Source organism: Burkholderia sp. Z1 (assembly GCF_014893795.1).
GTDB lineage: Bacteria > Pseudomonadota > Gammaproteobacteria > Burkholderiales > Burkholderiaceae > Burkholderia > Burkholderia theae.
Genome location: NZ_JACFYL010000002.1, coordinates 2459369 through 2920741 on the forward strand (window position 1 = coordinate 2459369; position 461373 = coordinate 2920741).

The 461373-nt window shown below is 66.7% G+C and carries 407 protein-coding genes, 1 tRNA gene, 6 pseudogenes and 1 riboswitch (1 of these 415 running past the window's edge); of the genes and pseudogenes, 183 read left to right on the forward strand and 231 right to left on the reverse strand.

The genetic code is table 11. The features are described 5' to 3' along the window. Nucleotides 1-57: 57 nt before the first annotated feature. From H3H55_RS27960 to H3H55_RS28010, 11 genes are all read right to left on the reverse strand, one after another. A complete protein-coding gene (locus H3H55_RS27960; RefSeq protein ID WP_193101050.1) occupies nt 58-1299 on the reverse strand; it encodes a voltage-gated chloride channel family protein in 1242 nt (413 codons plus the stop codon). A 79-nt stretch (nt 1300-1378) separates the two neighbouring features. Then, nucleotides 1379-1482, reverse strand: a riboswitch (Fluoride riboswitch). Nucleotides 1483-1565: 83 nt separating this feature from the next. Then, on the reverse strand, nt 1566-2585 hold the full coding sequence (locus H3H55_RS27965; RefSeq protein ID WP_048250162.1) for a chemotaxis response regulator protein-glutamate methylesterase: 1020 nt from the start codon (nt 2583-2585) through the stop codon (nt 1566-1568). Continuing rightward, nucleotides 2582-4891, reverse strand: a complete 2310-nt coding sequence (locus H3H55_RS27970; RefSeq protein WP_129516805.1) for a hybrid sensor histidine kinase/response regulator — start codon at nt 4889-4891, stop codon at nt 2582-2584. The genes H3H55_RS27965 and H3H55_RS27970 overlap by 4 nt, the downstream gene beginning before the upstream one ends. Continuing rightward, complete coding sequence (locus tag H3H55_RS27975; RefSeq protein ID WP_048250160.1) at nt 4888-5592, reverse strand: chemotaxis protein CheW; 705 nt, start codon at nt 5590-5592, stop codon at nt 4888-4890. The genes H3H55_RS27970 and H3H55_RS27975 overlap by 4 nt, the downstream gene beginning before the upstream one ends. A gap of 46 nt (nt 5593-5638) precedes the next feature. Beyond that, nucleotides 5639-7039: a CheR family methyltransferase gene (locus tag H3H55_RS27980; protein ID WP_193101051.1), complete on the reverse strand. Its 1401-nt coding sequence runs from the start codon at nt 7037-7039 to the stop codon at nt 5639-5641. Beyond that, the gene (locus H3H55_RS27985) at nt 7036-7548 is read right to left on the reverse strand and encodes a chemotaxis protein CheW (RefSeq protein WP_193101052.1); all 513 of its coding nucleotides are present in this window, start codon (nt 7546-7548) and stop codon (nt 7036-7038) included. The genes H3H55_RS27980 and H3H55_RS27985 overlap by 4 nt, the downstream gene beginning before the upstream one ends. After that, nucleotides 7545-9221 carry a methyl-accepting chemotaxis protein gene (locus H3H55_RS27990; RefSeq protein WP_193101053.1) on the reverse strand — a complete coding sequence of 559 codons (1677 nt, stop codon included), beginning with the start codon at nt 9219-9221 and terminating at the stop codon, nt 7545-7547. Before H3H55_RS27990 ends, H3H55_RS27985 begins: the two co-directional genes overlap by 4 nt. 126 nt (nt 9222-9347) lie before the next feature. Beyond that, complete coding sequence (locus tag H3H55_RS27995; RefSeq protein ID WP_193101054.1) at nt 9348-10481, reverse strand: response regulator; 1134 nt, start codon at nt 10479-10481, stop codon at nt 9348-9350. 474 nt (nt 10482-10955) lie between these two features. Next, nucleotides 10956-12539, reverse strand: coding sequence for a Na+/H+ antiporter (locus H3H55_RS28000; protein WP_193101055.1), 1584 nt, complete (start codon nt 12537-12539; stop codon nt 10956-10958). A 239-nt stretch (nt 12540-12778) separates the two neighbouring features. Beyond that, entirely contained in the window at nt 12779-14212 is a 1434-nt protein-coding gene (locus tag H3H55_RS28005; RefSeq protein WP_193101056.1) for an aldehyde dehydrogenase family protein, read from the reverse strand. A gap of 29 nt (nt 14213-14241) precedes the next feature. Continuing rightward, nucleotides 14242-15882, reverse strand: coding sequence for an acetolactate synthase large subunit (locus H3H55_RS28010; RefSeq protein WP_129516798.1), 1641 nt, complete (start codon nt 15880-15882; stop codon nt 14242-14244). Nucleotides 15883-16234: 352 nt separating this feature from the next. Here H3H55_RS28010 and H3H55_RS28015 point away from each other — a divergent pair, with 352 nt between their 5' ends. Next, nucleotides 16235-16552: a type II toxin-antitoxin system RelE/ParE family toxin gene (locus tag H3H55_RS28015; RefSeq protein WP_346654751.1), complete on the forward strand. Its 318-nt coding sequence runs from the start codon at nt 16235-16237 to the stop codon at nt 16550-16552. Nucleotides 16553-16555: 3 nt separating this feature from the next. Next, on the forward strand, nt 16556-16855 hold the full coding sequence (locus H3H55_RS28020) for an addiction module antidote protein (RefSeq protein WP_193101058.1): 300 nt from the start codon (nt 16556-16558) through the stop codon (nt 16853-16855). 48 nt (nt 16856-16903) lie between these two features. Here H3H55_RS28020 and H3H55_RS37580 read toward each other — a convergent pair whose 3' ends face one another. Continuing rightward, nucleotides 16904-17035 carry a hypothetical protein gene (locus H3H55_RS37580; protein ID WP_264299679.1) on the reverse strand — a complete coding sequence of 44 codons (132 nt, stop codon included), beginning with the start codon at nt 17033-17035 and terminating at the stop codon, nt 16904-16906. Nucleotides 17036-17227: 192 nt separating this feature from the next. Here H3H55_RS37580 and H3H55_RS28025 point away from each other — a divergent pair, with 192 nt between their 5' ends. Beyond that, nucleotides 17228-17515, forward strand: a complete 288-nt coding sequence (locus H3H55_RS28025; RefSeq protein WP_319022345.1) for a type II toxin-antitoxin system RelE/ParE family toxin — start codon at nt 17228-17230, stop codon at nt 17513-17515. 12 nt (nt 17516-17527) lie between these two features. Further along, nucleotides 17528-17830 (forward strand): HigA family addiction module antitoxin, encoded by a 303-nt coding sequence (locus H3H55_RS28030; protein ID WP_193101060.1) that lies wholly within the window; start codon nt 17528-17530, stop codon nt 17828-17830. A gap of 33 nt (nt 17831-17863) precedes the next feature. On the opposite strand, the gene H3H55_RS28035 is transcribed toward H3H55_RS28030, so the two are convergent. The 5 genes from H3H55_RS28035 to andAc all read right to left on the reverse strand — a co-directional run bounded on the left by H3H55_RS28035 (nt 17864) and on the right by andAc (nt 22559). After that, nucleotides 17864-19150, reverse strand: a complete 1287-nt coding sequence (locus tag H3H55_RS28035) for a DUF445 domain-containing protein (protein ID WP_193101061.1) — start codon at nt 19148-19150, stop codon at nt 17864-17866. Nucleotides 19151-19242: 92 nt separating this feature from the next. After that, nucleotides 19243-20463 carry an anthranilate 1,2-dioxygenase system ferredoxin--NAD(+) reductase gene (gene andAa, locus H3H55_RS28040; RefSeq protein ID WP_193101062.1) on the reverse strand — a complete coding sequence of 407 codons (1221 nt, stop codon included), beginning with the start codon at nt 20461-20463 and terminating at the stop codon, nt 19243-19245. After that, entirely contained in the window at nt 20453-20779 is a 327-nt protein-coding gene (andAb, locus tag H3H55_RS28045; RefSeq protein WP_129516794.1) for an anthranilate 1,2-dioxygenase ferredoxin subunit AndAb, read from the reverse strand. Before andAb ends, andAa begins: the two co-directional genes overlap by 11 nt. A gap of 17 nt (nt 20780-20796) precedes the next feature. Continuing rightward, entirely contained in the window at nt 20797-21273 is a 477-nt protein-coding gene (gene andAd / locus H3H55_RS28050; RefSeq protein WP_048250146.1) for an anthranilate 1,2-dioxygenase small subunit AndAd, read from the reverse strand. A 14-nt stretch (nt 21274-21287) separates the two neighbouring features. Continuing rightward, complete coding sequence (andAc, locus tag H3H55_RS28055) at nt 21288-22559, reverse strand: anthranilate 1,2-dioxygenase large subunit AndAc (protein ID WP_193101063.1); 1272 nt, start codon at nt 22557-22559, stop codon at nt 21288-21290. A 211-nt stretch (nt 22560-22770) separates the two neighbouring features. Between andAc and andR the strand changes: the two genes are divergently transcribed. After that, the gene (gene andR, locus H3H55_RS28060; RefSeq protein WP_048250144.1) at nt 22771-23730 is read left to right on the forward strand and encodes an anthranilate 1,2-dioxygenase regulatory protein AndR; all 960 of its coding nucleotides are present in this window, start codon (nt 22771-22773) and stop codon (nt 23728-23730) included. A 144-nt stretch (nt 23731-23874) separates the two neighbouring features. Here andR and H3H55_RS28065 read toward each other — a convergent pair whose 3' ends face one another. Further along, on the reverse strand, nt 23875-24765 hold the full coding sequence (locus H3H55_RS28065; RefSeq protein WP_048250143.1) for a LysR family transcriptional regulator: 891 nt from the start codon (nt 24763-24765) through the stop codon (nt 23875-23877). A 91-nt stretch (nt 24766-24856) separates the two neighbouring features. Between H3H55_RS28065 and H3H55_RS28070 the strand changes: the two genes are divergently transcribed. Genes H3H55_RS28070 through catC form a run of 3 tightly spaced genes read left to right on the forward strand, consistent with a single transcriptional unit; the run spans nt 24857 to nt 27259 of the window. After that, the gene (locus H3H55_RS28070) at nt 24857-25990 is read left to right on the forward strand and encodes a muconate/chloromuconate family cycloisomerase (RefSeq protein ID WP_193101064.1); all 1134 of its coding nucleotides are present in this window, start codon (nt 24857-24859) and stop codon (nt 25988-25990) included. 32 nt (nt 25991-26022) lie between these two features. Then, nucleotides 26023-26925: a catechol 1,2-dioxygenase gene (gene catA / locus H3H55_RS28075; protein WP_193101065.1), complete on the forward strand. Its 903-nt coding sequence runs from the start codon at nt 26023-26025 to the stop codon at nt 26923-26925. A gap of 43 nt (nt 26926-26968) precedes the next feature. After that, nucleotides 26969-27259, forward strand: coding sequence for a muconolactone Delta-isomerase (gene catC / locus H3H55_RS28080; protein ID WP_011355923.1), 291 nt, complete (start codon nt 26969-26971; stop codon nt 27257-27259). Nucleotides 27260-27310: 51 nt separating this feature from the next. On the opposite strand, the gene H3H55_RS28085 is transcribed toward catC, so the two are convergent. From H3H55_RS28085 to tssB, 14 genes are all read right to left on the reverse strand, one after another. Continuing rightward, nucleotides 27311-28096 carry a hypothetical protein gene (locus H3H55_RS28085; protein ID WP_193101066.1) on the reverse strand — a complete coding sequence of 262 codons (786 nt, stop codon included), beginning with the start codon at nt 28094-28096 and terminating at the stop codon, nt 27311-27313. Between the two features lie 57 nt (nt 28097-28153). Beyond that, the gene (tssJ, locus tag H3H55_RS28090; protein WP_193101067.1) at nt 28154-28687 is read right to left on the reverse strand and encodes a type VI secretion system lipoprotein TssJ; all 534 of its coding nucleotides are present in this window, start codon (nt 28685-28687) and stop codon (nt 28154-28156) included. Nucleotides 28688-28700: 13 nt separating this feature from the next. Then, complete coding sequence (gene tssG, locus H3H55_RS28095; protein ID WP_193101068.1) at nt 28701-29825, reverse strand: type VI secretion system baseplate subunit TssG; 1125 nt, start codon at nt 29823-29825, stop codon at nt 28701-28703. Further along, nucleotides 29822-31636, reverse strand: a complete 1815-nt coding sequence (gene tssF / locus H3H55_RS28100; RefSeq protein ID WP_193101069.1) for a type VI secretion system baseplate subunit TssF — start codon at nt 31634-31636, stop codon at nt 29822-29824. Before tssF ends, tssG begins: the two co-directional genes overlap by 4 nt. Nucleotides 31637-31645: 9 nt before the next feature. Next, on the reverse strand, nt 31646-33229 hold the full coding sequence (tssA, locus tag H3H55_RS28105) for a type VI secretion system protein TssA (RefSeq protein ID WP_193101070.1): 1584 nt from the start codon (nt 33227-33229) through the stop codon (nt 31646-31648). A gap of 8 nt (nt 33230-33237) precedes the next feature. Beyond that, complete coding sequence (locus tag H3H55_RS28110) at nt 33238-37044, reverse strand: ImcF-related family protein (protein WP_193101071.1); 3807 nt, start codon at nt 37042-37044, stop codon at nt 33238-33240. Continuing rightward, a complete protein-coding gene (locus H3H55_RS28115) occupies nt 37041-38216 on the reverse strand; it encodes a hypothetical protein (protein ID WP_226800388.1) in 1176 nt (391 codons plus the stop codon). The genes H3H55_RS28110 and H3H55_RS28115 overlap by 4 nt, the downstream gene beginning before the upstream one ends. Nucleotides 38217-38282: 66 nt before the next feature. After that, entirely contained in the window at nt 38283-38540 is a 258-nt protein-coding gene (locus H3H55_RS28120; protein WP_193101073.1) for a PAAR domain-containing protein, read from the reverse strand. A gap of 21 nt (nt 38541-38561) precedes the next feature. After that, complete coding sequence (locus H3H55_RS28125) at nt 38562-39047, reverse strand: hypothetical protein (protein ID WP_193101074.1); 486 nt, start codon at nt 39045-39047, stop codon at nt 38562-38564. Nucleotides 39048-39163: 116 nt separating this feature from the next. Next, nucleotides 39164-39628, reverse strand: coding sequence for a hypothetical protein (locus H3H55_RS28130; RefSeq protein ID WP_193101075.1), 465 nt, complete (start codon nt 39626-39628; stop codon nt 39164-39166). Continuing rightward, on the reverse strand, nt 39610-42063 hold the full coding sequence (locus H3H55_RS28135; protein WP_193101076.1) for a glycosyl hydrolase 108 family protein: 2454 nt from the start codon (nt 42061-42063) through the stop codon (nt 39610-39612). Before H3H55_RS28135 ends, H3H55_RS28130 begins: the two co-directional genes overlap by 19 nt. Nucleotides 42064-42071: 8 nt before the next feature. Next, nucleotides 42072-44411 (reverse strand): type VI secretion system Vgr family protein, encoded by a 2340-nt coding sequence (locus H3H55_RS28140; RefSeq protein ID WP_193101077.1) that lies wholly within the window; start codon nt 44409-44411, stop codon nt 42072-42074. 81 nt (nt 44412-44492) lie between these two features. Then, nucleotides 44493-46043, reverse strand: a complete 1551-nt coding sequence (tssC, locus tag H3H55_RS28145) for a type VI secretion system contractile sheath large subunit (RefSeq protein ID WP_193101078.1) — start codon at nt 46041-46043, stop codon at nt 44493-44495. A gap of 73 nt (nt 46044-46116) precedes the next feature. Further along, nucleotides 46117-46629, reverse strand: a complete 513-nt coding sequence (gene tssB, locus H3H55_RS28150; RefSeq protein WP_047901495.1) for a type VI secretion system contractile sheath small subunit — start codon at nt 46627-46629, stop codon at nt 46117-46119. Nucleotides 46630-47204: 575 nt separating this feature from the next. Here tssB and tssK point away from each other — a divergent pair. The 6 genes from tssK to tssE all read left to right on the forward strand — a co-directional run bounded on the left by tssK (nt 47205) and on the right by tssE (nt 54922). Then, on the forward strand, nt 47205-48554 hold the full coding sequence (gene tssK, locus H3H55_RS28155) for a type VI secretion system baseplate subunit TssK (RefSeq protein ID WP_193101079.1): 1350 nt from the start codon (nt 47205-47207) through the stop codon (nt 48552-48554). A gap of 80 nt (nt 48555-48634) precedes the next feature. After that, on the forward strand, nt 48635-49309 hold the full coding sequence (locus H3H55_RS28160) for a DotU family type IV/VI secretion system protein (protein ID WP_226800389.1): 675 nt from the start codon (nt 48635-48637) through the stop codon (nt 49307-49309). Then, nucleotides 49306-51069 (forward strand): OmpA family protein, encoded by a 1764-nt coding sequence (locus tag H3H55_RS28165; protein WP_413463977.1) that lies wholly within the window; start codon nt 49306-49308, stop codon nt 51067-51069. Before H3H55_RS28160 ends, H3H55_RS28165 begins: the two co-directional genes overlap by 4 nt. A gap of 94 nt (nt 51070-51163) precedes the next feature. Beyond that, nucleotides 51164-51649, forward strand: coding sequence for an Hcp family type VI secretion system effector (locus H3H55_RS28170; protein ID WP_006479553.1), 486 nt, complete (start codon nt 51164-51166; stop codon nt 51647-51649). A gap of 139 nt (nt 51650-51788) precedes the next feature. Then, the gene (gene tssH / locus H3H55_RS28175; protein WP_193101080.1) at nt 51789-54503 is read left to right on the forward strand and encodes a type VI secretion system ATPase TssH; all 2715 of its coding nucleotides are present in this window, start codon (nt 51789-51791) and stop codon (nt 54501-54503) included. Beyond that, complete coding sequence (gene tssE / locus H3H55_RS28180; protein ID WP_193101081.1) at nt 54500-54922, forward strand: type VI secretion system baseplate subunit TssE; 423 nt, start codon at nt 54500-54502, stop codon at nt 54920-54922. The genes tssH and tssE overlap by 4 nt, the downstream gene beginning before the upstream one ends. Before the next feature lie 10 nt (nt 54923-54932). On the opposite strand, the gene H3H55_RS28185 is transcribed toward tssE, so the two are convergent. After that, the gene (locus H3H55_RS28185) at nt 54933-55718 is read right to left on the reverse strand and encodes an NAD(P)H-dependent oxidoreductase (protein WP_193101082.1); all 786 of its coding nucleotides are present in this window, start codon (nt 55716-55718) and stop codon (nt 54933-54935) included. Nucleotides 55719-55804: 86 nt separating this feature from the next. Between H3H55_RS28185 and H3H55_RS28190 the strand changes: the two genes are divergently transcribed. Together H3H55_RS28190 and H3H55_RS28195 are read left to right on the forward strand one after the other, a co-directional pair. Next, nucleotides 55805-56698, forward strand: coding sequence for a LysR family transcriptional regulator (locus tag H3H55_RS28190; RefSeq protein ID WP_193101083.1), 894 nt, complete (start codon nt 55805-55807; stop codon nt 56696-56698). Nucleotides 56699-56918: 220 nt separating this feature from the next. Continuing rightward, nucleotides 56919-57329, forward strand: coding sequence for a DUF2471 family protein (locus H3H55_RS28195; protein WP_129516786.1), 411 nt, complete (start codon nt 56919-56921; stop codon nt 57327-57329). Between the two features lie 97 nt (nt 57330-57426). Here the strand turns inward: H3H55_RS28195 and H3H55_RS28200 are convergent, their stop codons facing one another. Next, on the reverse strand, nt 57427-59460 hold the full coding sequence (locus H3H55_RS28200; RefSeq protein ID WP_193101084.1) for an NADPH-dependent 2,4-dienoyl-CoA reductase: 2034 nt from the start codon (nt 59458-59460) through the stop codon (nt 57427-57429). A gap of 76 nt (nt 59461-59536) precedes the next feature. Here H3H55_RS28200 and H3H55_RS28205 point away from each other — a divergent pair, with 76 nt between their 5' ends. The 3 genes from H3H55_RS28205 to H3H55_RS28215 all read left to right on the forward strand — a co-directional run bounded on the left by H3H55_RS28205 (nt 59537) and on the right by H3H55_RS28215 (nt 61951). Beyond that, complete coding sequence (locus H3H55_RS28205) at nt 59537-60646, forward strand: AraC family transcriptional regulator (protein ID WP_193101085.1); 1110 nt, start codon at nt 59537-59539, stop codon at nt 60644-60646. 160 nt (nt 60647-60806) lie between these two features. After that, nucleotides 60807-61352 carry a hypothetical protein gene (locus tag H3H55_RS28210; RefSeq protein ID WP_226800390.1) on the forward strand — a complete coding sequence of 182 codons (546 nt, stop codon included), beginning with the start codon at nt 60807-60809 and terminating at the stop codon, nt 61350-61352. Nucleotides 61353-61384: 32 nt separating this feature from the next. Next, nucleotides 61385-61951: a hypothetical protein gene (locus tag H3H55_RS28215; protein WP_319022333.1), complete on the forward strand. Its 567-nt coding sequence runs from the start codon at nt 61385-61387 to the stop codon at nt 61949-61951. A gap of 97 nt (nt 61952-62048) precedes the next feature. Here H3H55_RS28215 and H3H55_RS28220 read toward each other — a convergent pair whose 3' ends face one another. The 3 genes from H3H55_RS28220 to H3H55_RS28230 all read right to left on the reverse strand — a co-directional run bounded on the left by H3H55_RS28220 (nt 62049) and on the right by H3H55_RS28230 (nt 64428). Continuing rightward, nucleotides 62049-62528 (reverse strand): aconitase X swivel domain-containing protein, encoded by a 480-nt coding sequence (locus H3H55_RS28220; protein WP_193101088.1) that lies wholly within the window; start codon nt 62526-62528, stop codon nt 62049-62051. After that, entirely contained in the window at nt 62521-63768 is a 1248-nt protein-coding gene (locus H3H55_RS28225; protein WP_193101089.1) for an aconitase X, read from the reverse strand. Before H3H55_RS28225 ends, H3H55_RS28220 begins: the two co-directional genes overlap by 8 nt. A gap of 231 nt (nt 63769-63999) precedes the next feature. Continuing rightward, nucleotides 64000-64428, reverse strand: a complete 429-nt coding sequence (locus H3H55_RS28230; protein ID WP_129516779.1) for a MarR family winged helix-turn-helix transcriptional regulator — start codon at nt 64426-64428, stop codon at nt 64000-64002. A gap of 112 nt (nt 64429-64540) precedes the next feature. On the opposite strand from H3H55_RS28230, the gene H3H55_RS28235 reads away from it, so the two are divergent. The 6 genes and pseudogenes from H3H55_RS28235 to H3H55_RS28260 all read left to right on the forward strand — a co-directional run. Then, nucleotides 64541-65461, forward strand: coding sequence for a LysR family transcriptional regulator (locus H3H55_RS28235; RefSeq protein ID WP_193101090.1), 921 nt, complete (start codon nt 64541-64543; stop codon nt 65459-65461). A 107-nt stretch (nt 65462-65568) separates the two neighbouring features. After that, entirely contained in the window at nt 65569-66000 is a 432-nt protein-coding gene (locus H3H55_RS28240) for a MarR family winged helix-turn-helix transcriptional regulator (RefSeq protein WP_193101091.1), read from the forward strand. A gap of 64 nt (nt 66001-66064) precedes the next feature. Continuing rightward, a complete protein-coding gene (locus H3H55_RS28245) occupies nt 66065-67156 on the forward strand; it encodes an HlyD family secretion protein (protein WP_193101092.1) in 1092 nt (363 codons plus the stop codon). A 13-nt stretch (nt 67157-67169) separates the two neighbouring features. Beyond that, on the forward strand, nt 67170-68744 hold the full coding sequence (locus H3H55_RS28250; protein WP_193101093.1) for a DHA2 family efflux MFS transporter permease subunit: 1575 nt from the start codon (nt 67170-67172) through the stop codon (nt 68742-68744). A gap of 10 nt (nt 68745-68754) precedes the next feature. Next, on the forward strand, nt 68755-70191 hold the full coding sequence (locus H3H55_RS28255) for an efflux transporter outer membrane subunit (RefSeq protein WP_193101094.1): 1437 nt from the start codon (nt 68755-68757) through the stop codon (nt 70189-70191). A 165-nt stretch (nt 70192-70356) separates the two neighbouring features. Continuing rightward, nucleotides 70357-70633 (forward strand): annotated as a pseudogene (locus H3H55_RS28260) (transposase); the annotation flags it as partial. Nucleotides 70634-70687: 54 nt separating this feature from the next. On the opposite strand, the gene H3H55_RS28265 reads toward H3H55_RS28260, so the two are convergent. The 3 genes from H3H55_RS28265 to H3H55_RS28275 form a co-directional block, all read right to left on the reverse strand. Next, entirely contained in the window at nt 70688-71311 is a 624-nt protein-coding gene (locus H3H55_RS28265; RefSeq protein WP_193101095.1) for a DUF3304 domain-containing protein, read from the reverse strand. Between the two features lie 525 nt (nt 71312-71836). After that, the gene (yfcF, locus tag H3H55_RS28270) at nt 71837-72469 is read right to left on the reverse strand and encodes a glutathione transferase (RefSeq protein ID WP_193101096.1); all 633 of its coding nucleotides are present in this window, start codon (nt 72467-72469) and stop codon (nt 71837-71839) included. 142 nt (nt 72470-72611) lie between these two features. Next, a complete protein-coding gene (locus H3H55_RS28275) occupies nt 72612-73022 on the reverse strand; it encodes a TIGR02594 family protein (RefSeq protein WP_193102192.1) in 411 nt (136 codons plus the stop codon). A 272-nt stretch (nt 73023-73294) separates the two neighbouring features. Between H3H55_RS28275 and H3H55_RS28280 the strand changes: the two genes are divergently transcribed. Next, the gene (locus H3H55_RS28280; protein ID WP_193101097.1) at nt 73295-73750 is read left to right on the forward strand and encodes a carboxymuconolactone decarboxylase family protein; all 456 of its coding nucleotides are present in this window, start codon (nt 73295-73297) and stop codon (nt 73748-73750) included. On the opposite strand, the gene H3H55_RS28285 is transcribed toward H3H55_RS28280, so the two are convergent. From H3H55_RS28285 to H3H55_RS28340, 12 genes are all read right to left on the reverse strand, one after another. Continuing rightward, nucleotides 73701-74603: a LysR family transcriptional regulator gene (locus H3H55_RS28285; RefSeq protein ID WP_226800391.1), complete on the reverse strand. Its 903-nt coding sequence runs from the start codon at nt 74601-74603 to the stop codon at nt 73701-73703. The genes H3H55_RS28280 and H3H55_RS28285 overlap by 50 nt on opposite strands. A 335-nt stretch (nt 74604-74938) precedes the next feature. After that, a complete protein-coding gene (locus H3H55_RS37400) occupies nt 74939-75415 on the reverse strand; it encodes a hypothetical protein (RefSeq protein ID WP_226800392.1) in 477 nt (158 codons plus the stop codon). 424 nt (nt 75416-75839) lie between these two features. After that, nucleotides 75840-77636: a DUF6119 family protein gene (locus H3H55_RS28295; protein WP_193101098.1), complete on the reverse strand. Its 1797-nt coding sequence runs from the start codon at nt 77634-77636 to the stop codon at nt 75840-75842. Nucleotides 77637-77988: 352 nt separating this feature from the next. After that, on the reverse strand, nt 77989-78777 hold the full coding sequence (locus tag H3H55_RS28300; protein ID WP_193101099.1) for a hypothetical protein: 789 nt from the start codon (nt 78775-78777) through the stop codon (nt 77989-77991). A 103-nt stretch (nt 78778-78880) separates the two neighbouring features. Further along, nucleotides 78881-80743, reverse strand: a complete 1863-nt coding sequence (locus H3H55_RS28305; protein ID WP_193101100.1) for a methyl-accepting chemotaxis protein — start codon at nt 80741-80743, stop codon at nt 78881-78883. A 158-nt stretch (nt 80744-80901) separates the two neighbouring features. Further along, nucleotides 80902-81561, reverse strand: coding sequence for a flagellar motor protein MotB (locus tag H3H55_RS28310; RefSeq protein WP_193101101.1), 660 nt, complete (start codon nt 81559-81561; stop codon nt 80902-80904). 39 nt (nt 81562-81600) lie between these two features. Further along, complete coding sequence (locus H3H55_RS28315; protein WP_048250109.1) at nt 81601-82365, reverse strand: flagellar motor protein; 765 nt, start codon at nt 82363-82365, stop codon at nt 81601-81603. Between the two features lie 13 nt (nt 82366-82378). Continuing rightward, the gene (locus tag H3H55_RS28320) at nt 82379-83620 is read right to left on the reverse strand and encodes a Crp/Fnr family transcriptional regulator (protein ID WP_193101102.1); all 1242 of its coding nucleotides are present in this window, start codon (nt 83618-83620) and stop codon (nt 82379-82381) included. A gap of 274 nt (nt 83621-83894) precedes the next feature. Then, complete coding sequence (locus H3H55_RS28325; RefSeq protein WP_193102198.1) at nt 83895-84359, reverse strand: lytic transglycosylase domain-containing protein; 465 nt, start codon at nt 84357-84359, stop codon at nt 83895-83897. A 53-nt stretch (nt 84360-84412) separates the two neighbouring features. Further along, a complete protein-coding gene (locus H3H55_RS28330; protein WP_193101103.1) occupies nt 84413-84796 on the reverse strand; it encodes a hypothetical protein in 384 nt (127 codons plus the stop codon). Between the two features lie 14 nt (nt 84797-84810). Continuing rightward, entirely contained in the window at nt 84811-85188 is a 378-nt protein-coding gene (locus tag H3H55_RS28335; protein ID WP_193102200.1) for a hypothetical protein, read from the reverse strand. Between the two features lie 217 nt (nt 85189-85405). Next, on the reverse strand, nt 85406-86068 hold the full coding sequence (locus H3H55_RS28340) for a glutathione S-transferase family protein (RefSeq protein ID WP_048250105.1): 663 nt from the start codon (nt 86066-86068) through the stop codon (nt 85406-85408). A 289-nt stretch (nt 86069-86357) separates the two neighbouring features. On the opposite strand from H3H55_RS28340, the gene H3H55_RS28345 reads away from it, so the two are divergent. Further along, complete coding sequence (locus tag H3H55_RS28345; RefSeq protein ID WP_193101104.1) at nt 86358-87713, forward strand: polyhydroxyalkanoate depolymerase; 1356 nt, start codon at nt 86358-86360, stop codon at nt 87711-87713. A gap of 106 nt (nt 87714-87819) precedes the next feature. Here the strand turns inward: H3H55_RS28345 and H3H55_RS28350 are convergent, their stop codons facing one another. The 13 genes from H3H55_RS28350 to kdpF form a co-directional block, all read right to left on the reverse strand. Continuing rightward, nucleotides 87820-88290, reverse strand: a complete 471-nt coding sequence (locus H3H55_RS28350; RefSeq protein WP_193101105.1) for a hypothetical protein — start codon at nt 88288-88290, stop codon at nt 87820-87822. 62 nt (nt 88291-88352) lie between these two features. Then, complete coding sequence (locus H3H55_RS28355; protein WP_164992092.1) at nt 88353-88490, reverse strand: HHHH-motif protein; 138 nt, start codon at nt 88488-88490, stop codon at nt 88353-88355. Nucleotides 88491-88816: 326 nt separating this feature from the next. Continuing rightward, entirely contained in the window at nt 88817-89251 is a 435-nt protein-coding gene (locus H3H55_RS28360; RefSeq protein ID WP_129516758.1) for a cupin domain-containing protein, read from the reverse strand. An 86-nt stretch (nt 89252-89337) separates the two neighbouring features. Next, entirely contained in the window at nt 89338-90105 is a 768-nt protein-coding gene (locus H3H55_RS28365) for an ABC transporter ATP-binding protein (protein WP_042973307.1), read from the reverse strand. A 33-nt stretch (nt 90106-90138) separates the two neighbouring features. Beyond that, nucleotides 90139-90852 (reverse strand): ABC transporter permease, encoded by a 714-nt coding sequence (locus H3H55_RS28370; protein WP_048250101.1) that lies wholly within the window; start codon nt 90850-90852, stop codon nt 90139-90141. Beyond that, nucleotides 90849-91538 carry an ABC transporter permease gene (locus H3H55_RS28375; protein WP_048250100.1) on the reverse strand — a complete coding sequence of 230 codons (690 nt, stop codon included), beginning with the start codon at nt 91536-91538 and terminating at the stop codon, nt 90849-90851. The genes H3H55_RS28370 and H3H55_RS28375 overlap by 4 nt, the downstream gene beginning before the upstream one ends. A 175-nt stretch (nt 91539-91713) precedes the next feature. Then, complete coding sequence (locus H3H55_RS28380; RefSeq protein ID WP_048250099.1) at nt 91714-92487, reverse strand: ABC transporter substrate-binding protein; 774 nt, start codon at nt 92485-92487, stop codon at nt 91714-91716. A gap of 290 nt (nt 92488-92777) precedes the next feature. Continuing rightward, nucleotides 92778-93500 carry a response regulator gene (locus tag H3H55_RS28385; protein ID WP_193101106.1) on the reverse strand — a complete coding sequence of 241 codons (723 nt, stop codon included), beginning with the start codon at nt 93498-93500 and terminating at the stop codon, nt 92778-92780. After that, complete coding sequence (locus H3H55_RS28390) at nt 93497-95197, reverse strand: DUF4118 domain-containing protein (protein ID WP_193101107.1); 1701 nt, start codon at nt 95195-95197, stop codon at nt 93497-93499. The genes H3H55_RS28385 and H3H55_RS28390 overlap by 4 nt, the downstream gene beginning before the upstream one ends. An 80-nt stretch (nt 95198-95277) precedes the next feature. After that, on the reverse strand, nt 95278-97326 hold the full coding sequence (kdpB, locus tag H3H55_RS28395) for a potassium-transporting ATPase subunit KdpB (protein ID WP_226800612.1): 2049 nt from the start codon (nt 97324-97326) through the stop codon (nt 95278-95280). A 47-nt stretch (nt 97327-97373) separates the two neighbouring features. Beyond that, the gene (gene kdpC / locus H3H55_RS28400) at nt 97374-98084 is read right to left on the reverse strand and encodes a potassium-transporting ATPase subunit KdpC (RefSeq protein WP_193101108.1); all 711 of its coding nucleotides are present in this window, start codon (nt 98082-98084) and stop codon (nt 97374-97376) included. 10 nt (nt 98085-98094) lie between these two features. Then, nucleotides 98095-99798, reverse strand: a complete 1704-nt coding sequence (gene kdpA, locus H3H55_RS28405) for a potassium-transporting ATPase subunit KdpA (RefSeq protein WP_193101109.1) — start codon at nt 99796-99798, stop codon at nt 98095-98097. 138 nt (nt 99799-99936) lie between these two features. After that, a complete protein-coding gene (gene kdpF / locus H3H55_RS37770; protein WP_063778223.1) occupies nt 99937-100017 on the reverse strand; it encodes a K(+)-transporting ATPase subunit F in 81 nt (26 codons plus the stop codon). Between the two features lie 338 nt (nt 100018-100355). Between kdpF and H3H55_RS28415 the strand changes: the two genes are divergently transcribed. Together H3H55_RS28415 and H3H55_RS28420 are read left to right on the forward strand one after the other, a co-directional pair. Beyond that, entirely contained in the window at nt 100356-100670 is a 315-nt protein-coding gene (locus H3H55_RS28415; protein WP_226800393.1) for a hypothetical protein, read from the forward strand. A gap of 177 nt (nt 100671-100847) precedes the next feature. After that, nucleotides 100848-101975, forward strand: coding sequence for a porin (locus H3H55_RS28420; RefSeq protein WP_193101110.1), 1128 nt, complete (start codon nt 100848-100850; stop codon nt 101973-101975). 171 nt (nt 101976-102146) lie between these two features. On the opposite strand, the gene H3H55_RS37775 is transcribed toward H3H55_RS28420, so the two are convergent. The 4 genes and pseudogenes from H3H55_RS37775 to H3H55_RS37790 form a co-directional block, all read right to left on the reverse strand. Further along, complete coding sequence (locus H3H55_RS37775; RefSeq protein WP_413463994.1) at nt 102147-102839, reverse strand: YadA family autotransporter adhesin; 693 nt, start codon at nt 102837-102839, stop codon at nt 102147-102149. Beyond that, nucleotides 102837-102977: pseudogene (locus tag H3H55_RS37780) on the reverse strand (hypothetical protein); the annotation flags it as partial. The gene H3H55_RS37775 and the pseudogene H3H55_RS37780, both read right to left, overlap by 3 nt. Before the next feature lie 24 nt (nt 102978-103001). Further along, nucleotides 103002-105134: pseudogene (locus tag H3H55_RS37785) on the reverse strand (beta strand repeat-containing protein); the annotation flags it as partial. Nucleotides 105135-105497: 363 nt separating this feature from the next. Further along, a pseudogene (locus H3H55_RS37790) lies at nt 105498-105599 on the reverse strand (ESPR domain-containing protein); the annotation flags it as partial. A 756-nt stretch (nt 105600-106355) separates the two neighbouring features. On the opposite strand from H3H55_RS37790, the gene H3H55_RS28430 reads away from it, so the two are divergent. The 4 genes from H3H55_RS28430 (at nt 106356) to hutC (ending at nt 112095) form a co-directional block, all read left to right on the forward strand. After that, the gene (locus H3H55_RS28430) at nt 106356-106808 is read left to right on the forward strand and encodes a hypothetical protein (protein ID WP_193101112.1); all 453 of its coding nucleotides are present in this window, start codon (nt 106356-106358) and stop codon (nt 106806-106808) included. Nucleotides 106809-107185: 377 nt separating this feature from the next. Next, entirely contained in the window at nt 107186-107842 is a 657-nt protein-coding gene (locus H3H55_RS28435) for a response regulator transcription factor (protein ID WP_129516749.1), read from the forward strand. Then, nucleotides 107842-111183, forward strand: coding sequence for a hybrid sensor histidine kinase/response regulator (locus tag H3H55_RS28440; RefSeq protein WP_193101113.1), 3342 nt, complete (start codon nt 107842-107844; stop codon nt 111181-111183). Before H3H55_RS28435 ends, H3H55_RS28440 begins: the two co-directional genes overlap by 1 nt. A 216-nt stretch (nt 111184-111399) precedes the next feature. Further along, on the forward strand, nt 111400-112095 hold the full coding sequence (gene hutC, locus H3H55_RS28445) for a histidine utilization repressor (protein ID WP_193101114.1): 696 nt from the start codon (nt 111400-111402) through the stop codon (nt 112093-112095). A gap of 9 nt (nt 112096-112104) precedes the next feature. On the opposite strand, the gene H3H55_RS28450 is transcribed toward hutC, so the two are convergent. Then, a complete protein-coding gene (locus tag H3H55_RS28450) occupies nt 112105-113346 on the reverse strand; it encodes a glycosyltransferase (RefSeq protein ID WP_193101115.1) in 1242 nt (413 codons plus the stop codon). Between the two features lie 106 nt (nt 113347-113452). Here H3H55_RS28450 and H3H55_RS28455 point away from each other — a divergent pair, with 106 nt between their 5' ends. Next, nucleotides 113453-114073, forward strand: coding sequence for a TetR/AcrR family transcriptional regulator (locus H3H55_RS28455; protein WP_193101116.1), 621 nt, complete (start codon nt 113453-113455; stop codon nt 114071-114073). Between the two features lie 113 nt (nt 114074-114186). On the opposite strand, the gene H3H55_RS28460 is transcribed toward H3H55_RS28455, so the two are convergent. Beyond that, nucleotides 114187-114804, reverse strand: a complete 618-nt coding sequence (locus tag H3H55_RS28460) for a TetR family transcriptional regulator (protein ID WP_193101117.1) — start codon at nt 114802-114804, stop codon at nt 114187-114189. Nucleotides 114805-115193: 389 nt separating this feature from the next. Between H3H55_RS28460 and H3H55_RS28465 the strand changes: the two genes are divergently transcribed. From H3H55_RS28465 to H3H55_RS28475, 4 genes and pseudogenes are all read left to right on the forward strand, one after another. Further along, a complete protein-coding gene (locus H3H55_RS28465) occupies nt 115194-115856 on the forward strand; it encodes a DUF3313 domain-containing protein (protein ID WP_193101118.1) in 663 nt (220 codons plus the stop codon). Beyond that, nucleotides 115831-116118 (forward strand): annotated as a pseudogene (locus tag H3H55_RS37415) (MlaD family protein); the annotation flags it as partial. The gene H3H55_RS28465 and the pseudogene H3H55_RS37415, both read left to right, overlap by 26 nt. A gap of 88 nt (nt 116119-116206) precedes the next feature. Continuing rightward, complete coding sequence (locus H3H55_RS37700) at nt 116207-117379, forward strand: MlaD family protein (protein ID WP_319022335.1); 1173 nt, start codon at nt 116207-116209, stop codon at nt 117377-117379. A gap of 179 nt (nt 117380-117558) precedes the next feature. Beyond that, nucleotides 117559-117912 carry a hypothetical protein gene (locus tag H3H55_RS28475; RefSeq protein WP_048250085.1) on the forward strand — a complete coding sequence of 118 codons (354 nt, stop codon included), beginning with the start codon at nt 117559-117561 and terminating at the stop codon, nt 117910-117912. Between the two features lie 36 nt (nt 117913-117948). Here H3H55_RS28475 and H3H55_RS28480 read toward each other — a convergent pair whose 3' ends face one another. The 4 genes from H3H55_RS28480 to H3H55_RS28495 all read right to left on the reverse strand — a co-directional run bounded on the left by H3H55_RS28480 (nt 117949) and on the right by H3H55_RS28495 (nt 122012). Next, nucleotides 117949-118764: an alpha/beta fold hydrolase gene (locus H3H55_RS28480; RefSeq protein WP_193101119.1), complete on the reverse strand. Its 816-nt coding sequence runs from the start codon at nt 118762-118764 to the stop codon at nt 117949-117951. A 109-nt stretch (nt 118765-118873) separates the two neighbouring features. Further along, nucleotides 118874-119791 carry a LysR family transcriptional regulator gene (locus tag H3H55_RS28485; protein WP_193101120.1) on the reverse strand — a complete coding sequence of 306 codons (918 nt, stop codon included), beginning with the start codon at nt 119789-119791 and terminating at the stop codon, nt 118874-118876. A gap of 178 nt (nt 119792-119969) precedes the next feature. Then, complete coding sequence (locus H3H55_RS28490) at nt 119970-120215, reverse strand: DUF3717 domain-containing protein (protein ID WP_048250082.1); 246 nt, start codon at nt 120213-120215, stop codon at nt 119970-119972. A gap of 261 nt (nt 120216-120476) precedes the next feature. Then, nucleotides 120477-122012: an amino acid permease gene (locus tag H3H55_RS28495; RefSeq protein WP_048250081.1), complete on the reverse strand. Its 1536-nt coding sequence runs from the start codon at nt 122010-122012 to the stop codon at nt 120477-120479. 587 nt (nt 122013-122599) lie between these two features. On the opposite strand from H3H55_RS28495, the gene H3H55_RS28500 reads away from it, so the two are divergent. The 3 genes from H3H55_RS28500 to argG all read left to right on the forward strand — a co-directional run bounded on the left by H3H55_RS28500 (nt 122600) and on the right by argG (nt 127023). Next, a complete protein-coding gene (locus H3H55_RS28500; RefSeq protein WP_193101121.1) occupies nt 122600-124132 on the forward strand; it encodes a sensor domain-containing diguanylate cyclase in 1533 nt (510 codons plus the stop codon). A 156-nt stretch (nt 124133-124288) separates the two neighbouring features. Further along, entirely contained in the window at nt 124289-125359 is a 1071-nt protein-coding gene (locus tag H3H55_RS28505; RefSeq protein WP_193101122.1) for an FUSC family protein, read from the forward strand. Between the two features lie 329 nt (nt 125360-125688). Next, nucleotides 125689-127023: an argininosuccinate synthase gene (gene argG, locus H3H55_RS28510; RefSeq protein ID WP_193101123.1), complete on the forward strand. Its 1335-nt coding sequence runs from the start codon at nt 125689-125691 to the stop codon at nt 127021-127023. A 194-nt stretch (nt 127024-127217) separates the two neighbouring features. On the opposite strand, the gene H3H55_RS28515 is transcribed toward argG, so the two are convergent. The 7 genes from H3H55_RS28515 to H3H55_RS28545 all read right to left on the reverse strand — a co-directional run bounded on the left by H3H55_RS28515 (nt 127218) and on the right by H3H55_RS28545 (nt 149711). After that, nucleotides 127218-127682: a hypothetical protein gene (locus tag H3H55_RS28515; RefSeq protein WP_193101124.1), complete on the reverse strand. Its 465-nt coding sequence runs from the start codon at nt 127680-127682 to the stop codon at nt 127218-127220. A gap of 133 nt (nt 127683-127815) precedes the next feature. After that, the gene (locus H3H55_RS28520; protein ID WP_048250076.1) at nt 127816-128322 is read right to left on the reverse strand and encodes an endonuclease V; all 507 of its coding nucleotides are present in this window, start codon (nt 128320-128322) and stop codon (nt 127816-127818) included. Then, on the reverse strand, nt 128319-129197 hold the full coding sequence (locus tag H3H55_RS28525) for a hypothetical protein (protein ID WP_193101125.1): 879 nt from the start codon (nt 129195-129197) through the stop codon (nt 128319-128321). The genes H3H55_RS28520 and H3H55_RS28525 overlap by 4 nt, the downstream gene beginning before the upstream one ends. 2 nt (nt 129198-129199) lie before the next feature. Further along, nucleotides 129200-144646, reverse strand: a complete 15447-nt coding sequence (locus H3H55_RS28530) for a YwqJ-related putative deaminase (protein WP_193101126.1) — start codon at nt 144644-144646, stop codon at nt 129200-129202. Between the two features lie 146 nt (nt 144647-144792). Continuing rightward, a complete protein-coding gene (locus tag H3H55_RS28535; RefSeq protein WP_193101127.1) occupies nt 144793-145713 on the reverse strand; it encodes a peptidyl-prolyl cis-trans isomerase in 921 nt (306 codons plus the stop codon). 15 nt (nt 145714-145728) lie between these two features. Continuing rightward, nucleotides 145729-147546, reverse strand: coding sequence for a ShlB/FhaC/HecB family hemolysin secretion/activation protein (locus H3H55_RS28540; RefSeq protein ID WP_193101128.1), 1818 nt, complete (start codon nt 147544-147546; stop codon nt 145729-145731). Between the two features lie 8 nt (nt 147547-147554). Beyond that, complete coding sequence (locus tag H3H55_RS28545) at nt 147555-149711, reverse strand: filamentous hemagglutinin N-terminal domain-containing protein (protein ID WP_193102204.1); 2157 nt, start codon at nt 149709-149711, stop codon at nt 147555-147557. 280 nt (nt 149712-149991) lie between these two features. On the opposite strand from H3H55_RS28545, the gene H3H55_RS28550 reads away from it, so the two are divergent. Further along, complete coding sequence (locus tag H3H55_RS28550) at nt 149992-150489, forward strand: shikimate kinase (RefSeq protein ID WP_193102206.1); 498 nt, start codon at nt 149992-149994, stop codon at nt 150487-150489. Between the two features lie 351 nt (nt 150490-150840). Further along, nucleotides 150841-151635: a polysaccharide lyase family 7 protein gene (locus H3H55_RS28555; protein ID WP_193101129.1), complete on the forward strand. Its 795-nt coding sequence runs from the start codon at nt 150841-150843 to the stop codon at nt 151633-151635. Nucleotides 151636-151711: 76 nt separating this feature from the next. Here H3H55_RS28555 and H3H55_RS28560 read toward each other — a convergent pair whose 3' ends face one another. Continuing rightward, nucleotides 151712-153022 carry an MFS transporter gene (locus H3H55_RS28560; protein ID WP_193101130.1) on the reverse strand — a complete coding sequence of 437 codons (1311 nt, stop codon included), beginning with the start codon at nt 153020-153022 and terminating at the stop codon, nt 151712-151714. Between the two features lie 189 nt (nt 153023-153211). Beyond that, nucleotides 153212-154294 (reverse strand): tartrate dehydrogenase, encoded by a 1083-nt coding sequence (locus H3H55_RS28565; RefSeq protein WP_193101131.1) that lies wholly within the window; start codon nt 154292-154294, stop codon nt 153212-153214. Nucleotides 154295-154402: 108 nt separating this feature from the next. Here H3H55_RS28565 and H3H55_RS28570 point away from each other — a divergent pair, with 108 nt between their 5' ends. Next, nucleotides 154403-155323: a LysR substrate-binding domain-containing protein gene (locus H3H55_RS28570; protein ID WP_193101132.1), complete on the forward strand. Its 921-nt coding sequence runs from the start codon at nt 154403-154405 to the stop codon at nt 155321-155323. Between the two features lie 306 nt (nt 155324-155629). Here H3H55_RS28570 and H3H55_RS28575 read toward each other — a convergent pair whose 3' ends face one another. The 3 genes from H3H55_RS28575 to H3H55_RS28585 all read right to left on the reverse strand — a co-directional run bounded on the left by H3H55_RS28575 (nt 155630) and on the right by H3H55_RS28585 (nt 158071). Continuing rightward, on the reverse strand, nt 155630-156622 hold the full coding sequence (locus tag H3H55_RS28575; protein WP_193101133.1) for a LysR family transcriptional regulator: 993 nt from the start codon (nt 156620-156622) through the stop codon (nt 155630-155632). Between the two features lie 108 nt (nt 156623-156730). Beyond that, a complete protein-coding gene (locus tag H3H55_RS28580; RefSeq protein WP_193101134.1) occupies nt 156731-157150 on the reverse strand; it encodes an ATP--cob(I)alamin adenosyltransferase in 420 nt (139 codons plus the stop codon). A 120-nt stretch (nt 157151-157270) separates the two neighbouring features. Beyond that, the gene (locus H3H55_RS28585) at nt 157271-158071 is read right to left on the reverse strand and encodes an AraC family transcriptional regulator (RefSeq protein ID WP_048245324.1); all 801 of its coding nucleotides are present in this window, start codon (nt 158069-158071) and stop codon (nt 157271-157273) included. Between the two features lie 170 nt (nt 158072-158241). Here H3H55_RS28585 and H3H55_RS28590 point away from each other — a divergent pair, with 170 nt between their 5' ends. From H3H55_RS28590 to H3H55_RS28605, 4 genes are all read left to right on the forward strand, one after another. Then, nucleotides 158242-158868, forward strand: coding sequence for a LysE family translocator (locus H3H55_RS28590; RefSeq protein WP_193101135.1), 627 nt, complete (start codon nt 158242-158244; stop codon nt 158866-158868). 76 nt (nt 158869-158944) lie between these two features. Continuing rightward, entirely contained in the window at nt 158945-160360 is a 1416-nt protein-coding gene (locus H3H55_RS28595; protein ID WP_193101136.1) for a hypothetical protein, read from the forward strand. A gap of 14 nt (nt 160361-160374) precedes the next feature. After that, on the forward strand, nt 160375-161124 hold the full coding sequence (locus H3H55_RS28600; protein WP_193101137.1) for a class I SAM-dependent methyltransferase: 750 nt from the start codon (nt 160375-160377) through the stop codon (nt 161122-161124). 84 nt (nt 161125-161208) lie between these two features. Next, entirely contained in the window at nt 161209-161799 is a 591-nt protein-coding gene (locus H3H55_RS28605; protein WP_193101138.1) for a nuclear transport factor 2 family protein, read from the forward strand. Between the two features lie 69 nt (nt 161800-161868). Here the strand turns inward: H3H55_RS28605 and rtcR are convergent, their stop codons facing one another. Then, nucleotides 161869-163488 carry an RNA repair transcriptional activator RtcR gene (gene rtcR, locus H3H55_RS28610; RefSeq protein ID WP_193101139.1) on the reverse strand — a complete coding sequence of 540 codons (1620 nt, stop codon included), beginning with the start codon at nt 163486-163488 and terminating at the stop codon, nt 161869-161871. A gap of 337 nt (nt 163489-163825) precedes the next feature. Between rtcR and H3H55_RS28615 the strand changes: the two genes are divergently transcribed. The 5 genes from H3H55_RS28615 to H3H55_RS28635 all read left to right on the forward strand — a co-directional run bounded on the left by H3H55_RS28615 (nt 163826) and on the right by H3H55_RS28635 (nt 169368). Then, nucleotides 163826-163896, forward strand: a tRNA-Phe gene (locus H3H55_RS28615). Nucleotides 163897-164153: 257 nt separating this feature from the next. After that, entirely contained in the window at nt 164154-165293 is a 1140-nt protein-coding gene (locus H3H55_RS28620) for a slipin family protein (protein ID WP_193101140.1), read from the forward strand. 62 nt (nt 165294-165355) lie between these two features. Continuing rightward, nucleotides 165356-166579, forward strand: a complete 1224-nt coding sequence (locus H3H55_RS28625; protein ID WP_319022336.1) for an RtcB family protein — start codon at nt 165356-165358, stop codon at nt 166577-166579. A 284-nt stretch (nt 166580-166863) separates the two neighbouring features. Then, nucleotides 166864-168009: a DUF1176 domain-containing protein gene (locus tag H3H55_RS28630; protein ID WP_193101141.1), complete on the forward strand. Its 1146-nt coding sequence runs from the start codon at nt 166864-166866 to the stop codon at nt 168007-168009. A 57-nt stretch (nt 168010-168066) separates the two neighbouring features. After that, the gene (locus H3H55_RS28635) at nt 168067-169368 is read left to right on the forward strand and encodes an XAC2610-related protein (RefSeq protein ID WP_193101142.1); all 1302 of its coding nucleotides are present in this window, start codon (nt 168067-168069) and stop codon (nt 169366-169368) included. Nucleotides 169369-169404: 36 nt separating this feature from the next. On the opposite strand, the gene H3H55_RS28640 is transcribed toward H3H55_RS28635, so the two are convergent. Next, the gene (locus H3H55_RS28640; RefSeq protein WP_193101143.1) at nt 169405-170073 is read right to left on the reverse strand and encodes an O-methyltransferase; all 669 of its coding nucleotides are present in this window, start codon (nt 170071-170073) and stop codon (nt 169405-169407) included. A 148-nt stretch (nt 170074-170221) separates the two neighbouring features. Between H3H55_RS28640 and H3H55_RS28645 the strand changes: the two genes are divergently transcribed. Next, nucleotides 170222-171517, forward strand: coding sequence for an O-acetylhomoserine aminocarboxypropyltransferase/cysteine synthase family protein (locus H3H55_RS28645; RefSeq protein WP_193101144.1), 1296 nt, complete (start codon nt 170222-170224; stop codon nt 171515-171517). A gap of 182 nt (nt 171518-171699) precedes the next feature. Continuing rightward, a complete protein-coding gene (locus H3H55_RS28650) occupies nt 171700-172425 on the forward strand; it encodes a ZIP family metal transporter (protein WP_048245314.1) in 726 nt (241 codons plus the stop codon). 22 nt (nt 172426-172447) lie between these two features. Here H3H55_RS28650 and H3H55_RS28655 read toward each other — a convergent pair whose 3' ends face one another. Both H3H55_RS28655 and H3H55_RS28660 read right to left on the reverse strand, forming a co-directional pair. Then, on the reverse strand, nt 172448-172951 hold the full coding sequence (locus H3H55_RS28655; RefSeq protein ID WP_193101145.1) for a hypothetical protein: 504 nt from the start codon (nt 172949-172951) through the stop codon (nt 172448-172450). 66 nt (nt 172952-173017) lie between these two features. Continuing rightward, complete coding sequence (locus tag H3H55_RS28660) at nt 173018-173293, reverse strand: DUF4148 domain-containing protein (protein ID WP_193101146.1); 276 nt, start codon at nt 173291-173293, stop codon at nt 173018-173020. Between the two features lie 317 nt (nt 173294-173610). On the opposite strand from H3H55_RS28660, the gene H3H55_RS28665 reads away from it, so the two are divergent. Further along, the gene (locus tag H3H55_RS28665; protein WP_193101147.1) at nt 173611-174771 is read left to right on the forward strand and encodes a porin; all 1161 of its coding nucleotides are present in this window, start codon (nt 173611-173613) and stop codon (nt 174769-174771) included. A 217-nt stretch (nt 174772-174988) separates the two neighbouring features. Here H3H55_RS28665 and H3H55_RS28670 read toward each other — a convergent pair whose 3' ends face one another. Then, entirely contained in the window at nt 174989-175456 is a 468-nt protein-coding gene (locus H3H55_RS28670; protein WP_319022337.1) for a hypothetical protein, read from the reverse strand. 64 nt (nt 175457-175520) lie between these two features. Between H3H55_RS28670 and H3H55_RS28675 the strand changes: the two genes are divergently transcribed. Then, nucleotides 175521-175811, forward strand: coding sequence for a DUF4148 domain-containing protein (locus tag H3H55_RS28675; RefSeq protein WP_129516710.1), 291 nt, complete (start codon nt 175521-175523; stop codon nt 175809-175811). Between the two features lie 81 nt (nt 175812-175892). Here the strand turns inward: H3H55_RS28675 and H3H55_RS28680 are convergent, their stop codons facing one another. The 11 genes from H3H55_RS28680 to H3H55_RS28730 all read right to left on the reverse strand — a co-directional run bounded on the left by H3H55_RS28680 (nt 175893) and on the right by H3H55_RS28730 (nt 192250). Continuing rightward, on the reverse strand, nt 175893-177317 hold the full coding sequence (locus tag H3H55_RS28680) for a heavy metal sensor histidine kinase (protein ID WP_193101148.1): 1425 nt from the start codon (nt 177315-177317) through the stop codon (nt 175893-175895). Further along, entirely contained in the window at nt 177314-177997 is a 684-nt protein-coding gene (gene irlR, locus H3H55_RS28685; protein WP_193101149.1) for a heavy metal response regulator transcription factor IrlR, read from the reverse strand. Before irlR ends, H3H55_RS28680 begins: the two co-directional genes overlap by 4 nt. Continuing rightward, nucleotides 177997-181209 carry an efflux RND transporter permease subunit gene (locus H3H55_RS28690; RefSeq protein WP_193101150.1) on the reverse strand — a complete coding sequence of 1071 codons (3213 nt, stop codon included), beginning with the start codon at nt 181207-181209 and terminating at the stop codon, nt 177997-177999. Before H3H55_RS28690 ends, irlR begins: the two co-directional genes overlap by 1 nt. Nucleotides 181210-181346: 137 nt before the next feature. Further along, a complete protein-coding gene (locus tag H3H55_RS28695) occupies nt 181347-182816 on the reverse strand; it encodes an efflux RND transporter periplasmic adaptor subunit (protein WP_193101151.1) in 1470 nt (489 codons plus the stop codon). A 26-nt stretch (nt 182817-182842) separates the two neighbouring features. Further along, nucleotides 182843-184147 (reverse strand): TolC family protein, encoded by a 1305-nt coding sequence (locus tag H3H55_RS28700; protein WP_193101152.1) that lies wholly within the window; start codon nt 184145-184147, stop codon nt 182843-182845. Nucleotides 184148-184390: 243 nt separating this feature from the next. Beyond that, complete coding sequence (locus H3H55_RS28705; RefSeq protein WP_193101153.1) at nt 184391-185581, reverse strand: phosphotransferase enzyme family protein; 1191 nt, start codon at nt 185579-185581, stop codon at nt 184391-184393. A gap of 36 nt (nt 185582-185617) precedes the next feature. Next, nucleotides 185618-186250: a nicotinamide riboside transporter PnuC gene (pnuC, locus tag H3H55_RS28710; RefSeq protein ID WP_193101154.1), complete on the reverse strand. Its 633-nt coding sequence runs from the start codon at nt 186248-186250 to the stop codon at nt 185618-185620. 59 nt (nt 186251-186309) lie between these two features. Beyond that, nucleotides 186310-188541: a TonB-dependent siderophore receptor gene (locus tag H3H55_RS28715; RefSeq protein WP_193101155.1), complete on the reverse strand. Its 2232-nt coding sequence runs from the start codon at nt 188539-188541 to the stop codon at nt 186310-186312. Between the two features lie 601 nt (nt 188542-189142). Next, nucleotides 189143-189346, reverse strand: a complete 204-nt coding sequence (locus H3H55_RS28720; RefSeq protein WP_048245300.1) for a DUF2970 domain-containing protein — start codon at nt 189344-189346, stop codon at nt 189143-189145. Nucleotides 189347-189467: 121 nt separating this feature from the next. After that, the gene (locus H3H55_RS28725) at nt 189468-191561 is read right to left on the reverse strand and encodes a pyridoxamine 5'-phosphate oxidase family protein (RefSeq protein WP_193101156.1); all 2094 of its coding nucleotides are present in this window, start codon (nt 191559-191561) and stop codon (nt 189468-189470) included. A gap of 35 nt (nt 191562-191596) precedes the next feature. Further along, nucleotides 191597-192250 (reverse strand): glutathione S-transferase family protein, encoded by a 654-nt coding sequence (locus H3H55_RS28730; RefSeq protein WP_193101157.1) that lies wholly within the window; start codon nt 192248-192250, stop codon nt 191597-191599. A gap of 126 nt (nt 192251-192376) precedes the next feature. Here H3H55_RS28730 and H3H55_RS28735 point away from each other — a divergent pair, with 126 nt between their 5' ends. The 13 genes from H3H55_RS28735 (at nt 192377) to H3H55_RS28795 (ending at nt 205605) form a co-directional block, all read left to right on the forward strand. Next, on the forward strand, nt 192377-193312 hold the full coding sequence (locus tag H3H55_RS28735) for a LysR family transcriptional regulator (protein WP_193101158.1): 936 nt from the start codon (nt 192377-192379) through the stop codon (nt 193310-193312). Between the two features lie 230 nt (nt 193313-193542). Continuing rightward, nucleotides 193543-195237, forward strand: a complete 1695-nt coding sequence (locus H3H55_RS28740; protein WP_226800394.1) for a 5-guanidino-2-oxopentanoate decarboxylase — start codon at nt 193543-193545, stop codon at nt 195235-195237. Continuing rightward, the gene (locus H3H55_RS28745; protein ID WP_193101159.1) at nt 195234-196706 is read left to right on the forward strand and encodes an aldehyde dehydrogenase family protein; all 1473 of its coding nucleotides are present in this window, start codon (nt 195234-195236) and stop codon (nt 196704-196706) included. Before H3H55_RS28740 ends, H3H55_RS28745 begins: the two co-directional genes overlap by 4 nt. 150 nt (nt 196707-196856) lie before the next feature. Further along, on the forward strand, nt 196857-197954 hold the full coding sequence (locus H3H55_RS28750) for an ABC transporter substrate-binding protein (protein ID WP_048245295.1): 1098 nt from the start codon (nt 196857-196859) through the stop codon (nt 197952-197954). A 4-nt stretch (nt 197955-197958) separates the two neighbouring features. Further along, entirely contained in the window at nt 197959-198882 is a 924-nt protein-coding gene (locus tag H3H55_RS28755) for an ABC transporter permease (RefSeq protein ID WP_193101160.1), read from the forward strand. Beyond that, a complete protein-coding gene (locus tag H3H55_RS28760) occupies nt 198879-199721 on the forward strand; it encodes an ABC transporter permease (protein WP_021162908.1) in 843 nt (280 codons plus the stop codon). Before H3H55_RS28755 ends, H3H55_RS28760 begins: the two co-directional genes overlap by 4 nt. 40 nt (nt 199722-199761) lie before the next feature. After that, the gene (locus H3H55_RS28765; protein WP_193101161.1) at nt 199762-200835 is read left to right on the forward strand and encodes an ABC transporter ATP-binding protein; all 1074 of its coding nucleotides are present in this window, start codon (nt 199762-199764) and stop codon (nt 200833-200835) included. A 40-nt stretch (nt 200836-200875) separates the two neighbouring features. Then, the gene (locus H3H55_RS28770; RefSeq protein ID WP_193101162.1) at nt 200876-201694 is read left to right on the forward strand and encodes a transporter substrate-binding domain-containing protein; all 819 of its coding nucleotides are present in this window, start codon (nt 200876-200878) and stop codon (nt 201692-201694) included. Between the two features lie 43 nt (nt 201695-201737). Further along, nucleotides 201738-202502: an amino acid ABC transporter permease gene (locus tag H3H55_RS28775; RefSeq protein ID WP_193101163.1), complete on the forward strand. Its 765-nt coding sequence runs from the start codon at nt 201738-201740 to the stop codon at nt 202500-202502. Then, nucleotides 202499-203155, forward strand: coding sequence for an amino acid ABC transporter permease (locus tag H3H55_RS28780; RefSeq protein WP_193101164.1), 657 nt, complete (start codon nt 202499-202501; stop codon nt 203153-203155). Before H3H55_RS28775 ends, H3H55_RS28780 begins: the two co-directional genes overlap by 4 nt. A gap of 41 nt (nt 203156-203196) precedes the next feature. Beyond that, nucleotides 203197-203922 carry an amino acid ABC transporter ATP-binding protein gene (locus tag H3H55_RS28785; RefSeq protein ID WP_193101165.1) on the forward strand — a complete coding sequence of 242 codons (726 nt, stop codon included), beginning with the start codon at nt 203197-203199 and terminating at the stop codon, nt 203920-203922. Between the two features lie 78 nt (nt 203923-204000). Beyond that, entirely contained in the window at nt 204001-204903 is a 903-nt protein-coding gene (locus H3H55_RS28790; RefSeq protein WP_193101166.1) for a LysR substrate-binding domain-containing protein, read from the forward strand. 372 nt (nt 204904-205275) lie between these two features. Then, nucleotides 205276-205605 carry a hypothetical protein gene (locus H3H55_RS28795; RefSeq protein WP_193101167.1) on the forward strand — a complete coding sequence of 110 codons (330 nt, stop codon included), beginning with the start codon at nt 205276-205278 and terminating at the stop codon, nt 205603-205605. Nucleotides 205606-205629: 24 nt separating this feature from the next. Here H3H55_RS28795 and H3H55_RS28800 read toward each other — a convergent pair whose 3' ends face one another. Further along, entirely contained in the window at nt 205630-206286 is a 657-nt protein-coding gene (locus H3H55_RS28800) for a TetR/AcrR family transcriptional regulator (protein ID WP_193101168.1), read from the reverse strand. Nucleotides 206287-206374: 88 nt separating this feature from the next. On the opposite strand from H3H55_RS28800, the gene H3H55_RS28805 reads away from it, so the two are divergent. The 3 genes from H3H55_RS28805 to H3H55_RS28815 are packed head-to-tail and all read left to right on the forward strand — an operon-like array spanning nt 206375 to nt 209851. Next, on the forward strand, nt 206375-207277 hold the full coding sequence (locus H3H55_RS28805; protein ID WP_193101169.1) for an SDR family NAD(P)-dependent oxidoreductase: 903 nt from the start codon (nt 206375-206377) through the stop codon (nt 207275-207277). Beyond that, nucleotides 207274-208857 (forward strand): flavin-containing monooxygenase, encoded by a 1584-nt coding sequence (locus H3H55_RS28810; protein WP_193101170.1) that lies wholly within the window; start codon nt 207274-207276, stop codon nt 208855-208857. Before H3H55_RS28805 ends, H3H55_RS28810 begins: the two co-directional genes overlap by 4 nt. Nucleotides 208858-208864: 7 nt before the next feature. Then, nucleotides 208865-209851 carry an alpha/beta fold hydrolase gene (locus tag H3H55_RS28815; protein WP_193101171.1) on the forward strand — a complete coding sequence of 329 codons (987 nt, stop codon included), beginning with the start codon at nt 208865-208867 and terminating at the stop codon, nt 209849-209851. An 89-nt stretch (nt 209852-209940) separates the two neighbouring features. Here the strand turns inward: H3H55_RS28815 and H3H55_RS28820 are convergent, their stop codons facing one another. Beyond that, nucleotides 209941-210339, reverse strand: a complete 399-nt coding sequence (locus H3H55_RS28820) for a carboxymuconolactone decarboxylase family protein (RefSeq protein ID WP_059521626.1) — start codon at nt 210337-210339, stop codon at nt 209941-209943. A gap of 360 nt (nt 210340-210699) precedes the next feature. Between H3H55_RS28820 and H3H55_RS28825 the strand changes: the two genes are divergently transcribed. The 5 genes from H3H55_RS28825 to H3H55_RS28845 all read left to right on the forward strand — a co-directional run bounded on the left by H3H55_RS28825 (nt 210700) and on the right by H3H55_RS28845 (nt 216896). Beyond that, nucleotides 210700-213153, forward strand: a complete 2454-nt coding sequence (locus H3H55_RS28825) for a collagen-like triple helix repeat-containing protein (protein WP_193101172.1) — start codon at nt 210700-210702, stop codon at nt 213151-213153. Between the two features lie 120 nt (nt 213154-213273). Beyond that, on the forward strand, nt 213274-214557 hold the full coding sequence (locus H3H55_RS28830; RefSeq protein WP_193101173.1) for an isoprenylcysteine carboxylmethyltransferase family protein: 1284 nt from the start codon (nt 213274-213276) through the stop codon (nt 214555-214557). A 97-nt stretch (nt 214558-214654) separates the two neighbouring features. Continuing rightward, nucleotides 214655-215152 (forward strand): GNAT family N-acetyltransferase, encoded by a 498-nt coding sequence (locus H3H55_RS28835; RefSeq protein WP_193101174.1) that lies wholly within the window; start codon nt 214655-214657, stop codon nt 215150-215152. Between the two features lie 526 nt (nt 215153-215678). Then, nucleotides 215679-216269 (forward strand): histone acetyltransferase, encoded by a 591-nt coding sequence (locus tag H3H55_RS28840; protein WP_193101175.1) that lies wholly within the window; start codon nt 215679-215681, stop codon nt 216267-216269. Nucleotides 216270-216323: 54 nt separating this feature from the next. Then, on the forward strand, nt 216324-216896 hold the full coding sequence (locus H3H55_RS28845; RefSeq protein ID WP_193101176.1) for an NADPH-dependent FMN reductase: 573 nt from the start codon (nt 216324-216326) through the stop codon (nt 216894-216896). Between the two features lie 79 nt (nt 216897-216975). Here H3H55_RS28845 and H3H55_RS28850 read toward each other — a convergent pair whose 3' ends face one another. After that, the gene (locus H3H55_RS28850) at nt 216976-217281 is read right to left on the reverse strand and encodes a DUF4148 domain-containing protein (RefSeq protein ID WP_193101177.1); all 306 of its coding nucleotides are present in this window, start codon (nt 217279-217281) and stop codon (nt 216976-216978) included. A 214-nt stretch (nt 217282-217495) separates the two neighbouring features. On the opposite strand from H3H55_RS28850, the gene H3H55_RS28855 reads away from it, so the two are divergent. Further along, on the forward strand, nt 217496-217999 hold the full coding sequence (locus H3H55_RS28855; protein WP_193101178.1) for a DM13 domain-containing protein: 504 nt from the start codon (nt 217496-217498) through the stop codon (nt 217997-217999). A gap of 30 nt (nt 218000-218029) precedes the next feature. Here H3H55_RS28855 and H3H55_RS28860 read toward each other — a convergent pair whose 3' ends face one another. From H3H55_RS28860 to H3H55_RS28880, 5 genes are all read right to left on the reverse strand, one after another. Beyond that, a complete protein-coding gene (locus H3H55_RS28860; protein ID WP_193101179.1) occupies nt 218030-218647 on the reverse strand; it encodes a DUF2894 domain-containing protein in 618 nt (205 codons plus the stop codon). Then, the gene (locus H3H55_RS28865; RefSeq protein WP_129516685.1) at nt 218644-219288 is read right to left on the reverse strand and encodes an OmpA family protein; all 645 of its coding nucleotides are present in this window, start codon (nt 219286-219288) and stop codon (nt 218644-218646) included. Before H3H55_RS28865 ends, H3H55_RS28860 begins: the two co-directional genes overlap by 4 nt. A 3-nt stretch (nt 219289-219291) precedes the next feature. Continuing rightward, nucleotides 219292-222339, reverse strand: a complete 3048-nt coding sequence (locus H3H55_RS28870; protein ID WP_193101180.1) for a DUF802 domain-containing protein — start codon at nt 222337-222339, stop codon at nt 219292-219294. Nucleotides 222340-222349: 10 nt separating this feature from the next. Beyond that, a complete protein-coding gene (locus H3H55_RS28875) occupies nt 222350-223114 on the reverse strand; it encodes a DUF3348 domain-containing protein (protein ID WP_193101181.1) in 765 nt (254 codons plus the stop codon). A gap of 352 nt (nt 223115-223466) precedes the next feature. Next, nucleotides 223467-224105: a LysE family translocator gene (locus tag H3H55_RS28880; RefSeq protein ID WP_129516682.1), complete on the reverse strand. Its 639-nt coding sequence runs from the start codon at nt 224103-224105 to the stop codon at nt 223467-223469. Nucleotides 224106-224257: 152 nt separating this feature from the next. Here H3H55_RS28880 and H3H55_RS28885 point away from each other — a divergent pair, with 152 nt between their 5' ends. The 4 genes from H3H55_RS28885 to H3H55_RS28900 all read left to right on the forward strand — a co-directional run bounded on the left by H3H55_RS28885 (nt 224258) and on the right by H3H55_RS28900 (nt 227943). Continuing rightward, the gene (locus H3H55_RS28885; protein WP_193101182.1) at nt 224258-224722 is read left to right on the forward strand and encodes a GNAT family N-acetyltransferase; all 465 of its coding nucleotides are present in this window, start codon (nt 224258-224260) and stop codon (nt 224720-224722) included. 47 nt (nt 224723-224769) lie between these two features. After that, on the forward strand, nt 224770-225348 hold the full coding sequence (locus H3H55_RS28890; protein WP_193101183.1) for a hypothetical protein: 579 nt from the start codon (nt 224770-224772) through the stop codon (nt 225346-225348). Between the two features lie 226 nt (nt 225349-225574). Further along, complete coding sequence (locus H3H55_RS28895; protein WP_193101184.1) at nt 225575-226954, forward strand: FAD-containing oxidoreductase; 1380 nt, start codon at nt 225575-225577, stop codon at nt 226952-226954. Between the two features lie 86 nt (nt 226955-227040). After that, nucleotides 227041-227943 carry a LysR family transcriptional regulator gene (locus H3H55_RS28900; RefSeq protein WP_193101185.1) on the forward strand — a complete coding sequence of 301 codons (903 nt, stop codon included), beginning with the start codon at nt 227041-227043 and terminating at the stop codon, nt 227941-227943. Nucleotides 227944-228052: 109 nt separating this feature from the next. Here the strand turns inward: H3H55_RS28900 and H3H55_RS28905 are convergent, their stop codons facing one another. After that, a complete protein-coding gene (locus H3H55_RS28905) occupies nt 228053-231046 on the reverse strand; it encodes a non-ribosomal peptide synthetase (RefSeq protein ID WP_193101186.1) in 2994 nt (997 codons plus the stop codon). 270 nt (nt 231047-231316) lie between these two features. On the opposite strand from H3H55_RS28905, the gene H3H55_RS28910 reads away from it, so the two are divergent. Further along, a complete protein-coding gene (locus H3H55_RS28910; RefSeq protein WP_193101187.1) occupies nt 231317-232306 on the forward strand; it encodes a zinc-dependent alcohol dehydrogenase family protein in 990 nt (329 codons plus the stop codon). Nucleotides 232307-232353: 47 nt separating this feature from the next. Here H3H55_RS28910 and H3H55_RS28915 read toward each other — a convergent pair whose 3' ends face one another. Next, the gene (locus tag H3H55_RS28915; RefSeq protein WP_193101188.1) at nt 232354-233247 is read right to left on the reverse strand and encodes an SDR family oxidoreductase; all 894 of its coding nucleotides are present in this window, start codon (nt 233245-233247) and stop codon (nt 232354-232356) included. Nucleotides 233248-233342: 95 nt separating this feature from the next. On the opposite strand from H3H55_RS28915, the gene H3H55_RS28920 reads away from it, so the two are divergent. The 6 genes from H3H55_RS28920 to H3H55_RS28945 all read left to right on the forward strand — a co-directional run bounded on the left by H3H55_RS28920 (nt 233343) and on the right by H3H55_RS28945 (nt 239353). Continuing rightward, complete coding sequence (locus H3H55_RS28920; RefSeq protein ID WP_193101189.1) at nt 233343-234212, forward strand: helix-turn-helix transcriptional regulator; 870 nt, start codon at nt 233343-233345, stop codon at nt 234210-234212. A 218-nt stretch (nt 234213-234430) separates the two neighbouring features. Then, nucleotides 234431-235660 carry a cyanate transporter gene (locus tag H3H55_RS28925; RefSeq protein ID WP_193101190.1) on the forward strand — a complete coding sequence of 410 codons (1230 nt, stop codon included), beginning with the start codon at nt 234431-234433 and terminating at the stop codon, nt 235658-235660. A gap of 141 nt (nt 235661-235801) precedes the next feature. Next, nucleotides 235802-236572: an ABC transporter substrate-binding protein gene (locus H3H55_RS28930; protein ID WP_096475021.1), complete on the forward strand. Its 771-nt coding sequence runs from the start codon at nt 235802-235804 to the stop codon at nt 236570-236572. 428 nt (nt 236573-237000) lie between these two features. After that, nucleotides 237001-237747 (forward strand): SDR family oxidoreductase, encoded by a 747-nt coding sequence (locus H3H55_RS28935; RefSeq protein ID WP_129516673.1) that lies wholly within the window; start codon nt 237001-237003, stop codon nt 237745-237747. Nucleotides 237748-237900: 153 nt separating this feature from the next. Continuing rightward, nucleotides 237901-238755 carry a DJ-1/PfpI family protein gene (locus H3H55_RS28940; protein ID WP_193101191.1) on the forward strand — a complete coding sequence of 285 codons (855 nt, stop codon included), beginning with the start codon at nt 237901-237903 and terminating at the stop codon, nt 238753-238755. 133 nt (nt 238756-238888) lie between these two features. Continuing rightward, on the forward strand, nt 238889-239353 hold the full coding sequence (locus H3H55_RS28945) for a YybH family protein (protein ID WP_193102214.1): 465 nt from the start codon (nt 238889-238891) through the stop codon (nt 239351-239353). A 104-nt stretch (nt 239354-239457) separates the two neighbouring features. Here the strand turns inward: H3H55_RS28945 and H3H55_RS28950 are convergent, their stop codons facing one another. The 3 genes from H3H55_RS28950 to H3H55_RS28960 all read right to left on the reverse strand — a co-directional run bounded on the left by H3H55_RS28950 (nt 239458) and on the right by H3H55_RS28960 (nt 242489). After that, nucleotides 239458-240405 carry a GlxA family transcriptional regulator gene (locus tag H3H55_RS28950; RefSeq protein ID WP_193101192.1) on the reverse strand — a complete coding sequence of 316 codons (948 nt, stop codon included), beginning with the start codon at nt 240403-240405 and terminating at the stop codon, nt 239458-239460. 208 nt (nt 240406-240613) lie between these two features. Further along, nucleotides 240614-241333, reverse strand: coding sequence for a hypothetical protein (locus H3H55_RS28955; RefSeq protein WP_193101193.1), 720 nt, complete (start codon nt 241331-241333; stop codon nt 240614-240616). A 262-nt stretch (nt 241334-241595) separates the two neighbouring features. Then, nucleotides 241596-242489 (reverse strand): LysR substrate-binding domain-containing protein, encoded by an 894-nt coding sequence (locus H3H55_RS28960; protein ID WP_193101194.1) that lies wholly within the window; start codon nt 242487-242489, stop codon nt 241596-241598. Nucleotides 242490-242655: 166 nt separating this feature from the next. Between H3H55_RS28960 and H3H55_RS28965 the strand changes: the two genes are divergently transcribed. From H3H55_RS28965 to H3H55_RS28980, 4 genes are all read left to right on the forward strand, one after another. Beyond that, nucleotides 242656-243201: a sugar ABC transporter gene (locus H3H55_RS28965; protein WP_193101195.1), complete on the forward strand. Its 546-nt coding sequence runs from the start codon at nt 242656-242658 to the stop codon at nt 243199-243201. 7 nt (nt 243202-243208) lie between these two features. After that, entirely contained in the window at nt 243209-243535 is a 327-nt protein-coding gene (locus H3H55_RS28970) for a tautomerase family protein (protein WP_193101196.1), read from the forward strand. Between the two features lie 18 nt (nt 243536-243553). After that, nucleotides 243554-244399 carry an MBL fold metallo-hydrolase gene (locus H3H55_RS28975; RefSeq protein ID WP_193101197.1) on the forward strand — a complete coding sequence of 282 codons (846 nt, stop codon included), beginning with the start codon at nt 243554-243556 and terminating at the stop codon, nt 244397-244399. Between the two features lie 193 nt (nt 244400-244592). Next, nucleotides 244593-245051, forward strand: coding sequence for a hypothetical protein (locus H3H55_RS28980; RefSeq protein WP_193101198.1), 459 nt, complete (start codon nt 244593-244595; stop codon nt 245049-245051). 163 nt (nt 245052-245214) lie between these two features. Here the strand turns inward: H3H55_RS28980 and H3H55_RS28985 are convergent, their stop codons facing one another. After that, nucleotides 245215-245598 carry a hypothetical protein gene (locus H3H55_RS28985; RefSeq protein WP_129516664.1) on the reverse strand — a complete coding sequence of 128 codons (384 nt, stop codon included), beginning with the start codon at nt 245596-245598 and terminating at the stop codon, nt 245215-245217. A gap of 75 nt (nt 245599-245673) precedes the next feature. Then, the gene (locus tag H3H55_RS28990; protein WP_319022338.1) at nt 245674-246450 is read right to left on the reverse strand and encodes an AraC family transcriptional regulator; all 777 of its coding nucleotides are present in this window, start codon (nt 246448-246450) and stop codon (nt 245674-245676) included. On the opposite strand from H3H55_RS28990, the gene H3H55_RS28995 reads away from it, so the two are divergent. Then, complete coding sequence (locus H3H55_RS28995; RefSeq protein ID WP_413463978.1) at nt 246445-247458, forward strand: SDR family oxidoreductase; 1014 nt, start codon at nt 246445-246447, stop codon at nt 247456-247458. The two genes, H3H55_RS28990 and H3H55_RS28995, sit on opposite strands and share 6 nt — an antisense overlap. 91 nt (nt 247459-247549) lie before the next feature. Here H3H55_RS28995 and H3H55_RS29000 read toward each other — a convergent pair whose 3' ends face one another. The 5 genes from H3H55_RS29000 to H3H55_RS29020 all read right to left on the reverse strand — a co-directional run bounded on the left by H3H55_RS29000 (nt 247550) and on the right by H3H55_RS29020 (nt 253134). Then, nucleotides 247550-249034, reverse strand: a complete 1485-nt coding sequence (locus H3H55_RS29000) for an amidohydrolase family protein (RefSeq protein WP_193101201.1) — start codon at nt 249032-249034, stop codon at nt 247550-247552. A 47-nt stretch (nt 249035-249081) separates the two neighbouring features. Further along, nucleotides 249082-250560: a sodium:solute symporter family protein gene (locus H3H55_RS29005; protein ID WP_193101202.1), complete on the reverse strand. Its 1479-nt coding sequence runs from the start codon at nt 250558-250560 to the stop codon at nt 249082-249084. Further along, nucleotides 250557-250769, reverse strand: coding sequence for a DUF3311 domain-containing protein (locus H3H55_RS29010; RefSeq protein ID WP_193101203.1), 213 nt, complete (start codon nt 250767-250769; stop codon nt 250557-250559). The genes H3H55_RS29005 and H3H55_RS29010 overlap by 4 nt, the downstream gene beginning before the upstream one ends. A 39-nt stretch (nt 250770-250808) precedes the next feature. Further along, nucleotides 250809-251936 (reverse strand): porin, encoded by a 1128-nt coding sequence (locus tag H3H55_RS29015; protein WP_413463979.1) that lies wholly within the window; start codon nt 251934-251936, stop codon nt 250809-250811. A 307-nt stretch (nt 251937-252243) separates the two neighbouring features. Next, entirely contained in the window at nt 252244-253134 is an 891-nt protein-coding gene (locus tag H3H55_RS29020) for an IclR family transcriptional regulator (RefSeq protein ID WP_193101204.1), read from the reverse strand. 294 nt (nt 253135-253428) lie between these two features. On the opposite strand from H3H55_RS29020, the gene H3H55_RS29025 reads away from it, so the two are divergent. From H3H55_RS29025 to H3H55_RS29055, 7 genes are read left to right on the forward strand one after another with little or no spacing between them, the layout of a single operon-like run. Further along, a complete protein-coding gene (locus H3H55_RS29025; RefSeq protein WP_129516656.1) occupies nt 253429-254511 on the forward strand; it encodes an ABC transporter ATP-binding protein in 1083 nt (360 codons plus the stop codon). Beyond that, nucleotides 254512-255489 carry an ABC transporter permease gene (locus H3H55_RS29030; protein WP_193101205.1) on the forward strand — a complete coding sequence of 326 codons (978 nt, stop codon included), beginning with the start codon at nt 254512-254514 and terminating at the stop codon, nt 255487-255489. Continuing rightward, nucleotides 255486-256280: an ABC transporter permease gene (locus H3H55_RS29035; protein WP_048245245.1), complete on the forward strand. Its 795-nt coding sequence runs from the start codon at nt 255486-255488 to the stop codon at nt 256278-256280. Before H3H55_RS29030 ends, H3H55_RS29035 begins: the two co-directional genes overlap by 4 nt. Continuing rightward, nucleotides 256280-256627, forward strand: coding sequence for a (2Fe-2S)-binding protein (locus H3H55_RS29040; protein ID WP_193101206.1), 348 nt, complete (start codon nt 256280-256282; stop codon nt 256625-256627). The genes H3H55_RS29035 and H3H55_RS29040 overlap by 1 nt, the downstream gene beginning before the upstream one ends. Continuing rightward, entirely contained in the window at nt 256624-258057 is a 1434-nt protein-coding gene (locus H3H55_RS29045) for an NAD(P)/FAD-dependent oxidoreductase (RefSeq protein WP_193101207.1), read from the forward strand. The genes H3H55_RS29040 and H3H55_RS29045 overlap by 4 nt, the downstream gene beginning before the upstream one ends. After that, entirely contained in the window at nt 258050-259201 is a 1152-nt protein-coding gene (locus tag H3H55_RS29050) for an NAD(P)/FAD-dependent oxidoreductase (protein WP_193101208.1), read from the forward strand. Before H3H55_RS29045 ends, H3H55_RS29050 begins: the two co-directional genes overlap by 8 nt. Further along, nucleotides 259198-260244, forward strand: a complete 1047-nt coding sequence (locus H3H55_RS29055; protein WP_129516650.1) for an ABC transporter substrate-binding protein — start codon at nt 259198-259200, stop codon at nt 260242-260244. The genes H3H55_RS29050 and H3H55_RS29055 overlap by 4 nt, the downstream gene beginning before the upstream one ends. A 27-nt stretch (nt 260245-260271) precedes the next feature. Here the strand turns inward: H3H55_RS29055 and H3H55_RS29060 are convergent, their stop codons facing one another. The 7 genes from H3H55_RS29060 to H3H55_RS29090 all read right to left on the reverse strand — a co-directional run bounded on the left by H3H55_RS29060 (nt 260272) and on the right by H3H55_RS29090 (nt 268506). Further along, entirely contained in the window at nt 260272-261603 is a 1332-nt protein-coding gene (locus H3H55_RS29060; protein WP_129516649.1) for a serine hydrolase domain-containing protein, read from the reverse strand. 47 nt (nt 261604-261650) lie between these two features. Beyond that, nucleotides 261651-262040 carry a BON domain-containing protein gene (locus H3H55_RS29065; RefSeq protein WP_129516648.1) on the reverse strand — a complete coding sequence of 130 codons (390 nt, stop codon included), beginning with the start codon at nt 262038-262040 and terminating at the stop codon, nt 261651-261653. A gap of 38 nt (nt 262041-262078) precedes the next feature. Continuing rightward, nucleotides 262079-263137 (reverse strand): porin, encoded by a 1059-nt coding sequence (locus tag H3H55_RS29070; RefSeq protein ID WP_193101209.1) that lies wholly within the window; start codon nt 263135-263137, stop codon nt 262079-262081. Between the two features lie 118 nt (nt 263138-263255). Continuing rightward, on the reverse strand, nt 263256-264575 hold the full coding sequence (locus tag H3H55_RS29075) for an MFS transporter (protein ID WP_193101210.1): 1320 nt from the start codon (nt 264573-264575) through the stop codon (nt 263256-263258). A gap of 42 nt (nt 264576-264617) precedes the next feature. After that, nucleotides 264618-265754: a CaiB/BaiF CoA transferase family protein gene (locus tag H3H55_RS29080; protein ID WP_193101211.1), complete on the reverse strand. Its 1137-nt coding sequence runs from the start codon at nt 265752-265754 to the stop codon at nt 264618-264620. Nucleotides 265755-265757: 3 nt separating this feature from the next. After that, nucleotides 265758-266939, reverse strand: coding sequence for an acyl-CoA dehydrogenase family protein (locus tag H3H55_RS29085; protein WP_193101212.1), 1182 nt, complete (start codon nt 266937-266939; stop codon nt 265758-265760). A gap of 13 nt (nt 266940-266952) precedes the next feature. Next, entirely contained in the window at nt 266953-268506 is a 1554-nt protein-coding gene (locus H3H55_RS29090; RefSeq protein WP_129516643.1) for an AMP-binding protein, read from the reverse strand. A 101-nt stretch (nt 268507-268607) separates the two neighbouring features. Here H3H55_RS29090 and H3H55_RS29095 point away from each other — a divergent pair, with 101 nt between their 5' ends. Then, on the forward strand, nt 268608-269498 hold the full coding sequence (locus H3H55_RS29095; RefSeq protein WP_129516642.1) for a LysR family transcriptional regulator: 891 nt from the start codon (nt 268608-268610) through the stop codon (nt 269496-269498). Nucleotides 269499-269643: 145 nt separating this feature from the next. Beyond that, complete coding sequence (locus H3H55_RS29100) at nt 269644-270981, forward strand: MFS transporter (RefSeq protein WP_193101213.1); 1338 nt, start codon at nt 269644-269646, stop codon at nt 270979-270981. A gap of 11 nt (nt 270982-270992) precedes the next feature. On the opposite strand, the gene H3H55_RS29105 is transcribed toward H3H55_RS29100, so the two are convergent. Beyond that, nucleotides 270993-272003 carry a 3-hydroxybutyryl-CoA dehydrogenase gene (locus H3H55_RS29105; protein ID WP_193101214.1) on the reverse strand — a complete coding sequence of 337 codons (1011 nt, stop codon included), beginning with the start codon at nt 272001-272003 and terminating at the stop codon, nt 270993-270995. Continuing rightward, the gene (locus tag H3H55_RS29110; RefSeq protein WP_193101215.1) at nt 272000-273106 is read right to left on the reverse strand and encodes an NAD/NADP-dependent octopine/nopaline dehydrogenase family protein; all 1107 of its coding nucleotides are present in this window, start codon (nt 273104-273106) and stop codon (nt 272000-272002) included. The genes H3H55_RS29105 and H3H55_RS29110 overlap by 4 nt, the downstream gene beginning before the upstream one ends. A 164-nt stretch (nt 273107-273270) precedes the next feature. Here H3H55_RS29110 and H3H55_RS29115 point away from each other — a divergent pair, with 164 nt between their 5' ends. Both H3H55_RS29115 and H3H55_RS29120 read left to right on the forward strand, forming a co-directional pair. After that, on the forward strand, nt 273271-274245 hold the full coding sequence (locus H3H55_RS29115; RefSeq protein WP_193101216.1) for an AraC family transcriptional regulator: 975 nt from the start codon (nt 273271-273273) through the stop codon (nt 274243-274245). Next, nucleotides 274242-275279: a LysR family transcriptional regulator gene (locus H3H55_RS29120; protein WP_193101217.1), complete on the forward strand. Its 1038-nt coding sequence runs from the start codon at nt 274242-274244 to the stop codon at nt 275277-275279. The genes H3H55_RS29115 and H3H55_RS29120 overlap by 4 nt, the downstream gene beginning before the upstream one ends. A 41-nt stretch (nt 275280-275320) precedes the next feature. Here the strand turns inward: H3H55_RS29120 and H3H55_RS29125 are convergent, their stop codons facing one another. After that, nucleotides 275321-276439, reverse strand: a complete 1119-nt coding sequence (locus H3H55_RS29125; protein WP_193101218.1) for a porin — start codon at nt 276437-276439, stop codon at nt 275321-275323. Nucleotides 276440-276848: 409 nt separating this feature from the next. Between H3H55_RS29125 and H3H55_RS29130 the strand changes: the two genes are divergently transcribed. Then, entirely contained in the window at nt 276849-278246 is a 1398-nt protein-coding gene (locus tag H3H55_RS29130; protein ID WP_193101219.1) for a spinster family MFS transporter, read from the forward strand. Nucleotides 278247-278396: 150 nt separating this feature from the next. After that, complete coding sequence (locus H3H55_RS29135; protein WP_193101220.1) at nt 278397-279395, forward strand: PDR/VanB family oxidoreductase; 999 nt, start codon at nt 278397-278399, stop codon at nt 279393-279395. A 17-nt stretch (nt 279396-279412) separates the two neighbouring features. Here H3H55_RS29135 and H3H55_RS29140 read toward each other — a convergent pair whose 3' ends face one another. Further along, a complete protein-coding gene (locus H3H55_RS29140; protein ID WP_193101221.1) occupies nt 279413-280333 on the reverse strand; it encodes a LysR family transcriptional regulator in 921 nt (306 codons plus the stop codon). Between the two features lie 139 nt (nt 280334-280472). Between H3H55_RS29140 and H3H55_RS29145 the strand changes: the two genes are divergently transcribed. From H3H55_RS29145 to H3H55_RS29155, 3 genes are all read left to right on the forward strand, one after another. Beyond that, entirely contained in the window at nt 280473-281756 is a 1284-nt protein-coding gene (locus tag H3H55_RS29145) for an aromatic ring-hydroxylating oxygenase subunit alpha (protein WP_193101222.1), read from the forward strand. After that, nucleotides 281753-282256 carry an aromatic-ring-hydroxylating dioxygenase subunit beta gene (locus tag H3H55_RS29150; RefSeq protein ID WP_193101223.1) on the forward strand — a complete coding sequence of 168 codons (504 nt, stop codon included), beginning with the start codon at nt 281753-281755 and terminating at the stop codon, nt 282254-282256. The genes H3H55_RS29145 and H3H55_RS29150 overlap by 4 nt, the downstream gene beginning before the upstream one ends. A 65-nt stretch (nt 282257-282321) precedes the next feature. Further along, a complete protein-coding gene (locus H3H55_RS29155) occupies nt 282322-282708 on the forward strand; it encodes a tautomerase family protein (protein ID WP_175694450.1) in 387 nt (128 codons plus the stop codon). Nucleotides 282709-282740: 32 nt separating this feature from the next. Here the strand turns inward: H3H55_RS29155 and H3H55_RS29160 are convergent, their stop codons facing one another. Continuing rightward, on the reverse strand, nt 282741-284294 hold the full coding sequence (locus tag H3H55_RS29160; protein ID WP_193101224.1) for a sensor histidine kinase: 1554 nt from the start codon (nt 284292-284294) through the stop codon (nt 282741-282743). Nucleotides 284295-284466: 172 nt separating this feature from the next. Between H3H55_RS29160 and H3H55_RS29165 the strand changes: the two genes are divergently transcribed. The 5 genes from H3H55_RS29165 to H3H55_RS29185 all read left to right on the forward strand — a co-directional run bounded on the left by H3H55_RS29165 (nt 284467) and on the right by H3H55_RS29185 (nt 288604). After that, nucleotides 284467-285639 (forward strand): acyl-CoA dehydrogenase family protein, encoded by a 1173-nt coding sequence (locus H3H55_RS29165; protein ID WP_193101225.1) that lies wholly within the window; start codon nt 284467-284469, stop codon nt 285637-285639. Between the two features lie 98 nt (nt 285640-285737). Beyond that, nucleotides 285738-286115 (forward strand): hypothetical protein, encoded by a 378-nt coding sequence (locus H3H55_RS29170; RefSeq protein ID WP_193101226.1) that lies wholly within the window; start codon nt 285738-285740, stop codon nt 286113-286115. Between the two features lie 8 nt (nt 286116-286123). After that, entirely contained in the window at nt 286124-286645 is a 522-nt protein-coding gene (locus tag H3H55_RS29175) for a nuclear transport factor 2 family protein (RefSeq protein WP_193101227.1), read from the forward strand. Nucleotides 286646-286676: 31 nt separating this feature from the next. Then, nucleotides 286677-287801 (forward strand): amidase, encoded by a 1125-nt coding sequence (locus H3H55_RS29180; protein ID WP_193101228.1) that lies wholly within the window; start codon nt 286677-286679, stop codon nt 287799-287801. Nucleotides 287802-287860: 59 nt separating this feature from the next. Beyond that, complete coding sequence (locus H3H55_RS29185) at nt 287861-288604, forward strand: SDR family NAD(P)-dependent oxidoreductase (protein ID WP_193101229.1); 744 nt, start codon at nt 287861-287863, stop codon at nt 288602-288604. Nucleotides 288605-288625: 21 nt separating this feature from the next. On the opposite strand, the gene H3H55_RS29190 is transcribed toward H3H55_RS29185, so the two are convergent. After that, entirely contained in the window at nt 288626-289258 is a 633-nt protein-coding gene (locus tag H3H55_RS29190) for a response regulator transcription factor (RefSeq protein ID WP_193101230.1), read from the reverse strand. Between the two features lie 351 nt (nt 289259-289609). Between H3H55_RS29190 and hpaC the strand changes: the two genes are divergently transcribed. Continuing rightward, entirely contained in the window at nt 289610-290164 is a 555-nt protein-coding gene (gene hpaC, locus H3H55_RS29195) for a 4-hydroxyphenylacetate 3-monooxygenase, reductase component (RefSeq protein ID WP_129516624.1), read from the forward strand. A 12-nt stretch (nt 290165-290176) separates the two neighbouring features. Here hpaC and H3H55_RS29200 read toward each other — a convergent pair whose 3' ends face one another. Beyond that, on the reverse strand, nt 290177-291427 hold the full coding sequence (locus H3H55_RS29200) for a YbfB/YjiJ family MFS transporter (RefSeq protein WP_193101231.1): 1251 nt from the start codon (nt 291425-291427) through the stop codon (nt 290177-290179). Between the two features lie 159 nt (nt 291428-291586). Beyond that, nucleotides 291587-292132, reverse strand: a complete 546-nt coding sequence (locus tag H3H55_RS29205) for an RBBP9/YdeN family alpha/beta hydrolase (RefSeq protein WP_193101232.1) — start codon at nt 292130-292132, stop codon at nt 291587-291589. 123 nt (nt 292133-292255) lie between these two features. Between H3H55_RS29205 and H3H55_RS29210 the strand changes: the two genes are divergently transcribed. From H3H55_RS29210 to H3H55_RS29220, 4 genes are all read left to right on the forward strand, one after another. Next, entirely contained in the window at nt 292256-292711 is a 456-nt protein-coding gene (locus H3H55_RS29210; protein ID WP_011356102.1) for an Lrp/AsnC family transcriptional regulator, read from the forward strand. Nucleotides 292712-292751: 40 nt separating this feature from the next. Continuing rightward, nucleotides 292752-292994, forward strand: a complete 243-nt coding sequence (locus H3H55_RS29215) for a hypothetical protein (RefSeq protein ID WP_193101233.1) — start codon at nt 292752-292754, stop codon at nt 292992-292994. 106 nt (nt 292995-293100) lie between these two features. Then, complete coding sequence (locus tag H3H55_RS37600) at nt 293101-293223, forward strand: hypothetical protein (protein WP_006479692.1); 123 nt, start codon at nt 293101-293103, stop codon at nt 293221-293223. 58 nt (nt 293224-293281) lie between these two features. Continuing rightward, the gene (locus H3H55_RS29220) at nt 293282-294235 is read left to right on the forward strand and encodes a leucyl aminopeptidase (protein WP_193101234.1); all 954 of its coding nucleotides are present in this window, start codon (nt 293282-293284) and stop codon (nt 294233-294235) included. Between the two features lie 16 nt (nt 294236-294251). Here the strand turns inward: H3H55_RS29220 and H3H55_RS29225 are convergent, their stop codons facing one another. Beyond that, on the reverse strand, nt 294252-294761 hold the full coding sequence (locus H3H55_RS29225; protein WP_193101235.1) for a GNAT family N-acetyltransferase: 510 nt from the start codon (nt 294759-294761) through the stop codon (nt 294252-294254). Between the two features lie 55 nt (nt 294762-294816). Beyond that, nucleotides 294817-295848: an AraC family transcriptional regulator gene (locus H3H55_RS29230; protein WP_193101236.1), complete on the reverse strand. Its 1032-nt coding sequence runs from the start codon at nt 295846-295848 to the stop codon at nt 294817-294819. Nucleotides 295849-296110: 262 nt separating this feature from the next. Here H3H55_RS29230 and H3H55_RS29235 point away from each other — a divergent pair, with 262 nt between their 5' ends. The 5 genes from H3H55_RS29235 to H3H55_RS29255 all read left to right on the forward strand — a co-directional run bounded on the left by H3H55_RS29235 (nt 296111) and on the right by H3H55_RS29255 (nt 302043). Next, nucleotides 296111-297826: a GMC family oxidoreductase gene (locus tag H3H55_RS29235; RefSeq protein WP_193101237.1), complete on the forward strand. Its 1716-nt coding sequence runs from the start codon at nt 296111-296113 to the stop codon at nt 297824-297826. Further along, nucleotides 297813-300272, forward strand: a complete 2460-nt coding sequence (locus tag H3H55_RS29240) for a flavin-containing monooxygenase (RefSeq protein ID WP_193101238.1) — start codon at nt 297813-297815, stop codon at nt 300270-300272. The genes H3H55_RS29235 and H3H55_RS29240 overlap by 14 nt, the downstream gene beginning before the upstream one ends. Before the next feature lie 187 nt (nt 300273-300459). Further along, a complete protein-coding gene (locus H3H55_RS29245; RefSeq protein ID WP_193101239.1) occupies nt 300460-301014 on the forward strand; it encodes a protein tyrosine phosphatase in 555 nt (184 codons plus the stop codon). Between the two features lie 370 nt (nt 301015-301384). Next, nucleotides 301385-301717 carry a type II toxin-antitoxin system RelE/ParE family toxin gene (locus H3H55_RS29250; RefSeq protein WP_193102218.1) on the forward strand — a complete coding sequence of 111 codons (333 nt, stop codon included), beginning with the start codon at nt 301385-301387 and terminating at the stop codon, nt 301715-301717. Beyond that, complete coding sequence (locus H3H55_RS29255) at nt 301714-302043, forward strand: DNA-binding protein (protein WP_047901651.1); 330 nt, start codon at nt 301714-301716, stop codon at nt 302041-302043. The genes H3H55_RS29250 and H3H55_RS29255 overlap by 4 nt, the downstream gene beginning before the upstream one ends. 16 nt (nt 302044-302059) lie before the next feature. On the opposite strand, the gene H3H55_RS29260 is transcribed toward H3H55_RS29255, so the two are convergent. Next, nucleotides 302060-304078, reverse strand: a complete 2019-nt coding sequence (locus H3H55_RS29260; RefSeq protein ID WP_193101240.1) for an LssY C-terminal domain-containing protein — start codon at nt 304076-304078, stop codon at nt 302060-302062. A gap of 102 nt (nt 304079-304180) precedes the next feature. Further along, a complete protein-coding gene (locus H3H55_RS29265; protein WP_193101241.1) occupies nt 304181-304633 on the reverse strand; it encodes a hypothetical protein in 453 nt (150 codons plus the stop codon). 322 nt (nt 304634-304955) lie between these two features. Here H3H55_RS29265 and H3H55_RS29270 point away from each other — a divergent pair, with 322 nt between their 5' ends. Further along, nucleotides 304956-305603, forward strand: a complete 648-nt coding sequence (locus H3H55_RS29270) for a response regulator transcription factor (protein WP_193101242.1) — start codon at nt 304956-304958, stop codon at nt 305601-305603. Beyond that, the gene (locus H3H55_RS29275) at nt 305600-307399 is read left to right on the forward strand and encodes a sensor histidine kinase (protein ID WP_193101243.1); all 1800 of its coding nucleotides are present in this window, start codon (nt 305600-305602) and stop codon (nt 307397-307399) included. Before H3H55_RS29270 ends, H3H55_RS29275 begins: the two co-directional genes overlap by 4 nt. An 86-nt stretch (nt 307400-307485) precedes the next feature. On the opposite strand, the gene H3H55_RS29280 is transcribed toward H3H55_RS29275, so the two are convergent. Then, nucleotides 307486-307674: a hypothetical protein gene (locus H3H55_RS29280; protein WP_413463980.1), complete on the reverse strand. Its 189-nt coding sequence runs from the start codon at nt 307672-307674 to the stop codon at nt 307486-307488. 178 nt (nt 307675-307852) lie between these two features. On the opposite strand from H3H55_RS29280, the gene H3H55_RS29285 reads away from it, so the two are divergent. Continuing rightward, nucleotides 307853-308530 (forward strand): hypothetical protein, encoded by a 678-nt coding sequence (locus tag H3H55_RS29285; RefSeq protein ID WP_193101244.1) that lies wholly within the window; start codon nt 307853-307855, stop codon nt 308528-308530. Nucleotides 308531-308540: 10 nt separating this feature from the next. Here H3H55_RS29285 and H3H55_RS29290 read toward each other — a convergent pair whose 3' ends face one another. Together H3H55_RS29290 and H3H55_RS29295 are read right to left on the reverse strand one after the other, a co-directional pair. Continuing rightward, the gene (locus H3H55_RS29290) at nt 308541-309851 is read right to left on the reverse strand and encodes an MFS transporter (protein ID WP_193101245.1); all 1311 of its coding nucleotides are present in this window, start codon (nt 309849-309851) and stop codon (nt 308541-308543) included. A 112-nt stretch (nt 309852-309963) separates the two neighbouring features. Continuing rightward, nucleotides 309964-310980, reverse strand: a complete 1017-nt coding sequence (locus H3H55_RS29295; protein WP_193101246.1) for an ABC transporter substrate-binding protein — start codon at nt 310978-310980, stop codon at nt 309964-309966. Nucleotides 310981-311218: 238 nt separating this feature from the next. Here H3H55_RS29295 and H3H55_RS29300 point away from each other — a divergent pair, with 238 nt between their 5' ends. Together H3H55_RS29300 and H3H55_RS29305 are read left to right on the forward strand one after the other, a co-directional pair. Next, nucleotides 311219-311884, forward strand: a complete 666-nt coding sequence (locus tag H3H55_RS29300; RefSeq protein WP_193101247.1) for a response regulator transcription factor — start codon at nt 311219-311221, stop codon at nt 311882-311884. Next, on the forward strand, nt 311871-313316 hold the full coding sequence (locus H3H55_RS29305; RefSeq protein WP_193101248.1) for a sensor histidine kinase: 1446 nt from the start codon (nt 311871-311873) through the stop codon (nt 313314-313316). Before H3H55_RS29300 ends, H3H55_RS29305 begins: the two co-directional genes overlap by 14 nt. A gap of 135 nt (nt 313317-313451) precedes the next feature. Here the strand turns inward: H3H55_RS29305 and H3H55_RS29310 are convergent, their stop codons facing one another. The 7 genes from H3H55_RS29310 to H3H55_RS29340 all read right to left on the reverse strand — a co-directional run bounded on the left by H3H55_RS29310 (nt 313452) and on the right by H3H55_RS29340 (nt 322792). Next, the gene (locus H3H55_RS29310) at nt 313452-314423 is read right to left on the reverse strand and encodes a formylglycine-generating enzyme family protein (RefSeq protein ID WP_226800396.1); all 972 of its coding nucleotides are present in this window, start codon (nt 314421-314423) and stop codon (nt 313452-313454) included. Nucleotides 314424-314498: 75 nt separating this feature from the next. Continuing rightward, nucleotides 314499-316124, reverse strand: coding sequence for a sulfatase (locus tag H3H55_RS29315; protein ID WP_193101249.1), 1626 nt, complete (start codon nt 316122-316124; stop codon nt 314499-314501). Nucleotides 316125-316273: 149 nt separating this feature from the next. After that, nucleotides 316274-316648: a BON domain-containing protein gene (locus tag H3H55_RS29320; protein WP_193101250.1), complete on the reverse strand. Its 375-nt coding sequence runs from the start codon at nt 316646-316648 to the stop codon at nt 316274-316276. A gap of 67 nt (nt 316649-316715) precedes the next feature. Then, the gene (locus H3H55_RS29325; protein WP_193101251.1) at nt 316716-317774 is read right to left on the reverse strand and encodes a porin; all 1059 of its coding nucleotides are present in this window, start codon (nt 317772-317774) and stop codon (nt 316716-316718) included. Nucleotides 317775-317913: 139 nt separating this feature from the next. Continuing rightward, nucleotides 317914-319401, reverse strand: a complete 1488-nt coding sequence (locus tag H3H55_RS29330; protein WP_193101252.1) for a sulfatase-like hydrolase/transferase — start codon at nt 319399-319401, stop codon at nt 317914-317916. A 31-nt stretch (nt 319402-319432) separates the two neighbouring features. Continuing rightward, nucleotides 319433-320680: an MFS transporter gene (locus H3H55_RS29335; RefSeq protein WP_193101253.1), complete on the reverse strand. Its 1248-nt coding sequence runs from the start codon at nt 320678-320680 to the stop codon at nt 319433-319435. Nucleotides 320681-320734: 54 nt separating this feature from the next. Further along, a complete protein-coding gene (locus H3H55_RS29340; RefSeq protein WP_226800397.1) occupies nt 320735-322792 on the reverse strand; it encodes a beta-glucosidase family protein in 2058 nt (685 codons plus the stop codon). A gap of 401 nt (nt 322793-323193) precedes the next feature. Here H3H55_RS29340 and H3H55_RS29345 point away from each other — a divergent pair, with 401 nt between their 5' ends. Next, entirely contained in the window at nt 323194-323814 is a 621-nt protein-coding gene (locus H3H55_RS29345) for a TetR/AcrR family transcriptional regulator (RefSeq protein ID WP_193101255.1), read from the forward strand. 78 nt (nt 323815-323892) lie between these two features. Here the strand turns inward: H3H55_RS29345 and H3H55_RS29350 are convergent, their stop codons facing one another. The 5 genes from H3H55_RS29350 to H3H55_RS29370 are packed head-to-tail and all read right to left on the reverse strand — an operon-like array spanning nt 323893 to nt 328842. After that, complete coding sequence (locus tag H3H55_RS29350) at nt 323893-324654, reverse strand: ABC transporter ATP-binding protein (RefSeq protein ID WP_193101256.1); 762 nt, start codon at nt 324652-324654, stop codon at nt 323893-323895. Further along, nucleotides 324651-325508 (reverse strand): ABC transporter ATP-binding protein, encoded by an 858-nt coding sequence (locus H3H55_RS29355; protein WP_193101257.1) that lies wholly within the window; start codon nt 325506-325508, stop codon nt 324651-324653. Before H3H55_RS29355 ends, H3H55_RS29350 begins: the two co-directional genes overlap by 4 nt. 11 nt (nt 325509-325519) lie before the next feature. Next, nucleotides 325520-327331 carry an ABC transporter permease gene (locus H3H55_RS29360; RefSeq protein ID WP_193102224.1) on the reverse strand — a complete coding sequence of 604 codons (1812 nt, stop codon included), beginning with the start codon at nt 327329-327331 and terminating at the stop codon, nt 325520-325522. 22 nt (nt 327332-327353) lie between these two features. Continuing rightward, entirely contained in the window at nt 327354-328547 is a 1194-nt protein-coding gene (locus H3H55_RS29365; RefSeq protein WP_193101258.1) for an ABC transporter substrate-binding protein, read from the reverse strand. 13 nt (nt 328548-328560) lie between these two features. Next, the gene (locus H3H55_RS29370) at nt 328561-328842 is read right to left on the reverse strand and encodes a hypothetical protein (RefSeq protein ID WP_193101259.1); all 282 of its coding nucleotides are present in this window, start codon (nt 328840-328842) and stop codon (nt 328561-328563) included. Nucleotides 328843-328902: 60 nt separating this feature from the next. Between H3H55_RS29370 and H3H55_RS29375 the strand changes: the two genes are divergently transcribed. Genes H3H55_RS29375 through H3H55_RS29390 form a run of 4 tightly spaced genes read left to right on the forward strand, consistent with a single transcriptional unit; the run spans nt 328903 to nt 332512 of the window. Continuing rightward, entirely contained in the window at nt 328903-329907 is a 1005-nt protein-coding gene (locus H3H55_RS29375; RefSeq protein ID WP_193101260.1) for a LysR family transcriptional regulator, read from the forward strand. Beyond that, on the forward strand, nt 329904-331346 hold the full coding sequence (locus H3H55_RS29380; protein ID WP_193101261.1) for an NAD(P)-binding domain-containing protein: 1443 nt from the start codon (nt 329904-329906) through the stop codon (nt 331344-331346). The genes H3H55_RS29375 and H3H55_RS29380 overlap by 4 nt, the downstream gene beginning before the upstream one ends. A 45-nt stretch (nt 331347-331391) precedes the next feature. Then, nucleotides 331392-331922, forward strand: a complete 531-nt coding sequence (locus H3H55_RS29385; RefSeq protein WP_193101262.1) for a CMD domain-containing protein — start codon at nt 331392-331394, stop codon at nt 331920-331922. Next, on the forward strand, nt 331919-332512 hold the full coding sequence (locus H3H55_RS29390; RefSeq protein ID WP_193101263.1) for a peroxidase-related enzyme: 594 nt from the start codon (nt 331919-331921) through the stop codon (nt 332510-332512). Before H3H55_RS29385 ends, H3H55_RS29390 begins: the two co-directional genes overlap by 4 nt. A gap of 149 nt (nt 332513-332661) precedes the next feature. Here the strand turns inward: H3H55_RS29390 and H3H55_RS29395 are convergent, their stop codons facing one another. Further along, on the reverse strand, nt 332662-333513 hold the full coding sequence (locus tag H3H55_RS29395; protein WP_193101264.1) for an SDR family oxidoreductase: 852 nt from the start codon (nt 333511-333513) through the stop codon (nt 332662-332664). Between the two features lie 146 nt (nt 333514-333659). On the opposite strand from H3H55_RS29395, the gene H3H55_RS29400 reads away from it, so the two are divergent. After that, on the forward strand, nt 333660-334583 hold the full coding sequence (locus H3H55_RS29400) for a LysR family transcriptional regulator (RefSeq protein ID WP_193101265.1): 924 nt from the start codon (nt 333660-333662) through the stop codon (nt 334581-334583). A gap of 57 nt (nt 334584-334640) precedes the next feature. On the opposite strand, the gene H3H55_RS29405 is transcribed toward H3H55_RS29400, so the two are convergent. Further along, nucleotides 334641-335072, reverse strand: coding sequence for an Lrp/AsnC family transcriptional regulator (locus H3H55_RS29405; protein WP_048248212.1), 432 nt, complete (start codon nt 335070-335072; stop codon nt 334641-334643). 293 nt (nt 335073-335365) lie between these two features. Here H3H55_RS29405 and H3H55_RS29410 point away from each other — a divergent pair, with 293 nt between their 5' ends. Beyond that, the gene (locus tag H3H55_RS29410; RefSeq protein WP_193101266.1) at nt 335366-336445 is read left to right on the forward strand and encodes an ornithine cyclodeaminase; all 1080 of its coding nucleotides are present in this window, start codon (nt 335366-335368) and stop codon (nt 336443-336445) included. Nucleotides 336446-336504: 59 nt separating this feature from the next. Continuing rightward, nucleotides 336505-337506, forward strand: a complete 1002-nt coding sequence (gene ctlX, locus H3H55_RS29415; protein ID WP_193101267.1) for a citrulline utilization hydrolase CtlX — start codon at nt 336505-336507, stop codon at nt 337504-337506. Nucleotides 337507-337641: 135 nt separating this feature from the next. Here ctlX and H3H55_RS29420 read toward each other — a convergent pair whose 3' ends face one another. The 4 genes from H3H55_RS29420 to H3H55_RS29435 form a co-directional block, all read right to left on the reverse strand. Beyond that, the gene (locus H3H55_RS29420) at nt 337642-340398 is read right to left on the reverse strand and encodes an Hsp70 family protein (RefSeq protein WP_193101268.1); all 2757 of its coding nucleotides are present in this window, start codon (nt 340396-340398) and stop codon (nt 337642-337644) included. Nucleotides 340399-340403: 5 nt separating this feature from the next. Next, nucleotides 340404-342245: an Hsp70 family protein gene (locus tag H3H55_RS29425; RefSeq protein ID WP_193101269.1), complete on the reverse strand. Its 1842-nt coding sequence runs from the start codon at nt 342243-342245 to the stop codon at nt 340404-340406. Continuing rightward, the gene (locus tag H3H55_RS29430) at nt 342242-342820 is read right to left on the reverse strand and encodes a DUF2760 domain-containing protein (protein ID WP_048248217.1); all 579 of its coding nucleotides are present in this window, start codon (nt 342818-342820) and stop codon (nt 342242-342244) included. The genes H3H55_RS29425 and H3H55_RS29430 overlap by 4 nt, the downstream gene beginning before the upstream one ends. A gap of 260 nt (nt 342821-343080) precedes the next feature. After that, nucleotides 343081-343521, reverse strand: a complete 441-nt coding sequence (locus H3H55_RS29435; RefSeq protein WP_048248218.1) for an Rrf2 family transcriptional regulator — start codon at nt 343519-343521, stop codon at nt 343081-343083. A 140-nt stretch (nt 343522-343661) separates the two neighbouring features. Between H3H55_RS29435 and H3H55_RS29440 the strand changes: the two genes are divergently transcribed. From H3H55_RS29440 to H3H55_RS29460, 5 genes are all read left to right on the forward strand, one after another. Continuing rightward, on the forward strand, nt 343662-344576 hold the full coding sequence (locus tag H3H55_RS29440) for an NAD(P)/FAD-dependent oxidoreductase (RefSeq protein ID WP_193101270.1): 915 nt from the start codon (nt 343662-343664) through the stop codon (nt 344574-344576). An 87-nt stretch (nt 344577-344663) separates the two neighbouring features. Next, complete coding sequence (locus tag H3H55_RS29445) at nt 344664-345590, forward strand: LysR family transcriptional regulator (RefSeq protein ID WP_193102226.1); 927 nt, start codon at nt 344664-344666, stop codon at nt 345588-345590. Nucleotides 345591-345718: 128 nt separating this feature from the next. Continuing rightward, the gene (locus H3H55_RS29450; protein WP_193101271.1) at nt 345719-346849 is read left to right on the forward strand and encodes a DSD1 family PLP-dependent enzyme; all 1131 of its coding nucleotides are present in this window, start codon (nt 345719-345721) and stop codon (nt 346847-346849) included. Nucleotides 346850-346956: 107 nt separating this feature from the next. Further along, nucleotides 346957-347928, forward strand: a complete 972-nt coding sequence (locus H3H55_RS29455) for an ornithine cyclodeaminase family protein (RefSeq protein ID WP_193101272.1) — start codon at nt 346957-346959, stop codon at nt 347926-347928. A gap of 23 nt (nt 347929-347951) precedes the next feature. After that, nucleotides 347952-348674: an HAD family hydrolase gene (locus H3H55_RS29460; protein WP_193102228.1), complete on the forward strand. Its 723-nt coding sequence runs from the start codon at nt 347952-347954 to the stop codon at nt 348672-348674. Between the two features lie 60 nt (nt 348675-348734). Here H3H55_RS29460 and H3H55_RS29465 read toward each other — a convergent pair whose 3' ends face one another. Together H3H55_RS29465 and H3H55_RS29470 are read right to left on the reverse strand one after the other, a co-directional pair. Next, on the reverse strand, nt 348735-349352 hold the full coding sequence (locus H3H55_RS29465) for a glutathione S-transferase family protein (RefSeq protein WP_193101273.1): 618 nt from the start codon (nt 349350-349352) through the stop codon (nt 348735-348737). Between the two features lie 98 nt (nt 349353-349450). Next, nucleotides 349451-349819, reverse strand: a complete 369-nt coding sequence (locus H3H55_RS29470) for a YciI family protein (protein WP_193101274.1) — start codon at nt 349817-349819, stop codon at nt 349451-349453. An 81-nt stretch (nt 349820-349900) separates the two neighbouring features. Here H3H55_RS29470 and H3H55_RS29475 point away from each other — a divergent pair, with 81 nt between their 5' ends. Beyond that, nucleotides 349901-350368: a MarR family winged helix-turn-helix transcriptional regulator gene (locus H3H55_RS29475; RefSeq protein WP_193101275.1), complete on the forward strand. Its 468-nt coding sequence runs from the start codon at nt 349901-349903 to the stop codon at nt 350366-350368. Between the two features lie 31 nt (nt 350369-350399). Here the strand turns inward: H3H55_RS29475 and H3H55_RS29480 are convergent, their stop codons facing one another. Continuing rightward, on the reverse strand, nt 350400-350993 hold the full coding sequence (locus tag H3H55_RS29480; protein ID WP_193101276.1) for a TetR/AcrR family transcriptional regulator: 594 nt from the start codon (nt 350991-350993) through the stop codon (nt 350400-350402). Between the two features lie 119 nt (nt 350994-351112). Here H3H55_RS29480 and H3H55_RS29485 point away from each other — a divergent pair, with 119 nt between their 5' ends. The 4 genes from H3H55_RS29485 to H3H55_RS29500 all read left to right on the forward strand — a co-directional run bounded on the left by H3H55_RS29485 (nt 351113) and on the right by H3H55_RS29500 (nt 354506). After that, entirely contained in the window at nt 351113-352171 is a 1059-nt protein-coding gene (locus H3H55_RS29485; protein ID WP_193101277.1) for a saccharopine dehydrogenase family protein, read from the forward strand. Continuing rightward, complete coding sequence (locus H3H55_RS29490) at nt 352158-352919, forward strand: isocitrate lyase/PEP mutase family protein (RefSeq protein WP_193101278.1); 762 nt, start codon at nt 352158-352160, stop codon at nt 352917-352919. The genes H3H55_RS29485 and H3H55_RS29490 overlap by 14 nt, the downstream gene beginning before the upstream one ends. A 135-nt stretch (nt 352920-353054) precedes the next feature. After that, on the forward strand, nt 353055-353612 hold the full coding sequence (locus H3H55_RS29495) for a carboxymuconolactone decarboxylase family protein (protein WP_193101279.1): 558 nt from the start codon (nt 353055-353057) through the stop codon (nt 353610-353612). 48 nt (nt 353613-353660) lie between these two features. Further along, nucleotides 353661-354506, forward strand: coding sequence for a helix-turn-helix domain-containing protein (locus tag H3H55_RS29500; RefSeq protein ID WP_193101280.1), 846 nt, complete (start codon nt 353661-353663; stop codon nt 354504-354506). A gap of 45 nt (nt 354507-354551) precedes the next feature. On the opposite strand, the gene H3H55_RS29505 is transcribed toward H3H55_RS29500, so the two are convergent. Beyond that, nucleotides 354552-355451 carry a LysR family transcriptional regulator gene (locus H3H55_RS29505; RefSeq protein WP_193101281.1) on the reverse strand — a complete coding sequence of 300 codons (900 nt, stop codon included), beginning with the start codon at nt 355449-355451 and terminating at the stop codon, nt 354552-354554. Between the two features lie 96 nt (nt 355452-355547). Here H3H55_RS29505 and H3H55_RS29510 point away from each other — a divergent pair, with 96 nt between their 5' ends. Next, entirely contained in the window at nt 355548-356426 is an 879-nt protein-coding gene (locus H3H55_RS29510) for an aldo/keto reductase family oxidoreductase (protein ID WP_193101282.1), read from the forward strand. A gap of 50 nt (nt 356427-356476) precedes the next feature. Here H3H55_RS29510 and H3H55_RS29515 read toward each other — a convergent pair whose 3' ends face one another. Continuing rightward, nucleotides 356477-357679 (reverse strand): MFS transporter, encoded by a 1203-nt coding sequence (locus tag H3H55_RS29515; protein WP_193101283.1) that lies wholly within the window; start codon nt 357677-357679, stop codon nt 356477-356479. A gap of 72 nt (nt 357680-357751) precedes the next feature. On the opposite strand from H3H55_RS29515, the gene H3H55_RS29520 reads away from it, so the two are divergent. Beyond that, on the forward strand, nt 357752-358801 hold the full coding sequence (locus H3H55_RS29520; protein ID WP_193101284.1) for an AraC family transcriptional regulator: 1050 nt from the start codon (nt 357752-357754) through the stop codon (nt 358799-358801). Between the two features lie 209 nt (nt 358802-359010). Here the strand turns inward: H3H55_RS29520 and H3H55_RS29525 are convergent, their stop codons facing one another. Together H3H55_RS29525 and H3H55_RS29530 are read right to left on the reverse strand one after the other, a co-directional pair. Next, nucleotides 359011-359178 carry a hypothetical protein gene (locus H3H55_RS29525; RefSeq protein ID WP_164992085.1) on the reverse strand — a complete coding sequence of 56 codons (168 nt, stop codon included), beginning with the start codon at nt 359176-359178 and terminating at the stop codon, nt 359011-359013. A gap of 56 nt (nt 359179-359234) precedes the next feature. Next, entirely contained in the window at nt 359235-361145 is a 1911-nt protein-coding gene (locus H3H55_RS29530) for a DUF3857 domain-containing protein (protein ID WP_193101285.1), read from the reverse strand. A 364-nt stretch (nt 361146-361509) separates the two neighbouring features. On the opposite strand from H3H55_RS29530, the gene H3H55_RS29535 reads away from it, so the two are divergent. The 3 genes from H3H55_RS29535 to H3H55_RS29545 all read left to right on the forward strand — a co-directional run bounded on the left by H3H55_RS29535 (nt 361510) and on the right by H3H55_RS29545 (nt 362251). Beyond that, nucleotides 361510-361695, forward strand: a complete 186-nt coding sequence (locus H3H55_RS29535) for a hypothetical protein (protein ID WP_048248236.1) — start codon at nt 361510-361512, stop codon at nt 361693-361695. A gap of 76 nt (nt 361696-361771) precedes the next feature. Beyond that, a complete protein-coding gene (locus tag H3H55_RS29540; RefSeq protein ID WP_193101286.1) occupies nt 361772-362047 on the forward strand; it encodes a hypothetical protein in 276 nt (91 codons plus the stop codon). 45 nt (nt 362048-362092) lie between these two features. Continuing rightward, nucleotides 362093-362251 (forward strand): hypothetical protein, encoded by a 159-nt coding sequence (locus H3H55_RS29545; protein WP_193101287.1) that lies wholly within the window; start codon nt 362093-362095, stop codon nt 362249-362251. A gap of 120 nt (nt 362252-362371) precedes the next feature. On the opposite strand, the gene H3H55_RS29550 is transcribed toward H3H55_RS29545, so the two are convergent. The 14 genes and pseudogenes from H3H55_RS29550 to H3H55_RS29615 form a co-directional block, all read right to left on the reverse strand. Further along, entirely contained in the window at nt 362372-362692 is a 321-nt protein-coding gene (locus H3H55_RS29550) for a DUF1840 domain-containing protein (protein WP_048248286.1), read from the reverse strand. Nucleotides 362693-363003: 311 nt separating this feature from the next. After that, the gene (locus H3H55_RS29555; RefSeq protein WP_193101288.1) at nt 363004-363435 is read right to left on the reverse strand and encodes a DUF3617 domain-containing protein; all 432 of its coding nucleotides are present in this window, start codon (nt 363433-363435) and stop codon (nt 363004-363006) included. A 167-nt stretch (nt 363436-363602) separates the two neighbouring features. Beyond that, nucleotides 363603-365546 (reverse strand): APC family permease, encoded by a 1944-nt coding sequence (locus tag H3H55_RS29560; protein WP_226800626.1) that lies wholly within the window; start codon nt 365544-365546, stop codon nt 363603-363605. 211 nt (nt 365547-365757) lie between these two features. Beyond that, nucleotides 365758-366765: pseudogene (locus H3H55_RS29565) on the reverse strand (glucokinase); the annotation flags it as partial. Nucleotides 366766-366804: 39 nt separating this feature from the next. After that, entirely contained in the window at nt 366805-367728 is a 924-nt protein-coding gene (locus tag H3H55_RS29570; protein ID WP_226800399.1) for an aldo/keto reductase, read from the reverse strand. Between the two features lie 5 nt (nt 367729-367733). Next, complete coding sequence (locus tag H3H55_RS29575) at nt 367734-369149, reverse strand: maltoporin (protein WP_193101292.1); 1416 nt, start codon at nt 369147-369149, stop codon at nt 367734-367736. Nucleotides 369150-369297: 148 nt separating this feature from the next. After that, nucleotides 369298-370446, reverse strand: coding sequence for a Gfo/Idh/MocA family protein (locus H3H55_RS29580; RefSeq protein WP_129516563.1), 1149 nt, complete (start codon nt 370444-370446; stop codon nt 369298-369300). Continuing rightward, a complete protein-coding gene (locus H3H55_RS29585) occupies nt 370443-371252 on the reverse strand; it encodes a ThuA domain-containing protein (protein WP_048248242.1) in 810 nt (269 codons plus the stop codon). Before H3H55_RS29585 ends, H3H55_RS29580 begins: the two co-directional genes overlap by 4 nt. A gap of 98 nt (nt 371253-371350) precedes the next feature. Further along, nucleotides 371351-372487 (reverse strand): ABC transporter ATP-binding protein, encoded by a 1137-nt coding sequence (locus tag H3H55_RS29590; protein ID WP_193101293.1) that lies wholly within the window; start codon nt 372485-372487, stop codon nt 371351-371353. A 35-nt stretch (nt 372488-372522) separates the two neighbouring features. Next, a complete protein-coding gene (locus H3H55_RS29595) occupies nt 372523-373353 on the reverse strand; it encodes a carbohydrate ABC transporter permease (protein ID WP_048248244.1) in 831 nt (276 codons plus the stop codon). Between the two features lies 1 nt (nt 373354). After that, a complete protein-coding gene (locus H3H55_RS29600) occupies nt 373355-374311 on the reverse strand; it encodes a carbohydrate ABC transporter permease (protein WP_129516561.1) in 957 nt (318 codons plus the stop codon). A gap of 68 nt (nt 374312-374379) precedes the next feature. Then, nucleotides 374380-375657 (reverse strand): ABC transporter substrate-binding protein, encoded by a 1278-nt coding sequence (locus tag H3H55_RS29605; RefSeq protein ID WP_193101294.1) that lies wholly within the window; start codon nt 375655-375657, stop codon nt 374380-374382. Nucleotides 375658-375815: 158 nt separating this feature from the next. Then, nucleotides 375816-378407, reverse strand: a complete 2592-nt coding sequence (locus tag H3H55_RS29610; RefSeq protein WP_319022347.1) for an ATP-binding protein — start codon at nt 378405-378407, stop codon at nt 375816-375818. 16 nt (nt 378408-378423) lie between these two features. Next, nucleotides 378424-379146 carry a winged helix-turn-helix domain-containing protein gene (locus H3H55_RS29615; protein WP_166954770.1) on the reverse strand — a complete coding sequence of 241 codons (723 nt, stop codon included), beginning with the start codon at nt 379144-379146 and terminating at the stop codon, nt 378424-378426. Between the two features lie 890 nt (nt 379147-380036). On the opposite strand from H3H55_RS29615, the gene H3H55_RS29620 reads away from it, so the two are divergent. After that, nucleotides 380037-380900 carry a crotonase/enoyl-CoA hydratase family protein gene (locus tag H3H55_RS29620; RefSeq protein WP_193101296.1) on the forward strand — a complete coding sequence of 288 codons (864 nt, stop codon included), beginning with the start codon at nt 380037-380039 and terminating at the stop codon, nt 380898-380900. 49 nt (nt 380901-380949) lie between these two features. Here H3H55_RS29620 and pdeR read toward each other — a convergent pair whose 3' ends face one another. From pdeR to H3H55_RS29640, 4 genes are all read right to left on the reverse strand, one after another. Further along, nucleotides 380950-382953, reverse strand: a complete 2004-nt coding sequence (pdeR, locus tag H3H55_RS29625; protein ID WP_193101297.1) for a cyclic di-GMP phosphodiesterase — start codon at nt 382951-382953, stop codon at nt 380950-380952. Between the two features lie 524 nt (nt 382954-383477). Then, nucleotides 383478-387140 carry a hydantoinase B/oxoprolinase family protein gene (locus tag H3H55_RS29630; RefSeq protein WP_193101298.1) on the reverse strand — a complete coding sequence of 1221 codons (3663 nt, stop codon included), beginning with the start codon at nt 387138-387140 and terminating at the stop codon, nt 383478-383480. A gap of 133 nt (nt 387141-387273) precedes the next feature. Further along, on the reverse strand, nt 387274-388572 hold the full coding sequence (locus H3H55_RS29635; RefSeq protein WP_193101299.1) for an MFS transporter: 1299 nt from the start codon (nt 388570-388572) through the stop codon (nt 387274-387276). Between the two features lie 103 nt (nt 388573-388675). Next, the gene (locus tag H3H55_RS29640; protein WP_193101300.1) at nt 388676-389449 is read right to left on the reverse strand and encodes a putative hydro-lyase; all 774 of its coding nucleotides are present in this window, start codon (nt 389447-389449) and stop codon (nt 388676-388678) included. 205 nt (nt 389450-389654) lie between these two features. On the opposite strand from H3H55_RS29640, the gene H3H55_RS29645 reads away from it, so the two are divergent. Beyond that, on the forward strand, nt 389655-390587 hold the full coding sequence (locus H3H55_RS29645; RefSeq protein WP_048248252.1) for a LysR family transcriptional regulator: 933 nt from the start codon (nt 389655-389657) through the stop codon (nt 390585-390587). 146 nt (nt 390588-390733) lie between these two features. Here H3H55_RS29645 and H3H55_RS29650 read toward each other — a convergent pair whose 3' ends face one another. The 12 genes from H3H55_RS29650 to H3H55_RS29705 form a co-directional block, all read right to left on the reverse strand. Continuing rightward, entirely contained in the window at nt 390734-392434 is a 1701-nt protein-coding gene (locus H3H55_RS29650) for a hypothetical protein (protein ID WP_193101301.1), read from the reverse strand. A 197-nt stretch (nt 392435-392631) separates the two neighbouring features. Continuing rightward, entirely contained in the window at nt 392632-392958 is a 327-nt protein-coding gene (locus H3H55_RS29655; protein WP_193101302.1) for an antibiotic biosynthesis monooxygenase family protein, read from the reverse strand. A 65-nt stretch (nt 392959-393023) separates the two neighbouring features. Continuing rightward, a complete protein-coding gene (locus H3H55_RS29660; protein WP_193101303.1) occupies nt 393024-394010 on the reverse strand; it encodes a YkgJ family cysteine cluster protein in 987 nt (328 codons plus the stop codon). Then, complete coding sequence (locus tag H3H55_RS29665) at nt 394004-394813, reverse strand: MetQ/NlpA family lipoprotein (protein WP_193101304.1); 810 nt, start codon at nt 394811-394813, stop codon at nt 394004-394006. Before H3H55_RS29665 ends, H3H55_RS29660 begins: the two co-directional genes overlap by 7 nt. After that, complete coding sequence (locus H3H55_RS29670; protein ID WP_193101305.1) at nt 394810-395859, reverse strand: formylglycine-generating enzyme family protein; 1050 nt, start codon at nt 395857-395859, stop codon at nt 394810-394812. The genes H3H55_RS29665 and H3H55_RS29670 overlap by 4 nt, the downstream gene beginning before the upstream one ends. A gap of 16 nt (nt 395860-395875) precedes the next feature. Next, nucleotides 395876-397846 (reverse strand): arylsulfatase, encoded by a 1971-nt coding sequence (locus tag H3H55_RS29675; RefSeq protein WP_193101306.1) that lies wholly within the window; start codon nt 397844-397846, stop codon nt 395876-395878. 136 nt (nt 397847-397982) lie between these two features. After that, a complete protein-coding gene (locus H3H55_RS29680) occupies nt 397983-398702 on the reverse strand; it encodes an SDR family oxidoreductase (RefSeq protein ID WP_193101307.1) in 720 nt (239 codons plus the stop codon). A gap of 157 nt (nt 398703-398859) precedes the next feature. After that, nucleotides 398860-399753, reverse strand: a complete 894-nt coding sequence (locus tag H3H55_RS29685; RefSeq protein WP_193101308.1) for a DMT family transporter — start codon at nt 399751-399753, stop codon at nt 398860-398862. A 70-nt stretch (nt 399754-399823) separates the two neighbouring features. Continuing rightward, on the reverse strand, nt 399824-399982 hold the full coding sequence (locus H3H55_RS29690) for a hypothetical protein (protein ID WP_193101309.1): 159 nt from the start codon (nt 399980-399982) through the stop codon (nt 399824-399826). A gap of 18 nt (nt 399983-400000) precedes the next feature. Next, nucleotides 400001-401185, reverse strand: coding sequence for a porin (locus H3H55_RS29695; RefSeq protein ID WP_193101310.1), 1185 nt, complete (start codon nt 401183-401185; stop codon nt 400001-400003). A 52-nt stretch (nt 401186-401237) separates the two neighbouring features. Beyond that, nucleotides 401238-402020, reverse strand: a complete 783-nt coding sequence (locus H3H55_RS29700; RefSeq protein ID WP_129516541.1) for an ABC transporter substrate-binding protein — start codon at nt 402018-402020, stop codon at nt 401238-401240. A gap of 53 nt (nt 402021-402073) precedes the next feature. Continuing rightward, complete coding sequence (locus H3H55_RS29705) at nt 402074-403195, reverse strand: M20 aminoacylase family protein (RefSeq protein ID WP_413463995.1); 1122 nt, start codon at nt 403193-403195, stop codon at nt 402074-402076. A gap of 184 nt (nt 403196-403379) precedes the next feature. Between H3H55_RS29705 and H3H55_RS29710 the strand changes: the two genes are divergently transcribed. The 4 genes from H3H55_RS29710 to H3H55_RS29725 all read left to right on the forward strand — a co-directional run bounded on the left by H3H55_RS29710 (nt 403380) and on the right by H3H55_RS29725 (nt 407904). Next, nucleotides 403380-404339, forward strand: a complete 960-nt coding sequence (locus H3H55_RS29710) for a LysR substrate-binding domain-containing protein (protein WP_193101312.1) — start codon at nt 403380-403382, stop codon at nt 404337-404339. A 153-nt stretch (nt 404340-404492) separates the two neighbouring features. Continuing rightward, the gene (gene groES / locus H3H55_RS29715; protein ID WP_048248265.1) at nt 404493-404783 is read left to right on the forward strand and encodes a co-chaperone GroES; all 291 of its coding nucleotides are present in this window, start codon (nt 404493-404495) and stop codon (nt 404781-404783) included. 12 nt (nt 404784-404795) lie between these two features. Beyond that, entirely contained in the window at nt 404796-406436 is a 1641-nt protein-coding gene (gene groL / locus H3H55_RS29720) for a chaperonin GroEL (RefSeq protein WP_193101313.1), read from the forward strand. Nucleotides 406437-406611: 175 nt separating this feature from the next. Next, a complete protein-coding gene (locus H3H55_RS29725; protein ID WP_193101314.1) occupies nt 406612-407904 on the forward strand; it encodes a hypothetical protein in 1293 nt (430 codons plus the stop codon). Nucleotides 407905-407932: 28 nt separating this feature from the next. Here the strand turns inward: H3H55_RS29725 and H3H55_RS29730 are convergent, their stop codons facing one another. Next, complete coding sequence (locus H3H55_RS29730) at nt 407933-408268, reverse strand: hypothetical protein (RefSeq protein WP_193101315.1); 336 nt, start codon at nt 408266-408268, stop codon at nt 407933-407935. A 54-nt stretch (nt 408269-408322) separates the two neighbouring features. Here H3H55_RS29730 and H3H55_RS29735 point away from each other — a divergent pair, with 54 nt between their 5' ends. The 4 genes from H3H55_RS29735 to H3H55_RS29750 all read left to right on the forward strand — a co-directional run bounded on the left by H3H55_RS29735 (nt 408323) and on the right by H3H55_RS29750 (nt 410574). Next, nucleotides 408323-408694 (forward strand): DUF6697 family protein, encoded by a 372-nt coding sequence (locus H3H55_RS29735; RefSeq protein ID WP_193101316.1) that lies wholly within the window; start codon nt 408323-408325, stop codon nt 408692-408694. Between the two features lie 58 nt (nt 408695-408752). Continuing rightward, on the forward strand, nt 408753-408971 hold the full coding sequence (locus H3H55_RS29740) for a hypothetical protein (protein WP_226800401.1): 219 nt from the start codon (nt 408753-408755) through the stop codon (nt 408969-408971). Nucleotides 408972-409110: 139 nt separating this feature from the next. Beyond that, entirely contained in the window at nt 409111-409632 is a 522-nt protein-coding gene (locus tag H3H55_RS29745; protein WP_193101317.1) for a PTS sugar transporter subunit IIA, read from the forward strand. Nucleotides 409633-409680: 48 nt separating this feature from the next. Continuing rightward, nucleotides 409681-410574, forward strand: coding sequence for an acetylglutamate kinase (locus H3H55_RS29750; RefSeq protein WP_193101318.1), 894 nt, complete (start codon nt 409681-409683; stop codon nt 410572-410574). A gap of 57 nt (nt 410575-410631) precedes the next feature. Here the strand turns inward: H3H55_RS29750 and H3H55_RS29755 are convergent, their stop codons facing one another. The 5 genes from H3H55_RS29755 to H3H55_RS29775 all read right to left on the reverse strand — a co-directional run bounded on the left by H3H55_RS29755 (nt 410632) and on the right by H3H55_RS29775 (nt 415344). Beyond that, nucleotides 410632-412632: a family 2A encapsulin nanocompartment cargo protein cysteine desulfurase gene (locus H3H55_RS29755; protein ID WP_193101319.1), complete on the reverse strand. Its 2001-nt coding sequence runs from the start codon at nt 412630-412632 to the stop codon at nt 410632-410634. After that, complete coding sequence (locus H3H55_RS29760; protein ID WP_006479760.1) at nt 412607-413539, reverse strand: family 2A encapsulin nanocompartment shell protein; 933 nt, start codon at nt 413537-413539, stop codon at nt 412607-412609. The genes H3H55_RS29755 and H3H55_RS29760 overlap by 26 nt, the downstream gene beginning before the upstream one ends. 138 nt (nt 413540-413677) lie before the next feature. Next, nucleotides 413678-413899 (reverse strand): helix-turn-helix domain-containing protein, encoded by a 222-nt coding sequence (locus H3H55_RS29765; RefSeq protein WP_193101320.1) that lies wholly within the window; start codon nt 413897-413899, stop codon nt 413678-413680. An 8-nt stretch (nt 413900-413907) separates the two neighbouring features. Next, a complete protein-coding gene (epsC, locus tag H3H55_RS29770) occupies nt 413908-414846 on the reverse strand; it encodes a serine O-acetyltransferase EpsC (protein WP_193101321.1) in 939 nt (312 codons plus the stop codon). Between the two features lie 27 nt (nt 414847-414873). Then, nucleotides 414874-415344: a rhodanese-like domain-containing protein gene (locus H3H55_RS29775; protein WP_129516534.1), complete on the reverse strand. Its 471-nt coding sequence runs from the start codon at nt 415342-415344 to the stop codon at nt 414874-414876. A 459-nt stretch (nt 415345-415803) separates the two neighbouring features. On the opposite strand from H3H55_RS29775, the gene H3H55_RS37795 reads away from it, so the two are divergent. Then, the gene (locus tag H3H55_RS37795) at nt 415804-416163 is read left to right on the forward strand and encodes a DUF4148 domain-containing protein (RefSeq protein WP_413463981.1); all 360 of its coding nucleotides are present in this window, start codon (nt 415804-415806) and stop codon (nt 416161-416163) included. 85 nt (nt 416164-416248) lie between these two features. Here the strand turns inward: H3H55_RS37795 and H3H55_RS29785 are convergent, their stop codons facing one another. Beyond that, nucleotides 416249-417142: a LysR family transcriptional regulator gene (locus H3H55_RS29785; protein WP_129516533.1), complete on the reverse strand. Its 894-nt coding sequence runs from the start codon at nt 417140-417142 to the stop codon at nt 416249-416251. A gap of 105 nt (nt 417143-417247) precedes the next feature. Between H3H55_RS29785 and H3H55_RS29790 the strand changes: the two genes are divergently transcribed. The 3 genes from H3H55_RS29790 to H3H55_RS29800 are packed head-to-tail and all read left to right on the forward strand — an operon-like array spanning nt 417248 to nt 419182. Then, a complete protein-coding gene (locus tag H3H55_RS29790) occupies nt 417248-418372 on the forward strand; it encodes a TDT family transporter (RefSeq protein ID WP_193101322.1) in 1125 nt (374 codons plus the stop codon). A 12-nt stretch (nt 418373-418384) separates the two neighbouring features. Further along, nucleotides 418385-418561 (forward strand): DUF5993 family protein, encoded by a 177-nt coding sequence (locus H3H55_RS29795; RefSeq protein WP_164992083.1) that lies wholly within the window; start codon nt 418385-418387, stop codon nt 418559-418561. A gap of 12 nt (nt 418562-418573) precedes the next feature. Further along, a complete protein-coding gene (locus H3H55_RS29800; protein ID WP_129516531.1) occupies nt 418574-419182 on the forward strand; it encodes a disulfide bond formation protein B in 609 nt (202 codons plus the stop codon). 58 nt (nt 419183-419240) lie between these two features. Here H3H55_RS29800 and H3H55_RS29805 read toward each other — a convergent pair whose 3' ends face one another. From H3H55_RS29805 to H3H55_RS29820, 4 genes are all read right to left on the reverse strand, one after another. Then, nucleotides 419241-420032, reverse strand: a complete 792-nt coding sequence (locus H3H55_RS29805) for an alpha/beta fold hydrolase (RefSeq protein WP_129516530.1) — start codon at nt 420030-420032, stop codon at nt 419241-419243. Nucleotides 420033-420115: 83 nt separating this feature from the next. Continuing rightward, on the reverse strand, nt 420116-420442 hold the full coding sequence (locus tag H3H55_RS29810; protein ID WP_193101323.1) for a DUF4148 domain-containing protein: 327 nt from the start codon (nt 420440-420442) through the stop codon (nt 420116-420118). Between the two features lie 282 nt (nt 420443-420724). Further along, on the reverse strand, nt 420725-421261 hold the full coding sequence (locus H3H55_RS29815; RefSeq protein ID WP_048248280.1) for a cytochrome P460 family protein: 537 nt from the start codon (nt 421259-421261) through the stop codon (nt 420725-420727). Then, complete coding sequence (locus H3H55_RS29820) at nt 421261-422304, reverse strand: alpha/beta fold hydrolase (RefSeq protein ID WP_193101324.1); 1044 nt, start codon at nt 422302-422304, stop codon at nt 421261-421263. Before H3H55_RS29820 ends, H3H55_RS29815 begins: the two co-directional genes overlap by 1 nt. 494 nt (nt 422305-422798) lie before the next feature. Between H3H55_RS29820 and H3H55_RS29825 the strand changes: the two genes are divergently transcribed. After that, a complete protein-coding gene (locus H3H55_RS29825) occupies nt 422799-423773 on the forward strand; it encodes an alpha/beta fold hydrolase (RefSeq protein ID WP_193101325.1) in 975 nt (324 codons plus the stop codon). 384 nt (nt 423774-424157) lie between these two features. Here the strand turns inward: H3H55_RS29825 and H3H55_RS29830 are convergent, their stop codons facing one another. Beyond that, on the reverse strand, nt 424158-424760 hold the full coding sequence (locus tag H3H55_RS29830; protein ID WP_193101326.1) for a TetR/AcrR family transcriptional regulator: 603 nt from the start codon (nt 424758-424760) through the stop codon (nt 424158-424160). 473 nt (nt 424761-425233) lie between these two features. Here H3H55_RS29830 and H3H55_RS29835 point away from each other — a divergent pair, with 473 nt between their 5' ends. The 3 genes from H3H55_RS29835 to H3H55_RS29845 all read left to right on the forward strand — a co-directional run bounded on the left by H3H55_RS29835 (nt 425234) and on the right by H3H55_RS29845 (nt 427667). Beyond that, on the forward strand, nt 425234-425821 hold the full coding sequence (locus H3H55_RS29835; RefSeq protein ID WP_193101327.1) for a tetratricopeptide repeat protein: 588 nt from the start codon (nt 425234-425236) through the stop codon (nt 425819-425821). A 121-nt stretch (nt 425822-425942) separates the two neighbouring features. Next, nucleotides 425943-426770 carry a hypothetical protein gene (locus tag H3H55_RS29840; RefSeq protein WP_193101328.1) on the forward strand — a complete coding sequence of 276 codons (828 nt, stop codon included), beginning with the start codon at nt 425943-425945 and terminating at the stop codon, nt 426768-426770. Between the two features lie 114 nt (nt 426771-426884). Next, the gene (locus H3H55_RS29845; RefSeq protein WP_193101329.1) at nt 426885-427667 is read left to right on the forward strand and encodes a hypothetical protein; all 783 of its coding nucleotides are present in this window, start codon (nt 426885-426887) and stop codon (nt 427665-427667) included. Nucleotides 427668-427897: 230 nt separating this feature from the next. Here the strand turns inward: H3H55_RS29845 and H3H55_RS29850 are convergent, their stop codons facing one another. Both H3H55_RS29850 and H3H55_RS29855 read right to left on the reverse strand, forming a co-directional pair. After that, nucleotides 427898-429175, reverse strand: a complete 1278-nt coding sequence (locus H3H55_RS29850; RefSeq protein WP_193101330.1) for an epoxide hydrolase family protein — start codon at nt 429173-429175, stop codon at nt 427898-427900. 211 nt (nt 429176-429386) lie between these two features. After that, a complete protein-coding gene (locus H3H55_RS29855) occupies nt 429387-430091 on the reverse strand; it encodes an SDR family oxidoreductase (RefSeq protein ID WP_193101331.1) in 705 nt (234 codons plus the stop codon). Between the two features lie 134 nt (nt 430092-430225). Here H3H55_RS29855 and gcvA point away from each other — a divergent pair, with 134 nt between their 5' ends. Both gcvA and H3H55_RS29865 read left to right on the forward strand, forming a co-directional pair. Then, entirely contained in the window at nt 430226-431158 is a 933-nt protein-coding gene (gene gcvA / locus H3H55_RS29860) for a transcriptional regulator GcvA (RefSeq protein ID WP_193101332.1), read from the forward strand. Nucleotides 431159-431163: 5 nt separating this feature from the next. Then, nucleotides 431164-431484 (forward strand): hypothetical protein, encoded by a 321-nt coding sequence (locus tag H3H55_RS29865; RefSeq protein WP_193101333.1) that lies wholly within the window; start codon nt 431164-431166, stop codon nt 431482-431484. Nucleotides 431485-431526: 42 nt separating this feature from the next. On the opposite strand, the gene H3H55_RS29870 is transcribed toward H3H55_RS29865, so the two are convergent. From H3H55_RS29870 to H3H55_RS29895, 6 genes are all read right to left on the reverse strand, one after another. Then, nucleotides 431527-432123, reverse strand: a complete 597-nt coding sequence (locus tag H3H55_RS29870; protein WP_193101334.1) for a pyridoxamine 5'-phosphate oxidase family protein — start codon at nt 432121-432123, stop codon at nt 431527-431529. 98 nt (nt 432124-432221) lie between these two features. Beyond that, nucleotides 432222-432401, reverse strand: a complete 180-nt coding sequence (locus tag H3H55_RS29875) for a hypothetical protein (protein WP_193101335.1) — start codon at nt 432399-432401, stop codon at nt 432222-432224. A 12-nt stretch (nt 432402-432413) separates the two neighbouring features. After that, nucleotides 432414-433613, reverse strand: coding sequence for a PLP-dependent aminotransferase family protein (locus H3H55_RS29880; RefSeq protein ID WP_193101336.1), 1200 nt, complete (start codon nt 433611-433613; stop codon nt 432414-432416). Nucleotides 433614-433806: 193 nt separating this feature from the next. After that, entirely contained in the window at nt 433807-434775 is a 969-nt protein-coding gene (locus tag H3H55_RS29885; protein WP_129516513.1) for a hypothetical protein, read from the reverse strand. Between the two features lie 108 nt (nt 434776-434883). Then, nucleotides 434884-436527: a DUF2334 domain-containing protein gene (locus tag H3H55_RS29890; RefSeq protein ID WP_193101337.1), complete on the reverse strand. Its 1644-nt coding sequence runs from the start codon at nt 436525-436527 to the stop codon at nt 434884-434886. A 12-nt stretch (nt 436528-436539) separates the two neighbouring features. Beyond that, the gene (locus H3H55_RS29895; RefSeq protein WP_193101338.1) at nt 436540-436836 is read right to left on the reverse strand and encodes a hypothetical protein; all 297 of its coding nucleotides are present in this window, start codon (nt 436834-436836) and stop codon (nt 436540-436542) included. Between the two features lie 948 nt (nt 436837-437784). Here H3H55_RS29895 and H3H55_RS29900 point away from each other — a divergent pair. Then, nucleotides 437785-439743, forward strand: a complete 1959-nt coding sequence (locus tag H3H55_RS29900; protein ID WP_226800403.1) for a glycosyl transferase family protein — start codon at nt 437785-437787, stop codon at nt 439741-439743. Further along, on the forward strand, nt 439740-441434 hold the full coding sequence (locus H3H55_RS29905; protein WP_193101340.1) for a bacteriophage N4 adsorption protein A: 1695 nt from the start codon (nt 439740-439742) through the stop codon (nt 441432-441434). The genes H3H55_RS29900 and H3H55_RS29905 overlap by 4 nt, the downstream gene beginning before the upstream one ends. A gap of 35 nt (nt 441435-441469) precedes the next feature. On the opposite strand, the gene H3H55_RS29910 is transcribed toward H3H55_RS29905, so the two are convergent. Beyond that, entirely contained in the window at nt 441470-442417 is a 948-nt protein-coding gene (locus H3H55_RS29910) for a hypothetical protein (protein ID WP_413463996.1), read from the reverse strand. A gap of 607 nt (nt 442418-443024) precedes the next feature. On the opposite strand from H3H55_RS29910, the gene H3H55_RS29915 reads away from it, so the two are divergent. Next, the gene (locus H3H55_RS29915; protein ID WP_193101341.1) at nt 443025-443435 is read left to right on the forward strand and encodes a GNAT family N-acetyltransferase; all 411 of its coding nucleotides are present in this window, start codon (nt 443025-443027) and stop codon (nt 443433-443435) included. A 150-nt stretch (nt 443436-443585) separates the two neighbouring features. On the opposite strand, the gene H3H55_RS29920 is transcribed toward H3H55_RS29915, so the two are convergent. Together H3H55_RS29920 and H3H55_RS29925 are read right to left on the reverse strand one after the other, a co-directional pair. Next, nucleotides 443586-444254 carry an HAD family hydrolase gene (locus H3H55_RS29920; protein WP_193101342.1) on the reverse strand — a complete coding sequence of 223 codons (669 nt, stop codon included), beginning with the start codon at nt 444252-444254 and terminating at the stop codon, nt 443586-443588. Nucleotides 444255-444425: 171 nt separating this feature from the next. Beyond that, nucleotides 444426-446726: an NADP-dependent malic enzyme gene (locus tag H3H55_RS29925; protein ID WP_048251766.1), complete on the reverse strand. Its 2301-nt coding sequence runs from the start codon at nt 446724-446726 to the stop codon at nt 444426-444428. 135 nt (nt 446727-446861) lie between these two features. Here H3H55_RS29925 and H3H55_RS29930 point away from each other — a divergent pair, with 135 nt between their 5' ends. Continuing rightward, nucleotides 446862-447833, forward strand: a complete 972-nt coding sequence (locus H3H55_RS29930) for a LysR substrate-binding domain-containing protein (RefSeq protein ID WP_193101343.1) — start codon at nt 446862-446864, stop codon at nt 447831-447833. 88 nt (nt 447834-447921) lie between these two features. On the opposite strand, the gene H3H55_RS29935 is transcribed toward H3H55_RS29930, so the two are convergent. The 3 genes from H3H55_RS29935 to H3H55_RS29945 form a co-directional block, all read right to left on the reverse strand. Beyond that, nucleotides 447922-448686, reverse strand: coding sequence for a hypothetical protein (locus H3H55_RS29935; protein ID WP_226800405.1), 765 nt, complete (start codon nt 448684-448686; stop codon nt 447922-447924). Nucleotides 448687-448789: 103 nt separating this feature from the next. Then, nucleotides 448790-450370: an isocitrate lyase gene (locus H3H55_RS29940; protein ID WP_129516504.1), complete on the reverse strand. Its 1581-nt coding sequence runs from the start codon at nt 450368-450370 to the stop codon at nt 448790-448792. A 512-nt stretch (nt 450371-450882) separates the two neighbouring features. Further along, complete coding sequence (locus H3H55_RS29945; protein ID WP_193101344.1) at nt 450883-451272, reverse strand: hypothetical protein; 390 nt, start codon at nt 451270-451272, stop codon at nt 450883-450885. A gap of 343 nt (nt 451273-451615) precedes the next feature. Between H3H55_RS29945 and H3H55_RS29950 the strand changes: the two genes are divergently transcribed. Continuing rightward, nucleotides 451616-452797, forward strand: a complete 1182-nt coding sequence (locus H3H55_RS29950; RefSeq protein WP_193101345.1) for a serine hydrolase domain-containing protein — start codon at nt 451616-451618, stop codon at nt 452795-452797. 94 nt (nt 452798-452891) lie between these two features. Here the strand turns inward: H3H55_RS29950 and H3H55_RS29955 are convergent, their stop codons facing one another. The 4 genes from H3H55_RS29955 to H3H55_RS29970 form a co-directional block, all read right to left on the reverse strand. Continuing rightward, nucleotides 452892-454064 (reverse strand): NAD(P)/FAD-dependent oxidoreductase, encoded by a 1173-nt coding sequence (locus tag H3H55_RS29955; protein WP_193101346.1) that lies wholly within the window; start codon nt 454062-454064, stop codon nt 452892-452894. Between the two features lie 192 nt (nt 454065-454256). Beyond that, nucleotides 454257-455408 (reverse strand): branched-chain amino acid ABC transporter substrate-binding protein, encoded by a 1152-nt coding sequence (locus H3H55_RS29960; RefSeq protein WP_129516501.1) that lies wholly within the window; start codon nt 455406-455408, stop codon nt 454257-454259. A 368-nt stretch (nt 455409-455776) separates the two neighbouring features. Continuing rightward, the gene (locus H3H55_RS29965) at nt 455777-455968 is read right to left on the reverse strand and encodes a CsbD family protein (RefSeq protein WP_193101347.1); all 192 of its coding nucleotides are present in this window, start codon (nt 455966-455968) and stop codon (nt 455777-455779) included. A 140-nt stretch (nt 455969-456108) separates the two neighbouring features. Next, nucleotides 456109-457641 carry a helix-turn-helix transcriptional regulator gene (locus tag H3H55_RS29970; protein ID WP_193101348.1) on the reverse strand — a complete coding sequence of 511 codons (1533 nt, stop codon included), beginning with the start codon at nt 457639-457641 and terminating at the stop codon, nt 456109-456111. Between the two features lie 368 nt (nt 457642-458009). On the opposite strand from H3H55_RS29970, the gene H3H55_RS29975 reads away from it, so the two are divergent. Genes H3H55_RS29975 through H3H55_RS29985 form a run of 3 tightly spaced genes read left to right on the forward strand, consistent with a single transcriptional unit; the run spans nt 458010 to nt 458832 of the window. After that, a complete protein-coding gene (locus tag H3H55_RS29975; RefSeq protein WP_193101349.1) occupies nt 458010-458174 on the forward strand; it encodes a hypothetical protein in 165 nt (54 codons plus the stop codon). A gap of 57 nt (nt 458175-458231) precedes the next feature. After that, nucleotides 458232-458582 (forward strand): BON domain-containing protein, encoded by a 351-nt coding sequence (locus tag H3H55_RS29980; protein WP_129516498.1) that lies wholly within the window; start codon nt 458232-458234, stop codon nt 458580-458582. Between the two features lie 52 nt (nt 458583-458634). Further along, nucleotides 458635-458832 (forward strand): CsbD family protein, encoded by a 198-nt coding sequence (locus tag H3H55_RS29985; protein ID WP_048251752.1) that lies wholly within the window; start codon nt 458635-458637, stop codon nt 458830-458832. A 369-nt stretch (nt 458833-459201) separates the two neighbouring features. On the opposite strand, the gene H3H55_RS29990 is transcribed toward H3H55_RS29985, so the two are convergent. Beyond that, nucleotides 459202-460230, reverse strand: coding sequence for a DUF1338 domain-containing protein (locus tag H3H55_RS29990; RefSeq protein ID WP_193101350.1), 1029 nt, complete (start codon nt 460228-460230; stop codon nt 459202-459204). Nucleotides 460231-460455: 225 nt separating this feature from the next. Between H3H55_RS29990 and H3H55_RS29995 the strand changes: the two genes are divergently transcribed. Next, nucleotides 460456-461373 carry the 5' portion of a LysR family transcriptional regulator gene (locus tag H3H55_RS29995; RefSeq protein ID WP_129516496.1) on the forward strand. It continues 30 nt past the right edge of the window, so only the first 918 of its 948 coding nucleotides appear in the window; it begins with the start codon at nt 460456-460458; its stop codon lies off the right edge, out of view.

The following is a 461373-nucleotide window of genomic DNA, read 5'->3' on the forward strand; positions in this document are numbered from 1 at the left end:
TTTTACGGAGTCGCTTTCCGCCGCGCCATCCCCCGGCTCCAATGCGCGCGCCCCGCCTCACTCCGCCTCAGCCTGCGCCCCCTTCCCCACCGCCACGCGCTGCGCGCGATAAATCCCCGCGTGCCCCGAAAACAGATACGCGACGACACACGCAACGATCGCATACACGCCGATGTCCGCGCCGAACAGTTCGATCGCCATGATCGTCGACGCGATCGGCGTGTTGGCCGCGCCCGCGAACACCGCGACGAAGCCGAGCCCCGCGAGCACGGGCACCGGCAGCGCCAGCACCTGGCCGAGCGCGTTGCCGAGCGTCGCGCCGATGTAGAACAGCGGCGTCACTTCACCGCCCTTGAACCCCGACGCGAGCGTGACGACGGTGAACGCGAACTTGCCCGCGAAATCGTAGAGCGGCAGCGGGCCGTGAAACGCGGCCTCGATCGTCGGGATGCCAAGACCGAGATACTGCGGCACGTTCAGCACGGTGGCGGCCGCGGCGACCAGCAGGCCGCCGAGCACCGGCTGCAGCGGCGCATAGCGGATCACGCGGCGGAACCACGCGGTCAGCGCATGCGTCGCATACGCGAACAGCCGGCCGACGACGCCGAACGCGATGCCCGCTACCACCGTCACGGCCAGCCCCGTCGCCGACACGGCCGGCACGAACGGAATCGCATAGGCCGTGTGATGCACGCCCCACGCGCGGCACACGACGTCCGCGACGATCGCCGACGCGACGCAGGTCAGCAGCGCGTCGTACCGCACGCGCCCGATCGCGAGCACCTCGAGCCCGAACACGGCGCCCGCGAGCGGCGTGCCGAACACCGACGCGAAGCCGGCCGCGATGCCGCCCATCAGCAGCACGCGACGATGCTCGCGATCGAGGCGGAATACGTGCGTGACACGATCGGCGAGCGCGCCACCCATCTGCACGGCGGTGCCCTCGCGGCCGACCGAGCCGCCGAACAGGTGCGTGACGACGGTCGCGACGAGCACGAGCGGTGCCATCCGCTTCGGCACGAGCGCCTTCGGGTCGTGAATCTCGTCGATCAGCAGGTTGTTGCCGCGCGCGACCGACTGGCCGAAACGATGGTAGATCCATCCGGTCGCGAAACCGGCGGCCGGCAGCCCCCACAGCAGCCACGGATGCGCAACGCGCGTGCCGGTCGCCCAGTCGAGTGCAATCAGGAACAGCGCGGAAGCCGTGCCGGCCAGCGCGCCGAGCAGGGCCGAGAGCGCGAGCCAGCGGCACACGTAGCGCACGGTCGCGAGAAGATCGGCAGAAGTCGTGAAAAACATGATTTCCAGATTCGACAGAACATCAAAACCTGGGCGGCAGAATACCGCATGGACGGCCTGCGACCTCCTGACAACCCAGGAACACGCAGGCATCATCAGCCGGGCAAACCGGCGGTTGAGGGCCGCACCGCGCGCCACGCGCCGGAAACGACCGCACGGAGGCATGCCATCTCCGCAGGCGGCAATTGTACGTGACGCCACGCATCGCACGCAATGCGGCCGCCGGCATACCGGAACCGGACGGCACCGCGCCCCCCGGCGCGCCGTCAGTCGCGCAGCGGGCGCGTGATGCGCGAGATCAGTTGGGGCGCGATCCGATCGAGCGGCAGGATCGCCGACGCCGCGCCGATCGCCGCGGCCGCCTTCGGCATCCCGTAGACGGCGCTGGTCGCCTCGTCCTGCGCGATCGTGTAGCAACCCTTCGCGCGCATCGCCTTCAGGCCGAGCGCACCATCGCGCCCCATTCCCGTCAGCAGCACGCCGAACGCATCGCCCTGCCAGCCGTCGGCGACGCTGTTGAAGAACACGTCGATCGACGGCCGATACGGCGTCTCGACCGGATGCCGCGTATAGCCGAGCACGCCGCGCGGCGACAGGTACAGGTGATCGTTGGTCGCCGCGAGCAGGACCTCGCCGGCCTGCGGCACGCTGCCCTGCCGTGCGACGCGCACCGGCAGCCGCGTATAACCGTCGAGCCACTCGGCCATGCCGAGCGCGAACGCCTGGTCGACGTGCTGGACGATCACGATCGCGGCCGGGAAATCGGCCGGCAGCGCACGCAGCAACGCGGTGAGCGCGGTTGGCCCCCCCGCCGACGCGCCGATCGCGACGAGCGTCGGCTGGCCGCGCGCAGGCGTCGGCCCCGGTGGCACGAGCGCCGCGGTGCGGCTTTCGAGCAGCCGGCCGATCTGGTCGATCTTCGCGAGCAGCGCCTGCGGCGACGCGTCGGTCGACAGCCCGAGCGCGAGCGTCGGCGTGTCGACCGCGTCGAGCGCGCCGGCGCCCATCGCCTCGTAGACCGACGACGTGTTCGCGCTGACGCTCGCCGTCACGATCAGGATCGCGCACGGTGCGCGCTCCATGATCCGGCGCGTCGCTGCGACGCCGTCGACCTTCGGCATCACGAGATCCATCAGCACGACGTCGGGCGGATGCGCGACGCAGAAATCCACCGCCTCGTCGCCGTCGGTCGCGACCCACAGCACGCGGTGGTCCGCGCGCAGCGCGAGCACGCGGCGCAGCGCCTCCACGGCCAGCGGCAGGTCGTTGACGATACCGATGTTCATCCGCGCGCGCCCCCGATCAGGTCGTGCACGGCATCGAGCAGCGCCTCGTCGTGGAAGCTGCTCTTCGCGAGGTAGTAGTCGGCGCCGGCGTCGAGCCCGCGGCGGCGATCCTCGTCGCGATCCTTGTACGACACGATCATCACCGGCACGCGCTTGAGCATCGGATCGCTCTTGATCAGCGTGACGAGTTCGATGCCGTCCATGCGCGGCATGTCGACGTCGGTGACGACGAGGTCGAACGCATCGCTGCGCACCGCGTTCCAGCCGTCCATCCCGTCGACCGCGACCGTCACGTCGTAGCCGCGCTTCTCCAGCAGCTTGCGTTCGAGTTCACGCACCGTCAGCGAATCGTCGACGACGAGCACGCGGCGGCGCCGGTCGGCGAGCGCGAACTGCGGATCGCGCGTGACGCGCGCAAGCTGCCCGCCGCGCACGAGCTTGTCGACCGAGCGGATCAGATCCTCGACGTCGACGATCAGCACCGGGTCGCCGTTCTCGAGCAGCGCGCCGGCCGCGATGTTCTGGATCTTGTGCAGGCGGCTGTCGAGCGGCTGCACGACGAGCATCCGTTCGCCGAGGAAGCGGTCGACCGCGACGCCGTACAGCTCGGGCTCGCCGCCGACGACCACGACCGCCGTGCTCGTGCGCGCCGCGTCGGGCTCGCCCGCATCGAGCAACTGGTGCGCGGCAACGAGCCCTGCGCGCCGGCCGTCGAACGGAAAATGCGGCTGCCCTTCGAGCACGTCGATATCGTCGTGCGCGAGTTCGAGCGTGCGGCGCACATGCGCGAGCGGGAACGCATACGGTTCGCCGCCGACCTCGACGAGCAGGCTGCGGATCACCGACAGCGTGAGCGGCAGCTGCAGCACGAAGCGCATGCCCGCGCCCGGCTCGTTGAAGATCCGCACCGCGCCGCGCACACCGCGCACCATCTCCTGCACCGCGTCGAGGCCGACGCCGCGGCCCGACACGTCGGTCACCGCGTCGCGCATCGAGAAGCCCGGCAGCAGCAGGAATTCGAGCAGTTCGGGATCGGACAGCCGCGCGGCCGTCTCGTCGTCGGTCAGGCGCTGGCGCACGACCGCCGCGCGCAGCGCGTCCATGTCGACGCCCGGCCCGTCGTCGATCACGCTGACAAGCAGCGAGCCGGCGCTATGGCGCGCCTCCAGTGTCACGCTGGCCTCGGCCGGCTTGCCGCGCGCGCGCCGCGCGTCGGGCGAATCGACGCCGTGATCGATCGCGTTGCGCAGCAGATGGCCGAGCGGCGCGTCGAGCAGGTCGAGGATGTCGCGATCGACCTGCGTGCCTTCGCCGACGATCGAGAAGCGCACCTGCTTGCCGAGCGAACGCGCGAGATCGCGGACGATGCGTGGATACGCACGCGTCGCATCGCCGAACGGCCGCATCCGGCATTGCAGCGCCTCGTCGTACAGCTGCTCGGCGATATGCGTACTGCGCCGCTCGAAGCGGTCGAATTCGTCCATGCGCTCGGCGAGCGAACGCTGCAGGTCGTTGAGCATGTGCCGCACTTCGTTCATCGACGCGAGCATGCCGGAGTCGAGATCGTCGGCGAACTGTTCGACCATCAGATCGAGCGACCGGGCGGCGTCGCGCTGCGCGCGCTTCACGCGCAGCATCGATTCGGCGAACGGCTTGAGCCAGCGCGATTCGACCAGCGATTCGCCGGACAGGCTCAGCAGCCGGTTCAGCGTATCGGCACGCACGCGGCGCATCGCGCCGGCGCCGGCGATACGGCCGGCCTGGGCCGGATCGGGCACCGTGCCCGACACCGCGAGCGGCGGCACCGCGGCGCTTGCGCCAACGGGCTCGTTCGCGGCGCCGTCGTGGTCGCGGTACGGCACGACCGATGGCGGCACCGGCGGCGGGACGACAGCCGACGCGTGCATCGTCTGGGCGCCGTCGGCGCCCGTCAGCGCCGCCGCGAACACGTCGATCTCGGTCGACGTCACCGGCTGCCCCTGCGGATCGCCGACGCGCACCAGCAGGTCGACGCCGGCAAGCAGCACGTCGACGTGCGTGGCCGTCAGCGCGATCGTGCCGGCCTGCGCGGCGACGAAGCACTCTTCCATCCGCCCCGCGATGTCGACGCCGAGCGGCACGCCGACGATGCGCGCGGCGCCCTTCAGCGAATGCGCGGCGCGCATGCAGGCCTCGAGCGCGACGGAATCGGGCTCGCCCGATTCGAGCGCGAGCAGCCGCTCGGACAGCGCCTGGGTCTGCGTGCGCGTTTCCTCGCGATACAGCTCGAGCAGCGACAGGTGGCTCAGATCGTCATCGCCGCTCATCGCATGCTCCGTGTCACGGCGTCGAACAAACGGTCGTCGTCGAGCAGGCCCACCGACTTGCCGCGCCACGACAGCACGCCGCGCGACAGGCCGGCGCTCGCGCGCCCGACCGTCGCCGGCACGGGCACCCAGTCGGAGGCGCCGAAGCGCAACACGCCCTCGACTTCGTCGACCGGAAACACGACCGGCTCGCCCTGGTGCGCGGCGACCAGCAGCCGCGTGAACCGGCCGTCGCCGCCGCCGTTGCCGCCCTTGCCCGCTCCGAGGCCGAGCAGCGCGCCGATCGAGATCGCGATGCGCAGCGTGCCGCGGATGTTGACCACGCCGCGCACGGCCGAATTGCGGCGATGCGGCAGCGAATGAATCGGGCGTGTGCCGGCGATCTCGCGCAGCACGCCGATCGGCAGCGCGAGCCATTCGTCGGCCACGCGAAACGCCAGCGCCGCATGGTGCGTATCGTCGTCGGCGCGCACGCGGGTCGTGCCGTACGCGCTGATCCGGCGCGTGGCGTCGGCCATCTCGGCGTCGCCGAGCGGACGCTCGAGCAGCCGCGCCGCGTGATACGCGTAGACCGGGCAATTCAGGCAGCGCTGGCAGTCGTTCAGCCGCTCGCACGAGCGGTCGCCGCGCGTGCCGATCCGGTTCCAGCAATCGTCGACGTCGATCGTCGTGTCGTCAGTGGCAGCGGCGTCGCGGTTCATGGAGTCCTCTGGTCATCGCGGTGTCGGTCCCGATCCCGTATTCGTATCAGCCCGCCGAGCGCCGTGCGCGCTCGAGCAGCCATTGCGCGCCCGCGCGGTCGCCGCCGACGTCGAGCAGCGTCGCGAGATGGGTCAGCGCCTCGTGGTGCGTGGGCCGCAGGTACAGCGCCTTCCGGTAGAAGTCGCCGGCTTCCGCGGCGCGCCCGCGCGCATCCGCGATCAGCCCGTTCAGGTAGAACGCATCGGCATGCGGCCCGACGCGCGCCGAGAACTGCGCGAGCACGCGTTCGGCCTCGTCGAACGCGCCCGCATTCGCGAGCGCCTGCGCATCCTCGAGCGTCGGCGCGATGCCTTCGACGACGGGTGCGGCGGCTTCGGCCATCACCACCGATCGCCCGGCCCGCGCGTCGAACGCGGCCGTGTTCACGGCCGGCGGCGTCGCCGCGAACGGCTGCAGCCCGTCGCCGAGCCAGGCCGGCGGCGCGACCGCCACCACCGGTCGCGGCGCCGCGACCGGGGCAACCGTGAAGCGCTCCGCGCGCCGGTACGGCGCCGCCGTGTGCAGCGGCGCGGCCGGCCGGGCCGCGTACGCATCGGCCACCGCACCGGCCGGCTCGCGATGAAACGCGAATGCCAGCGGCACACGCGCCGAGCGCATCCCGTGCCGCATCGCGACGCCCGTTTCGGCCGGCCCGACGAACAGCATGCCGTCGTCGACGAGCAGCCCGTCGAGCGAGCGGATCACGCGATCCTGCGCATCGCGGTCGAAGTAGATCAGCACGTTGCGGCAGAACACGAAATCGTAGCGAATGCCCGTATCCGCGCCCGGATCGACGAGGTTCGCGTGACGGAACTGCACGCACGCGCGCACGCACTCGTCCAGCAGCCAGCCGTCGTTGGCCGGCGTGAAGTACCGCGCGCGAAACTCCGTCGCCGTCCCGCGGAACGCGTTGCGCCCGTAACAGCCGAGCCGCGCCTGCTCGATCGCGCGCGCGCTGAGGTCGATCGCGTCGATCGCGAAGCTGGCCGGGTCGAGCCCCGCATCGAGCAGCGCCATTGCCGCCGAATACGGCTCCTCGCCCGTCGAGCACGGCGCGCTCAGCACGCGAATCATGCGGCCGGGCATCGCGGCTTGCCGTTCCGCCGCAAGCCGCGCGAGCGTCGCGAATGCCTCGCGGTCGCGGAAGAACCACGTCTCGGGCACGACGAACAGCTCGATCAGCGCGCGCCGCTCGTCGGCCGACGCGTTGAGCTGCTGCCAGTACGCGTCGAGCGCTTCCTGCGTCACCGGCGGCCGCGCGGCCGACAGCAAGCGCTCGCCGTCCGCCTGCAGCGCATGCACGCGTTCCGTCAACGCACGCGTCAGGAATTCGTTGCCGAGCGAATCGGGGTCGATGCCGGTCTCGCGCAGCAGCCAGCCGCGAAATCGCGATTCGGACTCTTTCATGCGGACCCCCCCCCGTGGCCCGGCAGGCCGTCGAACAGATACAGGCGCGCGACGTCGTCGATCAGGTCGGTCACCGACACCTGCTGCACGACGCCGTCGGGCGTGTTCGCGACGAGCCCGAGCCAGCGTGTGCGCGCGGTCGAGATGCCGCTTGCGCGAAACGCCGCGCGGTCGATCCGCATCGTCTGCGTCGCGCGCTCGACGATCAGGCCGATCACCCGCTCGCCGTCGCCCTGGCCCGCGCCGTAGCGCACCATCACGAGCCGCGTCGAGCGCAGCGCTTGCGCACGCCGCCCGAGCGCCAGCATCGGCACGTCGATCACCGGCACCGGCTGGCCACCGCGCATCAGCAGCCCGGCGATCCATTCGGGTGCGCCGGGCACGGCCTTCGTCGTCGCGAGCGGCAGCACCTCCTCGATGCCGGCCGCGTCGAGCGCATAGCGCCCACCGTCGAGCTCGAACATCAGGAACAGCGCGTGTGCGCCGTTCTGCGGATCGGCGCGCGTCACGCGTCGACCTTGAAACGCGACACGCTGGTACGCAACTGGTTCGCGACCAGCGTCAGGTCGTCGATCGCCTGCGACGACTGGCGCAGCGACTCGGCCGTCTGCTGCGCGGCCTCCGACAGCTGCGACAACGCCTGCGTGATCTGCTCGGCGCCGTTCGCCTGCGTCTGCATCCCTTCGTTGACCATCTGGAAGCGCGGCGCGAGCGTCTGCACCTCGGCGATGATCTGCGACAGCTGCCCGCCGACCTGCTGCACGTCGAGCATCCCGCGGCGCACTTCCTCGGAGAACTTGTCCATCCCCATCACGCCCGCCGACACGGCCGACTGGATTTCCTTCACCGTCTGCTCGATGTCATAGGTCGCCACGGCCGTCTGGTCGGCGAGGCGGCGGATCTCGGTCGCGACGACCGCGAAACCGCGGCCGTACTCGCCGGCTTTCTCGGCCTCGATCGCCGCGTTCAGCGACAGCAGGTTGGTCTGGTCGGCCACCTTGGTGATCGTCGCGACCACCTGGTTGATGTTCAGCGCCTTCTCGTTGAGGATCGCGAGCTTCGCGTTCACCGAACCGGCCGCGTCCATCACGCTGCGCATCGTCTCGCCCATCCGCGTGAGCCCGCTCTGGCTCACGCCCGCGAGCGTCGCCGACTGTTCGGCCACGCCGGCCACCTCGTTCATGGTGCGCAGCAGGTCGCGCGACGTCGCGAAGATCTCGCGCGAGGTCGCACCGATCTCGGTCGTCGTTGCCGCGGTTTCGTTCGCGGTCGCCTGCTGTTCGCGCGACGTCGCCGCGATCTCGGCGACCGACGTCGTCACCTGCAGCGACGACTGCTGCGCACGCGAGACGAGTTCGGTCAGCTCGTCGGCCATCCGGTTGAAGCCCGTCTCGAGCGTGCCGAATTCGTCGCGGCGGCGCAGGTCGAGGCGGCGCGTCAGGTTGCCGGTGCGCATCACGTCATGCACCTCGACGAGCCGCGCCATCGGCACCGTGACCGAACGGAACAGCCCGTAGCCGAGCCCCAGCGCGGACAGCAGCATGATCGCCAGCGCCGTCGCGAGCACGACCTCGGTGTCCTGCACGGATTCGCGAATCAGCTTCGCCGACTGCTCGGCGAACTTGCGGTTTTCCTGTACCAGGATGTTCGCGTTGCGCACGACCTCGGTCCACGCCGGCAGCGCCTTCGCATAGGCGGCCACCGCGTCGCTGTGCGACGTGCGGCTCTGCTGCACCGCATCGTTCAAGAGCGGCAGGTAGCGGTCATACGCGCCACGGAAGGTCGCGAAGCGCTGCCGGTCGTCGTCGCGGAACGTCGTGGCCTGATAGTCGACCGACAGCGCGTCGATCTCCTTCACCGCATCGGCGATCTTCGCGAGATCGCGATGCACGTTGTCGGGGTCGGTTTCGACGAAGATCGACTGCTGCAGCAGCGTGAACGATTCGTTGACCGAACCGCGCAGCGACGACGCGAGGTACACGCCGGGCAACGAGTCGCGCTCGATGCTGACGGCTTCGCTGTTGATCGCGCGCAGTCGCTCGTACGACACGCCGGCTGTCACCAGCATCAGCACGAACAGCACGCCGAAGCTGAGCAGGATGCGATTGCCGAGCGTCAGCCGGGCAGCGCCGATCGTCGTATGCAGGCTTTCATTGGTCGCGCGGGGCGTCACGGTGGCCATGTTCGTTATGGGCTTTCTAAAATCAGCGTTGAAAAAATCCGCGCCCGCCTGCGCGCCGGACGGCGCGCCACGAGCGCATCGGGGTCGGATACGGAAGGCGCGGCGCCGGCAGGCCGCGCCGCGAAATCACCGCTCCGCTTGCACCGGCAGCCGAAGCGCGACCATGAAGCCGCGCGCCGTATTGCGCATCAGGATCTGGCCGCGATGCCGCGCCGCCGTCGCGCGGACGAACGCGAGCCCGAGGCCGAAGCCGCCGCGCGCCGCGCCATGCGCGGATTCGAGCTGCACGAACGACTCGGTCGCGGCCGTGCGCTGCTCCGGGGCGATGCCGGCGCCGGTATCCTCGACGCCGATCTGCCAGGCACCGTCCTCGCCGCTCAGCGTGCAGTGCACGTCCGTGCCGGCCGGGCCGTACTTCAGCCCGTTGTCGATCAGGTTCGCGACCGCGCGCGTGAGCATCATGCGATCGCCCATCGTCACGCACTCGGTGTCGGGCACGTGCGCGACGACCCGGCTGCCGAACCCGGCCGCTTTCTCCCAAAGCTGGTCGACGGCATCGACCACAATCTCGTTGAGGCTGACGACCTCGTGCGCGCGCCGCTCGGACTGCGCGCGGGTCAGGTGGATGAAGCCGTCGGCGAGCGCGAGCGCGCGCCGCGCATGGCCGGCGATGCGCTCCATGATCGCCGGCATGTCGCCGTGCTCGGTCCGGTAGACGTCGAGCAGCGCGAGGATCGACGTCTGCGGCGAACGCATGTCGTGCGACAGGAAATCGAGCGCCTCGTCGCGCTGCCGCGACATCAGGTACGAATTCGAGTGATAGCGGATCCGCGCGGTCAGCTCCATCGCATCGGGGAGCTTCACCAGATAGTCGTTCGCGCCGGCGATGAACGCCTCGCGCTTGACGATCGGCTCCTCCTTCGCGGACAGCACGATGATCGGCACGCGTGCGGTGCCGGCGTCCGCGCGCCATGCGCGGACGAGATCGAGGCCGTCGATCTCCGGCATCACGAGATCCTGCAGGATGACCGTCGGTTTCACGTCGCGCGCGACCGCCATCGCCCGGTGCGCGTCGGTGCACACGTGCAGATCGATGTCGTGTTCGCTGCGCAGCGCGCGACGGATCACCTCGCCGACGAACGGTTGATCGTCGACGAGAAGGACTGATAACCCCGATTCAAGACAATCCGAGGCATTATCACCGCTTGATTCTTTCATAAATACAGTTTCAAACGCCGAAACTCCAATCGATTCTTTCATAGGAGTTGTTTATCCGACTTGGACACTATCTCATTTTGGCGGCTGAAAACCCCACCTGATTTCGCCGATTTGGCCTGTCGGCACTGCCTTGCAGGGCTCCGGACGTCGTTTTTTCCCCGTCGACGGCCGCATTACCTCCGCATTCTTTCTCTCAATAAAGATAACCGGCTGATTCTAAATGAAAATAGAACACAGCATCTATCTCCTTCGGTTTAGATTTGCCAAATATTCAGAAAGAGCCGGAATCAGATAAATCGGATCATTTCCGGATTCGAAAGACGATAACGTTTGCGAGTTCGGCGCCATAAGGCTTGCATGCGCTGCAAGGCTGGCTGCCTGTCGCATTGGGGGCCGGATGAAAATGGGCCGGATCGGCGGGCGGGAGGAAGAAAAAAAAGCGCCGGGCGAGGATCGACCCGTGCGTACGGCGGGCCGGCAGGGAGCCGGCCCGTGCGATGGTGGCGGGGTGGCTGCTTACCCGCGCCCGTGCTGCGCGGACACTTCCTGCAGGTCGAGGTCGCGTTCGACCGTGTGCAGCATCTCGTCGTGGATATGGCCCGAACGATGCAGACGCAACAGCTCCGCGCGCCCGGCCTTGATCGCGGCCAGCACGACGTCGTAGTGCGCGGTGCGCACTTCCGGCGGGTACGTGGGCTCGTTCTTCGCCCGTTCGGTCAGTTCCGCGCGGTACGTGTATTGCTCGAGCAGGCGCGGATGGATCACGACCCCGTTCTCGTCGCGCACGAGCGGCTGGATCGCCGCAAGCTGCGCGGCCTCGACGTACGCCCACGTCTGCGGCTCGGTCAGGTGATGCGCGGCGCGCTCTTCGCGCTGCGGCAGGCGCAGCAGCCGGATCAGCGGCCCGATCGTCGTGCCCTGCAGCAGCACCGTGACGAGGATCACCGCGAACGACGCAACCAGGATCACGTCGCGGCCGGGCATCGCCTCGGGCAGCGACAGCGCGATCGCCAGCGTGACGACGCCGCGCATCCCGGCCCAGCTCATGATCGTCGCGGCCTTCCAGTCGGGCGCGTCGCCGCGCCGCGCGATCCCGCGCACCGGCCACTTCAGCGCCTCGACCGCGTAAATCCATACGAAGCGCGACACGATCACCGCCACCAGCACCGCGAGCACCGGCGGCACCATCGTGCCGAGCACCTGCTCGAAGCCGCCGAGCCGGTGCATCGCGCCCCGCAGCGACAACCCGATCAGCACGAACACCATCGCTTCGAGCAGGAACACGATGACCTGCCAGAACGCGGTGCCGCGCGTGCGCACGGCCGCCGAGAACACCTCGTGCTGATGCCAGCCGATGATCATGCCGGCCGTGACGGTCGCGATCACGCCCGACACCTCGACCATTTCGCCCGCGATGTACGCGATCCAGCCGGCGATCACCGCGACGGTGATCACGAGATAGTCGTCGTCGAGCAGCTTCAGGAACCACACGACGAGCTTGCCGACCAGGAAGCCGACCACCACGCCGCCGAGCCCGAGCTCCGCGAAGCGCACGACCGCATGCTCGAGGCTGAATGCGCCGGTCAGCGCGGCCGCGACGGCAAAGCGGAACAGCACGAGGCCGGCCGCGTCGTTCAGCAGGCTCTCTCCTTCGAGCAGCACCATCAGCCGGCGCGGCAGCGCGACGCGTTCGAGCACGGCCTTCGCGGCAACCGCGTCGGGCGGCGACACGATCGCGCCGAGCGCGAAGCACGCGGCCCACGGCAGCGCCGGCGCCACCCAGTGCACGGCGAAGCCCACTGCGAACGTCGTGAACACGACCGCACCGATCGCGAGCAGCAGGATGCCGCCGACGTTGCGCTTGAACTCCTCCCACACGGTGAAGTACGCGCCGTCCATCAGCAGCGGCGGCAGGAACACGAGCAGCACCAGTTCGGGATCGAGGTTGACCGGCGGCAGGCCGGGGACGAACGCGATGCCGATACCGCCGATCAGCAGCGCGGCCGCGGGCGGCAGCCGCAGCCGCTTGGCGAGGTATTCGAGCGCGACGATCGCCAGGAATGACAACAAAACCAGCTTGAATGCCGAGACGGGAGACATGAATCGACCTCGTGAAGAATGAATTCGCGCTTTCCGGTGTCGTACCCCGGTCGGCAGTTTGGCGCGATTACATCACGATGCCATGCCCGCAGTCGAGCGCGTTGGGCCCCGTCGCAAGGTGTGGGCGCGATGCCGGCCCGACGCCGGCCCGGTGCGCGCGCCGCCATGAAAAACGGCACGCGGGCCGGCACGATCGCCCGCCCGCGTGCCGTCGCGGCACCGCGCTGCCCGCCCGCGCGTCAGCGGCGCCGTATGACCATCAGCCGCAGCTCGGTCATGTCTTCGATTGCGTAACGGATCCCTTCGCGGCCGAGGCCCGAATCCTTCACGCCGCCGTACGGCATGTTGTCGACGCGGAACGACGGCACATCGTTGATCACGACGCCGCCGACTTCCAGCTCGTCCCACGCGCGCTGCGCGTGCGTGAGCGAATCGGTGAACACACCGGCCTGCAGCCCGAAGTCGCTGTCGTTCACGCGCGCGAGCGCGTCGTCGAACCGGTCGAATTTCTCGAGGATCGCGACGGGGCCGAATGCCTCCTTCCGGTACAGGTCCTGCTCATGCCCGACGTTTTCCAGCAGCGTCGCCTCGAACATCGCGCCGTCGACCTTGCCGCCCGCGACGATCTTCGCGCCCGCCGCGACGGCCGCATCCATCCAGCCCGATAGCCGGCGCGATTCGGATTCGGAGATCATCGGGCCGACGAACGTCGACGGATCCTTCGGATCGCCCATCTTCAGCGAACGCGTCTTCGCGATCAGCTTCTCGCGCAGCGCGTCGTACAGATCGGCATGCACGAGAATCCGCTGCACGCCGATGCAGCTCTGGCCCGACTGGTAGTACGCGCCGAACGCGAGACGCTCGACCACGTAGTCGAGCCGGTCGCGCTGGTCCGCATCGACGATCGCGGCCGCGTTGCCGCCGAGTTCCAGCACGACTTTCTTCTTGCCGGCCTTCTCCTTCAGCGCCCAGCCCACGGCCGGCGAGCCCGTGAACGACAGCAGCTTGAAACGCTCGTCGGTCGTGAACAGATCGGCGCCGTCGCGATGGGCGGGCAGCACCGAGAACGCGCCCTTCGGCAGGTCGGTTTCCGCGAGCACCTCGCCGATGATCAGCGCGCCGATCGGCGTGCGGCTCGCGGGCTTCAGCACGAACGGGCAGCCGGCCGCAAGCGCGGGCGCGACCTTGTGCGCGGCGAGGTTCAGCGGGAAGTTGAACGGCGAGATGAACGAACACGGGCCGATCGGCACACGCTTCGTGTAGCCCGAATAGCCCTGCGCGCGCGCGGAGATCTCGAGGTTGATGATCTCGCCATCGATGCGCACCGATTCCTCGGACGCGACGCGGAACGTGTCGATCAGCCGCGTCACCTCGCCCTTCGAATCGTTGATCGGCTTGCCGGCCTCGATGCACAGCGCCTCGGCCAGCTCGTCGAAGCGCTCGCGAAAACGCGCGACGCAATGGTCGAGCACGGCTTGCCGCTTGTAGGCCGGCAGCTCGCGCATCGGCTTCGCGGCGTCGACCGCCGCGCCGATTGCCGCGTCGATCGCTTTCGCGTCGGCCAGCGCGACGCGCGTCGCCACCTTGCCGCTGAACTTGTCCGTCACGTCCAGATCGGTGTTCGCGTAGACGGCTTCGTTGGCGAGGTAGTACGGATAGGTTTCCTTCAACATGGAACGACTCCTTCCTGTGGACGGGGAATTCAGAGTTGCGCCGACAGGCGCTTGATCTCGCGGTTCAGCACGCGCTCGTTGTCCGAATAATCGATCGGCACGTCGATCACGTGCACGCCCGGCGACGAGAAGCACTCGCGCAGCAGCGGCTCGAGATCGTCGGCCGATTCGACGCGATGCCCGTGCGCGCCGTAGCTTTGCGCATACGACACGAAATCGGGGTTCTGCAGCGTCATCGCGAAATCGGGGAAGTTCATGTTCTCCTGCTTCCAGCGGATCATCCCGAACGCGTCGTCGCGCAGGATCATCACGACGAGGTCGAGCTTCAGCCGCACCGCCGTTTCGAGCTCCTGCGAATTCATCATGAAGCCGCCGTCGCCGCATACGGCGATCACCTTGCGCTGCGGATGCACGATCTTCGTCGCGATCGCCGACGGCAGGCCCGCGCCCATCGACGCGAGCGCGTTGTCGAGCAGCAGCGAGTTCGGCTCGTGCGCGCGCCAGTAGCGTGCGAACCAGATCTTGTACATCCCGTTGTCGAGACAGACGATCCCGTCGACCGGCAGCGCGTTGTACAGGTCGTTCACGATCCGCACCGGGTACATCGGGAAGCGCGGATCGTGCTGGCCCTTCTCCAGATGCGCGTCGAAATGCTCCTTGATCATCGCGAAGCGCGCGAAATCCCAGTGCGGCTGCGGGACGATCGCCTCCGTCATCTGCCACACCGCATTCGCGATGTCGCCGACCACCTCGATCTGCGGGAAATAGACCGGATCGACCTGCGCGCCGAGGAAGTTCACGTGGATCACGGTTTTGTCGTCCGCGCGCATGAAGAACGGCGGTTTCTCGATCACGTCGTGGCCGACGTTGATGATGCAGTCCGCATGCTCGATCGCGCGGTGCACGAAATCGCCATCGGACAGCGTCGCGTTGCCGAGCCACAGCGGGTGCGACTCGTCGATCACGCCCTTGCCCATCTGCGTCGTGAAGAACGGGATGCCGGTCTTGTCGACGAATTCGACGAGGATCTTGCGGGTGGTCTTGCGGTTGCCGCCCGCGCCGATCATCAGCAGCGGATGGCGCGCGGCCTGGATCGCGTCGACCGCGTGTGCGATCGCCTTCTCCTCGGCTACCGGCCGCCGGCTGTAGCTGCGCGGGATCGGCTTGCCGTCGCCCTCCTCGTGCGCGATATCTTCCGGCAGTTCGAGGTGCGCGGCGCCCGGGCGCTCTTCCTCCGCGCGGCGGAACGCTTCGCGCACGGCCGACGGGATGTTGCCGATCGACACGATCTGCCGCGTGAATTTCGTGAGCGGCTGCATCATGTCGACCACGTCGACGATCTGGAAGTGGCCCTGCTTGCTGGACTTGATCGGCTTCTGTCCGGTGATCATCAGCATCGGCATCCCGCCGAGCTGCGCATACGCGGCGGCCGTCACGAAGTTCGTGGCGCCGGGCCCAAGCGTCGCGAGACACACGCCGGTGCGCCCCGTCAGGCGGCCGTAGGTGGCGGCCATGAACCCGGCCGCCTGCTCGTGCCGGGTCAGCACGAGCTTGATCTTCGATCGCCGCAGCGATTCGAGCAGATCGAGGTTTTCTTCGCCGGGAATGCCGAACACGTACTCGACGCCTTCGGCTTCCAGCGCCTTCACGAACAGATCCGATGCTTTCATGGGGGACTCTCGGTTGATGCCGCCTGCCCGGCATACGGACGCGCGGCGTACATGACGCGCGCCGGCCTACGGCACGCGGACGCTTTACCTACTGGACACAAACCACGGCACTGCCCGCCGCGCGACCTGCAACGCGCGGCGGTGCCTCCCGAGACAGGAGGACGAACGGACCCGCCCGCACGCGGCAAGCGCGCACGGGCAGCAAAGATGTTTTTGATTGTAGACGGATTCGGAAGATTTCGACTTCGGCCGAACGGCCATTCCGCACGCAAACGAAGCGGGCGGCCCTACTGTAGCGGCCATGGAATTCAACACGCCACATCTGTGAACCATGGTTGACGCATTGAAATTAATGCCCTACATTGCGCCTACGTACAGCATCCGGACCACCGACGTGTTCGACGCATGGTTCGCCGGCCTGCAGGATCGCGTCGCGAAGCGCCGCATCCAGGCACGCATCGACCGCCTGTCGATGGGCAATCCGGGCGACTGGAAATCGGCCGGCTCGCCTGTCGTCGAAATGCGTATCGACCATGGCCCCGGCTATCGCGTCTACTACGTCCGGCGCGGCACGATCTGGGTCATCCTGCTCTGCGGCGGCGATAAATCGACGCAACAGGCCGACATACGCGCCGCACACGCGATGCTGGCGCATCTCGACATGGAGTGATCGATGGACAAAATCAAGACCCGGCCGTGGGATTCGGCCGACCATCTGAAGACCGAAGACGACATGGCCGACTACTTCGAAGCGTGCCTGCAAGAGGCCGGCGACGATCCGGCCTTCATCGCGCACGCGCTCGGCGTGATCGCGCGCGCACGCGGCATGTCGCAGGTCGCGCGCGATGCGGGCCTGTCGCGCGAAGGGCTGTACAAGGCGCTGTCGCACGACGGCAACCCGAGCTTCGGCACGATCCTGAAGGTCATCAAGGCGCTCGGCCTGCAACTGCACGGCTCGAAAGCGCACGCGTGATGCGCGGGCGCGCGGCATCGCGCCGTCCACGCGCTGCCCGCGGCCGCATCAATGCAGCCAGCCGGCCGCCCAACGCGGCACCAGCGACACCAGATACAACCCGAGCCCGATCAACCCGCCGACCAGCGTGCCGTTGATGCAATAGATCGTCCGAATGGCATACCGGACCCGTAAAGGCAATGTGCGCCCCTATACTCGTCGGGATGACAGCAACCGGCCGGTATGCATTGGCGACATCTGTCATCACGCGATGATCTCACCGATTCCCTATCAGTCAGGATTCCTGTTGGTTATTTCACGCGGAGGCGCTTCGACGTACGCATCGTCGAAACCATTTCATCCTTATTGACGTATTACGTTAAACGTAATACCATGCCCGTAATGATCAGATCGTTCCGATGCAAAGATACCCGGTTGCTGTTTGCCGGAGAATTACCCAGGCGCTTCCGTACGATCGAAACCGTTGCTACCCGGAAACTGCAAATGGTCGCCGCCGCGAAAGAACTGCGTGACTTGCGGGCCCCGCCCGGCAACCGGCTCGAAGCGTTGCAAGGCGATCGGGAAGGTCAGCACAGCATTCGCATCAACGAACAATGGCGGATCTGTTTCGTATGGAGCGACGATGGTCCGACCCAGGTCGAGATCGTCGACTATCACTGACTGGAGCTTTGCATGCTCAAGAATGGAATGCGCCCGATTCATCCGGGCGAAGTCCTGCGGGAAGAATTCCTCGTTCCGCTGGAAATGAGCGTCAACGCACTGGCGCTCGCGTTGAACGTGCCGGCGACACGCTTGCACGAAATCGTCAAGGAACGGCGTGGAATCACGGCCGATACGGCTTACCGGCTCGCGCGCTACTTCGAGACGTCGCCGGAATTCTGGTTGAACCTGCAGACCGCTTACGATCTCAAGACACTGCCGACGCGCAGCGAAATAGATCGCAAGGTCGAACCGCGCGAGCGCTCGCACGCGTAGGCACCGCAGCCGCCGTTCGCCGGCGCGGCCGCATCAATGCAGCCAGCCGGCCGCCCAGCGCGGCACCAGCGACACCAGATACAACCCGAGCCCGATCAACCCGCCGACCAGCGTGCCGTTGATGCGGATGTACTGCAGATCCTTGCCGATGTTCAGCTCAATCTGCCGCGACATCTCGCGCGCATCCCAGTTGCGCACCGTGTCGCGGATGTGACGCATCAGGAAATCGGCGAAATCCGGCGCCATCTCGTGCACGGCCTTCTCGACATGCTCGTTCAGCGACGCGCGCAGCGCCGGGCTCTCCGCGAGCCGCGCGCCGAGCCAGCCGCCGAGCGTCGCGGCCTGGCGGTGCAACGCCGAATCGGGGCGTGCGAGATCGGCCTTCAGCCACGCGCGCAACTGGTCCCACAAGTCGCGCGCATACGTGTTGAACGCGTCGCCGTCGCGGATGTAGCGCTTGATCTCCTCGCCCTTTTCGATGAACGCGGGATCGTGCTTCAGCCGCTCGGTCAGTCGCACGACCGTCCGGTCGAAGCGCTGCCGCAGCTCGTGCTCGGGGTCGGCCGCCACGCCTTTCAGCACGCGGCTCACCGCGCTCGCGAGCATCCGCGCACCGTTCTCGCCGAACCACTGCGTCGGCATGATCTTCTCGACCTTCGGGTACTGCGTCTTCAGCCATTCGACGATGAAACCCGCGATCACCTCGCGGTTCTCCTCCTTGCCGAGCACGTCGACCACCTGTTCGATCGCGTCGTCGAGCAATTGCTGGTGGCGGCCGTCCTTCGTCAGCGTGTCGAGGATCGCGCCGGCCGATTGCGACAGGTCGACCCGGTCGATCACCGCGCGGAACGCGTCGTGGACGAACGACTGGATCCGCGCATCGTCGGTCATGTCGAGCGCGAAGCTCATCAGCTTCGTCACGTAGCCGCCGAGCGCGTCGGTGTTCGCCGGCTCGCCGAGCCACGCGCCAAGTTTCTGCGCGGGATCGTGCTGGCGGATCTGCGCGGCAAGCGCGTCGGGGCCGAGGAATTTCTCGCGCACGAACACCGCGAGGTTGTCGGCGATCTTGTCCTTGTTCTTCGGAATGATCTCGGTATGGCGCGACACGAACGGAATCGGCACGCGGCGGAACAGCGCGACGACCGCGAACCAGTCGGCAAGCGCACCGACCATCGCGGCCTCGGCCACGGCCTTGACGCCGTCGACCCACGGGCCGCGCGGCAGCAGGATCGTCGCGACGAACACCGCGACCGCGGCCAGCAGCAGCCACAGCGCGCGGCGCTTGCTTCGTTTCAGTTCGAGGGCTTTGTCTGGCGTCATGGAGGACCGGCGAATCGGCGATGCCGCTAATATCCCCGATTTCGCGTCAACCGACAAACGCGCGCGCCGCAGGTGCGCCGCTCGCCCCGCCGTTACATGAACGTCTTCAGGTTCACCGCCGGATCGGCAAGTTTCACGGGATCGGGCACCGCCCCCGCCGCGATCAGCCGGCGCGATGCGCCGATGTCACGGCCCAGGTTGGCTGCGGCCACCGCGACGATCCTGCCATCATCACCCAGCCCGAACACCGTGAACGGCCCGCTCGCCGGATCGCCGCGCACGACGATCGTGCGTTCGCTGCCGAACAGCCCGAGCATCTGCAGGTTGCAGTCGTACTGATCCGACCACAGCCACGGCAGCTCCGCATAGGTTTCGTCGGCGCCGAGCAGGTTCGCGGCCGCGACGGCCGGCTGGTTTTCGGCAACCTGCCACGATTCGATCCGCACGTGACGCCCGAGCAACGGATTGAAATGCATCGTCACCTCGCCCGTCGCGAAGATCGCGGAATCGGCCGTGCGGCAGCCGGCGTCGACACGGATCCCGTTGTCGACGTCGAGTCCGGCCGCCTGGGCGAGCTCGACATTCGGCACGACACCGATGCCGACCACGACGATATCGGCCGGCACGTCGCCGCGATCGGTCTCGACGATCGCGCCGCCGGACGGCGCGCGACGAATCGCGCGCGGCAGCGTCGCCATCTGGAAGATCACGCCGCGCGCGTCGTGCAATTGACGCGCATACGCACCGACGACTTCCGGCAACGCACGCTGCAGCAAGCGGGGCGCCGGGTCGATCACCGTCACGTCGCAACCGAGCTGGCGCGCCGCGGCCGCGACCTCGAGGCCGATGAAGCCGCCGCCGAGCACTGCGACGCGGCGGCCTGGAACAAGTTGCGCGCGCAACGCACGCGCATCGTCGACCGTGCGGACATAATGCGGCTCGACACCTTCGTCGATCGCACCGCCGAACGTGCGCACCCGCGAGCCCGTCGCGAGCACGAGCCGCGCGTACGGCAGCGTCGTGCCGTCGTCGAGCCGCACACGCTGCGCGGCGCGCTCGATCGCGTCGACCCGCGTGCCGAGCCGCAGCTCGATGCGCTGCGCGTCGTACCACGCCGCGTCGCGGATGAACGCGCGCTGCTCGCCGCCATCGGTCAGCAGCGCATCCTTTGACAGCGCGGGCCGGTCGTACGGCAGCTCGCGCTCCGCGCCGATCATCACGATGCGCGCCGCGGCATCACGTTCGCGCAGCGCTTCGGCCGTGCGCCGCGCCGCGTGGCCCGCGCCGACGATCACGAACGGGTCAGCCGACATTGACTTCCACCTGCCCGTCGACGATCCGGATCGGATAGGTCCGCACCGGCTCCGTGATCGGCGCGCATTTCGGCGCGCCGGTGCGGATGTCGATCAGCCCCTGGTGCAGCGGGCATTCGACGCAACCATCCTCCACATAACCTTCGGACAGCCGCGCATGGCCGTGCGTGCAGAGGTCGTGCATCGCGAACAGTTCGTCGCCGATCCGAAACACGGCGATCGGCTTCTGGCCGGCGACGCGCGCCGCCGGTTCGTCTTCGGAGAATTCGTCGAAAGTGCCGAGCGGATGCCACTCGGCCAGCGTTGCTTCGGTCATGTCGGTTCCTTGCTTCGTCAGATCGGGGTGGCGAGCAGCGTCTGCACGCGCGACGTGTCGTAGATCACCCGCTTGGTCTTGTAGCGCAGCCCGTCGGGCGTGCGCACGACCGTGTCGTAGTACTTGCCGGCCTGGTACACGTTCGATTCGCCGTTGCTGCGCGTCTGCACGACGACGTAGTTGCTCTCGGTGTCGATCTCGCCGTCGCGTTCGGCGACGATCGTCAGGCCCGACGTCATGTGCCGGTACGTGTGCTCTTCATAGATGTTCGCGTGCCGCAGCGACACCACGCGGTCGCGCAGCATCCGCTGGTTCGTACAGTGGACGATCCCGACCGGCAGCCCGAGATCGGCGTTTTCCTTCGGCACGATTTCGTACAGGCAGTCCTCGGTGAACATCTCCGGCCACTGCTCGATCCGGTCGTTGTCGAGATGGCTGATGTAGCGGTTCTGCAGCATGTAAATCTCGAACCACGTCTTCATGTCTTCCGTCATTTCGCGCTCCCGCTTCAATAGCCCATCAGCTTCTGGTAGCCGACCCAGAACTTGCGGATCAGGCTTTCGGTAATCACCGTGTCCTGCTGGTCCGGATTGCCGCGCGACATCTCGATCACCGACGTCGCGTCGCCGTCGCGCACCGTGCCGCGCTGCACGAGCTCGGTCGCCTCCGTGTCTTCCATCGAGATGTAGCCGGCCGGCCCGACGAGATTCGCCTGCTTGATGCGCAGCGCGCGCAGCTCGGGCGTGTCGTCCGCGTAGCCGAAGAAATGGAAGATCAGCTCGAAGTTGTCCGGGCCCTTCGGCAGGATCTGGCGCGCGACCAGCGTGTTGTGGATCTGCTGGATCACGAGCTGCGGGAAGATCGGCTGGATATGGTTCGTGCAGTCCTCGTCGTATTCCGACACGAGATCGAGGATCGATTCGTCCTCGAGGTGGAAGCCCTCGTCGAACGAGCGGATGTTCTGCTGCTTGTACGCGGCCGATGTGTCGTCGTTCGTCTTCGTCACCGTGATGATGCTGTGCAGCCCGTGGTTCGCGTCCGGAATCGAGCGCGCCTTCATCCCGACGCGGAAGATGTTGAAGGTCGTATGGAACAGGTGCAGCATGCTCGCGTGATACGGATCCTTCACGTTCTCCATGTACAGCTTCCAGTTCGACTTCGAATACTGGCGCGTGCAGCCGAGATACTCGATCGGCTTGTGGAAGATCCGGTCGATCCACGGGCGCATCTGCTCGCCGAGATAGTCGGGCAGCGGCATCACTTCATCGCTGAAGGTCGCGAACACCAGCCCGTGATAACTGTCGACGCGCAGCTTGCGCAGCCCGTGCTGCTTCGGATCGAAATCGGCAGGCATCCCCGACATGCCCTTCTGGCCGCGCCGGAACGGCACGCCGAGCAGGTTGCCCTGGTTGTCGAAGCTCCACTGGTGATAGACGCAGGTGTGCGAGCTCGCGTTGCCGCGCGACTTGCGGCACACCTGCGCGCCGCGGTGCGCGCAACGGTTCACCCACGCGGACAGCGTGCCGTCCTCGGTGCGCGTGACGACCACCGGCGTGTCGCCGACGAACGTGCTCTTGAAGTCGCCGGCGTTCGGGATTTCCGCCTCCAGCGCGACGAAGTTCCACGTCGGCCCGCGGAAGATGCGTTCCTGCTCGCGCTCGTAGACCGCTTGCGAGCTGAACACCTTGTATGGCACGCGCGAGCCGTCGTCGTGCGGAAAGGTCACGTCGGATGCATCGCCGCGGGCGGCGAATACGACGGGCGATTCTGTCTGCTCCATGTCGGACTCCTTGTCGATCTGTTTCGTTGAATGCATGGAGCCCATTTTTGAAAAGCTAATATTCGCCGTCTATCCGGAAAGTGCGATTGCGGCGGTGCAATATCCACTTTCGGCGGATTTCTGAGCTAGCATGGCGGCACACACGATGCCGCGTCCGGTCGCGACTCATTCGTCGGATCGAAACGCGGCGTCCCCAATTAGGCTGATGCCCATGTCCCCAACGTCGTTCGAGCCGCTCGCGCTGCGCGCGCACCGGCTGTTCGAATCCCGCGATCTCGACGAGACGCGCGAGCGGATCTCGCGCGTGATGCAGCCGCATGCGCTGCTGCCGAACGGGCGCGTGCACGGTGCGTCGCACATGGATTTCGTCAAGCTCGGCGGGCTCGGGATCGGCACGATCGCGTTCGGCGACGCGATGCGCGTGCAGGTCGACGCGGTCGACGGGTATTACCTGCTGATGTTCTGCCTGTCCGGCCAGGCCGAGGTGCGTGCGATGGGGCGGCAGCTCGGCGTCGATGGCCAGACCGGCGTGCTGTGTGCGCCCGGCGAGCGCTTCGACGCGGTACTGTCGGCCGATTGCGAGCAGTTCGTGCTGCGCATCGACGCGGCAACCGTCGGCTCGCTGACCGGCGACCCGCGCGCGACGCTCGACCCCGTGCTGCACATCAGCGACGCCGCGCTCTCCGCGTGGCGTCAGCAGCTGATGCTCGTCGCCCGCTCCCCCGAACTGCTCGAACGCGCGAACGCGAACCCGCGCGTTGCGTCGCAGCTCGAACATCTGCTGATCGACCTGCTGATCGAAGGCCATCCGCCGTCCGTGCTGCGCGCGTCGCACCGCGACCCGGCGCCGGGCTTCGTGCGGCGCGCGCAGGAGTTCGTGAACGCGCACTACGCGCAGCCGCTGCAGCTCGCCGATATCGTCCAGGCCGCCAACGTGCCCGAACGGACGCTGCGCGATGCGTTCCTGCAGTTCCGCGGGATGAGCCCGATGCAATACCTGCGCGCGACGCGGCTCGACCATGCGCGCGAGTTGCTGCGCGGCACCGCGTCCGACCGGCGGATCGCCGATGTCGCGCTCGATTGCGGGTTTACGCACCTCGGACGGTTCGCGATCGCTTACCGGGAAAAGTTTGGCGAATCGCCGTCGGAGACGCTCGACGGGAAGCGTTAACGTCGTCAGGCTGGCGCACCCGGAAGCCTGCCGGCTGGCCCTGAGATGGGAAGGAACGGCATCGGATCGCGCCGCCCTCTCCAAATTTGTCCGCGCACGCGGAAACAGACCGTTAGTTGCGATTCATAGCACCAACGACCGCCGTTACGCCCCCGGCACGATCATTTCCCGCGCAATCGCGCAGAACGCGGCCGTCGCCGCGCTTTCGCCGTGCAGCCGGCGGCTCATGATGATCGGCGACGTCGCAGCCGGTTCCGGCAAGCGCCGGTAGACGACCCCCTTCACACGCACACCCTCCACACTCTCCGGCACCAGCGACACGCCGACCTGCGCGGCCACGAGCCCGAGCGCCGTCTGCAATTCGCGCACCTCATGAACGGCGGCCGGCACCAGCGCGCCGTCGCGCAGCGCGGAGAGTTGCTGATCGGCGAAGCTCGGCCGCGGCGTGCTCGGATAGACGATCAGCGTCTCGTTCGCGATATCCGCGAGCGTCAGCGGCCGGGCCGGATCGGCGAGCGGATGCCCGACCGGCAGCGCCGCGATCAGCTTTTCCTCGATCAGCGCCTCGCGCACGACCTGATCGTCGTCGAAACGCAGGCGGCCGAACCCGACGTCGATCCGCCCGCCCTTCAGCGCGCCGAGCTGTTCGAGCGTGAACATTTCGATCAGCGACAGCTCGACGTCCGGCTGCGCCTCGCGAAACGCGCGGATCACGTCCGGCAGCGCGCCGTACAGCGTCGACGGCACAAAGCCGATCACGATCCGTTCCGACGACTGCGCGAGCCGCCGCGTCAGCGGGCCGAGCTCGTCGGCCTGGTCGACGAGGCGCTTCGCCTGCGCATAGAACACGCGCCCTGCGTCCGTCAGCTTCAGCGGCCGCGCGCCGCGCTCGAACAGCGGCAGCCCGATCTCGTCCTCGATCGCCTGGAGCTGCCGGCTCAGCGGCGGCTGCGTCATGTGCAGCCGCTCGGCCGCCCGCGTGATGTTCATTTCCTCGGCGACGGCGATGAAGTAGCGGAGCTGACGCAATTCCATTTCATGCCTCAAAGGTATGGAAGTAGTCGGAAAGAGTGTTGGACGACGCGGGGCGGGAATTCCTACCATGTGCACCAACAGGAGGAATCGCATGATAGCAACTGCCGCCACCATCGAACGCATCGAGACGTTGCTCGTCGACGTGCCGACGATCAGGCCCCACAAATTGTCGGTCGCCACGATGAATTGCCAGACGCTCGTACTGGTCCGAATTCGATGCACGGACGGTATCGAAGGCGTCGGCGAGGCGACGACCATCGGCGGTCTCGCGTACGGCGAGGAGAGCCCCGAGAGCATCAAGGTCAACATCGACACCTACTTCGCGCCGCTGCTGCAGGGCATGGACGCGACGCGCCCGGGCGCCGCGATGGCGCGTGCGCGCAAGCTGTTCCAGGGCAACCGCTTCGCGAAATGCGCGATCGAAACCGCGCTGTTCGACGCGCAGGCGCGTCGTCTCGGCGTGCCGCTGTCCGAACTGTTTGGCGGCCGCCGGACCGACGCGGTCGATGTTGCCTGGACGCTCGCGAGCGGCGACACGCAGCGCGACATCGCGGAAGCCGAAGCGATGCTCGACGCGCGCCGCCATCGCGCATTCAAGCTGAAGATCGGTTCGAACGCGGTTGCCGACGACGTCGCGCACGTGATCGCGATCAAGCGCGCGCTCGGCGAGCGCGGCGACGTGCGCGTCGACGTGAACCAGGCGTGGACAGAAACCGATGCGATCTGGGCCGGCGCGCGGTTCGCGGAAGCCGGCGTGAGCCTCATCGAGCAGCCGATCGCCGCGACCAACCGCGCGGGACTGAAACGTCTCACGCAGCTCGCGCAGGTGCCGATCATGGCCGACGAAACGCTGCATGGCCCGGTCGATGCGTTCGCGCTCGCGCAGGAACGCGCGGCCGACGTGTTCGCGGTGAAGATCGCGCAATCGGGCGGCCTGCAGGGCGCGGCGAGCGTCGCGTCGATCGCGTCGGCGGCCGGCATCGAACTGTACGGCGGCACGATGCTCGAAGGCGCGGCCGGCACGATGGCATCCGCGCAACTGTTCAGCACGTTCGACTCGCTGAAATGGGGCACCGAGCTGTTCGGTCCGCTGCTGCTCACCGAGGAAATCCTCGTCGAGCCGCTGCGTTACCAGGATTTCAAGCTGCACCTGCCGGCGACGCCCGGCCTCGGCATCACCTTCGACTGGGCCCGCATCGAACGGATGCGACGCGACGCCCGCTGATCCCCACACGACAACCGAAACCGGAGACACAGATGAACAAGCAAGCCATCGACGCACTGCTGAAAACCTTCGACGACGCCGCCGAGAAACCCGGCAACCCGCGCGTGCGCGCGATCGTCAACCGGATGGTGAAGGACATCTGCTACACGATCGAGGATTTCGACGTGCAGCCGAGCGAGTTCTGGACGGCGCTCAACTACCTGAACGAAGCCGGCCGCGAATTCGGGCTGATCGCCGCGGGCCTCGGCCTCGAGCGCTTCCTCGACGTGCGGATGGACGAGGCCGAGGAGAAGGCCGGCATCCAGGGCGGCACGCCGCGCACGATCGAAGGGCCGCTGTATGTCGCGGGTGCACCGGAGTCGGTCGGCCATGCGCGCCTCGACGACGGCAACGATCCGGGCCAGACGCTCATCATGCGCGGCCAGGTGCTCGGCAAGGACGGTGCGCCGATCGCGAACGCGCTCGTCGAGGTATGGCATGCGAACCATCTCGGCAACTACTCGTACTTCGATCAATCGCAGCCTGCGTTCAACCTGCGTCGCTCGATCCGCACCGATGCCGAAGGCCGCTACAGCTTCCGCAGCGTGCTGCCGGTCGGCTACAGCGTGCCGCCGGGCAGCAAGACCGAGCAGCTGCTCGACCAGCTCGGCCGCCACGGTCATCGTCCCGCGCACATTCACTTCTTCGTTTCGGCGGACGGTTATCGTAAGCTGACGACGCAGATCAACATCGAAGGCGATCCGCACATCTGGGACGACTTCGCATTCGCGACCCGCGAAGGGCTGATCCCGAAGATCAAGCAGGCCGAAGGCGCGGAAGGCAAGCCGTATGGTGTCGACGGACAGTTCGCGCTGATCGACTTCGATTTCTCGCTGCTCAAGGAAAAGCAGGACGTGCCGGCGAGCGAAGTCGAGCGGGCCCGCGCGCAGGCCTGAGCGGCCGCCCCGTTCGACGAATCGATAACGCAAGGAGTGCAGGATGCTGTTTCATGTGGAAATGACGGTCCGTCTGCCGACGGACATGGATCCGGTCAAGGCGGCCACGCTGAAGGCGGAAGAAAAAGCGATGTGCCAGCGGCTGATGAACGAAGGGACCTGGCGGCATCTGTGGCGGATCGCAGGGCAGTATGCGAACGTCAGCATTTTCGATGTCGAGAGCGTGCAGCAGTTGCATGATCTGCTGAGTCAGCTGCCGCTGTTTCCGTATATGGAGATGGAAGTGCGGGCGCTGTGCCGACATCCGTCGTCGGTTCGGGAAGACGATCGGTAATTCGCGTAGCGGCCCATGTGCCGGTTACCCGGCACGTGGGCCCGCGCGCGGCTATTCTACCGTGGGCAACGATGTGACGAATTCGGCTCGATCGCCAACCTGGTCCAGTGTCCAGCGCCGCTGAGTGCGCAGTTTGACCCATCGGGTGCGCTCGCCATCCTCGGACGTGTGTCCGATCGACACCTTGGCCTTGCCCGTTGAGTAGTTCACGCTGAGCGTGCGTATATCGCCCGTATTGCGCATTACCGAACTGTTGTCGTAACCGATTAACACGAATTTCCGGTCCTGCCATCGAAACGTATACGTGGTCGATCCCATTTCCCAGCTCCCCGCGCTGGAAAAACGACTCAACGTTACCCGCAACGTACCCCGGCTGATACCCACACCGCCCTCTTCCAGCGCATCCGAAAGGCACGGCGATTCCCGCGTCGGTATCAGCGTTTCGTTTCGCAGTGCGAGCGCGTACTGACCGTCTGGTCGAGCAAAGGCGACGACAAGGATACGAGGATTCGCGTCGAACGGGTTCTCGCACATGCCGTCATGCGCTATCACGTTCGCAGGATCCGTGTCACGCAGGACCAACACAAGATCGTCGCGGCCGTCGCCGTTCAAGTCGCCCTTATCCTGAAGTTCAAGCTTCCAGCCCTTGGGCACGAAGCCTTCAGGCTTTGCAGCCAACGTCGCGATGGACGGGGACGGTATGTCCCGCCTGTCCTGCGCAGCCACATGTGCTGATACGGCAACCCCAAGCCAGATCGCCAGCCTTGCCAGACTCGAGGACGTCGCGAGTTTGGTCACGCTCGGAATATTCTGCACGATTCTCATAGCTTTTTTCATGAATGAAACGCCCTGCGTTTGCACGCGATATCAGCTCTCTATTGCCGTCTCCGCCGTTCATCTAGAAGTCACTGACTTCGCGACTTCTCCTGCCACCTGTAGTCCGTTCAGCGACAGATCCATTCGAAGCGGCTTATCCGGATCGAGCTTCTTTTTCTCAATCACCCGCTTCCAGTCTCCTAGCGCTCCGGGGGCGCGGTACAACGCAACGATCGCAACGTACTTCGTCTCGCGTTGCATGGGCTGCGACAGACTCGACGACGCGCCAGGACTCACAACTGTCGACATATCTGCCTGCAGATCCTGTGCGAGAACGGTCCGATCGTTCTTCAACAGGTCCTCATATGTTGCTTCATCGAACATGTTGCGATCCTTCAACTGATATACGCGAACCGCTACCGACGTCGCTCGCCCCGCCTCGTCCGGATTCAGTGCAGCCCGTGCCGCGAGATCGACATTCAGCACCTTCACCTGCTTGAAAAACACGGCGCGATAGGCGTTCGACGACGCATCCGAGACGGACTGCCAGGCACCGCAGCCCGACAGAAGCAATGCTGCGGCAACGGTTGCCGCATTTATTCGATTGAACATGAAGGCTCCGGAATCAGATCGTGCGTGGCACGAAATGCGAGTTCGATTGAGGTGTCGGAAATGCCTCGTAGATACCGAGCGCGATATCGATCAGGCGCACGTCCTCGGAGGGCAACACCGTGGTCCAGCCGAGACGAGGCGCAGGATCTGCACGTCCTGCCCCGACAACCGGACTCGGAACGAAGCGGGACGACACTTTCATTCGCAAATGCACATCGGCTTTCACGCCGACATACAAGCGAATGAACGCCATCAACTCGCGATGCAACGACGCGCCCCGCAATAGTTCGTGTGCTTGCTGTGCATCGACGGGTTGCAGCGTCACACATACGGCACGGCTGCGATACGCGATGCGCCGGCCGAGCACGTAACCCCCGCCGAGCCCGACGCGCCGGTCGTCCCGTGAAGCTGCAATCGCCACGCGTGTCGACGTCAGCGGCCTCGGCTGGCCGGCGCTCGTCGTCACAGCCCAGAACTCGTCGACGCGAACGCCGACGCGCGGCGCGGCAAGCGCAATGACGCCGGCCAGCCCTTCGGATGTTCGCGTGCGCTGAATCAGGAGACCGAGCAGCGCCAGCATTCGCGACGCCGGCAAACCGGCACGCGCAGGCTTGTCGCCCCATCCGAATCCTGCCAGACACAACAGGCTCCGGGAATAATCGTCGACACCGCCGGCCCGAAAACGCTCAGGATAGCGGTATTTCTTCCATGTGCGGTACAGCAGCGTCGCGATGCGATGATTGAACGGGTCGAGAAACGCCTCGACCGCTTCATGTCCCTCTTCGCGCAGCGCGATCTCGTCGACCGTATGCGACGGCATCGCCGCATCGACCCCGTACAGCCCCATGAACGTTGTGCGGATGGTCGGCGGCGCATTGCCATCCTCGTCGTCGATCTCGACCACCGCCATCTCGCCGGCCGGAAAGCCCAAACGAGGACGCGGCTGGAATCGCACCGGCTCGTGTTCCGGCGTATCTCGCGTGCCGAATCCGGGCGTGTCGGGATCACCGGCTTCCAGCAGCCGACAGAACTGCATGAAGTTCATCTTCGGCGCACGCGCCAGCAGGCTCCCGACAATGACCGGAAGCGCTTGTGCATCGGTCGCTTCGATGCCAACCCGATTGAATGACCGCGTCATAGTGCCGCCCTCTGCACCTTGCCGCGCGGCCACTCCGTCCGAAGCTGGGACGGCAGGCTGACGATCGCCAGCTTAGTAAAAAGGTTGATCTCCGCGTATGCCTCGAAGAACCGATGCAGCAATTCCCCGAACAGCATCACGTCGCCTTCGCCGGAAAAAGCGTGCGAGTCGAGCGTGATCTCGATCAGCACGCCCCGCTCGACCGCACCGCCCGACACCTCTTCGATCAATTCCTGCGACACATGCAAAATTCCCGCGAGCCGTCGCCGGTTCAGCTCGTCGCTGGTCCAGTCGTAAAGCGCCAGGGCGCCGCGCAACACTTCCGCGTTCATCATCGACAGGAAGTTCGGCGCCAGATGCGACAGCACTCGCCACTGAAAACGATCCTCCGTCGGCGGGTACAGCGGCAACTTCGGCGACACGAGATTACGCACGCCGGCAACGCTTTGCGTACTGACCGCAATCTCGTTGAGACTTGCCTCGCGCAAACCCTTGCGCGGCAGCATCCCGTTCGTGCCGGTCACGCGCAAGGACAGGCTCTCCTCTGGAAGCGTGTCCATCGTTTCCCACGCATGACCGCCGAGAATCACCCAGGTTTCGTGCAGCCCCGACATGCCGGGACGCACGCGCGTATGGAAATAGCGCTCGGGGGCCTCGTGCCGCAGCATGCCGCCTCGATGACGGAACGTGGCGAACGGCACGTATTCGTATCGTTCGGCCGTATCGTGGTCGAATGTCGCGATCGCGTCGACCGAATACGTTTCGACATGCTCGCCCTGATGGCCGGCCGGCACGACGCGATATTCGGATTCGTGATGATCGATCTCGATCGGCTCGGCATCGAGTTCGAACAGGTTGATGACCGGCGTGCAGAACAGCCGCACGTTTTCTGCGCTGAAACGCTGGTCCGACGGATACGCGTGCTTCAGTACGATTTCGAGTTCGAAGCGGGTCGCACCTTCCGGAAGCTTCGCGACATCGAGTCCGCACAAGTCGACGAACAGAAACTTCTCGCGAAACGTGAAGTACTCGAGCAGAAGCTGATACCCGGAAAACGCGGCATCGGCCTTGGGCCACAGCCGCTCTTCCGTCGAGAATCCCGCGGGCTCGATCGTGACACCGGCGAGCGGCACCGGTTCGCCGTCGCGAATTTCCGGGATGCGCCAGCAGATCGCGTCGACCTGCCTTGTGAGCGCGAGATGCATCGCGAATGCGGTCGGAAGATCCGCGTTCAGATGCACACGCAGGCGCGACAGGTTCGTTTCGTTGCGCAGTGCGGATCCCTCCAATGCGAAGCCGATCCTGATCACCGACCGGCCGTCATGTCGCACGGCCGGACCGGCGTGGGTAATCGTAACCGGCTGAAGCGCGACGGGTTGTGTGGTCCGGTACAAGCACTGGATCGTTCGCGACGCCGAACCTTCGACACCGCCGGGCGACGGGACATTGATCGGTGCTGATCTGACGGATGCGCCGGCCGGCACCACTTCGGTCTTCTGCAGTTTCTCCGCGAACGGCATCAACTCCACGATCGACAGCGACGGAATCATCCGCAGATAGTGCGGCCACAACAGGCTGACGAGTCCTTCGGTCAGTTCTGGCAATTCGTCGTCGAGTTTTTGTCGGAGTCGGCCGGTCAAGAACGCGAAACCCTCGAAGAGCCGCTCAACGTAAGGGTCGCGATCACCTACGCGATCGAGATTGAGCAGACGCGCGCGATCGGGATGCGCCTTCGCAAACTCCTTGCCGGATTCGCGCAGATAGCGCATTTCCGCTTCGTAGTAGCGCAGGATGGAATCGTTGTTGTCCATGAGAATCCGTTACGAAAGGGTCAAGGCGCGAGCGGGATCGAGCACGGTGAGTTCGGCCTGCAGTTCGGCAACACGACGCATGAGCGCCGGTTTGTCGGCATCTTTGCGGCTGCTCATCGTTTTCAATGCCTTGACTAGTTGTTGCTTGACTTCGAACGTCAGCGCCGGCTCCCAGCGCATCAGCGACAGTGACCGCGACGACGCATCGAGCTCGGCAAGCAGCGCGAGCGCCGCATCGGGACGGCCGGCATGATCCGCCAGCCGGGCCATCACGAGCCGCTGCAGGTAGCGATGCCGATCGGTTTTCATGCCGGGCAGCGCTTCAAGCCAAGCGAAGGCCGTCTCGATGCCGTCGCGCGCTGCCAGTTCGCGTGCCTGGGTCTCGATTTCAGGCCAGTCGCCGGCGGCGTCGCCGTCGCTATCCGCGGAGACCGGCAGCGGCGCCACCGTCTCGCCCGCCTCCAGGTCGCGCACGACCGCGTGCCGGGCGATCCATTCGAGCGTCGTGTCGTCGGCGAACGGCGTGCCGTCGCTGAATGCCAGCCGTTCGATGCCCGGCAACCGTTCGAGAAACAGCGCAAAGTCGGCGCGCAGCAGTTCGCGCCACGCGCTGTACGGCGTACCGACGTGATCGAGCGCGACATGCTGGAAGTACTGCAGATCGAACCACAGGTGATTCACGCCTTCCATGAACGCGCCCTCGACACGCTCCAGCAACTCGTGCCAGTGCTTCTGCAGCACGAGACGCTTCATCTGCTGGCGCAACTCGGCGCGCGGCGGCGCCAGACGCGTATGCGATGCGGCATCCGCTGGCGGCACGTCATGCAAGGTGTCCCAGCGAACGCTGCGCACGAGGCGCACCGACGGCAAATAGCCGTTTTCCTGATCCCGCAGCCACACCGACATCGAACGTGCCTGATCGAGCAGGTCGCGCGCAGACGCGATCGCCCCGGTCGAAGCGGGAACCGAAGCGATCTTTTGCGACGAGACCACGCCAGGATTCGCACTGCGAGCTGGTTCCTCCCTGCGGTCGAAACGGGTAACCAGCGGCTGCAGATTCGGCCGCGCGGCCTCCGGCCAGTTTCCCGTTTGTTCGACGAGCACGTCGAGCGCAGCAAGCGCACGTTCGAGATCGGCCAGCGCAAAGTCGCCACGGCTGTCCAGCGTCTCGATCATGCGCGAAGTCGCCAGCATTTCCATCGCCGCCCGCTTCGCCTCGGCTCGCGCGGGCAGCGCGGCGTCGCCGAACCGGTCGACTAGCGAAGCAGCCAGTTCGAGTCCGTCGGCAAAGCCGGCCGGACCGTCCTGCCGCAACCTCGCAAACGTGTAGTAGCCGACCAGACGCAGATCCTTCCCGGTTTCCTTGAGCAATTGCTCGCAGGTGCGGACGATCAGGCCGTCGTCGATTCCCGACAGCTTGTTTGCCTCGTCCTTCAATTCGAAGAACGCATCCTCGTAGCCGGGATCGCGGCCGCACGCGTGTTCGCCCGGTATCGGGGCCAGCCATGCCGCCCAGGTGGTCTGTCGAGATTCCTGCAGCGAATCAACGCGAGGTCCGCCGACGAGTGTCTTTACGAAATTGGCAAGCGTCATGGCAGGTCTCAGAACGTAAATGCGTCGCCGAGCAAACGGAGGGCGTGTCCGAACGGTTTGGTGGAGGCATCGGAAGATGTGGAATTCGTCGCCAGCGAAGACACCGCCATTCGCGGATCGCCCTTTGGTGGTTTCTCGACGGGCGCGCTCGGACGCGCTTCCGCTATCGCGGTCGTCTCACGGGGCGCCTTCCTGGACTCCAGCGGCATCGCTTCAGCCGGCCATGTCATCGCACCCGGCAGCCCCGGTGGCAACGGAACGGCAGCGTGCCTGGCTCCGGCAATCGCGGCAGCCGGCAACGGCGGCGGACTGGCCATCGACACCTTCGGCCCGGCACTCGCCGCCCCGGTCATGAAAATCCGTGCAGGCAGCACGAAGTTGCGCAACTGGAGAACGTCGAGCGGGCCGGCGCCCGCCTCGCTGCGCAGTTGCACCTTCAGCGGGATGCCCTGGCTCGTATCCGGCGTCCAGGTCAGCAGGTAACGTGCGTTGTCCTGTTGCGTGACCTTCGCTCGCTCGAACAGGCGCACCAGTCCGAAGCGCCCCTGCGAATCGAGCGCCGTCCGCAAGCCACCCTGCTCCGTCTGCCATTCGATATGCGACAGGTTTTCGAGCGACTGGCCAGGCCATTCGAACGACGTCCATTCCTGCTTCTGGTTGAAATAGTGCAATTCGCGGCCGGACAACACGAATCGCATGTCGGTGACGCCCGGCGTCGGCACCGCCTGCAACTCGTAGCGCACGCGTGCATCGCCCGACGGGAACAGCACCGTCGAAATGCGCGTGAGTTTGTTCAACCCGCTCAGGAAGCCCGGATCGATCGTCAGCGCACCGGAATTGGTGCCCTGTGCGGGCATCCAGCGGTCGCCCTGCCGCTCGATGACGCCGGCGAGCTGCGTCGTTACGAATTGCGTGATCACGCCACCATCGGGCCGTATGAAGCGCGCCATTTCGGGCAGCGACGCGTCGTTGTCCGAGTCCGCGAACGGATAGCGGCCTCCGAACGACTTGTTCCAGTCGGCCACGATCGCCGCGCGCCAGATTTCGTTCAGGCTCGACGCGGCCGGCTGCACGATGACCTGCCATGCCTGATCGAACGGCTCCCGGAACAGTGCGCCGAAGCCGGACCATTGCTCGCCGAGGCTCGCTGCAACCCGACTCGCATAGTCGCGGCTGTCGGCAATGTCGGATGTTTTGCCCTGCAACACCGACTGGGCGGCCAGTCGCGCAACCGCATCTGGATCGGCGCTGGAGACGATTTGCGACGTCTTCAGGCGCATGGCCGTGATGCGCTCCAGATAGCGGGCGAGGCTCAGGTCACCGGTCGCGGCCATTTGCGCGGCGGCGGCTTTGCCGTTGGCCGGCACACCGGAGACGAGATCGCTGCCGGTCAGACGCAGGATCGGGCCGAACGCGGCCGCCAGTGGCGCAAGCTGCGGCTTAACCTGCTTCGACGGATCCTTTTCGTCGGCGCCGACGAGCTGCTGCGCCTTGCTGATCAGCGTGTCGGACAGCGACTGCGTGCTGGCACCTGTTCCCGCCTGATAGACGATCGCGTTCATCAGCGCGACGAGCGGCGAACGTTGCGGATCACCCAACAAGGTCAATTGATCGGCCGTGGCGGAAAGCGTCGGTGCCGGTTGCCAGCGCACGCCATTGAGGAACTGTGCCCAGGCGCGCGCATAGTCGTCGAAATAGCGTTGGCGCAACTCGTCCTTTAGCGTCGACGAGGACTGGCCGGCGGCCTTGGTGTCGGAAAGCACCCAGTCGCTTGCCACGTCGTGTTGCTCGCCGGCTTCGTCGATGGCCTTGGCGATCCGTTCGTCCCATGCTGCGCGCGTGAATACGCCCGGTATGGTCATGGTCGTGTTGAACAAACCAGGGCTTGTCGCGCCACCGGCACCGGCCTGGGATGCCGCGTCACCCAGCAGCGTGGAAAGCGACACCGGCGGGTACTTCGGCGTCGCTTCGTCGAGGATCTGCTGATAGACCGCGTCCCGTGAATTCTGAATGCCCCGAACACCGATCACCGTCTGGCGAGTCGCTGCGATCAAGGTACTGTCCGGAACGATTGCCAACGCAGCCGCGGTCGACTTCGCACCGGGTCCCAGATGGTTCGTGAAGAATGCAACGGCTTGCTGCCGCAAGTCCTCCCATCTGCCTGGCGACAACGACGAATTGACGGGGTGCGCCGGCATTGACGTCGCGACGAGCTGGGGTGTCAGGAACGCGGCCACCGCGCGCTCCGGCTTCGCGAGCATCAGATAGGTCTTGAGCGTGTCGTACGCGGCCTGTACTTGCGCATCGCCGCCGCTGGCGATTTCTGCGTCGGATAACGATGCCAGTTGATGCAGTCGCGCCTCGAGCTGCCGGCGAATCGGGCCGACGAGAATGCGGTTTGCCGCATCGGCGTAGTGCGGCCAGAGGGCATCGAGCAATGCGTGGTCGCGATTCAGGCCGAAGCGGGCACTCAGCTGTGCGCGGGAGCGCTGGTGAATTTCAAGCGTGTCGATCTGTCGGTCAAGATGGGTAAGCGTCTGCAGGGACTGTGTCGGATCCTTGGCTTCCTTGAGATTCACGACCGTGTCTGCCGCACTTCCGATCGTCGCGCGGTTGACGAATCCGGACAGCATCGTGCCGGCAATCCAGCAGCCGATCACGGCTGTCGCCATCCACGCTGCCGTGGACGACAGCGAAAAGCCGACTCGGCGACCATGAACCTTGCGGCAGTGATCGGCGACGGTTTGCCAGATCGTTCGATGTCGAGGACCGAGTGGCGAGTCGTCGTCGCTCGTATCGCTTGATAACGGCAGTTCGAGTTCGCGCTCCTTGAACAACGGGGCGAACAGCAGGCCGTGAACCCCATGTTTCCAGATACGGGATTGGTTAGCTTCCAGCACGAGACCCGTCAACGCAGAGCGCAGATTGCCAATATGCTGAGACAACTCGACGGGATAGCGATCGCGTGCGTCTTTGGTGAGGCGTACAACTCCCGTGCTCGCCAGATCGTAGGTGAGATCTTGCAGCGACGAATCGATACCGTCTGCATTCAGGCGCGCGTTCGACCAGGTAAAGCCGATTGCTTCATCCAGGCTCGACGTCATGCTGCCGAAATCGGTGGCGTCGAGCAGATATGCGGGCGCCGCCCAGCGCAGGGCACGCGCGTGACGCGCCAGTTGCCGGCTAACGCCATCGACGTCGAACGGCACATCGGCTGAACTGCGATTACGTGTCACCGCAACGATCGCATCAATCGGGCGGTACCGGCGCAGGCGGCGGATCTGATCGAGCCATTCCGTCTCGAGCGTGTCTCGGGTTTGCCTGGCGTACAGCAGGATCGTATCGCCGGTGATGACATACCCCGTGTCGGCAAGTCCTGGTGCCAAGCGCTTTACCAGCGGCAGGTCGCCGGCGACTAGCACCCATCGTTCGCGATAGCGCCAACGCCTGCCGTGACGGTCACGCAGGAAATTCCGCAGCGTCGTAGCTCTGTCGACTGATCCCGGTGGACCGCTCTGATCGTTGTGGTCGACGGACGCTGCGCGTTTGCCTGCGTCGTAACGAGCGAACCAACGGGATGCTCTCAGCGAGGCAATCGAAAGCAGCACAAACTCGAAGTACTTGATCGACAGGATCACTATCAGCAAACCCACCACCAGCAAAAGCTCGATGATGATCCGGGTATCGCGCGACCATCCGTGACGGGGCCCCTCAATCCATACCACGCTACTGAGCACCAGAAAGACGATCAGCGCCGCGATACCTATGAAGAGGCCTGCCGGCCGAGTCTTGTTGTCGTTCTTGTTATCGTTCATGTCTGCTTTCTGCACATGAGGGCGATCAGTTCTTCACCTTCGCCACACAGCACTAGTTGCGGGTCGCCCGTTGTCCAGGCACTTTCTGCAGCAAGGGCGGCAGCCAACCACGGCCCTGCGCCGGAACAGTCGCCCACCGACGTCTCGAGCGAGATCCATCGCGTTTCGTCGGGAAACGACGCGACTTGCCGAACTGCACTGACTCTTTCGCCGGTCAGGCCGTGCGTCCACGCCGTGCGCAGACGGTCGCGCGAAGTTTGTCCCCAGCGCACGGCAAGCTCAAGCGTTCGGGCGGCGGTATCGAGCGAGCCTCTGGCGGGGCGATGCAACCGCAACCCGACTGGCATGGTCGGTGACTCAAGGCGCGGGTGTCCGACGAGCAGCGCGACACCCGCCTCTGCAACGCCATCGGACAAGACAGAACTGATTGCATCGCGAAGCTCAACGGCGACCAGCAGGTGGACCGTATTCACAGCTCGGTTGTCCAGCCAAGCGTCCGTTCGGAAGAGCGAAATCGTGTGTTCACCCGGTGTGACGTCCACCTTCAACGCAGGCACTCGTTCAGTGAGCACTTCCCGTAGCCGGGTCTCGAAAACCTCGGATTTCAGCCTGGATCGATGATGAAGCTCGATCTGAAGCGTCGTTCTCGGTGGAAGCGTATTAAGCTGCGGCAGGAGACGGTCTATCAAGCGTTTGAGCAGCCACGTACACACGGCATGATGCCGAGCATGTTCAGTGAGTTCGTTACCCGGATGAAAATGCATCTCCGGAATGTCGAGCCAACGTGCATTGACTTCACTATCCGCGACTGCGCCGCTCGGCCGAAGCTTCGCCAATTCAGTTCCCGTCAGTATTCCTTCAAGCGAGTTTTCCGAATCGTTCGCGGCGAAGCACCATGCATGGCCCAGTATCGCAAGCGGTCTGCTCGACATCGCGTGACATGCCTGCTCGGCTTCATCACAAACGCGGTTGATCGCGATCGCCTGATTGCGACGGGTGTAGCCGTGCGCGAGCCACGCGAATAGCAGGAAAGCCCAGAATAGGAATGGATAACCAACGACACAGAGCCCGAACCACAGCGTATTCGTCGTGCGGTCCGTCGGCCAAAATGTGATCGTCAGTCCTGCCCCGGCCCCCATGACGAGCACCAGCAGGGGCGTCCAGACGATCATCGAGGCTCGGGGCGGAGGCGGCACATCCACACGCGGCGGTACGCGATTGAAATCGACGGGCATTGCTTACTTAACCTGAGCTCCGGTCGACGAGGCAATGAGGGCCGCCCCACACCGCGTGCGATCGCCATCGCGCGATAACGGCGTGGTGCAATCCTTCATACTGCCGCTGCCTTCGACGATTTCGTTGTCGCCGTGGATCGGGCACGAGACTTTGTCACCCACACGGGCGGCCCGGCGACCCTTTACCTTGATGCGATCCGAACCGGTCAGGATCTTGCCGCCGTGGCTCGTTGCGTCACCTTCGTATGCGAGATTTTTCACTACGAAATCCCCCCGATTTTATTACCGAGCGCCAATTGATCGGTACGTTTCCCTGGCAATTGATTGATATGCGATTGCACGTATTGACGCATCGTTACCACATGAACAATTAGAGATTTTTTCCTTCCTTTTATATATCGAAATCCCAGAAGAAAACATCGGACCACCATCGCCCTTAATGACCCTGTCGTACAAATAGTATGTGCGGCCAAGCCAATAAAATCGAATATGCGCTTCCCCACCCCCTGCATAAGGAGCATATGACAAGAAGAATAAATCTTTCGCATCTTGTTTGCTACCCGGAGTCTGAAAATTCACCTTTCCATCAACCCCATTTCGATAGATCAGGACTCCATTCTCTGTTGATTGACAAAGCGACGAAACAGATTTTTCAAGTTCGCAGTTGAAGATCGCCACCTCTTTTGTAGTGCACATTCCTTCGGCGCGCGCGACCACCACCGAAGCAATGCCAATGATTGAAGTAGAGACAAATTGATAAATTCTCATAAATTACTCTATCGAAAGACTCAAGAGATGTACCACCCTATTGCGGCGACAACGGCAATCATTATTTCCAATCCGCCAGTCATGACTCGTTGCACAGTCTTCGCATGAGACATTTTTCACTTCATTCTTTCCATCATTAATTGATGCGGCACTAAAATGGCATTTTTAGGAGCATAGAATTCCCCTTCAATGGGATTTCTGACAACATGCCAAATTAGACGCCCATTAACCATCCTCAGGAAAGCATTTCCGTTCTTTGCACCAAAAAATGAATAGAAATTGACGAAAGCCGATTTTCCATCACCACCAATAATCCCATCGATATTTTTATTTTCTTCATCATCGCAGTCTATTTTGTTTCCGTTTTGCGCGATCGCACAATATTGACCATAAAGTCTATCCCCCTGTTTTTTTAGGTCAATTGAGAACGTCATGGTGCCAGACGAATTACTCCAGCCCCACTCGCCGACAAAAGAATCCATGGGTGACGCGCACCCACTGGCCGAAACCACAACGAATACGCATCCTAAAATTAGACTCTTAACTCTATCTGCGACATTGATCATTTGTAGTCCAAGCATCTATCAACTCGTTTTGTCCATCCATCCAAAAATTTATAATTTTTATTCGGCTTCCCTTTTTTATCGTACGCAAGGTAGGTATAATATTGCTTCCGCACCACTCCAATTTTTTGCACGAGCTCATCCTGATTTTCAATGGAATTGATGCTGTCTATAAAAAATTTCGACATCACATTGTCGTGTGAAATTTCAATATAATAATCCGAAGTGAGCAGCTCCTGAATTTTTCTAATAGCCTGGCCAGATGTTATCGTCCAGTCGTATATATTCAGTGCAGTTTTTTCATTTAGTATCTTGCAAAAACCGCGAGGCTCCCAGTACCGCTTCAGATATATCACCTTAGCCTGATCATCGGTCAGTGCTTTCAGGTTTTCCAACGTCGGCTCCACGCCGACGTCATCTTGGGCGTATGCTTTCCAAGTAGCCCACGCGATACCTTTGTTAGTAGCCCCTCCAGAGTCATTTGGATCATTCACAAATCCACCCTCATTGAAAAGAACTATCTTTGATACTTTTTCAAAACGCACTTTACAGTCACATTCAAGCGCGAAGTTTGCTACGAGTCCAATTGCATTAATATGGCAAACATCCTGATCCGGAAAATCCGAAACACCAGCCATCACATCGGCCCACCACGCGAGCGCTTCGATCCGCTTCTGTTCTTCCTCATACTGGAGCTTCGGCCCCGTCTGCTTTTCCAACTCGGCGACCAACTGCTTCCATTTCGACGAATTCGCCCACTCACTTTCATGTTTCACGATCAACCGCGACGCCGCCTGCATCAACCACGGATATCCACCGCGCTCGGTCCGAGACAGTGCGCATAATTCATAAGCCGCTCGCTTGCCATCTCCTGCCGTAAACAACGCGTCATACACCTTAAGCATCAACGGACTGAGCTTCGAACGCGAAGCAAGGTCGTCAACATTGGCGCCTCTCGCATAATCAACCCACGCCTGCGTTGTCACAAAGATCGTATGCGCCGGATCATGGGTATCCGCCAGGCACTCGAAATCAATCCACTTCTGTGCGAATTCTCGGGTCACCTGGCCGCCCGCGTGGTTAAAGTCGCACACCCAGCCGTCAATCGGTTGACCGTGTGCATTCACCCCGTGAACATGCCACCAGTTCACCGGATAGCCCGGATCGGGATTCGGACGCGGCTCGGCAACTCGTCGATCCGGGTCACGCGCCAGTTCAGCAAGCGAATACACCTGAACGACGTCCGTCTTTCTCAACTGTGGGTCAACACCAGGGAAAAATTTCTTCTTGTCTTGAGTACGTTGATACAGCACCGTACCCGGCGCGATCCGCAGGATCGTCGGCTCGGATGGCAGGCCCAGTGCAGTCCAGTCCTCCTTGTTCGGACTGTGTTGATTGACCCATGCACGTCCTTGTTCGAGGAACGACTGGATGCTGTCATCGCAGAAGACTTCGATGTGTGCCATTCGGGTTCCCGAACTACACTGGTTCAGCGAGTCGTAGCGCCCCAAGTGCCCAATCAGGTCTCCTGCCTTGACCGGAATGCCGGACGCGTCACCTGGCGCACCTTGGTCAGTCGTCACGACGACCCGATCAAATATAGAGTCCTCGACAGTCTCTTCAGCAACCGGCCCACCGTTTTCCTGGCCGAGAAAGACCCACTTACCGATCGCACTCGACGGCTCGATGTATTCACCTGCTTTCTGTGGATACAGTGATGTCCCACGAAGATCCGTCAACTGTCCCCACGGCTTTCCGTTCATCGCCTCAATCTTTCCGATGCCGACGTTGGCCCCTTGCGGCAGAATCGCGATGGGGCTACCGCCCGGGGTCTTGCGAATACGCAGCCCCTGCTGTGCCGGATCGGGAGCCTGCCCGCTTCGGCCTGACGCTTGCTTGTCCTGCGCATACTGCGTCACCAGCCATTGCCGCGGCCAATACGGCGGCTTTTCCCGCTTCGGGAAGTTTGCGTAGTCTTCCCAGGACATCAGATGCATGTATAGGCTGTAAAACGTCAGCTTCGTGTCCCGTGGGAATTCCATCGTGTGCCGCACCAGCGCGAAGGCCGTGCTATACGGTGCCTCGTACGGCGATCCGCCATCTGCCGTTGCAACCTCGCTGACTGGATAGGTTTTATTGGCGCGAAACGCGATCAACACGCCATCGGCGATGCAGCGCAATCCTCCGTCGAGGTCCAACGACTGCCCAGCGCCGGCCTCCGTGACATGGATGCCGCCATGCCACATGCCGTTACTGCTCGCGAGATAGGTACCGGACGACTCACGCTCGGCCAGCAACCGATAAATGTCATGCTCGTTGGTGAATCGAGTGGATGCCTCGGACTTGCCCTGCCCTTTGCGCAAAAACGGAAACGCGAACGGCAATTGCTTCAAACTGGCTTTGGCAGGCTGCTGCGGCGTCGGTGATTTCTTCGGTGCGGCTTTGGTCGCCATGGTCGGGCTTACTCCGAAAATCCGAAATTCAATGTGTTCTTCACGTCATTGAGCGGCACTGCGGACCAGGTCGGAAATTTGAAGCTACCGCCGGCGGCGTCGTTCACGGTCAGGTTGCCTTTCAATTCGATCTCGCCCGCAGGACTCCCGAAAATGATCTTTCCGCCTGCCAGCTTGATATAAGCGCCCGCGCCGTCACCAATCGTGACGCCCTTTCGACCGGTTATCGTGACTTCGCCGTCCGACGAACTCATCAGCATGTCCTGCATTGCCATCAGTTCCATACCATCGCCTTGTGCCTGAATCTGGACCTTGCCCTTTGCCGCGAAGAGCCGAATTCCGAACTTTGCCGCGAGGAACGAAATCGCTTCGCCGGCCGCCACCGTGATGCGTTTCATCACACCGATATCGAGCCCTTCGCCGGCCGTGACGAACATCTGTTTGCGTGCTGCGATCTGAACGTGCCGCCCACTGGCGATGCCAACACCTTCCGGCGCACTCGCAACGATGACGGGCTTCTGGAGGCGGCTCAGCTTCTGCTCGATCAGCACGCGTTGCTGGTTGGCCTCAGCCTGTAGCGCCTTTGCCACGTTCGCGACGTCATTGAGTGAACGCAGAATTTCTTCAGCCTGCGCGAACGTTGCGTCCGCGTTCTGCATGGCAAGCTGCTCGCCGGCTGCACCCGGTTGTGCCTCGGCCGATATGAGCACGCCGTCCGCTGCCCTGATCGACGCGTGTCCGTCGGTGGCAAGTTCGGCCCCCTTTCCGCGCGCCTTGCGGTCGGTGTCCACCATGAAGCCGAGATTCAGCTGGCTCGCACGGAACGGCGTGATCAGATGGACGTGTTCGTTACCCTCCTTATCCTCCATCCGCAACTCATTCCGAGCGGCAGTACGAATCAGGTTCCGCGTATGGTTCAGGTTGTTGACCAAATCCGGATGCACGCTGTCGTGCATCGCCCCGATGATCACCGGCCGATTCGGATCGCCGTCCGTATGGACAATGGCCACTTCCGCGCCATCGATCAGCGGAAAGTGATGCCCATAGTTGTCGCCGCTATACGGTTTCGCAAACCGCACCGGCCGGCTCGTGCCGCCCGGGCTCCATTCATCGAGATCGAACGGCAGCTTGATCACGTACCAGCCCTGCTCGGTCAGATACGCGTACTTGTAGTTGCCCGGCGACGTAATCCGTGCAGGCAAGATTCCGTCGACCACCGGTCGTGAAACCAACACCATCGGCGTGCGCCACACGCGATCTGACGGAATCCCCTCGAACACCACCCAATACGCCTCGCTGCGCCCGCCACGCGTCTCGACCGACGTCACGAAAATCCCGTGCTTCGCATCGACCGGATTCGGCGCGACCCGCATCACCTCGCCGGCTTCGAGCCAGAACGGATTGCCCGTCCCCTTGAAGATGATCTGTCCGGCCAGATAAGCCTCGTGCCGCAACCGTGCCACGCGCTTACCTTCCTCCGGCGTCTCGTAATGTTCTCCCCAGCGATAATCGACCGAGTTCGTCGTCTTGTCGTCACGCGCGACGTTTTCCTCGACCAGCAGCGACACCCCGGCCTGCCGATGGTTGTAGTCATGCAATCGCACCGTTTCCGGCACGCGCTGCATTTCGCGCCCGAGCGTCTTGATCGCATCGGCCCCGACGCTCTCCAGCCCCGAATCACGACGATACGGAACCGTGCGCTGCTTGCGCGCATAGGCATCCAGATCGTCGCCGAACACGACCACCGCGCGATCCTTCTTCTGTTCCCACCGGAACCATATCCCTGCCTCGGCGCAGATACGCCGGATGAAGGCGAACGTGGTCTCTCGATACTGCGTCACGTACTCGCGACGCTTGTACTCGCCTCGCAACTGGAACTGAAAATCGACGCCCGCGCGATACCCGTAATGCCGCAACGTATCGGTCACGATCTCTTCGACCGACTGCTTCTGAAACAGCCGGCTGGTCACCCCGCGATCGAGATCCGCCAATGTCGGCTTCAGCACAACCCGATAGCGCGTCTCGTCAGCCGACGTTCCGAGCTCGTCGAACCGGGTGATGATCCCGTGCACCGTATATGCCGGCGGCTTCGTGCTGAATTGCCCGGCGTTCTCCCCGAACATCTTCTGCAGATACCCCATGTCCGGATCGACCGGATCGACGATGAACTTCGCCTGCCGCCCCAGCACCTGATCCATCGGAATGCCCGCGACCGGGCTCGTGAATTCGATCTCGTACCGGTACAGCTGGCTGATCCGGTCCAGCCCGGTGAACGTCAGGATCGAGAACGGCGCCGGTTGCGGCGCCAGTTTCAATTCATAAGCCTGCGAAGGCAGAATCATCGACATGGGGTCCCTCGGTTGCGCAAACATGCGGCACACCGGAGCGGCTCTCGTCACCCCGGGGCGCCGCACGCGACTAACGCCTGATCAGTTCTTGGCCTTCGGCATCTGCGACACGAGCGACAGCCCGATGTCCATCCCTTCGACCTGGAAGTGCGGCACGATGAACAGCTTGATCCGGAAGAAACCCGGGTTGTCGTCGATATCCTCGACCGTCACCTTCGCGTCGCGCAGCGGGTGCGATGCCTGCAACTCGTCGCCCGGATCCTTCATCTCGGTCACGAGCCCCTTGATCCAGCCGTTCAGTTCGAGTTCGAGCAGACGGCGATCCTTGGTCGTGCCGATGTTTTCGCGCTGAATCAGCTTCAGGTAGTGCGCGATGCGCGACAGCAGGAAGATGTACGGCAGCCGCGCGTTGATGCGGCTGTTCGCCGTGGCCTCCTTCGTCTCGTACAGAGCAGGCTTCTGCGTCGAGCTCGCGGAGAAGAAGCACGCGAAGTCGTGGTTCTTGTAGAACGACAACGGGATGAAACCGAGATTCGCGAATTCGAATTCGCGCGTTTCAGGGATCAGCACCTCGGTAGGAATCTTCGGCTGATAGCCGGTGCCGAGGTCGTACAGGTGGACCGGCAGATCCTCGACCTTGCCGCCCGCCTGCGGCCCGCGAATCTGCACGCACCAGCCATTGCTGACGAAACTGCGCACCATGTTCGCCGCGAACGCGAACGACGCGTTCACCCACAGGTACTTGTTGTGATCGGGGCCCTTGACCGCTTCCTCGTAGTTGAACGCCCGCACCGGCGCCGTATCCTTGCCGTACGGCAGGCGGCCGAGCACGCGCGGCATCGTCAGGCCGACATAGCGCGCGTCGTCGGTATCGCGGAAGCTTTTCCACTTGATGTATTCGGCGCGATCGAAGTAGTTGCCGATGTCCTGGATCGCTGCCACTTCCTCCATCGACTGCTTGCCGAAGAATGCGGGCCCGACCGAGCCGATGAACGGCATGTGCGCAGCGGCGGCCACCTTCGAGATGTTCCGCAGCAGCGCAACATCCATCGGCGAATTCGCAAACTCGAAGTCGCTGATCATCGCGCTGATCGGCTGGCCGCCCGGCGTGTCGTATTCCTCGATGTACGTCAGGCGATACAGGCCGCTCTGGATCAGTTCAGGCGTGTCCTCGAAGTCACGCTGCAGCGCATCCTTCGACACGTCCAGCACCTCGATTCGCGCATTCTTGCGGAAATCGGTACGGCTCACGAGCATCTTCAGGCCGCGCCAGCGTGCTTCGAGCGCCTGGAATTCCGGCGCATGCATCACCGCGTCGAGCTGGCGGCCGATCTGCCGGTCGAGCTGGCCGATATGGAAGTCGAGTAGCGACTTGTCCAGCCGGTCGACCGGCTGGCTCGCCTTCGCAACGAGTTCGAGGAACGCGCCCATCCCGCGCGCGATGCGCTCGTCGGCCGACGCCTCGGACAGCATGTCGTTGTCGCGGAACGCCTCGAGCGGGCGTGCTTCGTTGACGGGCTTCAGGTTGATATTGCTGCACAGCGATGCATAGACGCTGTCGATATCCCCGTGCGGGGCGTCCAGCACGACGGTCTCGGTCGCGCCGGCGTGCTGCGTTTCAGTGGGTTTCATCTCAGGTCCTGTCTGCGATCGAATCGCTACGATGTTGCGGAATGCGCTGAACGCGCGCTTTGCCCAGCGTCGCTCACGCATGCCCTTCCGGCTGCGTCGCGGCGGTCGCGATCTGCGCGAGTTCGCCACGAAGCTTCGCGGACAGGCGGTCGTCCTTCAACACCTTCTCGAACTCGCGACGGAACGTGCCGTTGTCGAGCAGGTTCGATTTGAGGTCGCGCAACAAATTGCGCATCGCGAGCAGCGCCTGAAGCTCGGGAATCTGGCGCGCCACCTGCTCGGGCTCGAAATCCTTGATCGACCGGAATGACAGGTTGACGGGCAACTCCGAACCATCGCCGGCTAGCGTGTTGTCCGCAGCGATCCTGAGATCCGGTGCGTAGTCGGCCAGTACGGCATCGAAGTTGTTCTTGTCGATGTTCACTTTCTTGCGCTCGGCCAGCGGCGCCTGCTCGCGGCCGGCGCTGAAGTCGCCGGCCACCAGCAGCTTCAGCGGTAGCTCGACCTTCTTTTGCGCCCCGCCCGTATGCAGATCAAGGGTGATCGACACCCGGCTCTTCGGGATCTCTCGCTGAAAGCTATCCAATTCGTTCTCCTTATCTCAGGAAGCTTGAAGACTCCGCGATGCGCACCCGTAACCACCGGTGCGTCGTCGCTCACGTCACCTTTGCTGACCCCCGCAACGCGTATTGACGGACGACGGATTCGGATATTCGCGGCACGACATCCGATTCAGGCGGCAAAAAATATCATGCACTTTCGCATGAAGTAAACCACCAAAATCAAAAATCTATCACCAACCTCACATATAGCCTCAAAAATAAGACTAGTACGAATATAAAACCCAGTCCTCCAACCCACCAGACCGAGATCGCCCCACACACCAGATCAATACCAAATTCCGGATCACATCACACAAACGATTGATTTTTATACAAAAAATACGCACACAAAAATCACACTCATCCCAATAAAACAGCGCACCGCGAATCCATCCACTACAAAGATAAATTCATCCACGCAATCTCGAATTCAATCACACACATATCCCGATATTAATGACACAGTTGTTGACGATCATCTAAATCACGGGGTATACGAAATCGGAAAACGATGGTTAGAATCGGCCCCTCATAATTCCTAATCGATATAGACCACACCATGCGGATCGAAAAGCCGCTCTGGCATGAAGGGCTGATTCTCGCGCAGCAACATTTCCAGCAGCAGGACCGCTGGAACGGGTTCGCGCTGCAACAACTGGCGTCGGCTATTGCCGTATCGCCTTGGGGAACGCTGAACGTCGACGTCGACGAAGAAGCACTGGCCTCCGGCCGCCTGAAGCTCACACGGCTGCGGCTACGCTTCCCGGATGGCACGCCGGTCGACACGACCATCGCAGACGCACCGCCGCCCGCTCGCGACCTCGTCGGCGACATTCCTGCCGATACCCAGACCGTCGAGGTGCTCGCCGCACTCGCGCTGCCCGATGCGAACGGCAGCAACTGCCGCTTCGACGAAACGGCGCTGGCCCGCCCGCGTCGCGCGTACCGAGAATTCGTGAAGGTGACGGACCTGAACGGAACAGCGGAAACCGAAATCGCCGCCGAGCGCCACGCGGTCCGGTTACTGTACGGCTACGAATCCCACGCCGACGATACGGCATGTGCGATAGCCCGCCTGACCCGCACGACGACCGGCCAGTTCCAGATCGATCGCGGATATGTGCCGCCCTGTCTGTCGCTATCGGGTCATCCGCTGCACATCGAGCGCATCCGACGGCTTGCGGATATCCTCGCCGCCAAGAGCGCGCTCCTCGGTGCGCGCCGCAGCGAGCGGATCGAGCAGGTGGCCGAATACGGCGTCGCCGACGTCCAGCTCTTCTGGCTCCTGCACTGCATTCATCAAGCGTGGCCGCAATTGCGCTTCCTCGCGTCGCATCCGGCGCAGCCCACGGATCGCCTGTACCAGGTACTCGCCCAGCTGACAGGATCGTTGACCACATTCTCGACGCGCGTGTCGCTGACCGACATTCCACCTTACGATCACGCCGCGGCACATGAAGTCTTCGCAACGCTCGAATCGCTGATTCGCGATCTGCTCGACGCGATCATCCCGTCGCGCGTCGTGTCGATTGGACTTTCACACACGACGCCGACGACCTGGGCCGGCCAGTTCCGTGACGAGCGCATCACCGAAGGCGTGGCGGACTGGTACCTGTCCGTCAATGCCGCGCTGCCGGCATTCGAGCTCGTCGAACAGTTTCCGCGCCTGTGCAAGATCGGCGCGCCGGACGACGTCGAGCACATCGTCAATTCCGCGGTGGCCGGCATTCCGCTCAAGGCCGTACAGCGAGTGCCGGGCGCTATTCCGGTCCGGCTGGACAACCACTATTTCGCGCTCGATGCGCATGACGCCGCGCATGCGCGGATGCTCGCCGCACGCGCGTGCCAGATCTATCTGCCCGCGTCGATTCCGGACGCGTCGATCGAACTCTATGCGGTGCTGCGCTGATGAATGCCATCGTCTCCACTCGTCACGAATCCGCGCTGCTTGCGCGAGAGCCATCGTCCAGCTGCTCGCCCCGGCCTTCGATGCGGGCGCTGCTGCGCGATACCGCGCTGCTCGTTACCCACCTGTCGAACGGCGGGCAGATCGACAGCCAGGAGAACCTGCGTCAGCAGTGCATCAGGCTCATCGCGCAGTTCGCGACGGCGCTCGATGCGCAAGGGATCGCCGCCGATATCCGGGACGATGCCGTCCTCGCCCAGTGCGGGCTGATCGATGAAGCGGCATTGCGTTACCTTCCCGCGTCGGACAAGGGGAACTGGGAGTCCCGACCGCTGCAGGTCGAGCGCTTCGGCACTCACGACGCGGGAACGCGCATCTACGAGCGCCTCGATCACCGGATGCGAGAACCCGCGCCGAACGTCGACCTGCTCGAATGCTATGCGGCCGTGCTCGGCCTCGGGTTCCGCGGCCGTTACGCTGCCCGCTCGGGCCTGTCGGTCGAAGCCCACGATGGCGAAGCGAAATGTCAGGCCGTGATCGCCGCGTTGGTTGCACAGATCGATCAGTTGCGACCGGCCGCGCAGCCGGGGTTCGTCACCGACCGCTCGAACGCGCGGCTGATCGACCGGCTCAGACGCCTGTCGCCGTGGGCGATCGCGGGAATGGCATGCGTGATCGCGATATGCGTGTGGCTCGCATGGGATCGCATCCTCGACGCGGAACTGGCACAACTCGTCCAGAAAGCGAAACGGCCGTGACTTCCGATACTGCTCTCCCGCGGGCGGCAACACGCGCCGACTCCGATGCCGCGCGCGCGGCCCTCTCGGGCCTCGGCTACCCGCTGCGCACGGTCGTGATGATATCGGCCGCACTAGCGCTTGCCGTCATCGGATGGGTTTTGCCCGTCGACCGCGGCGTCATGTGGGGATTGATTGCTATCATCGTCGCGCTATCGGCGCTGATCGTCTGGCTGCATTCGCGCAGATCGACGCACGCCCGCGAACGGAACGTGCACGTGCTTGGGCAACTCGGCGCGGCGACCGCCGACCTGCCCATCGCGCTGCGCACCAGGATGCCGCTCGCCCTCGTCACCGGGGACGGTCTACCCTCCTTGTTCGATCGCGACGCAACAAGGTCGCGTTTCGTCCACGTCGGCGACGGCGCCATCTGGTTGCGTGCCGATCACCCTCAAGATCTTCCCCGTCTTGCCGTCGCCGTCCGCCAGTGGCGGGACGGTCATGCCCCCGATTGCGTCGTGTTATCGGTCGCGCCGGGACTTCATGCTAACGACGATGTGTTGTCGCAAACGCTGCGCGTCATCCGGCAGGCGGTTGCAGATACGTCGCGCATGCTTGGCGCGTCGCTGCCGGGCTACGTCGCGATCTATCAGCGGCTCTCCGATACAGCCGTTTCAGCGGGGCCTGCGCCCCAGTGGTATGGCGTATCGACAGGCTCGCCGATCGCGGACATGCACCGTTTCGACTCCGCGATCGACGCCGCCGAATCCGATGCCCTCCATGCCGACGGAAGCCGCGCAGTCGCGGCACGCGCCGCCGGCATGGGATCAATGATCGGATGGACTCGCCGAATCGTGTTCGACACGCTGACGGACCGACGCCAGCCTGCGTCGCCCTGGCCGTTGTTCGGCGCAGGCTGGGTCGACCATGGTCCCGCGACGGGCCCCGGCAAGCCATGGGAACGTGAAGTCCGATCGCGCATCGGTATCGCACCGGTCGCGCTACCTGCATCGCCTGCTCCATGGCCGCTGCCGCAGCCGCTGATCGCCACGATGCCGCGCCGGTCGTGGCGATCACCTCGCTTCGCCGCGGTCGCACACGTCGTTGCTATCGTTGCTTGCGCAGCCACAGTCGCCATCTGCGGCGCCGCGAAAAACAACGAAACGCTGATGACCCGAATCGGCGAACACGTCGAACGCTACAACCGTCTCCCCGCTACGCAAGATGCCGCGAAGCGCGACGCGCTCAAATCCCTTTCGTCGGACCGCGACCAACTCGACCGGTATGCCCGAATCGGCGTCCCGCTCCGACTGTCGTTCGGCACGTATCGCGGCGCTCGAGCGCTGCCGATACTCAACGACGCGATTGCCTCCTACGAACCGCCCGCGCCGCCGCCCGCCGTCATCACGCTGGACAGCATGTCGCTGTTCGATAGCGGCAAAGCACAGCTGAAGCCTGGCACCACGCGCGCGATGGTCGATGCGATCGAGCTGATCAAGGCGCATCCCGGCAAGCGCGTGCTCGTCGCCGGCTATGCGGACGACCAGGGCCGCCCCGACCGCAACCTGAAACTGTCGATCGACCGAGCGACCGCCGTGCGCGACTGGCTCGTCGATGCGTCGGGTTTGCCGACGACGCAATTCGCGATTCAGGGTTACGGCGATACGCGCCCGGTCGCGGACAACGCAACACCCGCAGGACGGGCGAAGAATCGCCGGGTCGAAATCACGCTGGTGCCCGATATGCCGGCGCCGGCCGCTTCGATCCGCACCGCGATGTAACACACGTTTTGGTTCCCGGGGCATCCGCCCCGGGTTTGTCAGCGCCGGAATCCGGTTCCGGCGATTCGCAGTACGAATAAGAAGGAGTGAACAAATGGCAATTCCTGCCTACATGTGGCTCAAGGACGACGGCGGTGCGGACATCAAGGGTTCAGTGACCGTCCAGGATCGCGAAGGCAGCGTCGAACTGGTCGCGTTCGATCACGGCGTGCACATTCCGACCGACGGCAACACGGGCAAGCTCACCGGCACGCGCGTGCACAAGCCGATCACGCTGACGAAAGAGACGGACGCGTCGACGCCCTATCTGTACAAGGCCGTGACGAGCGGTCAGACGCTGAAGTCGGTCGAGATCAAGTGGTACAAGATCGACGACGCGGGCAAGGAGAAAGAGTACTTCAACACGAAGCTCGACAACGTGAAGATCGTCGCCGTGAAGCCGAAGATGCTCGACATCAAGAACCCCGACTACGAGAAACACAACCATCTCGAAGACGTCGAACTGCGCTACGAGACGATCACGTGGTCGTACAAGGACGGCAACATTATCCACAAGGACACGTGGAACGAACGTTCCTGATGCGCTGACCGACTGGCGGGATCCGGCACGCCCGCGCGCCGGGTTCCGCTGCGCCAGTCGCCCATTCGCAGTCGCGCCCCGCGGTTCGCATGGGCATCGACGAATGCACGCCCTCCTCTCTTCCTGATCCGCTATCGACATGACGCCGCCTCTCCGGGACGCCTCCCATCTCATTCGCCGTCTCAATCCTCATTGCACGCGCGCGCTCGAAGCCGCCGCGAGCCTGTGCCAGACCCGGCTCGCGGACGAAATCGCGGTCGAGCACTGGGTGCTGAAACTGATCGAAGCGGCTGACGGGGACATTCCGGCGATCCTCCGCCACTACGATCTCGATATCGATGCGGTATGGGATGCGTTGATCGACGTGATCGACCGCATGCCACGCACGTTGCGCGGCATGCCGGCGCTGTCACGGCAACTCGCCACGGTGATCGAGGATGCGTGGACGCATGCGGTGTCGGACGATTCCGACGGCATCATTCGCTCGGGCCATCTGCTGCAGGCGATCGTCGACGCGCCACACGTCTTGCGCACGCAGCGTGCGTGGCCGCTATTGTCGGTTTCAAGCGCGCAGATCCGACGCGTGCTGCCCCGGATCGGGCGACGTTCATCCGAGAACGCGTCCGATGAAATGACGTTGCAGCCGAAAACGTCGCCAACCGTCGATCACGCCAGCCATGCAGAGACGGAAGCCTCCATCGATCATCACGCCCGGCAGGCACCGTCTCGCGCCACCGACGACAACGCCCTCGCGCGCTTTGCGCTCGACCTGACCGAAAAAGCCCGCCGTGGCGAGATCGATCCCGTCTTCGGCCGCGACCGGGAAATCCGGCAGATGATCGACGTGCTGGCACGCCGCCGCAAGAACAACCCGATCCTGGTCGGCGAGCCGGGCGTCGGCAAGACTGCGCTCGTCGAAGGACTCGCGTTGCGCGTGATCGAAGGCAGCGTTCCGAAAACGATCCGCGACACGCGCATCCTGACGCTCGACCTCGGCCTGCTGCAGGCCGGCGCAGGCGTGAAGGGCGAATTCGAGCAACGACTGAAGAACGTGATCGACGAGGTACGAACATCGGCGACACCCATCCTGCTATTCATCGACGAAGCGCATACGCTGATCGGCGCGGGCAACGCGGCGGGCGGCGCCGACGCCGCCAACCTGCTCAAGCCGGCGCTCGCGCGCGGCGAGTTGCGCACGATCGCGGCAACCACGTGGGCCGAGTACAAGGAATATTTCGAACGCGACGCCGCGCTCGAACGGCGCTTCCAGGTCATCAAGGTCGACGAGCCGGACGACGACACGGCTTGCCTGATGCTGCGCGGGCTCGCAAGCCGCTATGTAACGCATCACGACGTCCACATTCGCGACGAGGCGATCGTCGCGGCCGTGCGGCTGTCACGCCGCTACATTCCGGCCCGGCAGTTGCCGGACAAGGCCGTCGATCTGATCGACACGGCTGCCGCGCGCGTGCGCATGGCGCTCGACGTGCCGCCGGTAGAACTGCAGCAGGCACGCGCGACACTGACGGCACTCGAACTGGAACGCGCCGCGCTCGATGCGGATTCCCGTGCCGGGATAGGCAACCTAGCCGAGCGGCGCACCACGATCGACACGGAACACGACGCCGTGCGCGACACTGCCGACATGCTGCTCAGCCAGTACACGCGAGAACGCGAAATCGTCGACATCTTGCGCACCCTTCGCGGCGCGGCCGGCCCCGCGCCCGATCCGGTGGCCATTTCCAATGCCATCGATGCGCTGTCGACCGTTCAGGGCAAGTCGCCGATGATCTCCGCCGATGTCGATGCACAAGCCATCTCACGCGTCGTCGCCGAATGGACCGGAGTGCCGGTCGGCAATCTCGTCGACGACGAACTGCGAAGCCTGCTCGCGCTCGAAGCGACGCTCGCTGCGCGCGTGGTTGCGCAGGACGATGCGATCGGCGTACTGGCGGAAAGCCTGCGTACCGCCAAGGCCGGCCTGAAGAACGAGCACGCACCGCTCGGCGTGTTCCTGCTCACCGGGCCGTCCGGCGTCGGCAAGACCGAAACCGCGCTGGCGCTCGCCGACCTGCTGTTCGGCGGCGAAGCCGCGCTGACGACGATCAACCTGTCCGAGTACCAGGAAGCGCATACGGTATCGCAGCTCAAGGGCTCGCCGCCCGGCTACGTCGGTTACGGACGAGGCGGAGTCCTGACCGAAGCCGTGCGTCAGCGTCCGTACAGCGTCGTGCTGCTGGACGAAGTCGAGAAAGCGCATCGCGACGTGCTCGACATTTTCTATCAGGTGTTCGACCGCGGCACGATGCGCGACGGCGAGGGACGCGAGATCGATTTCCGCAATTGCGTGATCGTGATGACGTCCAATCTCGGCAGCGCGCAAATCGACGATGCAATGGCCGAGGATCCGGCGATCACGCATGCAGCGCTGCGCGAAGCCGTTCATCCACAATTGGTCTCGCACTTCCAGCCCGCGCTGCTCGCACGCTTTCAGACACTCGTCTATCGGCCGCTCGGCGCGGCAGCGCTCGCGTCGATCGTGCGGATCAAGGTGGACAAGATCGCCGAACGCCTCCATCGGCAAAACGCGGTGACCTTGACGTGCGCGGACGACCTGATCGAATCGATCGCGCAGTACTGCGTGTCGCGCGAATCCGGCGCACGCAACGTCGACGCGTTCCTGAACCAGCGCGTGCTGCCGGTCGTGTCCCGCGAACTGCTTGAACGGATGGCATCGGGCACCACGCCAGGGCAGATCCTGTTGTCGGCCACCACCGAAGGATCGTTGACGATCGACTTCGTCGACGCGCGGGCGGTCGGCGATACCGGCACGACACGATGGAACGACCGATGACCGCCGGCCCCTCGCTCTACGACATGCTGCTCGGCCAGATCGGCGGCGAACCGATCGGCGCTTACGACGACCGGACGCTCGAATGCCTGAGCGTGCAGCAGAACGTACGCCGCATTCTCAATACGCGGGCCGGTGCGCTCAAGCACCTGCCCGACTACGGGCTGCCCGATCTCACGAACATCTACAAAGCGCTGCCGGCATCCGCACACTTGCTCAAGCAGCAGATAGAAGCGACGCTGCTGAAGTACGAGCCGCGCATTCGATCGATCGACGTCGGGATCATCGACAACCGCGACCCCGGCATCCTGGTCAGCTTCGAGATGACGTGCCACCTGAGGAACGCCGGGCTCGTGCGTTTCGGCACCTACTTCGAGCCGCCGGGCCGCCTGCGCGTCGAACGGCGCATCGATCGGTCATGACCACGCCCAATCAATGCCCGTGCGCGAGATGCGCCGCGAACCCCACCCTCCCCGGCGCGATCTCGTCCTTCAGCGTCAGCGCCGGAATCTCGTAGTCGCCCGCGTTCTGCCGCCGGAACGGAATCGGCTGCGTGGTCCACAGATCGTCGAGACGCTCGCCAAGCGCCGCGCGCGTTTCCTCGAAGCGCGCTTCGTTCATCTTCCCCGTCCGGTAGATCACGAACGGCGGCAACACGTCGAAACCCGGGTAATACAGCATCCCGTGCTGAATCGGGAACAGCACGTCGTCGATCGGGCCGTTGATGCCGCGCGGGCTGTAGTGCGACTCCCACCCGCCCGCCGTGACGATCACCATCGCCCGCTTGCCGGCCAGCGACCCTTCGCCATAGCGGTTACCCCAGCGCGTGTCCGAATGCTCGCCGACACCATAAGCAAAGCCGTACGCATACACACGCTCGACCCAGCCCTTCATGATCGCCGGCATCGAGAACCACCACAGCGGAAACTGCAGGATCACTGCGTCGGCCCACTTCAGCTTGTCCTGTTCGCGCGCGATGTCCTCGCGCTGCGTGCCGGTCGCGAACGCATGCTTCGAGTCGAGCGACGGATTGAAGCGCGCACCGGCCTCGCGATCGGTCACGTCGTTCGCGTCGAATGTCGCCTTCCAGTTCATCGCATACAGGTCGGTCACCTGCACCGTGTGGCCGGCCGCCTCGAGATGCGCGACGGCGAAGTCGCGCAGCGCGCCGTTCAGCGAACGCGGTTCGGGATGGGCATAAACGATCAGCACATTCATGTTTGTCACTCCGTTGATTGAATGACTGCAGGATGCGGCCGCCGAAGGTATATTTGAAATGAATTCCTGATATTCCAGGTATAGCCATGAATAATCTCAGACGGCTCGATCTGAACCTGCTCGTCACGCTGGACGTGCTGCTCGCCGAGCACAACGTCACGCGCGCGGCCGACAAGCTGAACCTGTCGCAGCCGTCGGTCAGCGTGCAGTTGCAGAAACTGCGCGACCTGTTCGGCGATCCGCTGCTGTTGCCGGGGCCGCGCGGAATGCGGCCGACCGCGCGCGCGGAAGCGCTGCGCGAGCCGGTGCGGGACGCGCTGGAAGCCGTCGAACGCGCGGTGAGCCCCGCCGCGCCGTTCGATCCCGCGACCGCGACGAACACGTGGCGCGTGGCCGCGACCGACTACGGCGAATCGACGATCGTGCTGCCCGCGCTGAACACACTGCGGTCGGCCGCCCCCGGCACGCGGCTGGCCATCGTCGAGCTCGTGCCGCCGCGCATCGAGCAGGACGCGGAGCGCAACGGCATCGACCTGGCATTCCATACGACCGAGGGTTCGCCGGCCGGCATGCGGCGCCTGCCGCTGTTCGCCGAGCGGTACGTGCTCATCGGCCGCAACGATCATCCGAAATTGAAGCGGCGCCCCACGCTCGCGCAGTTCGGCACGTTCGAACACGTGATCGTATCGCCCGACGGCGGTGGCTTCTTCGGCGTGACGGACGAAGCGCTCGCGAAAGTCGGCGCCACGCGGCGCGTCGTGCTGTCCGTGCCGCATTTCCTGTTCGTGATGTCGGCCGTCGCCAGCACCGATCTCGTCGCGATGCTGCCCGAGCGGCTGGTGCGCGACGTGCCTGCGCTGCGTGTGGTGGAAGCGCCGGTCGAGGTGCCCGGCTACGAAATGTCGATGCTGTGGCACGAACGCGTGCATCGCGATCCGGCGCATCGGTGGCTGCGGGAGACGATTGCAGCATCGGTATAAGCCAACGACGGCGACCGGATTCGGCACGGCGGGGAACGGCGTGCCGGACAGTACCCGATTACCGGTTTCGGTCGCCTTCGCCCGGGCCGCCCGGCCCTGCTGCAAGATTCTTCATTCGGGACTTGAAACCGCCTCGAACACTGTATATATTTACAGTGCTTTTGCACCATTTGACCCGAATTCCGTCACCCATCGACGGACGGATTTTTGTGAGGCGACCATGTTCCAGTCATCCGCATTCGATCCCGAGCAACCCGGTTTCAACCCAATCCACTTCGAGCGCGCCGCGCGGCAGGCGGTCGTCGATCTTCAACGCGTCGTCGGCGCCCCCGCGCAGCGGGCGCTCGGCCTGAAGCGGCGCAGCCATCCGGCCGCGGTCCGCACGATGAGCTGGGAGGCGCTGTTGAATGTCGAGGAGCTTGCGTTCTCGAACCCCGGTTTCCTGAACCGCAACGACCCGACCGTCGTCGATGCATTCATCCGGCTGCGCGACAGCCGAATGGTCGCGGCAGACATCGAGGAAGCCGTCGACTGGAAGCGCGACGACGACGATCTACCGGCCGTCTATCTGATCGTCAAGGCGATGCTCGAAGCGGAAGAGACAGAGGCACAGCGCGTCGAGATGGAATGACCGCGGCGGCCGGCGCGGCCTTCCGGTCAGGCCGCGCCGGCGCAAGCGCCGAATCCCGGGACAACGCATGCCATCGCGGCCACGCGCAGCCGCGCCATCAGAGCCGCGCCGCGAGCCGCGAACCCTGATCGATCGCGCGCTTCGCATCGAGTTCGGCGGCCAGTTCCGCGCCGCCGATCAGGTGCACCGAGCGCCCGGCCGCCTGCAGCGGCGCGAGCAGCGCGCGCTGCGGCTCCTGCCCCGTGCAGAGCACGATCGTGTCGGCTTCGATCAGCGCGTGATCGGTGCGCTGCTCGCCGTACGACACGTGCAGCCCGCGCGCATCGATCCGCTCGTAGTTCACGCCGCCGATCATCTTCACCTGCTTCATCTTCAGCGTCGCGCGGTGGATCCAGCCGGTCGTCTTGCCAAGCCCCTTGCCGAGCGGCGCGGCCTTGCGCTGCAGCAGCGTCACTTCACGCGCGGGCGCCGCCACCTGCGCACGCGTCACGCCGCCGCGCGTCGCGGCCGGGTCGGTGACGCCCCACTCGGCCTTCCACTCTTCCAGGTCGAGCGCCGGCGACTCGCCGTCCTGCACCAGATACTCGGCGACATCGAAGCCGATCCCGCCCGCACCGACCACCGCGACCCGCCGGCCGACCGGTTGTTTGCCCGCGAGCACGTCGATATAGCTCAGCACGTTCGACCCATCCTGCCCGGGAATCTTCGGGTCGCGCGGCGCCACGCCAGTCGCGAGCACGATCTCATCGTAACCGCCGGCGATCAGGTCGCTCGCGTCGACGCGGCGGTTCAGGTGCAGGTGCACGCCGGTCAACTCGACCTGGCGACCGAAGTAGCGCAACGCTTCATGAAACTCTTCCTTGCCCGGCACCTGCTTCGCCATGTTGAACTGGCCGCCGATCTCGGCTGCGCCGTCGAACAGGTCGACCTGATGGCCGCGCTGCGCGAGCACGGTCGAGCACGCGAGCCCGGCCGGCCCCGCGCCGACCACGGCGATGCGCTTCGGCTGCTGCGCGGGCGCATAGTTCAGTTCCGTCTCGTGGCACGCGCGCGGATTCAGCAGGCACGACGCGATCTTGTTCTTGAACGCGTGATCGAGACACGCCTGGTTGCAGCCGATGCAGGTGTTGATCTCGTCGGCGCGGCCCTGCGCGGCCTTGACGACGAACTCGGCGTCCGCGAGCAGCGGGCGCGCCATCGACACCATGTCCGCGCAGCCGTCCGCGAGAATCTGCTCGGCCACCTCGGGCCGGTTGATCCGGTTGGTCGTCACGAGCGGAATGCCGACCTCGCCCTTCATCTTTTTCGTGACCCAGGCGAACGCGCCGCGCGGCACCGACGTCGCGATCGTCGGCACGCGCGCCTCGTGCCAGCCGATCCCCGTGTTGATGATGGTCGCGCCCGCGCGCTCGACGGCCTTCGCGAGCTGCACGGTCTCGTTCCAGTCGCTGCCGTCCGGAATCAGGTCGAGCATCGACAGCCGGTAGATCAGGATGAAATCGCGGCCGACCGCTTCGCGCGTGCGCTCGATGATCTCGATCGGCAACCGGATGCGGTTCTCGTACGAACCGCCCCACTGGTCGGTGCGCTTGTTCGTATGCATCGAGATGAACTGGTTGATCAGGTAACCCTCGGAGCCCATGATCTCGACGCCGTCGTAGCCGGCTTCGCGCGCGAGCTGCGCGCAGCGGACGAACGCGCGAATCTGCCGCTCGACACCGCGCGCGCTCAGTTCGTGCGGCGCGAACGGCGAGATCGGCGACTTGATCTTCGACGGCGCGACCGCAAACGGGTGATAACCGTAACGGCCCGTATGCAGGATCTGCAACGCGATCTTGCCGTCGTCGGCATGCACGGCATCGGTGATCACGCGATGCCGCCGCGCGGCGCCCGACGTCATCAGCGTGCCGCCGAACGGCTTGGTCCAGCCGGCCACGTTCGGCGCGAAACCGCCCGTCACGATCAGGCCGACGCCGCCGCGCGCGCGTTCGGCGAAATATTCGGCGAGCCGCGGCAGTGTCTTGCGGCTGTCCTCGAGGCCCGTGTGCATCGAGCCCATCAGCACACGGCTCTTCAGCGTCGTGAAGCCGAGATCGAGCGGCGCGAGCAGGTGGGGAAAGGTTGTCGTCATGATGATCCTGCCTGATAAGCGATGCCTGTCATCGTAGGCGCGCGCCGCCTTGAACGTGAGGGGGCAAACAGCCATAATGCTTGTCATTTCCGGCCAAAACGACATGACCTCCCCACCCGCCAAGGACCGCCTCGGGCTGCGCCGGCCGACGATTCCGGTCGCCTATACGCGCCTGCTGCTGCAGGCGCTGGCCGCGCGCGGCGTCGACCTGGCCGCGGTGCGCGCCGGCACGGGCCTGCGCGACGCGGTGCTGGCCGAACCGGACGCGCGCGTCGCGCCGTCGCAATGGGGGCGGCTCGTGCTCAATGCGATCGAGATCGGTGGTGATCCGGGCATCGGGCTCGCGTTCGGGCTGCTGCTGAAGCCGACCGTGCACGGCTTTCTCGGCTACGCGACGCTGACCGCGCGGGACATCCGCGAAGCGCTGTCGGTCACGCAACGCTACTTCCGGATGCGCAACCGTCAATATCGCCTGACCTACGCGGAGGACGAACGCGGTGCGACGCTCGAACTGCACGGCGTGCAGGCCAGCCCGGTGCTGCAGCATCACGTGATGTTCGAGTTCGTGCTGACGGGGCTCGCGCAGAACATCTCGCAATGGGCCGGGCGCGCGTCGCCGCCGATCGCGCTGCGGTTCGTGTGGCCGGAACCCGCGTATTTCGCGCGCTATCGCGACCAGTTGCCGCCGGTCGAATTCGGCTGCGCGGCGAACGCGCTGTGGATCGCGCGGGACGTGCTCGACTGGCCGCTGCCGCTCGCCGATGAAGTCGCGCACCGGCAGGCGCTCGTGCAGGTCGAGCGCGAATACGCGCAGGTGCGCCAGGAGGAAGGCGATCTGGTCGAGCGCGTGCGCGCGGAACTGGCGCGCCGGGCCGGTGATTACCCGGGGCCCGAAACGCTCGCCGACGCGCTGCTCGTCTCGACGCGCACGCTGCGGCGGCGGCTGGAGGAAGCCGGTTCGAGCTACCGGCAATTGCTCGACGAAGCGCGGTTTCGCGACGCGAAGCAGCTGCTCGCCGCGTCGGATCTCGACCTGAAGACGATCGCCGAGCGGCTGCAATTCACCGACCCGGCGAATTTCACGCGCGCGTTCCGGCGCTGGGCCGGGCAGACGCCGAGCGCGTATCGGGAAGCGGCGGCGGGCGTGACCGTGCCGACGTCGACCAAAGCACCGGTGAGCGAATAACACTGGAATATCCGCGGCCCGGTGCAGCGGCCCGGGAGCGTCAGCATCACACGCCGGGCAACCCGTCGCCCCGCAATACCGGACGATCCGCCGAAAGCGTTGGCGTATGATGGGCGCCACATCAAAACGACGCTGCGCGAACCGGCGCCCGCTCCGACCCATGCCCAATCGCACCACCCTGATCGAGGCCACGATCGACCGTGTCGATACCAACCTCATCCGAGTCAAGGCCGATGTCAGGAACTCCCCGTCATACCGCGTGACGATGCAGAACGTCTGCTACTTCGTCACGGCCAACGACGTCGACGAGGACGCGTTCAAGCAGATCGAACAACTGAAGCCCGGCATGCCGGTGCGCGCGTGCACATTCGAGCATCGCGGCCGTCGCCGGATCGCGTGGATCAGGAGCGACAAGCTGGCGATCGCGCCCTACGACGTGGTCGCGCAAACGCGGCGGAACCTGTCGCTTCTAGCCTGGGCGTCGTGCCTGCTCGTGCTGAGCTTTGGGCTCGCTGCCGCGGCACTTCATTCGGGCTGGGCGTTCGTCTCGGCACTGGCCACTGTCGCGGGCATCGTGACGCTGATGGGCACCCTGCTCGCCATCGCCGGCTTGTCCGACCTGATCTTCCAGCCGCAGCGACGCGAAGCCCAGCAGAGCTGGCCCGGCGCACCGTCCGGTTTCGACGTGGAGCGGAGCCGCTCATGACGAACCACGCGATGCAGACCGTCTCGGGCCGCGTGACGGCAATCGGCCAGCAATCGATCGAGACGAAGGTCTGGAGCAACAACCTGGGCTGGACCACGCAAAGCATCGAGGAAATCACGCTTCACCTCGATTCGCTCGCGTCTCCGCTCATGTTCAGGACCAACGGGACGACGCGCCTGTTCATCGCCAACGGCGATCGATTGAACATCGCCTGTGTCGACGGCCAGGATCGCCAGATCGTCTACGGCATCCGCAACATGACCGACGGTTCGGCCTATCTGCTGCGCCCCGCCAAAGTCGCCAGCGCCCGGGCCGACGTCACCGTCATGCTCGGCTGCGTGGTCGCCGCCGCCGTGGTCAGCGGGATCGTATCCGTGGTGACGCTCAGCACGGAATCGATGTTCGACGTGTTCGCGCTGATCAGCGCGTGTGCAATCGGATTGGGCGTGCTGAGTGCGATCCTGCGCATCCTGTTCGGCGTGATCCTGTGGCCTGAAATCAGAAGACTGGCGCAGCCGGGCGGCAAACGCGAAATGAACGCGGCAACGACGGCGCTCTCGCTCACGCAGGAAGAAACCCCGCACGTGCGCATCATCTGATCGTGCCGGGCGCGGCCCCTGCGCGAGCGAACGAAGCACACCCCGGATCGCAGCGCAGCGGTCACCGCCTGACTCGCCGTCAGCGCGCGCCGCTCGTTCAGGTCAAATCGGATCCGCGCGAACGCGCATCGTCGCCGAGATAGATCCGCGCGCCACCATCCCCGTCGCCCGCATCGATCCGCACGTCGCCCGTTGCGGCGACGATCGCGTCATACACGGCATCAGAGACACACACCACCGGCACCGCGATCGCATACAGCTCGGCGGCCACGATCGCGCCGATCGAGATGATCAGGTCGCGCTCCTTCAGCACGATCGCAACCGGCCCCGTGCCGTTGCGCACGGCTTCCGCGAGCACGCTGCTGCTCGAACTCGAACCCTTCGCGTGCGGCATCACCATCACCTTGCCGGCGAGACTCGCGCCGGCCTGCGGATGCCCGCGATCGACGATCCTGCCCGCGCCCGAGTCGTAACCGCCCCAGAAGCTGAGCGGCTTGTCGAGCACGAACGGGCGCGCGCACGCGCTGCCCGGCACGAGCGTGTCACCCGTCAAACCCTTGCCCGTCGCTTCAGTCATCGAATCGCACCTTTCCTTCGAACGCCGATCGCACGCATTCGCGCATGCTGCCGTACGCCACCGTCACGCCGATGTTCGCGGGCGCATACGACGCCCATTTCCCCGAGTTGGTCATCACCAGCCCCGACAGTTGCTTCATCACGGGCGTGATGTACGTGCAGGTGTCGACGACGATCTGGATGCCGCGCGCGGCGAACTTGTCCGCGAGGCCGGTTTCGCCCAGCTCCCACAAAATGAACCGGCTCGTGTTCACGTAGAAATCACAGGCCGGCTTGCCGTCGAATGCGTCGAGCAACCGGTCGAGCGTGCGGAATTCGGCGAGCGAGAAATGCGGCGTGCCGAGCGCCACCGCGACGAGTTCATCGCCGTCCGCGCCGTGGTTCAGCGTGCGGCGAATCTCGTCGAGATCGGCCATCGAAACATCGACCGTGCGATGCGCCGCGCGGCCGTGCAATGCGGCGTCGAGCGTCGGCGCCTCGGGCGTCACGCCCACCGCATGGAACAGCGCGACGGCCCCGCTCGATGCGGCGGCCGCGCCCAGCGCCTTGAGTTCGTCTTCGGTGGTATCCGCCGGCAGCCCGACGATCGCCGGCACGACCGCGCCCGCGATCTTGCCGACAGCCAGGCCGAGCGCGGCGAAATGGATATCGCGCGACGGCAGGTGGCTGAAATCCGGCGCGTTGAACACGATCCGCGCGGCGCGGTTCGCTTCGACGTGAAGCCCCGCATACGGTGCGCGCCCGGTGATCGCGGCGGCCAGATCGAGGAAATCGCCATACCGGCTCGTGCGCGCGCCGAGCACCGAGTTCGCGAACACGATCGCATTGGATTCCGCCCACGCGATCTGCTCGCCTTTCGCGGGACGATGCTTCAACTGATACGGCGCGCACGTGAAACTCGATTCGCAGCCGAGTTGCAAATGCGCGTCCATCAGGCGCTGCGCGTCGCGCTGGATCGTGCGGTCGCCGTGGTACAGCTCGGGATGGATCAGGTCGAGCGACCCGACGTTCAGCGTGGTCGGCACCGCGACCTTCGCGCCCGTGTCGACGAAATACTCGACGAAATCGAGGCTGGTCTGGCCGTGGTAAAGACAGCCGTCGATATGCGCGGACGTGATGTCGATCAGGTGCGGCGCGGACATCACGTGCGCCGTGCGCGCGACGATCCGCATCGCGCGGGCGACGCCGTCGCCGAAATCCCCGCGCAACATTGCGTCGTCGCGGTCACTCAACTGCAGCATCGGTTGCTCCTCGTGACTCGTACCGGCGGCGCCGGCCCGTGAAATCCGTCAGAGGACTCTACAACTGGAAATAAAAACTGTCCAGATCGCCATCGATCCGGGCAGATTCAAAACCAATTTACGATCCGGAATACGCTGATCTCTGCACTCCGGCCCGCTCAAAGCGGCAGATGGCTCGAATTCCGCTCCAGTTCTCTGCAACGTGCGGCGCCGTCCGACAAGCCGGCCCGTCTAGCGTTGCGCGGTGAGGCTGAACAGTTCATCGCGCAGCGCCTTCGCACGGCCCTGGCCGAACTGCGTCTCGAATTCGTCCTGCGCGGCCTGCCACGCAACCTTCGCCTGCGCGAACGTGCGCTCGCCGAGCTTCGTGAGGCTCAGCGCATGCGCACGCGCATCGTGTTCGGACGCGGCCGTCGCGACGAAACCGTCACGCTGCAGCGGCTTCAGCGCGCGCAGCAGTGTCGTGCGATCCATCACGAGCGATTCGGCGAGTTCGCTCATCAACAGACCGGGCCGATGCGTGAGGTTCACCATGATCGAGAACTGCGCGGGCGTGACGCCGACCGGGGCCAGATGGCGTTCGTACAGCTGCGTGACGAAACGCGCCGCCTGACGCAGCGCGAGGCAGTTGCACGCTTGGGCAATCTTGATGTCGTTCATGTTTGGCAATTTATATGTGCATATGCATAAAGTCAATGTACACTCCGCCGTAACAGGGCCGGCGGCCGGCCGAGCGCATCCGGCGCCCCGCCATCGCGTCAAGGAGACGGACATGGACTACATCGACAAGCTGCGGATCTTCCGGTCGGTGGTCGAGATGCGCAGCTTCACGCGCGCCGCCGACATGCACGGCCTCGCGCGGCCTGTCGTGTCGCGTGCGGTCGCGGATCTGGAGGCGCGCTTCGGCAGCCGGCTGCTGCACCGGACCACGCGCCAGGTGTCGCTGACCGAAACGGCCGAGCGCATCTACGAGCGCTGCGCGGCCGTGCTCGACGAGCTCGACGCGCTCGAAGTGGAAGCGCAGTCGCAGACCCGCGAGCCCGAAGGCCTGCTGCGCCTCGTCGCGCATACCACCGCCGCGCTGAACCGGCTCGTGCCGCTGATCGCCGGCTTCAAGAGCGCGCATCCGAAGATCCGCCTCGACGTCACGCTGACCGAGCGCCCGGTCGATCTCGTCGGAGAAGGCTACGACATCGGCATCGTCGTGCCGTACATGCTGACGAGCGAAACGACCGTCGTGCGGCTGGTCGAGCGCATTCCGGTCGTGATCGTCGCGACGCCCGCGTATCTGCGCGCGCATTCGCACCCCGAGACGCCGGCCGACCTGGCCGATCATCCGTTCGTGCCGCTGTCGCCGTCGCTGCGCCGGCCCGCGCTGTCGTTCCGAGTCGACGGCGACACGCTGACCCTGCCGTACCGCTTCGACATCTCGTCGAACAGCCCCGTCTTCAATCGCGAAATGGTGAAGCACGACTTCGGTATCGGCGTCGTCCCGAAAACGCTCGTCGAAGCCGAACTCGCGTCGGGTGCGCTCGTGCAGTTGCTCGCGAACGCCGATCTCGTCGATGCGTTCGTCGAGATCAAGCTCGCGTACGCGAACCGCGCGCTGCTGCCCGCGAAGGTCAAGGCGTTCATCGACTACACGGCCGCCTATTGCGACCGCGAAGGCGGGATCGTTCCGGCGGCCGCCTGATCCGGCGCCCGGACGCGCCGGCCTGCCGCCGATTGGTACAGCCACGACACCAATTTGATCCAGCCCCGGCCATCGCTTCGCGCCACCGCAGCCCCTAACATGTGCACATGCACAACACTACGCTCACCGATGACGATTGCTTCGCGGTCCGGCAAGCCGCCCGCCGGATCTCGCAGTTCTACGAGCGTTACCTGTCGCGGGCGGGCGTCACGCCGTCGCAGTACAGCATTCTCGCGTTGCTGCGCGACCGGCCGGACCTGACGATGTCGGCGCTGTCGTCCGTGCTGGTGATCGAGCGCACCGCGCTGCTGCGCGCGCTCAAGCCGCTCGTCGGCGCGGCGCTGGTGACGGGACGGATCGAGCCGCCGTACCGCCGCCAGACGTTCGCACTGACCGCGCACGGCGAAACGAAGATCGCCGACGCGCACGTGCACTGGCTCGCCGCCCAGGAAGCGTTCGAACGGCGCTTCGGCCCGACGCAGGCGGCCCGGCTGAGAGACGAATTGTTCCGGATCACGCACAACCTGCCGGAACGTTAACCCCTTTCCCGATCGACGACGCGTCGTCGATCGCCTCAATCAGTGCATATACATAGGTGAATCGATGGATACGACCCAAGCCGCTGCCTCCCGCGAAGCAGCCACAATCGACCGGCCGGCGAAGCAGCAACGCCGCGTGCCGTGGATGCGCATCGCGGTGGGCGCCGTCGTCGTCGTGGTTGTCGCGGCCACGCTCGACTGGCTGTTCGTGCTGCGCTTCCAGGAAAGCACCGACGATGCGTATGTCGGTGGCGACGTGACGGTGCTCGCGCCGAAGGTCAACGGCTTCGTCGACCGGATTCTCGTGACCGACAACCAGCGCGTGAAGGCCGGCGACGTGCTCGTGCAGCTCGATGCGCGCGACTACGATGCGAAGCTCGCGCAGGCCGGCGCCGAAGTCGACAGCGCGCGCTCCGCCGTGACCGAACTCGAAGCGAAGCAGCAACTGCAATACGCGGTGATCGGCCAGCAAGCGGCGGACAAGAACGCGTCGTCGGCCGAACTGACGCGCGCCTCGTCGGACCGCGTGCGCTATCGCGAGCTCGTGAAATCCGATGCCGTGTCGAACCAGATCGTCGAGCGCGCGGACGCCGATTATTCGAAGGCCGGCGCGGCCGTCGAACGCAGTGATGCCGCGCTGCTCGCGTCGAAGCGGCAGCTCGACGTGCTCGGCGCGCAGCTCGCCGATGCGCACGCCCGCGTGAACACCGCGCTGGCCGCGCAGCGCGTCGCAGCGCTCAACGTCGAATACACGACGATCCGCTCGCCGGTCGACGGGTACGTCGGCAACCGCACCGGCCGCGTCGGCATGCTCGCGAACGTCGGCGTGCCGCTGCTGACGATCGTGCCCGCGTCGGGGCTGTGGATCGATGCGAACTTCAAGGAAGACCAGCTTCGCAAGATGCGGGCGGGCGATCGCGTCGACGTGTCGCTCGATGCGTCGAGCACGCGCCTGCGCGGCCGCGTCGACAGCGTCGCGCCGGCAACCGGTGCGACCTTCAGCGTGCTGCCGCCCGAGAACGCGACCGGCAACTTCACGAAGATCGTGCAGCGCGTGCCCGTGCGCGTGCATCTCGATCCGCAGCCGGGCCTCGAGCACGTGCTGCGCCCCGGCTTGTCCGCGGTCGTGACCGTGCATACCGACCACGCGAGCTGAGCGGGAGCCGACGATGACCACCGCGTTTTCCGGCGACCCCGCGTCGCAACCGACGAGGCAGCGCGTCTTCGCGTTCGCGCTGATGTGCGTCGGCTTCTTCATGGCGACGCTCGACATCCAGATCGTCGCGTCGTCGCTGCGCGATATCGGCGGCGGTTTGTCCGCAAGCCAGGACGAGCTGTCATGGGTACAGACGGCCTACCTGATCGCCGAGATCATCGTGATCCCGATGTCGGGCTGGCTGTCGAAGGTGATGTCGACGCGCTGGCTGTTCGTCGCCTCGGCCGTCGGCTTCACGATCACGAGCATGCTGTGCGGGCTCGCGTGGGACATCAACTCGATGATCCTGTTTCGCGGGCTGCAGGGCGCGCTCGGCGCCGCGATGATCCCGACCGTGTTCACCACCGCGTTCGTGCTGTTCCCCGGCAAGCAGCGGCTGATCGCGTCGACGACCATCGGCGCGCTCGCGTCGCTCGCGCCGGCGATCGGCCCCGTGATCGGCGGCTGGATCACCGACCAATGGTCGTGGCACTGGCTGTTCTACCTGAACCTCGTGCCCGGCATCGCCGTGGCCGCGCTCGTGCCGCGCTACGTGCATATCGACGAACCCGATCCCGGCCTCATCAAGCGCGGCGACTATCTCGGCATCGTGCTGATGTCCGGCTTCCTCGGCTGCCTCGAATACGTGCTGGAGGAAGGCCCGCGCAAGAACTGGTTCGGCGACGACGCGATCGTCATCTGTGCATGGATCTCCGGCATCTGCGGCTTCCTGTTCATCGTGCATGCGCTGACCGCCAAGGATCCGATCGTCGACCTGCGCGCGCTCGCCGTACGCAACTTCGGGATCGGCAGCCTGCTGTCGTTCGTGACCGGTATCGGCATCTTCGTGACCGTGTTCCTGACGCCGCTGTTTCTCGCACAGGTGCGGGCGTTCAGCTCGCTGCAGATCGGCATCGCGCTGCTGTCGGTCGGCGCGTTCCAGTTGCTCGCGCTGTGCGCGTATGCGTTCGCCGCACGCTACGTCAGCTTGCGCGCGCTGCTCGTGTTCGGGCTCATCTGCTTCGGCCTCGGCTGCTACCTGTACACGCCGATCACGCACGATTGGGGCTGGCGGGAACTGCTGCTGCCGCAGGCGCTGCGCGGCATCGGCCAGCAGTTCAGCGTGCCGCCGATCGTGACGATGGCGCTCGGTTCGCTGCCGCAGTCGCGACTCAAATCGGCGAGCGGCCTGTTCAACCTGATGCGCAATCTCGGCGGTGCGATCGGCATCGCGGTGAGCGCGACGATGCTCAACGACCGGCTGAACTTCCACTACCTGCGCCTGAACGAGCACGTGAGCGCCGGCGAACCGCAGATCGCGTCGCTGCTCGACCACCAGGCCGCGTACTGGACGTCCATAGCGGGCAATACGCTGAACACCGCGCAAGCGGGGCTCGCGAACCTGCATCACCTGATCTATCGCGAAGCGCTGACGCTGACCTACGCGGATGCGTACTACGCGCTGTCACTGTGCTTCGTCGTCGCGCTGCTTGCCGTCGCGTTTTCCAAACCCATTACCTTGAACGCGCCGCCGCCGGACGCGCACTGAGAATCTCATCATGAAAAAGCTACTCGTCGCCCTCGCCGTCAGCGCGTTCGCCGCAGGGTGTGCGGTGCAGCCCGCGCAGCATCCGGCGCTGCACGATTCGGTTCAGACGCTCGCGCCTGCTGCATGGGATACCGATGTGCCGCGCGCGGACATCGACGCCGCCGCGTGGTGGGCGCAATTCCACGACCCCGTGCTCGACCGGCTGATCGCGACCGTGCTCGACGGCAACCTCGACCTGCAGGCCGCCGCCGAACGCGTAAAGCAGGCGCAGGCGCTGACCGTGCAAAAGCGCGCGGTGCTGCTGCCCGAACTCGACGCGACCGCGCATGCGGCCGACGCGCGCCAGAACACGCCGCCGCCGCTCGGCTATGTGCGGCAGGCCGGCGCGGGGCTTGCACTGAGCTGGTCGCCCGATGTGTTCGGCGGCGAACGGCTCGATTTGCTCGCCGCGCAGGCCGAACTGGTCGGGCAGAAGCATGCGGAAGATGCGATGCGGCTCGCGCTCGCGGCCGACGCGGCATCCGCGTATGTCGATCTGCGTTGGGCGCAGCAGGAACTGAAGATCCTGCAGGACAACGCGAAGATCCGGCAGCACGCGCTCGAACTCACGCGCAAGCGGCAGGCGTTCGGGCTGTCGACGGAACTCGACGTCACGCGCGCGCAGAACCAACTCGACGCGCTCGAAGCCCGGATTCCGCCGACGCAGGCGCAGATTTCGCATCAGCTCAATCTGATTGCCGTGTATTCGGGGCGCACGCCGGAATCGGTCGATCGGCTCGTGTTGGTGCAGGCGGGCGAGATTCCCGCGCCGCCGGTCGGGTCGCCGGGGACGTTGCCTTCGCAAGCATTGTTGCGGCGGCCTGATGTGTTGAGTGCGTATGCGCAGGTCGAGCGGCGTGCAGCGCAAGTGGGTGTTGCGAAGGCCGAGCGGTATCCGAAGTTTTCGCTGAACCTGACGGACGGGATTCTGGCGGCGTCGTATCTCGGGTTGCCGACGCTGACCGACAACCTGTTCAGCGCGGCGTTGAGCGCGACGAGCCCGATCTTCAACGCGGGGCGTATTACCGCAGATATCACGCAGAGCGAAAGCCGGATGCGCGAGTCGGAACTAGGGTTAAGGCAGACGATGTTGCAGGCGTTGCGGGAAGTCGAGGATGCGCGTGCGAATCTCGTCAGTTCCGATGAGGCGACGCGGAGGCTCGATAGCGCGTTGGCGGCTTCGGACAAGGCGCTCGGGTTGGCGAATCAGCTCTATAAAGGCGGTGCGACGGATTTTCTGGATGTGCTGTCGGCGCAGGAGGTTTATCTAAGGGATTCGGATTCGCTCAATCAGGTCAAGCGCGAGCATGCGCTGGCCGCGGTCGCGCTTTATCGGTCGCTTGGGGGTGGGTGGAGCAGGAATGAGGCGGCGGTTGGGCCGGGGGCGGAGGCTGTGGCGGAGAATTGAAGGCCGGAGGGACGTCGGGTTGGAAGGGATTATCAGAGATTTCGTGTTCGAGGCATGACGTGACGCAACTTAGATCAAGGTTACCCCCAAGGCACCGCCAAACCCGCTACCGCGATCAACAAGCGAAACGGCAAAGGTAGCAAAACGGTCGAGGTGACGGCATAGCAGTCCCTTCCGCTCGAACCGATTTACGCGGTCGTCTTTTTCGACGCGCTGAGGATCAAGATTCGCGAGGATGCCGTGGTGCGCAACAGGGCGATCTGTCTGGCGCTGGGCATCCTGCCGGACAACGCACGTGACATTCTCAGCCGCTGAATCGAAGGCACAGAGGGCGCCAAATTCTGGATGGGGTCTTCAAGGATCTGAAGACGCGCGCATCAGTGACATTCTGATTGTCGTCACCGATGGCCTGAAGGCGATGTCCAAAGCACTGGCTGCGATGCTTCTCGTTGCTCAATGTTTGCCACTTGGGGCATCGACTCTGCCCATGGGAGGCTCATTGCCTGTTTCCTCCGTCTCGATTAAACCGATTCCATTCCCGGTCCACCACCCCTTGTGCGATGTACGGATCGTTGTCCGCGGGGCGAATGCCTGGGTCGTTTGCATCTCCTTTCTGGCCATCGGCTACCATGATGCGAACCCTGTCACCAGGCAGAAAGATCATCCATAAACCGCCCATGATTTTTCCATACTTCGGTATCCGAACGTTTTCGGCCTTGTACCAGTCGCCCCGCGTCTTGCCGTCCTGCTTCTTGTCAACCAGCCAACGCACCGTCAACTTCAGATCCGGCTGCCAGACAGAAGGGATGTCGCTACAGCACATATCGCCGCCACCGCCAGACGGTTTGCCGTCCGCCCTTACCGGTGACACATTGGGGCCAGCGCCGGCCACACCTGATCCCTCAGGACTTTCAAGCCCCCACTGGTGGATGTACCAAGGTGAATAGTTCAGAGTCGATGCGCCAATGCTCAGCGTGTCGTAGTGCTTCGGCAGGTTAGACAGGTCAAGCGGCTGCGCAATCGGACCGGGGTGCTTGTCACATGCTCCGAGGCCAAACACGGCCGCAAAGGCAACGATCTGGATCGCACGTCGCCCGTAACAGGAAAGTCGGTCGGTCATCGTGAATAAGTCTACGGATTAACAGGACACCAGGGCTGCTCCGCCCCGGATCGCCTTAAGCTTGCACTCGACGCAGATTTTCTTCGGACACGGATCAAAAATCTGGCCCTTAGGTCCTGGCAAGTAGTGAGAGACTGCGTACGTAGCAGATTCTCCTGTCGCCCCGCTCACCACGTCGCTCGCATCCATATTCAAGAAGATGCCGCTAACCTCGGCGTGGAATTGGTGCGCGCGCAGCAGGATCTGCTTCTGCGCCCGCGCCATACACGCTGGCCGAGCCGATCCCAGTGGAACTACACCTTGGCCCCGCCGAACTCGTCGGTATAAATGCCGACTGCGGAACCACAACGGTCGCCGTCTACATCTGCATAGCGGGCTTATGGTGTTCGGATGGGCTGCAAAAAGGCACAGATTTGCGTTGCACCTCAATCTCAACCAGGAAGAAGTACACGTTCGGCTCGCCGCAGGCGTGCAAGCGCAGCATCAGACGACACGCCACACCCTGCGCCCGACGGCTACGTCACGTTACAGCGACGGCCGCTTCAGCTTCACCCAGCGCTGCACCGACGGCCGCTCCCACTGCGCGCGCGCATAGTCGGCGAGCCGCTGCGGCACCGGATCGTCGTTCAGCACCAGACGATTCAGCATCACCGCCAGATCGACATCCGCAATGCTCCACTCGCCGAACAGGTTTGCCGCGCCCGGCGCGAGCAGCTTGTCGGCGGCCACGAACAGCTTCTGCGCGGCGGCCAGCGCCAGACTCGACAGCGGCTCGCTCGTCGGGCCGTAGAACAGCACTTCGGTCGATCGTTCCGTGCGGATCGGCATCAGGTCGCTGCGCAGCCACGCCTGTACCTGCCGCGCCCGCGCGCGCTGGCGCGGCTCGGCCGGATAGAGCCGCGTGCCCGGGAATGTCTCGTCGAGATACTCGGTAATCGCCGACGATTCCGACAGCGCGAAATCGTCGTGCACGAGCGTCGGCACGCGTTGCGTCAGCGACGTCGCCGCATAGTCCGGTGCGAAATGCGCGCGGTTGCCGAGATCGACGGTCACCAGTTCGTAAGGCAGCGATTTTTCCTCCAGCGCGACGAAGACCGACATCGCGTAAGGGCTCGCGTATTGCGTATCCGCGTAGAGGCGGAGATTACCGGTTTGCACTGCAGGCTCCTTGTGGGTACGGAGGTCGGCAACTGCGGGTTGGTGCGCCGACAAGCTCCGGTGGTCAATGCGGTGTGCGTGACAGATTAGCAGTGGCTTGAAACGCGGTGTGAGTGGTTTCGTGTGCGTGGTGGCTGCGCGGTCATCCGGCGTCGGGCCAGCGGTATCCGATCACTTCGTTCAGCGGATACGCGAGTTCGCGCACTTCTTCCAACTGGTTGCCGCCGAACAGATGCACGTGTTCGGCGTCGTGACGCAGGTAGAACCCGACATGCCCTTTCCAGCTCGCGGGATCGTCGCGCGTCAGGATCGCGATGCAGCCGTACACCGGACGCTCCAGCGGCCGGCCCCATTCGAGCCACGAGCGCGCGAGCGCGGAGCCCGTGCCGCGAATGCCGGCGTGCGTCATGCACCAGTTGACGAACGACGAGCACCAGGAAATTTTGTCGTCGTAGCCGACCAGATTCGTCTGGTTGTTGTATTCGACGATGCGCGGGTTGATGCTGCCGGGCGGGTGGCGGCGGATGCCGAGTTCGGCCAGCGCGACGGACATCCACGGCGGATGGCCGGCCTCATGTTTGCTCTCAGAGTTCGATCGGATCACTTCGTTCTCGGGCGACTGTGATTTGTGGTCACGATCTTCGCACGAATGCCGCGGAGCGACGAGTGGCTCCGGCACCGTGACGCCGGACGAATGATCCGTCCCTCACGCATTCCCCACTCCCGGTGGGAAATGAAGCGACCAAACAGGCGTTTTTCAACACGTCCCGGCGCCCCACACTGCGTCTGTCCGCCGGTTTTCGGCTCTTTCCGACGAGGTCAACCATGACGCAGCCCCTTCTCCCCCGCGACGACACCTATGCACGCGGTCTCGCGTTGTTCGAGCACCTGCACGGCGCGCATAGCGGCAAGGATCTCGCCGAGTCGCGCGAAACCCTCTGCCCGGATTTCCTGACGATGACGATGCAATGGGCGTTCGCCGGCGTGCTCGACCGGCCCGGGCTCGACCTGGCGACCCGCGAGCTGGTCGTGATATCCAGTTGCGTGACGCTCGGGTACGCGTTGCCGCAGTTGCGCGCGCACGTCGAAGCCGCGCTGGTCGCCGGCGCGACGCGCGAGCAGATCATCGAGACGATCCTGCAGACGATGTTCTATGCGGGCGGTGCGGCCGTGAACAACGCGCTGGGCGTCGTCGCGGAAGTGTTCGCCGCAGCGCCTGACACCGGCGAACTCAAGGCGCCGAATCCTGAACCGCAAAATGATCCAGCGCGAACGCGATGAACGCGCGGAGTTTGGCGGGCGCTCCGGTATCGCGCGCATAGAGCAGGAAAAAATCGCGGCCGCGCGATTCGTACGCGGCCAGCAGCAGACGCAGGCGGCCGGCGTCGAGGTCGGCCTTGACCAGCCCGAACGGCTGCAGGATCACGCCGCCGCCAGCCAGCGCGGCCTCGCGTAGCGCGGGGCCGCTGTCGACGCGCAACCGGTACGTGACGGGCACTTCGATCGCGCCGTCCGGCCCGTCGAACCGCCACCGATAACGCGGCCCCCAGCGCGTATGGCCGAGGCAATCGTGATTCAGCAGATCCTGCGGCCTAGCCGGTGTGCCGTGGCGCGCCAGGTATTCCGGCGACGCGCACACGACCATCCGGTAGTACGACGGCAACGGCCGCGCGACGAGCGACGAATCGGCCAGCGGCCCGACGCGAAACGCGAGATCGATACCGTCGCCGACCGGATCGACCGCCGCATCGGTCAGCACGAGCTCGATATCGACACGCGGATATTGCGCGAGAAAAACGGCGACCGCCGGCGCGAGCTGCGTGACGCCGAACGAAATCGGCGCCGCGATGCGCAACTGGCCGGCTGGGTCGCCGCCTAGTGCCGACGCGGCGTCGTCGGCCGTCTCGACCCGATCGAGGATGTCGCGACAGCGCTCCAGATACAGCGCGCCGGCCTCGGTCAGATGGTGACGTCGCGTCGTGCGGTGAAGCAGCTTCACGCCGAGACGCGCTTCGAGCGCGTTCAGATGCTTGCCGACCATGCTCGGCGACAGACCGAGCCGCTCGGCCGCGGTGGTCAGACTGCCGGTACTGACGATCTCGACGAACACCGACATGCTATCGAAGCGATCCATGGTGGTTGGGTGGGGTGAAATGGGGGGGAGCGTCTGGGTCGGCGCAATCGGGCGGGTGTTGCGCTCAATCTTCGCATGAATGCGGAGGGTGGCCGTGCCATTCCCGCGTTGTGGTTTTCTTTCGGTTTGCTTGTGTTGTGTTGGCTGTGGACGCTTACGGCCGTCATGCGCGTTGCGGATTCAAGGCCGTAGTGGTCATGGCGACATGACAGTTGTTAAAGGTGGCCGTCGAAACGCGTCGCAGCATCCGCAGACGGTAGCGCCCCGTCGGTCGGCCGCGTTCGTGCGGAAACGGTAATCCAGCAGCCAAGGCCGCGCGAAGCGGCCCCGGCCTTTTAGAGTGCAAACGGGTTTCGCCCGCCCGGCTGATGATCGGGCTGCTCGCGCAGTGCAAGCCCGGCGTGGTCAGGCCTGATGCAGATTTGCCGGGTTATGTGATTGATCTCGAGATAGACGAGATCACCCGGTTGAAATCCGAACAGCTTGAAATGCGCATCGACGACGCTCATCCAGGGCAGGTACGGCCAGCCCCGCTTGGGCTTGTCAGGCGTGCTGCGGAGAATCATCTGAAGCACCGTGCTCGGCTTGCGCGGTTTGCGCTTCTTGGGACGTGAATTACTATTGGCGTCAGCCATTTTCAACTCCTTGTTCGAGTTGGTTGTGGTCAGCGGGTCGTTTGGGTTGCCGCCCATGCGGCCCGCGCTTCTTTGCTGCGTTGAAATCCCCTTCTCTATTCCCTCTTCCCTTCGTTGCGTCTTGTCTGGCAAGACGATCGTTCTATCGACCACCGGTGCGAAGAGTTCTGCGTTCAACTTCCGATGGACGAGAAGCAAGGCTTCATGACCAGTGTAGCTGCGCTGGCATCTCAGAAATGGGGAGTTGAGGGGGATTGGCCAATCGGTATAGGGATGCAATCGGCACAAAACTGACGCTGTGAATGGGGCATTTGACGTTCCTTTGTGCTCGCCGAATTCCTAAAACTAGTCGACCGGAGTGACCATGGTTTGCCGCTGCCGACCCTGAGTTGCCGTTCGACTCGGCGCGACGTCTACGGCAGCTTCCAAGAAGACACAGTCTTGCGAACAAATGTCGGCCGGCGAGGGCTCGGCTAGAGCCGACGTTCCGACATGATGGCCCAATGGATTTCATGAACAGCCACTTCGTGCCCTCGATTCAACCAGAATCCCCCCCAACGAGTGATTGCCGATAGCATTACGATTAGCGAGCAGAGTGCTCTCAAGTCTTCCCTGCACGGTTGGTCCGTCGAACTGTGGTCTTCGTCACAGTCTTTCCACTTGCTTGCTTTTTTATCTTTCTCTTTCTCGCCTCTGCGAGAAATTTTGCAGATTCCGGAATGTGTAGAAGACTTACAGTGAACCCATAATTCTGGAGTGTCTTCCCACATATTCTCAAATTAACTTTGCTGAAAAATGGAAGATCAAGTTTTGCTCCCAATGGACCATCAATAATCGCGAACACCACCTCATAACGACTACCGACCGGCTTTATGGGTAACTTCGCAAAATTCTGCTTAACGAGCTGCTTGTTAACCTCAGCAACGAAACCTGGCTCACTAACCAATAGAGTCGACGACACGAGTCCTTGTGCGAAGAGGTGACTCAACGTCGCCGAACTTCGCCCTCGCTTAACATGAATAAGCCTATTTTTTCCCGCGCGCGTCGAATCGACAGCATACAGATCACATACTTCAATTTTGCTAGATTTTCCACCAAATGAAATCAGTTTACGATCAAGCATTGCATACTTGCGCGGGAGATTAGCCGCAACAGCTTCGTTGTATTCCCCCTCGCCATCATGCTCGTACTCTACAAAGGGCTTTCCAAAAGAGCATCTTGCAAGATCGGCGAAATATTTCTCCACTTTATTTTTGAATGAAGACTCAACGCGATACCAATTTCCCGCATTCAAAACATAAAGCGCTTTATTGTAGTTTATCTCAGCATATAAACACTTGTAAGTAGAATAAACCTTGGGCGGCAGACCCGACGCCAACACCATATGAATGCCGCGGTGTCGCAACGTATCCAAAGTGGCGTCCGAGCGCAGCGAATTCTTAAGATCTCGAATATCGAGAGCAGAATGGATCGACGACTCCAATTCCGCGCGCGTGTAACAAAACCCCGTGACCTCCTCCCAGTTAATAATTTCCGGAATGGCAAGCCACATAGTCGAAAAATCATCACCCTCAAATGATTTCCATAGTATTTTATCAAGCTCGTCAATAATATCCGACCTATCAACCGCCTCCAAATTATCTACCCACGCAAATGCGCCAGCCTGTCCGTTATCGGTCTTTCGGTAATCTCCAGCCAAGGATCTTTTAAGTGCAACCTCAAGAACTTTCCTCAGCTGCGGAAGATCTATACCAACACTTGTTTTAAGGGAATCCATTCCAGCCAAAACTTCCCCGAGATCTTCCTTGTAATTATCCAGTGTAAATCCAACAAGCCCACGCAATAAATCTTGCTGCTCATTAATCCCATATTCGGCAACAGAAGTTGCGCGTAACGCTTGCGTTCTACTGATTCGCGGCGTAGCCTCGAATGTCTGACGATCAATCGATGCAATTTTATCCGGTGATATACTGTTAAGCGCAACTCGAATTCCAAAGCGCGTTTCAATGCACTTCGCATCCAACATATACCGACCGTGCCCAAATGCAATTGCAAACTGACGATCCTTGACGGTCGTCACGAGAAGAGCAGATACGCTCTTATTTTTCAGCCCATCCAATCCGGCAGATCGATTTATTTGAGGAGCAATGAAGCCGATCCACTCCGGCGTTGACTCAGTTAATGGCCTTCTTACATATAACCTTCCAAATTTACCATTGGCCCCAAGCGAGTATTCATCCGTATCAATTTGCGTCGGCCTTCCGTCTCGATCCAGCGGTTTTGCAAGAAATTCGCGTTTAGACCAAAATTTCTTGGAGACGCCTCCCTCAGGCTTCTTGAGTAAAAAAATATTCAACGATATTTTTTTGTGTTTCTTTTCTTCGTCTCTCGTAGCCAATTTTTGCCCCCAAGCATCGATTATTTTTCAGATTCCAAAACCACGCAACACACCGATTGCACTTACTCCAACGCAGAGTGAATTTCTTACCGCCGTGCCGTAACAGTCTGCACTTGAAGAATATGCAAGAGGCACGTGAGATACGAATGCATCAAACATGTTGCAGCTTATACTATTCGTAGATTTTCGACGACCTGAGCGTTCATGTCGAATGGCCGTAGCTCACCGAATCAAGTCATGAAACACACCGAGACATCACCGTCGCCTGATGCAAAGAGCCGCGCATCAAAAAACATCGATAATCGCATCTAGTAGATTCCTCATCCGGCTGACCGACATCGAGAAACTGTTCCTATTGAACAACCCAATTCACTATCGCCTGCACTTCCGACCCAAGGCGCTGATAGCCTTTCTGCACTGGCAAATGCTTCGCGAAACATTCCTGCCGCTTCTCCTCGGCCACCCGCCCCGCCCCACAAGCAGCAATCCCCGGAATCGTCACATCCCTCCAAAGGATATAAACCCGCTCCCCCTGCCTAACCGACACCGCCAACGTATTCGGCCCTTCCGGCACCCCATCCTGGCTTTCCCCAAGCAGCAACGCCTTCACCACCGCATCACCCGGCTTCCGCTTCACCGGCAACTCGGCAAACCGAAACGCCGCAGCGTCATCGCTGAACACATCCGTATAAAGCGTCTCGTTATCGAAGATAACGGCAACATCATCGGTAGGCTTAAGCCCCGCATCCGCCGTCTTCGCCCAAGCTTTCAAAAGTGGAACCGTCGTCACAACAAGCTTCACCTTCCCGTCATCCGACTTGAAGAACAGTCCATCCGGACCCGGCATCATCCCGTCATCGGCGACAACGCTTTGCACGGTACTCCCCGCCTTCCCGGAAAACCCTTTCGCGTTCACCGTCCCAACAAGCTTCACCAGCCGCGCATTCACCTCAGCCGCATATTTCTTATCCAGATCCGCCCGATCCTCCATCCTGGCCGCACTAACTTCCGCAGCAACCTTCTTCCGATAAGCAAGATAAGAATCCGTCGGCGACGCAATCACCTTCGCCCCCACCGCAGCAATCACCGCGACGAGCACCACCGCCCCCACCCCAACCTTCAATCTGGAAATGCGTTTCATTTTTATTAACGTCCCCAAAACCCGACCCGAATGCAAAACGGCTGCCGTGACCCCACGGCAGCCGTCCCTCAGAAACGCATCATTCTAAAACGCCAAACAGACTTTATTCATCCACCTTGAACGCCGACACCAGTTTGGTCAATTCCGCCGCCTGCTGTTTCAAACTCGCCGCCGCCGCTGCGCTTTCTTCGACCAAAGCCGCATTCTGCTGGGTCATCTGATCCAGCGACTGCACCGCGTCCCCAATCTGATCGATCCCGGCACTCTGCTCCAGACTAGCCTCGGCAATCTCGCTCATCATCGCGCTGACGCCTTGAACCTGCGAGACAACGTCACTCATCACCTTCCCCGCCTCGCTGACCAACCGCGACCCGGTATTCACCGTCCCCGCGCTATGCTCGATCAGCGCCTTGATCTCCTTCGCCGCCTGCGCGCTACGCTGCGCCAGATTCCGCACTTCCGAAGCCACCACCGCAAACCCGCGCCCCTGCTCCCCCGCCCGCGCCGCCTCCACCGCCGCATTCAGCGCAAGAATATTCGTCTGAAACGAGATGCTGTCGATCATCACGATGATCTCGGAGATCCGCTGCGACGCGTTGCTGATCTGCTCCATCGTGCTCACGACCTCGCCCACCACCTGCCCGCCGCGAGCCGCCGTATCCGACGCGCCGTTGATCATCTTCGCGGCGGTCGTCGCCGTCTCGGTGTTGTTCCGCACCACGGCCGTGATCTCTTCCATCGACGAAGCCGTGCGCTCCAGGTTGCTCGACTGCCCTTCGGTGCGCTCGCTGAGATCGGCATTCCCTGACGCGATCTGCGCGGAGCCGGTCGCGATCGACGCGGACGCCGCGCGAATCCGGTGAACCAGCGTCGACAGCGACGACACGAACCGGTTGAACGCATCCGACAACTGCCCGATCTCGTCCTGGCTCTCGACCGTCATGCGGCGCGTCAGGTCGCCCTGGCCGCTGGCGATCTCCGACAGCAGCGTCGCCGCACGCCGGATCGGCGCGGCAATCGCGCGCCCGACGAGCCAGATCACGAGCAGCGCGACACCAAGGCCCACCACCGCCGCGACCAGCGCCGCGCTGCGGATCGCGCGCGTCACCGGCCCGAGCAGTTCCGCCTCCGGCACCTCGACGACGACATACGCATTCAGCTCCGGAATGAACGACGTCGCGATGAAGCGCGCGCCGCCGTCACCGTTGTAGCTGAGAGTCGCATACGGCTTGCCGGCGAGCAGCGTCGACGACGCATCGCCCGGCAGGCCCGGCTGGTCCTTCATGAAATGCTTGCCGTCGATCAGCGACGTATCGCGATGCATCATGATCGCGCCGTCGGGACGCACGAGATACGCGAACCCGGTCTCGCCGATCCGATAAGCGGCAATGCCCTTCGCGAGCGCATCGACGGACAGGCTCATGCAGGCCGCGCCGATCGGCACGCCGTCGATCTCGACACGGCTGTTGATGAACATCATGTAGCCGCCGAGCGTCACCTCGCGATCCATGTTCACGTCGAACGTCTTGCCGGACGACAGGAAGCTGGTCAGCCACTGATCCTTGTCGGTGACCTTCCGCTGCAGGCCGGCTTCGTTGTAGTAGTTGCCGCTCTTCACGGACACCCACTGCACGGACGCCGCCTTCTGCTCGTCCTTCACGTTCTTCGCGAGCTGGATCCAGTTGCGCGTGCCGGCATCGGGTTCGCCGTCGGCTTCCCACTGCAGCAGGAACGCATCGCGTGCGAGAATGCGCGACGCGGCGATCGGCCCGGCCATCTGCCGCTGCACGTCGGCGCGAATGCCGTTCACTGCCGTCGGCAACTCTTCGCGCACGACGCGGTCGCGCACCGCGTTGCCGATCAGACGGATGCTGAGTCCGCTCGAAATCGCGACGAACACGAGCAGGCAACTCGTCATGCTGAGAATCAGCTTGTTCTGTATGGAAAGCTTGCGCCAGAAATGCATGGGGAACCCTCGATAACCGCTCGGTCTGAGCCAGTTTGGGATATCGGCATGCACGCGCGGAAGCGCATCGCTGATTTCAGATATCGATCATGCGAGATTCGTTATGTCGTTGACAGGCGGGCATATGCGGCCGCCTATACGCGCAGGATCAGTGCAAATCAGTACGCAACGAAGATCGTCACGCGCCGATTCCGCGCCCGCGCGGCCGCATCGTCACCGGTCACGAGCGGCTGCGTATCGGCTCGCCCGATCGCCGCAAGCCGATGTGGCGCCACGCCGCGTTCGGTCAGGTAGCGCACGACGCTCCCCGCCCGCGCCGACGAAAGCTCCCAGTTCGATTCGTATTTCGCGTTCGCGATCGGCACGCTGTCCGTGTGTCCTTCGACGAGGATGTCGCCCGTCGCATGCGCGCTCAGTGCCTGCGCGATCTGGTTCAGCACGGGCGACGCATCGGGCAGCAAGCGCGCATCGCCGACATTGAACAGGATCTTCGCGTCGATGCCGATCTCGACACCGTGCGGCGCTTTCACCAGCGATATCCGCCCGTTCGTTTTCAACGAATCGAGCAACGCGAGCCAGGCCGGCGCGCGTTCGGGCACGGCACTACTCGCAGCACCACCGGCGTGCCGCGCAAGCGTCTGATATCGCGCGTCGAGCGCGTTGTATTTCGCGAGCTGGAGCACATACAGCGCGAGAAACAGCACCATCAGCGTCGTGATGAGATCCGCGTACGATATCAGCCAGCGCCCGGACTGCGCGCCGTCGAGTTCGTCGTCGTCGCGATCGGCGGCGGTCGCACCATCAGTTCGGGCTGTCATGCCGAAGATCCCTGTTCGTCGTACCGCATACGCAGCCCATCACGCGAGCGATTCCGCCGCGCGCCCGCGCACGTCGCCGGTCAGGCGCGTTTCGATCGTATGCGGCGACTCCTTGCGCGAAATCGCCAGCAAGCCGTCGAGATACAGCTTGCGGAACCGCAGCTCGCTATCGATCTGCGCGCGCAGCTTGCCGTAGAGCGGCAGAAACACGAGGTTCGCGAACGCTAGCCCGTACAGCGTCGCGACGAACGCGACCGCAATGCCCGGCCCGAGCTGCGCGGGTTCGAGAATATGGCTCGTCACCTGCACGAGCCCGAGCACCGAGCCGAGAATGCCGAACGTCGGCGCATATCCGCCGGCCTGCTGCCACACGCGCACGGCGGCCAGGCGGCTGCGCTCGTACGCGTCGAGCTCGCGCTGCAGTGCATCCTCGAGCACGGCGGTCGACACACCATTGGCCAGCAACTCGAGCCCGCGGCGCGCAAACGGATGAATGCCGCTGACGTCCATCGATTCGAACGCGAGCAACCCGTCGAGCTTTGCGCGGTCACCCCATTCGAGCAGGTCGGACAGGTTCTTGCGATCGACCTCGCGCGCACGCACGAACGCGAGCCGCAACTGCTTCACCGCGTCGAAGAAGCGCGCCCAGGTGTTCTGGATCATCACCGCGCCGAGCGTGCCGCCGAGCACGATGACGAGCGCTTCGAACTGGAACAGCATCGAGAAATGCCCGCCTTCCAGCGAAAAGCCGAACACGATCGCCGCGCCGCCGAGCAGCACACCGGCCAAGGTCAACAGATCCATACGCGCCTCCGTGTCATGCATCCGATGCCGATGCGACGGACGCGATGCCCGTCGCAGGTGCCTTGGCCGCACGAACGGCATCCAGCACGCGTTGCTCGATGTCCTCGATCTCGATCGGGTCAAGCTTGAGTTCGCGGCGCATCACCCACGACACCTCGTTGCGCCGTGCCTCGGTCATCACGGAAAACAGCTTGTCGGCCACCGCGCGATCGTCGAGGTTCGCGATCAGTTTCGCGAGATCGTACGTATCGAACCCGCTGATCACGTCGAACAACGTGCGCTGGTCGACCCACACGAGATCCTCCAGCGCCTGCACGTCGCCGCCGCGGCGCGCGCGCCTCGAGAAGTACGCGACGCCTTTTTGCTCGACGTAGCTGAGCACCTTCGATTTGCGGAACGCGAACACTTCTTCGGCAATCTCGCCGTTCGACAGCTTGTTGAGCAACAGCGTCTTCTCGACGCCGATCAGCGATTCGAGATCGGCCAGTTCGATGAGTTCGAGTTCGCTGTTGATCGACACGTCGAGATCGTGATCGGCAACCTGCTGCGCGCGGTCGATCACGCGCGCGGCATCGAACGTGACGACCTGGCGCGCATCCGATGAAGCCGCATAGTCGGATGCACCGCCGGCCAGGTCCGCCTGCGCGGATTCGATCGTGACGAGGTTGAGCTTCTCCATGCGTCGCAGCATCGCAAGCACGTGCGGCCGCGAATGGCCGGCAATCGCTCGGCACTTGCGGATCACTTCCGCGAGCGGCACCGAGGTCTCGGCCGCATGGGCCTGCATCGGCCGGCGTGCCCACGAATCGCCGGATTCGCGCGCATCGGCGCCCGCCATCAGCGCGAGCACATGCGCATACGACAGCACGCCCGGCATGAAGTCCGCATGCGTATAGGTCGCGAGCTGGTCGTCCTTGCGCTTCACGCGCCGGATCATGGTCCGCACGATATGGCGCAGCAGCGCCGACACGCGCTCGATTTCATCGTCGAGGATGCCGGCCGGCACGACCGTGAGCTGACAGAATGAAAGCGCCTTGGCGGTATGCGCACGCGGCTCGGCGGCGAGCAAGGCCGATTCCCCGAAGAACTCGCCACGGCCGAGCGTCGCGACGATGACACGCTTGTCTTCGCATCGCGTGGACAGCTCGACCTTACCGTCGGTGATCAGAAAGATCACGGGCTCACCCGCGAAACCCTCGGCGTAAATGATTTCTCCTGGCGCCGCCGTACGCGTCCACGATTGCTGACGATTCAAGTCGATTCCCCTGCTGCGCTGACTTTTTTGTCCGGCTGCGCCGCGCTTCATGCGCGATCATCGCCGTTCCCCGTGCTCCCGTTTACGACACGAGCCGGGGGGTTCTTTAACGTCATCGCATGGGCTCCGGACACGTCATCGGCAGCGAAACGTTTGCGCAGCGGATACGACGCGACGCATCAGGGAAAACGACAAACCGCCGCATGTCCGGCGGATCGCCCACGCCCGCAGCGATCCTTACTCCCAGCCTTCAACGCACACGAACGCGCGCGGCTCACTCGTGCACGCCCCATGACACGAGCACCGCATGGATGTTGCGCGCGTACTCGTCCCGCAAGCGCGGCGTTTCCGAGTGATACGCACCGATCGCCTGCCAGGTGTTCCCGTAACGGACCATCTTGCGCTTCAGCATCCACGCGGCGACGTAGATGTTCACGCACGCATCCTTCAACGCGCCCGGCGGCACACCGTAGCGGCGCAACTCGCCGAAGTGCACCGAGTTGATCTGGGTCTGGCCGACATCGATGCTGCCATCCGCGTTGCGATGCACGGCGGCGGGATTGCCCTTCGATTCGTACCAGGCGATCGCGCGCAGGATCTGCGGGTTGACGCCCTGGTAGCCGGCTGCCCGCTCGAAGCAGGCGCTGCCGGGTACGGCGTCGTCCGCACGCACCGGCGCAATGGACAGCGCGGTCAGCAACATCGCGAACCACAGCCGTGGCGCGCAACTTGCCCGCATCGAGACCATCCGCGCCCGGGTCGTCACGTAGCCGCCGCTTCGATCCTGCCGCTTCATTGCGTCATCGCCAGCGCAGCTGTGCCGGCCCCCGTCGTACGCCGCTCGTGCACGCTTTTCGCGAGCGCGTCGTCGAGCTTCTTGTCCTCGGCGGCGAGCGCCGCACGTGACTCGTCGGTCACGACGAGTCGCACCTGAAATTCCGGCACCTTCTTCACGGGCAGCGCGTGGCGCTGCTTCTTCGTGTGACGCCCGCCCGCCGGCGCGGGTGCCTGCGCTTCGTCGTCACCGCCCGCCCCCGGCGGCAGCGACGCGTACGGCGGCAGCGGCGGAAACACCTGGTTGGATGCGGCAGGGGCAAACGGCGCACCGTCTCCGGGTGGTGCCGCAAACGCGGTGCCGCACACGAGCATGGCCGCACAGATCGACAGTCGTCGCATCGTGATATCTCCTGTCACTGGGTCTGGGTCGGTGCGACTTGCACGCTGTACGGCCGGCAACTCCCGGCCGCGACGTTCTCGACGCGCACCGACGTGCCACGCGGCGTCGCAATGCCGCGCCGGAGCGACTGGTTCAGGTAGCCGAAATCCTGCGGCAGCGCGGCCACGCGTATCGTCATCGGCTGCGTCTGCTTCGACGCCAGCGCGCCGACCTTCGCCAGCAATGCGGTCAGTTGGGGATCGCGTGCGCCAAGCGCATCGGCAGGTATGACGAAATCGACGAGCGGCGTCGACGCAGTGGGCGCGTCGTTGTGCGCATTCGCGTCCTGACGTCCGGATTGAAGTTGGGCGCAGCCGGCCGACATGACCAACGCAGCGGCACTGACAAGCATGAAGAACGGTTTCACGTGATTCTCTCGCGGGCACTGGATCTGCGTTATCGGCAACGCGTCCGCGATGTTTACCCCGGTCGCGCGCGAAGCCCGCCGCACGAGACTTCACGACGCGCGTCGATTCCTCCGATTTAAGCGCCCCATGATCAGACGCCATTCGTCCGATCGTTGAACGCGTCGCGCGTTTCCAAGCGTGCGCCGCACGTGATCCGGCGCGTCAGAACTCCATGTCGAGTTCGTCGATGTCTTCCTGCTCGGCCTTCGCTGCATCGATCCACTCGGCGACGAACGGATGCGCCAGCACGCGCATGCAGTATTCGGCGATCTCCGGTTCGAGCTTCACGTCGTAGGTCAGGAAGCGCGTGACGACCGGCGCATACATCGCATCGGCAATGCCGATCTCCGCGCCGAACAACCAGGGCCCGCCATACGCGGCCAGGCACTCGTGCCAGATCGTCACGATCCGCTGGATGTCGTGCTGTGCGCGCGACCAGATCCGGAAGCCGGGGAAATGCGCGCGCAGGTTCATCGGCAGCGCGGAGCGCAACGCGCTGAACCCGGAATGCATCTCGCCGCAGATCGACCGGCAATGCGCGCGCGCATGCCGGTCGTCAGGCAGCAGCCGCGCCTGCGGCCGAATTTCGTTCAGGTATTCGGCGATCGCGAGCGTGTCCCACACCGCATTGCCGTCGTGTGTCAGGCACGGCACGAGAATCGACGGCGACAGCAGCAGCAATTCCGCGCGCGACGCGGCGTCGATCGGCACGCTGACCGTGTCGAATGCAAGCCCGCTCAGCTTCGCGAGCAGCCAGCCGCGCATCGACCACGACGAGTAATTGCGGCTGCTGATGGTCAGCGTCGTCTGTCCGGTGGATTCCATGTCGCTCCTCTGCTGAATGCCGTTCGTACCCCTGCACCGATAACGGACGCCGCGTGACGTCACCCGCACCACACCTGTGCGGCAGATTCGCCGAACTGGCGCAGCGCCGCACGATGTCGCGGCACGCATCGCGCGCCGGACCGGTACGGCAATGCATCGCCCCCGGCCAGCCGTCGTCGCGCGCCACCTGCGCCACAGCGTTCCCGTACCGCGTGCAACGCGCGTGCCAGCCGCGTGCTGGCACACGGCTTGCCTCGTTCAATGCAACGCGGCGCAACGAGCGAAGGTCATGAATCTGCTTGCCTATCCGTTTTACCAATGGTCTGCAGAATGCCTGCGCCCGGCGCGTGCATGGGCCGCCACCACACGCGCGACGATGTCGCTGTGGCCGCCCGCCACGTCGACCCCGACGGGCCGCATGCTCGACGCGCTGTGCGAACTGCTCGAATGCTGCGCGTTCTCGCATCGGCGGCCGCCGTTCGGCATCACGTCGATCGTCGTCGACGGCGAAACGGTGCCGATCGTCGAGGAAGCCGCGGCGGTCACGCCATTCGCCACGCTGCTGCATTTCCGCAAGGCGCACCCGGTCGCACGTCAACCGCGCGTGCTGATCGTCGCGCCGATGTCCGGGCATTTCGCGACGCTGCTGCGCGGCACGGTGCACACGATGCTCGCCGACCATGACGTGTACATCACCGACTGGCACAACCCGCGCGACATTCCGCTGACGGCCGGACGCTTCGGCTTCGACGAATACGTCGTGCACGTGATCGATTTCATCCGCCATATCGGCCCGGACGCGCATGTGCTCGCGATCTGCCAGCCGACCGTCGCCGCGCTCGCGGCGGTCGCGCTGATGGCGGCCGGCGGCGATCCGGCGCAGCCCGCGAGCCTGACGCTGATGGCAGGCCCGATCGACTGCCGCGTGAATCCGACGAAGGTCAACGCGCTCGCCACGAGCCAGCCGATCGAATGGTTCGCGCAGAACCTGATCAGCGTCGTGCCGGCGGGCTTCATCGGGGCGCAGCGGTGCGTGTATCCGGGTTTCGTGCAGGTGGGCGCGTTCATGTCGATGAACCCCGACCGTCATGCGGCATCGTTTGCCGACCTGTATTACGAGCGCGCGAAAGGCGACCCCGCGAAGGCCGACACGCTGCGGCACTTCTACGACGAATACTTCGCGACGGCCGACCTCACCGCGGAGTTCTATCTGGAAACGGTCGAGAAGGTTTTCCAGCAATACGCGCTCGCGCGCGGCGAGTTGACGGTCGGCGACACGCTCGTCGAACCGGCGGCGATTCACCGCACCGCGCTATTGACGATCGAAGGCGAGAAGGACGATATCTGCGCGGTCGGCCAGACGGTGGCCGCGCAGGAACTGTGTTCGGGGTTGCCGCCGTATCTGAAGACCCACCACGTGCAGACGGGCGCGGGCCACTACGGTGTGTTCAACGGCAGTCGCTGGGAAACGCAGATCTATCCGATCGTGCGCGCGACGATCCACGACAACGAACCGTACGATCGCACGGCGGATGCGGACGGCAACGCGAACGGCACGCACTACGTCACGCTGCGTGCGCTGCTCGATGCGCGCGCAACCGGGCCCGACGCGGCGGCCGACACACGACCGCATCACGCCCACTGAACCGGTGCAGCGGCGCAAAAAAATCGCCCCGCCGTGATGGCGGGGCGAGATAAACGACAGCCTTCAGGCGACGCGCGAAGGCATGACCTCGCGCGTCCGGCCCGTGTTACGAGCAGGCCTTGCCGTGCGATGCGTGGTAGCCCTTCGCCTTCGCATCCGCTTCCGACATGTAGCTGCCGTGCTTCGTCTTGCCGTAGTACTTGTCGGTCGAGCAGTGGTAGACCTTCGTGCTGTCGTTGGCCCACACCTTGCCCGGGCCGCCGCCCGGCGCCGCAGCTGCGGTCGTCGCGGGCGCGCTCTTCGCGGGCGCGGCACCCGAAGCAGCGGCTGCGGAAGCCGCCGTCGCCGGGGCCATCGCGGCCGGCGCGCTGGCGGCAGCAGCAGCCGACGCGCCGTACCAGGCCTTCACGCCCTTGTGGCCGGCACATGCGCCCTTCTTCGACGCGCCCGAGTAGAACGAACCGTCCTTGCACAGACCGGTCGTGCCAGCCGGCGCGCTCGCCGGAACCTGTGCGAACGCACCGAGCGACATACCCATGCCTGCGACCAGCGCGGCGATCAACATCGTCTTTTTCATAGTCCTCTCCTGATTTGCCTGAATGGTGAAAGCGTCCCGGGCGTACCCGAGGGATATCCCGGTTACCGCACCCAGCGGCACACGCGATGGTGGTGGTGATCGTAATGGCACACGCGGTGCGAATGGGCTTCGGCAAGCGTCGGCACGAGGACGACGCAGGCAACGGCCGTCGCGGTCAGGATCTTCGCGATGCGGGTCATGACATTCTCCTGGGTAGGGCAGCCGGTGATCCGGCTGGTACCTCCTTAACGCCGGTCGTCGACAGGCCGTGCACGCACTTGCGCCGAATTGACGATCTTTGACAGCGCGTAACAAATTGTCACGCGAAGCTGACAAAAACGCCCCGCCTGCTTTCGAAGCTTTCACGACTGAAACCCTTCGGAATTCGAATGAAGCTCTCGTGCGCTGAAGTCGGTCGTTGTTACCGGAGCCGGCAGCGTGCGCGGCGACAAGACCCAAGAAAAAACCGCCCGAAGGCGGTTTGTCGCGAGCATGCGCATGACGCGCAGACAGAATCAACCGGCGGCTACGCCCCCGTCTCTCCCCACGGCGTCGGCGCGGGCACCTCGCACGGCCCGTCGACGTCGATCGACTTGAAATCGGCCGGCCCAACGATCTCCAGATACTCCATGTCCGGCGAGTAATCGAACAGGTAGTGAACGATCCCCGGCGCCTGATGCACGCAGTCGCCGGCGGACACCAGCGTTTCCTGCTCGCCGTACATGAAGCGCGCCCAGCCCTTCAGCATGATCACGATATGGAACTCGGCCTCGTGACGGTGCCAGCCGGTGCCCGCCGCCGGTGCATGATTCGCCCTGACGAGCTGCGCGACGACCTTGCCGTTCGTCGCGGCCGCAATGCCGAGATCTCGGTACAGGAAGAAGTCGCGCAGGCCCTCGCCTTGATACGCGGTGTCCTGCGGCTTCACATGGGAAAAATGGGTGGTCGTCGGCGTGCTCATCGCGATGCTCCTTCATCGACAGGATCACGCGTGACAAGCATTTAGCGTTCCAGCACGGATGGATCGACGGCCGCAACGCTGCCGACTTACTTCAACCGCCCCGACAAAAACTGCCCGAGCCGTTCGCTCTTCGGATTCACGAGAATCTCCTGCGGATTCCCTTCTTCCTCGATCTTCCCCTGATGCAGGAAGATCACGTGGTTCGACACGTTGCGCGCGAAGCCCATCTCATGCGTGACGACGACCATCGTACGCCCCTCCTCGGCGAGCTTCTGCATCACCTTCAGCACTTCGCCGACGAGTTCCGGATCGAGCGCCGACGTCGGTTCGTCGAACAGCATCACTTCGGGCTCCATCGCGAGCGCACGCGCGATCGCGACGCGCTGCTGCTGGCCGCCCGACAGGTGCGACGGATACATGCCTTCGACGCGCGGCGCGAGGCCGACCTTCTCCAGATACTTGCGCGCCCGTGCGATCGCTTCGTCCTTGCCGATCCCGAGCACGGCCATCGGCGCCTCGATCACGTTCTCGAGCACCGTCATGTGCGCCCACAGGTTGAAGTGCTGGAACACCATCGACAGCTTCGTGCGCATCCGCTGCAGCTGCTTCTGGTCGGCCACGCGCAGCGAGCCGTTGCGGTCGCGCGTAGTCTGGATCGGCTCGCTGCCGATCGTGATCTGCCCCGAGCACGGCTGCTCGAGGAAGTTGATGCAGCGCAGGAACGTGCTCTTGCCGGAGCCGCTCGAGCCGATGATGCTGATCACGTCGCCGGCCTTCGCCTTCATCGACACGCCCTTCAACACCTCGTTGTCGCCGAACTTCTTGTGCAGGTTGTCAACGGTGAGCTTGTACATGCTTGGTCCTTCCTTGCGAATCTTGCGAATGCATTAATGGCTGCGCGGCGAGAGATACGCGAGCCAGCGCGTCTCGAGCTTGCGGAACACCCAGATGAGCGTGAACACGACGGCGGCGTACAGCACGGCCGCGATGCCGTAGGCCTGGAACGACATGTACGTCGCCGAATTGACGTCGCGCGTGACCTTCAGGATGTCGGGCACGGTCGCGGTGAACGCGAGTGTCGTCGCGTGCAGCATCAGGATCACTTCGTTGCTGTAGCTCGGCAGCGAGCGGCGCAGCGCGGAAGGCAGGATGATCCGTGTATAGAGCTTGAAGCGCGACATCCCGTAGGCTTGCCCGGCCTCGATCTCGCCGGCCGACGTCGACTTGATCGCGCCCGCGAAGATCTCCGTCGCATACGCGCATTCGTTCAGCACGAACGCGAGCAGCGTACAGTTCATCGCGTTGCGGAAGAACGTGTCGAGCAGCACGTGATTGTGCACGACCTGCAGACTGTAGATGCCCGTGTAGCACATCAGCAGCTGCACATAGAGCGGCGTGCCGCGGAACACGTACGTATAGAGCCACACCGGGCCCGAGATCCAGCGGTTCGACGATGCGCGCGCGATCGCGAGCGGCACGGCGAGCGCGAAGCCCAGCGCGATCGACACGACCAGCAGCCACAGCGTGATCGCAAGGCCGCTGAAACGGTAGCCGTCGGTGTAGAGATAGCTTTGCCAATACTGGCTGACGAGTTCGATCACAGTGCGAGCCTCCGGACGCCGACGGAATAACGCTTCTCGAGGTGATGCAGCACGACGTTCGACACCGTCGTGATCGCGAGGTAGATCGCGCCTGCGGCCAGCGTGAAGAAGAAGAAATCGAGGGTGCTCTTGCCCGCGTCCTGCGACGCCTTGACGACGTCGGCGAGGCCGATGATCGACACGAGCGCGGTGGCTTTCACGAGCACCTGCCAGTTGTTGCCGATGCCGGGCAGCGCGAAGCGCATCATCTGCGGGAACAGGATGCGGCGGAACACGCGCCAGCCGCTCATCCCGTACGCGAAGCCTGCTTCGAGCTGGCCGCGCGGCACCGCGAGGAACGCACCGCGGAATGTTTCCGTGAAGTACGCGCCGTAGATGAAGCCGAGCGTGATGACGCCGGCCACGAACGGGTCGATGTCGATCTGGTCCCAGCCGAGCATGTCGGTGAAGTTGTTCAGCAGGATCTGGATCCCGTAGAACAGCAGCAGCATCAGCACGAGATCCGGTACCGCGCGGATCAGCGTCGTGTAGAAGGTGCCGATCGCCTTGAGCATGCGGTTCGTCGACAGTTTCGCGCTCGCGCCGACGAGGCCCAGCACGAGCGACGCGGCAAGCGACAGCACCGCGAGCTTCACGGTCTCGACCGTGCCGGCCCACAGCAGCGGGCCAAATCCTTGGAAGATCATATAAGGGATCCAGAACGATGTGGCTGGATTGTCAATAGCCATTACCCGCGCATCAAACGATTTCTACGCACTACCTGATGCAACCTGCTCATCAAGCCCGACGCATCCCGTGACGCGGGCGGCGCCCGGTAACAGACGCGGCGCGCACCGCAGCCGATGCGCGCCGCATGGTCGGTCAGCCGCCGTAGACGTCGAACGCGAAGTACTTCTTCTCGAGCTTCTTGTACGTGCCGTCCTTGATGATGTCGGCGATCGCGTGGTCGATCTTCGCCTTCAGGTCGGCGTCGTCCTTGCGCAGGCCGATGCCGGCGCCGTTGCCGAGCGTCTTCGGATCGTCGATGTCCTTGCCGGCGTATTCGAAGTTCGCGCCGCGCGGCGTCTTCAGGAAGCCGATGTCGGCCTGCACCGCGTCCTGCAGCGCCGCGTCGAGGCGGCCGGACGTCAGATCCTGGTACACGCCGTCCTGGTTCTGGTAAGGCACGACCTGCACGCCCTTCGGCGCCCAGTACGCCTTCGCGTAGGTTTCCTGGATGGTGCCCTGCTCGACGCCGACCGACTTGCCCTTCAGCGATTCGGCCGTCGGCTGCAGGTTTGCGCCCTTCTTCGCGACGAGGCGCGTCGGCGTGTTGAACAGCTTGTCGGAGAACGCGATCTGCTCGGCGCGCGCCGGCGTCATCGACATCGACGACAGCACGCCGTCGAACTTCTTCGCCTTCAGCGCCGGGATCATCCCGTCGAAGTCGTTTTCGACCCACACGCATTTCGCCTTCAGGCGGGCGCAGATCTCATTGCCGAGATCGACGTCGAAGCCGACGACCTTGCCGCTTGCGTCCTTCGATTCGAACGGCGGGTAGCTGGCGTCGACGCCGAACCGGATCGTCGACCAATCCTTGGCGTGGGCACCGACCGCGATGCAGGCAAGGGCAATACTGAGCGCGAGTTTCTTCATGGCGTTCCTGTCAGAGGCGAACTGGGCAAGGGCGCCGGCGCTGCCGGCACGGCGACTCCGCCGCGAACCCTTCCAACCCGGAAATCGCCCCTTTTGGCGACATCCGAAGTTGTACATACAACTTTGCCTTTTCGGGGGCATCGCCAGCAATCCGTGTTTATCTCTATGTCGGCGAGTTTTAGTCGCGGGTCGAGAATATCCTTATATTTCAATTAATTACGCATTACGCAATGCTGAATTAAGACTTTCTTGATGCCTACAGTCAAGACCGGACGGCACGTGGCACCTGTCTATACTCCCCGGGCCGCGCCGACCGTTTCCAGTCCGACCAGCCGGTAGCCGAACTGCAGTTCCGTCAGCAGGTGCCGCGGACGCGCCGGCACGGGTTCGAGTTTCTGCCGCAGGTTCGTCATGTACACGCGCACGTAGTGCGCACGATCCGCGTCGTGGATGCCCCAAACCTCGGCCAGCAGTTGCCGCGCGGCGATCACGCCGCCGCGCGCGCGGATCAGCGCGGCGAGCAGCCGGAATTCGAGGCGCGTCAGGTGGACGGGCGCGCCGCCGCGGACGACTTCGTGCCGGCCGAGATCGACGGTCACGTCGCCGAACCGCACAACCGACGACGTTTGCCCGTCGGCCGACACGAACGCCGCGCGCCGCAACTGCGCACGTGCCCGCGCCAGCAGTTCGGGCACGCCGAACGGCTTCGGGAGGTAATCGTCCGCGCCCGCGTCGAGCGCCGCGACCTTCTCCACTTCCTGCTGCCGCGCCGACAGCACGATCACCGGCACCGTCGACCACTCGCGCAGCTCGCGGATGAACGTCTTGCCATCGTCGTCCGGCAGCCCGAGATCGACGATCACGAGATCGGGCTTGCTGCTCGTCGCATACATCCGCGCCTCGCGGGCCGTCGACGCCTCGCAGGTGTCGAGCCCTTCCTGTTCCAGCGCCATCCGGACGAAACGGCGGATGTCCGATTCGTCCTCGACGATAAGTACCCTCGATCTGATCATGTGCGGCTCTCGTGTTCGATGTCGGGCGGCGCGCCCAATGGCAGGCGAATCTCGAACCGCGCGCCGTGCGGATCGAGCGGCACCGCGCGGATCGAGCCGCCGTGCGCGTTGACGATGCTGCGGCACAGCGCGAGCCCGAGCCCCACGCCGCTGATCGACGATTCCTTGCGTTCGCGCTCGAACGGCTCGAACAGCGGCTCGGTGTTGCGTGCGACGAAGCCGGGCCCGTCGTCCTCGACGAACACGTAGAGCGTTTCGCCGAACACGCGCGCGCGCACCGACACGGCCGCATCCGCACCCGCATACTTCGCGGCGTTGTCGAGCAGGTTCATCAGCACGCGCTCGATCAGCAGCGCGTCGACGTCGATCAGCGGCAGGTCGGCCGGCAAGTCGGCACTCACGTCGCGGCCGGCCAGCACCCCGGCCGAATGCGCGAGCGCGCTGCCGACGATCTCGTCGAGCATGTGCCACTCGCGATTGAGCCGCACGCCTTCGCTCTGCATCCGCGCGAGGTCGAGCAGGTTCACGACGAGCCCGTGCAGCGCCTCGGCCTGGTTGCGAATGCCGTGAGCGAGTGCCGCCGGCTGCCCGTCGGCCAGACGCTCGGGCCGCTCCAGCGTCTCGGCCAGCCCGCGGATCGCGGTCAGCGGCGTCTTCAGGTCGTGCGACACGGCGGCCAGCAGCGCGTTGCGCAACCGCTCGCCTTCGATCCGGACGAGCGTGTGCTGTGCGACGCCGACGTAGTGCACGCGTTCGAGCGCCATCGCGATCGACGAGCACAGCGCGTCGATCAGGCGACGATCGTCGGGGTCCGTCGGCACCGGCTGCGCGTCGCCGAACAGCACGAGCACGCCGCGCACGCGCATCGGCGCCTTCAGCGGCAGGTACTGCGCGGCCGCACGCTCGAAAGGCGGCATCCCGCACCCGGCACTGCGCGCCTGCTCGTATGTCCAGTGCGCAGCCGACAGATCGACGAACCACGCGCCGGGCACGGGCGCCAGCCGGTCGTCCGCATCGGGCAGCACGAGCGCGACGCGCACGCCGAGCAGCGGCGCGATCGTGCCGGTGCAGATCGACGCGATCTGCTCGGTCTCGATCGCGGCCGACAGATCGTGCGCGACCCGCGCGAGCGCGGCCGAGCGTTTTTCGTTCGCGCGCGCGGCGCGTGCCTCCGCACGCAGACGCGCCGCGAGCTGGCCGATCGCGAGCGCGACGGCCAGCATCAGCGCGAACGTGAACACGTACTGCGTATCGGACACCGCGAACGACAGCCTCGGCTCGACGAAGAAGAAATCGAAGCAGCCGACGCAGACGAACGCGGCCCACGCGCCGGCCAGCCTGCCGAGCCGCAGCGCGATCAGCACCACCGTCATCAGGAACAGCATCACGACGTTCGACAGATCGAACACGCGCAGCAGCGCGCTCGCCGCAAGCGTCGCCAGCGCGCAGACGAGCGTGGCCAACAGCAGCGGCACCGCGTACTGCGACACCCACACGTGCGCGCGCGGGCGCGCTTCGCGCACGGCCAGCGCCGGCCGCGTGTCGGGCCCGGCGCCCGCGATGCGGTCGGCCATACCCGCGCACGCGCGCAGCACGGTCCGCCAGCGCTCGTGCCGTGCGCCGGCCTCGCGGTGGCGGGCGGCGGTATCCCGCAGCCCCGTTACCCGTCGATTCGCTTCGTTCACGTTCACATCCATGATCGCTTCCGGCAATTGAAACGCCGAACGGCCCCGCGCACGCCGCGAGGGCGTGAGCGGGGCCGCGACGGCGCGTTCGGTCAGATAAACGGCGTCAACAGCATGTCGATCAGCTTGATGCCGATGAACGGTGCGACGATCCCGCCGACGCCGTAGATCAGCAGGTTGCGCCACAGCAGCTTCTCGGCCGGCTCCGCCCGATATTTCACGCCCTTCAGCGCGAGCGGAATCAGCGCGACGATGATCAGCGCATTGAAGATCACCGCCGACAGGATCGCCGACGTCGGGCTGTGCAAGCCCATCACGTTCAGCGCGCCGAGCGCCGGATACGTCGCGACGAACGCGGCCGGGATGATCGCGAAATACTTCGCGAGATCGTTGGCGACGCTGAACGTGGTCAGCGCGCCGCGCGTCATGATCATCTGCTTGCCGACCTCGACGACCTGCATCAGCTTGGTCGGGTTGCTGTCGAGGTCGACCATGTTGGCCGCTTCCTTCGCCGCCTGCGTGCCGCTGTGCATCGCGACGGCCACGTCGGCCTGTGCCAGCGCGGGCGCGTCGTTGGTGCCGTCGCCCGTCATCGCGACGAGATGGCCCTTCGCCTGGTGCTCGCGGATCAGCCGCAGCTTGTCTTCGGGCGTCGCTTCGGCGAGGTAGTCGTCGACGCCGGCTTCCGCCGCGATCGCGGCCGCGGTCAGCCGGTTGTCGCCGGTGATCATCACCGTCTTCACGCCGACCTTGCGCAGCTCGGCGAAGCGCGCGGCGATCCCGTGCTTGACGATGTCCTTCAACTCGATCGCGCCGAGCACCCTGGCGCCGTCGGCGACGACGAGCGGCGTGCCGCCGCGCCGCGCGATATCGTTGACGGCCGTCTCGACCGCCTGCGGAAACGGGCCGCCGAGCGCATCGACGTGCGTGCGGATCGCGGACGCCGCGCCCTTGCGCACCTGCCGCTCACCGATATCGAGGCCGCTCATCCGCGTGCGTGCGCTGAACGGCACCGCGATGCTGCCGTCGACCGCCCTCACATCCAGCGCGAAACGCTGCTTCGCGAGCGTGACGATCGAGCGCCCTTCGGGCGTCTCGTCGGCCAGCGACGACAGTTGCGCGGCCTCGGCCAGCGCACGCTCGTCCACGCCGGGCGCCGGCCGGAACTGCACGGCCTCGCGGTTGCCGAGCGTGATCGTGCCGGTCTTGTCGAGCAGCAGCACGTCGACGTCGCCGGCCGCCTCGATCGCGCGGCCCGACGTCGCGAGCACGTTCGCGCGCATCATGCGGCTCATCCCCGCGATGCCGATCGCCGACAGCAGCGCGCCGATCGTCGTCGGAATCAGGCAAACCAGCAGCGCGATCAGCACGGTCAGGCTCACGGCCGAGCCCGACGCGTTCAGCAGCACGCTGAATTGCGAGAACGGCAGCAGCGTCACGCAGACGAGCAGGAAGATGATTGTCAGCGCAACGAGCAGGATCGTCAGCGCGACCTCGTTCGGCGTCTTGCCGCGTTTCGCGCCTTCGACCATCGCGATCATCCGGTCGAGAAACGCTTCGCCGGGTTGCGCGGTGATCTTCACGATGATCCAGTCGGACAGCACGCGCGTGCCGCCCGTCACCGACGAGAAATCGCCGCCCGACTCGCGGATCACCGGCGCGGATTCGCCGGTGATCGCCGATTCGTCGACCGACGCAACGCCGTCGATCACTTCGCCGTCGGCCGGAATCGTGTCGCCGGCTTCGACGAGCACGATGCTGCCGGCGGCGAGCTCGTCGCTCGGCACGCGATGGCTCGTGCTGCCGAACTGCTTCGGCTCGTCGAGCACCTTCGCATACACGCGCTTGCGCGCCGCGCGCAACGCGTCGGCCTGCGCCTTGCCGCGCCGTTCAGCCAGCGCCTCGGCCGCGTTCGCGAACAGCACGGTGAACCACAGCCAGCACGCGACCGCGAAGATGAAGCCGGCCGGCGCGTCGCCGGTGCCGGTCAACGCCTGCAGCCACAGCGCGGTCGTGGCGATGCTGCCGAGATACACGACGAACATCACCGGGTTCTTCAACTGCACCCGCGGCGCGAGCTTGCGGAACGCCTCGCGCAGCACGGCCGTCCAGCGCATCGGCGGCACGCCGCCGATCGGCATGGCCGCCTGGTTGATCGGGCTTTCGATATGAGACATGAGTGACTCCGTTATTGCTGCGCTTGCCGCGCGCCGGCTGCGTGGCCGAATGCACGGTCGAGTGCGAGATTCAGGTCGAGCACGCGCACGCGCGGTTCGCCGAGCACGCCGAGCTGGCGCGGCACGGCGATCCGGTCGACCAGTGCCGCAACCTGCGCGGCATCGACGCCGCGCGCCTGTGCGACCCGCGCCGCCTGCAACCGTGCGTTCGCGACCGAGATCTCGGGATCGAGCCCCGACGCGGACGCGGTGACGGCGTCCGCCGGCAACGGCGTGCCGTCGGCAAGCCCGTTCTCCTGCCGGTACGCCCGCACGCGCTGCGCGATATCCGCGAGCAGCTTCTTGCTGGTCGCGCCCTGGTTGCTCGCGCCGCTGCCGGCCGCGTTGTACGGCTGGTCGACCGTCTTCGACGGATCGGCCGGATCGGTGCCGGTCGTCGCGCTCGGCCGCGAATGGAAGTAACCGGCGCGCGTGAAGTGCTGCCCGATCACCGCCGAGCCGATCGTCGTGCCGTCGCGCTGGACGAGACTGCCGCGCGCCTGCGCCGGGAACAGCGCGTTCGCGACGCCCGTGGTGAGCAGCGGATACGCGATGCCGGTGACGAGCATGAACAGCACCGACGATGCGATCACGGGCCGGACGAGGCCGCGCGTCGCCGCGCCGAACGAAGAACCGGGTGCCGGCGCGGCGGCGGCCGCTGCCTGGCGATTGCCTTGCATCATGATGTTTCCCTCAGAACAGTTGGCCGCCCGACATCAGCAGGTGCTCGACGACCGGGCCGAGCGCGAGCGCGGGCAGGAACGTGAGACCGCCGACGACGAGGATCACGAAGATCAGCAAGCCGGCGAACAGGCCCGTCGACGTCGACAGCGTGCCCGCGCTTTCCGGCACGCGCTTCTTCGCGGCGAGGCTGCCCGCGACCGCGAGCATCGGCAGCAGCGTCAGGTAGCGGCCGATCAGCATCGCGAAGCCGATCGTCGTGTTGAAGAACGGCGTGTTCGCGTTCAGGCCCGCGAACGCGGAGCCGTTGTTGGCCGTGCCCGACGTGTATGCGTACAGCACTTCGCTAAAGCCGTGCGGGCCGAGGTTCGCGAGGCTGTCCACCGTCGAGTGCAGCATCGCCGCCAGCGCGGTAAAGCCGAGGATGCTGAACGGATGCGCGAGCACCGCGAGCATCACGAGCTTCATTTCGCGCGCCTCGATCTTCTTGCCGAGGAATTCCGGCGTGCGCCCGATCATCATCCCGACGAGGAACACCGTGAGAATCGCGAACGTGAACAGGTTGATCAGCCCGACGCCGTCGCCGCCGAACACGTTGTTCAGCATCATCTGCGCGATCGGCACGAGCCCGCCGAGCGGCGTCAGCGAGTCATGCATCGCGTCGACCGAACCGGTGGTCGCAGCCGTCGTGACGGTCGCGAACAGGCTCGTCTGCGCGATGCCGAAGCGCATCTCCTTGCCTTCCATGTTGCCGCCCGGCTGCACGGTGCTCATCTGCTGATCGACGCCGAGCCCGGTGAGCAGCGGATTGCCGTGCTGCTCGGCCTGATAGATCACGGCCAGGAACCCGACGAACATCACGACGAACGCGCCGAGAATCACCCAGCCCTGACGGCGCCGGCCAATCATCGTACCGAGCGTGTAGGTCAGCGCGGACGGAATCAGCAGCATCGACAGCATGTGCAGCGTGTTGGTAAGCGGCGTCGGGTTTTCAAACGGATGCGCGGCGTTCATGCTAAAGAAGCCGCCACCGTTCGTGCCGATATGCTTGATCGATTCGAGGCTGGCAACCGGCCCCATCACGATCTGCTGGCGCACGCCTTCGAGCGTGGTCGCCCACGCGTCGGACGCGAGTGTCTGCGGCATGCCCTGCCACACGTACACGAGCGCCATCACGAAGCTGAGCGGCAGCAGCACGCGATAGGTCACGCGCGTGAAATCGACCCAGTAGTTGCCGATGTCGGCCGCGCTCTTGCGGCTCAGCCCACGGATGAAGCCGCCCGCGGCCGCGACGCCGGTTGCCGCGCTGACCACCATCAGGAACGTGATGACGGCCATCTGCGAGAAGTTCGACAGGCTGCTCTCGCCCGCATACGCCTGCCAGTTCGTGTTCGTGATGAACGACGCGGCCGTGTTGAAGGCGAGGTCGGGGCTTTGCGCGGCGCGCTGCAGCGCATCGAACGGCAGCGCATCCTGGATGCGCAGCAGCAGATAGCCGAGCAGCATCATCCCGGCATTGCTGAGCAGCAGCACCATGCCGTAGCGCTGCCACGACATCGCTTCGTCGGGATTCACGCCGAGCAGTGCATAGGTACGGCGTTCGGCCCACGCATGGCGCGGGCTCGTGAAGGCGTGCGCGAGCCATGTCCCGACGACAGGCACCAGCGCCAGCATGATCGCGAGAACGATCGCGAATTGAATGAAGTTGTTGAACATGTCGACGCTCGCTCAGATCCGGTCGAGGCCGGTGATGAAACCGGCCGTCAATACAAAGAACGCGAGCGTGAACAGTACGAAAAGCAGATCGCTCATGACATCCACCGATAGTTTCGAATTGCTGTTGAATCGCGCCGATCAATACCGCTCGGGCTTGATCAACGCATGAAACAGATAGATAAAGAGCGCGATCGATAACGCGCCGGTGATCCACAACATGGCTTTCCCCTTTTTGTTCGGTTGCGCGGCTTATCCACGCGATCGTCGGCGCATCGGGCCTTGCCGTATCGGCGCGAGCCCGGATGACGCCCCCATGCTCGGCTGGCGAATGGGATGCGACAGTGTAGAAATCCGCGTATCAAAGCGGTGTTCATTTTCTTTACAGGGAATAAAAAAGCCGTAAAGAAGAAAGCCAGTGGAACCGGTGTCTTTACGCGTTCTTTTCAGGGTCGATGCGAGTCTATACACCGTATCACCACTGCGGCTCATAGAATGGGCGCCATGAACAACACGAGATCTCCGCGGTGCGGAGCATGATGCGACCCGGGGATGAAAGCATGAAACCGACCAGAACCGAATCCGCTGCTTCACGCGATCTGCCGCCCGTTCGTTCGCGGCGCCGGTCCCCCGCGGACGAACTCGTGCTGCTGTCGATCCGCGTCGAATCGGACAACCTCGCGCTCGTGCGGCGCCGCTTGCATCAGGCCGTCGGCGCCGCGCTCAACTTCTACACCGCCGCGATCGACAACCGCACCGGGCGCGCGTGCATCGAGCTCGAAGTCGCGCGCTCGCAGGCGTCGCCGGCGATCCTGTCGATCCTCCGCCTGCTGCCGGCCGCCGAATTCGGCACGATCCGCCTGTTGCAGCACTAGCCGGCGTTCGCCGCGGCCACGCGTGACACGCGTCACGCGCCCCACCCTTTCATCGATTCGAACGCGCGTATCCGGCGCGAACGCGCGCGGTTCTTCACGAGCCGCGTGCGTTCGCCGCCGGTGCGCGCGACGGATCGTCGTTCCCGTCGTGACGGGCCTTTCCAGGAAGCACTCTCCATGAAAAAAGCAGTCGTCGGTACCCTCTCCCTCGCATTCTTCGGCGCCGCCGCGCATGCGCAAAGCAGCGTCACGCTCTACGGGATGCTGGACGCGGGTATCGTCTATACCAACAACCAGACGGGTAAAAACGCATGGCAGCAAGGCAGCGGCCTGCTGTCGAATACCGTCTTCGGCCTGAGCGGCAACGAGGATCTCGGCGGCGGCCTGCATGCGCTGTTCCGCCTCGAGAACGGCTTCAACCTGAACAACGGCACGCAGTCGTACCGGAACACGATGTTCGGCCGCCGCGCGTACGTCGGCCTGCAGAGCGACCAGTACGGCGCGCTGACGCTCGGCCGCCAGTACGACGCCGTCGTCGACTATCTCGGCCCGCTCGCGATGGCGAACAACGGCGACGGCAACAACCTCGCGTCGCATCCGTTCGACAACGACAACATCGACGATTCGTTCTACATCGACAACGCGGTGAAATACACGAGCCCGACGCTCGCCGGCTGGCAGTTCGGCGGCCTGTACGGGTTCAGCAACGCGGCCGGCGGCTTCGCGAACAACCGCGCGTACAGCGCGGGCGTGTCGTATGCGAACGGGCCGGTCAACCTCGGCGCCGCGTACCTGCAGCTCAACCGCGGCGGGCTGACGGCCGGCGGTGCGCTGTCGAACAACGACGGGGCGAACTTCCCGGCCGTGCGCCAGCGCGTGATGGGCGCCGGCGGCAGCTACGCGTTCGACCGGCTGACGGTCGGCGCACTGTGGACGCATTCAATGTTCGACGAAACGGCCGAGTCGTCGCTGCCTGGCGCGCTGAACGCACTGCGTTTCGACAACTACGAGGTCAATGCGCGCTACGCGCTGACGCCGGCGGTCTCGCTCGCGGGCGCCTATACGTTCACCGAAGGCCGCTACGACGACGCAACCGGCAGCCACCGGCCGAAATGGCATCAGGTGACGCTGATGGCCGACTACGCGCTGAGCAAGCGTACCGACGTGTATGCGGAAACCGTGTACCAGCACCAGTTCGGCGTGCCGTCGGGCACGACGCTCGGGTTCGCGAACGTCACGGGGCTCGCGGCTTCGTCGACGAACACGCAGGTGGTCGCGACGGTCGGCATCCGGCATCGGTTCTGACGCGGGTGGCATCGTGCGTCGGAACGGGCCGCTACGGTCACGTGAGTGGCACGACGTCCGGTCGCGATGCCAATCGACGCGCAAGCAAGCCGCGCATTCCGTCCACGCAAAAAAGCCCCGGCGCGCCGCAATGCGCCGGGGCTGGCATGACGCCGAGAACGGGACGTCAGATCACCACTGGTACGACGCACCGACGCCGACCGCCGTGCCGGAGCCGCTCATGCCGACGCCAGCGCGGACCTGCAGGTTCTGCGTAATCCGCGCGGTGCCGCCGAGCGCGACCGCCTGCTCCCTGCGGTAAGAACCGCCGCCGATGCCAACGGACAGCGTCTTGCCCGGGTCGACAGACGGAATCATCGACAGTGCGGTCGCCGCGGCAATACCCGAGTACGCACACTTCGCGACATCGTTGATCTGACCTTGCAGGCCGCCCATCGCCTGGTTCAGCTGGTTCACGTTGACCGCGTCCGTGCCGTTGACACCCGGCGCCACGTTGCTGATCGTCCGCTCGTTGCCGGGCGAACCGACCGACACGGTATTCGGCGCGCTCGCGACGGATCCCGCGCCCAGCGCGACCGAGTTGACGCCCGACGCCGTGGCGTTCTGACCGAGCGCCGTACTGTTCGCGCCACTCGCACTCGCATTGCCACCCACCGCCGTGCCGTTCTCGCCGGACGCGACCGCGCTGCTGCCCATTGCGGTGCTGTTGCTGCCCGAGGCCGTTGCGTTGGCACCGTTCGCGGTGCTGTTGACGCCGGACGCCACCGAATTGCCGCCCGTCGCGGTACTGTTGTCGCCCGACGCGACCGAATTGCCGCCGATCGCCGAGCTGTTGCTGCCCGAGGCCGCCGCGTTGCCGCCCATCGCCGTGCTGTTGTCGCCCGACGCCTGCGAATTGCCGCCCGTCGCCGTGCTGTTGCTGCCCGACGCGTTCGCGTTGCCGCCCGTCGCCGTGCTGTTGTCACCCGACGCCAGCGCGCTACCGCCCGTCGCCGTGCTGTTGTCGCCCGACGCCTGCGCATTGCCGCCCGTCGCCGTACTGTTCGCGCCCGACGCCTGCGAATCGATGCCCATCGCCGTGCTGTTCTGGTCGGACGCCGAGCCCGACACGGTCTGCATCGAGGTGATCGTCGTATTGATCCCGGCGATCTGCGTGCTGAGCACGTTGTACTGGCTCTGCAGCGCGTAGAGCTGGCTGCCGTTCACCGCGTCGGTGCTGGCCGCCGCGATGTCGCCTGCCGCGACGTTCGTCAGCCGCACCGCCGTGGCCGCGCCGACGCCACCGAGCGTCACGCTGTCCTGCGCCGGACTGTCGTACGAAACCGCGTTGCCGACCGCCGCCTGGATGTTGGTCAGGCTCGTGCTCAGGCTGCTGACCGAACCGGACACCGTGCTCAGGCCCGTGGACAACGAGCCGAGATTGGTCGCCGTCGACGTGGACAGGCTCGTCACAGCGTCGTTCGTCGCGCTGAGGCCCGTCGACAGCGAGCCGAGGCTCGTTGCTGTCGATGTCGACAGGCTCGCAAGAGTGTTGTTTGTCGTGCTCAGGCCGGTCGACAGCGAGCCGACGCTCGTGGCCGTCGATGTCGACAGGCTCGTTACCGTGTCGTTCGTCGTGCTCAGGCCAGTCGACAACGAACCAACGCTCGTGGCCGTTGACGTCGACAAACTCGTTACCGTGTCGTTCGTCGTGCTCAAACCCGTCGACAACGAACCAACGCTCGTGGCCGTCGATGTCGACAAGCTCGTTACCGAATCGTTCGTCGTGCTCAAACCCGTCGACAACGAACCAACGCTCGTGGCCGTCGACGTCGACAAGCTCGTGACCGTGTCATTCGTCGTGCTCAAACCAGTCGACAGCGAACCAACGCTCGTGGCCGTCGACGTCGACAGGCTCGTCACCGTGTCGTTCGTCGTGCTCAGGCCAGTCGACAGCGAACCAACGCTTGTGGCCGTCGATGTCGACAGGCTCGTTACCGTGTCGTTCGTCGTGCTCAGGCCTGTCGACAGCGAACCAACGCTTGTGGCCGTCGATGTCGACAGGCTCGTTACCGTGTCGTTCGTCGTGCTCAAGCCGGTCGACAGCGAACCAACGCTCGTGGCCGTTGACGTCGACAGGCTCGTCACCGTGTCGTTTGTCGTGCTCAAGCCGGTCGACAGCGAACCAACGCTCGTGGCCGTCGATGTCGACAGGCTCGTTACCGTGTCGTTCGTCGTGCTCAAGCCAGTCGACAGCGAATCAACGCTCGTGGCCGTCGACGTCGACAGGCTCGTTACCGTGTCGTTTGTCGTGCTCAAGCCCGTCGACAACGAGCCAACGCTCGTGGCCGTCGACGTCGACAAGCTCGTGACCGTGTCATTCGTCGTGCTCAGGCCCGTCGACAGCGAACCAAGGCCCGTTGCCGTCGACGTCGACAGGCTCGTGACCGTGTCGTTTGTCGTGCTCAAGCCCGTCGACAGCGAACCGAGACCCGAGGCCGTCGACGTCGAGAGTGACGTGAGCTGGCTCATATTCACCGCATCGGTCGGATCCACGCCTGCAGCAACATTGGACAGCGTCACCGGGGATGATGCGCTGCCACCGCCCAACGTGACCTTGGTATGGGCCGCATCGTCGTACTGAACAGAGTCAGCAACGACGGTCGAGAGGCTCGTCAAGTTCGCGTTCGTTGCGCCAAGACCGGTGGATAGATTTGATACATCGCTATTCGTCGCGCTCAAACCCGTCGACAGTGAACCAACACTCGCGGCCGTCGACGTGGAGAGGTTCGTCACCGTGTCGTTTGTCGCGCTCAAGCTCGTCGACAACGAGCCAACGCTCGTGACCGTCGACGTCGACAGACTCGTCACCGTATTGTTCGTCGTGCTCAGGCCAGTCGACAGCGAACCAACACTCGTAGCCGTCGACGTCGACAAACTCGTCACCGTATTGTTCGTCGTGCTCAGGCCCGTCGACAGCGAACCGACACTCGTTGCCGTCGACGTCGACAGACTCGTTACCGTATTGTTCGTCGTGCTCAACCCGGTCGAGACGCTCGTCGACAGGCTGAACAATTGCCCGCCATTGACGGCGTCGTAGCTGTTTGCAGCCACTTTGCCGTTCGCGACACCCGTGAGCGAATTCGCGGTAACGCCGTCAACGCTGAAGAGGCTCAGGCTTCCGTGGATCAAGTTGCCGGTGCCGTAGACTTCCATCGGGACGTTGAGAAACAGCCCGTTCCCGTTCAATGTCATATGCAGAGTCGGGCCGACGGCGGCAAAACTCGCCTGATTGGTCGAGGCACCGATCGCCATCTGGCACGCAGGGCTATTCGCCTGCCCCATCGAGCTGGGATCGCCCAGCGCGGTACAAGAAGAATCGGTTCCGTCGTTGAAGTACGCGACGTCGTTCGAAAACGCGCCGGATGCACCGGCAAACGAAAGGACCGGCAGCGACGACAGCGCGATGACGCCGGCCAGTGCCGAAAGCCTGAACCCTGTCGTCCGCTCGCCCGCCCCGTCGATACAACGCGAGTCGCCCTGGCGCTCCGACTTGCTTCGCTTGCTCGTCGCCGAACAATGTTCGCTCACGACGACCCACGCCCCGCGCACCCGATTGAATACAACCCGAAAGATTCGATTCATTACAACCACCCCTGTTTTACCGCCGTATCCCGTTTCCGGCGCTCGGCGAAGATCAATTAACGTCCAACGGATTGAATATCCAAGCAATCCGGCGATGCAGCCGGAAACTCGAAATCGGCGTACCGATTACGCTGGAAGGATGACTCGCGCGACAATTGGAAACTCAACTTGCGCCAGTCAATCTGGATGAGCGCCGATTAATATCAACCACTAAAACGGCGGATCTGCATTTACCCAAACACCGCAAATCACCTGAAATTCGGCATATCCATCGATCATCAAGATATCGTCCAGAGTAATTTTGGGATATAGAATTTCTTCGAAATAAATGTCAGAAACCTTGAAATACGCGCCAGGAAACCGACCAGGCAAATGGAGCGGAAACACACCGCGTCAGTGCTGGGTAGCACGGAGCGGCAGGCGCCGGCATGTTCCGGAGAATCGCGAATCGGGGCTGGAACCGAACCGGGGCCACATCGATGCAGCACTCGTGCGATATTGACCAGCGCCACCTCGATGCACGATCAATCCCGATGATTGATTTTCGAACTTATACGATTTCCGAGAAACGCCACCTCCCTTAAACTAGTCTCTCCGTGGCATTTCGAGATTCTCAAAGCACCCGACTTCGCCAAGCTTCCGGGAAATCCCGCGAACTCCACCTCACCCCCGACGATAATCCCCGTCGAAATAAAACCGTCCAGAAAAACAAACTCACATTCCTCTCGATCGATTATTCCGAAACCGGTCCACACTATGACCTCATGGACTCGCCGCAGCATCCGGCGCGAAAGCATCTACTTGATTTGCGAATGGCTGACCAGCTTTGCGCTGTTTCTGCTGCCGGTGTTCTTCATGCTTTTCTGCATGGTGCTTTTCGGCGTCTGGTATTTCGGCTCGGTCGAATGGTGGCTGGGTGCGGCCTCGACACTCCTCGTCGCCGGCATGGGCGTGACGGCAGGCATATTCGGCATCGCGTCGGCCAGCTTCGCGCCGCCGCGCGACACGCTCGCGGCCGCCGAACACTGTCGACAGGACGACGCGGCGCCTCCTCCTCCGCTCGATTTCATATGGATGCAATCCGTTCCGTGCCATCACCCGATGGGTGACGAGGGCGGCTTTCGCGTCAACTGCTTCAACATCGACTGCACGCGACGCACAACCGGTCGGGCACCGCGCTTTCCTACCGGAAAACCACCGTGCCGGTAGCGAAGGACCCTGCGTCCCCGTGGTTGCCGCCGCCCGCGCCCGGCCGCGGCCGCGGCCGCCCCGGCTTGCCTTTCTCGAAAAAAAATCGCAAAGTCGGTGCAGCCGCGCCAGACACGCTTCGCCCGGTCCGCGCACACTGCGCCGGGCGCATCGATGCCCCCCACGGACCACGCCGATGGAAGGCAGCACATGACGAGCCCCCTTCTTCACGGACGCAGACGCTCGGCCGATCCCGCATCGGCCGGATGCCCCGCGGTTGCATCCGGTTCGCCGTCACGGAGCGACCACCACACCGGTCCGCTCGCCGGTCGGGCGCCCCGCGGCGCAACCGCCGGGAACCCGTCTCGCCAGGCACCCTTGCCCCACGGAGCGTCGACATGACCTTACTGCAGGACACCCAAGTCATCGTGGCGGACGATCATCCGATCACCCGACTCGCCATCATCCGTGCGATCGACGCGCTGCCGGGCTTCAAGGTCGCAGCGGGCGTCGGGTCGGGTCACGAACTGCTGGAGACGCTGGGCAAGCAGGCCTGCGACCTGATCGTCACGGACTTCGCGATGCAGCAGTCCGAGCCCGACGAGGACGGGCTGCGGCTGATCGCCAGACTCGGGCGCCTGTACAAATCCATCCCCGTGGTCGTCTTCACGATGCTGACGAACGGCGGCGTCCTGCACCAGCTGTGTCAGATGGGCGTAGCGGGACTCGTCGGCAAGGACGAGGATCTCGCCGCACTCGAGCAAACCTGCGCGCGCGCGCTCGGTGCCAACCGTCCGTACCTGTCGCCGGGAATGGCCGCTCGCCTGGCCGAAACCGGCGAGCTCGCGGTCGGTGTACGCCCTTCGGTGCTGTCACTGAAGGAGCTGGAGATCGTCCGGCTGTTCGCCCGCGGCACGTCACTGACCGACATCGCCCGCCAGCTGAACCGCTCCATCACGACGGTCTCCACGCAGAAGCGCTCGGCCATGCGGAAGCTCCACGTGACGACCAACGCGGACCTGATCGCCTATGCCCGCGAGCAGGGGCTTGTCTGATGCAGAATTTCCTGAAGGAATTCGACGACTCGCCGCTGCGCTCCTTCTATTCGCTGGAAAACAATCTCAAGCGCGAGCGGCGGGTCTTCTCGATGGTGATCGTGCTGCTGGTCTTCGCGGCCATCGCGGCGGCGGCGATCACGATCACCGCGCGCCTTTCCAGTTCGCTCCGTCACGAAGAACAGATCGCCCAGTCATACGAGCAGGACACGGCCGATGCCGTCCTGCAACTTCGCAGCGCGCTGCTGACCGCGAACATGGTGCTCGAGCTGCGGGCGAACGGCGTACTCGCGCCACATCAACAGCCGTTCCCGCATAGCTGCACGTCGGCTCAGCCGGCCACGTCGGCCGACGCCGTCACGCTGCGCGAGAGCTGCGACGAAGCCGTGCAGCTGCTGGCCGCGGCCGGCCGGCGCCGCGGCATACAAATGATTCTGGCCGACGGCAGCGCCGCATACGGACACCAGTTCAACGCATGGCCGATCCTGCCGATGTCCGCGCCACCCGAAGCCTCGGCCCGAAAGCTCGTCGATATCGTGTACGAACGGTTTCGCGCGCGTGGATACGAACCGCTCGCCGCGGCACGCGCCAAGCGCGTCGTGTGGGTCGCCATTCCCGAACACGGCAAGAACGACATACCGGTGATGGTGGCCGCGTCGCTCGTCACGAAAGGCGATGCGGTCTACGCCGTCGCGCTGACCAGCATGGACCTCAGCGAGGTACTGCAGCCGCAGATCGCCGATCTGTCAACACCGACTCCGATCGCGATCGACGAAGAAGGCACGCCGCTCGTCGCGGCATCGGACGCCGCCGCCGCGCGCGCCATCAACGCTGCGCTGACCCACCGCACGGACGGATCATTCCACTGGATTGCGCAGTATGGCTGGGCATTGCGACGCCCGGCTGCCGTGCCCGGCTTCGGGCACATGATCTACGTGCTGCCATGGGATCAGCAGATCCGGTCGATGCGCTTCGAGCTGCTGCTGATCCTGTCGGTCACCACGGCGCTCATCGTGCTGCTCCTCGCGATGTTCCGCTACTGGAACTATCGGTTCCTGACCCGCACGTACTCCGAAGCATCGCGGGCACTCGAGAACGAGATGCTCAACCATCTTCTCGTGCAAGCGACGCCGGTCGGCCTGTGCGTCGCGCGCAAGGCCAACATGGAAATCATGGTGGCCAACCAGCTCGCACGCAACCTGCTCGGACTCCAGCCGTCCGACACACGTCTGCCCGAAACGCTCGCAGGTCAATTCGGCGTGCGCCGGCAGGACGTGTCGACCAAAGGCGGCACGCACATCTTCCAGTTCACGTTCTCGCTGGAACGCAGCAAGGGTGGCAGCATGCACCTCGAAATCACCTACGCGCCGGCCGTACTCGATCGCGAGGAAGTGCTTTTCTGCGCCATCACCGACATGACCGAACATCATCGAGCCGAGCGGTTGCTGCGCGAGGCGAAGCGCACCAGCGAGGAGGCCGCCCGTGCGAAAGTTAACTTCTTCGCGTCGATGAGCCATGAGATTCGCACGCCGCTCGCGTCGCTCGTGGGCAACATCGAACTCGTCGCGCTGGGCCCGCTCGCGGCGGAACAGCAGGCGCGCGTCCGCGCGATGCAGAGTTCCGCGAAAGGGTTGCTGCAGGTCGTCAACGACGTGCTCGACTTCTCGAAAATCGATGTCGGCGAACTCAGCCTGAGCGAGGAATGGGCATCGATCACCGATCTGCTGTGCCGTATTGCATCGTCCTATGCGCACCTTGCGACGCAGCAGGGATTGCGCTTCTTCACCGTATTCGACCGCGCCATCCCGGCGCCGCTGTATTTCGATCCCGTACGCGTGTCGCAGATCGTCAACAACCTGCTGAGCAACGCATTCAAGTTCACGCAATCCGGCAAGATCGTGCTGCGCGCCCGCTGGGTCGACCAGAAACTCGAGATCAGCGTCGTCGATTCCGGCATCGGTATCCCCGACGAGCTCAAGGCGCGACTGTTCCAGCCATTCACGCAAGGCAACAGCAACCGCTTGGCCCAGGCCAGGGGCACCGGCCTCGGGCTGTCGATCTGCTCGCGCCTCTGCGCACTCATGAACGGGCATATCTCGCTCGACAGCACGGTCGGCGTCGGCACCCGCATTGTCGTCGAGTTGCCATTGCGAACGCAGGACCCCGCCATGCTGTCTGCCGAGTGGACGTTGCCGGCGAAGCGGCCCGTCCTGCTCTGTCGTGCGCACGAATACCAGGAATGGCTGACCGGCCTGTTCGATCTCGATGCGTCCGTTCCGGTCGTCGTGTCCGACCTGCGCCAGCCGCTCGAACCCGGCGCGTACGACTACCTGATCGCCACCGACGAGTTCGCCGCGCGCGACATCCATGCGTGGTGGGGCAAATCGGAATCGGTCGTGCTGGCGACGCAGGACGGCCCGCTGGTGCCGCACGCCGACGAAAGCGGCAACGTCGTCGTTTCGCTGTTCAGTCCGATCGGAATCAAGGCCGCCACCCAGATCGCGCGGCCGGGCCACCGGCGCCGGACGGCACGACCTGCGCAGAGCGGCGCATCTGCGCCTGCCGCCCGGGCCCACTTCGACACGGTGACCGTACTGATCGCCGAAGACAACCTCCTCAACCGCAGCCTGCTGCGCGATCAGCTCACGACGCTCGGCGCACGCGTCGAGGAAGCGGGCAACGGCGAGGAAGCGCTGGCGCTGCTGGCCAAGGTCCCGGTCGATGTCGTGCTGACCGATATCGACATGCCCGTGATGAACGGCTTCGCGTTGCTGCACGCGATCCGCAACTCGGGAATGCGCCTGCCGATCTACGCGGTCAGTGCCAGCGCGCGCCCCGAGGATATCGCCGAGGGCCGCGCGCGCGGCTTCACCGACTACCTCACCAAGCCGGTACCGCTCGCGACACTGGCGAACGTCCTCGAGAACACCAAGGTTCCCGTCGATCCGCCGTCCGACGCGACCACGTCGCCCGACGACGACGCGGACCCGCCGATGCTTCCCGTCGTGCCGGACGAGTACGCACGGGTGTTCGTCGAACAGGTCGAGACCGATCTTCATGAACTGGCCGCGATCGTCCATGCGCACGACACCGTTCGACTGGAACGCTGGCTCCATCGCGTCGCCGGCGGGCTGGCGGTGCTCGGCCCTTCCCAGCTCGTCGAACACTGCCAGGATCTGCGCACCCTGCTCGCCGAGACCGCAAGCTGGGACAGCGATATCGACGCGCAATGTGCGGCGATCGCCGATGCACTGCAGACGATGCGCGCGACGCTCGCGCCGGTCGTTTGCACGCCGGACGGCCCGCCGGACGCGCATGCACGCGGTTCATCCGGCGGGTGATTCTGCCGCTCCCGGTCATGGCCCGGTTCATTCGGCCGGGCAGCGCTGCGACTTGTCTATACTTGTCGGCCGGACAACGCGCCGTTGCCGGACGCGGGCGGGCGCGGCACGGCACGACCGCCGGAGCACCCTGCGCAATCCCGCATGGACGCAACACGCGCGAGCAGGGAACATTCACCCGTCCCGGACGAACGCCGCCAATCGAATAGCGACGCAATGACCACACCGATCTATCAGGAAATCAAGGACTTCATCCTCGCGCGCATTCATGCCGGCGAATGGGCGGAAGGCGACCAGGTGCCGTCGGAGAACGAGCTCGCGCGCGAATTCAACGTCGCGCGGATGACCGTCAACCGCGCGCTGCGCGAGCTGACGGCCGAGCAGGTGCTCACGCGCACGCGCGGCTCCGGCACGTATGTCGCGTCGCCGAAATACGAATCGACGCTCGTCGCGATCCGCAGCATCTCTGACGAAGTCGCCGCGCGCGGCCACGGCTATCGCGCGCAGGTGCTGCAGGTCGGCGCGGCCATCGCCGATGCGAAGCTCGCCGACGAACTGCAGCTCGACACGGGCAGCCCGATCTTCCATTCGCGCGTGCTGCACTTCGAGAACGACACGCCCGTGCAGCTCGAGGAACGCTGGGTCAATCCGGCCTGCGCACCCGAATACGCGTTGCAGGACTTCACGACGACGACGCCGAACCAGTACCTGACGCGCGTCGCGCCGCTGCAGCGCGTCGAATACCGGATCGAGGCCGCGATGCCCGACACCGACACGCGCCGCCATCTGACGATGGACGACCGCGAGCCGTGTCTGCTGCTGCATCGGCGCACGTGGTCGCAAGGGATGGTCGCGTCGGTCGCCAACCTGTGGCATCCGGGCAGCCGCTACCGGTTCACCGGGCATTTCTGACGCGCGGCATCAGCGCGCGCCGGGCCGCCCCCATCTCTCGATCGCACTGACCGCCAGTTTCAAACCGTCCTCCTGCGCGATACGCGTGCCGAGTTCCGCGGCACGCGCCTTCGTGTCGCCGCGTTCGGCAAACGCGATCGCCCGCGCAAGCGCGGCAGCGTCCACGCGCCGCCCCGCCACCGGTGCATCCGTCACGCCAAGCCTCTGCAACCGGTCCGCCCAGAAGAACTGATCGCCCGCGAACGGCACGACGATCGATGGAATGCCGGCCCGCGCGGCCGAATGCGTGGTGCCCGACCCGCCGTGATGGATCGCCATCGACGTGCGCGGGAACAGCCAGTCGTGCGGTGTTTCGCCGATCACGCACACGTGCGCCGGCAACAGCGACGCATCGATGCCGCTCCAGCCCGGATAGAACAGCGCGCGCCGCCCGGCGAGCGCATGGACCAGCGCGTCGGCCATCGCGGCCCGGTCGAACCCGGCCATGCTGCCGAAACCGATATACACCGGCGGATCGCCCGATTCGAGAAACGCGGAAAGGTCGGGCAGCGGCGTCCATGCGCGCGCATCGATCCGCCACTGGCCGCATGCAAGCGCCTGCGACGGCCAGTCGGCCGGCCCGGACAACAGCGCCGGCGACACGCCGTACAGCATCGGATGGTCGGTCCACACCCGCTTGCGCGGCGGCAACCCGCAGACGCTTGCGCGCGCAGCGTTCGTCGCCTTCCTGAAGGCCTGCCACAGCAGCGCGTTCACGAACCGGTGGCTCGCGCGGTTCAGCCAGCGCGGCAACTTGCCCGGCGGCAAGAACGGCGACGCGAATTCCGCGGTTGGCGTGATCGGGATCATGCCCGTGCCGATTGCCGGCACACCGCGATACTCGGCGACCGACAGTCCGACGAACGACGCGAGCCCCGACACGAGGATCGCGTCGCAACCGGCCGACGCGTCCGCGATTTCTCGCATCCATGCGGCCGTGTTCGCATTCGCGATCGCCGCGAGCGCCTTCGACGTGTCGTTGAAGCCGCCGCGCCCGCGCACCGCCTCCGACAACGCGCCATCCGGCGCTATCGCGCGGCGGATATCGCCGGACAACGGCGCCGACGGCACACCGAGCGCGGCAGCCGAGCCGAGCGTCGCGGCGTCGGCCAGCAGCCGGACGTCGTGGCCGGCGTCCATCAGCGCACGGCCGAGCGCCGCAAGCGGGCGCGTGTCGCCTTCGGTGCCGTAGGTGGCGATGACGAGCTTCATGCATGACTCCTCGTGCGCAGCGGAAACGAACGGAAACGGGTGGATTCATAAAAGTGCACGTCGTATACTAATGCAATTCGTGCACTTTCAGTCAATCCCTCCCGCCATGCCGATTCCGACCGACGATCCGGGCCGCCGCGCGCGCAAGCGCATCCAGATGCTTGCGCATCTCGCCGCCACCGGCGCGCGCCTATTCGATGCACACGGCTACGAAGCCGTCACGATGGAGCAGATCGCCGCGCAGGCCGACGTCGCGAAGCGCACGCTGTACAACCACTTTCCGACGAAGGAGGCCGTGCTCGCGCACTGGCTCGAAGGCGAACTCGCGCGCGATCTCGCGCATCTGCAGCGTGATGTTGCGCGGCGCAAGACCTTCGCGTCACGCATTGGCTGCGTGCTCGACGCATCGGCCGCGTGGTGCGAGCAGCATCCGGTGTACCTGCTCGCCTATCTGCGGCACCGCTTCCTGAGCATCGGCGCGGTCGAACCGGAAAGCGGCGGAGAGAACGGCAGCGATATCGCGCTGGTGTGGCAGCAACTGATCGCCGCGGGGCAGCAATCCGGCGAACTGAACGCAACGCTGCGGGCCGACCAGCTCGCGACGTGGTTCCATCACCTGTATCTCGCGGCGATGCTGCGCTGGCTGACCGTGCCGGGGTTGTCGTTGAAACGGGAGTTTCAGTCGGTCGCGAAGCTGTTTGTCGAAGGCGCGGAAGCGAAGCGCTGAGCGGCGCGAGCCACCGGTCAGGCGGTCATCAACTCACAAGCGCCCGAGCACGACCGCGAGCAGCGAGCGCAAGAAACGGGCGACCGCCGCGCCGCATGCGACAAACGCGCGCTTCATTTTTTCCGCGACGCTTTCGCCGCCGGTGTGCCGCGTTGCGCGGCGGCAGCATCACCGCCCGACGGCCATTGCGTCTCGTCGAGCAAACGGTCGAACAGCCGCGCGCGCTCGTCGTCCGACAGCGGGCACAGCCCGAACATCGCCGATAGCGCGAGGCCCCAGGCCGCCTTCCAGCGCAGCAGCGCAAGATCGGGATCGCCCGATTCGGCCGCGATGCGCTTCGCGTTCTCGCCATCGATATCCCGAACCCGCTGCAGCGGCGCGGGATCCTCGACCAGCGCGGCCATGATCGCGAGCGCCGCCGACGGCTGCTGGTCGATCACTTCGCGCATCGTCGCGATCTGCGCGGACAGCGTCGGCTGCGCCTCACCGGGATCGCGTGCCGCCAGGTAGTCGCGCTGGAATCGTTGGTAGTACTCCTGCTGATGTTCCATCAGCGCGTTCAGCACGTCGCCTTTCGTACGGAACTGATGCATCAGCCCGCCCTTGCTGATGCCGCTTTCGCGCGAAATCGCATCGAACGTGAGCTTGCCCGGGCCGTCGCGCTCGAGGATCGCGAGCGCCGCCTGGATCGCGGCAGTGCGCGTTCGCTCGGAACGCGTCGGGTTATCCATGAACTTTCCCCGGTATGGAGTGGCGCAATGCGACCGCGCCGAACCGGCCCGACCGCATGCAGGAAGTGCGCGGAGTCTATCACAAACAAACCGCCTGGTCGGTTTACATCCGGAAATGGCGGTGCTACGATCGGCTCCCGCATCGGCTCCGGCCGGATTCAGCGCTGTTTCGCGCACCGGTCATCGGTATGCGATCGCCGCCTGCGGCGCGGCTGCTGGGCCGATGAGTACTGCCGGACCACCTGCCGCTCCCGATATTCATGCGGTCATTACGCCCCAAAAACAAACCGTTTGGTTGGTTTTTTTATGAACCCCAGGCGGCGACGCCACCCTGTTGCACCACCCTTCGCACCGGCGCTACCGGCGCGGACCCCACCCCGGAGAATCAGATGAATCGATCGATCAAGTCCAGCTACCTGCTCAATGCCGCACTGTGCGTCGCGCTCGCCGGATGCGCCGGCGTCCAGCCCGCCCGCTACAGCGGCATCGAATCGTCGCCCTACCTGCGCAGCGATCCGCAGGACAAGTCCGGCCGCGTGCCCTACCGCTACGCGCTGCCGGCGGACTGGCATCAGTACCGGAAGCTGATTCTCGACCCGGTCGCCGTCTATCGCGGCACCGACCATCAGTTCGGCGACCTGACCGACCAGGACAAATCGACGCTCGCCGCGTACATGGGCGACACGTTCGCGAAGAAGCTCGGCAAGCGCTTCGAGCTGACGAGCACGCCGGGCCCCGACACGCTGCGTGTGAAGCTGACGCTGACGGGCGCCGTGACGACCACGACGTTTGCTGGCGCATTCGCGCATTTCGATCTCGCGGGCAACGTCTACAACGGCGTGCAGGCGATCCGCGGCCGCGAAGGCGCGTTCACGGGCTCGGTCATCTACGCGGTGGAGATCCGCGATGCAGCGACGAACCGGTTGATCAACGCGTACGTGACGAAGCAGTATCCGAATGCGATGAACATCGGCGCGAGTTTCGGCGCGCTCAGCGCGGCGAAAACCGGCATCGACAAGGGCGCCGATGCACTCGTCGCGCAATTCGACTGACACGCGCCGGCGCACGTTGGCGTGTTTCGCGCGCGTGTATGCCCACTGGCCGCGGGCCGCGCTCTTCTGGATCGTTCCGCTCGCGGCCGCCGCGTTCTGTATCACATGTGGCGTCGCGTCGCTCGGCAGCCGCGGGCCGACGATCACGCTCGCGTTCGCGACAGCCGACGGACTGGAAGCCGGCCGATCGACACTGCGGCTGCGCAACGTCGAAGTCGGCCGCGTCACGAACGTACGCGCGTTGCGCGGGCAACCGGGCGTGCGCGTCGAGGTACGACTGAACACCGATGCTCAGGCACTGGCGGTTGCGGATACACGCTTCTGGATCGTGCGGCCGCGCATCGGGCCCGGTGGCCTTTCCGGTCTCGATTCGTTGCAGTCCGGCGCCTACATCGCGGCCGCGCTCGGCGATTCGCGCGAACCGCGCACGACGTTCATCGGGCTCGATGCACCGGCGCGCGCGCGTCGGCCAGGTGACCGGTTATGCACTCGATACCGGCGGGCACGGCGTCTCGATCGACGTGTTCGTCGCCGCGCCGTTCGATCGGTATGTCGACGCGGATGCGCGCTGGTGGCAGGCGGGCGGTCTCGGCCTGCGGCTCGACGCGGGCGGCATGACACTCGGCACGCCGTCGCTCGCCGCGCTGCTCGCCGGCGCGCTCGCGTTCGCGGCGCCGCCGGGGCGCACGTCGATCGACGCGGCGCCGGACGGCGCGCGCTTTCGCGTGGCCGACAACGAAATCGACGCGATGCGCACGCCGAACGCGCCGGCCGCGCCCGTCGTGATGCGTTTCGATCGTTCGCTGCGCGGCCTCGATGTCGGCGCGCCGGTGGATTTTCGCGGCATCGAACTCGGCAACGTGACGGCCGTCGGCACCGAATACGACGCAGCACGCGGCGACGTAACGATGCGCGTGACGATGGCGCTCTACCCCGATCGCCTCGGGCAGCGCTACCGCGACGTGCTCGGCGACGGCAACACCGATGCCGGCAAGGCACTGCTGCGCGCGCTCGTCGCGCGCGGTTTGCGCGGCCAGTTGCGCATGGGCAATCCGATCGCGAACCGCTCGTACGTCGCGCTCGACATGTTCCCGCACGCGCCGCCCGCGTCGGTCGACACGAATCGCGAGCCAATCGCGCTCCCGACCGTGCCCGGCACGCTCGACGTGCTGCGCGTACAAATTGCGGATATCGCCGGAACGCTAGCCCGGATGCCGCTCGATCGGATGGGCGCGAATCTGAACGCAGCGCTCGTCAACACCAATGCGCTGTTCGCGCAACTCGATACCGAACTTGCACCGCATGCGCACGATGCGCTGAGCAACGCACGACAGGCATTCGCGGCCGCGCAGGCGACGCTGCGGCAAGAAGGTGCGAACGCATCGAACCTCCACCGCACGCTGGCGCAATTCGCACGAGCATCGAGTACGCTGCGCGCATTGGCCGGCGATCTGGAACAGCATCCGGAATGGTTGTTACCGAATGTATCGGGCACCACGCATCCGGCCCGTACGGCGCCGTGAGCGCGTCGCGCGGCACTGACGGATTTTTACGACGAACGCACGCACTGCATGCCAAATTTCCCGCGCAGCAGTATGCTGGTGTCGTACGGCTGCGCACGGTGCCTCGGGTAACCCCGCCATTCGCACGTTGTCGCGCCGCCGTCGCAACCGCAATCATGCGTTGCAAGGAGGGATTCGTGATGACCACCACGCATCAGCACTTCCACCTCGAACTACGGCACGCCACCGCGCCGACCTATTTCATCAGCTACCTGTTTCCCGCCTTGCTGTTCGTTTACGAACTGCTGCGCGTCGGCCAGTGGATCCGCGATCACGGGATGCAATTCGCCGCGTTCAAGCAGATGGGTTACGAGTATCTGCTGATGCTGCTGTTCGTCGGGCTGCAGATCGTCGTCGAGGCGATCTTCCTGCTCGGCGCCGCGATGCGCCGCGACAATCGCGACTTCGAACACCGGTTGCCGAACGTGATCCTCGGCATCGGCTGCTCGATCGCGCTGCTCGCGATCGATCTCGCGATCCAGCTGGCGTTCTGACAACGGGCGGGCCCGGCCCGCCGGTTGCCGGGGCGCTCAGGCGCCCGCGTCGCGCAGGAACGTCGCCACGGCGGCCAGCACGTCGTCCGTCCGCTCGCGGTGCGGCATGTGCCCGCATTGGCCGAGCAACAGGAACGACGACGGCCCCGCGACGCGCGCGGCGATCCGCTTCGGATGCACGTCCGACCCGTATTCGTCGTCTTCGCCGTGAATCGCGAGTGTCGCGCATTGCACGCGCGGCAAGTCGTCCTCGAGATTCCAGTCGCGAAAGGCCGGCGACAGCCACGTGTCGACCCACGCGCGCAGCACCCATTCGGCCTTGTCGCCGTGATAACGCGCGAGCCGGTCGAGTTGCCCCGGTTCGTCGAACTGCTCGCCGGCGTCGCGAATGCCGGCCAGCGTGCGATCCTCGACGAATGCTTGCGCGGCGACCGTGACGAGCGCGCGACAACGATCCGGATGCGCGGCGGCACATCCGACCGCCATCCCGCCGCCGACGCTGTGCCCGAACGCGACGAACGCATCGACGCCGAGCTGTTCGAGCAACGCGTCGAACGCGTGGTCGGCCTCATCGCGCACGAAGGTCGTGCCGAGCGTTCCCGGATGACGGTCCGAGCGGCCGAAGCCGAGGCGGTCGTACGCGATCACGTCGCGTTGCGTGGCGCTTGCGAGTTGCGCGGGAAAGTCGCGCCACAGATCGACGCAGCCGAGCGAATCGTGCAGCAGCACGATCGGTGCGGCCGGTGCGGATACGCCCGCCGCGTCCTGCAGCGGACGGGCGCGCCAGCGCTTCGCAAAGAGACGCCCTTGCGGCGTCTCGATGGTGGTCTCCTCGATCAGGCTCTCGGTCATGTGTCTGTCGTCTGCGTAAAAGCGGCCGTCCATGGACGGCCCCATCGAATCGCCGCATGTTGGCCCGCGAGCGCGCGCGGCGTCAAGCAAGCCCTCACCGCGCGCGGGCTCATTCGGGCTGCGGCGGCAGGTAGTCCATCTGCGCTTCGTCGTACAGCCGGTAGATCAGCGCCTGCATCGCGCGGATGTCCTCCGATTCGTCGAGCATCCGCATGCTCATGATGATCGGCGACACGAGGTTCGGATCGTCGAGCGGCTTGTAGCTGATGTCGTCGCGCTTCAGCCCATACACGCTGTGCGGCACGACCGACACGCCCTCGCCCATCGCGACGAGGCCGAGCGCGATCTGCAGTTCGCGCGTCTCGTAGATCCGCCGCGGTTGCAGCGCGCGATCGTGGAAGGCAGCAAGCACCTGGTCCGCATAGCTCGGGCGCGGCGCCTTCGGGAAGATGATCAGCGTGTCGTTCACGAGATCGTGCAGCGACAGCACGGGCTTCGCGCTGTCGAGCACATGGCCGACCGGTAGCGCGACGATCATCCGCTCTTCGCGCAGCACGACGCGCCGCACGCTCGGATCCTCGTGGCGGATACGCCCGAACCCGACGTCGATGCGCCCTTCCTTCAGCGCCTTGATCTGATCCATCGTCGACATCTCGTGCAGGCTCAGCTCGACGGCCGGATACTCGCTGCGAAAGCGCCGGATGATCTTCGGCAGCATCCCGTACAGCGTCGAGCCGACGAAACCGACCGACATGCTGCGCTCGATCTTGCCGACCCGCTTCGTCATCGATTCGAGTTCGGTCGTCTGCGCGAGCAGCTGCACCGCATGCGAATAGAAGAAACGCCCCGCGTCGGTCAGCTTCAGCGGCCGCGCGTTACGCTCGAACAGCGGCACGCCGAGCGTCTCCTCGAGCTGCTGGATCTGCCGGCTGAGCGGCGGTTGCGCGATATGCAGCCGTTCCGCCGCCCGCGTGAAATTCCGCTCCTCGGCGACCGCGACGAAGTAGCGGAGGTGTCTCAACTCCATTTTCGATGTCTCCCGGACAGGGTCCCGACGTCAAGCCACCGCCGGACCATGCCATGACGATACCCCAGGCGGCGCCAACCGCCACGCGCCGCCCTGCGCCGCCCAAAGCAAAACGGGAAGCCCGCGAGCTTCCCGTTGTTTCATCGACGCCGCCTGACGGCAGCGTCACGACCGCCCATCACACCTCGGTCGCGTAGAGCGCGTCGCGCTGCGCGTTGCTCAGCGAGTCGAGCGGCACGTCCGGCAGCTGATAGCAGATCATCGTGCCGTACAACTCGGCGAGGCAGTTGCTGCCGGCGTCGAGCGCGTAGCCGTCCTCGCCGTCCGGTGCCGGCGGGTACACTTCGCGCCACGCGTTGATCGCGGCTTCGATTCGCACGATGGAAACGGGTCCGGCCTTCCGCTCGGCGGGTGATGCGCTCATGGATTCCTCTGGGATGCGCGCTCCGCGGGCCGTGCCGGCCCGGATGGAACGATGGAAACGCCGGGCGCCGCCGGCCGCCGCGCGCCGCGCGCGCCGGATGCCGATCCGCGCTGCGCCTGTCGCGCCGGCCGGGCCGTGGCCCGGTAGGGTCGGGCAATATAACCGGCTTTGACCCCGTGCAGGCAAAAGCCGGGAAAAAAAACGGGAAGCGCAAGGCTTCCCGTTTCATCGCACGTCGCGCGGCTGCGTGCCGCGCCCGCGTCAGCCCGCGGTTTCGCGATTCGTCACCGATTGCGGCTGCGCGCCGCGGCTCGCGGCGATCCACGGCGCGATCTCCATGTCTTCATAGCGCACGAAACGGCTCTTTTTCAGGAACCGGAAACCGAGCCACACGACGAGGAACAGCGGAATGCCGACATAGGTCGCGATCACGCCGGCCCAGTCGATCCGGTTCGCGAGGAACGCCTGATAGTCCTGCCCGAGCGCGATCACGAGGCACAGCACGAACGCGAACAGCGGGCCGAACGGGAACCACTTCGACTGGTACGGCAGCTGGTCGAGCGCGTAACCCTGCTGCACGTAGCCCTTGCGGAACCGGTAGTGGCTGACCGCGATGCCGAGCCACGCGATGAAACCCGTCATCCCCGACGTGTTCAGCAGCCACAGGTACACGGTCTTGTCGCCGTACAGCGACGTGAAGAAGCACAGCGCGCCGACAGCCGTCGTCGCATACAGCGCGTTGCGCGGCACGCCGCCCGGCGACAGCTTCGCGAACACCTTCGGCGCGCGGCCTTCGGTCGCGAGGGTGTAGAGCATCCGCGTCGACGCGTACATGCCCGAGTTGCCGGCCGACAGCACGGCGGTCAGGATCACCGCGTTCATCACGCCGGCCGCGAATGCGAGGCCCGCGTGGCGGAACACGAGCGTGAACGGGCTCACACCGATGTCGGTCACGTCCGTCTTCAGCAGGTTCGGGTCGGTATAGGGAATCAGCACGCCGATCACGAAGATCGCGAACACGTAGAACAGCAGGATGCGCCAGAACACCTGGCGCACCGCGCGCGGGATCGTCGTGCGCGGGTTCTCCGACTCACCGGCCGCGACGCCGATCAGCTCGGTGCCCTGGAACGAGAAGCCCGCGATCATCGCGACGCCCATCAACGCCGGCAGGCCGCCCGCGAACGGCGCGTCGCCGATCGTCAGGTTGCCCCAGCCGTTGCTCGGCGCGCCCTTCAGAATGCCGAAGATCATCAGCAGGCCGACGCCGATGAACGCGACCACGGTGACGACCTTGATCAGCGCGAACCAGTATTCGGCTTCACCGAAACCGCGCACGGTGAGCGCGTTGAGCAGGAACATCACGCCGAGGAAGGCCGCGCTCCACCACACGCCCGGCACGTCCGGAAACCAGTAGTGCATCACGAGCTGCGCGGCGACCAGTTCCACCGCGATCGTCACGGCCCAGTTGTACCAGTAGTTCCAGCCGAGCGCGAAACCGAAGCCTTCGTCGACGTATTTCGCGCCGTAGGTCGCGAACGAACCCGACACCGGCATGAACGCGGCCATCTCGCCGAGGCTCGTCATCAGGAAGTAGACCATCAGGCCGATCAGCATGTACGCGACCATCGCGCCGCCGGGGCCGGCCTGCGAGATCGACGCGCCGGACGCGACGAACAGGCCCGTGCCGATCGAGCCGCCGATGGCGATCATCGTCAGGTGGCGCGCCTTCAGCGCGCGATGAAGCTTGGGTGGGTTCGCGGACGAACCGGGTGGGTCGGATTTCGGAATTGCGGACATAAACGAGACGAACGTTGAGCGGGCCGGCATCCGTAGCCGGCGCATGCGGAATCGGAGCGCGAGGCGCGTCCTGCGATGCATTCGATGCGGCCCCGATACGCGTTGCGCGGCGGGCGCCTGCGGCGAAGCGCGGATTCTACCTGATTCGCCACGGGGACAGCGCACGCGCAAACGCCCGCCGCCACGACGGAGATTTCGCAGAATCAAGGAGTTGGCGGCATCCGTTCCACGCATGGCGCGTCCCGGTGCAATAACCACGAATGCATGGGGGTTATCGGGTTTACCGATTCGCAAAAAGTACGTGCCTTCCTGTCGCAATCCGCCAAATACCGCGTCGATACGCCAAATCAACCGATGAGCGCACCATTATTCAGACAAAACGACCGATACTGGTAATTGATTCAAATCAAATCGCCCGCGTGCAATGCGGTAATGATGCGTAATCGTTTCGAATCGCCGTTCCCGCATGCATGTTTTGCATGCGCACGCGAGTTGCAGGAATTCGCGAGATAATGCGGCTTAATTCGAAATAATCAGCGCGCGGAACCGTCGACGACGCGAATATCCGCCGCCCGCCCCCCTCGAGGATGAAGTCATTCCCACTGCCCGCCACGCTGCGCCGCCATACGGCGTCGATCGTGGCACGCGTTCTGTCGCCCCGCGGCGTGCTCGTTGCGGGCATCGTCCTGCTGATGTTCAGTTGGGGACTTTCCACGTCGCTATTAATCGAGGCGCGGCGTGACGCGTATGATCATGCGGTCGAAAATGCGCGCAACCTGATGTTGCTGATCGAACGCGATATCGCGCGCAATATCGAACTCTACGATTTGTCGCTGCAAAACGTCGTCGACGGCATCGCCGATCCGGAACTCATGACACTGCCGCCGCGCCAGCGCCACCGGCTGCTGTTCGACCGCGCGGCGACCGGCGAGTATCTCGGATCGATATTCGTGATGGATCCGCACGGCAATATCGTGATCGATTCGGGCGCATCGCCGCCGCGCAACGGCAATTTCGCCGACCGCGACTATTTCGCCGCGCAGCGCGACCGGCTCGTCCAGGGGCTGTATCTCAGCCGGCCGTATGCGTCCCGGCTGCGCGGCGGCGCACTGACGATCGCGCTCAGCCGCCGGATCACGCTGTCCGACGGCACGTTCGGCGGCATCGTCGTCGGCACGCTCAGCGTCGACTACTTCCGCGCGCTGCTCGACGGCCTCGCGGTCGGCAAGCACGGCAGCGCGGCGATCGTCGAGGACAACGGCACGCTCGTGTCGCGCCTGCCGTACGACGCACGCGTGGTCGGCCTCGACCTGCACGATTCGCCGCTGTTCATCGAGTCGCTGCACAGCCGCGCCGGCGAGCTGACGGGCACCGGCACGATCGACGGCATCCGGCGCGTCTATGTCTACAAGCATCTCGCCGGCCTGCCGCTGATCGTCGACGTCGCGCCCGCCGAGATCGACATCTACGCGTCGTGGCACCACCGCGCGGTCTGGACCGTCGTGCTGATGTGCCTGTTCACCGGGTTCATCGCGTGGGGTTCGCTGGCGCTGTCACGCGAGCTGAAGCGCCGGCAGATCGCCGAATCGAAGCTGTACCGGCTCGCGCACACCGATTCGCTGACGGGCCTCGACAACCGCGGCACGTTCGACACGGTGCTCGCGAAGGAGACGCAGCGTGCGTCGCGCAGCGGCCGCCCGCTGTCGGTGCTGTTCGTCGACGTCGATCACTTCAAGGCGTTCAACGACTACTACGGCCACCTGGCCGGCGACGAGGTGCTGCGCCGCGTCGCGCAATCGGCATCGCGCTGCCTGCGCCGCGACGGCGACCACGTCGCGCGCTACGGCGGCGAGGAATTCGTCGTCACGCTGCCCGACACCGACGCGCGGGGGGCGGCGACCGTCGCCGAAGGTATCCGGCGCGCGATTGCAGGGCTCGACATCGCCCACGTGCAAAGCCCGTACGGGCGCGTCACGGCCAGCATCGGCACGGCGACCGCCGCCGACGGCCGCATGAACGCCGCGACGCTGCTGCGGCGCGCCGACGAGGCGCTGTACCGCGCGAAGTCCGGCGGCCGCAACCGCGTGTCGGACGCGCAGCCGACGCAAGACGCGGCGTGACGTGACGTGATGTGACGTAACGCGGCGGCCGGCCCGGCCGGACCGCCCCGCCGTGGACAGCCCGCGCGCGTTCGGCTACGTTACGTCTGCTGCGCACGCGGCGCGGCGCCGGCCCGCGCAGGCCGCCGTGCGCGATCCGGCCACCCCAGTTCCGTCATGACCGCTTCTCTCCCTACCCGGCTGCCGCTGCTCCTGCGCAACGCGCTTCGCCCGCTGTTCGACCCGTACCGCCGCTACCGGCACGCGAAGCTGATCCATGCGGCGCGCGTCGCGCTCGCGATTCTCGTGTCGATCGGCCTGTCCACCGGCCTGCGCGTGCCGCACGGCGAGTGGTCGACGATCACCGTGCTGATCGTCGTCGGCGGGCTGCAGCATCACGGCAACATCCGCAAGAAGGCGGCCGAGCGCGCGCTCGGCACGTCGATCGGCGCGCTCGCGGGGCTCGGGCTGATCCTGCTGTATTCGGTCGTGCACGCGCCGCTCGCGATCTACCTACTGATGGCGGTGGCCTGCGGGTTCTGCGCGTATCACGCGATCGGCAAGGCCGGCTATATCGCGCTGCTGTCGGCGATCACGATGGTGATCGTGGCCGGGCACGGCGACAACGAGATCGTCGACGGCCTGTGGCGCGCGGTGAACGTGCTGACCGGCATCGCGATCGCGCTGGCGTTCTCGTTCGCGCTGCCGCTCTATGCGACCTACTCGTGGCGCTACAAGCTGGCCGACGCGCTGCGCGCGTGCGCGGCCGTGCATGCGCGGCTCGCGGGCGACCGCCACGTGAGCGACGACACCCACCTGAAGGAAATGGCCGCGCTGAGCGCGCTGCTCGTGCAGCTGCGTTCGCTGATGCCGTCGGTGTCGAAGGAATGCGAGACGTCGATGATGCAGCTCGAGGCGATCCAGCGCAGCCTGCGCCTGTGCATCGGCTACCTGGAGATCCTGTCGAGTGCGGTGCCGGCCCGCGACGACGTCGCGGCCCGCGAATACATGCGCGTCGACATGAAAGCCGTGAACCGGCGCATCCGCGACACGCTCGTCGGCGCCAGCCGCGCGCTCAAGTTCGGCACGCCGGGCCGGCTCTCGCCGCGCCGCCGGCCGGCCGATCCACCGCACGACGCGCCGCCGCCGCAACTGTCCGGTTATGTGTCGATCACGGCCAAGCTGGCCGGCGAAGTCGATCAGTTGCGCGAGAAGCTGCTCGATACCGCCCAGTCGTGGAATATCTGAAGCAAGCGGGAATCCGGGTTTCGCACGCCTGTCTTTCATATTCCTTTCGGTACGGTGGGTCGGCGACCTGACGACGACGGCCCCGCCCTTCCACCGATCCGGCCCCGGAAATACGGCCCGCGACTGCAGCTTGCCCGGCCCGTTTCTGCCGCCATTTCGCGCCGATTCGCACGGCGTTCTCCACCTGGTTAACCGCCCGCCAGGCCCGCCGCGACAGGCCCGACGACGAATCCGCGCGAAAATCAGCCCTTGCCCCAACTTCCCGGACAGCCGATACTCGCATATTCCGCGAAATACGATCCCACCGGACCCAATCCACGGTAATTCCTATGAGCACGATTCTCGAAAGCCTCCCGACCGGCCAGAAGGTCGGTATCGCCTTCTCCGGCGGCCTGGACACCAGCGCCGCGCTGCACTGGATGAAACTGAAGGGCGCCGTCCCGTACGCATATACGGCGAACCTCGGCCAGCCCGACGAAGACGATTACGACGCGATCCCGAAGCGTGCGATCGAATACGGCGCAGCCGGCGCCCGCCTGATCGACTGCCGCGCGCAGCTCGTCGCCGAAGGCATCGCGGCGCTGCAAAGCGGCGCGTTCCACATCACGACCGCCGGCGTCACGTACTTCAACACGACGCCGATCGGCCGCGCCGTGACGGGCACGATGCTCGTCGCCGCGATGAAGGAAGACGGCGTCAACATCTGGGGCGACGGCAGCACGTACAAGGGCAACGACATCGAGCGTTTCTACCGCTACGGCCTGCTCGTGAACCCGGATCTGAAGATCTACAAGCCGTGGCTCGACCAGACGTTCATCGACGAGCTCGGCGGCCGCGCTGAAATGTCCGAATTCATGCGCCAGGCGGGCTTCGCGTACAAGATGTCGGCCGAGAAGGCCTATTCGACCGATTCGAACCTGCTCGGCGCGACGCACGAAGCGAAGGATCTCGAAAGCCTCGAAAGCGGCATCAAGATCGTGAACCCGATCATGGGCGTCGCGTTCTGGCGCGACGACGTGAAGATCGCCGCGGAAGAAGTGACGGTGCGCTTCGAAGCCGGCCAGCCGGTCGCGCTGAACGGCATCGAGTTCACCGACCCGGTCGAGCTGCTGCTGGAAGCCAACCGCATCGGCGGCCGCCACGGCCTCGGCATGAGCGACCAGATCGAGAACCGGATCATCGAGGCGAAGAGCCGCGGCATCTACGAAGCCCCGGGCCTCGCGCTGCTGTACATCGCATACGAGCGTCTCGTCACCGGCATCCACAACGAAGACACGATCGAGCAGTACCGCGAGAACGGCCGCCGTCTCGGCCGCCTGCTGTACCAGGGCCGCTGGTTCGACCCGCAGGCGATCATGCTGCGCGAAACCGCGCAACGCTGGGTCGCGCGCGCGATCACCGGCGAAGTGAAGATCGAACTGCGCCGCGGCAACGACTACTCGATCCTGAGCACGAAGTCGCCGAACCTCACGTATCAGCCGGAACGCCTGTCGATGGAGAAGGTCGCATCGACGTTCTCGCCGCGCGACCGGATCGGCCAGCTGACGATGCGCAACCTCGACATCACCGATACGCGCGACAAGCTGCGCGTGTATTCGCAAGTCGGCCTGCTGACGCCGGGCGAATCGTCGGCGCTGCCGCAGATCAAGAGCGACGAGAAGTAAGTCGCGCTGTTGATTGCGGCCGGGCGGCGGGTTCTGCCGCCCGGCTGTGTTACACCATCTCCCTTCCTCAGTGAAGCGCCAGCGTGGCTTCCTTCACGTCGTCAAGCAACGTCGCTGTTGGTCGCCGGCGTTCAGCCTGCAAGTTCTTGCAGACACTCGTCGCTGAATTTCTCGGCCGCCGTACGTGCAAGCGGTCACTCGTCGGCCCTTTTGTCTTGATGTCCGATCGTTACAAATACTTCCCCGGTTTCATCGTCACATAAGACCCGCGCCGGCACTGACACATCGCCAAACTCCCTCTGTAATTTCGCATTCCAGCCATCGACGATCAATTTTGCGAGCTCGGCAGCCTGGTCGGTATCAATGTCATCAAACATCCCCGTTATTTCAATCAGATTTATCCAGAATTGAATTTCGTGAGAAGCCTTTCCGTCGCTCAGCAGCCTTTTGTACACTTCGTCACGGAACAATTCAGAGACGAATATCGCCCCGCCCACAACCTTGAAATCTGGCAAAAACAATTTCCCAAGGCGGAAAAGAAAATCATAAACCAGACCACGATCCTTATAGACAACATGAACATAGTCAAGCCCAGAAACGCCAGCACACTGATTAACAGATACAAACGATGCGAAGTCGAATGATTTGGAATTATTCATTATTTTTCTTTTGAAAATTTATCCAGTATGAGGTGGCCCTACCTTGAGCTTGTCTACGCGCTCACGCCCACTTTCGAGGACGCCATGCATGCCGGCGCTTGGCACAACAGGTCGGCACCATCAAGCCTCGCCATCACGAGTCGCCCGAATTTCGAGAGAGTCTGTCAGTGGCTTTGATCAGGTCCGGAATTCTGAATTTCCCGACCATTTTCACAATATTGCTCTTTGCCAACTCCAAATCGATACCGGCAGCAGTAACAAACAGCGGCTTCGAACTGCCTCCGCGCAGAATTTCTGCGTTTTCTGGCGTTCCCAGGAATTTGGTCTTTGCGACGCCGACTACCGGAACCTTGCCATCAAGGTGTTGCCACAACCGCATACCGAGGCCTGGACACTCGTCGGCGCCAAGCGTCACATAGCCATCGACGACGATACATTCAAGCGGATGTTCGACACGCTTCAGCAACTCGATGATGCACGGCAATTCACGCAAATAGAATTTTCCGGGGATGTAGCTTGCCAGACTATCGACATTGGCCGTCAGTCTCTCGACCACTACGTTGCTTTCCCAGGATTCAATCACCATTCCTGCGGCGAGCGCGCTGTCATCGGAGTAGGACACGTCGACGATTAAAATCACGTTACCTCACGCCCGTCCACAAAAATCTTAATGGAGGAGTTGCCTCCCTTGACAAATGACTCAAGATCAAGGTACTCGCCACTGCCGTGCTTGATGCCCGTTAACTCGAATCCGTCGACGTGCAATTCTCCCAAATGCGGAAGATCCGCCAAGCTCAAGAATTTCACGCCAACATTTGCCAATTTGAGCACTGCAACATCCCTCAACATCCCGCAATCGCTCAAATATCGAAAGAATTCATCTCCAACATCTCCGCCAAAGAGAGTCAGATCATCTGATACCTCGAGCTTCTCGACATCGTGAACTGTAGAAACGGGAAAAAATCGAGCCTCCCTTACTATTCGCGGAATAGCTTCAAGAAAACCGTTGCACGCACTCAAGATTACGAGCCGCCCGCCCTCAGAAAAACGCATCCCGCCATAAAACTCGGCATTGGTCGTTATATCTACACTCTTCAGCCCACCTGACGAATACCACTCATAAACCTCACCAAATTCATCATTAGGAACGTCAAAATAAACCATCCCTCCAGCCTCGGTCCACCTGGCCTCTGAATACACGATGCCATTCCGCAGAAAGACTTCCCGCGTGCAGGCACCGTCATCAAATTCATATCCGATTCCGCTGAATGGCCGCCCCTGGTACAACGGCACCTCATAGTCAGACAACATTCCGGTCAGATCAACCTGATCAAATCCATCACTAGGGCTCGCGCAAATTGGACGGTAGCCCCCCACTTCGACACCATCCACCAGCTCTATCGCGCGCACCCTTTGATCTTTCCCAATTTCGAAGGCAACTCCAGAAAACTCCTTTCCGGAAAGAAAATATCGCCCACCTTTCCGCTCCATTAACTCGATATTTACCCTGTTCAACTCTATTGCCTCCCGGTAATGACATTGACCTTGGGTGGAATGATCCCACTACAATTCCGACATGCCATGAACGCGCCTCCTTGAGTTCCGGCCGCACTGCTCCGCCCCAGCTTTATGGTCGCAATACTGATATCAGCCAGGTTCAGCGTGGCCGGATTCGGCACTGCGTTGTAGATGTAGTTCAAAGACTGAACCTCCGCGTGCAAGCCAGGTATCCCTGCTATGGTCGGAAACGAGTCGTGACTCGAAATATAGCCCTCGATCTGCCGAACTGTCTGGCCATTAAGCTTCTGACCGGAATTGCTATACGCGCGAGCAACCGCATCCACAAATTTACCCTGATCGACAATCACAAACGTATCGCCATCTGCAGACATCTTGACTCCGGGAAACGTCGGCACCTTTGCAAGAATGTTGCTGAACGGAGGGGTTTGAATGCCAAGTGCGGCAGATCCCCCTACCGAGACTGCAGGATTTTTGCTTCCCTCCGCGATGAGCAACCGCGCCTCGCCTACCGCTCGCGCCTCGACACTGACAGCAGATCCCATTACGGCTGGCGACGACACACCTGTCAGGACTGAGGCACCTGTCCCTACAGGCATACCATTCAGACCGGCATAGACCTCCGCCGCGAGTATAGTCAGTTCGTTTGCACAAAGGACGGCATTTGCTACACATCCAGCTGCGATTCCCGGACCGAACAGCACCCCACCCAGCACACCGCCGAGCACCCCTCCGACATAAGGAGCGGCAGCATTCATCATCCCTGATGCTTGATCCGCATTGGCGCCCTGTGCCTGCATCAACGTTTTCAGCAACTGGGGGTCGCATGGCTTGGTACCACCGCCGCACGCGATATCCAGTGCCTTGCGCAGCGGACTCTCGGGCATACCGTGAACCGCCGACCCGTTGTTCAGCGCCTCGTTCTGCGCCGCAGCAGCCCCACCTTGTGCATCCTCCCCGGCAATCCCAGCTGTCAAACCACCCAGCAACGTCGACACGCCGACGATCGTCGCGCGCTGGCCATCTGTCAAGGTCGCGGCGCCGCCTGCCTGATCAACCAGGCGTGACGTAACAAGCGCGCTAACAGCCCCACCAATCGCCCCTCCTCCACACCCCTGACCAGTCGCGGCGCCAGCCGCGCAGCCGAGCGCCGCGTGCGAGGCCATATGGGCCAGCGTTTCTGGAAGACCGTCGCCAAAGTCGCCGACAGCCTTTGCATTACCGATCGCGTATGCAGCAGAAGCAGCCGCATCCCGAACGAAACTGTCCCGCAGACTATCGAGGAAGCTTCCCCCGCCAATCAACGTCTGCGTGCCGGCCTGAATCGCCGCATTGGCAGACAACGCGAGCATTGCACTCGGCAACGATCCCGATGCCGCACCCGCTTGCGGCACCAGCGCATTGCCCGTGTTCTGCACACCGGCCCATGCCGCAAGACTCGGCGCACTGCCTTCAAACGCTGCATTGGCGCTGAAACCGAACGAACCGCTGGCGCCGTCGAACGTGATCCCGTTCGTCAGCCCGGCAGTCACCGCGCCGATCAGGCCATTCTTCAGGCTCGCGGCGATATCGACCTTACCGCTCGCAACGACCTGACCGAGCGCGCTGGATGCAAACGCGCTCAACCCGACTGCAATCATCGTGTTGGCCAAGCCGCCAACGGCCAGCGAACCACCTGCGGCACTTGCCGCCGCGGTGATGGCCGCGCCCGTCAGCCCCTGCTGAGCCGCCATAAATGCCGCTGTGGCTGCCGCGTCGGCTGCTCCCGACATCGATGCAATCGCAGCCGAAATTTCCGGCTGCATCATGACCGCTGCGGCAACAGCGACGACCATCGAGAAGATCTGCGTCATCCCGAACGCGCCGCCTTCCTTCACGAAATCCTGGTGAAGGTTGTCGCTCAGCGTCGTCTGCGTGAAATTGCCGCCCAGTTGCTGTTGAAGCGCCGCAAGCGCTTGCCGGGTCCCGGCCTGATCGATGGTTCCGTCGGCCGCGAGCTTCTGCAACGCCCCACCGATCTGGTTCAGCGCCTGAACATTCAGCTCCATGTTCGCCGCGCTCATGAACCCGCCCGGCTGCACCACCGTGCCGGTCGTATTCAGGTAGCCGCCGTCGACCTTCTGCCAGATCGCGCCGACGTCGACCTGGTTCGCCTGGTTGGTGAGCGTGTGCGTGTCGACGCTCAGCGTCCCCGACGCCGTGATGCTCCCCGTATTGAGGATGCTGCCGTTGCCGTCCTGGTTGAATTTCAGCGCGACGTCCGTGCCGGCAATGTTCCCGCCGGCCGACATCGCCGTCGTGTTCGGCGACAGATACACCTGCGGCATCAGCGCGGTGATCGTCGGGCACGACGCCGTTCCGATCGCATGACACGTCGGGTCCGGCACCGTCTGCTCGACGTACCACAGCATCGGCTTGTCGAGCGTGTTGATCTGCTCCTGCGTCAGCGCCGCGCCAAGCTGCAGCCCGTGCGACTTCGAATACTCGAGCGCGTTTCCGTACAGGTACTCCTTTGCCTGCTCCGTCACCGACATGTTGCGCTTGCTGTCGTACGACAAACCGTCGACGAAGCTCGACTTGCCCGTCTGCTGGAGTGCGGCCTGCTGCAGCAGCAGGTCCTCTTCCTGCGGATTGAAATAGAACAGCGTCGATGACGGCTGGAGATTCGGCGGCAGGTTGTTCAGCAGATCCTGCGCCCCCAGCAGCCCGCTCCCGCCGAGCGATTCGTTGACGTATGACGCCTTGCCGGCAACCGGCGTCGGCAGCGTACCCATCCCGACCGCACGCGGAATCGACAGGTTCAGCCCCGGCAGCGTCACCGGACTGAGCGTGATCACGCGCTGCGGAGCCGCGACCTGCGGCGTATACGTGTTCGGCGTCGTGATGCCGTTGATCAGCTTCTGCCCGCTCAACGACACCGACGTGCCGAGCACGTTGCCGACGTTCTGGATCTGGCCGCCCGACGAAATCGACAGGTTCGGCGCCTGGATCGTCGCCGCGATGTTGCCGACCGGCGTCGGCGGATTGATGGTGCCGCCGGTGCCCGTATAGGCGCTCCCGTACAGCGCCTTGCACTGTTCCGGCGTGCCGCAGGCCCAGATGTCGTGGCGCTTGTCGCTGCTGAACATCCCGGTTTCCTGCACCCAGTGCGAGTGCCAGTACGCGTTCAGCACCTGCGCCTCGTTGACGACCGGCCCCGCGACGGAAATCGTCGCGTTGTTGCCGGCCGCGATCAGGCTGCCGATGTTCGTCAGGCTGCCCGCGTTGACCTGCAGGTTGTTGCCCGCGCTGATCACCGACGAACTGCCTGACTGCTGATCGACATAACCTTCGCAGTAGCTCTCCTTGTAACCACCGGCGGTCATGCAGCCGGAATACTTCTCCTGTTTGCCGTAGTTCTCGTGGACCGGAACGGGCGGCGGCAGGTTGTTGGTAATCGCGCCCGAGACGTTCAGCTTGATGTCGTTGCCCGCGACGATATTGCCCGACGTGTTGTTCAGGCTCTGCGCCGGCGTGGTCGAGCCCGCGGTCGAGCCGACGCCGCCGATGACGATGTCGTGGCCCGCCAGCAGGTTGCCGTACGTGTTGTTGATCTGGCCGGCCGCGATGACGAGGTCATGACCGGCGTAGATCGTCGCGTTGTTCTGCGCATAGCTGAACGTCGTCGTGGTCGGATTGTTGCCGCGCGGCTGGCCCGCATTGCCGCATGCGGCGTTCGGCACCCCGGATGCGCAGCCGACCTGACTCGAATAGTTCTGCTGGTTGCCGCCCTGATTCGTGAGCGTCCCCGACGCAATGCCAACGTTGTTGCCGGCGTACAGCAAACCTTCGTTAACCAGATTGCCACCGCCGACCGTCAGGTTGCTACCCGCCGCAATCATGCCCGTAGGCGTCGAAGAACTGAGTGTCCCGGTAGACGACGGCGCCCCAGCCCCCGTGGAAATGTTGAATTGCGCGGGGGCAATGTTGTAATTCACATTTCCTGAGTTCGCGACGGAGACAATTCCGAGCGATTTCAGCTGCGACAGGAATGCCGAATATTCACCCTGATCGACTTGCCTTACCGACTGGTTCACCACCGTGGGCACCACGGCGCCATTGCTCAGATTCTGGACGACAAGCGACACGTTACCTTGGGCCGCAATTTGCCCCCCACGGTTCGACAACGCATTCGCAGACAAGTCAATCGAGCCACCTGCGGAAATGACACCCGAAGTACCCGGCTGCTGACTCGTGGAAGTCTGATAGATCGTCGGCAACTTCAGCGAAACGGTCTTTACTGCGCCGGGCTGCGGGCCGGTTCCGACATACCACATCGGCTGGCTAGATGCATTTCCGCTGTTCCCATAGCGGGTGGCGGTCATCACTTGATTGAATGTGACATATCCGGACCCGGCCACCGGCGAGCTCGGATTGAACGTGCAGTCCCGGGGGCAAGGGCTGTCGTCGAAATACCCGACGTCGTAGCCGTGGACGGTGCCCGTCGGCGCAAGCAGATCGCCAAGCGTCACGTTCCGATTGCCGCTGAGGGTGCCGTAGAAGGTACTGCCGCTGTCGTTGGCGACGGGGCCGTAGTATTGGAACGACTCCGAGCCGACGGTGCCCGACCATAGCAAGTTCGGGTCTTCGACCACGGATCTCGTGGTTACCGCTCCCGTCGGTGGCGTCTGGTCATTTACCACGGCGCCCGCCGAAATACTGATGTTCCGCCCGGCATTGATCGACCCGCCCGTGTTCTGCAGCGTTCCGCCCAGGCGGAACACCACATCCCCCCTCGACTGCGTCGTCGCCCCCTGGTTGTCGTAGTTCCAGCCGGATACGGTCAGCACGCTCCCCGCCTCGACCGTCCCGCGGTTCGTCGTATTGCCGTTCAGCGTCAACGCGTTGTCCGCGTGCATCACCGCACCACCCGCGTTGTTCAGCGTGCCGTTGAAGGTCACGTCGCGGCCGCTGACCTGCCCGTGGTTCTCGAACGTCCCGCCGCCGGACGACAGCGTCAGCGCCGCGGTCCCGGTCATCGTGCCGTAGTTCGCGATGCCGTTCAGGCCGGTCAGCGCGACGCTCTGCCCGCCGTAGTTCCAGGTGCCGCCGACGTTCACGTAGCCGGCGGTGATCGACAGGTTCCCGCCCTGGCTGATCGTCCCCTGCAGCGGATCGAACGTCATGTTGGCGACGTTGATGCCCATGTTCCGTTGCGCGAGCAACTGTCCGTCCGCGTTGTTGAACGCGCCGTTGCCGCCATTGACCGTCAGCGACACATCGCCGGTCGCCCCGGTCCCGACGCTCGGATTCCCCGCAAAGATGATCCCGCTCTGGTTGTTCAGCGAACCCGCGTTGATGCCGAGCGCATCCACCGCCATCAGCGACCCGCCGACGTTCGTCAGCCCGCCGCCCACGGTCACGTTGGTCGTCGTGCCATTCACCAGCCCCGCGTTCGTGAAGTTCGACGCGTTGATCGTCGTCGCGCCGATCGACGCGAGCGATGCCCCCGCCGCGTTCGTCAGGTTCGGCGCGGATACATTGAGCGACCCGGCCAGCACATGCGCCGCGTTATACAGCCCGTTCTGCGACGTGATCGCCGCATTGCCGACCACGTTCACCGCGTGACCGCCCGCGAGCGTGAGCCGGTTCGACGCCTGTGCATTCAGCGCGCCGCCCACCGTCACGTTGCCGAGCGTCACGTTCGCGCCGCTCGCCTGCAGGTCGTGCGACGCGACGATCGTCGCGTTGGCGGCATCGACCGTCCCCTGCGCGGAGACGGTCACGTTCTTCGAACCGGTCACCGTCCCGTTGAGCGCCACGTTGCCGCCCGACACCCCCAGTTGACCGGCCACGACGCTCGAGCCGCCGAGCGTGAGGCTCTGCCCGGCATGCAGCGTCGTGTCGCCATTCGACGACACGCCCGCGAGCGTCACATTGCCATTGACGCCGTTGACGTTCACCGTACCCATCGACGACACCGCGCCCGTCACCTGCGCGTTGTTCGCCGCCTGGATCTGCACGTTTCCGCCGGACTGCAGCGCGCCGTTGACGGCGACGCTGCCTGCCTGCGACGTCGCGAACACACCGCCGACCGCAGTCGTCGCGCCAAGCGACAGGTCGCCGGTCGACGTCGCCGTGAACTTCCCTGCTCCCTGGATCGCGCCGAGCGTAACGCCCGCGCTGGACGTGACGCCGATATCCTTGCCGAACGTCAGTGCGCTGCCGCCCGTGATAGCGCCGCCCGTGTCGAGACTTGCGCCCCCGAGGCCGAACAGTGCGCCGCCGAGCGTCATCGCGCCGCCGGACGTCAACGTGGTGTCGCCGTTGGCAAGCCCGCCCGTCAGCAGTGCCAGCGTGCCGCCGGCACGCGCACCGAAATTGCCGACGGACACGAAGTCGCCGCCCACGACGAGATTGCCGTTCGTCGCGCTCAGCGACGTATCGGCGTTCGAACGAATTGCGCCGGCGATGCCGAGGCTCCGTCCCGCGCCGGCCGTCAGGCTTGCGCCGCTGCCGACGCTGCCGGCGATCACCACGTCGCGCGCGGCGGCGATCGTCGCCGCCTTGCCGGACGTCAGGCTGCCGTTCACGACCACGTCGCCGGCGCCGTTGTGTCCCTGCGCGCGCAAGTCGATCGCACCGCCCGTCTGCGCGCTGCCGATCGCGAGGTCGTTGCCGGCCGTCATCGCCAGATCGCCGTCGGTCGCGACGCCGCCCTTCACGGCGATGCTATTCGCCGCGCTGACCGTGGCCTGCTTGCCGAACGCGATCGATGCCGCGTCGATCGAGCCGCCCGCCGTCAGCTTGCCGGCCTGCTGCGCGGCGATGCTGCCGACCAGCGTCATGTCGCCGCCGGACGCCAGCGTCGCATTGCCGCCCGACACGGTTTGCCCCGACAACGCGATCGCCTGCCCTGCCGTCACGTTCAGGTTGCCGCGCGCGGTCGCGTTCGCTGCTGCGGCGCTGCCGTTCGACGCGGTGATACTCAGGTCGCCGGCCGTGTTCACGTCGGCAAGCGCGACGTTGCGTGCGGCGGTAATGCCCGTCGTCCCCCCCGCATTGATCGCGTGATTCACGTTGACGTCGCGCGCCGCCTGCAGCGAAAACGCGCCAAGCGCGGTGGCCGCGCCGCCAAGCGTCACGTCGCCGCCGCCCGCATTGCCGTTCGCGACGACCGACAGATCGCCCGACACCGCCTGTACGCTGACGAGGCCGACATTGTTGCCGCCCGTCACCGACACGCTCGCGCCCTGCAGCGCCCCCGACAACGCGACTTCGTGCGACGCGGCGAGCGTCGCGGCCTGGCCGAACGCCACCGATCCCGCGCCGGTGATGTCCCGTGCGGCCGTCAGCGTGCCGCCAGCCTGCCCGGCCACGCTGCCGCCGATGCCGATATCGCGGCCGGCCTGGAGCGTCGTCATGCCGGCCGCGGCGATCGTCCCATTCAATTGCGCATCGACGCCGGCGCGCACATCGAGCGCGCCGCCCGACGTCGTCGTGCCGTTCAGTTGCACGTTGCCGCCCGATGCGGCCACCTTCATGTCGCCGGCAGACTGCGACGTGCCGCTCACGACGACATCGTTGCCCGCACTCAAGGTTTGCGCCGCACCGTTCGCCAGTGTGCCCGTCACCCGCGCGTCATGCGCGGCGGTCACGGTCGCGGCACCGGCCGCCTGCGCGGCGCCACGCACCACGGCATCGCCGCCGCCGGCGTGGCCGAGCGCCTTCAGGTCGAAGGAGGTCGCCGATACGACATCGTTGACGGACGCATCGTTGCCGCCCGTCAACTGCACGCTCCTCGCCTGAACGAGGCCGCCCGATACCGCATTACGCTGCGCGGCGGCGTCGAACGCACCTTGCAGGAACGACTGCTTGCCAGCGCCGACGATATCGCGCGCCGCGCGCAGCGTGCCGGTCGCGTCGCCGATCAGCAGCCCGCTGCCGGTGTCCAGATCGCGCCCGGCGGCGAGCCCCATGTCGCCAACCGCGCTCGTCGTCGCGCCGAGCAACAGATCGCGTCCGGTCGTCACGTCGAGCGCCGCACCGCTGTTGATCCCGCCGGTCGCAGCCAGATCGCCGGCGTGCGCGGCGATCGTCATTGCACCGCCCGACTGGGCCGCGCCCGCGATCACGGCGTTGCGCCCCGCGTCGATGCCGACCGAGGTTGCCCCTTGAAGCTTCCCGGGCACCGACACGTCCTGCGCCGCGATCGCATCGATCCGCCCGCCCGCAGCGGCCGTGCCGTCGATCGTCAGGTTGCCCGGGCCGGTATCCGCGCGCGATCCTTTCGCCCTCAGCGACAACGTATCGTCCGCCTGCACGTTCGTCACGCTTGCATTGCCTGCCGCCGTAACTGCAACCGTGTGCCCCTGCACCAGCCCGCCCTGCACGACATCGCGACCCGCATCGAGCGTCGCGGCCTGCGCGAGCGCAATCGTGCCCGCGCCGGTCAGATCGCGGCCGGCGCCGAGCGTGCCGGCCCCGTGGCCCTCGAGCTTGCCGGTCACGTCGATATCGTTGGCCGCGCCGACATGCGTGTCGCCGATCGTCAGCACCGTGCCGGCGATGCCCGCATTCCCGCCGGCCATCGCATCGAACGCGCCGCCGCTCGCCAGCGAGCCGCCGATCGCGATGTCGCGGCCGGCGCTCAGGGCGGTGTTCAGCGCCGAGGCCGTCTTGCCGCCGAGCGCGATATCCGTGCCCGCCTTCACCGCGAGCACGCCGTTCGTCGCGATCGAGCCCGTCGACGCGACATGCCCGCCGCGCGCATCGAACGTCGCATTGCCGATGGCCTGCAACACCCCGCTGTGTTCGATGTCGCCGCCTGCGCGCAGCAGCACGTCCGAGTTGCCGGTCACCGCGCCGGTCGTGCGCAGGTTGCCGGCCGATGCGAGCGTCATCGATGCGCCCGCCGTCACGTCGTGCAGCGTCGCATGACCGCCCGCGTTCAGGTCGACCTTGTCGCCGCGCAGCGAACCGGTGAGCAGCGTGTCGCCGCCCGACTGCAGCGTCGCCGCGCCGCCGAACGCCAGCGCCCCCGCCCCGCCGATCGCGCCGCCGGCCGTCAGCGTGCCGCGCCCCTGCGCGATCACCGTGCCGTCCGTGCGCAGATCCCGGCCGGCGTTGACCGCGAGATCGCCAAGCGCCGTCGTGCGCCCCTGGCCGAGATCGATCGTGCCGGCCGCGTCGGCCGACAGGTTGCCGCCCGATTGCAGGGTGCCGGTGCTCGTCAGCGCGCCCGCGGCATTGCGCAGCGTCATGTCGCCCGATGACACCAGCGCGCCGCCGACCGTCGTGTTGCCGCCGCCGATCACGTCGAGCGGCCCCGCCGCCTGCAGCGTACCGTTGACCGTGATGTCGCCGTCCGAGCGCAGCGCACCCGCCGCTGCCGCGTTGACCACACCGCGCAGCGTCGTCGGGCCGCCGCTCGTCATGTCGAGCTTGCGGCCGGCGTTGACGGTGCCGTCGACAACAAGGCCGCGCACCGCGCTCAAGGTCGCATCGGTGGCCGCGTCGAGCTTGCCGCCGACCGACAGCGCGCCATTGCTCGATGCCGCCAGCGGGCCGCCCGCGTGGAGCGTGCCGTTCACGTTCAGGTCCGCAGCCGAACGCAAGGTCGCATCGGCGAGCGCATTGACGCCCCCGTTGATCGCGAGGGTGCCGCCGCTCGCCGCATTCAGCGATCCGGCCGTCTGCAATGCGCCGTTGACCGTGAGGTCGCCGGCGGCGTTCAACGTGCCGCCGGCGAGCGAGTTGACGGTACCGTCGATCGCCAGTGCGCCGCCCTTCGCGTTGACGGTCAGTGCCGCATTCGATTGCACGTCCTTCAGCGCGACCGAGCGCGCGGCGCTCAGCGACACCGCCCGCCCCTGCAGCACGCCGATGACCGCGAGGTCATTGCCGGCCTTGGCCGTGACGTCGTTCGCGAAGACGGTGCTCCCGCCGATCGCCACATCGTGGCCCGCGTTCAGCGTCGCGCCGCCCTTGCCCACGACCGATCCGCCGAGCGTCAGGTCGTGCCCGGCCGTCAACGCCGCATCGCCGCCGACGCTGGTCTTGCCGGTCAGCGACACGTCCTTCGCCACCGTCAGCACGACATTGCGTTCGGCCGCGAGCGTGCCCTGCGACGTCACGCTGCCTGCGCCGGCGGCGAGCGTCATGTCGCCGGCCGCCTGGACCTGACCGGCGTTGCCGATCGTCACATCACGCGCGGCGTTGACGCCGAGCGTTGCGCCGCCCGCGAGCATGCCCGTTACCTGGACGTCGCGCCCGGCCTGCACGGACGTCGGCGCATGCGTCGCGCTCGTGCCGTCGCCGCCACCGGCGAGCGTGCCGCGCACGACCACGTCGCGCCCTGCGGTTACGGTGGTTTCGCCGAGCGCCGCAGCCGTACCGTTGAACGCCACGTCGCCGTTTCGGGCGGTGACGGACAACGCTCCGCCCGCCTGCACATCGGCCACGCCGGCGTTGTTGCCGGCCGTGATCCGCAGGTCGTTCGCCAGCACGTTCAGGGCCTGCGTCGTCGAAACGTCGCGAGCCGCGTTCAGCGACATGCCGCGCGCCGCGCCCACCGTTCCGTTCAGCAGGATGTCGGTACCCGCCTGCATGTCGATCGCGCCGTTGCCTGCGATCGGTCCGCTGGTCGACACGCTGCCGTTCGTCGCGGTCAGCGCGATATCGCCGACCGCCTGCATCACGCCGCCGACGCCCAGGTTCCCGCCGGCCTGCAGCGTCGCCGTCGAGCCGGCCACCACGGTGCCCGTCGTCGCGAGATCCTGCGCGGCCGTGAGCGACATCATCGCCGCAGCCGTCACGTCGTGCAACGACGCCGCCCCGCCTGCCTGCATCTGCACCGTGTCGCCGCGCAGCGAGCCCGTCAGGCGCGTATCGCCGCCCGATTGAAGCGTCGCCGCCTGCCCGAATGCGATCGCCGCCGCGCCGCCCATCGCGCTACCGGCATTCAGCATGCCGTTGCGCTGGCCGATCACCGTGCCGTTCGCGACGAGGTCGCCGCCCGCGCGCACCGTCAGGTCGCGTTGCGCCGTGGTTTGCTGCGTGCCGAGATCGACCGCGTGCGCGGCGTCGATCAGCAGATCGCGGCCCGCCTGGATCACGCCGGTGCTCGTCAGCGAGCCCGCCGCGTTCTTGAGGGTAACGTCACCCGTCGACAGCACCGTGCCGCCGATCGACGTGTTCGCGCCGCTCGTCAGCGTCAACGGGCCCACGCTCTGCAACAGCCCGTTCACGCTCGCCGCGCCGCTCGACGTGACGGCCGCATCGGACAACGCGCTGACGGTGCCGCCAATCCCGAGATTGCCACCGCTCGTCAGATCGAGATGGCCCGCGCTTTGCAGCGTGCCTGTCACGGTCGTATCGCTGCCCGACTTGAGCTGCGCGGTCGACATCGACGTGACCGTACCGTCGACGGTCAGCGTCCCGTTTTGTGCATGGGCCTGCAATGCACTCGACGACTGCACGTCATGCAGCGTCATCGACTGGCCGCTGCCCAGCGTCACGTTCGTGCCGGCGAGCGAACCCGTCATCGACAGGTTGCGTCCCGCCTGCGCCTTCACATCCTTCAGGAATCCTGTACTACCACCCAGCGCGATGTCACGCCCCGCGTCGACGCGTGCGCCGCCACGACCTGCCAGCGTTCCTCCGACCGTCACGTCACGGCCCGCCGTCACGGCGATGTCGCCGGTGAACACGGTCGTGCCCGTCAGCGTGACATCCTGTGCCGCATTCGCGGTCAGCGCGCCTGCGCCGTTCAATGTGCCGGCCGACGCGATGCTGCCGGTCGTCGCGGTGATCGCGAGATCGCCGATGGCGCGGACGGCGCCGCTGCCGTTGACGCCGACGTCGCGCTGCGCCGACAGCGCCACCTGCGTGGCGCCGGTAAGCGAACCGTTCACGGCGATGTCGCGCGCCGCCTGCACGTTCGTCACGCCCGCGACGATCGCGTTGCCGTTGAGTGCCACGTCGCCACCGCCCGCCGTGCCTTGCGACTTCACGTCAAGCACGGTGCCGACCTGCATATCGCCGATCGCTGCGTTGTTGCCCGCACGAACGTGCAGATCCTGGTCGGTCCGCAGTGCGCCCGTGGTGGCGACATCGCGACCGGCTGCCAGCGTCAGCGTCTGCGACGACTGAACCGCGCCGCTGACGCCGAGATCGCGCCCGGCCTGCAATGTCGTCGTTGCGTTGCCGATCAGGCTGCCCGTCGTCGCAAGATCCTGCGTCGCGGCAAGCGACATCGACGACACCGCCTGCACGTCGTGCAGCGACGCTGATCCACCCGCCTGCGTCTGCACCGTGTCGCCGCGCAACGAGCCCGTCAGGCGCGTATCGCCGCCCGACTGAAGCGTCGCAGCCTGCCCGAACGCAATCGCCGCCGCGCCGCCCAGCGCCCCGCCCGCGTTCAGCGTGCCGTCGCGCTGCGCGATCAACGTACCGTCCGCGCTCAGGTTGCCGCCCGCCCGCACACTCAGGTCGCGCTGCGCGAGGGTCTGTTTCGCGCCGAGATCGACCGCGTGCGCGGCATCGATCCGCAGGTCGCGACCGGCCTGGATCACGCCGGTGCTCGTCAGCGAGCCCGCGGCGTTCTTGAGGGTCGCATCTCCCGTCGACAGCACCGTGCCGCCGATCGCCGTATTCGCGCCGCTCGTCAGCGCGAGCGGCCCCGCGCTCTGCAGCATGCCGTTGACCGTCACGCCACCGCTCGATGCGAGCACCGCGTCCGACAGCGCGTTCACCGTGCCGGCGATCGAGGCGTCCCCGCCGCTCGTGATATCGAGCGAACCGGTGGTCTGCAGCGTGCCGTCGACGCTGAAGCGATTCGCCGCGCGGAACGATCCCGTCGACAGCGTGTTGACCTGCCCCGCGATCGCGAGACTCCCGCCGCTGGCAACGTCGAGGCGATCGGTACTCTGCACGCGACCGAGCACGGTCGCGTCGCCGCCCGATTGCAGCGTGGCGCGGGACTGCGACGTCACACCGCCGTCGACCGTCAGCGAGCCGCGCTGCGCGCTCGCCTGCAACGCGCCCGACGATTGCACGTCGTGCAGGGTCATCGATTCGCCGCTGCCCAGCGTCACGTTCACCGCGGCCAGCGCGCCCGTCATCGACAGATTGCGCGCGGCCTGCGCCTGCACGTCCTTCACGAAGCCCGTATTGCCGCCCAGCGCGATGTCGCGGCCGGCGTCGATCCGCGCCCCGCCGTGCCCGGACAGCGTGCCGCCCACCGCCACGTCGCGGCCGGCGCTCACCGCCGTGTCGCCCGTGGTGCCGGTCGTGCCGAGCAGCGCGACGTCCTGCGCGCCTTGCACCGACAGGTTCGATGCGCTCGCCAACGTGCCGTTCGACGTCACGCTGCCGGTGCGCGCCGTCAGCGCGAGGTCGCCTGCCGACTGCACGGTGCCTTGTGCGCCGATCGTCACGTCGCGCCGTGCGTCGAGCGCCAACGTCGAACCGCCGGTCAGCGTGCCGTTCACGGTGATGTCGCGCGCGGAGGCGAAGCGCGTGGCACCGGTCGCCTGCGTATTGCCGTTGAACGCCAGGTCGCCGCCGCCGGCCCCGCCCTGCGCGCTCACGTCGATGGTGCCGCCCGCGTGGATATCGCCGACGCTCGCGCTGTTTCCGGCCCGCACGCTCACGTCGCCGTTCGCCAGCAGCGCACCGCTCGCCGCGACATCGCGCCCCGCGCTGGCAGACAGGTTCCCGCCGCTGGCGACACGCGCGGTCGTGGCGAGGTCGCCTTCCCGCGCCGTGAGCGTCAGGTCGCCGGATGCATTGAGCGGCCCGGCCAATACGATGCTGCGTTGTGCGCTTGCATCGACCGTGCTGCTATCCAGCCGGCCGTTGACGTGGACGTCGCGCGACGCACGCAGCGACGTGCCGGCCACGGCCAGCGCCGTGCCGTTCAGCGTGACGTCGCCGCCCGCTCCGCCCTGCGCCGCAACCGCCAGCGCACCAGCCGTCTGCACATCGCCCAGCGTGACGTTCGCGCCGCCGGCGATCGCCACGTCGCTGCTGGCTTGCGCATTGGCGACGTTCACGCTGCCGCCCGCGGACACCGCGAGCCTGCCGCCGGACTGGATCGTGCCCGTCGACGTCACGTCTCCGTCCGCGCTGATCGTGTAGCCGCCGACGCCCAGGTGCGCGCCCGTCATCGATACGTTGCCTGCGCCGTGCAGCGTCGCCTGCTGCTGCGCGGCGGACCCGGCGACCGACACGTCGCCGTTTGACGACATCAGCAGGTCGCCTGCGTTCGCGGCCAGTTGCGCGTCGGCCCGCACGCCCATGCCCGCCGCGGTGCTGATCACCTGGATCTGGCCGGCGGTCATCGCGCCGAACGCGGTTGCGTCGATCGCGAGCGACCGGTTCGCCCCGCCGTTCGCGGCATTGATCGCGGCGGCGGAATTCGCCGCGCCGTTCGACGCGGTGCCGTATGTGGTGCCGTACGCATCCGCCGCCGTCGGCGCCACGAACTGCCGCCCGGCAACCGCGTTGATCCGCGTGCCCGCATACAGCGGCGCGTTGATGCCGATCGTCTCGCCGATCAGGTCGATCGTGCCGACCGTCCCCTCGATCCCCGCGCCCGGCCCGTTGACGCCGGCATTGCCCTCGATCTGCAGATGGCCGCCGGTCACGTTGTAGCCGATCGCCTTGGCGTTCGCAAAGTCGGTCACCGCGCCGCCCACGCTGCCCAGGAACTGCGGCGCGCCGGTCGACAGCGAAACGCCGATGGTATTGGTGAAGCCCGTGCCGCGCGTCGTGATTCCGTTCGGGTTCGCGATGACGACCGCCGCCGGCGCGCCGAACACTTCGAGCGGGCCGTTCAGCAGGCTCGCGTAGGCACTGCCTGTCGACGTCACCTGGTTGACGATCACGCTCGCCGTGCGACCGTTCAGGTTCGCATTCGCCTGTACATTGCCGCCCGTCAGCGACGTCCCCGACATCAGGCTGTTGTTGAGGATCAGGCCGACCGGGTCGATATTGAACTGTTGATACTGGTTCAGCGAAATGCCGGCCGCGTTGGGCGCGGTGATATTGACGACCGGCACGCCGCCGCCCGCCCCCGTCGTCTGCGTGATGCGCGGCTGAAACGTAATCGGCGCGGACGGGTCGACGATCGGCGCCGCCGACGCCATCTGCATTGACAACCGGACGCGCATCGTAGCCAGTTCGACCAGCCGTCGCCACGCAGCGTCATCGAGGCGGCGGTTTCCGGCGCCCAGCACGCCGGCCGCGCCGCGCCCCTGCTCGACCGTCATCGTGATCGGTCCGATGAACATCGTCAGCGCGACGATCGCGCAGGTCGCCCGCTGCCACCAGCGATACGGGTGAACGACCGGTGCGACCGCCAGGAAACGCGGCGCACCTGCCGCGGACCGCGCACGCGCGCCGATTCGCGCCGCACCGGCGGCGGCGAGTTGCTGCAGGACCTTACGCTTGGACGTGTTCATCTATTTTTTTCTTCGTTCTTCCGGGCTTGCGCCCTGCGTCTCACGCCATCGGCCGGCCGACCGTGGCGTCGCGCGATGCCGGGATTTCCCCGCCCGGAATCGCGTGAGTGATCGCCGGGCATCGGCCCGGCACAACTGCTTGCCGCCTACTGCTGAATGCGCGCGCTCCGGATCAGGTCCGCGACGACCTGCGCCGTGGCCTTCTCCATCGCGACCTGCTCGAGCTGCTGCCGCAGCATGTCCTTCGCCTGGTCGAACGACGGCACCTGCGTCGCGCGCTTGTCGTCGACGCGCAGGATCCAGTACTCGTCGCCGACCTGAATAGGCTCGCGCGTCAGGCCACCCTGCGGCAGCTTCACGAGCGCTTCGGCGAGCGGCTGCGGCCAGTTCTGCGTATTGCCCGCCTCGATCGGCGTCTTGAACGAGATCCAGTTCAACGCGCCGCCTTGCATAGCAGCCGGCCCCTTGCTGAATTGCCGCGCGAGCGTGCCGAAGTCCTCGCCTTTCCTGAGTCGCGCGATGATCTGCTTCGCGGTGTCCGCGTCGTTGACCGCAATCGCGCTCGACTCGTATTCGTTCTCGCCGAGCCCCGCGACGATCGCGTCGTAGCGCGCCCTGACGTCCGTCTCCGGGACCGGTGCCGGCTTGACCTGGTCGTGCAGGTACGCCTGCGTCATCGCCAGTGTCTTCGCCTGCTCGACCGCGGCAACGACTTGTGGCCGGGTGTCGTAGTGCTGCTTCAGCGCCGCCTGCCGGAACAGTTCGCGTGCGATCAGCTGGTTCTTCATCGCCGCCCGCAGCGCCGGCGTATCGGGCGCCTTCGATGCGCGCACCGCTTCGTCGACCTGCGTTTGCGTGACGGCCACGCCGTTCACGCTCGCGACGGCATCGGCAGGCATCGCGGCGACCGTATCCGCCTGCTTCTTCGCGGCCTTGTTCAGTGCATGCGCCTGTGTCGCTACCGTGCCGCAAAGCATGGCGGCGACGAGCGCAATGCCGGTCCGGCGCATGCGCGCCCGCAGATTCCGTTGCATCGCAATCAAGCGACCGTTCGAAAGACGATTCATGAGGTTCTCCTTCATTCAGTCCGACCAGTTGAGTGTTGCCAGCAGCACGGTGGCTTTCCTGCCGAGCGCCGCCGGCTGCGCGAGCGCCTGCCCGACCAGCACTTCGGCCGAGACCGTTCCGCTCCTCAGGCGCCATTGCGCGCGCGTGCCCACGCCGGCGCCGACGAGCGTCGGCCAGCCGCCCTGCGCATTCAGGTGGGTCTTGCCGCCATCGAGAAACACGTACGGTTCGATTCGCGCGTCGCGCCAGGCGGGCACGTTCTGCCACGCAGCCTCGTTACGGACGAAGAGGCCGCTGTCGCCTGCGATCCCGCCTTCCGTGAACCCACGGACCGAACCCATGCCGCCCAGGAAGATCTGCTCGTTGCCGAACAGCGCTACGCGGCTGTATTGCGCACGCAGCGTGCCGCGATAGGCCCATGCGCTCCCGGCGAGACTGCCGAGCGCAAACTGCAGCGTGCCGGTTGCATCGAGCTTCGTGAACTGGCTGTGCGCGTCATCGATGCCGATGTCCGATGCGTCATGGTTGGCCGCAAGCCAGGGCAGTCCCTGCGATACGCCGACGTCCCAGGTCGCCGCGGCGCCCTGCCCACGCGCGACGAACCGGGCCAGTCCATTGAGCGCGACGCGCAGCATCGTGAGGTTCTGCGGCGAGAGCGGCAGGCCGTTCACATCGCGCTCGGTGCGCAGCTTGTTGAGCGTCACGTCGACGCTCAGGCGCCCGCTCGACGATCGCACGAGCACATCGTTCCAGCCGAGCATCTGGCTGAACGTGCGGCCTTCGAGCAGCGCGACGTCCCCGATCGCCTGCTGGTACTCGGACATCGACACCGTGTAGCTGAAGGTCTGATACCCGTACGGCACCGCCGCCGAAAACACGAGCGCGTTCGTTTCGGTCGTCCCCACGTAGTTGAACGACAGCGATTCCTGCAGCCCGATCACGTTGTCGGCCTCGATGCCCGCGCGATAGCGCGTCTTGCCGGTCTGCGAGCTGCCGTAGTTGTCGATGCCGAAATCGTAGTGAAGACGGTCGCCATAGCGGTTCGAAATCGCGACGACCGAATCCCCCGGCGCTTCGCCCGGCAGGATGCGGATCTCGGCCTGGTTGCGCCGCAACCGGTTGATCTGGTCGACGCCCTGCTCGAGATCGGGCAGGCGCAGCGGATCACCCGGTGCGCTCGCGAACGCCCATGCAGTGCCGGCTTCGGTCAACAGGCCGCCGCCGCGCACCTCGTACCATTTTTCGTTCGGGTCGCGCGGACGCAGCGGCTTGCCGTTCAGCGTCAGCGCGGCCACACGCCCCGGGACGAGATTGATCTTCAGCGTGCCGGACGCGAGGTTCTGCGGGCCCAGGTACGCGCGCGTCGTGATGTAGCCTTGGGCGATGAAGGCTTCGGTCAGCCGGCGCAGCAACAGGTTGATCCGGTTGCGCCCGAGCTGCTTGCCGAGAAACGGTGCCGCAATACGGTCGAGCGCGGGCTGCCCCAGAATCGTGTCGCCCGTGAATTCGACGCGCTCGATCAGGAACATCGGCGCCACGTCCGGTAGCGTTTCGACATCGGTGCCCGGCGGCAGGTCGGGCATGGCCGGCTGTTCGGGCAATGCGATCTGCGCTGGCGGCTGCGCGATTTCCTCGCGGCGTTGCCGGTCGCGCTGTTCCTGGAGCAGGCGCTGCGCGGGGTCCTGCTCGGCGCGCGGCACCGCGAGCCCCGGCGGCATCACGCCGAACCCCGGCGGCGCGCCGGGCGGCAATCCGCCGGCGAGCTGCGCGCGCACGCACAACGGCATCGCGCCGATCGCCAGCGCAAGCACCCGGACCATTCCCGACGACATGCCGCCCCTCACAGACCGAACCACGACACGAGGCCCAGATGATTGCGGTTGCCGATCGTCACGAGATCCCGATGCGGCGGCCGAATCGTCACCACGCCGCCGGCCGCCAGCACGCCTTCGGGCGCACGGTACGCGCCGCCCTCGATATCCGCCTCGCCCGTCAGGCGCACCTTGCCGGTTCCGCCGCTGAACAGGCCGCCGGTATCGCTCCGATAGATGGCCGCCCAGCGATTGCCGAACCATGCCTTCAAATCGTGATCGCGGTTGATCACGGCATAGCCCGCCACGCCCTGCGCGAGTGTCTTGGGCGCATCGAGCGTCAACCCGCCTAGCGCGCGCACCGTACCGCCCGTATTGGTAATCTGCGTGCCGGCCTTCAACAGGATGTCGGTGCCGGCCTCGATCGCGCCGCCGAAAGCCTGCACGCTCGACGATGCGCTCGAGCGGCAGAAGACGAAGCACGTACGCCGGAGCGATGCCTGGCCCGTGAAGATCGCCTGTGTCAGCAGGCTGTCGCGCGCGGCGATGCCGATCGCACCTCCGTTCGAAAGAATCGATCCGCCGATGTTCCTGACGTTCGCGGCACGCACGGACACATTGCCTTCGTCGGCGGTGATGTACGCAAGCTTGGAGGCGTCCGCGAGCGCGCCGTAGTCGACCGTGAAGCCGTCGCTGCGATGCCGGAAGAACAGGAATCGGCTGCCTTGCTCGGCAAACCCGATCACCGCGCCGTTCTGCACGCCCGTACTGTGATCGACGACGTTCTCCAGATCGCCGCCGGCCGCGATCGAGATGTTCCGGTTCGACAGGATCCGCGCGTTCTGGTTGACGATGTCCGCCCCCGCGGTCAGCGATACGTCGCCCTTCACGCCAAACAGGATGCCGATCCGCGTCTGCGGCTGCGACTGGTTCAGGATGCGGCCGGCCGCGTTCAGCGTCACCGCGCCTGCCGAGTCGGCATCCGCGTCGATCGCGACCTGCCCCTGCACAAGTGAACCGACGTTCACGATGTCTGCGCCGCTCTTCAGCACCACGCCGCTCTGCGACGACGCCACCGTCGAGCCGGCCATCGCGTCGTCGGGCCGCAGTGCGATGCTCGCGCCATTCAGCTTGATGCCGCCCGATGCCAGCAGGCTGCTGCCGGTGAACGCAATGGCATCCGTCGCGGAGAGGCCGGCGCGACCGCCGTTGACCTTCACCTCCGTGTCCGTCAACGTCACGCTGCCCTGCGCCGTCACGGCGAAATCCCCCGCGACGCCGAGCTTCGTGTGCGAAAACTCGACGTTCCCGTTAGAGGTCAGCGTGAAATCGCCCAGCGACGCATTCATCGGGCCGGCGCTGCGCACGCCGGGCCCGCGGTCGGTCACGATCAACTGCACGCGGCCGCTGGTCAGACTGCCGGCAGCGGTGATATCGATCGCGTAGGACGACGCAGTATCGGGATCCGTCGTCGCGCTGCGCGCCAGCCAGTCGTTGGCGTTATCGGTCGGCGACAGCCCCGTGTTCAGTTCAACCCGGCTGCGGCCGGCCAGCAGGCGCACACCGGCGGTCGCCGACGAGAATGTGTTGTCGATCGGTCCGTCGACGCGAATCGTCTTCGCGATCATGTCCAGGCCGATCAGTGCGCCGGCCAGACCGCCCGGGCCGACGACGATCGTTCCGGTCGACGTATCGATCACGATGTTTCGCTGGATCACGCCCGGTGCGATCTGCAGGTCGTTGAAACTCACATTGCCGGTGGCAAGGGCGACATGCCCCGTATTGACGAACGATCCGCCGTTGATCGTGATGCCGTTCGGGTTCGCCAGCACTACGTTCGCGCGCGGCCCGGCCACGGCGATCTCGCCTTCGATCAGGCTGCGGTTCGTGCTCGTCACCTGGTTGACGATCGTGCGTGCGTTGATGCCGACGTTGTTCAGCGTCGCACCGGCGGTCGTCACGTTGAACGACGAGTAGGTGTTGCTGGAGACGCCGGCGACCGCCGGCGCGAGGTTCACGAACTGCCGGCCGTTCGGTCCCGCCGACACGCTTGTCGGCGTACCGCCGTCCGGAACGATCCCTGCGGCGACTGCGCAATGCGGCAGCCCCCCTGCCGTCGCCAGGCAAAGGAAGATCGTGCGCAGGCCCCCGATGCCTGCGCACCGAAACAAATCGATGCGTCCCATCTTTGAATCACACGCACGGCTTCGCCGGCCGCGCGCCCCTCGGTTAATCTGGTCGTGTGGTTGTACGGATGTAGTTCTTCCGTAATGCTTTTGTGAGTTACCGAGGCGGACTAACGGCACGCACACCACCTTTCTTTAGGGTATATCCCTAATTAATTTTTATTTCAAATTCACAAAAAATATTACGAATGCATTTCACGCGGTCGCGCCGGGTCGGCGCCACCGCCCGCCACGACAATCACGAGTACCCGTGCAACACCCCATGTCCCTCCACATCGTCCTGCCACCTCTCACCGTCATCCACCTGAACGGCCCGATCAACAGCGGCAAGACGACGATCGGTCTCGCGCTCGCACGCGCGCTGCCCGACGCGCGCTTCATCGACGGCGACGATCACGACGCGCCCGACGATGCGCCGTTCGACGTGCAGTGGGCGATCGCGCTCGAACGTCTCGTCATGCAGATCACGAACGCACGTGAGCGTCATCTGGTCATCGCCTATCCGATCGGCGAAGCGGAATGCGAACGGCTGCGCGCCGCCTGCGATGCACGCGATGCGCGGCTGTTCGTCGTGACGCTCGCCCCGCCTGAAGCGATCGCGTCGTCGAATCGCGGCTCGCGCGCGCTGACGGACTGGGAGCGGAGCCGGATCGCCGAGATGTATCGCGAAGGTTATGCGTCGCGGCCGTTCAGCCAGATGGTGCTCGATACGTCCGATGCGACACCCGACGCATGTGCGGCGCGTATCGCGCAGCAGGTCGCGGCGACGGAGTCGTAACCGGCACACCTGCCCGCGCCCTTCAGCCGGCACGCGGATCACTCGCAGCAGTCGGTGACAAGTGACTTCATCGACCAACATAGGAAAACGTTTACTCCTCCGATGCTTCTTGTTAGCATCGTCCTCGCTCGGCTTGAGCGGCGTCATGGAAAGCCGATTGTAAGCCTCAGCGATTCCGGAATTTCACGCAATTTTCCACTTCATCGTTCCAGCCGTCGAGCCACACCCGCTTTCTGTATTTTGGAGTGCTTTCTACAGGCAACCGATCTCCTCCCCGGCGATCGTGCGCCATAAGAGGAAAACGTTATCCACAACGTGGCGCCCAGCCACGGACCATCAGAGAGAGACACCATGAAGAACAGGATCATCCCGTGCGTCGTCGCCGTTCTGTCCGTTGCGTGCCTGTCCGCCTGCGGCGGTGACGACCCGGCCAGCCCGGCCGCCGTCGCCCGCCAGCAAGCCACGACGATGGCGCTCAGCCCGTCGAACCCGCCCGGCTCGAACTTCAACCTCGCGCCGTTCACGCTGCAGTTGCCGACCGGCTCGTCCGGCAAGGTCGACACGGTGAGCGGTTCGTCGCTCGCGGGCGGCTACGTGAACCCGACGTATTTCTACACGGACGCGAGCGACGGCTCGATGGTGATGATGGACCCGACGCAGGGCTGGACGACGTCAGGCTCGCTGCACCCGCGCACCGAACTGCGTGAGAACACGATCTGGCCGACGTCCGGCACCAACCGACTGAATGCGACGGTGGCCGTCACGCAGGTACCCAGTCACACGACGATCGGCCAGATCTTCCAGGGCACCGGCCCGAGCAAGCCGCTGTGCGAGCTGCAGGTCACGTCCGGCGGTGTCGTGCAACTGCTGCTCGAAAACACCAACCAGGGCGGCTCGGCGAAGACCACGGCGATCACGACGGTCGGCGTCGGCACGAAGTTCAGTTATGCGCTGAGCCTGAGCGGCACGACGATCACCGTCACGGTGAACGGCACGACCAAGACCTTCACGATGGATTCGAGCTTCGACGGCGAGAGCTTCTACTTCAAGGCCGGCGACTACGATCAGACGGCGGTGTCAGGCACACCGCTGACGACGCCCGGCACCGTCGCGAAGTTCTATGCGCTGACGCTGACGCATGCGTGATCGCGCTTCATGACGCAGTACGCCGGACGGGCACGCAACGCGCGCCCGATCCGGCGTTTCAGTGCACGCGCCGCGCTTACGGGTGATGCCGCACGCCCGCCACGGCCTCTTCCCTCGCGCCCTTCCGACTCAACATCAGCGTGACGATCGCCGACACCGCGAGCGTGCCCACCACCACATAGAGCCCCGCCGCATACCCGCCCGTCACGTGCTTCAGCCAGCCGATCGCGAACGGCCCGACGAACCCGCCGAGATTGCCGATCGAGTTGATCATCGCGATCCCGGCGGCCGCGCCGGCGCCGGACAGGAACGCGCTCGGCATCGCCCACAGCGGCGCCTTCGCGGCACTGATCCCGATGTTCACGACCACCAGCGCGAGCACGGTCAGCAGCGCGGTGCTCGCCTGCCCCGCGAACACGAAGCCGATGCACGCGAGCACGCACGGAATCACGACGTGCCACGTGCGCTCGCCGGTGCGATCCGAATGCCGCGCCCACGCGATCATCGCGACGACGGCGGCAATGCTCGGGATGCCGGTGAGCAAGCCTGTCTGCAGCGCGGTGAAGCCGAACTGCTTGACCATCAGCGGCGCCCACAGACCGAGCGTGTACAGCCCGGCCGACGTGCCGAAGTAGATCAGCGCGAGCGCCAGCACGCGCGGATCGCGCAGCGCCTGCCACGCACCGGCCGTATGCCCGACATGCGTGTGGCGCGCGTCGGCTTCGGTCTTCAGCTTCGCGATCAGCCAGTCGCGCTCGTCCGCCCGCAACCACGCGGCCTTCGACGGCGAATCGGTCAGGCACTTGAGCACGACGAAGCCGAGCACGACCGCCGGCAGCGCTTCGACGATGTACAACATCTGCCAGTCGGCGAGCCCGAACATCGGCGGCATCTGCATGATCGCGCCGGACAGCGGCGAACCGATCGCGGTCGAGATCGGCGCGGCCGCCATGAACCACGCGGCGGCCACCGCGCGCTGCTTCGCGGGGAACCACAAGCTCAGGTACAGGATGATGCCGGGGAAGAACCCGGCTTCGGCCACGCCGAGCAGGAAGCGCAGCACGTAGAAGCTGGTCGGCCCGGCCGCGAACGCGGATACGGCCGATACGAGGCCCCACGTGATCATCACGCGCGCGATCCAGATGCGCGCGCCGACGCGGTGAAGAATCAGGTTGGACGGCACCTCGAACAGGAAGTAGCCGATGAAGAACAGCCCGCCGCCGAATCCGAACGCGGTCGGCGACAGGCCGATCGCGTGGTTCATCGTCATCGCGGCGAAGCCGACGTTGACGCGATCGAGAAAGCTGACGAAGTAAAGCAGCATCACGAACGGAATGATGCGCCACATCAGTTTCCGCGCGACACGGGTTTCCAGTTCCGCTTGCATGTGTCTCCTCCTTCGAGGTCAAGCCGTGCTCTGTCTGTGAATGCTCGTCGGCGCCGCCACAAAGCGGGCGGGCCGGCGCCCGGCTCGCGTCGAACGCGCGAGTCGCGGACAGGAAAATGCGGCGGACGATGAACGAGTGGCAGCCGCGTTACTGGCTGCGCTCGCGCACCGCCGTGATCGGCAAGATCGTCAGGCGGTGGTCACCGCGTTCGCGACGCGCTCGCAGACGGCTGCCGTCACCTGCGCGGTGGTCGCGCTGCCGCCGAGGTCACGCGTGTGCAGCGACGGGTCGGCCGTCACGGCCTCGATCGCCTGCATCACGCGCGCGGCGGCTTCCGTTTCGCCGAGATGCTCGAGCAGCATCACGACCGACCAGAACGTGCCGACCGGATTCGCGAGCCCCTTGCCCATGATGTCGAACGCGGAACCGTGGATCGGCTCGAACATCGACGGATAACGACGCTCGGGATCGATGTTGCCGGTCGGCGCGATGCCGAGGCTGCCGGCGAGCGCGGCGGCGAGATCGCTGAGGATGTCCGCGTGCAGGTTGGTCGCGACGATCGTGTCGAGCGACGCCGGCCGGTTGACCATGCGCGCGGTCGCCGCATCGACGAGTTCCTTGTCCCACGTCACGTCGGGGAATTCCTGCCCGATCTGCTTCGCGATCTCGTCCCACATCACCATCGCGTGCCGCTGCGCGTTGCTTTTCGTGATCACGGTCAGCAGCTTGCGCGGACGCGACTGCGCGAGCCGGAACGCATAGCGCATGATGCGTTCGACGCCAGCGCGCGTGAGGATCGACACGTCGGTCGCGGCCTCGATCGGATGGCCCTGGTGCACGCGGCCGCCGACGCCCGCGTATTCGCCTTCGGAGTTCTCGCGGACGATGACCCAGTTCAGGTCGTCCGGCCCGCAGCGCTTCAGCGGCGCGTCGATGCCGGGCAGGATGCGTGTCGGGCGCACGTTCGCGTACTGGTCGAAGCCCTGGCAGATCTTCAGGCGCAGGCCCCACAGCGTCACGTGGTCGGGCACGTCGGGGTCGCCCGCCGAGCCGAACAGGATCGCATCCTTGTCGCGCAGCGCGTCGAGGCCGTCGGCCGGCATCATCGCGCCGTGCTGGCGGTAGTAGTCGGCGCCCCAGTCGAAATCCTCGAACGCGAATGCAAAGCGGTCGCTGCCGCGGGCCAGCGCTTCCAGCACCTGCTTGCCGGCCGGCACCACTTCCTTGCCGATGCCGTCGCCGGGAATCGTTGCGATACGGTAGGTCTTCATGCGGACATCCTCGATTGATCGTGAGCGTGAACGCACTTTACCGAACCGGCAGTGCAGGAACCGGTGCTAGACTCAAAGCATCTTTAACTTCAATTCACGAATCCCGTCATGACGGATACCGTCCAGCCGGCCGATCTCGGCTTCTTCTCGACGCTGGCCGCATCGGGCAGCCTGAGCGCGGCCGCGCGCGAACTCGGGCTGACCGCGGCGGCCGTCAGCAAGCGGCTCACGCAGATGGAGCGGCGCGCGGGCGTGACGCTCGTCAACCGCACGACGCGGCGGATGATGCTGACGCCCGAAGGCGACGTGTATCTCGACTACGCGCGCCGGATCCTCGACCAGATGGACGAGCTGGGCGAACTGCTCGGCAGCGCGAAGCAACGCCCGAAGGGGCTGCTGCGCGTGAACGCGACGCTCGGCTTCGGGCGCAGCCACGTCGGCCCCGCGATCTCGCGCTTCGTCGCGCGCTATCCGGAGGTGTCGGTGCAACTGCAGCTGTCGGTGATGCCGCCGCCGCTCACCGACGATGCATTCGACGTGTGCATCCGCTTCGGCGAGCCGCCCGACACGCGCGTCATCGCGCGACGGCTCGCGCCGAACCGCCGGCTGCTGTGCGCGGCGCCCGCGTATCTCGCGCGGCACGGGATTCCCGCCACGCCGCACGACCTGACGCGGCACAACTGCATCGGCATCCGGCAGGGCGACGAGGGTTACGGCGTGTGGCGGCTGACGAGCGGCCGCGGCGCGGCGCGCAACACGGAAGCCGTGCGGATCAACGGCAACCTGACGACGAACGACGGCGAGATCGCCGTGAAGTGGGCGCTCGACGGGCACGGGATCCTGATGCGCGCGGAATGGGATATCCGCGACTATCTTGCCGACGGCCGCCTGGTAATCGTGCTGCCCGACCATGAAACCCCGAGCGCCGATATCTATGCGGTGTATGCGCAGCGTCACCAGATGTCCGCGCGGATTCGCGCGTTCGTCGATTTTCTGGCGGAGGAGTTGGGGCGGTTGAGGGCGGTGTAGGGAACACCGTGCGGATCGCGCGAATCGCGGTCACTACATGCGTCCGGCATGGACAACGCTCGGGGGCCGAAGCGCTCTGCACCTGGCGCTTCGCTCTGAATGCGCACGGGCTTGTCTCGACTGGACGGACATCAAAGAGAAAATATTCTGGCGAAACACGGCCAATAATCGCCAGAATATTTACATCGCCATGCACCGGACCTCACCCTGCGACGCGACTCGCACTGCCCGCACGGGAACAGGAACGCATGGCCGGCGCATTCCACCTCGCGAACGATTGATCCGCCTTCGTACAGCGCGCCTCGTTCACGCCATCGCCACCTGACTGTCCTCGCGGTCGTTCATCTCGACGATCTCCGGCACCGGCCGTCGCGCCATGGCCCCCGCGACGACCACGCCCTCCCGATCCTGCTCAAACCGCTCGACGATCCAGTCGACGAACGCGCGCACGCCGGGCGATACATGCGGACGCTTCACGTAGACCGCCGATACGGCGATCGCGCCCGGCCGCCAGCGCGGCAGCACTTCCCGCAGCCGTCCCGCGTCGATCAGCGGCTGCGCGGCGATACGCGGCGGCTGGATCAGCCCGAGACCATGCACGCCGCACGCCAGATACGCTTGCTCGTCGTCCACGCTGACGATGCCGTCGAGCCGGACCTTGCGCACCGCGCCATCCACCGTGAAATCGAGTTCGGCCACACGTTGACCGGGAACGAACGCCCCGCTGACCGCACGATGCGCTGCTAGCTCATCGAGCGTGCGCGGGACGCCGTAGCGGTCGAGATACGCGGGGCTCGCGCACGTCACGCGTTCGAGCGCGCCGAGGCGGCGCGCGACGAGCGACGAATCGGGCAGCTCGCCGAGCCGGATGCTGCAGTCGGTCGCGTCGCCGACGCGATCGGCCGCGCGCCCGGACACGCCCAGCATCAACACGAGATCGGGATGCCGTGCGTGAAATTCGCCGAGGGCCGGCAGCACGATCGCACCCGCCACCGATCCCGGCAGCTCGACGCGCAGCGGTCCGCTCGGACGCAGCGCGGCGCCGCGGATACTGGCTTCGAGTTCATCGACGTCCGCGGTGATGCTCAGGCAGCGCCGGTAGTACGCGTCGCCTTCGGGCGTCGCGCGCAGCGCACGCGTCGTGCGCACCAGCAACGGCATGCCGAGCGCCGCCTCGAGCTCCTGCACGGTGCGCGTCGCGGTCGCGCGCGAAATGCCGAGCACCTGCGCCGCGCGCGTAAAACTGTTCATTTCGACGATGCGCGTGAAGATGCGCATCGCGCGGATCGGATTGTCCACCGGACACCCCTGCGTGGTTGCAGCCTGCCGCGACGCGCGCGTGTGCGCGCGCCGTGCATGCGTGTCGAGGAAAGCCGCGCAGCCGGCGCGGCCGTCAGTTCAGCCGGTTCAGCCGTTCGCCGCCGTAGCGCCGCGCGCCGGTTCGTCGAGCAGCCGTTGCGCCAGCGCGAGGCCGTCGTCGCGGGTCGCCGCCGCGTGCAGCGGATAGCCCCAGACCTTCGCGAACGTGCCCGAAAACGCGTCGAGCGCGACGCGCCGCGATGCATCGGGCTCGATCGCGATCATCGCGGGGATCCATTCGCGCGACTGCGCGCGGTTGGCCTTGCTCCACTTCGCGAGCTGCTTGCGCAGTTCGTGATCGCCGGCGTCGTGATCGTCGCCGGACGGCGCGTCGTCGGTCAGAAGAACGAAGCGTTCGCGGCGCGCCAGCAACGCGTCGAGTGCATCAATCAGGTGGGTAGGATCGGTGTGCGGCGAGCGCGCGTAACGCAACCAGACAAACGGGAATTCAGTCGTGACGATCTGCATGTCGACCTCCAGATGAGAACGATTCTCATTTTATGGATCGAGACCCGACACGTCATTTCTCATCCCGGCCAAGAGCTTTTTCAATCCGGCCAATCGCGCGCGCCGGCGCGATCCGCGCGTTCAGCGTTGCCGGTCGGTCAGGAATTGCGTCGGCGACTTGCCGGTCGCCTTGCGGAACATCGTCACGAAGCTGCTCGCGCTCTCGTAGCCGAGATCGATCGCGATCTGGTGCACGCGGCGGCCGGTCGTCAGCATCCGCAGCGACAGCGCGACGTGCAGGCGCCGGCGCCAGTCGCCGAGGCTCATGCCGAGCTCCTTGGTGGCGAGCCGCGTCAGGCTGCGCTCGCTGATGCCCGCGCGCCGCGCGAGTTCGGGCAGCGGCGACTTGTCGGCCGGATCGTCGAGCAGGTGGTCGACCAGCTTGCGCAGCCGGCGGTCGGCCGGCATCGGCAGGTACAGATCCTCGACCGGCGCCGCGACGAGTTCGTCGAGCAGCGTCGCCATCAGCCGACCCTGCGGCCCGTCGACGTCGTACAGGTTCGGGAAGCTCGCCGCCTTCAGCAACAGCTCGCGCAACAGCGGCGACGCGGACAGCGTGCAGCAACGTGCGGGCAGGTCGAGCGCGGCGTCGGGTTCGACCAGCACCGCGTAGAACGTCGCGCCGGCCGAGCCGCGCGCCGCATGCGGGACGTCGCCCGGAATCCACACCGTGCATTGCGGCGGTGCGCTCCACACGCCGCCGTCGATCTCGCAATAGATGACGCCGCTCAGCGTGTAGAGCAGCTGCGCCTGGCGATGGCTGTGCCGCTCCAGCCGCCATTCGGGCTCGACGACCGAGCCGCCGAAGACGACGAGCGGACGCGGCACGTGATACACGGCGGCGTCCGCTGCGGGATCGGTGTGCGGTGGAAGGTTGCGCATGAAACGGTCGACGAGGGAAGAAACCGGACGCCGTGCCCGCGCGCCCTTTCGTGCTTATACCAGAAAGGCGCCGGCGCGGCCGGGCCGTTCGCCGGCCTCGCCTGCGGCCGCGCGCCGAACCGAATACAATGCCCCGATCCCCGCCGCTGCGCCAACCTGCCGGAGCCGCCATGTTCGACTTGACCACGCTGACCACCTTCACGGCCGTCGTTCTGGGCCTGTTCCTGATCCCCGGCCCCGCCGTGCTGCTCGTGCTGAGCCGCACCGTGCAGGGCGGGCGCAAGACCGGCATCCTGACCGGCCTCGGCGTCGCAAGCGGCGACTTCGTGCACACGCTGTTCGCGGCCGTCGGGCTGTCGGCGCTGCTGATGACGTCGGCGCTCGCGTTCAACGTCGTGAAGCTGGTGGGTGCCGCGTACCTGATCTATCTCGGCGTGCGCGCGCTGCTGGAGAAAGCGTCCGATCCGTCGCTGCCGATGGTGTCGCCCGTCACGCCGCTCAAGGCGTACCTGCAGGCGATTCCCGCCGAAGTGCTGAATCCGAAAACCGCGCTGTTCTTCCTCGCGTTCATGCCGCAGTTCGTGCATCCGGAACGCGGCTCGACGTTCGTGCAGTTCGCGGTGCTCGGGCTGATCTTCGTCATGCTCAGCTCGCTCTACACGACGCTGATCGCGTGCTCGATCCGCCCGCTCGGCCGCATCGTGAAGCGGCTCACGTGGCTCACGCGCTGGCAGGGAAAGATCATCGGCTCGATCTTCATCACGCTCGGGCTGCGCGTGGCCGTGCAGCAGCGCTAGGAACGGCAACGGGTCGCGCGAGCACCGGCGGACCGGACAACAACAACGACACCAACCGGCAACGACGATCCGATCCATGGCCGACTCCCTTCGCGCACCGCGCACACGCACGCGCCGGCGTTTCGCCTGGGCGCTCGCCATCGTCGCGGCATTCGTGCTCGCTACCGGCTGGCTGCTGACGCCCCGCGATCCGAAACCGCGTGAGGTCCTGGCGCCGCCCGGCACGTCGCACGTGACGATCGCGCTCAGCGATCTCTACATGCCGTTCCTCACGCCGGAAGAAAACGCCGACTTGCGCAACCGGCTGCCCGACAGCGTCGAGATCTTCGCGCACTACACGCGCACGACCACCACGTACAGCCTGCTGTCGTGCAGTTCGGGCCTCGGCTGCATCCCCGACCCGCAATGGGTGCAGCACGTCGCTGAAGAGATGCGCAAGATCCCTGCCCGCGTCACGCCGCGCGGCAGCCCCGACACGCCGCGCACGATCAGCTTCGACCTGCCGCACCGGCTCGACGGCGGTTATTCGATTGCGTCGTTCATGCTGACGCTGTCGCCGGAGGCGTTGACACGCCAGCCGGGTTACCACGCGCTGCTCGCGAGAGCCCGCCAGCCCGACACCGGGCTGCCCTCCGGCGGCGAGCCGAACCTCGAGTACGGGGTCGGCTTCGAGGATCACGATGTCGCCCGCGACCCGCGCGACGTGCAGGACTGCCTGCAGACGGTCATGCCGTCCGGCGTGCCCGACGTCGGCATCCCGATCGTCGTGACGCTGACGACCGGCTCGCCGCGCGTCACGCTGACCGGCAGCGCGCGCTGCCCGCTGTCGGACGCCGCGGCCAACGCCATTCGCGCGGTCGACGTGATGCCCGGCAGCAGCGCGCCTGCCGCACCGGGCCGGCTGCCGCCCGGCCGGATCGCCGCCGCGCAGGTCGGGCTCGACCTCGATCATCAGGACGGCGCCACGCTGCTGTCGGGCCCCGTCGTGCCGACTGCCGCGATGACGCGCTGGTACCGGCGCAACGACGAGGGCCCGGATGCGTACCTGATCGAATTCGGCCCGTATCGCCAGCTGGAAATCCGCATGCGCTTCGACAACGCGCATCCGGTCAACGGCATCCTGCCGATCCGCACCGAGCGATGGACGTTTTTCGACGATGCGCTCGTCGGCTACACGGCCGACATCGATTACTTCCTGAATACGCAAAAGGGCCTGGTCGACTTCAATACGCACTGGGATCAGTACTTCCACGACGGCAAGACCGTGTTCACGCAGATGACGACCCGGCCGTGCGACGACGCCGTCTTCTGCGGCGACGACGTGGCCGGCAATCCGGAAGCGCAGGCCGCGAGCGCCGACGTGCGGGCGGCCGGACGCGATGCACTCGCCGAGATCAGGGGCTGGATGGCCAAGCCCTACGACGCGCTGCAGGCCGAAGCGCGTTCGACCCTGCAATTCCGCGCGACGCTCAAGCCCGTCGGCAAACGCTGACGCGTCGCCCGCCCATGTCCGCCGACGCAGACCGCCTCTACACCGATTCGCGCCTCATCGCGGTCTACGACCTGTTCAATGCGGGCGATCACGACTTCGCGTTCTACGCATCCGTCATCGGCGTCGCGCGGCAACGCATTCTCGATCTCGGTTGCGGCACCGGCACGTTCGCGCGCCGGCTCGCGGCGGCCGGGCACGACGTCGTCGCGATCGATCCCGCGCCGGCGATGATCGATTACGCACGACGCCAGCCGGGTGCCGACGCCGTGCGCTGGCACGCATGCGCACTCGACGGCCTGTCGACCTGCGCGCCGTTCGACGCGGTCGTGATGACCGGGCACGCGTTCCAGTGCCTGTTGACCGACGACGCAATCGACGCGGCGTTGCGCGGCGTGCGGCGCGTGCTCGCCGACGGCGGCCGCTTCCTGTTCGACACGCGCAACCCGCGCGTCGCGCCGTGGCGTGCGTGGACGCCCGAGCATTCGGCATGCAGCGTCGAATCGCGCGAATTCGGCGTCGTCGATCTCCATCATGCGGTGAGCGCGGTCGACGGCGCGATCGTGACGTTCGACACGCACTACCGCTTCCGCCGCGACGAATCGCAGCTGACGAACACGAGCCGACTGCGTTTCATCGCGCAATCCGAACTGCGGGCACGCGTGGCGGCCGCCGGATTCTCGTCGGCCGACTGGTACGGCGATTGGCAACGCGCACCGTTCGACGACGCGACGAGCGCGGAGATCATCGCGATCTGCCGTGCATGAGTGCGCGTTCGTTTACGTCAGCCCGCAACGTTCCGCGTATCCACCGCGCGTGCGGCCCGATTTCCCGATTAAGGAGCCTCGACCATGCCCTTCCCGCTTGATCCCGCGCCGGTTCGCGCGCTGCTCGAATGCTATCTGCGCGCGAAGGACCAGAACCGACCCGCGCTGATCGCCGACTGCTTCGCGGCCGATGCCGAGCTGAGCTTTTCGCTTGCGAACGACGATATCGATTTTCCGCCGCGCGTGGCGGGCGCGGCGGCCATTGCGCGCACGCTGGTCGAGGAATTCAGCGAGCGGTTCGAGCGATGCCGGACCTATTACCTCTGCACGGAACCGGCCGTCGACGCGCATGGTGTCAGCACGATGCCGTGGCTCGTCGTGATGCGGCAGAAGGACAACGGCGCGTTGCGGATCGGGCATGGCGCGTACCGCTGGCAGTTCGCGTGCGACGTTGAGGACGTGGCGCGGATCGCCGCGCTGCACATTCATATCGCGCGGATGGATACGATCGACGATCCGCGGTCGTCGAAGCTCGACGTGCTGCATGCGTCGTTCGGGTATCCGTGGCTGCCGGTGCATGCGTTCGCGCGCGGGTTGGCGGATGTCGCGGCAGCGCAGCCGGATTGGGCGTTTCTGGCGCCGTTCCGGCAAGCGGCGGCAGCGGCAGCGGCATAACCCACCCCGCACGCGTGCGTGCGTGCGTGCGGAATCTTCCGGCATCACGCAGCATCCGCGCCGCCGCGCTTAACGCGCCGCGTCGAGCACCTGCCGCACGCCTTCCCAATCGAGCCCGAACCGCGCGAGATACTTACGCAGCCGGTCCGCATCGTTCGGCTGCTTCTTGCTCTGCCGCGACACTGCGAACAGCGTGCGCCCGGCTTCCGACAAACTCGCCGACTCACGGCACACGTCGAGCACGCGCTCAAGCTGCGCGCGGTCGAACAGGTCGAGTTCCGCCGCACGCGCACCGAACACCGCGTCGACGCACGTGTCGGATGCCCCCGCGACGCCCGGTAACGACCACGTGCGCGTCAGCCGCTCGACTTCCTGTTCGGCCAGATCCTCGGTAATCCGCCCCGCATCGGCCAGCGTCGCCATCCGCGTGACCGATGCGGACAACTCGCGAAAGTTTCCTGCCCACGCCGCGCGCGGTGACGCCGCGAACGCGAGATAGCGCCGCTTCGCCTCGACGTTGAAACGCACCTGCTCGCCCTGCTCGCGGCCGAACCGGTCGAGCTCGAATTCGAGGTTCGGCTCGATGTCCTCGCGCCGCTCGGCCAGCCCCGGCAGTTCGTACGTCCACAGATTGATCCGCGCATAGAGATCCTCGCGGAACGTGCCGGCCGCCACCATCTGCCGCAGGTCGCGGTGCGTGCCCGCGATCAGCTCGAAATCGCTGGACGCCTCGACGTCCGCGCCGACCGGGAGGAAGCGTTTCTCCTCGATCGCCTTCAACAGCATCGCCTGCTCGTCGAGCCCGAGTTCGCCGATCTCGTCGAGAAACAGCAAACCGCCGTCCGCCGCGCGCAGCAACCCCGCGCGCGCCGACTGCGCGCCGGTGAACGCACCCTTCACGTGACCGAACAGCGTCGACATCGCCGCGTCGCCGCGCAGCGTCGCGCAGTTGATCTCGATGAACGGCCCCGCGAGCCGATGGCGGCCGCGCTTCAGCTCGTACACGCGTTTCGCGAGAAACGACTTGCCGGCGCCCGTCGGCCCGACGAGCAGCATCGGCGCGCGCGAACGCACGGCCACGCGCTCCAGTTGCTCGATCAGCGCATTGAAACGCGCGTTGCGCGTCGCGATGCCGGCCTTCAGGAACGACACCGTTTCGTCGCGCTCGCGCGTGAAGCGCTGCGCGATCCGGTTGTAGCGCGACAGGTCGAGATCGATCACCGACACCGTGCCCGGCCCGCTCGGCCCTTCGTCGGTCTGCCGCGGTGGCCCCGTCTGCACGAGGCGCGCGGGCAGGTAGCGCGCTTCCGCCAGCAGGAACCAGCAGATCTGCGCGACGTGCGTGCCGGTCGTGATGTGGATCAGGTAATCCTCGTGATCGAGGTCGAACGGATATGCACGCGCGTAGTCGTGCAGCGTCGCATACACCTCCTCGAAATCCCACGGATCGTGGATCGTCATCGGCGTGAGCCGCACGTCGGTATGCGGCGACAGGCGCGCGAGATCGCCCCGCACCTGTTCGGCGAGGCGCGTGTGGCTCAGCGGATGCAGCAGCTCGAGCCGGTCGACCGGCAGGTCGGGCTGCTCGCACAGCGAGATCGTCGGCCGCCATTTGCTGTAGCGGCGCGGCGCGCGGCCGCCCTGGTCGAGCACCGTGCCGAGAAAACCGATTGCGACGGTCTTTCGCATGTTTATCTCATGGGATAAGAGGCGATCTGATTGTATCGGATTTTCTCGATCGCCCTGCACTGGCAAGGCCGTCGCGAACCCACCCCGAAAACTCAATTTCCCTTTACTTTCAAACGATTAAGAAATTTTTCGAGCGCCGCCACGCCCGCTGGCACGCTCCTCGCTAAGTAGAAGGCGCCGGATGTCCCGCTGGCCCGCGAGCCAGGGTTCACCAAGCCCTGCTGGTGCGCCGCCGCCGAACCTCGTTCGTCGCGGCAGCGCATGCCGCCATGGACAGATGAAGGCAAAGGGGCGCGCGAGGCATGCCACGTCCGGGTTCGAATCCCGGGGCGCCCGCTGTTCGGAAGCTCATAGGTCGAGCAGCCGGCGAAAGCCGGCCGGTGGCGGGTTCGAATCCCGCTCGAACGCTGTCCGCAAGGACAGTCTTTTGATGGAAGCAGTACCCGCCGGTGCGGGCCGCAAGGCCCGCCGCGCGTCGGACCGGTTGCGGTTCCGCGCGATCGGCCGGGCGGCCGGACGGCCCGCGCGAATGCGCACGACGACGCGAGGCAGGATGCGTTGCCGTGCCGCACCCGTGCCGGCCCCGCGCCGCCCGCCCGATTGCGTCGCACCGCGATTCGCACGATGCGCGTCACCCGGCGGTCATTTAAAAAAAGGACAAGAATATGTGGAAGCGTCATGTAGTGAAAAAGAACGAACGCGCGCTGCTGATGAGCGAGGGCGATTTCGTGAAGGTGCTGGAACCGGGCGTGTTCAAGGCCTTCGATCCGTTCAAGCGCCTGTCGGTGCAGACCGCGCGTCTCGACGCGCCGCTCGCCGACGAGGCGCTGGCCGACTACCTGCGTCACGATGCGCAGGACGTGCTCGCGCAATACTTCGTCGCGATGGATCTCGCCGACGACGAAGCCGGCCTGCGCTATGAAGACGACGTGCTCGTCGAGATCCTCGCACCGGGCACGCGCCGTCTGTACTGGCGCGGCCTGAGCACGCACCGTCTCGAACGCGTCGATCTCGCGCAGAACAGCACGCTGCCGGCCGCGCTCGTGAAGCGCATCGTGCAACCGGCGCTGCGTGCGCGCTGCGTGGCGGGGCTGACTGGCGTGCTGCTGGCGCAGGTGCCGGCGTACCACGTCGGCGTGCTGAAGATCGACGGCAAGATCGAGCGGCTGCTGGACGCGGGCGTGTCGGCGTTCTGGCGCTTCAACCGCGACGTCGCGGTCGAACTCGTCGACCTGCGCGTGCAGGCGCTCGAAGTCGGCGGGCAGGAAATCCTGACGCGCGACAAGGTCGCGCTGCGGCTGAACCTGTCGGCGACGTGGTGCTATGCGGACGTGCTGCATGCGTTCGGCCAGTTGCAGAAGCCGGTCGAACACCTGTATCGCGAGCTGCAGTTCGCACTGCGTGCGGCCGTCGGCACGCGCTCGCTCGACGAGCTGCTGGAGGACAAGCAGTCGATCGACGACGTCGTGATCGCACAGGTGCGTGCACGCCTCGAAAACTCGGGCGTGGACGTGCGCAGCGTCGGCGTGAAGGATATCGTGCTGCCGGGCGACATGAAGACGATCCTCGCGCAGGTGGTCGAAGCGGAAAAGGCCGCGCAGGCAAACGTGATTCGCCGCCGCGAGGAAACGGCGGCGACGCGTTCGCTGCTGAACACCGCGAAGGTGATGGAAGAAAACCCGACCGCGCTGCGGCTCAAGGAGCTGGAAACGCTCGAGCGCGTCGCGGAACGGATCGACCGCATCTCGGTGTTCGGCGGTCTCGACCAGGTGCTGAACGGACTCGTCAGCATCAAGGGCGCTTAATGCATGAAACGGCGCGGCATTGAGGTGCCGCGCCGGACGAATGAACGAATCGGGTGAAGCAGATGAGCAACATGGATTATCAGTTGATGGAACTGGCGCACGGCAAGCCGGTGAAAATGTGGACGCAAGGCGTTGCCGTCGAGGACGAAGCGCGCGCGCAACTGCGCAACACCGCGCAGATGCCGTTCATTTTCCGCCACGTCGCGGTGATGCCGGACGTCCACCTCGGCAAGGGCTCGACGATCGGCAGCGTGATTCCGACGAAGGGCGCGATCATTCCGGCCGCGGTCGGCGTCGACATCGGCTGCGGGATGATGGCCGCGCGCACGACGCTGACGGCGTCCGACCTGCCGGACTCGCTCGCCGGGCTGCGCAGCGCGATCGAACGCGCGGTGCCGCACGGCCGCGCGCCGGGCCGCCGCGATCCGGGTGCGTGGGGCGATCGCACGCCGGCCGCCGTGACGGAATCGTGGAAAGCGCTGCTGCCGGGTTTCCAGCGGATCGTCGACAAGTATCCGAAGCTGGAAAAGACGAACCACTACGCGCATCTCGGCACGCTCGGCACCGGCAACCACTTCATCGAAGTGTGCGTCGATGAAGCGGACCACGTGTGGTTCATGCTGCACAGCGGCTCGCGCGGCGTCGGCAACGCGATCGGCAGCCTGTTCATCGAACTCGCGCAGGCCGACATGCGGCAGCACATCGCGAACCTTCCGGACCGCAACCTCGCGTATTTCACCGAAGGCAGCCGGCACTTCGACGACTACGTCGAAGCGGTCGGCTGGGCGCAGGACTACGCGCGGCGCAACCGGCAGGCGATGATGGACGCGGTGATCGGCGCGGCGCGCGGCGTGATCGGCAAGCCGTTCGCGGTCGACGAGCACGCGGTGAACTGCCACCACAACTACGTGCAGCGCGAACGCCACTTCGGCGAAGACGTGCTCGTGACGCGCAAGGGTGCGGTGTCCGCGCAGAAGGGGCAGCTCGGGATCATTCCGGGTTCGATGGGGGCGAAGAGCTTCATCGTGCGCGGGCTCGGCAACCCGGAAAGCTTCTGTTCGTGCAGCCACGGCGCGGGCCGGACGATGAGCCGCACCGAAGCGAAACGCCGCTTCACGGCCGCCGACCAGGTGAAGGCGACGCAAGGCGTCGAATGCCGGAAGGACGCGGGCGTGGTCGACGAAATCCCGATGGCCTACAAGGACATCGACGCGGTGATGGCGGCCCAGCGCAGCCTCGTCGAAGTCGTGCATACGCTGCGTCAGGTGGTGTGCGTGAAGGGATAGCGCGACGTGGTCGACAGTCGGTGAAAAAACGAACGGCGCGGTGCCTGCGGGCATCGCGCCGTTTTTACTTGTGCGTACGCCCGGCCCGCTGCCGTCAAGAAACGTACGTGCCCGCACACAGCACATCGCCGCGCCGGTCGCGACCCGTTGCGGCGGTATACTCGGTCTCGTTCGCCAAAGCGCGCCGCATCACGCGCCGCCGCACTCGACGTGCACCGCTTGCTGACGATGCGCTTGCAGTCCGACGTCTTCCGCCCGCCCATTCACAGCCGATACGAACCGTCATGTCGCACCGCCTTTCGCTCGCCCTCGCCGCCCTCCTCGTTACTTCCTCGCTCGCCGCGCAGGCTCGCCCGCTCGCGCGGCCGCCAGTCGAGCGCGACTTCAAGAGCTGGTCGGTCGTCTGCGACAACGGCAACCGCTGCATCGCCGAAAGCCACGCCGACGATATCGACGATGCACGCACCAGCCTCATCCTGCGCGTGACGCGCGATGCCGGCCCCGACGCACAGGCGTCGCTCGACATCTTCGCGTCGGCACCGCTGGACCTGCGCACCGCCCGCGTCGACGGCCGCCCGTTCGATGCGATGCCGGCACAATGGCATGCATCCGGCGACAAGACCAACGACGACGTGCACCCGTTCCGGATCCGGACGAGCGATCCGGCCACGGTTGCCGCGTGGCTCGCGGCGGCGCGCAATGCGCAGCTGCTGAGCTTCGGCGATCCGGCGTCGGCACAAACCGCCCCCACGCCGTTGTCGGGATTGAATGCCGCGCTGCTGCTGATCGACGACACGCAGGGCCGCGTCGGCACGGTCACCGCGCTGCTGCGCCCCGGCACCCGGCCCGCGTCGTCGGTGCCGGCCGCGCCGGCACTGCCGCCCGCCATCGCGCCGGCGCCGCCCGTCGCCGACCTGTCGGCCACCGAGCAGCGCCCGCTCGTCGACGCGGTGCTCGCGAAATTCGCCAGCGACGTGAAGCAATGTGCGGCCGATGTCGAAGACGAGATGTCGGCCGGTGATCGCAGGAAGATGTCGCGCGCCGTGGCGATCTCGGCCGACGAAGCGCTCGTCGCGATACCGTGCCAGACGAGCAGCATGTATAACCACACCGACCTGTGGTACCGCGTGCGACGTACCGCGCCGTACGCGCCGACGGCAATGAATTTCGGCGAGAACGCGAACGCGGGCCTCGATTCGGCGTCGTTCGCGAACGAACTGACCGAGGCCGGCTACGATTCCGCGAACGCGACGCTGTCGAGCAAGGTCAGGCTGCGCAGTGCCGGCGATTGCGGCTCGACCGCGTCATGGATCTTCGACGGCCGACGCTTCGTGCTCGACGACATCGCCACGCACGCCACATGCAACGGCCTGTTCCAGGATCAATGGCCGCGCCTGTATCGCCGGGCCGACGCGACAGGAAACCGCTGACGCGCGCATCGCGCCGATACGCACCGAAAAAAACACAACAATCCGAGGGGCCGCCCCATGCATCTCCCGTCCATCAACGCGTCGCGCGCCGCAACCGCGACCGCGACGCAGCGCACGCTCGGCTGGCGCTTCGCGCTTTCGTGCGTGCTTGTCGCCGTCACCGCATTCGCGTTCGCGCCGGCTCACGCGGCAAGCACCGACGATTCGGTCGAGATCCCGTTCTGGTCGCGCAACTGGACCGGCACGATCGGCAGCCGGCACGTCGACGTATCGCTGTCGCGCGTCGCCGACACGGTATCCGGCTGGTACTGCTACGCGCCCTGCGCGTCGGACAAACGCTATCGGCTGGCGCTGAAGGGGTCGCTCGATGCGCACGGCGCGACGCTGTCGGAACGCGACATCGGCGCGAAGACGGATGCCGATCGCACGACGGGCACATGGCGCGTCGCGTCGCTCGACGGCACGGCGACCGGCACGTGGGCGTCGCCGGACGGCAAGCGCGCGCTGCCTGTGTCGCTTGCGCCGAAACGCGACGGCCGGCCGTTTCCTTACGAGATCCGCCTCGTTGCGGACAAGCTGCCGGACGATAGCGGATCATGCAACGACGTGCCGCACGTCAGCGCGATCCGCCTGTACGATCACGGCCGCGTCGTGCAAACGCTGCAGACCGATTCGCAAGGCACCTGCAACCTGTTCACGCCCGAATTCGCCGACGTGAACTTCGACGGCTGGCCCGACCTGATGCTCGCGCAATCGATGGGTGCCGGCCCGAACATTCCGTACCAGACGTGGATCTTCGACCTGAAGACGCGGCGCTTCGCCGATGCTCCGCAAGGGCTGCAGGACATCACGTCGCCGGACTTCGATCCCGTGCACCGGATCATCTGGACGAGCTGGCGCGCGAGTTGCTGCGAGCACGGCGTGACGACCTACCGCTGGCAGGGCAACGACGTGAAGGAAATCGATTCGGCCAGCAGCTACATGCTGCCCGTACTCGACGGGACCACGCGCCGCTATTGCTATGTCATACCCGGTTACGGCGACGGCTATATCGAGTTTCCGGAGCGCATCGAACAGACCGGCACCGGGCTGCGTTCGACGCTGGGCAACCCGAAAGGCTGCGACGCGAGCGATTCGCCGTCCATGACGCGTGTGTATATCGACATCTGGAAACCGGGCACGCCCGGCCACGCGCCGACGCTCGTGCGCACCGAGAAGGTCACGTGGAAGCGTACGCAAACCCGTGCCGGCATGAAGTTCTGCCCCGACGTGCCGTTCTACGACAACGGCCGCATCCGCCGCATCGTGCTGAGCGACGATCCCGAGCAGTGCAGCGCCGAGAATCCCGACAAGAACTAACGCGACGCACGCCCGCACGGGCGTGCCGCCGTCACGTCACGCGCCGACGATCGAGATCGAGAACCCGTCCCAGCCCTTCTGCCCGACCGTCTGCACGGCCGTCGTCGTGAGCTTCGGCTCGGCCACGAGACGCGCGAACCCGTCGCGCACGCCGACCACATCGGACTCGCGATTGTCGGGATCGGCCACGCGCCCGCCGCGCACGACGTTGTCGACGACGATCACCGTGCCGGGCCGCGACAGCTTCAGCGCCGCGTCGAGATAGACGGGGTTGTTGTCCTTGTCGGCATCGATGAAGATGAAATCGAACGGCGGCTCACCCGCGTCGACGAGCCGCGCGAGGCTGTCCTTCGCGCTGCCGACGATCACCGACACGACCTCCGCGAACCCGGCACGCGCAATGTTCTGCGTCGCGACCTTCGCATGCTCGGGGTTCAGCTCGAGCGTCACGAGCGTGCCGCCCTGCGGCAACGCGCGCGCAAGCCAGATCGTGCTGTAGCCGCCGAGCGTGCCGATTTCGAGGATGCGCCGCGCGCCGCGGATCGTCGCGAGCAGCTGCAGCAGCTTGCCCTGGTTCGGCGCGACGTTGATCGCGGGCAGCCCGGCCGCGTCGCTCGCCGCGAGCGCGGCGTCGAGCGCGTCGTCGGACGGCACGAGCGTCGCGGAGAAATACGCATCCACCTGGTTCCACTGATCCTGATCCATCGCGCACCCCTAGTCTGCGGAAAAAGGCATTCTATGCGCCGCGAACCCATAAGCAACAAACCATTCGTTCTAAGGACAGCAGCGCACGTGCTCCTATAATCGCCGGACAGCCGGACTCTCGACCTTCACAACAACAAACGGAGCACCCATGACCGATCAGGCCTCTTCGAACTGGCGTCTCGAAACCATCGCCGTGCACGGCGGCTATCGCCCCGACCCGACCACACGCGCGGTCGCGGTACCGATCTACCAGACCGTTGCGTACGCATTCGACGACACGCAGCACGGCGCCGACCTGTTCGATCTGAAGGTCCAGGGCAACATCTATACGCGGATCATGAACCCGACGACGGACGTACTCGAGCAGCGGATCGCCGCGCTCGAGGGCGGCATTGGCGCGCTCGCGCTCGCGTCGGGGCAATCCGCCGTCACGTATGCGATCCAGACGATCGCCGAAGCCGGCGACAACATCGTGTCCGCGAGTTCGTTGTACGGCGGCACCTACAACCTGTTCGCGCATACGCTGCCGCAATACGGGATCACGACGCGCTTCGCCGACCCGCGCGACCCCGCATCGTTCGAGCCGCTGATCGATGCGCGCACGAAGGCGATCTTCGCGGAATCGGTCGGCAATCCGCTCGGCAACGTCACCGATATCGCCGCACTCGCGGAAGTCGCGCATCGACACGGCATCCCGCTGATCGTCGACAACACGGTGCCGTCGCCGTACCTGCTGCGCCCGTTCGAGCACGGCGCGGACATCGTCGTGCACTCGCTGACGAAGTATCTCGGCGGGCACGGCACGAGCCTCGGCGGCGCGATCGTCGATTCGGGCAAGTTCCCGTGGGCGCAGCACGCCGACCGCTTCAAGCGGTTGAACGAACCCGACGTCAGCTATCACGGCGTCGTCTATACGGAAGCATTCGGGCCGGCCGCCTATATCGGCCGCGCGCGCGTGGTGCCGCTGCGCAACATGGGCGCGGCGATCTCGCCGTTCAATGCCTTCCAGATCCTGCAGGGGATCGAGACGCTCGCGCTGCGCGTCGAACGGATCAGCGACAACGCGCTGAAGATCGCGCAGCATCTCGCGCGCCACGAGAACGTCGAGTGGGTGAACTATGCCGGCCTGCCCGATCATCCCGACCATCCGCTCGTCGCGCGCTACCTGTCGGGCCGCGCACCGGGCATCCTGACGTTCGGCGTGAAGGGCGGCCGCGATGGGGGTGCGAAGTTCCAGGACGCGCTGAAACTGTTCACGCGGCTCGTCAACATCGGCGATACGAAGTCGCTCGCGACGCATCCGGCGTCGACGACGCACCGGCAACTGTCGCCGGCCGAACTCGCGAAGGCCGGCGTGAAGGAAGAAACGGTGCGGCTGTCGATCGGCATCGAGCATATCGACGACCTGCTCGCCGATCTCGACCAGGCGCTCGCGCAGCTTTGACCGGAACGGGCGCGCGGGCTGGCCGGCGCGCGCCCCTCTCATCAAAAGCCTTGACCCTGGAGCGGCTTCAGGGTGTTCAATCCCCGGTTGACGCCGGGGCATCGCCCGGCGCGTACGAACCGCGCGACGCATCAGGTGCAGGACAGTACGCCCGCTGCGGCCCGCCCACTGCCCGAGGCCACATGACACCGACCGCGAAGCTTGCGCTGCTCACGTTACCGCCTGTGCTGGCGGCCTGTTTCGGCGCACTCGCGGCCGCATGGCGCGCGCCCGGCCCGAAGACGTCGAGCGTCATCCAGCATTTCACCGGCGGCATCGTGTTCGCGGCCGCCGCGCTTGAACTGCTGCCGCAGGACCGCGCGCACGCGCTGTTTCCGGTCGTCGTCGGTTTCGTGCTCGGCATCGCGCTGATGCTCGCGATCCGCGCGCTGTCCGGCGCGATCGAGACGCGCTTCGAGGAAGCGCGCCTGCCCTTCAGCCTGATCATCGTCACCGCGATCGACCTCGTCGTCGACGGCCTCGTGCTCGGCATCGCGTTCTCCGCGAGTGACGAAAGCGGCATCATCCTGACCGTCGCGCTGACGCTTGAAGTGCTGTTCCTCGCGCTGTCGGTCAGCGCGGCGCTCGCGGCGGCCGGCATCGGCCGCACGCTGTCGATCGTCGTGCCGGTCGCGCTCGCAGCACTGCTGAGCATCGCGGCCGTGGCCGGCAACGCGGCGTTCGCGGGGCTGCCGGCGAATATCTACGCGGCGCTGCTGGGGCTGGGTACCGTCGCACTGCTGTACCTCGTCACCGAGGAACTGCTGGTCGAAGCGCACGAAGTGCCTGAGACGCCGTTCGCAACGGCCGCCTTCTTCATCGGCTTCATCGTGTTCTTCCTGATCGAAGGATCGGTGAAGGCCGGGTAAGCCGCGCGCGACAGCGCGCTGGCTACCACGTCGTCGCGCCCGCCGGATACGTATCGACGAAACGTGTGCCGTTGACGGGCGTGACACCCTCGTTGCGCAGCGCGGCCCACAGGTCGATCGCACGTTCGCGCGACTTGCGGCTGCCGTCGTCGGTCAGCACGTTCAGCGCGATCACTTCGTCGCGTGTCGTCAGCTGCAGCTGTTCCTTCAGCTTGCGCGACTGATGCGATGCGGTACGGACTTCACCCAGCAGAATCCGCTTCTCCGCGACATTCGACTCGCCGCCCGCGTCGGCCGGCACGAACGTCAGCCGGCCGTTGTCGACTTCGCATTGGCCGCGCGTGAACGTCGCGCTCCACTCGCCTGCCGGCACGGCCGCGAATTCGCAGCGCATCCGCTCGTTCACGCGGCTGCCGACGTCGTGCGCCGACGCGTGCGACAACGCCCGTTCCGGCCAGCCGGCCGCCATCGCCGCCGTCGACATCAAGCAGGCGGCAAACACGATTCCTGTTGCGATAGTGCGCATGGCGCGCTCCTTGTCATAGGGGGAAACGGCCGAGCGGTGTCACCGCGATCGACCGTGAATGAACGATCAACGCATCGCGAAGCGGTTGTCGTGCGCATCGACCGTCGGCGCCTTCTCGCCGCGATGCACCGTCGAACGATGGATTTCCTGATTGCGCGCAACGGTTGCCGGGCTCGCCGGATAGTCGTGATTCGGGCTCGGGATCACGCCGTCGTGCCGCGCGCGCACCAGCTCCTGGCGCACTTCCTGCCGCGTCTTCGCTTGCGCGGCCGCGGCTTGCGAGAAGGCCGCGATCGACAGCGCGGCAACGGTCAAAACGATCATCGGTCGCCGAATGTTCATGGGGGTCGCTCCTTGCGGGTATCCGTGACGGGAGCCTTCACTTTGATCCTGCGGCGGTGCGGAATCGTGAGCGCAGCATGACGATTTCGTCACGGTTTTCGCATGCACTCCATCGCAGTGCGAATGAACCTACGCATGAATCGATTTCCTCATGACGTCGCGATGACATTTTTCTCATTTGTCCCTCACCTTCACGATCCGAACGCTTTCCAGAATCGCCAGCGCGTTCGCGACATTTCCGCGCGCAGGCCACAGGCACGACGCAGGAATCGACCGATGCACGGAAGAACGATCATCTTGAACCTCAGGGACACTCCATGAAAACTCCAGTTCGGCTCGTCATGACGTCAGGTGCGCTGCTCGCGACCGCCCACGCGGCGCACGCGTCGGAAGTCACGCTGTACGGCCTGTTCGATACGTCGCTGACGTATGTGTGGAACGCCAACGCGGACGGCAAAAACCTCGTCGGCCTCGGCAACGGCAATCTGCTCGGCAACCGCTTCGGCGTGAAAGGCTCGGAGGATCTGGGCGGCGGACTGAAGGTGATCTTCACGCTGGAGAACGGCTTCAATCCGAATACCGGCGCGCTCGGGCAAGGCAACCGGATGTTCGGCCGGCAGGCGTTCGTCGGTCTCGAAAGCGCGCGCTGGGGCACGCTGACGCTCGGCCGCCAGTACGACGCGCTCGCCGACGTCGCGTGGCCGGTGACCGGCGACTTCTACTTCGGCAGCGTCTACGCGACGCCCGGCGACGTCGACAACTACGACACGTCGTCACGCACCGACAACGCGGTGAAGTACACGTCGCCCGTGATCAGCGGATTCCAGTTTGTCGGCATGTATGCGCTCGGCGGCGTAGCGGGCAAGAGCGGCGCGGGACAAACCTGGTCGGCCGGCCTGTCGTACAGCAACGGCCCGGTCGACGTGGCCGGCGGCTACTACTACGCGGCCAATCGTTCATCGCTCGCCAACGGGATCCGGACCGACTGGAACGGCACCTCCGACGGAACGTTCGACGGGTCGCTGGTCAACGGCGGCTACCTCTCCGCGAAATCGATCGGCATCGCGCGCGGCGCGCTGCGCTACAACTTCGCGCCGTTCGCGCTCGGCGTCGACTACAGCAACGCGCTGTACAAGGCCGATGCGATGTCCGCGTTTCACAGCACGCAGAAGTACGACACCGCGCGTGGTTTCTTCAACTATCAGGCGACGCCCAGCCTGCTCGTCGGTGTCGGCTACAGCTACACACGGGCCCGCGGCGATACGAGCGCGACCTATCACCAGGTGTCCGCAGGCGCCGATTACGTGCTGTCGAAGCGCACCGATCTTTATGCGGTCGGGGCATGGCAACGCGCGAACGGAGAACAGCGCACGCTCGACGGCGGCACGCAAACGGCGCAGGCGTCGATCGGCTCGTATGGCTACGGCGGCACGCGCACGCAAGGCATCGTCAATCTCGGGTTGCGCCACCGGTTCTGATCGAGACGGCGGCACGCGCGCCTGCGTGCGTGCGTGCGTGCGTGACGAAAATGTCACGTTCCGCTCAGGTTCACGATGCGTCGTGCCGCTACGATCGGAACGGTAACGGGCACGGCCCGTTCCCACCCACGCAGCGGATCGCTGTCGCACGACACGATCACGCGTTCAGCCCGGACTCGTCGAGTACCGGGCTTTTTTTTGATCGCGGGTCCGGCACTCACGGTGCGGGATTGCGTTGCGGGAACAGGCAAGGATGCGTCTTCACGTACAGGTTCGGATTGCCGCAGCGATGCCCGGCATAGTCGATCTGCTCGCCCGGCATCAGGTCGGTCGGCACCGGCTTGCGCGCGGCGGCCGACACGGTCGTGCCGGGATCGGAACGTGTCGGTACGCAGCCCGCGAACAACGGGACGATCAGGATTGCGATCAAAGACAGGCGAATGGCGGGACGATGCACTTTTCGGTCCGGAATGAAAGTCTGAACGGGACCGCCCGCGTTCGATGCTGCTGTCGCGAGCGGTGAAAAAGCCGACGACCGCGATGGCCATCGGCAGACTTCATGTTCCACTTCCCGCTCATTGCGCCCATGACGCGAACATGACGATTGCGTCATGCCGATCGAGCGCGACCCGCACGCCGCCGTGCAATCTGACGTTTTTTTCATCTCCCGATCACGGTGGCGCACGGCTGCTTTCGCATACTGGGTCCACGGTTCGCCACCCGGCGACCCTGATCAAGGAGAGCACTCAATGAACACCGCAAAACTCGCAGCACTGTTCGTCACCGCCACGCTGTCGCTCGGCCTCGCCACGCAGGCCGCGTTTGCACAGTCGCAGACGCAAACGCAGGGCAAGACCCGCACGCAGGTCGTCAACGAACTGAAGCAGGCGCAGCACGAAGGCGTCGTGCCGACGGGCAAGACGCAGTACCCGCCGACCGGCGAGATGGTCGCGCGCAACAAGGAGCTTCACGGGATTTCGGTGCATCGCGGCGAGAAGGCGCCGCAAACCGACAACCACGACGACCTGGCCAAGCGCTGATGTTGCGCCGGCAACCAATCGCGGGCAGCGCGCCGCGCGCGGCCGCCTCACGGCGAACGCGCGGGCGTGCCTGCCCGCGGGTCAGGCGGCGCTGGCCGGTGGCCGCTGTGGCTCGGCCGGCCGCCGCGGAAAGCGCAGCCAGAACGTCGTACGCCGGCCGGGGTCGCTGTCGACGCCGCATTCGCCGCCGTGGTTGTCCATGATCGACCGGACGATCGCGAGGCCGAGCCCCGTCCCCGACGCCGAATTGTGCCGCGACGGATCGACGCGATAGAAGCGCTCGAAGATCCGCCCGACATGCTGCGCGTCGATGCCGGGCCCCGTATCCGACACGGCGATGGTCGTCGCGCCGCCCTGCTCCACGCAGTCGATCGTCACGACGCTGCCGCGCGGCGCATAGGTCAGCGCATTCGACAGCAGGTTGCTCAGCGCGCGCTGGTACAGCATCAGATCCGCATCGACCCACGCATGGCCGTCGACCTTCACCGACACGCCCTCATCCTCCGCGAGCGACTCGTAGTAGCCGGCGACACGCCCGGCCTCCTCCGCCGCATTCAAGCGCCGCACGTCGATCGACGTGCCGGCCTGTTCCGAGCGCGCGAGAAACAACATGTCCTCGATCATCCGCGACAGCCGCTGGTATTCGTCGATGCTCGACTCGATCACGTTCCGGTATTCGTCCGCGCTGCGCGGTTGCGACAGCACGACTTGCGCGGCCGCCTGCAGGTTCGTGAGCGGCGTGCGCATGTCGTGCGCGAGATTCGACGAGAACTGGCTCAGCCGCGTGAACGATTCGTCCAGCCGCGCGAGCATCCCGTTGAACGCATGCTCCAGCTCCTTCAGCTCGCCGGACGTATCGAGTTCCGGCAGCGGATGGGCGAGCCGGCTCGACGACATCTGCTCGGCACGCGCCGCGAACCGCCGCAGTGGGCTCAGCCCGAGCGCCGCGATGCCGTACGCGATCGCGGCCGCGAGCACCACGCCGAACACCTCGATCACGACGATCGTATAAGCATGCGTGCGCAACAGCAGTACGTCGGCGCTGCGGTCGTACTGCACCGCGACGCGCACCACGGGCGCCCCCGCGCCGGCGAGCGGCACGGTCGTCACGAGATACTGGTGCCGCGCGCCGGGCGGCGCGACGCCGACCGGCACGCGGCCCGCGTCCATCGACAGCAGCGGCGCATAGAGGCGGAAACCGGGCGTGCCGACGAGGCGCGTGCCCGCCGCATCGTAGATCGCGAGATCCATGTTCGGATGGCCGTGCAGCTGGTCGATCCAGATATCGGTGTTGCGCGCGACCTCGGCCGTCGTGCGCGCGTCGGCCAGGTGCCCGCCCAGCGCCGTGGAAATGCCGGCCATCTGCTCGGCCGCCGTCGTTTCGACGCGATTGCTCAGCGCTTCGTAAAGTGCGAAGCCGCTCGACGCGAGGATCACCGACGTCGACAGGATGATCAGCGCGGTCAGGCGTCCGCGCAGCGTGCGCGGCAGCAGGCGCGCGATCATGCGGCCGCGCCGCTGCGCGCTTCGAGCACGTAGCCCATCCCGCGCACGGTGTGGATCAGCTTCGGTTCGTACGCGTCGTCGATCTTCGAACGCAGGCGCCGGATCGCCGAATCGACGACGTTCGTGTCGCTGTTGAAGTTCATGTCCCATACCTGCGACGCGATCGTCGCGCGCGGCAGGATCTCGCCCTCGCGGCGCATCAGCAGCCACAGCAGCGCGAATTCCTTCGCGGTCAGCAGGATCGTGTCGCCTTGCCGCGTGGCCTTGCGGCGTGTCAGGTCGAGTTCGAGATCGGCCACGCGCAGCGTGTTCGAATCGCGCGGCTGGCCGCGCCGCAGGATCGACTTGATGCGCGCGGTCAGCTCGACGAAGTCGAACGGCTTCGCGAGATAGTCATCCGCGCCGAGCTCGAGCCCCTTCACGCGATCGCCGACGTCGTCGCGCGCAGTGAGGAACAGCACGGGCGTCGACTTGCTGCGCCGCAGGTTCTGCAACAACGTCCAGCCGTCCTGCCCGGGCAGCATCACGTCGAGCACGAGCAGGTCGTACTCCTCGGTCTCGGCCTGATGCTGGCCCGTGATGCCGTCCTCGACCCAGTCGACGACATAACCTGCCTCGGTCAGGCCCTTGCGCAGATACGCGCCCGTCTTCGGTTCATCCTCGACAATCAGAATTCGCATCACGCATTACCCTTGAAGAAACCCAGCCGGCGCAGCATGCCCATGCCGAAACCGCCGCGAAACGCGGCGCGCCACGACACCGCATGGCTGACGCGGTACAGCACGGGCAGCACCAGCAGCGTCAGCGCCGTGGACGACAGGATACCGCCGATCACGACCGTCGCAAGCGGGCGCTGCACCTCGGCGCCGGTGCCGGTCGCGAACGCCATCGGCAGGAACCCAAGCGACGCGACGAGCGCGGTCATCAGCACGGGGCGCAGCCGCGTGAGCGCGCCTTCGCGCACGGCGACGTCGAGCGGCGTCCCTTCATCGCGCAGGTTACGGATGAACGAGATCATCACGAGACCGTTGAGCACCGCGACGCCGGACAGCGCGATGAAGCCGACCGCCGCCGTGATCGACAGCGGAATCCCGCGCAGCCACAGCGATACGACACCGCCGCTCAGCGCGAACGGTATGCCGGTGAACACGAGCAGCCCGTCCTTCACGTTGTTGAACATCACGAACAGCAGCACGAACACCATGAACAGCGCGAGCGGCACGACGAGCTTCAGGCGCTCGCTCGCGCTTTGCAGCTGTTCGAACTGCCCGCCCCACGATACCCAGTAACCGGCCGGCACGCGCACGTCCTGCTGCAGTTGCTCGCGCGCATCGGCGACGAACGAGCCGACGTCGCGGCCGCGCACGTTCGCGCTGACGACGACGCGCCGCTTGCCGTCCTCGCGGCTGATCTGGTTCGGACCGGGTGCGACGTCGATCGTCGCGAGTTCCGCGAGCGGCACGTACGGCGCCGCCGCGAGCGGCGCGCGGGCACCGGCCGCCGGTGCGGGCAGCGCGATCGGCAGCCGCTTGATCGCCTCGATGTCCGAGCGCAGCTCGTCGGGCAGTCGCACGACGATGTCGAAGCGGCGATCGCCCTGGAACAGCGTGCCGGCCTTCTGCCCGCCGACGGCCGCGGCCACCGTGTCCTGCAGGTCGGCGACACTCACGCCGTAGCGCGCGAGCTTGTCACGGTCGAGCGTGACCGTCAGCACCGGCAGGCCCGTGGTCTGTTCGACCTTCACCTCCGACGCGCCCGACACCTTCTGCAGCGCGGCCGCGATCTGCTCGCCGGTCTGGTTCAGCACGGCCATGTCGTCGCCGAAGATCTTCACGGCGACGTCGCTGCGCACGCCCGAGATCAGTTCGTTGAAGCGCAGCTGGATCGGCTGCGAGAACTCGTACGCGTTGCCCGGCAGCTCGGCGAGCGCCTCCTCGATCTCGCGCACGAGCGTGTCGCGCGGTTTCTTCGGGTCCGGCCACTGGTCGGCCGGCTTCAGCATGATGTAACCGTCCGACAGGTTCGGCGGCATCGGGTCGGCGGCGATTTCGGCCGTGCCGGTGCGCGCGAACACGCGCTCGATTTCGGGGAAGCGCGCCTTCAGCGTCTTCTCGATCGACTTCTGCATCTCGACCGACTGCGACAGGCTCGTGCCGGGAATCCGCAGCGCGGAGACGGCCAGGTCGCCTTCGTTGAGACTCGGGATGAACTCGCTGCCGAGCCGCGTGGCGAGCCCGAGCGTGACCAGCACGATCGCGCCCGCGCCGATCATCACGCGCGCCGGGCGCGTCATGAACGCGGCAAGCACCGGTTCGTACGCGCGCCGCGCCCAGCCCATCAGCCGGTTCTCCTTCTCCTCGACCCGCTCGCCGATGAACAGCGCGACGGCCGCCGGAATGAACGTGACGGTCAGCACCATCGCGGCCGCGAGCGCCATCACGACCGTAATGGCCATCGGATGGAACATCTTGCCTTCGACGCCGGTCAGCGCAAAGATCGGCAGGTACACGACCATGATGATCAGTTGCCCGAAGATCAGCGCGCGGCGTGCCTCCTGCGATGCGCCGAACACTTCGGCAAAGCGCTCGTCGCGCGTGAGCGGCCGGCCGGCGGCGGCCTGCGCATGCGCGAGCCGCCTCACGCAGTTCTCGACGATCACCACCGCGCCGTCGACGATGATCCCGAAGTCGAGCGCGCCGAGGCTCATCAGGTTCGCGCTCACCTTCGCGTTCACCATGCCAGTGAAGGTCATCAGCATCGACAGCGGAATCACGAGCGCGGTGATCAGCGCCGCGCGGATATTGCCGAGGAACAGGAACAACACCGCGATCACGAGGATCGCGCCTTCGAGCAGGTTCTTCTTCACCGTCGCGACGGCCTTCTCGACGAGCACGGTGCGGTCGTACACCGGAATCGCCTTCACGCCGGACGGCAGCGTGCGGTTCACGTCCTCCATCTTCGCGGCGACGGCCTTCGCGACGGTCCGGCTGTTCTCGCCCATCAGCATGAAGACCGTGCCGAGCACGACTTCCTCGCCGTTCGACGTCGCCGCGCCCGTGCGCAGCTCGCGGCCGATGTCGACTACTCCGACGTCCTTCATCCGCACCGGCACGCCGCCGACGTTGGTCAGCACGATGTTCGAGATGTCGTCGACGGTGCGTGCCTGACCCGGCACGCGCACGAGATACTGCTCGCCGCGCTTCTCGATGTAGCCGGCGCCGACGTTGTCGTTGTTGCGTTCCAGCGCGCGCACGACGTCGGCGAGCGTCAGCCCGTACGACATCAGCTTCGCCGGATTCGGCGCGACGCGGTATTCCTTCACGTAGCCGCCGATCGAGTTGACCTCGGTCACGCCGCGCACGTTCCTGAGCTGCGGCCTCACGACCCAGTCCTGCAGCTCGCGCAGGTCGGCCGCCGTATAGCGCGTGCCGTCGGGCTTGCGCGCGGCCGCGTCGGCCTCGACGGTCCACAGGTAGATCTCGCCGAGGCCCGTCGACGTCGGGCCCATCGCGGGCGCGATGCCGGGCGGCAGCTTGTCCTTCGCTTCCTGGATGCGTTCGTTGACGAGTTGCCGCGCGAAATAGATGTCGGTGCCGTCCTTGAAGATCACGGTGACCTGCGACAGCCCGTAGCGCGAGATCGAGCGCGTCTGCTCGAGGCCCGGCAGCCCGGCCATCACGGTCTCCACCGGATAGGTGATGCGCTGCTCGGCCTCGAGCGGCGAATAACCGGGCGCGGCCGTGTTGATCTGGACTTGCACGTTGGTGATGTCGGGCACCGCGTCGATCGGCAGCTTCTGGTAGCTGAAGACGCCCAGCGCGGCCACGGCCGCGATCGCCAGCATCACGAGCCAGCGGTGCGCAATCGCAAAGCGGATCAGGCGCTCAAACATGACGGAATTCCTTGAAACGGGGAACGGTCGCCCGCACCGGACGGGCCGCCCGGCCGGTCACCCGGAGGGGCGTATTGCGCGCCGCAGGGCGGGCCACGTTTCGGGCCGCGAATCGTGCAACGGCACGCGCGTATCGCTCATTCATGTTCCGCGCTCCCCTTGCCGAGCTCGGCCTTCAGCACGAAGCTGTTCGACGCCGCGTATTCCTGGCCCGGCTTGAGCCCCTTCAGCACTTCGGTCGCGCGTTCGTCGCGCCGCCCCGTCTCGACGGCCTGCGCGACGAACCCCTTCGGCGAGCGCACGAACACCGACGGCGCGCCGTCGACGTCCTGCAGCGCGTCGCTCGCGACCGCGAGCGGCACACCCTGCCTGCCCGCGTCGACCGACACGTTCACGAACATCCCGGGGCGCCACACGCCGTCCGGGTTCGGCAGCACGACGCGCGCCGGCGCGGTGCGCGTCTGCTCGCCGAGCAAGGACCCGACATACGCGATCGGGCCGCTCGAACGCGATTCGAACGCGGTCGCGCTGACGGTCGCGTCGCGGCCGACCCGCACGTCGTTGAGCCGTTGCGCCGGCACGGCCATCTCGGCCCATACCGTCGACAGGTCGGAGATCACGAACATGCTGGCATCGGCGGCGATCGCCTCGCCGGGCGTCGCATGCTTCTCGACGATCGTGCCCGCGAACGGCGCACGCAGCTCGTAGCGGTTCAGCGCGCCCGCGCCGACCGGCGCGTTCAGCGCGGCGAGCTTCTGCCGCGCGTTCTGCACGGCGATCTCGGCCTCGCGCAGCTGCACCTGCGCCTGCTGGTAGTCCTGTTCGGCCGAGATGCGCTCCTTCCACAACGTGCGTTCGCGCTCGTAGGTCGCGCGTGCGCCCGACAGCCGGCGCTCGGCCGTCAGCAGTTCGCTGCGCCGGTCCGCGAGATCGGTGCTCGCGATCACGGCCAGCACCTGCCCCTTCGCGATGTTCTGCCCGAGCGACACCGACACCTGCTCGACGATGCCGGCCACGCGCGGCACCACGTGCGCGGTGCGATCCTCGTTGAACTTGATCTCGCCCGGCAACTGGAACGGTGTCGCGATCTGCGCGGGGCCGGCCTTCGCGAGCGCGATCTTCGAGGTCGCCAACTGCGCGTCGGTCAGCGCGATCGCGCCGTCGGCGCGCGCGAACGGGAACGACGCCGCGTCGTTGCCCGCCTTGATGTCGATCGTCGCATCGAACACGTGCGGCTTCGCGATCGATTGCGCGGACACGAACTTCTGGCCGGCCGCGTCGAAACGCAGCGGCTCATGTGTGCGGTCGTAGCGGACCAGCGTGCCGGACACGGTCACGCCCTTGTCGGCCGGCTTGCCGTCGACGAACGGATAGACGACGAGGCGTGCGTCGCCGGGTTTTTCCGTCATCACGATCTCGACGGCGAGCCTGCCGCGCTTCAGCACGACGCCGCCGCGCGCGCCGACGCCATCGGCCGGCCGCGCGGCTTCGGCGGCCGCGGGCGCGGATGCGTTGCTCCCGCCCCGCGTGACGGCGAGCGCGCCGAGCGCGATCCCGGCGGCGCCGAGCACGGCCGCCGCAATAACGATGATTCTGCTGCGTGACATGATGATCCTTCAGGTAAGAGGGGCGCTTATCGCGCGACGGCCGCGAGCGGCGTGCCGACGAGACGGCCGATGTCGGCACGGGCGGCGTGCGCGCCGGCGAGCGCGCGTACGTATTGCGACTGCCCCTGGAACAGCGTGCGCTGCGCGTCGAGCACGTCGAGGAAGCTGAACTTCCCGAGTTCGTAACCGCGCGACATCGCGTCGAGCGCGAGCCGCGCGGCCGGCAGGATGTCGGCCTTCAGCCGCTGCGCTTCCTGCTCGGCGGCCTCGAAATTCGCGTATGCCTGCGTGAGCTCCAGCCGCAGGCGCGTGCGTTCGCGATCGAGATCGGCATTCGCGCGCTCGGCCTTGTGCGTCGCTTCGAGCAGCGCGCCCTTGTTCGTGTTGAACAGCGGGATCGGGATCGACACGCCGACCACCGCCTGGTTGTCCGGCACGCCGCCCGTGGTCACCCGCTTCACGCCCGCGCTGACCGTCACGTCCGGAATGCGTCGCGCGCGTTCGAGCGACACGGCCGCGTTCGAGCGCAGCATCTCGGCGCGCGCGATCCGCGCGAGCGGCGCGTCGTCGAGCTGCGCGCTCAGCGCGGACAGCGGTTCGACCGGCGGCACGGTTTCGAGGTCGCCGAGCACCGCGAGCCGATCGCCGCGCGCTTCGCCCATCACCGCGTTCAGCTTCTCGCGCGCGACCTCGACGCGACCGCGCGCGGTCACGACTTCGATCTGCACGCCGGCCGCCGCCACGTTTGCCTTCGTCGCCTCGACCGGCGACACCTTGCCGGCCTGCGCGCGACGCCCCGCGAGATCCGCGGAGCGCGCGGCGATCGCGGCCGATTCCTCGGTGACCTGAAGCTGGCGCTGCGCGGCGAGCAGCCCGTAGAACGCGGCGATCACGTCGGCGCGCACGACGGCGCCCTGCTCGTCGAGCGATGCGTTGGCGGACTCACGTCCGTACGACGCGACGTCGAGCCGCGCGCGACGCTTGCCGCCCAGCTCGATGGTCTGGTTGATCAGCGCGGTCGACGTGCGCTCGGCGCGGCTGAAGCCTTCCTGCAGGAACGACACTTCGGGATTGGGGCGCGCGCCGGCCTGCATCAGCGCGCCGGCCGACGCATCGACGTCCGCGCGCGCGCCGCGCAGCGCCGGATTGTTCCGGGCCGCGACCGCGAGCGCATCGGGAAGCGTCAATGACGTGGCAGGGAGTGCGTCGGATGGCGGTGCGCTGCCGGAAGCAGCCGGGGCCTGGGCCGGCCCCGGCGACAGCGGCGGCTGCGCATGAGCTGTCGCGGCCATCGCGAAGACGATGGCCGCGGCGAGAGTGAGCTTGAGCATGTTCGGTTCTGCGGTAACGGTTTGCGACCGATGCTACGGTCCGGCCGCAGTGCGAACATGAGGCGAAGATGACATTTCCGTCATCTTGGGCACGGCTGCGTGCACGCGTGCGGCACCCCGCTGGAACGGCGTCCCGCGTCGACGATCAGGAGGATTCGGTAAACGTGCGGCGCGACGGCCGCACGGAAGACTGCAGCGGTGCGGGGAATCGGCATAGGCGTGCCGACCTCCCCGGTATGCGAATCAGACGGTCCCTTGCTTCGCGCGCCGGCGTTGCACCAGCCAGTCGAGCAGTTGCTGCCCGTCGCGTTCGCCGAACCAGCGCGCGTGCCCGATCAGGTAGCCGTCGTACGCGATGTCGACGATCGCCGGCGCATCGATGATGCAGCCGAAATACGCGACTTCCGACAGCGCGAACTCCGTATGCACGATCGGCAGCAGCGCGACCAGCGCCGCATACGCGTCGTCGCTCAGCGGTTCGAGCGATTCGTAGCCGTCGAGCAGCGCGTCGATCTGCGCATATTCGACGCGCCGCGCATCGGCCGGTGCCATCCAGTCGACGGTATTGCGCTCGATCGCGAGCGCAAGATCCATCACCGCGCAAGTGCGATCCGACAAACCGAAATCGAGCACGGTGCGCACCTGCGCGCCGGGCCCTGCATCGGTCCACAGCAGGTTCGACGCATGCCAGTCGCCGTGCGTCCACAGCGGCGGCAACGCGGACAGCAGCGGCACGAGGCGCGCGTGATACGGACCGATCGCGTCGGCCACGTCGCCGCGCCAGTCACGCGCACCGAGCGCGCGCACGAGCAGCGGCTGTGCTTCGACCCAGCGTTCGAGCGCGCCCGCCAGATCGGCCGACGACAGCACGCGAAAACTCGACAGCAGCGTGCGAATGGGCCGCGCGGGCGCATCGTAGCCGGCCGACGCGCGATGCAGCTCGGCGAGCGCGCGGCCGGCCGCGTACGCGTGCGAAGGATGCGTGAACGGCTGCCACGACATCACGCCGCGATACGGGTCGACGCCGGGCGCGAGCACATGTACCTCGTAGGTCCAGTCGCCGGATGCGAACGCGGTCGCGCCGTCGCGATCCGCCAGCACATCCACCACCGGCATCCCGCGTTCACGCAGATGCGCGATGAAACGATGCTCTTCCTCGAGCCCCGCGACATCGCGCAGGCTCACGTGATGACGCTTGACGAACAGCCCGCGCCCGTCCGCCATCCGCACGAGCACGGCCGCCGCGAACTGCCGCGGGCTGTGCCACGTCAGCCGGGCCGGCTCGCCGGCGCCGTCGATCCGCGCGAGCACCGCCGCGACCTCGTCGTGCGTCATCAGCGGCCAGTCGCGTTCGGCCTGCACGCCGTCGACGCCGAATTGCGGCGGCGCGACGTCACGCGATACGGGCCCGTCCTGCTCGAGTGGGAATGACATGAACGACGTTGCTCCGTAGTTGAATCGGCGCGTGACTCAGCGCGCACCGCCGCCCGGCGCGAGCGCGCCGCCGGCCGCCGCGCGCAGCGTCGCGGCCGTCCGGCTCCAGTCGCGCCAGCCGACGACGGCGAGCCCGATGAACAGCGCATAGAGCCCGGCCGTCAGATACAGCTCCTTGAACACGAACATCCCGACGTACACGACGTTCACGATGATCCACAGCCCCCACGACGCGATGTAGCGCCGCGCGGTCCAGTATTGCGCGACGAGGCTGAACGCGGTCAGCGACGCATCGACGAACGGCAGTGCCGCATCGGTCCAGCGCGCCATCATGCCGCCGAGCAGCGCGCTGCCGACGACAGCCGCGATCAGGTCGGGCAGCATCTGCCGCGGCCGCACGCCCGTGACCGGCGCGACGTCGCCTGCCGATGCCGCGCCACCGCCGGCCTCGCTCGCGCGCTGCGCGAGCCAGCGTTGCCAGCCGTACACCTGCAGCACCGCGAACGCGCCCTGCAGCAGCATGTCCGAGTACAGCTTCGCATCGAAGAAGATCCAGCCGTACAGCGCGACCGACGCGAGCCCGACCGGCCAGCACAGCATGCGCCGCTTCGCGGTCAGCCAGATCGCGAGCGCGCTGACGATCACGCCGGCGATTTCGAGTGGGGACATCGTCTGTGCTCTCCAGGTTGGCGGCCGGGGCCGCGCGTCATGCGGCCGGTTCCGGCCGGTCAGAAATCATAGGTCAACGACACGCGCGCGGTGCGCGGCGCACCCGGGAACAGGTACGCATCGCCCTGCTGTTCGCCCGCGTCGCGCCAGTAGAACTTGTTGAACAGATTGTCCACCGACACGCGCAGCACCGTGCGATGACCGCCGATCTTCGTCGTATAGCGCGCGCCGAGATTGAACACGAACCACGACGGCACGCGCGCGGTGCCTTCCTCGTTCGCGTTGCGGGCCGCGCTGTACTCGACGCCGCCGAGCACGTTCAGGCCCGCGACGCCCGGCACCGCGTAATCCGCATACAACGACGCGCGCAGCGCGGGCACGTTGATGATCTGGTGCCCTTCGTACGCCGGCGACCCCGAATCGTAAGCGCGGGCGCGAATCGCCGCGACGCTGGCCGTCAGCCCGAGCCGCTCGGTGACGCGCCCGGCCGCGCCGAGCTCGATCCCCTGGTGCCGCTGCGTGCCGCGCTGCACGAACGTGTAGGTCGTGCCCGACGCATCCGGATCGGCGAACTGGAACGGCTTGCTGATCGAGAACACGGCGGCCGTGAGGCTCAGCCGGTCGAGCCAGTCGTATTTCGCGCCGAGCTCGATCTGGTGCGACTCGACGGGCGGCAGGAACGCATACGCGTTGGTCGCGCGCACGGGCGCCTGGTCGCCGAGCGACAGCGCCTTGCTGTACGACGCATACAGCGACAGCACGTTCACCGGCTTGTAGACGAGCGCGACCTGCGGCAGGAACACCGAGCGGTCGGTGCGCGTATCGGCGCCGTCGAGGCTGCTCCAGCTGCGCTGGCGCAGCAGCACTTCCTTGCCGCCCGCGAGCACCTGCCAGTGTTCGCCGATGCTGATGCGGTCGAGCCCGAACACGCCGTACTGCCACGCGTCGAGGCGCGGATACGACGGCCCGGGCGAATTCGGCGACGGCGCGAAGGCGACGTCGGGCCCGTAGATGTTCTCGCTGCCCACGTAGTCGTACACGGCGTCGGCCATGTGCACGACGCGGCGCTGCACGCTCACGCCGAGCGTCAGCTCGTGCCGCAGCGGCCCGGTCGCGAACTTGCCGGTCGTGACCGCGCGCAGGTCGTCGTTGCGCCGGTACTCGCCGGGGCTGCGGAAGTCGTAGACGTCGTAGTCGCCGTTCGCGCCGAAGAAGAACGGCGACGTCGCGCCGGCCGTGCAGCTCGCCGCGTACGAGCAGCCGTACGCGAACGCGCTGTTGTCGTCGATCATCGTGCGGCTGCGGCCCGCGGCGATATAGGCCTTCCAGTCGTCGTTGAACTGGTAGTCGAAACGCGCGTTCAGGTTCAGCGCGTCGGTGGTCACCGGCTTCGCCCACGGCTGCGTGCCGAGCGCCTTCGACGTCGTGTTGACGGACGGCACGACGGTGCCGCCGAGCAACTGGTAGCCGGGCGCGGAACGCTGGATCCACTGCTGGAATTCGGCGTTGAGCTGCAGGCTCGCCCGCGGGCTGATGTCCCAGTCCGCGGCGATCGAGCCGAACGTGCGCCGCCCGTTCGTGCCGTCGATGTACGAGTGCATGTTCTCCTTCGCGGCATTGATCCGGAAGCCGAACTGGTTGTCGGGGCCGAAACGGCGGCCGAGATCGACGGCCGCCGACGTCGAGCCACGGCTGTCGACGCCGGTCGTCACGCTCGCGACGTTCGCGGAGCGCTTCGTCACGAAGTTGATCACGCCGCCCGGCGCGACGACGCCACTGTCGATGCCCGCGAGCCCCTTCAGGATCTCGACGCGCTCCTTGTTCTCGAGCGGCACGTTCTGCTCGCCGGACACCGTCAGCCCGTCGATCCGGATCGCGCTCGCGAGATCGACCGGGAAACCGCGGATCGCGAAGCCCTCGTAATAGCCGACCGGCGCATAGTCGTTGACGACCGACGCGTCGTTGCGCACGACGTCGCTCAGCCGCTTCGCCTGCTGGTCGTCGAGCAGCGCGCGCGTCATGACACTCACCGACGCCGGCGTATCGCGCAGCGGCGTGTCGTCGAGCCCCGCGACCGACGCGTTGCGCACGCGAAACGCATTGCCGCGTTCGCCACTCACCGTGATCGTCGGCAGCGTCGCGCTGCCGGCCGCATCGGTATCCGGTGCCGGTGTGTCGCCCTGGGCCGCGGCCGCCTGCGCCGCGATAAGCGTGATGCCGAGACCGACACCGAGCCCGACCTTCGCGCGCCGCCGCCGTGCGGGCAACGCTGTTGTTCTATTCACCGTCATTGTTCTGGATGGAAAACTCGCCACTCGACCCTGTCGAAACACGTTACGAAGCTGCGAAGCGCGCGCCCGCGCACGAACCCGTTCCCGATCGCCGGACGCATGCGTCGGCACGATATTCATCAGACGAATCGGACGATACGGCACGCATGCGGGCCGATCGGACGGGAAGACGCAGGATGGGACATCGGATTCAGGTGACGCACCGGGAACCGACGCAGCCGTCGACGGGTTCGTCGGGTGCCTGTCGGGCGGCCGGCTGCATCGCGCGGTCTTGTCATGCGGGGGGCGCTTCGAACGCCACGGTGCGAACGGCGGGCACTTGCGCGCGCCGTTCACTGGAACGGCGGCCTGCCCGTCGCGCGCGACATCGCGGCGTGGCGCGCATTTTACCCCGGGCGGGGCCGAAGGCCGTGGAATTGGGCGGAACGGGGGGAAGAACAGCAGGAAGGGCGAAACGCGATTCGTGCAACACGGCAACGGCGTTGCTGTAGCCGCGATGCTCGTCGCGTGCGGCAATTTCGAAGACCAGCCCGATCATGCGCCGGTCATGCAGCCGGAAACCGGAGCGGGAATGATCTCCCGCTCGCGGTTCACGGGCCGCTCAGAACCCCTGCATCGTCACCGTCGGATCGACGACCAGATGCACGACGCCGTAAATGATCGCGCCGACGAGCAGCGCGAGCAGGATCGCCACGAACGGCAGCAGCGTGAAGTTGACGTTCGCGAGATCGGCCGCGTGCGCCTTGCTGTTGCGCACGCCGAAGAAACTCCACAGGACCAGCTTGATCATGCCGAGCAGTTTCATGATGTTGCTCCTTTCGTCTATCGGTTGACGCTATCGTCGATCCGACCGGCATCCGAAAAAAGAAGCAGTTGCGCGCGATTTTCGCGCAGCACGCCATCTGCGGCGGCATGTCGCAGGCGCGTCAGCGGTCGAGCACGAGCGGCTCCGTGGCCCCTTGCGCGGGCCGCGCGACGCACAGCAGCGCGCAGCCGGGTTCGACCGCCGCATCGGGCGTTTGCTCGTAATCGACCGCGCCGGACAGCACGCGCGTCGCACATGTGCCGCACGAACCGGAGCGGCATTCGGACGACACGGCGACGCGCTGCCCTTCCGCGAATTCGAGCAGCGTGCCGTCGACGGGCGTCCACGCGACTTCCCGCCCCGTGCGCCGGAACACGACCGGCACGCTCGCCACCGCCGGCATGCCCGCCGCACGGGTCGCGGTGCGGGCCACGCTCGACGGCCCGAACGCCTCGAAACGGATGCGCTCGTCCGGCACGTTCAGCGCGCGCAGCCCGTCGTACAGGTCGCGCATGAACGCCGACGGCCCGCACAGGTAGAAGTCGTAGTCGTCGAACGGCAGGATCCGCTTCAGTTGCGCGATGTCGATGCGGCCCGCGTGCGCTGCCGCGTCGCCTTGGGGGCGGCTGTCGAACCAGTGGAGCGACAGCCGCGCATCGGCGGCCGCGACACGCGCCAGATCCGCCGCGAACGGCCGGTCGGCCGCTTCACGCGCACCGTGCACGAACACCACGCGGCGCGACGGCGCGGCGTCGGCCAGCGCGCCGCGCAGCATCGCGACCATCGGCGTGATGCCGATGCCGGCCGACACGAGCACGGCCGGGCGCGGGCTCGCGGCATCGAACGTGAAGCGGCCGCGCGGCATCTGCGCGTCGAGCGTCATGCCCGCCTGCGCGTGATCGTGCAGCCAGGCCGATACGTGCCCGTCGCGCTTCACGGTGATCCGGTAATGTGCGCCACCCGGCGCATCGGACAGCGTGAAGCTGCGAATCGACGGCGTGTCGCCGCCCGGCAGCGTGATACGCAGCGTCAGATGCTGCCCGGCTTCGTAGGCGGGCAACGTGCCGCCGTCCGCCGGTTCGAAATGGAACGAGCGGATCGCGCGCGCTTCGTCGACGATCCTCGCGATGCGCAGCGGCCGCCACGCGCTTGCCGATACGGACGGCGCGGATGCGGGTGCTGATGCAAGTGCCGATGCGGACGGCACCGGCGCGACCGTCGCCGTCGCCGCACCACCGGCACCCGCCGCCATCGCCGCGAACTGCGGCGCGCGCTCGACCGCCGACCATCGGAACGGCAGCACCGCGCGCATGCGCCGCACTTCCCGCACATGGAACCGCACGACGCGCTGCGCGCCGTCGAACGACGCGACGAGCGGCCCGTCCCACACGATCTCGGCGCGCGCGGCGACATACACCAGGTCGCCGCTGTCGAAATCGACGAACAGCAGCCCCGCGCGCGGATCGTGCTGCAGGTTGCCGAGCGTGTTGAAGAAGCGGTTGCCGCTGAAATCCGGCGTCGTCAGCGTGCGCGCATCGTCGACGCGCACGAAGCCCGGCATCCCGCCGCGATGCGACACGTCCGCGCCGCGTGCGGCACCCGCGTCCGCCGACGTGTTCGCGCTCGCGACGAAGAACGTATCGGCCTGCGCGAGCAGCGCGCGATCCGCATCGTTCAGTTGGTCCGACACGTCCGGCGCGCCGTGCGCATCGCCATCGCGCGCGACAAACGTCGGCGCGCGGCCCTGGATGTACTTCGCGCAGTTGCCGAAGCTCTGCTCGACCGCGATCGTCAGCGCATCGTCGTCGACGGCGCGCACGACGCCGTTGACGCGATTGCGCCGCCGCGTATCGAACTCGATCCCGAGCCCGCCGAGCGGCGCGCCCGGCCGCCACGCGCCGGCCAGCGGATCGCCCGGCAGCGCGGGCGCGGCGATGCGCAGCGTGCGCGCATCCGGCGACGTCATGAACCCCGGCGCGCCGGCCCGCAACGTCGCCCACGGCTGCCCCTGCGCATCGACGCCGCCGAGCACGAAGAACGGCAGTTGCGCGAAAAACGTCCGGTGCTGGTCCGGCATGAAGCGCCGGATCCCGCGCCGGCCGGCCGAACCCGCGGCCTCCGTGACGCCCGCGCGCTGCTGCACGGCGAGTTCGCCCGCGTGAAACGGCGCGGCATCGAGTTCCCAGCCTGGTACGACGGCAGTCGGGGCGTTCATCGCGTTCTCCGGAGAAGGCGTGGCGTTGAGTGAGGTTACGCGGCGAGCAAGCCCGCGCGCGTCGTCGGCATGCCGACAAAGCCCGGCAGCGCCTCGACGCGTGCGAGCCATGCGCGCACGTGCGGATACGGTTCGAGCGACACGCCGCCTTCCGGTGCGTGCGCGATGTACGTGTACGCGGCGATATCCGCGATCGTCGGCTGCGCGCCGGCCGCGAACGGCTTGCCGGCCAGCTCGCGATCGATCACGTCGAGCAGCTTCGCGGCCGTGCGCTTGGCCGCATCCTGGTCGAGCGGCGCGCCGAACACGGTCACGAGCCGCGCCGCGGCAGGCCCCGTCGCGATCGGGCCGGCCGCATACGACAGCCAGCGCTGCACGACCGCCGCGCCGGCCGGATCGTCGGGCAGCCAGTGCGCGTCGCCGTAGCGCTTCGCGAGATACACGAGGATCGCGTTCGAATCGGCGATCACGGTACCGCCGTCGTCGATCACGGGCACCTGCCCGAGCGGATTGAGCGCGAGGAACGCCGCTTCACGCTGCGCGCCGGCCGCGAGATCGACCTCGACGGTCTCGGACGGCAGACCGAGCAGCGACAGGAACAACCGGACGCGGTGCGCGTGCCCGGACAGCAGGAACGAATAGACGCGGATCGGTGCGACGGGCTTACCGGCGGCGGGCTTGGCGGACATGAAAACACTCCGGAATCTCGCGCCGCCGGGAATCGGCGACGAACGGCCCCAGCGTAACGCTCGCCGTTCGCGGCCAGAAGACGGATAATTGCTGAAACATTATCCTCTCCTATAGGACAATCGACGATGGCCGATCTGCGCGACGTGAACCTGAACCGGCTGGCGATCTTCGTCGCGGTGGTCGATGCCGGCTCGCTGACGGCCGCGGCCGAGCGGCTCGGCCTCGCGAAGACGGTCGTCAGCACGCACATGCAGCGCCTCGAATCCGAGGTCGGCGCGAACCTGCTGGTGCGCACGACGCGGCGGTTGAGCGTGACCGACGCGGGGCGCGCGTTCTACGACGCGTGCCGCGACATCATGCGCGCCACGGAAAGCGCGCTCGACGCGGTGTCGTCCGATACGGGGCCGCTGCGCGGCACGCTGCGCGTGAGCGTGCCGATCGACTACGGCGCGCTGGTCGTCGCGCCGGCCGTCGTCGCGCTGCGCGACGCGCATCCGGGGCTCGACGTCGAGCTCGTCGCGAACGACCGCGTCGTCGATCTCGTCGCGGACAACCTCGACGTCGCGATCCGCATCGGCCGCCTCGCCGATTCGAACTATCGCGCGGTGCAGCTCGGCACGTACGAGAAATGGCTGGTTGCAAGCCCTGCGTTCGTCGCACGATACGGGCTGCCGCGCGACACGGATGCGCTCGCCGCGCTGCCGTTCGTGATGCTGTCGACGCTGCCGCGCCCGCACACGCTCGAACTCGACAACGCGCGCGGCGGCAACGCATCGGTGCGCTGCGTCGCGCCGGTCGTGTCGAATACCGCGACGGCGTGCCGCGCGATCGTGCTCGCGGGCGGCGGCTTCGGGTTGCTGACGGATTTCTCGACCGCCGACGACGTCGCGGCTGGCCGGCTCGTGCGGCTGCTGCCCGCATGGCGCGCGGCGCCGGCCGGGATTCATGCGGTGTATCCGTCGACGCGGCTGCCGTCGCCGAAGGTGCGGGCGTTCATCGATGCGATGAAGCAGAGGATCGACGACACGCGGCCGGCACGCAAGACGAAACGCGAACGCTAGCGCACGCCGAATTCCGTTGCGGCTGCGCGCCGCGCCGTTGCCGGCCCACGCATTCCATTCCTCCGATGTATCGCGACATCCTCGCGACCACGCATCGCCATGCAAGGCGCTCATGCGCGGCATGAAAACTAATCGATTGTTGGCGCCCCGGATCGACGCCGACAATCCGCTGCATGCCCCTTCGTTTGCGGTACGGGCCACTCACCCTCCCAATCGGCACGTCACGATCCATGAACCATCCAGTCCCCCTCTCCTGCATCGCCGAGGCCCGCACGGCCGCGCCGGCACCGTTCCTTGCCCGTCCCCGCACCTGCGGCGAAGCACTCGTCGACCTGCTCGAACGTTATGGCGTCGAATGCGTGTTCGGCATTCCCGGCGTGCATACCGTCGAGCTGTATCGCGGGCTCGCCGAGTCGACGATCCGCCATGTGACGCCGCGCCACGAACAGGGGGCCGGCTTCATGGCCGACGGCTACGCGCGCGTCACGGGCCGGCCGGGCGTCTGCTTCATCATCACCGGGCCGGGCATGACCAATATCGCGACCGCGATGGCACAGGCCTACGCGGATTCGATCCCGATGCTGGTGATCTCGAGCGTCAACGCCCGGCGCGAGCTCGGCAGCGGCGACGGCCGCCTGCACGAGCTGCCGTCGCAGCGTGAAGTCTTCGCGGGGCTCACCGCGTTCTCGCACACGCTGCTCGACGCGGCCGATCTGCCGCAGGTGCTCGCGCGCGCCTTCGCGGTCTTCGAAAGCGCACGGCCGCGGCCCGTGCACATCGAGATTCCGCTTGACGTGATCGTGATGCCGACGCCCGCGCTGCCCGCCGCGCCGCCCACGCTGCCCGCCCGCCCCGCGCCGGACGCCGGCGCGCTCGCGGCGGCCGCGGACCTGCTCGCCCATGCGCGCCGGCCACTGATCCTGGCGGGCGGCGGCGCCGTGCATGCGGCGGCCGAATTGCGCGAGCTCGCCGAACGCCTGCACGCGCCGGTCGCGCTGACGATCAACGCGAAGGGCCTGCTGCCGGCCGGCCATCCGTTGCTGATCGGCTCCACGCAATCGCTGCCCGCCACCCGCGCGACGATCCGCGACGCCGACGTGGTGCTCGCCGTCGGCACCGAGCTCGGCGAAACGGATTACGACGTCACGTTCGACGGCGGCTTCGCGATCGATGGCCGGCTGATTCGCATCGACATCGACGCGCAGCAGCTGATGCGCAATGCGCGCGCGGAGATCGCCATCGCCGGCGATTCGCGGCTGGCGCTCGGCGCGCTGTCGACCCGCCTGCACGAAAAACCGGCGCCGACCCCCGAAGCCGGCTGGGGCGCGCCGCGCGTGGCCGCCGTGCGCGCCGCGATCGCGTCCGGCCACGACGGCCCCGCACGTGCGCAGGCGCGGCTGATCGACACGATCGTCGCGGCGCTGCCTGGCGTAATCGTCGCCGGCGATTCGACGAGCCCCGTGTACGTCGGTAATTTCACCCACGACGCGCACGCGCCGCGCAGCTGGTTCAACTCGTCTACCGGTTACGGCACGCTCGGCTACGGGCTGCCCGCCGCGATCGGCGCGAAACTCGCCGCGCCCGCACGCCCGGTCGTCTGCCTGATCGGCGACGGCGGCCTGCAGTTCACGTTGCCGGAGCTCGCGAGCGCGGTCGAGGCCCGCGTGCCGGTGATCGTGATCGTCTGGAACAACCGCGGCTACGGCGAGATCCGCAAATACATGGTCGCGCGCGACATCACGCCGGTCGGCGTCGATCCGTACACGCCCGATTTCCTGGCGCTCGCGCGCGGCTTCGGCTGCGCGGCGCACGCGGCCGCGACGCCCGACGCACTGGCTGCCACGTTGCGCGACGCCGTCGCGCGCGCGATTCCGACCGTGATCGAGATCGACGAAGCGACATGGTTCGAGCAGGTGCAACGATGAGTCGGGCCCCCGATTTTCACTTTGATCCGCCGCTGCGTACCGGGCTTTTCATCGACGGCGCGTGGGGGCCCGGCGCCGACGGCGCCACGCTGCCGATCGTCGATCCGTCGACTGAAGCGGTCCTCGCGCATGTGGCTGCCGGCGGCAGCGCGGACGTCGAGCGCGCCGTCCAGGCCGCGGCCCGCGCGTTTCCCCGCTGGAAACGCACGACGGGTGCCGCGCGCGCGGCCCTGCTCCGCACGATCGCTCGCGGCGTCGACACGCACCGCACACGGCTCGCGACGCTGCAGTCGTTCAATAACGGCAAGCCGTTCGCCGAAGCGGAGATCGACGTCGCCGACGTGATCGCCACGTTCGACTACTACGCCAGCCTCGCGGAACGCGTCGACACCGACGGCGAAACCGAGGTCGCGCTGCCCGGCGACGACCACCGCGCATGGATCCGGCGCGAACCGGCCGGCGTCGCCGCGCTGATCGTGCCGTGGAATTTCCCGATGGTGACGACCGCGTGGAAACTCGCGCCCGCGCTCGCGGCCGGCTGCACCGTCGTGCTGAAGCCGTCCGAGATCACGCCGCTGCCGGAACTCGAACTCGTCGCGATCGCCGCCGCAGCGGGCCTGCCGCCCGGCGTGCTGAACGTCGTGACGGGCACCGGCCCCGACGTCGGTGCCCGGTTGTGCGCGCATCCGCTCGTCGCGAAGGTGTCGTTTACCGGCAGCACGGCGGTCGGCGCGCAGGTCATGAAAACGGCCGCGGACACGATCAAGGGCGTCGGCCTCGAACTCGGCGGCAAGTCGTCGATCGTCGTGTTCGACGACGCCGATCCCGACCACGCGGTCGAGCTGATCGCGGGCGGCGGCCTGTTCAACGCGGGGCAGATGTGTTCGGCGACCTCGCGCGTGCTCGTCGCCGCGCCGCTCGCCGACGACCTGATCGCGCGCCTCGCGCGACGGATCGACGCGACCGTCGTCGGCCCGCCGTTCGCGCCCGGCGTGCAGATGGGCCCGCTGACGAACCGCGCGCAATACGAACGCGTGAAGCGCCACATCGCGCAAGGCCGAGCCGACGGCGCGCGGCTCGTGACGGGCGGCGACGTGCCCGCCGGCCCCGGTTACTTCATCCGGCCCGCGCTGTTCGCCGACGTGCCGGCCGACAGCGCGCTATGGCGCGACGAAATCTTCGGGCCGGTGCTGTGCGTCCGCACGTTCGACACCGAGGACGACGCGATCGCGGCCGCCAACGATACCGAATACGGGCTCGTCGCGACCGTCGTCACGCGCGACGCGGCACGCGGCAAGCGGGTCGCCGACGCGCTCGAGGCAGGCGTCGTGTGGATCAACACGCCGCAACTGATCTATCCGCAAACCTCATGGGGCGGCTACAAGCGCAGCAGCGTCGGACGCGAGCTCGGCCCGTTCGGGCTGGCCGCATTCCAGGAGATCAAGCAGGTCATGATGCCGGCCCGCTGAGGCCGTCCAGCCCATGCGTTTATGTCATGCCGCGCATGCGGATATTTCGTTTGTTGCGGAAATTTGACCTCCCTACAGTTCATCCACACCCCGCGCCGCCGTTCGGCGACCGGCATCGAACCACCCGGCATCGTTCATCAGGAGACGGCCATGCAACACTTCAAGGCGGGCAGAAGGCAGGTGATCAAGACCCTCGGCACGGCACTCGCCGCATCCGCCCTTCCGATGCCGTTCATCAGTACTGCGAAGGCACAGACGAGCAGCTTCGCGGGCAAGACGCTGCGCATCCTCACGTGGTCTGACGATACCGGTGCGGCCGCGCTGCGCAACATCGCGGAAACGTTCAGCAAGCAGACCGGCGCTCGCGTGATCGCCGACCGCGCGGACGGCACGTCGGGCATGGTCGCGAAGGTCAAGGCCGCCGGCGAGCGGCCGACCTACGACGTGATCACGCTGGCCGGCGTCGGCGCGGCCGGCCTCGCCGACGCGGGCCTGCTCGCGAAGCCGGACCTGAACCGGCTGCCGAACCTGAAGGACGTCGCGCCGCAGTACCGCACGGGCGCGAACGGGTTCGGTGTCGGCTACCTGCTGTGGTCGGACGGGCTGATCTACAACACGTCGACCGTCAAGACCGCACCGGCGAGCTACGAAGCGCTGTGGGATCCGAAATATGCGGGGCGCCTGTTCCTGCCGCCGCCGGAGTGGGCCGAGGCAGTCGATCTCGCGATCGTCGCCGCGAAGCTGGCCGGCGGTTCGCAGCAGAACATCGAGCCGGGCTTCCGCAAGCTCGCGGCGCTCAAGGATCGCGTGATGACGCTCGGCGAAAACCCGAACCAGGTCGCCGACCTGTTCCGCACCGGCTCGCTCGACATCGGCGGCATCTATTCGCCCGCGTTCTTCCCGGACCAGATCCGCAAGCCCGACTACAAGATGGGCGTGACGTACGGGATGAAGGAAGGCTTCGCGACGCAACTGATGTTCACGGTGATTCCGAAAGCGCACCCGGGCGACCTCGACCTGATCCATGCGTTCATCAACCACACGCTCGACGCGGGCGTGCAGGGCCGGATGGCAGCGGACGTGCTGAACGGGCCGGTGAATTCGAAGGCCGTGATCCCGGCGGAAAGCCGCGCATTCGTGCCGTCGCCGCAGCAGATCGCGGAGAAGGCCATCCTGCACGACGACAAGGCGCTCGCGGCCGTTCAACCGGCGTGGATCAAGCGCTATACCAGCCTCTTCGCGGCCTGACGACATGGCCTCGCTGCCTTCCTCCCGTCACGCGGAACCCGTCGCCGCCGGCCCGGCCGGCGGCTCTTCGGCCGCCGCTGCCGCGCGGCCCGGCGTGCCGCCGTGGCTGCTGCTTGCGCCGATCCTCGCATTCCTCGCGGTGCTCGCGGCGGCGACGCTCACCGTGCTGCGGATGAGCGTCGGTACGCCGGGCGACGAATGGCGCACGTTCACGCTGCAGAACTACGCCGATCTCGCCGACCCGTACTTCATGCACTCGCTGTGGCTCACGCTGCGCCTCGCGTTCCAGAGCATGGCGTGCGCGGTGCTGCTCGCGATCCCGGTCGCGCTGGCGATGGCGCGCGCCGAATCGCGGCTCGCGCGGCGACTCATGCTCGCCGGCGTGCTGCTGCCGCTGCTCGTCAACCTGCTGCTGCAAGGTTACGGCTGGCTCGTGATGCTCGGCCCGGCGGGCCTGCTCAACCGCTCGCTGCTGGCGGCCGGCGTCATCGAACGGCCACTGCAGCTGCTGTACCACGAACTCGGCGTGCTGCTCGGGCTGATCCAGACCGCATTCCCTCTCGCCGTGCTGCCGCTGTCGAGCGCGCTGCGTGCCGTGTCCCGCGCGTACGACGAAGCCGCCGCGACGCTCGGCGCGACGCGCTGGCAGACGCTGCGGCATGTGACGCTGCCGCTCGCGATGCCGGGGCTCGTATCGGGCGCGCTGCTCGTATTCGCCTACAACGCAAGCGCGTTCGCGGTGCCGCTGCTGCTCGGCGGCCGGCGCGTGCCGATGCTCGCGGTGCTCGTGCACGACCAGGTCGCACCGCTGCTCAACTGGCCGGCCGCGTCGGCCTCGGGTGTCGTGCTGATGGGCGCGACGCTCGTCGTGATGGCGGTTTCCCAGCGCCTCGTGCGCGCCCTGCAACGTGACGAGGTGAACCGATGAATGCCCTTCTGCCGCGAGCACCGCTGCCCGGCCGCCTGAGCCGCGCGACCGGCACCCTCGCGACGCTCGTGCTGTGCCTCGCCGCACTGCCGATCGTGACGATGATCACGATGTCGTTCGGCTCGTCGGGCACGCTCGAATTCCCGCCGCGCGATTTCAGCCTGCACTGGTACCGCGCCGCCTGGCAGACCTTCGTGACCGCCGATGCCGGCAGCGCGCAATCGATGGGCGCCGCGCTGACGACGAGCCTCGTCGTCGCGATCGCGACGATGCTGGTCGCGACTGCGGTTTCGGTACCCGCCGCCTACGCGCTGTCGCGTTACCGCTTCCGCGGCAAGACGTTCGTCGAGCAGCTCGTCGCGCTGCCGATCGTCTATCCGCTCGTCATGCTCGGCCTCGCGCTGCTGCTCGTTTTCAACGCGCTGCCGGTCGAACTCGGGCTCGTGCGGCTCGTCGTTGCGCACGTGATCCTGACGCTGCCGTTTACCGTGAAGAACTGCGCGGCATCGGTCGCGTCGATCGGCCCGGAATTCGAGGAAGCCGCGTGCCTGATGGGCGCGAGCCCGCGCCGCGCGTTCGTCGATGTCGTCCTGCCGCTGATGCGGCCGGGCGTCCTCGCCGGCATGCTGTTCGCGTTCATCGTGTCGTTCAACGAGTTCACGGTGACGTTCTTCCTGTACAGCGTCGACACGATGACGCTGCCGGTCTGGCTCTACAGCCGCACCGTGTCGTCGCTCGACCCGACCGTGTTCTGTTTCGCGGTGTTCACCGTCGCGATCGATTTCGCGCTGATCTGGATGCTCGAAAAACTCGTCGGCGACAAGGGCGTTGCGCTCTGATACGCGCACGACTCCGCCCTCGCCCATCCAAGGACTCCCCATGACCCAGCTCACCCTTCAGAGCGTGACGAAGCGCTTCCACCACGCGTATGCCGTCGATCACGTCGACCTGTCCGTGCCGGACGGCAAGCTCGTCTGCTTTCTCGGCCCGTCGGGCTGCGGCAAGACCACGCTGATGCGGATCATCGCCGGCCTCGAGACGCCGACTTCCGGCACGATCACGTTCGCCGGCCGCGACCTCACGCACGTGCCGGCCAACCGGCGCGACTTCGGCATGGTGTTCCAGTCGCTCGCGCTGTTCCCGCACATGACGGTCGCGCAGAACATCGCGTATCCGCTGCGGCTGCGCAAGACGGCCAGGACGGCTCAAACGCGGCGTGTCGCGGAGCTGCTGGAACTCATCCAGCTTCCGCACCTGGCCGACCGGCTCGTCACGCAACTGTCCGGCGGGCAGCGCCAGCGCGTCGCGATCGCTCGCGCGATCGCTTCGTCGCCGCGCCTACTGCTGCTCGACGAGCCGCTGTCGGCGCTCGACGCGAAGCTGCGCGAGGCGATGCAGGTCGAGATCCGGCTGCTCCAGCAACGGCTCGGCATCACGACGATCATGGTCACGCACGACCAGCGCGAAGCGATGACGATGGCCGACGAGATCGTCGTGATGGAGAAAGGCCGCATCCAGCAGGTCGGCCGGCCGCTCGACATCTATCGCGATCCGGTCAACGAATTCGTCGCGGATTTCATCGGCCTCGGCAACATCCTGCCGGTCGCGTGCGACGGCGACGACGCGATCGTGCTGCCGGGCGGGCAACGGCTCGCGATCCGGCGCGCGCCCGACGCGCCGCGCGCGGACGACGCCGTGCGCCTGCTGATTCGCCCCGAGGACGTGTGCGTGCGCGCGGCCTCGGCCTCGCCGTCCGCGCCGAACACGCTCGCCGGCACGGTCACGTTCGTGCGCGACGTCGGCGCGTCGATCGAGGCAACGATCGATTGCCGCGGCTTCACGCTGACGGCCGCGACGACGCCGCGCGAGACGCCCGACCTGCACGTCGGCATGCCGGTCGCCGCCGAGCTACCCGCGCATGCATGCAAGCTGATCGCCGCACGCGGCGCCTGATTTCCTGTTCTTTCCCCAGCGCAGCAACAAGGACTCCACCATGAACGCATCGACCCAAGCCCACCGTCTCGTGCGACGCCTGCTCGCCCGCACCGCCCTCGTCTGCACCTGCGCGGCGGGTCTCGCCGCCGTCGCGCCGCTCGCGCATGCCGACGCACTCGACACGATCGCGAAATCCGGCGTCGTGCGCATCGGCGTGTTCGAGGACTACCCGCCGTTCGGCTCGATCGGCCCCGACATGAAGCCGCAAGGTTACGACATCGACATGGCGACGCTGATCGGCAAGGCGCTCAACGCGAAGGTCGAGCTCGTGCAGGTCACCGGCGACAACCGGATGGCGTATCTCGCCGACCGCAAGACCGACATGCTGCTGTCGGTCGGCCAGACGCCGGAGCGCGCGAAGGTGATCGATTTCTCGAACGCGTATGCGCCGTACTATCTCGCGGTATTCGGCCCGAAATCGCTCGCCGTGAAACGCACCGCCGATCTCGCCGGCAAGTCGGTCGCGGTCGCGCGCGGCACGCTCGAGGACCTGAGCGTGAGCAAGGTCGCGCCGCCGAACGCGACGATCAAGCGCTTCGACGATCCGAACGGCGCGATCGCGGCGTTCCTGTCGGGGCAGGCGCAACTGCTCGTGGTCGGCAACGACGTCGGCGCGACGATCATCGCGCGCCATCCGTCGATCGATCCGGAGCAGAAGTTCTCGCTGTTCAGCTCGCCCGATCACGTCGGCCTGAACAAGAACGAGCCGCGCCTGATGCAGAAGGTCAATGATGCGATCGCCGGCGCGAAGAAAAGCGGCACGCTGAACACGCTGTCGCAGAAGTGGCTGCACGCGGCACTGCCGGCCGACCTGTGATGCGCGCCGCGCCCGCCCCGCATTCACGACGAAAGGTATCGTCATGACCTACGTGTTCGACTTCAGCGATTTCGGCCTCTACGCCGGCATGCTCGCGCGCGGGATCGGCGTGACGCTCGGCCTCACCGCGGCCTCCACCGCGCTCGGCGGCCTGATCGGCACCGCCGGCGCGTGGGCCGCGCTCGCCGGCCCGCGCTGGGCACGCACGCTCGTCGCGGCCTACGTCGAGCTGATCCGCAATACGCCGTTCCTGGTCCAGCTGTTCTTCATCTTCTTCGGGCTGCCCGGGATCGGTGTGCACATCGACGAAGCGCAGGCGGCCGTGCTGGCGATGACGGTCAACCTGGGCGCGTATGCGGTCGAGATCCTGCGGGCCGGCATCGAATCGGTGCCGCACGGGCAAACGCAGGCCGCGCGCGCGCTCGGGCTGCACGGCCGGCAGGTGTTCGGCCAGGTCGTGCTGCCGCAGGCGCTCGCGAACGTGTACCCCGCGCTGCTCGGGCAGGTGCTGATCGTGATGCTCGGCTCGGCCGTCGTGTCGCAGATCTCGGTGCCCGACCTGACCTATGCGGCGAACTTCATCCAGTCGCGCAATTTCCGTGCGTTCGAGATCTACATCGTCGTGACTGCGATCTACCTGCTGCTGTCGATCGCGTTGCGCATGCTGCTCAATCGCGCCGGCCGCCGGCTGTTCGCGGGCCGCGCGCCAAATAGTGCGGCCGCCGCACCGCGCCGCTCGTGCGTCGCCCGCTTTACGTGGCGCGCGCGTTCCCCTGAAACCGGCCTCCCGACGGAGCGTGCCCGATGATCGAATTCACCTTCCAGGATATTGCGTGGAACCTGCTGCTGGCCGCGCGCTGGACCATGCTGCTGTCGCTGATCACGTTCGTCGGCGGCAGCGTCGCCGGGTTCGTGCTGCTCGCGATGCGCATCTCGCCGGTGCCGGCGCTGCGCCGCTTCGTGAGCCTGTACGTCGAGCTGTTCCAGGGCACGCCGTTGCTGATGCAGCTGTTCCTCGGTTTCTTCGGACTGCCGCTGATCGGCATCGACGTGACGCCGTGGGTCGCCGCATCGGTCGTATTGACGTTGAACGCGAGCGCGTACCTGGCCGACATCTGGCGCGGCTGCGTCGACGCCGTGCCGCGCGGCCAGTGGAGTGCGGCGGCCAGCCTCGGCATGACGTGGACGCAACAACTCCGTTATGCGGTGTGGCCGCAGGCATGGAAAATCGCGCTGCCGCCGACCGTCGGCTTTCTCGTGCAGGCGGTGAAAAGCACGGCGCTGACGTCGATCATCGGGCTGACCGAACTCACGAAGACCGGCAACATCATCACCAACGCGGTGTTCAAGCCGTTTCCGATCTACGCGATGGTCGCGCTGCTCTACTTCGCGATGTGCTTCCCGTTGACGTGGTACGCCCGCGTGCTCGAACGCCGCTACCGCGTCGCGAAGGCACGCTGAACCGGCGCCGCGCGCGCCTCATTACGATGCAGGTATCCCCCATGATTTCCATCAGCAACGTTTCGAAGTGGTACGGCCAGTTTCAGGTCCTCACCGACTGCACGACCGCGGTCAGGAAGGGCGAAGTGGTCGTCGTGTGCGGCCCGTCGGGCTCCGGCAAGTCGACGCTGATCAAGACCGTGAACGGCCTCGAGCCGTTCCAGCAGGGCGAGATCCTGGTGAACGGCCAGTCGGTCGGCGACAAGAAGACGAACCTGTCGAAGCTGCGCTCGAAGGTCGGGATGGTGTTCCAGCATTTCGAGCTGTTCCCGCACCTGTCGATCACCGAGAACCTGACGCTCGCGCAGGTCAAGGTGCTCGGCCGCGGCAAGGACGAGGCGAACGAGAAGGGCATGAAGCTGCTGGATCGCGTCGGCCTGAAGGCGCATGCGCACAAGTTCCCGGGCCAGCTGTCGGGTGGCCAGCAGCAGCGTGTCGCGATCGCGCGCGCGCTGTCGATGGACCCGATCGCGATGCTGTTCGACGAACCGACGTCCGCGCTCGATCCCGAGATGATCAACGAAGTGCTCGACGTGATGGTCGAGCTCGCGCAGGAAGGGATGACGATGATGGTCGTCACGCACGAGATGGGCTTCGCGAAGAAGGTCGCGCATCGCGTGATCTTCATGGACAAGGGCGCGATCGTCGAGGACGACCGCAAGGACGATTTCTTCTCGAATCCGAAATCGGAACGCGCGAAGGACTTCCTCGCGAAGATCCTGCACTGAACGCTGCCGCGACGCGTCGTGCCGCACGACGCGCCGCACCCGCCCCTTCCGATCGCCCGTTCCATGCCGGCCTTTCCGATGAAACGACTGCCTTCCCTCAACGCGCTGCAGATCTTCGACATCGTCGCCCGCCACGGCAGCTTCACGCGCGCCGCCGAACAGCTGTGCCTGACGCAGGGTGCGGTGAGCCGGCAGATCCTCGCGCTGGAGGCGTTCTACCAATTCCCGCTGTTCAAGCGCACGCCAAAGGGACTGACGCTGACGGCGGAAGGCGAACTGCTGTTACCGACGGTGCGCGAGAGCTTTGCGCGCATCGAAGAGGTGTCGATGCGCCTGTCGCGCCGGCGCACCGAGCTTGCGCTGAAGGTGCCGACCTGCATGATGCAGTGGATGTTGCCGCGGATCATGCGGTTTCAGTCCGAGCACCCGGAACTCCAGGTGCAGATCACGACGACCTGGGGCCATCACGTCGATTTCCGCATGGAGCCGTTCGACGCCGCGGTGATCTACGCCCCCGGCGCCGGCCCCGACATGCATGCGATCCCGCTGTTCGAAGAGCGGCTCACGCCGGTATGCTCGCCGGACCTGCTGAACCGGCATCCGCTTTCAAGCGTCGACGACCTGGCCGACCATACGCTGCTGCATCCGACCCGCGATCACCGCGACTGGAAACGGTGGCTCGACCATGCGGGCGCACCGCACGTCGACTCGACGCGCGGATTGAGCTTCGAGACGCTCGACCTCGCCACCCACGCGGCGATCGACGGCTACGGCATCGCGATCGGCGACCGGACGCTCGTCGACGAAAGCGTGGCGGCGCACCGGCTCGTGACGCCGTTCGACGTGTCGCTGCCGACCGGGATGGGCTACTACTTCGTGTATCCGGGCGGCGCCGAGCAGCAGCAGAAGATCCAGCTGTTCGGCGACTGGATCACGGGCGAACGCGAGCGCCAGACCTCCGTTTTCAATCGGCCCGCGTGAGCCGGCTCATCGGCACGGCACGCAAGCGCTTGCGTGCCGCATACGGCCGCCCGGCGCGCCCGACCGGATCCGGCCCGCGCAATGCCGGCATGCGGCGATTCCCCCACGCTTCCAGTTCGCTTTCGAACCGCTCCGCAACAGTGAATAAACGAGATTATTGAATCCAAACATTCCGATATTTAATTTGCGGTTTATCCTCTAAACTTGTTCATGGCAATTCGCTGACCTGCGCTTGCCGAAGCACTTCAATTCTCCGACTCATTAAATCAATCAAGGAGTTTGAAATGTAAGCCGCCCCAATTTCATCGGGAACCACACCGTCGATTCGTGTCGACGCGATCAGTGGGGGCTCGACGACCGAGTGGTGCTGGGATGGTGATGGCTGAACGCGTGGCGGATATACGGGTTCCTGATCGAGCGTGCCTGGGGCGCAAAGGATTTGCGCCACGATCGGCGCAATGCGAGCATATTCTCGCATTGCGCTGCTTTTTAATTCGCTCCACATTGATTGCATCAATTCATCGCCACATGGAACCGAAATTAAAAATGACGACCTCCCGACATCCGCTTTTCAACCAAAAATCGACCGCCTTTTTATTTACTCAAAAGACGATTAAATCGCACAAGCAAACGACGCAGCGTCCAGTGCGCCGTGCAGTTGTCGCTTTTTTTCATTTTCAGCCTGCCATTGCCGGGCGGTGACGCGAACGGTGCAATGCCTGCCGATTACCCGATCTCCCTCAACGTCCCCAGCAGCACCTTCCTGCAACTCGCCACCATCTGCGCTTCCGGGTCGCGATAGTCGGTGAGCAGCCACGCCGCGCCGACGTTCGTCATCGCGCCGACGAGCGCGAGCCCGATCAGCCGCTGCTCGGTGCGCTCCGCGGGCGTCGTCGCTTCGCCCGGCGCGCCGATCGCCATGATCAGCTTGCCGAAGTCGATCAGCATGCGCTGGTAGGTCATGTCGGTGTCCGGGCTCACGCCCATCACCTCGAGCAACAGCACGCGCGCCGCGCACGGGTCGCGCAGGAACGCGAAGAACGCGGCAAGCCCCGCGTCGACGCTCTCGCGCAGATCGCCGCCGCGCGCGGCGACCGCCTGTGCGACCGCGTCATGCAGTTGTTGCGCGTGATGCAGGTAGGTGCAGCGCAGCAAATCCTCGGTGCTGGCGAACGCCGCATAAAAATAGCGATCGTTCAGCTTCGCTTCCTGGCAGATCGACCGCACGGTCGCCTTGCGGAACCCGACCGTGCCGAACACGCGCGTCGCCGCGCGGATCAACGCATCGCGCCGCTCGGCGGCACGCACCTCGGGCGCCACGCCGCCATACGACCGGCCCCGTTTTTCCGTTTCGAGTGCTTTCTCCATTCCGCTATTTGACATCAGGACACCCGAAAACTAAAGTGGTGACGACCAACACCACAATAGACGCGCCGCTGGCGCAGCGCAAGCGGAACGGGAGGAACGACGGATGAAGGGGTTTTCCGGGAAAGTCGCCGCGATCACGGGCGCCGGTTCGGGCATGGGCCGCAGCCTCGCGGTCGAGCTCGCGCGGCGCGGCTGCGCGGTCGCGCTCGCCGACGTCAACGATGTCGGGCTCGCCGGCACGGCGGCCGCCTGTGCGCAGCACGGCGTGCGCGTGAGCACGCGGCGGCTCGACGTCGCCGACCGCGACGCGGTGTTCGCGTGGGCCGAATTCGTCCGCGCCGAACACGGCAAGGTCAACCTGGTCTTCAACAACGCGGGGGTGTCGCTGGCCGCCAGCGCCGAGACCGCGCGCATCGCCGATCTCGAATGGATCGTCGGCATCAACTTCTGGGGCGTCGTGCACGGCACGCAGGCGTTCCTGCCGCATCTGCGCGCGTCGGGCGACGGGCACGTCGTCAACACGTCCAGCCTGTTCGGGCTCGTCGCGATGCCGACGCAAAGCGCGTACAACGCAACCAAGTTCGCGGTGCGCGGCTTCACCGAGGCGCTGCGGATGGAGCTCGAACTCGACGGCGCGCCGGTGAGCGCGACCTGCGTGCATCCGGGCGGCGTCGCGACGAACATCGTCGACGCGAGCCGCGTCGATACCAGCATCCACGCGCTCACGGGCCAGGACGAAGCGACCCATCGCCGGCAGGCGAACCGCCTGATCAACGCAACGACGGCCGACGATGCCGCGCGGCAGATTCTCGCGGGCGTCGAGCGGAATGCGCGCCGCGTGCTCGTCGGCGCCGACGCGCGCCGTCTCGACCGGATCGCACGCGTGCTCGGCGCCGGTTACCAGCGGCTGATGCTGCGCTACGTGCGCCGCGCCCGCGCACGCAACCTCGAACGCACCCACGCCCCGGCCGCACTCCCGACCACGCCGACCAAGGATCCCGCATGACCTCGACGACGACCGACCGGCGCGACGCGCCGCCCGCCCCCGGCGCCCGCCGCGACGACGGCGACAACCGCGACCTCGACGTGCTGATCGTCGGCGCCGGCCTGTCCGGCATCGGCGCCGCGTACCACCTGAAGCAGCGCTGCCCGCATGCGAGCGTCGCGATCGTCGAGGCGCGCGAGGCGAGCGGCGGCACCTGGGACCTGTTCCGCTATCCGGGCGTCCGTTCGGATTCCGACATGTTCACGCTCGGCTACAGCTTCCGCCCGTGGCATAGCGACAAGGCGATCTCGGACGGCCAGACGATCCTCGACTACATCCGCGACACCGCACGCACCTACGGCATCGACAAGACGATCCGCTACGGCCAGAAGGTCGTCGCGGCCGACTGGGATTCGAACCGCGCGCGCTGGACGGTACGCATCGAGCGCACGCGCGACGGCGCGGCCGACACACTCGTCTATACCTGCCGTTTCCTGTTCATGTGCAGCGGCTACTACGACTACGACGCCGGCTACCGGCCCGACTGGCCCGGCATGGACACGTTCGAGGGCAAGCTCGTGCATCCGCAGCACTGGCCGAAGGATCTGTCATACGCGAACCGGCGCGTCGTCGTGATCGGCAGCGGCGCGACGGCCGTCACGCTCGTGCCGTCGATGGCGACCGACGCGCAGCACGTGACGATGCTGCAGCGCTCGCCGACCTACATCGTGTCGCTGCCCGCACGCGACAAGATCGCGAACGCGCTGCGCCGCGTGCTGCCGTCGCGGCTCGCGCACCGGCTCGTGCGTGTGAAGAACGTGCTGCTGACGATGTACCTGTACAACGTGTCGCGCCGCAAACCCGATCAAACGAAGAAGTTCATCATCCGCGCGGCCGGCAAGCAGCTCGGCCCCGGCTTCGACGTCGCGAAGCACCTGACGCCACGCTACATGCCGTGGGACCAGCGTGTGTGCCTCGTGCCGAACGGCGACCTGTTCAAGTCGATCCGCGCGGGCCGCGCGTCGATCGTCACCGACGAGATCGAGCGCTTCACGCCGACCGGCCTCAAGCTGAAGAGCGGCCAGCAGCTCGACGCGGACGTGATCGTCACCGCGACCGGGCTGAAGGTGAAGATGCTCGGCGGCGCGCGTGTCACGGTCGACGGCCGCGCGGTCGACCTGCCCGACACCGTGTCGTACAAGGGGATGATGTACAGCGACGTGCCGAACCTCGCGTCGTCGTTCGGCTACACGAACGCGTCGTGGACACTGAAGGCCGAGCTGATCGCGCGCTACGTGTGCCGGCTGCTCAACCACATGCGCGCGAACGGTTACGACACGTGCGTGCCGCGGCTCGGGGCCGGCGATCTCGGCGACGTGCCGGCCGTCAACCTGAGCTCGGGTTACATCCAGCGCGCGGCCGGCATCCTGCCGAAGCAGGGCCACCGCAAGCCGTGGAAATTCCATCAGAACTACGTGCTCGATCTCGCATCGCTGAAGTTCAGCGCGCTCGCCGATTCGGCGATGCATTTCGAACGCCGCGCGAAAGCCGGCCCGGCCGCCACCGCGCCGGTTGCCGAACCCGCACTCGAAACCCGGTGAGACCGACATGACCCATACGCTTCATCTGATCCAGAACGTGCTGCTCGGCGTCGTCGCGGTGCTCGCCGCGCTCGTGCTGTTTTCCGGTTATGTGGCCCGTCGCGTGACGCGCGCATTTCCGCCCGAAGGCCGTTTCGTCGACATCGGCGGCGACCGCATCCACTACGTCGAATACGGCAACGGCCCGCCGATCGTGTTCGTGCACGGGCTCGCGGGGCAACTGCGCAACTTCGCATACCTGCCGCTCACGCGGCTCGCGCAGCAGCATCGCGTGATCCTCATCGACCGGCCCGGCGCCGGCCGCTCGATCCGCGGCGCGGGTTCGCAGGCGAACGTGTTCGCGCAGGCCCGCACGGTCGCCGCGTTCATCGACGCGCTGCGGCTCGACAAGCCCGTGCTCGTCGGCCATTCGCTCGGCGGCGCGATCGCGCTCGCGGTCGGCCTCAACCACACGGACCGCGTGAGCCGGCTCGCGCTGATCGCGCCGCTGTCGCACCAGCAGCCCGAGCCGCCGGCGCCGTTCCGGCCGCTGATGCTGCCGTCGCCGCTCGTGCGCCGTTTCGTGTCGTGGACCTTCGCGATCCCGCTGACGATCCTGACCGGCCGCAAGGCCGTGCGCCAGGTGTTCGCGCCGGAAGACGTGCCGCGCGACTTCCCGGTCAAGGGCGGCGGGCTGCTCGGCATGCGGCCGCACGTGTTCTATGCGACGGCGACCGACCTGCTGTCGGCGCCCGCCGACCTGCCCGCGATGGAGCGCCGCTACGCGGACCTCGCGCTGCCGGTCGACGTGCTGTACGGCCGCGCCGATCCGATCCTGAACTGGCGCGAGCACGGCGACGCGCTGGCGAAGAAATCGGCGCGCGTGCGGCTGATGGTCGTCGAAGGCGGTCACATGCTGCCGATCACGATTGCCGATGCGACGGCCGACTGGCTGCTCGAAGTCGCCGCCGCGCCGGCCGATGCCGCCGCGCAAGCGGCGCGTGTCGAGCACTGAGCACCAAGCACCAAGCACTAAGCACTAGGCACCAGGCCGGAACGAAACGAGGCCTGATCCCGTGCCGGACCGCCGGCGCTGCGGCGGAATCAGGCTTCGTCGTCGGGCACCGACAGCCCGAGATCCGAGATCACCTCGCGCGCGCTGCGGAATGCCTCGACCGCGGCCGGCGCGCCCGCGTACAGCGCGCTGTGCAGCAGCACCTCGCGGATCTCGACGAGGCTCGCGCCGTTGTTGAGCGCTCCGCGAATATGACCTTTCAGTTCCGTGCTGCGGCCGAGCGCCGCCAGCATCGCGCACGTGCACAGGCTGCGTGTCTTCAGGTCGATCCCGCCCCGCTGCCACGTGCTGCCCCACGCGTGTTCGTTCAGCCAGTTCTGCAGCGGCCGCGAAAAACCGTCGAGATCGCGCATCGCGCGCTCGACGAACGCCTCGCCCATCACGTCGATCCGCCGCGCCTTGCCGTATTCCCTGTCCTGTTCGCTCATGTCGGTGTCCTGTGTGAGGTCGTGACCGTTTCGGCGGCGCCGGCGGCCGGGAGATTTCGCGCCATGTTCACGGGGCCGGCGCGTTTCGTCAAAGACGCGGCCCTCGGTTCGCGGCCGATCGCGTGACGCGATGTCGAACGCTACGTAACATTGCGCCGCGCGTTACGGCGGCTCACGGGAACATCGCCCTGTACGCACTGACGCACCTTACGCGCCGGCCGCGCGAAACCGTCATTCATGCGTTTAAATCGCGTTGATATTCCCGATTTTCGCAACAAAGCGCGACACCGTTTCGCGGAACCTGTCGTGGCGCGGAATTTGCAGTGCAGGCTTGGACACACTTCCAATGTCGAGGCCAACATGCACAACATTTTCAAGAAGACGACGGTAACGATGGCCGTCACGTCGCTGCTCGCGCTATATGGTTGCGGTTCGGTCGACGGACCGACGACCCCGCCGACGATCAAGCCGAGCACGTCGGGGACGGGCGGCAGTTCGGGGACTTCCGGCACGTCGGGCGGCGGTTCGTCGGGGACGTCGGGGGGCGGTAGTTCGGGGACTTCGGGTACGTCGGGGACTTCGGGTACGTCGGGTACTTCCGGCACCTCGGGTACGTCTGGCACCTCGGGTACGTCTGGCACCTCGGGCACTTCCGGCACGTCGGGTACTTCCGGCACCTCGGGCACCTCCGGCACTTCGGGCACCTCCGGCACTTCGGGCACTTCCGGTACGTCGGGTACGTCTGGCACCTCGGGCACTTCCGGCACGTCGGGCACTTCCGGCACCTCGGGCACTTCCGGCACCTCGGGCACTTCCGGCACCTCGGGCACCTCGGGCACTTCCGGTACCTCGGGTACTTCCGGTACCTCGGGTACTTCCGGCACCTCGGGTACTTCCGGTACCTCGGGTACCTCCGGCACGTCGGGCACTTCCGGTACCTCGGGTACTTCCGGCACCTCGGGTACTTCCGGCACCTCGGGTACTTCCGGCACCTCGGGTACTTCCGGTACCTCGGGCACTTCCGGCACCTCGGGTACCTCCGGCACGTCGGGCACTTCCGGTACCTCGGGTACTTCCGGTACCTCGGGCACTTCCGGTACGTCGGGTACCTCTGGCACGTCGGGCACTTCCGGCACCTCGGGCACTTCCGGTACGTCGGGTACCTCTGGCACGTCGGGCACTTCCGGCACCTCGGGTACCTCCGGCACCTCGGGTACTTCCGGCACCTCGGGTACTTCCGGCACCTCGGGCACTTCCGGCACCTCGGGTACGTCTGGCACCTCGGGTACCTCCGGTACGTCGGGTACTTCCGGCACCTCGGGCACCTCCGGTACGTCGGGTACTTCCGGCACCTCGGGCACCTCCGGCACCGGCGTCACCCCGCTCGGCAATGTCCTCCAGAAATCCGGCAACCTTGTGACGGCACTCGGCACGACGGTCGCGAACGGCGGCGCGCAGATCGGCGGCGTGCAGATTCCCGGCACGAACCCGACGACGGCCACCAGCATCGGCAACGCGGTCACGAGCCTCGGCAACGGCGTGCAGTCGCTCGGCAACGGTGTCGCGGCCGGCCTCGGCTCGATCGGCGTGTCGGCGAACCCGCTCGGACCGACGCTGACGTCGACCACCGGCCTGCTGACCGGCGCCGGCGGCACGGTCAACAACCTCGGCAACGCGGTGAAGAGCCTCGGCTCGGGCCCGCTGTCGCCGCTGTCGCCCGTGACGACGCTCGTCGGCGATCTCGTCAACACCGTCGGCGGCGCCGTCAACTCGACCGCGTCCGGCCTCAACACGGCGCTGAACAGCTCGCCGGTCCAGCAGCTCGAGACGCAGGTCGGCAAGGTGATCAACCCGATCACGAACACGCTGACCGGCGGCGTCACGACACCGGGCGCCACGCAGACGCTCGGCGGCGTGACGCTGCTCGGCACGCCGCTCAACGGCCTGTTGAGCACGCTCGGCAACGGCCTCGCCACCGCCGGCACGAAGGTCGGCGGCGCGACCGACAATCCGCTCGGCGCGGGTCTCGGCGGCGTCGTGGCCCAGCTCGGCAATACGGTGACGTCCACCGGCGGCCTCGTCCACGACAACAACGCAGGCAGCTCCAGCAGCGGCACGGGCGGCAGCAACCCGCTCGCCCCGATCACGGGCCTGCTCGGCACGCTGACGGGCGGGCTCGGCGGCGGCAGCTCGAGCGGTTCGGGCGGCACCAGCGGCACGAGCGGCGGCCCGCTCGGACCGGTCACGGGCCTGCTCGGCTCGCTGACCGGCGCACTCGGCGGCCTCGGTTCGAGCGGCACCAGCGGGACCGGCGGCACGAGCGGCACCGGCGGCGGCCCGCTGGCACCGGTCACCGGCCTGCTCGGTACCGTGACGGGTGCACTCGGCGGCCTCGGCTCGGGCGGCACCAGCGGAACCGGCGGCACGAGCGGAACGGGTGGCTCGGGCGTCGGCGGCCTGCTGGCGCCGGTCACCAACCTCGTCAACTCGCTGACGCCGCTCGGCGCAAGCCTCACCGGCACGGTCACGACGCCGGGCGGCAACGTGACGGGCACCCTCGGCGGCCTGCTGACGAGCGGCCCGGTCGGCACGCTGACGGGCGCGCTGACGACGCCGGCCGGCGGCGCCGGTGCCGGCGCGACGGTCACCCCGAGCGGCGCGGCCGGCACCGTGACGACACCGGCCGGCAGCGGCACCGTGGCGGCCGGCCTGACCGGCAGCTCGAACGGCGGTGCCGCGGGTGGTGCAGCCAACCTGCTGTCGCCGGTGACGAACCTCCTCGGCGGTCTGCTGGGCGGCGGCACCAAGAAGTAACGTCTTACCTACCAGAACCACAGGCCAATGGCCGGGCACGCATCAATACAAAGCCCGGCCGACGGCCGGCGTCACCCGCCAAGCGGGGGCGCCGGCCCTCATCCCGACGAGGATCCGATCATGAATTCCACGCTCGACGGCATCGCCGCGGTCCAGGACCGCCCGCCCCGTTCCGCCACACCGTTCCGTGCCGGCCTGCTCGGCATCACGGCCGGGCTCCTCGCGCTGTGGTTCACGCGCGATCAGCCGGCCCTCGACGCCGCGACGCGCGCGATCATCGCGAGCCTCGCGATCATCGGCACGATCGCGGTGCACGAAATCCTCATCTCGCGCGTCTACCTGCGCCCGAGCGCGGGGCTGTCGCGCCAGGCCGTGCGGCCGCTTAGCCTCGCGCGCGTCGCGACACGGCTCGGCGCGCTCACGTCGATCTACGCGGGCATCGGGATGCTGTACTGGCTGCTGCCCGAATATCACGGCGATTTCTACCTGCCGTTCTGGTCGCTGCTGCGCGCGCTCGCGCCGTACGTGATCGTCGCCGCGCCGTTCTATTTCATGTGGATGGACCGCCATCAGCGCGAAACCGACGACGCGTACCTGCTGTGGGGCCGCTTCCTGTTCCGCCGCGAGAAGCCCGCGAGCTGGCAGCCGGTGCGCGAGATGCTCGCCGGCTGGGGCGTGAAGACGTTCTTCCTGCCGCTGATGACCGTCTATCTGTCGAAGGACGCCGATCATCTGACCGCGTCGCTCGCGCACGCGATGAGCGCGCCGATGTCGCTCGCGACCTTCACGTTCATGTACGACCTGTCGTTCACGATGGACCTGATGTTCGGCACCGTCGGCTATCTGTGCACGTTCCGCATCCTCGACAGCCACGTGCGCACGGTCGAACCGACGGCACTCGGCTGGGGCGCCGCGCTGATCTGCTACCAACCGTTCTGGTCGCTGATCTCGGGCCACTACATCCGCTACGAAGGCTCGCTGTTCTGGGACAACTGGCTGCTGTCCGCGCCGACGCTGCGCGTGATCTGGGGCGCGCTGATCATCCTGTTGCTGCTGACGTACGCGCTGTCGACGATCTCGTTCGGGCTGCGCTTCTCGAACCTCACCCATCGCGGGATCATCACGTCGGGCCCGTACCGCTTCACGAAGCATCCGGCATACATCACGAAGAACCTGTCGTACTGGATGGTGTCGGTGCCGTTCGTCGAGCCGCTCGGCTGGCAGATCGGGCTCATGCACTGCGCCGCGCTGGTCGCGGTCAACCTGATCTATTACCTGCGCGCGAAGACGGAAGAACGCCACCTGATGCGCGACCCCGACTATCGCGCGTATGCCGAATGGATCGCTGAGCACGGGCTGTTCGCGCGGATCAGGCAGGCGTTCGGGGTGCAGCAGCCGGCCTGACGCATCGGCCGGAGGCCGGGGCGGCGCGCAAGTGTCGACGTTTCGCCGGCCCCGGCGCACAATGGCGCTCCCCGACGGACGGTGCGCGATTCGAACGATGAACGGCAAAACGATACGACCGGCTACCACCGGCGACGCGGCGATCGTCGCGCGCATCCTCTCCGATGCAATCGCGTTCAAGATCGCCCACGACGACATGGCATGGGGACACCGCTCACGAACCAAGCGCGACGTGCTGCCGATGCTCGACGACGGCAATGTTCACATCGTCGAGCAGGACGGCGTGGCCGCCGCGATCTTCATGCTGACGTGGCAGGACGAAGAGTACTGGGGGCCGCAGGACCCGGTCGCCGGCTACGTGCACCGGCTCTCGGTGCGTGACGGCTTCCACGGCCACGGGCTCGGTCGCCACGCGATCGACTGGTGCGCCGATCAGGTGCGCGCGCGCCGGCGCCCGTTTCTGCGGCTCGATTGCGATCCGCGCAACGCGCGGCTGTGTGCGTACTACGAGGCGCTGGGGTTCGTGCGCGTGTCGCTGCGGCCGATGGCGAGCGGGTATATCGCGTCGCTTTACGAGCGCGCGGTGGCGAGCTGACGGTCACGCTCGCGCAACACGTGCTGGCGTGCGTGGCAACCATGCACCCGCCGCCCTCCGAACGCGCCGTGTTCGCGCGCATCGAGCATCGCCGCACGCAGCTCCGTTGCGGCCAATTGTCGCGAAACAACGCTTTTCTCCGCTTTTCGTCGCTTTTCCCCGCCAGTCCGATTGCCCAGCTCGATCGCCTGGCGTATGGTTCCGGCCGTCCGCGTGCGCCCCGTCGCCCGGACACCCGACCGTCGTCCCGCACGACGGCCGCGCGGGCCGTGCCCGCCGCTCACCGTCTCCGCGATGCCGCCCGCCGGCGCCGCGCATTCATGAGGAAAGAGGCGTGATCCACAAAGTCCTGATCCTGTTCGCACTCTGCATCGCGGGCCTCGCCGCGATCGCCGCCGGTTTCCAGCACATCCCCAGCTGATTCGCGGCCCCGGCTCGCTTCGCCGAGCCCGGGGGCCGCACCCATTCCTCTCCCTTTTTGCGATGAACCCCTTTCTCGAACCGCCCGGGACGGGCGACCTTTGCCATGCGCATCGACGTACAGCATTCCCAGCACGACATCGACGATGAACTCGACACGCTCCACGCACGCCTCCACCAGCCGGGCCATCGCCTGCACGGCCTGCCGGCCGTCGCGCTCGGCCGCTCGGGCCTGATCGTTCGCCACCGCGAGGCGGACGGAGAATACTTCCTGTACATCGAGGATCCGGCCGCGCGCCAGCTCGCCGGCTACACGGTGTTCAACCGCCTTCCCGAAATCCCGCGCCGCGCGGACCGCTACCTGCGCGCGCCGCATACGCGGCTGCGCGGCTCGTCGCAACGCCAGGGCCTCGCGACGACGCTGTATCGCTGGGGGCTCGACGCGGGCCTGTGCCTGATCAGCGGCGCGCGCCAGTCGGTCGGCGCCGCGCAGCTGTGGACCACGCTCGCGCTGGATTACCGGCACGGCTTCGTCGATATCGAGGGCCGCGCGCTGCGCTATCTCGGCGAAACCGTCGCCGACGACGTGCACGGCGCGCTGCATACGCGGCGGCTGTTGCTCGGCAACGGATGGGGAATCGGCGCATTCGCACGCGCGGCCGGGATGGCCGACGCCGATCGAACGCCGATGCGATAATCCGTCCGGTCCGCGTGACGCGGCTGCGCACCACGCCAACCGAAACGCCCATCGATGACCACCGATCCCCGAACCGACGCCGACCGCCGCATCGACATCGTCGCCCTGTGCGGCAGCCTCCGGTCGCAGTCGTACAACGCCGCGCTGCTCGATGCAGCCGCGCACGTCGCGCCGCGCGGCATGCGCATCACGCGCTTCGATCGCCTCGGCGAATTCCCGCTGTTCAATCCCGATGCCGAATTTCCGTCGCCCGCCGCCGTGCGCGACCTGATCGATCGCCTGAACGCGGCCGACGGCGTGCTGATCGCGAGCCCGGAGTACGCGCACGGCGTAACCGGCGTGATGAAGAACGCGCTGGACTGGGTCGTGGGGTGCGAAGCCGTCGTCCACAAGCCGGTCGCGGTGCTGAATGCATCGCCGCGCGCAACGCATGCGAACGCAGCGCTGCGGGAAACGTTATCCGTGATGTCGGCGCACATCATCGAGCCCGCGTCGATCACGCTGCCGATCCTCGGGAGTCAGCTCGACGCCGCGGGCATCGCCGCGCATCCGCCGTTCGCGTCGGCGCTGGCCGAAGCATTGCAGGCGCTCGGCGCGGCGATAACCGAAGGCGAGCCGCCGCACTGACGTTGCGCATCCGGCAACGCATCGCAGTCCCAATGAATCGGACATTGCGCCTGTCGACAGGCGCAATGTCCGGCCCGAATCATCGTCCGCGATAGATCGGATTGTCGCGGGTAATCGAACCCGATTCGCTCGCGGTCGGCGACATCGTCCCGTATCCGCTCGCATCGGCGGCCGACGTACCGGTCGAGCCGATCTTCGTCAGCGCTTCCGCCAGTCGCGCCGGATAGTGCGGATCTTCACCCGTCTGACGGTAGCCGGCCGCGTGCAGTGCGGCCAGCTCGGCCGTGACCTCCGCGCGCGTCACGGTGGACTGCGGCGCGGCCCATGCGGAAACGGAAGCGGTCGCGGCAACCGTCGCGAGAACATACAGTGCAAGCTTGTTCATCTGATCTCTCCTGAGCATCGACGACGTTGTCGATGGAGAGTGAGTCGACCCGCGAGCGCAAAGATGACACGCGTCGACGAAATTTTTTCGACGTCGCGTCCGACGCGAACGGCATACGCATATGAATGCCGACCGACTGTCAGATTTCGACGGCTCGCGCGACTACAAGGTCGTGGCCACGCGCCACCCTCTGTTCTCGTTCAAAGGGTCCGATATGAAAAGCAGAATCTGGATACTGATCGCGTCGCATCTCGCGACGGGTCTCGTTGCATTCGCAGCGGGCATCTACGTGCTCCCGATCCTGACGGCATCGGAAGGCGCAAGCGCCGTCGAACTGCAAGTGGCCGCCGAAAACACCCGACATACCGGCCGCTTCGAACGCGACCTGCCGGGAAGCGATCCGCTGCACTGGGCCAACGGCAAGCTGACGATCACCGACTCGTCGATCGCCTTCGAAGGCGACATCGCGCCGGGGCCCGACTACAAGATCTATCTCGTTCCGGAATTCGTCGACACGCGAGCGTCGTTCCTCGCGATCAAAGCGCGTGCCGCACGCGTGGGCGACCTGAAGACCTTCGGCAATTTCATCGTGCCGCTTCCCGACGACGTGAATCCCGCGCAATACACGACGGTCGTGATCTGGTGCGAGCGCTTTTCGAAATTCATCAGCGCGGCCCGGTATCAAAGCGCAACGACGTCGGGCCTGGTGGCGATGTAATTGCCCCGGCTGCAATGGTGCGAGGTCGTGCTACCGGCTCTTGCTCCGCGTGCCCTTCTTCACCACCTTCGCGCGCGGTGCTTCCTTCTCGGGCTGCGCGCCGCCGCCGGCGAGATCCTCGAGCCACGCGAGCGCATCGACGTACGACAGGAACTGTTGCAGATAGGCCGGCGACAACTCGCGCATCGTCGCCAGCGAGCGGTGCACGAGGCTGTTCGAATTGAGCGGCCCCGCATTGCGCGGCACCTGGTCGAGCGACTGGCGATACTGCTGTTCCGTGCGGACTTTCGACCACATCGTGCGGAAGTAGTCGACCAGCTCGGGATCGAGCCCGCGCCGGTCGGCCTGCGCATCACGCGCGAGCCGATCGACGAGCCCGGCAAGCGCGCCGCGCGGCGGCGCATCTGCCGCGGCTTCCGCCGTCTCGCTCACTACCGCTGCGTCATCGGCCCGCGCGACGACCGCCGCAAAACCTTCGATCAGCGTCGCCAGCCGCGCGTCGAGCAACCCGCGCGCGTCGCCATCGAGTGCGGCCGCGCGCCGTTCGAGTGCGTCGATCCGGTGAAAGCGCACGGGATCGAGCCGATCCGCGCCCTGCTCGCGCCATGCGTCGAGCGTCGCGCGGGCGTGCGTCGCGTCGCCCGTCACTGCGCCTTCCCTCCGTTCGATGCGCTCTTGCGCGGCACCGGCGCGATCTCCACGCGGCGGTTCTTCGCGCGGCCTTCATCGTCCGCATTCGAGCTGACCGGCTGTTCGGAGCCGAACGCGGCCGCGAACACCGACGGCGCCGGCACGCCGGCATCGATCAGCGCACGCGTGACGGTCAGCGCGCGCTTGGCCGACAGTTCCCAGTTGTCCGCGAACTGGCGGTTGCCGGCATGCACCTGCTGGTCGTCGGCAAAGCCGCTGATCATCAGGATCTCGTCGCGCGTCTTCAGGTAGGCGGCCAGCGGCCCGGCCAGCGTCTTGAGCAGGTCACGGCCCGCGGGCTGCAACTGGTCGGAGTTCAGCGCGAACAGCACGTTGCCGCTGATGCCGATACGGCCGTTCACGAGCGTCACGCGGCCGGCCGCGAGCGGCCCGGCGAGCGCCTGTTCGAGCGACTTGCGCTGCTGCGCTTCCTGCTGGCGCGCGCGCACGGCTTCCTCGAGCTTCGACGTGAGCTGAAGCTGCATGCCGATCACGCCGACGAGGATTAGCACGAACGCGCCGAGCAGCACCGACATCAGGTCGGCGAACGCGGGCCACACCGGCGCGGATGGCGCGCCGCCGTCGATTTCGTCGTGCATGCGTTACGCTCCGACGGGCGCCCGCCGGCCGGCGAGCTGCTGCAGATCCTCGACGATCTGCTTCTGCGACATCATGCTCAGGTCGATCACCTCGCGCGCTTGCGCGACGTAGTACTCGAGCTGCTCGTCGCTGCGCGCGAGCGATTTCTCGAGCGCGGCCTCGATGCGCTGCAGATGGTTCAGCAGCTTGTCGTTCGATTCGCCGAACACCTGCACGGCCATCCCGAACGCATCGCCGAGGCTCGCGACCTCGACGGCGCCCGCGGTGACCTGCGCGGCCACCGAGTCGAGCTTGCGCGTTTCGGCATCGACGGTGTCGTTGAAGCGCGCGCCGACACGGTCGAGCAGGTCGGCCGACGTGCTGACGAGCGCGTCGATCGCGGTGCGCTGTTCGGTCGACGCGTGATTGACCGCGCCGAGCAGCGTTTCGAGCGTCGCGAGCAGGCGGCTGCGTTCCTCGAGCGTCGCGGTATCGCGCACCATGCTGTCGGACAGGCGCTGGCGCAACTCGGCAACGACGTCGGCCGCGGCCTTCGGCGCCTCCGACGCGGCCTGCACGAGGCGCGCGATCTCGTTGATCGTGTCGCTTGCATGCACCTGCGCCTGCGCGGTGATGTCGTTCGCGGTGCGGGCCAGCGTGTCGCAGATGTCCTGCTGGCGCGTCGCGGCCTGCGCACTCGTCTGCGCCCATTCGTCGCGCAGCGCGGCCGCCATCGCGGCGAGCGAATCGTTCCACGCGGACAGGCGCTGTTCGTCGCGTGCGGCGAGTTGCGTCTGCAGGCCCGTGTGCGAATCGCGGATCGTCGTCAGCAGGTCGTTCGACCGTTGTTCGAAGGTCGTTGCCTGCGAGGTGAGATCGCGTGTCGTTTGTGCGAGCGCATCGCAGATTTCCTGCTGGCGGCCCGCGCTATGCACGCCTGCACGCTGCCATTCGTCGCCGAGCTTCGTCGCCATCGCAGCCAACGAGTCGTTCCACGCGGACAGGCGTTCTTCGTCGCGTGCGGCGAGTTGCGTTTGCAAGCCCGTATGCGAATCGCGGATCGTCGACAGCAAATCGTTCGAACGTTGTTCGAAGGTCGTTGCCTGCGCGGTGAGATCACGCGTCGTTTGCGCGAGTGCGTCGCAGATTTTCTGCTGACGGCCGGCGCTATGCACGCCCGCGCGTTGCCATTCGTCGCCAAGCTTCGTGGCCATCGCGGCCAGCGAATCGTTCCACGTCGACAGGCGTTCTTCGTCGCGTGCGGCCAGTTGTGTTTGCAGGCCCGTGTGCGAATCGCGGATCGTCGACAGCAGGTCGTTCGAGCGTTGTTCGAACGTTGAAGCCTGCGTGGTGAGATCGCGGGTCGTTTGTGCGAGTGCGTCGCAGATTTCCTGCTGACGGCCGGCGCTATGTACGCCCGCACGCTGCCATTCGTCGCCGAGCTTCGTCGCCATCGCGGCCAGCGAGTCGTTCCACGCGGACAGACGTTCTTCGTCGCGCGCGGCGAGTTGCGTTTGCAAGCCCGTGTGCGAATCGCGGATCGTCGACAGCAGGTCGTTCGAGCGTTGTTCGAAGGTCGTTGCCTGTGCGGTGAGTTCACGGGTCGTTTGTGCGAGTGCGTCGCAGATTTCCTGCTGGCGGCCGGCGCTGTGCACACCCGCACGCTGCCATTCGTCGCCGAGCTTCGTGGCCATCGCGGCCAGCGAATCGTTCCACGTCGTGAGGCGCTGTTCGTCGCGCGCAGCCAGTTCGGTCTGCAGCCCCGCGTGCGACTCGCGCATCGCGGCAAGCGCCGCGCCCGAATGCCGCTCGAACGTCGCGGCGGCTTCGCCCAACGCGCGCGCATGCTGGCCGGCCAGCGTCTCGCCGACCTGCTCCTGGCGCGACAGCGCATCGCGCCATGCGTCCGACAGGCGGCCTTCGGTCGATTCGAGGCGGGTCGCGACGCCGTCGAGCAGGTCCGTCGAACGCTGCGCGAACGTGTCGGTGAACTGGCCGAGCGTCGTCTGCAGTTGCTGCGCAACGGCGTCGCCCGCGCGGCGCTGTTCATCGAGCGCGCGGTTCCACACGGCCGTCACGTTGCCGGTGGTCTTCTCGAAACCGTCCGTCAGCCCGTCGAGCTGACGCTGCACGGCGCCCGTCACGGTGTCGCGCAGCGCGGCCATCTCCTGCGCGAGCCCCGTCATCGTCGCCGCGACGACCGGTTGCAGCGCGGCACCGGCTACGCGCGCGCTTTCGGCGGCGCTTTCCTTCAGCGCGTCGCCAACGTTCGACGCAAGGCCCGCGTACGCACGCTCGGTCCGGTCGAAAAACGCCTGCTGGCTGTCGAGCTGGCGATCGTGCAGCGCGACGCTGCGCGCCTCGAGCGTCGTCATCATCGTCTGCAGCCGGTCGACCAGCGCCGGCATCACGTCGGCCTGGCGCTGCAGCAGCCGGAACGATTCGTCGCGCTGGTGCGCGGACGAGTGCACGCGCAACGTCGTCGCGATCTTCGCGTCGAGCTGCTGCGCCGCGTCGATCCGCTCGCGGCGCACGAGCGCGGACAGCAGCCCGAGCATCGCGGACGTCGCGACACCCGCGATCGACGTGCCGAACGCGAACCCGAGGCCCTTCACCGGCGCGATCAGCGACGCGCGGATCGCGTCGAGATCGGTCGCGCTTTCAAGCGCGGCGCCCGTGCCCTTCAGCGTCACGACCATCCCGAGCAGCGTGCCGAGCATGCCGAGCAGCACGAGCAGGCCGACGAGGTAAGGCGTGAGCGACGGGCCCGGCAGCGCGACGCGCGCGCCTTCGACGCGCGCACGCACGGCGCTGCGCAGGCCCGGGTGCAGCGTGTCGAGCCACGTGTCGAGCTTCGCGGGCGGCTCGGTCAGGCCGGCGACCGCGCGCGACAGCGTGGCGGTCGCCTGCCGGTAGCGCAGCAGTTCCCACGCGCCGGCGACGTAGCACGCGCCGATCAGCAGCGTGACGGCCGACGCCAGCGGGTTCGACGCGACATAGCCGACGCCGATCCAGCACACTGCGAGCAAACCGGCGACGAAGACAACGAGATCAATGCGAATTCTGGACATAGCGTGTTGATTAGCAGGTGCGAAGGGCCGCGAGCAGCCCGTCTACCGTTTGAAACCGGACTTCGAGTTCGGCAAGCAGGATGCCTTGCATCTCGTCTCGAAACGTGTCGAGCCATGCACCGGGCACGAGCGCCTTGACGGCCGCGCCGTCGGCGACCGCGCCGTCATCGGTGGGGGCGGCGGCAGCAGCGGATTCGGCATCGGCCAGCGCCTGCCGTTCCGCGTCGCGCAGCCGCCCGAAACGCGTGCCGAGCAGCGCGGGCACGGCCGACAGCAGGCTGCGCTCGCGCGCGCCGAGCACGCGCTCCATGATCGCGTCGAGCGTCGCGAGCCGCGCCATCCCGGACGAGCGCGCGGCGAGCGCGCCCCGCAGGCGGCCGCGCAACTGGCCGATCGCCGTTTCCATGTCCTGCTGCAGGGACAGATAACGCTGGCGGAAGTCCGCGAAATCGGCCGTGTCGGCGGCCGGCGGCGGCAGGTCGCCGGGCCGGCGCCGAGAACGCGGCCGGTTGGTCGCCGCGATCGCCTGCGCGAGGTCGTGGCGCACGCGCGCGAAGTCGCGCTCCGCGTCGTAGCCGCGCACGCCGGCCGCGACGCCGGGCGGGCTCGCACCCAGCGCGGACGACAGCGTGATCGCGTCGGTCCAGCCGAGCCACTGGCTCAGCCGGTCGGACAGCGTTTGCCGGGATTCCGCGACATCGGCGTCGGCCAGGCGCGCGAGCAGCCGGACGAGCGTCGGGCCGGTCAGTGCCGGGCGCGGGGAAGCGTGCACCATGCTGCAAACCGTCAAAAAAGGCAGCAGTTTACACGGCGTCGGGAGGTCGACCGCCAGAATCGGGGAAGCGGCGCCGTCGCGCGTGCCGGGCGACACGCGCGAACGCCCGCCGCGCAAGGCTCGGCGGGGGGCGACAGGGAACCGGGAAGACAGTCGGCGACAGCCTGGCAAGTCGCCGGAATCGGGCTGCCGGGCGCATCGCGAGGTGCGTGATGACGAAGAAACGGCGTTTCCGGACGACCCACGGTTTCCGGAAACAGGATGCGCGTTGGCGCCGTTTGAGCAGCTCGCTCCGGCAGCCGGCCAGGCAAATGGCCAGCCGCCGTGCAATGCAAACCGGAATCCGAAGCGGTCAGATCCCCGCTTTCGGCGCGTTCAGGATCAGCCGCAGCCCGAGCAGCGTGATCGCGCCGGCCGCGATGCGGTCGACCCACTTCTTCGCGCGCAGGTACAGCTCGCGCGGCCGGCGCGTGGAAAAGCACAGCGCGACGATCGTGTACCAGCCGAACTCGACGCCAAATACGAGCGGCGGCAGCGCGAGGTAGCACCACAGCGGCGGATGCTGCGGGAGCAGCGCCGCGAAGATGCTGCCATACCAGATTGCCGTCTTCGGGTTGCTGAGCTGGGTCGTGAGGCCCGTCAAGAACGACTTGCGCGCGCTGCCGGCGGCCATCGCCTGCGGATCGTCCATCGCGATCGGCCGGTCGGCGCCGCGCCAGATCTTCGATGCCATATAGATCAGGTACGCGCCGCCCGCCACCTTGAGGCCCACATACAGCCATTCGACGGCCTGCAGCAGCGTATAGAGCCCGGCCAGCGCGACGCCGCCGAACACGATGCCGCCCAGGCCCATGCCGAGCGCGGTGGCAAGGCCGTCGCGGCGCGACAGTCCGATCGAATTGCGGGCAACCAGCACGAAACTCGGGCCCGGAATCATCGCGCCGAGCCACAGCGCGGCCAGGATGGCGAGTACGGCAGCCGATGCAGTCATCGAAGTCTCCTTGGTCAACGACGCCGATTCGCCGACGCCTGCGTGTCGTTTCCGACGGTCGAAGCGCTGATTCTGGCACGCTTCCCGTGCGGCCGAAAGCGTCCGCGCGCTGCTATGCTGGCCGTTTTTCCCGTCATCCCGCACCGCCGCCCATGATCGAGATCCGCGCCGCCCGCTATCCCGACGACGCCCGCGTCGTCGAAGCGATCTTCCGCGAGTACATCGCGAGCCCCACCGTCAGCCTCGAATTCCAGGACTACGAGCCCGAGATCGCCGCGCTGCCCGGCAAATACGCGGCGCCGCGCGGGCTGCTGCTGCTCGCGTGGCACGGCGAGCGCGTGGTCGGCTGCGGGGCGTTTCGCGAGATCGACGCGGCGACGTGCGAGATGAAGCGCGTCTATGTACGCCCCGAAGCGCGCGGGTTGAACGTCGGCCGCCAGCTCGTCGAACGGCTGCTGCGCGACGCGAAGACGGCCGGTTATGCGCGCATGTGCCTCGACGTGCTGCCCGAGTTCGTCGCCGCAAGGCAACTGTATGCTTCGCTCGGCTTCACGCCCGCGCCGCCCGTCACGTTCAATCCGGTGCCCGGCACCGAGTTTCTCGGGCGCGATCTGTGACCCGCGCGGCCGGCATGCCCTTCCTCCTTTCGACCCGACACCCCGCCATGCGCGTCCTCCGCCTGTCCCTCCTGCTGCTCCCGTTGCTCGCGGCGCTGCCTGCCGGCGCCCGCGCCGCCGAGCTGCCGAAGTCGATCGCCGCGCAACTGCCGCCCGACTACCAACCGCTGCTCGCACAAGCCGGGCCGGATCTCGGCAACGGCCGGCACAGCTTTCTGGTCGTCGTGCATCGCGCGGTCGATACGCGTGAGCAGCCGTCGCCGCGCCCGCTGCTGATCTTCGAGGAACAGCCCGATCACGCATTCCGGCTCGCCGCGCGCAACGACGAGGTCGTCCTGCGCGCGAACGACGGCGGTCAGTGCGACCCGTTCGATCCCGAAGACGCCGCCGACAACGGCCTCTCGGTCAAAGGCCGCTATTTCACCGTGCAGAACTTCGTCGCGTGCGGGCAGCACTGGACCGACTACGTGACGTTCCGCTACGACCCGCGCACGCACGGCTGGGTATTTTCGAACCAGATCGTCACCGTCTCGTATCCGCTCGACGACAAGCCCGACCACGTCACCGTCACGCGCGCCGACGCGCACCAGCCGGTGTCGTTCGCGCAGTGGAAACGCAAGGACTGACGCGACCGGCGAAGCGCGCCGCAACCGAGTGCGGTGCGCCGGCCGCCGCCTGCCCGCACCGGTGCGCGGCCCGTCTGTCGCGCTCGCCGCCTCCCCGCCCCGCGGATACTCGCGGGCACATGCCAACAGGACTACCATAGGCGCTCGCCGTCGCGCGACCGCGCGCCGGCACCGCACGCGGCTCGCCCGCACGCCTTCTCACGTAGAACCCGCGCAGGAGGACGTCATGACGCAACACTTCGACGCGATCGTCATCGGCACCGGGCAAGCCGGCCCGCCACTCGCCGCGCGGCTGTCGGCCGCCGGGATGAAGGTCGCGATCATCGAGCGCGGCCGCTTCGGCGGCACCTGCGTGAACACCGGCTGCATCCCGACCAAGACGCTGATCGCAAGCGCATACGCCGCGCAGCTCGCGCGGCGCGCCGGCGAATACGGCGTGTCGGTCGGCGGCCCCGTCACCGTCGACATGAAGGCCGTGAAGGCGCGCAAGGACCAGATCTCCGGCCGCTCAACCCACGGCGTCGAGCAATGGGTGCGCGGGCTCGCGAACACCACCGTGTTCCAGGGTCACGCCCGCTTCGAGCGCGCCAACACGGTGCGCGTGGGCGACGCGCTGCTCGAAGCCGAACGCATCTTCATCAACGTCGGCGGACGCGCGCTGGTACCGCCGATGCCGGGCCTCGATTCGGTGCCGTACCTGACCAACTCGACGATGATGGACGTCGACTTCCTGCCCGAGCATCTCGTGATCGTCGGCGGCAGCTACGTCGGGCTCGAATTCGGCCAGATGTACCGCCGCTTCGGGTCGAAGGTCACGATCGTCGAGAAGGGCTCGCGCCTGATCCGCCGCGAGGACGAAGACGTATCGCAGGCCGTGCGCGAGATTCTCGAAAACGAAGGGATCGACGTGCAGCTCGACGCGACCTGCCTGAGCGCGCGGCGCGACGGCAGCAATATCGTGGTCGGCCTCGACTGCGCAGGCGGCGGCCGCGAGGTCGCGGGCTCCCACCTGCTGCTCGCGGTCGGGCGCGTGCCGAACACCGACGATCTCGGGCTCGACCGCGCGGGCGTCGCGACCGACGCGCGCGGTTATATCGAGGTCGACGAGCAGCTACGCACGAACGTGCCCGGCATCTGGGCGCTCGGCGACTGCAACGGGCGCGGCGCGTTCACGCACACCGCGTACAACGACTACGAGATCGTCGCGGCCAACCTGCTCGACGACGATCCGCGCAAGGTGTCCGACCGCATCACCGCATACGCGATGTATATCGATCCGCCGCTCGGCCGGGTCGGCATGACGCTCGCGGAAGCGAAGCAGACGGGCCGCCGGCTGCTGGTCGGCACGCGCCCGATGACGCGCGTCGGCCGCGCGGTGGAAAAAGGCGAGAGCCAGGGTTTCATGAAGGTGATCGTCGACGCGGACAGCCACGCGATCCTCGGCGCGTCGATCCTCGGCGTGACGGGCGACGAAGTCGTGCACGGCATGCTCGACGTGATGACCGCCGGCGCGCCGTACACGACGATCAGCCGCGCGATGCACATCCACCCGACCGTGTCGGAGCTGGTGCCGACGCTGCTGCAGGATCTGCATCCGGTCGAATGACGCGTGGCGGGCAGCCATGCATCGGCGTTTCACCGGGGTCGGACGGTGTGCGAAGATGGCCGCTCGCCACGACACCCGGGAACGCCATGGACCGCCTGCAAACGATGCAGATCTACGTACAGATCGTCGAACGCGGCAACTTCACGCAAGCCGCGGACGCGCTGCAACTGCATCGGCCGGCCGTGACGAAAGCCGTGCAACAGCTCGAACAGGAACTCGGCATCCGGCTGCTGAACCGCAGCACGCGCCGCGTCAGCGTGACCGCCGAAGGCGAGGCGTTTTACGCGCGCTGCGTGCAGTTGCTCGGCAGCATCGACGACGCGTTCGCGTCGTTCCCCAAGCAGCGCGCGGCGCCGAAGGGCCGGCTGCGGCTCGACATCGCGCTCGCGCTTGCGAAGACGGTCGTGATTCCGGCGCTGCCCGATTTCCAGCAGCGCTATCCGCAGATCGAGCTCGTGCTCGGCGCGAGCGACCAGCCGTCCGACCTGATCGGCGAAGGCATCGACTGCGTCGTGCGGGTCGGCACACTGAAGGATTCGAGCATGGTCGCGCGCACGGTCGGCGCCGTGCCGATGGTCACGTGCGCATCGCCCGCGTATATTTCCCGCCACGGGTTGCCGCGCACGCTCGACGATCTGCGCGCGCATCGGGCCGTCAACTTCTTTACCGGCAGCAATCGCCGGGTGCTCGAATGGACGTTCCGCCCGAACGGCGAAACCGTCGCGCTGAAGCTCGCGAGCAGCCTGCTCACGAACAACTCGGAAGCGCTGCTGTCCTGCGGGCTGGCCGGCCTCGGCATCGTGCATGCGCTGCGGCCCGCGCTGCAGCCGAGCATCGACTCGGGGCACTTGATCGAACTGCTGCCCGGCGTGCCGGCCGTGCCGAAGCCGATTTCGGTGCTGTACCCGAACCGCGCGCATCTGCCCGACAAGGTGCGCGCGTTCATCGACTGGCTGACCGAGCTGATCGCGCGCCGCTATCCGGTGTAGAACCGGTCATGAACCTGCACGAACGCAGTCGACGAAGACGATACGCTTGCAGCCCGATGGATCCGGACGAAGGTCCGGGCGCGACTTCCACGCGACCGCGTTGCGTGCGTCACCGCGCGACGCGATAACCCAGCGACCGCTCCAGGTACCGCGCCAGCTGCTCCCGGGAAAATGCCGGCTGCTCGATCCCGCTGCCGTCGAGAAATTCGATTACATTGCGGCAGTCCCACACGTAATTGTTCTGGTAGAGCTCGGCGGTACTCATGCCGTCGCGAATGTTGTCGTCGAACAGGCTCAATAACGGATAGAGCGGCGCGTCGATATCCGACTTCCACGCATCGCGCCATTCACGGAACGGCACGACCTGAAACCGCAGACCGAAGTAGCGTTCCAGCCTCGAGAAGAATTCCCTCAGCGTCAGGTCGGTCTCGGGTGAATTGATCAGGTTGAATTTCAGCCCCAGCGCCGCCGGATTGCGTGAAATCCGTGCCAGCGCTTTCGTCATGTAATCCACGCTCGTCAGCCCTTCGCGCAGGTCCTGCAGATCCGGCACGGCACCGAGCGCAATGCATGTCTTCACCAACCGCCCCCACCACTGATAATCCGCGCTCACGCCGGTCTCGCCGTGAAACGTCGCGTATCCGAGCCGGAAGGTCATCAGCGGCAGGCCGCGCTGCGCGGCCAGATCACCCATCTTCTCCATCACCCATTTGCTGCGCGTATAGCCGATGTCCTCGAGCACCGCCGGCAGGTTCTGATCGATGTCGTCCGCTTCGGTCATCATCGTCTTGCCGGTGAAGCGATGCCCCCAGCTGTACACCGAGATCGTCGACAGCAGGATCAGCGCCTTGGTTCGCCGGCACCCGGCGAACGCAAGGACCTCGAACATGCCGTCCACGTTGATCTTCTTCATGTACGAATACGGCTGGATGAAATTGACCGCGCTGGCGGAGTGGTAAACGATGTCGATTTCGTCCGCCAGCACCGCGTAGTCGTGCTCGTTCATGCCCAAGCGCGGCTGCGTGAAGTCGCCCGCCCACACGCGGATGCGCGATCGCGCGTCCGGCCCGAGGTTCACGTCGTAGGCATGCAGCTTCTCGTCGATCCGCACGCGCGCCGCGGCGGCATCCTGCGCACGCACCACGCAATGCACCACCGCCGACGTCGTCGCGAGCAGTTCGGCCAGCAAGTGCACCCCGACGAATCCCGTCGCACCCGTCAGCAGGATCGTGCGCGGACGCGCCAGCAGCGCCGTGTCGAAGGCACCGCTGAAATCCGCCTGCTCCGGTATGCGGATATCGTTCGCCAGCACATAAACGGGCTCGCGCTCGATCTCGGGTGCCACCACGGCGACACGCCGCTCGATCTCGCCCGCGAGCCGCTCCACCGATGGATGCTCGTAGACGTCCCGGATCAGCATCTTCGTCCCCACGGCATCCGACAGCGCCCGTGCGAGCTTCGCGGTCAGCAGCGAATTTCCGCCAATGTCGAAAAAACTGTCGGTCTTCCGAAAGGACGCATGTCCGATCAACGCGACGAATGCATCGGCCACGATCCGCTCGACGGCGGTGTACGGTTCCCGCTCCGTCCGGTTGCGCTGTTCCGCACGGTAACGATGTTCGAGCGCGGCTCGGTCGGTCTTGCCGTTCACCGTCATCGGCAGGTCGTCCAGCAGCACATGGCTGACGGGCCACATGTAGTCGGGCAGCGTTTGCCGCACGCTCGCCTTGAGCGCGTCGACGACACGCGCGGGCGACGCGCCGGATTCGCGCGGCACGACAAACGCGACCAGTTCCGGCCCGGTTCCGGCCGCGCCGGGCAACGCCAGCACCACTGCCTTGCGTACCTCGCCGGACCCGACGAGCGCGGCGTGAATTTCACTCAGCTCGACCAGATTGCCCCGGATCTTGACCTGATCGTCCAGGCGCCCGAGGAACTGGATCGAGCCATCGTTCAGCCAGCGCCCGAGATCGCCGGTGTGATAGACGATCTGGTCCGGACGCTGCGGATGCGGACGGAATTTCTCGCGGGTCAACGCAGGGTTGCCCAGGTAGCCGCGGGCCAGGCTGCGCCCGCCGATGCAGATCTCGCCGACCTCGTCCGCCGTCACGGATTCCAGTGCGTCGTTCAGGATCAGGATCTCGGTGCCGTCGATGGGCCGCCCAATCGAGTCCGGACGGCCGAGCGCCGCGTCCGGAACGACGTGGCAAGTCGCGAAGATCGTCGCTTCGGTCGGCCCGTAGTAGTCGATGACCGTGTAATCGATCCCGCGGGTATCGATCGGGCCCAGCTTTTCGCCGGCGGTAAACAAGTATTGCAGCGTCAGTTCCGCCGGCTGCCCGACGCCCACCACATCGGCAACCATCACGGTGGGCACGTACGCATGCGTGATCCGGTGACGGGCGAAGAAGCCCACCAGCGCGTCGGCGTCGAGGCGCGTTTCATCGTCGGGTAAAAACAGCGTCGCGCCCGAAGCAAGGGTCGACCAGATTTCCCACTGCGATACGTCGAAGCCGAGGCCGGCCATCAGCGTCGCACGGCTGTCGGCGTTCATCGCGAAACGCGTATTGTGCCAATCGACGAGTGCCGCCACCGCGGCGTGTTCGACGATCACGCCTTTCGGCGCCCCGGTGGAACCGGACGTGAAGATCACATAGATCGCGCCGTCCCGCGCATCGAAACGGGGCGTCGCACGCGCGGCGTCCCGATCCGGTCGCCGCGCACTCAGGTCGGCCACGCAAGCGAACGGGATGGCCGCATTCCGCGGTGCCGCGCCGGCCGTCAAGACCAGCGCGGCATTGCATTCGCGCAGGATGGTGTCCTTGCGGGCATCCGGATAGCGGTCGTCGATCGGCACATAGGTCGCGCCCGCTTTCAGGATGCCGAGGATGCCGACAACGAAGTGCGCGTTGCGCGACGCCTCGATCGGCACCAGGCTGCCGCGTCCGATTCCCCGGTCCTGCAATGCATCGGCAACCGCGTCACTCAAACGGTCCAGCGCCTCGTAACTCAGGGTTTCGTGCCCGGAGACCACGGCCGGCCTGTGTCCCCCGCAGGCCGCACGCATTTTGAATTTATCGAGCACGTTCGATTGAGTAGTCATCGTTTTTATTCCTCATATCGAAAACAACAGATCTCAATATAGGCGGCGACAAACAAAAAGCAATTTCACACGCGGTCATCACGCATCGCGAAACGCCGGGATGATTTGATGCATTTGGCGAAGCATTCGACGATGTTCCGGGTCCGCGACGGCACGCGGCTGATTGTTATTCTTCGAATAACAATCAATGATTTCGTCACGCGTTTATCCGGCGCGGTCACGCGCCTACAGTGCTCCTTCATCAACCCCCGTTCATCGAAGGAGCAATCCATGTCCCGCATCGTTCGTTTCCATCGCATCGGCGGCCCCGACGTGCTGCAGATCGACACCGTCGACGTGCCCGCGCCCGGGCCGGACGACATCCAGTTGCGCGTGAAGGCAATCGGCCTGAATCGCGCGGAAGTGATGTACCGCAGCGGCGAATACACGTTCATGCCGCGCTTGCCCGCATCGCTCGGTTATGAAGCGTCGGGCGTCGTCGCGGCGGTCGGCCGCAACGTGACGGCATTCGCGGAAGGCGACGCGGTGAGCGTCGTGCCGGCGTTCTCGTTTGCCGACTACGGGATGTACGGCGAGGTGGTCAACGTGCCCGCGCATGCGGTCGTCAGGCATCCGGACAGCCTGTCGTTCGAGGAAGCGGCCGCGACCTGGATGATGTTCGTCACGGCCTACGGCGCGCTGATCGAACTCGGCGGGCTGCAGCGCGGCGACGCGGTGCTGATCGGCGCCGCGTCGAGCAGCGTCGGGCAGGCGGCGATCCAGGTCGCGAACCATATCGGCGCGGTGCCGATCGCGCTGACGCGCGGCGAATCGAAGCGCCAGGCGTTGCTCGACGCGGGTGCCGCGCACGTGATCGTCGGCAGCCCCGCCGACCTGCCGCAGCAGGTGGCGGAGATGACGGGCGGCAGCGGCGCGCGCATCGTGTTCGATCCGGTCGGCGGCCCCGACGCGGCCAACCTGCTGCGCGCGCTGCGCCCCCACGGCACGTTCTTCCAGTACGGCGCGCTCGACACGCGCGACATCCCGGTGCCGGTGATGGACCTGCTCGCGCGCCACCTGACGCTGCGCGGCTACGAGCTGTTCGAGATCGCCGGCAACGCGCAGCGGCTCGAACGCGCGAAGCGCTTCATCGTCGACGGGCTCGCGGCCGGCGCACTGAAGCCGCTGATCGACCGCACGTTCGCGTTCGACGACATCGCCGAAGCGCATCGGTACATGGAAGCCGGCGCACAGGTCGGGAAGATCGTCGTCACGGTCTGAGCGGCGCATGGCGGGCGGCGGCCTCGGCGAGCCGCCGCGCCGCCCGCTCAGCTTTCGAAGTACCGCGGCCGGTCGATATCGGCCAGCAGCCCCGGCTGCGTCGGTGCCCAGTCGAGCGATGCACGCGTGCGCTCGCTGGTTGCCGGCGCATCCATCCCCGCGAACATCGCGAACCAGCCGAAGTGCTCGCCCGCGTCCGCGCTCGATTTCGCGACGACCGGCAGGTTCAGCCGGCGGCCGATCACCGCCGCGATCTCGCGGAACGGCACCCCCGTATCGTCGACCGCGTGATAGCGCGCGCCGGCCGCGCCGCGCTCGACCGCGAGCCGGTACACGCGCGCCGCGTCGAGCCGGTGCACGGCCGGCCAGCGATTGCCGCCGTCGCCGAGATAGGCCGACGCGCCCTTTTCCCTGGCGAACGCAATCAGGCGCGGCACGAAGCCGTGGTCGCCGTCGCCGTGCACGGACGGCGGCAGGCGCACGACCGACGCATGCACGCCGCGCGCTTCCAGCGCGGCCGCGGTGGCTTCGGACGCACGCGGATAACCCGACGACACCGGCACGTGCGGATCGTCCTCCGTCGCCTCGCGTCCGGGCGCGACGAGCGCGAGGCCCGACGTGACGACCAGCGGCCGTGCCGAGCCCGCGAGCACCGCGCCGATCGCTTCGATCGCGCGACGGTCGAGCTCGCAGTTCTGCGCGAAGCGCGAGAAGTCGTGATTGAATCCCGTATGGATTACCGCATCGGCGGCGTCGGCGCCGCGCGTCAGGCTGTCGTGATCCTCCAGCGACCCGCGATGCACGTCGGCGCCGGCGGCCGAAACCGACGCGGCGGCTGCATCGGACCGCGCGAGACCGAGCACCGAGTGCCCGGCGGCAACGAGTTCGGCAACGACGGCGGCGCCGACGAATCCCGACGCTCCAGTGACAAAGACACGCATGTTCAAACCCTCCGGGTGGAATGGAGGCTTACTATCTGTCGACGGCCGCTCGCGGTGAAGTCGTGACGGTTTACCGGTAAACGAACTAACAGGATATGGCTGAGGCCCCCGACAACCTGCTCGGCGCGTACCTGCGGGACCGCCGCGAGAAACTCGACCCGGCCGCGCTCGGGCTGCCGGCCACGCGCCGCCGCACGCCGGGCCTGCGACGCGAGGAAGTCGCGCAGCGCGCGCACGTGAGTGCCGCGTGGTACACGTGGCTCGAACAGGGGCGCGGCGGCGCGCCGTCGGCCGACGTGCTCGATCGGCTCGCCCGTGCGCTGATGCTGAACGAAGCGGAACGCGAGCACCTGTTCCTGATCGGCGTCGGCCATCCGCCCGAGGTGCGCTATCACGCACCCGCCAGCGTGACGCCGCGTTTGCAGCACGTGCTCGATTCGCTCGACGCGAGCCCCGCGATCGTGCGCACGGCGACGTGGGACGTCGTCGCATGGAACGACGCGGCGGCCGCGACGCTGACCGACTATGCCACGCTGCAACCGTCCGCGCGCAACATCCTGCGGCTGATCTTCGTCGATCCGCGCGTGCGCGCGGCGCAGTCGAACTGGGCGCGCGTCGCGCAATTCGCGGTGGGCGCGTTTCGCGCCGACGTCGCGCGCAGCGGCGCGACGCAGGCCGTCCAGGCGTTCGTCGACGAGATGCGCGCGGCGAGCGCCGAATTCGACGCGATGTGGCGCGACCACGATATCCATTCGCATGACGAAGGGACGAAAGAGATCCGCCATCCGAAAGCCGGCCGGATCGCGCTCGAGTATTCGGCGTTCTCGGTGATCGGCCGCCCCGACCTGAGCCTCGTGATCTTCACGCCCTCGACGGCGGCCGACCGCGCGCGCATCCGGGCGCTCGTCGCGGCCCGAGAACAGGCACGTGAACAGGCCGGCGCGCAGCAAGTGCCGGCTGCATGACCACGCGTAATCCGGAGCGACGGCTGCGTCGCGGGCCATGCACCGCGCGGCGCAGCCCGCCCCGCCGGCCGCGCCCATCCGTCCCCATCGCCCCGCGCGATCCCATCGCAATCCGCACTGATTCCCAGTCGAATATTTAATTTTCACCTGGCGTAGCGCGCGCTTACCCTTTCGGCATCGCATCACAGGGCCACCGGCCCTTCCCTGGAGCATCCCCGATGACCGATCCCGGCACCGCGCAAGCCGTACACCGCCCGCATGCGGCTTCCGTGTCCTATGGCGCGCTCGCGCTGCTGGTACTCGCCGGCCTCAACCTGCGTCCGTTCCTGACCGCGTTCGGCCCCGTGCTCGACGTCGTGCGCGCCGACACGGGCCTCGGCTTCCGTGCGGCCGCGCTGCTGACCACGCTGCCGTTCGTGCTGATGGGGGTCGTGGCCGGTGTCGGCGTCGGGCTCGCACGGCGCTTCGGCGAGCAGCGCGCGCTGACCGCCGCGCTGGCGCTGATCGCGGCCGGCTGCACCGCGCGCCTGTGGGCCGGCGGCAGTGCGGGCCTGATCGCGACCGCGATCGTCGCGGGCGCCGGCGTCGCCGTGGTCCAGGCGCTCGTGCCGGGCCTCGCGAAACGCTGGTTCGTCGACCGGCTGCCGCTCGCGATGGGGCTCTATTCGGCCGCGCTGGTCGGCGGCGGCGCATTCGGCGCGGTCGCGAGCCCGTGGCTCGCCGTGCACGGCGGCTGGCATCTCGCGCTCGCCGTGTGGGCCGTGCCCGCGTTCGTCACGCTCGCGCTGTGGCGCGCGAAGGCGCCGCACGACACCGTGCACGCGACGGCCGCCTCGACCTCGATCACCGCGTTCGCACGCATTCCGCGCGCATGGCAGCTCGCGCTGTTCTTCGGCCTCAGCAACAGCGGCTACGCGAGCCTCGTCGCGTGGCTGCCCGCGTTCTACCGCGGCGTCGGCATGAGCCCACAGGCGAGCGGCAACCTGTTCGCATGGATGGCGCTGTTCCAGGCGACCGGCGCGCTCGCAATGCCGATGCTCGCGAAACGTTCGCCCGACCGGCGCAACGTGCTGTGGCTCACGCTCGCGCTACAGGCGACCGGCTTCGTCGGGTTCGCGACGCTGCCCGCGTTCGCGCCGTGGCTGTGGGTCGCGAGCGTCGGCCTCGGTCTCGGCGGCTTCTTCTCGATGAGCCTGATCGTCACGCTCGATCACCTGCACGACGCGCGGCTCGCGGGCGCGCTCGCCGCGTTCGTGCAGGGCGTCGGCTTCCTGACGGTGGCGGCGAGCCCCTGGCTGATCGGCTGGCTGCGCGACGCGGGCGGCGGCTTCGCGATCGCGTGGTGGATGCACATCGCCGTAATCGCGGCGATGGCCGCGCTGAACGCCGCGTTCTCGCCCGCCGGCTACCGGCACAGCATGGTGCGCATCACCGGCGCCGCGCACTGAACCCGATTTCCTGATCCGGGCGTTCGCCGGCCTCTTCCGGCGACCGTCCAGCCGCCCGCGCATGGCCGGGCGCGGGCCGTCACGCCCATCGGCCGCTGTTCGCTTCACGACAAACACAATCAATCGGTATTGGAGACACAAATGAAAAAGCTCGTTCTGGCCGTCGCGCTCGCGCTGACGGCAGGCGCCGCCGCCGCGAAAGACCCGGCGGTCCTGCGCCTCGGCGTCGATCCCAGTTATGCGCCGTTCGAATCGCTCGCGCCCGACGGCAAGCTCGTCGGCTTCGACATCGATCTCGGCAACGCGATCTGCGAACGGATGAAGGTGCGCTGCGTATGGGTCGAGAACGCGTTCGACGGGATGATCCCCGCGTTGAAGGCGCGCAAGTTCGACGGCGTGCTGTCGTCGATGAGCGTGACCGAGAAACGACTCGCGCAGATCGCGTTCACGGACAAGATCAACAACGTGCCGCCGCGTCTCGTCGCGCGGCGCGGCTCGAACCTGCAGCCGACGCCCGAGTCGCTGCAGGGCAAGAGCGTCGGCGTCGAGCAGGGTTCGACGCAGGAGACCTACGCGCGCACGTACTGGGAACCGAAGGGCGTGATCGTCCGCACGTACCAGACGCAGGATCTCGTGTACCAGGACCTGCTATCGGGCCGGCTCGACGCGTCGCTGCAATCGTCGGTGCAGGCCGACCTCGGTTTCCTGAAGACCGCGAAGGGGGCGAACTTCGAATTCGCGGGGCCGGCATTGCATGATCCGAAGACGCTCGGTGTCGGTTCGGCGATCGGTGTGCGCAAGGACGATGATGCGCTGCGCACGCAGATCAACCAGGCGCTTGCGAGCCTGATTCAGGATGGGACTTACCAGCGCATCGCGAAGAAGTATTTCTCGTTCGATATCTACAATTGACGCGATGGCGAGTTGGCCGGTGACGGCCGGCGGAGAAGGCGAAGGGGCGTCGTGCATGAGTGCGCGGCGCCTCTTTTTTTTGGGCGGCGGTATCTGAAGACGCAGCAGCCATTCGCGGATCACGGCGCCTTCGGTCCAACCTTGGCCGTTGCGTGCGCAACGACGACCCTCGTCATGTTCCCGCGCGCGCCAGCGTCTTCATCACGGTCCGTATCTCGCCGACCATTCGCGGATCAAACGTGGAAGTGAGTCCGCCCGACGTTTGACCAGCCGCCTGCGACCACGTGACGTTTTTTGAGGGTTATACGACCTTTGAGCCTTCTGTGTCGCCTTTCATAATTGGCATGGAAGACGAGTCAAGTGCACCGAAAAGATTGCGCTTTGAACCGTCGGCTTGGTCAATCACGAGGCAGAGAAAGGAACACACGATGAGGCTCAGGAACAAGTCAGCTTTGATCACCGGTGGTACGAGTGGCATCGGTCTTGCAACCGCCAGGCTCTTCATTGCCGAAGGCGCCCGCGTAGCGGTTACGGGTCGCGACGATGCCGTATTTGAACGCGTGAAGGCCGAGCTTGGCGAGAACGCGCTCGTTCTCAAGGGCGACGTCCGTTCGATCGCGGACATGCGGGCGATTGCCGCGGAAGTGAAAGAGCAGTTCGGTGGGCTGGATGTCGTGTTCGCCAATGCGGGTCGGGCGTTCCCGTCGGCAATCAACGACATCGACGAGGCACTCTATGACGAGATCCTGGACATCAACGTCAAGGGCGTGGTGTATACGCTCCAGGCGGCGCTCCCGATCTTGCGAGAGGGTTCCTCAGTCATCCTCAATACATCGTTCGTCGCGCAGACCGGCAAGCATGGCATCTCGTTGACCGCCGCGGCGAAGGCGGCCGTCCGATCCCTTGCCCGCAGCTGGTCCTACGAGTTTCTCGACCGCAAGATCCGCTTCAACGCGATCGCTCCCGGCGCGATGGACACGCCCCTGATCAGCAAGTGGGGGATGTCCGAAGAATGGGTTCGCGACCGCAAGGCCGAGTTCGCCAAGGCTATCCCGGTGGGCCACATGGGAAAGGCCGAGGACATTGCCTACGCGGCGCTTTATCTCGCCAGCGACGAATCCTCCTACGTCGTCGGCACCGAACTGGTCGTCGATGGCGGTGCGTCGCAACTTTGAGGCTTCGGTTTCCGATGTCGGAGCCCTGCACGACATCCCGGCGCCTCCCCGTGTGAATCACATGCCCGCCGCGCCTTTCGTCGTGGCGGTCCGGCAATCCGGCCCGACCTGGCTGCGCTCGCAGACGGGGCCGACGTACAAGGAGAAAATATCTTGACCGACAATAGCGAAAACAACGCGTCCGGCCAGCGGCCGATTGGCGCGGACCGTTCCCGCCGCGATGTGCTCAAGCTTGGCAGCCTCGCCACGCTCGGCGCCATCCTGGGAGGCGGAACCCTGCTTGGCCGCCCCACTTCCGCTTTTGCGCAGGCGGGCAACGACGGGATGCTCTCGCCGTCCGATCCGCTCGACATCGTCATCGCGGTCTATCCCGGCGGGACACTGCTCGATTTCGCCGGCCCCAGCGAGATCTTTCACCGGCTACCGAACACGAACGTTCGCTATGCGAGCCTCGATGGCGGTTATGTGCCGCTCGAATTCGGCGTCATGTATGGCAAGACCGAACGACTAGCCGATATCGAGAAGGCAGGCCTGATTCTGGTCCCCGGCGGATCCAATCTGACGGCGCCGATGCAGCCGGCATGTCAAGCGCAGATCCGGCGTCTGGCCGAGCGCGCCGACCATGTGACGTCGGTGTGCAACGGGTCGCTCGTGCTCGCTGCAACGGGCATTCTCAAGGGCAAGCGCAGCGCCTGCCATTGGGCCTTCGTCAACAAGCTGTCCGAATATGGCGCCATCCCCGTTCCGGATCGCTTCGTGGAAGACGACAACGGCCGCTTCATGAGCGGCGGCGGCGTGACGGCGGGCATCGACTTCGCCCTTCGCGTGGCCGCGAAACTGCGCGGTCAACAGGCCGCCGAATTCACGCAACTCGTGATCGAATACGATCCCGCGCCGCCGTTCCATTCCGGCCATCCCCGAGATGCCCGGCCAGAACTCATCGCGATGGTCGACCAGAAACTGCCGGGCGCATCCAAGGGACTCGCACGCATTCCAGGTGTTCGCTGAAACGCTTCCACGCGTTGTGCGCGAGGCCACACCGCGGGCCTCGATGAAGGCCGCAACCGGCATGGTCTGCACGCCCCGTCGGCCCAAGCCGGTGCGGCCCACTTCAATTCAAGCCAAGATCGGAAATCATCGAATGCGACAGACTCGTCATTGTTTTGCTGCCCTTGCAGCCTGCATCGCCCTTTTCGCTGTTGCGCCACCTGCAACGGCAAGTGACGCCCAGCGTCCGCCCGAAGCGGCCATCAAAGCCGAAAATGCACGATGGGCGGACGCCTTCGCGCGAGGTGATTACGCTGCGATAGGTCGCCTCTATACCGAAGACGGCGCACTGTTACCGCCCGGGGGCGACCGGGTCACCGGCCCCGGCGCGATCGTCGCGTATTTCACCAAAGGATATTCGGGATCCAGGCCTGGCACCGTATCCTTCGACAACTACGAGTTCTACGGCAACGACCGGATGGTGACCGAAGTGTCGGATGCCGAGATCCGCGATCAGGGCGGCAAGCTCAAATATCGCGGCAAGCAGATCCTTGTCTTCGTGAAGCAGGGCGACACCTGGAAGCTGCATCGCGACATCTGGAACAGTTACGCCCCCTGAAACCCGACGCTCGTCGGTGTCGATGAAAGTCTCCCGGGCGGTAGGTCAAACCGCAGTGGCCTGATCCATCGGAGTGGGAAAGTGACGCGCTGATCGGCCCTCGATCAGCGCTCACCGTTCAATCTGCTTTCGCGTCGGATCGATTGCGGCGGATGTCCATGCAGTTTGACGAAGGCCCTTCGCATCCGCTCCGGATCGGCAAACCCCACCGCGAGCGCAATCTGTTCGATCGGCTCGCTACCGCTCTGCAGGCGCAGCCGCGCAGCTTCAACGCGCAAGCGCTCGACCGCCTTGGCGGGCGTTTCACCCGTTTCCCGGCGAAATGCGCGTCCGAATTGCCGCGGACTCAATCTGGCGGCATCGGCAAGTCGCTCGACAGGCAGCGCTTCGGCAAGATGTTCACGGGCGAAATTCAGCGCGATGCGGATACGATCCGACTCCGGTTCCATTTGCGACATCGCCGAGAATTGGGACTGCCCTCCAGGTCGGCGATATGGAACGACCAAATACCTGGCGACAGCGCGCGCGATTTCCGCGCCCATGTCTCGTTCAATCATCGCGAGCGCCAGGTCTATTCCAGCGGCGATGCCCGCCGACGTCCATATGCGGCCATCAGCGATATAAATGCTGTCACTCTCGACCCGGGTGCGAGGGAAGCGCGACTGCAACTGGGCAGCGTACAGCCAGTGCGTCGTTGCTCTCAGGCCGTCCAGCAAGCCGGTTTCCGCCAGCAGAAACGCGCCCGTACACACGCTTGCCACCCGCGACGCTTTGGCGCCCAATTTCCTGGCCGCGGCGATGTTCTCCGATGTCTGCATCGGTTCGATATCACCGCCCACGAATATGACGGTGTCGAACGCGCGCCGCCCGACCGGCTTCGTCTCGATCGGAAGGCCCGCATTGCCAAGCACGGGGCCTCCGGCCTGCGAGATGACCTGCAGATCGTATGGGGTATGGCCGGCGGCCCTGACCACCTGATTAAAGGCCGAAAGGGGTCCGGCCAGGTCAAGCGCATCGTAGCCACGGCAAACGAAGAATCCAATTCGATGCATGATGATGTCGTGATCGAAAACCGTCGAAGTGACTTATTTTACGGATAACCCTTAAATAGCGCCATTCGATATTTTCTTGCGAGTTGGCCGATGGCGGACGTCGTCCGACCTGAATATTTGTTGTATGTCTTCGGGGAAACGCGAGACGGCGGCAAAGACGGGAAGCGGCCGCAAAGTACGACCGTCTCACCCGACCTGCAGTTGAATGTCAGTGCCAGTCGCCGGCGAATCGACGCGGTTGATAAGTACCGTTGTTCCAGATAAAACGCGCGGACTTGCCCGACGCGGCCTTGCCCCTGGGGCGCACAAGAAGGTCATGGTACCCATTGGCCGTGTGTGGACTAAACGACAGCACGTAGTGCGCCTCCGTCGTGCTTTCCGCATCACACGCATCCTGTCGGGCGTCGCTCGAATTCGTGCCCATCCCGGCCTTCTTCTTCACGCAATCGCTAGCCTCATCCTTGTCATAGGTCGACCAATCAGTCAGCGCGGTGAAGATGGGCATCACGCGACCCTCTGCATAACGATACAAGCTCAGTATCTCGGTCGTATCGCTATGTGCGGTCGATGTGTAGTTGTTGTCGAAGCGCACGCCAAAGGCCGTTTCCCGGTCGCTGATTCGGTAGGGAACAAGATCCATGGCAACGGATGCGTTCCACAATAGCGGCGACGTATCGACGCGCTCGCTTCGGTCACTCGCGAGCAGGTGGAATCCTTGCTCGTCGCGGGTCAGGACGCCTGTCCACAATGCTGCTTCGACGTCATCGTTCGGGCGCTGTACCAATGCGGCCACGACCCACAGCGGCCCTGACATGGATGGCCCATGCGTCCACGGCGCCAGCGCGAGACCCTTGACGCTATCCGCTGGTGCCGGATTCTTGCCCATCAGGGTACGCAACGCGGCTTGCTGCTGATCCGTGTCGCTCACGTCACTCTCGGCAAACGAGCAATTTGCGACCAATGCCAGTATGAGTGCCAACGCCGTTTGCACGTAAAAGTGGCGTTTCCTGCTTTTCCTTTCGCCTGGATATCGCCGCCCCGACGATGATTCTTCTCCGCACTGCTCCTGCCTGTTAATCAACATGACTCGTGTATTCCTCGGATGCCTAACTTCCAATCAGTTGCATGCAGACTTTGTCGAGCCAACGTATCTCGCCGACTTACATTGTCGATGACCGCCGGACATCGCTTCAAACCGCCAACCCCCGAGCTTCATGAAGCATCCATTTCGCAAATGCCTGTAGCGGCCCTTCGCTCAATTCGATCGGCTCGGGCAGAACGAGGCAGAAGTGTTTGGCAATCGACTTGCCGTCCGGCCAGGGCGCAACCAAACGGCCTTGTTCAAGCTCGGTCTCGATGTAAAGACGCGGCACCAACGCCACGCCCAAACCGGCCAGCGCCGCTTCGATCAGCATGGAATGGAGATCGTAACGCGCGCCGACCGCCGAATTGGTCAGCGCGATGCCGGACTCCTGTGCATAGAGCTGCCACGCGTCAGGATTTTGTCGCCGGTGCAGGCGCGGCAATTCATCCAGCGATACGTTCGCACCGGCGCCTTCGAGAAGCGCCGGACTACAGACGGGCACCAGCACCTCCTCCAGCAGGTGATGCAGATGCATGCCCGCCCATGCCGGATGCTCGAAATGAATCGCCGCATCGAAACCGCTGCCGGCAAGCAGGAAGGGTTCCATCCGTTCGGCGATATGCACGGTAATGTTCGGATGCCTGTCCTGAAAGCGTTTCAGTCGCGGGATTAGCCAACGGGTGGCGAAGGTTGGAATGGCAGCGATATCGATGCTCGCGCCCTCGATCGGCTGCCCCATCAGATACAGGCTGTCCCGTTCCAGCCGGTCCAGAATCTCGCGAACCTGCCCCGCGTATCGCATGCCGTTGGGGGCGAGCCGCACCCGATTTCCCACGCGCTCGAACAGCGCGACACCCAAAAACGCCTCCAGTCGACCGATCTGGCGACTGACGGCACCCTCGGTCAGTGCCAGTTCCTCGGCCGCGCGGGCGAAGCTGCCGTGTCGAGCCGCGGCCTCGAAAGCCTGAAGCGCGGAATTGCTTGGAATCTTGCGTCGCATGAGGGTCTCGCCGATGGGTATGCGCCTGACGTCAGCTTGATCAAAGATCACTGAAGGCTGACTTTATTTCGTTATCTACGCGGAACGCATCAGCCTACCATTACATTTCCGCAGCGACCATCGGTCGTTCGCGGAAAAATACTCATCCGGCCCGAAGGATAATCTGATGATCTACACCGTGGAATGCAGCTTCGCCGACCCCGGCAGCGAAGCCGAATGGAACGACTTCTACAGCCTCGAAAAGCTGCCCGCCCTGATATCGGTTACCGGCTTTCACACGTCGCAGCGCTTCAAGGCGTTGAGCGACGGTTGCCCGGTCTACCTGGCCGTCCACACGATCGACGGGCTCGAGATCCTGACGGGTGACGAATATCGCCGGAAAGGCGGCGGCAATTTCGCCCGGTGGCAGCAACACATCACCGACTGGCATCGAAATCTGTACAGCGATATCGGCGTTGCGCCGGCGGTCGATGCGGACGAACGCCTCGCGCTGTGTGCAAGCGGCCCCGAACCGCTGATCCGGATGGGCGTCACGCCGCTGGCCATGCACGCGGTTGCGCTGGAGAAAAGCCCGGAACGCCGTTGGCTCGCCACGCTGCCTCGGCGAAACGCTCAGTCGGCCGAGAGCGTGCCCGACGGCGTCCACCTCTACGCGCCGATGACGGAACAACTGACCCGCTTCCGCACCGTGTCGACCGAACAGGAACAATAGATCCGCGATGCCCAACGTCACCATCCATATCACTGCGGGGCAAATGCCGTCGGACGAGCGGCTGGCCGAGCTGTCCGGCGACTGCGTCGAACTCTGCACGCGCGTCCTTGAAGCGGCGCTCAAGAACGTTCACGTCATCTTTGTCGAGGTTCGGCATGGGCACGGCCATCCCGTTTTCGCGGAAGTCCAGTATCGCGTCGAGACGTTTCGCACGCCCGCGGTCATGGACTCCTTCATGGAAGCGCTGGATAACGCCATCGTCCGCTGCACCGGCCTCACCGCGCGCATCCGTTGTTTCGGTCATGCCGCGTCGAACATTCACGCCCGCAATTAATCGGTCCGGAGAAGCATTGTGTCCACCGTTACCTTTCCCAGTCAGCAAGCCGGCGATTTCACGATCACCGCGATCAGCGACGGTTACCTCACCGCCAGCCTCGACTTCCTGTCGAATATCGACGCGTCCGAGGCTTCCAGAATGCAGCGCGATGCCGGGCAGAACGAGCCCGCCGCGGTGCATATCAACTGCTACGTGGTACGCGGCGCGGGCCGCACGATTCTCATCGACGGTGGGGCCGGCGGGTTCAAGCAATGGGGCGGCCGCCTGCAGACCAACTTGTCGCTTGCCGGCATCGAGCCAGCCACGATCGACACGATCCTGCTCACGCACGCGCATCCCGACCATGTCGGCGGGCTGGTGAATCCGGCCGGACAAGTGGCCTTTCCGAATGCGGAGCTCGTAGCACATCAACGCGAGGTCAAGTTCTGGCAGGACGACGGAAATCTGAGCCGTGCCAGCGAGCGGGCCCGCGGCAACTTCCTGATCGCGCGCCAGGTATTCGACGGCTACCGCGACAGGCTCCGTACGTTCGACGACGGCGAAGTGCTGCCCGGCATCAGCGCGATATCGCTACCGGGACACACGGACGGGCACACCGGCTATCTCGTCGAATCCGGCGATCGCGGCCTGCTCGTGTGGGGGGATGTCGTTCATTTCCCTCACATCCAGATCAAACGGCCAGACGTATCGATCGCATTCGATCAGGATCCGTCGCTGGCAGCCGCCACGCGCTCACGGCTGTTGGACCGGGTCAGTTCGGACGGGCTTTTGATCGCCGGCATGCATTTGGGCGAACTCGGTTTCGCGCGAATCAGGCGAACGACGGGGGAATACGGTCTGTTTTACGAGACCGACGCGTGAACGTCCGGCCGAAGACACATGTGCAAGGTGGCTCCTGGCCGAATCTGAATCCGAATGCGATGCCGATGTCCCGCGACACGTAAATGCCACACAACGCGTTAGTGCGTGTAGATTAGGACCTCGCCGCGACCTGTCGCTGTGTCTTCGAATCGGTCGCCATCCGAGTCAATCCTGAAGTTGCACGGGAGCCGGCATGAACACGAAGCACAGCAAGAAAGGACATCTCGAAGCCGCGGCATCGCACCACGAGCAGGCCGCGCGATATCACCGCGAGGCGTCGCGGCATTTCGAGGACGGCAAGGACTTTGCCCACGCGGCCCATCAGGCGATGATCGCCCATGGTCACACGCTGCATGCGATCGATCAGGCACACGACGCCGGCGCGCACGGCGCCAATTCGCCATCCACCCCACCTTCATCGTCCGGCTCGAACGCGAGTGCCGCGGACGTGGCCAAGCTTCATGCTGCGGCCGTCGAGCTGCACACGCAGGCCGCGCAACACATGCGTCACGCGGTCAAGCTGTTCGACCAGGATCGCAGCGCGGCCTCGCACGACGCCCAGCTGGCGCTCGCCCTTGCGCTGCGCGCGTTGTCCAATGAAAACGAAGCGGCCCGACTCTTCGTCAAGCTCGCGACCGGCAGTGCTGCGTGAATCGACGCTGATCGAATTCAGGCCGGTCACATCCTGTCTGGCGGGGAATTCGGTGTGATGCGGTATCCCTTTGCGCACGCCGCACGGCACCCGGTTGTCGCGCGGACCCACGGTCGTGGGTCGCCCGTATCGATCCGCGCAACACCCGTTATGGTGTAAGCGGCTAGGCTGTTCGTTCCAGCAGGTTGGTGGCGAACGACTTCGCATGCGCGACGGCTTCCTGCGCGTCGGGGAATACACCGAGCTGCTCCCAGTGCTCTTCGGCCGCGTACGTTCCTTTCACGCCGAGCGCCCGCTGAACGCGCAATTGCGCGGCGTATCTGCCATCCTCCAATGGTCGGGCAGTTGCGATCACCTTGTGCGGCAGATCGGATCGTTCGGGCTGAACCAGCTCGACCGGACCGCCGGGTGCGCCGACATCCTTCAACTCGTTTCTGGCATTGCAGTCGGGGCAGTAGAAGCACCACCCGTCGTCCTCCTGCCTGGACCTGACCTGACCGCGAGCCAGCACGGCACGACATTCAACGTTTTCGCAGATGAACGGCATAGCAGTCTCCGGAGTTGTTTGGTGGAAATCCTAGCATGTCCGCCGACGGCCAACCATCGGCAATGTTTCCGTGCGTCAAGCGAGCGCCAGGGTCTTTCGTTTTTCTGCGTCGCGCCTGGGTGGCGCGTTGAACAGCCGCCCGTACTCCCTGCTGAATTGCGACGGGCTTTCGTAACCGACACGATACCCGGCTTCCGCCGCACCCAACCCTTCCGCCAGCATCAGACGGCGCGCCTCCTGCAAACGGATCTGCGCACGAAAACGCAGCGGGCTCATGTGCGTGGCCGCCTTGAATTGCGCGTGGAACGTCGACACGCTCATGTCCGCGAGCGCGGCGAGTTCGTCGATGGCGAAATCTTCGGTGAAGTGCTGGCGAATGAACACGATCGCTCGCTGAATCCGGCTGATACGGCCGGTCTGATACGCAATCTGATGCAACATGCCGGCATGCGGCCCGCGCAACAGGCGATAGAGAATCTCGCGCTCGATCAGCGGCGCGAGCGCAGGCACGTCGTCCGGTGTGTCGAGCAGATGCAGCAGCCGCGTTGCCGCATCGATCAGGTGCGGCGTCGCGGCTTCCACCGCGATCGCGGGTGAAGCGCGCTCCGCGCCGCGATCGGGCTTCGCTGAATCGTGCATGAGCATGTCGGCGAGCGCCTGACGGTTCAGCGGCAGTCGCACGCTGAGATACGGCTTGTCCGCGCTGGCCTCGATCACCGCACCGATCACCGGCAAATCCAGGCCGACGATCAGGTAGTTCGACGGATCGTACTGATACGCGCGGCCGCCGACCACCGCACGCTTGCGCCCTTGCGCGACGATGCAGCAGGACGGTTCGTAGAGCGTATGCACGGGTTCCGTCGTGGCCGACGAGCGCAGCAGGCCCAGACCCTCAATTGCTGTGTCGACCGCGCCGTCCGCGGGCGCATGGCGCGCGATCAGCGCCGCGAGGTCAGTGATTTTTTCCATGGTTCGAGTGTCGCATACCCGATCGCGGCCCGCATCGCAGCCGCCGCATTCTCGGAGAATCGTGCAAGAAATGCGGACTCGCGGGATATCGGCCTCCGCCCGTTCCACGCGATGCTGTCGGTTCTTCACCTGAACCGAGGAACGGATATGACTAGCGACAACATCGAACAGAAAGTGGTCCTGATCACGGGCGCGAGCAGCGGCATCGGCGACGCCACCGCCCGCTATCTGGGTGCCCGCGGCGCCCGGCTCATGCTTGGCGCGCGTCGCACCGAACGTCTTGCTACCCTCGCCGGCGACATTCGTGCCAATGGCGGCACCGCAGCGTGGCGCGCGCTCGACGTGACGCGTCGCGACGACAGCGTCGCCTTCGTCGAAGCCGCGCTCGCCGAGTACGGACGTATCGACGTCATCGTCAACAATGCGGGCGTCATGCCGCTGTCGCTGATGGCATCGCTGAAAGTCGACGAGTGGGACCGCATGGTCGACGTCAACATCAAGGGCGTGCTGTACGGCATCGCGGCCGTGCTGCCGGTGATGAATCGCCAGGGTTTCGGCCAGATCGTCAACGTATCGTCGATCGGCGGGCTGCGGGTGTCGCCGACCGCCGCCGTCTATTGCGCGACGAAGTATGCGGTGCGCGCGATCTCCGATGGCCTGCGGCAGGAGAACGACAAGCTGCGCGTCACGAGCATTTGTCCGGGCGTCGTCACGTCGGAGCTGGCCGACACCATCACGGACCCGGTCGCCGCGGACGCAATGGCGACGTACCGCAGTATTGCGCTCGAACCGGACGCAATCGCTGCGGCAATCGCGTATGCGATCGCCCAACCCGCCGACGTCGACGTGAACGAGATCGTCGTGCGCCCGACTGCGACGATCACGGGTTGACGAAAGACCCGGAATCGAAAAAAGCCAGCCCCGATCGGGGCTGGCCTTGCCGCGTTTGCGCCACGCAAACCGCCGTCAGCGCCGCCGTCGCTCAATAGTGACTGCGCCCCCACAGCGTCGCCGGCTCGTCGAGCAGATGACGCAACCCGCCGCGTTCAATCGTGCGTTCCGCGACTTCGTTCACCCGCTCGAGAATCGCGTTCTCGTCGACCGACAGCACCTTCCGATCTTCCATCAGCACACGCCCGCCAACCATCGTCATGCACACGTCGGCTGCGTTCGCGAAACACGTGACGCGGTACACGGGCATGTTCATCGGCATCATGTGCGGCCGGAACAGGTCGACGAGGATGACGTCGGCGAACTTGCCGGCTTCGAGCGAACCGACTTCGTGATCGATCGACAGTGCTTTCGCCGCGTCGATCGTCACCATCTCCAGCACCTTGCCGTGCGGCAGCACGTCCGGGTCGCGGAAATGCCGGCGGTGGTAATGCATGCACTGCCACATGTGGCGGAACATGTCGTAGCCGCGATCGGGCGCCGCGCCGTCCGACGCGATCGCCACCGTCACGCCCGCGTCGATCAGCTCGGGCACCGGGCAGCGCCCGATGATCGACATGATCGCGCTCGGGTTGTGGACGATCGCGGTGCCCGTCTCCACGCAGGCGGCGATGTCGTCGTCGGTCAGGTCGATGCTGTGCGACATGAACGACGTCGGGCCGAGCAGACCAAGCTCGCGATGTGCGAACGCGAGCGTGCCGGCGCGATGGCCGTCCTGCGTGAACGTCAACCCGCGCTCGCGCGCCAACGCGCCGTAGCGCGCGGCCTGGTCGCGGAAGTCGCGCTCGTATTGCACGAGTTCCGGGTCGTGCTCGGGGCCGTACACGGGCAGCGTGAGCGCGATCCGGATCCGGCCGTCGGCGTCGCCGTGGCATGCGTCGATGATGTCCTCGCACACGTCGTACATCGTGTCGAAATCGATGTCGCGTGTGTCGCCGCCGTCCGGCGTGTGGCGTGTGTACGCACGCGGCGCGGGCGGACGCGACGGGCCGACCGCGACGATCGAGCGCGTGCCGGTGCGCACGACCGCGTCGCAATGGCGCCGCGCGTACACCGGATCGTCGACGCGCATGATCGAGTTGCCACCGCCGAGCAGCGACACGCCCGTCGTCACGCCGGCCTTCAGCCGTTCGAGCGCGGCGAGATGCGATTCGGTCTCCCAGAACGCCTCGTCCGATGCGCGCGTGTAGATCGTCTCGGCTGCGGCCGACCACGCATCGCCGTCCGCGCCGCCAATCGTGCGCAGCATCGCGTGGCCCGCGTGCGCATGCGCGTCGATCAGCCCCGGCAACACGGCCTTGCGGCGCGCATCGATCGTGCGCGCGGCGCGATAGCGCGCCTGCAGTTCATCGGTGCCGCCCACGGCGACGATGCGATCGCCCTTCACGGCAACCGCGCCGTTGTCGATCACGCGCCGCTGCGGGTCCATCGTGATCACGCAGCCGTTCGCGATCAGGATGTCGATCGCTTCGCGCGGGTCCTCGCGTGTTTCCTCTCGTTTTACCTCGGTAGTCATCGCGTATTGTCCTGTTGTGGTTCGGGAGGGTCATGACGAAGCCGCTGTCACGCGGAGCCGACCGGCGCCGCGACACGGGCCTTCAGCTTGCGCTGCACCGCGCTGATCGCGATGAACACCACCGCGTTCACCGCGAGCGCGACGAGCCCGGGGTTGATCGACGTCAGCGTGTTCGACGCGCCGGGGAACAGCGACGCGAGCGTCACGCCGTAGTAGTTCGTCATCGCGATCACGATCGCGCCGGCGACGATGCCCGCGAACGCGCCTTCACGCGTGCCGAACGGCCGCCTCAGGAAGCTCGACGCGAGCATCGGCACGAGCTGCGTGAGCAGGCTCGACGAGAAGATCGCCAGCGTGACGAAGGTCGCGCCGCCGCGCAGCACGAAGTAGACGACCACCAGCGTGAAGATCGGCAGCGCGATCCGCGCGACGCGCGTCACTTCGCGGTCGGTCGCGTTCGGCGCGAAGCCTTCGCGGTAGATGTTGCGCGCGATCGTCGTCGACGCGTTCAGCATGATCAGCGAGCCCGGCACCAGCGCGGTCAGCAAGCCCGTGCCGCCGACGATGCCGACGAACCACGCGGGGAAGGTCTGCTTCACGAGCCGCAGCAGCGCAAGATCGGTCTGCGCACCTTCGAGCCCGTGCACGGTCATCACGGCCGCGAAGCCGACGAGGAACAGGAACGCGATCAGCACCTGGTACAGCGGCATCAGGATCACGTTGCGGCGCAGCGCGCGTTCGTCCTTCGCAACGTAGATCGCGGTGAAGCCGTGCGGATACAGGTAATAACCGAGCGACGTGAGCAGGATCGTCGAGTTGTACCAGCTCAGGTTGAAACCATGCTCGGGCATGCGCAGCAGTTCGGGATGCGCGGCGTCGATCTTCGCGAACATCTCGCCCAGGCCGCCGTAATAATGCATCGGCAGGTACAGGCCGAGGAAGATCGCGATCGCGAGGATCAGCACGTCCTTGAAGATCGCGATGCTCGCCGACCCGTGAATGCCCGACACGACCATGTAGACGGCCATCAGCGTCGCGGCGATCCAGATCGCGGCGGCCTGAGGAATCAGCCCGTACGACATCTCCGACACGATCACGCCGAGCCCGCGCAGCTGGATCATCAGCAGCGACACCATCGCGAACACCGCGACGATCGACACCAGCACGCCGATCGCGCGGCTGTCGTACTTCGCCGCGAAATAATCGGCGAACGATACGAGCCCGCGCTCCTTCGCGTAGCGCCAGACTGCCGGCAGCATCCAGTAGCCGATCACGAACGCGAGGCAGCCGTACGACAGGATGTAGAACGCCGGCACGCCCTTGCTGTAGGTCCAGCCACTCGCGCCGAGGAACGAGAACGTCGAGAACGCCTCGCCGGCCATCAGCAGGAACGTGAGCAGCGAACCGAAGCCGCGCCCGCCGACCGCCCACTGCTCGAGCGTGAGCTTGCGGCCGCGGCGCGCCATCACGCCGATCGCGAGCGCGAACACGGCGAACGCCGCGATGATGATGATCGAAGCGTTCATTGCGCGTCTCCCGTGCGGCCGTCGCGGGCCGCGTCGCGCTCGTCGAGATGGAACAGGATCGCGAGGATCGCGGCCGTCGCCGCCATCCAGATCAGGTTCCAGACGAGCAGGAACGGCAGCCCGAACAACAGCGGCCGCACCTCGGCGATCGAGCCGCCCGCATACATCCCGACGAACGGCAACGACGCCAGCAACAGTTTGAATTTCATGTGAGCCTCCTCCGGAAGACGCGCGTGCGCATCAGGACATCAGAACTTCTGGCGGATGCCGACCACCACCGCCACTTGCGACGTCGTCGACGACGGGCTGTCGGTGCCGTCGATCCACGCCGTGCCGACCGACGACGACGCCTTCTGGTAGAAGCCGTTCACGTACACGTCGGTGCGCTTGGACAGCAGGTACTGCGCGCCGGCCGACACCTGCTGGTAGTGGCCGCTGTCGCCGCCGCGCGCAACCTTCGTGTACGTGTAGCCGGCCGCGGCCATCAGCGCGGGCGTCACCATGTAGCGCAGGCTGCCTTCGTAGTTGTTGAAGCGCAGCGCGCCGCCCGTCACCTGACCGAAGTTCGAGCCCGTGTACAGCAACCCGAGCGTCGCCTGCCCGATCGCATAGCTGCCGCCCGCGCCCCAGATCTGCTGGCTGATCGCGCTCCCGAGGCTCGCACCGAACACCGATTCCGACGTCGGATAGTAGTTATCCGAAGCAACTGCGCCGCTCGTGCTGACCGCCGGATGGTTCACGCGCGCATACGCGGCGCCTGCATTGAGCGGCCCGTTTGCGTACGTGACGCCCGCGCTCCAGCTGTTGTCGTTCGCGAAGCCGGTCGAGTTCGAGAAGCCGTACACCAGGTTCGCCTGCAGCCCCGCGATCGTCGGCGACACGTACTTGACCGCGTTGTTGAGACGGAACGTATTGTTGATGTCGTCGTTGTCGAACGGGTGCGTCGAGTTCTGCACGAGGAAGCTGCTCATCTGCAGCGAGCCGAGGATGTCCTGCGTCGAGTTGTACTGGCGGCCGAGCGTCACCGCGCCCCAGTTCGCGCCGCTCAGGCCCACCCACGCCGAACGGCCGAACATCCGGCCGCCCTGCCCGAGCGCGCCGTTCGCGACGTTGAAGCCGTTCTCGAGCCGGAAGTTCGCCTTCAGACCGCCGCCGAGATCCTCGGAGCCGATCAAGCCCCAGCGCGGGCCCGATTCGTTGCCGCCCGTGAACTGCCACAGCGCATGGCCCTTCGCGTTGTTCGTGTAGGTCACGCCCGCGTCGACGATCCCGTACAGCGTCACCGTCGACTGCGCATGCGCGGCGCCGGCAAACAGCATCGCGATCGCGGCGCCCATGCTTGCGGCGCCTGTCTTCCCACCCTTCATTCGCACCATCTCCGTCGTCTCCGCTCCAAACCTGCTCATCGATGTTGTGTTGTGTTTTGTTGGTCCTGCCCATGCATCCCGATCGCGTTGCATCGAGTTGTCTAGACAGTCGCTGGATGGTATCCAGCCGCAATCACATCAAGAAATGAAATGTTCAACTGGCCAGCAGTTGAAAATCGAATGGATGGGAAACGCGCGGGGCCTATGCGACCCCGCAAGACAAACGAAAGTGAGCAGGCCCGCTGGACGGGGCCCGATTTGCTCAGACGTGAATGGCTCGCGTAAGCAAGCTGACGGAATGGCGCGCGCGCCGCGCCTATGCGGTTTTCCCTGAGAGCCCGTGCATCGGCCGGCGCAACGCGGCGTCGAACGGGTTGGTGCGCGGCCCGATCGCGTCGGCCTGGCGCCGCAGCAGTTCGACGACCATCGGCATCCGGTCGTCGCCGAGGCGCGACGCGAGCGTGCCGACGCTCAGCGCGCCGACCGGATAACCGGTGCGATCGAGGATCGGCACCGCGACGCCGGCCATGCCGTCGAGCACGCCGCTGTTGCGGCCCGCGTAACCGAGCTGCCGCACGCGTTCGATCTCGGTGCGCAGGTACACCTCGTCGAGCACGCCGTAGCCGCGAATGCGCGGCACGTTGAAGCGGATCACTTCCTCGCGTTCGGCTTCGGGCAGGAACGCGAGGATCGCGAGGCTGCCCTGCCCGACGCCGAGCGCGATGCGCCCGCCGATATCGCCGGTAAACGAGCGGATCGGGAACGGCCCTTCGCACAGGTCGAGACACACCGCGTCGAAACCGCTCTTCACGAGCAGGAAGATGGTTTCGCCGAGGCTTGCGCACAGCCGCAGCAGCGCGGGGCGGCACAGCGTGCGCATGCTGCTCGGGTTGCCGGCCAGCGCGGCGAGCGCGAAGAAATCGACGCTCAGCCGGTACAGCTTCGACTGCTCGTCCTGCTCGACCATCCCTTCGGCGATCAGCGACTGCAGGATCCGGTGCGCGGTGCCCTGCGTGAGGCCGACGGCCTTTGCGAGGTGCGTGACGCGCACGCCGTCCTGCTGCATGCCGGCCAACGCACGCAGGATCGCGAACGCGCGCTGCAACATGCCGGTGCCCGGCGCGCCGGCCGGATCGGCTTCCTCGTCGGCGCCGGATGCGTGCGCGGCGGGCGTGCCGCGCATTCCGGACGAAAGGGGTTCCTGCATGCCGGCTCTCCTCGACAATTTCATTGAACGGAATACGTCAGCCGCCATTGTCGTCCGGCCGAAATTCGCCAGGCATCCGGGTGTGCACGGGATTGACGCGTGCATTTCGCGGTCCGGTCGCCCTTCATTCAACGGAACGATTTGCATGCGATTCGCCGATCCATTCCGGTCATTGGAATTTTTCAGAAATTCATCCCGTTGAGCAGAATTCGAAATTGACGCTCCGAAATATGGCTGGCTAGAGTCCGCGTCATTGGTGCACCGGCCACTCGGTGTGCGAACCCGGAGCTCCCCATGTCGTTTCTCACGCTGTCGGATCTGACGAAAACCTTCGGCGACCTCACCGCCGTCGCCGACGTCAACCTGTCGGTCGAACAAGGCGAATTCGTGTCGCTGCTCGGGCCGTCGGGCTGCGGCAAGACCACGACGCTGCAGATGATCGCCGGCTTCGTCGACGTCACGCGCGGCCGCATCGCGCTCGACGGGCAGGACATCACGCACCTGAAGCCGAACCGCCGCGGGCTCGGCATCGTGTTTCAGAGCTATGCGCTGTTTCCGCACATGAGCGTCGCGGAGAACGTCGGCTTCGGCCTCGACATGCGCGGCGTCGACAAGGCCGAGCGCGCCGAGCGCATCCGCGCGGCGCTCGCGCTCGTGCGCCTCGATGCGCTCGCGCACCGCTTTCCGCGCGAGTTGTCGGGCGGCCAGCGGCAGCGCGTCGCGATCGCGCGCGCGGTCGTGATCGAGCCGCCGGTGCTGCTGCTCGACGAACCGATGTCGAACCTCGACGCGAAGCTGCGCGAGGACATGCAGTTCGAGCTGCGCGCGATCCAGCGCAAGATCGGCACGACGACGATCATGGTCACGCACGATCAATCGGAAGCGCTGTCGATCAGCGATCGCGTGGTCGTGATGGAAGCCGGCCGCATCACGCAGACCGACACGCCGTACCGCGCATACGAGCGCCCGGAAAACCGCTTCGTGTCGCAGTTCATCGGCAAGGCGAACCTGCTGCCCGGCACGATCGTCGCGCACGACGGCGACGCGATCCGCATCGACCTCGGGCACGATCTCGCCGAGACGGGCCGCACCGCGCACCTGCCGCCGCGCGAACGCGACATGCGCGTCGGCGATGCGGTGTCGGTCTGCATCCGGCCCGAGAAGCTGCGGCTGTGCGCGCCCGATTCAGGCCGCTTCGCCGCGACCGTGACGAGCCGCTTCTTTCTCGGCAGCCAGTGGCTGTACCGCGTCGACAGCGCACTCGGCGAAGTGCTCGTGTGCTGCCAGAACGAAGGCGCTGAACCGCTCGCGGAAGGCGCGCCGGTCGGCATCGACTGGCACAGCGATGCGGTGCGCGTGATGCGCCGGGAGGCCTGAATGCGACAGCCTTCCCGCCCGCTGCCCACCGACGGCGCGACGGCCGGCCTCGCGCGGCCGGCCGCGCCCGACGCCGTGCCGGCCCGCGCCGCCACCGGGCGCACGAAACGCGCGACATGGCGCGCGCATGCGCCGCTGTGGCTGATGTGCGCGCCCGCGTTCGCGCTGTTCGCCGCGCTCGTGCTCGTGCCGCTCGCGATGACGCTCATGCTGACGTTCTACCGCTACGACCCGGCCACCGGCCCGATCGCCGCGTTCCAGTTCGGCAATTACGCGGAAGTGCTCGGCTCGTCGTACTTCCACACGATCTTCGCGCGCACGTTCGGGATCGCCGCGCTGACGACCGCGATCTGCGTCGCGATCGGCACGCCGGAAGCGTACGTGCTGTCGAAGATGCGCGACCCGTGGCGCTCGCTGTTCCTGCTCGCGATCCTCGCGCCGCTGCTCGTGTCGGTCGTCGTGCGCGCATTCGGCTGGAGCATGCTGCTGAACACGAGCGGGCTCGTGAACCAGGCGTTCGGGCTCGTCGGCCTCGGGCCCTACAAGCTCGAATACACGACCTTCGCGATCGTGATCGCGCTGGTGCACGTGATGCTGCCGTTCATGGTGATTCCGGTGTGGACCGCGCTGCAACGGCTCGATCCGCAAACCGAGCATGCGGCGCTGTCGCTCGGCGCGTCGCCGTTCACGACGCTGCGCCGCATCGTGTTGCCGCAGTTGATGCCCGGCGTGCTGTCGGGCAGCCTGATGGTGTTCGGGCTGTCGGCGAGCGCGTTCGCGATTCCCGGCCTGCTCGGCGGACGCCGGCTGAAGGTCGCGGCCACGGCCGTCTACGACGAATTCCTCGGCTCGCTGAACTGGCCGCTCGGCGCGACGATCGCGGTGCTGCTGCTGGTCGCGAACCTCGTCGTGATGCTCACTTACTACCGCGTGCTCGAACGCCGCTACGCGCGCAGCCTCGGAGGCGCATCGCGATGAGAAAGAACGGCCCCTTCGCCCTCGCCTTCCACACGCTCGTGATCCTGTTCGTGCTCGCGCCGCTCGCGATCGTCGTGCTGGTTGCGTTCACCCCCGACGAAACGCTGACACTGCCGACCCACGGGCTGTCGCTGCGCTGGTTCCGCGCGATCCTCGACTATCCCGACTTCGTCACCGCGTTCTTCAACAGCGTGAAGCTCGCGTTCGCATCGGCGACGCTGTCGCTCGCGATCGCGTTGCCGGCGGGCCTCGCCATCGGCCGCGCGGCGTTTCCCGGCCGCGCGTTCCTGAACGGCCTGCTGCTGTCGCCGCTCGTGATCCCCGGCCTCGTGCTCGGCATCGCGCTGCTGCGCTTCTTCGCGCTGATCGGCGCGACCGGCTCGTTCGCGTGGCTCGTGCTCGCGCACATGATCGTCATCACGCCGTTCGTGATGCGGCTCGTGCTCGCGTCCGTCGCGGGCCTCGACCGCAGCATCGAGCAGGCAGCGTGCTCGCTCGGCGCGGACCCGTGGACGACGTTCCGCCGCATCACGCTGCCGATGATCGTGCCCGGCATCACGGGCGGCTGGCTGCTCGCGTTCATCAACAGCTTCGACGAGCTGACGATGTCGATCTTCGTCACGTCGCCGCAGACGGTCACGCTGCCGGTGCGCATGTACATGTACGCGACCGAGTCGATCGATCCGATGATGGCGTCGGTGTCGGCGCTCGTCATCTTCATCACCGCCGGCGCGATGCTGCTGCTCGATCGCGTGTACGGCCTGAACCGCATCCTGATCGGCCAACACTGATGTCGACTCCCGTTTCCCGTTCCCCAAACGACCCGGCAGACGGCGCGCAGTTCGTGCGCGTCGCCGAGCGCGAGCGCGCTGCCGTTGCGTTCACGCTCGACGGCCGCCCCGCGCACGCGCTCGCCGGCGACACCGTGCTCACCGCGATTCTCGTCGCGCAACGCCGCGTGCGCGTCAGCGAATTCAGCGGCCTGCCGCGCGCGGGCTTCTGCCTGATCGGCGCATGCCAGGACTGCTGGGTGCGCACCGAGGCCGGCGCGCGCGTGCGCGCATGCTCGACGCCAATCGCCGAAGGCATGCGGATCGTGACCGGCACGCCGCCCGCACCGGACGGAGGCGCGCAATGAACCACGCACTGCAACCGGTGATCGTCGGCGCGGGCCCGGCCGGCGTGCGCGCGGCCGAGGCGCTGGTCGACGCGGGGCTGCGCCCGGTCGTGATCGACGAGAACGCGCGCTGGGGCGGGCAGATCTACCGGCAACCGCCGGCCGGCGGCGCGTTCGCACGCGGCAAACGCACGCTGTATGGTTTCGAAGCCGCGAAAGCCGACGCCGTGCACCGGACGATGGCCGCGCTGCTGCCGCACGTCGACTACCGGCCGGACACGCTTGCGTGGGCGTGCGGCGCGGGCCGCGTCGATACGCTGCAGGACGGCCACGAAGTGACCGTGCCTTACTCGCACCTGATCGTCGCGAGCGGCGCGACCGACCGCATGCTGCCCGTACCGGGCTGGACGCTTGCGGGCGTCTATACGCTCGGCGGCGCGCAAGTCGCATTGAAGGCGCAAGGCTGCGCGATCGGCCGGCGCATCGTGTTCGCCGGCACGGGGCCGCTGCTTTACCTCGTCGCGTACCAGTATGCGAAGGCCGGCGCGCAGGTCGCGGCCGTGCTCGACACGAGCCCGCTGCGCCGCCAGGCCGCCGCCGCGCCCGCGCTGCTGCGCATGCCATCGATCTTCGCGAAGGGGCTCTATTACATCGGCTGGCTGCGCGCGCATGGCGTGGCGATCGAAACGGGCGTCACGCTCGAACGCGTGCTCGGCGAACAGCATGTGACGGGGCTTGCATGGCGCGCGGCCGGTGACGATGCACAGCTGCATGTGCTCGACTGCGATGCGCTCGGCCTCGGCTTCGGCCTGCGTTCGGAAACGCAGCTCGCCGATCTCGCCGGCTGCCGGTTCGGTTTCGATCCGGTCAATCGCGCGTGGCTGCCCGAACGCGATGCGGCCGGCCGCACGTCGGTGCGCGGCCTCTACGTCGCGGGCGACGGTGCGGGCATCGCGGGCGCCGACGCGGCCGAAGCGTCGGGCCGCCGCGCGGCGCTCGCGATGCTCGACGATGCCGGCATCGCGTCGCCATCGCCGTCCGGCAAACCCGATGCGGCGACGCTGGAACGCACGCTCGCGCGCGTCGGCGCGTTCCGCGCGGGCCTCGAAGCGGCGTTCGCGCCGCCCGACGGACTGGCCGCGCGCTGCCCCGACGACACGATCGTGTGCCGCTGCGAGGAGATCGATGCGGGCACGCTGCGGCGCTGCATCCGTGCCGGCGCCGCAACCGAACTCAATCGGCTGAAGGCGCTGACACGCGTCGGGATGGGCCGCTGCCAGGGCCGCATGTGCGGCGACGCGGCCGCGCTCGTGCTGGCCGCCGAAACCGGCCGCCCGCTCGCCGATGTCGGCCGGTTGCGCGCGCAACCGCCGGTGAAGCCGTTCCCGATCTCGGCCGCGCTCGCAGGCGACGACGTCGCGGCGATTCCCGACGAGGCGCGCGATGAGTGAGGCCCGTCATTACGACGTTGCGATCGTCGGCGGCGGCCTCGTCGGCGCGTCGGCCGCGCTCGCGCTGACACGACGCGGCCTGCGCGTCGGGCTGTTCGAGCGGCGCGACTGCGGCGCGCAGGCGAGCGGCGTGAACTACGGCGGCGTGCGCTGCCAGGGCCGCCCGGCCGAGCAGTTGCCGCTCGCGCTGCGTGCGCGGCGCATCTGGGATCGCCTGCCCGAGCTGATCGGCATCGACGGCGAATTCGTCGTATCGGGCCACTTGCGGCTCGCGCGCAGCGACGCCGATCTCGACGCGCTCGACGCCTACGCGACGCTCGCCGGCGAGCACGGCTTGCCACTGCAGGTGATGCGCGGCGACGCGTTCCGCCGTCGTTATCCGTGGCTCGGCCGCGCGGCGCTCGGCGGCTCGCTGTGTGAAACCGACGGCCATGCGAACCCGCGCCTCGTGTCGCCCGCGTTCGCGCGTGCTGCCCGCGCGGCCGGTGCGGACGTGTTCGAGCACACCAGCGTCGACGACGTTCGCCACGACGGCGCGCGCTTCCACTTTCTCGCGGGCGGCCGCGCATGCACCGCGACGTGGCTGATCAACTCGGCCGGCGCGTGGGCCAACACGATCGCCGAGCGGTTCGGCGAAGCCGTGCCGATGGAGCCGATCTACCCGAACATGTGGGTCACCGAACCGCTGCCGCCGTTCATCACGCACAACCTCGGCGTGTACGGCGGTGGCGTCTACGCGCGGCAAGTGGCGCGCGGCAACTGCGTGATCGGCGGCGGGCGCGGCCGCGGCGACGGCGAATTCGGCCAGCCGTCGGTCGATACGACCCGCGCGGTGATGCGCGATGCGTGCGCACTGCTGCCCGCGTTGCGCGACGCGCTGCTGATCCGCACATGGAGCGGCGTCGAAGGCTGCACGCCCGACCACAACCCGATCATCGGCGCGAGCGGCACGACTCCGCGCCTGCTGCATGCGTTCGGTTTTTCCGGCGGTGGCTTCCTGCTCGCGCCGGGCGTCGGCGACGTACTCGCCGACCTCGTCACGACCGGCGAAACCGCCACGCCGCTGACTGCCTTCTCGATCGGCCGCTTTGCCCCGCAAGCCGCGCCGGCCGCCCCCTTCCCCCAAGAGGAGACCTCTCGATGAAACTGCTCGGAACGATCGCGGCCGCAGCCGCACTCTGCATGGCCGGCGTCAGCGCGCCCGCGTGCGCGCAAACGAAGACGATCTACGTCGGCATGAACGGCGGCCCGATGGAAAAGGCCTATACGAGCCAGGTGCTGCCCGACTTCGAGAAGGCGAACAACGTGAAGGTCGTCGTCGTGCCCGGCACGTCGTCGGACGTGCTCGCGAAGCTGCTTGCGAACCGCAACAAGCCGCAGATCCACGTTGCGTTCCTCGACGACGGCGTGATGGCGCGCGCGGTCAGCCTCGGCGTATGCCAGAAGCTCGACGATTCGCCGGTGCTGAAGGAGCTGTATCCGTTCGCGCGGATGAAGGACGACGTCGGCGCGGGCGTGCAGCTCGGGATGACCGGCATCGCGTACAACAAGAAGCTGTTCGCGGAAAAAGGCTGGACGCCGCCGACGTCGTGGATGGATTTCGCCGATCCGAAATACAAGGGCAAGGTCGTGTTCCAGTCGGCGTCGAGCAGCACGTTCGGCCTGCACGGCTTCCTCGCGATCAACCGGCTGCTCGGCGGCAACGAGCAGAACGTCGAGCCCGGCTTCAGCAAGTGGGCAAGCACGGTCGGGCCGAACGTCGTCGAGTACATCCCGAACTCGGCGAAGATCTCCGAGATGGTGCAGACCGGCGAAGCCGGCCTGTTCCCGCTCACGCCGACCGGTGTCGGCGACCTGCAGGACAAGGGCATTCCGGTCGCGTATGCGAACCCGAAGGAAGGCCCCGTGCTGCTGCTCGTCGACCTGTGCGTGGTGGCGAACAATCCCGATCCGCAGCTCGCGCAAAAGCTCGCGCAATTCCTGCTGTCCGCGCCCGCGCAGACGAAGGCCGCCGAGGCCGGCAAGCAGATCCCGACCAACCGTCTCGCGAAGATGCCCGCGGCGATGCAGCAGAGCCTCGGCAATGTCGACGATCTCGTGCGCAAGGTGACGGTGGTCGACTGGACCGCGATCAACGCACGCCGCGCGCAGTGGGATACGCGCTGGAACCGGCAGATCGAGCGCTGATCCCGCACGGGCGCGGGCGCGGGTGCGTTACCGCAGCCGCTCGGCGAGCGCGCGGGCAACCATGCTCAGCGCGTCGCCGCGTTCGAGCGCGGCGCGCGGCCGGGTGGCGTCGCCGTGCGCATCGAGCGCACGCGGCGCGAAGTCCGGCGACGACGAGAACTTGACGATCGTCAGCGCGGTCTTCGGATCGACGAGGATCGACTGGCCGAAGCGCCCCGCCGCCGCGAACGAGCCGTCGCCGTCGTTCACCTGATACCAGTAGTCGCGATACGCATCACCGTCCTTGCCGGGCACCACGTTGCCCTTCGCGAACAGCGCCGCGTTGTGCGCGGGCTGCAGCGCCGCGCGAATCGTCGCGGCGGGCAGCGCGCCCGGCGCGCCGCCGAGCCCGGTGCGCACGCGTTCCGCGAAGCGCGCGGCATCGCGCAGCGTCGTATACAGCCCGCCGCTCGCCATCGCCATCGCGTTGCGGTCCACGGCGACGTAAGCATCGTCTTCCGCGAAATCGCGCCACAGCCACCGCTCGACCAGCGCGCTCCACGACTGCCCCGTCGCGCGCTGCATCGCCCACGCGACGGCTTCCGGCGAGCCGTTCTGGTAGAACCACAGGCCGCCCGGCGCCACGTCCGGCACGCGCCGCACGGTCTGCAGGAACTCGACGATGCTGGCCGGCGCGCCTTCGCGGTGCGGCACCAGCCCGACGGCGCCGAACAGGCCGAGATCGGGCGGCACGCCCGGCGTATAGGCGGTGGGCACTTCCATGTCCAGGTTCTGCTGCAGCGTCGCGCTGCCGAACGGCGTGTCGGCCAGTTCCGGCACCGCGCGCGACAGCGGCGCGCCCGCGTCGAGCACACCCGATTCGATCATCTGCGCGGCCAGCAGGCCCGTCACCGATTTCGTCATCGACGCCCATGCGTGCGGCTGATCGGGCCGGAAACCGTCGAAATACCGCTCGTAGATGACCCGGCCGCGCTGCACGACGATGAAGCCGTCGGTATGGGTCGCGCGCAGGTACGCATCGAGCGTCAGCGTTTCGCCGCCGATCGTGACCGGCAGCGCGTCGAGACCGGGCGCCGGTTGCGCGGGGAGCGGCATCGGCGCGGCCGCGTGCCGGATGCCGGCCGTCGGCGCGAGCAGCCGCGTGTTGCTCAACGCCCAGCGCAGTCGCGCCGGCGTGAACGCGTTCGCCTTGTTGACGGCCTGCTCGGCCGGCGGCGGAAAACCCTGCATCACGCCCGGCGCGGCGACGTCAGTCGCGGCGGGTGCGGTCGCGGCGAGCATGAGCCCGCCGGCGAGCATGAAGGTGCCGGCCAGCCGGCGGGTGCGCCGGGTAGCGGTAAAGCGTCGATGAATTCGCATCGAGTCATGCCTCGTAGTGAAAAGTGAACGGGCGACGTGCCCGGCCATCAGGGTTGCTGGCCGTCGATTCGCAACAGGTTCGACACCGACGCGACACCGTCGACGCGCCGCGCGGCCGTCGCCGCGAGATTCACCTGGTTCGTATCCGTGACCGAACCGGCCAGCGTCACGTTGCCGTCGCGCACCCGCACGAGGATGCGCGTCGCGTTCAGGTTTTTGGTGCGCGCGAGCGCCGTGCCGACGCGGCGTTGCAGCTTGCGGTCGGCTGCCTTGCGTTGCGCCGGCGACAGGCTGGCCGGCGCAGGTGCCTGCGCGGATTCCTGCACGGGCGCCGACGACGGGGCCACCGCGCTCGCGGCATCGGATTGCGCATGGGCGGCAACGGCGCAGCACGCCGCCATCAGCAGCCCCGCGGCAAGTCGGAATGAAGTACGCATGATCGAATCACACTCCGGAAAAGCGGTTGAAGGAAACCTCAGAACTGCGTCATCAGGCCGATCGACACGCCGGTCGTCGCGCTCGCGCCGCGCCGCAGGTTCAGCGCCGCGATCGTCGCGGGGTCGCGCATGTATGCGCCGGTCATCCCGTTGCGGTCGACTTCGACATACAGCTCGGTGCGCTTCGACAGGAAGTACTCGGCGATCGCATAGGTCGTCAGCTTGTGGCCGTCCGCGCCCGACGCGTTGCCGAGATTGCGCGCGCGGTCATAGAACGCGGCCGCGCTCAACTGCACCGCCGGCAACGGCTGCACGACGACGCCGAACGACGGGATGTCGTCACGCCGCGACGGCGCACCGGCCTTGTTCGCGGTGACGTTCAGCGACGCATAGCTCAGGTAGAAGCGGGCACGGCCGAGCTGCAGCGTGCCGCCCGCCTGGATCGTCTGCGCCGATTGCGAGCCGTCGGGGCTGTACGTCTTCGCGTATGACGCACCGCCCATCAGGTCGGCCAGCGTATACATCGCGGCCGCCGAATAGTTGGTGCCCGCGCGCGACGCGCCCGCGACGCCGCCCGGCGAATAGCTCGCGCCGACCCGCAGCCCGCCCGCCTGCCCGAGATACTTGACCGTGTTGTTGAAACGCGAATCGAGCGTGAAGAAGTTGCCGTCGAACAGCACGCCCGGCTCGACCGACAGCGACTGCCCTCGCCCGCCGAGCGGATCGAGCGCGATGCCGAGATCTTCGGCCGCGTTGAACTGGCGGCCGAGCGTCACGCGGCCGAAGTCGCCCGACAGGCCGACATACGCGGCCTGCGAAAACAGCGTGCCGGCCGTCTTCACCGCGCCGGTGCCGCTGTTGAACGCGCCATCGAGCACGAACAGCGCCTTCAGCCCGCCGCCGAGATCCTCCTTGCCGCGCAGGCCGAACTCGTTGCCCGCGATGATGTTGTTGTTGAAGCCGACCTGACTGCCGCCCGGCAAGCCGTTGACCCAGCGCACGCCGCCGCCGATCCGGCCGAACAGCGTCACGCTGGACTGCGCGTGCGCGGCCCCCGAAAGCGCGCCGATCAGCGCCGCTACCATCACCTTTCTCATGCGTCTCCTCCTTGTTGTCGAATCGTCTCTTTTCTTGCTTTCTTGCTTCCCTGCCAATCGATAAGGATTACTGCGTTTCAGGAACGATCTTTATTCCGGTACGGCCGACGCTGCGGCGTCAGCCGCGCGACTCGCGCATCGCGCCCGGCGTGTCGTGCGGCCGTTGCGCGAGGCGGCGCAGCGAACGCTGCGGATCGAGGCACAGCACGCCGAGCGCGCCGCACAGCACAAGCACCACGCCGCATACGAGGCTCGCCTGCTCGAAACCGCGCGCAGTCGACGCGCCGGCCGCCTCGATCAGCATGCCCGTCACGATCGGCGCGCCGAGGCCCGCGAGCGACGCGAAGCCGTTGCTGAGCGCGAGCACGCCGCCGCGCTGGGCATCGGGCGTGACTTCGGCCAGCATTGCCGGGCCGATCGAATACATCGTCAGCGTCATCCCGCTGCCGAGCGTCAGCGCCGCGAGCTTCGCCGCGCGCGGCAGGTCCGGCAGCGCAAGCGCCGCCAGCAGCAGCCCCGCGATCGCCAGCGTCGTCGCGACGAACACGCCGCGCCCGTAGCGCGACGGCACGCCGCGCGCGAGCAGCACCTGCGACAGCCACGCCAGCGCGAGGCTGAGCGGCGAAGTCGTCGCGACGAACAGCGCGAACATCCGGCCCGCCGCATGCGGCTCGAAACCGAGCCCGAGCTGCAGATAGGCCGGCATCCACGTCAGGCTCATCGCCAGGATCCAGTTCGCCGCGAAATGCCCGAGGAAATTGCCGATTACCGTGCGATCGGTCAGCAGCAGCCCGTACGGCACGCGTTCGTCGCGCGCGAGGCCAGCCGTGCCTGCGACGCGGCCGCCGCGCACGAGCGTGCCCTCCTCGCCGCATGCGGCCCATGCGACGCACCACAACGCGCCGAGCGCCGCGAGCAACGCGAAGTTCGCGCGCCAGCCCCAGTGCGTCGTCACGACCGGAATCGACAGGCCGGCGATCAGCATCCCGAGCGCGCTGCCCTGATGCAGCAGCGCGACCGGCAGGTTGCGCCGCGCATCCGGAAACCACTTGTAGAGCGCGTGCACGGCGACCGGCGACGCAGGCCCTTCGCCCGCGCCGAGCAGCACGCGGCACGCGATCACGACCCAGATCGACCCCGCGACCAGCATCGGCAACTGCAGCACCGACCACGCGGCCGCCATCCCGAACAGCAGCCACTTCGCCGGCCAGCGGTTCGCGGCGATGCCGCCCGCGACGGCCGCGACCGCGAACAGCCAGTTGAGGCTGCCGCCGATCAGGCCGAACTGCGTCGGGCTCAGGTGCAGCTCGCGCATCATCGGCACCGACACGAGCCCGAGCGCCACCTTGTCGAGAAAATTCACCAGCATCATCAGCGCGAGCATGATCGCGATCGACCATGCCCGTGCCGGGCGGTATTGCGTGTCGCCTGTCGTCATCCGTGTCTCCGTGTTTTCTGTCAGGGCCGTCGTGCGCGGCCGCTACGCGTCGTGCTCGCCCAAGCCCGGCACGTGGTCGTCGCCGTCCGGCAGCCCCAGCGAGAACTTCACCGGAAAGCGCACGGCGAGCGCACCGTCGATCTCGCGGGCGACGCCGCGCGCACGCACGTGCGGATCGGCGAACAGCTCGTCCGGGTCGAGAAGCGGCGACACCGGCAGGTCGAATCCGCGCAGCGCGCGCATCCAGTCGTCCAGCGTGCGGCTCACGAATACCGACTTCAGCAGTTCGCTGACCTCGCGCTTGTGCCGTTGCCGGCCGATGCGATGTACAAAACGCAGATCGCGCAGTGCAGGGAACGCGTCGCCGAGCGCATCGCCCAGCGTCATCCAGAACTTGTCCTCGAGGATGCCGAGCGCAAGATGGCGGCCGTCCGCCGTCTCGAACAGGTCGTTGTCGGGCATCACCCACGACGCATCGGACGGCGCTGCGCGATGTGCGCGCGACGCCCATGCGGCGGGCGCCGTCCACGCAAGCGTCGCGTCGTGGATCGATACATCGAGGTGCTGCCCGTGCCCGTTCGCACGTGCGCTCGTCACGGCCACCGACAGCGCCAGCGCCGCATGCATCGCGGCCGCGTAGTCCGCGAGCCGCACGCGCGGCCGCCCGACCACGTCGTCGACCTGCGCCGGGATCGCCCAGTAACCGGCTTCCGCGAGGAAATTCAGGTCGTGGCCGGGGCGCGCCGCATTCGGGCCATCCTGCCCATAGCCCGAAATCGAGCACATCACGATGCGCGGGTTGATGCGCGCGAGCGTGTCGTAGCCGATCCCGAGACGCGCCATCACGCCAGGCCGGAAGCCTTCGACGACGGCGTCGGCTCCGCGCACGAGATCGAGAAAGCGGTCGCGATCCGCCGGCGCCTTCAGGTCGAGTGCGACCGACCGCTTGCCGCGGTTGAATTGCGCGAACACGGCATCGCCGAGCAGGCGCGACGCGTCACCGGTGAGCGGCGGCTCGATCTTGACGACGTCGGCGCCGAGCTGCCGAAGCAGCGCGCACGCATGCGGGCCCGGCAGCAACTGGCTCAGGTCCAGGATCGTCACGTCGTTCAGGCACGACCACGCGGGTTTCGCGTGCGGCTGCGCCGGTTCGTCATCGCGCGGGGCATCGATCGTCATCGCTCACGCTCCCGCGCCGGCCGGTTCGAGAATCGCCTTCGCGATCGTGTTGCGCTGGATCTCGCTCGTGCCGGTCAGGATCCGGAACATCCGCAGCTTGCGGAAGGTCTGCTCGACCGGATGGCCGCGCGTCACGCCGACGTTGCCGTGAATTTGAACAGCCTTGTCCGCGACTTCGAAACAGCGCTCCGACACGAACAGCTTGCACGCGGCGGCCGCCATCCGCAGGTCGGCGCCCGCGTCGGCGAGCATCGCCGTGTGCGCGATCATGCTCTCGCACGCCCACAGCGCGGCGGCCATGTCGGCGAGCATGTGCTGGATCGCCTGAAAGCGCGCGATCGGGCCGCCAAACTGCCGGCGCGTGCGCGCGTAATCGAGCGATGCACGATAGGCCGACATCGCGAGGCCGAGCATCGTCGGGCAATGCAGCAGCCGGTTCACGTTGATCCGCGACATGCCGAGCTTGAAGCCGTTGCCGACGCCGCCGAACACGTTCTCGCGCGGCACGCGCACGTTGTCGAAACGGATGTCCGCATCGATGTGCTGGCCCGACATCGGCACGTATTCGTGCTCGACGGTGACGCCCGGCAGGTCGAGATCGACGAGCACCGCCGTGATCTGCGGCGGCGTCGCGGCCGCGTCGGTCACGCACATCACGATCGCGAAATCGGCGAACGGCGCGCCACTGATGTAGTGCTTCGCGCCGTTGATCACGAGCGAGTCGCCGTCCTCGGTCGCGCTCGTGCTGATGCTCATCGCGTCCGAGCCCGAATGCGGTTCGGTCAGCGCGAAGCAAGTCGATTTCTCGCCGCGCATCACCGGCTTGAAATAGCGCTCGAGCTGCTCAGCCGTCGCGTACTTCAGCATGTTGCCGACGCGCGGCGGCCCGCCCAGTTCGCCGAGCACGTGCGGCGCAAGCGCCGCGCCCGATGCGGCGAGGTCGGCCTTCAGCGCGCAGGTCTCGACGATCGACAGGCCCTTGCCGCCGAGCGCGACGGGCAGGCTCGCGGTGTAGAAACCGAGTTCCGATGAACGCCGCCACACGCGGCGCAGCACGTCGCGCGGCCACACGGCCTCGGAGTCGAGCCGCAGCTCGCGCTCGATCGGGCGCAGTTCGTCGTCGACGAAACGCAATACGGCCGCGCGCAGCGCGACGAATTCGGGGCGGTCCAGATGATCGAACATGGTGGTGTCTCCTTCAGTTGACGCGGCGCGCGACGCCGTGCCAGTACTGCTCGCGTACGAGCTTGCGGGCGATCTTGCCGCTGGCGTTCTTCGGCAACTCCGCGACGAAATCGACGGCGCGCGGCAGCTTGTAGTCGGCGAGCAGCGCACGGCAATGCGCGACGAGATCGGCGGCCTGCGCGTCGCGGCCGGGCTTCAGCACGACGACGGCCTTCACGGCCTCGCCCCACTTTTCGTCGGGCACGCCGACCACGCACGCTTCGAGCACGTCCGCGTGCCGGTACAGCGTCGCCTCGACTTCCGTCGGGTACACGTTGAAGCCGCCGGAAATGATCATGTCGTTCTTGCGGTCGACGAGGTAGATGAAGCCTTCGTCGTCGGTGCGCGCGAGATCGCCCGTATGCAGCCAGCCGTCGACCAGCACCTCGCGCGTCAGCTCCGGCGCATTCCAGTACCCCTGGAACACGTCCGCGCCGCGAATCACGATCTCGCCGATCGCGTCGCCTTCGACTTCGCGACCGTTCGCGTCGACGACACGCACCTCCGTCTCACCGAGCGGCCGGCCGCACGACGCGAGTCGCGCATGATCGGACAGCAGCGCGTAAGCGTGATCGGCGATGCCGAGACGCGTGACGCCCGACGTCGACTCGCTGGCGCCGTAACCCTGCGACAGCACCGGGCCGATGCGCGACCACGCCTCCTCGATGCGCGCCGGCGCCATCGGCGCCGCGCCGTAGCCCAGCACCTTCAGGCTGCGCAGGTCGGCGTGCACGAGGTCCGGCTCGTTCAGCACCATGTTGATCATCGCCGGCACCATGAACGCGTGCGTGATGCGCAACCGCGCCACGTCGGCGAGGAAGCGCGCGGGCTCGAATGCGTCGAACAGCACGAGCGTCGCGCCGCAGAACAGGTACGGCTGCATCAGCATGCCCGACGCGTGCGTGATCGGCCCGATCAGCGCGAGCCGGTCGCCGGGCTGCGCGGGGCGGTCCATGCCCAGCACGATCTTGCGCAGCGACGCGAGTCGGTTGCCATAGCTCTGCATCGCGGCCTTGATGCGCCCCGTCGAGCCGGACGAGAAATGCAGCACCGCGAGATCGTCGATGGCCGGCGCGTAGTCGGGCATCGTGCTGCCGCCCTGCGCGAGCAGCGTTTCGTAATCGAGGTAACCGTCGGTCGCGCCGTCGAGCGATACGAACCGCTCCACCGACGCGAAGCCCGGCGAGTCCGGCGTGTAATGCGTATAGCCGCGGCCGCCGATGAACGCGACCGGCGTGCAGTTGCCGACGACATCGGCCGCCTCGGCCGCGGTGAAGCGCGGATTCAGCGCGGCCTTCACGAGGCCGGCCTTGTACAGCGCGCACTCGATCTCCACGAGCTCGATGGCGTTGCGGGCCTGCACGGCGATCCGCGCGCCGGGCGCGAAGCCCAGCCCGCGCAGCGCGTTCGCGAGGCGCGTCGAACGCTCGTCGAGCTGGCGGTAGGTGACGGCGCGGTCGCGATGCAGCACGGCGGGCTGGTCGCCCCAGTAACGGGCCGCGCGCCGCAGGAAGTAGGCGAAGCTCAAGCGAATTCTCCTGGTCGAACGATGCCGCCAGTCTGTAAGATGCACGGGCATCACCACAATGCATCACTGGCTATAAAGTCATAACCCATGGGAATCCCCTGATGGATACGCGCGATCTGGAATACCTGCTGGCCGTCGAACGGCACGGCAGCATCGGCAAGGCCGCCGACGCGTTGGGCCTGTCGCAGCCGGCGCTGACCAAGGCCATGCAGCGGCTGGAGACGCAGGTCGGCGTGACGCTGTTCGAGCGAACCGCGAGCGGCATGACGCCGACGCCGGCCGGTGCGCGGTTCGTCGCGCGCGCGCAGCGGATCGCGCTCGAATTCGACGATGCGATGCAGGAGATGCGCGCGATCCGCGGCGGCGAGCAGGGTGTCGTGCGGATCGGTTACTCGCCGACCGTGCCGACCGCGCTGGTGCTCGGCGCGTGCCGGCAACTGATCGGCGAACGGCCGGCCGCGAAGCTGCGGCTGCGCTGCCGGCTCGCGCGCGAACTGCTCGACCTGCTCGCGGCCGGCGAGCTCGATCTTGTCGTGGCACCCGCGCCGACGCAGCCGGACCCGACGCTCGCGCGCGTCGAGCTGTTCAGCGACCGCCTGTCGGTACTCGCCGACGAAGCGCATCCGCTGCAGCGCAAGCGCGGCCTCACGCTCGCCGATCTCGTCGACCAGGAATGGCTGCTGCCCGAGACGACGCTGCCCGTGCGGCGCCAGATCGACGACGCGTTCCGCGCGCGCGGCCTGGCCGGCCCGCGCCTGCGTGTCGAAACGGATTTCGGCAGCACGTCGCTGCTGCACCTGCTGCGCGGCACGCCGCTGCTGTGCGTCGGCGGAACCGAGGCGCTCGATCAGCTCAACGGGCTGCGCGCGCTCGACCTGCTGCCCGGCGAACTCGACCTCGGACGGCGCATCGCCGCGATGCATCGGGCGGGCGCGTACCTGCCGCCGCTGGTACAGCGCATCGTCGCGCTGCTGCAGGCGCGCGTGAAATAGCCGCGCGCCCCCGCCGCGACCATCATTTGCGGGAGTGATGACACTCCCCTTTTTCTGCGGATTTGACCGGGAAGGCGGTGCCGACAACACTAGCCCGCAGTGCCGCACAGACGGCGCGCGCCCGCCTCCCCCTTCAGAGTCCGCCATGTACCCGACCGACACCGTGCAATCCCCGAGCGCCACGCGGCCGCTCGCCGACCGGCAACTGCGCCGGATCGTCATCGCCTCCGTCGCCGGCAACGCGATGGAGTGGTACGACTTTTTCGTGTACGGCACGGCCGCGGCGCTGGTGTTCGGCCACGTGTTCTTTCCGCCCGGCGCGTCGCCGCTCGCGGGCAGCCTCGCTGCGTTCGCGGCGTTCGCGCTTGGCTTCGTCGCGCGGCCGCTGGGCGGGATCGTGTTCGGCCACGTCGGCGATCGCTACGGGCGCAAGGCGTCGCTCGTGTGGACGCTGCTGATCATGGGCGCATCGACCTTCGCGATCGGCCTGCTGCCGACCTACGCGCAGGTCGGCCTGTGGGCGCCCGCGGCGCTCGTCGCGCTGCGCCTGCTGCAGGGCATCGCGTCCGGCGGCGAATGGGGCGGCGGCGTGCTGATGATCAGCGAGAACGCGCCGCCCGCGCAGCGCGGCTATTACGCCGCCTGGAGCCAGCTCGGCGTGGGCGGCGGCTTCGTGCTGTCGTCGGCCGCGTTTCTCGCCGCGCAGGCGCTGCCGGACGACGCGTTCCGCGCGTGGGGCTGGCGGCTGCCGTTCCTCGCGAGCATCGCCATCTTCGCGATCGGCATCTATATCCGCCGCCATCTGCCGGAAAGCCGCGACTTCGAGCAGGCCGGCAAGCGCGGCGCGCAGTCGCATCTGCCGATCGTAGAATGCCTGCGCCGCCACCCGAAGGAAATCCTGCTCGCGATGGGGCTGCGCGTGGCCGAGAACGGCGGCGCGTACATCTTCCTCGCGTTCTCGCTCGTCTACGGCAAATACGTCGGCATCCCGAACGGCGTGATGCTGACCGGCGTGATGATCGCGATGATCGTCGAGATGGGCGCGATGCTCGCGTGGGGCCGGCTGTCCGACCGGATCGGCCGCAAGCCCGTGTACCTGATCGGCGCGCTGAGCCTCGTCGCCTGCGCGTTTCCGTTCTTCTGGCTGCTCGACACGCGGGCAACGCCGCTCGTGTGGCTCGCGCTGACGGTCGGCACGGCCGTCAGCCACGGCGCGATGATCGGCACGCTGCCCGCGCTCGTCGGCGAGCTGTTCAGCACCGAGGTGCGCTACTCGGGCGTCGCGCTCGGCCACGAAGTCGCGTCGATCTTCGCGGGCGGGATGTCGCCGCTGATCGCGACCGCGCTGCTCGCGCGCTATCACGCGTCGTGGCCCGTCTCGCTGTTCCTCGTCGCGCTCGGCCTCGTCACGGTCGCGACGCTGTGCGTGATGCGCGAGACGCGCACCACGCAGCCCGACGGTTCGCACGGCGACGCGGCGTGACCGCGCAACGCTCAGCGCGCGCCGGTGCGCCGCGCGCCGTCGAATGCCGGTGCCAGCCCGAGGTGGTCGAGCAGCCGCGCGAACTCGCCGAGCCGCTGCCGCATGTACGCGGGTACGTCGACCTCCGCGTAGTCGTGGAAGCCGGCGCCCGTGCGCACGCCGTCGCGCCCGGCTTCCATGTTGCGCACGACGCTGTCGGCTGGCGCGAAGCGCGGGCCGATCTCGCCGGCCAGGTACGTCGACGCGTAGTACAGGATGTCGCAGCCGCCCCAGTCGATGAATTCGAGCAGCCCGAGCACCGCGAAGCGCGGGCCGAAACCGGTGCGGATCGCCGTGTCGATGTCCTCGGCGCTCGCGACGCCCTCCTCGACCATCCGCGCGGCCTCGTTCATCGCGAGCGCCTGGATGCGCGGCACGATATAACCGGGCGCCGGCCCACAGATCACCGGTTTCTTGCCGACCCGCACGAGCAGCGCGGCAAGTCGCGCGACGACGGACGGATCCGTCGCGTCGCTGCGGCTGATCTCGACGAGCGGCATCAGCAACGCGGGGTTCAGCCAGTGCGCGTTCAGCATCCGTGCGGGATGCGCGACATGGCGCTGCAACTCGGTGACGACGAACGTCGACGTCGTCGACGCAATCGTTGCGCGTGCATCGACGTGTGCGCCGAGCCAGCGCAGCGCATCGGCCTTCGCGTCGAGCACTTCGGGCAGCGCCTCGAACACGACGTCGGCGTCGCGCACCGCTTCCGCCGCGCCGTCGCGCGCGACGAGCGCGATGCGTGCGACGACGGCGTCGGCCTGCACGGCATCGATGCGGCCGAGCGCGACCTGCGCGTGCAGCGGCCGTGCGATCTCGTCGCGCGTACGTGCATCGAATGCGCGCCATCCGGCCGCGTCGCGCGGCTTGAAGTCGACCAGCGTCACGTCGAGCCCCGCGAACGCGAACACGAGCGCGATCCCCTGCCCCATGCGTCCCGCGCCGAGCACGTGCACGCGCGTCACATCGGCGGCCGCGATCATGCCGCGTACCCCGCATCGAGCAGCGCGCGCATCGCGTCGTGCGGCAGCGCCGCCAGCCCGAGCCGCTCCAGCGTGCGGCCTTCCGCATACAGGTCACGCACGGCGACCGCGCTCGCGATGCTCAGCAGCCCCTGCGCGACGGGCGTCGGCACACCGGCCCAGCGCCCGCACGACACGATGAGCGACAGCCCCAGCCGGGTGTCCTCGAGCATGTAGCGATGCGTGCGCAGATCGATCTTCTCGCGCCAGTCGCCGCTATCGGTCAGCTTGCCGTGCGCGCCTCTCCCGTACATCCACTCGTCGCCGTCGGCCGCGTAGTGATCCGCAAGCGGGAAATGCGGCGCACGATAACCGAGCGCTTCGCGCACTGCAATGCGCTCGGCGTCGAGCGCGTTCGTCACACGGCGGATCGCCGGTTGCGTGCCTTCGTTATGGATGTCCCACGCGTCGAAGTGTTCGAGCGGCCCCGCGTTCATCAGGATCAGCGGCGGATGGATCACGGGCCCCGCGTTCATCAGCGCGCCGGACAACGCGTCCTCGACCGGCTCGACCGACGGATAACCCGCGCGCAGCACGTCGAACGCCCAGCCGGCCGCATTCGCCGGAAACACGCCGGTCGGCAGGCGCGTCGCATACGCGCTGATCACGACCTCGTTGTCGCCATGCTTGCGCACCAGGTACGGCAGCGTGCCCGTCTCGGCGAACGCGACACGCGAACGATTGCCGGCATCGGCCGCCGCGCGCGCGAACACGACACTGCCGAACGTGCCGGGCGGCAGGAACACGACCTGGCCGTCCTCCAGCAGCGGCGCGACCTGCGCGGCGAGTGCGTCGTGCGACGTGGCCGGCAGCGGCACCACGACGAGCCGCGCGCCGCGCAGCGCGGCCGCGAGATCGTCGGTCAGGCGAATCGCGCCGGGCGCGTCCCCGAGCGGAACCGGCCGCTTGCCGCGATAGTCGGTCACGTTCAATTCGCCGAGTTCGCGCAGCCGCGCGTGCGGCTCGCGATCGCGCCGCCACCATGTCACGTCGTGCCCCTTTTCGAACAGGTCGATAACCGCCGCATGGCAGCCGTGGCCGCCGCCCAGTACACATACCTTCATCGTCGTCTCCGGTTGATCAAGTGTGATCGAGACTACGCGGCCGCCCCCGTCGCGTCGCTTCAAAACGCGCAACGGCACGCCCGTTCGCGCAACGCAATCGCGGCACTGCGCATGCGCCGCCCGCGCGCACCGACGCGCCAACGCATCCGCTCCGAGGCCCACGAATGGATATCGCCCTTTCCCGCCATGCGCCGAACCGGCTCGGCACACTGCAGGCGCCCGACGAAGTCGAACGCGCGGTCGCGCACCGGCTCGGGCCGCACCGGATGGCCGCGCGCGGCCGCGATCCGTTTCGCGCGGAACTGTACGAGGTGCCGCTGCATCACGGCGCACTGCTCGAACTCTGCTACGGCCGCGAAACGCGCATCGATTTCGGCGGCGACGCCGATCATTTCCTGTTCAGGCTGACGCTCGCGGGCGCATGCGAGCTGCAGGCCGGCGCCGCGGTCGCGCAGGCGGGCCCCGGCGAGCTGACCGTGTCGTCGCCCGCGCTCGCGAGCCGCCTGAGCACGAGCCCCGATTGCCGCAACCTCGTGCTGCGGCTCGAACGCGGCGCGCTCGAACGCAAGCTGCAGGACATGCTGCACGCGACACTCACGCGACCGCTGCAGTTCGAACTCGCGGCCGGCGGCACCGGCACGGGCGCCGCACTCGTGCTGCCGACGTTCGAGTATCTGTGCCGGCTCGGTGCGCAGCCTGGCATCGGCACGGCCGCGACCACCTTCGGCGCCGATCTCACCGCGTGGCTGATGTCGCTGCTGCTCACGCACCTGCCGCATTCATACAGCGACGCGCTCGCGCGCGGCACGCCACTGCTGCCGGCGCACGTGCGCCGAGCATGCGACCACGTCGACGCGCATCTCGGCGAACCGCTCGCGCTCGCCGCGCTGGCGGCTGTCGCGGGCGTTGCACCGCGCACGCTGCAGCACGCGTTCCGCGCGTTCCTGCACACCACGCCGGCCGCCTACGTGCGCGAGCGCCGGCTCGCCGCCGTGCACGCGGCGCTGCAACGCGGCGACGCGCGCAGCGTGACCGACGTGCTGATCGCGCACGGCATCCATGGCTTCGGCCATTTCGCGAAGGCGTATGCGCGGCGTTACGGCCACGCGCCTTCCGTCACCGCGAGGCAAACACGATGACGCACTCCGCCCCCGGCCGCCCCGCGGCCCCCGCCCGCGCCGAACCTTCCGCGCGCGACGCCGACGCGCACGACGGCCTGCGCGTGCAGGATCTCGATCTCAACTTGCTGAAGACGTTTCGCGCGGTCTACGAGGAGCGGCATGTCGGCCGCGCGGCGCTGCGGCTCGGCGTCACGCAGCCGTCCGTCAGCTACGCGCTCGGCCGGCTGCGGCTGATGTTCCGCGACGCGCTGTTCGTGCGCACCGGCACCGGTGTCGAACCGACGCCGCGTGCGCAGCGGCTCGCGCTATCGGTCGACAAGGCGCTCGCGATCCTGCAGGACGTGCTCGACGAAGGCTCGCGCTTCGCGCCCGACAGCACGCAGCGCGTGTTCCGCCTGCACATGAGCGATTTCGCGGCGAGCGCGTTCCTGCCGACGATGCTCGCCGAATTCGACCGCCGCGCGCCGGGCGCGGTGATCGAGACACTGCACGTCGACGAATGCCAGCTCAACGTCGCGCTCGAATCGGGGCGGATCGATTTCGCGCTCGGGCATTTCGCCGATGCGTCGAGCCACTTCCAGCGCGCCGCGCTGCTGCACGAACGCTGCGTGCTGTTGATGCCGCGCCGCACCGCGCAACGCGTCGCGCTGCCCGACGATTTCGTGCTCGACGGCACGGCGCCCGACGCGCTGCGCTTCGTCGCGGTCACGTCGCATCCGCAATCGATGCAGTTGCTGGAACGGCACGGGCTGATGCCGCGCGTACGCGCGGCGCTGCCCGATTTCATGGTGGTGCCCGCGCTGCTGCGCGACGGCGACTACGCGCTGATCCTGCCGGAGACCATCGCGATCACGTTCGCGGCGCGGCAGCCGTGCACGCTGTACGAGATCGCCGACGCCGGCGAATGGGCCGTCAATGCGTACTGGCATCGGCGCTTCGATGCGGACCCCGGCCATCGCTGGCTGCGCGCGTTGCTGCTCGAACTGTTCAGCATCGGCCAGCAGGCGCCGTTCGACGCATGGCTCGCGCCGCAGCCGCCCGCCTGCGCCTAACGACGCACGCCGGCGCGGGCCGGCCGGCGTGGCCGCGAAGCTCAGAACGACGTGAGGATGCCCGCGACGATCGAGCTGGCGGTCGCGCCGGCCTTCGCAACCGCGACGCCGCCGCCCGCCGCGCCGTTGACGACGAAGCGCGCATGCGCGCCGTTGCGCACCATCGCGGCGCCCGTGTACAGCACCGTGCGCTTCGACAGCGGATAGTCGAAGCGGATGCCATACGAATCGGCGTTGCCTTCGCTGTCCGCGACCTTGCGGTAGTGGCCGACGCTCAGCAACAGCGACGCGCGCCCGATCGGCACCGTCGCGCTCAGCTCCATGATGTCGCTGTGCGGATACGCGCTCTGGCTGTCGATCGCGGTCGCGACGTCGGGCCCGCCGCGATGGCGCATATACAGCGCGGCGACCTTCACGACGCTGAAGTCGTACGAGATCGCGCCGACCGTGTAGTTCCCGTTCGCGGCCGGGCTCGTGTCGCCGAGCGCGGATGCGGCAACCGGGCTGAACTTCTGCTGCATGTAGTCGATGTCGACCGACAGGCCGCTGCGTGCGTAGTTGACGCCCGCGCCATACGTATCGCCCAGCGTCGCCGGTTGCCCGGCCGCGCCGTTGGTGCCGCGTGCGGCCATCGCGCGCAGCATGAAGCCCGCATAACGCGGCGACGTATAGCGCATCGAGTTGCGCACGCGCAGGAATGCCGGCCCGACGAAGTTGTTGGTCGCATTGCCCCACGCGAGCCCCGCGCCGAGGCCGGGCAGGCTGTACGTGACGAGCGTCGTATGCACGATCGTATAAAGCTCGCCGAACTGCACGCCGCCGAACGGCCCCGTGATGCCGACCCACGCTTCGCGCCCGAACAGCGCGCTGCTGTTCGACAGCGCGCCGCTCGCCGCGTTGAAGCCGTCCTCGAGCTTGAAGATCGTCGCATAGCCGCCGCCGAGATCCTCGACGCCCTTCAGCCCCCACTGCGACGCGAACAGGTTGCCGCTGCCCATGCGCGTCACGTGGTTCGGGCCGGCGTTCGCGTATTCGATCGCGGTGTCGACGCGGCCGTAGAGCGTCACGCTCGATTGCGCGGCGGCGGGCAGCGCCGCGCTGGCGAGCAGCACGGCAAGCGGTACGGCAAGCCGGTCGGCCCGCCTGTTCGGATGGTTCATCGTTGTCGTCCCGTAGAAGTGCCGGCGCCTGTCGGCATCGCGCCGTCTGGTGTGAAGCGCGTTCGCCGCGAAGGGCCAACGCCGCCAATGCAAAACGGGCCGAGTCTAGGAACGACAATTTCGGACGTCGACGCAATGCGATCTATAACGCTTATAGACGCGCCGCATGAAGCGCGCGCGCCCCGCCGCACGCACGTTGCGCGGCACCCTGCGCACACGGCCTCGGTGTTTTCTTTATCCGGGTCGGTAAATGTCCGTGTGGCGCGGCTGTCACTCCGGCTATGGCGGCCGAATTTGGCCGACTACGCTGCGTCTCCGATCGTGTCACCCGCACGCTTTCGCGCCGCGCCGGCGCCAGCCAGCAAGGCCGATGCCGCGCATCCCCACCGCCCGCTCCTGGAGAATCCGCATGTCCGCATCCACGGCCCGCGCTGCCGACGGCAAGCGCTATACGTACGAATGGTATGTCGTCGTCATCTGCATGCTCGCGTACGTCTTTTCGTTCGTCGACCGCCAGGTCCTCGTGCTGATGATCGAACCGATCAAGCGCGACCTGCACCTGTCCGATACGCAGTTCAGCCTGCTCAACGGCTTCGCGTTCTCGCTGTTCTACGCGGTGATGGGGCTGCCCGTCGCGTATCTCGCCGACCGCTACGCGCGCCCGCGGATCATCTCGATCGGCATCGCGCTGTGGAGCGTCGCGACCGCCGCATGCGGGCTCAGCCAGCATTTCGTGCAGATGTTCATCGCGCGCATGGGTGTCGGCGTCGGCGAGGCCGCGCTGTCGCCCGGCGCGTATTCGATGCTGGCCGACTACTTCCCGAAGGAGAAGCTCGGGCGCGCGATCGCCGTGTATTCGCTCGGCTCGTTCATCGGCGGCGGCGTGGCGTTCCTGATCGGCGGCTACGTGATCGCGCTGCTCAAGCATGCGAGCGCGTTCACGCTGCCGGTCGTCGGGCAGGTGCATGCGTGGCAGGTCACGTTCCTGATCGTCGGGTTGCCGGGGCTCCTCGTCGCGCTGCTGTTCGCCGCGACCGTGCGCGACCCGCAGCGCAAGGGGCTCGCGCAGGATCGCTCGGGTGCCGTGCGGCGCGTGTCGATGCGTGATTCGCTACGCTTCGTCGGCACGCACCGCGCGACCTTCGCGTGCCACTACCTCGGCTTCTCGTTCTACGCGATGACGCTGTACTGCCTGCTGAGCTGGACGCCCGCGTTCTATATCCGCCGCTTCGGGATGACGGCCGTCGAAGCCGGCTACACGCTCGGCATCGTGCTGCTGGTCGCGAACACCGCCGGCGTGTTCTGCGGCGGCTGGCTCAACGACTGGCTGCTGCGGCGCGGCCGCAGCGATGCGCCGATGCGCGCCGGCGCGATCGGCGCTGCGTGCATGGTGATCCCCGCGACGCTGTTCACGCAGCTCGACTCCCTGCCGGCGTCGCTCGCGATGCTCGTCGTCGCGATGTTCTTCGCGTCGTTCCCGATGCCGACGTCGACCGCCGCGATGCAGACGCTCGCGCCGAACCAGATGCGCGCGCAGATCTCCGCGCTGTTCCTGCTCGTGTCGAACCTGATTGCGCTGGGGATCGGCACGACCGTCGTCGCGCTGTTCACCGATCGCGTGTTCGGCGCGCCGGCGGCGGTCGGCCATTCGATGTCGATCGTCAACGTCGCGGCGGCCACGCTCGCCGCGCTGCTGCTCGCCGCCGGGTGCCGGCACTATCGCCGTAGCCTCGATCGCGAACGCGGTCATGCGTCGGCCGCGGTGTCGCGTTCGGCCGATGCAGGCGACGCGGTCGCTGCACGCTGATCGCAACTGGCCACCCGACTATTATCAATTCAACTGATTCAGGCATCGTTTTTTTATCGATTTGATTTATGTGATGCCCGTCCCTATTCTCGATCGCATGACGGCGCGGTGTCTGCCGCGCCGCGTTCCCCTTACCCCACGGAATTTCCCATGCAAGCGAACCGCCACCAGGTCCGGATCGACGCGCTGATCGACGCGGCGCAGGACATTCGCTGCTTCCGGGTTTCGCGCGTGGACGGCCAGCCGTTCGACGCGTACGAACCGGGCGCCCATATCGACGTCACCGCACCGTCCGGCATCACGCGTCAGTACTCGCTGTGCGGCAACCCCGACGAGCGCGGCAGCTACCTGTTCGCGGTGAAGAAGGAAGCGCAGTCGCGCGGCGGCTCACGTTCGCTGCACGACGACGTGACGGTTGGCACCGAATTGTCGATCGGCGCGCCGCGCAACCTGTTTCGTCTGACCGATGCCGCAAGCGAGCACGTGCTGATCGCGGCCGGTATCGGCATCACGCCGCTGCTGTCGATGGCGTATGCGCTGCACCGGCGCGGCGCGCGCTACCGGCTGCATTACTTCGCGCGCAGCCGCGAACATGCGGCATTCGTCGACGAACTGTCGGCCGAACCGTTTGCGTCGCACGTGACGTTCCACTACGGCGTCGAGCCCGACGTGCTCGCGGCCGAACTCGGCCGCTGCGTCGCGTCGATCGATGCGCGTGCCCATGTCTATACGTGCGGCCCGGGGCCGTTCATGGATGCGGTGGTCACGGCCGCCGCGACGCGCGTTCCCGACGCGTCGATCCATCTCGAACGCTTCGCGGCGGACCCGGCCGCCGCCGATACGAATGCGAATGCGGATTCCAAAGCCGACGCCGGCCCGGCCGACGGCTTCGAAGTGCGGCTGCAGCGCAGCGGGCAATCGGTGCGCGTCACGCCCGACACGTCGATCGTCGACGCGCTCGCGCGGATCGGCATCGAGGTCGACACGTCATGCGGCGAAGGCGTCTGCGGCACCTGCATGGTGCCCGTCATCGACGGCGAACCCGATCATCGCGACCACTGCCTCAGCAAGGCCGAGCGCGCGAGCAACACGGTGATCTGCTGCTGCGTGTCGCGCGCGCGCTCAGCGGTGCTCGTCCTCGATCTCTGACGCGCGCGCCCCGGCCGTCACGCGTCGTCGAAACGCTCGACGATCTCGGCCAGCAGCGCGCGCATCCACGCGTTGCCCTCGTCCTCATGGAAGTGCTCGTGCCAGTGCATCGTCACCGGCGCGGGCGGCAGCGTCACCGGCAGGTCGTAAAGCCGGAACGCGTTGTCGCGGTTCAGGATCTGCGCAAGCCGCTTCGGCAGCGTCGCATAGAGATCCGTGACCGACAGCACGCTCGGCAGCGCGACGAAGTGCGGCACTTCGAGCGCGATGTTGCGGCCCACGCCCTGCGCGCGCAACGCGTCGTCGAGCGCGTGATGGCTGTGCTCGACCGATTTCACGTTGACGTGCGCGGCGCGCACGAACTGGTCGAGACTCAGCGCGGCGCCGGCCGGCAAGCCGCGCCGGCGGCCCGTCATGCACACGTAGGTTTCCTCGAACAGCACGTGATGGCGCGTGCGCGGCATCAGTTCCGGCAGGTTGCCGATCGCGAAATCCAGCCGGCTCGCGCGCAGCGCTTCCTCGATCTCCTCGACCGGCATCGGCTGCACGCTCAGCGTCGCGCGCGGCGCGCGCTCGCGCAGCGCCTGGCAGATCGCCGGCAGGTACGCCATCTCGCCCGCGTCCGACAACGACAGCCGGAACGTGCGCGTGCTGGTCGCCGCATCGAAGCGCTCCGCATAACGCAGCGCCACGCGCACCATGTCGAGCGCCTTGCCGACGATGCCCGCAAGCTCGAGCGCAACCGGCGTCGGCTGCATGCCCGAACGCGTGCGCACGAACAGCGGATCGTCGAACAGCGTGCGCAGCCGGCCGAGCGAATAGCTGACGGCCGGCTGCGACAGCGCGAGCCGCTCGCCGGCCTTCGTCAGGCTGCGTTCCTCGACGATCGCCTGGAACACGCGCAACAGGTTCAGATCGAGATGATCGACCGATGTCATCGTGACCTCCATCATTTGCCGTATTTATTGACTCGCCAATTTTAGATCAATTTGACGGATATGTAGCGGAAGACGAGACTGGTCTCTCGATACCGCGCCCCGCGCGGCCCGTTTTCGCGACTCCTTCCCCACGACAACGATGAGCGACATTCCCTACCAGACGATCGACACCCGTGCGCTGCACGGCCTCGCGCAGCCCGACCGCATCGCGCCCGCGATGTATCACGACCCCGCGCTGTTCGAAGCCGAGCTCGACCGCATCTTCTACCGCACCTGGATCTGGGTCGCGCACGAGAGCGAACTGCCGCGGCCCGGCGACTTCATCACGACGACGATCGGCCGCCAGCCGGTGATCGTCGTGCGCGACAAGACCGGCGACATCAACGTGCTGCAGAACCGCTGCCGCCATCGCGGCGCGACCGTGTGCGAATCGCACAAGGGCAACGCGAAGGGTTTCACGTGCCCGTATCACAGCTGGTCGTATGCGCTCGACGGCACGCTGCGCGCGCTGCCGTATGGCGACGGTTACGAAGGCGTGTGCGAGAAAGGCGACCTGCCGCTCGTGAAGCTGCGCGTCGGCGTGTACCAGGGGCTGATCTTCGCGAGCTTCAACGACGACATCGAACCGCTCGAGGATTTCCTCGGCGGCGCGAAGCCGTGGATCGACCTGTTCATGAAACAGGGCGCCGGTTACCCGATCAAGGCGAACGGCGAGCACAAGTTCAAGTTCAAGGGCAACTGGAAGATCCAGCTCGAGAACACGACCGACCTCTATCACTTCCCGGTCGTGCACAAGTCGTGGATGAAGTCGATCGACGACGAAACGGCTGCCGCGATCACGAGCTTCATGACGAACGAGGCCGCGTTCTGCCGCGGGCTTGGCAACGGCCACAGCCTCGCGGTGCTGATGCCCGAGCTGATCGACCTCGACGAAGACGACGGCGCGCCGCTGCCCGAGCGCTTCGCGCCGCTCGCCCAGAAGCTCGCCGAACGCCACGCACCGGACGAAGTGCGCCGCATCGTGCGCTCGCTGATGGGCGTCGGCTTCAACCTGAACCTGTTCCCGAACCTCGCGCTGTCGATGGCGTTCTTCCGCGTGCTGCGGCCGATCTCCGCGAACGAAACCGAGATCCGCCACGTCGCGCTCGCGATGGACGGCGGCCCCGACGAAGCGAACCGCGAGCGGCTGCGCATCCACGAGCACTTCCAGGGACCGTTCGGCTTCGGCAGCCCCGACGATGCGGAAGCGTGGGAGCGCGTGCAACGCGGCGCGCATGCGGGCCCCGATGTGCCGATCCTCGTGAATCGCGGGCTGAACCGCGAGACGACCGCCGCGAACGGCGAAAAGACCGCGCATGCGACCGACGAGACCGGCATGCGCGAGGCCTACCAGCAATGGCGCAAGATGATGGAGCAACAGTGATGGACGACCGCAACGCCCTTTTCTCGCAGCAGACCTTCGCCCACGCGGTCGAATTCGTATGGCGCGAAGCCGAGATGCTCGATCGCCGCGACTATCGCGCGTGGCTCGACCTGTGGGATCCGGCCGGCCACTACGTGGTGCCGATCGCTCCCGACGCGACCGACTTCGCGGCCACGCTGAACTACGTGTTCGACGACCAGGACATGCGCGAGAAGCGCGTGCAGCGGATGGTGTCCGGTTATTCGGCGTCGGCGACCGACGCGGCGCGCACGGTGCGCACCGTGTCGCGCTTCACGCTGGAAAGCGGCAGCGCCGACACCGTCGAGCTGAAATCCGCGCAAGTCGTCGTCGCGTACAAGCGCGGCGTCGCGACGCTGTTCGCGGCCGACGTCACGCACAAGCTGCACGTCGACGCCGAAGGCGAGATGCGGATCGCCGAGAAGGTCGTGCGCCTGATCGACTCGACCGAAGCACTCAGCGCGATCGGCTTCCTGCTGTAAGCCGTGGCCGGTTCGCCGCCGAAAACGCAACGGTGAACCGGCAACCTTCACCTTTCCGGACGACCATGCCCACACTCGAAGTTTTCCTGCCGGCCGGCCATGACGACGCACGCAAGGCCGAACTGATCGCACGATTGACCGGCGCGACCGTCGATGCGATCGGCGCGCCGATCGAATCCGTGCGCGTGCTGCTCACCGAATTGCCCGCGACGCACATCGGCCTCGGCGGCCGCACTGCGGCGGACGGCGCGCCGCCGTCGCTGCCGGTGATCGTCGCGATCCTGATCGCCGGGCGCACCGACGCGCAGAAACGCGCGCTGATCGCCGCGTTGTCCGATGCCGGTGCGAACGTGCTCGACGCGCCGCTGCAGGCAACGCGCGTGATCATCAAGGACATCCCGAACACCGACTTCGGCATCGGCGGGCAAACCGCGCGGGCGCTGGGACGTTGATGATGTGCGGGGCGTCGTTACGCCGGTCGTCGTTATACGTGCTCGCCGGCGAGCGGCAGCGTCACCCGGCAATCGAGGCCGCCGCCATCGGCCGGACTCGCGCCGATCCGGCCGCCGTGGCGCGTCACGATGCTCTTGCACAGCGACAGTCCGATCCCGTTGCCGCCGGCCTTCGACGACGAGAAGCCGTCGAACAGCCGGTCGTGCGCGCCTTCCGCGATGCCCGGGCCGTTGTCGATCGCGCGCAGCTCGGCGTGCCCGGCCACGTTCGCGGTGCCGAGCGTCAGCGTGCGCGGCATGCGTTCGCAGCCGGCGAACGCCTCGATCGCGTTGAACGCGAGATTCAGGATCACCTGCCCGATCAGCACGCGTTCGCAGCGGATCGGCAGCGGCGCATCGGCCTGCACGATCGCGACCGTCACGCCGGCCTCCTTCGCGCGCAGCTCGATGAAATACGCGACGTCCGCCAGGATGTCGCGCAAATCGGCGACCGCGGCGACCGTGTCGCGCCGCACGATGAACTCGCGCACGCTCTTGATGATCAGCGCCGCATGCTCGGCCTGCCGGTCCGCGCTGCGCAGCCCCCAGATCGCATCGTCGACGGCGCCGCGCCCGTTCAGCCGCTGCACCGCGCCCTCGATGAAGTTGCGCACGGCCGCGAGCGGCTGGCTCAGTTCGTGCGCGATCACGGTCGCCATCTCGCCCATCGCGTTGTAGCGGCCCGCGTATTCGAGCATGCGCGCCTCGGCGCGGCGCGCGTCCTCGATCGCGACTTCGTCGCTGACGTCGCGGAACTGCACGAGCAGCCCGTCGAGATCGCCTTCGATCTCGACCTGCCGGCACGTGATGCGCAGCCAGCACGTCGAACCGTCGCGCCGCACGATCCGGTAGCGCTGCGGCTCGGACGGGCACGTCGACGGCGCATCGCGCAACTGCGCGACGAGCCGGTCGCGATCGGCCTCGGTGCAGTAGTCGAGCACCTCGCCGAGCGCTTCGTCGGGCGCGAGCCCGAGCACGCGGCGCCCCGACTCGCTGATGAACTGCGCGCCGCCGTGCGGCGTGACGACCGCGACGCCTTCATCGAGATCCTGCATGAACTCGCGCAGCCGCGCCTCGTAACGACGCAGTTGCTGGCGGATCGCCTCCTCCGCGCTGATGTCGCGGAACTGCACCATCACGACATCGTGCCCGCGCAGCGGCACATAGGTGGCGATCGCCTCCGACAGCATGTCGACGCCCGTGCGCGACCGGTAGCACCACTCGTACACCTGCGGCCCGTCGACCATCGCGCGGTCCATCGCGCCCACGCCGATCTCGCGCCGGTACTTCGGTTCGGGGCGCGTCATGTCCGGCGCCTTCAGCGGCAGCAGTTCCTCGACGGAAAAGCCGAGCGCGATGCACGCGGCGCGATTCGCCCACACGATCGCCTTGGTCTGCGCGTCGTGCAGCAGCACGCAGGTGGTCAGCGCGTCGAGCAGCCGGTGGAAATCGTCTTCGTCGGGAAAACTCATGATCGGATTCGGAGGAAGGCGCGCGGTGTCGCGCGGCCGGAAACCCAACATAGCACCGGCGCGCGCCGCCCGCATCTGAAGATTTCTTTAGGCCGACACGGATCGTCACCAGTCGCGCGGCCCAACGCACCAATTGCTGCGGGTTTTCGGCGTTTCTAGACTGGCTGCATCGTCGTGCTGCGCAGTGAAATGCCGCGCAACCCGCATGCCGCCCCGCAATCGAACCTTATCCGCCCAGGAGACAGTCATGCCCCACGCCGCCCTCGCTATCGAACCCGCGCCGACCCCGGCCGCGCAGCTGTCGCCGCTCGACGCCGTGATCGAGACCGTCGCCGCGCGCCGCGAAGAATTCGACCGCCTGTCGCACGTGCCGCGCGACGTGATCGCACTGTTCAAGCAGGCGGGCATCTATCGCGCGGGCACGCCGCGCCGCTTCGGCGGCGATGCGCTTGCGCCGACCGCGTTCCTCGACATGATCGAACGGATCGCGACCGCCGACGGCTCGGCCGCGTGGGTCGCGAGCTTCGGCTCCGCGAACGTCTATCTCGCCGCGCTGCCGCTCGACACGCAGGCCGAGCTGTACGCGAGCGGCCCCGACCAGGTGTTCGCGGGCGGCCTGTTCCCGGTGCAGCCGGCGCAGCCCGCGCCCGGCGGCTGGCGCGTGAACGGCACGTGGAAATTCGCGAGCGGCTGCAAGGGCGCCGACTGGCTCGGCGTCGGCATCGCCGTGCCGGGCGCGCAGGACGCCGCGCCGAACAAGCCGCGCACGGCCGTGTTCCGCGCCGCCGAGGTCGAGATCGTCGAGAACTGGAGCGTGGTCGGCATGCAAGGCACCGGCAGCCACGACCTGCGCGTCGACGACCGCTTCGTGCCCGACGCATGGACCTTCGTGCGCGGCGGCGAGCCGACCGTCGACGAGCCGCTGTACCGCTACCCAACCGTCGCGTACGCGGCGCAGGTGCTGGCCGTCGTCAACCTCGGGCTGGCGCGCGCGGCGCTCGACGTCGTGAACCGCATGTCGGGCGGACGCCAGACGACGACCGGCGCGCCGCGCCTCGCCGATCGCGCGTATTTCCGCATCGAGCTCGCGAAGGCCGAGGCGCAGCTGCGCTCGGCGCGCGCATTCTTCTACGATGCGACCGACACGGTGTGGCAATCGATCCTCGCGGGCAACCCCGTGACGCCCGACCAGGTCAGTCTGCTGCGGCTCGCGGCCACGCAGATCGCCCGCGAAGGCGCGAGCGTCGTCGAACGCGCGTACCGCTTGGGCGGCACGGCCGCCATCTATCGGTCGCATCCGCTGCAGCGGCTGCTGCGCGACGCGATGGTCGTCACGCAGCACGCGTTTCTCGCCGAAGGCAACTTCGACGGCGCCGGTGCGGTATTCACCGGCGTCACGCCGTTTCCCGGCTACCTGTAACTTGCATCGGCTGAAACCGCTTTCTTGAAGGTGCATGAAGCCGCTGCGCCGTCGCCGGCCGGCTCATGCACTCAACCGATTCCTCTGGAGAACCCGATATGTCCGGTTCGAATCCGCTGCCGCTGCGCGTGCTGTTCTGCTGCGGTGTGTCGCAAAACTTCTTCGACCTGCCGCGCGAGAAGATCGGCGAAGTGTGGCAGGCGTACGGCGCGATGCTCGCCGCCGTCGAAGCGATGCCCGGCGTGCGCGTGCTCGGCGTGATGGACGACGACCGCCTCGTGGTCGGCCAGGCCGACGGCGCGCCGTGGACGTTCTACATCATGGCCGACGTCGCCGATTTCGATACGACGGTCGCCGTGTGCAACCTGTATCGCACGACGCCGGTGGGCGAATACAACCTGTGGCGCTACGGCAAGATCGAGGCGCGGGTCGGCCGCGCGCTGACGGTGCCGCCGGCCGCGCGGCCCGCGTCGTGAGGCAGGCGATGACCGACCTGTCACCCGGCCTGCTCGACGCGCTCGCGCAGCGCGTGGCGGCGTTCGACGCCGAGCGCGCGGTGCGCGCGACGATCACGCGTTACATGGCGCTGTGCGACGTGCCCGAGGATGCCGGCGACGGCCCGCCGCTTGCCGGCCTGTTCACGGCCGACGCCGTGTGGGAAGGCATCGGCCCGCAGTACGCGCGCAAGTTTGGCCGCCTCGAAGGCACGGCCGCGATCGTCGCGATGCTGGGTCGTTATCTGCCGCCCGATCCGCATTTCTCGTCGAACCTGCATTTCCTGACGTCGGAATCGATCGACGTCGGCGCCGGCAACACGACCGCGCGCGGCCGCTGGATCATGCTGCAGGCGTCGTGCTACACGGGCGGCACGGCCGAGCTGATCGCCGCGCGGCTGACCGTCGATTTCGTGCCGGCCGCCGATGGCTCGACCTGGCTGATCCGTCATTTCCGCACCGAACGCGTGCTCGACGGCCCGTGGCCGCTCGCCGCCGCGCCACGGTCCTGATGCTTTTCACCGCTTCCGCACGAGATCGACCATGACAGGCTTCATCGACACCTTCACGCTGGGCGGCCCGGGCCCCACGATCGCGATCAAGGACACGATCGACATCGCGGGCCATCCGACCCGCGCGGCGAGCCGCGCGCTCGCCGATGTGCCGCCGGCCGCGCAACACGCGGACGTGGTCCGCCTGCTGCTCGACGCGGGCTGGCAGATCGCCGGCAAGGCAAACATGCACGAGCTCGCGTTCGGCATGACCGGTATCAACGACTACACGGGCACGCCCGTCAATCCGCAGGACGCATCGCGCATTCCGGGCGGCTCGTCGAGCGGTTCCGCATCGCTCGTCGGGCTCGGCGCGGTCGACGCGGCGCTCGGCACCGACACGGGCGGCTCGATTCGCGGGCCGGCCGCGTGCTGCGGCGTGTTCGGGCTGAAGCCGACCTTCGGCCGCGTGTCGCGGCGCGGCGTCGCGCCGGCCGACACCACGCTCGATTGCGTCGGGCCGTTCGCGCGCGACGTCCGCACGCTGGCCGCGGTGATGGCCGCGATCGCACCGGGCTTCGATCGTGCGCGCGCAGCCGCATCCGCGGCGGACTGCACGGTCGCGCACATTACCGTCGACGCCGATCCGGCGATCGCCGCCGCGCTCGACGCGGCGCTGCGCGCGTCGGGCCTGCGCTCGCACGCAATCGTGCTCGACGAGATGCCGGCCGCGTTCGCCGCCGGGCTCGCCGTGATCAACGCGGAAACGTCGCGCGCATTCGGGCATCTGGTCGCGACGGGCAAGCTCGGCGCCGATCTCGATGCGCGGCTGCGCACGGCCGCGACGACGACGCCTGCCGCACTCGACGAAGCCGAAGCGGTGCGCGCGCGCTTCACCGCGCAGGTCGACGCCGCGCTCGAACACGCGGACGTGCTCGTGCTGCCGACGCTGCCCGCGTTGCCGATCACGCTGCAGCAAGCGCGCGACGGCGTATCGGTGATCGCGATGTCGTCGCTGATCCGGCCGTTCAACCTCAGCGGCCACCCGGCGCTCAGCGTGCCGCTGCCGCTGGCCGGTTCGCCGCTGAAGGCCGGCCTGCAGATCGTCGGACGCAAGGGCGCGGACGAACAGGTATGCTCGATCGCCGCACACTTCGAAGCGGCGCTCGCCGCATGAATCACGATGCGGGCGCAGCCACGACAAACGCGCGCTCGCGAACCAGGGAATCACGCACCATGTCAGATCGAGTCGTCCTCGTCACCGGCGCCGCGCGCGGGCTTGGCGCCGTCATCGCCGAGCGCTTTCATGCGGCCGGTTATCGCGTCGCGCTGGCCGATATCGCCACCGACGCCATTCATGCGCATGCGCGCGAACTCGACCCGAGCGGCGCACGCGCGATCGCGCTGCCGCTCGACGTCACGTCGAAGCGCGATTTCGAAACGGCGCGCGACGCGCTCGTTGCTCGCTGGGGCACGATCGATGTGCTCGTCAACAATGCGGGCGCATCGAAGGTCGTGCCCGCGATGGAGATCACGGCCGAGCAGTTCGACCAGGTGATCGACGTGAACCTGCGCAGCGTGCTGTTCGGCTGCCAGGTGTTCGGCCAGTATTTCGCGACGCGCGGCGCGGGCCGCATCGTCAACATCGCGTCGCTCGCCGGGCAGAACGGCGGCTCGGCAACGGGCGCGCACTACGCGGCCGCAAAAGGCGGCACGCTGACGCTGACCAAGGTGTTCGCGCGCGATCTCGCCGCGCAGGGCGTAACCGTCAACGCGATCTCGCCCGGCCCGCTCGATTTGCCGATCGTGTATGAAAGCGTCGCGCCGGAGAAACTGCGTCAGGTGCTCGCGAACCTGCCGGGCGGCAAGCTCGGGTCGGCCGGTTTCGTCGCGGACGCAGCCGTGTTGCTCGCGTCGGGCGACGCGCATTTCGCGAACGGTGCGTGCTGGGACATCAACGGCGGGCTGTACATGCGCTGAACGCAGGGCCCGACCGGTGCTCTAGCGCGACGACGCCCCGTCGTCGCCCCACACGACCATCACGTCGCGCACGAGCGCGGCGATCGACGTCGCGCCGAGCTTCTCCTTGATGCTCGCGCGATGCACGTCGACGGTCTTCACGCTGATCGACAGATCCGACGCGATCTGCTTGCTGCCCTTGCCGTCGACCACGCCGCGCAGCACTTCCTTCTCGCGTGCGGTCAGCGCATCGAGCCGCTGGCGCAACTCGCGATGACGCTGGCCGACCGCATGCCGCTGCTGCGCGAGCCGCAGCGCGCGCTGCACGCGCTCGAGCATCTGCTGCGAGTTGTACGGCTTCTCGACGAAATCGATCGCGCCGTTCTGCAACGCGCGCACCGACATCGGGATATCGCCATGCCCGCTGACGAAAATCACGGGCAACGTCGCGCCGCGCGCATTCAGTTCGGCCTGCACGTCGAAGCCACTTTTCTCCGGCATCCGCACGTCGAGCACCAGGCACGCGGGCAGGTTCACGTCGAAACGTGCGAGAAAGTCGGCGGCGTTCGCGAACCCTTCGGACGCGATGCCGACCGATTCGAGCAACCACGCGAGCGACGTCCGCATGCCGCTGTCGTCGTCGACGATGTATACGATCGGTGCGGGTGACGTCATCGCGGGTGTCTCGCTCAATATCGGTATGGGTATCGCACGCGCCGCGCATGAAGCCGGTTGCCGGCTCGTCGCGAGCGTCGTTCGCTGGGGGTGTGCGGCACATCATAACGAGCCGAAAACCCGCTGAATACCCTTTTACGTGCCGCACGAACGCGCAATCGCGTTTTTTTCGCGCGCTGCGCGGTGCGCCTAGGTAGAACCTTTAGACGCGTTGGCGAGAACGCCATCTCCATCGTCAATCGTGCGAATGGTCGGCCGCATTTTCGCGACGTACGCTTGGGTCATCGTCGACGATCCGGCGCTGCATCGGCAGACCGCGCAATCGTCGCCTTCGTCCCATCAGGAGCACCCATGTCCGCCACATCCTCCACGACCGAACTCCCGCGACCGGCGCGCGTCGAACCGTCCGACGCGCAGAAGGCCTTCCGGCAAGCGATGGCCCACCTCGGCGCGGCCGTCAACGTGATCACCACCGCGGGGCCGCACGGCCGCTGCGGAATCACCGCGAGCGCCGTCTGCTCCGTCACCGACGCGCCGCCGACGTTGCTGGTGTGCCTGAACCGGTCGAGCGCGATGCACGCGACCTTCGAGCGCAATCGCCATGTGTGCATCAACGTGCTGCCGGCCGAGCACGAACTGCTCGCGCGGCATTTTGCGGGGCTCACCGACCTGCCGATGGAGCGGCGCTTCGACCTGCCCGTGTGGGACCGCGGCGAACAGGACGTGCCCGTGCTGCGCGATGCGCTCGCAAGCCTTCAGGGCACGATCGCCGAGATGAAGGAAGTCGGCTCGCATTCGGTGATGTTCATCGAGGCGACGTCGATCCGCGTGCGCGACGACGGCGACAGCCTGATCTACTTCAGCCGCGCGTTTCATCGTGTGTCGCGCACGGCGTGCGTGCGCTGAGGCGTCAGCTGACTATGCGGCAGCACGCAACGCGCGTTGCCCGGCCGCGAGCGCGGCGCCCGCGAACAGCGTCAGCGCCGAATACACGAGCCCGCGCGCGAGCCCCGCGCTGTCCGACACCCAGCCGATCGCGACCGGCCCGGCGATCTGCCCGAACGCAAAGACCGTCGTGAACGCGCTGATCCCCTTCGCCCAGCCGTCGGGCGGCAGGTTGTGCCGCACGAAGGCGGTCGTCGATGCGACCGCCGACAGGAACGTCGCGCCGAACAGCACGCCCGACGCGAACGCAGCCACCGGATGCACGAACATCGCGGGCATCAGCGTCGCGACGCCGAGCAGCGCATTGAGCACGGCCAGCGCCTGGCCGCCACGCATCCGGTCGAGCAACCGCGACCACAAGCGTGCCGATACGACGGTCGCCACGCCGAGCATCACGTAGAACGCGGAGACCACCGTGCCGCTCATCCCCGCGCCACGCAACAGCGCGACGATGAACGTCATGTAGCCGATGTAGCCGACGCCGAACAGGCCGTAGCCGGCCAGCGCGAGCGCGAAACGGGCCGGGCTCGCGGCGGCGCTCGATGTCGCGCCGTCGCGCGGCGCGGCCGGTGCCGCGTGCGCATGCTCGATGCGGCGCGCGGCTGACACGGCCACTGCCGAGAACAGCACGCACGCAACCGCGAGCGCGAACCAGGCCGGCTGCCAGCCGTGCACGCCATGCGTGAGCGTCGCCGGCACGAGCAGCGACGACGCGACGATGCCCCACCCCGTGCCGCCGTAATAGAGGCCGAGCAACAGCCCCGCATCGCGCGGCGACGCCGACGCGAGCCGCGCGGCCAGCACGCCACCGCTGATGAAGATCAGCGCGCTGCCGACGCCCGTCGCGAGCCGTTGCACGAGCAGCGCGTGCATGTCCGACGTGAGCCCGCAGGTGGCCATCAGCAACGCTGTGAGCACGCAGCCGGCCGCCAGCAGCGTGCCCGCATGCCAGCGCCGCGACAGCAGCGGAAACACGAGCGCGCCGATCAGGTAACCGGCCGCGTTCGCCGTGTTCAGCGCGCCGGCCTGCGCGAACGTCCAGCCGAGATCGGCCTTCATCGGCGGCAGCAGCAGCGCATACGAAAAGCGTGCAAGGCCGAGCGCGATCGCGCTGCCGAGCGACAGGCCGATCGCGAGCCGCCAGGCTGCCATGCGGTCCGGGTCGGTAGCGCCGGCGTCCGGCCGCGACGGGCCGGCATGCTCCGGTTGCGGTGCTGCGCGCATCGAGTGTCTCCTGTGTCGTTCGAAGCCGGGCAAGTCGTCACAGAGGAACCGGCGTTCCGCACGCGCCCATCCCGGCTGTCGAGGCTTCCGATCCGGTCGAACGATCATACTTGAGCAGGCACGGGGCAAGCGCGGGAGAACGGCAGCCGCTTGCTTGCGCTACCCCCGCAATCCGGCCACGAAGGCCGTGAACAATGCACGTCCCTCGGGCCACTCCGCCAATCCCGCTGCCGAATTCAGATGGCCGCGCGGGCCGAGCAGCAGCGGCATCGCGCCACGCTCGCCCGCCCATGCAAGGCCGCGCCCGGACGGGTCGTACCCGTCATCCGAACTGGCGATCGCCAGCACCGGCACGCCACCGAAATCGCCGCCCGGCACCTTCGCGAACGCGCTGGCCGCGGCCGGAAAACGCGGGCCGCCCGGATCGGGCACCGCCACGAGCAATGCGCCGCGCACGACGCGCGTCGACGCCGCACGCCAGTGCGCGAACAGCAGGCAACCCAGCGAATGACAGATCAGCACCGGCGGCACCTCGGCTTGCGCGACGGCTTCATCCAGCGCCGCGATCCAGTCACGCAGGTCGGGAGCATCCCATGACGCAGGCGCCATGCGGATGGCACCCGCATGCGCGGCCTCCCAGTGGCTCTGCCAATGATCCGGTCCCGAGTTGCCGATCCCCGGCACGATCACGATCGTGTGGTCCATCTCCGTCTCCCTCTCCATGAACAGGCGAGCTCGCAGTCTCGTCTGCCGGAAACCGGCCGGGAATGGCAAATCATCGGATATTGAGACAATATGCCGATGAATTAACGGAACGGGAAAGCGGAGATGTCGAACGGAGAACTCGATCGCCTGGATCTTTCGATCCTCGAGGCGCTTCAGGAAAACGCGCGGATGCCGCTGTCCGAAGTGGGCCGACGCATCGGGCTATCGCAGCCCGCCACGTCGGAGCGCGTCAAGCGGCTGGAAGAACGCGGCATCATCGCGGGCTACGGCGCGCGCATCGACCCGGCCGCGCTGGGGTTGGGGATGATGGCCATCATCCGGCTGAAGACGACGCACGAACACATCAAGCCTGCGCTGCGCGCGTTCGCCGAGATGCCGCACGTCATCGAGGTCCACCGGATGACCGGCGAGGATTGCTTCTTGCTGAAGGTACTGGTGCCGACACCGGGACAACTGGAAACCATCATCGACGCGATTGCCCGCTTCGGCGCGGTCACGACGTCGCTGGTGCTCCGGTCCGAGCCGGCCAAACCGCTCGGCAAGGCGCTGCTCGGCTGACACGGGCATCGGGCCGCCGGCGTGCCCCTGCCGAGCGGCGATGCGTTCGCACGCATGGCCGCCGCGAGCGACGTCGATCACGACGATCAAGGCGATCGAATTCCCGATGAAAAATCGCCGAATTCAAAGCACCGATCCCGATTCCGGAGATTTAAAAAAAGATATCGAATCCGTCATTCGCTTTATTCGTGCTTTACGGCGCGTGATTCGCCACTCCCCCGTGTTTAGCACGCTTCGGCTAAAAACCTTGCAACGCATTGCATTCGACAATTCGTCAGACTAATATCAACGCCACTCATCCGGTATTCACGAAATGCCTGATGAGGAGTGGCAACTTTTTAGCCGCGCTTTCATGTTGAAGCACTCATGTTCACCACAGGAGAGTTGACATGCAGGAAACCCAGCAGATCGAATTGCTTGACTGGATGCAGGAAGACACGCACCCCGAGGCCGTCGACATGATGGTCGAGGACGCCGTGGTGCCGTTCGGCACCGCGCTCTGGCCGGTCTGAGCGGGCCACCCGTTCTCGCGGAAGGGCATCGGCCCTTCCGCCGTTTCCGGAGACACGCATGCTGAACCTGCACCGCGCGCTCGGCTTTCACCCCGCGCTGCGCGACAAGCTTGCGCGCGGCGAGTCGGGAAAACTGCTGGTCGGCCATGACACCCGCAATCGCGACATCGCGTTGCGCGCGTTTTCCGCCCTGCCCGATTCGCTCGACGCGGCCACCCTCTGCCTCGAAACCACCCCGCCCGCCGACATCGCCGCCGCGCTCGAGCGCGCCGACCTGTTCGTGCTGCTGTACGACTCGTCGTGCCTGCCGACACCGTCGCCGAGCGGGCCGCCGTTCCTCGCCGCGATCCGCCCCGCGATCGTCGAGCACTGGAGCAAGTCGGTTTTATTCAAGGATTACGGCCCGCACCTCGACGAAGCGTTCGCCGAGTCGCTCGACGACATCGCGGCGCGCAACTGCCGGCTGATCGACGCGGCCGCGCACGCGTCGCAGATCCGCTTCATCGACGAAGCGGGCAACACGCTGACGGGCTCGCTCGCGCCGGACCAGAAATGGACGAGCGTGGACGGGATGGGCAATCTCGACGTCGTGCCCGGCGAGATCGCGACGCACATTACCGACCTCAACGGCTCGGTCGTGTTCAGCGGCACGTTTCTCGGCACCGTGCCGTTCGCGATCAAGTACAAGGTGGCCGAGCGGCTCGCGACGCTGCATGTCGAACGTAGCATGATCGTCGGTTTCGACAGCGACGATCCCGGCTTCCGGCGCGATTTCGCGACCTATCTCGACCGGCACGCGAATCACCGGCGCATCGAGGAATTCGGCATCGGCACGAACCTCGGGATCCGCGGCCTGTACGGCCGCAACGCGGGGTTCGAGGAACGCCATCCGGGCCTGCATCTCGGGCTCGGCGGCGGCGAAAACGGCAGCCATCATCTCGACCTGATCTTCGCGCGCGGCACGCTCGCGCTCGACGACCGGATCGTGTTCGACGGCGCGTTCGCCGTCTGACCAGGCAGTCGCATGCTCAGGCTTCGGCGGCCGCCTCGCTGCCGAGCCACTTGAACATCACGAGGCAATCGACGAAGCCGAGCCGCGCGTGACGGTACGCGCGCGGCAGTCGGCCGACGATGTCGAATCCGAGCTTCTGCCACAACGCGACCGCGACCTCGTTGGTCGCGACCACCGAATTGAACTGCATCGCGAGGAAGCCGCGCTCGCGCGCGACCTGCTGCGAGTGCTCGCACATCAGGCGGGCGACGCCGCGGCCGCGCGCGGCATCGCTCACCATGTAGCCGCAGTTGCACACGTGATTGCCGGGCCCGGCCGCGTTCGCCTTCAGGTAGTACGAGCCGAGCACCACACCGTCCTCTTCGGTGATCCACGTGCAGAGCGGCGCGTCGAGCCAGAGCGCGCGTGCCGCTTCGAGTGTTGGCGCGGGATCGAATGCGTAGGTTTCCTGAGCAGCGACGATGGCGCGGTAGGTCGGCCAGAAGCGCGGGAAATCGTCCTCGGTCATCGGGCGAAGCGTGATCATGCGAATTCTCTCGTGAAGGGGATGTCGGCGGGCATGCAATCGATCGTACCGCGATTCATCGATGGCCGCCGTCTCGCAGCACGCCGCTCCGATACGCGCCCGGCGGCACGCCGTACCAGCGTTTGAATGCCTGCGAGAAACTCGACAGGTCGCTGAAGCCGAGCCGCTCGGCCACCTCCGCGAGCGACAGGCGCGCATCGCCGAGCAGCGTCTCGGCCAGCGCGCCGCGCGCCTGCGCGAGCAGCGCGCGAAACGTCGTGCCCTCCTCCTGCAGCCGGCGCTTGAGCGTGCGCGGGCTCGTGTTCATCAGCCGCGCCATGTCCTCGAGCGAGAACGGTGCGGCGCCAGGCGTCGCGGTCAGGTACTGGCGCACCATCTCCGATGTGCCCACGCGTGCGCGCCGCGCTTCGACCAGCTGGCCGCACATCTGCTCGCACATCGACACCGTCAGCGGATTCGCATGCGGCAGCGGCCGGTCGAGAAACGCGCGGTCGAATGCAAGGCTGTTCGCGCGCGCCGAGAAAACCGGTTCGATGCCGGCGATGCGCGGCGCGGGTAGCGACGGCGCGCGCGCGGCCTGCAGCGTGAAGCGCGACAACGCGAAATCGTCGCCGCCGATTTCCTGCAGCAGCACGGCCGCGGCCGCCATGTCGCGTTCGACGACGAACCGGCTCACGGCGCCGTCGAGTTCCGGCGCGCCGAAGTTGAGCACGCCCGTGTCGGGTTCCTCGCGGTACGTGATGACGGTGAACGCATACGTGAGCGGCAGGAAACGCATCGCCAGCGCAAGCGCGTCGCGCGCGGTCGCGCTCGCGATCAGTCCGTAGCCCCACACGCCGTACGCCGAAAAGTGATAGCGCAGGCCGACCTCGAACCCGAGGCCCGGCGCGCGCCCGAGCGCACGCAGCAGGTTGCCGGTCAGCCGCAGCTCCTGCGCGGCCGTCACCTCGACTTTCGGATCGTCGAGCTGCGCATTCCCGAGCCCCGTGCCGGCCAGCAGCGTCGTGTGCGGCACGCCGCGTTCGTCGCCGAAATCGACCAGCAGCCGGGCGCTGGCCGGACTCCGGGTGAAGTCCCAGAAGCTCATGCGGAGAAACCCTCGAAGCGCCGATTTGGCCCAAATACTAAAACAATTGTCCCGAAGCAGCATTGGTGTTTTCCCATGCGGCCAGCACCATCGGCGTCATCCAGTCGTCGTCCGAACGACGCCATCGCCCCCTTAGGAGACACCATGCGACCGAGTCGCCCGACCGATCCCGCCACCCGCTTCGAACGCCGGCGCGAAACCTGCGCGCGCGACCGCATGCCGACGCACACCGCTTGATCCATCGACCATCAGGAGACGATTCATGAGCAAGACTTTCGACTACATTGTCGTCGGCGGCGGTTCGGGCGGGTGCGTCGTCGCCGGGCGGCTGACCGAGGACCCGGCCGTGACCGTCTGCGTGCTCGAGGCCGGCGGCCGCGGCGACGGCGCGGTCGTCAACGTGCCGACCGGCGCGGTCGCGATGCTGCCGACCCGCGTGAACAACTGGGCCTTCGACACCGTGCCGCAGCCGGGGCTCGGCGGGCGCATCGGCTACCAGCCGCGCGGCAAGGCGCTGGGCGGCTCGTCGGCGATCAACGCGATGGTCTACATCCGCGGCCATCGCGTCGACTACGACGGCTGGGCCGCGCTCGGCAACGAGGGTTGGGCGTACGACGACGTGCTGCCGTACTTCCGCCTGAGCGAGCACAACGAACGCTTCGACGATGCGTGGCACGGCCGCGACGGCCCGCTGTGGGTCAGCGACCTGCGCACCGGCAACCCGTTCCATGCGCGCTATCTGGAAGCCGCGCAACAGGCCGGCCTGCCGCTCACCGACGACTTCAACGGCGCGCAGCAGGAAGGCGTCGGCATTTACCAGGTCACGCAGAAGCATGGCGAACGATGGAGCGCGGCGCGCGCGTACCTGTTGCCGCACGTCGGCCGCCGCGACAACCTGACGGTCGAGACGCATGCACAGGTGCTGCGCATCCTGTTCGACGGCACGCGCGCCGTCGGCGTCGAAGTGCGGCAGCACGGCGAAGTCCGCACGCTGCGCGCGCGGCGCGAAGTCGTGCTCGCGGCCGGCGCGCTGCAGACGCCGCAGTTGCTGATGCTGTCGGGCATCGGCCCGGGCCGTGAACTCCAGCAGCTCGGCATTGCCGTGCGGGCCGATTTGCCCGGCGTCGGCCGCAACCTGCAGGATCATCCGGATTTCATTCTCGGCTACCGGTCGCGCAGCGTCGACACGATGGGCGTATCGGCGCGCGGCGGCCTGCGCATGCTGCGCGAGTTCGCGCGCTTTCGTCGCGAACGGCGCGGGATGCTGACGTCGAATTTCGCGGAAGGCGGCGGTTTCCTGAAGACGCGCGCCGGCCTCGACGCGCCCGACATCCAGCTGCACTTCGTCGTCGCGCTCGTCGACGATCACGCGCGCAAGCTGCATGCCGGCCACGGGCTGTCGTGCCACGTGTGCCTGCTGCGGCCGCGCAGCCGCGGCTCGGTGACGCTGCACAGCGCCGATCCGCTCGCGGCGCCGCGCATCGATCCCGCGTTCTTCGACGATCCGCGCGACCTCGACGACATGGTCGCGGGCTTCCGGCTCACGCGCCGGCTGATGGAAGCGCCGGCGCTCGCCGAGTGGATCACGCGCGACCTGTTCACCGCGAACGTCACGACCGACGACGAGATCCGCGACGTGCTGCGCCGGCGCACCGACACCGTGTATCACCCGGTCGGCACCTGCCGGATGGGGCACGACGCGCTCGCCGTCGTCGATCCGCAACTGCGCGTGCACGGCCTGCAGGGGTTGCGCATCGTCGATGCATCGATCATGCCGACGCTCATCGGCGGCAACACCAATGCGCCGACGATCATGATCGCCGAGAAGGCCGTCGACCTGATCCGCGGCGTTTGCCGCACGTCCGCGCAACCGCATGCCGATACCGTCGGTGCATCGATTGACCGCGACGCCGTACTTGCATCGTGCGCCGCACACGCTGCCATTCAGCCGGAGGACACCCGTCATGTTGTCGCCTGAAACTTCCCGCGCGATCGAACCGGCCGCACCTGCCGCACCGCTCGCGGCGATCATCATCGGCGCCGGTTTCGCCGGCATCGGCATGGCGATCGCGCTGCAACGCGCCGGCATCCACGATTTCGTGATCGTCGAACGCTCGCACGACGTCGGCGGCGTGTGGCGCGACAACAGCTACCCGGGCGCCGCCTGCGACGTGCCCTCGCACCTGTACTCGTTTTCGTTCGAACCCAACCCGGCCTGGTCGCGCGTGTTCGCGCCGCAGCCCGAAATCCATGCGTACGTGCAGCATTGCGCACGCAAGTACGGCCTCGCTCGCCATCTGCGCTTCGGCGCCGAGGTCGAGCACGCACGGTACGACGAAGCGAGTGCACTGTGGCGCGTCACGCTCGCCGACGGCACGACGCTGAGCGCCGCCGTGCTCGTCAGCGGCACCGGCCAGTTGAGTCGCCCCGCGATGCCCGACCTGCCCGGCATCGACACGTTTCGCGGCCGCGCGTTTCACTCCGCGCACTGGGATCACGGCTATGCACTGGCCGGCAAGCGCGTGGCGGTGGTCGGCACCGGCGCGTCGGCGATCCAGTTCGTCCCGGCGATCGCCGGCGACGTGCAGCGCCTGGTCGTCTTCCAGCGCTCGCCGGCGTACGTGATGCCGCGCCCCGACCGCGCGTATCGCCCTTGGGAAAAGGCGCTGTTCCGCCGGCTGCCGTGGGCGATGAAGCTGCATCGCGCGTCGATCTACCTGCGCTACGAATCGCGCGCGATCGCGTTCACGCGCCTGCACGGGCTGATGGATCTTGCGGTCGGCCGGCCGTTCCGCAAGCTGCTGTCACGCGACGTGCCGGACGCCGCGCTGCGCGCCCGGCTCACGCCCGACTACCCGATCGGCTGCAAGCGCATCCTGTTGTCGAGCGACTATCTTGCCGCGATGAGCCGCGCCAACGTCGAGCTCGTCACGCAGCGGATCCGGCGCGTGACCGAAGACGGCATCGAGACCGTCGACGGCGTGCACCATCCGGTCGATGCGATCGTCTACGGCACCGGGTTCGCGGCAACCGAGTTCCTGTCGCCGATGCGCATCACGGGCCGCGACGGGCTCGATCTGAACGACGCGTGGCGACGCGGCGCGCAGGCGTATCTCGGGCTCACCGTGCCCGGCTTTCCGAACTTCTTCATGCTGTACGGCCCGAACACCAACCTCGGCCACAACTCGATCGTCTACATGCTCGAAAGCCAGATCGCGCACGTGATGCGCTGCGTGCGCGCGATGCGGCGCGACGGCGCGAACGCGATCGACGTCGACGCGCGTCGCTACCGGCGCTTCAACGTACACGTGCAGCAGCGGCTCGCCGGTTCGGTGTGGAGCAGTTGCAAGAGCTGGTACGTCAATGCATCGGGGCACAACAGCACGAACTGGCCGGGCTTCACGTTGACCTACCGGTGGCTCACGCGTTTCACCGGGCTGTCCGCGTACCGCTTCTCGCATCCGCTGCCCGACGCCGCCGGGACGACGCACGGCGTGGTGGTCGCGCCGCCCACAGGCCGGCTGGAGGCGCTCGCCGCCGCGTCGCTGCGCGGCTTCCTGCGCGTCGCGTTCCGGCCGCTGATCGGTCCGCCGTTCGGCGCGCGCATGCAGCGCCGCGTCGTCGCGTTGCTGTCGCCGCTGATGCCCGGCGCGGGCGGCACGCTGCGCTACCGCACGTCCGCGCATCGCGTGCCGGTCGAAGTCGTCGCACCGAAACGCGGTGATGCGGGCGGCGCGATCCTTTATCTGCATGGCGGCGCGTTCTGTCTCGGCGGGCCGCATACGCATCGCGGCGTGACGACGCGGCTCGCGAACGACGCCGGCCTGCCGGTGTGGGTGCCCGACTACCGGCTCGCGCCCGAGCATCCGAGTCCGGCCGCGCTTGACGATGCGCTGGCGACGTACGACACGTTGCGCGCGCAAGGTCATGCGCCGCACCGGATCGTCATCGCCGGCGATTCGGCCGGCGGCGCGCTCGCGCTGTCGCTCGCCATCGCGCTGCGCGAACGCGGCGAGCCGGCCGCCGCCGCGCTGCTGCTGATCTCGCCCGTAACCGACCCGGCGCTCGGCGGTGCGACGCTGGCATCGCGCCGCCACGACGATCCGATGATCCGGCGCGGCTGGCTCGAACAGGGGCTGCGCTGGTATCACGGCGCCGGTTCGGCCGCGGCGCGCGGCCCGCTCGACACCGACCTGCGCGGCCTGCCGCCGATGCTGATCCAGGCCGGCGACCAGGAGGTGCTGCTGTCGGATGCGCAACGGCTCGCGCATCATGCAGTCGCGTGCGGCGTGCCGTGCCGGCTGGAGATTCATGCGGCGCGCTGGCATGTGTTTCATCTGCAGGCGTTTTACCTGCGGTCGGCACGGGACGCGTTGCGGACGCTGGCGGGGTTTGCGATGGAACGCGTCGCCGCGACGGCGTGACGACGAACCGGTGACATGCGGCGCTCGGCCGGACGCCGCATGCGCGACCGCCATACGCGCTTGCAACGAAGCGACACCGTTTTGCGAAAACCGGCCGGTTATTTTTTTCTGTCGCACGCGGCCGTCATGATCTCCCGCAAGCCCCGGCGCGCCGCCGGGGCGATACCCCCACCCTGGCGGAGAGATGATGAAAAGAAGGCACACCCTCAACACGCTGGCGCTGCTCTGTTGCGTCGGCATCCAGTGCGCGACGTCGGCGTTCGCCGACGAACCGAAGAAGGTCGCGTTCGTCGACACGGGCAACACCGGGCGCAGCGTAATGGCCGAGGCGATTGCCGGCCAGTTGATCGCGCAGCGCCACGCGCATGTCGCGGTGATCTCGCGCGCGGTCGACGAGGATCCGTATGACGAGAAGCCCGAGGAAAACGGCGTGATCCTGATGAAGCGGCGCGGCATCGACACGTCCGCGCACCGCTCGGTGCAGTTGAACGCGAACGACGTCAAGCATTCGGACGTGATCCTGACGATGACCGACAAGCACAAGGAGAAGGTGCTCGCGCTCTATCCGTCGGCGGCCGGCAAGGTGTTCACGCTCGCCGAATACGCGACCGGGAAGCACCTCGACGTGCCCGACGCATGGGGCAAGCCGATGGACTTCTACGAATCGGTGACCGCGCAGCTCGACACGTACATTCCGGCCGCGCTCGACAAGGTCGCGAGCACCGCACCCGCGAAGCCGTAACGCGCGACAAACCTGTCGGCTTGCCGGTTGCGCAATGTGCGGGCGCCGGCGGGTTTGCCGTTCGTGTCATTCCGTCCCGACACCCCGCCCACGGCGCGTGCCCTTCATCGCGTCATCGATACAGGCCATTCGGCCGAATCGCCGCCGTACGCCCCGGATGAAAGAATGATCTTCGTCCGGGAAGCCGGCTTCGCTGCCTGACATCCCGAACCCTGAAGCAGCGCATGCGCTGCGGCCGCAACGCCGTCGCGCTGCGTGCCGTCTCGCGCGGCAATCGGCAGCGTGGTGCATCGCACCCCGTTCACCCCGCCGGTCGCAGGCCAAAAAGCCACATCGTTTCCATCACCCTTTTTGTAGCTTATAAGTTACAATACTATCCAAGTTCGAACTGCTTCGCTATCAGCGCGACAACGGTCGCGAGCCTTTCACCGAATGGCTGAACGCCGTGCGCGACAAACTCGCCCAGGCGCGGATTCGCGAACGCCTGCGCCGCGTGCAGACAGGCAATTTCGGCGATTGCGAGCCTGTCGGCGAAGGCGTGATCGAACTGCGCATCCATGTCGGCGCCGGCTATCGCGTGTACTTCGGCCGGTACGGCGGTGCACTGGTGCTGCTGCTGTCCGGCGGCGACAAGGGCAGTCAGCCCGACGACATCAGGCGCGCAAAGGAACACGGGTTGAACTGGAAACGGAGGCAAATGTGAACAAGCTCAAAGGCGCGGTATCGCACCACGACGCGGAAGTCGCCGAACTCGGCGCCGACCGCGAACTCGCGGTGGCCTATCTGCGCGTCGCCATGGAATCGCTCGACGATCCCGACAACCGCGCGGCCGGCCTGCTCGCGCTGCGCACGGTCGCGGAAGCGTACGGCGGGCTCGGCGCGGTCGCGGCCGAAGCCGGCATCAGCCGCGAATCGCTGTATCGCACGCTGTCCCCCAACGGCAACCCGACGCTGAAAACCCTGCTCGCGGTGCTCAAGACCGTCGGCCTGCGCCTGTCCGTCGTCCCCGCGCAGCCGGCGCACGCGTAAGTGGCACACGGCCGGCTTACGGCCGGACCATCCACACGAGCAGCATCTCGGCCGGCGCGGTATCCGTCCCCGCCGGCGGATGCTCGATCGTCGGCTCGACCGCCAGCGCCTGCGCGATCGTCGCCGCATCGTCGATCGGCGTCGTACGCACGAACGTCATCAGCCGCGCCGGCCGGTGCAGCACCTCGCGATACAGCGCGCCGTACCACAGCGGCCGCATGCCGAGCGCATCCTGCAACACGTACGGATAACGCCACAGCCGCAGCACGAGGCGGCTTTCCGGCTGGCCCGGATCGACGTGGACGAACACGCGGCGCGTGCTTTCGCCGTGCGTGTAGCGCGGCAGCACGGGTAACGTATCGGCGGTCGCCTGCGGCAGCAGCCAGCGCAGCGCGGTGGCCGGCGACCACGGCGTCGCGCGCTGCCAGCCGGCCTGCGCGAGATGACGGTCGAGCGTGTCCGACGTCGCGCTCCATTGCAACGGCAGATATTCCTCGCGGTCGCCGCCGATCTCGGTGCGCCGCGTCGGCACGCGCTCCCATCCGCCGCGCAGCCACTGGTCGACAGTCATCGCGACCACGTCGCCGACATGCGGGCGCGACGCGCGGTCGAGCTGCCATTGCGCGGGCACCGTCCAGACGCCCGCCGTCGCCAGCACCACCACCACCGCGACGAGCGCGCCCCGCGGCTGCACATGCTCGTGCACATGCCAATACGCATAGGCGCCGGCAAGCAGCGCGAACCAGGCCAGCCCGAGGCTCCAGCCGCCAAGCAGGCCCGACAGCCAGGTGTCGCCGACGTACAGCCGCGCGAAACCGCCGAGCACGATCCACAGCACGACGGCCGTCACGACCGGAATGCGCCACAGCGCGGGCCGGTCGCGCGTCAACACCCAGCCGAGGCCGCTGCTCGCGAGGATCGCGAACGCGGCTTCGGCATCGGGCAGCGGCACGTGCAGCGCGCCGGGCGGCAGGCTCGCGGGCGTCGTGCCCGGCATGCCCGCGCCGAACACCGGCACGAGCACGAACGCGATGCCGACCGTCGCGAGCCACCACGCGGCCGTCAGCCAGCAGCGATGGATCAACAGCCAGACGAGAAACGCGGCCGCGACGATCAGCCCCGTATCGTGCCCGTGCAGCACGGCAACCGCGCGCATCGTGGCGTCCACGGGCGGCGTGCGCAGGTTCTGCAGGAACGCGTACAACGCGATGTCCGCGTGCATCAGCGGATCGTTCGCGACGACATCCTGCACGAGGCCCGCGAACAGCCACACGCAGCCGATGAACAGCAGCGCGAGCACGGGCACGGTGCCCGGCAGGCGACGCACGCGCGCGATCGCGCCGTTCAGCCGCGCGCCGAGCCGCGGCCAGCGGTGCGCACACGCATGCATGGCCGCGACGAGCGCGCGGCGCAGCAGCGGCCAGCCGCGCCGCAGCGCGACGCGCACGCCGATCCACACGAGCGCGACCAGCGCGGCGACGACCAGCAGGATCGCGGCGACCCGCACGCTGATCGCCGCGGCCAGTGCGGCCGACGCGCCGAACAGGATGCCCGGCGCCACATGCGCGGGCGCCCATACGAGTGCCGAGATCACGTTGACCGGATAGAACGACCGGCGCGGCAACGTCGCGCAGCCGACGACGACCGGCACGACCGCGCGCACCGGCGCAAGGAAGCGCGCGAGCACGATGCTCTTCATGCCGTGACGCAGCACGAACTCCTCGCCGCGCGTGTAGGCGGCTGCATAGCCGAAGCGCGCCCACGCATTGCGGATCACGCCGCGGTAGCGCCGTCCGAGCTCGTAGCTGATCCCGTCGCCGACCACGGCGCCGACGGCCGCGACACCGATCGTCGTCCAGCCGTCGAGCGCGCCCGCACCGATCAGCGCGCCGGCCGCGAACATCACGGCGCCGGCCGGCACGACCGTGCCGATCAGCGCGATCGCCTCGGCGCAGGCGGTCAAGAACACGACCGTCAGCACGAGCAGCGGATGCGCGCCGATCGCGCCGATCCACGCGTGGATCGTGTCGCTCATCGCACGCTCCACCGCAGTGCGGCGCGGCGGGCGAACACCGGGTCGGCAGTGGCGTGGGAAACGTTCATCGCGGGATGCGCGCGGTCGCGCCGGCGTAGGCGGTCAATCGAACTCGTGCTGCCGCGCATCGGCCTCGAGCGGCGCGTCGTGGTAGCCGACCGTCGCGATCTCCTGCAGATAGCGCGCGAGAAACGCGCCGATCGATCCGGCGGCCTCGAATTGATGCACGTGACGGAATTCATGGGTCATCAGGCGGCGCGTATCGTGCCCGCGCAGCACATACACCGCATGGCCGAGGGTCAGGCCGATCGTCCCCGGCGACAACAGCCCCGTGTCGCGGGCGATCGCGGCAAGCGTTGGCGTTTCGGGAAACGGCATGCGGTCGACGATCACCACGCGGATCCGTTCCGGCTGCGCGACACCGACCGTGCGCGCGTCGTCGACTTGCGCCGGCGTCAGCGGCGCACCCTGGGCGATCCCGCGTGCCGCCTCCGCTTCGGCCCATGCGACGGCGGCGGGCAGCGCGGACGGCAGGATATCGGCAAGGTCGATCATCGCGGGGCTCCTTAGTGGCGTAGTGGCATCGGGCACCAGTTTAGTCCCGAATCAGCAGGGTTCGCGGGGCGGCTCTCGACACACCGGCCGGCGCGCCCCGGTCGCGGTAGTCATCCGGGAATACCCGGCCACGCACGCGTTCCGCATCGTACCCTTTCCCGTGGATTATTTCGTTTTGGTGCACATTCCGCATCCGGCTATCTCGAAAATTTCCTGGATGTGTACCGTTTTCGGATTCGGCGGAATATATTGGTCGGAAGAACAGCCGCGGCGGCAACCGGACAGCCGTTCGCGGCGTCATCCCGAAGAGGATCGCTAGAAGATGATCAGGGTAATTCTGGCTGACGATCACGCAGTCATGCGGGACGGACTGCGTTACATCCTGGAGATGGCCGGCGGTTTCGAAATTGTCGGCGAGGCGAGCGACGGCTCGGCCACGCTCGCGCTGGCCGAGCGCGCCGCCGCCGATGTGCTGCTGCTCGACCTGTCGATGCCCGCGCCGACCGGCATCGAGCTGATCCGGCTGCTCAAGCGCCACGCGCCGTCGCTGCGCACGCTCGTGCTGACGATGCACGCGGAGGCGCAGTACGCGGCGCGTGCGTTCAAGGCCGGCGCAACCGGCTTCCTGACGAAGGACAGTGCCACCGCCGAGCTCGTCGAGGCCGTCGGCAAGGTTGCGGCGGGCGGCGTCTACGTGAGCCCGTCGGCGGCCGAAAGCCTCGCGCTCACGCTGCGCGCGCCGGCCGCGGCGCTGCCGCACGAACGGCTGTCCGCACGCGAGCTCGACGTGATGCACCGCATCATCGCGGGCCAGACCGTCACGCAGATCGCGTCCGAACTCGCGCTGAGCGCAAAGACGGTCAGCACGTACAAGACGCGGATCCTCGAGAAGATGGAATTGCCGCACGAAGCCGCGCTGGTCCGCTACGCGGTGCGCCACGATCTCGACCCCGGCGTCGACGACGCATGACGGCCGCCCTTCACCTCCCGCCCGCGCCCCCGGACGACGACGAGCCGGACGCGTCGCGCCTGTTCATGTCGTCGCTGCCGCCGCGCCGGCGCGAGCGGCGGCTCGCGCTCGCGACGGTCATCGTGTCGGCGATGTTCTTCGCCGCGCTCGCGCCGTTCGCGGGCGTGCCGCTCGCGCCGGGCTGGGCGTTCATCCCCGTGTATCAGTCGGCGATCGTCGTCAACGACATGGTGACGGCCGGCCTCCTGCTCGGCCAGTACGCGATCCTGCGCGAGAAATCGCTGCTCGTGCTCGCGGGCGGCTACCTGTTCACGGGCTTCATGGCCGGCACGCACATGCTGACCTTTCCCGGGCTGTTCGCGCCGACCGGCCTGCTCGGCGCCGGCGACCAGACCACCGCGTGGCTGTACCTGTTCTGGCACGGCGGGTTTCCGCTGGCGGTCGCCGCCTACGCGCTGCTGCGCGTGGCGTCACGCGCGCGTCCGGCCCCGATCCCGGTCTCGGCCCCGAAGCGCCGTGCAGCGATTCCGGTAACGCTCTGCATCGCCGCGGCGGGCGGCGCGACGGTCGCGCTCGCACTGCTCGCGACCGCCGGCCACGACCTGCTGCCGCGCATCATGAACGGCAACCGGATGGCCGCGACGATGACGAACGCGATCACGGTCGTCTGGGGGCTGAACCTGGTCGCGCTGATGCTGATGTGGCGGCAGCGGCGCCACCATTCCGTGCTCGACCTGTGGGTGATGACCGTGCTCGTCGCGTGGCTGTTCGACATTGCGCTGTCGTCGATGCTGAATCACGGGCGCTACGATCTCGGCTTCTACGCGGGCCGCGCATACGGCCTGGTCGCATCGGGTGTCGTGCTGTTCGCGATGCTGTTCGAGAACGGCCGGCTGCATGCGCAGACGGTGCGCGCGCTGGCCGGCGCGCGCTACCAGCATCTGCTCGTCGTGCAGAAGAGCGCGCAGCTGAACGATGCGAACGAGCGGCTCGAACAGCGCGTCGCCGCGCGCACCGCGCAACTGAGCGCGTCGAACCGCGACCTGCGACGCGAAGTCGAGGAACGCGTGCGCGCGGAGCGGGCACTGCAGGCTTCGCGCGAGGAACTGCGCGAGATCGCCGCGATCAGCGCGACCGCGCGCGAAGCCGAGCAACGCCGCATCGCGCGCGAACTGCACGACGAACTTGCGCAGACGCTCGCGACGCTGAAGAACGATCTCGAATGGCTGATCGACCACGTGCCGCAGGACGACGCGCCGCTTGCACGCAAGATCGCGACGATGCACACGCTGTCGCGCGGCGCGGTGGCCGCGACGCGCCGCATCGCGTCGGACCTGCGCCCGCTGATGCTCGACGATCTCGGTTTCGCCGCGGCGATGCAATGGCTCGTGGAAGATTTCCGGCACCGTCACGCGATCGTGTGCACGCTGCACGTCGACCCGCCCGAACTGCAGCTCGACGAGCCGTATGCGACGGCCGTGTTCCGCATCGCGCAGGAAGCGCTCGCGAACGTCGCGCGGCACGCGGCCGCGTCGCATGCGAACGTCGAACTCGTGTGTGGCGACGATGCGATCGCGCTGACGATACGCGACGACGGCGCGGGATTCGATCCCGGCGTGCCACGCAAGTCGAGCTCGTTCGGGCTGGTGGGTTTGCGTGAGCGCGCGTATCTCGTCGGCGGCACGCTGCAGATCACGACGACGCTCGGCGAGGGTACGACCGTCGAGGTGGAGATTCCGCTGCCGCACGCGCCCGTGGCGGTCGCGCATGGCGGGGATGGGGTTTCGCGGGGGTAGGTGCGGCGATTACGGTGGCGCAGTCAGGTGTCGAATGGCGACAATCTCGACCTGCTCATCGACATACATGTCCCGATTCCGAAGGCTCAATCGACTGCCTTCGTCGCGCGTGCCGCTTTCAGCATGCGTTCGAGTTCTGCCTGAACGTTGGTGGCATCGATGTATTCACCGGTCCGCCGCGCCTCGTCGCGCGATGCCATGCCACGCGCGACAAACTCGCGCTGCGCGCGTCGGCGCGCAATGGCATCGCGAAACATTTTCATCGTCATCTTCATTGCACGCTCCACACGCCACATTTTCAGCGCATGGTAGCGCATCGGCATGATGCGCAAAGAGTCGGCCTGCTGAGCGCAATGCACTTGCCGCACGGGCCCTGGCACGACGCTACAATTCGTCGCCGCCCTGCACATCCGTCGCGCCAACGCGCCGGCCACCCGCCCCCCCTTCACCACGATGAAAACCATCCTCACCTACGTACTCTGCTTCGTCGTCGTCGCGGCCGGCTGGCTGGCGGTATCGCTGCTGTGCTGGCCTGTCCTGCTTGCACTGCAGGCGCTGACGACCGCCCTGTTCATCCCGCATCCGGCGGGCAGCTACGTCGGGCTCGGATTCGTGTCGACCGCGCGGCTGATGGATTTCCCGACCAGCTTCGTCGGCGCCTTGTCGGTGCCGTTCATGAATGTGCCGCTCGGGTTCATCGCGATCATCTGGTGGTTCGGCGTGTTGCTGATCGTGCCGTCCGCCTTCAAGCGTTACCGCACCAAGCCGCGCGGCCGCACATCGCGGACCGTCCCGTGGCGCGCGGCCCGCTCGCTGCTGATCTTCACCGCCGTGCTCTTCGTCGTCGCGACGCCGTTCCTGCGGCGCTACGAAATCGTGACGCAGGATCACCTCTACGTTCGGCACCTGTTCGACTGGCACGAGCGCGCGTATCCGCTCGCGTCGCTGAAGGAGATCCACGTGGACATGCCCGAATACAACCGCGGCATCATCACGTGGGACTTCAGATTCGACGGCGACAACCGCTTTTCGACGACCGCGCCGGACATCGCCGCGCTCAAGTACCTGCTGTCGAACACGCACGCATCGACCAACTTCAAGGTCGTCGGGAACCAGGTGATGATGCGGTGACGCCGCGCGTTCACACCCGCGCCGCCACCATCCCCCGCTCCGAGCGCGTCCACGCGACCAGCGCGCCGATCCCGAGCAGCGCGAGACACACGATCGGCACGATCATCGGCCCGAACGCGGTGCCCGTCACCTTGCCCGCGAACGGCATCAGGTTCTGGCTGAAGAAACCGCCGAGGTTGCCGATCGAATTGATCGCCGCGACGCTCGCGGCAGCACGCGCGCCGGCGAAGTAGCGCGGCGGCATCGACCAGAAGCACGGATACAGCAGCGGGATGCACGCGCCGCCGAGCACGAGCGCGACGAAGCGCAGCGGCGTCGACGGCAGCACGAGACTCAGCAGGAAACCGAGCGCGCCGAGCGCCGCGACGATCGCGATCGTGCGCAGGATGCTCTTCGCGCGGCGCAGCTTCGCCGGCAGCCACACCAGCAGCAGCACCGCGAGCGCCCACGGCAGCATGCTCAGGAAGCCGTTCGTGGTGCTCGACACGCCGAACGATTTCACGAGCGTCGGCAGCCAGTACGTGACGCCGTACAGCGACGTCGACATCAGCATGTAGGTTGCCGCGAACAGCATCACGCGCGGATCGAGCAGCGCCTTCCACGGCTGCCCGTGCTCGGCCTGCGCGGGCTTCTCGCGTTCGAGCGCGGCCGCGACGATCTGCTTCTCGCGCTCGTCGAGGAACGGCGCTTCGCGGAACGACGCGGGCAGCACGCGGAACACGACGATCGCGACGATCACGGCCGGGATGCCCGTTGCGATGAACACCCACTGCCAGCCCGCCAGCCCCCACACGCCGTTCAGGCTCAGCAGCACGCCGCCGACCAGCGAGCCGAGCATGTTCGCGAGCGCGCTGCCGAGCGTGAAGATGCCGAGCACCTTCGCGCGGTAGCTCTGCGGAAACCACAGCGTCAGGTAGTAGATCACGCCCGGATAAAAACCGGCCTCGGCGATGCCGAGCAGGAAGCGCAGCGAGCAGAACGCGGGCATCGACGTCGTGAAGCCCATCAGCACCGTGATGAGACCCCACGTCAGCATGATCCGCGCGAGCCACACACGCGCGCCGTAGCGATGCAGCGCGAGCGTGCTCGGCACCTCGAACAGCAGGTAGCCGATGAAGAACAGCGACGACGCGAGCCCGAACGCGGCCTCCGTCATCCCGAGGCTGTGCACCATCTGCAGTTTCGCGAAGCCGACGTTCTGCCGGTCGATGAACGCGATCAGGAACATCACGACGAGGATGGGCAGCAGGCGCCGCGCCACCTTCGACATGATGCGCTGTTCTTCGGCGGACGCGGGGTCCAGGGTTTCGGTAGCGTTCACTGCAGGCTCCTTACGTGAATCGGTTGCGTATCGGTTGAATCGGCGCCGTGCACAACGAAGGCGCGGGCGCGGGATGTTTCGATGAATGGGGTCCGGCGCAAGCCGGCGGCGTTCAGCCCGACCGGTAGTCGTCGAGCATCGGCGCGAACATCTCGTGCCACGCACGCGGCTTCGCCTTGATCGTGCCGGCCAGGTACAGGAATTCGACGTAGTCCATCAGCTGGTTCGGCCGCACCGAGAAACGCGTGTCGGGCGCGGCGAGCATCCGCATCACGTCGTCGTGCGACACGCCGACGCCCGACGACGCCGCATAAAGCGCGGCCGCCGCGCGCGGGTCCTGCGCGATCAGGCGGTTCGCTTCGTCGAGCGCGCCGAGAAACGCGGCGGCCAGCGCGGGCTCCGTGTCGACGAGCCGCTTCGGCGCGAACACGACGTCGAGCGTCAGCGGGCCGAGCACGTCGACCGAGCTCACGACGCGGTGGATGCCCGGCTGCCGCAACTCGAGCGTCGAGAACGGCGGCGACGTGAAGTGCGCGGTGACGCCGTTCTCGCGGCGGATCAGCGCCTGCATCGCCTGCGGATGCGGCAGGTTCACGGTGATCGAATCGAGCTGCGCGAAATGCGCGGGGCCGAGCTGCCGGCTCGCGACCATCTGCAGCACGACCGCCGACAGCGACGTGCGGATGCCGGGCACCGCGATCCGGTCGGACGGCGTGAAGTCGCGCAGCGACACGAGACCCGGCCGGTTCGCGTTCAGCGACAGCGACGTGGTCGACAGCCCGCTGATGCCGATTACCTCGACATTCGGAATGCCGCGCGCCCGCGCCCACAGCTCGATGAAGCCCGGCGCGCCGGCGCCCGCGAAATCGAGCGTGCCGGCCATCATCGCGTCGTTGACGGAATTGCCGCCGTCGAGCAGCACCCAGTCGACCGCCGCGTCGCGCACGCCGTGCCGCGCCGCGTGCCGTTCGAACAGGCGCTGCTTCTCCATCACGAGCAGCGGCAGGTACAACACGCCATAACCTTTCGAGATCCGGACCGTGCGCGGCTTCGCGCGCACGAACGACGGCGCGGCGAGCACGCCGAGCCCGGCGGCGATCAACGCGCGGCGGCGCGGCGACGTCGTCATGCCCGGGCCCCCGCGCGGCGGGCGGCAAACAGCGACGCGAAGGCCGGCGTCGTGCCGCGCCGCGCGTGCGTCGTGCCCGTGACATGCTGCATGTTGCCGTCTCCTTGAGTATTTCTGGTATTAATGCCGTCCTTGCGTGCTGCTTCCGGCTCGACACAGGTTATCGACCGAGTCTGAGAAAATGCTGACATCCCGTCCCCGGGAAAACCCCTAATCCACCTACCTACAAAACGGCACCATGCGCATTCTCGTCGTGGAGGACGATGCCGAAATCGGCGCGGCGATCCGCAGCCGCCTGGCGCGGCTCGGCCACGCCGTCGATCTCGAAACCGACGGCGCGACCGCGAACGGGCTGCTGCGCGTCGAGCGCTTCGACCTCGTCGTGCTCGATGCGAACCTGCCCGGCATGGACGGCTTCGCGGTGCTGCGCAACCTGCGCGCGTCGGGCAGCACGACGCCCGTGCTGCTCGTCACCGCGCGCTCGGCGATCGACGACCGCGTGAGCGGCCTCGGCTTCGGCGCCGACGACTATCTCGTGAAGCCGTTCGACTACCGCGAGCTCGACGCGCGCGTGCAGGCGCTCCTGCGCCGCAACAGCGGCCACGCGAACGACGTGCTGACGCTCGGCGGCCTCGTGATCGACCGCAGCAGCCGCCTCGCGGAACTCGACGGCCAGCCGCTGTCGCTGTCGCGCCAGGAATTCGCGCTGCTCGAAATCCTCGCGAGCCGCCCGCAGCGCATCTTCTCGAAGGAGGAACTGCTGAACCAGCTGTTCAGCTTCGGCAACGAGCCGACCGCGAACGCGGTCGAGCAGTACGTGACGCGCGTGCGCAAGAAGCTTCAGGGCAGCTCGGTCGAGATCCGCACCGCGCGCGGGATGGGGTATCAGATTGCCGCGCAATAACTGGTTCCCGAAGACGCTGTTCGGACGCACGCTGCTCTTCATCGCGCTCGTCGTCGCGACCGGCGCGCTCGCGCTCGCGGCGATCGCACGCTACTACGCAGGGGTCGCTGCCGAACGCGCATACGACCAGTTGCTCGCCGGCGCGTCGATCCAGGTCGCGGAGAACCTCTACGTGCAGGGCGGCGTGCTCGCGCTGAATCCGCCGGTGGCCGCGCTGTCGACGCTGTCGCGCTACGACCTCGTCTACTACAAGGTCGTCGATTCGCGCGGCATCGTCGTGGCCGGCTACAACGATCTGTCGAGTTCTGCGACGCTCGCCGCCGCAAAACAGGGCCCCGCGTTCGCGAACGCCGTCTACCAGGGGCACCGGATCCGCACCGCGACCATCGCGCGCTACATGCCCGAGGAAAGCACGCCGGGCTGGGCGCTCGTGACCGTTGCGCAAACCACCAACGCGCGCCAGCAGCTCACCAACGACATGAGCATCAAGGTGTGGACGCTGATCCTGCTGATGAGCGTGCTCGCGATCGTGGCGAGCGGCCTCGCGATCCGGCACGGCCTGCGTCCGCTCGCGCAGATCGGCACGATCATCGCCGCGCGCGACCCGGCCGACCTGCGGCCCGTGGCCGTCGACACGCCGAGCGAGATCGACGCGATCATCGGTTCGATCAACGGGCTGATGCACCGCCTTGCCGAGCGGATCAACGCGATGCAGCGCTTCATCGCCGATGCCGCGCACCAGATGCGCACGCCACTCGCGCGGCTCGACGCGCAGATCGAGCTGCTCGACGGCGAGTCGGACCCCGCGCGCCACGCAGCGCGCCTCGACGCGCTGCGTGCGACCTGCGCGGATGTCGGCCGGCTCACCGGCCAGCTGCTCAATCATGCGATGGTGATCCATCGCACCGAGGCCGTGCCGCTGCAGCCCGTCGAACTCGTCGCGCTCGCGAAGGACGTGCTGGGTCGCACGATTCCGCTCGCGGGCGAGCGCGACGTGGCAGTCGCGTTCGCGAGCGACGCGCCGCTCGCATGGATCGACGGCGACGCGATCAGCCTGCAGGAAGCGCTGTCGAACGTGCTGCACAACGCGCTGCTGCACGGTCATGCGGACGACATCGTCGTCGCGGTCGCGACCACGGGCAACGCCGACGGCGCGGTCACGCTGACCGTCACCGACAACGGCCGCGGGATTGCGCGCGAACACTGGGACGCGGCACTGCAACCGTTCGTGCGGATCGCGCCGGACGGCAGCGAGCGGCGCACGGGGTCGGGCCTCGGGCTCGCGATCGTGCAGGAAGTGATGAAGGCGCACGGCGGGCGCGTCGGATTCGCGTTTCCCGAAACGGGTGGGTTTGCGGTGGTGCTGACGTTTCCGCGCGCGGCGGGGCACGCGGACGGTACCGGCAAACCCCGCGAACAGCCAGCCGCCTGAGCAGGTTTCCACCGCGCGGCATCGGTTCGCCGAACACTGGCACCTCAACCTGTCCGGACGATCCAGGCAGCTCATGACTGTGCCCGACGTTTCAGGGGACTATTTCGGATCGGGGCGCCATGACCGCTTTGTCAATCACTCGCGCGCAATGTCATAGGCAATCCGAAAACCCGTGTGTCCGGTAGACGTATCCCGCGGTCGCCCCGTCCGGGCGGCGATGCGGTAGCGATAGCAGTAGTCGCGATGACACAGATACGAACCGCCTTTCAGCGTATGCTCCCGCTCCTCGAGCGCCTGACGGTTCCGGGCCTTTCCCGCGCTCGACAGCGACTGCGTCGCGAACGGATCGGCGCACCATTCCCAGACATTGCCGCTGCAGTTGTACAACCCTGCGGGATTCGGCGAAAACGCATCGACCCGAACCGTGCCGGCGTAACCGTCCGGCGACGTGTTGAGATGGGGAAACACGCCGTGCCAGATATTGCAGCACTGCATCTCGTCGGACGGTTCTTCATCCCCCCACGGATACCGGCGCGCTTGCGCGCCCCCTCTTGCCGCATGCTCCCACTCGGCCTCGGTCGGCAGCCGACCGCCGCACCACGCCGCAAACGCGCGGGCGTCGTTCCACGACACGTGGACCACCGGATGCTGCTCGCGTCCCGTCATCGACGAACCGGGCCCCTCCGGCGCCGCCCAACTGGCGCCATCGATCGCCAGCCACCACGGTGCGTCCGCGACCCCCACGAGATGGTCCGCGGACACGGAGGACGATCGAAACACGTAGCTCCAGCCGATGCGCTCGGCTTCCGTCAGATAGCCGGTCGCGGCGACGAACTCCGCGAACCGCGCATTCGAAACGGCATAACGATCCATCCCGAAGGCGCGCAACGTGACGCGCCGCCGCGGCCCCTCGCCGTCAGCCTTGATGACGGGGGTATCCGTGCCGACCCAACTCCTGCCTGCTTCGAACCAGACGATGTCCCGGCTCGACGGCACACCGGCGCCTGTACTGTGGGCGCCGGACGCGGATGCATGCGCCGAGACTGCCGACAGTTGCTGGCGCTGTCCCGCTCCGGGACAGCACGATCGATGCTTCTCGCTGCTCAATTTTTCTCCCCGCTGGACAACCCGTTCCTCGTGTTTGCCGGCCACTGCATGCCGGATCGCGGCATGCGTGGCACGTCAACCGCCCGACGTCGGCCCGGCCGGGGCCGCGCGCTTGCGCTCGACCTCGGCGCGCATCGCCTGCGCCTGGACGGCCAGGTGCGAGCGCAACCGTTCGGCTCGATCCGCGTGGCTGCGGGCCAGAAGCTGCGCGCCCCCGATCGCGCCTTGGGGCGGCAAACCCAGCCGCGCGTATTGCTCCTGTGGCGCGTCGTTGGCCCGCATCAGATCGCGCATGAGTTCGGCCATCCGCAATTCGACCGACTCGTCGTACAGCGGCCGCTCCTGTCGCGGATCGTCATCCAGATCGAACAGCAGCGTCCCCGAACGGTACGCGTATCCGATGGGCCGGCTCGCGATCTTCATCGTCCTCACTCCCTTCGAAAACGAAAAGGGTTCCGACAATGCGATATCGCGCAGTTCGTCGACACCGAACATCTCCCGCATGTGCGTCGGCATCAACGTATATTCATACAGCGGTTCGTTACGGTCCGGGTCGGGGCCCGAGCGCATGTACACGTAACGCCCGTCCGTCACGTTGACCTGCTCGCCATGCATGCCGAACAGCGCGGCCTCTCGAACGGGAACGTCGTCGTCGATCGTTTTCCCGAGTGATCCGCCCTGCATGTCCGGCGTGGGTTGCAGACCGAAAAAATCGAGCAGCGTCGGCGCCATGTCGATCATCTGAACGAGGGACTGGCGCCGTACGCCCGTCCGACGAGACCGCGGATCCCAAATGAAGAGCGGCGTGTTGGCGAGTTCGTTGAACCACGGCTGGACCGTCTTCGCCCACCACCCGTGTTCGCCGAGCATGTATCCGTGGTCGGTACAGACAATGAGCATCGTGTCGCGCCATAGATCCAGCTCGTCCATCAGGTCGAGGATCCGCCCGAGCGAGTGGTCGCACATCGACACGAGCGACGCGTACCCGGCTTGCGCCGTACGAATGTCGCCGTCCGTCTCGTCGGCGGAAACAGGACCGTAAGGCGGCCAGTCGAAGTGCGCGTCGCCTCGATCGCCCGGATAGAGGTCGCGATACTTCGGATAGCTGGCAAACGGCTCGTGCGGATCGAACGTCTCGATCTGCAGGAACCACGAATCCTTGTCGTGATTCTTCCTCAGGAACGCTTCCCCCGCATCGAATGTCAGCGTTTGCGGATGAAGATCCTCGGTCGGGTAATACTGGCGATTCACGAAATCCTGCCGCGCGGATTTCTCCTTCAGCGCGCCTTTGAGCCGCGCCGGCATCGGGGGCGGCCCCAGCTCCGCTTTCCACGGATCGCCCTCCTGACCCCGGAAGAATTCCCAACTGCTGTATCGCGTGTGATAGGTCGCGCCGCCATCTTCCCAGTAGTGCGGATGATCGCTCGCCAGATGGGCGTGAATGCCCTTCTTGCGGAGCATGTCGGGCATCGAATCGTCGAACGGCTCCAGCGGCCCCCAGCTTCGATGCAGAAAGTTGTAGCGTCCGGTGTGCAGTTCCCTGCGCGCCGGTATGCACGCCATGCTGCCGATATAGCAGTTGTCGAAGGTCGCGCTGCGTTCGGCGAGCCGTTGGAAATTCGGTGCGTTGACCCATGTGTTGCCGTACGGCGGCAGCATGTGCCGGTTCAGGCTGTCGTACATGACGAGTATGGCTTTCATGATCGGTTCAATTCTCTTTGCGTTCGATTCGTTGCGGGTGGCTCGTTCCGTCGGGCTTGCGCGTCGTCTCGTTCACGCGCGTCGTGCCGCCTGGACGGCCGCGCCCACTTGCGTGATGCGCGGCATTCGATGAATGAATGGTTTCCGTCTTACCGGGCCTGCGGATTGATGCGGAGCCGATTGCGTACCTCGCTGACACCCGGCACGCGTTGCGCGACCGACGCGGCGAGTGCGGCCTGCTCGGCATCCGCGACTTCCCCGGACAACGTGACGACACCGGACCGCGCGAAGATGAGCAGACGGCTCGAATCCAGACGCTTCGTTCGAGCCAGCGCACCCGCCACCTGTTTGCGCAACCGTCGGTCTGCTGCCTTCGTCACCTTGCGCAACTCGCTGCCCGACGTCGACGCCGACGCGGGCGTCGATGCCGCCCCGCCCTGCGACTCCTGAGCCGCCGCGCTCAGCGCAATCATCACCATCATCGATGCCACGATGTACCGGCATCCCGTTCTGCGAACCTGCATGTCGTTTCTCCCGTGATTCCCCGGCGTCGCCGTCGCCCCTTGCGCCGCGACGCCGCTGGCAATGCCTCTAGAACTGCGTCATGACGCCGATCGAGACGCCGCTCACCGTGCGTCCGTCGGGACGCAGATTCAGTGCCGAAACGTTCGTCGGATCCTTCTTGTATGCACCCGAAAACCCGTTCCGGTCGAACTCCACATAGAGCTCCGACCGTTTCGACAGGAAGTACTCGAGCATCGCGTACGAGGTCAGCTTGCGGCCATCCGCGCCGGCAACGTTTTTCAGGTTGCTGGCCATGTCGTAATAGGTGGCGCCGGTGAACTGCAAGGCCGGGGTGATCTGGTAGACGATGCCCACCCCGGGAATGTTGTCCCGCCGCTCGCTGCCGGTCGCGCTCGCCGCGGAGACCGCCAGTGCGCTGTAGCTCAGATAAAGCCGCGTCGGCCCGAGTTGCCACGTCGCGCCGCCCATTGCGGTTTGCGCCCACTGGTTGGTGCTGGCGCTGTAGGTCTTCTGATACGCAGCCGCAAGCAGCAGCGTGCGGAACTGGTAGCTGGTACCGACCGCCAGATTCGTTCCCGCGTGCCAGTCGCCGGCCACGCCTCCCGGCGAATAGCTGGCTCTCAGCGTGAATCCCCCGAGGCGGCCGACGTATTTGACCGTGTTGTTGAATCGCGCATCGAGCGTAAAGAAATTGCCGCCCCAGACGATACCCGGCGAAATCGCGAGCGACGGGCCGTTGGCCTGGTTCGGATCGAGCTGAACGCCGATATCTTCAGCCGCGTTCAGTTGACGTCCCAGCGTCAAACGCCCGAACCCTCCCTCCAGTCCGACATATGACCTCTGCGAGAAAAGCGTACTCGACGTTTTCAACGCGCCCGTGCCCAGATTGAATCCGCTCTGCAGCAGAAAGACGGCCCTCATGCCACCGCCCAGGTCTTCCTTGCCCGTGAAGCCGACGGTATTGCCCGCCATCGGATTGTTGTCGAATCCGACTTGCTGCCCGCCCTTTCCGCCATCCGTCCATCGAACGCCGCCGCCGACCGTGCCGAACAGCGTCACGCTCGACTGCGCGTGCGCCGCGCCGGTAACCGCGAGCGCGATCACGCCAAAAGTCAGTCTCCTCACCACGCCACTCCTTTAATAATCAATAATCCTTATTAAATTTCCGGCTTGACCGGAAGGCATCGAACCAGGCTTCTCCGAGCCCTATGCGAGCCGGACGCGAATCGATTCCTGACGTACCGCGTTCGCGTCCGGTTGTTTCCTATCGATCTTCTTGCATCTGCCACTCCCCTGGTCGCGGCAAGTCGACGGGAGGGAAACGGACACCTTTCGCGGCGGGCAGGACGTCAGCCGTTTCGACTTGCCAACGCAGCAGGCGCTCCAGCAACCTGGCCTCGACGTCGGAAAATTCAGGGGCCCCCGCCAGGTTGGTCGTCTCGCCGGGATCCGTCGCTCGACGATACAGTTCAGGCGCCTCGTAGAGTCGCCACACATAGGTCCATTCCGGCGTCCGTATGACCGCGGCCTTGCCCACGGTTTCGGGCTGCCCGCTTTGCAGTTTCGCCTTGATGTCGTACGGAAAGCCCGCCTGTTCGAAATGATCGACTTCCCGGGTCAGGAAACCGCCCTCGCTGAATACCTGCTCCCGATGCGTCTCCCCGGCCACCAGGAGGCAGGGCGCGAAGCTCTTCCCGTAGTGCGCATGCGTCGCCTCGAGGCCGGCCAGCTCGAGCAGCGTGGGAAACACGTCGATCATCTCGACCATCGCGCTCGAGGTCGTGCCGGCCACGCCCGGCCTGGACGCGCCGGATACGATGAGCGGATTGCGCAACAGGCATTCGTGCACGCCCGACGGCCACTTCTCGGCGAGCCCGAAGTCCCCGATGTATTCGCCATGGTCCGAGAAGAACGTGGTGATCAGGCGCCCTGGCTCGGTGGCGCGGCCAGCCGCTTCCATCACGCGGCCGACATGGTGATCCAGTCTCGACACCATGCCGTAGTACACGGCGCGCAGCTCCCGCCATTGCGCGTCGGTAAGGCGATCCCATCCATGCGCCTTGGCCAGCGCATCGACGTAACCCGGCATTCGGCCGCGACCGACCGCGCGGTCCGGCACCGCGGCGCGGTCGTACATCGAGAACCACGGCTCCTCGGCCTCGAACGGCGGATGCGGCGCGAACAGCGGGACATACAGCACCCAGGGTTCGCGAGGCGGAGAGGCGAGCCAATGCTCCGCCGTGCGAATCACCACTTCGTCGTATTCGATGGCGGCTTGCTCCTGCGAACGCTGCCCTCGATAAAACGCACGCACCATCGGGTCCGCAGGGTCCCCTTGGGCCTTGCTCCGCAGGAATTCCGCCGCGCTTCGCCGCGTTTCTTCCGGCAGGAAGCCATGTTCATGCGCCGAGCGTTCGGTCGCGCCGGCCGCGAACGAGTCGCCGCGCCCGCCGGCGATCGCGACGTGATAGCCGCTCTCCTTGAATACGCGCAGGAAATTCGGCTCGTCCGGCCCGAGCAGATGACCGAGCGTTCGATGTCCGGCAACGTGCGGATATTGTCCCGACAGGAACGAGACGCGCGACGGCGAACAGACGCTGTGCTGTCCGAACGCCTGCGTGAATGCAACACCGTCGGCGGCGAGCCGGTCCAGGTTCGGGGTGAGGACGGGTGTCGCGGGATGGATCGCGTGAACACAGTCCGCACGCAACTGGTCCGCAACGATGATGACGAAATTGGGCTTCGTAGTCATGAAATGTCCGGTAGCAAAACACGAGTCGATGTCAGCGAACTGACCTGATTGCGGTAATGACGACCGCGCCGAGCAACGTCGCGCAACCTGCCGCGATGAACAGCGCGTCGAATCGGATGGCGCCGCCCGGCGTCGTCAGCCAGGTGGCGAACAGGGAAAGGGCAAGCTGGGGCACGACGTTCGCGAGATGGAACACACCCATGTCCTTGGCCGCGGCGTTGCGGTCGGGCAGCACTTCGGTCACCAACGCAAGGTCGACGGCCAGGTACGCGCCCTGTGCCACGCCCATCCATGCGATCACCACCAGCAATTGCGAGAACGTCGCGCAGTACACGAGCGCAGGAAACCCGAGCGCCATCCCGATGCCCGCCCCGATCACGAAGACCTTGCGGCGCCGCAGCCGATCCGACAAGCGACCGAACACCAATGCACTGGCCGTCATGGCCGTCGTGGCCACCAGCAGGCACATGAACATCGCGTGAGGCGTCTCTTTCGCGGACAGGCCGATTCGGTCCCGCAGATAGAACAGCAGGTAGTACTGCAAACTGCTCACACCGAACAACACCAGCGCGCGCGACAGCCACGCGATCGCGAAGTCCGGATGCCTGACCGGATTGGTCCAGAAACTCGACGCCAGCTGCCGCCACCGCAGCGGTTGCACCTGGCTTTCGTCCAGCCGCCTGTCGTCGGCCAGCACGACGAAGCAGGCAATGGCCGCCAACGCGATCGCACCCTGCATCAGCGCGATCGAAACGAGATCGGGGGCCAGTTGCCTCGCGATCCCGACGCCCATGAGAATGCCGATCGGCGGCGTGAATCCGACGATCGACGAATAGAGGCCCAGCCTGGCGGACCGGACCTGATCCGGAAGCACCGCATTGAGGCCGCTCAAGGTCGAATTGAAGGTCAACGCCATCAACCCCCATCCGAGCGCGAGTTGCGCGGGGGTGCGAGCGGTCGCCAGGATCGCCATCGCGCCAAGCCCCCCCAGCATGCCGCCCAGGATCCACGGTTTGCGCATTCCCCAGCGCGATCGCGTGTGATCGCTCAGCACACCGAATATCGGCTGGGCAATCAGACCGATGAACGAGCCGATGCCGAGCGCCCGCGCCAGCACGGTGGCCTTGTCGGCCGGCGCAATCCTTTCCGCCAGCATCGGCAGGATCATCATCGGATACGGCAACATCGCCAGCCAGACACCGACGAAAGCGACCGTCAGCGTCACGCCGAGATACCGGTTGCCCTCTTTGCGGGCCGATATACACATCAATTCGTCCATACCCTCTCCATTCATCGTCGAATGACGGCCCGCGCCTGCGGCACCGCCGTCCGCTCAGCGCCCGAACATCCGCCCGTCGAGATGCACCGCTCCCGCGATCGCATGATCGGTCGCCGCGCGCGCCAGCGCGACGCGATACGTGCCGTCCGCGATCCGCCATTGCCCGGCCTGTCCGTCGAACCGGGCCAGCAGGCGCGGATCGACCGTCAGCGACACGCGGACGGATTCGCCCGCGCGCAGCGTCACGCGCTCGAAGCCGAGCAGCCGCATGCACGGCGCGCCGCACGCATCCGTCAGGTAGAGCTGCGGAACGTCGTCGCCGTCGCGCGTGCCCGTGTTGGTTACCGTGAAGCGCGCCGTCACCGTGTCGCCGCCGTCGAGTCGCAGGTCGTCGTACGCGAAACGCGTATAGCTCAGGCCGAAACCGAAGCCGAAGCGCGGCGGCCGGCCCGTCTTCGCGAACCAGCGATAGCCGACCTCCGCGCCCTCGTGGTAATGCACGTCGATCGGCGTGCCGAGCTCGACATCCGCGCCCGGCAGCGCCGGATGCGGCGTATCCGCGATATCGGCCGGGAACGTGACCGGCAGGCGGCCCGACGGATTGACGCGGCCCGTCAATATTTCCGCGATCGCCTGCGCGCCCGCCTGGCCCGGATACCACGCCTGCACGATCGCGGCGACTTCGCCGCTCCACGGCATCGCGACCGGGTTGCCGGTCTGCAGCACGACGACGGTATCGGGGTTCGCGCGCGCCACCGCGTCGATCAGCGCATCCTGTCCGAACGGCAGCGTCATGTCCGGGCAGTCGAAACGCTCGCCTTCGTGACGGATCGCGTTGACGATCACGACGTCGGCGCGGCGCGCCAGCGCGACGGCGTCCGCGACGTGCGCGCCGCTGTCGTATTCGACGATCGCGTCCGGCAGTTGCGCGCGCAACGCCGCGAGCGGCGACGCGCCGCCGAAGCACATCGCGGTCGGCCCGAGCAACGGATGACTGCGCATCGGCACGACCGCCGTATAACCGCCCTGCGGCATCACCTGGCTGGAGCCCGATCCGGACAGCACGCCCGCCTGCGCCAGGCCCCCGATCACGGCAATGCGTCGCGCGGCTTGCGCGAGCGGCAGCACCTGCCGCGCGTTCTTCAGCAGCACGATGCCCTCGCGGGCGATCTGCAGCGCGATCGCGTCGTGCGCGGCGAAATCGACCGGCTCCGGCGCACGCTCGCGATCGATGCCGACCGCATAGCAGGAGCGCAGGATGCGCGTCACCATCTCGCCGATGCGCGCCGGCGGCACCTTGCCTGCGTCGTATGCGCGCCGCAGCGGCGCGTTGAACCACTCGGCCTCGTCGAGTTGCGCGCCCGAGTGCTGGTCGAGGCCCGCGAGCGCGAACTCCCAGCCGTACACGGCGCGCCAGTCCGACATGATCCAGCCCTTGAAGCCCATCGCGTCCTTCACGACGTCCTGCAACAGATGCCGGTTGCCGCTCGCATACGCGCCGTTGACCAGGTTGTAGGCGGCCATCAGCGCGCCGGGCTCGCCTTCCTCGATCGCGATCTGGAACGCGAGCAGGTCGCTCTCGCGATGCGCGTCGGGATCGATGACGGCGTTCAGGAAGAACTTGTTGGTCTCGCTGGCATTGAGCGACACGTGCTTGAGCAGCGCGATTACGCCCTCGCGCTGCGTGCCCGCCACGAGGCGTCCGCCGATCCGCCCGGACAGCAGCGGGTCTTCCGACACATATTCGAAGTTGCGACCGTTGCGCACGTCGCGCACGAGATTGATGCCGCCGCCCAGCGCGACGTTGAAGCCGCGCGCGCGCGCCTCCTTGCCGATCGCCGCGCCCATCCGGCGCGCCAGCGCCGGGTGGAAGGTCGCGCCAAGTGCCAGCCCGGCCGGGAACGCGGTCGCCCGCTCGTCCGGGGTTTCGGTATGACGCAGGCCGAGGCTGGTGTCGGCCAGCTTCAGCGCCGGTACGCCGAGACGCGGCACGCCGCCGACATAACCGGCGATGACGGGCAGGTCGGCCGGCACGCGCGGCTCGCGGCCGGTGCGGCCGAAGACCCGCACCATCAGGCTGTACAGCAGCGAAAACCGCTCGTCGTCGGTCATGCGGGCTTCGGTTTCTCGCGCACGCGCGTCGGGGTCAGAGTCAGGGCGACCCGCCGGCGCAGCGCTTTCGCCGGCCGCGATTGCGCCCGAACACGCGGGAGATTCGATGGGAGTCTGCAGTAGGGTCGAGGATTTCATCACGCGTTGCTTCGAATGAATGGGACCGGCCGACACCCGCTTGCATCGTCAGCCGAACAGTTCCTGCCAAATAATTATCCGAGTGGATAATTATTGTTTTGAGCGTGCGTGTCAAGCGTGCAAAGGCGGTATCGACGGCGGGGTTTTCCCCGACCCGCGCGGGCCACGATGTCGCGCCGGCGCGCGGGATCGGACCGGAACGACCCGTTGCGGCCAATCCGGCCGGACGGCACAATCCGGGGATTCGATCGAGGACAGGACAGATGCAGATTGCCCGGCAGGCGCAGCAGGAACGCAGCGAACAGACCCGTTCGGAAATTCTGGGCATCGCGCTCGAACAGTTCTCGACCCGCGGTTTCGACGCGGTCAGCGTGCGCGACATCGCGGACGCGGCCGGCGTGAACCACGCGATGATCCGCTACTACTTCGGCAACAAGGAGAACCTGTGGCGCGCCAGCGTGACGCAGTTGTTCGACCGGTTCATGGAGGGCGTGGCGCTACCGGACCCGGCGTCGGACGCGTTCTCGATCGATGCCGTCAAGCAATACATCCGCAACTACGTGCGGTATTGCGCCGCGCACCCCGAGCATGCGCGGCTGATGATGCAGGAAGCCAATCGCGATTCGGAACGCCTGCAGTGGATGGCGGAAACCTTCGTGCGGCCGCGCCACGACCGCTCGGTGCCGCTGATCCGCTACGTCAGCGAGACGACCGACGGGCTCGCGCGAATCGACCCGGTCGTGCTGCTGTACATGATTACCGCGATCGCGCAGGTGCCCTACCTGCTGACGGCGGAAATGCGCTATGCGCACGGCATCGACGCGCTCGACGAGAAAGCGATCGATGCGCATTGCGACGCCGTCGTCGCGTTCATCTTCCGCTGAGCGGCCCGGCGTGCGTGCGGCAAGCCGCGCCGGCGCCACGGTGCGGCATCGACGCGATGCCGCGACAGGTTCGCGCGACTAGGCCGCGACCTCTCCCCCGAGATACGCATCCCTGATCCGCTCGTCCGCGAGCAACGCCTTCGCCGGCCCTTCGAGCACCACGCGCCCCGTCTGCAGCACATACCCGTAGTGCGCGATCTCCAGCGCGAGGCTCGCGTTCTGCTCGACCATGAACACCGTCACGCCCTGCCGGTTGATCGCGTCGATCAATTCGAGCACCTTGTCGACGTAGAGCGGCGACAGCCCCATCGTCGGTTCGTCCATGCAGATCAGCTTCGGTCGCGCCATCAGCGCGCGCGCCATCGCGAGCATCTGCTGCTCGCCGCCCGACAGCGTGCCCGCACGTTGCGCGAGCCGCTCCCTCACGCGCGGAAACAGGTCGAGCACGCGTTCGTAGTCTTCAGCCACCGCCGCGCGATCGCCGCGCGTGTACGCACCCATCAGCAGGTTCTCGCGCACGCTCATGTCTCCGAACAGCCGCCGTGCCTCAGGCACGGCCGCGATCCCGCGCCGCACGCGCTGCGGCGTCGCGAGCGCGGTCACGTCGTCGCCGTCGAAGCGCACGACGCCGCGACGCGGCCGCATCAGCCCGAGGATCAGCTTCATCGTCGTCGACTTGCCGCTCGCGTTGCCGCCGAGCAGGCTGACGATCTGGCCGCGGCCGACTTCGAAGTTCACGTCGAAATGCACCTGCACCGGCCCGTAGAACGTGTCGAGGTGTTCCAGTTTCAGCAGCGCGTCGGTCATGGTCGTGTCGGGTCCGGAATAAGAGGCGGTCATGCGGCCGCCTGCGCCGCGCGATCGGCCGGCGCGCTGCCTGCATGGCGGCGGCCGAGATAGGCTTCGATCACGCGCGGATCGTGCCGCACGTCGCGCGGCGCGCCTTCGGCGATCTTCACGCCGTTGTCGAGCACCATCACGCGGTCGGACACACGCATCACGAGTTCGAGCTTGTGCTCGATCAGCAGGATCGTCAGGCCGCGCGCCTTCAGCGACTGGATCAGTTGCAGCATCTCGGCCGTCTCCGTCTCGTTCATCCCGGCCGTCGGTTCGTCGAGCAGCAGCAGGCGCGGATGCAGCGCGAGCGCGCGGCCGATCTCGACGCGCCGCCGGTTCGCGTACGACAGGCTATGCGCCGGGTGATCGATGCGCGGCGTGAGCCGTTCGCCGAACCCGGCGACGATCGCGCGCGCCTCGTCGCGCAGCGCCGCCTCCTCGCGCCGCACCGACGCGGGCCGCACGAGCGCGCGCAGCACCTCGGCCGCCGCGCCGAGCACGGGCCAGCCCGGCCGCGCCGCGCGCAGTCGCGCATGCGCGCCGATCAGCACGTTGTCGAGCACGCTCAGGTTGCCAAACACGCGGCCGTGCTGGAACGTACGCGCGATGCCGAGCGCCGCGAGCCGTTCGGACGCCGTGCCCGTGATGTCGCGGCCGTCGAACGTCACGCGGCCGGCGTCGGGGCGATCCGCGCCCGCGATCAGGTTGAACAGCGTCGACTTGCCCGCGCCGTTCGGCCCGATCACGCTCAGCAGCTCTCCGTCGGCGAGCGTCAGGCTCGCGCCGTCGAGCGCGGTCACGCCGTCGAAACGGCGCGCCAAACCCTGCACGTCGAGCAAGGGTCGGGTGGTGGTCATCGCATTCCTCCTCACACCGTGCCGAGCAGGCCCTGCGGCCGGAACCGGACGAGCAGCAGCAGCACGACGCCGTAGATCAGCATCCGGTAGTCGGCGGCCCAGCGGAACAGCTCGGGCAACCCGATCAGCGCGATCGCACCGGCGATGCCGCCGAGCACGTTGCCGAGCCCGCCGAGGATCACCATCGTCAACGCGAGGATCGACACCTGCGAATCGAAGGTCTGGTGATTGATATAGCTGTACAGATGCGCGGCGATACCGCCGCTCACGCCGGCCGCAACCCCGCCGACCGCGAACGCGATCGCCTTGTAGCGGTTCGGCGCGATGCCGTGCGCGCGCGCGGCGACGTCGTCCTCGCGCACCGCGCGCAGCGTGCGGCCGAGATGCGAGCGCAGCAGCCGCACCTGCACGAGCGCGAACCCGACGAGCACCGCGAACGTGAACCAGTACGCGGCGCGCGCGGTCGTCGCCCACGACAGCGGCGCGATGCCGGTGATGCCGAGCGGGCCGCGCGTGAGGCCGTCCCAGTTCAGGATCACGAGGCTCACCACTTCGCCGATGCCGAGCGTCGCGATCGACACGTAGTGCCCGCGCAGCCGGAACGCCGGATAGACGAGCAGCGTGCCGAGCACGGCCGTGATCGCGCCCGCGCACGGAATCGTCACGGCCGGCGACCAGCCGAGATCCGACGACAGCAGCGCCGACGCATACGCGCCGATCACGAGCAGCGCCGCATGGCCGAGCGAGATCTGACCGACCGTGCCCGCGACGAGCGTGAGGCTCAGTGCGAGCAGGCCGTACAACCAGGCGTTGGTCAGCGTCTGCAGCACGTACGGCGACGCACCGAGCCACGGCAGCACGGCCGCCAGCGCGACCAGCGCCGCGAGCACCGGACGCGGCACGCGCACGGCCTTCGCGGCCGCGAGGAAGGTGCCCGTCATCGGCTCGGCGGGCAGCGCGCGCTTCGCGCTGAACAAGCCGTTCGGCCGCCAGACGAGAAACACGATCAGCAGCCCGAACGCGAACAAGTCGCGATAGCTCGTGCCGAACAGCGCGACGCCGTAGCTTTCGACGAGACCGAGCAGCAGGCTGCCGGCGATCGCGCCCGGCACGTTGCCGAGCCCGCCGATCAGCAGTGCGACCACACCCTTCAGCGTTGCCTGGAAGCCCATCGCCGGATCGATGCTGTTGTAGTACATGCCGACCAGCAGCCCGCTCACGCCGCCGAGCGCGCATGCGATCGCGAACACGGTCTGGTTCACGCGATCCACGTCGACGCCCATCTGCAGCGCCGCGTCGCGATCCTGCGCGGTCGCGCGCACGGCCCAGCCGAGCCGCGTGAAGCGCAGGAAGCCGTACAGCAGCGCGGCCGCCGTGATACCGATGCCCGCGATCAGCAGGTCGAGCGAACCGAGCGTCGCGCCGGCGATCCGCACGTGCCAGTCGGGTAGCGGCGTCGGCACCGCGCGCGGGTCCGCGCCGAACGCGAGCTGCGCGAGCTGGTCGAGGATGAAGCTGATGCCGATCGTCGCGAGCAGCGGCGCGATGCGCGCCGCGTGGCGCAGCGGTCGCAACCCGATCCGCTCGATCGCGACGCCGAGCGCGCCGCAACCGACGACGACCGCCGCGAGCGCGACCGGCAGCGGCAGCCCGAAGCGCGTCAGGCACAGCCAGCCGATGAACGCGCCGACCATGTAGACCGAGCCGTGCGCGAAGTTGATCAGGTGCGACACGCCGAAGATCAGCGCGAGCCCGACCGCGAGCAGCGCGTAGATGTTGCCGACGATGAGGCCGTTGAGCGTGTAGTCGAGCCAGGAAGCCATCATGATGCGTCCGGGTGCCGAATCAGCGCGCCGCGAGCTGCGGCTTCGCGCCGTCCCACAGCGCCCACTGCCCCTGCTTCACGACGAGATACACGGTGCGCGCGCCCGCGACGCGGCGCGTCTGCGGATCGAAGCGCACCTTGCCGAAGATCACGCTCGGCACGTCGCTGACCTTCGCGAATCCGTCATGCGCGGCCTGGCGCGTCGTGCCGTAGCGGCGCAGCACCTCGGCCGACAGGATCAGCGCATCGTATGCACGCGCAACGAACGAATCGGGATCGGCGTGGAATTTCGCGCGATAGCGCTGCACGAACGCCTGCACCTCGGGGCGCGGCTCGGCCGGGAAGAAGTTCGATTCCGTATAGACGCCGTCGACGGCCGCGCCGCCCAGTTCGAGGAACTTCGGCGAATACACGGAGCCGACCGCCGCGATCGGCAGCGTGACGCCCGACGTGCGTGCCTGCCGCACGATCTGCGCGCCGTCCGCGTAGTACGAGATCAGCACGATCGAATCGGGCTTCGACGCGCCGATCCGCACGAGCGTCGAGCGGAAATCCTTCTCCGTCGGCTGGTAACCCTCGGCCGCGACGACCTGCGCGCCGAGCCCGGCCACCGCCTTCGCGAAGATGTCCTTGCTGGTGCGGCCCCAGTCGGTGTTCAGGTACAGCACCGCGATCCGCTTGAAGCCGAGTTCCTTCACCGCGTAGCGCGCGAGCAGCGGCTGCTCCTCGGCCTGGCTCAGCGCGGTACTCCACAGGTAATCGCCGCCCTTCGTGAAATCCGGATGCGAGTTCGTGAAGCCGAACTGGACCAGTTGCCCGCGCTGATAGATCGGCGAAGCGGCCATCGACGTCGCGCTGGAGAAATCGCCGAGCTCGATCGCGATGCGCGGATCGGCGACGAACTTCTGCGCGATCGCCACCGCCTGACGCGGGTCGCTGCGGCTGTCCTGGAAGTCGATCGCGAGCGGCCGGCCGTGTATGCCGCCGCTGCCGTTGATCTCGTCGAGCGCGAGATCGAAGCCGCGCTTCCATTGCTCGCCGTACTGCGCGTCCTGGCCCGTGAGCGGCCCGCTCACGCCGACCACCACCGGCTCGCCGGACACGCCCGCCGCGAGCGCGCCGCCCGTCGACAAGCCCCATGCGGCGGCAAGCGCCGCCACCGTGCCCAGCACGCGCCGCCATGCGCCGCGTGCGTCGTTCCCCGAAACGTTCATGCCGCCCCCACCTTCAGTCAGTCGAAAAGAGTGAGGGCATGTAACCATCCGGTTCAGGGCGATCCAACGAAGTTTTGCGCATATCGATATCGGGCGCGGCGCGAAGCGGATCACGCTCGCGAACGGTCATCCGCATGTCGTGTATCGCGCGGTATGCGAGCGTGCATCGCATCGCTTTGATTCGATTGGCGTTTCCCGCTCGATGCCAATCGCATCCGATGCGCATGCGTGCACAGCAGGCCGCCGCGTCACCCGCACGCTTCGCAGTTTTCGCGCTGTCGATAGCAAAAATCATTATATGAATCGCGCATGCTCGCACTCCTACAATGCGCAAATCGCATCATCGGAACGCGTCATGGAGCTGCATCAACTCGAAGCCTTTTCCGCGGTCATGTCGGCCGGCAGCGTGACCGGCGCGGGCGAACTGCTCGGCCGCTCGCAGCCGGCCGTCACACGTCAGATCCAGGAGCTCGAAGCCGATCTCGGTTACGCGCTGTTCGACCGGCACGGCCCGCGCGTCACGCCGACGCGGCGCGCGTTCCTGCTGTACGAGGAAGTCGAGCGCTCGCTGGTCGGCCTGCGCGCGATCGAGGCGCGGGCGCGCGCGCTCGGCAACGAAGCAGCCGAACCCGTGCGCATCGCGGCGACGCCTTCGCTCGCCGCCACGCTCGTGCCGGCCGCGCTCGCCGCGCTGCCCGACGACGCGCATGCGCCGCACTATCAGTTGCGCAGCGAATCGGCCGAGCATGTCGTGCACGAGGTGCTGGCCGGCACGGCCGACGTCGGCGTCGTCACGCTGCCGATGGCGCACGCGGGGCTCGACGTGCACTGGATCGCGCAAACACCGTGCGTCGCCGTGCTGCCCGCCGGCGACCCGCTCGCGGCGAAGCCGCGCATCGCGCTGCGCGATCTCGCGCGCCGCCGCATCGTCACGGTCGCGAACCGGCACCGGCTGCGCCAGCGGATCGACGCGGCGTTCGCGGCCGCGCGTGTCGATGCGCGCGTGTTCATCGAAACCAATGCATCGCTGAATGCGGTGATGGCCGCACGCGCGGGCATCGGGATCGGCATCGTCGATCCGGCCATGGGCGTCGCGCTGCCGGTGGACGGCGTCGTCGCGCGTCCGCTCGACGTCGACATCCCGTTCGCGTTCGGCGTCGCGACGCCGGCCGGCAAGGCGCGCACCGCCGCCGTCGATGCGCTGCTCGACGCGCTGCACCGCACGACGCGCGCGCTGCTCGACGACGTGGTCTTTCACGAAGCCGCCGCGCACGACGCGCTGCTGCGCGGCGACCGGCTGCGCAGCGATCGTTCGGCTCGCACGACGCGCGCGCGCCGCACGCGCCCGGAGGCCGCATGACGACACCGCTCAGTACACTCAACGCACTCGACGCCCTCGAAGCGCGGCTCGCGCAAGACCTGCGCTGGCTCGACCTGCCCGCGCCGTCGTGGGTGCCGCCGCGCGAGGCCGACGGTACGCGCGTGCTCGACGTCGCGATCGTCGGCGGCGGCATGGCGGGGCTCGCGGCATCCGCCGAACTGCGCCTGCTCGGCATCGACAACCAGTGCGTGATCGACCGTGCGCCGGCCGGCTACGAAGGGCCGTGGGTCACGTTCGCGCGGATGGACACGCTGCGCTCGCCGAAGCAGCTCGCGGGCCCCGCGCTCGGCCTGCCCGCGCTGACGTTCCGCGCGTGGTTCGAAGCGCAATACGGCCGCGACGCATGGGACGCGCTCTACAAGATCCCGCGCACGCAATGGATGGATTACCTGCGCTGGTATCGGCGCGTGCTCGACCTGCAGGTGCGCAACGACACCACGCTCGTTGCGCTGCGTCCGCGCGACGACGGGCTGCTCGCGCTCGACGTGCGCGGCAATGGCGAAGCGCAGACCCTGCTCGCCCGGCATGTCGTGCTCGCGACCGGCCGCGACGGGCTCGGCGGCCCGTACGTGCCGCCCGTCGCGCAACGTGCGCCGCGCACGCGCTGGGCGCACTCGTCCGAGCCGATCGACTTCGTGGCGCTCGCGGGCAAGCGGGTCGGCGTGGTCGGTGCGGGCGCCTCCGCGTTCGACAACGCGGGCACCGCGCTCGAAGCCGGTGCGGCGCGCGTCGACCTGTTCTTCCGCCGTGCGGACATTCCGCGCATCAACAAGCTGACGGGCATCGGCAGTCCGGGCCTCGTGCACGGTTATGCCGATCTCGACGACGCGACGAAGTGGCGCTTCATGCACTACGCGTTGACGTCGCAAACGCCGCCGCCGCGCGACAGCGTGCTGCGCGTATCGCGCCACGCGCACGCGCACTTTCACGCGGGCAGCCCGATCGAGACGCTCTCCGATCATCCGGACGGCCTCGACGTGACGACGCCGCGCGGGCGCTACCCCGTCGACTTCCTGATCTTCGCGACGGGCTTTCATTCGGACTGGACGACACGCGCGGAATTCGCGTCGTTCGGCGCACACGTGCGGCGCTGGAAGGATCGCTATCGCCCGGAACCGGGCACGTGGCTCGACGAACTCGCCGAGTCGCCCGATCTTGGCCCCGCGTTCGCGTTCCAGGAACGCGAGCCCGGTGCGTGCGAAGCCGTCACGCGGATCCATTGCTTCAACCATGCGGCGAGCCTGAGCCACGGCAAGCTGTCCGGCGATATTCCGGCCATCAGCGCGGGCGCGAGGCGGCTCGCGCGCGGCATCGCGAGCCGGCTGTTCGACGCCGATCGCGACCGCCATTACGACGCGCTCGTTGCATACGCGAACGCCGAGCTGCAAGGCGACGAATGGCGCGACGCGGATGCGTGAGCGCGCGTCCATCGATCACATCAACGACGAAGGGAAATCGAAACGATGACTGAATCCATCATTCCGGCTGGTGTGCCGGATACGATCGACGCGGTGGCCGGCCTGCGCGACGGCGATGCGGTGGCCGCACTGCGCCGCGCACGCGACAAGGTACTGGTCCATACGCGGCTGAGCGAGGCCGCGCTGTTCGATCCCGCGTTGCCTGATCTTTCGCTGATCGAAAGACTGCATGCGGCGCGGTATGTCGCGTTGAAGTCGAACGCCGATGCATTGGCCTCGACATACCGCACGCGGCTGCTCGATGCGGGCGGCACCACCGAGGACATCGCACGCGCGAACACCGACGCATTCGACACGCTTCCCCCACGCCTCGGCGCGATCCTCGTGCATGCACGGCTGTTGGCACTGGCCCCCGTCGATGCGCGCCCCGCCGATCTCGACGCGCTGAAATCGGCCGGACTCACGACGCCCGCGATCGTCGCGCTGTCGCAGCTCGTTGCGTTCGTCGCGTACCAGTTGCGCGTCGCGGCAGCTGCGCGAGCGCTTCAGGCGCGCGCCGCCAAGGAGGCCGCATGACGACGTCCACGCATGGCTTCACATCCGACACGCTCGGCTGGCGCGCGTGGCTCGACACCGTTTCGCTCGATGCCGCGACGCCCGATCAGCTGACCGTTCTCGAGGCGAGCCACCCGCACGCGAAGACCTCCGACTATTACCTGCTGCTCGTCCACCTGCCCGAGATCCTGCGGCAGCGCTCGGGCGTGTTCAACGCGATCATGTATGGCCCCGGCGGGCTGTCGCGTGCGGAGCGCGAACTAGCCAGCACGGCTGTATCGCGCGTGAACGGTTGCGTGTATTGCGCGTCGGTGCACGCGCAGCGCTTCGCGCAGCTCGCGAAACGCACCGATGCGATCGAGCAGGTGTTCGACGATCCGGCAACGGCCGGCACGACGGCACGCGAACGCGCGATCGTACGCTACGCGATTGCACTGACCGAGCGGCCCGACACGGTCGACGCGGACGACATCGCCGCGCTTGAAGCCGAAGGGCTGACGCACGAGGAAATCCTCGATCTGTCGCACGCGGTCGCGATCTTCGCGTGGGCGAACCGGTTGATGCTGACGCTGGGCGAGCCGGTTTTTCCTGAGCCGGCAATCGACGCCTGACACGGCGACGCACACCGGGCGGCATACGCTGCCCGGGTGTCGCCCGGCACATCGATCATGCGATGCGTCGACGATGCAAAACGCGCGACCCCAACGTGCATCGCGCGTACCGCCGCGGAAGTCGCAGCAAAAAGCGGCGTCTGCTCCACTCAGCGCCAGCTTCCGACGTAATCCGCAACGAACCGCTCGAACGCGATCGGCGCCCGGCCGAGCAGCGCCTGCACGTCGGCGCTGACGGCCGCCGCCTGGCCGGCCGCGATCATCCGGTTCAGGCTCATCAGCACGTCGATCGACCATGCGTCGGCACCCGCTGCGCGCATGGATTCGATCGCCGCATCGTCCGTCACCGGTACGTATTCGACCTTGCGCCCGAGCGCCGTGCCGATCCGTGCGGCCACATCGGCGCTCGACAGTGCTTCGCCACCCGTCAGCTCGTAGATCCGGCCCGCATGGTCGGCCGGGTGCCGCAGAATCGTCGCATCGACGGCGGCGATGTCGCGCACGTCGACGAACGACACTCTCCCGTTGCCCAGCGGCAGATACAGCGTGCCCCCGCGGATCATGCCCGCGTAGTACGTCACGAAGTTCTGCATGAAGCAGTTGGGTCGCGTGATCGTGTACGCGATGCCCGACTCCATCACGAGCCGGTCGATCTCGCCTTGCACGCGACCGATCGCGATCGACGACGCGGCATCGGCGCCCGCGCCCGACGAGCGGACGATGTGCGAGACGCCGGCCGCCCTGGCCGCCGCGACCGCATTGCCGGCCAGCGTCACCATGTCGGCCTGCAACGGCAGCAACAGGAACAGCGTGTCGACGCCCTGGAACGCACGCGTCAGGCTCGCGACGTCGGCAAGATCCGCGCGACGCGTTTCGACACCTTCGACCGCCCTGCCGCTGTTCGAGCTGGCGATCACGTGCGCGCCGGCCGCCTTCAGTTGCGCGACGAGTTCGCGCCCGATCGTCCCGGTCGCGCCGGTCACGAGAATGGTGTGGGACATGATGTGCCTCCTGATCGCAAATGGAATGCGCGCCGTAGTGCCGGACCGCGGCACACGACACGACCGGCTTCATCCTAGTCGCGCCCATTCATGCCGAATAGTCCATAATGTGTCGAATTAATTTCAACGCTTTCGATCGAATCGCCATGAACGATCTGCGCGTGCTGGAAAGCTTTCTCCGGACCGTGGAAGCCGGTAGCTTCTCAGCGGCGGCCAGCCGGCTGGGCGTTACGCCCGCGGCCGTCAGCAAGCACGTCGCGAAACTGGAGCGCAGCCTCGGCACGCGGCTGTTCCGCCGCACGACGCGCAGCCTCACGCTGACGGAAGCCGGCGAACGGCTGTACGCGGAAACGTCGGCGGCGGCCAGCGCGCTGAGTCAGGCGATGGCGACGCTCACCGAGCGCGACGCGCGTCCCGCCGGCACGCTGCGCATCAGCATCGCGCCGGGGTTCGGGCGCCAGTACGTGTTGCCGCTGATGCCGGCGTTTCTCGAACGTTATCCGGACCTCCGGCTCGACTGGAGCCTCGAGAACCGCCACGTCGATCTGGTGAAGGAAGGCTTCGACGCCGCGATCGGCTCGGGCGTCGAGGACAACGCGAACGTCGTCGCGCGCGAGCTGGTGCCGATCAGGTTGCTGACGGTCGCCTCCCCCGCGTATCTGGCGAAGCACGGCGAACCGGCGACGCTCGCCGAGCTGTCGCGCCACGACTGCATCCGCTTGCGCTCCGCAACGACGGGCCGCGTGCGCGACTGGGCATTCACGATGAATGGCGAAACGGTGACGGTCCCGATCGACGGGCGCATCGTGCTGACCGATCTGGACGCCATCTGCGATGCCGCCGTGGCAGGCATGGGGCTCGCGCGGCTCGGCGCACATCATGTGCTGCCGCATCTGGACGAAGGCCGGCTCGTGCGCGTGCTCACGCGCTATCCGGCGAGGGCCGGCACGATCTACGTGTACTACGCGCACGCGCGCCTCACGCCGCCGAAGGTGCGTGCGTTCGTCGAGTTCCTGACGGAGTCGTTTTCGCGAAGCGACTGGCGGGCGCGCGTCGACACGTTCGGCTGACGGGGATCGACAGGCGGGTGGCTTCCTGCCTGGCTTCCCGACGCGGGCCGCCGCGCGTTACGCCTTGTGCGTCGACAGCAGAATGCTCGTCTCGGTACTCGCAATGCCGTCGATCAGCCGGATCGCGCCGAGCACGCGATCGAAATGCTCGAGCGAATCGGCGTGCAATTCGGCGACGAGATCCCAGCGCCCGTTGGTGCTGTGGATCGACGCGACGTTCGGATGCCCGCGCAGCACCTTCACCATCTCGGCGCCGCGATTGCCCTGCACCGCGATCGACATCAGCGCGCGGATCCGGTGCCGTTCGGCCGCCGGCTTGAGCCGCACCGTATAACCGACGATCACGCCGTTTTTCTCCAGCCGCGTCAGCCGGTTCTGCACGGTCGCGCGCGCGACGCGCAATTCCTTCGCCAGCGCGACGACGGGCAGTCGCGCGTTGTCGCGCAGCAGTGCGATGAGCTGCCGGTCGACGTCGTCGAGCGTGATCATGAACGGGCTTCCTGTTGAGCGTGAGCCGGCCACCAGCGTGCCGGAGACTACGCATTCCGGCCAGCGTGAATCTGACAAAATGCCAGAATCGGCCAGCATTCTGCCAAGTCTAGCGAGAAATCTGCCACTTTTGCTGTCTTTTTGTTGGCTCGACTCACGGAAATAATGACTCCATCGACCGGCCGAATAGGCCGCGCCGCCGCTTTCAGCAAGCCCGCGCCCGCGCCGAAGCATCGCCCGGTCGACCGGAATGCCAGGACACCCGTACCGGCACAGATAATGGAGACAGACCGATGACTCGCTTCCTCGACGTTCCCGCCACCGCCCGACTGATCGCCAAGACCGGCGTCACGACGTTCCTGCGCGAACTCGTCGACACGCTGCGCGCCGATTACCTGCACTGGGCCGATTTCGACAAGTCGCCGCGTGTCGCCTGCCACTCGCGCGACGGCGTGATCGAACTGATGCCCGTCGCGAACGCGTCGCTGTTCGCGTTCAAGTATGTGAACGGCCACCCCGTCAACGCGGCACGCGGGATGCACACCGTGATGGCGTTCGGCGCGCTCGCCGAAGTCGATACCGGCTACCCGCTGCTGCTCGCGGAGCTCACGCTGACGACCGCGCTGCGCACGGCCGCCACGTCGGTGCTCGCCGCGCAGGCGCTGGCACGGCCCGACTCGCGCACGATGGCGCTAATCGGCAACGGCGCGCAGAGCGAATTCCAGGCAATCGCGTTCCACACGCTGCTCGGCATCGACGAAATCCGCGTGTTCGACGTCGATCCGCTCGCGACCGACAAGCTCGTGCAGAACCTCGCCGCGTACCCTGAATTGCGCGTCGTGCGTGCCGCGTCGACCGCCGACGCCGTGCGCGGCGCCGACATCGTGACGACCGTCACCGCCGACAAGGCCTACGCGACGATCGTCACGGCCGACATGATCGAGCCCGGCATGCATCTGAACGCGGTCGGCGGCGATTGCCCCGGCAAGACCGAACTCGAAGCGAGTGTGCTGCACGCGGGCCGCGTGTTCGTCGAATTCGAACCGCAGTCGCGCATCGAGGGCGAGATCCAGCAGATGCCGGCCGACTTCCCCGTCACCGAACTGTGGCGCGTGCTGCAGGGCGAAACGACCGGCCGCGAACGCGCGGACGAGGTCACGGTGTTCGACTCGGTCGGCTTCGCGCTCGAGGATTACTCGGCGCTGCGCTACCTGTATGCGCTCGCTCAGCAGCACAACGCAGGCGTCGAGATCGCGCTGATTCCGCCGGCCGTCGACCCGAAGAACCTGTTCGCGCTGATCGACGACCCGGCCGCGATCGCGCAGGGTCACGCGACGTTCGTGACCGAAGCCGTCGCCGCGTTCGCGCGCTGACCGTTTTCCCCGGGCGGCCCGTGCGCCGCCCGGCTCCCTGCCTCTCGCTCCTGTCTTCCATGAATCTCGTATCGATCCAGGCGCCGGCCGCCGTCGTGATGATCCGGCCACACCGCTTCCTGCCGAACCCGCAGACCGCGGCCGACAACGCGTTCCAGCGCACGGCCGCGGGCGGCGCAGCCGACACGTCATCGGTCTCCGCCGCCGCACGCGACGAAGTCACGGCCGCCGCGCGGACGCTCGCCGATGCGGGCGTGCGCGTGCACGTGTTCGACGACCACGGCGAGCGCGACACGCCCGACTCGGTGTTCCCGAACAACTGGTTCTCGACGCATCCGGGCGGCCACATCGCGCTGTATCCGATGCACAGCCCGAACCGCCGCCGCGAGCGGCGCGCGGACGTCGTCGAGATGCTGAAGGCCGAATATCGCGTGCAGGACGTGATCGACTATTCGGGCCTCGAATACGACGATGTCTTCCTGGAAGGCACGGGCGCGATGGTGCTCGATCACGTCGCGCGCATCGCGTACACCGCGCGTTCGCGCCGCGCCGATCCGGTCGCGCTCGAACGCTTCTGCACGCACTTCAATTTCGAGCCGATCTGCTTCGATACGGCTGATGCCGCCGGGCGTCCGATCTATCACACGAACGTGATGATGAGCGTCGCGACCGAGTTCGCGATGGTCGGCCTCGACCTGATCGCCGATAGCCGGCGCCGCGACGAGATCGCGCGCCGCCTGACCGAAACGGGTCGCACGGTGATCGCGCTCGATCAATCGCAGATCGCGAACTTCGCGGGCAATACGCTGGAATTGTCGGGCAAAGGTGGGCGCGTGCTCGCGCTGTCGCGGCGTGCGTTCGATTGCCTCACAGCCGACCAGCGCGCGACGATCGAACGCTCCGCGCGGCTGCTGCCGCTCGACGTGCCGACGATCGAACTGGCCGGCGGATCGGTGCGCTGCATGCTCGCGGGGATTCATCTCGCGCGGCGGGCAAGCGCGCCGGACGTGATCGCCGTGGAATCGGCCGCATCGCCACGCGAGACGACGCCGCAGGTCTGACCGACAGGCTGGCTAAACAAAAACGGCTGCCGATGCGATGCAACGGCAGCCGTTTTCGTATTCGAAGGACATCGATGCGGCGACGCATCCAAGAATGCTCCGGTATCCGAACGATACCGGCGCCCGCCGCGTCGCTCACCCAGCCAGCAGCTTCAACCCCGCCGGCAGCGTTTCGCCGAACACACGCACCGTGTCGGCTTCGTCGAACGCGATCGCTTCGCGCACCATGTCGATCCATGCCGCCGACGCATTCGCAGCCGACAGACGCTTGATCACCGCGTCACGCATCTCGTCCGGCAGGTCGCGCGAACGGTCGCCGGTCATCCGCGCGATCTGCGCGGCCGCGAACGCGGCCGGCTCGACCTGCTTCCAGTCGAGCGCGAACAGCGCGTCGAGCCAGCCATTGGCGACTTCCGCAGGCACGACACTGTGCGCGCTGCCGTAGAACGGCCGGCGCGCACCGATACGCCCGAGCGCCCATGCGCACAGCGCACGCTCGGCCGGCTTCTGCAATTGCACGATCAGGCGCTCGGCCAGCTCGACCTTGCGCTCGACGGGCAGCCGTTCGAGCGATGCGGACAAGCGCGTCATGTCGGCCGGGCCGACCTTGCCCGGATCGAACGGCAGCTTGCGCCGCTTGTCGTCGGACGGTTCGAGAAACGCGATCGCATCGCGCACCTGCGTCTGCGCGTCGTCGTCGAGGCCGCCGGCCACGCGCCGCCACAGCGTCCACCACTCGGACCACACCTGCGCGTCGTTCACGTATTGAATCCCGTCGTCGAACAGCGGCCACAGCTGCTCGATGCGCCATGCGTCGAGCGGATGGCCGAAGCCCGGGCGCAGGCAATAGCCGGTGAGATTCAGCCATGCACGCTCGTGATCGGCCGAGCGCCGGCGTCGCCGCGCACGCGCGAGCAACGCATCGAACAGTTCGCGTGCGAGCGCGACGTCCCACTCTTCGCGTGCGCCGAGCACGTGTTCGAGCTGCGCGCGCAACCGGCGCGTGTCCTTCGGCGTGACGTCCGCGGCCTTGCTGCCGAACGAGCGCTCGATCAGCTCGATGGCTTGATCGAGCCGCGGATGCCGCGCGAGCGCAGCGTCGCCGTCATGCGCCGGCGCGTCGCCGCGCAACTGGAATTCGAGCCGCCAGCGGCGCGCCGCGTCGTCGGTCGCGATGCAATGCATTTCGAGCGTGCCGACCTCGGTCAGCGACGCGGTGAGCTTCACCGGCGTTTCGCGCGCATCGCTGCCCGCCTGCCGGTCGACGACCGTCGCGATCGGCGGCAAGCGCACGAAATCGCCACCGTCGAGTTCGACGAGATCGCCGGGCCGGTACGCGGTCTCGGCCACCGTCGACACGAGGTGGAAGCGCACCGGCTGCCCGAGTTGCAGCGCGAAGGTACGATCCTCGAGCCGGATCTCGCGGCCCTCTTCCGCGCCGCGCGGCAGCAGGCAGACGCCGCGCGCGGCCGAATCGGTGGCGCCGTCGTCGAGCACGAGGAAATAACTGCGCGCGGAACCGCCGCCGATGCGCGGCGCATGCCCGGCGCGCGCGAGCCCGTAGGCCACCGCGCCGCGCGCGACCGCCACGTCCGGATGCGCGTTGTGCAGCACGTCGAGCGGCGCGCCGCGCCACGCGCCGAGCGTCTGCGCGAGACGGCCGGCGAGCGCGCCCGCGCGGAACACGCCGCCGTTGAGCAGCAGCGTGTCGGGCAGCGGGCCTTCCGCATGACGATTCAGGAACGCGGCGACGTGCCGCGTGACGGCCGGGTCACTCGCATACGGCAAGCCGAATTCGACGATCGCGGCCCGCGCGCGGCGCGGCAGTTCGCCGGCCTCGACCTGCGGAAAGAAACCGTCGACGACGATCTGCTCGACTTCCTGCCGCGTCAGCTCGGCCGAGCGCGCGCCGCCGACGAGCTTGCTGCCCGCGCCGAGCAGCGTGACGGTGACGGACGCCGGCGCGTCGTCGCCGAGCAGCCGCTCCTTCGCCGCACGGCAGCGTTCGACGAGCTGCGACAGGCTCGCGGCCGACAGCCGCGTGCCGGGCTCGGTCAGCCGCGTTTCGACCAGGCGCGCGAGCGCGAGGTCCATGTTGTCGCCGCCGAGCATCAGGTGGTTGCCGACGCCGACACGCGTGAAGGTCGGCTCGCCTTCGTCGCCCGGCGCGACATCAACGAGCGTGAGGTCGGTCGTGCCGCCGCCGACGTCGCAGATCAGCACGCGCCGCGCGTCGGCGAACGTGTCGCGCAACGACTCGCGCTGCCCGTACAGCCAGTCGTAGAACGCGGCCTGCGGCTCTTCCAGCAGCCGCAGCGCGGGCAGCTTCGCGCGCCGCGCGGCTTCGACCGTCAACGCGCGCGCGCCGTCGTCGAACGACGCGGGCACCGTCAGGATCACGTCCTGCTTCGCGAGCGGCGCGTCGGGAAAACGTGCGTCCCACGCATCGCGCACGTGCGCGAGATAACTCGCGCTCGCGTCGACCGGCGACACCTTGTCGACGCCGTCGGCCGCGCCCCACGGCAGGATCGCCGCGAGCCGGTCGACCGACGCGTGCGACAGCCAGCTCTTCGCGCTCGACACGAGGCGGCCCGGCACCTGCGCGCCGAGCGTGCGTGCGTAACGGCCGATCACGGCCGGGGGCGCTTCAACCGCGTTTGCCTTCGCTTTCGCGTGCTCGCCACCCGACCACGGCAACCGCAGCGCGTCCGGCGGCAGCTCGCCCGCCGCCGGGTGATAGCGCACCGACGGCAGCAGCGGCTGCGCGGCCACCGCGCCGGGGCCGACCAGTTGCTCGACGTCGAATACGCGGATCGCGTCGGACCCGGCTTCGACGTACGCGACGACCGTATTGCTCGTGCCGAGGTCGATGCCGACCGTATAGCGCTTCATCGTGCTCAGGCGGCGCCGCGCACGTCGAACTCGACCTTCCAGCGCTCGTTCGTGCCGCTCGGGATCGCTTCAAGCTCGAGCGTGCCGGCTTCGGTCACGCGCGCATGCAGCTTCACCGGCACGATCTCGCCGACCGTGCGCCCTTCGGCGGGCAGCGTCGCCTGGATTTCCTCGAGCTCCTGCAGCTCTTCCGCCGACCAGTAGTCGAGCAGCGTGCCGACCTGGTCCTGGCGGCGCACCGACGAACCGAAGAAGCGGAACTGCACCGGTTCGCCGACGACGAGGCCGAACTCCTGCGGCGGCAACGCTGCGTCCGAGCCTTCCTCCATCCCGAACGGCGCGACGCACAGCGCCTGCACCGGCGGTTCGAGCCCCGGCACCGCCGGCATCGCCGATTCGATCGCGACGTAGTACGCGCGCGCCGTGCCGCCGCGAATCCGCACGCCGCGGCCGCGCTTCACATAGCCGTAATAAGCCGCACCGCGCGCGACCGCGAGATCGAGATCCGCGCCTTCGAGCAGGCGCGCGGGCGGCGCGCCTTCGGCGGCGAGCCAGCTATTGAGCGTATCGAGCACGCGCTGCGTGAGCAGCGTCGACTTGAACACGCCGCCGTTGAACAGCACGGCCGTCGGATGCAGGAACGTCGCGCCCTGCGGCAGCGTGCGCTGCACGCCTTCGAGCGTGTCGAGCGCCGCGACCTGGCGGCCGAGGAACGCCGCGAGATGGCGCGTGATGCCCGCGTCCTGCGCATACGGCAGGCCGAGCTGCGTCAGGCCGACGCGCGCGCGGCTCACCGGGCGCGCGGCCGCGTCGACCTGCGGGAAGAAGCCTTCGAGGATCGTCTGCGTGAGTTCCGCGCGCGTGAGTTCCGTGCGGATCGAACCGCCGATCAGCTTCGAGCCGCGGCTCGGCACGACGAGCGGCACCGCGTCGGTCGACGGGTCGGACAGCAGCGTTTCCTTCGCGGCGCGGCACGCGTACGTGAGTGCGCGCAGTTGCCACGGATCGGCCTGCGTGCCCTGCTGCGCGAGCTTGCGTGCGACGATGTGTGCCAGCGCGAGATCCATGTTGTCGCCGCCGAGCAGGATGTGCTCGCCGACCGCCACGCGATGCAGTTCGAGATTGCCGTCGCGCTCGACCACCGCGATCAGCGACAGGTCGGTCGTGCCGCCGCCGACGTCGACGCACAGGATCAGGTCGCCGACCTGCACCTGCTTGCGCCAGCCGCCCTGGCTCTTCTGGATCCAGCTGTAGAGCGCGGCCTGCGGCTCCTCGAGCAGCGTCATCCGCGAATAGCCGGCGGCGCGTGCGGCCTCGGCGGTCAGTTCGCGCGCGGCCGGGTCGAACGACGCGGGGATCGTGACCGTCACGTCCTGGTCGGCGAACGGCGCATCGGGATGCGCGTGGTCCCACGCTTCGCGCAGGTGCGTCAGGTAGCGGATCGAGCTTTCCAGCGGCGACACGCGCGCGACCTCGGGCGGCGCATCGCTCGGCAGGATCGCCGCGCGGCGGTCGACGCCCGCGTGGCACAGCCAGCTTTTCGCGCTCGACACGAGGCGGATCGGCGTACCCGCGCCGCGGGTGCGTGCCATCTCGCCGACCGCGAAGCCGCGCGACGCCGTCCACGGCAGCGTCAGGTCGCCCTGCGTCAGTTCGCTTTCATGCGGCAGGTAGAGGAACGACGGCAGCAGGTCGCGCGATTCCAGCGCGCCGGGTGCGGTGAGCTGCGCGATCGGCAGCACTTGCTGCGTGATCTTTTCGCCGTCGCTCGCGGCGCTGTCGACATACGACAGCGCGCAATGGGTCGTACCGAGGTCGATACCGATCGAATAGCGCGGATCGTTCACAGTTCCACCTCCGCCGGTGCGACCACCGATGCGTCGTGGCTGCCCGTCAGCTTCGGCAGGCGCACGTCGGCCACGCGCCAGCCGCGATGGCTGACGGTGCCCGTGAACGGCGCCGAGCCGACCACGTTGCCCGTCACGCGCACGGCCGTCGCGTCGAAGCCGGCCGGCAGCGTCACGCGGCTGCCTTCGGCTTCGTCGCGCACCGGCACGATCGTGAAGTGTTCGCGCAACGCGGCGCGGCAGCCGTCATGCACGAGGCGTGCGGCCGCGCCGATCTCGGCGTCCGCGTAGCCGGCGATGTCTTCCTCGACGAAGTCGATGAAGCGCGCATCGCGCTGCAGCAGGCCGAGCAGTTGCAGCGCGGCCTGCGGGCTCGCTTCGCGCAGCTCGGGCGCCGGCGCCTTCACGGGCGCGGGTGCCACGGGTGCCGCGGCCGGTGCCGGTGCGACCGGTGCCGGGGCGCCGTCGCGCACGCGCAGCACGCCGGCCGCGAACTCGCGGTTGCCGAGCACGGAGAAGAACGTGCCGACGGCAAGCGACAGCCGGCCGAAGAAGGACAGGTTGGATTCGGGCATGGGGTCTGGACTCCTGTGGGCTCGCGTCACGGCGAGCGATCTTGCCTGGGCGCCGGGCAGCGGCGTGCGCGATGCGCACTGGCGCCGCCCGGCGCGTGATTCGGTCGCGCCCTCGCGGGTGCGGAAAACCCGTATTTTGCCCTGTGGCGGGCGAACCGGGCAGAAGTTGGGGGACAGAACATCGCGGCGCGACGGTTTCGGCCGCGGCGGATCGTACCGGATTGCACGTCAGGCGCGATCGATCGCGATGCTGCGGCGCGTCAGCGCGTATAGCCCCGCAGCGCGGCCTTCGTTTCGAAATCGCGCGACAGCATGCCGAGCGTGACTTCGCCGAAGCGCGCCAGCAGCGACGCTTCGGCGTCCTTAAGCGTGGCCGACAGATGCGCGTTGACCGCCTGTTCGACCAGGCATTCGGGCTCGTCCTCGGGCACCAGATCGGAGAACAGCGGCGGTGCGCCCACCGCGCGATAGACGTCGAGCAGCGTGATGTCGTCGAGCGCGACGCTCAGCACCCAGCCGCCGCCGTGCCCTTTCTCCGACTGCACGTAGCCGCAGTCGCGCAAGCCGCCCAGCAGGCGCCGCACGACGACCGGATTCGTGCACAGCATCGTCGCGATCGCTTCCGACGTCAGCGGGCCGTCGGCCTGGTCCATGTGGATCAGCGCATGCAGCATGCGCGACAAACGACTGTCGGTTCTCACGGGCGGGACTCCCTTCTCTCGAAACTTCTGAAGTTGCATGAATGATACCATCGTCCTATCATGCAACTTCACGTGTTTCATGAGTTGGCCGCCAGCGGGACACGTCGTCATCCACGCACATTCAGGAAAGGAGTTGGTGCATGCATACCCATCATGAAGTGATCGTGATCGGCGGCAGCTTTGCGGGGCTGTCGGCCGCGATGCAGCTTGCGCGGGCGCGACGCCGCGTGCTCGTGATCGACGCCGGCCGGCCGCGCAACCGCTTTGCCGAACACGCGCACGGTTTTTTCGGGCAGGACGGCAAGCCGCCCGCGCAGATCGTTGCCGAGGCCGCCGCGCAGCTTGCCGCGTATCCGACCGTGCAGCGGATCGAAGGCGAGGCGCGCACGGCCGAGCGCGATGCGGACGGCCGCTTCCACGTGACGCTGTCGGACGGCAGCCGCGCGAGCGCCGACCGGCTGATACTCGCGACCGGCATCCGCGACGAACTGCCCGAGTTGCCGGGGCTCGCGGAACGCTGGGGCATCAGCGTGCTGCACTGTCCGTATTGCCATGGCTTCGAGGTGAGCGGCCGGCAGCTCGGCGTGCTGGCCACGCATCCGCTGTCCGTGCATCAAGCGATCCTGATTCCGGACTGGGGCCCGACGACGTGGTTCACGCAGGGCGTGGTCGACGCGAATGAAGAAGAAGCCGCGTTGCTCGACGCGCGCGACGTGCGCATCGAGCGCTCGCCGGTCGTCGAGATCCTCGGCGATGCGCCGCGGATCGACGCGTTGCGGCTCGCCGACGGGCAGGTCGTGCCGATCGATGCGCTGTTCGTCGGCGCGCGCACGGTGATGGCCAGCGATCTCGCGCAACAGCTCGGCTGTGCGTTCGACGAAGGGCCGCTCGGCCCGGTCGTCCGGGTCGACGCGATGAAGCAGACGAGTGTCACGGGCGTATTTGTGGCCGGCGACGCGTCGACGCCGATGACCAATGCAACGTTCGCGTCGGCGTCGGGGGTCGCGGCCGGTGTGGGGGTGCACCGGTCGCTGATTTTCGGGCTGCACGCGTAAGCGCAAGGAGGCGTGCAGCCGCGGCGATGGATTCATCGCGTGATGTACGGTTTAATGCCCGGCAACGCCAGCATTAAGGGATATGAAATGCTCGATCTCGATGACCTGCGCCTCGTTCGCGCGATCGGCACGTCGCGCTCGTTGGCTTCCGCTGCCCGGTTGCTCGATCTCACACCGCCCGCAGTCACGATTCGCCTGCAGCGGATGGAAGCGCGCTTGAACGCGCGGCTCGCCGTGCGGCAGCCGAAAGGCATTGCGCTGACCGACGAAGGGCAACGGCTTTACCAGGAGGCTGTGGACATTCTCGAGCGCGTGGAAGCGCTACCGGTCAACATCGCGGGCGACCACGGCGACGTGCAGGGCACGCTGCGCGTCGTCGCTCCGCTCGGCTTCGGGCGCAAGTACGTCGCCCGGATCGTGCGCGACGTGCAGCGCGCGCATCCGAAGCTGGAAATCTCGCTCCACCTGTCGGAGAGCCCGTTGACCAGCGCGTCGGGGGCCGACGTGGTCGTCCACGTCGGCAGCCTCAAATCTTCTTCGTGGATCGGGTATCCGCTCGCGCCCAACGAGCGTTTCCTGTGCGCGAGCCCCGCTTATGCACGTCGCATCACGGAACTGAATCATCCGTCCGACCTGACCCGATACGACTGCCTGTGCCTGCGCGAGAACGACGAGGACATCCCGCGCTGGCGCTTCTCGCCGAGCGGCGACGCCAAAGGCGAGCCGCGACGCGCCACGGTGATCCGCGTCACCGGCGCGCTGTCCTCCAACGACGGCAGCGTCATCACGGATTGGGCGCTGGCCGGGCTCGGGATCGTCGAGCGCTCCGAGTGGGACGTCGCCCCGCTGCTGGCGAACGGTAAGCTCGTCCGGTTGTTGCCCGGCTGGAACCTGCCGCCCGCGCCGGTGACGGCGCTGCTGCCGTCGCGCACCGGCCGCTCCGCGCGGCAACGCGTTTTTCTCGAAGCCGCGACGCGGTTTCTCAGCCCGCCGCAGTGGCGCGGCAAACCATGAGCGCGCGCTACGGCACGCCGATTCTGCCGATTAAACGGCATTTAATGACGGATTAGGTGTGCGTTAAACACCGCGCGCGGCGACGGCCCTACAGTGTTCGCATCGGCAACCCTCCAAGGCAACGCAGCGTGAACATTCAAACCCTCAACACCCCGGCCGCATTGATCGATGCCGGCCGCATGCGTCGCAACATCGACCGCATGCAGGCGCATCTGGACGCACTCGGCGTCCGGTTCCGGCCGCACGTCAAGACCACCAAATGCCGGCACGTGGTCGACGCGCAGCTCGCGGCGGGCGCGCGGGGCATCACGGTGTCGACGCTCAAGGAAGCCGAACAATTCTTCGCGGGCGGCATCCGCGACATCGTCTACGCGGTCGGCATGGTGCCCGCCAAGCTGGGCCAGGCGCTGGCGCTGCGCCGGCAGGGCTGCGACCTGAAGATCGTCGCCGACAGTCTGCCCGCCGCACACGCCATCGCGGCATTCGGGCGCGAACGCGGCGAGCGCTTCGAAGTGTGGATCGAGGTCGACGTCGACGGCCATCGCTCGGGCGTCCCGCCCGAGGCCGACCTGCTGATCGACGTCGGCCGCGCGCTGGTCGACGGCGGGATGACGCTCGGCGGGGTGCTCGCCCACGCGGGCTCCAGCTACGAATACAACACGCCAGAAGCGCTGGCGGCGATTGCCGAACAGGAGCGCAGCCGCACCGTGCGCGCCGCCGAGCGTCTGCGGGCCGCCGGATTGCCCTGCCCGGTCGTCAGTATCGGTTCGACGCCCACCGCTCTCGCGGCGGAACGCCTTGACGGCGTCACCGAGGTTCGCGCCGGCGTGTACGTGATGTTCGACCTCGTGATGCACAACATCGGCGTGTGCGAACTGTCCGATATCGCGCTGTCGGTACTGACCACCGTGATCGGACACCAGGAAGAGAAAGGCTGGGCAATCGTCGACGCAGGCTGGATGGCCATGAGCCGCGACCGCGGCACGCAGCGCCAGGGCCGCGATTTCGGCTACGGGCAGGTCTGCACCGAAGATGGCGATGTGCTCGGCGACTACGTGGTGAGCGCCGCCAACCAGGAGCACGGTATCGTGTCGCGCGCGGGCGCGCCCGACGCGGGCATCGCGCAGCGGTTTCCGATCGGCACCCGCCTGCGCATCCTGCCGAATCACGCATGCGCGACCGGCGCGCAACACCCCGAATATCAGGCGATCGACGAAGACGGCGTCGTCCACGCATGGCCGCGCTTCTACGGGTGGTGAACGGCACTGCGCATTCGCGTCATCCGCCCAGACATTGACTATTTGTCTAAATTTGGACACACTTTAAACCTTCTCGAATCGCCCTGCTCCGGAAAAACTCACCCGACATGCCGACAGACGCCCGACTCCTCCTTCTCGACCGCGACGCCGTCGGGCCCGCCCTTCAGGCCGAGCAAGTGATGGCGGCGGTTCGTGAAGCCTTTGTGCTGCACAGCCAGAGGGCCGGGCGCGTGTTCCCGGTGGTCCGCGAGAAGCTGCATACGGGCGGCGTGTTCGGCATCAAGTCGGGCGACGTCGCGAGCCAGGATCTTCTCGGTTTCAAGGCGGCCGGATTCTGGCCCGGCAACCGCGGCCTCGGCGGCGAGCCGCATCAGGCAACCGTCGCGCTGTTCGATCCGGCCACGGGCCGCCCGCTGTGCATCATGGACGGCAACGCGATCACGACCGCACGGACCGGCGCCGCAGGCGGCCTCGGGCTGCAGCTGCTGGCCCGCCCCGACAGCACGCGGCTCTGCGTGTTCGGCACCGGCGTGCAGGCGCGCGTCCAGCTCGACTACGCGCTCCGGCTGCTGCCGCAACGTTGCACGGTGCAGTACGTGAACGTCGGCGGCGAGCCGGATCCGCTCTTCGAATCCGCTTTCCGGGAACGATGTACGATCCGCGTGGCGCGCGACCGGAACGACGCGGTGGCCGATAGCGATGTCGTCATCACGGCAACGCCCGGCGGCGGCGCGTTGTTCGATGCGGACGCGGTTCAGCCGGGCACCCACCTGACCTGCGTGGGCGCCGACACGGCAGGCAAGCGCGAACTTCCGGCCGGCGTGCTGGAACGCGCGCGCATTTTCGTCGACGATCACGAGCAGGCGCGCAGCATCGGCGAATGCCAGTGGGCGCCGGACTTGCCGCGCACGGAAATCGGCGACCTGCTTGCCGGAACGGTGTCGATCAGCCGCGCGCCGAACGAGATCACCGTATTCGACATGACCGGGCTCGCGCTGCAGGACCTGACCGTCGCGCGCTTCCTGTACGCACAGGCTCTCGAAAACGGCACCGGAATCTCCATTCCGTGGCCCTGGTAAACGACCTCCCTCACTTCAACCGCATGCGTCTCGCCAAAGTATCCGCCCTCTCGTTCGACCTGGACGACACCCTGTGGCCGTTCGGTCCATCCGTCGCACGCGCCGAAGCGACGCTTCGCGCGTGGCTGATCGAGCATGCGCCCGATACCGCGAGCATCCTGCCCACGCAGCAGACGATGAGCGAGTTACGTGAGGAATACGAACGTTCTCGCCCGGACCTCGCCAACGACTTTCGCGCGCTGAGACTCGGATCGATCCGGCTTGCGCTGGCACGCGCGAACGCGGATGTCGCGCTGGCCGACCCTGCGTACGAAGTCTTCTATGCCGCACGCAACCGGGTCGAGTTCTACGACGATGCGTTGCCGGCGCTGGCGTGGTTGAGCGCCCGGTTTCCGTTGATTGCGGTGACCAATGGCAACGCGGATCTCCGGCTGACCGGCGGCGGCGAATACTTTCGGGAAACGCTCAGCGCGCGTGCGTTCGGGATCGCGAAGCCGGAACCCGAAATCTTCCATGCAGCGGCGCAGGCACTCAGTGTGCGTCCGGCGGAATTGCTGCACGTCGGGGATGACTACCACCTCGATATCGTCGGCGCATTGAACGCGGGGCTTCAGGCGGCCTGGGTGGTGCGCGACCCTCAGCCGGACGTGGCGCGCGAGACGCAGCATCCCGCGTCGGCGCACCTCACCCTCAGCGACCTGTCGATGCTGTGTCGCGCGCTCGGCGGGCCCGACAAGCTGCCGTGACCGCGGGCGAGCGAAACGGTGCGGCCGATCATGCCGTCCGGCGCGATCGGCCACCCTTCGTCACGCCGCCTTGCGCGCCTCCGCGATCCGCTGCGGTGCCTTGGGCCGCGCATACAGCCGTTCGAGATACGCACGCAGTTGCGGGAACGGTTCGATCAGGTGGCATTCGCTGGCCCAGTCGATCAGGTAGGCCGTCACGCAATCGGCCACCGTCAGCGTGTCGCCGACGATGAATTCGCGCCCTTCGAGATGCTTGTCGAGGATCACGGCCATCGTCGCGAAATCCTCGCGCGCCAACTCGATGTCGGCCGGCGAACGCTTCTCCGGCGGATAGAGGAACGTGTGCCGCGTGATCCGCCACAGCGGCTGCTCGAGCTCCGTCACCGCGAACATGACCCACCGATACACCTGCGCACGCACCGCCGGATCGACCGGCAGCAACGCCTTCTCCGGGTACTTGTCCGCGAGATACAGCACGATCGCGGCCGACTCGGGAATCACGCGATCGCCGTCCACCAGCACCGGCACCTTGCCGGCCGGATTGATGCGCAGGAATTCCGGCCGCTTGTGCTCGCCCGCGAGCAGGTTGACCGACACGAACTCGAAATCCGCATCCAGTTCCTTCAGCCCCCACAGCGCGCGTTGCGAGCGGGTGCCGGCGAATCCGTAAAGCTTCATCGCAAATCTCCATCCAGAAATGTCGGGAAAATGTCCGCAAGCCGGCCACGGCGCGTCGACCCATCAACGCATCAACGCGAAGCGGCGGCCGCGATCGTTCACGCGCCGGGAATCGCCAGCACCGGCATCACGTCGATCGACTCGCCCGGGAAAATCGTGAAATGCGGATGGCCTTCGAACAGCGCGGCCGCCGCCTCGTGTGACGCCGCCCGCACGACGGTGAAGCCGCTCAACGCGTTGGACGTGTCCTGGATGCCGCGGGCATCGATGGTCTTGGTCTTGCCGAGCGGCCCGCCCATCTCGACGATCGCATCCTGATGACGGTCGACCCACGCATGCCACGCGGCCATACCTTCCCGCTCGCGCGCGTGCCGCTCCTGCTCCGGGAGCGCGACCCACGCCTGCATCGCCGGGCTGTCCTTGCTGCCGAGGAATACGGCGAGATACAACTGCTGTTGAGCACTCATGCTTTCTCCTCCGGTGACGGGCGCGACGGGCTGCCGCGCCTCGACCTTGACAAGATAGGTTGATATCAACACAATTGCAACATGGCACGAAAAGAAAAGCTCCCTTTCGAAACGACGCTGATGGTGCGCGATTGCTGCCTGTGCCTGCACATGCAGCGCGCGGCGCGCAACCTTGCGCGCATCTTCGACGATGTGCTGCGTCCGCTGGATCTCACCAACGGGCAGTTTTCGCTGCTGATGTCGCTGAACCGGCCGCAGCCGGCTCCGATGAAATCGGTCGCGTCGCTGCTCGCGATGGACCGCACCACGCTGACGGCCGCGCTCAAGCCGCTCGAGCGGCGCGGGCTCGTGACGATCATGCAGGATCCGGACGACGGGCGCAGCCGCCTGCTCGAACTGACGCCGGCCGGCCACGACCTGCTGGCCGAGGCGTTTCCGCTGTGGCAGCAGACCCATGCCGAGATCGAACGGCAATTCGCGCCGGGAGAAGTCGATCTGTTGCGCGGCCAGTTGCGCGCGCTGTCGGTAGAGCCGGCGGCACGCGACTGAACCGGCGCGCGGATCGCGGCCGCGTGCCGCCCTACTTCCTGCCCTTCTTCGGCAGCAGCAGTTGCGCGAATTCCTGCAGGAAGCGCACGGGCCCGTGCGCATGCAGCGCCTGCCCGCTGCTCAGCGCGCCGTCGATGACCGTCGCGAGCCGCAGCGCGAAGGTTTCCGGTTCGTCGATTCGCATCGCGCTCGCCAGTTCGGTCAGCCGGCGCCGTAGCTCCTGCTTGTGCGCGACGGCGACCTTGCGGGCCGGATGGTTGCCGTCCGCGTATTCGGCGGCGATGTTGATCTGCGGGCAACCGCGATAGCCGGGCCGCGCAATGCGCTCGCCGATCCATTGCAGTTGCGCATCCAGCTCCTCGCGCGGCGTGCGCCGGTATTGCCCGGCCACCGCGTCCCAGTGCGCCCAGAAATCCGCGTCTTCGCGCAGCAGGAACGCCTCGATCAGGTCGTCCTTCGTCGTGAAGTGACGATAGAGGCTCGTCTTCGCGACGCCCGCCTGCGCGACGATCAGGTCCACGCCGACCGCGCGCGTGCCTTCCCGATAGAACAGCTCGCTGGCCGTTTGCAGAATGCGCTCGCGCGTATCGAGCGCGCCCCCGTGTGTATCCGTTCCCTTTTTCATCCAAGCTCGGCCGCCAACGGCCGCCCGTACCGCAACAATGGATCCGATCATAGCACCGCGAGCTTGACGACGCTACAGGTCTGTACTATAAAACAGACCGTTCTGTATCGGAGATGATCATGGAAGATCGGATGACGGTTGCAGTCTATGGCGCCACGGGTCACACCGGGCGGTTTGTCGTCGACGAACTGGCCCGGCGCGGCCTCGGCGCGATCCGCATCGGCCGCGATGCCGCGCGGCTCGCGGAAAGCGGCACAAGCGACGCCGCGCCTGCGCGCGTCGCCGCGATCGACGATCCGGCCGCGCTCGACGCCGTGTTGCGCGGCGCGGCTGCGGTGATCAACTGCGCGGGCCCGTACCTCGATACCGCGCTGCCGCTGGCCGAAGCCGCGCTGCGGGCCGGCATCCCCTATCTCGACCTGACGGCCGAACAGCCGTCGGTGCTGGCGCTGGCTGAACAGATCGATGGCCGTACGCGCGCCGCGGGCGTCACCATCGTGCCCGCCGCGGCGTTCTACGGCGGCCTGGCCGACCTGCTCGTGACGGCCGTCGCCAACCAGGATGAACCGATCGACCGCGTCGATATCGCGACCGGGCTCGACCGCTGGCACCCGACACGCGGCACGCGCGTGACGGGCGAACGCAATCGCGCGGTGCGGCTCGTCCAGCGGGACGGCAAGCCGACGCCGGTGCCGTCGACGCCACGCGAACGCGTGTGGCCGTTCCCGTCGCCGATCGGCAGCGTCGACGTGACGCTGGTGCCGTTTTCGGAAGTGATGACACTGTCGCGTCATCTGCGCATCGATACGATCGAATCGTGGCTCGCGACGCTGGCGCTGCGCGACGTGCGCGATGCGGCCACGCCGCCGCCCGAGCCGACCGATGCGCTGGGCCGGTCGGCACAGCAGTTCGCGATGGACGCCGTCGTCGTACAGGGCGGCACGACGCACCGCGCGACGGCGTCGGGACGCGACATCTACGCGGTCAGCGCGCCGATCATCGTCGAGGCGGCCGTGCGCCTGGTGACCGGCAACACCATGACGTCGGGCGGCGTGCGCAGCCTCGGCGAATTGTTCGACGCACGCGACTTCCTCGCGGCGCTCGATACTGTGGCAGTCTCGTTCGGCACCACCACCGACCCGGTTTTTACAAGGAGCAGTGAACATGAGCAGCAATGAGAAAGGCGCGGTTTTCCGGTCGCTTCACCGCGCGGGCCAGCCGCTGACGCTGTTCAACGTGTGGGACGCCGGTAGCGCACGCACGGTGGCCGACGCAGGCGCGGTCGCGCTGGCGACCGGAAGCTGGTCGGTGGCCGTGGCCAACGGATTCGTCGATGGCGAGCAGATGCCGCGCGCGTTGATGATGGAAGTGCTTGCGCGGATCGCACGCGCGACGGACCTGCCGGTCACCGTCGACCTCGAAAGCGGCTACGGCGAGCGGCCCGAGGATGTCGCCGAAACGATCGCGCTCAGCATCGAGGCCGGCGCGATCGGCTGCAACCTCGAGGACAGCTTTCCGGGGACGGGCGAATTGCGCGACGTCGAAGCAGCAGCGGCGCGTCTCGCGGCGGCACGGCAGGAGGCCGATCGCGCGGGCGCCGACTACTTCATCAACGCGCGGACCGACGTGTTCTTCAAGGCGCCGGCCGATACGCACGACGAACGGTTGCTCGACGAAACGCTGAAACGCGCCCGCGCTTATGCGGCAGCCGGCGCCGACGGCCTGTTCGTGCCGGGCCTGCGCTCGCCGGCGCTCATTCGCCAGTTGACGGCCGCGTCTCCGCTACCGGTGAACGTGATGCGCGTGTCGGACACGCCGACGCTCGCCGAACTCGCGGACTACGGCGTGGCCCGCATCAGCCACGGGCCGTATCCGTATCTGCAGGCAATGAAGACGCTGGCAGGGTTGGTCAAGCAAGGCGGTTAACGGATGCGCGGGACGGCCGGCCGCCGCGTGCACGACAAACGATTACATCCCATGTAATTGGCGCGCGGCACGCCCGTCCCTACGCTTCGGGTGTCGCGCCGCCATTCCGGCGGCGCTCCTCGCCCGGGAGACATCATGTCCGCCTATCCGCTTCATACCATCGACTCGGCGCCGGCCGAATCGCAGCCCGTGCTCCGTCAGCTCCAGCAAACCTTCGGCCTGATCCCGAACATCGCGGCGGCCATGGCCGCGTCGCCGGTGCTGATCAACGGGTTCATCGGCCTGTTCGAGCGCGTGCACGCCAGCAGCCTCACCGAACCGCAGATCCAGACGCTCCTGCTCACCAACGCCGTCACGAACGCGAGCGAGTGGCCGGTCGCGTTCCATTCCGCGCTCGCGCTGAAACAGGGCGTGCCCGCCGCCGACGTCGACGCGATCCGGCGCGGCGGCCTGCCCGGCGACGCGAAACTGGCCGCGCTGTCGGCCACGGCGCGCGCGCTGATCGAAACCCGCGGCCGTCTCGCCGACGCCGACCGGCAATCGTTCGCCGCGGCCGGATTCAGCGCCGAACAGTTGCTCGAAGTGATCGCGGTGGTTGCCGCGTCGACGATCACGAACTACGTCGGCAGCGTGGCGCGGCCAACGCTCGAAGCGCCGTTCGACGCGTTCGCGTGGCAGGCGGGCGCCGCGTGAGTCCGATATAGTCGTTCGCGTCGATCACGCCACGATCAGGGAAATCCGATGAACGCCAGCCGTCGCGATCCGAACGCGCCGCCACGCGAACTGGGGCAGCTGTTGCGCTACTGGCGCGACGTGCGCGGCGTGAGCCAGCTCGACCTGTCGCTCGACGCGGGCATCTCGCAGCGCCAGATCAGCTTCATCGAAAGCGGGCGCAGCGTGCCGGGCCGCGACACGCTGCTGACGCTCGCGCAGACGCTGGACGTGCCGCTGCGCGAACGCAACGCACTGCTGCTCGCGGCCGGGTATGCGCCCGTGTATTCGGAAGCGCCGTGGGACGCGCAGGAAATGCACGGCGTGATCCGCGCGCTCGAACGGGTCGTCCGCCAGCACGATCCGTTTCCGGCGATCGTGATGGACCGCCACTGGAACGTGCTGATGAGCAACGACGCGGCGCCGCGCTTTTTCAACTGCTTCATCGACATGGCTGCGCGCGACGGCCCGCGCAACCTGCTGCGCCTGATGTTCGATCCGCTCGGCATGCGGCCGTTCGTGGCCGACTGGGACAGCGTATCGCGCAGCCTGCTGCAGCGCGTGTATCGCGAATCGGTCGGCCGCGTGATCGACGACGACACGCGGCAGCTGCTCGACGACCTGCTCGCGTGCCCCGATGCGCCGCGCGACTGGAAAACGCCGCCGGCGCCGGCCGCCGCGCCCGCGCTGCCGGTCATTCCGATCGGCTTCGTCCACGAAGGCGTCGTGCTGCGTTACTTCTCGCTGGTCACGACGGTCGGCACGCCGCAAAGCGCCGCTGCGCAGGAGCTGCGCATGGAGTGCATGTTTCCCGCCGACGACGCGACCGAAGCGCGCCACCGGCAGTTGCTCGACGCGCACGCGCCGGTGCGCTGAGCGGCGGGCCGGCGCGACGCCCGCCCGCTCGTTCGGTCGCAACGCTCAGGATGCCTTGATGAAATCGATGAACGCGCGCAGTGCCGGTGGCACGAGACGGCGCCCGGGGTAATAGAGGAACGGCCCTGAAAACGGCCGCCACCATGGTTCGAGCAAGGGTTCGAGGGCGCCGCTCTCGAAATACGGGCGCAGCCAGTCTTCGAACAGATGCACGATGCCCGTGCCGGCGATCGCCGCATCGACCACCAGGTCCGACGCGCCGCCGATCTGCACCAGCAGCGGCCCGACGGCCGGCTGGATCCGCACGACCTCGCCGTCGCGCTCGAACTCCCACGGCGGCATCGATCCGCTCGCGAAACGTCCGCGCAGGCAGCGATGGTCGAGCAGGTCGCGCGGATGCCGCGGCCGCCCGTGACGGTCGAGATAACCCGGCGCGGCCGCGGTCGCGAACCGCTGAATGCGGGGGCCGATCGGCACCGCGATCATGTCCTGTTCGAGCCGTTCGTCGTAGCGGATGCCCGCGTCGCATCCCGCCGCCAGCACGTCGACGAAACTTTCGTCGGCGATCACTTCCAGCCGGATCTCCGGGTACGCGTCGAGGAAGCGCGGCACGATCGCGGGCAGCACGAGCCGGGACGCGCTGAGCGGCACGTTCAGCTTCAGCGTGCCGGCCGGTCTGTCCCGGAAATCGCCGATACCGTCGAGCGCCGCCGCCACTTCGGTCAACGCGGGCCCGAGGCGCGCGAGCAGGCGCTCGCCGGCTTCGGTGGGCACGACGCTGCGCGTCGTGCGGTGCAGCAGCCGGACGCCAAGCTGCGCCTCCAGCCGGCGCACGGCCTCGCTCAGCCCCGACGCGCTGAGGCCCGTCACGCGCGCGGCGTCACGGAATCCGCTGGCACGCGCCACTGACATGAACGCATTCAGATCACCCAGATCGGCTTGCATTGTTCGCCTTTTCGTACAACCCGTGCGGATTATGACGGCTTATCGCGCAGACGGCCAATGCCTATGCTGGGCGCACTCATCAACAGGAGCAGAGTCATGTCCGACATTCGACACACCGCCGCCTTCCGGCTCGGCAATCGCAACGTCAAACGCATCGGCTACGGCGCGATGCAGCTCGCGGGGCCGGGTGTATTCGGCCCGCCGAAGGACCACGACGCGGCATTGGACGTGTTGCGCGAAGCCGTCGCGTCCGGCGTCGACCATATCGACACCAGCGACTTCTACGGCCCGCACGTCACCAACCGGCTGATCCGCGAGGCCCTGCATCCGTATCGCGACGATCTCGTGATCGTCACCAAGATCGGCGCGCGGCGCGGCGACGACGCATCGTGGCTGCCCGCGTTCGCGCCCGACGAACTCGAACGGGCCGTGCACGACAACCTGCACAATCTCGGACTCGATGTGCTCGACGTCGTCAACCTGCGCATCATGTTCGACCGGCACGGGCCGGCCGAAGGATCGATCGAGGCGCCGCTGAGCGTGCTCGCCGAACTGCAGCGGCGCGGGCTCGTCCGCCATATCGGCCTGAGCAACGTGACGGCCGCGCAGGTCGCGCAAGGCCGGCAGATCTGCGACATCGTCTGCGTGCAGAACCACTACAACATCGCGCATCGCGGCGACGATGCGCTGATCGACGCGCTGGCCCGTGACGGTATCGCCTACGTGCCGTACTTTCCGCTCGGCGGCTTCTCGCCGCTGCAGTCGTCGACGCTGTCCGCGGTGGCGGTACGCGTCGGCGCGACGCCGATGCAGGTCGCGCTGGCGTGGCTGCTGCGCCGCGCGCCGAACGTGCTGCTGATTCCGGGCACGTCGTCGGTCACGCATCTGCGCGAGAATCTCGCGGCGGCCGACCTCGACCTGCCGGAAGACGCGCTCGCGGAACTCGACCGCATCGCGGACACCGACGCCGCCTGACGGACCGACGACCGCCGGCAGGCCCGCGAAGCGCGGGCCTGCCCGGCCGGTCAGGACACCGCCACACCGACCCGCTTCGGCACGCCGGTCACGATCGTCGCGACCGCGACGGCCAGCACGATGGCCGCGCCGACGAACACACCGGCCGCGCCGTTCGCATCGAACACGACGCCACCGGCCGCCGCACCCGTCGCGATCGCGAGCTGGATCGCCGCGACGATCAGCCCGCCCGCGCTCTCGGCCTCGTCGGGCACGGTGCGCGTGACCCACGTCGACCACGCAACAGGCACGCCGCCGAACGCCATCCCCCACAACGCGACGAGCACCGCGTCGATCATCGGCGCACGGCCGAGCGCGACGAGCGCGATGCCGAGTACGACCATCAGCGCGGGCATCGCGATCAACATCGGCCGCAGCCGGTGTTCGAGCACGCGGCCCGCGAGCGACGTGCCGACGAAGTTGGCAATGCCGTAACCGAGCAGGATCGCCGACAGCCCGTTCACGCCAACGCCCGCGACCTGTTCGAGGAACGGCCGCAGATACGTGAAGAACGCGAAATGCCCGGTGAACACGAGGATCGTCGCGAACATGCCGAGGCCGACGGTCGGACGGCGCAGCACGTCGATCAGCGTGCGCAGCCGCGTCGTGCCGCTCGGCGGCATCGACGGCAGCGTCATCACCTGCGACACGAACGCGACGCTGCCGAGCACGGCCGCGATCAGGAACACGTTGCGCCAGCCGATCAGGTGGCCGAAGTAGCTGCCCATCGGCGCGGACGCGATCGTCGCGACCGCCACGCCGCTGAAGATGATCGACAGCGCGCGCGGCACCATCGACGTCGGCACGAGCCGCATCGCGGTGGCCGTCGCCATCGTCCAGAAACCGCCGAGCGCGATGCCGAGCACCACGCGGCCGATCAGCAGCGTCGTCAGGTTGGGCGCGAACGCGACCGCGAGATTCGATGCGACGAGCAGCACCGAGAACGCGAGCAGCACGCGCCGCCGGTCGATCGTGCGCGTCAGCGCGGAGATCAGCAGGCTCGTGACCAGCGCGACCGTCGCGGTGGCCGTGACGGCCTGCCCGGCCACGCCTTCGGTCACGCCGAGGCTGTCGGCCATCGGCGTGAGCAGGCTGGCGGGCAGGAATTCGGCCGTGACGAGCCCGAAGACGCCGAGCGTCATCGCGAATACCGCGCCCCAGGCCGGTTCGCGGGGGGCCGCCATCGAGGCGGCCGGGGAAATTCCGGGATTCATGCGTCGTTCCGTGTCCGTATAGGGAGAAGTACCAATGACGGCGTATCGTAAGGAACGGCAACAGGACGGTCTATGACATACAATCCGTTCTTGTTGATCGATCGTCCGAATCTCGATATGTCCGAGCCCCTGCTTCCCCCCGTCCCCGACGTGCACGACCTCGTCAGCGAGCTGCTGCTGGGGATGCGGCTGAGCGGCGTCCAGTACCGCCGCATCCAGGTCGCGCGGCCGTTCGGGCTGAGCTTCGGCGAGGCGCCGGGCCGCGCGCAGTTCCATTTCGTCGGGCGCGGGCCCGTGCTGCTGCGCGACGCGGCCGGCGCGACGATGCGGCTCGAGGCCGGCGACGCGATCCTGCTGCCGCATGGCGGCATGCATGCGCTGGTGTCCGATCCGGATGCGCCGTGCCGCGAGATCCACGGCTTCGCGGCCGCGAAGATCTGCGATACGGTCGCGTCGGTGGCATCGGCCGGCGCGTCGCCGGCGGCCTGTGCGGCGACGGAGCCAGGCGCCGGCGATGCACTGATCTTCAGCGCGTGCATGGAGCTCGATCTCGGCGGCATGCAGCCGCTGGTCGGCACGATGCCCGAGTTCATGCACGTCGGCACGCTGCTCTCGCGCTACCCGGAAATCCGCCCGATGCTCGACGCGATGGAGCGCGAGGCCTGCTCGGCGCGCGCGGGTTTCGCGGGCATCCTCGCGCGGCTCGCGGATGTGGTCGCGGCGTTCATCGTGCGCGGCTGGGTCGAGTGCGGATGCGGCGACGCGACGGGCTGGGTGCAGGCGCTGCGCGAGCCGAAGCTCGGCAGCGCGATCGTCGCGCTGCATCGCGACCCGGGCCGCAACTGGAGCGTCGCGGAACTGGCCGCCGAAGCGGGCGTGTCGCGCTCGGTGTTCGCCGAGCGCTTTCTCGCGGCAACCGGGATGACGCCGGTGCGCTACCTGACCGAGCTGCGGATGCGGCTCGCCGCGCAGTGGATCGCGCGCGACCGAGAGGCCATCGAAGCGGTGGCGTATCGGCTCGGTTATGGCTCGCTGGCGGCGTTCAGCCGCGCGTTCAAGCGGGTGGTGGGGAAGCCGCCGGGGGCCGTGCGCGCGGACGGCGAGGCGCGCGTCGACGCGTAATGCCTGACGCGTGACGTGCGACGCCGATCGGGGCCGCTATGCGTTGCTCCGGGGTCGCTTGCTTGCTCGCCGGCGCCTTCACGGGCGCGGGTGCCACAGGCGCCGCGACCGGGGCCGGGGCGCCGTCGCGCACGCACAGCACGCCGGCCGCGAACTCGCTCGCCGGCGTCGCTCAAGCCACCGCCACCGTGCGTGATGCCCTTCCGCGTTCAACCGCTACGCGCCCCGAGCTTGTCGACCAGCGCCGTCGCGCACTGCACGGCGAGCGCCGCGCACTGCTCGGCATCCACGGCCGCGCCGCTCGCGACGGTGCCCTGCACGATCCGGCCCAGCAATTCCTTCGAGAGATCGGCGATCTCGTAGTCCCGTTCCGTCATGATGTCTCTCCTGCGCATCGGCCGATGGCGACGACGCGCTCACTGCCCCTGCCCGTTCAACGCCCTTTCGCCCGCACCACGATCTGCGCCTGCGTGTCGCGTTCGATGCGTTCGAGCGATGCGCGCAGCGCGGTGAATTCGTCGGGTGTGCACACCTGCCGGCCGAAATCCGCCGTCATTCGCCGCGTGACCTGCACGACGCGCGCGGCCGCATCGAACACGTAATGCGACGTGAAATCGACGAAGCGCGCGTGCACGGCCGCGTCGGCCGGCAGGTCGGTCACGACGACATCGGCCGGCAGTACGATCTGGCCAGTCTCGTCGAACGTGCCGCCGATACAGCCCCACGGTTGCGTGCGCACCGGTTCGGCCAGCCAGCTTTCGACCTGCGTCGCGATGCCACCCGTGAGGCTCGACAGCGCGGGCAACGCGGTCGTGCCGTCGGGCCACACGAAATGATCGAGCGTGCCCGACAGCGTCACGTCGAACGGTCCGTCGGTCACGCGCCGGTCGCTGGTCGACAGTTGCGCGCGGCCGCGCAAGCCGCTTTGCCGCAGGCGTGCGGTCGCGAGCTGCTCGATGCCGTCGTGCGTCGCGCGGCGAAACAGGTTGCGTTCGAGTTCGGCTGTCCAGCCATCGTCCTCGACGTAGGCATGAAAACGCGCGGCGCCGGGCTGCGCGGCATCGATCTCGACCCGCGCGACACGGCCGCGCGGCTGCGTGGCCGGCGTGCGCGACAGCACGCCCGTGTCGACGAGCAGCGCGGGGCGATCCATCACGATCGGCGGCAGGTAGCCGAACGCGATGCCGGCCGTCGTCGTATCCGCGTAGAGCGCGAGATCGGGCAGCCACGTGATCGCGTGATTGATCGCGCCGCCGCCGTAACCGGGCACCGACGGCAGCGTGTACACGGCGCCGAGATTGATCAGCACCGGTTCGCTGCGGATGCCGACCGCCGCGAGCAGCGCGCCGAACAGCGCGACATGGTCCTTGCAGTCGCCGTAGCGGTTGCGCAGGATGTCCGTCGCGCGATGCGGCGCGGCGGCCGTTTCGCCCAGAAACAAACCGACGTAGCGTATGTTCGCCTGCACCCAGTCGTACAGGATGCGCGCCTTGTCGCGCGGATCGGCGGCATCCGCGGTGAGCGCGCGCGCCAGCTGCACGACGGCCGGATCGTTCACGCCCGGGTCGACGGCCGCGTCGCGGTAGCGCGCGGCGAACGCCGCGTAGTCGGGCAGCGTCGACACGACGAGCCGGTCGCCGTAGGTCGGGTAGCCGACCGAGCCGTTCTCGATGCGGTCGTACGGGCCGTGCCGGTAATCGAACTCGTAGCGCGTGCGGCCGTTCGCCGTCACCGGCGGCAGCGCGACGTAACCGCGCGCGTCCGCGTACAGCGGCAGGTCGGCCGGCACGTCGAAAATCAGCCGCTGGCTGTCGACGGGCTCGCGCGACGGCTCGACGGTGTAGCCGAAGTAGCCGCGATTGACGGGCTTCGTGCGCGTCTTGCGGAACGCCACGCGCGTGCTCGACCCGGCTTCGACGCCGGGAAACACGACGGTGCGCAACAGCCCGTCCTGGAACGTCGGCGCGCCGGCCGAGCGCGGCTCCTGCACGTCGCGGATACCGTCGGCGCCGACCGGATGCGCGACGCCGTCGCGGTCGATCGTCTCGGTCGCGAGCAGGTCGACCTGTTCGAGATTCTTGTCGAACCACACGTAGCGCTGTGCGACCGCGTCGATGCCGTTCGCGTTGTTCGCGCGCAGCGTCGAATCGTCGTGCTCGTCGAGCGAGCCGTCGTGCTGGATCACGAATTCGTGGACATCGCTGACAAGCGTGACGGGCGCTTCGTCGCCCGTGTCGTGCGCGTCGAGTGGTTCGGCCGCGACCGGCCGCGCAAGCGCGCCGGCGCCGAGCGCAATGGCGCAGACGAGCAGGCAGCCGGTCCATCGGGAAGGGAAACGCACCACGTCAAAACTCTCCGCGCGTTCGTTGCTGGACGCCAGGGCCGCGCGCCGGCGCGGACGGTTCGACCCGCATGACGCGCGCATGACGGGCACGCGTGCTGCGTGCCGGTCGTGCGGACCAGTGTGGGTGACGTGCCGGCAAGCGTCAAGCCGCGTGGCGGCGGGCCGGCTCGCGACGCGTCCGGCGCGCCACGGCAACGTCACAAGCTTCGCAACATCGCAATGTCAGCCTTGTTCACTCCACACCGGGCCCGATCGATTTTTATATCATGTTGTGATATATAATTCAGACAGGTCATCCGGGCGTGCGACGTCGCCTGAACGCAACTCCGCCGGACGGAACACGCCGACATGGGAAGGAGACATCATGCTGATCAACAACGATTTCGAAATCGGTTATCTCGTGATCGCGTTCGCGCTGCTGGGCGTGATCCTGTTCGGCGCACTGCTGACGGCGCTGCATCTCGAACGGTGGCACCCGAAACTGGTCGGCGCCGCGATCGGCGCGCTGCTCGGCATCGCGCTGATCGAGGCGATGCCGCTGCTGACGTGAACACGGCCCTGCGCCGATTCGTCCGATCATGCGTCGCGCGGGGTCGGAACGGCCGGTGCCCGCCGGGGAAACCGTCATGGATTCGCCGCTCTGCCTGACCTATCGCCAGTGCGGGATCCGCGCGGTCGCACTCGTCGACCCGGTGGCCGGCGAAGGGCTCGAACTCGGCGCGCTGTACCAGCCGCTCGCGGTCGTGTACTGGCGCGATGCGGGCGGATGCCACGAAGCGCACCTGCTCGACCCGAAGCATCACGTGTTCCGCAGCGACGCGGACGCGCTCCGGATCTCGATCGCGCTGGCCAAGCGCTTCATCGACGCAAAGCTCGCCGACGCCGCCATGCCAGGCGGCTGATGGCCGGCCGCGGCGCACCTCGTCCCCCAACCTGCCGGAGGCGACATGGAAAACGGTATCGTCCAGACCCTCGTGCTGCTCGCGCTCCTCGTGTTCGCGGTGCTGTTCTTCACGGCCCGGCGCGGCCGCGACCGTACGCGCGACAGGCTGCTGCACCGGCCCGCGCGGCGCTCGCCGCGCTCGCATACGCATCGTCATCCGTAATTGCTCCGACGATCGCGCCATGCAAAAAAATCGGCCGACGGCTTGCGCGTCGTTCGACGCGAGGCCGTCGGCCTTTCAGCGGAGGTCCGGTTCCGCGGGGAGCACGCGCGCGCTGCGCGCCTACACGCCCCACATCACGTGCCGGCCCTGTTCGTGAGCCGCACGCATCATGTCCAGCAGCGGCCACGCGCGCTGCGCGAGCCCGGCTGCATGCGGCGCCGCATCGTCGCGCGGCGTCCGCGTCGAATGCTCGTGCGCGCGTTCCCGCGCCGCATCGTCCCTGATTGCCTGCTCGAGCCGCGCGATCGCGCCCGGCAGCTCGTCGGTGGAAATCACGCCGCGTACGTCGAGCCCCTTGCCGACGAGCCCCAGCAGATACTGCGCCAGATCGCGCAACATCACGATATCGGGTGCGGCGGAAGACCGAAACGTCACCAGCATCGTCATTTCCCCTTGGCGTCGCCGCGAATCCGCACGGCGCTTCGCGCCGCCGGTCGCGGCGAGGCCTGTCGACCATCCCGCCGCGCGCGATCGCCGCCCCGTTCTTCTGAACCGGACGTTCGCCCGGCACGATGCGCGCGTCGCGCGGCCGGGTTCGTTTACGGTGTAGAGGCCGGATGGCACGAAGGCCTGCTTCTATTTTATATCACAATGTGATGCATTCAAGCGTTTGGGCCCGGCATGACTGCAATCGTGTCGCGAAACGGCCGACCGGCGCGATACGCGCAAGCGATGCGCGCCGTGTCGATCCGTTACTGGCAGTCGCCGACGCGCTTGCCGCGCCACGTCCACGCGAGCGTGTACGCACCGGCCTGCGCATGCTGCCCGCGCAATTGCCCCTTCAGGTCGTAGCTGGTCGGCGTGACCGCGCCCGTCACCGTGCCGTTGCCGTGCCCCTGTTCGTTCGCGCAGGACAGCGCGACCTTCAGCGTCGTGCCCGCATAGTCCCAGTGGGTGATCGTGCAGTTGACGTTGTCGCGCTGCATGCGCGCCGCCATCGTCTTGCGCAGGTCCTTCGCGTCCGCGTCGGTCAGGCACTGGTCCGGCATCGAGCCGGACGCCTGCGGCAGCGGCTTGCCGTTCAGCGTGTAGGCGGTTTCGTCGTGCCATACGCCCGGCGACACGGTCTGTGCGAATGCAGACACAGCGAAGCCGGCGAGTCCGGCGGCAAGCAGGAATTTCATGGAGGTCTCTCGGAAAGGATTTGTCGTTCGATTGATCGCGCCAATGCGCCGCGCATCTTAGCAAATCTTTTCCGATGATTTCGACTGCAGAACGTCCCCTTTCGAGCCGGCGCGATGAGATCGTTTTCACGCGTTCGCGGCGCCGGCCGCTGGCCGACGCGCCGCCGTCAGCCGACGTTCATCGGCAGCAGCACCATCTGCTTGCCCTCGACGTGCAGGCGCGCCTGCAGCTCGACGGGCGTCTGGTTGTGCAGCCACGCGGTCAGGAAATTCACGCGCCGGAAGATCAGCTTGCTCGCGAAGCACACCGCGTTCGGATAAACGTCGAGCGTCGACGACGCGAGGTTCATGAACTCCACGACGGGATTCGTGCCGAACGCGATCCGGTAGTCGGCCGCGATGCCGTTGCGGCGGCAGTGCGCGACATAGTAGTCGAGCGCTTCGGTGATCGAGTGACGCAGCCGTTCGAGATGTTCGTGCCCGTCGTACGCCTTCGCGTCGACCTCGCCGACCGCGAGGAAGATCACGTTGCGGAAGTGCCCGGGGAACAGCCGGTTGACCCACAGCAGCGCGTGCATGCTCGCGCCGCGATGCTTGCCGACCAGCAGCACGGCCGTCGGCTGCGACGGATCGGGCTTGCCCGGCGCGGTAGCCTCGTCGACCACGGGCGGCTGCCCCGAGAACAGCGCGTCCTCTTTCGCGAGCTGCGCGCGCGTGTACGCGTAGTGGCGGTTGATCATGAAGCACAGCGCGATCACCGCGCTCGTCACGAGCACCGTGAGCCAGCCGCCCGCCGTGAACTTCTCGATCAGCGTGATGACGAGCACGGTCGCCGTCACGCTCAGCCCGAGCGCGGACAGGAAGAAGTGCTTGAACCAGCCGCTCTCGCTGCGATGGCGCCACCAGTACGTGCACAGCCCGAGCAGCGACATGCTGAACGTGAGGAACACGTTGATGCTGTACAGCACGACGAGCACATCGACGTTGCCGTGCGTCCACAGCAGGATCAGCAGGCTCGACAGGCCGACGACGATGATGCCGTTCTGCCGCACGAGACGCGTCGACAGGTCACGGAAATGGCGCGGCACCCATGAATCCGACGCCATGTTCGACAGCACGGCCGGACCGTCGAGAAAACCCGTCTGCGCACCGACCATCAACAGCCCGGCCTCGAACGCGAGCACGGCCGCGAGCAACGCGTGGCGCGCGAACGCCGAGCCGAGCCCGAGATGGTCGATCACGCTGCCGAATACCACTGCGTTGAGCGTCTCGCCTTCGACGGGCCGCGCATGCCAGAGCATGTACAGCAGGATGATGCCGCCGGCCGTGAACGCGAGCGACGTCGACATGTACCACATCGTCACCTTGCCGTTCGGCACGCGCGGATCGGCCAGCATGTTGACGTTGTTCGACACGGCTTCGAGGCCGGTATACGTGCCGCCGCCGAGCGAGAACGCGCGCATCAGCAACGCGAGCATCACGAAGACGCCGAGCGACTGCGACATCCCGTGCGCCTCGTGCACCGCATCGGGCACGATCATCGCGAGGTTGCTGCCGTGCACGGCGACGCCATACACGATCAGCCCGAAGTGCAGGATCACGAAGCCGATGAAGATCGGCAGCAGCACCATGATCGATTCGCGCATCCCGCGGAAGTTGAGTCCCGTCATCATCAGGATCAGCACGATCTCGGTGGTGAGCTTGAACGCCTGCGCGCTGACGGGCAACAGGCTGAAGAACGCATCGACGCCGCTCGCGAGCGACGTCGCGACGGTCAGCACGTAGTCGACCAGCAGCGCCGCACCCGACACGAGCCCCGGCTTCGCACCGAGCAGCGCAGTCGCGACGCGGTAGCCGCCGCCGCCCGTCGGGAACAGCTCGATCACCTGGTTGTAGCCGAGCGCGATGATGAACACGGTCGCCGCCGTCGCGAGCGCGAGGAACAGTGCAAGCGGCGTGTGGTGCGCCAGCGCGAGGAACGCCTCTTCCGGGCCGTAGCACGACGACGACAGGCCGTCGGCGCCGAGCCCGACCCAGGCCAGCAACGGCGTCACGGCGATCGCATGCCGCGTGCGCGGATCGAGCGGGTCCAGCGGCTTTCCGACGAACATCTGCCACACCTTCTGGAATGCAGTCACGACTCCTCCGGAACGCACGACGCCTCGGCGACACTCCTCTAAAAGTAAATGAGTTCCGGGACGACTTCCAGTCGGCGTATTCCATAGGACAGCGTCGCGCGCCCGATTTCTTTCGACATGCTGACTTATTACAGACAGTCGCACTACAACGCCGCCGGCCGGACTCGCGTCAGCCGGCCTCGCCCAACGCGCGGGCGAGCAGGCGCGACACACCGACGAACGCCGGATGCGGTGCGGTGATCACGAAGGTCGGAATTTTCGCGAGGTAAGCGGCAAAACGGCCCTTCGCCTCGAAGCGGGCTCGAAACGGCGATGCATCGAACAATACCCCGAGGCGCGGCACGACGCCCCCGCCGATATGGATGCCGCCGGTCGCGCCGAGCGTCAGCGCCAGATTGCCCGCGAACGTGCCGAGCATGCCGCAGAAACAATCCAGGGTCGCCATGCAGCGTGCGTCGCCGGCGAGCGCACGATCGATGATCGCGGCCGTATCGGCCGCGTCGGCCCGCGGTGCGTCGCAGCCGTCGCGCGCGGCGAGCGCCGCGTGAATCACCGCGATGCCGGGGCCCGCGACCAGCCGCTCGAACGACACGTGCGGCCAGCGCGCCCGCGCGTACTGCAGCACGTCGGCCTCGCGTGCATCGGCGGGCGCGAACGACACATGCCCGCCCTCCCCTGACACCGGCACCCAGGCATCGCCCGCGCGCACGAGCGCCGAGACGCCCAGCCCCGTTCCCGCGCCGAGCACGCCGATCGTACCCGCGGGCGCCGCGTGCCCGCCGCCGACCTGCCGCCGTTGTCCCGCGGGCAGATGCGGCACGGCCATCGCCAGCGCCGCGAAGTCGTTGAAGACGTGCAGCGTGTCGAACCCGAGCGCGCGGCGCGTCGCGTCGATCGAGAAGCGCCAGTCATGATTGGTCATGCTGACCATGTCGCCGTCCACGGGATTGGCGATCGCGATCGCCGCGTTCCGCACCCGTGCGCCGCCCGTGTCGCGCAGGAACGCGCGCACCGCGTCGTCCATGCCGGCATGGGCGCTGCATCGATAGACGCGCACGTCGCCGATCCCGCCAAGCGCGGTCTCCAGCGCGAAGCGCGCATGCGTGCCGCCGATGTCCGCCAGCAAGCGGGGTTCGCCGGCGCGCACGCCGCGTGGCGCGACCGGATCCCCGTTGAGGGTTGCTACGCTCATCCCATCTCCCGAATTGTCATCGTGTATCGATCGCAACGGTCATGGCACCTCCACGCCGCGCGCCGCGTCCAGCAGTTCGAACCAGTGCTCGCGCCCGAGCGCGATGCGGGTCGCCGCTGCCGCTTCGCGCAGCGCCGCGATCCGGCTCGACCCGACGATCGGCAGCGGCCGGCACGGCAGCGCGAGCAGCCACGCGAACAGCACCGTCGTCGCGGACACGCCGAGCGCGTCGCCGATCCGCGCCGCGCTCTCGCGCACCCGAATCGCGGCGGGCGACGCCTCCGTCAGCACGCGTCCGCCCGCGAGCGGCGACCACAGCATCGGCGGACAGCGCCAGTGCTGCGCCTGGTCGAACGTGCCGTCGTCGAGCGGCGAGAGATGCAGCAGCGAGCATTCGACCTGGTTCGTCGCGAGCGACATGCCGTGCGCCGCCATGCGGTCCTGCAGCAACGCGGCCTGCGCCGGCGTAAAGTTCGATACGCCGAAGTCCCTCACCTTGCCGTCGCGCCGGAGCGCGGCAAAGGTCGCGGCGACCTCGTCGGCATCCATCAGCGGATCGGGCCGATGCAGCAGCAGCAGATCGAGCCGGTCGGTGCGCAGCGCACGCAGCGACTGCTCGACCGACGCGACGACATGCGCGGCGCGCGTGTCGTAGTGCTTGATCCCGTGCGCGGGCCGGCGCGCGGACACGAGCCGGATCCCGCACTTCGTGACGATCTGCATCCGGTCGCGCAAGTGCGGCGCATCGGCCAGCACGTCGCCGAACAGGCCCTCGGCCGTGTAGTCGCCGTAGATGTCCGCATGATCGAAGCTCGTCACGCCGAGTTCCAGCGCCGCGTCGACCAGCGCACGGCGCTCGCGGACCGACAACGCCCAGTCGCCGATCCGCCACATCCCGAACACGATGCGCGAGAACGGCGCGGCATCGGCCCCCATCGATATCGTCGTACAGCGTTCCGTCATGTCGTTCACCACCACCATTCGACTTGCGCGCCGACCGTCGAGCCCGAGCGCGAGGTACCGAAAATGCCCGTCGTCGACAACGGATCGCCGGGCGCCGCCGCGTCCTGCGCCGCCTGGTTCCAGCGCGCATACGTGTAGAACACGCGGAATTCCGGCCGCGACCAGAACGACCGGTCCATCGCGAGCGTCAACGCGACGCTCGCCTTCAACAGCGTGCGCGTCGGACCGCCGGACGGCGTCACGCGATCGTGCCCGAGGTCACCCTGCAGCTTGATGTGCTGCGTGAACGCGTACACGGGCCGCACGCCCATCGACACCCACGTCTGCGAACCGCCCGACGGCGCGATGTCGCGCTGATAGATGCCGACCACCTGGCCGCTGAAGTTCTGCGTCGCCTGCCAGTCGAACGCATCGAGCACGCGAAAGCTCTTGTAGCGGTTGTCGTTCGTCAGCGTGCCCGTGTAGCTGAGGCCCGTGCCCGGGCCGACGCCATACTGGAACGCGAGCTTGTTCTTGCCGCCGAGCAGATTGGTCTGCACGTGCTGGACCGTGAACGACCAGCCGCTGTGCGCGTCCTGCAGCACGCCGCTCGAATTCAGCACCGGCGCGCGGGCCGGGATGTACGACAGCCCGAACTGCAGTTCGCCACCGGGGTTCGGATGCACGCCGGACAGTTGCAGGTCATGGCGCGTCGCGTAGTTCGGCTGGTCGATGTAGTCCTCGCGGAACAGCGCATAACTGAGCTTCAGGCCGCCGCCGATCGGCACGTTCTCGATGCCCGCGCCGAGGCCGCTCGGGTTCCAGTAATAGAAGTCGTTCATGTGGACGTCGTTGCGCCGGTAGTAGATGCGCCCGAACCAGACCCGCATGTCGTCGAGCCCCGGAAAGTTCGTGAGCTGCACGTACGACTCCGGCATGCGAATCTTGCCGTGATCGCCGCTGAAGGTCGGCGCGCGATCGAGATCGTTGACGAGGCTCGCCATCCCCACTGCCGACAGCTGCATGCCGTTCGAGAACTTGTACAGCGTCTGATCGATCTCCAGTTCGCTGTAGACCTGGCATTCGTTGCCGAGCCGGTATTTGCTCGGTGCGCCCGGTAACTGGAAGCAGGCCTGCGTATGGCCGTCGCTCGTACCGACGCCGGCCCGCATATAACCATGGAACTGCGTCCACGGCGTCAGCTGGTTCCAGGCCGACGACGGTGTCGGCGTCACCACGTTGGCGGGGCTCGTGTCGGCCGGCACGACGCCGGTGGCCTGCGAGAGGCCGCCCGGCGCGCTGTCGGCGACTGTCGTGGCCGGGTCCGGCGCCGCATGCAGCGCGGCCGACGCGACGGCCAGCGAGAAAGCGGCGGCGAGCCGCGTGAGCCTGAACGGGGTGCGTGCGGGGCCGCGCGCGGCGCAGCCTGCTTCGTCGATCATGAACGTGTCTCCAAACGTTGTTTGTGCGCCGCGTGCAATGCGCGGCGTCATCGAATAGGTGTGTGTGCTGCGTCGTCCGTCATGCTGCTGACGGGCCGGCGCGGTGGACGATCCGCGCGCCGGCCCGGTACGAAGTCAGCGCGCGGCTTCAGCCCGCGACGTCGAGGTCCACCACCGGCGATGCGGCGACGGCCGCCGGTCCCGGCGCGTGAATGCGGATCGGCTCGCCCGCGGCCGCGCTCGCATAGATCGCGTCGAGAATCTCCATCACGATCAGCCCTTCCTCACCGGGCGCGGGATGCGGGACATCGCACAGAATCGCTTCCGCGTAGTCGTACATCGCGGAATGCGCGCCTTCCGCGGGCGGATTCAGGCGCATGTCGAACTGCGCGCCGTTCTGCTCGATGAACACGTGCGCGTCGAACGTGTAGCCCTCGTTCAGGTTCTTCTGCAGCAGCCCGGCACGCGTGCCGAGCAGGCGGGTTTCCATCAGCTCCGCTTCCTGGATGTTGGTCGCCCACGACGCCTCGAGCGCGAGCGTCGCGCCGTTGTCGAAGCGGATCAGCGCGGCCGCGAGATCCTCGACGTCGAACGTCTTGCCCGCACGCGCCGCCAGCTCGCGCGCGATCGGATCGTAGGTGCTGCCCATCACCCACACGGGTTTCGGATAGCCCATCAGCCACAGCGCGAGATCGAGACGATGCACGCCGAGATCGATCAGCGGCCCGCCGCCCGCCAGCGCTTTCGTGCCGAACCAGCCACCGAAGCCGGGCATCCCGCGGCGTCGATGCCAGACCGTCCGCCCGAAATAGAAATCGCCGAACAGGCCGCTTTCGACCTGTGCCTTCAGCGCGCGCGACTGCGCACTGAAGCGGTACGAGAAATTGATCATCAGCCGCTTGCCGGCGCGCTGCGCGGCGATCAGCATCTCGCGCCCTTCGTCCGCGTTCAGCGCCATCGGTTTCTCGCACAGCACGTGGCAGCCGGCGTCGAACGCGGCAAGCGTCAGCTCGCGATGGAACTTGTTCGGCGTGCACACGCTGACGACGTCGAGCTTCTCGGCGGCAAGCATCGCGTCGGCCGACGCGTAGCGCGCATCGATGCCGAACGCGTCGCCGACCTTCTCAAGCCGCTTCGCATCGGGGTCGGCAATCGCGACCACGTCGACGTCCGGATGCTCGCGCCACCCTTCGATATGCTTGCGGCCGATCCCGAGCCCGATCACGCCGACGCGCAGGCGCCGGCCGCGCGCGATCGCCGCCGCTTCCGGCAGCTCAACCTTGTAATCGTCGTTCATGCGAGGTCTCCTGCGCCTTGCTGGATGCCGACGTGCGCGAACTGCTGGCTTTTCTCGCTGAGCTTTTCGAGCGGCGGCGAGTTCGGGCAGCGGTCGGCGAGGTTCACGCGCGGCGCGGCCCACTGCACCGCGTTCGCGATCACGCGCTGCACGTTGCGGTCGTGATAGGTCGGGTAGGCTTCGTGCCCGGGGCGGAAATAGAAGATCCGGCCATGACCGCGCTCCCAGCAGCAGCCCGAGCGGAACACCTCGCCGCCCTCGAACCACGAGATGAACACGGTGCTGTCCGGTTGCGGGATGTCGAAACGCTCGCCGTACATTTCCTCGTGCTGCAGCTCGAAGTACTCGCCGAGCCCGGCCGCGATCGGATGCGACGGTTCGACGACCCACAGCCGTTCCTTCTCGGCTGCCTCGCGCCACTTCAGCGAGCAGTTCGTGCCGAGCAGGCGGCGGAAGATCTTCGAGAAGTGCCCGGAATGCAGCACGATCAGGCCCATCCCTTCGAGCACGCGGCGCTGCACGCGCTCGACGATCTCGTCGGAGACTTTCGCGTGCGCCTTGTGCCCCCACCAGATCAGCACGTCGCACGCGGCGAGCCGTGCTTCGCTGAGGCCGTGCTCGGGCTGGTCGAGCGTCGCGGTGCCGATCTCGAGCGGCAACGCACCGTGGCCGAGCGCCGGCGTCTCGGCGAGCGCGCTGGCGATCACCTGGTGCAAGCCATCGGGATAGATCGCGCGCACGCCCGCGTTTTCCCGTTCGTGCTCGAACTCGTTCCATACGATCACTGAAAGCTTCTTGTTTAGCATGACTATCCTTTATCGATGATTTGGCGCCCATTCGACAGCGGCCATGCGCCGTGGCCGCCTGAAACCTGTAGTTGAACTCGCCGGGTACCGCGCGCCGCTCAGGCGATCGCGAGCGCCGGCGCGGCAGGCTCGCGCGGCGTGCGTACCGCCGCGCGTCCGTCCGGATGAAACAGATGCAGTGCGCCGGCCGGCAGATCGACGCGCAGGCGCTCGCCGACCCGCGCGCCGGCGGCATCGGTCTTCGCGACGATCGGCTGGTCGCACAGCGGCGTGTCGAGATACAGATAGGTGTGTTCGCCCATCTGCTCGACGTGCGCGACCTGGCCGGTCACGGCGCCGGTGCCGACCCGCACGTGTTCGGGGCGAATGCCGAGGGTCACGCCGGCGCCCGTCTCGAGGCCGTCGCCGGACACGTCGGCGCCGAGCGGATGGTCGCGCACCAGCACGCGAACCTCGCCGCTGCCGGCCGCCGCGACGCTGGCCGGCAGGAAATTCATCGCGGGCGAGCCGATGAAACCGGCGACGAACTGGCTCGCCGGCCGGTGATACAGATCGAGCGGCGTGCCGATCTGCGCGACGCTGGCGATTCCGCTACGCCCTTCGAGCGGCCGCAGCAGCACGATCTTGTCGGCGAGCGTCATCGCCTCGACCTGGTCGTGCGTCACGTAGATCATGCTGGTGCTGTCGAGGCTGCGGTGCAGCTTCGCGATCTCGACACGCGTCTTCACGCGCAGCGCCGCATCGAGGTTCGACAGCGGCTCGTCGAACAGGAACACTTTCGGCTTGCGGACGATCGCGCGGCCGATCGCGACACGCTGCCGCTGGCCGCCGGACAATGCGCCGGGCTTGCGTTCGAGCAGCTCGCCGAGGCGCAGCGACTCGGAAGCGAGCCGCACGCGCCGGTCGATCTCGTCCTTCGGCAGGCGCAGATGACGCAGGCCGAACGCCATGTTTTCGTAGACGGACATGTGCGGATAGAGCGCATAGCTCTGGAACACCATCGCGATGTCGCGCTGCGCGGGCGCAAACGTGTTGACGCAACGGCCGTCGATCCACACGTCGCCCGCGCTCTGTTCCTCGAGGCCGGCGACGATCCGCAGCAACGTCGACTTGCCGCAGCCCGACGGGCCGATGAACACGCAGAACTCGCCCTGCTCGACCGTGAGATTCACGTCGCTGAGGATGGGGGTCGTGCCGAACTGCTTGCGAAGACCGCTCAACTTGATCTGACTCATGTTTTCCCTCTTGATCCTGTTCGGGCCGCTACGCGTCAACCCTTGACCGCACCGGCAGTCAGGCCGGAGACGATTTGCCGCTGGAACACCAGCACCAGCAGCACAAGCGGCACGGTGACGATGACCGACGCGGCCATGATGGTTCCCCACGGCAACTCGTAGCTGCTCGCGCCCGAGATCATCGTGATCGCGACCGGCACCGTGCGCTGGCTCGACGAGATCATGAAGGTCAGCGCGAACAGGAATTCGTTCCAGGCCGACACGAACGCGAGCAGCGACGTCGCGGCCAGTGCCGGCCGCAGCAGCGGCATGAAGATCCGGAAGATCAGCGTGAACACGCCGACGCCGTCGACGAGCGCCGCCTCCTCCAGCTCGCGCGGCAACTCGCGCATGAACGTGACGAGAATCCAGATCGTGAACGGCAGCGTGAAGATCAGGTCGGACAACACGAGCGCGCCGAGGTGGTCGTACAAGCCGAGCGAGCGGACCAGCTCGAACAAGCCCGACAGGATCGCGACCTGCGGAAACATCGACACGCCGAGAATGCACATCATCAGCACTCCACGCCCACGAAACGACACGCGGCCGAGCGCATACGCGGCGAGCACCGACACGGCGAGCGACAACGCGACCGCCCCGCCCGCGACGAGCGCCGAATTCAGCAGGTACGCGCCGAACGGCTGGTCGCGGAACAGCTGGCGATAGTTGTCGAGCGACGGGCTCGCCGGGAACAGCGATGTATCGAACAACGCGTCGCCATGCTTGATCGACGTGCCGATCATGTAGACGAACGGAAACAGCGAGATCACCAGCACGAGCGCCGACAGCAGCCCGTGAATCGCGATGTCGAGCGGATGCTTCTTCATGTCACGCCTCCTGCATCCGGCGGCGGCTGACCGCCATGTAGCCGATGGTGAACAGCACGATCGTGACGAACAGCAACATCGCCGACGCCGACCCGAACCCGACCTGCTGGAAATCGATCAGCTGTTCGCGCACATAGATCGACATGCTTTTCGTGATCCGGCTGTTCGACGTCATCACGTAGATCAGGTCGAACACGCGCAACGCGTCGAGCGAGCGGAAGATCATCGCGACCAGCACGCCGGGCAGGATCAGCGGCAGCGTCACCGAGCGGAACACGCGCCAGCGCGGCACGCCGTCGACACGCGCGGCCTCGTAGCAATCGCGCGGCACGGTCTGCAGCGCGGCGAGCATCAGCAGCGCCATGAACGGCGTGGTCTTCCACACGTCGACGAGCACGATGGTCGGGAACACGAGGTGCGCATCGGCGGTAAACGCGAGCGGCTCGTGGATCGCGCCGATCGACATCAGCATCGCGTTGACGATCCCGAACTGGTCGTTGAGCATCCAGCTCCAGATCTTCGCCGACACGACGGTCGGGATCGCCCACGGCACGAGCACGGCCGCGCGCAGCAGCGTGCGCAGCCGCGACGGCACGTCCAGCAGCAGCGCGACGCCGAGGCCCGTGCCCGTCTCGAGCACCACCGACACGACGGCGAACAGCACGGTATTGCCGACGGCCTGCCACCAGGCCGGGTCGCGCAGCACGCCCGCCGCGCCGAGATAGTTGTCGAGGCCAACGAAATGACGCTGCGACAGGTCGGACAGTTGCGCGTCGGTCAGGCTGAACCACGCGGTGCGCAGCAGCGGCCAGCCGGCGATTGCCGCCAGCGTGAGCAGTGCGGGCGCCACCAGCAGCCACGCCTGGCGCCGGCGCGCGCGGGCAAGCCCGGCTCGGGCCCGGACAGGTTCCTGCACGAATGCAGGAGTGCTACTTATCTCGATGCTTCCGGTTCTCATTCGATGTCTCCTGTCAGGCCGGCACCCTGCGGAGGCCGGCCCGATCGATCAATCGCGCGCCGCGGCGCTCAGTGCCAGCTGCCGCCCGGCGCGAGCCGGTTGAGCGTGGCGGCGAGCCGCGCGAGCGCACTCGCTGCGGTGTCGCTGCCGGCGAGCACGTCGTGCGCGGCATTCCAGAACTGGTTGCTGACCTGGTTGTACTTCGCGCCGGTCACGGTCGACGGCCGTGCGACCGCCGTGCTGAAGGTCGGCAGCAGGTCGGCCATGAACGGGTTGGCCTGCAGGATGTCCTTGTCGCGGTAGAGCGCCGGCATCGTCGGGTTGAACGACGCCTGGATCGCGCGCATCTTCTGCACGTCCGCGCTCGCCATATACATCACGAGATCGGCGGCCAGTTTCGGGTTCGGCGAGTAGCGCGACACGGCGAGCTGCCATCCGCCCAGCGCGGCGGCCGGGCGGCCGTCGGCGCCGCCCTTCGGCAGCGGCGCGATGCCGACCTTGCCCTTGATCGGGCTGCCCGTGCGATTCGCGATCGCCCATGCGTACGGCCAGTTACGCATGAACACGGCGTTGCCGGCCTGGAACACGCCGCGCGCCTCTTCTTCGCCGTAGTTCAGCACAGCCTTCGGGCTGATCGTGCCGACCCATTTCGCCGACTGCTCGAGCGCCTTGATCGCGCCCGGGTTGTCGATGGTCACGCGGCCCTTGTCGTCGACCACCGTGCCGCCGTTGTAGCTGCTGACCCATTCGAGCGCATCGCAGGTCAGCCCTTCGTACGCGCGCCCCTGCCACACGTAGCCCCAGACCTTCTCGTTGCCGGCGGCACGCTCGCCCGACTGGACCTTGCGCGCGGTGGCATCGAGCTCCTCCCACGTGGCGGGCACCTTCACGCGGTACTTGTCGAGCAGGTCCTTGCGGTAGTAGAGCAGCCCCGTATCGATGAACCACGGCATCGCGACCAGCTTGCCGTTCACCGTATTGTTCGCGACGATGCTCGGGAACGACTGGCTTTCCAGCCCCTTGCTGTACGGCTTCAGGTCGATCAGGTGGTTCGCGAGGATGCCCGGCCAGACCGTATCGATCTGCATCACGTCGATCTTGTCCGAACCGCCGCCGAGCAACTGCTGATAAAGCGCCAGCGTTTCGCTCGAGTTATTGGGCATGCTGATGAACTCGACCTCGTTGCCGGTCTTCTCGGCCCACCGCTTCGCCGAGACCTGGCAGATGTCCTGGTCGACGCCGGCTGCGCCGCATGCGATCCGCAGCGTCGCCGCGCCAGCGCTGGTGGCCGTGGCGGCCGTCATCGCGAGCGCCATCGTCAGCAAACCTGCCTTGAGCTTCATCATTCGGTGTCTCCAGTTTTTTTTCGAATCGTTCGAATCGTGCGCCGCGGTGTCGCGAGCGCGTCGCCGGGTGCCGTGGGTCTATGAGACTCCAGTCCGGTTAATCGAAAATTTCGGAAACGCGCCGCGCCATTAACAATCGAAACAATTGCCGTCGCGCGTCAGCCCAGCAGCGCGGCGAGCGCCGCCAGATCGAACGGCTTCGGCACGAACGGCAGGTCCGCGCGCCAGTCGGGATGGGTCTGATGAATCTCGGGCGGCAGGCCCGAGGTCAGCGCGACGCGCTGCGCCGGCCAGCGCTCGGCGAGCCGCGCCGCGAACGCGATGCCGCTGCCGCCCGCGCCGAGCGAGATGTCCGACAGCACGAGCGTGACGGGGCCGTGCTCGGCCAGCCAGCGCAGTGCCGCGTCGCCGGTGGCCACCGCGTCGGCCTGCGCGCCGAGTGCCGCGAACTGGCTGAGCGCCGTGTCGCGCACCTCGGGATCGTCGTCGACCACGAGCACGCGGGCACCGGCCGGTCCGGCAACGGGCGCGGCCACCGTGACGGCCGGCGCGCCGCGCCGTTCAGGCGGGGCGCTCTCGGGCAGCCACAGCTCCACGCGCGTCCCCTGACCGACCTCGCTGTGGATGTGCAGATCGCCGCCGCTCTGGCGCACGAAGCCGTAGACGCTGCTGAGCCCGAGCCCGCTCCCCTCGCCGGCCGCCTTGGTCGTGAAGAACGGCTCGATCACCTTGTCGAGCAGCACCGGGGCGATCCCGCAGCCCGTATCGGTGACGCTCAGCACGATCGCGTGCGGCGTGGCGGCACCGTCGGCCGCCGGTGCGCGGCGCGCGGCCAGCGCCAGCGTTCCGCCGCCCGGCATCGCGGCGGCGCTGTTGAGCGTCAGGTTGAGGACCGCGTTCTCGAGCTGGCCGCGGTCGACGTTCACCCACATCGCGTCGGCGGCCGGCTCCAGCACGACGGTCACCCGCTGGCCCGCCGAGTATTCGACGAGATCGAGCATCTCCGCGAGCATCGCCCTGACCGACACGCGTTCGGCCTGCAGCGGCTGGCGCCGCGCGAACGCGAGCAGCCGCCGCGTGAGCCGCGACGCGCGTTCGGCCGCGCGGCGCGCCCGCTCGGCCATCGTCTGCGCGTCCTGCTGGCCGTCGAGCCGCGGCAGCAGCAGCTCCAGGTTGCCGAGTATCGCGACGAGGAAGTTGTTGAAATCGTGCGCGACGCCGCCCGTCAGCTGGCCGAGCACGTCCATCTTCTGCGCCTGGCGCAATTCCGCCTCGACCGCGCGCCGGCTCGTCAGGTCGCGGCAGACCGCCACCCATCCGCCGTCCGGAAGCGGCTGGCAGTGGAATTCGAGGGTCCGCTGGTCACGCAGGTGCAGTTCGGCCGACGCGGCAATGCGCGCGCCGTCCGACGTGCGGGTCGCGGTCGCGCGCGACACCTGGCGCCAGCGCGCGGGCTGATGCATGGCCTGCCGCAGCATCGCGAGCGACAGGCCCGCATGCAGCGTGCCCGGGTCGATCCCGAGCAGCGTCGCGAAGGTCGGATTCCACGCGATCAGGCTGCCGTGCGTGTCGTGGACGGACACCCCGTCGTTCATCGAGTTGAGCACCGACTCCTGCAGGCGACGCTGCGACTCGATCCCGTGGGTCAGTTGCTCCTTCTCGATCAGGTTGGTGCGGAACACCTCGAACGCGCGCGCCAGCTCGCCGATCTCGTCCGGCCGGTGCGTCGACGGCATCCGGTCGGACGTGATCCCTTTCGCGAGTCGCGCCATCACGCGCGTCATCGCCTGCAGCTTGTGCAGGATGCGGCTCGCGTACGCGACGCCAAGCAGCGCCACCACGACACCCGCGACGGCCAGCAGCAGCAGGCCCGACTGGCTGGAGACCGCGACCTTGCGCACCTTGTCGCTGCGCTCGCTGGCGATCTGCCGCAAGCGCTCGACGTAGCGCGCCGACTTGCCGCTCAGGTGATCCGCGTGGCCGCGCAGCAGCGTGACGAGATAACCCGTCTGCGCTTCGCTCGACAGAAACTCGCGGCGCACCGCGAACACGCTGCGCGCGCCGCCGTCGAGTTGCTGCAGCGCCTCGGCAAGCGCCGGCTGGCGGCGATCTTCGGCGCGCTCGCGCACGCGCAGCCACAGCGCCTCGTTGTCGCTTTCCGCGCTGCCGAGCTCCGCCGCGTTGGCCGCCTGCAGCGCACCGGCCGTGCGGGCCCAGATCTCGAGCAGCGTCGGCGCGCGCTGCGCGATCACGCTCTTGTCGCGCGCGATGCTGTCGCCGATGCGGTCGTTCGCGAGGCGCAGCGCGCTCAGCTCCTCCTTGAGCTGCCGCTGCCTGCCCGACACGATCAGCAGCCGGGCGAGATCCTGGTCGATCGCGTCGAGGTCGTCGATCACCGCGAGCTGCTCGCCCGCCTTCGCGGCGGGGCCCGGCTGCTTGCCGAAGCCCGGCGACAGCCGCCGGATGTCGCCGAGCAGGCCGCGCATCAGCTCGGTGTCGTTGTGCAGCAAGTCCGGCGAATCGGTCAGCATCATGCTCGGCGCGACCGCGGCGAGCTGCGCGACCTTGTCCGACAACTCGAGCGCGCGGGCAATCTCCGGCACCACGTTCGCCTCGTATTCGTCGAGCGCGTTCTGGTTCGCGCGCATGCCGAGCACGCCGACCACCACGACCGCGAGCGTGATGCCGAACAGCAGCAGGAACGTCGCGATCAGCTTGGCCCGGACACTCCAGGGCGGCAACAGCCTCACCATCGTGCGCATCGCGTCACACCCGCACGACGGGCACCGCGAACACGTAGCCGATGCCACGCTGCGTGCGGATATAGGTCGGCTGCTCGGGGTTCGGCTCGATCTTGCGGCGCAGGCGCAGGATCAGCACGTCGATCGTCCGGTCGTACACGTCGATGCCGAAGCCGCGCGTATGTTCGAGCAACTGGTCGCGCGACCAGACCCGCGACGGCTGCTGCACCATCGCGGCGAGCAGCTCGAATTCGCCCTGCGTCAGCGCGCACGGGCCGCCGTTGTGCGTCAGCGTGCGCGCGGCCAGGTCCATCGTCCAGCCGTCGAAGCAGTAGCGCGGGCCGCCGCCGTTCGATGCGGGGCGCGGCATCGACAGCTCGATCGTGCGCCGCAGCTGGGCGCGCACCCGTGCGATCAGTTCGCGCCCGGAGAACGGTTTCGTGACGAAATCGTCCGCCGCGGTCTCGAGGCCGAGGACCCGATCCGTCTCGTCGCCCAGGCCGCTGATCATGATGATCGACACGTCGGACCGGCGCCGCAGCTCGCGCGCGACCGTCAGGCCGTCCTCGCCGCGCAGCTTCAGGTCGAGAATCACGAGCGCGTGCGGTGCGGCCGCGAGTTGCTGCTGCATCCGGGCGGCGCTGTCGACGGCCGAGACCTCGAATCCGGCCTCTTCCAGCACGCTCTTCAGCCAGACGCGCACTTCCGGATCGTCGTCCAGCACCAGGATCCGATGTTTTTCTGACATGGGTGTTCTCCTCCAAGCCGGTCGCGCGCGCCGATTCGATCGGCTGCGCGGTGCGGCTGGCATTTCTGTCGGTATGAGGCCGGACTGCGGTGGGATGACGCAGTCGGGCCGGAAGCGAATGGTGGCCGATCCGGGCCGATCCTGGCAAGTTCCCGTGCACGCGTATCGGCATGACGAATAGCGGGGCGCCGCTTTCGCCTGCGCGGGGCGCAATAGAACGCGCGCGGGATTCTAACGTCGCAAAATTGCGGCGCAACCGTGTCGCGATCGGTGAATACCCTGCCCGGATCGCCGGCCGAACGGGCGAGCCGACGGTACGGAATGCCACGCGATTGCATCGGGCTCACGGGCCGAGCAGGCGCACCGACCGCGCAGGCGGCCCGATGCCCGAATCCGATCGGCCCGCCGACACGTCGTGCATGCCCGACGCGCGCATCGGTTCACGGCGACCTCGTCAATCGATCTGCATGACGAACTAAATCGACGTCTCGTTGCCGCTGCCCGATCACGATCGCTCGATCACGGCCTATCCGATTTCCGTTGCAGCGACGATCGCTCCGCATCGCCGTCGCTGCCGGCTTCCCTCCCAAAAAAATTCACACGCGAAATACCTGTGCTGCCCGCCGAGTCGCACGCGTCCTGCGCGAAATCCGCGAGAAACCGGCTTCCCGCGTCGCACGAAGGTCACGCATCGATTCGTTCGCGTGTAACCGATTTTCCTGCCGCCGCGTGTTCGCCGACGGCGCAATCGGGTGACCCACTCAACACATCGGCCGAGATTGTGCGCGCAACAATGTCAATGCCTCGCGCCCGACGCCATGCGGGTTACCCGATTCCGGCATGGCGCCGGGCGCGCGGTCTTCAATAACCACATCTCACGAGGACATACCATGCAACTCCTATCCCATCCGGCGTGCCGCCCGTTTTATGAAGCTGGCGAACTCTCGCAACTGACGGCCTTCTACGAAGAAGGCCGCAACGTCATGTGGATGATGCTGCGATCGGAGCCGCGGCCGTGTTTCAACCAGCAACTCGTCACCGACATCATCCACCTGGCGCGCGTCGCACGTGACTCGGGCCTGCCGTTCGACTTCTGGGTGACGGGCTCGCTCGTCCCCGAGCTGTTCAACGTCGGCGGCGACCTGAGCTTCTTCGTCGACGCGATCCGCAGCGGCCGGCGCGACCAACTGATGGCCTATGCGCGCTCCTGCATCGACGGCGTGTTCGAGATCTACACGGGCTTCGGCACCGGTGCGATCTCGATCGCGATGGTCGAGGGCAGCGCGCTCGGTGGCGGCTTCGAGGCCGCGCTCGCGCATCACTTCGTGCTCGCGCAGAAGGGCGTGAAGCTCGGGTTCCCCGAGATCGCGTTCAACCTGTTCCCGGGCATGGGCGGTTATTCGCTCGTCGCGCGCAAGGCGAATCGCGGCCTCGCGGAATCGCTGATCTCGACCGGCGAAACGCATGCGTCCGAGTGGTACCAGGACTGCGGGCTGATCGACCAGACGTTCGACGCCGGTGACGCGTATCTCGCGACGCGCACCTTCATCGACGTGACGAAACCGAAGCTGAACGGCGTGCGCGCGATGCTGCGCGCACGCGAGCGCGTGTTCCAGCTGTCGCGCTCGGAGCTGATGGACATCACGGAAGCGTGGGTGCATGCGGCGTTCACGATCGAGCCGAAGGACCTCGCGTACATGGAACGCCTCGTGATGCTGCAGAACCGGCGCGTGTCGAAGCTGCGCACGGTGTAATGCGACGGGCGCCGCCGCTTGGGCGGTGGCGCCCGCGCAGGAACGAAGCTCAGGCGATCAGCCTGAGCTTTCTCGTCTCCGCGAGCCACGCCTCGAATGCCTGGGCCGGCATCGGGCGCGCGTAGTAGTAGCCCTGCGCGTGATCGACGTCGAGCTGCTTGAGGAAATCGGCTTCCGCATGCGTTTCGACGCCTTCCGCGACCACCGCGAAATTCAGCGCCTTCGCGAGCGACACGACCGAGCGCACCAGCGCCTGCGAGCGCGGATTGCGGTCGATGCCCGTGATGAACGTGCGGTCGAGCTTGATCGCGTCGAGCGGCAGCCGCGACAGTTGCGACAGCGACGAATAGCCGGTGCCGAAATCGTCGAGATGGATCTCCGCGCCGACCTGGCGGAACTGCCGCATCAGCCCGATGGCGGACTCCTCGTCCTCGATGAAGCAGCTCTCGGTCAGCTCGATGTCGAGCATGCCGGGCTTCAGCCCCGCACTGTCGAGAATCGACGCGAACTGGTGCACGATGTTCATGTCCTGCAACTGCCGCGCCGACATGTTCACCGCGATCCGGATGCCAAGCCCCTTCGCCTTCCACGCGGCGGCCTGCGCGGCCGCGGTGCGCATCACCCAGCGCCCGAGCGGCGCGATCAGGCCCGACTCCTCCGCGAAGCGGATGAACTCGACCGGCGCGACGAGCCCGCGATCGGGCGACTGCCAGCGGATCAGCGCCTCGACGCCGTGCACGTCGCCCGTCGCGATGTCGACGACCGGCTGGTAGTGCAGCACGAACTGCTCTTCCTCGAGCGCCTTGCGCAGGTTCGTGTCGAGCCACATGTACTTCGCGACCTTCTGGTTCATCTCCAGCGAGAACACGCGGTACGTATGCTTGCCCTCTTCCTTCGCGACGTACATCGCGGTATCCGCGCTGCGGATCAAGGTTTCGAGCGAATCGCCGTGCTGCGGATGCATCGCGATGCCGATCGAGCAGCTCGTGTAGACCTCCATCAGCCCGAGGTGGATCGGCGTGCGCAGCCGTTCGAGGATGATCTGCGCGGTTGCTTCGAGCAGCGGCCGCGTGCCGTGCTCGAACAGCACGAGGAATTCGTCGCCGCCGAGCCGCGCGAGCGTCGCGCCGGACGGCAGGCAGCCGCCGATGATCCCCGACACGTCCTGCAGCAGGCGGTCGCCGGTGATGTGCCCGTAGTGATCGTTGACGCGCTTGAAGTTGTCGAGGTCGAGGAACAGGATGCCGACCTGGCCGCGCGACGCGGCGTTCTCTTCTGCGATCGCCGCGTGGATGCGCTCGCTGATCGCATGGCGGTTCGGCAGCCCGGTGAGCACGTCGGTGTTCGCCAGCTCGGTGAGCCGGTGCTGCGCGCTGCGCTCCTCGGTGATGTCGATGCCCGAGCAGATCAGGAACTGCTCCTCGACGCCGCTGCCGCTCTGCACGAACTTGTTGCGGAACTGGAACAGGCGGGGCCCGTTGACCGTGTTGATGTAGCGCTCGACCGCGTACGACTGGTTGCTCGCGAAAAAGCCCGTGATGTTGGTGCGCGACTGCGCGCCCTGCTCGGGGCTCATGAACAGCTCGAACGCGCTGCGGCCGATCACGTCGACCTCGCGCTTGCCCGTCACTTCCTCGCACAGGCGGTTGAAGCGCTGCACCATCCCGTTGCGGTCGAGGATCACGACGAGCGAATTCACTTCGGACACGACCTGCTCGGCGAACGCAAGCCCGTGCGCGAGATCGCCCGCGACGGACACGGTATCGGAATAGGCGGAGGCCGTGCCGGCCCAGTCGGTCGTGTTGACCTTCCTGCCGACGAGATGGAGGCTGACCGGATCGCCGAACAGCACGATGTCGAGCACGAGGTGCGACGTGACGCCCGTCAGCGCACGGATGCGCGCGGCCTGCTCGACCGTCAGCGCAACGGCGACGTTGGTCAGGCCGCGGACGGCGGCCAGCTCGAGCGCATTGCTGTCGCTGCCGAGACGCCAGCAGGGGCTGCGCGTACCGACATGCGCCTCTAGCACCGCGCTATCGTTTTCGTCATCCATGGACACGCCCCGATCCAGAAAAAACGCACAGTGTAGACGGAGGCGAGTTGGCCGACCGCCCTCCCGGGCCGCGCAGCGCGCGTTCCCGGCAGAGCAGCCGTGATTGCCGTGACAACGTTCCTCGTTCCGTACTCGTTTCCGACCAATGCGACCCGGCGTTCGCGCATCACGCGCGCAGGTTCTGCCTAACGAATGATGAGAGCCATCTTATCAAATGACGATCAGGATTGGCACTCACATTTAGAACTGAGTGTCAAGGAATCGGGACTCGGTAGGCAAGCCGGATTTTTCATGATTGGCGGCGTGCGCCGGCGCGGGTGCGGCGCCCCGCATCGGGGCCGGCGAGGCAGCCGGAAAGCCCCGCCGGACGGGCGTTTGCGGCCGGTCCTTGAATATAGGGCCCGATAAGTTTCAGGACTGTGGCGGCAGGGTCGGATCGCATTCCGGCGACCCGACTTTCGGCCATTTTTGATTCTGTTCGTGCGTGAATGCGCGGCTTTATTCCACAGTCCGTTGCAATTCCGTCAGCCCGCCGTGCCGTAACCGCCGCCGCCCGGCGTTTCGACGACGAACACGTCGCCCGGTGCCATCTGCGCGCGGCCGATATGTTCGAGCGCCTCGACCGTGCCGTCCGCCCGCTCGATCGTGTTGCGGCCGAGCGCGCCGGCCGCGCCGCCCGCCGCGCCGAACGGCGCGTGGATCCGGTTGTTCGACAGGATCGACGCGGTCATCGGTTCGAGGAAGCGAATCCGCCGCACCGCGCCGTCGCCGCCACGCCAGCGCCCGCCGCCGCCCGACCCGGCGCGGATCCGGTGCGAGTCGAGCCGCACCGGGTAGCGCCATTCGAGCACTTCCGGATCGGTGAGCCGCGAGTTCGTCATGTGCGTCTGCACCGCGCCGACGCCCGCGAAGCCGTCGCCCGCGCCGCTGCCGCCCGCGATCGTCTCGTAATACTGGTATCGGTCGTTGCCGAACGTGAAGTTGTTCATCGTGCCCTGGCTCGACGCGACGCAGCCGAGCGCGCCGTACAGCGCGTTGGTGATCGCCGACGACGTCTCGACGTTGCCCGACACGACCGCGGCCGGATACTCGGGGTTCAGCATCGAGCGGGCGGGCACGATCACCGTGAGCGGTTTCAGGCAGCCGGCGTTCAGCGGGATGTCGTCGCCCACCAGCGTGCGGAACACGTACAGCACGGCGGCCATGCAGACGGCCTTCGGCGCATTGAAGTTGTTGTCGAGCTGCGCGGACGTGCCGGTGAAATCGATCTCCGCGCGCCTTGCCACGCGGTCGACACGGATCGCGACGCGAATCTCCGCGCCGTTGTCGAGCGGATAGCGGTACGCGCCGTCCTGCAACGCGCCGATCACGCGCCGCACGGCTTCTTCCGCGTTGTCCTGCACGTGCCCCATGAACGCGAGCACGACGTCGCGGCCGAACTGCGCGACCATCCGGCGCAGCTCGTCGACGCCCTTCTGGTTCGCGGCGACCTGCGCGCGCAGGTCGGCCATGTTCTGCTCGACGTTGCGCGCCGGGTAACGGCCCGACGCGAGCAGCGCACGCGTGTCGGCATCGCGCAGCACGCCGGCCGATACGAGCTGCCAGTTGTCGATCAGCACGCCTTCCTCCTCGATATGGGTCGAATCGGGCGGCATCGAGCCCGGCGTTGTGCCGCCGATGTCCGCGTGGTGGCCGCGCGAGCCGACGTAGAACAGCGGCGCGTCCGCGCCATCCGCGAACACCGGCGTGATGACCGTCACGTCCGGCAGGTGCGTGCCGCCGTGATACGGGTCGTTCAGCATGAACACGTCGCCGTCGCGCATGCGGCCGCGGTTGCGCTCGATCACCGTGCGGATGCTCTCGCCCATCGAGCCGAGGTGCACCGGCATGTGCGGCGCGTTCGCGATCAGGTTGCCGTCGCCGTCGAAGATCGCGCACGAGAAGTCGAGGCGCTCCTTGATGTTCACCGAGTACGCGGTGTTCTGCAGCCGCAGCCCCATCTGCTCGGCGATCGACATGAACAGGTTGTTGAAGATCTCGAGCCGCACGGGATCGGCATCGGTGCCGAGCGAGCGGCGCGTCGGCAGCGGCGTCGTGCGCATCAGCACGAGATTGCCCTGCGCGGTCATCCGCGCGCACCAGCCGGGCTCGACGACGGTCGTGCCGTTCTTCTCCGCGATGATCGCCGGGCCGTCGATCGCGTCGCCGGCGAGCAGCGTGTCGCGCACGTAGAGCGCCGCGTCGTGCCACTGGCCACCGGAATAAAAGCGCACGGCGGAATCGGCGCGCGGCGCGCCGCCGTCGCCCGCCCCGTCCGCCCCGTCCGCCTCGCGCGGCGCGAGCGGTGCGATTTCGACCGGCGCGTCGGAGCGGCCGATCGCCTCGACCGACGCCAGCTCGGCGACGAGCGGCGTGCCGGGCATCAGGAACGCGTAGCGCTGCCGGTAAGCGTCCTCGAACGCCTGCTGCATCGCGTCGACGCTGCCGGCCGGCACGTCGAGCGCCGAATCGGTGCCCTGGTAGCGCAGGTGCACGCGCCGCTCGGTCGCGATCCGCTCCGGCGGCACGCCCTGTTCGAGCAGCGCGCCGACGGCCTCGTCGGCCAGCCGGTCGAGCGCCGCGTTCAGCGCCGGCAGCGATGCGTCGGACAGCACGGCCTCGACCGCGCGCTCGCGCATCGCGGTCTGGTCGGCGAGGCCCATCCCGTACGCGGACAGCACGCCCGCGAGCGGATGCGCGAACACCTGCGTCATCCCGAGCGCGTCGGCCACGCCGCACGCGTGCTGGCCGCCCGCGCCGCCGAACGTCGTCAGCACGTAGCGCGACACGTCGTGGCCGCGCTGCACGGAAATCTTCTTGATCGCGTTCGCCATGCTGCCGATCGCGATCTCCAGGAAGCCTTCGGCAAGCGCCTCGGGCGTCTCGCGCCGCCCGGTCGCCGCGTGGATCTCGTCGGCGAGCGCGGCGAACTTCGCGACCACGCCGTCGCGGTCGAGCGGCTCGTCCGCGTGCGGGCCGAACACGCGCGGGAAATGATCGGGCTGGATCTTGCCGAGCATCACGTTGCAGTCGGTGACCGTCAGCGGGCCGCCGCGCCGGTACGCGGCCGGCCCCGGGTTCGCGCCGGCCGATTCGGGCCCGACGCGCAGCCGCGCGCCGTCGAAGCCGAGCACCGAGCCGCCGCCCGCGGCAACCGTATGGATGCTCATCATCGGCGCGCGCATTCGCACGCCGGCCACCTGCGTCTCGAACACGCGCTCGAACTCGCCGTTGTAGTGCGACACGTCGGTCGACGTGCCGCCCATGTCGAAGCCGATCACCTGGCCGAAGCCGGCCGCGCGCGCGGCGCGCACCATCCCGACGATGCCGCCCGCCGGGCCCGACAGGATCGCGTCCTTGCCCTGGAACGCATCGGCGCGCGTCAGCCCGCCGCTGCTCTGCATGAACTGCAGGTTCACGCCCGGCATCTCGTGCGCGACCTGCTCGACATAACGGCGCAGGATCGGCGACAGGTACGCGTCGACCACGGTCGTATCGCCGCGCGACACCATCTTCATCAGCGGCGACACTTCGTGCGACACCGATACCTGCGTGAAGCCGATGCGGCGCGCGAGTTCGGCGAGCGCGCGTTCGTGCGCGGTGTAGCGATAGCCGTGGATCAGCACGATCGACAGCGCCCGCACGCCCGAGTCGAACACGCGGCGCAGCGACGCTTCGGCGCCCTGCGCATCGAGCGGCACGACGACGTCGCCATGCGCGCCGATGCGCTCGTCGATCTCGACGACCGTCTCGTACAGCGCATCGGGCAGCACGATGTCGAGATCGAACAGGCGCGGCCGGTTCTGGTACGCGATGCGCAGCACGTCGCGAAAGCCGTGCGTGGTCGCGAGCGCGGTGCGCTCGCCCTTGCGTTCGAGCAGCGCGTTGGTCGCGACCGTCGTGCCCATCTTCACCATGTCGACGCGCTCGGGCGTGATCGGCTCGCCGTCGGCGAGGCCGAGCAGGTGGCGGATGCCGGCCACCGCCGCGTCGCGATACTGCTCGGGGTTCTCCGACAGCAGCTTGTGCGTGACGAGCGTGCCGTCGGGCCGGCGCGCGACGATGTCGGTGAAGGTACCGCCGCGGTCGATCCAGAATTGCCAGCGCGCGGCGTCGGAGGAAACGGGGGTGGTGTGTCGGTCAGTCATGATGTCGGGTCGATGCGTCGTTGATTCGAAGGACGAGCGCCGCCGCACGGCGCGCGTCGCGCGCCATGTCACGGTGTCGATGAAAAGGAGAAAACATGCAGGGCGGGCCGCCCTGCCGCTTATGACTTGCGGCTTACGCGGCGTCGAGTTCGCGGCCGCGTGTCTCGGGCAGCGTCAGCGCGGCGACGATCACCACGCCGTATGCGGCGACCGCAAAGATCCCGATGCTCGTGCCGAGCCCGTATTCCTTCGACAGCGCACCGATCAGGAACGGGAACAGTGCACCGATCGCGCGGCCGACGTTGTAGCAGAAGCCCTGGCCGGAGCCGCGCACGCGGGTCGGGAACAGTTCGGTGAGGAACGCGCCCATCCCCGAGAAGATGCCCGACGCGAAGAAGCCGAGCGGGAAGCCGAGCCACAGCATCGATGCATTGGTCAGGTTCAGCGACGTGTACGCGAACGCGATCACCATCGAGCCGACCGCGAACAGGATGAAGTTGGGCTTGCGGCCGAGGCGGTCGGTCAGGTACGCGCTTGTCAGGTAACCGACCCACGAACCGAAGATGATCATCGCGAGATAACCGCCGGTGCCCATCACGGTCAGGTGCCGCTCGGTCTTCAGGAAGGTCGGCAGCCACGTCGTGATCGCGTAGTAGCCGCCCTGCGCGCCGGTCGTCAGCAGCGCCGCGCGCAGCGTCGTCGTGATCAGCTTCGGCGCGAAGATCTCGGTGAGGCGCGGCGCATCGGCCACCTTCGCCTGCGCGGCCTTCTCCTTCTCGTAGACGTCCGGCTCCTTCACGTAGCGGCGGATCGCGACGACCAGCAGCGCCGGCGCCAGCCCGACGAGAAACAGCGCGCGCCACGCCTGCTCGGCCGGCAGCACCGAGAACAGCAGCGCATACAAGAGCGCGCACAGCCCCCAGCCGATCGCCCAGCCCGACTGCACGAGGCCGACTGCCTTGCCGCGGTCGCGCGCGCGGATCACTTCGCCGATCAGCACCGCGCCGGCCGTCCATTCGCCGCCGAAGCCGAAGCCCATCAGCGCGCGCGCCGCGAGCAGCTGGTGGTAGGACTGCGCGAGCCCGCACAGCGCGGTGAACACGGCGAACCACAGCACGGTGAGCTGCAGCGTGCGCACGCGGCCAATCCGGTCGGACAGGATCCCGGCGATCCAGCCGCCGAGCGCCGACGCGAGCAGCGTGATCGTGCCGATGAAACCCGCATCCGCGAGCGAAATGCCCCAGGTCGCGACCAGCGTCGGGATCACGAACGACAGCATCTGCGTGTCCATCCCGTCGAGCATGTAGCCGACCTTGCAGCTCCAGAAGGCGCGGCGCTCACGCGGCTGCGCGTCGGCATACCACGAGAACAGGCCGTTGCGCTCGGGGCTCGCGGGCTCCGCGGCGGGGGCCGCGAGGGTCTTGCTTTCCATGGTGGTGCTCCTGTCGTTATGCGCCGTCAAAGCGGTGTGGTGTGTCGTGCGTGCGTGTGTCGTGCTGGTGTGGTGCGGGCGGGCGGGCGGCCGCCATCCTGGATCAGAACACGGCCAGCGATGCGTTGGTGATGTCGGTCATCAGCATGTGGCCGGGCGTATGCGCGATCGCGAGCGGCAGCTTCGCGTCCATCAGCGCGGTTTGCGGCGTCACGCCGCACGCCCAGAACACCGGCAGCTCGCCGTCGCGGATCGTCACCGCGTCGCCGAATTCCGGCGCGTTCAGATCCGCGATGCCCAGTTCCTGCGGGTGACCGATATGGATCGGCGCGCCGTGCACGCCCGGGAACCGGCTCGTGATCTGCACCGCGCGGATCGCGTCGGCGCCGCGCATCGGCCGCATCGACACGACCAGCTGGCCGCCGAAGATGCCCGCGCGGCGGTTCGGAATCGACGTGCGATACATCGGCACGTTGCGACCTTCCTCGACGTGGCGCAGCCCGATCCCTTCGCGGGCCAGCATGTCCTCGAACGAGAACGAGCAGCCGATCGCGAATACGACGAAATCGTCGCGCCACAGCGCTTCCAGCGACTCGACGCGCTCGGTCAGGCGGCCGTCGCGGTAAATGTTGTAGCTCGGCACGTCGGTGCGGATGTCGAGATCCTCGCCGAGCGCGTCGACCCGGAACGCGCCCGGTTCGCCGACGCCGAGCAGCGGGCACGCCTTCGGGTTCGCCTGGCAGAAGCGCAGGAAATCGTGCGCATACGCGTCGGGCAGGATCGCGAGGTTGGCTTGCGCGAACGGGCCGCAGTGGCCCGCGGTCGGGCCGCGGAACGCGCCGCGGCGCACGGACTGGCGGAATTCGGAAGGCGTCATGAGGTTCTATCGCAGATCAGGATGTCGTCGGGATGACGGTGTCGCGTCATCGGATACGGCGAAGAATAGAAAAGAAAAAATTTTGTCGCCAACGAGTTTTTTTGCGCTTCGTGTATAGAATTTCTTAACGGATCTTGGGGTTTTCCCCGGTCCCGTTCACTTTTCCTCACCGGCAAGCTGCGCTTCCACCGTTCGCCCGACCGCCATGAACACGCGTTTTCTCGAAACCTTCGTCACGCTCGCGAAGCTGCGCAACTTCCGCACGACGGCCGCCGAGCTGCACGCGACGCCGGCCGCGATCTCGCAGCGCCTGAAGGCGCTCGAGGACGAGCTGCAGACCGTGCTCGTCGACCGCGACAGCCGCGAATTCCGGCTCACGCCGAACGGCGAGTACCTGCTCGGTTATGCGAAAGCCGTGGTCGAGGCGACCCAGCAGCTGCAGGCCGCCGCCGCCGGCGAAAGCGCGCTGCGCGGCAAGCTGCGGCTCGGCGTGATCGAGACGGTTGTGCATAGCTGGTTGCCGCACTATATGCGCCGCCTCGCGGCCGACTATCCGGAACTCGAGATCGACCTGACCGTCGACGTGAGCGTCGTGCTGCAGCGCCGGCTGATGGCGGGCGAGCTCGACCTGATCATCCGCGTCGAGGGCAGCGACGAGGCGTCGGTCGTCTGCGACGCGCTCGCGAACTACCCGGTACGCTGGATCGCGCGCGCCGGGCTGCTGCCGAACACGCGCACGGGCCTCGCGCGGCAGGTGCTGCGCCAGCCGATCCTCACCTACGGGCGCGGCACCGCGCCCCACCGTGCGCTCGAGGATATCGTGCGCACGCTCGCGCATGCGCACGGCGTGCCGCTGTCGGACACGCGCATCACCGGTTCGCCGTCGATCTCGGTGATCGTGCAGCTCGTGCGCGACGGCTTCGGCGTCGCCGCGATTCCGGTGCTGTTCGTCGATGCGCTGATCGAGAGCGGCGAAGTCGTCGAGCTGCCGCTGCAGCCGTCGCCGCCGTCGATCGTCGTGTCGATGTCGCGGCGCGCGGATGCACCGCGATACGTGCACGGCGCGTCGATCGCCGCGCGGGCCGCGTGTCATGAGTATTGCGAGAAGAGTACGCGGCGGCTGGTTGAAGCGCTTTGATGCGGTGGGTCGACGCGCAGACGTCGATACGGAATGCGATGCTCCCGGTCCGGGAACGCGCGCCGCACTAATCTTCAAAAAGAACACGGCCGCGGAAACCCGCGGCCGTGCGTCCCGCTCCCGGCATCAGCCGGGCATCGCCTGCGTCAGTGCGACCGGCCCGTTTCGGTACCCGGCGCGAACGAGATGCCGCGCAGCACTTCCGCGAATTTCGCCGTACGCAGCACGGCGAACTGCTCGTGCGCGGCCGTCGTCGCGCTCGTGTTCTTCAGCACGTCGCGCACCGCGACCAGCTGGTTCGGATCGGCGCCGACATCGCCGTTGCCGCTGACCGTCGACGTGATCGCCCAGATCGTCACCGTGCCGTCGCGTTCGACACGGCCCGTCAGGTTGCGCAGGCCGGCCGTCGCCGGCGCCCACGGCAGCCCCGTCGCGGCATTGTTGCCCAACGGATAACCGGCGACCGAATACGGCTGACCGAGCTTCAGCCCGTTCTGCAGCGTGTACGCGAGCTTCCACTGCTTCGCGTTCGCGTCGTACACCCACTTCTGCAGGCCGGCGCCCGTCTGCGCGGCCGCATGCGTGTACAGGTCCGGGCCGCCCGTGTAGCCGTCGCCTTCGTCCGCGACATACAGCGTGTTCGCGTCGGCGAACCACATCCCGAACGGGTAGGACAGCGTCGTCGCGGTCTTGTTCGGCGTGGTCGGGAAGCCGGCCAGCACGCACATGTTGTTCGGCAGGCCGGTCGTCTGCAGCGTGGCCGGGTTGTACGCGAGCGGCGCCGTCGGCAGCTTCGCGTTCGGCGACGGCACGCCGACACCCGACGGGCACGCGGTGCCGGTCGTATCGACGAAGTACACCGTGTTCACGCCGTTGCCGCCGCTGCCTTTCGTGTAGTACACGACGTCGTCGTGCACCGCGATGCCGCGGAAGTTGTCGTCCTTGCCGATCTTGTCGGCCTTCGCGCCGAGTTCCGTGACCGAGAAGCTCGCGAGCGGCGTCGGCACGCCCGGGTCCTGCTGCGCTTCATGGTGCTTCGCGCCGTCGATGATCTGCGCGCCCGCGCCGAGGATCACGTTGTCGGGCTGCGGGTTCGAACCGTTGCCGGCGTTGCCCGACGTGTAATAGATCTCGCGGCCGTCGCGGTTGTTCAGGATCGCCGCGCGGCCGTTGTTGCCGCTGTACGCATTCGTCTCGGTGAAACGGAAATGCCCGTGACGATCGACGCGTGCGATCGCGCGATAGACGTTCTGCCCGTCCGGGTTCGTCGTATCGACCGCGGCCGGCGTGTTCGAATTCGACACGTCGATCGCGTTGACCGGCGCGACGTAACCCATGAACGTCAGGTAGTTGCCGTCGGCCGACAGGTGCAGGCCAAGTTCCGACTTCGAGCTGAAGCTCGTCACGAGCTGGTCGTGCGCGAAGCCCTTGTGCAGGCTGTTCGGCACTTCGAGCGTGCCGACGACGCCGCCGGCCGGCGTGATCTGGTCGAGGAAGATGCGCGACGTGATGCCGAAGCTGCCGTCGTAGTGGTCGTTGTTCCACACATACGGATAGGTGCCGTCGTTCGGTGCGCCGGTCGCCGCACCGCAACCGCCGGTGGTCTTCGCGCAGTTCGGCGGCAGGATCACGCCGGGCTGGACGTTGCCCGACACGTTGTCGTAGACGCTGCGACTGAGCACCAGGAAGCCCGGTACGAAACCCGGCTCGAAACGGCTTGCGTCGCCGTCGTCGTGCGGGGCGGCCTGCGCGCCGATGCTGGCGGCAATCAGCGTCAATGCGACAACGGGAACGGTTCGATCGCGCAGCGCGCGGGTGCGCTTCGCGGACAAGGCGAAATTCGGCATGGACAAGGCTCCGTACGACATCGAGTGAGGACGTTGTTGGTGGACAGACTGACGACGTGAAGCCCCGCCACCTTAGCCATGCTTGATGAAGAATTGATTGCACGCAGACCCGCCTGAACCCGCATGCGAACGCGGGCCGCCGGTTGCGGCCTATTGTTATTTATCCGTAATGCGAAAGAAATGAATCAGACAGCCAATTACGCGGAGAGGCCCGCATGCGGTTGCGCGAGCTTGCCGTCGCCGTACTCGCGCAGCACCTTCGAGATCACGACGCGATAACCGTCGAGCCAGCGCGCCTGCTGCGCTTTCGCTTCGAGATGCGCCGGATGCTGCATCAACTGCTGCAGCGCCGCTTCCGACTCCCAGTAGTAGACGTTCTGGATCAGCCCCGACTCGGCGTTCTCCCACGTTTCCTCGCCGAGGTAGCCGGGCGTTGCGCGGGCCATGTCGGCGATCTGCCGGTCGAGTCGGTGGAAATCGTCGTCGTATTGTCCGGCACGGAAAATGAAGGTCGACGCGTACATGCACGCTCCATCGAAGGCGATTGAAAGAGCGCCAAGTGTAAGGCACGCGCCGCGTGCCGCGATCGTCACGCGGCGAGCGTATTGGCGTCGAGCCGATCGTCGAGCCACGCGTCGATGCGCGGCGCGTCTTCACGCGTTCCGGCCGCGGGCGCCGGCATCGCCGCCAGCGCATGCCGCGCACGTTCCAGCGCCTGCGCGAAACCGCGCAACTCGCGCGTCGCGGGACGGTCGTCGATGCGGCGGCGCGCGAGCGCCGCTTCGATGTTCGCACCGATCAACACGCGTTGTGCGTCGATGAAGTCGATGCACAACGCGCGGCAATGTGCGGAAACCGGCGCGACGGCCAGCAGGACGGGCACGATCGACACGGTCAGGTAGCCACCCGGTGCAAGCCGCAACAGCGCATGCCGCAGATCCTGCCCGCCCTCGGTCAGCGATGCGAATACCGCGTCACGCCACACCGCACGCTCGAACACGAGCGCATCGCGATGCGTGTCGAGCGCCGCGCGATCGGCGACTTGCCCGGCCGTCACCAATGGAATGGCGAATGCCGGTTCGCCGGAGGACGGTGCGCCCTTCGATTCGACGATGCAGTTCGCGCCAAGCCATGCCGTTTCATCGCGCCGCGCGGCGAGCACGCGAGCCTGCAAGCGGTCCGGCAGCAGCGGATCGAGCGGCACCGCGCCGCAGATCGACGGTTTGTCCGCATGCACGCTGCAGCGGCCGTCGTCGGCCAGCGCCGCGCAACGGCCGAGCGACGGATAGTCGTAGCCCTGCAGCGTCAGCGCGATCCATTCGCCGCCCGCGCCGCCGAAACGATGGAACAGGCGGTCCGCCAGCGCATCGGCAGCCGCGACGTCGTCCGCATCGAGCGCATGCTCGCGCCCGCCCGCACGCCAGCGCTCGCCGATCCGGCGCTTAGGCACGCGGCGGATCGTCAGCGCGCCAACGAAGCGGTGCCGATGCCGGAGCAGTTCGCGCAACGACAGCGTCGGCGCGCTGTTGCAGCAGCGTCCGCATGCGTTGCACGCGAGCCGGTACGTGTCTACCACGGCCGCCGCACCGAGTCCTGGTAGCGCGTGAGGATGAAGCTCGCGACGTCGTCCGAGTGATACGCGGCGACGAGTTGCGTCACCCACGGTTTCGCGCGATCGGCGTTGCGCACCGTCAGCACGTTCGCATACGGCGAGCGCGCGTCCTCGATGCTGATGCTGTCGCGTGCGGGCTGCAGCCCGACGCGCGCGGCTTCGTCGCTGTCGATCGCGACGAACGCCGCCGTGTCGAGCGCGGCGTAAAGACGATCGCGGCGCAGCGCGACGAGCTTCAGCCCGAGCCGGTTGCCGGTCACGTCGCGCAGCGTCGCATGCAGGCCGGCCTGCTCGCGCAGCGTCACCAGCGTGTCGTTCTGCAGCAGCACGAGCGCGCGCGCCATCCCGCGCGGGTCGGCCGGAATCGCGACCGTCGCGCCGGGCTGCAGTTCGTTCAGGTTCTTCAGCTTGCGCGAATAAAGCGCCATCGGCAGCGTGACGGTCGGTGCGACCTCCGCCAGTGCGTAGCGTTTCTGCGCGCGCGTCGCGGCAAGCTGTTGCGCATCCTCGAAGCTGGCCGCGTCGATCCGGCCGTCGGCGAGCGCCGCGTCGATGCGCGACGCATCGTCGAATTCGACGACATCGACGCCGAATCCGCGCGACGCGGCGACCCGCTTCACTTCGTCCAGGATCTGCGCATGCACGCCGCGCGTCACGCCGACGCGCACAGCCGGCACGGCGGCTTCCGCGGCAACGGCCGAGCCCTGATGCACGACACCGCACGCGGCCAGTAACCACATGGAAACGAATCGCATGCTGCGCTTCATGACGCATCCCTCAAGATCGTGCGAAAGCCGATGTGCGATGCACCGAGATCGGCTTCCTGCTGTTCGCGCGACGACGCGCGATAACGTACGCAGTAGTCGCGCGAGCACAGGAACGAGCCGCCTTTGATGACCATCGGCGTATCGTGCCGGCGCGTCGGCGGCGCGACGGCCGCCGTGTCGCCGTTCGTGTGAGACTGGTGCGGGCCCGTATACGCGTCCTTTGTCCATTCCCAGGCATTGCCGATCATGTCGTAGAGCCGGAACCCGTTCGCCGCGTAGCAGCCGACGGGCGCGAGCCCCGCGTGCCCGTCCTCGGCCGTGTCGAGCACCGGGAACACGCCCTGCCAGTAGTTCGCGGCCGGCTTGCCCTGCGCGTCGCGCGGCGCCGCGTCGAGCGATGCGTCGTCGCGGCCGGCCTTGCCCGCGTATTCCCATTCGGCTTCGGTCGGCAGGTCGCGGCCGAGCCAGCGCGCATACGCGAACGCATCGCGCTGCGTGACGAGCGTGACGGGCAGGTTGCCGAGCCCGTCGACGCCGCTGCCGGGCCCGCGCGGATGCCGCCACGATGCGCCCTTCACCCACGACCACCATGCAAGTTCACGTGCATTCATCTCGTCGCGCGTCGGCACATGGAACACCGCCGCGCCGCCCTGCTGCTCGGCTTCGGTCACATAGCCGGTCGCCTGCACGAACGCGGCGAACTGCGCGATCGTCACGTCGGTCTGGTCGATCCAGAAGCTGCCGACGTGCGTGCGGCCGTCGCCCACCGGACGCTCGTCCGCATAACCGCGCGTGCTGCCGAACACGAACGCGCCGCCGCGCAGGTGCACCATCCCGGCCTTCGGATCGTCGCGCCACTTCGCCGGCAGCCCCGAATAACGCTCGCACTGCTGCTCCGAGCCGAGCGGCGCAAGCGCGCGGCCGCGATTGGCGTCGTCGAACGCGCCGCCCGCCGTCTCCGCCGGATTCGCATAACCCACCGCGAACGCAGTGGCGAACAGCGTGGCAGCCAGCGCCGCGCCGATCGTCCAGAACCGGAACCGCATCGTGTCGCCCTCTCGCTCAGTAATAACCGCGCGGACGCAGCGGCTCGACGCCGCCGACGTTGCTCATGTAGGTCTTCCACTGCGCGACGAGCGTCTGGATCACCGACGGGTTCTGCGCCGACACGTCGGTCGTCTCGCCGCGATCCGACGCGAGGTCGTAAAGCTGCCAGTGACCGTCGGGCGGTCCGAGCGGCGGCTCCGTCCACAGCGCCTTCCAGCGGCCATCGCCGCTGCGCAGGTACGCGCGGCCGTACGCTTCGTCGCCGAACGGCGCCGTATGCACCTCGCCCGTCGCCGAACCGGTGAGCACCGGCAGCAGCGACTGCCCCGTGACCGGATACACGTAGCGGTTGTTGTAGATCACCTTGCCCTTGTTCTGGTCGACACCCGTCAGCGTGTTGACGAGCGGCGGCGCCGGCTGCGACGGCGGCGTGACGCCCGCGACCGCGAGGAACGTCGCCGTGTTGTCGGTCACGTGCGTGAACGCGCGCAGCGTCGGTAATTGCTGCGACTGGCCCGGCAGGCGCACGATCGTCGGCGTCGATACGCCGCCTTCGGCCGAATAACCCTTCGTGAGCCGGAACGGCGACGCGCTCACTTCGGCCCAGCGCAGCCCGTACTGCAGGCGCTGCGCGTTCTGCTTGCCGTTGTCGGTGCCGAGCGCCGAATAGATCGGCTCCTGCCCGTTCGCGGTGTCGGTCGCCGTCGGGTCCGCGCCGCCGTCGATCGGCCAGCCTTCCGCGCCGTTGTCCGACTGGAACATGATGAACGTGTTGTCGTACTGGCCGATGTCCTTCAGGTGCTGGATCAGCAGACCGATGTTGTAGTCGAGGTTCTCGACCATCCCCGCGTAGATCTCCATGTAGCGCGCCTGCGCCTTGCGCTCGGCCGGCGACAGGCTCGACCACAGCTTGTCGACCTTGCCGGGGCCGTAGTCGCTGTAGCCGTCCGCGGCCGAATGCACCGCGCTGATGTATTTCGCGCTCGCGGTGCCGTTGTTCGCCGTCGCGGGCGACGCCGCCGTCGTTTCGGGCAGGCCGTCGAACGGCTTGAAATCGGCGGGAATCAGGCCGAGCGCTTTCTGCCGCGCGATCCGCGCGTTGCGGATCGCGTCGTAACCGGCGTCGTACACGCCCGCGTACTTGTGCAGCCACGGGTCGGGCACCTGTAGCGGCCAGTGCGGCGACGTGTAGGCCGCGTACGCAAAGAACGGCTTGCCGTCGCGCTGGTTCGAATCGATGTACGAGATCAGCTTCTGCGTATAGAAATCGGTCGAATAGAACACGGCCGGGCTGCCGCCGGTGCCGCCCGGTTGCCCGGGCTGGCCCGGCTGCACGTAGCGGCCGTCTTCCGTGTAGTTCGACGAGCCGGCCGGCTCGTGTGCGAAGTGGTTCGTCGCCGCGCCGCCGAGCAGCACGTAGCTGCGCTCGAAACCCCACTGGTCGGGCGTCTGCCCGCTGCCCGTCGCGCTGCCGACGATCCCCGAGCCGATGTGCCACTTGCCCGCGATATACGTGTGATAACCGGCATCCTTCAGCAGTTGCGCGAACGACAGCGCGCGATCGTTCAGGTAACCCTCGTAGCCGGGCAGCCCGCGCCGCTCGTCGGTCGGCACACCCATCGTGCCTTCGCCGACGAGATGGTGATCGGTGCCGGACACCAGCATCGCGCGCGTGATCGCGCAGACCGTGCCGGTGTGGTGGTTCGACAGGATGCGGCCCGATGCGACGAGCGCATCGAGGTTCGGCGTGTTGATCTCGCCGCCGAATGCATGGATGTCGGAATAGCCGAGATCGTCGGCCATGATGTACAGGATGTTCGGGCGCTTTGCGGCCGGCGTCGGGTCGGCTTGCGGCGGCGTCGCGGCGGACTGCGACGGCGCATCGCTGTCGACGCCGCCGCACGATGCCAGCGACAGCGTGCCGGCGATCGCGGCGCAGACCACACGGAAACGGAAAGCATGCAACGGCGAAGCGGACTTTTTCATTGTTGTGAGCGCTCGATCTACGGGATCGGCGATCTTAGCGTCGCGCGCGCGGCGCCCAAAGTCGGATTCGTCACATGCTAACGGGGTGCGGGAATATGCGGTGCAGGCTGGGGCCGGCAGCCCGCATCGCCGTGCATCAGCTCCGCCCGCCTAGGCTGCCGCCGCCGTCCACGGCCAGCACCTGCCCGGTGACAAAACCGGCTTCGTCGGACAGGAAAAAACCGATCGCGGCCGCCACGTCGTCGGGCGTGCCGAGCCGGCGCGCGGGAATCGTCGCGAGCACCTTGCGTTCGGCTTCGCTGCCGACAGGGCGTGTCTGGCGGAACAGCTCCGTCTCGATCGGGCCCGGCGCAACCGCGTTGACCGTCACGCCATGTTCGGCCAGTTCGAGCGCCCACGTGCGCGTGCAGCCGACCAGCGCGCTCTTCGCGGCCGAGTACGCGGTGCGGTCGAGGCTGCCGAAAATCGCGCGGCTGCACACGTTGACGATGCGCCCGTGACCGCGCGCCTTCATCGCGTCGGCAAAGTGCTGTGTGACCTGGATCGCTGCGCGCACGTTGAGATCGAACACGGCCTGCAGCGACCGGAAATCGATCTGCCCGAGCGGTTGCGGCAACGCAATGCCCGCGTTGTTGACGATGCCGTCGACGTCGTGCCGCTCGCCGATGCGCGCCAGGGTTGCCGCCGTCTGCTCGATGTCGGCGAGATCGCACGCGAGCAATTCGCCGGGGAAATCGATGCCTTGCGCGTGCCGCGCGAGGCCGATGACACGATGGCCGCGCTGCGCCAGGAGTGTGCTGACCGCGAAGCCGATGCCGCGCGACGCGCCGGTGACGAGATAGGTGCGGGATGACATGATTCGTGCCTTTGTGGAAGGAAGCGAAGAAGTCGCGATGCAACCGCAGCCGAGCGGCGCATACGCATTCCGGACGATTGTGAACCGGACCGGAAAAACGCGTACGGTCGTCGGCACTCGCTTCGTTCGGTCGTTCTGCCCGGATGCGGTGCGCGCGTCAGTAGCGCATCACCAGAAACAAGCCGGCCGCCGCGAGCGCCATGCCCGGCCACGCGAGCGCACCGATCGTCTCGCCGAGCGCCACCAGTGCGATCAGCGCGGTCGCGGGCGGAATCAGGAAGAACAGCGCCGACACGCGCGACGCTTCGCCGTATCGCACCATCGCGAGCAGCAGCGAGATCGCGATCAGCGAATTGCAGATCACGAGGTACGCGAGCGAACCGGCGAGGCCGGCGGTCCATTGCACGTGCATCGGTTCGAGCGCGAACGCGAGCGGCGCGATAACGGCCAGCCCGACCGTGTATTGCACGAGGTTTGCTGTGACCGGATGCACGTCGGTGCCGAAGCGCTTTTCCCACAGCGTGCCGCCGGTGATGCACGCGAGCGCGAGCAGCGCGAACGCCAGCGCCCACGGCGACGCGACGTCGACCGACGAGCGTGCGAGGATCACCAGCACCGCGCCCGCGGCGCCGAGCACGAGCCCGACCCAGCGCAGCACGCCGACGCGCTCGCCGGCGATCATCGGCGCGAGCAGCCCGACGAGAATCGGCTGCTGCGACGTGACGAGCGCGACCGCGCCGGCCGACATGCCGAGCTTCAGGCTTAGGTATGTAAACGCGAAATAACCGGCCTGCAGCAACAGGCCGACGACGACGAGGTTGCGCCATTCGCGCCGCGTGCGCGGCAACGCGGGGCGCAGCCACAGGAACGGGCCGGCGAGCAACGCAACGACGCACGCATAGCGCAGCGCGAGGAACGTGAGCGGATCGGCATAACGCAGGCCGAGCTTCAGGAACACGAAACCGCTGGCCCACAGCAGCAGGAACAGCGCGGGCGCGATGCGCAGCCAGCCGGGTGGCTGTCTGACCATCGGGGTGTCGATCGCGGTCATGCGCGCTCGCGTTGCATCGCCGGACGGGCGTCCGGCCCGCGCGCGCCGGGGGAGCGGGCGGGCCGGCGCATCATCGGCGGATCAGGTGATAGATGACGTTCAGCACGGTCACCGCGATGCCGATGACGATCACGATCTGCAGTTTCCTGTTCATGACGGCGTGCCCCCGGATATGCGTGGTGCGGTGATCATACGCCGCGGCAGCCGGCCGCGCGCGACCGACCGCCACCCATCCGGCACGGTTCGGTCAGAACCGGTGCCGGATCCCCGCATGCACCATCAGTTGCTTCCCGTTCGACGACAGATCGGCCGCGCCAGGGACATACGCCTGATCGAGCGACGAACCGGTCGCATCGCCGGTTATCCGCTGATACGCGCCCATCAGGTACACGTCCGTGCGTTTCGACAGGTTGTAGTCGGCCATCAACCCGAGCGAATGGATCTTCGGCTTCGCGGCGCCCGTCGTCGCGTCGTAGCGCACCGTCGTGTACACGTATTGCGCGCCGACGAACAATGCCGGCGTGAACTGGTACTTGCCGTTCACTTCGAAGTTCTGATACTTGATCGCCGTCACCGTGCCGCCCGCGAGCGGGCCCGTCACCGGCTCGATCGTCTCGTCGCCGAACAGGTAACCGACGTTCGCGGTCGGCCGCGTGACGTTGCTGTTCGTGTACGCGAATCCGACCGTTGTGGGCCCCGCGGTGTAGTTGACGCCCGCCCCGAAGATCCGCAGCCGTGCCGACGCAAAATTCGCGTCGGCGCCGACCGACCCCGAACCGGCGATCGCACCGCCCGACGTCGCGCCCGGGTTGTCCGCGTTCAGGAACGCCGCGCCGACGAGCAGGCCGCCCTGCTCGTACTGCGCGCCGACGCTCCATACGCGGTTGTTCGCGAAACCCGTGTCGTTGCTGAAGCTGTAGGTGCCGCCGAACGAGAAGCCGGAGAAATCCTGGCTCGCGTACTTGACCGTGTTGTTCACGCGGAACGTGTTGCCGGTGTTGTCGTTGTCCAGCGGGTGCGAGAACGGATAAACGCCCCAGCTCCCGTTCGCGGTCGTCGGCGCGAGATAGTCGACGACCGAATCGTATTGCCGGCCGAGCGTCAGCGTGCCGAAACGCGTACTGCCAAGCCCGACGTAGGCCTGACGCCCGAACATGCGGCCGCCCTGCGCGAGCGTGCCGTTGTTCACGTTGAAGCCATTCTCGATCTGGAACAGCGCGCTGTAGCCGCCGCCCAGGTCCTCGGTACCCTTCAGCCCCCAGCGGCTTCCTTGTGCGAAGCCGCTTGCCATCTGCCAAGCGCCATGGCCGCCGACGTTGTTCGTATAGTCGATGCCGGCATCGACAAGGCCGTAAAGCGTGACACTGCTTTGTGCGAACGCGGGCGCTGCGCACAGCGCCGGAATCGCGACAAGAATCGATCTCCAGTTCATCCGTAATCCTTATTTATTCATGGCTGACTGCGCACGTTGCGTGCGCTGCCGCTTACTTGCCGCCGTAGATATCGAAGTCGAAATACTTGCGGTTGATCCGCTGGTACGTGCCGTTCGCGAGAATCGTCGCGAGCGCGTGGTTGAACGCGTCGCGCAGGTCGTTGTCCTGCTTGCGCAAGCCGAGGCCGTCGCCTTGCCCGAAGTATTTCGCGTCGTCGATCGGCGCGCCCGCGAACATGAAGTCCTTGCCCTGCGGCTTCTTCAGGAACCCGTCGCTGGCCGCGATCGATGCCTGGAACGCCGCGTCGAGCCGCCCCGTCACGAGATCGGCGTACACCTGATCCTGGTTCTGGTACGACACGACCTGCACGCCGGCCGGCTGCCAGTTCGCGACCGCGTAGTCGGCCTGCGCGGAACCCTGCTCGACCCCCACGCGCTTGCCCTTCAGCGACTCGGCGCTCGGCAGCAGCGGCGACCCCTTGTGCACGACCAGTCGCGCCGGTGCGTTCGAGATCCGGTTCGTGAACGCGATCTGCTGCATCCGCTTCGGCGTGATCGTCATCGACGACGCGATCACGTCGAACTTGCGCGCGAGCAGCCCCGGAATCATCCCGTCGAAGCTCGACTCGACCCACACGCAGCGCGCGTGCAGTTCCGCGCACAACGCGTTCGTGATGTCGATCCCGAAGCCCGTCAGCGTGCCGTCGGGCAGCTTGTATTCGAGCGGCGGGTAAGTCGGATCGACCGCGAGGCGGATCTCCTTGCCCGTCCAGTCGCCGGCATGCGCCGTCCCTGCCGCCAGCGCCACCGCGAGCGCCACCATCCACTGTTTCATTGCCAGTCTCCTTGTGTAAATCGTGATTCGTGAATTGAAATCGTGCAACCGCTTCATGCGAGGTATCGCTCCGCGAGCGCGATCCAGTAGCTCGCGCCGGTCGCGAGGCACGCATCGTTGAAGTCGTAGCCCGGGTGATGCAGCCCGCATCCGGCCGCGCCGTCGCCGTTGCCGATCGACAGGTAGCTGCCCGGGCAAACCTCGAGCATGAACGCGAAGTCCTCGCTCGCCGCGATCGGCCGCAGATGCGGAATCAGCGCCGCATCGCCGCCCCACTCGCGGGCCACATCGCGCGCAAAGGCCGTTTCCGCCGCATGATTGACGAGCACCGGATAGCCGTATCGATAGTCGATCTCGGCCGTCGCGCCGTAGCTCGCGGCCTGCCCGTGCACGATCGCGCGGATGCGTCGCTCGAGCAGCGCGCGCACGTCCGGCGACAACGCGCGCACGCTGAGTTCGAGCTCCGCATGCGGCGGAACCACGTTCGACGCAGTGCCCGCATGGATCGAGCCGGCCGAGACGATCGCCAGTTCCTGCGGATTCACGTTGCGCGACACCACCGTCTGCAACGCCATCACGATCGACGCACACACCACCACCGGATCGATCGTCGTATGCGGCGCGGCGCCATGCCCGCCGCGCCCGATCACGCGCACGCGCACCTCGTCGGCCGACGCCATCGCCGGGCCGTCGCAGAAACCGAGCACGCCGGCCGGCAGGCCCGGCACGTTATGCATCGCGAACACCGCATCGCACGGGAACTGCGTGAACAGGCCGTCGTCGATCATCCGCTTCGCGCCGCCGAGCCCTTCTTCGGCCGGCTGGAAAATCACGTTCAGCGTGCCCGCGAAGCGCGCGCGTTCCGCCAGGCAGCGCGCCGCCGCGAGCAGCATCGCCGTATGACCATCGTGGCCGCACGCGTGCATCACGCCGTCGCGCCGGCTCGCATGCGGCAGCCCGGTGGTCTCGCGGATCGGCAGCGCGTCCATGTCCGCGCGCAGCCCGAGCCGCTTCCCGGCGCCGCGCGTCAGCGTGCCGACCACGCCCGTGCCGCCGAACCCGCGCGTCACCCGATAACCCCACGTTGTCAGGTAATCGGCCACGAGTTCGCTGGTCGCGTGTTCCTCGAAGCCGAGTTCGGGATGCGCGTGCAGCCGGTGGCGCAGCGCAATCATCTCCGTCTCGATGGCCGCCATTTCCGGTGGAATGTGTTCGTGGTCCAACCCCGATTCTCCTCGATACGTTCTGCTGGTCGATCGCCCGGATGACCGATCGTGGCCGAATCGTATGCAGCGAAAATCCCGGCGAACAGCCGCGGTTTCGTTATGATGACAACCTTTCGTTGTCGGGTATCGCACCATGAGCACGATGAAGCTGCATCAGTTGCAGGCGCTCGTCGCGAGCGCGGAGGCCGGGAGCATCCGCGGCGCGGCGCGCTTGCTCGGGTTGTCGCAGGCGGCCGTCACGCGCGCGCTGCGCGAACTGGAGGCGAGCGAGCGGCTACCGCTGCTCGTGCGCGCGCCGGAAGGGATCGGCTTCACCGAATACGGCAAGACGCTGCTCACGCACGCGAAACTCGTGCTGAAGCAGCTCGAACACGCGCAGAGCGACCTCGAACGCATGCGCGGCCGCGTCGAGGGCCGGCTGAGCATCGGCGTGACGCCGTGGCTCACGGTGACGTTCCTCGCGGAAGCCGTGCTGCGGTTTCGCGAGCAGATGCCCGACGTGCGCCTCGAACTCTACGAAGCGCTGATGGCCGTCGCCCAGCCGCTGTTGCGCGACGGCAGCATGGACTTCGCGCTCGGCCACGTCCAGCCGGGCGGCACGCAGGAATTCGCGTTCGAGCCGATGCTGCGCTACGACACCTCGGTCATGGTCCGGGCCGGCCATCCGTGCGAACGCGTGCGGTCGATCCACGACCTGCTCGACCGGGACTGGGTGCTGAATTTCGCGGCCGACGGGCAGGCCGCACTCGTCGATTACCTGTTCACGCGCCACGGCGCGCAGATCGACGAACGGCGCATCGTGCGCGCGCAATCGGTCGCGATGCTGCAGACGATGCTCGAGCAGGCCGACATGTGTACGTGGTGCCCGACGATTCTTGCCGCCGTGCCGCCGTTCGGCGACCGGATGCGTGCGTTGCAGTTGAAGGAGACGTTCGAGCCGCGCGACCTCGGCATCGTCACACGCCGCAGCAGCACGCTGAGCGACGCGGCACGCTGCTTCATCGACTGCCTGCTGCACGTGATCCGCCGCCATGCGCGATCCGCGCGCAAGGAGGATCTCGCGCTGTTCAGGACGGTATCGCTGCTGATCTGACGGCGGCCCCGCCCGTCTTCCGTCCATAGCGCATCCGCGCAAATGCATTTCCGAATCCGTTATTGGATCGCGCCGCGGCTCGTTTCTATACTCGTCAGCACTCTCTGATGAAGAGTGCCAGCCAATTTCGACAGAACAGGACAGGACGAAGAGATGAGCCTACGCCCCTTGCACGACCGCGTCATCGTCAAACGACTCGACCAGGAAACCACCACCGCGTCGGGCATCGTGATCCCCGACAGCGCCGCGGAAAAGCCCGACCAGGGCGAAGTGATCGCCGTCGGCCCCGGCCGCAAGGATGCGGACGGCCAGCGCATCGTGCTCGACCTGCAGGTCGGCGAACGCGTGCTGTTCGGCAAGTACGCGGGTCAAGCCGTCAAGGTGGACGGCAATGAGTTCCTCGTACTGCGCGAGGAAGACATCGTCGCCGTCGTCAATCAATAACGGAGCGCAATCATGGCAGCCAAGGAAATCATTTTCAGCGACGTCGCACGTTCGAAGCTGACCGAAGGCGTGAACATTCTCGCGAACGCGGTAAAGGTCACGCTCGGGCCGAAGGGCCGCAATGTCGTGCTCGAACGCAGCTTCGGCGCGCCGGTCGTCACGAAGGACGGCGTGTCGGTCGCGAAGGAAATCGAACTCGCGGACAAGCTTCAGAACATCGGCGCGCAACTCGTGAAGGAAGTCGCGTCGCGCACCAGCGACGCAGCCGGCGACGGTACGACCACGGCCACCGTGCTCGCACAGGCGATCGTGCGCGAAGGCCAGAAATACGTCGCGGCCGGGCTCAACCCGCTCGACCTGAAGCGCGGCATCGACAAGGCCGTCGTGGCGGCCGTCGAGGAACTGAAGAAGATCAGCAAGCCGACCACCACGAGCAAGGAAATCGCGCAGGTCGCGACGATCTCCGCGAACGGCGAGGAATCGATCGGCCAGCGTATCGCCGAAGCGATCGACCGCGTCGGCAAGGAAGGCGTGATCACCGTCGAGGACGGCAAGTCGCTCGCCGACGAGCTCGACGTCGTCGAGGGGCTGCAGTTCGATCGCGGCTACCTGTCGCCGTACTTCATCAACAATCCCGACAAGCAGATCGCCGAGATCGAGAACCCGTACATCCTGCTGCACGACAAGAAGATCTCGAACATCCGCGACCTGCTGCCGGTGCTCGAACAGGTCGCGAAGTCGGGCCGGCCGCTGCTGATCATCGCGGAAGATGTCGAGGGCGAAGCGCTTGCGACGCTCGTCGTGAACAACATCCGCGGGATCCTGAAGACGGTTGCCGTCAAGGCACCCGGCTTCGGCGACCGCCGCAAGGCGCTGCTCGAAGACATCGCGATCCTCACCGGCGGGCAGGTCATCGCCGAGGAAACCGGGCTGACGCTCGAAAAGGCGACGCTCGCCGAACTCGGCCACGCGAAGCGCATCGAGGTCGGCAAGGAGAACACGACCGTGATCGACGGCGCGGGCGACGCGAAGAACATCGAAGCACGCGTGAAGCAGATCCGCGTGCAGATCGACGAAGCGACGTCCGACTACGACCGTGAAAAACTGCAGGAACGCGTCGCGAAGCTCGCGGGCGGCGTCGCGGTGATCAAGGTCGGCGGTGCAACCGAGATCGAGGTGAAGGAAAAGAAGGATCGCGTCGACGACGCGCTGCACGCGACGCGCGCGGCCGTCGAGGAAGGCATCGTGCCGGGCGGCGGTGTCGCGCTGATCCGCGTGCGGCAGGCGATCCGCGAACTGAAGGGCGTGAACGCCGATCAGGACGCGGGCATCAAGATCGTGCTGCGCGCGCTCGAGGAACCGCTGCGCCAGATCGTCACGAACGCGGGCGAGGAAGCGAGTGTCGTCGTCGCGAAGGTCGCGGAAGGCTCGGGCAACTTCGGCTACAACGCGCAGACCGGCGAGTATGGCGACCTCGTCGAATCGGGCGTGCTCGATCCGACCAAGGTCACGCGCACGGCGCTGCAGAACGCGGCGTCGGTGGCCGGGCTGCTGCTGACGACCGATGCGACCGTGTTCGAAGCGCCGAAGGATGCGGCGCCGGTCGCGGGGCCGGGCGGGCCGGGTGCGGGTGGGCCGGGCTTCGATTTCTGATGCAGCGCCGCGCGCCGGTTCGCCGGTATGCGCGCGGCCTTGTGGAAACGTGCAACGCGTGGCGACGGCAGTCGTCACGCGTTTTTTCGTTGGATCGACGAGACACCGCAGCGCGCCGGCAGGACGCCCCGCTCGGTTAAGATGAAGCCCCTCCCGCCACGCCGCTTGCCGCGCCATGCCGACCGCACAAACCATTCTCGACGACTACGAACGCCTCGGCTGGACCGGCAACGATCCGATGGCGCAGATGCTGGTACTGCGTCGCGACAACCCGGCCGCACTCGCCGATCTTGTGATCGCGTCGTTCGATCGCACGTTGCCGCACGCGACCTTCCTCGATGCCGCGCTCGACCTGATGGACGACGCCTTTTTCGCCAATGTCGCAGCCGAAACGTGGCGACGGGTCCGCGACGGCGCGTGGAACGACCGGCTCGCGCGCGTGCTATCGAGCGTCGCACTACAGTCGCCGCATGTATTCGCCGGTCACTGGGATGCGCTCCTCGACGTGGTTGGTACGAAACAGTCGCCGTCCCTGTATTGTGCGGAAAGCGCGTGGCGGGCGCTCGATCCGGCGACGATCGACGCATGGCGCAGCCGGCTCTCCGAAGCACCGGCCGGCGACGACGTCGCACACGAACGTGCCATCGCGCTGCTCCATTCACGACAACCGGCGGCGGTGCTCGACGCCGTGGCCCGACTGTTTCCGGACGATCCGGAACAATCCGTCAACTGGCTCATGTCCGCCGGCTATGCGCAGGAACACGACACGTTGCGCGCCTTGCATGGCGAGTCGCCGCTGCACATCGACTTCGGCCCGACACTGCGTGCGCCAATTCTCCGCGACATGCCGAAGTGGAAACGCGAGATTCACGCCAATCATCGAACCTGGCACGCGGGCGAATCGCGTCGGTCCGGCGCACGCTTCGGCGGCGCGTCGACGCATCGATGCGGCCTGTGTCATGAGCCGCTGCACCGGTTGCTGACGCTGCCGCAACCGGTTGAAGCAGGCATCGACAGCACGACGCCCGTTTCGTTCGACACCTGCCTGTCCTGTCTCGGCTGGGAAAGCGACGGCCCGCTGTTCCACCGGCACGACGACACCGGCAACGCGTACGCCCACCCGTCACAGCAACGTGACGCCGCCCTCCAGCCGGACTATGCGGCAGCCGCCTTCGTGGAAGCCGACGTAACACTCTTTGCCGCACCGGCGCGTTGGGCCTGGCAGGATTGGGGCGAGTCGAACGACCGCCAGAACCTGAGCCGAGTCGGCGGCGCGCCGTCGTGGGTGCAGTCGGCGTGGTACCCCGATTGTCCGGATTGCGGCCGCAAGATGCGCTTCGTGATGCAGCTCGATTCCGACCTGCCGCAAGCGGATGGCGGCGAATGGCTGTGGGGCAGCGGCGGCGCAAACTACACGTTCTGGTGTGCGCCGTGCCGCACCAGCGCGCACCTCTGGCAGTGCACGTAGAGGGCATCCCCGCGCCTTTACGACCTTTTTACTTGCGGCCGTGCGTGCGTTCACTAGAATGTGTTCGCCATCCCTCACCGAGCACGCACCATGCGCATCCGAAGTCCTCGCCCTCCGAGTTGCTTTTCTGCCTGACAGGCAGGACGCCTGCGTCTCCTTTTCCCGAGCCACCGTCCTGCCGACAGGCGGGCGGTGCGCGCCGTAGTTTTTCCCGCGCACGCTTGAACACGACGTCGATGCGGTAATCGCGCATCGTGCGCTCAAGCGACTGCGTGCGGCACATTCGTGCAACGACGCGCCATCGATCCGCCTTGCCGACGATGACCGATCGCATGCCCGCATCCGGCATGTCGAACCGGTCCAATTACTTTGCATACCTGAATTCATTCACGGAAATTTCCGATACGGGAGTCCGGTCATGTTCGAGATCGACAAGCAATACACGCGCGAATTCATCCACACCGCATGCGGCGGCAGCAAACAGGCATTCCTGCCGACGAAGAACGGCAAGGTCGTGGCCGCCTGCCTGCGCACGGACCTCAACCCGCACGCACCCGACGTGATCCTCTGCGACGGCAGCGCGTCCGCGCGCGCGGCCGGCAGGACGCTCGCCGCGCAACGCGACGCGATTCCGGTGTTCATCAAGATGGAAACGGATGCGTTCCGCTTTGTCGGCCAGTACGTCGTCAGCGAGTCGCTCACGGCGCCGCTCGACTGTGCGCCTTACGTGCGCAACAGCAGTTTCACGTCCGGGCAGATCTCGCGCGTGCTCAAGCTCAAGCGTTGCTGATACGCGTGCACGGCGCATCGCGCGCCCCGTCTCGGTCGTCTTTCATACAGGAGCAATCATGCTTGGCTTGACGTTCTGGAAACACGTGATCGGCGCGCGGGCCGATACCATCCGCGAAGACAGGGCGACGGCACACGACCGGCATCGCCGGGTGTCGAGAACGCTCGTGCTGACCAGTGCCGCGGTGGCGTTCGCGGCGATCGCGTTCGGTGCGCCGGTCGTCGGCATCTCGATCTTTCTGCTGACGACGCTGCCGTTCGTGCTGTCGGGCACCTGAAGACGTTCGTATCAAGCGCGTGGTGCAAGCCACGCCGCGATCGATACACAATTTTAATGCCGGCCCCCCGCGTATCTGACACCGTCTTTACGCGGTTTTGTCTAGGATTTCCCTGTCATCCCGACACGGAGAGATCCGCATGCAAACGCAGCAGGCCGCCGTCGGCGGCCAACCCGACTTTCCCCACCGGCGCGGCGGCATGCCGCTCGCGACCCGGCTGGCCGACGCGTGCCCACCGGACAACATCCTGCTCGACGTGCCGGTCGAGAGTGCGATCCAGTTGTTCGACCTCGCAGCGCGCTACATCGCGCGCAGCAGCGGGGTTTCCGCGGACCGGATCAGGACCGAACTGACGAAGCGGGAACAGCTCGGCTCGACCGGCCTCGGCCAGGGCGTCGCGATTCCGCATGCACGGGCCGACGGACTCGGCTCGGCCGCCGCGTTGTTCGTTCGCGCGCTGTACCCGTTCACGTTCAACGCGCCGGACCGCAAGCCCGTGCGCGAATTCATCGTGCTGGTCCTGCCGAAAGAAGACGACCGCGCACACCTCGAACTGCTCGCCGACGCGGCGCGGTGTTTCAGCGATCGCGCGTTCCGGCAGGCGTCGCGCGACGCGCTGACGCCCGACGAGATTCACCGGCTCATGCAACGCACGCACTGACACCGCACCGTGCGGCGACAGGCACTCCCTTCATTCTTTCGACATCTCATGTTCCCAGACCCTGAAAGTCCCACCCTTTCGTCACGGCGCGTGGCCGGACTGGCTCGCTCGCTGCCGTTCATGCAGGCCCTGCACGGGCAGACCGTCGTCATCGTCGATGGCGGCGCCGCGCGGGATGCGCGTTTTCGCCAGTCGTTCGCACAGGATGTCGCGCTGCTCGCGCTCACCGGCGTTCGTCCGGTCGTCGTCCAGGGCGGACCTTCCGCACCCGGCACGCAGTCCGTCCAGGCCGCGTGCGCCGCAATGGCCGAGGTCAACCACGAACTCGTTCGCCTGATCGGCAGCCACGGCGTCAAGGCGATCGGCATCGACGGTCACGACGGCGGCCTGCTGGTGGCCAGCGCTGAATCCGACCGGACGAACATGAGCCCGGTCGCGCAATTCGACGGCACCGCGTTGAACGCGTTTCTCGGAAACGGGCTGGTGCCCGTCGTAATGCCCGTCGCGCCGGATGACGCCGGTGAGGATCGCCTGCTGCGCCCGGACCAACTAGGCAGCCTCTTCGCACAGCGCACCGGCGCGGTGACGCTGGTGATGATGGTCGACAGCGCGCTGCTGCGCGAACTCGGCGAACTCGCGGGGCTGTACGGCATCACGGAACTCGAGCAATGGCTCACCGAGCATCCGGCCGCCGATGCGGCACCCTGCGTGCGGGAAGCACTCGATGCCCTCGCGCACGGCGTGCAGAACGTCCATCTCGCCGATATCGGGCAACCCGAATCGCTGATCGACGAACTGCTGACGGAAGAAGGGTCGGGTGTGGTGTTCTGCCGTCGCGGCAATACCGACCTGCTGTCGGAAACCCGCCGCTATTTTTCCGATTCCGCGTCCGTGCTGCGCGACGGCTTCACGGTCGAGCAGAAGCAGGTCGTGCGCTTCTGACCGGGCAGCGGAAAAGCGCTTGCGGCAACCCGTGAGGGCCGCCGCAAGCGCGCAGCGTCAACGCCGAGTCGCGAGACGCCGCACCACACGAACGAGCGCATCGACCTCGTCACACGTGTTGTAGAACGCGAGCGACGGCCGCACCGTAGCCTCGAGCCCGAATCGCCGCAGGATCGGCTGCGCGCAGTGATGCCCCGAGCGCACCGCGATGCCCTCTTCGTTCAGCGCCTGTCCGACTTCCTCGGTCTCATAGCCTTTCAGCACGAACGACAGCACGCTCGCCTTGTCGCGCGCGGTGCCGACGAGCCGCACGCCCGGCACCGGCGCGAGCACGCTCGTCGCATACGCAAGCAGGTCGTGCTCGTAGCGCGCGATGTTCTCGATGCCGACGCGGCTCACGTAGTCGAGCGCCGCGCCGAGCCCGACCGCATCCGCGATGTTGCCGGTGCCGGCCTCGAACCGGTTCGGCGGCGGCTGGAACACCGTGCGCTCGAACGTCACGTCCGCGATCATGTTGCCGCCGCCTTGCCACGGCGGCATGTCGTCGAGGATCGCGCGCTTGCCGTACACGACGCCGATACCCGTCGGCCCGTAGATCTTGTGCCCGGAGAACACGAAGAAATCCGCATCGAGCGCCTGCACGTCGACGCGCATGTGCGAGATCGACTGCGCACCGTCGACCAGCGCCTTCGCACCCGCCCGATGCGCAAGCTCGACGATCTCCTTCACCGGCACGACCGTGCCGAGCGCGTTCGACACCTGAGTGACGGACACGATCTTCGTGCGGTCGTTGAGCAGCTTCCGGTATTCGTCGAGCAGCACCTGCCCCGAATCGTCGACCGGAATCACGCGCAGCGTCGCCCCCTTCTGCGCGGCAAGCTGCTGCCACGGCACGATGTTTGCGTGATGCTCGAGATGCGACACGACAATTTCGTCGCCTTCGCCGACGTTCTGCACGCCCCACGTCTTCGCGATCAGGTTGATCGCCTCGGTCGTGCCGCGCACGAACACGATCTCGTCCGGCGACGCTGCGCCGATGAAGCGCTGCACCGTTTCCCGCGCATGCTCGTAAGCATCCGTCGCGCGGCCGGCCAGCGCATGCGCGGCACGGTGGATGTTCGAGTTCTCGTGCGCATAGAAATACGCGAGGCGATCGATCACGGCCTGCGGCTTGTGCGTCGTCGCCGCGTTGTCGAACCACACGAGCTGCTTGCCGTTCACGCGCTCCTGCAGGATCGGGAAATCGCGGCGGATCGCGTTCACGTCGAACGGCGGGTGCGCGCCGCGATGCAGGTTGCGTTGCGGCTCGACCGCGTGTGCATCGTCGATGAAGTAACGCGGCACGTCCGCGCCCGATGCACGCGAAACCGGCACGTCGCGATGCACGGCGAGCAGGTCGCGCAGCGCAGCGTCGCCCGGCAACCCGAATGCTTCCGGCGATGCGAGGCCGTTCGACGGCACGACGATGTCCTGCGGCGTAGCCTGCCAGCCCTGCAGCGAACCGTCGGTGAAGTAGTACGGCGACGGCTTCACCGCGCCTTCCGACGCCGCCGCATTCGCCTGCGGCACGCCAAGCGCCGCGCCACCGATGCGCGGTTCGAGCGCGGGGGCGATCGACACGACGTTGTCGGGCAGCCCGTTCTGCGCGGCCGCATGCGGCGCGAGCGCGGGCACGCGATTGCCGAGCGACAGCACATGCGTCGGCGCGGACGGCGCGAGGTTCGTGCCGGCCGCCTTGCCCTGCGGCAGCGCGAGACCCGGCACGCCGGTGCCCGTGCCACCCGGCCCCGCGAGCGGCGAGCCGGCGGGCGCCGGGTTGCTCACAGACGCGAGGATCGGCGCGGCAGCCGGCAGTGCCGACGGCACGCCGCCGACCGCACCGCTGCCCGCCGACAGCCCGGGCGCGGTGGCTTGCCCGGGCGGTGTCGCGAAGAACTCGGACGCGAGCCGCGCGAGTGTCGCGGGGTCGGGCAGCCCGGCCGGCAACGGCGCGTGCGGCAGCGCGAGCGCGTCGCCGCCGGTCAGGCCGGGATTAACGGTAGGTGTCGGGATAGTCATGGAACTTGGCGATTTCGACATCATCGAGGACAGCCAGCGCATCCGGCGAATGGACCGCGAGCGAGCAATACAGCGAGATCAGGTACGACGCGATCGCCTGGTTGTTGATCCCCATGAAACGCACCGACAGGCCCGGCCCCTGCTCGCCCGCGACGCCCGGCTGATACAGGCCGACGACACCCTGCCGCTTGTCGCCCACGCGCAGCAGCAGGATCTTGGTCTTGCCGTCCGCGACCGGCACCTTGTCCGACGGAATCAGCGGAATGCCGCGCCACGTGAGGAACTGCGAACCGAACAGGCTGACCGTCGGCGGCGGCACGCCGCGCCGCGTGCATTCGCGGCCGAACGCGGCGATCGCGAGCGGGTGCGTGAGGAAAAACGCGGGCTCCTTCCACACCTTCGTCAGCAGCTCGTCGAGATCGTCCGGCGTCGGCGCGCCCGTCAGCGGGAAGATCCGCTGTTCGTCGGTCACGTTGGCCAGCAGCCCGTAGTCGGGGTTGTTGATCAGCTGGCTTTCCTGCAGCTCCTTGATCGTCTCGATCGTCAGGCGCAACTGCTCCTTGATCTGGTCGTGAGGACTGCTGTAAAGATCGGAGATCCGCGTATGCACGTCGAGCACCGTGCTCACCGCATTCAGGAAGTATTCGCGCGGCTGTTCCTCGTACGGCACGAAAGTCTGCGGCAGCACGCTTTCGTCCTCGAGCTGCGTGCAGGCGGCGCGCACGGCTTCCGGGTTCTTCACCTGGTTCAGCCGATAGATGCCGGCCTCGACCGGCACCCATTGCAGCAGGTGGGTCAGCCAGCGCGGCGTGATCGTGGAAAGCTGGGGGACGGTCTTGGTAGCGTTCGCTAGTTGGCGGGCGGCGTGATCGCTCAGCGCGGCCGTGCCGCTTGCAACGGTCGACATGTGTGGCTCCGGGTTCTTAAGATGAAAAACGGGATTGCTTATGACGCGGGGTGATTATCGGAAACACGCACCTGCCGGCTCAACATGCTATAGCCGTCAGGTCGCGCACAACCGAAAGGGAAACGAAACGAAGCGACCTCAGGTGACGTATGCACCGGGCAGCAGCGTCGAGATCGACACGTCGAACGCGCGCGCGATCTTGTCGGCCGTGACGATCGACGCGATCGCCTCGCCGCGCTCGATCTCGCCGACATACGAACGGTTCAGCCCCGCGTGCTCGGCGAGCTGCTCCTGCGACCACGTGCGCGCTTCGCGCAGCTTGCGCACGTTGGCGCCGAAGTGATGGATGAGATCGATCATGGCGTGCCCTATGCGACCGGTGCCGCCGCGCGCGGCGCGGCGTTCGCTTCGCTGCGCAGCACGGCCTGCGTGACGTTCGCGCCGGCCGCCACGTCCTGCGTGAGCCACACGTTGCCGCCGATCACCGCGCCGCGCCCGATCGTCACGCGGCCGAGTATCGTTGCGCCCGCATAGATCACCACGTCGTCCTCGACGATTGGATGGCGCGCGAGCCCTTTCTCCAGATGGCCGGCCGCATCGCGCGGGAAGCGCTTCGCGCCGAGCGTGACGGCCTGGTACACGCGCACGCGCTCGCCGATGATCGCCGTTTCGCCGATCACGACACCCGTGCCGTGGTCGATGAAGAAACCCGCGCCGATACGCGCGCCCGGATGAATGTCGATGCCCGTCTCCGCGTGCGCCTGCTCGGCGATGATCCGCGCGAGCAGCGGCAGGCCGAGCCGGTACAGCTCATGCGCGAGCCGGTGGTGGATCATCGCGAGGATGCCCGGATAGCACAGCAGCACCTCGTCGACACTGCCGGCCGCCGGATCGCCGTGGAAAGCGGCGAGCACGTCGCTGTCGAGCAGCCGGCGAATCTCGGGCAGCCGCGCGGCGAACGCCTGCACGGCCGTCGACGCGGTATCGCCGACCGGATCGATCGTGCCGTCGGCGTTGCGCTGGCGCGCCGCATAGCGCAACTCGAGCGTCACCTGCGCGAGCAGCGCATTCAGCGCCGCGTCGAGCGCATGGGCCACGTGGAAGTTCTCGCTCTCCTGGCGCAGGTCGGGCGGCCCGAGCCGCATCGGGAACAGCACGCCTTTCAGCGCGCCAATGATCTGCGCGAGCGCCTCGCGCGCCGGCAGGTCGCGCCCGCCCGGTTCGAGCGAGCGACGCTGCTTCTCGCGCCACGCGCGGCGCACGGTTTGCAGCGACTGAACGATGTCGTCGATTTCGAATGCGGCCATGATGCCTTCTCCCGTTTCGGCCGTGAATCAGTCCTGCGCCCACGGCAGGCCGCGAAAACGCCAGCCGTTGCTGCCGCCGCGATGCTGCCGCTCGTCGAGGTCGCCCTCGAACCCTTCGAGCACGTTGAATACCTGCGTGAAGCCGCCCTTCGCCGCGGCCTCGGCCGCCTGAGCGGACCGGTTGCCACTGCGGCACAGCAACAGCACCACCGCGTCCTTGCCGGTCTTCGCTTCCAGTTCGCGGACGAAGCGCGGGTTGCGCGTCAGGCTCGTGCCGGTCGCCCACGGCACATGCAGCGACGCCGGCACGTGACCGACGAATTTCCGTTCTTCGGCCGTGCGCACATCCACCAGCAGCGCGTCGCCCGCCGAGAACAGCGCCCACGCGGCTTCCGGCGCCACGCCGCCCGCGTAGGGCGTACCGGCCGATGCGGCCGCCGCGCGGGCGTCTTCGAGCGCCTGCTGCGCAGCGGTTCGTGCTTCCAATGCAACCGTCATGACACTTCCTTGTTTTCGTGGATTCGTATGAACAAAAACACCGGGAATGCGGCCGTTGCAGCTTGCGTGCTGTCTATAGCCGTCAGCCCCACTATGCGAGTGCGGCCGGGCAGGCAGAACCAATAAAAATTCATTTCCTAATCAGCGCCGAATGAATTGCTATCGCGGTTGTGCGCTATCGGGCGGATTGATGCAGTTCGTCGCTACGGCGAACCTGCATGGAAGGGATGACACGGCTCGCGTTGGCGCTCATATATCAAGAACGCATCAAGTCGATACCAACGATATATTTTTCATCTATCGCGTCTCGGCCCAAGATATCGACATTGCCCCGCCGACACGATTGACGGGGTTCCAGACAGGCGAAGCGATCGACGCGTGCATGGTTTGATCTCCGCGCTCGAACGCGATGGATCGGGTTCAGCTCGCTTTCCGCGTTGTTTTATTAAGGATACCGATATGAAAAACCGGCTTTCCGTCGGTGTTTCATTCGCGACGATCGCTTTGCCTGCGACCGCGGCGCCCGTATCAGCGCGCGTCCATTTTTTACGCTTTCAGGAGAAGAATATGAAATCGCTCATTTGTTTCGCACTGGCTGCTGCCGCGCTGACCAGCGCCACCGCAAGCTTCGCGAATACGACTTCGGCGCCCTTGACCCGTGCCGAAGTCATCGCCGACCTGGTGCGCCTCGAACAGGCAGGCTACCAGCCCGCGGCGGGCGACGATCCGCACTATCCGGACGACATCCAGGCCGCCGAAGCAAGGGTCGCGGCTCAGGCCGCCGCGCAGCAGCATGGCGCGGTCCAGGCCGGCCGTTGACGGGCAGCGCGGGCGATCCGCGCCGCGATATCCCGAGCCGGAACGCTGCATGCGCGGCGACTCGACTCGGGCACTGCCGTCCACGTCACCGCGAACGCTTGAACACGTCCGTGGCAAGTTCGCGAAACGCATGCGCGCTCGGGCTCAAGCTGCCGCCCTTGCGCCAGATCATGCAGAGATTGCGCTCGATCTTGAGGTCCTTGACGGGCAGTTGTACCAACGCACCGGACGAGAGTTCTTCGGTGACGGTGCTACGCGAGACCCAGGCGATCGCATTGCCGAGCCTCACCAGCTGCTTGATCGCCTCGGCGCTGCCGACCGACAGCTTCGGCGCCAACGTCAACCCCCGCTGCGCATACGCTTGCTCGACGACCGTTCGCGTTCCCGAACCCGGTTCGCGCATGACCAGCTCCGCGGTTCCGATTGCATCGGCGGTCAATTGACGTTTGCGCGCCAGCGGGTGCGTCGGCGCGGCGACCGCGATCAGTGCATCCCGGCCAATGACGGCTGCATCGAACGCCGTGTTGTCGTAAGGCCCCTCAATCATGCCGATCTGGCGCTCGTTCGCGAGGACGGCGTTTTCGATGTTCTCGCTGTTCGAAATCCTGAGATCGACCGTGATGCCCGGATAACGCGTGCGGAATGCGTCCAGCACGGCCGGCAGCAGATACACGCCGATGGTCCGGCTCGAACCGATGCCGAGCTGACCTCTCGTGAGGCCGGCGAACTCGCCGACCGCCGCCTCGGCAACATCGGCCAGCGAAAAAATCTGGGCGGCATATTCGGCGAGCAGTCGGCCCGCTTCCGTGGGCCGCATGCCGCGCGGCATGCGGTCGAACAGCGTCACGCCCAGCCGCTCCTCGAGCTCCCGAATCTCGCGTGTGAGCGCGGGCTGGCTGACGTGCAGTCTTTCGGAGGCTGCCGTGACGCTGCCGGTTTCGACAACCGCGTGAAACGCGGCCAAGTGAGTGAAGTTCATCGATGTATATGATCGTGATATAGGAAGCATCAAAACGATGTATTTTTATTATACAAAGCCGCTCCCTAGAATCCAGTCATGCAGTTCTTCGACACGGAGAATCAAATGACCAAGACCAACTCGACCATCGGCGTGCCGCGTGGCCTGTCCGACAGAATCCGGCAATTCACGCCCAACTGGTTCGCGATGACGATGGGAAACGGCATCGTGTCGCTGGTGCTCGCCGGACTACCGCTGCACTTCAGCGGGCAGCGGGCACTGGCATCGACGTTGTGGGCCATCGACATCGTGCTGTATCTCGCCTTCGCCGCGATGTTGACTGCGCGGGCGATCCGGTTCCCGGAAACGATTCGGCCGCTGCTGCACCATCCGGTCCAGTCGATGTTTCTCGGCGCGGTGCCAATGGGCCTCGTGCCGATCATCAACGGCATCGTCCTGTTCACGGGCGGGCACGCCGAGGTCAATACGCTTGCTTATGCGTTGTGGTGTTTCGACGCGCTGCTGTCGGTCGTCGTCGCGATCGGTGTGCCGTTCTTGATGTTCACCGAGCAGGGGCACACGTTCGAACGCCTGACTGCGGTCCTGCTGCTGCCGATCGTCGCACCGGAAGTGGCGGCGTCGAGCGCGGCCACCCTCGCGCCGCATTTCGTCGGGTCGCAGGCTCGCCTGCTGATCGGCGCGGGGTACGTGCTGTGGGCCATCTCGGTACCGCTCGCGTTTGCGATTCTGACGCTCGTGTTCTTCCGGCTCGTCATCCACAAGTTGCCGCACCGCGACCTCGGTCCGTCGAGCTGGCTGACGCTCGGCCCGATCGGTACCGGCGCACTCGGTCTGCTGACGCTCGGTCAGGCCGCACCTGTTGCGTTCGCCGGTACGCCGTTGGCCAGCGTGGCGGTGCTGGCGCGGGACTTCGGCATTGTCGGCGGCCTTCTGCTCTGGAGCACCGGTCTCTGGTGGCTTGCGTGCGCCGTGCTCTTCACGATGCGCTATTGCCGCGAAGGACTGCCGTTCAATCTCGGCTGGTGGGGTTTCACGTTTCCGCTGGGTGTTTATACCGCCGCGTCGCTGAGCCTGTACCACGTGACGGGTTTTGAGGGATTCGCCGTATTCGGCACGTTGCTCGCCGTGTTGCTCGGCGGCTTGTGGGCCATGGTGATCGTGCGCACATGCCGCGGGATGGTGCACGGCAGCCTGTTTCATGCGCCTTGCCTGGCGACAGTTTCCAACTAATCGAGGTCGATCATGTTCATCGGATTCATTCCATTCCTGTCCGCCGCCGTGGCGCTCCTGCTGTCCTTGCTGGGACGCGACAGGGCCGCTGGCGCGACGTGGTGGCTGACCACGCTACTGGTCGCGGCATGGGCCATTCATCACGGATCACATCACATTCCGCAGTTCGCCACCTACGGCTCCTGGTAAGAGGTCAAAAAAATGAAAGCCAATCGCCTGATCGATTTGCTGGCGCTATACGGCGTCAATGCGGTACTGCTCGTCGCGTTCTACTTCCAGCTGGCGCACGGTGAACTGCCGTGCTCGCTCTGCAATCTCCAGCGGGTCGCATTCATGCTGCTCGGCGCGGGACTGCTGTTGAACGTGTGGAGCCGCAATCCTTCTCCCGCCAACTATGCATTGAGCGCAATCGGTGCGCTGGTCGGCAGCCTGATCGGATTGATGCAAATGTTCCTGCACGTGCTGCCCGGCACCCCGCCCTATGGCGGTGCGATCCTGGGCATGCACATGTACACCGCATCCTATGTCGCACTGACCGCAAGCATCATCTATTGCGTGCTGATGCTTGCGTTCCAGACGCGCCTGCAGTCGATTCACGTCGGCGTGGCGCGGTCCGGCGATGCGGGGCGGTCGCCGTTCGTGAAGCTCGCGGTCGGGTTGTTCGCGGCCCTGGTGATCGGGAACCTGGTGTCCGTGTTCGTCGAAACGGGTTTCCACGCACTCTATAGCGATCCGCAGCACTATCACCTGCTGTACTGCGGCGATCCGGAAGCCCCCGCCGGCGCGGGTCCGATGAGCTGTCGTCAATGACGATCGGGTGCCGCGCCGGCCGGTCGACATCGCCGCACGACGGCGGCGCGGCATCCACTTACTGCGTATCCTGCTTCGCGCGTTCCGCGGCCGCGATGATCGCGTCGGCCACGGCCTTCGGCTGGCTCAGCATCGCGACATGGCTGCCGTTCACGCGCGTGACCGTCGCGCCGATCCGCTTCGCCATCGTTTCCTGCAGCTTCGGATCGATCATCCGGTCCTGCGTCGCGACGACGAACGTCGACGGTTTCGCATGCCACGCGGCTTGCGCGACCTTCTCCGAAATGCAACCGCCGTACCACGGCCCCTGGGTCGCCGCGACGATGCGCTGCTGCGCGGGCGGCAGGTCCGGCGCGAAATCCTGTGCGATCGCCTTGTCCGACAGCCGCGTGAACCCGCCCGCATCCTTGCGCAGCTCGCCGGCCCAGGCGGGCGCCGGCAGCCCCTGCGTGACGTCGGCGATCGACTGGCCATCGTCGGGCGCGAACGCCGCGACATAGACGAGCGACTTCACCTTGTCGTCGTTGCCCGCGTCGCTGATCACGACACCGGCCCACGAATGACCGACCAGCACGACCGGCCCCTTCTGCTCGTCGATCGTGCGCTTTGTCGCGGCCGCATCGTCGGCGAGCGAGCTCAGCGGATTCTGCACCGACACCACATGCAGCCCGCGCGCCTCGAGCAGCGGAATCACGCGGTTCCAGCTCGACCCGTCGGCGAACGCGCCATGCACGAGCACGACATTCGTGCCCTTCAGGTCATCCTTCGGCGCGGCCTGCACCGCAACCGCACCGAACAATCCGCCGATCACCGCGGCGGATACCAGAACCCGTTTCATCGAACCGGCCATCGTTTTGCTCCTTGCTCTGTTGTGTTGTTTGAACATGCTGCGGTAGCGGCTGCGCCCGCACAGGAGGCGGGCGCAGCAGCGCATCACGAATGCGCGTACAGGTCGTCGGCGGCGTTCTGCGAGGAACGCGCACGTGCCGCATCTCGATGGCTCGGCGTCGACGCATCGGCCACGTTGTCGCCTTGCGACTTCGACGGGCCGTTCTGGTCGGAACGTGCGGCCCGCTGTGTGGCGGCGATGACGTCGTCCGGGTAATGCGGTTCGCTGCGTGCCGGGTTGTAGCCGGCCTGTTCGAGGCGGACCAGTTCGGCGCGCACGTCGGCACGCGTCAGGCCCTGGCCGGTATCGGCGAACGCCAAGGCGGGAACGGCAGCGAGGACGGCAACAGCGAGGATTCGAGCGGTTTTCATGTGTGTTCTCCTTGAAGGAAGTGGGTCTGTCGATCTTTCGGCATCCGGTCCAGCGCTCTGGCATCGAATGTTTGCTGCATGTCGACAGTAGAACCCGCTCACGTATCCGGCATGTTTCCGAAACCGGTGCTTTCTGCATGCCAGTTTTTCCGGAACGGCCGCAGATACAGTGCGATACAAAGTCGCCATTCGAAGCGTTCGGCCACACCCACGCACCATAAAAAAAGGCGTGCCTCGCGCGGCACGCCTTTCGTTGCATCGAACCCGCGATGCCGCATCACGTCATGGCGCCAACCGCGTGAACACGTAGTCGTGGTTCTTCACACGCGCCTGGTGGCACGCAAAGCACGTCTGATGCTGGCCGATATCGGCCGGCACGCCGTTGATGAAGCGCCCGAAACCCCAGCCGCCCGTCGCGGCATAACGGCGCGAGTCCTTCACCATCACCTGCACGGTCGTCGCCTGACCGGGCACCGTCGCCGGCGCGAACTCGTCGGACTGCTTGCGCTTGTACGCGAGCTTCACGAGGATCGTGCCGTCGGGGAACGGCAGCGTCGCCTGTTCGAGCGCGCGGATCGCGACGGGGTTGCCCAGCACCACGCGCAACTCGTCGAGCGGCGCAGCCTCTTCGGCCGGCGCGACCATTTCCCACTTCCGGTAGCCGGGCGGAATCGTCACGCCGTAGATCGGCGAAGCAGCGGGATTCGGCTGCTCCGCGAATGCGGCCGGCCCGCTCGCCGACAACGTGCCGGCCAGCAGCGCGCCCGCGACGAGCGTGCGGCCCATGCCGCGACGCAGGATGCCACCACCCGCCCGCATCACAGATGCTCCACTTGCAGGATCGCATCGGCGAACGCCTGCGGCGCTTCCTGCGGCAGGTTGTGGCCAATGCCACCGGTGATCGTCCGGTGCTGGTACTTGCCCGTGAACTTCTTCGCGTACGCGGCCGGTTCCGGATGCGGCGCGCCGTTCGCGTCGCCTTCCATCGTGATCGTCGGCACGGTGATCGCCGGCCCGGCGGCAAGACGCCGCTCGATGTCGTCGTATTGCGCTTCGCCCTTCGCGAGCCCGAGGCGCCAGCGGTAGTTGTGGATCACGACGGCCACGTGATCGGGGTTCTGGAACGACGCGGCCGAGCGCGCGTAGGTTTCGTCGGAGAACTGCCACTTCGGCGAAGCAAGCTGCCAGATCAGCTTGTTGAACGCGTCGCGATTCGCCGCGTAGCCGAGCGCGCCGCGCTCGGTCGTGAAGTAGAACTGATACCACCACTGGAACTCCGCCTGCGGCGGCAGCGGCTTGCGGTTCGCCTCCTGGCTGCCGATCAGGTAGCCGCTCACCGACACCAGCGCCTTCACGCGCTGCGGCCACAATGCGGCGATGATGTCGGCCGTGCGCGCGCCCCAGTCGTAACCGCCGAACACCGCGCGGTCGATCTTCAGCGCATCCATCAGCGCGACGATGTCGACGGCCGTCACGGCCTGCTGCCCGTTGCGCACCGTGTCGGCCGAGCGGAACGTCGTCGACCCGTAGCCGCGCAGGTACGGCACGATCACGCGATAACCGGCCGCGACGAGCAGCGGCGCGACTTCCGCGTAGCTGTAGATGTCGTACGGCCAGCCGTGCAGCAGGAACACGACGGGGCCCTTCTTCGACCCGAGATCCGCATACCCGACGTTGAGCACGCCCGCGTCGATCTGGTGGATCGTCCCCAGCGACGCGACGCCGTCCGCGCGCGGCGCAGCCGGTGCAGCGGGCGCCGACTGCGCGCGCGCCAGGTTGCCGAACCCGAGGTCGGCGAGGCTCAGGCTCGCCAGCGTCGTGCCCAGGATCAGGCGGCGGCGGGTGTTCACGGTATCAGGCATGACTCGTTCTCCATTGTCGATTGCTAAGGAAGGGGCCCGCGGCACGGGCGGGCGCTCAGGGTTCGCCGTTCGCAGCGGCGGCGCGTGGCACCGCGCCGCCGTGTGAAACGCTTCACCGGTTTTATATCCGAACCGTCCGGATGCTTTGTATCGCAACGTATCTGTGTGCGAACACGACACACAGCGATTCAAAAATCGCGCGAGAAGCGACGTAACAGGCGCGCGTCGCCTGACGCGTCGGCAAACCTCTCGCCAATAAAATACTCAACGAATCACAATGGAAAACACACGCATCCAATGCCAATTACCCATCAACAGTCGCCAATCTCCCGTTTCGCCATTCTCCGGCCCACGTTCCTGATATGCTCGCCCGAGACGAACCATCCCTCCTGTTTTCGCGAGAACGAAGCCGTCATTTCACGGTCGCTCCGACAACACGAGACATGCACGCGCTCGACAGCCTTTCCCCCCAAATGTGAAACGGAGTCTCCGACATGACCGCATCAACCGATTGCCGGTACGAAGAATCGTCATTCTCGTCAGACGTGGATGGCGCCAGGATCTTTTTCCGGAAATGGACGCCGTCGACCAACGAGACACCGCGAGGGGCCGTGCAGATCACTCACGGGATCTGCGAACATGGCGGCCGCTACGATCGGCTCGCCCGCTATCTGGCGGCTCGAAACTACGTCGTCTTCGCGCTTGATCTGCGCGGACATGGTCGTACCGCCGGGGCCGCTGCATTGGGGCAAGCCGGGCTCACGGCGTGGGCCGACATGACGAGCGACATCGCCCAGCTATCCCGCCTGATCGGGACGCAGTTTCCCGACCTGCCCTTGATTGCGTTCGGCCACAGCATGGGCTCCGCACTCACGCAAGCGCACATCCAGAACCACGGTTCTCTTCTGGCCGGCGCGGTACTCTGCGGCACGCTGGGCGCATTGCCCGGTGTTGATGACGACACGCTGGCGCAACTCGGCGTCGTAGCGCGTTCTGTCGACGGCAACCAACCCGCGATGCTGTTCGGTAAAGTGCTGCAAGCATTCAACGCGCCGTTCGTGCATCAGGGGCAACCGTCGACCGGCTGCGAATGGATGACGGCGGACCCGGTCGAGATACAGCACTTTCTGGACGACGAACTCTGCGGCAAGCCGTTTTCCAACAGCATGCTGTACTCCGTGCTCGACGGCTTCCGTAACCTGTGGATCCCCGAGCATGAATCGAGAATTCCCGTGGACCTGCCGGTTCTGGTGATCGCCGGCACCCACGATCCGGTAGGCGAACACACGATTTCGATCCAGGCGCTGATTGCCCGTTACATGCGCCAGGGGCATCTGGCGCTGACATACCGGTTCTACCCCGGCGACCGGCATGAAATATTGAACGACCACAACAAGGATCTCGTTCAACATGATATCGATGCGTGGCTCGAAAGCGTGCTGCTCCGCCGACAGCACGAACCCACGTAAATCCCGTGCAGCAATCATGGAATCGAGGTGCCGGCAGTCAATGCGCTGCTGCGCGACGGCCGGCTTCGGGGATCGAGTCGGTCAGCGAACCCATCGCCTTCAGCATCTCGGAGATCGGAAGGCGCTGATCGCCTCGTGTCCATCCAACTCGGTTCAGCGATGGGCACCTGGCAGGCACGCTGTCCAGTTCAAGAGATGGGGAATTCGTATTGGGTGGTTGGTCCCGGCACGCTGATCTGACTCAGGAATCCTGATAGATTCGAGAGCGAGTCTTGCAGAGAGTTTTGCCCTGCGCCACGAGGCGGTCAGCCGTGAAACGGAAGCGCCTTCCGATCGAACAGACTGTCGCGGTACGCCCGCACGATCAGCTCGATGATTGCCCCGTCACGCACGGTGCGTATCGTAGTCCGCAAGCGCATCCTCGGCGTGCATCGCCTGTTCGAGAAGGGCTTTCGCGGCTTGCCACGCGCGCGACGCAGACGCGGCGTCGTTGAACGCCCTGGCGTCGACGGTCGCACCATCCAGCAGCATCATGTAGACGGCCGCCAGTCGTTTTGCCGTGTCGGGAGACACGAGGCCCGTGAGCAATTCGGCGACCCATTCGACCATTTTCCGGCGGTACCGGATCGCAACATCCGAGATGGGCGGATACGCCGTGCCGAATTCGGCCAACGCGCGCTCGAACAGGCACCCGGCAAATTCGGGCGTATTGAACCAGGCTTCGTACCAGTCGAAGATCGTCTTTACACGCTCGACCGGATCGGTGACGTGCAGCAACTGCGCGTCGATGCTGGACACGATCAGGTCATAGCGCTGGACCAGCACTTCCCGAATGAGTTCGTCCTTGCTCGGGAAATGCCGATACAGCGTCATCCGGGCGACGCGGGAATCGTCGATGATCCAGTCGACGCCCACCGGATGAAAACCGTGCTTCGAGAACAGCTCGGTCGCTTTATCCACCACCAACTGGCGTTTGCTGGCTCGCACGAACGGCTCCTCCTTGACTCTTCCAACTGCGCGGGACGAGCAATTCTAGCATCGTACCGCTCGGTCACGTCCGCCCTCCCCACCGGCCTCCCGGCCGGGCCGGCAGGGCTCGTCACACAAACTCGCAAGTTACCTTGACTCTTGGATAGACCGATATGTATCATTTGAAACTAGAAAATACCAGTTTATGTCGGTTGCTTTAAAAGATCCGGATTTTCGGACAGGAATTCAGTGCCTGACGGTGCCGCGGCGGAGTTAGGCGAATGACGGGGCAGTGTGCGGATGCCCACCCCGTTTTCGCGCGTCAAACCTTATAGCGACATTGCAGGGCAAAACAAGAACCTGAGAGCGCTTTGGGTCGCGTGTCGGCGTTGGCGGATGAAATTCGCCGTCCCGCGCACAAACCGGTACGCGATCACGGGGCGGGATAGCGCGAAGCAGTGCGGCGCCAATAGAACTCAAGGAAGGTAACAATGCATCGCCGTTTACTCGCACCGGGGCTGCTGTTGCTGCTGGCCGCTTGCGCGCAGGATCCGTCCGCTACCAGCAACACGGTACGGATCTGCGACGACACTGGCTGTTCCGATCGTCCAAAAAATCAGGTCTCCTACCAAAATAAGGACGATACGGAAGATCGCGAAGACCCGCGCATCGTCGCGCTGAAGCAAGCCGCGAAGACCCAGCCGAAGGCGGCCTACGACCTCGGCCTGCGTTATTTCCGCGGCGACGGCGTGCGCCAGGACAGCTACCAGGCACTCAAGTGGATGCGCGACGCAGCCGAGCGCGGCGACCTGCAGGCGCAGAAGGCGCTCGGCAGTTTCTACCTGTTCGGCCTCGAGGAAATGGGCTCGGATCCGCGCGAAGCGGACAAGTGGCTGTCGATCGCGGCAGGCCGCGGCGACAACGAGTCGAAGAAGCTGCTCGAGCTCGCGCGCAAGGCCAAGAAGGAAGACGAAGAAGACTGGAAATGGCGCACGCAATGGCGTGACGTCTATTACGGCTACTGGTACTCGGGCTATCCGTACTACGGCGTCTGGCATCAGACGTACTGGTACTACTGACCGGGCCGGAAGCAACGGGGGCTGCAGCAGGGAGACCACCATCGCGCGCCACGCCCGGGGGGCTTATCGACGTTCGCACGAACCCGTAAGCCGGACAACGACTCTATCGATCGATAACGACATGAAAACCATTCTTTCCCATCGCCTGACCCAAACCCTGCTCACCGTGGCGCTCGCCGCGTCCGTCGCCGCGTGCGGCGGCGTGGTGACGCCCGGCGGCCAGAACGCCGGCGTGACCGGCGCCGCCGCTGGCGGCACGAGCGCCGGTGCCGATTCCGGGCTGCAGCGCTGCGCGTCGCCGCTCGGCACGATCGCCGTCGACGACGGCCGTAACGCCGACTGGTGGGGCCCGTTCGGCAGCGCGACCAAGGTGACGAGCATCGACCCGCTGCTGCGTCTGGCCGTGCAGCAGTCGAACTGCTTCGTCATCACGTCGATCGGCAACCAGAAAAGCGATGACCGACTGTCGCGCATCACGCAGCTGCAGCGCAATTCCGGCGAATACCGCGCGGGCTCGAAGCAGCAGAAGGGCCAGCGTGTCGCGGCCGACTACTACATGGAACCGCAGATCGTCATCAACGATTCGCCGATCGGCGGCATCGGCAGCATGATCGGTGGGCTGATCGGCAACAGCGCGGTGGCGGCGGTGGCCGGCCACCTGCAGACGAAGGCATCGGTCGTCACGCTGACGCTGTTCGACGTGCGCTCCGCCGTGCAGATCGCGGCAGCCGAAGGCAGCTCGACGGCGACCAACTACGGTGCGGCGCTCGGTGGTTTCGGTGGCGGTGTAGGCGGTGGCCTGAGCGGCTTCTCGTCGACACCTGAAGGCAAGGCGACCGTCGTCGCGTTCATCGACGCGTACAACAAGATGGTCGTCGCACTGCGCAGCTACAAGGCGCAGGACGTCAAGGGCGGCCTCGGCCGCGGTGGCCAGCTCCAGGTCAACTGACGTTCACGGGCCGGCGGTGCGCCGCCGGCCGATTCCCAGCCATAACCGTCCGTGCGTACGGCGCTGTCCGCGCGCATCGGTTCCGTTCGTCCTGTTCATTTCGAGGTGATCCCGATGAAAGCCGTTGCACTGATCGTTTTGACCTGTCTGGCCCTGACCGCCTGCGGCGGCGACGACAATCCTTCGCCCACGCCGTCCGGCACCGGATCGGGCGCGAGCAACAACGGCGGCAGCGGCGGCAACAGCTCGGGCAGCCCGACCGGCGGGACGACCACCTCGAACCTCGAGTGCGATCCGGTGTACCAGCAAGGCGATACCGTGAAGTTGCACATGTATACGCAAGCAACGTCGCAAAGCCAGCCCGTCGACAACGGCGTGTACACACGGACCTTCGCACCCGCGAAGTTCCAGGGCATCACGCTGACGCAGCAGGCCGAAACCACGGCCGGCTCGCCGATCCAGACCAATCACTACTATCTCGTCGGCAACGGCGTGCGCACGAATTACGGCACCGATGTCTACAATTCGGGCACCCTCGCGCTACAGGACGTGAATTCGCCGCCCTATGTCGAGACGATCGGGCTCGCGGGAAGCGAGACGGTGAATTACGTGGATACGCCTGTCTTTCCGTCGGGCGGGGCCCCAACCTCCGTCTCGATCCAGCGCGCCTATGTCGCGCGCGAAACCGTCAGCCTCAGGAACGGCAAGGTCTTCGCGAACGCGTGCCACTATCACACCACGGAGACGCTCTCCAATGCGGCGCTGACGAACACGACGATCGCGGACGACTGGCTGGCGCCGGGTGTCGGCCTGGTCAAGTCGGTGGCCAATATCGGCAGCACCCAGATCATCACCCGCGAGCTGGAGTCGGCGACCGTTGCCGGCAAGTCCTATTGAGCGTGCGGTGCCGCCGCGTGACGCACGGATGTGCCGCAGTTCGGCGTCGATGCTCAGAGCGCCTTGACGATCGCGCGGTCGACGCAAACGTTCTGGCCACAGCCCGACCACGACCGATACGCGCGCAGCCAACGCGCACCGGATGCTGCAGCTCGCACGGGCACTGCACGCGATTGCGTAAAAACGAACGCGGGCCGCACGACAACCGGCCCGCGTTCGCCAATCAACCCTTACCCGCGCCGCAGCGGCCGGAACCCGGCACGCACTTCACGTGCGAACAGTTCCGGCTCTTCCCATGCCGCGAAATGCCCGCCCTTGTCGACTTCGTTGAAGTAGATCAGGTTGCGATAACTGCGCTCGGCCCAGCTGCGCGGCGCCTGATAAATCTCGCCCGGAAACACCGTGATCGCGGCCGGCAGCGAGATGTCCACCGCGTTGAAGTTGTTCGAGTGATCCTCCCAGTAGATCTGCGCGGCCGACGTCGCGGTGTTCGTCAGCCAGTACAGCGAGATGTCGTCGAGAATCTCGTCGCGCGGAATCGAGCGTTCGGGCACGCCGCCGCTATAAGTCCACTGCGAGATCTTGTCGACCATCCATGCAGCCTGCCCCGACGGCGAATCGGCCAGCGCATAACCGACCGTCTGCGGGCGCGTGACCATCATCGCCGAGTAGCCGCAGTTGTCGCGATAGAACGTCGCGAGCTTCTCGTACGCGGCCTTCTCCTTCGGCGACAGCGAAGCCGGCGCGGGCGCATCGGTGGCGAGCAGCGTCGCGATATCCGGCGGCACCGTCGCCGGCATGTTCACGTGGATCCCGGCCAGCCCCTGCACACGCTGCATCGCCATCCGGTGCGAGATCACCGAGCCGCAGTCGCCGCCCTGCGATACGAAGCGCGTATAACCGAGGCGCGCCATCAGCTCGCCCCACGCACGCGCGATGTGGTCGGAACCCCAGCCCGTCTGCGTCGGCCGGCCCGAGAAGCCGAAGCCCGGCAACGACGGCACGACGACATGAAACGCGTCGTCCGCGCTCGCGCCGTGCGCGGTCGGGTCGGTCAGCGGGCCGATCGCCTTCAGCAGCTCGAAGATCGAACCGGGCCAGCCGTGCGTCATGATCATCGGCATCGCGTTCTCGTGCCGCGACCGCACGTGGATGAAGTGAATGTCGAGCCCGTCGATTTCCGTGATGAACATCGGGAAACCGTTCAGGCGCGCCTCGCCCTTGCGCCAGTCGTAGTCGGTGCCCCAGTAGCGCAGCAGCGCCTGCATGCGCGCGAGCCGCACGCCCTGCGATTCGTCGGCGACGGTCTCGCGGCCCGGCCAGCGCGTCGCGGCGATGCGGCGGCGCAGGTCGGCCACGGCTTCATCGGGAATGTGCGCGGTGAACGGGCGGATGTCGCTGCCGCCGGTCGCGGCATGCAGCGCGGTGGGCAGCATCGCCGAGACCCCGGCGGCCACGGACGTGGCCAGCAGGTGGCGACGCATCGGGGAAAACGGTGTGGAAGACATCGTTCGGCATCTCCTTTCGTGAAGTGGAAAGTGAACATGCCGCGCGCGGGGTCGCGCCTTGGCTTTCAATCCGGCGCGCCCGGGTCACGCGGCGTCGCCCATTTGAAAGGTCCGATGTATCCCGGATTTGTCTGATTTGTACGCGTTTGTAGCCGCTGTACGGCGGCGAGCGGCCTGTGCGGCCGCTCGCCGGTGTGACGCCCGGCGTGGCTCAGAGCGCCTTGACGATCGCGCCGTCGACGCGAATGTTCTGCCCGGTGATGTAACCCGCGCCGTCGGACAGCAGGAACGCGACCGTCTTCGCGATCTCCTGCGTCTTGCCGAACCGGCCGGCCGGAATGCGCGCGACGATCTCCGGCGTTTCCGGCCAGCTGTCGATGAAGCCCGGCAGCACCGCGTTCATCCGGATGTTCTCGGCCGCGTAGCGTTCCGCGTAAAGACGCGTCCACGCGCTCAACGCCGCGCGCAGCGTCGACGACACCGGCATCGGCTGCTCGGGCGCGTCCGCCGCGAAGCTCGAGATGTTGACCACCGCGCCGCCGCCCTGCTTCTGGAAGATCGGCGTCACGCGGCGCATCACGCGCACCACGTTCAGCAGGATCAGGTCGAGCCCCGCGTGCCAGCTTTCGTCGGCGATCGACAGCAGCTCGCCCTTCGGCGGATGCCCGGTGTTGTTCACGACCGCGTCGATCCGGCCGTAACGCGCGACCGTCTCCTGCACGAGCCGGTCGATATCGGCTTCTTCCGTCACCGAACCCTGGATGCCGAAGCCGCCCAGTTCCTCGCCGAGCGCCACCGCGCTGCCCGACGGCGACATCAGTGCGACGCGATAGCCCGTCGCCGCCAGTTCGCGCGCGATCGCCGCGCCCATGCCCTTGCCCGCCGCCGTGATCAACGCCACTTTTTCTACAGTCACGATCTGCTCCTCGTTCGGATCCTGCCGCCGCGCAGCCGCCATTCGGCGCGCCATGGTGGTAATGTAGGCGCATCACGAACGACTGTCGAACCAGTATTTCTGCCTCCAGACGATAGTTTTTCTACAGCCTTCCGATGCCACCTCGCCCTTCCCGCCTGCCGCCGCTGAATGCGCTTCGCGCGTTCGAAGTCTCCGCGCGGCACCTCAATTTCCGCGCCGCGGCCGACGAGATCGGCGTGACGCAGGGCGCCGTCGCGCAGCAGGTGCGCCACCTCGAGGACGTGCTCGGCCTGAAGCTGTTCGAGCGCCTGCCGCGCGGCCTCGCGCTGACGCACGACGGCGCCGCGTATTTCTCCGACGTGCAGCGCGCGCTGCATGCGATCGCCGACGCGACCGACAAGCTCGTGAAGCGGCGCGCGGCGCTGACCATCAGCACGACGCCGTCGTTCGCGTCGAAGTGGCTGATCCCGCGGCTCGCGCAGTTCACCGACGCGCATCCCGACTACGACGTGCGCGTGATCGCCGACCAGCAGCTCGCGACGTTCCGCCACGACGGCGTCGATCTCGCGATCCGTTTCGGCAAGCCGCCGTTCGGCAAGCATCTCGCCACGCATGCGCTATTCCCGCTCGACGTGAGCGCCGTCTGCAGTCCCGCGCTGCTGGCCGCGCCCGCATCGCCGCGCGCGCTCGCCGGCCATGTGCTGCTGCACGACGCGCACGACCTGTGGCCCGAGTTCCTTGCAGCGATGCCCGAATCCGTCGACGTCGATCCGCACAAGGGGCTGCGCTTCAACCAGACGTCGCTCGCGATCGATGCGGCCGTCGCCGGCCAGGGCATCGCGCTCGCGACCGATCCCCTGGTCGAACGCGATATCGCCGCCGGCAGGTTGTGCAAGCCGTTCGATTTCGCGTTTCCGCTGTCGGTGGGGTTCTATCTCGTGTATCCGGCCGAACGGCGCGACGACGATGCGATCGCCGTGATGCGCGGCTGGATGATCGGGCAGGCCGCGTCGGACGGGCGGCCTCCCGGCCCGCTCGCCAGTCGTGGCCACGCAGACAGGGAATAAACGCGATGCTCGATCTCGATCACCCGATGACCCCGTATATTCTCGAAGCCGCCAAGGTCGAAGACCGGATACGGCACGCGCTTCTCGCGTGGCGCGACGCACCTGAATCCGGGCAAGCCGCGTCGGCTGCCGACGAAATTGCCGAGCGGCTCATTCCGCTGCTGCGTACGCTCAACGACGAACACTTCGGCGCCGATCCAGGCATCGCCGCGACGCTGAACGAACTTCATGTCGCCGTCTGCAACGGCAATCCCGAGACGAGCTGGAAAATATTCGTGCAACTGACCGCCGGCCCGGGCAGGAATTTCGGAACCTGGGCGATATAGCGCCGGGAGGCGATCCGATGCAACGGACCACCCTGAGCACGCTCAGGGTGCAATCCAGCGGGATTCGTAACCGCTTTCGTTCAGGTCGAATACCGCGCGACGATGGCCGGCGCGCGCCAGTTCGAGCCAATCGAGGCGTTTGACGGTCACGTGCAGCAAGCAGAAGTTTTCGTAGCCGTCGTCGGACGCCGCGGCGCCCTCGTTCGCCGCGACATGCGCGGCTTCAGGCGACGCGACCGGCGTGCCCGGCGGCAACGGTGCGCGATACAGCAGCAGCGTATGCGGACGGCTCGATTGCCAGATCGCGCGCCGTTGCGCTTCGTCGTCGCAGATCGATGCCACCCCTTCCGCACGAATCTGCACGAGCGCATCGAGATCGTTGGCGACGAGCGCGATGCGCGGATCGCGGCGCAGCTCCGCGACCTTCTCCGAACGCGCGTCGGTATGAAACGACAGCACGCGATCGGCACGGCTCACCTGGCGCAACACGATCGTGCGCACCTTCGGCGCGCCGTCGACGCCGAGCGTCGCGGCCTGCAGCATCGTGAACGGCGAGCGCTGCACGCTGACGCCGGATTCGAGGCAGGACCACAGGCGGTCGTACGTTTCCGTGAGCGATTCGGAGGCGGTGTCGGACATGATGGAGGAACGGCGATCGCATGGGTTTCGATCGCGCAAGCTTAACCGTTTGCTTCGGCGGCGGCACCCACGCGGCGCGCCGGCCGCCGCCGCGCAGGTCAGTTGTAGCCGAGCACCACCGGCGCGGCATCACCCGCATCGGTCGCCGGCTCCGCGCCGAAACGGCCGAGCACGTCGGCGACATACTGCGGCCCCGCGCTGATCTGCGACGACCGATGTTCGACCGGCCGGTTTTCGCCAGCGCCCGACGGTACCGTGTCAATGACGGTGAGTTTCATGTTCAGGTCTCCTCACGCGGCCAATGCCGCTTCATATGCGCGCACGAGGCGCGCCACGCCTTCCCGGATCGCATCGACGTCCGGCGCGGCGAACGACAGGCGCAGCGACGCCGCGTCGACGTTGTCCGCGAAGAACGCCTTGCCGGGCACGAACACGATCTTGTTCGCGATCGCCTGTTGCAGCAGCACGTCCGACGACACCGCGCCGATCCGCGCCCACACGAACATCCCGCCTTCGGGGCGATGGAATTCGATCGCATCGCCGAAGCCGTCGCGCAGCGCGTCGCACATCGCATCGCATTTGCGCTGGTACGCGGCCGTGATGCGCGGCAGATGGCGTTCGAGTGCGCCGTCGGCCAGATATTCGGCAGCGGCCGCCTGCGTCCACGGCGTGCTGCACAGATCGACCGTCTGCTTCGCGATCACGCAGCGCCGCGCGATCTCGGCCGGCGCGATCGTCCAGCCCACGCGCAGCCCCGGCGCGACGATCTTCGACAGGCTCGCGAAATGCACGATCCAGTCGCGCGCACCGTCCACTTCGTCGGCCAGCGCGAGCATCGACGGCACGGCTTCGCCCGCGAAACGCAGGTCGCCGTACGGATCGTCCTCGATGATCAGGAAACGGTATTGCACCGCGAGACGCAGCAGCGTCAGCCGGCGTTCGCGCGTGAGCGTCGCGCCCGTCGGGTTCGCGAAGGTCGGGACCGTGTAGAGCAGCTTCGGCTGGGCGATCGCACCCGATGCGAGCTGGGCCGCGAGACGATCGACGTCGAGCCCTTCCCCGTCGACCGGAATCGTCACGATACGCGCCTGCTGCAGACGCATCGCCTGCAGCGTGGCCGGATAAGCCGGCTGTTCGGTCAGCACCACGTCGCCCGGCGACACCATCACGCGCAGCAGCAGGTCGAGGCCCTGCTGCGAGCCGGTCGTGACGAGCAGTTCGGCCGGCGTGCACGCAACGCCGCGACGCGCCATCAGCGCGATCAGTTGCTGCTTCAGTTCGGCGAGGCCGTCGGTCGGGCCGTATTGCAGGCAGCGCACGGGCTGCGCGTACGCGCGTTCGGCTGCCGTGCTCAGCCCGTCGACGTCGAACAGGTCGCTGGCCGGATAACCGCCCGCGAAGGAAATCATGCCCGGTTCGGACAGGTACTTGAACAACTCGCGGATCGGCGAGCCGGCGGGATTCTGGAATGAGGGAGTGAACGCGTACATGTCGTCGTGAGCTGGATGGCGCGGACGGCCGGGATAGCCGTCAGGTACCGGCCACCGCGGCGCTTCTGGCGCCACGGCGGCGAATTCGAGCCACGATTGTCGATAGTCATTAAGGCCGCGGCAAACGATATCTATGCACTAGGTCTTGCGGTTTGGTCATCAAATGGGGCGGTGACGCCGGGGTGGCGCCGACTCAGTGCGCGGTCCCCGCAGGCTCGGCCGGAGGCGGCTTGCCCGTCCGTGTCGTGAGCGCGCGCGTGAGGTCGTCCGACACATAGTGGGGGCCATCGAACAGATAGACCTGATAGCCCCGATAGGCCAGCAGCTGCTTGCTCAATTCGTCGGCGCTGGCTGACCGGAAACCGCCATGCTCGGCCGGCCGGAAGGCCTCGGCGATGACCCGCACGCGCCGTTTGCCCAGGCGTGCCGTCAGCTCGTCGAGGTAGGTACGCGCGACGGACGGCTCGCGGGCATAGACGCCGCAGCCGTCCTGGAAGAACACCCCGACGTCGGCGGGCAGCCACGCTACGAGCCAGTCCGTCAGCGCCTTTCCGCCGATATTGGTCTGGTCGTAGACGCTCACCCAAAGCGGACGCGGCAGCCGCTGCAAGATCTCGGCGAGCTTGGGCGCGTCCTGCCAGGTCGGATCGATTTCGACCGGGAAGTAGTAGCCGGTGACATGCAACGGGATCGGCGCGCGTGCGATCTCGACGGACTGGTCCGCGAGCGTCGACAGATGGGTGCGCGCACGTTTTTCGTCCTGGTAGCCGGCCAGGCCCAGGATCACGTTTCGGGCCCACGGCTCGCGGCCGATGCGTTCCCAGTCGGGAAGGTGCGCCGCGGGTCGGATGCGGGGGTTGGCAACGTACGCGGTATCGTCGACGACGACCCATTGAACCAGCAGATCGCGCACGCCGAGCACTTGCCAGTTGCCGACGGGATTCGTCGTCGTGTTGTCCACCTGCCAGACGATGCCGTCGGCGTGAACGTCGTGCGCGGTCCAGCTGCATGCGGCCACGACGAGCGATGCGCCGATTGCCGCGAGCGTCGCCGCCCGCGGCGAACGCGGCGCATCAGCGCGCCGGCGCGGTCGCCCTGCCAGCCGGAAGCGGCTCATACGCCGTTGAAGCTTGCGCAAGGCCGGGACGACGGACGTGGTCATCGTGTTGGCTCCCCGGAAACGTTCTTGCGTGTCATCGTAGCCGACCCAACGCAAACGTGCGACCCGCATTGCCGATGCGGGTCGCACGGAGCTGCCGTCACGCTCGCGTCACTTGGCCGTCGTGCCGTCCACGAACTTGTAGCCGAGATTCGTAATGCCGTTGACCAGGCTCTGGAAGTCCTTGTAGGCCGGCAATCCGAGTTCGGGTTCAAGCCAGTACGGGTGGAAGAAGAAGGACGCGAAACCGTCCCGCACCGCCAGACCGTATTGCGCATTGGTGATGAGTGTCTGCCACGTGTACGTGATGCACGAGAACGGGTCGATGTTGCAGATGTTGTACTGGATACTGCCCATGTTCTCCGGAATGATCCGCTCACCGTAGTAATCGGAGTTGATGATGTACGGGAAAAACTGCCCGGCCGAAAAATCCTGGTTGGCCGCACCCGTTCCGAGCTGCGGATTGGTCGCGGTGTAGTAGACGGCCCGCTGGAACGTCGTCGGGAACGTGATGGCTGTGGCGGCCGCTGCGTTCGGCGACATCTGGTACTGCGGTGCGGCCCAGCCGACGATCTTGTAGCCGTTGGTCGTGAACTCGAGGACGCCGGCGGCCATTCTGGCTTCCGCCCATGGGATGGAGTCCTCATCGACAGGACGGTTCTGGACCGCAAACCAGAACTCATAGTCGCTGCCGCTGACCGCATTCTGGAGGTTCGGCGTCGAATCGTACTGGTGCGTATAGCCGTGCATCACGATCGAGCCGCCACGCGCGATCGCGTAGTTCAGCGCACTCTTGAGGCCCGTTGCCTGCGCAAGGTGGATCGTTTCCGGCACGCCGCCGTTGTAATAGCCGTTCGGATCCGTATACACGGGAATGGTGGCCATCGTGAACGGGATCTTCTTCGAGTACAGGAAATTCGTCAGCAAGGTCATCGAACTCGTCGTCGTATACGCGTCGAGGTCCTCCAGGCGGACGAGCGCACGGTGATTCACCGGTGCATTGGTCTGCAGGATGTCGTGCAGGATGTCGCATATCACCAGGTATCGATCCGTCGGCCCGATGTAGGAAAACGGCACATCCGCGAAATACCAGAGCTTGCCCGAGCGCATGACGTATGGCGCGGTTGCGCCGCTCACGCTGTTCTTGATCGTGACGAGTGCTTGCGCCTTGGTGGCATCGACGACCTGGGTCAGCCCGACATCCGGGTCCGCATTGATCGCGCCGGTCGACGCGTTATACGCGTAGTACTTGACCATCGGCAGGTTCTTGTACGTGACCGTATCGTAGAAGCCCGGATTCGGATTGCTCGACGATGGCGTCGTGTTTAACCCGGCGATGCCCTGGAAGCTGAACCCGTAGGTCTGGTTGAAGGTATAGGCCGTGTTCCATGCCAGCTGCCACAAGTTGTACTTGAACCAGACCACGGTTTTCGTGGCGGTCATCACGTCGCTCATGAACGCCGTCGGAATCGGGTTGTTGTAGTAGTCGCCGATGTAGAACGTGACGTCGTGGTTCGCGACCATCCCGGCCGTGTAGTTCTGGATCGGAACCAGATCGACCGTCGCGTTGAAGTGGCCAAGCAGGTTCCGCAACATGATGCTGTACATCAGGCCCAGCTTCGAATACGGGTCGTTGGCCGGGTTGTCGTACAGCACGAGCGTATGTGCAGTGGTGGCCTGCGCGTGCGCCGTGCTCGGCAACGTCATTTGCGCGAGTCCGGCAAGCAGGGCTATGACGAGCAAGATCTTTTTCATGGCCGTTTCTCCCTAGTCGCGTTGCACGTTGCCTGCGTTGGCCTTGACGGACTTCCTGTCGAACTTGGGACGCCCTGTCTCCTTGTATGCCTTCTCCCAATCTTCGTCGGACATCCCCGCCTTCACCTGGGCCTGGGCGGAACCGTTCGGTAACGGAGGCGGCTTGATCTTGTGGCCGGATGAATTGCTTGTCTCCTGCGCACTCGCATCCTGAACCGCGACGGTGAAGGCGAGCGCGGAGATTAATGTGACGAGTGATCCGACGGTGCTCAACCCGCGCCCAAAATATCGATTGCGATGAGAAAGCATGATTTTCATCCTTTGATATACAAAATAAGTTCATCTCGTTGGCAAAACGAGCACGGCGGCGTGCCATTCATAATCGGGGCGTTATGTCGTTATTTGTTTCACGCCTGATACCGGATAAAAAATCCCGGATTGGATAGTTCGGTTGTCAAGCTAGAACCGTACCAACGGTCGCAAATGGGCGTAGGACCAAGGCACCGGATTTGACGTGTCGCGGCGACCCGAAATTGTCTCGATAAAACGTTTCAGGCATGCAACGCGGCCGATTTCACGAATTTAATCTGACAAACGGGTCAATCTTGTTCGGACGATTCAGGGAAAACCAGTTGCTCCGTGCGCGCTGAAGATTGCGGCGCGGCACTCGACTCGGTGGCAAGCACATGCAATGGCGGTTCAACGCAAATCTTTCCGGCCAGCGATCACATGAATCGCGTGACGCGTTCCCGATTGCAGCAGTCAGGGTCTGGCAAAGGGTTGGAAAATCACTTTTCATCGGATCGATCGACCGCGTGTTTCAGCACTGAAACATTTGGCTCGGATTCGGCGAGACGATCGCGCGCGGCACCTCTCGACGCCCGGAAGGTCAAGGGCGGCGCGACGATGGCGCACGACTTGCTTTATGAGCAGTGTATTGAGTAGACGGTAAACGGGGCGTGCCGCGAGGAGCTGAATCGAGCGTGGCTGCAAGCGTTGAAAAATACGGGGACGGAGGTACGCAAGCGCAAAAACCGGCTTTCAAAAGTCACCCACTGAACATGTTTCATCTTTAGCGATGTTACGTGGTCGCATCGAAAAAAATCGAGGCCGGATCGAGCCTTTTTCGAGCGACGGAAATGAATGTGGCGCGAGCCGCGAAGTGGGCGTGACGGGGTCGACGAGGACGAGGATGGTTTCGTCCTGCGTTGGATTGCGGGAGACGAACGACATATAAGAGAAAATCGCGGATAAATGATGGACAATACAATATGGATTGCATATTTATATGCACTTAACGTTATTGCCATTATGACCGCAATCGTCATCTTGGTAAGCACACTGGATGACCTTACGCTGGACGCCTGTTACTGGTCTTTCGAGATCGGGCGCATGCTGCGTCGCGAAAAAACACAGACGATTGATATCGGCATGCTGCGCGCCCAGGAAGAGCGTTATTTGGCGCTGATGGTGCCGGCGTGGAAAGAATATGACGTGATCGCCAAAATGATCGAAAACACATTGGCGACCATCGAATACGAGCGATATGTCATTTTCGTCGGCACCTATCACAACGACGCCGAAACCACGGCCGAGGTCGAGCGGATGGTTCGCCGGTATCCGGGCCGCGTGACACGCGCGACGGTCATGAACGACGGGCCGACCTGCAAGGCCGACTGCCTGAACTGGATCATCGAAGCCATCCTGCGCTACGAAGCGACTCACCATATTCAGTTCGCGGGCGTCGTGATGCACGACTGCGAAGATGTGATTCATCCGGTCGAACTCAAATACCTCAGTTATGCCGTTGCGGACAGCGACCTGGTCCAGCTTCCCGTTCTGTCATTGCCGCGGAAATGGAACGAGTTCGTGGCCGGCTGCTATATGGACGACTTCAGCGAAACGCACCAGAAGGACGTGCCGGCACGAGCCCGCTTGACCGGCGTCGTCCCGGGCGCGGGCGTTGCGTCCTGCTACAGCAGGCGCGCCATCGAAGCCGCAATGAAAGAGCGCGACGGTTGTCCGTTCAACACCAGCTCGCTGACCGAAGACTACGACTTCAGCTTTCGGTTGAGAGACCTCGGGATGAAGGAAACCTTTGCCCGCTTTCCGCTTTCGGATATCACGCACGACGCAGGGGCCAGGCGTGCAAACGGCAGAGTCGCCAATCGAAACCTGCTGGCCACGCGCGAGTATTTTCCGAAGACATTTCGTACCGCATATCGACAGCGTGCGCGCTGGATTCTCGGCATCTCGTTTCAAGGCTGGGAACAACTCGGCTGGAAGGGCAATTTCCTCACCCGCTACATGTTCTTCCATGATCGCAAGGGCATCGTGACGTCGCTGTTTTCGGTGATTGCCTATGGCGTGCTGATCAATTTCGTATCGATTTCGGCGCTTCAGCAGCTCGGCCATGTCGTTCCCGTCAGCGCCTCTCTCGTCACGGTGGGCGACTGGATGGCCCCGCTGCTCTGGGTGAACACCGTCATGCTGGTGGTCCGTGCCGGGCAGCGCTACTACTTTGTCAGCAAGCTGAACGGTCCGGTCCAGGGGCTGCTGTCGATTCCGAGGATGTTCGTCAACAACCTGATCAATTTCTATGCGGTTTGCCGGGCATGGCGCATCTATATCGGCCACCTCGTAAGCGGCAAGCCCATCGCATGGGACAAGACCAGCCATACCTACCTGTCGAACGCCGAGCTCGGAAAAGCGCGCCTCAAGATTGGCGAGATCCTCGTCGGTTGGGGTGTGGTTTCACTGGAGCAATTGCAGGCAAGCCTGGAGAAACAGCTGACGTGCGGCAAGCGGCTGGGCGAACTGTTGATCGAAATCAGCGCGATCTCCACCGAATCGCTGGCGGATGCAATCGCGGAACAAGCGGAACTCCCCCGCGTGAGCCTGGGCAACGTGGCGGTCGGCCACTTCGCGGACTCGCTGGCGTTCGAGCTGCAGTACGCGTATCGGGCGGTCCCGTTTTCGACCGCGGACGACGGCACGTTGAACGTTGCGGTCGGGCGGCCGCTTACGTCGGACGAACAGGATGTCGTGCGACGCGGCGCGAAGGCGAACGTCGCCTATTTCATTGCCTGCGATGCCGAGATTGCAGCCGAACTCGCCCGACACTCGCGCTTCGTCGAACTCGCACGAGCACGCGACGCCGATGATGCAACGTCGCACGGATCCCTGGTGAATAAACCGTCGGGAGAACAGGCATGAAACACTCCCGACTCCCGATCCCGGCCGCCCTCTCGCGCTGCATCCGGCTGAGCGCCCTGGCGCTCGCCGTGTCGCTGGCCTGGCAAGGCCCGGCCTACGCCGCGCAGCCGCTCACCCGCAACGCTTATCGCCTCGCCGATAGCGCGTACAAGGCGATCAGCGCCGGCGACCTGCCTCGCGCGGAAGACTATGCGCGGCGCGCCCTCAAGATTCAGCCGGGAAGCGAACAGCTCGGGCTGCTGCTCCTCGACGTCTACAAGCGGGAAGGAAGGATCGACGAAGCGGATGCGATGGTGGAATCGTTGCGCGTTCGTTTTCCGAAGAGCGCGGCGGTCATGGCCGAGCATGGTTACCTCGCGCAGCGGCAGCAGCGTTACGACGTCGCGTGCAGCGATTTCTCGGCCGCCGTCGCGACGGGCAAATGGAGCAAGGAACAGCAGCGCAACCTGCGTCTTGCGTGGTCGGACAGCGCGCTCGCGGCGAAGCGTCCGCATGAAGCCGGCGTTGCGCTGGCGCCGTTGGCCGATGAACAATCCGCCGTGGTTCAGCTGCGTATCGCGCAGTTGAGCCTGATGTCCGGCGATCGCGACAGCGCGATCCGCGTGGCGAATCTCGCCGCCAGCGACGCGACGACGGACGGCGAGCGGAAGATGGCCGAGTCGATCGTGGCGCAGGCCCAGCAACCCGAGCAGTCGCCGGAAACGCCGGTGGACAATACCGCGCAACAGAAGCTGCAGGAGGCCTATGACCTGCTGCGCGAGCACAAGGATCGCGAGGCGCTCGACGCGTTCCAGGAAGGTTTCGACGGCGGCGCGGGCAACGCGATGAACTACGCGGACGCAGGGTATGCGGCCAAGCGTATCGGCTTGAACGAGCAGTCCGTCCAGCTGTTCGAGCATAGTCTCGACGCCGACGAGGACGAACACAAGTTCGACGCGCAGCACAAGTTCGGCTATCGGCGAGAGGTCGAGCAACTTCAGCGCACGTGGGGTTTCGTGCTGAGCGCGCCTTACCAGTCGGCCGCGTTCGGCCCGCAAGGCACCATCAGCGTGCTGCAGCCGGGTATCGAGGCGTACTGGCAGCCACCGAAGATCGGCTATCAGAACGGACGCATTCTCCAGTTCTTCCTGCGCGGATACGGCACGGCCTACGACGGGACGGGCAACGTGACCGGCATGCCGACCGTACAGGGTTCCGTGGGCGTGCGTTACAAGCCGATACCCGACCAGAACGTCGTGTTGACGGCCGAGCGGCTTTTTCATGTGGGCAGCCTGTCGATGACGGACTGGCTGATGCGCCTGGGCTATTCGTCGGAAGCGGGCACCGACCTGCAGGTCACCGAACCGAGCTGGCGCAGCTGGCAGGCCTATGTCGAAGGGGCGTACTTCATCAAGGCAGGCCGATACATCATTTATTCGGAGTTGCGTTACGGGCACACCTGGCGTCTGACGGCGATCAGCGACAGGCTGACCGTCTATCCGCATGCCGCGGTGGCCGGCGATCACGACAACCGTGAGCTGGACAAGACCGCGATCGGTGCGGGCCCCGGTGTCCAGTTCCGGTACTGGTTTCGTGAAGGCAAGTACAGCGCACCGGCGAGTTATCTCGATGTGACGGTGCAATACAGGTTCCCGTTGACGTCAGCGGCACGCGCACGTGGTCTCGTGGTACGCGCGACATTGTGGTTCTAGCCGACTTCGCTGACGCTTGTGTACGGAACGCGCGATTAGTTGGGGGACTTAAGGGTGATGATGGTTTGACGCAGCAGCTGGAAGTACGAGCTCGTCGTGTACGGCAGCATCTGTTCGACGTAGTTCCACCAGAAGAAACCACCGATGAAACGCGGGTCGTTCATCGTGTTGACCATCGGGTAGTACGTCTTGATCAGGTTCTGCTGCACCGACGCCGGCGCGGACGTTTCCGACGTACCGATTTCGCCGAAGCCGACCTTCGCGTTCGGGAAGATGCTTTCGAGCGCCGCGAAGTCGTTCTTCCACGTCGGGTTCAGCCCCGGGCAATCCTGGTACGGGTAGTAGCTGAACAACGCGTAGTCGGCCTGCTGGCGAACCGTCGAGGACAGGAACGTCGTCGGCCAGGTCTTCCAGTAATCCAGGGGCTTCTCCCAGCAGTTGTTGCCCTTGCTGTCGTCGTTGTAGTACAGCGTGATCGCAGTCTTGCCGCCGTTCGATTTCACGATCGTGTTGGCCGCGGCGACCATCTGGCCGATCTGCTGTTCTTCCGAATTGACCACCGAGTTCGTGCCGCTCGGGTTGTTGCGCAGCCATTCGCCGTTGATCTCGTTGGCGATCTCCCACACGTCGACGGTGTTCTTCAGTTGCGACACCAATTCCTGCGTTCGCGCCTGATACGTGGCCAGATCCGTCGGGAAATAGTAAGAATCGTAGACCTCGCCCATCACATACGCGACTGCGTGCAGGCGCAACAACGGAGCGTAGTAGTCGGCAGCCGACGTACCCGGATCGAACACGACACGCACGGTCGGCCGGTACGGCAGGTTCTGCAGCGACGCGATGATGGAATCGAGTTTCGTCAGGTCGTCGAGCGTGACGCCGTAGACGGGATTCTTCAGAGGTTCGACCTGGGCTTGGGCCGACTGGGACAAGGGCAAGAGCCCTGCATACGCAATGCACGCGGCAACGGCCGTGCGCGAGATGTTTTTCGTCAGATTTTTCAAAACGTCCTTCCGTCCTAAAGTAAGAAGAAGCGCGATTTTAGACGAAAATAAAAGCTAATTATCGGACGATATCGACAGAAATGGCGACGGAACGGTGCGAAGCCGGAATCCGAGGCGTGGGTGTCTGCGCATCACGCAGGAGAAGTTGCGACACGATGCCGCAGGGAGATATGTCCAGTATCCCTAAACGAATATCCAACAACATTGGTTCACAAGGCGGTCGAATAGTGATACCGGTCACCACCCGGGTCCTGCTGCTGTGCGATGGATTGCGAACCGATCGTCGCCCTGCTTCGGACGGTCGATCAGGTAGATGCGTCGCGATCGGCTTCGATCGCAGTCAATGCCGCCATGTTCACGATCGGCTGCACCGTCGGGCTGGAAGTGAAGATGTTCACAGGCGCGTCGACGTTCGGACACCTGCCACGACAACAACCGGGACAGCAGCGAAAGCAAGCTATCCTTCCCTCCCACGACCGCGGACTGAATGCGGACGCGCATGCCATTCTTCAATTGAGTTGGTCTGACCTGGCGCTGCTCGACGGGCACGCGCTGTCGACCGGCACGATCACCTGGAAGGGTTCACATGGAGTACGTCATCCATCAGGAAGTACCGTCAGTATCGACCTACATCGAGATTCGCCTCGCTGCCGGGTTGAGCAGAAAGTCGGAACAAGCCGCAACGATCGGGCTGAAGAATGGCCATTTTAGCGTCGTGGCGTACTTGGGGAGTGTCCCGGTCGGCATCGGCCGGGTGATTGGCGACGGCGGGTGCTTCTTCGAGATCGTGGATATTGCGGTATTGCCGGCTCACCAGAAGAAAGGCGTGGGCGATCTGATCATGCAAGCGCTCATGCGCTACGTTCACGAGAATGCGCCGCCGACTGCCTATGTCAGCCTGATGGCGGATCATGGGACACCGAAGTTCTATGAGCGCTATGGCTTCCAGCCGTCAGTGCTGCCTGAAAAAGCGGGGATGTTTCTCCGTATCAAATAACGGAAAGGTCGCGTTCTGCGCGCCAAGCGAGCGGGAAACAACAACTGTTGCCGATCCGAATCAGGCGTTGAACGTTGCTGCACAATTGACTGCTTTCGACCTAAAAGCAGACGCGATTTGCGTGGGCTTGCAACGTCTGGCCGGCTTGCCTTAGCTCAACAGGAATGGCAATGCCTGCTCGAGATCCGGAAAGACAATAGCGCCGCGCGCAGTCAGCACGTCCGCCTTTGGCGGAGTGCCAACGCCAATAAATTCAAGGCCGAGATACTGGGCTACTTCATGGTCCCAACGTCCGTCTCCGACCGAAACGGTACGGCAAGCCGATCCGACACAATAGTGCCGACGAGCACGCTCAACGGCTGCAGCGACAAGATCCGTTCGTGAAGGGTACTGCGACGCCGTAACAAGCAGATCGTCGTCAAACGGGATACCGACAGCTTGTAGTTTCCGCTCGCTGACGCGCCTCACACCTCCAGTCGCAAAGACAATTCCCCAACCTGACGCCATGGCCTCCCGCACGAACATGCCGGCGCCAGGAATTTCCCTGAGTTCCTGGCGGGAAAGTGCGTCCACAAAATGACGATCCACATCCTGTTCGAAGGAAGCGACGCCCGATGCGCTCATCGGGCTCCAACCGTTGGACGACAGTGCGTGTGCAAGGATTCCCGTGTCGGTGTGGTGCGGATAGCGTCCCCAATCAGTGTCGAGGGCCGGCAGTCTCAAGGCCAGCATCGCAGCCAGAAAAGCGGACTGATGCATTGCGACCGAGTCCGTTAGCGTGCCGTCGATATCCAAGACAAGTATGTGTTCAGCTTTCATTGATCACCAGCACATAAAGGCGAATATACGAAACCTAGGGCAACAGCGATTCTACTGTGGAAAATCAACGACGGCGTACGAAGGCAGCCCGTGATTGTGTCGATGACCGAAACTGGCCGATTGCCGATAAAAGTGGGGATGGCCGTAGCCTCCCCCACAAACGCCAATCAATCAGGCAGAAGCACCCCGATTCGCCTCGATCACCGTCAACGCCGCCATATTCACGATCCGCCGCACCGTCGCGCTCGAAGTAAGAATATTCACCGGCGCGTTGACGCCGAGCAGGAACGGCCCCACCGCCACATTGCTGCCCGCCTCGGTCTTCAGCAGGTTGTACGCGATGTTGCCCGCATCCACGTTCGGGCAGACCAGCAGATTGGCCGCCCCCTTGAGCGGCGACATCGGCAACAGCCGCGACCGCAGCCCTTCATCCAGTGCGCAGTCGCCGTGCATCTCGCCGTCGGCTTCGATATCCGGTGCCTGCTCCCGGACGATCTCCAGCGCCCGTCGCATCTTCACGCCCGAAGCCGCACTCCCCGACCCAAAATTCGACCGCGACAGCAACGCCACCTTCGGCGTCAGGTCCAGCCATTCCATCTGCCGCGCCGCGGCGATCGTGAATTCCGCGATCTGCTCGGCATCGGGATTGTCGTTGACGTGCGTATCCACCAGCGCCACCGTCCGCTGGTCGAGCAACAGGATGTTCATCGCCGCGTAGGTCGACGCGCCGGGCTTCCTGCCGATCACTTCGTCGACGAAACGCAGGTGGTTGTGATACTCGCCCACCGTCCCGCAGATCATCCCGTCCGCGTCGCCAAGGCGCACCATCATCGCGCCGATCAGCGTCAGGCGACGCCGCATCTCGACACGCGCCATTTCCTTCGAAATGCCGTCGCGGCACCGCAGTTCCCAGTACGTCGTCCAGTACTGCGGGAAGCGCTCGTCATATTCCGGATTGGTCACCTCGACATCCTGGCCGAGCCGCAGGCGCAGGCCGAATCGCTCGATACGCGCCAGCAGCACCTCCGGACGGCCGACCAGGATCGGACGCGCCAGCTTCTCGTCGACGATCACCTGCACCGCGCGCAGCACGCGCTCGTCTTCGCCTTCGGTGAACACGATCCGCGCCTTGCCGCCGTCGCGCACGAGCCGACGCGCGGTCGCGAACAGCGGCTTCATGAACGCGCCGGAGTGATAGACGAATTGCTGCAGCTGCTCGACGTAGGCGTCCAGATCCGTCAGCGGGCGCGTCGCCACGCCGCCTTCCATCGCCGCCTTGGCCACGGCCGGCGCGATACGAACGATCAGGCGCGGGTCGAACGGCTTCGGAATCAGGTATTGCGCGCCGAACGCGACGTCGTATGCACCATAAGCCGCCGCCACGACTTCGTTCTGCTCTTCCTCGGCCAGCCCGGCGATCGCGTGAACCGCGGCGATCTCCATTTCGCGGGTGATCGTCGTCGCGCCCACGTCCAGCGCGCCGCGGAAGATATACGGGAAGCACAGGACGTTGTTGACCTGGTTCGGGTAGTCCGAGCGGCCCGTCGCGATGACGACATCGTCGCGTGTCGCATGCGCCAGTTCAGGAAAGATTTCCGGCGTCGGATTGGCCAGCGCGAGGATCAGCGGACGCGGCGCCATCGCCTTCAGCATCTCCGCGCTCAGGATCCCGCCGACCGACAGGCCCAGGAACACATCCGCGCCGCCGATCACTTCAGCCAGCTTGCGCGCATCGGTTTCCTGCGCAAAGCGCGACTTCGCCGGGTCCATCAGCGTGGTCCGGCCACGATAGACGACCCCTTCGATATCGGTCACCCAGATGTTTTCGACCGGAAGCCCGACGTCGACCAGCAGGTCCAGGCAGGCCAGCGCGGCCGCGCCGGCGCCCGACGTGACGACCTTCACTTCCTTGATCGACTTCCCGACGACCTTCAGCCCGTTGATGAACGCGGCCGATACGGTGATCGCGGTGCCGTGCTGATCGTCATGGAAGACGGGAATCTTCATGCGTTCGCGCAGCTTCTGCTCGACCGTGAAGCATTCCGGCGCCTTGATGTCCTCGAGATTGATACCGCCGAAGGTCGGTTCGAGGCCGGCGATGATGTCGACCAGCTTGTCCGGGTCGGTTTCGTTGATCTCGATGTCGAAGACGTCGATCCCCGCGAACTTCTTGAAGAGCACGGCCTTGCCTTCCATGACCGGCTTGGACGCGAGCGGGCCGATGTTGCCCAGACCGAGCACCGCGGTGCCGTTCGTGATCACGCCCACCAGGTTGCCGCGGCTCGTGAAGCGGTGCGCCTGCAGCGGATCGGCCGCGATCGCCTCGCACACCCCTGCCACGCCGGGCGTGTAAGCAAGCGCGAGATCGCGCTGGGTCACGAGCGGCTTGCTCGCGACGACCGAGATCTTTCCCGGGGTCGGAAATTCGTGATAGTCGAAGGCTGCCTGCTGCTGCGTCTCGGTCTGTTTCATGTTTTCGGTCCGGGCACGGGCGCCAGGCCAGTCCCGGCGCGATCCATTGAGGTGATTCTAGGGATCCGCCATAAGGGGATGATTCTGTTTTAATATCGGTCCATCACTTTTTCATGATGGTTGCGTGGTCGGCCGATGACATTCGACGCGAACGACGTGGTCAGGCGGCTGAGCGCGCGCCTGAAGATGCGGCATCTGGTGCTGTTGCTGCAGATCCAGCAGCACGGGTCGCTGACGCGCGTCGCGGAGCACATGGCCAGCAGCCAGCCCGCCGTGACGAACGCGCTGTCCGAACTGGAGAGCATGTTCGGCACGCCGCTGTTCGAGCGCTCGTCGCGCGGCATGCGGCCTACCGCGCTCGGCGCGGTCGTGCTCGAACGGGCGAAGGCGATGATCAAGGATCTCGACCACCTCGCCCGCGAGATGGAGACCGTCGCCGCCGGGCATGCGGCGCACCTGCACATCGGCGTGATTCCGTTCATTTCCGGCCAGATGCTGTCGGCGGCGCTCAAGCGGCTGCAATCGCGCATGGAGCGGCGCCTGACCGTGACGATTCACGAAGGCACCAGCGATCAGCTCCTGCTGCAGCTCAAGGACCACAGCGTCGACATCGTGATCGGGCGCGCGTCCTCGGCGATCGATCTGGGCCAGGTTTCCTTTGAAGTCCTGTATCAGCAGCAGCCGCGCATGATCGCGAGCCGGCGTCTTGCCGCCAAACTGGCCCGCACGACGCTGGACTGGAACAAGCTGTACGCGCTCGACTGGATTCTCGGCGCGCCGCATACGCCGATGCGGGAACAGGTGACCGACCTGTTTCTGTCGGCCGGCATCGCGCCGCCCGTGCCGATCGTCGAAAGCTACTCGTCGAAACTGATCGGCGAAATGATCGCGTCGAGCGACGAGGCCGTCTCGATCGTGCCGGCCGATATCGCGGAGGAACTGGTGCGGATTGCCGGCGTGGCGATCGTGCCTTATTCGCTGGTCTGGACGCTGCCGCCCATCGCGCTGTTTACCCGCGCCGCCGACTCGCACGCGCCGGCACGCGATCTGCTCGTCGACGCGCTGCGCGAGGTATGCAAGGCGACGTACGGGGACGCGCAGCGGTAACGCTTCCGGCGCCGGCGTTGAATGGCCCTTCGGGCCCGCCGGAAACGATCATTCGCCCCGACGGATACTCGATGCACCCGCGGCCGGGCTACTGGCCGGCGGCGAGGCGGCGCAGTATTTCCCCACGCTCGGCGCTCAGCACATGATCCGAGCCCTCGCCCCGGTCATAGCGCCTGGCTGTCCGGTAGGAAAAGCGCTTTTTGTACTGACTGGTTGCGGGATCGAACGTCCACGCGTCGACGTCGAAAAAATGCTTGTCGAAGTGACTCTCGTCCTTGGCCCAGACATAGTCGGCCCGAACAAACAGCGGATACGGCGAGATGTCCGGCACCTTCCACATCGCGCGATCGGCCATCTCCGTTTCGGTGATGACCGGCATCAGGTTCTCGATCGTTCCGTTCGCGCCGTAACGCAATACCGCAACGCGCTCCAGCATCCCGCTGCCACCGCCCGAGAACATCCCCGAGAAGAACGCCCACGACCCGCCTGACGCAATCGGCAACCGTTCGGACCGTGGGTTCAGGCCGAACTGATACTGCTCTTTGGTGGAGCCGGGAACCGGAGCCGGTGGCATCTCGAAGCACGGGGCGTGGTCGGGAAGCACGCAGAGTTTCACGCCGGACAGCGGGAGCCCGTCGGCATCGAGCTTGCCTTCCGTCTGGGTGAAGCGCGGGAACGCAGGTTCGCCGGACGCCGCTCGAACATCGGCGATGCCGACGACAGAAATGCTCAAGATCACCCCGAGCGCCTTACCGACCCAGCGCATGCATGCCCCCTCTCTCATGTATTGATTGCCGCGGATTGTCGATGATCCGGCTGCGCCCGTCGAATGGACGGTGGCGGCGCTGCCCATCGAAGCGCACCAGAGCATGTTTGACGAGCACCGCGCGAGCCGGCTCTCCGAACAAAAAAACGCCAACCCGCAGGTTGGCGTTTTGCCTGAGGTACGACCGGTATCAGAACTGGTTCATCGTGTTGTCCTTGCCCGCCGCCTTCAGCGCCGCTTCGCCGCTGAAGTATTCCTTGTGGTCGTCGCCGATGTCCGAGCCGGACATGTTCTGGTGCTTGACGCAGGCGATACCCTCGCGGATTTCCTTGCGCTGCACGCCGGCCACATAACCGAGCATGCCCTGGTCGCCGAAGTATTCCTTGGCCAGGTTGTCCGTCGACAGTGCGGCCGTGTGGTACGTCGGCAGCGTGATCAGGTGGTGGAAGATACCCGCTTCGCGCGACGCGTCGGCTTGGAAGGTCCGGATCTTTTCGTCGGCGAGCGTCGCCAGTTCGGTCTGATCGTATTCCACGCTCATCAGCTGGGCGCGGTCGTATGCCGACACGTCCTTGCCCTCGGCCTTCATCGCGTCGTACGCCTGCTGACGGAAGTTCAGCGTCCAGTTGAACGACGGGCTGTTGTTGTACACCAGCTTCGCGTTCGGGATGACCTTGCGGATCTCGCTGACCATGCCGCCGATCTGCGCGATATGCGGCTTTTCGGTTTCGATCCACAGCAGGTCGGCACCGTTCTGCAGCGACGTGATGCAATCCAGCACGCAGCGCGCTTCGCCCGAGCCGGCGCGGAACTGGAACAGGTTGCTCGGCAGGCGCTTCGGACGCAGCAGCTTGCCGTCGCGCTTGATCACGACGTCGCCGTTGCCGAGTGCGTCGGCCGAGATTTCATCGCAATCGAGGAACGCGTTGTATTGGTCGCCCAGGTCGCCCGGCGTGGTGGTCACGGCGATCTGCTTGGTCAGGCCGGCGCCCAGCGAGTCGGTACGCGCCACGATGATGCCGTCGTCCACGCCCAGTTCGAGGAACGCGTAGCGGATCGCGCGGATCTTGGCCAGGAAGTCCTCGTGCGGCACCGTGACCTTACCGTCCTGGTGGCCGCACTGCTTCTCGTCGGACACCTGGTTCTCGATCTGAATGCAGCATGCGCCCGCTTCGATGAACTGCTTGGCCAGCAGGTAGGTGGCTTCCGCGTTGCCGAAACCCGCGTCGATGTCGGCGATGATCGGCACGACGTGGGTGACGTGGTTGTCGATCTTGTCCTGGATGGCGGCCTTGGCGGCGCCTTCGGCTGCATCCAGCTGGCGGAACAGGCCGCCCAGTTCACGGGCGTCGGCCTGGCGCAGGAACGTGTACAGCTCGCGGATCAGCGCGCTGACGGAGGTTTTTTCGTGCATCGACTGGTCCGGCAGCGGGCCGAACTCGGAGCGCAGCGCAGCCACCATCCAGCCGGACAGGTACAGGTAGCGGCGCTCGGTGCTGTTGAAGTGCTTCTTGATGGAGATCATCTTCTGCTGGCCGATGAAACCGTGCCAGCAACCCAGCGACTGCGTGTACTTGGACGGGTCGGCATCGTACGCGGCCATGTCGGCGCGCATGATCTTCGCGGTGTACTTGGCGATATCCAGGCCCGTCTTGAACTTGTTCTGCGCACGCATGCGAGCGGCGTACTCGGGGCTGATGGCATTCCACGCGCTGCCGTGGTTTTCTTTCAAACCGGCAACTGCCTTGATGTCGTCTTGATACTGGGCCATGTCAATCTCCTGGGAGCAAAGCGCGTTTGAGTAAATGGTTGAGCCTGCCGCTCCGTTTCTCGAAGCGAACTGCATGACTTAATAGTAACGCCGCTTCGATGCGCCCCGGTGAAGTCTTATATAAGACATAAGAGATAATTTCCCGTTAATTTTCAATGAGATAGGCATCCGTTTTTGCGATGCAAAACAAGTTTTCAAGCGGCGAAAAAGGAGCGCAGCGGGAATTCGACGTGGATTCCGCAATGCGAAACGCCCTTTCGGCTGCTGGAGGAAGGCGCAAATACGGATGGCTCGAGCGACGATTGCCGGCGTCGACAGCAGCCCCTCGCGCCAGCCAATAAAAAAAGCCCGACAAAGTCGGGCCAATGAGCGAGATACAAGGAGAGATCCCGCTCACCCCACATCGAGCGGTCACGCCGCGCTACACGATGTCTTTGAGATCCGGGCGCGCATGAACCTGCGATCGATCATCGGTCACCGTACCTGGCCGGGAATGGTTCGGAGAAAAATGGCTATTGAGAAACAGGCGCGCCGGATGACCCGTCCGCCGGCATTGTCGGGAGCGGCACGGCCGCCGTGTTGTTCGAGCCGCCGCCCGTTGCACTCGGGGTGCCCGTGGTGCCGGATTGTCCGCGGCGGCCTCGGTGCGAGCCATGCACGACCGCAGGCTCGCTCGCCGCGATCGGCCGCATCGGTGGATGCGCGATGTACTGAAAGTTTTCATTGATCGCGCTATTGCCCGTGTCGTACTGCGGGTGCACGAACACGCTGCTGACGACGGGCGCACTGGCCTGCGCGAACGCGGCCGGCACGACGAACATCACGGCGCTTGCCGTCGCCGCGCTCAACGCGACGATGCGCACGAGCGAACCGGCATCACGACCTGTCGGGCGTCCTGTCACGTTACGTTTCTCCAATGTGCTTCGGTCGGCGATGGTTCGATCGCCTGTCACGTCCGCTCAAAAAATGGGCCCGCGCGTGAGCGCGCGGGCCGAGCGGAGGTATCACAACACCTTGGGGGGACAAGGCGAAGCCAGTCTAGCCCGTGTCGCCGAAAAGAAGATTTCATGCCGGATTACAGCTATTACCTCATATGACGAAGCAATGGCCGCGTCGTTCGTCAGCCTGCGTAACCGCGCGGCGTGTTGCTCGCCGGCTTCGTTTCGGGCCGATGGATGGGTGTCGTGGCACATCCGACGAATGCCACCTAATATGACGACCAGCCCCCTCACGACGGAGTGCTTGATGATCCCCTCCCCAGCATCGTCACAACAGTCTCCTGCCGATCCGGCGCTCGCCGGGCGCGTCGACGCGGTACTGTCCCGTCAACTCGACACGCAACGCCTGGTCGGCGCGGTCGTCCTCGTCGCACAGCACGGCGAACTCGTCTATCGCCGCGCGGCCGGGTTCGCGGATCGCGAATCGCGCACGCCGATGCGCGAAGACACCCTGTTCAGACTCGCATCGGTGACGAAACCGATCGTGTCGACGGCCGCGATGGCGCTCGTGGCACAGCACAAGCTGTCGCTCGACGACGACGTCACCCGCTGGCTGCCCGATTTCCGTCCGGCCCTGCCGGACGGCCGCGTGCCGGCGATCACGGTGCGCCAGCTGCTCACGCATACCGCCGGCCTCGACTATCGTTACCACGAACCCAACGCGAATGGCCCCTATGCGCGCGCGGGCGTGTCCGACGGGATGGACGGCGCATCGATCACGCTCGCCGAAAATCTGCGCCGGATCGCAAGCGTGCCGCTGCTGTTCGCGCCCGGCACCCACTGGAACTATTCGCTGTCGATCGACGTCATCGGCGCGCTGATCGAAGCCGTCTGCGGCGTGCCGCTCGCGGACGCGATCGATGCGCTCGTGCTCCGCCCGCTCGGTGCGCGCGAAACGGCTTTCGTCGCACGCGATCCCGCACGGCTCGCTACGCCCTACGTCAACAACACGCCGCAGCCGCACCGGCTCGCCGAGAACGAAGCCGTGCCCATCGACGAAGGGACCGTCGGCGTCACGTACTCGCCGTCGCGCGCACTCAATGCGCAGGCGTTCGCATCGGGCGGTGCGGGGATGGTCGGTACGGCCGGCGACGTGCTGACTGTGCTGGACACGCTGCGCGCGGGTGGCGGCGCCATCCTGCCGGTCGACCTGGTCGACGAGATGGGCCGCGTACAGACCGGCGACTTCGAATTGGCCGACCTGCCCGGCGCGGGCTTCGGGATCGGGTTTTCGGTGTTGCACGACCCGCAGGCGGCAGCGTCGCCAGAATCCGTCGGCACATGGCGCTGGGGCGGTGTCTACGGTCATTCGTGGTTCGTCGATCGTGCACGCGGGCTGACCGTCGTGTCGCTGTCGAACACGCTCTACGAAGGGATGAACGGCCAGTACACGCTCGATCTGCGCGATGCCGTCTACGGCGTCGGATAACGCGCGAAACGAAAAAAGGCCCGACACAGTCGGGCCAATGGGTTTGAGACACAAGGAGAATCCCGCCCACCCCATACCGGGCGGTTACGCCGCGCTACACGACGTTCTTTTCGACGATCGGCCGGTTTTCCAGCACACGCGCCCAGCCGAGCGACGACAGGTCGAGCGTTTCATAACGCCCGCCCAGAATCAGTTCACTGACACCACGTCCGGTCGCGGGCCCTTGCTGCAACCCGTGCCCGCTGTAACCATTCGCGAACACGACGTTGTCGAGCGCCGGGTGATAACCGATGATCGCGTTGTGGTCGAACACATTGTACTCGTAGTACCCGGACCAGCAGTTCTCCACGCGCAGCGCCTCGAACTCGGGCACGCGATTCGCGAGCGTCGGCCAGATCACCTCGTCGAACAGGTCATGGTCGACTTCGTCGAGCGGCAGGTCGTCCGGGTCGCGGTCCGGGCTCGGCGACGTGCCGCAGATGTACGTGCGCCCTTCCGGCCGGAAATACACGCCGGTCGGGTCGATCAGCAGCGGGCAATCGGTGAGCTTCGCCGGCGACGACACGTTGAAGATGCTGCGGCGCCGCGCATGGACGGGAATATCGATGCCCATCATCGACGACAGCGTGCGCGTCCATGCACCGGCCGCGTTGACCAGCGTGTCGCACGCGTAGCGCTCGCCGTCGCCCGTCACGACATGCGTGATCTTCCGTCCGTCGCGCACCACCGACTTCACATCCGCCGGCACATACCGCACGCCCAGCGACTGCGCTTTCTTGCGCAGCGCCTGCACGAGCCCGTAGCCGTCGAACCAGCCTTCGCCGCTCACGCCATACGCGCCCGACACGAGATCGTCGACGTTCAGCCAAGGAAACTTCGCGCGCAGCGCATCGCAATCCATCAAGCGGATATCCGCGCCGAGGCGGGTCTGCAGCGCATGATTCTCGCGCAGCGTCGCGTCGCCCGCCGGCGTCGCGAGGAACAGGTAACCGCCCTCGTGCAGATCGATCGACGGCCGGTTGCCGTCCACTTCGAGCCGTTCGCCGATCGTGCGCAGGAAGTCGATGCCGAACAGCGACATCTCGATCGACAGCGGCGTCGAGAACTGCTGGCGAATCGATGCGGCCGACAGCGCCGACGACGATCTTGCATAGGTGGGGTCGCGCTCGATGACGGTCACGGATACCGTGGGATCGGTGGCGCGCAGGAAATAGGCGATCGAGCTGCCGATCACACCACCGCCGACGATGACGACTTGAGAACTCACGACTGACTCCAGTTGCACATGAAAGGCGCGGCCAGTCGGCCACGCCCGAAGGTTGTTCGTGCCGCGTCTCGCGCGGCGCCGCGCGGGCAGACTCCCCGGCCAATGCCTCCGGCGTGCGCCGCGATCGCAACCGATCGCTCAGGGTATTTCAGCACGTCCGGCATCACCGCGAAAGCCTGCTCGCGCTCGGGTTCAGTCCGCCGATTTCGTCGTGACGGGCTGCCACGCGGCGTTCTTCACTTCATACAGCGTCGAGCTCGGGTTCTTCAGGTCGCCCGTGTTCGTGAACGCGATCGTGCCCGTGATGCCGTCGTAGCGCGTGCCCTTCAGCGCGCCGTTGAAATCGGCCGGCTTCGTCGAGTTCGCCTTCTGCATCGCGTTGATCGCGATCCACGTCGCGTCGTATGCGAACGGCGCATACGCGAGCATGTCGACACCGTACTTCTGCTTGAATTTCGTTTCGAACAGCTTGCCCTTCGCGAGGCGCGACAGCGGCTGCCCGTATTCCCACACGGCCGCGCCTTCCGCCGCATTGCCGGCCAGCTTGATGAAGTTCGCGTTCATCACGCCGCCGCCCGCGAGGAACTGCGCGCGGATGCCGAGCTGGCGCATGCGCTTCACGAGCATCGCGGCCTGTGCGTCGAGCCCGCCGAAGAACACGAGATCGGCATTCGTGCTCTTGATCTTCGTGAGCTGCGCGCTGAAGTCGACGGCCTTGTCGTTCGTGAATTCGCGCGCGACGATCGTGCCGCCGTTCGCCTTCACGGCCTTCTCGAACTCGTCGGCTTCGCCCTGGCCGAACGCGGTGCGGTCGTCGATGATCGCGATGCGCTTCGCCTTGGTCACGCTCGCCGCATAAGCGCCTGCGTTGCCGGCGTTCTGCGTGTCGGTCGCGATCACGCGGTACACGGTGCCGAGCCCGGCGCGCGTGATGTCGGGATTGGTCGCCGACGGCGTGATCATCGGAATGCCGGCCTTCGCGTAGATCTTCGATGCGGGCAGCGTCGTGCCCGAATTGAAATGGCCGATCACGACGGCCACCTGCGCATCGGCGAGCTGCTGCGCGGCCTGCACGCCGGTGCGCGGATCGCTCTGGTCGTCCTGCGACGCGACGACGAACTTCACGGGCTTGCCGCCCACCGTCGTATGCGCGGCGTTCGCTTCGTCGACGGCCATCCGCACGCCGTTCTCGATGTCCTTGCCGTACGCGGCGCCGCCGCCCGTCAGCGGGCCGGCCACGCCGACCTTGACGACCGTCTCCTGCGCATGGGCCGCGCCCGTCTGGAACGCGAGGAGCGCGGCGGTCAATGCGACGCCGGAAAGCGAACGAATACGGAACGTCATGGCAGTCCTTCTTCTGTGAGTCGGGATGCAACGCGCGACTGCCGCGCGTCGGCGACCTCCCGCACGCCGGTGATTGCGTTCGCCGCCGGGGCGCCGTTCAATGCGCCCGACCCGCCGGCCGATCACCGCGGTTCCGTCTCCGAAGAACCTTACGCCGCGAAAGAGGTGAATGGATTGTGAGTAGCCAATACCGGTGCAGCAAACGAAATATCGGAACTATGTAGTGAGGATTTGTCATCAAGTTCCACGTGCCCGAACGGCACACGGCCCGCGCGACGGCGGGCCGTGAATTGAAGACATTAGTGGGGTGTCGCGCTGGCGCCCGCCGATCAAGGCCGGCCATGGTCATGCCGATGGCGCATCATCGATCAGTGCCGATCCGTGCGCGCAGGCTTGCGCACCGCATCGGCCGCCTCGCCGGCCTCCTCCTGGATCTTGCCGGCCTGCTGTTCGGCGACGCCGTCCGCTTCCGTCTTGCGGTCGCCCGTCACCTTGCCGAGCGCTTCCTTGAGCGATCCCTTGACCTGCTTCAGCTTGCCTTCGATGCGATTCCTGTCCATGGTCGTCTCCTGCGATGGTGGGAGAGAGCCGGCGGCGTGACGGCCCGCGCCGCGCCGCCGAGTGGACAGGTTCGCAGGCCTGCGCCGCGCGCGGCAGATGCGAATGCACCGGCACGCATGGTGCATTCGTACCGACGGCGTCAGTCCTTGCCCTTCGCGCCGCCCTTCTCGCCGCGCGCGCCGTTCGCTTCGGCCGCGCCGACGATCCCGCGCTCGCGCGCCCACACGATCGCCTCGCCGCGGCTGTGCACGTCGAGCTTCGCGTAGATCGTCGCGACGTGATTGCGCACGGTGTTCGGCGCGAGCCCGAGGCGGCCGGCGATTTCCTTGTCCGCGAGGCCGTGGCACAGCAGGTCGAACACGTCGCGCTCGCGCGCGGTCAGGTCCGACAGTTGCGCGCCCGCGTCCGGCGCATTCGCGCGCCGCACGTTCGCGAGCTTCTCGATCAGCGTGCGGCTGAACCACGACGCATCCTGCATCGCGGTCTCGATCGCGTAGACGAGTTCCATCTCGGTGCGCTTGCGATCGCTGATGTCGAGCAGCGCGACGAGCAGGCAGTCGCGCCCGTGAATCGCGACCGGGTCGGCCGACACCACGCAATCGCGCACGTCGCCGTCGCGCGTGCGGATCTGCACGTCGGCGTTGCGCACGTTGCCGTCGCGCGCGAGCCGAGCCTCGATGCGCGGCCACGCGCCGCGTTCGGCCCACAGCCCGATCTCGTCCGCGGATTTGCCGAGCAGGTCGTCCTGCGCATGGCCCGTCATTGCGGCGAACGCGCCGTTGACGTCGAGCAGTTCGAAACGGTCGGCCGTGACGATCGCGGTCGCGACCGGCGCCATCCGGAACGCCGTCGCGAACCGCTCCTCGCTCTGCCGCAGCGCGCGCTCGGCCTGCTTGCGCGGTTCGAGATCCATGAACGTGAACAGCATGCAGGCCTCGTCGTTCATGTCGATCGGCTGCCCGGCGACGACCACCGCCTTCGTGCTGCCGTCCGCGCGCTTCAGCACGGCCTCCATCTGCGGGATCGTCGCGCGTTCGCCGAGCCGCTCGATCGCGAGCTCGCGCCGTTCGGCCTGTTCGAGCACGTCGACCTCGTACACCGAACGGCCGAGCACGTCGTCGCGCGCGTGGCCGGTCATGTCGAGAAAGCCCTGGTTGACCTTCACGTAGCGCAGATCGTCGAGCCGGCAGATCACGGCCGGCGCCGGGTTCGCGTTGAAGGTGCGCTCGAAGCGCTCCTCGGCGCTCGCCCATTCGGTCGCGTCGTGCAGCACCAGTGCGAGGCAATCGGGCTCGCCGGCCGCGTTCGTCAGCACGAGGCTGCGGATCCGGTGAACCCAGCTCACGGTTTCGTCGGCGGCCGATTCGACTTCGACCGTCACGTCGCTGAACGCCTCGCCGGCGATCACGCGATCCATCGGATAGTGGCCTTCGCGCACCGGGTGGTTGTTCCGGTAGCGCAGCCGGAAACGCTCGCGATATTCGGTGACGGTCGCGCCGAGCGCCTTCAGCTCGGTCACGCCATGCATCGCGAGCGCGGCCTCGTTCGCCCAGACGATCCGCTGGTCTGGCTCGACCAGGATCACGCCCTCGGTGAGCCCCGCGATGATCTGGTGCAGCTGGCGCCGGTCGGTATGCGACTTGAGCGCCTGTTCGTTCACTTGTTCGTTCATCGAATCGTTCCACGTGATCGGTATGGCCACGGCCGCGTCGCCTCTTCGTCGACGCGCGCCGGACGGCGCGTGTGGCGATGATCGCTTGCCGCGCATGGGCGCAACAGGCGCGAATGCACTATCCGCCATAGTACATTCGCACGGCATACCGCCGCCGTGCGGTACCCCGCCGATCCGGCAAGCATCCGTCGCGCACGCATTTCCCCGCACCGCCGGCGACACGTACCCACCCGCCCCTTTTCCGCCCCCCGTGCAAACGCACTAGCCGATCCGGTGAATTTGCGCGATGTCCGCCTGCGTTCGCCCCGGTACGCTGGTCCTGCATCGGCGCTCATGCGCTGCCTTCCGAACCGCAGAGGAGAAGCACGATGAAACTTCATCAGACACCCGATCCGACGCGGCCCGAACCGCATCCGGACAGTCCGCCCGAACCGCCGCCCGGCACGGACCCGCCGGTTCCGCTGCCGCCCGACTTTCCGCGCCCGGACATCCCGCCGCGCGAACCCGGCTACGACACGCCGATCGTCCGGTAACGGACCACGCGGTTCGCATTCACCCATTCAACACGTCAACCGACGGAGAACCCGACCATGAACAAGACCCAGCCCCTTTCGACGCTGCTCGCCGTCAGCGCGGCCTTCCTGCTGAGTGCCGCACCGCTCGCGAACGCGGTTGCGCAGGACGCGTCGGCCGACAACGGCATGAAGGCCGAATCGAGCCAGCCCGTCACCGACACGTGGATCACGACCAAGGTGAAGAGCCAGCTGGCCGCCACCGACGGCGTGAAGAGTTTCGACATCGGCGTGAAGACGGTCGACGGCACCGTCACGCTGACGGGCGTGCTGCCGTCGAAGATCGCCGTGAAGAAGGCGATCGCCGTGTCACGCGCGGTCAAGGGCGTGAAGCACGTCGACGCATCCGGCCTGAAGGCGAAGGCCTGACCTCCCGCGCGGCGGACGCCGCGCCGTTATCCCATTCCGACAGGAGCACACGATGAACGAAGACAAGATCAAGGGCCAGTGGAAGCAGCTCACCGGCAAGCTGAAGGCCAAGTGGGGCAAGCTGACCGACGACGATCTCGCGGTCGCGGAAGGCAATCGCGACTATCTGGCCGGCAAGATCCAGGAGCGTTACGGGATCGCCCGCGATGCGGCCGAGAAGCAGTTGAAGGAATTCGATCGCGAGCTGTAACGCGACCGGTAGCCTCACCCCGCCGCGGCGCCGTCGGCGTCGCGGCCACCAGGACGACGACATGGGCAAATATCTGATCGCCTGGCTGCTCGGCGTGCCGGCCGGGCTGCTGGTGCTGTTTTACCTGATTACGCACATCTTCTGACGGCGCGCCGCCCGGCGCGCTCCGTCTGCCTCTGCAAACTCCCCACTCACCCGACCACGCGATCGACGGCAACAGGGCGATCCACCGCCGCTTCGGATCGATCGGCCGCGCGCGTTCCGTCACATCGCGGCCGCCCAACGCAAATCGGGCAGGACGCATACGCGCCCTGCCCGATCGGCTCATCGCTTCGGCAGCGAGGCGCGACGCACCCCGCTTCACGTCCGTTATTTCGCCGCGTTCGCCGTCATCTTGAAGATGCCCTGCGCGTTGCCCGCATCGAAACGCAGGTCGGTCACCCAGCGGCGCGCCGCCTGGTCGAACGTGCGCTTGCGCGTGATGAACTCGTAGAACGAACCCGGCACGTTGCGCTTCACCGTGCCGCCGTCGCGCGTGCGGAATTCGCGCTCGACGGTATCCGCGCGATAGGCGGTCTGGAACACGCGGCCCGAGCGCGAGCGCTCGACTTCCGGCTTCATCGGCCGGCCCTTCGCCTTCTCGTCGTCGGACAGCTTGAACACGTCGGTCACGCGGTCGGTCGCGTGGTTGAACGCATTGCCTTCGGTCGAGATCCACGCCATCTCCGCCGATTCCAGCAGCAGCGTTTCATAGTCGAGCTCGTTCGGCAGGTCGTGCTGGCGCGCGAATGCGCCGACGATCTCCGGCAGCAACGCGTGCGCCGCGTCGAGCGACAGCCAGCCTTCGCGCTCGACTTCCCACAGCAGCGCGACGGCTGCCGGCGACAGCGGATCGCGCGACGAACTGACGACGTTCGTCACGGCCTGCTGGAATTCCTTCGAGAAACGCTCCGGATGCAGTTCGCTGACGAAGAACTGCGCGATCTCGTCCGGTGCGTCTTCATGCGCATACGCGCGGCCAGTCATGCCGAGCTTGTCGAGCGGGTAACGGCCGTTCAGGCGGAAGCCGAGCGGACGCAGGATGCGCGTGAACGCGGCTTCGCCCGGCGGCAGCGCGCCCGTGTGCGGCCAGCGCACCGTGCGCAGCGCGCCGTGATCGAAGTAGACCGAGCCGCCGCTTTCGATCGCGTCGGCCGTGTATGCGCGACCGTTCGCCGAACGTTCGAGCAGCCCTTCGAACAGCGCCATGTTCATCGCCTGCGCGATTTCCGCGCGCGTCACGACGCCGTCTTCCCATTCTTCGAGGATGGCCGGCATGTTCAGGGTCGAGAACAGGGCGTCGGTCTTCGCCTGTCCCAGCAGCTTCGTCAGCAAGCTCTCGATATTCGGATTGCGCATCAGGATTCTCGTCTCGGGGGACCGCCGGCAAACGTGCCGGCAACTCGTTGGCCGGCCGCCCCACGGGCGCCTGACCTTGCGTGGGGAGCATTATTCAAAGGGTTGCAGCCGGGCGTAAAGCGAGATTAAATTGACACGTGATGAGTTTTTGGAATTATTGGCCGTCCCTGACCCTGCTCCTCGGCCCGCGCCGGAAGGGTCTGTTCATCAGACAAATCGAGCATCATGCGCAAATTCAAGATCCCCAACATGGGCGCGCTCGTGGCTTTCGAAGCCGCCGCGCGCCACGAGAGCTTCACGCACGCGGCCAAGGAGCTGTTCCTGACCGAAAGCGCGGTATCGCGCCAGATCGCGACGCTCGAGGCGAGCCTCGGCGTGCGGCTGTTCGCGCGCGTAAAGCAGCGCGTCGTGCTGACCCGCGCCGGCAAGCTGTACGGCACCCAGGTGCGGCGCGCGCTGGAAACGCTCGACCGCGACACGCTGTCGATCATCGCGCACGGCAGCGGCGGCGGTTATCTGGAGCTTGCGGTACTGCCGACGTTCGCATCGCACTGGCTGATCCCGCGCATCAAGAGCTTCTACGACCGCACGCCGGACGTGCGCGTGAACATGGGCAGCCGCACCGACCTGTTCTCGTTCGAGGACACGCACTTCGAAGCCGCGATCCACTACGGCAAGCCGACTTGGCCCGGCACGTCGTCCGACTACCTGTTCGGCGAGGAAGTCGTGCCGATCTGCTCGCCCGCGCTGCTCGACGGGCCGGTCGAGCGCGTGGAGGATCTGCTGGCGTACCCGCTGCTGCACTCGACGACGCGCCCCGGCGCGTGGGCGCAGTGGTTCGAGGCGCACGGCGTCGAGGACATCCGCACGATGCAGGGCGTGCGCTACGAGCTGCATACGATGCTGATCAGCGCGGCCGCGGCCGGGCTCGGAATCGCGCTCGTGCCGAAGTTCTTCGTCGAGGAACAGTTGCAGCAGCTCGGCCTGATCGTGCCGTGCGACGCGGCGACGGTCGGCGATTCGGCGTACTACCTCGTGTATCCGACGGAGCTCAGCCACAGCAAGCCGCTGGAGCTGTTTCGCGGCTGGCTGCTCGAGCAGGCTAGCGCGTATGCGGCGCCGGAGGGCGATGTGGAAGGCGCG

Excerpts from the sequence above, each read along its gene's own strand:
- H3H55_RS28960 (WP_193101194.1), bottom strand. The coding sequence starts at position 242,489 with ATGCGACGCAAGATTCCAAGCAATTCCGCGCTTCAGGCTTTCGAGGCC.
- H3H55_RS29940 (WP_129516504.1), bottom strand. The coding sequence starts at position 450,370 with ATGGCCCAGTATCAAGACGACATCAAGGCAGTTGCCGGTTTGAAAGAA.
- H3H55_RS28800 (WP_193101168.1), bottom strand. The coding sequence starts at position 206,286 with ATGTCAAATAGCGGAATGGAGAAAGCACTCGAAACGGAAAAACGGGGC.
- andAb (WP_129516794.1), bottom strand. The coding sequence starts at position 20,779 with ATGACCGAAGCAACGCTGGCCGAGTGGCATCCGCTCGGCACTTTCGAC.
- groES (WP_048248265.1), top strand. The coding sequence starts at position 404,493 with ATGAGCCTACGCCCCTTGCACGACCGCGTCATCGTCAAACGACTCGAC.
- H3H55_RS28540 (WP_193101128.1), bottom strand. The coding sequence starts at position 147,546 with ATGTCGTCGGGAATGGTCCGGGTGCTTGCGCTGGCGATCGGCGCGATG.
- H3H55_RS29335 (WP_193101253.1), bottom strand. The coding sequence starts at position 320,680 with ATGGACGAATTGATGTGTATATCGGCCCGCAAAGAGGGCAACCGGTAT.
- H3H55_RS29800 (WP_129516531.1), top strand. The coding sequence starts at position 418,574 with ATGAAAGCCAATCGCCTGATCGATTTGCTGGCGCTATACGGCGTCAAT.
- H3H55_RS29395 (WP_193101264.1), bottom strand. The coding sequence starts at position 333,513 with ATGTCCCACACCATTCTCGTGACCGGCGCGACCGGGACGATCGGGCGC.
- H3H55_RS28590 (WP_193101135.1), top strand. The coding sequence starts at position 158,242 with ATGTTCGACTTGACCACGCTGACCACCTTCACGGCCGTCGTTCTGGGC.
- H3H55_RS28905 (WP_193101186.1), bottom strand. The coding sequence starts at position 231,046 with ATGACTACTCAATCGAACGTGCTCGATAAATTCAAAATGCGTGCGGCC.
- H3H55_RS28310 (WP_193101101.1), bottom strand. The coding sequence starts at position 81,561 with ATGACAGCCCGAACTGATGGTGCGACCGCCGCCGATCGCGACGACGAC.
- H3H55_RS28695 (WP_193101151.1), bottom strand. The coding sequence starts at position 182,816 with ATGTCACGCAGCAGAATCATCGTTATTGCGGCGGCCGTGCTCGGCGCC.
- H3H55_RS29640 (WP_193101300.1), bottom strand. The coding sequence starts at position 389,449 with ATGACGCCTTCCGAATTCCGCCAGTCCGTGCGCCGCGGCGCGTTCCGC.
- H3H55_RS28600 (WP_193101137.1), top strand. The coding sequence starts at position 160,375 with ATGTCCGCCGACGCAGACCGCCTCTACACCGATTCGCGCCTCATCGCG.
- H3H55_RS28085 (WP_193101066.1), bottom strand. The coding sequence starts at position 28,096 with ATGAAAAAAGCTATGAGAATCGTGCAGAATATTCCGAGCGTGACCAAA.
- H3H55_RS28650 (WP_048245314.1), top strand. The coding sequence starts at position 171,700 with ATGACACCGACCGCGAAGCTTGCGCTGCTCACGTTACCGCCTGTGCTG.
- H3H55_RS29700 (WP_129516541.1), bottom strand. The coding sequence starts at position 402,020 with ATGAAACAGTGGATGGTGGCGCTCGCGGTGGCGCTGGCGGCAGGGACG.
- kdpB (WP_226800612.1), bottom strand. The coding sequence starts at position 97,326 with ATGCCGATCGGCGGCGTGCCGCCGATGCGCTGGACGGCCGTGCTGCGC.
- ctlX (WP_193101267.1), top strand. The coding sequence starts at position 336,505 with ATGAATCTCGTATCGATCCAGGCGCCGGCCGCCGTCGTGATGATCCGG.
- H3H55_RS29840 (WP_193101328.1), top strand. The coding sequence starts at position 425,943 with ATGAAAACCATTCTTTCCCATCGCCTGACCCAAACCCTGCTCACCGTG.
- H3H55_RS28275 (WP_193102192.1), bottom strand. The coding sequence starts at position 73,022 with ATGTCCGTCGCGCTGGCCGAACTCGGCATCCGCCGCCACCCGCCCGGC.
- H3H55_RS29710 (WP_193101312.1), top strand. The coding sequence starts at position 403,380 with ATGAGCACGATGAAGCTGCATCAGTTGCAGGCGCTCGTCGCGAGCGCG.
- H3H55_RS28030 (WP_193101060.1), top strand. The coding sequence starts at position 17,528 with ATGCTCAAGAATGGAATGCGCCCGATTCATCCGGGCGAAGTCCTGCGG.
- H3H55_RS28350 (WP_193101105.1), bottom strand. The coding sequence starts at position 88,290 with ATGAAAAAGACGATGTTGATCGCCGCGCTGGTCGCAGGCATGGGTATG.
- H3H55_RS28555 (WP_193101129.1), top strand. The coding sequence starts at position 150,841 with ATGAAGAACAGGATCATCCCGTGCGTCGTCGCCGTTCTGTCCGTTGCG.
- H3H55_RS29575 (WP_193101292.1), bottom strand. The coding sequence starts at position 369,149 with ATGATCGACGAAGCAGGCTGCGCCGCGCGCGGCCCCGCACGCACCCCG.
- H3H55_RS29380 (WP_193101261.1), top strand. The coding sequence starts at position 329,904 with ATGACGACACCGCTCAGTACACTCAACGCACTCGACGCCCTCGAAGCG.
- H3H55_RS28980 (WP_193101198.1), top strand. The coding sequence starts at position 244,593 with ATGAACACGAAGCACAGCAAGAAAGGACATCTCGAAGCCGCGGCATCG.
- H3H55_RS29330 (WP_193101252.1), bottom strand. The coding sequence starts at position 319,401 with ATGACTACGAAGCCCAATTTCGTCATCATCGTTGCGGACCAGTTGCGT.
- H3H55_RS28560 (WP_193101130.1), bottom strand. The coding sequence starts at position 153,022 with ATGCAAGCGGAACTGGAAACCCGTGTCGCGCGGAAACTGATGTGGCGC.
- H3H55_RS29205 (WP_193101232.1), bottom strand. The coding sequence starts at position 292,132 with ATGGACCACACGATCGTGATCGTGCCGGGGATCGGCAACTCGGGACCG.
- H3H55_RS29615 (WP_166954770.1), bottom strand. The coding sequence starts at position 379,146 with ATGTCAGAAAAACATCGGATCCTGGTGCTGGACGACGATCCGGAAGTG.
- H3H55_RS28900 (WP_193101185.1), top strand. The coding sequence starts at position 227,041 with ATGGACCGCCTGCAAACGATGCAGATCTACGTACAGATCGTCGAACGC.
- H3H55_RS28280 (WP_193101097.1), top strand. The coding sequence starts at position 73,295 with ATGACGCAGCCCCTTCTCCCCCGCGACGACACCTATGCACGCGGTCTC.
- H3H55_RS28620 (WP_193101140.1), top strand. The coding sequence starts at position 164,154 with ATGTGGAAGCGTCATGTAGTGAAAAAGAACGAACGCGCGCTGCTGATG.
- H3H55_RS29685 (WP_193101308.1), bottom strand. The coding sequence starts at position 399,753 with ATGACCGCGATCGACACCCCGATGGTCAGACAGCCACCCGGCTGGCTG.
- H3H55_RS29920 (WP_193101342.1), bottom strand. The coding sequence starts at position 444,254 with ATGAAAGCTGAACACATACTTGTCTTGGATATCGACGGCACGCTAACG.
- H3H55_RS28005 (WP_193101056.1), bottom strand. The coding sequence starts at position 14,212 with ATGTTGAAGGAAACCTATCCGTACTACCTCGCCAACGAAGCCGTCTAC.
- H3H55_RS28910 (WP_193101187.1), top strand. The coding sequence starts at position 231,317 with ATGTCCCGCATCGTTCGTTTCCATCGCATCGGCGGCCCCGACGTGCTG.
- H3H55_RS28485 (WP_193101120.1), bottom strand. The coding sequence starts at position 119,791 with ATGGAGTTGAGACACCTCCGCTACTTCGTCGCGGTCGCCGAGGAGCGG.
- H3H55_RS29515 (WP_193101283.1), bottom strand. The coding sequence starts at position 357,679 with ATGAATCCCGGAATTTCCCCGGCCGCCTCGATGGCGGCCCCCCGCGAA.
- H3H55_RS29785 (WP_129516533.1), bottom strand. The coding sequence starts at position 417,142 with ATGAACTTCACTCACTTGGCCGCGTTTCACGCGGTTGTCGAAACCGGC.
- H3H55_RS28655 (WP_193101145.1), bottom strand. The coding sequence starts at position 172,951 with ATGCGCACTATCGCAACAGGAATCGTGTTTGCCGCCTGCTTGATGTCG.
- H3H55_RS28335 (WP_193102200.1), bottom strand. The coding sequence starts at position 85,188 with ATGCTTGTCAGTGCCGCTGCGTTGGTCATGTCGGCCGGCTGCGCCCAA.
- H3H55_RS28720 (WP_048245300.1), bottom strand. The coding sequence starts at position 189,346 with ATGAAACTGCTCGGCATGATCAAGCTGGTCCTGTGGAGTTTCTTCGGC.
- H3H55_RS28705 (WP_193101153.1), bottom strand. The coding sequence starts at position 185,581 with ATGTCATTCCCACTCGAGCAGGACGGGCCCGTATCGCGTGACGTCGCG.
- H3H55_RS28255 (WP_193101094.1), top strand. The coding sequence starts at position 68,755 with ATGAAAAAGCTACTCGTCGCCCTCGCCGTCAGCGCGTTCGCCGCAGGG.
- H3H55_RS28125 (WP_193101074.1), bottom strand. The coding sequence starts at position 39,047 with ATGAGAATTTATCAATTTGTCTCTACTTCAATCATTGGCATTGCTTCG.
- H3H55_RS28810 (WP_193101170.1), top strand. The coding sequence starts at position 207,274 with ATGACCTCGACGACGACCGACCGGCGCGACGCGCCGCCCGCCCCCGGC.
- H3H55_RS29460 (WP_193102228.1), top strand. The coding sequence starts at position 347,952 with ATGCGTCTCGCCAAAGTATCCGCCCTCTCGTTCGACCTGGACGACACC.
- hutC (WP_193101114.1), top strand. The coding sequence starts at position 111,400 with ATGACCACACCGATCTATCAGGAAATCAAGGACTTCATCCTCGCGCGC.
- H3H55_RS29295 (WP_193101246.1), bottom strand. The coding sequence starts at position 310,980 with ATGACGACGTCGCCGCGCCGCCGCGCGTTGATCGCCGCCGGGCTCGGC.
- H3H55_RS29790 (WP_193101322.1), top strand. The coding sequence starts at position 417,248 with ATGACCAAGACCAACTCGACCATCGGCGTGCCGCGTGGCCTGTCCGAC.
- H3H55_RS28755 (WP_193101160.1), top strand. The coding sequence starts at position 197,959 with ATGGCCTCGCTGCCTTCCTCCCGTCACGCGGAACCCGTCGCCGCCGGC.
- H3H55_RS29465 (WP_193101273.1), bottom strand. The coding sequence starts at position 349,352 with ATGAAGCTTTACGGATTCGCCGGCACCCGCTCGCAACGCGCGCTGTGG.
- H3H55_RS28110 (WP_193101071.1), bottom strand. The coding sequence starts at position 37,044 with ATGAACGATAACAAGAACGACAACAAGACTCGGCCGGCAGGCCTCTTC.
- H3H55_RS29985 (WP_048251752.1), top strand. The coding sequence starts at position 458,635 with ATGAACGAAGACAAGATCAAGGGCCAGTGGAAGCAGCTCACCGGCAAG.
- H3H55_RS28725 (WP_193101156.1), bottom strand. The coding sequence starts at position 191,561 with ATGAACGCCCCGACTGCCGTCGTACCAGGCTGGGAACTCGATGCCGCG.
- H3H55_RS29755 (WP_193101319.1), bottom strand. The coding sequence starts at position 412,632 with ATGACTATCCCGACACCTACCGTTAATCCCGGCCTGACCGGCGGCGAC.
- H3H55_RS29370 (WP_193101259.1), bottom strand. The coding sequence starts at position 328,842 with ATGATTTTTGCTATCGACAGCGCGAAAACTGCGAAGCGTGCGGGTGAC.
- kdpA (WP_193101109.1), bottom strand. The coding sequence starts at position 99,798 with ATGTTCAACAACTTCATTCAATTCGCGATCGTTCTCGCGATCATGCTG.
- andAa (WP_193101062.1), bottom strand. The coding sequence starts at position 20,463 with ATGTCGGCTGACCCGTTCGTGATCGTCGGCGCGGGCCACGCGGCGCGG.
- irlR (WP_193101149.1), bottom strand. The coding sequence starts at position 177,997 with ATGCGAATTCTGATTGTCGAGGATGAACCGAAGACGGGCGCGTATCTG.
- H3H55_RS29050 (WP_193101208.1), top strand. The coding sequence starts at position 258,050 with ATGAGTGAGGCCCGTCATTACGACGTTGCGATCGTCGGCGGCGGCCTC.
- argG (WP_193101123.1), top strand. The coding sequence starts at position 125,689 with ATGAGCACGATTCTCGAAAGCCTCCCGACCGGCCAGAAGGTCGGTATC.
- H3H55_RS29020 (WP_193101204.1), bottom strand. The coding sequence starts at position 253,134 with ATGCAGGAACCCCTTTCGTCCGGAATGCGCGGCACGCCCGCCGCGCAC.
- H3H55_RS28840 (WP_193101175.1), top strand. The coding sequence starts at position 215,679 with ATGCGCATCGACGTACAGCATTCCCAGCACGACATCGACGATGAACTC.
- H3H55_RS28700 (WP_193101152.1), bottom strand. The coding sequence starts at position 184,147 with ATGCTCAAGCTCACTCTCGCCGCGGCCATCGTCTTCGCGATGGCCGCG.
- H3H55_RS29835 (WP_193101327.1), top strand. The coding sequence starts at position 425,234 with ATGCATCGCCGTTTACTCGCACCGGGGCTGCTGTTGCTGCTGGCCGCT.
- H3H55_RS28645 (WP_193101144.1), top strand. The coding sequence starts at position 170,222 with ATGACCGATCAGGCCTCTTCGAACTGGCGTCTCGAAACCATCGCCGTG.
- H3H55_RS28440 (WP_193101113.1), top strand. The coding sequence starts at position 107,842 with ATGCAGAATTTCCTGAAGGAATTCGACGACTCGCCGCTGCGCTCCTTC.
- H3H55_RS28675 (WP_129516710.1), top strand. The coding sequence starts at position 175,521 with ATGAACACCGCAAAACTCGCAGCACTGTTCGTCACCGCCACGCTGTCG.
- H3H55_RS28855 (WP_193101178.1), top strand. The coding sequence starts at position 217,496 with ATGAAAAGCAGAATCTGGATACTGATCGCGTCGCATCTCGCGACGGGT.
- H3H55_RS29320 (WP_193101250.1), bottom strand. The coding sequence starts at position 316,648 with ATGCAGGTTCGCAGAACGGGATGCCGGTACATCGTGGCATCGATGATG.
- H3H55_RS29865 (WP_193101333.1), top strand. The coding sequence starts at position 431,164 with ATGCTCGATCTCGATCACCCGATGACCCCGTATATTCTCGAAGCCGCC.
- H3H55_RS28315 (WP_048250109.1), bottom strand. The coding sequence starts at position 82,365 with ATGGATCTGTTGACCTTGGCCGGTGTGCTGCTCGGCGGCGCGGCGATC.
- H3H55_RS28850 (WP_193101177.1), bottom strand. The coding sequence starts at position 217,281 with ATGAACAAGCTTGCACTGTATGTTCTCGCGACGGTTGCCGCGACCGCT.
- H3H55_RS28285 (WP_226800391.1), bottom strand. The coding sequence starts at position 74,603 with ATGGATCGCTTCGATAGCATGTCGGTGTTCGTCGAGATCGTCAGTACC.
- H3H55_RS29115 (WP_193101216.1), top strand. The coding sequence starts at position 273,271 with ATGGATATCGCCCTTTCCCGCCATGCGCCGAACCGGCTCGGCACACTG.
- hpaC (WP_129516624.1), top strand. The coding sequence starts at position 289,610 with ATGTCCGCCACATCCTCCACGACCGAACTCCCGCGACCGGCGCGCGTC.
- H3H55_RS29210 (WP_011356102.1), top strand. The coding sequence starts at position 292,256 with ATGTCGAACGGAGAACTCGATCGCCTGGATCTTTCGATCCTCGAGGCG.
- H3H55_RS28880 (WP_129516682.1), bottom strand. The coding sequence starts at position 224,105 with ATGACTGCATCGGCTGCCGTACTCGCCATCCTGGCCGCGCTGTGGCTC.
- H3H55_RS29145 (WP_193101222.1), top strand. The coding sequence starts at position 280,473 with ATGAGCGACATTCCCTACCAGACGATCGACACCCGTGCGCTGCACGGC.
- H3H55_RS29675 (WP_193101306.1), bottom strand. The coding sequence starts at position 397,846 with ATGAAAAAGTCCGCTTCGCCGTTGCATGCTTTCCGTTTCCGTGTGGTC.
- H3H55_RS29550 (WP_048248286.1), bottom strand. The coding sequence starts at position 362,692 with ATGCTGGTGACGTTTCGGTCTTCCGCCGCACCCGATATCGTGATGTTG.
- H3H55_RS28415 (WP_226800393.1), top strand. The coding sequence starts at position 100,356 with ATGAAACCGACCAGAACCGAATCCGCTGCTTCACGCGATCTGCCGCCC.
- H3H55_RS29245 (WP_193101239.1), top strand. The coding sequence starts at position 300,460 with ATGAAAAGAAGGCACACCCTCAACACGCTGGCGCTGCTCTGTTGCGTC.
- H3H55_RS28035 (WP_193101061.1), bottom strand. The coding sequence starts at position 19,150 with ATGACGCCAGACAAAGCCCTCGAACTGAAACGAAGCAAGCGCCGCGCG.
- H3H55_RS28935 (WP_129516673.1), top strand. The coding sequence starts at position 237,001 with ATGAGGCTCAGGAACAAGTCAGCTTTGATCACCGGTGGTACGAGTGGC.
- H3H55_RS29005 (WP_193101202.1), bottom strand. The coding sequence starts at position 250,560 with ATGAACGCTTCGATCATCATCATCGCGGCGTTCGCCGTGTTCGCGCTC.
- H3H55_RS29480 (WP_193101276.1), bottom strand. The coding sequence starts at position 350,993 with ATGAAAAAGGGAACGGATACACACGGGGGCGCGCTCGATACGCGCGAG.
- H3H55_RS28750 (WP_048245295.1), top strand. The coding sequence starts at position 196,857 with ATGCAACACTTCAAGGCGGGCAGAAGGCAGGTGATCAAGACCCTCGGC.
- H3H55_RS29520 (WP_193101284.1), top strand. The coding sequence starts at position 357,752 with ATGACATACAATCCGTTCTTGTTGATCGATCGTCCGAATCTCGATATG.
- H3H55_RS29180 (WP_193101228.1), top strand. The coding sequence starts at position 286,677 with ATGACAGGCTTCATCGACACCTTCACGCTGGGCGGCCCGGGCCCCACG.
- epsC (WP_193101321.1), bottom strand. The coding sequence starts at position 414,846 with ATGGCCGCATTCGAAATCGACGACATCGTTCAGTCGCTGCAAACCGTG.
- H3H55_RS29230 (WP_193101236.1), bottom strand. The coding sequence starts at position 295,848 with ATGAGCTTCTGGGACTTCACCCGGAGTCCGGCCAGCGCCCGGCTGCTG.
- H3H55_RS27975 (WP_048250160.1), bottom strand. The coding sequence starts at position 5,592 with ATGAACCGCGACGCCGCTGCCACTGACGACACGACGATCGACGTCGAC.
- H3H55_RS28915 (WP_193101188.1), bottom strand. The coding sequence starts at position 233,247 with ATGCGTGTCTTTGTCACTGGAGCGTCGGGATTCGTCGGCGCCGCCGTC.
- H3H55_RS29535 (WP_048248236.1), top strand. The coding sequence starts at position 361,510 with ATGCTGATCAACAACGATTTCGAAATCGGTTATCTCGTGATCGCGTTC.
- H3H55_RS29350 (WP_193101256.1), bottom strand. The coding sequence starts at position 324,654 with ATGACCGCCTCTTATTCCGGACCCGACACGACCATGACCGACGCGCTG.
- H3H55_RS28875 (WP_193101181.1), bottom strand. The coding sequence starts at position 223,114 with ATGGTGCACGCTTCCCCGCGCCCGGCACTGACCGGCCCGACGCTCGTC.
- H3H55_RS28345 (WP_193101104.1), top strand. The coding sequence starts at position 86,358 with ATGAATCTGCTTGCCTATCCGTTTTACCAATGGTCTGCAGAATGCCTG.
- H3H55_RS28475 (WP_048250085.1), top strand. The coding sequence starts at position 117,559 with ATGACCACCACGCATCAGCACTTCCACCTCGAACTACGGCACGCCACC.
- H3H55_RS29175 (WP_193101227.1), top strand. The coding sequence starts at position 286,124 with ATGACCGACCTGTCACCCGGCCTGCTCGACGCGCTCGCGCAGCGCGTG.
- H3H55_RS29315 (WP_193101249.1), bottom strand. The coding sequence starts at position 316,124 with ATGAAAGCCATACTCGTCATGTACGACAGCCTGAACCGGCACATGCTG.
- groL (WP_193101313.1), top strand. The coding sequence starts at position 404,796 with ATGGCAGCCAAGGAAATCATTTTCAGCGACGTCGCACGTTCGAAGCTG.
- H3H55_RS29270 (WP_193101242.1), top strand. The coding sequence starts at position 304,956 with ATGATCAGGGTAATTCTGGCTGACGATCACGCAGTCATGCGGGACGGA.
- H3H55_RS29220 (WP_193101234.1), top strand. The coding sequence starts at position 293,282 with ATGCTGAACCTGCACCGCGCGCTCGGCTTTCACCCCGCGCTGCGCGAC.
- H3H55_RS27965 (WP_048250162.1), bottom strand. The coding sequence starts at position 2,585 with ATGAACATCGGTATCGTCAACGACCTGCCGCTGGCCGTGGAGGCGCTG.
- H3H55_RS28505 (WP_193101122.1), top strand. The coding sequence starts at position 124,289 with ATGACCGCTTCTCTCCCTACCCGGCTGCCGCTGCTCCTGCGCAACGCG.
- H3H55_RS28805 (WP_193101169.1), top strand. The coding sequence starts at position 206,375 with ATGAAGGGGTTTTCCGGGAAAGTCGCCGCGATCACGGGCGCCGGTTCG.
- H3H55_RS29060 (WP_129516649.1), bottom strand. The coding sequence starts at position 261,603 with ATGCGAATTCATCGACGCTTTACCGCTACCCGGCGCACCCGCCGGCTG.
- H3H55_RS29600 (WP_129516561.1), bottom strand. The coding sequence starts at position 374,311 with ATGAGAACCGGAAGCATCGAGATAAGTAGCACTCCTGCATTCGTGCAG.
- H3H55_RS28585 (WP_048245324.1), bottom strand. The coding sequence starts at position 158,071 with ATGCGCAACCTTCCACCGCACACCGATCCCGCAGCGGACGCCGCCGTG.
- H3H55_RS28740 (WP_226800394.1), top strand. The coding sequence starts at position 193,543 with ATGAACCATCCAGTCCCCCTCTCCTGCATCGCCGAGGCCCGCACGGCC.
- andAc (WP_193101063.1), bottom strand. The coding sequence starts at position 22,559 with ATGGAGCAGACAGAATCGCCCGTCGTATTCGCCGCCCGCGGCGATGCA.
- H3H55_RS28355 (WP_164992092.1), bottom strand. The coding sequence starts at position 88,490 with ATGACCCGCATCGCGAAGATCCTGACCGCGACGGCCGTTGCCTGCGTC.
- H3H55_RS29775 (WP_129516534.1), bottom strand. The coding sequence starts at position 415,344 with ATGACGGTTGCATTGGAAGCACGAACCGCTGCGCAGCAGGCGCTCGAA.
- H3H55_RS29135 (WP_193101220.1), top strand. The coding sequence starts at position 278,397 with ATGCAAGCGAACCGCCACCAGGTCCGGATCGACGCGCTGATCGACGCG.
- tssA (WP_193101070.1), bottom strand. The coding sequence starts at position 33,229 with ATGACGCTTGCCAATTTCGTAAAGACACTCGTCGGCGGACCTCGCGTT.
- pnuC (WP_193101154.1), bottom strand. The coding sequence starts at position 186,250 with ATGTCCCCACTCGAAATCGCCGGCGTGATCGTCAGCGCGCTCGCGATC.
- H3H55_RS29040 (WP_193101206.1), top strand. The coding sequence starts at position 256,280 with ATGTCGACTCCCGTTTCCCGTTCCCCAAACGACCCGGCAGACGGCGCG.
- H3H55_RS29105 (WP_193101214.1), bottom strand. The coding sequence starts at position 272,003 with ATGATCGCGGCCGCCGATGTGACGCGCGTGCACGTGCTCGGCGCGGGA.
- H3H55_RS29000 (WP_193101201.1), bottom strand. The coding sequence starts at position 249,034 with ATGACTACCGAGGTAAAACGAGAGGAAACACGCGAGGACCCGCGCGAA.
- H3H55_RS29595 (WP_048248244.1), bottom strand. The coding sequence starts at position 373,353 with ATGAAGAAGCATCCGCTCGACATCGCGATTCACGGGCTGCTGTCGGCG.
- H3H55_RS29765 (WP_193101320.1), bottom strand. The coding sequence starts at position 413,899 with ATGATCGATCTCATCCATCACTTCGGCGCCAACGTGCGCAAGCTGCGC.
- H3H55_RS29215 (WP_193101233.1), top strand. The coding sequence starts at position 292,752 with ATGCGTTCGCACGCATGGCCGCCGCGAGCGACGTCGATCACGACGATC.
- H3H55_RS28760 (WP_021162908.1), top strand. The coding sequence starts at position 198,879 with ATGAATGCCCTTCTGCCGCGAGCACCGCTGCCCGGCCGCCTGAGCCGC.
- H3H55_RS29695 (WP_193101310.1), bottom strand. The coding sequence starts at position 401,185 with ATGAACTGGAGATCGATTCTTGTCGCGATTCCGGCGCTGTGCGCAGCG.
- H3H55_RS37600 (WP_006479692.1), top strand. The coding sequence starts at position 293,101 with ATGCAGGAAACCCAGCAGATCGAATTGCTTGACTGGATGCAGGAAGAC.
- kdpC (WP_193101108.1), bottom strand. The coding sequence starts at position 98,084 with ATGATGCAAGGCAATCGCCAGGCAGCGGCCGCCGCCGCGCCGGCACCC.
- H3H55_RS29265 (WP_193101241.1), bottom strand. The coding sequence starts at position 304,633 with ATGATCGACCTTGCCGATATCCTGCCGTCCGCGCTGCCCGCCGCCGTC.
- kdpF (WP_063778223.1), bottom strand. The coding sequence starts at position 100,017 with ATGTTGTGGATCACCGGCGCGTTATCGATCGCGCTCTTTATCTATCTG.
- H3H55_RS28680 (WP_193101148.1), bottom strand. The coding sequence starts at position 177,317 with ATGATCGCGCGCCTGCTGCCGCGCACGCTGCGCGGACGCCTGACCGCG.
- H3H55_RS29275 (WP_193101243.1), top strand. The coding sequence starts at position 305,600 with ATGACGGCCGCCCTTCACCTCCCGCCCGCGCCCCCGGACGACGACGAG.
- H3H55_RS29455 (WP_193101272.1), top strand. The coding sequence starts at position 346,957 with ATGCCGACAGACGCCCGACTCCTCCTTCTCGACCGCGACGCCGTCGGG.
- H3H55_RS29605 (WP_193101294.1), bottom strand. The coding sequence starts at position 375,657 with ATGATGAAGCTCAAGGCAGGTTTGCTGACGATGGCGCTCGCGATGACG.
- H3H55_RS29185 (WP_193101229.1), top strand. The coding sequence starts at position 287,861 with ATGTCAGATCGAGTCGTCCTCGTCACCGGCGCCGCGCGCGGGCTTGGC.
- H3H55_RS27960 (WP_193101050.1), bottom strand. The coding sequence starts at position 1,299 with ATGTTTTTCACGACTTCTGCCGATCTTCTCGCGACCGTGCGCTACGTG.
- H3H55_RS28000 (WP_193101055.1), bottom strand. The coding sequence starts at position 12,539 with ATGTCTCCCGTCTCGGCATTCAAGCTGGTTTTGTTGTCATTCCTGGCG.
- H3H55_RS29820 (WP_193101324.1), bottom strand. The coding sequence starts at position 422,304 with ATGCCTGATACCGTGAACACCCGCCGCCGCCTGATCCTGGGCACGACG.
- H3H55_RS29490 (WP_193101278.1), top strand. The coding sequence starts at position 352,158 with ATGAGCAGCAATGAGAAAGGCGCGGTTTTCCGGTCGCTTCACCGCGCG.
- H3H55_RS29740 (WP_226800401.1), top strand. The coding sequence starts at position 408,753 with ATGCTTGGCTTGACGTTCTGGAAACACGTGATCGGCGCGCGGGCCGAT.
- H3H55_RS28115 (WP_226800388.1), bottom strand. The coding sequence starts at position 38,216 with ATGATCGTCTGGACGCCCCTGCTGGTGCTCGTCATGGGGGCCGGGGCA.
- H3H55_RS28635 (WP_193101142.1), top strand. The coding sequence starts at position 168,067 with ATGCATCTCCCGTCCATCAACGCGTCGCGCGCCGCAACCGCGACCGCG.
- H3H55_RS29805 (WP_129516530.1), bottom strand. The coding sequence starts at position 420,032 with ATGGCCGGTTCGATGAAACGGGTTCTGGTATCCGCCGCGGTGATCGGC.
- H3H55_RS28735 (WP_193101158.1), top strand. The coding sequence starts at position 192,377 with ATGGCCGATCTGCGCGACGTGAACCTGAACCGGCTGGCGATCTTCGTC.
- H3H55_RS28245 (WP_193101092.1), top strand. The coding sequence starts at position 66,065 with ATGGATACGACCCAAGCCGCTGCCTCCCGCGAAGCAGCCACAATCGAC.
- H3H55_RS29915 (WP_193101341.1), top strand. The coding sequence starts at position 443,025 with ATGGAGTACGTCATCCATCAGGAAGTACCGTCAGTATCGACCTACATC.
- H3H55_RS28365 (WP_042973307.1), bottom strand. The coding sequence starts at position 90,105 with ATGTACAAGCTCACCGTTGACAACCTGCACAAGAAGTTCGGCGACAAC.
- pdeR (WP_193101297.1), bottom strand. The coding sequence starts at position 382,953 with ATGGATGACGAAAACGATAGCGCGGTGCTAGAGGCGCATGTCGGTACG.
- tssF (WP_193101069.1), bottom strand. The coding sequence starts at position 31,636 with ATGGACAACAACGATTCCATCCTGCGCTACTACGAAGCGGAAATGCGC.
- H3H55_RS29795 (WP_164992083.1), top strand. The coding sequence starts at position 418,385 with ATGTTCATCGGATTCATTCCATTCCTGTCCGCCGCCGTGGCGCTCCTG.
- H3H55_RS29360 (WP_193102224.1), bottom strand. The coding sequence starts at position 327,331 with ATGGCTTCCTGGCTCGACTACACGCTCAACGGCCTCATCGTCGGCAAC.
- H3H55_RS29645 (WP_048248252.1), top strand. The coding sequence starts at position 389,655 with ATGAACACGCGTTTTCTCGAAACCTTCGTCACGCTCGCGAAGCTGCGC.
- H3H55_RS28135 (WP_193101076.1), bottom strand. The coding sequence starts at position 42,063 with ATGGCGACCAAAGCCGCACCGAAGAAATCACCGACGCCGCAGCAGCCT.
- H3H55_RS29130 (WP_193101219.1), top strand. The coding sequence starts at position 276,849 with ATGTCCGCATCCACGGCCCGCGCTGCCGACGGCAAGCGCTATACGTAC.
- H3H55_RS29750 (WP_193101318.1), top strand. The coding sequence starts at position 409,681 with ATGTTCCCAGACCCTGAAAGTCCCACCCTTTCGTCACGGCGCGTGGCC.
- H3H55_RS29670 (WP_193101305.1), bottom strand. The coding sequence starts at position 395,859 with ATGCGGTTCCGGTTCTGGACGATCGGCGCGGCGCTGGCTGCCACGCTG.
- H3H55_RS28070 (WP_193101064.1), top strand. The coding sequence starts at position 24,857 with ATGATAGCAACTGCCGCCACCATCGAACGCATCGAGACGTTGCTCGTC.
- H3H55_RS29555 (WP_193101288.1), bottom strand. The coding sequence starts at position 363,435 with ATGAAATTCCTGCTTGCCGCCGGACTCGCCGGCTTCGCTGTGTCTGCA.
- H3H55_RS28430 (WP_193101112.1), top strand. The coding sequence starts at position 106,356 with ATGACCTCATGGACTCGCCGCAGCATCCGGCGCGAAAGCATCTACTTG.
- H3H55_RS28535 (WP_193101127.1), bottom strand. The coding sequence starts at position 145,713 with ATGAATCGTCTTTCGAACGGTCGCTTGATTGCGATGCAACGGAATCTG.
- H3H55_RS29505 (WP_193101281.1), bottom strand. The coding sequence starts at position 355,451 with ATGCAAGCCGATCTGGGTGATCTGAATGCGTTCATGTCAGTGGCGCGT.
- H3H55_RS29950 (WP_193101345.1), top strand. The coding sequence starts at position 451,616 with ATGATCCCCTCCCCAGCATCGTCACAACAGTCTCCTGCCGATCCGGCG.
- H3H55_RS29280 (WP_413463980.1), bottom strand. The coding sequence starts at position 307,674 with ATGAAGATGACGATGAAAATGTTTCGCGATGCCATTGCGCGCCGACGC.
- H3H55_RS28465 (WP_193101118.1), top strand. The coding sequence starts at position 115,194 with ATGAATCGATCGATCAAGTCCAGCTACCTGCTCAATGCCGCACTGTGC.
- H3H55_RS28360 (WP_129516758.1), bottom strand. The coding sequence starts at position 89,251 with ATGAGCACGCCGACGACCACCCATTTTTCCCATGTGAAGCCGCAGGAC.
- H3H55_RS29905 (WP_193101340.1), top strand. The coding sequence starts at position 439,740 with ATGAAACACTCCCGACTCCCGATCCCGGCCGCCCTCTCGCGCTGCATC.
- H3H55_RS28730 (WP_193101157.1), bottom strand. The coding sequence starts at position 192,250 with ATGTCCGCCAAGCCCGCCGCCGGTAAGCCCGTCGCACCGATCCGCGTC.
- H3H55_RS28665 (WP_193101147.1), top strand. The coding sequence starts at position 173,611 with ATGAAAACTCCAGTTCGGCTCGTCATGACGTCAGGTGCGCTGCTCGCG.
- H3H55_RS29100 (WP_193101213.1), top strand. The coding sequence starts at position 269,644 with ATGTACCCGACCGACACCGTGCAATCCCCGAGCGCCACGCGGCCGCTC.
- H3H55_RS37795 (WP_413463981.1), top strand. The coding sequence starts at position 415,804 with ATGAAAAACCGGCTTTCCGTCGGTGTTTCATTCGCGACGATCGCTTTG.
- H3H55_RS28605 (WP_193101138.1), top strand. The coding sequence starts at position 161,209 with ATGCCCTTCCCGCTTGATCCCGCGCCGGTTCGCGCGCTGCTCGAATGC.
- H3H55_RS29525 (WP_164992085.1), bottom strand. The coding sequence starts at position 359,178 with ATGACGGAACGGGACTACGAGATCGCCGATCTCTCGAAGGAATTGCTG.
- H3H55_RS28210 (WP_226800390.1), top strand. The coding sequence starts at position 60,807 with ATGCCCAATCGCACCACCCTGATCGAGGCCACGATCGACCGTGTCGAT.
- H3H55_RS29975 (WP_193101349.1), top strand. The coding sequence starts at position 458,010 with ATGAAACTTCATCAGACACCCGATCCGACGCGGCCCGAACCGCATCCG.
- tssC (WP_193101078.1), bottom strand. The coding sequence starts at position 46,043 with ATGAAACCCACTGAAACGCAGCACGCCGGCGCGACCGAGACCGTCGTG.
- H3H55_RS29845 (WP_193101329.1), top strand. The coding sequence starts at position 426,885 with ATGAAAGCCGTTGCACTGATCGTTTTGACCTGTCTGGCCCTGACCGCC.
- H3H55_RS28815 (WP_193101171.1), top strand. The coding sequence starts at position 208,865 with ATGACCCATACGCTTCATCTGATCCAGAACGTGCTGCTCGGCGTCGTC.
- H3H55_RS28025 (WP_319022345.1), top strand. The coding sequence starts at position 17,228 with ATGCCCGTAATGATCAGATCGTTCCGATGCAAAGATACCCGGTTGCTG.
- H3H55_RS29110 (WP_193101215.1), bottom strand. The coding sequence starts at position 273,106 with ATGAAGGTATGTGTACTGGGCGGCGGCCACGGCTGCCATGCGGCGGTT.
- H3H55_RS28305 (WP_193101100.1), bottom strand. The coding sequence starts at position 80,743 with ATGCATTTCTGGCGCAAGCTTTCCATACAGAACAAGCTGATTCTCAGC.
- andR (WP_048250144.1), top strand. The coding sequence starts at position 22,771 with ATGTCCCCAACGTCGTTCGAGCCGCTCGCGCTGCGCGCGCACCGGCTG.
- H3H55_RS28715 (WP_193101155.1), bottom strand. The coding sequence starts at position 188,541 with ATGACGGTGAATAGAACAACAGCGTTGCCCGCACGGCGGCGGCGCGCG.
- H3H55_RS29870 (WP_193101334.1), bottom strand. The coding sequence starts at position 432,123 with ATGTCCGACACCGCCTCCGAATCGCTCACGGAAACGTACGACCGCCTG.
- H3H55_RS29705 (WP_413463995.1), bottom strand. The coding sequence starts at position 403,195 with ATGATTGCGCTGCGCCACCGGCTGCACGCGCATCCCGAACTCGGCTTC.
- H3H55_RS29885 (WP_129516513.1), bottom strand. The coding sequence starts at position 434,775 with ATGACCACGTCCGTCGTCCCGGCCTTGCGCAAGCTTCAACGGCGTATG.
- H3H55_RS28640 (WP_193101143.1), bottom strand. The coding sequence starts at position 170,073 with ATGGATCAGGATCAGTGGAACCAGGTGGATGCGTATTTCTCCGCGACG.
- H3H55_RS28920 (WP_193101189.1), top strand. The coding sequence starts at position 233,343 with ATGGCTGAGGCCCCCGACAACCTGCTCGGCGCGTACCTGCGGGACCGC.
- H3H55_RS29190 (WP_193101230.1), bottom strand. The coding sequence starts at position 289,258 with ATGACGTCACCCGCACCGATCGTATACATCGTCGACGACGACAGCGGC.
- H3H55_RS37775 (WP_413463994.1), bottom strand. The coding sequence starts at position 102,839 with ATGGGCGGCAACGCGGCGGCCTCGGGCAGCAACAGCTCGGCGATCGGC.
- H3H55_RS28790 (WP_193101166.1), top strand. The coding sequence starts at position 204,001 with ATGAAACGACTGCCTTCCCTCAACGCGCTGCAGATCTTCGACATCGTC.
- H3H55_RS28065 (WP_048250143.1), bottom strand. The coding sequence starts at position 24,765 with ATGGAATTGCGTCAGCTCCGCTACTTCATCGCCGTCGCCGAGGAAATG.
- H3H55_RS29585 (WP_048248242.1), bottom strand. The coding sequence starts at position 371,252 with ATGCTAAACAAGAAGCTTTCAGTGATCGTATGGAACGAGTTCGAGCAC.
- H3H55_RS29570 (WP_226800399.1), bottom strand. The coding sequence starts at position 367,728 with ATGACGGAACGCTGTACGACGATATCGATGGGGGCCGATGCCGCGCCG.
- H3H55_RS28865 (WP_129516685.1), bottom strand. The coding sequence starts at position 219,288 with ATGCACGACGAAATCGACGGCGGCGCGCCATCCGCGCCGGTGTGGCCC.
- H3H55_RS29980 (WP_129516498.1), top strand. The coding sequence starts at position 458,232 with ATGAACAAGACCCAGCCCCTTTCGACGCTGCTCGCCGTCAGCGCGGCC.
- H3H55_RS27970 (WP_129516805.1), bottom strand. The coding sequence starts at position 4,891 with ATGAGCGGCGATGACGATCTGAGCCACCTGTCGCTGCTCGAGCTGTAT.
- H3H55_RS29165 (WP_193101225.1), top strand. The coding sequence starts at position 284,467 with ATGCCCCACGCCGCCCTCGCTATCGAACCCGCGCCGACCCCGGCCGCG.
- H3H55_RS29620 (WP_193101296.1), top strand. The coding sequence starts at position 380,037 with ATGCAACTCCTATCCCATCCGGCGTGCCGCCCGTTTTATGAAGCTGGC.
- H3H55_RS29895 (WP_193101338.1), bottom strand. The coding sequence starts at position 436,836 with ATGCTTTCTCATCGCAATCGATATTTTGGGCGCGGGTTGAGCACCGTC.
- H3H55_RS29760 (WP_006479760.1), bottom strand. The coding sequence starts at position 413,539 with ATGTCGACCGTTGCAAGCGGCACGGCCGCGCTGAGCGATCACGCCGCC.
- H3H55_RS29935 (WP_226800405.1), bottom strand. The coding sequence starts at position 448,686 with ATGGGCAGCGCCGCCACCGTCCATTCGACGGGCGCAGCCGGATCATCG.
- catC (WP_011355923.1), top strand. The coding sequence starts at position 26,969 with ATGCTGTTTCATGTGGAAATGACGGTCCGTCTGCCGACGGACATGGAT.
- H3H55_RS28015 (WP_346654751.1), top strand. The coding sequence starts at position 16,235 with ATGCCCTACATTGCGCCTACGTACAGCATCCGGACCACCGACGTGTTC.
- H3H55_RS28825 (WP_193101172.1), top strand. The coding sequence starts at position 210,700 with ATGCACAACATTTTCAAGAAGACGACGGTAACGATGGCCGTCACGTCG.
- H3H55_RS28890 (WP_193101183.1), top strand. The coding sequence starts at position 224,770 with ATGCGCGTCCTCCGCCTGTCCCTCCTGCTGCTCCCGTTGCTCGCGGCG.
- H3H55_RS28170 (WP_006479553.1), top strand. The coding sequence starts at position 51,164 with ATGGCAATTCCTGCCTACATGTGGCTCAAGGACGACGGCGGTGCGGAC.
- H3H55_RS28205 (WP_193101085.1), top strand. The coding sequence starts at position 59,537 with ATGCTTGTCATTTCCGGCCAAAACGACATGACCTCCCCACCCGCCAAG.
- H3H55_RS29965 (WP_193101347.1), bottom strand. The coding sequence starts at position 455,968 with ATGGACAGGAATCGCATCGAAGGCAAGCTGAAGCAGGTCAAGGGATCG.
- H3H55_RS28530 (WP_193101126.1), bottom strand. The coding sequence starts at position 144,646 with ATGAACACGTCCAAGCGTAAGGTCCTGCAGCAACTCGCCGCCGCCGGT.
- H3H55_RS28390 (WP_193101107.1), bottom strand. The coding sequence starts at position 95,197 with ATGGATGTGAACGTGAACGAAGCGAATCGACGGGTAACGGGGCTGCGG.
- H3H55_RS28835 (WP_193101174.1), top strand. The coding sequence starts at position 214,655 with ATGAACGGCAAAACGATACGACCGGCTACCACCGGCGACGCGGCGATC.
- H3H55_RS29125 (WP_193101218.1), bottom strand. The coding sequence starts at position 276,439 with ATGAACCATCCGAACAGGCGGGCCGACCGGCTTGCCGTACCGCTTGCC.
- H3H55_RS29260 (WP_193101240.1), bottom strand. The coding sequence starts at position 304,078 with ATGAGCGACACGATCCACGCGTGGATCGGCGCGATCGGCGCGCATCCG.
- H3H55_RS28380 (WP_048250099.1), bottom strand. The coding sequence starts at position 92,487 with ATGAAGAAACTCGCGCTCAGTATTGCCCTTGCCTGCATCGCGGTCGGT.
- tssH (WP_193101080.1), top strand. The coding sequence starts at position 51,789 with ATGACGCCGCCTCTCCGGGACGCCTCCCATCTCATTCGCCGTCTCAAT.
- H3H55_RS29745 (WP_193101317.1), top strand. The coding sequence starts at position 409,111 with ATGCAAACGCAGCAGGCCGCCGTCGGCGGCCAACCCGACTTTCCCCAC.
- H3H55_RS28895 (WP_193101184.1), top strand. The coding sequence starts at position 225,575 with ATGACGCAACACTTCGACGCGATCGTCATCGGCACCGGGCAAGCCGGC.
- H3H55_RS29655 (WP_193101302.1), bottom strand. The coding sequence starts at position 392,958 with ATGTACGCGTCGACCTTCATTTTCCGTGCCGGACAATACGACGACGAT.
- H3H55_RS29875 (WP_193101335.1), bottom strand. The coding sequence starts at position 432,401 with ATGAAACTCACCGTCATTGACACGGTACCGTCGGGCGCTGGCGAAAAC.
- H3H55_RS28265 (WP_193101095.1), bottom strand. The coding sequence starts at position 71,311 with ATGACCGACCGACTTTCCTGTTACGGGCGACGTGCGATCCAGATCGTT.
- H3H55_RS29235 (WP_193101237.1), top strand. The coding sequence starts at position 296,111 with ATGAGCAAGACTTTCGACTACATTGTCGTCGGCGGCGGTTCGGGCGGG.
- H3H55_RS29495 (WP_193101279.1), top strand. The coding sequence starts at position 353,055 with ATGTCCGCCTATCCGCTTCATACCATCGACTCGGCGCCGGCCGAATCG.
- H3H55_RS28190 (WP_193101083.1), top strand. The coding sequence starts at position 55,805 with ATGAATAATCTCAGACGGCTCGATCTGAACCTGCTCGTCACGCTGGAC.
- H3H55_RS28130 (WP_193101075.1), bottom strand. The coding sequence starts at position 39,628 with ATGCTTGGACTACAAATGATCAATGTCGCAGATAGAGTTAAGAGTCTA.
- H3H55_RS29170 (WP_193101226.1), top strand. The coding sequence starts at position 285,738 with ATGTCCGGTTCGAATCCGCTGCCGCTGCGCGTGCTGTTCTGCTGCGGT.
- H3H55_RS28995 (WP_413463978.1), top strand. The coding sequence starts at position 246,445 with ATGCACGGGTTCCGTCGTGGCCGACGAGCGCAGCAGGCCCAGACCCTC.
- H3H55_RS29055 (WP_129516650.1), top strand. The coding sequence starts at position 259,198 with ATGAAACTGCTCGGAACGATCGCGGCCGCAGCCGCACTCTGCATGGCC.
- H3H55_RS28340 (WP_048250105.1), bottom strand. The coding sequence starts at position 86,068 with ATGGAATCCACCGGACAGACGACGCTGACCATCAGCAGCCGCAATTAC.
- H3H55_RS29825 (WP_193101325.1), top strand. The coding sequence starts at position 422,799 with ATGACCGCATCAACCGATTGCCGGTACGAAGAATCGTCATTCTCGTCA.
- H3H55_RS28565 (WP_193101131.1), bottom strand. The coding sequence starts at position 154,294 with ATGAAGACCTACCGTATCGCAACGATTCCCGGCGACGGCATCGGCAAG.
- H3H55_RS29430 (WP_048248217.1), bottom strand. The coding sequence starts at position 342,820 with ATGCCCGAATCCAACCTGTCCTTCTTCGGCCGGCTGTCGCTTGCCGTC.
- H3H55_RS28500 (WP_193101121.1), top strand. The coding sequence starts at position 122,600 with ATGAAGTCATTCCCACTGCCCGCCACGCTGCGCCGCCATACGGCGTCG.
- H3H55_RS28690 (WP_193101150.1), bottom strand. The coding sequence starts at position 181,209 with ATGTTTGAGCGCCTGATCCGCTTTGCGATTGCGCACCGCTGGCTCGTG.
- H3H55_RS29810 (WP_193101323.1), bottom strand. The coding sequence starts at position 420,442 with ATGAAAACCGCTCGAATCCTCGCTGTTGCCGTCCTCGCTGCCGTTCCC.
- H3H55_RS29485 (WP_193101277.1), top strand. The coding sequence starts at position 351,113 with ATGGAAGATCGGATGACGGTTGCAGTCTATGGCGCCACGGGTCACACC.
- H3H55_RS29880 (WP_193101336.1), bottom strand. The coding sequence starts at position 433,613 with ATGTACGCGTTCACTCCCTCATTCCAGAATCCCGCCGGCTCGCCGATC.
- H3H55_RS29665 (WP_193101304.1), bottom strand. The coding sequence starts at position 394,813 with ATGAAGCGCAGCATGCGATTCGTTTCCATGTGGTTACTGGCCGCGTGC.
- H3H55_RS28970 (WP_193101196.1), top strand. The coding sequence starts at position 243,209 with ATGCCCAACGTCACCATCCATATCACTGCGGGGCAAATGCCGTCGGAC.
- H3H55_RS29095 (WP_129516642.1), top strand. The coding sequence starts at position 268,608 with ATGGATACGCGCGATCTGGAATACCTGCTGGCCGTCGAACGGCACGGC.
- H3H55_RS29970 (WP_193101348.1), bottom strand. The coding sequence starts at position 457,641 with ATGAACGAACAAGTGAACGAACAGGCGCTCAAGTCGCATACCGACCGG.
- H3H55_RS28580 (WP_193101134.1), bottom strand. The coding sequence starts at position 157,150 with ATGCAGATCGTCACGACTGAATTCCCGTTTGTCTGGTTGCGTTACGCG.
- H3H55_RS28830 (WP_193101173.1), top strand. The coding sequence starts at position 213,274 with ATGAATTCCACGCTCGACGGCATCGCCGCGGTCCAGGACCGCCCGCCC.
- H3H55_RS28845 (WP_193101176.1), top strand. The coding sequence starts at position 216,324 with ATGACCACCGATCCCCGAACCGACGCCGACCGCCGCATCGACATCGTC.
- H3H55_RS29560 (WP_226800626.1), bottom strand. The coding sequence starts at position 365,546 with ATGTTCGTCGGAAAGCCGCTGGACCCGCTCGATCCGCGCACGCGGCAT.
- H3H55_RS29155 (WP_175694450.1), top strand. The coding sequence starts at position 282,322 with ATGCCCACACTCGAAGTTTTCCTGCCGGCCGGCCATGACGACGCACGC.
- H3H55_RS28200 (WP_193101084.1), bottom strand. The coding sequence starts at position 59,460 with ATGACGACAACCTTTCCCCACCTGCTCGCGCCGCTCGATCTCGGCTTC.
- H3H55_RS28630 (WP_193101141.1), top strand. The coding sequence starts at position 166,864 with ATGTCGCACCGCCTTTCGCTCGCCCTCGCCGCCCTCCTCGTTACTTCC.
- H3H55_RS29440 (WP_193101270.1), top strand. The coding sequence starts at position 343,662 with ATGCATACCCATCATGAAGTGATCGTGATCGGCGGCAGCTTTGCGGGG.
- H3H55_RS29345 (WP_193101255.1), top strand. The coding sequence starts at position 323,194 with ATGCAGATTGCCCGGCAGGCGCAGCAGGAACGCAGCGAACAGACCCGT.
- H3H55_RS28885 (WP_193101182.1), top strand. The coding sequence starts at position 224,258 with ATGATCGAGATCCGCGCCGCCCGCTATCCCGACGACGCCCGCGTCGTC.
- H3H55_RS29390 (WP_193101263.1), top strand. The coding sequence starts at position 331,919 with ATGACGACGTCCACGCATGGCTTCACATCCGACACGCTCGGCTGGCGC.
- H3H55_RS28220 (WP_193101088.1), bottom strand. The coding sequence starts at position 62,528 with ATGACTGAAGCGACGGGCAAGGGTTTGACGGGTGACACGCTCGTGCCG.
- H3H55_RS28420 (WP_193101110.1), top strand. The coding sequence starts at position 100,848 with ATGAAAAAAGCAGTCGTCGGTACCCTCTCCCTCGCATTCTTCGGCGCC.
- H3H55_RS29140 (WP_193101221.1), bottom strand. The coding sequence starts at position 280,333 with ATGACATCGGTCGATCATCTCGATCTGAACCTGTTGCGCGTGTTCCAG.
- H3H55_RS29410 (WP_193101266.1), top strand. The coding sequence starts at position 335,366 with ATGACTCGCTTCCTCGACGTTCCCGCCACCGCCCGACTGATCGCCAAG.
- H3H55_RS28925 (WP_193101190.1), top strand. The coding sequence starts at position 234,431 with ATGACCGATCCCGGCACCGCGCAAGCCGTACACCGCCCGCATGCGGCT.
- gcvA (WP_193101332.1), top strand. The coding sequence starts at position 430,226 with ATGCCACCTCGCCCTTCCCGCCTGCCGCCGCTGAATGCGCTTCGCGCG.
- H3H55_RS29590 (WP_193101293.1), bottom strand. The coding sequence starts at position 372,487 with ATGAGTCAGATCAAGTTGAGCGGTCTTCGCAAGCAGTTCGGCACGACC.
- H3H55_RS29850 (WP_193101330.1), bottom strand. The coding sequence starts at position 429,175 with ATGTCTTCCACACCGTTTTCCCCGATGCGTCGCCACCTGCTGGCCACG.
- H3H55_RS28595 (WP_193101136.1), top strand. The coding sequence starts at position 158,945 with ATGGCCGACTCCCTTCGCGCACCGCGCACACGCACGCGCCGGCGTTTC.
- H3H55_RS28300 (WP_193101099.1), bottom strand. The coding sequence starts at position 78,777 with ATGAAACGCATTTCCAGATTGAAGGTTGGGGTGGGGGCGGTGGTGCTC.
- H3H55_RS28490 (WP_048250082.1), bottom strand. The coding sequence starts at position 120,215 with ATGAGCGCATCACCCGCCGAGCGGAAGGCCGGACCCGTTTCCATCGTG.
- tssG (WP_193101068.1), bottom strand. The coding sequence starts at position 29,825 with ATGACGCGGTCATTCAATCGGGTTGGCATCGAAGCGACCGATGCACAA.
- H3H55_RS29925 (WP_048251766.1), bottom strand. The coding sequence starts at position 446,726 with ATGAAACAGACCGAGACGCAGCAGCAGGCAGCCTTCGACTATCACGAA.
- H3H55_RS29680 (WP_193101307.1), bottom strand. The coding sequence starts at position 398,702 with ATGTCATCCCGCACCTATCTCGTCACCGGCGCGTCGCGCGGCATCGGC.
- H3H55_RS29815 (WP_048248280.1), bottom strand. The coding sequence starts at position 421,261 with ATGCGGGCGGGTGGTGGCATCCTGCGTCGCGGCATGGGCCGCACGCTC.
- H3H55_RS29510 (WP_193101282.1), top strand. The coding sequence starts at position 355,548 with ATGTCCGACATTCGACACACCGCCGCCTTCCGGCTCGGCAATCGCAAC.
- H3H55_RS29285 (WP_193101244.1), top strand. The coding sequence starts at position 307,853 with ATGAAAACCATCCTCACCTACGTACTCTGCTTCGTCGTCGTCGCGGCC.
- H3H55_RS29960 (WP_129516501.1), bottom strand. The coding sequence starts at position 455,408 with ATGACGTTCCGTATTCGTTCGCTTTCCGGCGTCGCATTGACCGCCGCG.
- H3H55_RS29065 (WP_129516648.1), bottom strand. The coding sequence starts at position 262,040 with ATGCGTACTTCATTCCGACTTGCCGCGGGGCTGCTGATGGCGGCGTGC.
- H3H55_RS28325 (WP_193102198.1), bottom strand. The coding sequence starts at position 84,359 with ATGCGGGCAAGTTGCGCGCCACGGCTGTGGTTCGCGATGTTGCTGACC.
- H3H55_RS28795 (WP_193101167.1), top strand. The coding sequence starts at position 205,276 with ATGGTGATGGCTGAACGCGTGGCGGATATACGGGTTCCTGATCGAGCG.
- H3H55_RS29650 (WP_193101301.1), bottom strand. The coding sequence starts at position 392,434 with ATGCCGAATTTCGCCTTGTCCGCGAAGCGCACCCGCGCGCTGCGCGAT.
- H3H55_RS29635 (WP_193101299.1), bottom strand. The coding sequence starts at position 388,572 with ATGGAAAGCAAGACCCTCGCGGCCCCCGCCGCGGAGCCCGCGAGCCCC.
- H3H55_RS28480 (WP_193101119.1), bottom strand. The coding sequence starts at position 118,764 with ATGACCGAGAGCCTGATCGAGGAGACCACCATCGAGACGCCGCAAGGG.
- H3H55_RS29890 (WP_193101337.1), bottom strand. The coding sequence starts at position 436,527 with ATGAAAAAGATCTTGCTCGTCATAGCCCTGCTTGCCGGACTCGCGCAA.
- H3H55_RS28780 (WP_193101164.1), top strand. The coding sequence starts at position 202,499 with ATGATCGAATTCACCTTCCAGGATATTGCGTGGAACCTGCTGCTGGCC.
- H3H55_RS29035 (WP_048245245.1), top strand. The coding sequence starts at position 255,486 with ATGAGAAAGAACGGCCCCTTCGCCCTCGCCTTCCACACGCTCGTGATC.
- H3H55_RS29300 (WP_193101247.1), top strand. The coding sequence starts at position 311,219 with ATGCGCATTCTCGTCGTGGAGGACGATGCCGAAATCGGCGCGGCGATC.
- H3H55_RS29355 (WP_193101257.1), bottom strand. The coding sequence starts at position 325,508 with ATGACCACCACCCGACCCTTGCTCGACGTGCAGGGTTTGGCGCGCCGT.
- H3H55_RS29080 (WP_193101211.1), bottom strand. The coding sequence starts at position 265,754 with ATGACGATCGATGCCCCGCGCGATGACGAACCGGCGCAGCCGCACGCG.
- H3H55_RS29365 (WP_193101258.1), bottom strand. The coding sequence starts at position 328,547 with ATGAACGTTTCGGGGAACGACGCACGCGGCGCATGGCGGCGCGTGCTG.
- H3H55_RS28515 (WP_193101124.1), bottom strand. The coding sequence starts at position 127,682 with ATGAATAATTCCAAATCATTCGACTTCGCATCGTTTGTATCTGTTAAT.
- H3H55_RS28020 (WP_193101058.1), top strand. The coding sequence starts at position 16,556 with ATGGACAAAATCAAGACCCGGCCGTGGGATTCGGCCGACCATCTGAAG.
- H3H55_RS29025 (WP_129516656.1), top strand. The coding sequence starts at position 253,429 with ATGTCGTTTCTCACGCTGTCGGATCTGACGAAAACCTTCGGCGACCTC.
- H3H55_RS29735 (WP_193101316.1), top strand. The coding sequence starts at position 408,323 with ATGTTCGAGATCGACAAGCAATACACGCGCGAATTCATCCACACCGCA.
- H3H55_RS29420 (WP_193101268.1), bottom strand. The coding sequence starts at position 340,398 with ATGAAGCGCTATACGGTCGGCATCGACCTCGGCACGAGCAATACGGTC.
- H3H55_RS28435 (WP_129516749.1), top strand. The coding sequence starts at position 107,186 with ATGACCTTACTGCAGGACACCCAAGTCATCGTGGCGGACGATCATCCG.
- H3H55_RS28745 (WP_193101159.1), top strand. The coding sequence starts at position 195,234 with ATGAGTCGGGCCCCCGATTTTCACTTTGATCCGCCGCTGCGTACCGGG.
- H3H55_RS29015 (WP_413463979.1), bottom strand. The coding sequence starts at position 251,936 with ATGGTGCGAATGAAGGGTGGGAAGACAGGCGCCGCAAGCATGGGCGCC.
- H3H55_RS29470 (WP_193101274.1), bottom strand. The coding sequence starts at position 349,819 with ATGAGTGCTCAACAGCAGTTGTATCTCGCCGTATTCCTCGGCAGCAAG.
- H3H55_RS29240 (WP_193101238.1), top strand. The coding sequence starts at position 297,813 with ATGTTGTCGCCTGAAACTTCCCGCGCGATCGAACCGGCCGCACCTGCC.
- H3H55_RS28460 (WP_193101117.1), bottom strand. The coding sequence starts at position 114,804 with ATGGATAACCCGACGCGTTCCGAGCGAACGCGCACTGCCGCGATCCAG.
- H3H55_RS29085 (WP_193101212.1), bottom strand. The coding sequence starts at position 266,939 with ATGTTCGATCATCTGGACCGCCCCGAATTCGTCGCGCTGCGCGCGGCC.
- H3H55_RS28765 (WP_193101161.1), top strand. The coding sequence starts at position 199,762 with ATGACCCAGCTCACCCTTCAGAGCGTGACGAAGCGCTTCCACCACGCG.
- H3H55_RS29385 (WP_193101262.1), top strand. The coding sequence starts at position 331,392 with ATGACTGAATCCATCATTCCGGCTGGTGTGCCGGATACGATCGACGCG.
- H3H55_RS29070 (WP_193101209.1), bottom strand. The coding sequence starts at position 263,137 with ATGAGAAAGGTGATGGTAGCGGCGCTGATCGGCGCGCTTTCGGGGGCC.
- H3H55_RS27995 (WP_193101054.1), bottom strand. The coding sequence starts at position 10,481 with ATGAAAGAATCGATTGGAGTTTCGGCGTTTGAAACTGTATTTATGAAA.
- H3H55_RS28450 (WP_193101115.1), bottom strand. The coding sequence starts at position 113,346 with ATGAAGCTCGTCATCGCCACCTACGGCACCGAAGGCGACACGCGCCCG.
- H3H55_RS28985 (WP_129516664.1), bottom strand. The coding sequence starts at position 245,598 with ATGCCGTTCATCTGCGAAAACGTTGAATGTCGTGCCGTGCTGGCTCGC.
- H3H55_RS28930 (WP_096475021.1), top strand. The coding sequence starts at position 235,802 with ATGAAAAAGCTCGTTCTGGCCGTCGCGCTCGCGCTGACGGCAGGCGCC.
- H3H55_RS28250 (WP_193101093.1), top strand. The coding sequence starts at position 67,170 with ATGACCACCGCGTTTTCCGGCGACCCCGCGTCGCAACCGACGAGGCAG.
- H3H55_RS29160 (WP_193101224.1), bottom strand. The coding sequence starts at position 284,294 with ATGCGGGCGGCGCGCGCCGGTGCTATGTTGGGTTTCCGGCCGCGCGAC.
- H3H55_RS28950 (WP_193101192.1), bottom strand. The coding sequence starts at position 240,405 with ATGCATCGAATTGGATTCTTCGTTTGCCGTGGCTACGATGCGCTTGAC.
- H3H55_RS28330 (WP_193101103.1), bottom strand. The coding sequence starts at position 84,796 with ATGCGACGACTGTCGATCTGTGCGGCCATGCTCGTGTGCGGCACCGCG.
- H3H55_RS29725 (WP_193101314.1), top strand. The coding sequence starts at position 406,612 with ATGCCGACCGCACAAACCATTCTCGACGACTACGAACGCCTCGGCTGG.
- H3H55_RS29010 (WP_193101203.1), bottom strand. The coding sequence starts at position 250,769 with ATGAAATTCAAACTGTTGCTGGCGTCGTTGCCGTTCGTCGGGATGTAT.
- H3H55_RS28545 (WP_193102204.1), bottom strand. The coding sequence starts at position 149,711 with ATGGGACGCATCGATTTGTTTCGGTGCGCAGGCATCGGGGGCCTGCGC.
- H3H55_RS28235 (WP_193101090.1), top strand. The coding sequence starts at position 64,541 with ATGGACTACATCGACAAGCTGCGGATCTTCCGGTCGGTGGTCGAGATG.
- andAd (WP_048250146.1), bottom strand. The coding sequence starts at position 21,273 with ATGACGGAAGACATGAAGACGTGGTTCGAGATTTACATGCTGCAGAAC.
- H3H55_RS29030 (WP_193101205.1), top strand. The coding sequence starts at position 254,512 with ATGCGACAGCCTTCCCGCCCGCTGCCCACCGACGGCGCGACGGCCGGC.
- H3H55_RS28455 (WP_193101116.1), top strand. The coding sequence starts at position 113,453 with ATGCCGATTCCGACCGACGATCCGGGCCGCCGCGCGCGCAAGCGCATC.
- H3H55_RS28240 (WP_193101091.1), top strand. The coding sequence starts at position 65,569 with ATGCACAACACTACGCTCACCGATGACGATTGCTTCGCGGTCCGGCAA.
- H3H55_RS29045 (WP_193101207.1), top strand. The coding sequence starts at position 256,624 with ATGAACCACGCACTGCAACCGGTGATCGTCGGCGCGGGCCCGGCCGGC.
- catA (WP_193101065.1), top strand. The coding sequence starts at position 26,023 with ATGAACAAGCAAGCCATCGACGCACTGCTGAAAACCTTCGACGACGCC.
- H3H55_RS28820 (WP_059521626.1), bottom strand. The coding sequence starts at position 210,339 with ATGAGCGAACAGGACAGGGAATACGGCAAGGCGCGGCGGATCGACGTG.
- tssK (WP_193101079.1), top strand. The coding sequence starts at position 47,205 with ATGCGGATCGAAAAGCCGCTCTGGCATGAAGGGCTGATTCTCGCGCAG.
- H3H55_RS29225 (WP_193101235.1), bottom strand. The coding sequence starts at position 294,761 with ATGATCACGCTTCGCCCGATGACCGAGGACGATTTCCCGCGCTTCTGG.
- H3H55_RS29120 (WP_193101217.1), top strand. The coding sequence starts at position 274,242 with ATGACGCACTCCGCCCCCGGCCGCCCCGCGGCCCCCGCCCGCGCCGAA.
- H3H55_RS28010 (WP_129516798.1), bottom strand. The coding sequence starts at position 15,882 with ATGAAAGCATCGGATCTGTTCGTGAAGGCGCTGGAAGCCGAAGGCGTC.
- H3H55_RS28770 (WP_193101162.1), top strand. The coding sequence starts at position 200,876 with ATGAACGCATCGACCCAAGCCCACCGTCTCGTGCGACGCCTGCTCGCC.
- H3H55_RS29075 (WP_193101210.1), bottom strand. The coding sequence starts at position 264,575 with ATGACGACAGGCGACACGCAATACCGCCCGGCACGGGCATGGTCGATC.
- H3H55_RS29580 (WP_129516563.1), bottom strand. The coding sequence starts at position 370,446 with ATGAACGACGATTACAAGGTTGAGCTGCCGGAAGCGGCGGCGATCGCG.
- H3H55_RS29930 (WP_193101343.1), top strand. The coding sequence starts at position 446,862 with ATGACATTCGACGCGAACGACGTGGTCAGGCGGCTGAGCGCGCGCCTG.
- H3H55_RS28185 (WP_193101082.1), bottom strand. The coding sequence starts at position 55,718 with ATGAATGTGCTGATCGTTTATGCCCATCCCGAACCGCGTTCGCTGAAC.
- H3H55_RS28660 (WP_193101146.1), bottom strand. The coding sequence starts at position 173,293 with ATGAACATTCGGCGACCGATGATCGTTTTGACCGTTGCCGCGCTGTCG.
- H3H55_RS28225 (WP_193101089.1), bottom strand. The coding sequence starts at position 63,768 with ATGCTGCAGTTGAGTGACCGCGACGACGCAATGTTGCGCGGGGATTTC.
- H3H55_RS29540 (WP_193101286.1), top strand. The coding sequence starts at position 361,772 with ATGGATTCGCCGCTCTGCCTGACCTATCGCCAGTGCGGGATCCGCGCG.
- H3H55_RS29340 (WP_226800397.1), bottom strand. The coding sequence starts at position 322,792 with ATGACCGACGACGAGCGGTTTTCGCTGCTGTACAGCCTGATGGTGCGG.
- H3H55_RS28375 (WP_048250100.1), bottom strand. The coding sequence starts at position 91,538 with ATGATCTTCCAAGGATTTGGCCCGCTGCTGTGGGCCGGCACGGTCGAG.
- H3H55_RS27980 (WP_193101051.1), bottom strand. The coding sequence starts at position 7,039 with ATGAAAGAGTCCGAATCGCGATTTCGCGGCTGGCTGCTGCGCGAGACC.
- H3H55_RS28945 (WP_193102214.1), top strand. The coding sequence starts at position 238,889 with ATGCGACAGACTCGTCATTGTTTTGCTGCCCTTGCAGCCTGCATCGCC.
- H3H55_RS29445 (WP_193102226.1), top strand. The coding sequence starts at position 344,664 with ATGCTCGATCTCGATGACCTGCGCCTCGTTCGCGCGATCGGCACGTCG.
- H3H55_RS29500 (WP_193101280.1), top strand. The coding sequence starts at position 353,661 with ATGAACGCCAGCCGTCGCGATCCGAACGCGCCGCCACGCGAACTGGGG.
- H3H55_RS28775 (WP_193101163.1), top strand. The coding sequence starts at position 201,738 with ATGACCTACGTGTTCGACTTCAGCGATTTCGGCCTCTACGCCGGCATG.
- tssE (WP_193101081.1), top strand. The coding sequence starts at position 54,500 with ATGACCGCCGGCCCCTCGCTCTACGACATGCTGCTCGGCCAGATCGGC.
- H3H55_RS29545 (WP_193101287.1), top strand. The coding sequence starts at position 362,093 with ATGGAAAACGGTATCGTCCAGACCCTCGTGCTGCTCGCGCTCCTCGTG.
- H3H55_RS28385 (WP_193101106.1), bottom strand. The coding sequence starts at position 93,500 with ATGATCAGATCGAGGGTACTTATCGTCGAGGACGAATCGGACATCCGC.
- H3H55_RS29475 (WP_193101275.1), top strand. The coding sequence starts at position 349,901 with ATGGCACGAAAAGAAAAGCTCCCTTTCGAAACGACGCTGATGGTGCGC.
- H3H55_RS29375 (WP_193101260.1), top strand. The coding sequence starts at position 328,903 with ATGGAGCTGCATCAACTCGAAGCCTTTTCCGCGGTCATGTCGGCCGGC.
- H3H55_RS29630 (WP_193101298.1), bottom strand. The coding sequence starts at position 387,140 with ATGACTGACCGACACACCACCCCCGTTTCCTCCGACGCCGCGCGCTGG.
- H3H55_RS27990 (WP_193101053.1), bottom strand. The coding sequence starts at position 9,221 with ATGGCCACCGTGACGCCCCGCGCGACCAATGAAAGCCTGCATACGACG.
- H3H55_RS28570 (WP_193101132.1), top strand. The coding sequence starts at position 154,403 with ATGACGGATACCGTCCAGCCGGCCGATCTCGGCTTCTTCTCGACGCTG.
- tssJ (WP_193101067.1), bottom strand. The coding sequence starts at position 28,687 with ATGTTCAATCGAATAAATGCGGCAACCGTTGCCGCAGCATTGCTTCTG.
- H3H55_RS29400 (WP_193101265.1), top strand. The coding sequence starts at position 333,660 with ATGAACGATCTGCGCGTGCTGGAAAGCTTTCTCCGGACCGTGGAAGCC.
- H3H55_RS28870 (WP_193101180.1), bottom strand. The coding sequence starts at position 222,339 with ATGTCCAGAATTCGCATTGATCTCGTTGTCTTCGTCGCCGGTTTGCTC.
- H3H55_RS28965 (WP_193101195.1), top strand. The coding sequence starts at position 242,656 with ATGATCTACACCGTGGAATGCAGCTTCGCCGACCCCGGCAGCGAAGCC.
- H3H55_RS28160 (WP_226800389.1), top strand. The coding sequence starts at position 48,635 with ATGCGGGCGCTGCTGCGCGATACCGCGCTGCTCGTTACCCACCTGTCG.
- H3H55_RS28495 (WP_048250081.1), bottom strand. The coding sequence starts at position 122,012 with ATGTCCGCAATTCCGAAATCCGACCCACCCGGTTCGTCCGCGAACCCA.
- H3H55_RS28195 (WP_129516786.1), top strand. The coding sequence starts at position 56,919 with ATGTTCCAGTCATCCGCATTCGATCCCGAGCAACCCGGTTTCAACCCA.
- H3H55_RS28140 (WP_193101077.1), bottom strand. The coding sequence starts at position 44,411 with ATGTCGATGATTCTGCCTTCGCAGGCTTATGAATTGAAACTGGCGCCG.
- H3H55_RS29200 (WP_193101231.1), bottom strand. The coding sequence starts at position 291,427 with ATGCGCGCAGCACCGCAACCGGAGCATGCCGGCCCGTCGCGGCCGGAC.
- H3H55_RS29990 (WP_193101350.1), bottom strand. The coding sequence starts at position 460,230 with ATGCGCAATCCGAATATCGAGAGCTTGCTGACGAAGCTGCTGGGACAG.
- H3H55_RS28230 (WP_129516779.1), bottom strand. The coding sequence starts at position 64,428 with ATGAACGACATCAAGATTGCCCAAGCGTGCAACTGCCTCGCGCTGCGT.
- rtcR (WP_193101139.1), bottom strand. The coding sequence starts at position 163,488 with ATGCGAAAGACCGTCGCAATCGGTTTTCTCGGCACGGTGCTCGACCAG.
- H3H55_RS28785 (WP_193101165.1), top strand. The coding sequence starts at position 203,197 with ATGATTTCCATCAGCAACGTTTCGAAGTGGTACGGCCAGTTTCAGGTC.
- H3H55_RS29900 (WP_226800403.1), top strand. The coding sequence starts at position 437,785 with ATGGACAATACAATATGGATTGCATATTTATATGCACTTAACGTTATT.
- H3H55_RS28625 (WP_319022336.1), top strand. The coding sequence starts at position 165,356 with ATGAGCAACATGGATTATCAGTTGATGGAACTGGCGCACGGCAAGCCG.
- H3H55_RS29405 (WP_048248212.1), bottom strand. The coding sequence starts at position 335,072 with ATGATCACGCTCGACGACGTCGACCGGCAGCTCATCGCACTGCTGCGC.